At 68.5% G+C, this 461373-nt stretch carries 429 protein-coding genes, 17 tRNA genes, 1 other RNA gene, 3 pseudogenes and 1 riboswitch (1 of these 451 only partly in view); of the genes and pseudogenes, 236 read left to right on the top strand and 214 right to left on the bottom strand.

Translation table 11 applies throughout. The features are described from left to right. Positions 1-135: 135 nt before the first annotated feature. The 3 genes from ELQ92_RS08460 to ELQ92_RS08470 form a co-directional block, all read right to left on the bottom strand. Positions 136-891 (bottom strand): DedA family protein, encoded by a 756-nt coding sequence (locus ELQ92_RS08460; RefSeq protein WP_128498575.1) that lies wholly within the window; start codon positions 889-891, stop codon positions 136-138. A gap of 167 nt (positions 892-1058) precedes the next feature. Continuing rightward, a tRNA-Leu gene (locus ELQ92_RS08465) sits at positions 1059-1140 on the bottom strand. 134 nt (positions 1141-1274) lie between these two features. Next, the gene (locus ELQ92_RS08470) at positions 1275-1703 is read right to left on the bottom strand and encodes a LysM peptidoglycan-binding domain-containing protein (RefSeq protein ID WP_128498576.1); all 429 of its coding nucleotides are present in this window, start codon (positions 1701-1703) and stop codon (positions 1275-1277) included. Positions 1704-2349: 646 nt separating this feature from the next. Between ELQ92_RS08470 and ELQ92_RS08475 the strand changes: the two genes are divergently transcribed. The 7 genes from ELQ92_RS08475 (at position 2350) to ELQ92_RS08505 (ending at position 6796) form a co-directional block, all read left to right on the top strand. After that, positions 2350-3501, top strand: a complete 1152-nt coding sequence (locus ELQ92_RS08475; RefSeq protein ID WP_243694945.1) for a TadA family conjugal transfer-associated ATPase — start codon at positions 2350-2352, stop codon at positions 3499-3501. A gap of 152 nt (positions 3502-3653) precedes the next feature. Then, complete coding sequence (locus ELQ92_RS08480) at positions 3654-4361, top strand: type II secretion system F family protein (protein WP_243694946.1); 708 nt, start codon at positions 3654-3656, stop codon at positions 4359-4361. Continuing rightward, positions 4358-5296, top strand: a complete 939-nt coding sequence (locus ELQ92_RS08485) for a type II secretion system F family protein (protein ID WP_128498579.1) — start codon at positions 4358-4360, stop codon at positions 5294-5296. The genes ELQ92_RS08480 and ELQ92_RS08485 overlap by 4 nt, the downstream gene beginning before the upstream one ends. A 25-nt stretch (positions 5297-5321) precedes the next feature. Continuing rightward, positions 5322-5507, top strand: a complete 186-nt coding sequence (locus ELQ92_RS08490; protein WP_128498580.1) for a hypothetical protein — start codon at positions 5322-5324, stop codon at positions 5505-5507. A 50-nt stretch (positions 5508-5557) separates the two neighbouring features. Further along, positions 5558-5914 (top strand): TadE/TadG family type IV pilus assembly protein, encoded by a 357-nt coding sequence (locus ELQ92_RS08495; RefSeq protein WP_243694947.1) that lies wholly within the window; start codon positions 5558-5560, stop codon positions 5912-5914. Continuing rightward, positions 5874-6341 carry a hypothetical protein gene (locus ELQ92_RS08500; protein WP_128498582.1) on the top strand — a complete coding sequence of 156 codons (468 nt, stop codon included), beginning with the start codon at positions 5874-5876 and terminating at the stop codon, positions 6339-6341. Before ELQ92_RS08495 ends, ELQ92_RS08500 begins: the two co-directional genes overlap by 41 nt. Then, the gene (locus ELQ92_RS08505; protein ID WP_128498583.1) at positions 6338-6796 is read left to right on the top strand and encodes a pilus assembly protein TadG-related protein; all 459 of its coding nucleotides are present in this window, start codon (positions 6338-6340) and stop codon (positions 6794-6796) included. The genes ELQ92_RS08500 and ELQ92_RS08505 overlap by 4 nt, the downstream gene beginning before the upstream one ends. A gap of 69 nt (positions 6797-6865) precedes the next feature. Here the strand turns inward: ELQ92_RS08505 and ELQ92_RS08510 are convergent, their stop codons facing one another. Further along, positions 6866-8083 (bottom strand): MFS transporter, encoded by a 1218-nt coding sequence (locus ELQ92_RS08510; RefSeq protein ID WP_128498584.1) that lies wholly within the window; start codon positions 8081-8083, stop codon positions 6866-6868. Between the two features lie 53 nt (positions 8084-8136). Between ELQ92_RS08510 and prfB the strand changes: the two genes are divergently transcribed. The 5 genes from prfB (at position 8137) to ssrA (ending at position 12634) form a co-directional block, all read left to right on the top strand. Then, complete coding sequence (prfB, locus tag ELQ92_RS08515) at positions 8137-9252, top strand: peptide chain release factor 2 (protein WP_128498585.1); 1116 nt, start codon at positions 8137-8139, stop codon at positions 9250-9252. 105 nt (positions 9253-9357) lie between these two features. Further along, a complete protein-coding gene (ftsE, locus tag ELQ92_RS08520) occupies positions 9358-10641 on the top strand; it encodes a cell division ATP-binding protein FtsE (protein ID WP_128498586.1) in 1284 nt (427 codons plus the stop codon). After that, positions 10638-11552, top strand: coding sequence for a permease-like cell division protein FtsX (ftsX, locus tag ELQ92_RS08525; protein WP_128498587.1), 915 nt, complete (start codon positions 10638-10640; stop codon positions 11550-11552). Before ftsE ends, ftsX begins: the two co-directional genes overlap by 4 nt. Before the next feature lie 108 nt (positions 11553-11660). Continuing rightward, the gene (smpB, locus tag ELQ92_RS08530; protein WP_128495773.1) at positions 11661-12137 is read left to right on the top strand and encodes an SsrA-binding protein SmpB; all 477 of its coding nucleotides are present in this window, start codon (positions 11661-11663) and stop codon (positions 12135-12137) included. A 128-nt stretch (positions 12138-12265) separates the two neighbouring features. Continuing rightward, positions 12266-12634, top strand: a transfer-messenger RNA (tmRNA) gene (ssrA, locus tag ELQ92_RS08535). 10 nt (positions 12635-12644) lie between these two features. Here the strand turns inward: ssrA and ELQ92_RS08540 are convergent. From ELQ92_RS08540 to ELQ92_RS08550, 3 genes are all read right to left on the bottom strand, one after another. Then, positions 12645-13637 carry a glycosyltransferase family 2 protein gene (locus ELQ92_RS08540; RefSeq protein ID WP_128498588.1) on the bottom strand — a complete coding sequence of 331 codons (993 nt, stop codon included), beginning with the start codon at positions 13635-13637 and terminating at the stop codon, positions 12645-12647. Positions 13638-13838: 201 nt separating this feature from the next. Further along, on the bottom strand, positions 13839-16769 hold the full coding sequence (locus tag ELQ92_RS08545) for an aminotransferase (RefSeq protein WP_128498589.1): 2931 nt from the start codon (positions 16767-16769) through the stop codon (positions 13839-13841). Between the two features lie 13 nt (positions 16770-16782). After that, entirely contained in the window at positions 16783-17598 is an 816-nt protein-coding gene (locus ELQ92_RS08550) for an inositol monophosphatase family protein (RefSeq protein WP_128498590.1), read from the bottom strand. A gap of 116 nt (positions 17599-17714) precedes the next feature. Here ELQ92_RS08550 and ELQ92_RS08555 point away from each other — a divergent pair. Next, positions 17715-17787: transfer RNA gene (locus ELQ92_RS08555), tRNA-Lys, on the top strand. Between the two features lie 129 nt (positions 17788-17916). Further along, a complete protein-coding gene (locus ELQ92_RS08560) occupies positions 17917-18225 on the top strand; it encodes a hypothetical protein (protein ID WP_128498591.1) in 309 nt (102 codons plus the stop codon). A 90-nt stretch (positions 18226-18315) separates the two neighbouring features. On the opposite strand, the gene ELQ92_RS08565 is transcribed toward ELQ92_RS08560, so the two are convergent. Next, positions 18316-18744, bottom strand: coding sequence for a VOC family protein (locus ELQ92_RS08565; protein WP_128498592.1), 429 nt, complete (start codon positions 18742-18744; stop codon positions 18316-18318). A gap of 117 nt (positions 18745-18861) precedes the next feature. Here ELQ92_RS08565 and ELQ92_RS08570 point away from each other — a divergent pair, with 117 nt between their 5' ends. Beyond that, the gene (locus ELQ92_RS08570) at positions 18862-19317 is read left to right on the top strand and encodes an SRPBCC family protein (protein WP_128498593.1); all 456 of its coding nucleotides are present in this window, start codon (positions 18862-18864) and stop codon (positions 19315-19317) included. Positions 19318-19398: 81 nt separating this feature from the next. Beyond that, on the top strand, positions 19399-19752 hold the full coding sequence (locus tag ELQ92_RS08575; protein ID WP_128498594.1) for a DUF5997 family protein: 354 nt from the start codon (positions 19399-19401) through the stop codon (positions 19750-19752). Here the strand turns inward: ELQ92_RS08575 and ELQ92_RS08580 are convergent. From ELQ92_RS08580 to ELQ92_RS08590, 3 genes are all read right to left on the bottom strand, one after another. Further along, positions 19749-20264, bottom strand: coding sequence for a metallophosphoesterase family protein (locus tag ELQ92_RS08580; protein WP_128498595.1), 516 nt, complete (start codon positions 20262-20264; stop codon positions 19749-19751). The genes ELQ92_RS08575 and ELQ92_RS08580 overlap by 4 nt on opposite strands. Positions 20265-20279: 15 nt before the next feature. Further along, the gene (locus ELQ92_RS08585; protein ID WP_128498596.1) at positions 20280-20708 is read right to left on the bottom strand and encodes a hypothetical protein; all 429 of its coding nucleotides are present in this window, start codon (positions 20706-20708) and stop codon (positions 20280-20282) included. A 79-nt stretch (positions 20709-20787) separates the two neighbouring features. Beyond that, positions 20788-21006, bottom strand: a complete 219-nt coding sequence (locus ELQ92_RS08590; RefSeq protein WP_128498597.1) for a hypothetical protein — start codon at positions 21004-21006, stop codon at positions 20788-20790. A gap of 231 nt (positions 21007-21237) precedes the next feature. On the opposite strand from ELQ92_RS08590, the gene otsA reads away from it, so the two are divergent. The 9 genes from otsA (at position 21238) to serA (ending at position 31568) form a co-directional block, all read left to right on the top strand. Further along, positions 21238-22737 (top strand): alpha,alpha-trehalose-phosphate synthase (UDP-forming), encoded by a 1500-nt coding sequence (gene otsA / locus ELQ92_RS08595; protein ID WP_128498598.1) that lies wholly within the window; start codon positions 21238-21240, stop codon positions 22735-22737. Next, on the top strand, positions 22734-23519 hold the full coding sequence (gene otsB, locus ELQ92_RS08600; RefSeq protein WP_128498599.1) for a trehalose-phosphatase: 786 nt from the start codon (positions 22734-22736) through the stop codon (positions 23517-23519). Before otsA ends, otsB begins: the two co-directional genes overlap by 4 nt. Positions 23520-23619: 100 nt before the next feature. After that, positions 23620-25314, top strand: coding sequence for a dihydroxy-acid dehydratase (ilvD, locus tag ELQ92_RS08605; RefSeq protein WP_128498600.1), 1695 nt, complete (start codon positions 23620-23622; stop codon positions 25312-25314). Positions 25315-25366: 52 nt separating this feature from the next. Continuing rightward, positions 25367-27175: an acetolactate synthase large subunit gene (locus tag ELQ92_RS08610; RefSeq protein WP_128498601.1), complete on the top strand. Its 1809-nt coding sequence runs from the start codon at positions 25367-25369 to the stop codon at positions 27173-27175. Between the two features lies 1 nt (position 27176). Continuing rightward, a complete protein-coding gene (gene ilvN, locus ELQ92_RS08615) occupies positions 27177-27686 on the top strand; it encodes an acetolactate synthase small subunit (RefSeq protein WP_128494724.1) in 510 nt (169 codons plus the stop codon). Positions 27687-27719: 33 nt separating this feature from the next. Beyond that, positions 27720-28745, top strand: coding sequence for a ketol-acid reductoisomerase (ilvC, locus tag ELQ92_RS08620; RefSeq protein ID WP_128498602.1), 1026 nt, complete (start codon positions 27720-27722; stop codon positions 28743-28745). Positions 28746-28817: 72 nt separating this feature from the next. Next, positions 28818-29285 carry a hypothetical protein gene (locus ELQ92_RS08625; protein ID WP_128498603.1) on the top strand — a complete coding sequence of 156 codons (468 nt, stop codon included), beginning with the start codon at positions 28818-28820 and terminating at the stop codon, positions 29283-29285. Next, positions 29285-29644 carry a hypothetical protein gene (locus tag ELQ92_RS08630; RefSeq protein WP_128498604.1) on the top strand — a complete coding sequence of 120 codons (360 nt, stop codon included), beginning with the start codon at positions 29285-29287 and terminating at the stop codon, positions 29642-29644. The genes ELQ92_RS08625 and ELQ92_RS08630 overlap by 1 nt, the downstream gene beginning before the upstream one ends. Before the next feature lie 334 nt (positions 29645-29978). Next, positions 29979-31568 (top strand): phosphoglycerate dehydrogenase, encoded by a 1590-nt coding sequence (gene serA / locus ELQ92_RS08635; RefSeq protein WP_128498605.1) that lies wholly within the window; start codon positions 29979-29981, stop codon positions 31566-31568. Positions 31569-31574: 6 nt separating this feature from the next. On the opposite strand, the gene ELQ92_RS08640 is transcribed toward serA, so the two are convergent. Both ELQ92_RS08640 and ELQ92_RS08645 read right to left on the bottom strand, forming a co-directional pair. Beyond that, positions 31575-31994: an SRPBCC family protein gene (locus ELQ92_RS08640; RefSeq protein WP_128498606.1), complete on the bottom strand. Its 420-nt coding sequence runs from the start codon at positions 31992-31994 to the stop codon at positions 31575-31577. Positions 31995-32070: 76 nt separating this feature from the next. Next, entirely contained in the window at positions 32071-32637 is a 567-nt protein-coding gene (locus ELQ92_RS08645) for a TetR/AcrR family transcriptional regulator (RefSeq protein ID WP_128498607.1), read from the bottom strand. A gap of 84 nt (positions 32638-32721) precedes the next feature. Between ELQ92_RS08645 and ELQ92_RS08650 the strand changes: the two genes are divergently transcribed. The 8 genes from ELQ92_RS08650 to ELQ92_RS08685 all read left to right on the top strand — a co-directional run bounded on the left by ELQ92_RS08650 (position 32722) and on the right by ELQ92_RS08685 (position 41212). Then, positions 32722-34260, top strand: a complete 1539-nt coding sequence (locus ELQ92_RS08650; protein ID WP_424979921.1) for an MFS transporter — start codon at positions 32722-32724, stop codon at positions 34258-34260. 75 nt (positions 34261-34335) lie between these two features. Beyond that, the gene (locus tag ELQ92_RS08655; RefSeq protein ID WP_128498608.1) at positions 34336-35418 is read left to right on the top strand and encodes a 3-isopropylmalate dehydrogenase; all 1083 of its coding nucleotides are present in this window, start codon (positions 34336-34338) and stop codon (positions 35416-35418) included. Next, entirely contained in the window at positions 35415-36521 is a 1107-nt protein-coding gene (locus ELQ92_RS08660; protein ID WP_128498609.1) for a branched-chain amino acid aminotransferase, read from the top strand. Before ELQ92_RS08655 ends, ELQ92_RS08660 begins: the two co-directional genes overlap by 4 nt. A 10-nt stretch (positions 36522-36531) precedes the next feature. Then, positions 36532-37305, top strand: coding sequence for a fumarylacetoacetate hydrolase family protein (locus ELQ92_RS08665; RefSeq protein ID WP_128498610.1), 774 nt, complete (start codon positions 36532-36534; stop codon positions 37303-37305). After that, positions 37302-38534 carry an MFS transporter gene (locus tag ELQ92_RS08670; RefSeq protein WP_128498611.1) on the top strand — a complete coding sequence of 411 codons (1233 nt, stop codon included), beginning with the start codon at positions 37302-37304 and terminating at the stop codon, positions 38532-38534. The genes ELQ92_RS08665 and ELQ92_RS08670 overlap by 4 nt, the downstream gene beginning before the upstream one ends. Positions 38535-38587: 53 nt before the next feature. Further along, complete coding sequence (gene gltX / locus ELQ92_RS08675; RefSeq protein WP_128498612.1) at positions 38588-40108, top strand: glutamate--tRNA ligase; 1521 nt, start codon at positions 38588-38590, stop codon at positions 40106-40108. Beyond that, entirely contained in the window at positions 40105-41061 is a 957-nt protein-coding gene (locus ELQ92_RS08680) for an NAD(P)/FAD-dependent oxidoreductase (protein ID WP_128498613.1), read from the top strand. Before gltX ends, ELQ92_RS08680 begins: the two co-directional genes overlap by 4 nt. Positions 41062-41140: 79 nt before the next feature. After that, positions 41141-41212: transfer RNA gene (locus ELQ92_RS08685), tRNA-Gln, on the top strand. Positions 41213-41425: 213 nt separating this feature from the next. Here ELQ92_RS08685 and ELQ92_RS16580 read toward each other — a convergent pair. Together ELQ92_RS16580 and ELQ92_RS16720 are read right to left on the bottom strand one after the other, a co-directional pair. Beyond that, the gene (locus ELQ92_RS16580; protein WP_166426748.1) at positions 41426-41728 is read right to left on the bottom strand and encodes a response regulator; all 303 of its coding nucleotides are present in this window, start codon (positions 41726-41728) and stop codon (positions 41426-41428) included. Next, a complete protein-coding gene (locus tag ELQ92_RS16720) occupies positions 41725-42267 on the bottom strand; it encodes an ATP-binding cassette domain-containing protein (RefSeq protein WP_208004336.1) in 543 nt (180 codons plus the stop codon). Before ELQ92_RS16720 ends, ELQ92_RS16580 begins: the two co-directional genes overlap by 4 nt. A 253-nt stretch (positions 42268-42520) precedes the next feature. Between ELQ92_RS16720 and ELQ92_RS08700 the strand changes: the two genes are divergently transcribed. After that, positions 42521-42886, top strand: a complete 366-nt coding sequence (locus ELQ92_RS08700) for a DUF7882 family protein (RefSeq protein WP_166426749.1) — start codon at positions 42521-42523, stop codon at positions 42884-42886. 5 nt (positions 42887-42891) lie between these two features. Beyond that, positions 42892-43530: pseudogene (locus ELQ92_RS08705) on the top strand (GAF and ANTAR domain-containing protein); the annotation flags it as partial. A 10-nt stretch (positions 43531-43540) separates the two neighbouring features. Here ELQ92_RS08705 and ELQ92_RS16590 read toward each other — a convergent pair. Continuing rightward, complete coding sequence (locus ELQ92_RS16590; RefSeq protein WP_128498616.1) at positions 43541-44209, bottom strand: sigma-70 family RNA polymerase sigma factor; 669 nt, start codon at positions 44207-44209, stop codon at positions 43541-43543. Positions 44210-44320: 111 nt separating this feature from the next. On the opposite strand from ELQ92_RS16590, the gene ELQ92_RS08715 reads away from it, so the two are divergent. Then, positions 44321-44845 carry a DUF6328 family protein gene (locus ELQ92_RS08715; RefSeq protein ID WP_128498617.1) on the top strand — a complete coding sequence of 175 codons (525 nt, stop codon included), beginning with the start codon at positions 44321-44323 and terminating at the stop codon, positions 44843-44845. 154 nt (positions 44846-44999) lie between these two features. On the opposite strand, the gene ELQ92_RS08720 is transcribed toward ELQ92_RS08715, so the two are convergent. Together ELQ92_RS08720 and ELQ92_RS08725 are read right to left on the bottom strand one after the other, a co-directional pair. Beyond that, on the bottom strand, positions 45000-45185 hold the full coding sequence (locus ELQ92_RS08720; protein ID WP_128498618.1) for a hypothetical protein: 186 nt from the start codon (positions 45183-45185) through the stop codon (positions 45000-45002). 121 nt (positions 45186-45306) lie between these two features. Next, on the bottom strand, positions 45307-45945 hold the full coding sequence (locus ELQ92_RS08725) for an MBL fold metallo-hydrolase (RefSeq protein WP_128498619.1): 639 nt from the start codon (positions 45943-45945) through the stop codon (positions 45307-45309). 165 nt (positions 45946-46110) lie between these two features. On the opposite strand from ELQ92_RS08725, the gene ELQ92_RS08730 reads away from it, so the two are divergent. The 13 genes from ELQ92_RS08730 to thiL all read left to right on the top strand — a co-directional run bounded on the left by ELQ92_RS08730 (position 46111) and on the right by thiL (position 60338). Continuing rightward, a tRNA-Glu gene (locus tag ELQ92_RS08730) sits at positions 46111-46183 on the top strand. 370 nt (positions 46184-46553) lie between these two features. Further along, positions 46554-48185: an ABC transporter substrate-binding protein gene (locus ELQ92_RS08735; RefSeq protein ID WP_128498620.1), complete on the top strand. Its 1632-nt coding sequence runs from the start codon at positions 46554-46556 to the stop codon at positions 48183-48185. A 212-nt stretch (positions 48186-48397) separates the two neighbouring features. Then, on the top strand, positions 48398-49399 hold the full coding sequence (locus ELQ92_RS08740) for an ABC transporter permease (RefSeq protein ID WP_128499082.1): 1002 nt from the start codon (positions 48398-48400) through the stop codon (positions 49397-49399). A gap of 1 nt (position 49400) precedes the next feature. Further along, positions 49401-50432, top strand: coding sequence for an ABC transporter permease (locus ELQ92_RS08745; RefSeq protein ID WP_128498621.1), 1032 nt, complete (start codon positions 49401-49403; stop codon positions 50430-50432). After that, on the top strand, positions 50429-52114 hold the full coding sequence (locus ELQ92_RS08750; protein WP_128498622.1) for a dipeptide ABC transporter ATP-binding protein: 1686 nt from the start codon (positions 50429-50431) through the stop codon (positions 52112-52114). The genes ELQ92_RS08745 and ELQ92_RS08750 overlap by 4 nt, the downstream gene beginning before the upstream one ends. A 57-nt stretch (positions 52115-52171) precedes the next feature. After that, entirely contained in the window at positions 52172-52852 is a 681-nt protein-coding gene (locus ELQ92_RS08755) for a hypothetical protein (protein WP_128498623.1), read from the top strand. Between the two features lie 181 nt (positions 52853-53033). Further along, on the top strand, positions 53034-54128 hold the full coding sequence (locus ELQ92_RS08760) for a TerC family protein (RefSeq protein ID WP_128498624.1): 1095 nt from the start codon (positions 53034-53036) through the stop codon (positions 54126-54128). 132 nt (positions 54129-54260) lie between these two features. Next, on the top strand, positions 54261-55754 hold the full coding sequence (gene leuC / locus ELQ92_RS08765; protein ID WP_166426751.1) for a 3-isopropylmalate dehydratase large subunit: 1494 nt from the start codon (positions 54261-54263) through the stop codon (positions 55752-55754). A gap of 3 nt (positions 55755-55757) precedes the next feature. Further along, on the top strand, positions 55758-56360 hold the full coding sequence (gene leuD, locus ELQ92_RS08770; RefSeq protein ID WP_128498625.1) for a 3-isopropylmalate dehydratase small subunit: 603 nt from the start codon (positions 55758-55760) through the stop codon (positions 56358-56360). Positions 56361-56455: 95 nt separating this feature from the next. Then, complete coding sequence (locus tag ELQ92_RS08775; RefSeq protein ID WP_243694948.1) at positions 56456-57229, top strand: lysophospholipid acyltransferase family protein; 774 nt, start codon at positions 56456-56458, stop codon at positions 57227-57229. After that, entirely contained in the window at positions 57219-58346 is a 1128-nt protein-coding gene (locus ELQ92_RS08780; RefSeq protein ID WP_128498627.1) for an NAD(P)H-dependent glycerol-3-phosphate dehydrogenase, read from the top strand. Before ELQ92_RS08775 ends, ELQ92_RS08780 begins: the two co-directional genes overlap by 11 nt. Then, positions 58243-59340: a D-alanine--D-alanine ligase family protein gene (locus tag ELQ92_RS08785; RefSeq protein ID WP_128498628.1), complete on the top strand. Its 1098-nt coding sequence runs from the start codon at positions 58243-58245 to the stop codon at positions 59338-59340. The genes ELQ92_RS08780 and ELQ92_RS08785 overlap by 104 nt, the downstream gene beginning before the upstream one ends. Next, entirely contained in the window at positions 59340-60338 is a 999-nt protein-coding gene (gene thiL / locus ELQ92_RS08790) for a thiamine-phosphate kinase (RefSeq protein WP_128498629.1), read from the top strand. Before ELQ92_RS08785 ends, thiL begins: the two co-directional genes overlap by 1 nt. Positions 60339-60364: 26 nt before the next feature. Here the strand turns inward: thiL and rsmD are convergent, their stop codons facing one another. Next, positions 60365-60991, bottom strand: a complete 627-nt coding sequence (gene rsmD, locus ELQ92_RS08795) for a 16S rRNA (guanine(966)-N(2))-methyltransferase RsmD (protein ID WP_128498630.1) — start codon at positions 60989-60991, stop codon at positions 60365-60367. Between the two features lie 80 nt (positions 60992-61071). On the opposite strand from rsmD, the gene ELQ92_RS08800 reads away from it, so the two are divergent. The 13 genes from ELQ92_RS08800 (at position 61072) to ffh (ending at position 77569) form a co-directional block, all read left to right on the top strand. Further along, a complete protein-coding gene (locus tag ELQ92_RS08800; RefSeq protein ID WP_128498631.1) occupies positions 61072-63249 on the top strand; it encodes an ATP-dependent DNA helicase RecG in 2178 nt (725 codons plus the stop codon). Between the two features lie 52 nt (positions 63250-63301). Further along, positions 63302-63787: a pantetheine-phosphate adenylyltransferase gene (gene coaD / locus ELQ92_RS08805; RefSeq protein ID WP_128498632.1), complete on the top strand. Its 486-nt coding sequence runs from the start codon at positions 63302-63304 to the stop codon at positions 63785-63787. Further along, positions 63784-64809 carry an AAA family ATPase gene (locus ELQ92_RS08810; protein WP_128498633.1) on the top strand — a complete coding sequence of 342 codons (1026 nt, stop codon included), beginning with the start codon at positions 63784-63786 and terminating at the stop codon, positions 64807-64809. Before coaD ends, ELQ92_RS08810 begins: the two co-directional genes overlap by 4 nt. A gap of 2 nt (positions 64810-64811) precedes the next feature. Continuing rightward, positions 64812-66089: a DUF58 domain-containing protein gene (locus tag ELQ92_RS08815; RefSeq protein ID WP_128498634.1), complete on the top strand. Its 1278-nt coding sequence runs from the start codon at positions 64812-64814 to the stop codon at positions 66087-66089. Beyond that, positions 66090-68372 carry a transglutaminase TgpA family protein gene (locus ELQ92_RS08820; protein WP_128498635.1) on the top strand — a complete coding sequence of 761 codons (2283 nt, stop codon included), beginning with the start codon at positions 66090-66092 and terminating at the stop codon, positions 68370-68372. 37 nt (positions 68373-68409) lie between these two features. Further along, complete coding sequence (locus tag ELQ92_RS08825; RefSeq protein WP_424979932.1) at positions 68410-68970, top strand: YceD family protein; 561 nt, start codon at positions 68410-68412, stop codon at positions 68968-68970. A gap of 3 nt (positions 68971-68973) precedes the next feature. Next, positions 68974-69177, top strand: coding sequence for a 50S ribosomal protein L32 (gene rpmF / locus ELQ92_RS08830; RefSeq protein WP_106564619.1), 204 nt, complete (start codon positions 68974-68976; stop codon positions 69175-69177). A gap of 31 nt (positions 69178-69208) precedes the next feature. Next, positions 69209-69901, top strand: a complete 693-nt coding sequence (gene rnc, locus ELQ92_RS08835; protein WP_128498636.1) for a ribonuclease III — start codon at positions 69209-69211, stop codon at positions 69899-69901. After that, positions 69885-70775 carry a bifunctional DNA-formamidopyrimidine glycosylase/DNA-(apurinic or apyrimidinic site) lyase gene (gene mutM, locus ELQ92_RS08840; protein ID WP_128498637.1) on the top strand — a complete coding sequence of 297 codons (891 nt, stop codon included), beginning with the start codon at positions 69885-69887 and terminating at the stop codon, positions 70773-70775. The genes rnc and mutM overlap by 17 nt, the downstream gene beginning before the upstream one ends. A gap of 236 nt (positions 70776-71011) precedes the next feature. Beyond that, entirely contained in the window at positions 71012-74545 is a 3534-nt protein-coding gene (smc, locus tag ELQ92_RS08845; protein WP_128498638.1) for a chromosome segregation protein SMC, read from the top strand. 44 nt (positions 74546-74589) lie between these two features. Next, positions 74590-75465 carry a signal recognition particle-docking protein FtsY gene (ftsY, locus tag ELQ92_RS08850; RefSeq protein WP_128498639.1) on the top strand — a complete coding sequence of 292 codons (876 nt, stop codon included), beginning with the start codon at positions 74590-74592 and terminating at the stop codon, positions 75463-75465. A 1-nt stretch (position 75466) separates the two neighbouring features. After that, positions 75467-75967 carry a DUF2004 domain-containing protein gene (locus ELQ92_RS08855; protein WP_128498640.1) on the top strand — a complete coding sequence of 167 codons (501 nt, stop codon included), beginning with the start codon at positions 75467-75469 and terminating at the stop codon, positions 75965-75967. Between the two features lie 24 nt (positions 75968-75991). Then, a complete protein-coding gene (ffh, locus tag ELQ92_RS08860; RefSeq protein WP_128498641.1) occupies positions 75992-77569 on the top strand; it encodes a signal recognition particle protein in 1578 nt (525 codons plus the stop codon). Positions 77570-77585: 16 nt separating this feature from the next. On the opposite strand, the gene ELQ92_RS08865 is transcribed toward ffh, so the two are convergent. Further along, on the bottom strand, positions 77586-78722 hold the full coding sequence (locus ELQ92_RS08865) for a glutamate--cysteine ligase (protein ID WP_128498642.1): 1137 nt from the start codon (positions 78720-78722) through the stop codon (positions 77586-77588). Positions 78723-78990: 268 nt separating this feature from the next. On the opposite strand from ELQ92_RS08865, the gene rpsP reads away from it, so the two are divergent. Genes rpsP through trmD form a run of 4 tightly spaced genes read left to right on the top strand, consistent with a single transcriptional unit; the run spans position 78991 to position 81068 of the window. Further along, entirely contained in the window at positions 78991-79419 is a 429-nt protein-coding gene (gene rpsP, locus ELQ92_RS08870; protein ID WP_128498643.1) for a 30S ribosomal protein S16, read from the top strand. A 2-nt stretch (positions 79420-79421) separates the two neighbouring features. After that, on the top strand, positions 79422-79658 hold the full coding sequence (locus tag ELQ92_RS08875; RefSeq protein ID WP_106564607.1) for an RNA-binding protein: 237 nt from the start codon (positions 79422-79424) through the stop codon (positions 79656-79658). Beyond that, the gene (rimM, locus tag ELQ92_RS08880) at positions 79615-80367 is read left to right on the top strand and encodes a ribosome maturation factor RimM (RefSeq protein ID WP_128498644.1); all 753 of its coding nucleotides are present in this window, start codon (positions 79615-79617) and stop codon (positions 80365-80367) included. Before ELQ92_RS08875 ends, rimM begins: the two co-directional genes overlap by 44 nt. Positions 80368-80378: 11 nt before the next feature. After that, positions 80379-81068, top strand: a complete 690-nt coding sequence (gene trmD / locus ELQ92_RS08885) for a tRNA (guanosine(37)-N1)-methyltransferase TrmD (RefSeq protein WP_128498645.1) — start codon at positions 80379-80381, stop codon at positions 81066-81068. Between the two features lie 83 nt (positions 81069-81151). Here trmD and map read toward each other — a convergent pair whose 3' ends face one another. Continuing rightward, entirely contained in the window at positions 81152-81919 is a 768-nt protein-coding gene (map, locus tag ELQ92_RS08890; RefSeq protein ID WP_128498646.1) for a type I methionyl aminopeptidase, read from the bottom strand. Positions 81920-82014: 95 nt separating this feature from the next. Between map and ELQ92_RS08895 the strand changes: the two genes are divergently transcribed. The 8 genes from ELQ92_RS08895 (at position 82015) to dprA (ending at position 88046) form a co-directional block, all read left to right on the top strand. After that, the gene (locus ELQ92_RS08895; RefSeq protein ID WP_128498647.1) at positions 82015-82503 is read left to right on the top strand and encodes a hypothetical protein; all 489 of its coding nucleotides are present in this window, start codon (positions 82015-82017) and stop codon (positions 82501-82503) included. A gap of 155 nt (positions 82504-82658) precedes the next feature. Continuing rightward, positions 82659-83006 carry a 50S ribosomal protein L19 gene (rplS, locus tag ELQ92_RS08900; RefSeq protein WP_128494677.1) on the top strand — a complete coding sequence of 116 codons (348 nt, stop codon included), beginning with the start codon at positions 82659-82661 and terminating at the stop codon, positions 83004-83006. A gap of 78 nt (positions 83007-83084) precedes the next feature. Continuing rightward, the gene (lepB, locus tag ELQ92_RS08905; RefSeq protein WP_128498648.1) at positions 83085-83837 is read left to right on the top strand and encodes a signal peptidase I; all 753 of its coding nucleotides are present in this window, start codon (positions 83085-83087) and stop codon (positions 83835-83837) included. Positions 83838-83850: 13 nt separating this feature from the next. Continuing rightward, the gene (locus tag ELQ92_RS08910) at positions 83851-84495 is read left to right on the top strand and encodes a ribonuclease HII (RefSeq protein WP_128499085.1); all 645 of its coding nucleotides are present in this window, start codon (positions 83851-83853) and stop codon (positions 84493-84495) included. A gap of 10 nt (positions 84496-84505) precedes the next feature. Then, a complete protein-coding gene (locus ELQ92_RS08915) occupies positions 84506-84829 on the top strand; it encodes a DUF2469 domain-containing protein (RefSeq protein WP_128494674.1) in 324 nt (107 codons plus the stop codon). Positions 84830-84937: 108 nt separating this feature from the next. Next, on the top strand, positions 84938-85294 hold the full coding sequence (locus tag ELQ92_RS08920; RefSeq protein ID WP_128498649.1) for a YraN family protein: 357 nt from the start codon (positions 84938-84940) through the stop codon (positions 85292-85294). Further along, positions 85294-86829, top strand: coding sequence for a YifB family Mg chelatase-like AAA ATPase (locus ELQ92_RS08925; RefSeq protein WP_128498650.1), 1536 nt, complete (start codon positions 85294-85296; stop codon positions 86827-86829). Before ELQ92_RS08920 ends, ELQ92_RS08925 begins: the two co-directional genes overlap by 1 nt. Continuing rightward, the gene (gene dprA / locus ELQ92_RS08930; RefSeq protein WP_128498651.1) at positions 86826-88046 is read left to right on the top strand and encodes a DNA-processing protein DprA; all 1221 of its coding nucleotides are present in this window, start codon (positions 86826-86828) and stop codon (positions 88044-88046) included. The genes ELQ92_RS08925 and dprA overlap by 4 nt, the downstream gene beginning before the upstream one ends. Positions 88047-88133: 87 nt before the next feature. On the opposite strand, the gene ELQ92_RS08935 is transcribed toward dprA, so the two are convergent. Continuing rightward, positions 88134-89159: a hypothetical protein gene (locus tag ELQ92_RS08935; protein WP_128498652.1), complete on the bottom strand. Its 1026-nt coding sequence runs from the start codon at positions 89157-89159 to the stop codon at positions 88134-88136. A 145-nt stretch (positions 89160-89304) separates the two neighbouring features. Here ELQ92_RS08935 and ELQ92_RS08940 point away from each other — a divergent pair, with 145 nt between their 5' ends. Continuing rightward, a complete protein-coding gene (locus ELQ92_RS08940) occupies positions 89305-90234 on the top strand; it encodes a tyrosine recombinase XerC (RefSeq protein WP_128498653.1) in 930 nt (309 codons plus the stop codon). A gap of 46 nt (positions 90235-90280) precedes the next feature. Here the strand turns inward: ELQ92_RS08940 and ELQ92_RS08945 are convergent, their stop codons facing one another. Then, positions 90281-90922, bottom strand: coding sequence for a murein hydrolase activator EnvC family protein (locus tag ELQ92_RS08945; RefSeq protein WP_166426753.1), 642 nt, complete (start codon positions 90920-90922; stop codon positions 90281-90283). Between the two features lie 291 nt (positions 90923-91213). Between ELQ92_RS08945 and rpsB the strand changes: the two genes are divergently transcribed. From rpsB to ELQ92_RS08990, 9 genes are all read left to right on the top strand, one after another. Continuing rightward, positions 91214-92191, top strand: a complete 978-nt coding sequence (rpsB, locus tag ELQ92_RS08950) for a 30S ribosomal protein S2 (protein WP_128498655.1) — start codon at positions 91214-91216, stop codon at positions 92189-92191. 22 nt (positions 92192-92213) lie between these two features. Beyond that, entirely contained in the window at positions 92214-93041 is an 828-nt protein-coding gene (gene tsf / locus ELQ92_RS08955) for a translation elongation factor Ts (RefSeq protein WP_128498656.1), read from the top strand. Positions 93042-93154: 113 nt separating this feature from the next. Beyond that, entirely contained in the window at positions 93155-93868 is a 714-nt protein-coding gene (pyrH, locus tag ELQ92_RS08960) for a UMP kinase (RefSeq protein WP_128498657.1), read from the top strand. Positions 93869-93902: 34 nt separating this feature from the next. Then, positions 93903-94457: a ribosome recycling factor gene (frr, locus tag ELQ92_RS08965; protein WP_128498658.1), complete on the top strand. Its 555-nt coding sequence runs from the start codon at positions 93903-93905 to the stop codon at positions 94455-94457. A 35-nt stretch (positions 94458-94492) separates the two neighbouring features. Then, a complete protein-coding gene (locus ELQ92_RS08970; RefSeq protein WP_243694949.1) occupies positions 94493-95509 on the top strand; it encodes a phosphatidate cytidylyltransferase in 1017 nt (338 codons plus the stop codon). A 53-nt stretch (positions 95510-95562) separates the two neighbouring features. Continuing rightward, a complete protein-coding gene (locus ELQ92_RS08975) occupies positions 95563-96114 on the top strand; it encodes a DivIVA domain-containing protein (protein ID WP_243694950.1) in 552 nt (183 codons plus the stop codon). A 134-nt stretch (positions 96115-96248) separates the two neighbouring features. After that, positions 96249-96905 carry an aggregation-promoting factor C-terminal-like domain-containing protein gene (locus ELQ92_RS16595; RefSeq protein ID WP_243694951.1) on the top strand — a complete coding sequence of 219 codons (657 nt, stop codon included), beginning with the start codon at positions 96249-96251 and terminating at the stop codon, positions 96903-96905. Between the two features lie 318 nt (positions 96906-97223). Then, a complete protein-coding gene (locus tag ELQ92_RS08985) occupies positions 97224-97520 on the top strand; it encodes a hypothetical protein (RefSeq protein WP_243694952.1) in 297 nt (98 codons plus the stop codon). A 25-nt stretch (positions 97521-97545) separates the two neighbouring features. After that, positions 97546-98268 (top strand): alpha/beta hydrolase, encoded by a 723-nt coding sequence (locus ELQ92_RS08990; protein ID WP_128498660.1) that lies wholly within the window; start codon positions 97546-97548, stop codon positions 98266-98268. A gap of 10 nt (positions 98269-98278) precedes the next feature. Here the strand turns inward: ELQ92_RS08990 and ELQ92_RS08995 are convergent, their stop codons facing one another. Beyond that, on the bottom strand, positions 98279-99325 hold the full coding sequence (locus ELQ92_RS08995; protein ID WP_128498661.1) for an AI-2E family transporter: 1047 nt from the start codon (positions 99323-99325) through the stop codon (positions 98279-98281). A gap of 197 nt (positions 99326-99522) precedes the next feature. Between ELQ92_RS08995 and ELQ92_RS09000 the strand changes: the two genes are divergently transcribed. Next, positions 99523-101391, top strand: a complete 1869-nt coding sequence (locus tag ELQ92_RS09000) for a DUF8094 domain-containing protein (RefSeq protein ID WP_128498662.1) — start codon at positions 99523-99525, stop codon at positions 101389-101391. After that, complete coding sequence (locus tag ELQ92_RS09005; RefSeq protein WP_128498663.1) at positions 101388-102332, top strand: tetratricopeptide repeat protein; 945 nt, start codon at positions 101388-101390, stop codon at positions 102330-102332. The genes ELQ92_RS09000 and ELQ92_RS09005 overlap by 4 nt, the downstream gene beginning before the upstream one ends. Positions 102333-102428: 96 nt before the next feature. Here ELQ92_RS09005 and glgB read toward each other — a convergent pair whose 3' ends face one another. Both glgB and ELQ92_RS09015 read right to left on the bottom strand, forming a co-directional pair. Next, positions 102429-104612 carry a 1,4-alpha-glucan branching protein GlgB gene (gene glgB, locus ELQ92_RS09010; RefSeq protein WP_243694988.1) on the bottom strand — a complete coding sequence of 728 codons (2184 nt, stop codon included), beginning with the start codon at positions 104610-104612 and terminating at the stop codon, positions 102429-102431. Between the two features lie 152 nt (positions 104613-104764). Continuing rightward, positions 104765-106834, bottom strand: a complete 2070-nt coding sequence (locus ELQ92_RS09015; protein ID WP_166426754.1) for an alpha-1,4-glucan--maltose-1-phosphate maltosyltransferase — start codon at positions 106832-106834, stop codon at positions 104765-104767. A 105-nt stretch (positions 106835-106939) separates the two neighbouring features. On the opposite strand from ELQ92_RS09015, the gene glgP reads away from it, so the two are divergent. Then, positions 106940-109513: an alpha-glucan family phosphorylase gene (gene glgP, locus ELQ92_RS09020; RefSeq protein WP_128498664.1), complete on the top strand. Its 2574-nt coding sequence runs from the start codon at positions 106940-106942 to the stop codon at positions 109511-109513. Positions 109514-109628: 115 nt separating this feature from the next. Here the strand turns inward: glgP and ybaK are convergent, their stop codons facing one another. Both ybaK and glgX read right to left on the bottom strand, forming a co-directional pair. Continuing rightward, positions 109629-110123, bottom strand: coding sequence for a Cys-tRNA(Pro) deacylase (gene ybaK / locus ELQ92_RS09025; protein ID WP_128498665.1), 495 nt, complete (start codon positions 110121-110123; stop codon positions 109629-109631). Next, complete coding sequence (gene glgX, locus ELQ92_RS09030; protein ID WP_128498666.1) at positions 110120-112171, bottom strand: glycogen debranching protein GlgX; 2052 nt, start codon at positions 112169-112171, stop codon at positions 110120-110122. The genes ybaK and glgX overlap by 4 nt, the downstream gene beginning before the upstream one ends. Before the next feature lie 60 nt (positions 112172-112231). On the opposite strand from glgX, the gene ELQ92_RS09035 reads away from it, so the two are divergent. The 6 genes from ELQ92_RS09035 (at position 112232) to gatB (ending at position 120515) form a co-directional block, all read left to right on the top strand. Continuing rightward, positions 112232-113464 carry a cysteine desulfurase family protein gene (locus tag ELQ92_RS09035; protein ID WP_128498667.1) on the top strand — a complete coding sequence of 411 codons (1233 nt, stop codon included), beginning with the start codon at positions 112232-112234 and terminating at the stop codon, positions 113462-113464. Between the two features lie 57 nt (positions 113465-113521). Further along, positions 113522-114661 (top strand): tRNA 2-thiouridine(34) synthase MnmA, encoded by a 1140-nt coding sequence (gene mnmA, locus ELQ92_RS09040; protein ID WP_128498668.1) that lies wholly within the window; start codon positions 113522-113524, stop codon positions 114659-114661. A 110-nt stretch (positions 114662-114771) separates the two neighbouring features. After that, a complete protein-coding gene (gene ligA, locus ELQ92_RS09045) occupies positions 114772-117072 on the top strand; it encodes an NAD-dependent DNA ligase LigA (protein WP_424980076.1) in 2301 nt (766 codons plus the stop codon). Between the two features lie 133 nt (positions 117073-117205). Then, complete coding sequence (gatC, locus tag ELQ92_RS09050) at positions 117206-117505, top strand: Asp-tRNA(Asn)/Glu-tRNA(Gln) amidotransferase subunit GatC (protein WP_128494650.1); 300 nt, start codon at positions 117206-117208, stop codon at positions 117503-117505. Further along, positions 117502-119013 carry an Asp-tRNA(Asn)/Glu-tRNA(Gln) amidotransferase subunit GatA gene (gene gatA, locus ELQ92_RS09055; RefSeq protein ID WP_128498669.1) on the top strand — a complete coding sequence of 504 codons (1512 nt, stop codon included), beginning with the start codon at positions 117502-117504 and terminating at the stop codon, positions 119011-119013. Before gatC ends, gatA begins: the two co-directional genes overlap by 4 nt. Continuing rightward, positions 119013-120515 carry an Asp-tRNA(Asn)/Glu-tRNA(Gln) amidotransferase subunit GatB gene (gatB, locus tag ELQ92_RS09060; protein ID WP_128498670.1) on the top strand — a complete coding sequence of 501 codons (1503 nt, stop codon included), beginning with the start codon at positions 119013-119015 and terminating at the stop codon, positions 120513-120515. Before gatA ends, gatB begins: the two co-directional genes overlap by 1 nt. Before the next feature lie 196 nt (positions 120516-120711). On the opposite strand, the gene ELQ92_RS09065 is transcribed toward gatB, so the two are convergent. Beyond that, complete coding sequence (locus tag ELQ92_RS09065; RefSeq protein ID WP_128498671.1) at positions 120712-121275, bottom strand: TIGR03086 family metal-binding protein; 564 nt, start codon at positions 121273-121275, stop codon at positions 120712-120714. A 131-nt stretch (positions 121276-121406) separates the two neighbouring features. On the opposite strand from ELQ92_RS09065, the gene ELQ92_RS09070 reads away from it, so the two are divergent. From ELQ92_RS09070 to ELQ92_RS09095, 6 genes are all read left to right on the top strand, one after another. Continuing rightward, complete coding sequence (locus ELQ92_RS09070) at positions 121407-122660, top strand: DNA polymerase IV (protein WP_128498672.1); 1254 nt, start codon at positions 121407-121409, stop codon at positions 122658-122660. A 78-nt stretch (positions 122661-122738) separates the two neighbouring features. After that, the gene (locus ELQ92_RS09075; protein WP_128498673.1) at positions 122739-123107 is read left to right on the top strand and encodes a hypothetical protein; all 369 of its coding nucleotides are present in this window, start codon (positions 122739-122741) and stop codon (positions 123105-123107) included. Positions 123108-123171: 64 nt separating this feature from the next. Continuing rightward, positions 123172-123281: riboswitch (TPP riboswitch) on the top strand. Positions 123282-123338: 57 nt separating this feature from the next. Next, complete coding sequence (locus tag ELQ92_RS09080) at positions 123339-123953, top strand: ECF transporter S component (RefSeq protein WP_424980078.1); 615 nt, start codon at positions 123339-123341, stop codon at positions 123951-123953. Between the two features lie 71 nt (positions 123954-124024). After that, entirely contained in the window at positions 124025-125437 is a 1413-nt protein-coding gene (locus ELQ92_RS09085) for an ABC transporter ATP-binding protein (RefSeq protein WP_128499091.1), read from the top strand. Next, positions 125437-126228, top strand: coding sequence for an energy-coupling factor transporter transmembrane component T family protein (locus ELQ92_RS09090; RefSeq protein ID WP_424980080.1), 792 nt, complete (start codon positions 125437-125439; stop codon positions 126226-126228). Before ELQ92_RS09085 ends, ELQ92_RS09090 begins: the two co-directional genes overlap by 1 nt. A gap of 1 nt (position 126229) precedes the next feature. Then, positions 126230-126862 (top strand): nucleoside/nucleotide kinase family protein, encoded by a 633-nt coding sequence (locus tag ELQ92_RS09095; protein ID WP_243694953.1) that lies wholly within the window; start codon positions 126230-126232, stop codon positions 126860-126862. On the opposite strand, the gene ELQ92_RS09100 is transcribed toward ELQ92_RS09095, so the two are convergent. The 3 genes from ELQ92_RS09100 to ELQ92_RS16465 form a co-directional block, all read right to left on the bottom strand. Beyond that, on the bottom strand, positions 126828-128057 hold the full coding sequence (locus ELQ92_RS09100; protein WP_128498675.1) for a D-alanyl-D-alanine carboxypeptidase family protein: 1230 nt from the start codon (positions 128055-128057) through the stop codon (positions 126828-126830). The genes ELQ92_RS09095 and ELQ92_RS09100 overlap by 35 nt on opposite strands. A gap of 61 nt (positions 128058-128118) precedes the next feature. Next, the gene (locus ELQ92_RS09105) at positions 128119-128460 is read right to left on the bottom strand and encodes a metallopeptidase family protein (RefSeq protein ID WP_128499094.1); all 342 of its coding nucleotides are present in this window, start codon (positions 128458-128460) and stop codon (positions 128119-128121) included. Positions 128461-128519: 59 nt separating this feature from the next. Further along, positions 128520-130067, bottom strand: a complete 1548-nt coding sequence (locus ELQ92_RS16465) for a serine/threonine-protein kinase (protein ID WP_208004296.1) — start codon at positions 130065-130067, stop codon at positions 128520-128522. Between the two features lie 234 nt (positions 130068-130301). On the opposite strand from ELQ92_RS16465, the gene ELQ92_RS09115 reads away from it, so the two are divergent. Beyond that, positions 130302-131081: a hypothetical protein gene (locus ELQ92_RS09115; RefSeq protein ID WP_208004299.1), complete on the top strand. Its 780-nt coding sequence runs from the start codon at positions 130302-130304 to the stop codon at positions 131079-131081. Positions 131082-131186: 105 nt separating this feature from the next. Here ELQ92_RS09115 and nadE read toward each other — a convergent pair whose 3' ends face one another. The 6 genes from nadE to ELQ92_RS09145 all read right to left on the bottom strand — a co-directional run bounded on the left by nadE (position 131187) and on the right by ELQ92_RS09145 (position 135530). Next, entirely contained in the window at positions 131187-132014 is an 828-nt protein-coding gene (nadE, locus tag ELQ92_RS09120) for an ammonia-dependent NAD(+) synthetase (RefSeq protein ID WP_128498676.1), read from the bottom strand. A gap of 23 nt (positions 132015-132037) precedes the next feature. After that, positions 132038-133123, bottom strand: coding sequence for a phosphomevalonate kinase (locus tag ELQ92_RS09125; protein ID WP_128498677.1), 1086 nt, complete (start codon positions 133121-133123; stop codon positions 132038-132040). After that, positions 133120-134094: a diphosphomevalonate decarboxylase gene (gene mvaD, locus ELQ92_RS09130; protein ID WP_128498678.1), complete on the bottom strand. Its 975-nt coding sequence runs from the start codon at positions 134092-134094 to the stop codon at positions 133120-133122. Before mvaD ends, ELQ92_RS09125 begins: the two co-directional genes overlap by 4 nt. Beyond that, a complete protein-coding gene (mvk, locus tag ELQ92_RS09135; RefSeq protein ID WP_128498679.1) occupies positions 134091-135041 on the bottom strand; it encodes a mevalonate kinase in 951 nt (316 codons plus the stop codon). Before mvk ends, mvaD begins: the two co-directional genes overlap by 4 nt. A gap of 139 nt (positions 135042-135180) precedes the next feature. Further along, positions 135181-135253, bottom strand: a tRNA-Arg gene (locus ELQ92_RS09140). Positions 135254-135311: 58 nt separating this feature from the next. Further along, the gene (locus tag ELQ92_RS09145; RefSeq protein WP_128498680.1) at positions 135312-135530 is read right to left on the bottom strand and encodes an SCO4848 family membrane protein; all 219 of its coding nucleotides are present in this window, start codon (positions 135528-135530) and stop codon (positions 135312-135314) included. A gap of 137 nt (positions 135531-135667) precedes the next feature. Here ELQ92_RS09145 and orn point away from each other — a divergent pair, with 137 nt between their 5' ends. After that, on the top strand, positions 135668-136288 hold the full coding sequence (gene orn / locus ELQ92_RS09150) for an oligoribonuclease (RefSeq protein ID WP_128498681.1): 621 nt from the start codon (positions 135668-135670) through the stop codon (positions 136286-136288). A gap of 49 nt (positions 136289-136337) precedes the next feature. Next, positions 136338-136413 (top strand) — tRNA-His (locus ELQ92_RS09155). A gap of 109 nt (positions 136414-136522) precedes the next feature. On the opposite strand, the gene ELQ92_RS09160 is transcribed toward ELQ92_RS09155, so the two are convergent. Next, a complete protein-coding gene (locus ELQ92_RS09160; protein ID WP_128498682.1) occupies positions 136523-136849 on the bottom strand; it encodes a hypothetical protein in 327 nt (108 codons plus the stop codon). Between the two features lie 272 nt (positions 136850-137121). Here ELQ92_RS09160 and ELQ92_RS09165 point away from each other — a divergent pair, with 272 nt between their 5' ends. The 4 genes from ELQ92_RS09165 (at position 137122) to ELQ92_RS09180 (ending at position 140268) form a co-directional block, all read left to right on the top strand. After that, positions 137122-137496, top strand: a complete 375-nt coding sequence (locus tag ELQ92_RS09165; protein ID WP_128498683.1) for a hypothetical protein — start codon at positions 137122-137124, stop codon at positions 137494-137496. Between the two features lie 93 nt (positions 137497-137589). Next, a complete protein-coding gene (locus ELQ92_RS09170; RefSeq protein WP_128498684.1) occupies positions 137590-138051 on the top strand; it encodes a DUF6993 domain-containing protein in 462 nt (153 codons plus the stop codon). A gap of 58 nt (positions 138052-138109) precedes the next feature. After that, the gene (gene ettA / locus ELQ92_RS09175) at positions 138110-139792 is read left to right on the top strand and encodes an energy-dependent translational throttle protein EttA (protein ID WP_128498685.1); all 1683 of its coding nucleotides are present in this window, start codon (positions 138110-138112) and stop codon (positions 139790-139792) included. Further along, the gene (locus tag ELQ92_RS09180; RefSeq protein WP_166426755.1) at positions 139792-140268 is read left to right on the top strand and encodes an acyl-CoA thioesterase; all 477 of its coding nucleotides are present in this window, start codon (positions 139792-139794) and stop codon (positions 140266-140268) included. The genes ettA and ELQ92_RS09180 overlap by 1 nt, the downstream gene beginning before the upstream one ends. 31 nt (positions 140269-140299) lie before the next feature. Here the strand turns inward: ELQ92_RS09180 and ELQ92_RS09185 are convergent, their stop codons facing one another. Next, entirely contained in the window at positions 140300-141160 is an 861-nt protein-coding gene (locus ELQ92_RS09185) for an acyl-CoA thioesterase (RefSeq protein WP_128499095.1), read from the bottom strand. Positions 141161-141224: 64 nt separating this feature from the next. Here ELQ92_RS09185 and ELQ92_RS09190 point away from each other — a divergent pair, with 64 nt between their 5' ends. Next, a complete protein-coding gene (locus ELQ92_RS09190; protein ID WP_243694955.1) occupies positions 141225-141884 on the top strand; it encodes a DUF8185 domain-containing protein in 660 nt (219 codons plus the stop codon). A 134-nt stretch (positions 141885-142018) separates the two neighbouring features. Here the strand turns inward: ELQ92_RS09190 and ELQ92_RS09195 are convergent, their stop codons facing one another. From ELQ92_RS09195 to pepN, 3 genes are all read right to left on the bottom strand, one after another. Further along, positions 142019-142411 carry a globin gene (locus ELQ92_RS09195; RefSeq protein WP_128498687.1) on the bottom strand — a complete coding sequence of 131 codons (393 nt, stop codon included), beginning with the start codon at positions 142409-142411 and terminating at the stop codon, positions 142019-142021. Further along, a complete protein-coding gene (locus ELQ92_RS09200; protein WP_128498688.1) occupies positions 142408-143430 on the bottom strand; it encodes a mechanosensitive ion channel family protein in 1023 nt (340 codons plus the stop codon). The genes ELQ92_RS09195 and ELQ92_RS09200 overlap by 4 nt, the downstream gene beginning before the upstream one ends. A 97-nt stretch (positions 143431-143527) precedes the next feature. After that, positions 143528-146074 carry an aminopeptidase N gene (pepN, locus tag ELQ92_RS09205; RefSeq protein WP_128498689.1) on the bottom strand — a complete coding sequence of 849 codons (2547 nt, stop codon included), beginning with the start codon at positions 146072-146074 and terminating at the stop codon, positions 143528-143530. Between the two features lie 87 nt (positions 146075-146161). On the opposite strand from pepN, the gene ELQ92_RS09210 reads away from it, so the two are divergent. Genes ELQ92_RS09210 through ELQ92_RS09220 form a run of 3 tightly spaced genes read left to right on the top strand, consistent with a single transcriptional unit; the run spans position 146162 to position 148343 of the window. After that, a complete protein-coding gene (locus tag ELQ92_RS09210; protein ID WP_128498690.1) occupies positions 146162-146827 on the top strand; it encodes a mycothiol-dependent nitroreductase Rv2466c family protein in 666 nt (221 codons plus the stop codon). A gap of 51 nt (positions 146828-146878) precedes the next feature. Continuing rightward, positions 146879-147355, top strand: coding sequence for a ribose-5-phosphate isomerase (locus ELQ92_RS09215; RefSeq protein ID WP_128498691.1), 477 nt, complete (start codon positions 146879-146881; stop codon positions 147353-147355). Further along, on the top strand, positions 147348-148343 hold the full coding sequence (locus ELQ92_RS09220) for an Fpg/Nei family DNA glycosylase (protein ID WP_128498692.1): 996 nt from the start codon (positions 147348-147350) through the stop codon (positions 148341-148343). The genes ELQ92_RS09215 and ELQ92_RS09220 overlap by 8 nt, the downstream gene beginning before the upstream one ends. An 84-nt stretch (positions 148344-148427) precedes the next feature. Here ELQ92_RS09220 and ELQ92_RS09225 read toward each other — a convergent pair whose 3' ends face one another. Further along, positions 148428-148910 (bottom strand): Dps family protein, encoded by a 483-nt coding sequence (locus ELQ92_RS09225; RefSeq protein WP_128498693.1) that lies wholly within the window; start codon positions 148908-148910, stop codon positions 148428-148430. A 113-nt stretch (positions 148911-149023) separates the two neighbouring features. Continuing rightward, complete coding sequence (locus ELQ92_RS09230; RefSeq protein WP_128498694.1) at positions 149024-152578, bottom strand: SCO7613 C-terminal domain-containing membrane protein; 3555 nt, start codon at positions 152576-152578, stop codon at positions 149024-149026. Positions 152579-153204: 626 nt separating this feature from the next. On the opposite strand from ELQ92_RS09230, the gene ELQ92_RS09240 reads away from it, so the two are divergent. Then, entirely contained in the window at positions 153205-153744 is a 540-nt protein-coding gene (locus ELQ92_RS09240; protein ID WP_128498695.1) for a gamma carbonic anhydrase family protein, read from the top strand. 10 nt (positions 153745-153754) lie between these two features. Here ELQ92_RS09240 and ELQ92_RS09245 read toward each other — a convergent pair whose 3' ends face one another. Continuing rightward, positions 153755-153967 carry a hypothetical protein gene (locus tag ELQ92_RS09245; protein WP_128498696.1) on the bottom strand — a complete coding sequence of 71 codons (213 nt, stop codon included), beginning with the start codon at positions 153965-153967 and terminating at the stop codon, positions 153755-153757. Between the two features lie 63 nt (positions 153968-154030). On the opposite strand from ELQ92_RS09245, the gene ELQ92_RS09250 reads away from it, so the two are divergent. Then, a complete protein-coding gene (locus ELQ92_RS09250) occupies positions 154031-154390 on the top strand; it encodes a hypothetical protein (RefSeq protein ID WP_128498697.1) in 360 nt (119 codons plus the stop codon). Between the two features lie 127 nt (positions 154391-154517). On the opposite strand, the gene ELQ92_RS09255 is transcribed toward ELQ92_RS09250, so the two are convergent. Continuing rightward, positions 154518-154588 (bottom strand) — tRNA-Gly (locus ELQ92_RS09255). 167 nt (positions 154589-154755) lie between these two features. Between ELQ92_RS09255 and ELQ92_RS09260 the strand changes: the two genes are divergently transcribed. The 5 genes from ELQ92_RS09260 to clpX all read left to right on the top strand — a co-directional run bounded on the left by ELQ92_RS09260 (position 154756) and on the right by clpX (position 159244). Then, positions 154756-154832: transfer RNA gene (locus tag ELQ92_RS09260), tRNA-Pro, on the top strand. Positions 154833-154875: 43 nt separating this feature from the next. Continuing rightward, the gene (tig, locus tag ELQ92_RS09265; protein ID WP_166426756.1) at positions 154876-156231 is read left to right on the top strand and encodes a trigger factor; all 1356 of its coding nucleotides are present in this window, start codon (positions 154876-154878) and stop codon (positions 156229-156231) included. A 158-nt stretch (positions 156232-156389) separates the two neighbouring features. Then, positions 156390-157004, top strand: a complete 615-nt coding sequence (locus ELQ92_RS09270; protein ID WP_128498698.1) for an ATP-dependent Clp protease proteolytic subunit — start codon at positions 156390-156392, stop codon at positions 157002-157004. Positions 157005-157036: 32 nt separating this feature from the next. Continuing rightward, on the top strand, positions 157037-157705 hold the full coding sequence (locus tag ELQ92_RS09275) for an ATP-dependent Clp protease proteolytic subunit (protein ID WP_128498699.1): 669 nt from the start codon (positions 157037-157039) through the stop codon (positions 157703-157705). A 261-nt stretch (positions 157706-157966) separates the two neighbouring features. After that, positions 157967-159244, top strand: a complete 1278-nt coding sequence (gene clpX / locus ELQ92_RS09285; RefSeq protein ID WP_128498701.1) for an ATP-dependent Clp protease ATP-binding subunit ClpX — start codon at positions 157967-157969, stop codon at positions 159242-159244. 105 nt (positions 159245-159349) lie between these two features. Here clpX and ELQ92_RS09290 read toward each other — a convergent pair whose 3' ends face one another. Next, complete coding sequence (locus ELQ92_RS09290) at positions 159350-161389, bottom strand: M3 family metallopeptidase (protein WP_128498702.1); 2040 nt, start codon at positions 161387-161389, stop codon at positions 159350-159352. A gap of 84 nt (positions 161390-161473) precedes the next feature. Here ELQ92_RS09290 and ELQ92_RS09295 point away from each other — a divergent pair, with 84 nt between their 5' ends. Further along, positions 161474-162325 carry a methyltransferase domain-containing protein gene (locus ELQ92_RS09295; protein ID WP_128498703.1) on the top strand — a complete coding sequence of 284 codons (852 nt, stop codon included), beginning with the start codon at positions 161474-161476 and terminating at the stop codon, positions 162323-162325. Between the two features lie 20 nt (positions 162326-162345). Here ELQ92_RS09295 and ELQ92_RS09300 read toward each other — a convergent pair whose 3' ends face one another. From ELQ92_RS09300 to ELQ92_RS09330, 7 genes are all read right to left on the bottom strand, one after another. Further along, complete coding sequence (locus ELQ92_RS09300) at positions 162346-162579, bottom strand: hypothetical protein (RefSeq protein ID WP_128498704.1); 234 nt, start codon at positions 162577-162579, stop codon at positions 162346-162348. After that, the gene (locus tag ELQ92_RS09305) at positions 162576-163118 is read right to left on the bottom strand and encodes a GNAT family N-acetyltransferase (protein WP_128498705.1); all 543 of its coding nucleotides are present in this window, start codon (positions 163116-163118) and stop codon (positions 162576-162578) included. The genes ELQ92_RS09300 and ELQ92_RS09305 overlap by 4 nt, the downstream gene beginning before the upstream one ends. A gap of 24 nt (positions 163119-163142) precedes the next feature. After that, on the bottom strand, positions 163143-165728 hold the full coding sequence (gene valS, locus ELQ92_RS09310) for a valine--tRNA ligase (protein WP_128498706.1): 2586 nt from the start codon (positions 165726-165728) through the stop codon (positions 163143-163145). A gap of 100 nt (positions 165729-165828) precedes the next feature. After that, a complete protein-coding gene (locus tag ELQ92_RS09315) occupies positions 165829-167469 on the bottom strand; it encodes a dipeptide ABC transporter ATP-binding protein (RefSeq protein ID WP_128498707.1) in 1641 nt (546 codons plus the stop codon). Then, positions 167466-168389, bottom strand: coding sequence for an ABC transporter permease (locus tag ELQ92_RS09320; protein WP_128498708.1), 924 nt, complete (start codon positions 168387-168389; stop codon positions 167466-167468). The genes ELQ92_RS09315 and ELQ92_RS09320 overlap by 4 nt, the downstream gene beginning before the upstream one ends. Next, entirely contained in the window at positions 168386-169342 is a 957-nt protein-coding gene (locus tag ELQ92_RS09325; protein WP_243694956.1) for an ABC transporter permease, read from the bottom strand. Before ELQ92_RS09325 ends, ELQ92_RS09320 begins: the two co-directional genes overlap by 4 nt. Positions 169343-169347: 5 nt before the next feature. Continuing rightward, positions 169348-171018, bottom strand: coding sequence for an ABC transporter substrate-binding protein (locus tag ELQ92_RS09330; protein ID WP_208004301.1), 1671 nt, complete (start codon positions 171016-171018; stop codon positions 169348-169350). Between the two features lie 131 nt (positions 171019-171149). Here ELQ92_RS09330 and ELQ92_RS09335 point away from each other — a divergent pair, with 131 nt between their 5' ends. The 5 genes from ELQ92_RS09335 to ndk all read left to right on the top strand — a co-directional run bounded on the left by ELQ92_RS09335 (position 171150) and on the right by ndk (position 177534). After that, positions 171150-171785 (top strand): TetR/AcrR family transcriptional regulator, encoded by a 636-nt coding sequence (locus ELQ92_RS09335; RefSeq protein WP_128498710.1) that lies wholly within the window; start codon positions 171150-171152, stop codon positions 171783-171785. A gap of 239 nt (positions 171786-172024) precedes the next feature. Continuing rightward, on the top strand, positions 172025-175384 hold the full coding sequence (gene ileS, locus ELQ92_RS09340; protein WP_128498711.1) for an isoleucine--tRNA ligase: 3360 nt from the start codon (positions 172025-172027) through the stop codon (positions 175382-175384). Beyond that, on the top strand, positions 175381-176727 hold the full coding sequence (locus ELQ92_RS09345; protein ID WP_128498712.1) for a bifunctional folylpolyglutamate synthase/dihydrofolate synthase: 1347 nt from the start codon (positions 175381-175383) through the stop codon (positions 176725-176727). Before ileS ends, ELQ92_RS09345 begins: the two co-directional genes overlap by 4 nt. Before the next feature lie 56 nt (positions 176728-176783). Beyond that, on the top strand, positions 176784-177104 hold the full coding sequence (locus tag ELQ92_RS09350; RefSeq protein ID WP_166426757.1) for a DUF4233 domain-containing protein: 321 nt from the start codon (positions 176784-176786) through the stop codon (positions 177102-177104). Positions 177105-177114: 10 nt separating this feature from the next. Continuing rightward, on the top strand, positions 177115-177534 hold the full coding sequence (ndk, locus tag ELQ92_RS09355; RefSeq protein WP_128498714.1) for a nucleoside-diphosphate kinase: 420 nt from the start codon (positions 177115-177117) through the stop codon (positions 177532-177534). Between the two features lie 225 nt (positions 177535-177759). On the opposite strand, the gene ELQ92_RS09360 is transcribed toward ndk, so the two are convergent. The 4 genes from ELQ92_RS09360 to ELQ92_RS09375 form a co-directional block, all read right to left on the bottom strand. Continuing rightward, complete coding sequence (locus ELQ92_RS09360; RefSeq protein WP_128498715.1) at positions 177760-179130, bottom strand: HNH endonuclease signature motif containing protein; 1371 nt, start codon at positions 179128-179130, stop codon at positions 177760-177762. Positions 179131-179201: 71 nt separating this feature from the next. After that, on the bottom strand, positions 179202-179609 hold the full coding sequence (locus tag ELQ92_RS09365) for a hypothetical protein (RefSeq protein ID WP_128498716.1): 408 nt from the start codon (positions 179607-179609) through the stop codon (positions 179202-179204). Positions 179610-179983: 374 nt separating this feature from the next. After that, a complete protein-coding gene (locus tag ELQ92_RS09370; protein ID WP_128498717.1) occupies positions 179984-180463 on the bottom strand; it encodes a hypothetical protein in 480 nt (159 codons plus the stop codon). Positions 180464-180592: 129 nt separating this feature from the next. After that, the gene (locus ELQ92_RS09375) at positions 180593-181192 is read right to left on the bottom strand and encodes a vitamin K epoxide reductase family protein (protein WP_424979961.1); all 600 of its coding nucleotides are present in this window, start codon (positions 181190-181192) and stop codon (positions 180593-180595) included. Between the two features lie 299 nt (positions 181193-181491). On the opposite strand from ELQ92_RS09375, the gene ELQ92_RS09380 reads away from it, so the two are divergent. Beyond that, positions 181492-184146 carry an Rne/Rng family ribonuclease gene (locus ELQ92_RS09380; RefSeq protein ID WP_128498718.1) on the top strand — a complete coding sequence of 885 codons (2655 nt, stop codon included), beginning with the start codon at positions 181492-181494 and terminating at the stop codon, positions 184144-184146. Positions 184147-184217: 71 nt separating this feature from the next. Here the strand turns inward: ELQ92_RS09380 and ELQ92_RS09385 are convergent, their stop codons facing one another. Then, positions 184218-184490, bottom strand: coding sequence for a DUF4031 domain-containing protein (locus ELQ92_RS09385; protein WP_128498719.1), 273 nt, complete (start codon positions 184488-184490; stop codon positions 184218-184220). Between the two features lie 238 nt (positions 184491-184728). Here ELQ92_RS09385 and rplU point away from each other — a divergent pair, with 238 nt between their 5' ends. The 12 genes from rplU to ELQ92_RS09445 all read left to right on the top strand — a co-directional run bounded on the left by rplU (position 184729) and on the right by ELQ92_RS09445 (position 193590). Then, positions 184729-185037 carry a 50S ribosomal protein L21 gene (gene rplU, locus ELQ92_RS09390; RefSeq protein WP_128494593.1) on the top strand — a complete coding sequence of 103 codons (309 nt, stop codon included), beginning with the start codon at positions 184729-184731 and terminating at the stop codon, positions 185035-185037. Positions 185038-185054: 17 nt separating this feature from the next. After that, the gene (gene rpmA, locus ELQ92_RS09395; RefSeq protein ID WP_128498720.1) at positions 185055-185312 is read left to right on the top strand and encodes a 50S ribosomal protein L27; all 258 of its coding nucleotides are present in this window, start codon (positions 185055-185057) and stop codon (positions 185310-185312) included. A 128-nt stretch (positions 185313-185440) separates the two neighbouring features. Then, a complete protein-coding gene (gene obgE / locus ELQ92_RS09400; protein ID WP_128498721.1) occupies positions 185441-187012 on the top strand; it encodes a GTPase ObgE in 1572 nt (523 codons plus the stop codon). Beyond that, positions 186996-187802, top strand: coding sequence for a glutamate 5-kinase (gene proB, locus ELQ92_RS09405; RefSeq protein ID WP_128498722.1), 807 nt, complete (start codon positions 186996-186998; stop codon positions 187800-187802). Before obgE ends, proB begins: the two co-directional genes overlap by 17 nt. 9 nt (positions 187803-187811) lie before the next feature. Beyond that, a complete protein-coding gene (locus tag ELQ92_RS09410; RefSeq protein ID WP_128498723.1) occupies positions 187812-189077 on the top strand; it encodes a glutamate-5-semialdehyde dehydrogenase in 1266 nt (421 codons plus the stop codon). An 87-nt stretch (positions 189078-189164) separates the two neighbouring features. Then, positions 189165-189422 carry a hypothetical protein gene (locus ELQ92_RS09415; protein WP_243694957.1) on the top strand — a complete coding sequence of 86 codons (258 nt, stop codon included), beginning with the start codon at positions 189165-189167 and terminating at the stop codon, positions 189420-189422. Between the two features lie 11 nt (positions 189423-189433). Then, a complete protein-coding gene (gene nadD / locus ELQ92_RS09420) occupies positions 189434-190033 on the top strand; it encodes a nicotinate-nucleotide adenylyltransferase (RefSeq protein WP_279432125.1) in 600 nt (199 codons plus the stop codon). Then, the gene (locus tag ELQ92_RS09425) at positions 190030-191148 is read left to right on the top strand and encodes a hypothetical protein (protein WP_128498724.1); all 1119 of its coding nucleotides are present in this window, start codon (positions 190030-190032) and stop codon (positions 191146-191148) included. The genes nadD and ELQ92_RS09425 overlap by 4 nt, the downstream gene beginning before the upstream one ends. A gap of 17 nt (positions 191149-191165) precedes the next feature. After that, positions 191166-191567, top strand: coding sequence for a ribosome silencing factor (gene rsfS, locus ELQ92_RS09430; RefSeq protein WP_128498725.1), 402 nt, complete (start codon positions 191166-191168; stop codon positions 191565-191567). Between the two features lie 48 nt (positions 191568-191615). Next, positions 191616-191688 (top strand) — tRNA-Ala (locus tag ELQ92_RS09435). Between the two features lie 208 nt (positions 191689-191896). Next, entirely contained in the window at positions 191897-192979 is a 1083-nt protein-coding gene (locus tag ELQ92_RS09440) for a Gfo/Idh/MocA family protein (protein ID WP_166426758.1), read from the top strand. A 44-nt stretch (positions 192980-193023) separates the two neighbouring features. After that, positions 193024-193590: a dihydrofolate reductase family protein gene (locus tag ELQ92_RS09445; RefSeq protein ID WP_128498727.1), complete on the top strand. Its 567-nt coding sequence runs from the start codon at positions 193024-193026 to the stop codon at positions 193588-193590. On the opposite strand, the gene ELQ92_RS09450 is transcribed toward ELQ92_RS09445, so the two are convergent. Next, complete coding sequence (locus ELQ92_RS09450) at positions 193580-194539, bottom strand: L-lactate dehydrogenase (protein WP_128498728.1); 960 nt, start codon at positions 194537-194539, stop codon at positions 193580-193582. The genes ELQ92_RS09445 and ELQ92_RS09450 overlap by 11 nt on opposite strands. An 83-nt stretch (positions 194540-194622) precedes the next feature. Between ELQ92_RS09450 and ELQ92_RS09455 the strand changes: the two genes are divergently transcribed. Both ELQ92_RS09455 and ELQ92_RS09460 read left to right on the top strand, forming a co-directional pair. Then, a complete protein-coding gene (locus tag ELQ92_RS09455) occupies positions 194623-195399 on the top strand; it encodes an EI24 domain-containing protein (RefSeq protein ID WP_208004303.1) in 777 nt (258 codons plus the stop codon). 64 nt (positions 195400-195463) lie between these two features. Beyond that, positions 195464-196024: a YceI family protein gene (locus ELQ92_RS09460; protein WP_128498729.1), complete on the top strand. Its 561-nt coding sequence runs from the start codon at positions 195464-195466 to the stop codon at positions 196022-196024. A gap of 21 nt (positions 196025-196045) precedes the next feature. On the opposite strand, the gene ELQ92_RS09465 is transcribed toward ELQ92_RS09460, so the two are convergent. The 6 genes from ELQ92_RS09465 to ELQ92_RS09490 all read right to left on the bottom strand — a co-directional run bounded on the left by ELQ92_RS09465 (position 196046) and on the right by ELQ92_RS09490 (position 201045). Continuing rightward, positions 196046-197086, bottom strand: coding sequence for an FUSC family protein (locus ELQ92_RS09465; protein ID WP_128498730.1), 1041 nt, complete (start codon positions 197084-197086; stop codon positions 196046-196048). Then, complete coding sequence (locus ELQ92_RS09470; RefSeq protein ID WP_128498731.1) at positions 197083-197811, bottom strand: SOS response-associated peptidase; 729 nt, start codon at positions 197809-197811, stop codon at positions 197083-197085. Before ELQ92_RS09470 ends, ELQ92_RS09465 begins: the two co-directional genes overlap by 4 nt. 3 nt (positions 197812-197814) lie before the next feature. Beyond that, positions 197815-198843, bottom strand: a complete 1029-nt coding sequence (locus ELQ92_RS09475) for an App1 family protein (RefSeq protein WP_424980083.1) — start codon at positions 198841-198843, stop codon at positions 197815-197817. 56 nt (positions 198844-198899) lie between these two features. Then, entirely contained in the window at positions 198900-199628 is a 729-nt protein-coding gene (locus ELQ92_RS09480) for a DedA family protein (protein ID WP_128498733.1), read from the bottom strand. Positions 199629-199637: 9 nt separating this feature from the next. Further along, the gene (locus ELQ92_RS09485; protein WP_128498734.1) at positions 199638-200591 is read right to left on the bottom strand and encodes a M56 family metallopeptidase; all 954 of its coding nucleotides are present in this window, start codon (positions 200589-200591) and stop codon (positions 199638-199640) included. Positions 200592-200652: 61 nt separating this feature from the next. Next, a complete protein-coding gene (locus ELQ92_RS09490; protein WP_128498735.1) occupies positions 200653-201045 on the bottom strand; it encodes a BlaI/MecI/CopY family transcriptional regulator in 393 nt (130 codons plus the stop codon). A gap of 91 nt (positions 201046-201136) precedes the next feature. On the opposite strand from ELQ92_RS09490, the gene ELQ92_RS09495 reads away from it, so the two are divergent. The 9 genes from ELQ92_RS09495 (at position 201137) to holA (ending at position 215269) form a co-directional block, all read left to right on the top strand. Next, positions 201137-202567, top strand: a complete 1431-nt coding sequence (locus tag ELQ92_RS09495) for a cytochrome ubiquinol oxidase subunit I (RefSeq protein ID WP_128499103.1) — start codon at positions 201137-201139, stop codon at positions 202565-202567. 11 nt (positions 202568-202578) lie between these two features. After that, on the top strand, positions 202579-203583 hold the full coding sequence (gene cydB / locus ELQ92_RS09500; RefSeq protein WP_128498736.1) for a cytochrome d ubiquinol oxidase subunit II: 1005 nt from the start codon (positions 202579-202581) through the stop codon (positions 203581-203583). A gap of 9 nt (positions 203584-203592) precedes the next feature. Next, complete coding sequence (gene cydD, locus ELQ92_RS09505) at positions 203593-205254, top strand: thiol reductant ABC exporter subunit CydD (RefSeq protein ID WP_128498737.1); 1662 nt, start codon at positions 203593-203595, stop codon at positions 205252-205254. Continuing rightward, entirely contained in the window at positions 205251-206963 is a 1713-nt protein-coding gene (gene cydC / locus ELQ92_RS09510; RefSeq protein ID WP_128498738.1) for a thiol reductant ABC exporter subunit CydC, read from the top strand. The genes cydD and cydC overlap by 4 nt, the downstream gene beginning before the upstream one ends. Beyond that, complete coding sequence (gene pabB / locus ELQ92_RS09515) at positions 206960-208282, top strand: aminodeoxychorismate synthase component I (RefSeq protein WP_128498739.1); 1323 nt, start codon at positions 206960-206962, stop codon at positions 208280-208282. Before cydC ends, pabB begins: the two co-directional genes overlap by 4 nt. Positions 208283-208357: 75 nt before the next feature. Then, complete coding sequence (gene leuS / locus ELQ92_RS09520) at positions 208358-210910, top strand: leucine--tRNA ligase (RefSeq protein WP_208004305.1); 2553 nt, start codon at positions 208358-208360, stop codon at positions 210908-210910. 133 nt (positions 210911-211043) lie between these two features. Further along, positions 211044-211811 carry a ComEA family DNA-binding protein gene (locus ELQ92_RS09525; RefSeq protein ID WP_243694958.1) on the top strand — a complete coding sequence of 256 codons (768 nt, stop codon included), beginning with the start codon at positions 211044-211046 and terminating at the stop codon, positions 211809-211811. Further along, positions 211808-214129: a ComEC/Rec2 family competence protein gene (locus ELQ92_RS09530; protein WP_166426759.1), complete on the top strand. Its 2322-nt coding sequence runs from the start codon at positions 211808-211810 to the stop codon at positions 214127-214129. Before ELQ92_RS09525 ends, ELQ92_RS09530 begins: the two co-directional genes overlap by 4 nt. Before the next feature lie 75 nt (positions 214130-214204). Continuing rightward, positions 214205-215269: a DNA polymerase III subunit delta gene (gene holA, locus ELQ92_RS09535; protein WP_243694959.1), complete on the top strand. Its 1065-nt coding sequence runs from the start codon at positions 214205-214207 to the stop codon at positions 215267-215269. Between the two features lie 126 nt (positions 215270-215395). Here holA and rpsT read toward each other — a convergent pair whose 3' ends face one another. Both rpsT and ELQ92_RS09545 read right to left on the bottom strand, forming a co-directional pair. After that, positions 215396-215656 (bottom strand): 30S ribosomal protein S20, encoded by a 261-nt coding sequence (gene rpsT, locus ELQ92_RS09540; RefSeq protein ID WP_128498742.1) that lies wholly within the window; start codon positions 215654-215656, stop codon positions 215396-215398. 155 nt (positions 215657-215811) lie between these two features. Continuing rightward, complete coding sequence (locus tag ELQ92_RS09545; protein WP_128498743.1) at positions 215812-216552, bottom strand: alpha/beta fold hydrolase; 741 nt, start codon at positions 216550-216552, stop codon at positions 215812-215814. Positions 216553-216629: 77 nt separating this feature from the next. Between ELQ92_RS09545 and ELQ92_RS09550 the strand changes: the two genes are divergently transcribed. The 5 genes from ELQ92_RS09550 (at position 216630) to hemW (ending at position 222815) form a co-directional block, all read left to right on the top strand. Then, a complete protein-coding gene (locus ELQ92_RS09550; protein ID WP_128498744.1) occupies positions 216630-217808 on the top strand; it encodes a pyridoxal phosphate-dependent aminotransferase in 1179 nt (392 codons plus the stop codon). Between the two features lie 137 nt (positions 217809-217945). Next, entirely contained in the window at positions 217946-218962 is a 1017-nt protein-coding gene (locus ELQ92_RS09555; protein ID WP_243694960.1) for an epimerase, read from the top strand. 97 nt (positions 218963-219059) lie between these two features. Beyond that, positions 219060-220913, top strand: a complete 1854-nt coding sequence (gene lepA, locus ELQ92_RS09560; RefSeq protein WP_128498746.1) for a translation elongation factor 4 — start codon at positions 219060-219062, stop codon at positions 220911-220913. A gap of 4 nt (positions 220914-220917) precedes the next feature. Next, positions 220918-221586, top strand: a complete 669-nt coding sequence (locus ELQ92_RS09565) for a DUF1990 family protein (RefSeq protein WP_128498747.1) — start codon at positions 220918-220920, stop codon at positions 221584-221586. Between the two features lie 5 nt (positions 221587-221591). Continuing rightward, positions 221592-222815, top strand: coding sequence for a radical SAM family heme chaperone HemW (gene hemW / locus ELQ92_RS09570; RefSeq protein ID WP_128498748.1), 1224 nt, complete (start codon positions 221592-221594; stop codon positions 222813-222815). Positions 222816-222820: 5 nt separating this feature from the next. Here hemW and ELQ92_RS16600 read toward each other — a convergent pair whose 3' ends face one another. Further along, positions 222821-223579 (bottom strand): DUF4870 domain-containing protein, encoded by a 759-nt coding sequence (locus tag ELQ92_RS16600; RefSeq protein WP_243694961.1) that lies wholly within the window; start codon positions 223577-223579, stop codon positions 222821-222823. A gap of 217 nt (positions 223580-223796) precedes the next feature. Between ELQ92_RS16600 and hrcA the strand changes: the two genes are divergently transcribed. The 14 genes from hrcA to ELQ92_RS09645 all read left to right on the top strand — a co-directional run bounded on the left by hrcA (position 223797) and on the right by ELQ92_RS09645 (position 239634). Further along, on the top strand, positions 223797-224816 hold the full coding sequence (gene hrcA, locus ELQ92_RS09580) for a heat-inducible transcriptional repressor HrcA (RefSeq protein WP_128498749.1): 1020 nt from the start codon (positions 223797-223799) through the stop codon (positions 224814-224816). A gap of 93 nt (positions 224817-224909) precedes the next feature. Further along, positions 224910-226013 (top strand): molecular chaperone DnaJ, encoded by a 1104-nt coding sequence (dnaJ, locus tag ELQ92_RS09585; protein ID WP_128498750.1) that lies wholly within the window; start codon positions 224910-224912, stop codon positions 226011-226013. Positions 226014-226015: 2 nt separating this feature from the next. Then, positions 226016-226747, top strand: a complete 732-nt coding sequence (locus ELQ92_RS09590; RefSeq protein ID WP_128498751.1) for a 16S rRNA (uracil(1498)-N(3))-methyltransferase — start codon at positions 226016-226018, stop codon at positions 226745-226747. A 38-nt stretch (positions 226748-226785) separates the two neighbouring features. Beyond that, positions 226786-227142, top strand: a complete 357-nt coding sequence (locus ELQ92_RS09595) for a histidine triad nucleotide-binding protein (protein WP_128498752.1) — start codon at positions 226786-226788, stop codon at positions 227140-227142. Continuing rightward, a complete protein-coding gene (locus ELQ92_RS09600; RefSeq protein ID WP_128498753.1) occupies positions 227129-228196 on the top strand; it encodes a PhoH family protein in 1068 nt (355 codons plus the stop codon). Before ELQ92_RS09595 ends, ELQ92_RS09600 begins: the two co-directional genes overlap by 14 nt. Beyond that, positions 228193-228654, top strand: coding sequence for an rRNA maturation RNase YbeY (gene ybeY, locus ELQ92_RS09605; RefSeq protein WP_128498754.1), 462 nt, complete (start codon positions 228193-228195; stop codon positions 228652-228654). The genes ELQ92_RS09600 and ybeY overlap by 4 nt, the downstream gene beginning before the upstream one ends. A gap of 3 nt (positions 228655-228657) precedes the next feature. Then, a complete protein-coding gene (locus ELQ92_RS09610; RefSeq protein WP_128498755.1) occupies positions 228658-229956 on the top strand; it encodes a hemolysin family protein in 1299 nt (432 codons plus the stop codon). Beyond that, positions 229953-230933 (top strand): GTPase Era, encoded by a 981-nt coding sequence (gene era / locus ELQ92_RS09615; protein WP_128498756.1) that lies wholly within the window; start codon positions 229953-229955, stop codon positions 230931-230933. Before ELQ92_RS09610 ends, era begins: the two co-directional genes overlap by 4 nt. 110 nt (positions 230934-231043) lie before the next feature. Further along, complete coding sequence (locus tag ELQ92_RS09620; RefSeq protein WP_128498757.1) at positions 231044-232246, top strand: sensor histidine kinase; 1203 nt, start codon at positions 231044-231046, stop codon at positions 232244-232246. After that, entirely contained in the window at positions 232243-232935 is a 693-nt protein-coding gene (locus ELQ92_RS09625; protein WP_128498758.1) for a response regulator, read from the top strand. Before ELQ92_RS09620 ends, ELQ92_RS09625 begins: the two co-directional genes overlap by 4 nt. A 58-nt stretch (positions 232936-232993) precedes the next feature. Then, on the top strand, positions 232994-233755 hold the full coding sequence (locus ELQ92_RS09630) for an ABC transporter ATP-binding protein (RefSeq protein WP_128498759.1): 762 nt from the start codon (positions 232994-232996) through the stop codon (positions 233753-233755). After that, complete coding sequence (locus tag ELQ92_RS09635; RefSeq protein WP_128498760.1) at positions 233752-235143, top strand: ABC transporter permease; 1392 nt, start codon at positions 233752-233754, stop codon at positions 235141-235143. Before ELQ92_RS09630 ends, ELQ92_RS09635 begins: the two co-directional genes overlap by 4 nt. Before the next feature lie 176 nt (positions 235144-235319). After that, positions 235320-237080: a 2-isopropylmalate synthase gene (gene leuA, locus ELQ92_RS09640; RefSeq protein ID WP_128498761.1), complete on the top strand. Its 1761-nt coding sequence runs from the start codon at positions 235320-235322 to the stop codon at positions 237078-237080. A 178-nt stretch (positions 237081-237258) separates the two neighbouring features. After that, complete coding sequence (locus ELQ92_RS09645; RefSeq protein ID WP_128498762.1) at positions 237259-239634, top strand: PhoX family protein; 2376 nt, start codon at positions 237259-237261, stop codon at positions 239632-239634. Positions 239635-239863: 229 nt separating this feature from the next. Here ELQ92_RS09645 and ELQ92_RS09650 read toward each other — a convergent pair whose 3' ends face one another. Beyond that, positions 239864-240523 carry a trimeric intracellular cation channel family protein gene (locus tag ELQ92_RS09650; protein ID WP_128498763.1) on the bottom strand — a complete coding sequence of 220 codons (660 nt, stop codon included), beginning with the start codon at positions 240521-240523 and terminating at the stop codon, positions 239864-239866. A gap of 104 nt (positions 240524-240627) precedes the next feature. Between ELQ92_RS09650 and recO the strand changes: the two genes are divergently transcribed. From recO to ELQ92_RS09665, 3 genes are read left to right on the top strand one after another with little or no spacing between them, the layout of a single operon-like run. After that, complete coding sequence (recO, locus tag ELQ92_RS09655) at positions 240628-241365, top strand: DNA repair protein RecO (protein WP_128498764.1); 738 nt, start codon at positions 240628-240630, stop codon at positions 241363-241365. Next, on the top strand, positions 241362-242183 hold the full coding sequence (locus tag ELQ92_RS09660) for an isoprenyl transferase (RefSeq protein ID WP_128498765.1): 822 nt from the start codon (positions 241362-241364) through the stop codon (positions 242181-242183). Before recO ends, ELQ92_RS09660 begins: the two co-directional genes overlap by 4 nt. A 28-nt stretch (positions 242184-242211) precedes the next feature. Further along, entirely contained in the window at positions 242212-242904 is a 693-nt protein-coding gene (locus ELQ92_RS09665) for a DsbA family oxidoreductase (RefSeq protein ID WP_128498766.1), read from the top strand. 122 nt (positions 242905-243026) lie between these two features. Here the strand turns inward: ELQ92_RS09665 and ELQ92_RS09670 are convergent, their stop codons facing one another. Further along, positions 243027-243476: an aminoacyl-tRNA deacylase gene (locus ELQ92_RS09670; protein WP_128499107.1), complete on the bottom strand. Its 450-nt coding sequence runs from the start codon at positions 243474-243476 to the stop codon at positions 243027-243029. Between the two features lie 91 nt (positions 243477-243567). Here ELQ92_RS09670 and dusB point away from each other — a divergent pair, with 91 nt between their 5' ends. The 5 genes from dusB to ELQ92_RS09695 all read left to right on the top strand — a co-directional run bounded on the left by dusB (position 243568) and on the right by ELQ92_RS09695 (position 248907). Beyond that, positions 243568-244740: a tRNA dihydrouridine synthase DusB gene (dusB, locus tag ELQ92_RS09675; protein WP_243694962.1), complete on the top strand. Its 1173-nt coding sequence runs from the start codon at positions 243568-243570 to the stop codon at positions 244738-244740. Beyond that, the gene (locus tag ELQ92_RS09680; protein WP_128498768.1) at positions 244730-246025 is read left to right on the top strand and encodes a deoxyguanosinetriphosphate triphosphohydrolase; all 1296 of its coding nucleotides are present in this window, start codon (positions 244730-244732) and stop codon (positions 246023-246025) included. Before dusB ends, ELQ92_RS09680 begins: the two co-directional genes overlap by 11 nt. 9 nt (positions 246026-246034) lie before the next feature. Beyond that, on the top strand, positions 246035-247894 hold the full coding sequence (gene dnaG / locus ELQ92_RS09685; protein WP_128498769.1) for a DNA primase: 1860 nt from the start codon (positions 246035-246037) through the stop codon (positions 247892-247894). Positions 247895-247927: 33 nt separating this feature from the next. Next, a complete protein-coding gene (locus ELQ92_RS09690) occupies positions 247928-248785 on the top strand; it encodes an ATP-binding cassette domain-containing protein (protein WP_166426760.1) in 858 nt (285 codons plus the stop codon). 49 nt (positions 248786-248834) lie between these two features. Then, positions 248835-248907, top strand: a tRNA-Asn gene (locus tag ELQ92_RS09695). 99 nt (positions 248908-249006) lie between these two features. Here the strand turns inward: ELQ92_RS09695 and def are convergent. Continuing rightward, positions 249007-249573, bottom strand: a complete 567-nt coding sequence (def, locus tag ELQ92_RS09700; RefSeq protein ID WP_128498771.1) for a peptide deformylase — start codon at positions 249571-249573, stop codon at positions 249007-249009. Between the two features lie 102 nt (positions 249574-249675). Here def and ELQ92_RS09705 point away from each other — a divergent pair, with 102 nt between their 5' ends. The 7 genes from ELQ92_RS09705 (at position 249676) to ELQ92_RS09735 (ending at position 256955) form a co-directional block, all read left to right on the top strand. Beyond that, positions 249676-250542, top strand: coding sequence for a DMT family transporter (locus ELQ92_RS09705; protein ID WP_128499108.1), 867 nt, complete (start codon positions 249676-249678; stop codon positions 250540-250542). 139 nt (positions 250543-250681) lie between these two features. Beyond that, on the top strand, positions 250682-251944 hold the full coding sequence (locus ELQ92_RS09710) for a glycosyltransferase (protein ID WP_243694963.1): 1263 nt from the start codon (positions 250682-250684) through the stop codon (positions 251942-251944). Positions 251945-251949: 5 nt separating this feature from the next. Beyond that, a tRNA-Ile gene (locus tag ELQ92_RS09715) sits at positions 251950-252023 on the top strand. Between the two features lie 326 nt (positions 252024-252349). Then, positions 252350-253987, top strand: a complete 1638-nt coding sequence (locus ELQ92_RS09720; protein WP_128498772.1) for a hypothetical protein — start codon at positions 252350-252352, stop codon at positions 253985-253987. A gap of 71 nt (positions 253988-254058) precedes the next feature. Next, a complete protein-coding gene (hisD, locus tag ELQ92_RS09725; protein WP_128498773.1) occupies positions 254059-255378 on the top strand; it encodes a histidinol dehydrogenase in 1320 nt (439 codons plus the stop codon). A gap of 9 nt (positions 255379-255387) precedes the next feature. Beyond that, positions 255388-255864 (top strand): transcriptional regulator NrdR, encoded by a 477-nt coding sequence (nrdR, locus tag ELQ92_RS09730; RefSeq protein WP_128498774.1) that lies wholly within the window; start codon positions 255388-255390, stop codon positions 255862-255864. 26 nt (positions 255865-255890) lie between these two features. Continuing rightward, on the top strand, positions 255891-256955 hold the full coding sequence (locus ELQ92_RS09735; RefSeq protein WP_128498775.1) for a quinone-dependent dihydroorotate dehydrogenase: 1065 nt from the start codon (positions 255891-255893) through the stop codon (positions 256953-256955). Here the strand turns inward: ELQ92_RS09735 and ELQ92_RS09740 are convergent. Then, a complete protein-coding gene (locus ELQ92_RS09740; protein ID WP_128498776.1) occupies positions 256930-257520 on the bottom strand; it encodes a DUF3043 domain-containing protein in 591 nt (196 codons plus the stop codon). The two genes, ELQ92_RS09735 and ELQ92_RS09740, sit on opposite strands and share 26 nt — an antisense overlap. A gap of 38 nt (positions 257521-257558) precedes the next feature. Between ELQ92_RS09740 and ELQ92_RS09745 the strand changes: the two genes are divergently transcribed. The 6 genes from ELQ92_RS09745 to ELQ92_RS09770 all read left to right on the top strand — a co-directional run bounded on the left by ELQ92_RS09745 (position 257559) and on the right by ELQ92_RS09770 (position 263123). Further along, complete coding sequence (locus ELQ92_RS09745; protein WP_128498777.1) at positions 257559-258968, top strand: dipeptidase; 1410 nt, start codon at positions 257559-257561, stop codon at positions 258966-258968. 85 nt (positions 258969-259053) lie between these two features. Continuing rightward, a complete protein-coding gene (gene erpA, locus ELQ92_RS09750) occupies positions 259054-259440 on the top strand; it encodes an iron-sulfur cluster insertion protein ErpA (RefSeq protein WP_166426761.1) in 387 nt (128 codons plus the stop codon). A gap of 177 nt (positions 259441-259617) precedes the next feature. Continuing rightward, positions 259618-260523 carry an aa3-type cytochrome oxidase subunit II gene (gene ctaC, locus ELQ92_RS09755; RefSeq protein ID WP_128498778.1) on the top strand — a complete coding sequence of 302 codons (906 nt, stop codon included), beginning with the start codon at positions 259618-259620 and terminating at the stop codon, positions 260521-260523. After that, on the top strand, positions 260520-262247 hold the full coding sequence (ctaD, locus tag ELQ92_RS09760) for an aa3-type cytochrome oxidase subunit I (protein WP_128498779.1): 1728 nt from the start codon (positions 260520-260522) through the stop codon (positions 262245-262247). The genes ctaC and ctaD overlap by 4 nt, the downstream gene beginning before the upstream one ends. A gap of 1 nt (position 262248) precedes the next feature. Continuing rightward, positions 262249-262668, top strand: coding sequence for a cytochrome c oxidase subunit 4 (locus tag ELQ92_RS09765; RefSeq protein WP_128498780.1), 420 nt, complete (start codon positions 262249-262251; stop codon positions 262666-262668). A gap of 8 nt (positions 262669-262676) precedes the next feature. After that, positions 262677-263123 (top strand): GNAT family N-acetyltransferase, encoded by a 447-nt coding sequence (locus ELQ92_RS09770; RefSeq protein ID WP_243694964.1) that lies wholly within the window; start codon positions 262677-262679, stop codon positions 263121-263123. A 75-nt stretch (positions 263124-263198) separates the two neighbouring features. On the opposite strand, the gene ELQ92_RS09775 is transcribed toward ELQ92_RS09770, so the two are convergent. The 5 genes from ELQ92_RS09775 to ctaE all read right to left on the bottom strand — a co-directional run bounded on the left by ELQ92_RS09775 (position 263199) and on the right by ctaE (position 268105). Beyond that, on the bottom strand, positions 263199-263771 hold the full coding sequence (locus ELQ92_RS09775) for a P-loop NTPase family protein (protein ID WP_128498782.1): 573 nt from the start codon (positions 263769-263771) through the stop codon (positions 263199-263201). 95 nt (positions 263772-263866) lie between these two features. Then, complete coding sequence (qcrB, locus tag ELQ92_RS09780) at positions 263867-265522, bottom strand: cytochrome bc1 complex cytochrome b subunit (RefSeq protein ID WP_128498783.1); 1656 nt, start codon at positions 265520-265522, stop codon at positions 263867-263869. Then, the gene (gene qcrA, locus ELQ92_RS09785; protein WP_128498784.1) at positions 265522-266589 is read right to left on the bottom strand and encodes a cytochrome bc1 complex Rieske iron-sulfur subunit; all 1068 of its coding nucleotides are present in this window, start codon (positions 266587-266589) and stop codon (positions 265522-265524) included. Before qcrA ends, qcrB begins: the two co-directional genes overlap by 1 nt. 54 nt (positions 266590-266643) lie before the next feature. Then, positions 266644-267456 (bottom strand): cytochrome bc1 complex diheme cytochrome c subunit, encoded by an 813-nt coding sequence (gene qcrC / locus ELQ92_RS09790; RefSeq protein ID WP_128498785.1) that lies wholly within the window; start codon positions 267454-267456, stop codon positions 266644-266646. A gap of 19 nt (positions 267457-267475) precedes the next feature. Beyond that, entirely contained in the window at positions 267476-268105 is a 630-nt protein-coding gene (gene ctaE / locus ELQ92_RS09795) for an aa3-type cytochrome oxidase subunit III (RefSeq protein WP_481808274.1), read from the bottom strand. Between the two features lie 142 nt (positions 268106-268247). Between ctaE and trpD the strand changes: the two genes are divergently transcribed. From trpD to ELQ92_RS09825, 6 genes are all read left to right on the top strand, one after another. After that, on the top strand, positions 268248-269309 hold the full coding sequence (gene trpD / locus ELQ92_RS09800; protein WP_128498786.1) for an anthranilate phosphoribosyltransferase: 1062 nt from the start codon (positions 268248-268250) through the stop codon (positions 269307-269309). Between the two features lie 105 nt (positions 269310-269414). Beyond that, on the top strand, positions 269415-270416 hold the full coding sequence (dhaK, locus tag ELQ92_RS09805) for a dihydroxyacetone kinase subunit DhaK (protein ID WP_128498787.1): 1002 nt from the start codon (positions 269415-269417) through the stop codon (positions 270414-270416). Between the two features lie 58 nt (positions 270417-270474). Beyond that, positions 270475-271107, top strand: coding sequence for a dihydroxyacetone kinase subunit DhaL (gene dhaL / locus ELQ92_RS09810; protein ID WP_128498788.1), 633 nt, complete (start codon positions 270475-270477; stop codon positions 271105-271107). Then, positions 271104-271832: a dihydroxyacetone kinase phosphoryl donor subunit DhaM gene (gene dhaM, locus ELQ92_RS09815; RefSeq protein WP_128498789.1), complete on the top strand. Its 729-nt coding sequence runs from the start codon at positions 271104-271106 to the stop codon at positions 271830-271832. The genes dhaL and dhaM overlap by 4 nt, the downstream gene beginning before the upstream one ends. Before the next feature lie 64 nt (positions 271833-271896). Then, complete coding sequence (locus tag ELQ92_RS09820; protein WP_128498790.1) at positions 271897-272106, top strand: Rv0909 family putative TA system antitoxin; 210 nt, start codon at positions 271897-271899, stop codon at positions 272104-272106. Then, positions 272063-272479 (top strand): RNA-binding S4 domain-containing protein, encoded by a 417-nt coding sequence (locus ELQ92_RS09825; protein WP_128498791.1) that lies wholly within the window; start codon positions 272063-272065, stop codon positions 272477-272479. The genes ELQ92_RS09820 and ELQ92_RS09825 overlap by 44 nt, the downstream gene beginning before the upstream one ends. Before the next feature lie 77 nt (positions 272480-272556). Here the strand turns inward: ELQ92_RS09825 and arfA are convergent, their stop codons facing one another. The 3 genes from arfA to ELQ92_RS09840 are packed head-to-tail and all read right to left on the bottom strand — an operon-like array spanning position 272557 to position 275950. Next, on the bottom strand, positions 272557-274137 hold the full coding sequence (gene arfA / locus ELQ92_RS09830; protein WP_128498792.1) for an arabinosylfuranosidase ArfA: 1581 nt from the start codon (positions 274135-274137) through the stop codon (positions 272557-272559). After that, positions 274134-275249, bottom strand: a complete 1116-nt coding sequence (locus ELQ92_RS09835; protein WP_128498793.1) for a Gfo/Idh/MocA family protein — start codon at positions 275247-275249, stop codon at positions 274134-274136. Before ELQ92_RS09835 ends, arfA begins: the two co-directional genes overlap by 4 nt. Further along, the gene (locus ELQ92_RS09840; RefSeq protein WP_128498794.1) at positions 275234-275950 is read right to left on the bottom strand and encodes a ThuA domain-containing protein; all 717 of its coding nucleotides are present in this window, start codon (positions 275948-275950) and stop codon (positions 275234-275236) included. The genes ELQ92_RS09835 and ELQ92_RS09840 overlap by 16 nt, the downstream gene beginning before the upstream one ends. A 181-nt stretch (positions 275951-276131) precedes the next feature. On the opposite strand from ELQ92_RS09840, the gene ELQ92_RS09845 reads away from it, so the two are divergent. Both ELQ92_RS09845 and ELQ92_RS09850 read left to right on the top strand, forming a co-directional pair. Next, a complete protein-coding gene (locus ELQ92_RS09845) occupies positions 276132-277214 on the top strand; it encodes a LacI family DNA-binding transcriptional regulator (RefSeq protein WP_208004307.1) in 1083 nt (360 codons plus the stop codon). Positions 277215-277680: 466 nt separating this feature from the next. Further along, positions 277681-278136: pseudogene (locus ELQ92_RS09850) on the top strand (ribonuclease FAU-1 family protein); the annotation flags it as partial. Between the two features lie 331 nt (positions 278137-278467). On the opposite strand, the gene ELQ92_RS09855 reads toward ELQ92_RS09850, so the two are convergent. From ELQ92_RS09855 to ELQ92_RS09895, 10 genes are all read right to left on the bottom strand, one after another. Next, complete coding sequence (locus ELQ92_RS09855; protein ID WP_208004308.1) at positions 278468-278680, bottom strand: helix-turn-helix domain-containing protein; 213 nt, start codon at positions 278678-278680, stop codon at positions 278468-278470. An 11-nt stretch (positions 278681-278691) separates the two neighbouring features. Next, the gene (locus tag ELQ92_RS09860; RefSeq protein WP_128498797.1) at positions 278692-279750 is read right to left on the bottom strand and encodes a restriction endonuclease subunit S; all 1059 of its coding nucleotides are present in this window, start codon (positions 279748-279750) and stop codon (positions 278692-278694) included. Next, the gene (locus ELQ92_RS09865; RefSeq protein WP_128498798.1) at positions 279747-281750 is read right to left on the bottom strand and encodes an HsdM family class I SAM-dependent methyltransferase; all 2004 of its coding nucleotides are present in this window, start codon (positions 281748-281750) and stop codon (positions 279747-279749) included. The genes ELQ92_RS09860 and ELQ92_RS09865 overlap by 4 nt, the downstream gene beginning before the upstream one ends. 88 nt (positions 281751-281838) lie before the next feature. Continuing rightward, a complete protein-coding gene (locus ELQ92_RS16725) occupies positions 281839-281973 on the bottom strand; it encodes a hypothetical protein (protein ID WP_279432164.1) in 135 nt (44 codons plus the stop codon). Positions 281974-282161: 188 nt separating this feature from the next. Continuing rightward, the gene (locus ELQ92_RS09870) at positions 282162-282980 is read right to left on the bottom strand and encodes an aminoglycoside phosphotransferase family protein (RefSeq protein WP_243694994.1); all 819 of its coding nucleotides are present in this window, start codon (positions 282978-282980) and stop codon (positions 282162-282164) included. A 157-nt stretch (positions 282981-283137) separates the two neighbouring features. Continuing rightward, positions 283138-283650 (bottom strand): GNAT family N-acetyltransferase, encoded by a 513-nt coding sequence (locus tag ELQ92_RS09875; RefSeq protein ID WP_128498800.1) that lies wholly within the window; start codon positions 283648-283650, stop codon positions 283138-283140. 88 nt (positions 283651-283738) lie between these two features. After that, positions 283739-284107, bottom strand: coding sequence for a DUF6221 family protein (locus tag ELQ92_RS09880; protein WP_166426763.1), 369 nt, complete (start codon positions 284105-284107; stop codon positions 283739-283741). A gap of 124 nt (positions 284108-284231) precedes the next feature. Further along, a complete protein-coding gene (locus tag ELQ92_RS09885) occupies positions 284232-285659 on the bottom strand; it encodes a hypothetical protein (protein WP_128498802.1) in 1428 nt (475 codons plus the stop codon). A gap of 142 nt (positions 285660-285801) precedes the next feature. Continuing rightward, positions 285802-286140, bottom strand: coding sequence for a helix-turn-helix domain-containing protein (locus ELQ92_RS09890; protein WP_128498803.1), 339 nt, complete (start codon positions 286138-286140; stop codon positions 285802-285804). Then, positions 286137-287249: a tyrosine-type recombinase/integrase gene (locus tag ELQ92_RS09895; RefSeq protein ID WP_128498804.1), complete on the bottom strand. Its 1113-nt coding sequence runs from the start codon at positions 287247-287249 to the stop codon at positions 286137-286139. The genes ELQ92_RS09890 and ELQ92_RS09895 overlap by 4 nt, the downstream gene beginning before the upstream one ends. Before the next feature lie 299 nt (positions 287250-287548). Here ELQ92_RS09895 and ELQ92_RS16285 point away from each other — a divergent pair, with 299 nt between their 5' ends. Next, entirely contained in the window at positions 287549-287707 is a 159-nt protein-coding gene (locus ELQ92_RS16285; RefSeq protein ID WP_166426764.1) for a hypothetical protein, read from the top strand. 36 nt (positions 287708-287743) lie between these two features. Here the strand turns inward: ELQ92_RS16285 and ELQ92_RS09900 are convergent, their stop codons facing one another. Next, positions 287744-288508 carry an SDR family oxidoreductase gene (locus ELQ92_RS09900; protein WP_128498805.1) on the bottom strand — a complete coding sequence of 255 codons (765 nt, stop codon included), beginning with the start codon at positions 288506-288508 and terminating at the stop codon, positions 287744-287746. Between the two features lie 142 nt (positions 288509-288650). Here ELQ92_RS09900 and ELQ92_RS09905 point away from each other — a divergent pair, with 142 nt between their 5' ends. Continuing rightward, positions 288651-289397: a glycerophosphodiester phosphodiesterase family protein gene (locus ELQ92_RS09905; RefSeq protein ID WP_243694966.1), complete on the top strand. Its 747-nt coding sequence runs from the start codon at positions 288651-288653 to the stop codon at positions 289395-289397. Between the two features lie 107 nt (positions 289398-289504). Continuing rightward, positions 289505-289870 (top strand): RNA polymerase-binding protein RbpA, encoded by a 366-nt coding sequence (locus ELQ92_RS09910; RefSeq protein WP_128498807.1) that lies wholly within the window; start codon positions 289505-289507, stop codon positions 289868-289870. 90 nt (positions 289871-289960) lie between these two features. Here ELQ92_RS09910 and lnt read toward each other — a convergent pair whose 3' ends face one another. Genes lnt through ELQ92_RS09955 form a run of 9 tightly spaced genes read right to left on the bottom strand, consistent with a single transcriptional unit; the run spans position 289961 to position 299819 of the window. Further along, the gene (lnt, locus tag ELQ92_RS09915; protein WP_243694967.1) at positions 289961-291535 is read right to left on the bottom strand and encodes an apolipoprotein N-acyltransferase; all 1575 of its coding nucleotides are present in this window, start codon (positions 291533-291535) and stop codon (positions 289961-289963) included. Positions 291536-291558: 23 nt separating this feature from the next. Continuing rightward, positions 291559-293979, bottom strand: a complete 2421-nt coding sequence (locus tag ELQ92_RS09920) for a DEAD/DEAH box helicase (RefSeq protein WP_128498808.1) — start codon at positions 293977-293979, stop codon at positions 291559-291561. Continuing rightward, on the bottom strand, positions 293976-294722 hold the full coding sequence (tatC, locus tag ELQ92_RS09925; RefSeq protein WP_128498809.1) for a twin-arginine translocase subunit TatC: 747 nt from the start codon (positions 294720-294722) through the stop codon (positions 293976-293978). The genes ELQ92_RS09920 and tatC overlap by 4 nt, the downstream gene beginning before the upstream one ends. A 48-nt stretch (positions 294723-294770) precedes the next feature. Then, a complete protein-coding gene (gene tatA / locus ELQ92_RS09930) occupies positions 294771-295016 on the bottom strand; it encodes a twin-arginine translocase TatA/TatE family subunit (protein ID WP_128498810.1) in 246 nt (81 codons plus the stop codon). 34 nt (positions 295017-295050) lie between these two features. After that, positions 295051-296067: a helix-turn-helix transcriptional regulator gene (locus ELQ92_RS09935; protein WP_341811239.1), complete on the bottom strand. Its 1017-nt coding sequence runs from the start codon at positions 296065-296067 to the stop codon at positions 295051-295053. Continuing rightward, positions 296064-297119, bottom strand: coding sequence for a helix-turn-helix transcriptional regulator (locus ELQ92_RS09940; RefSeq protein WP_128498811.1), 1056 nt, complete (start codon positions 297117-297119; stop codon positions 296064-296066). The genes ELQ92_RS09935 and ELQ92_RS09940 overlap by 4 nt, the downstream gene beginning before the upstream one ends. Positions 297120-297157: 38 nt before the next feature. Continuing rightward, complete coding sequence (locus tag ELQ92_RS09945) at positions 297158-298096, bottom strand: FKBP-type peptidyl-prolyl cis-trans isomerase (protein ID WP_128498812.1); 939 nt, start codon at positions 298094-298096, stop codon at positions 297158-297160. Positions 298097-298149: 53 nt separating this feature from the next. Continuing rightward, positions 298150-299175, bottom strand: a complete 1026-nt coding sequence (locus ELQ92_RS09950; RefSeq protein WP_128498813.1) for a tRNA (adenine-N1)-methyltransferase — start codon at positions 299173-299175, stop codon at positions 298150-298152. Beyond that, positions 299172-299819 (bottom strand): HAD family hydrolase, encoded by a 648-nt coding sequence (locus tag ELQ92_RS09955; protein ID WP_424980086.1) that lies wholly within the window; start codon positions 299817-299819, stop codon positions 299172-299174. Before ELQ92_RS09955 ends, ELQ92_RS09950 begins: the two co-directional genes overlap by 4 nt. Positions 299820-299937: 118 nt before the next feature. Between ELQ92_RS09955 and ELQ92_RS09960 the strand changes: the two genes are divergently transcribed. Further along, positions 299938-300822 (top strand): PAC2 family protein, encoded by an 885-nt coding sequence (locus tag ELQ92_RS09960; RefSeq protein WP_128498815.1) that lies wholly within the window; start codon positions 299938-299940, stop codon positions 300820-300822. Between the two features lie 68 nt (positions 300823-300890). On the opposite strand, the gene mshC is transcribed toward ELQ92_RS09960, so the two are convergent. The 3 genes from mshC to ELQ92_RS09975 all read right to left on the bottom strand — a co-directional run bounded on the left by mshC (position 300891) and on the right by ELQ92_RS09975 (position 304427). Beyond that, entirely contained in the window at positions 300891-302162 is a 1272-nt protein-coding gene (gene mshC, locus ELQ92_RS09965) for a cysteine--1-D-myo-inosityl 2-amino-2-deoxy-alpha-D-glucopyranoside ligase (protein WP_128498816.1), read from the bottom strand. A 62-nt stretch (positions 302163-302224) separates the two neighbouring features. Beyond that, a complete protein-coding gene (locus tag ELQ92_RS09970; RefSeq protein ID WP_128498817.1) occupies positions 302225-303079 on the bottom strand; it encodes an undecaprenyl-diphosphate phosphatase in 855 nt (284 codons plus the stop codon). A 19-nt stretch (positions 303080-303098) separates the two neighbouring features. Beyond that, a complete protein-coding gene (locus ELQ92_RS09975; protein WP_128498818.1) occupies positions 303099-304427 on the bottom strand; it encodes a M20/M25/M40 family metallo-hydrolase in 1329 nt (442 codons plus the stop codon). A 98-nt stretch (positions 304428-304525) separates the two neighbouring features. Here ELQ92_RS09975 and ELQ92_RS09980 point away from each other — a divergent pair. Next, a tRNA-Leu gene (locus tag ELQ92_RS09980) sits at positions 304526-304612 on the top strand. A 218-nt stretch (positions 304613-304830) separates the two neighbouring features. On the opposite strand, the gene ELQ92_RS09985 is transcribed toward ELQ92_RS09980, so the two are convergent. Then, positions 304831-306660, bottom strand: a complete 1830-nt coding sequence (locus ELQ92_RS09985; RefSeq protein WP_243694968.1) for a DEAD/DEAH box helicase — start codon at positions 306658-306660, stop codon at positions 304831-304833. A 79-nt stretch (positions 306661-306739) separates the two neighbouring features. Here ELQ92_RS09985 and ELQ92_RS09990 point away from each other — a divergent pair, with 79 nt between their 5' ends. Next, positions 306740-307552 carry an SGNH/GDSL hydrolase family protein gene (locus tag ELQ92_RS09990; RefSeq protein WP_128498819.1) on the top strand — a complete coding sequence of 271 codons (813 nt, stop codon included), beginning with the start codon at positions 306740-306742 and terminating at the stop codon, positions 307550-307552. Positions 307553-307561: 9 nt separating this feature from the next. Here the strand turns inward: ELQ92_RS09990 and ELQ92_RS09995 are convergent, their stop codons facing one another. Then, positions 307562-308377 carry a TrmH family RNA methyltransferase gene (locus ELQ92_RS09995; protein ID WP_128498820.1) on the bottom strand — a complete coding sequence of 272 codons (816 nt, stop codon included), beginning with the start codon at positions 308375-308377 and terminating at the stop codon, positions 307562-307564. A 100-nt stretch (positions 308378-308477) separates the two neighbouring features. Between ELQ92_RS09995 and ELQ92_RS10000 the strand changes: the two genes are divergently transcribed. After that, positions 308478-309329, top strand: coding sequence for a Sir2 family NAD-dependent protein deacetylase (locus ELQ92_RS10000; protein WP_128498821.1), 852 nt, complete (start codon positions 308478-308480; stop codon positions 309327-309329). Between the two features lie 3 nt (positions 309330-309332). Here the strand turns inward: ELQ92_RS10000 and ELQ92_RS10005 are convergent, their stop codons facing one another. Continuing rightward, on the bottom strand, positions 309333-309929 hold the full coding sequence (locus ELQ92_RS10005) for a hypothetical protein (protein WP_128498822.1): 597 nt from the start codon (positions 309927-309929) through the stop codon (positions 309333-309335). Further along, positions 309926-310819, bottom strand: coding sequence for an alpha/beta fold hydrolase (locus tag ELQ92_RS10010; protein ID WP_128498823.1), 894 nt, complete (start codon positions 310817-310819; stop codon positions 309926-309928). The genes ELQ92_RS10005 and ELQ92_RS10010 overlap by 4 nt, the downstream gene beginning before the upstream one ends. Positions 310820-310922: 103 nt before the next feature. On the opposite strand from ELQ92_RS10010, the gene ELQ92_RS10015 reads away from it, so the two are divergent. Then, positions 310923-311624 carry a 3'-5' exonuclease gene (locus ELQ92_RS10015; protein ID WP_128498824.1) on the top strand — a complete coding sequence of 234 codons (702 nt, stop codon included), beginning with the start codon at positions 310923-310925 and terminating at the stop codon, positions 311622-311624. A 165-nt stretch (positions 311625-311789) separates the two neighbouring features. Here ELQ92_RS10015 and ELQ92_RS10020 read toward each other — a convergent pair whose 3' ends face one another. From ELQ92_RS10020 to glgA, 3 genes are all read right to left on the bottom strand, one after another. After that, positions 311790-312041, bottom strand: coding sequence for a type B 50S ribosomal protein L31 (locus tag ELQ92_RS10020; RefSeq protein WP_128498825.1), 252 nt, complete (start codon positions 312039-312041; stop codon positions 311790-311792). Positions 312042-312257: 216 nt separating this feature from the next. Further along, positions 312258-313040, bottom strand: coding sequence for an ABC transporter ATP-binding protein (locus tag ELQ92_RS10025; protein ID WP_128498826.1), 783 nt, complete (start codon positions 313038-313040; stop codon positions 312258-312260). Positions 313041-313081: 41 nt separating this feature from the next. Beyond that, positions 313082-314266 (bottom strand): glycogen synthase, encoded by a 1185-nt coding sequence (gene glgA, locus ELQ92_RS10030; RefSeq protein ID WP_128498827.1) that lies wholly within the window; start codon positions 314264-314266, stop codon positions 313082-313084. 45 nt (positions 314267-314311) lie between these two features. Between glgA and ELQ92_RS10035 the strand changes: the two genes are divergently transcribed. After that, positions 314312-315556 carry a glucose-1-phosphate adenylyltransferase gene (locus tag ELQ92_RS10035; protein WP_128498828.1) on the top strand — a complete coding sequence of 415 codons (1245 nt, stop codon included), beginning with the start codon at positions 314312-314314 and terminating at the stop codon, positions 315554-315556. Further along, entirely contained in the window at positions 315553-316224 is a 672-nt protein-coding gene (gene serB / locus ELQ92_RS10040) for a phosphoserine phosphatase SerB (RefSeq protein ID WP_128498829.1), read from the top strand. The genes ELQ92_RS10035 and serB overlap by 4 nt, the downstream gene beginning before the upstream one ends. Positions 316225-316242: 18 nt before the next feature. Here serB and ELQ92_RS10045 read toward each other — a convergent pair whose 3' ends face one another. Next, on the bottom strand, positions 316243-316953 hold the full coding sequence (locus ELQ92_RS10045) for a beta-ketoacyl-ACP reductase (protein WP_128498830.1): 711 nt from the start codon (positions 316951-316953) through the stop codon (positions 316243-316245). A 134-nt stretch (positions 316954-317087) separates the two neighbouring features. Between ELQ92_RS10045 and ELQ92_RS10050 the strand changes: the two genes are divergently transcribed. Genes ELQ92_RS10050 through ELQ92_RS10060 form a run of 3 tightly spaced genes read left to right on the top strand, consistent with a single transcriptional unit; the run spans position 317088 to position 318471 of the window. Further along, positions 317088-317402, top strand: a complete 315-nt coding sequence (locus ELQ92_RS10050; protein ID WP_243694969.1) for a DUF3099 domain-containing protein — start codon at positions 317088-317090, stop codon at positions 317400-317402. Further along, a complete protein-coding gene (locus ELQ92_RS10055; protein WP_128498832.1) occupies positions 317399-317623 on the top strand; it encodes a hypothetical protein in 225 nt (74 codons plus the stop codon). The genes ELQ92_RS10050 and ELQ92_RS10055 overlap by 4 nt, the downstream gene beginning before the upstream one ends. Then, positions 317620-318471, top strand: coding sequence for an SURF1 family cytochrome oxidase biogenesis protein (locus tag ELQ92_RS10060; protein ID WP_128498833.1), 852 nt, complete (start codon positions 317620-317622; stop codon positions 318469-318471). Before ELQ92_RS10055 ends, ELQ92_RS10060 begins: the two co-directional genes overlap by 4 nt. A 48-nt stretch (positions 318472-318519) precedes the next feature. Here the strand turns inward: ELQ92_RS10060 and ELQ92_RS10065 are convergent, their stop codons facing one another. The 7 genes from ELQ92_RS10065 to sufB form a co-directional block, all read right to left on the bottom strand. Then, positions 318520-320118, bottom strand: coding sequence for an ABC-F family ATP-binding cassette domain-containing protein (locus tag ELQ92_RS10065; protein ID WP_128498834.1), 1599 nt, complete (start codon positions 320116-320118; stop codon positions 318520-318522). Positions 320119-320200: 82 nt separating this feature from the next. Beyond that, a complete protein-coding gene (locus ELQ92_RS10070; RefSeq protein WP_208004309.1) occupies positions 320201-321361 on the bottom strand; it encodes a MalY/PatB family protein in 1161 nt (386 codons plus the stop codon). Between the two features lie 58 nt (positions 321362-321419). Then, positions 321420-321749 (bottom strand): metal-sulfur cluster assembly factor, encoded by a 330-nt coding sequence (locus tag ELQ92_RS10075; RefSeq protein ID WP_128498835.1) that lies wholly within the window; start codon positions 321747-321749, stop codon positions 321420-321422. A gap of 4 nt (positions 321750-321753) precedes the next feature. After that, positions 321754-322518: a Fe-S cluster assembly ATPase SufC gene (gene sufC / locus ELQ92_RS10080; RefSeq protein ID WP_128498836.1), complete on the bottom strand. Its 765-nt coding sequence runs from the start codon at positions 322516-322518 to the stop codon at positions 321754-321756. Positions 322519-322522: 4 nt separating this feature from the next. Continuing rightward, positions 322523-322846 (bottom strand): non-heme iron oxygenase ferredoxin subunit, encoded by a 324-nt coding sequence (locus ELQ92_RS10085; RefSeq protein ID WP_128498837.1) that lies wholly within the window; start codon positions 322844-322846, stop codon positions 322523-322525. A gap of 2 nt (positions 322847-322848) precedes the next feature. Continuing rightward, positions 322849-324072 (bottom strand): Fe-S cluster assembly protein SufD, encoded by a 1224-nt coding sequence (gene sufD / locus ELQ92_RS10090; protein WP_243694970.1) that lies wholly within the window; start codon positions 324070-324072, stop codon positions 322849-322851. Beyond that, the gene (sufB, locus tag ELQ92_RS10095; RefSeq protein WP_128498838.1) at positions 324072-325490 is read right to left on the bottom strand and encodes a Fe-S cluster assembly protein SufB; all 1419 of its coding nucleotides are present in this window, start codon (positions 325488-325490) and stop codon (positions 324072-324074) included. The genes sufD and sufB overlap by 1 nt, the downstream gene beginning before the upstream one ends. 328 nt (positions 325491-325818) lie before the next feature. Between sufB and ELQ92_RS10100 the strand changes: the two genes are divergently transcribed. Then, a complete protein-coding gene (locus ELQ92_RS10100) occupies positions 325819-326790 on the top strand; it encodes a COX15/CtaA family protein (protein WP_128498839.1) in 972 nt (323 codons plus the stop codon). A 127-nt stretch (positions 326791-326917) separates the two neighbouring features. Here the strand turns inward: ELQ92_RS10100 and ELQ92_RS10105 are convergent, their stop codons facing one another. Further along, positions 326918-327838, bottom strand: coding sequence for a heme o synthase (locus ELQ92_RS10105; RefSeq protein ID WP_128498840.1), 921 nt, complete (start codon positions 327836-327838; stop codon positions 326918-326920). 264 nt (positions 327839-328102) lie between these two features. Here ELQ92_RS10105 and tkt point away from each other — a divergent pair, with 264 nt between their 5' ends. Genes tkt through pgl form a run of 6 tightly spaced genes read left to right on the top strand, consistent with a single transcriptional unit; the run spans position 328103 to position 336239 of the window. After that, a complete protein-coding gene (tkt, locus tag ELQ92_RS10110; RefSeq protein WP_128498841.1) occupies positions 328103-330193 on the top strand; it encodes a transketolase in 2091 nt (696 codons plus the stop codon). 31 nt (positions 330194-330224) lie between these two features. After that, positions 330225-331334: a transaldolase gene (tal, locus tag ELQ92_RS10115; protein WP_128498842.1), complete on the top strand. Its 1110-nt coding sequence runs from the start codon at positions 330225-330227 to the stop codon at positions 331332-331334. Next, positions 331331-332944 carry a glucose-6-phosphate isomerase gene (locus tag ELQ92_RS10120; protein WP_128498843.1) on the top strand — a complete coding sequence of 538 codons (1614 nt, stop codon included), beginning with the start codon at positions 331331-331333 and terminating at the stop codon, positions 332942-332944. The genes tal and ELQ92_RS10120 overlap by 4 nt, the downstream gene beginning before the upstream one ends. Positions 332945-332971: 27 nt before the next feature. Further along, positions 332972-334513, top strand: coding sequence for a glucose-6-phosphate dehydrogenase (zwf, locus tag ELQ92_RS10125; protein ID WP_128498844.1), 1542 nt, complete (start codon positions 332972-332974; stop codon positions 334511-334513). Then, positions 334510-335472, top strand: coding sequence for a glucose-6-phosphate dehydrogenase assembly protein OpcA (locus ELQ92_RS10130; protein ID WP_128498845.1), 963 nt, complete (start codon positions 334510-334512; stop codon positions 335470-335472). Before zwf ends, ELQ92_RS10130 begins: the two co-directional genes overlap by 4 nt. Next, positions 335469-336239: a 6-phosphogluconolactonase gene (gene pgl / locus ELQ92_RS10135; protein WP_128498846.1), complete on the top strand. Its 771-nt coding sequence runs from the start codon at positions 335469-335471 to the stop codon at positions 336237-336239. The genes ELQ92_RS10130 and pgl overlap by 4 nt, the downstream gene beginning before the upstream one ends. Before the next feature lie 127 nt (positions 336240-336366). Here the strand turns inward: pgl and ELQ92_RS10140 are convergent, their stop codons facing one another. The 16 genes from ELQ92_RS10140 to polA all read right to left on the bottom strand — a co-directional run bounded on the left by ELQ92_RS10140 (position 336367) and on the right by polA (position 357664). After that, positions 336367-336726, bottom strand: a complete 360-nt coding sequence (locus tag ELQ92_RS10140; protein WP_128498847.1) for an RNA polymerase-binding protein RbpA — start codon at positions 336724-336726, stop codon at positions 336367-336369. A 9-nt stretch (positions 336727-336735) separates the two neighbouring features. Continuing rightward, positions 336736-336987 carry a preprotein translocase subunit SecG gene (gene secG, locus ELQ92_RS10145; RefSeq protein WP_128498848.1) on the bottom strand — a complete coding sequence of 84 codons (252 nt, stop codon included), beginning with the start codon at positions 336985-336987 and terminating at the stop codon, positions 336736-336738. 69 nt (positions 336988-337056) lie between these two features. Next, positions 337057-337845, bottom strand: coding sequence for a triose-phosphate isomerase (gene tpiA / locus ELQ92_RS10150; protein ID WP_128498849.1), 789 nt, complete (start codon positions 337843-337845; stop codon positions 337057-337059). Beyond that, the gene (locus ELQ92_RS10155) at positions 337836-339050 is read right to left on the bottom strand and encodes a phosphoglycerate kinase (protein WP_128498850.1); all 1215 of its coding nucleotides are present in this window, start codon (positions 339048-339050) and stop codon (positions 337836-337838) included. The genes tpiA and ELQ92_RS10155 overlap by 10 nt, the downstream gene beginning before the upstream one ends. Positions 339051-339057: 7 nt before the next feature. After that, positions 339058-340062, bottom strand: a complete 1005-nt coding sequence (gap, locus tag ELQ92_RS10160; protein WP_128498851.1) for a type I glyceraldehyde-3-phosphate dehydrogenase — start codon at positions 340060-340062, stop codon at positions 339058-339060. A gap of 147 nt (positions 340063-340209) precedes the next feature. Beyond that, positions 340210-340836, bottom strand: coding sequence for a superoxide dismutase (locus tag ELQ92_RS10165; RefSeq protein WP_128498852.1), 627 nt, complete (start codon positions 340834-340836; stop codon positions 340210-340212). Positions 340837-340955: 119 nt separating this feature from the next. After that, a complete protein-coding gene (whiA, locus tag ELQ92_RS10170) occupies positions 340956-341936 on the bottom strand; it encodes a DNA-binding protein WhiA (RefSeq protein WP_128498853.1) in 981 nt (326 codons plus the stop codon). A gap of 45 nt (positions 341937-341981) precedes the next feature. Continuing rightward, the gene (gene rapZ, locus ELQ92_RS10175) at positions 341982-342860 is read right to left on the bottom strand and encodes an RNase adapter RapZ (protein WP_128498854.1); all 879 of its coding nucleotides are present in this window, start codon (positions 342858-342860) and stop codon (positions 341982-341984) included. A gap of 42 nt (positions 342861-342902) precedes the next feature. Next, positions 342903-344810 (bottom strand): excinuclease ABC subunit UvrC, encoded by a 1908-nt coding sequence (gene uvrC / locus ELQ92_RS10180; RefSeq protein WP_128498855.1) that lies wholly within the window; start codon positions 344808-344810, stop codon positions 342903-342905. 2 nt (positions 344811-344812) lie between these two features. Next, positions 344813-347704 (bottom strand): excinuclease ABC subunit UvrA, encoded by a 2892-nt coding sequence (uvrA, locus tag ELQ92_RS10185; RefSeq protein WP_128498856.1) that lies wholly within the window; start codon positions 347702-347704, stop codon positions 344813-344815. A 126-nt stretch (positions 347705-347830) separates the two neighbouring features. Continuing rightward, the gene (gene uvrB / locus ELQ92_RS10190) at positions 347831-349894 is read right to left on the bottom strand and encodes an excinuclease ABC subunit UvrB (protein ID WP_128498857.1); all 2064 of its coding nucleotides are present in this window, start codon (positions 349892-349894) and stop codon (positions 347831-347833) included. Positions 349895-350012: 118 nt separating this feature from the next. Continuing rightward, entirely contained in the window at positions 350013-350618 is a 606-nt protein-coding gene (coaE, locus tag ELQ92_RS10195) for a dephospho-CoA kinase (RefSeq protein WP_128498858.1), read from the bottom strand. A gap of 3 nt (positions 350619-350621) precedes the next feature. After that, positions 350622-351278: a TetR/AcrR family transcriptional regulator gene (locus ELQ92_RS10200; protein ID WP_166426765.1), complete on the bottom strand. Its 657-nt coding sequence runs from the start codon at positions 351276-351278 to the stop codon at positions 350622-350624. A gap of 302 nt (positions 351279-351580) precedes the next feature. Continuing rightward, positions 351581-353029 (bottom strand): 30S ribosomal protein S1, encoded by a 1449-nt coding sequence (gene rpsA / locus ELQ92_RS10205; protein WP_128498860.1) that lies wholly within the window; start codon positions 353027-353029, stop codon positions 351581-351583. A gap of 201 nt (positions 353030-353230) precedes the next feature. After that, the gene (locus ELQ92_RS10210; RefSeq protein ID WP_243694995.1) at positions 353231-354913 is read right to left on the bottom strand and encodes a DUF885 domain-containing protein; all 1683 of its coding nucleotides are present in this window, start codon (positions 354911-354913) and stop codon (positions 353231-353233) included. 96 nt (positions 354914-355009) lie between these two features. Beyond that, entirely contained in the window at positions 355010-357664 is a 2655-nt protein-coding gene (gene polA / locus ELQ92_RS10215) for a DNA polymerase I (RefSeq protein ID WP_128498862.1), read from the bottom strand. A 59-nt stretch (positions 357665-357723) separates the two neighbouring features. Here polA and ELQ92_RS10220 point away from each other — a divergent pair, with 59 nt between their 5' ends. Next, positions 357724-358134, top strand: coding sequence for a hotdog fold thioesterase (locus ELQ92_RS10220; protein ID WP_128498863.1), 411 nt, complete (start codon positions 357724-357726; stop codon positions 358132-358134). A 74-nt stretch (positions 358135-358208) separates the two neighbouring features. Here the strand turns inward: ELQ92_RS10220 and ELQ92_RS10225 are convergent, their stop codons facing one another. Next, positions 358209-358814 (bottom strand): ANTAR domain-containing response regulator, encoded by a 606-nt coding sequence (locus ELQ92_RS10225; RefSeq protein WP_128494454.1) that lies wholly within the window; start codon positions 358812-358814, stop codon positions 358209-358211. Between the two features lie 38 nt (positions 358815-358852). Between ELQ92_RS10225 and ELQ92_RS10230 the strand changes: the two genes are divergently transcribed. Next, a tRNA-Leu gene (locus tag ELQ92_RS10230) sits at positions 358853-358935 on the top strand. 499 nt (positions 358936-359434) lie between these two features. Here ELQ92_RS10230 and pip read toward each other — a convergent pair. From pip to ELQ92_RS10440, 42 genes and pseudogenes are all read right to left on the bottom strand, one after another. Beyond that, on the bottom strand, positions 359435-360382 hold the full coding sequence (gene pip, locus ELQ92_RS10235) for a prolyl aminopeptidase (RefSeq protein WP_128498864.1): 948 nt from the start codon (positions 360380-360382) through the stop codon (positions 359435-359437). Positions 360383-360433: 51 nt separating this feature from the next. Beyond that, positions 360434-361867, bottom strand: a complete 1434-nt coding sequence (gene pyk / locus ELQ92_RS10240) for a pyruvate kinase (RefSeq protein WP_279432165.1) — start codon at positions 361865-361867, stop codon at positions 360434-360436. Between the two features lie 64 nt (positions 361868-361931). Further along, the gene (locus tag ELQ92_RS10245) at positions 361932-363389 is read right to left on the bottom strand and encodes a glutamate synthase subunit beta (RefSeq protein WP_128498866.1); all 1458 of its coding nucleotides are present in this window, start codon (positions 363387-363389) and stop codon (positions 361932-361934) included. After that, a complete protein-coding gene (gene gltB / locus ELQ92_RS10250; RefSeq protein WP_128498867.1) occupies positions 363382-367956 on the bottom strand; it encodes a glutamate synthase large subunit in 4575 nt (1524 codons plus the stop codon). The genes ELQ92_RS10245 and gltB overlap by 8 nt, the downstream gene beginning before the upstream one ends. 397 nt (positions 367957-368353) lie before the next feature. After that, positions 368354-369307: a prolipoprotein diacylglyceryl transferase gene (gene lgt / locus ELQ92_RS10255; RefSeq protein ID WP_481808275.1), complete on the bottom strand. Its 954-nt coding sequence runs from the start codon at positions 369305-369307 to the stop codon at positions 368354-368356. A 57-nt stretch (positions 369308-369364) separates the two neighbouring features. Further along, positions 369365-370153 carry a tryptophan synthase subunit alpha gene (gene trpA, locus ELQ92_RS10260; protein WP_128498869.1) on the bottom strand — a complete coding sequence of 263 codons (789 nt, stop codon included), beginning with the start codon at positions 370151-370153 and terminating at the stop codon, positions 369365-369367. Continuing rightward, entirely contained in the window at positions 370150-371361 is a 1212-nt protein-coding gene (gene trpB, locus ELQ92_RS10265) for a tryptophan synthase subunit beta (protein WP_128498870.1), read from the bottom strand. The genes trpA and trpB overlap by 4 nt, the downstream gene beginning before the upstream one ends. Positions 371362-371365: 4 nt before the next feature. Then, on the bottom strand, positions 371366-372136 hold the full coding sequence (trpC, locus tag ELQ92_RS10270) for an indole-3-glycerol phosphate synthase TrpC (protein ID WP_128498871.1): 771 nt from the start codon (positions 372134-372136) through the stop codon (positions 371366-371368). 4 nt (positions 372137-372140) lie between these two features. Continuing rightward, the gene (locus tag ELQ92_RS10275; protein WP_128494444.1) at positions 372141-372371 is read right to left on the bottom strand and encodes a DUF6704 family protein; all 231 of its coding nucleotides are present in this window, start codon (positions 372369-372371) and stop codon (positions 372141-372143) included. Positions 372372-372410: 39 nt separating this feature from the next. Continuing rightward, complete coding sequence (locus ELQ92_RS10280; RefSeq protein WP_128498872.1) at positions 372411-373004, bottom strand: Trp biosynthesis-associated membrane protein; 594 nt, start codon at positions 373002-373004, stop codon at positions 372411-372413. Between the two features lie 4 nt (positions 373005-373008). After that, positions 373009-374526, bottom strand: coding sequence for an anthranilate synthase component I (locus tag ELQ92_RS10285; protein WP_208004348.1), 1518 nt, complete (start codon positions 374524-374526; stop codon positions 373009-373011). 8 nt (positions 374527-374534) lie between these two features. After that, positions 374535-374900 (bottom strand): phosphoribosyl-AMP cyclohydrolase, encoded by a 366-nt coding sequence (hisI, locus tag ELQ92_RS10290; protein ID WP_128498874.1) that lies wholly within the window; start codon positions 374898-374900, stop codon positions 374535-374537. After that, complete coding sequence (hisF, locus tag ELQ92_RS10295; RefSeq protein ID WP_128498875.1) at positions 374900-375661, bottom strand: imidazole glycerol phosphate synthase subunit HisF; 762 nt, start codon at positions 375659-375661, stop codon at positions 374900-374902. The genes hisI and hisF overlap by 1 nt, the downstream gene beginning before the upstream one ends. A gap of 13 nt (positions 375662-375674) precedes the next feature. Continuing rightward, positions 375675-376514, bottom strand: coding sequence for an ATP phosphoribosyltransferase (hisG, locus tag ELQ92_RS10300; RefSeq protein WP_128498876.1), 840 nt, complete (start codon positions 376512-376514; stop codon positions 375675-375677). Positions 376515-376559: 45 nt separating this feature from the next. Continuing rightward, positions 376560-376823: a phosphoribosyl-ATP diphosphatase gene (locus ELQ92_RS10305; protein ID WP_128498877.1), complete on the bottom strand. Its 264-nt coding sequence runs from the start codon at positions 376821-376823 to the stop codon at positions 376560-376562. Further along, positions 376820-377515: a ribulose-phosphate 3-epimerase gene (gene rpe, locus ELQ92_RS10310; protein WP_128498878.1), complete on the bottom strand. Its 696-nt coding sequence runs from the start codon at positions 377513-377515 to the stop codon at positions 376820-376822. Before rpe ends, ELQ92_RS10305 begins: the two co-directional genes overlap by 4 nt. 27 nt (positions 377516-377542) lie before the next feature. After that, positions 377543-378940 carry an RsmB/NOP family class I SAM-dependent RNA methyltransferase gene (locus tag ELQ92_RS10315; protein WP_128498879.1) on the bottom strand — a complete coding sequence of 466 codons (1398 nt, stop codon included), beginning with the start codon at positions 378938-378940 and terminating at the stop codon, positions 377543-377545. Continuing rightward, on the bottom strand, positions 378937-379854 hold the full coding sequence (locus tag ELQ92_RS10320; RefSeq protein WP_128498880.1) for a methionyl-tRNA formyltransferase: 918 nt from the start codon (positions 379852-379854) through the stop codon (positions 378937-378939). Before ELQ92_RS10320 ends, ELQ92_RS10315 begins: the two co-directional genes overlap by 4 nt. Next, entirely contained in the window at positions 379851-381800 is a 1950-nt protein-coding gene (locus ELQ92_RS10325; protein ID WP_128498881.1) for a primosomal protein N' family DNA-binding protein, read from the bottom strand. Before ELQ92_RS10325 ends, ELQ92_RS10320 begins: the two co-directional genes overlap by 4 nt. A 7-nt stretch (positions 381801-381807) precedes the next feature. Continuing rightward, positions 381808-383001 carry a methionine adenosyltransferase gene (metK, locus tag ELQ92_RS10330; protein ID WP_128498882.1) on the bottom strand — a complete coding sequence of 398 codons (1194 nt, stop codon included), beginning with the start codon at positions 382999-383001 and terminating at the stop codon, positions 381808-381810. A 148-nt stretch (positions 383002-383149) separates the two neighbouring features. Further along, entirely contained in the window at positions 383150-383407 is a 258-nt protein-coding gene (gene rpoZ, locus ELQ92_RS10335) for a DNA-directed RNA polymerase subunit omega (protein WP_128494432.1), read from the bottom strand. A gap of 81 nt (positions 383408-383488) precedes the next feature. Further along, a complete protein-coding gene (gmk, locus tag ELQ92_RS10340; protein ID WP_128498883.1) occupies positions 383489-384412 on the bottom strand; it encodes a guanylate kinase in 924 nt (307 codons plus the stop codon). Beyond that, positions 384409-385236: an orotidine-5'-phosphate decarboxylase gene (gene pyrF, locus ELQ92_RS10345; protein WP_208004310.1), complete on the bottom strand. Its 828-nt coding sequence runs from the start codon at positions 385234-385236 to the stop codon at positions 384409-384411. The genes gmk and pyrF overlap by 4 nt, the downstream gene beginning before the upstream one ends. Beyond that, the gene (gene carB / locus ELQ92_RS10350) at positions 385233-388526 is read right to left on the bottom strand and encodes a carbamoyl-phosphate synthase large subunit (protein ID WP_128498884.1); all 3294 of its coding nucleotides are present in this window, start codon (positions 388524-388526) and stop codon (positions 385233-385235) included. Before carB ends, pyrF begins: the two co-directional genes overlap by 4 nt. Then, entirely contained in the window at positions 388526-389701 is a 1176-nt protein-coding gene (gene carA, locus ELQ92_RS10355) for a glutamine-hydrolyzing carbamoyl-phosphate synthase small subunit (RefSeq protein WP_128498885.1), read from the bottom strand. The genes carB and carA overlap by 1 nt, the downstream gene beginning before the upstream one ends. Continuing rightward, positions 389698-390213, bottom strand: coding sequence for a PH-like domain-containing protein (locus ELQ92_RS10360; RefSeq protein WP_128498886.1), 516 nt, complete (start codon positions 390211-390213; stop codon positions 389698-389700). The genes carA and ELQ92_RS10360 overlap by 4 nt, the downstream gene beginning before the upstream one ends. Next, entirely contained in the window at positions 390206-391546 is a 1341-nt protein-coding gene (locus ELQ92_RS10365) for a dihydroorotase (RefSeq protein ID WP_128498887.1), read from the bottom strand. Before ELQ92_RS10365 ends, ELQ92_RS10360 begins: the two co-directional genes overlap by 8 nt. 1 nt (position 391547) lies before the next feature. Next, a complete protein-coding gene (locus ELQ92_RS10370) occupies positions 391548-392495 on the bottom strand; it encodes an aspartate carbamoyltransferase catalytic subunit (RefSeq protein WP_128498888.1) in 948 nt (315 codons plus the stop codon). After that, a pseudogene (pyrR, locus tag ELQ92_RS10375) lies at positions 392495-393037 on the bottom strand (bifunctional pyr operon transcriptional regulator/uracil phosphoribosyltransferase PyrR); the annotation flags it as partial. The pseudogene pyrR and the gene ELQ92_RS10370, both read right to left, overlap by 1 nt. Positions 393038-393214: 177 nt before the next feature. Further along, positions 393215-393628, bottom strand: coding sequence for a transcription antitermination factor NusB (gene nusB, locus ELQ92_RS10380; protein WP_128498890.1), 414 nt, complete (start codon positions 393626-393628; stop codon positions 393215-393217). Further along, on the bottom strand, positions 393628-394191 hold the full coding sequence (gene efp, locus ELQ92_RS10385) for an elongation factor P (RefSeq protein WP_128498891.1): 564 nt from the start codon (positions 394189-394191) through the stop codon (positions 393628-393630). The genes nusB and efp overlap by 1 nt, the downstream gene beginning before the upstream one ends. 110 nt (positions 394192-394301) lie before the next feature. Beyond that, positions 394302-394739 carry a type II 3-dehydroquinate dehydratase gene (locus ELQ92_RS10390; RefSeq protein WP_128498892.1) on the bottom strand — a complete coding sequence of 146 codons (438 nt, stop codon included), beginning with the start codon at positions 394737-394739 and terminating at the stop codon, positions 394302-394304. Between the two features lie 2 nt (positions 394740-394741). Next, a complete protein-coding gene (gene aroB, locus ELQ92_RS10395) occupies positions 394742-395851 on the bottom strand; it encodes a 3-dehydroquinate synthase (protein ID WP_243694972.1) in 1110 nt (369 codons plus the stop codon). Then, complete coding sequence (locus ELQ92_RS10400) at positions 395848-396315, bottom strand: shikimate kinase (protein ID WP_128499119.1); 468 nt, start codon at positions 396313-396315, stop codon at positions 395848-395850. Before ELQ92_RS10400 ends, aroB begins: the two co-directional genes overlap by 4 nt. A gap of 34 nt (positions 396316-396349) precedes the next feature. Then, entirely contained in the window at positions 396350-397579 is a 1230-nt protein-coding gene (gene aroC, locus ELQ92_RS10405) for a chorismate synthase (protein WP_128498894.1), read from the bottom strand. Between the two features lie 55 nt (positions 397580-397634). Then, positions 397635-398513, bottom strand: coding sequence for a shikimate dehydrogenase family protein (locus ELQ92_RS10410; RefSeq protein WP_166426766.1), 879 nt, complete (start codon positions 398511-398513; stop codon positions 397635-397637). 7 nt (positions 398514-398520) lie between these two features. Further along, a complete protein-coding gene (gene mltG / locus ELQ92_RS10415) occupies positions 398521-399915 on the bottom strand; it encodes an endolytic transglycosylase MltG (RefSeq protein ID WP_128498896.1) in 1395 nt (464 codons plus the stop codon). Next, positions 399908-400417 (bottom strand): Holliday junction resolvase RuvX, encoded by a 510-nt coding sequence (gene ruvX, locus ELQ92_RS10420; protein WP_128498897.1) that lies wholly within the window; start codon positions 400415-400417, stop codon positions 399908-399910. The genes mltG and ruvX overlap by 8 nt, the downstream gene beginning before the upstream one ends. Positions 400418-400420: 3 nt before the next feature. Beyond that, on the bottom strand, positions 400421-403078 hold the full coding sequence (gene alaS, locus ELQ92_RS10425) for an alanine--tRNA ligase (RefSeq protein WP_128498898.1): 2658 nt from the start codon (positions 403076-403078) through the stop codon (positions 400421-400423). A gap of 63 nt (positions 403079-403141) precedes the next feature. Next, complete coding sequence (locus ELQ92_RS10430) at positions 403142-403375, bottom strand: hypothetical protein (protein ID WP_128498899.1); 234 nt, start codon at positions 403373-403375, stop codon at positions 403142-403144. Between the two features lie 184 nt (positions 403376-403559). Continuing rightward, complete coding sequence (gene rpsD, locus ELQ92_RS10435) at positions 403560-404189, bottom strand: 30S ribosomal protein S4 (RefSeq protein WP_128494414.1); 630 nt, start codon at positions 404187-404189, stop codon at positions 403560-403562. Between the two features lie 269 nt (positions 404190-404458). After that, on the bottom strand, positions 404459-405799 hold the full coding sequence (locus tag ELQ92_RS10440; RefSeq protein WP_128498900.1) for a replication-associated recombination protein A: 1341 nt from the start codon (positions 405797-405799) through the stop codon (positions 404459-404461). A gap of 138 nt (positions 405800-405937) precedes the next feature. On the opposite strand from ELQ92_RS10440, the gene ELQ92_RS10445 reads away from it, so the two are divergent. The 3 genes from ELQ92_RS10445 to ELQ92_RS10455 all read left to right on the top strand — a co-directional run bounded on the left by ELQ92_RS10445 (position 405938) and on the right by ELQ92_RS10455 (position 408721). Continuing rightward, complete coding sequence (locus ELQ92_RS10445) at positions 405938-406732, top strand: peptidylprolyl isomerase (protein WP_128498901.1); 795 nt, start codon at positions 405938-405940, stop codon at positions 406730-406732. A 96-nt stretch (positions 406733-406828) separates the two neighbouring features. Further along, entirely contained in the window at positions 406829-408058 is a 1230-nt protein-coding gene (locus ELQ92_RS10450) for a DUF349 domain-containing protein (protein WP_243694974.1), read from the top strand. Between the two features lie 87 nt (positions 408059-408145). Further along, entirely contained in the window at positions 408146-408721 is a 576-nt protein-coding gene (locus ELQ92_RS10455) for a hypothetical protein (RefSeq protein WP_128498902.1), read from the top strand. Here the strand turns inward: ELQ92_RS10455 and ELQ92_RS10460 are convergent. The 12 genes from ELQ92_RS10460 to thrS form a co-directional block, all read right to left on the bottom strand. Then, complete coding sequence (locus ELQ92_RS10460; RefSeq protein WP_128498903.1) at positions 408700-410952, bottom strand: RelA/SpoT family protein; 2253 nt, start codon at positions 410950-410952, stop codon at positions 408700-408702. The genes ELQ92_RS10455 and ELQ92_RS10460 overlap by 22 nt on opposite strands. A gap of 27 nt (positions 410953-410979) precedes the next feature. Beyond that, a complete protein-coding gene (gene secF, locus ELQ92_RS10465; RefSeq protein ID WP_128498904.1) occupies positions 410980-412023 on the bottom strand; it encodes a protein translocase subunit SecF in 1044 nt (347 codons plus the stop codon). Beyond that, positions 412023-413750 carry a protein translocase subunit SecD gene (gene secD / locus ELQ92_RS10470; protein WP_128498905.1) on the bottom strand — a complete coding sequence of 576 codons (1728 nt, stop codon included), beginning with the start codon at positions 413748-413750 and terminating at the stop codon, positions 412023-412025. The genes secF and secD overlap by 1 nt, the downstream gene beginning before the upstream one ends. A gap of 63 nt (positions 413751-413813) precedes the next feature. Continuing rightward, complete coding sequence (gene yajC / locus ELQ92_RS10475) at positions 413814-414215, bottom strand: preprotein translocase subunit YajC (RefSeq protein WP_128498906.1); 402 nt, start codon at positions 414213-414215, stop codon at positions 413814-413816. Between the two features lie 137 nt (positions 414216-414352). After that, positions 414353-415351, bottom strand: a complete 999-nt coding sequence (gene ruvB / locus ELQ92_RS10480) for a Holliday junction branch migration DNA helicase RuvB (protein ID WP_128499121.1) — start codon at positions 415349-415351, stop codon at positions 414353-414355. Positions 415352-415374: 23 nt separating this feature from the next. Continuing rightward, positions 415375-415992 carry a Holliday junction branch migration protein RuvA gene (gene ruvA, locus ELQ92_RS10485; protein WP_128498907.1) on the bottom strand — a complete coding sequence of 206 codons (618 nt, stop codon included), beginning with the start codon at positions 415990-415992 and terminating at the stop codon, positions 415375-415377. A gap of 52 nt (positions 415993-416044) precedes the next feature. Beyond that, positions 416045-416608 (bottom strand): crossover junction endodeoxyribonuclease RuvC, encoded by a 564-nt coding sequence (ruvC, locus tag ELQ92_RS10490; protein ID WP_208004311.1) that lies wholly within the window; start codon positions 416606-416608, stop codon positions 416045-416047. 2 nt (positions 416609-416610) lie between these two features. Continuing rightward, positions 416611-417369, bottom strand: coding sequence for a YebC/PmpR family DNA-binding transcriptional regulator (locus ELQ92_RS10495; RefSeq protein WP_128498909.1), 759 nt, complete (start codon positions 417367-417369; stop codon positions 416611-416613). Positions 417370-417444: 75 nt separating this feature from the next. Next, on the bottom strand, positions 417445-418062 hold the full coding sequence (pdxT, locus tag ELQ92_RS10500; protein ID WP_128498910.1) for a pyridoxal 5'-phosphate synthase glutaminase subunit PdxT: 618 nt from the start codon (positions 418060-418062) through the stop codon (positions 417445-417447). After that, complete coding sequence (gene pdxS, locus ELQ92_RS10505) at positions 418052-418954, bottom strand: pyridoxal 5'-phosphate synthase lyase subunit PdxS (protein WP_128498911.1); 903 nt, start codon at positions 418952-418954, stop codon at positions 418052-418054. The genes pdxT and pdxS overlap by 11 nt, the downstream gene beginning before the upstream one ends. A 103-nt stretch (positions 418955-419057) precedes the next feature. After that, entirely contained in the window at positions 419058-419612 is a 555-nt protein-coding gene (locus tag ELQ92_RS10510) for an HIT family protein (RefSeq protein ID WP_128499122.1), read from the bottom strand. Then, entirely contained in the window at positions 419609-421531 is a 1923-nt protein-coding gene (thrS, locus tag ELQ92_RS10515; protein ID WP_243694996.1) for a threonine--tRNA ligase, read from the bottom strand. Before thrS ends, ELQ92_RS10510 begins: the two co-directional genes overlap by 4 nt. Before the next feature lie 204 nt (positions 421532-421735). Here thrS and ELQ92_RS10520 point away from each other — a divergent pair, with 204 nt between their 5' ends. After that, on the top strand, positions 421736-422074 hold the full coding sequence (locus ELQ92_RS10520; RefSeq protein WP_128498913.1) for a DUF8129 domain-containing protein: 339 nt from the start codon (positions 421736-421738) through the stop codon (positions 422072-422074). 64 nt (positions 422075-422138) lie between these two features. On the opposite strand, the gene ELQ92_RS10525 is transcribed toward ELQ92_RS10520, so the two are convergent. From ELQ92_RS10525 to ELQ92_RS10535, 3 genes are all read right to left on the bottom strand, one after another. Continuing rightward, positions 422139-422213 (bottom strand) — tRNA-Val (locus ELQ92_RS10525). A gap of 56 nt (positions 422214-422269) precedes the next feature. Then, positions 422270-422340, bottom strand: a tRNA-Cys gene (locus tag ELQ92_RS10530). A 52-nt stretch (positions 422341-422392) separates the two neighbouring features. Then, positions 422393-422464, bottom strand: a tRNA-Gly gene (locus ELQ92_RS10535). A 292-nt stretch (positions 422465-422756) separates the two neighbouring features. Here ELQ92_RS10535 and ELQ92_RS10540 point away from each other — a divergent pair. Both ELQ92_RS10540 and ELQ92_RS16290 read left to right on the top strand, forming a co-directional pair. After that, positions 422757-422829, top strand: a tRNA-Val gene (locus tag ELQ92_RS10540). A 144-nt stretch (positions 422830-422973) separates the two neighbouring features. Beyond that, positions 422974-423114, top strand: coding sequence for a hypothetical protein (locus tag ELQ92_RS16290; RefSeq protein WP_166426767.1), 141 nt, complete (start codon positions 422974-422976; stop codon positions 423112-423114). Positions 423115-423194: 80 nt separating this feature from the next. On the opposite strand, the gene ELQ92_RS10545 is transcribed toward ELQ92_RS16290, so the two are convergent. Continuing rightward, the gene (locus tag ELQ92_RS10545) at positions 423195-423716 is read right to left on the bottom strand and encodes a type II toxin-antitoxin system PemK/MazF family toxin (protein WP_128498914.1); all 522 of its coding nucleotides are present in this window, start codon (positions 423714-423716) and stop codon (positions 423195-423197) included. 190 nt (positions 423717-423906) lie between these two features. Beyond that, a complete protein-coding gene (gene zapE, locus ELQ92_RS10550) occupies positions 423907-424944 on the bottom strand; it encodes a cell division protein ZapE (RefSeq protein WP_128498915.1) in 1038 nt (345 codons plus the stop codon). A 171-nt stretch (positions 424945-425115) separates the two neighbouring features. On the opposite strand from zapE, the gene ELQ92_RS10555 reads away from it, so the two are divergent. Beyond that, the gene (locus tag ELQ92_RS10555; protein WP_128498916.1) at positions 425116-426018 is read left to right on the top strand and encodes a sulfurtransferase; all 903 of its coding nucleotides are present in this window, start codon (positions 425116-425118) and stop codon (positions 426016-426018) included. Positions 426019-426057: 39 nt separating this feature from the next. Further along, positions 426058-426492: a SufE family protein gene (locus ELQ92_RS10560; protein ID WP_128498917.1), complete on the top strand. Its 435-nt coding sequence runs from the start codon at positions 426058-426060 to the stop codon at positions 426490-426492. Positions 426493-426510: 18 nt separating this feature from the next. Here ELQ92_RS10560 and ELQ92_RS10565 read toward each other — a convergent pair whose 3' ends face one another. After that, entirely contained in the window at positions 426511-427704 is a 1194-nt protein-coding gene (locus ELQ92_RS10565; RefSeq protein WP_128498918.1) for an alpha/beta hydrolase family protein, read from the bottom strand. Positions 427705-427729: 25 nt separating this feature from the next. On the opposite strand from ELQ92_RS10565, the gene ELQ92_RS10570 reads away from it, so the two are divergent. The 4 genes from ELQ92_RS10570 (at position 427730) to ELQ92_RS10585 (ending at position 432926) form a co-directional block, all read left to right on the top strand. Beyond that, entirely contained in the window at positions 427730-428329 is a 600-nt protein-coding gene (locus tag ELQ92_RS10570) for a DUF3000 domain-containing protein (RefSeq protein WP_424980025.1), read from the top strand. Next, positions 428322-429518, top strand: a complete 1197-nt coding sequence (locus ELQ92_RS10575; protein ID WP_128498919.1) for an HRDC domain-containing protein — start codon at positions 428322-428324, stop codon at positions 429516-429518. Before ELQ92_RS10570 ends, ELQ92_RS10575 begins: the two co-directional genes overlap by 8 nt. A 71-nt stretch (positions 429519-429589) precedes the next feature. Then, on the top strand, positions 429590-430786 hold the full coding sequence (locus tag ELQ92_RS10580) for a thiolase family protein (protein WP_128498920.1): 1197 nt from the start codon (positions 429590-429592) through the stop codon (positions 430784-430786). Positions 430787-430790: 4 nt separating this feature from the next. Beyond that, positions 430791-432926, top strand: coding sequence for a 3-hydroxyacyl-CoA dehydrogenase NAD-binding domain-containing protein (locus ELQ92_RS10585; protein WP_128498921.1), 2136 nt, complete (start codon positions 430791-430793; stop codon positions 432924-432926). A 62-nt stretch (positions 432927-432988) separates the two neighbouring features. Here the strand turns inward: ELQ92_RS10585 and dxs are convergent, their stop codons facing one another. The 5 genes from dxs to dut form a co-directional block, all read right to left on the bottom strand. Beyond that, a complete protein-coding gene (gene dxs, locus ELQ92_RS10590; protein WP_128498922.1) occupies positions 432989-434962 on the bottom strand; it encodes a 1-deoxy-D-xylulose-5-phosphate synthase in 1974 nt (657 codons plus the stop codon). 119 nt (positions 434963-435081) lie between these two features. Further along, the gene (acnA, locus tag ELQ92_RS10595) at positions 435082-437925 is read right to left on the bottom strand and encodes an aconitate hydratase AcnA (protein ID WP_128498923.1); all 2844 of its coding nucleotides are present in this window, start codon (positions 437923-437925) and stop codon (positions 435082-435084) included. A gap of 169 nt (positions 437926-438094) precedes the next feature. Beyond that, positions 438095-438817 carry a DUF3159 domain-containing protein gene (locus tag ELQ92_RS10600; RefSeq protein WP_128498924.1) on the bottom strand — a complete coding sequence of 241 codons (723 nt, stop codon included), beginning with the start codon at positions 438815-438817 and terminating at the stop codon, positions 438095-438097. A gap of 5 nt (positions 438818-438822) precedes the next feature. Further along, a complete protein-coding gene (locus ELQ92_RS10605; RefSeq protein WP_128499124.1) occupies positions 438823-439434 on the bottom strand; it encodes a DUF3710 domain-containing protein in 612 nt (203 codons plus the stop codon). A 77-nt stretch (positions 439435-439511) separates the two neighbouring features. Further along, positions 439512-439967, bottom strand: a complete 456-nt coding sequence (gene dut / locus ELQ92_RS10610) for a dUTP diphosphatase (RefSeq protein WP_128498925.1) — start codon at positions 439965-439967, stop codon at positions 439512-439514. A 40-nt stretch (positions 439968-440007) separates the two neighbouring features. On the opposite strand from dut, the gene ELQ92_RS10615 reads away from it, so the two are divergent. Continuing rightward, on the top strand, positions 440008-440454 hold the full coding sequence (locus tag ELQ92_RS10615) for a DUF3093 domain-containing protein (RefSeq protein ID WP_243694975.1): 447 nt from the start codon (positions 440008-440010) through the stop codon (positions 440452-440454). A 2-nt stretch (positions 440455-440456) separates the two neighbouring features. Here the strand turns inward: ELQ92_RS10615 and ELQ92_RS10620 are convergent, their stop codons facing one another. Further along, the gene (locus ELQ92_RS10620; RefSeq protein WP_128498927.1) at positions 440457-440750 is read right to left on the bottom strand and encodes a DUF4193 domain-containing protein; all 294 of its coding nucleotides are present in this window, start codon (positions 440748-440750) and stop codon (positions 440457-440459) included. 196 nt (positions 440751-440946) lie between these two features. On the opposite strand from ELQ92_RS10620, the gene sepH reads away from it, so the two are divergent. Continuing rightward, positions 440947-441984: a septation protein SepH gene (gene sepH, locus ELQ92_RS10625; protein ID WP_128498928.1), complete on the top strand. Its 1038-nt coding sequence runs from the start codon at positions 440947-440949 to the stop codon at positions 441982-441984. 89 nt (positions 441985-442073) lie between these two features. Here sepH and ELQ92_RS10630 read toward each other — a convergent pair whose 3' ends face one another. After that, the gene (locus ELQ92_RS10630; protein WP_243694976.1) at positions 442074-443204 is read right to left on the bottom strand and encodes an alkaline phosphatase family protein; all 1131 of its coding nucleotides are present in this window, start codon (positions 443202-443204) and stop codon (positions 442074-442076) included. A gap of 65 nt (positions 443205-443269) precedes the next feature. On the opposite strand from ELQ92_RS10630, the gene ELQ92_RS10635 reads away from it, so the two are divergent. Then, entirely contained in the window at positions 443270-445747 is a 2478-nt protein-coding gene (locus ELQ92_RS10635) for a DNA gyrase/topoisomerase IV subunit A (protein WP_128498929.1), read from the top strand. Between the two features lie 128 nt (positions 445748-445875). Here the strand turns inward: ELQ92_RS10635 and ELQ92_RS10640 are convergent, their stop codons facing one another. Beyond that, positions 445876-447972, bottom strand: a complete 2097-nt coding sequence (locus tag ELQ92_RS10640) for a DNA gyrase/topoisomerase IV subunit B (protein WP_128499126.1) — start codon at positions 447970-447972, stop codon at positions 445876-445878. A 170-nt stretch (positions 447973-448142) separates the two neighbouring features. On the opposite strand from ELQ92_RS10640, the gene ELQ92_RS10645 reads away from it, so the two are divergent. Beyond that, positions 448143-448373 carry a DUF7455 domain-containing protein gene (locus tag ELQ92_RS10645; protein ID WP_128498930.1) on the top strand — a complete coding sequence of 77 codons (231 nt, stop codon included), beginning with the start codon at positions 448143-448145 and terminating at the stop codon, positions 448371-448373. An 87-nt stretch (positions 448374-448460) separates the two neighbouring features. Here the strand turns inward: ELQ92_RS10645 and ELQ92_RS10650 are convergent, their stop codons facing one another. From ELQ92_RS10650 to ELQ92_RS10680, 7 genes are all read right to left on the bottom strand, one after another. Continuing rightward, the gene (locus ELQ92_RS10650; protein WP_128498931.1) at positions 448461-449534 is read right to left on the bottom strand and encodes an alanine racemase; all 1074 of its coding nucleotides are present in this window, start codon (positions 449532-449534) and stop codon (positions 448461-448463) included. After that, on the bottom strand, positions 449531-450247 hold the full coding sequence (locus tag ELQ92_RS10655; protein WP_166426768.1) for an alanine racemase C-terminal domain-containing protein: 717 nt from the start codon (positions 450245-450247) through the stop codon (positions 449531-449533). Before ELQ92_RS10655 ends, ELQ92_RS10650 begins: the two co-directional genes overlap by 4 nt. Before the next feature lie 34 nt (positions 450248-450281). Then, a complete protein-coding gene (locus tag ELQ92_RS10660; protein ID WP_128498933.1) occupies positions 450282-451031 on the bottom strand; it encodes a type 1 glutamine amidotransferase in 750 nt (249 codons plus the stop codon). Further along, positions 451028-452305, bottom strand: coding sequence for a MurT ligase domain-containing protein (locus ELQ92_RS10665; RefSeq protein ID WP_128498934.1), 1278 nt, complete (start codon positions 452303-452305; stop codon positions 451028-451030). The genes ELQ92_RS10660 and ELQ92_RS10665 overlap by 4 nt, the downstream gene beginning before the upstream one ends. Before the next feature lie 7 nt (positions 452306-452312). Continuing rightward, on the bottom strand, positions 452313-453644 hold the full coding sequence (locus ELQ92_RS10670) for an RNA polymerase sigma factor (protein ID WP_128498935.1): 1332 nt from the start codon (positions 453642-453644) through the stop codon (positions 452313-452315). A gap of 263 nt (positions 453645-453907) precedes the next feature. Next, the gene (locus ELQ92_RS10675; RefSeq protein ID WP_128498936.1) at positions 453908-455227 is read right to left on the bottom strand and encodes an MFS transporter; all 1320 of its coding nucleotides are present in this window, start codon (positions 455225-455227) and stop codon (positions 453908-453910) included. A 61-nt stretch (positions 455228-455288) separates the two neighbouring features. Further along, entirely contained in the window at positions 455289-456212 is a 924-nt protein-coding gene (locus tag ELQ92_RS10680; RefSeq protein ID WP_128498937.1) for a proteasome assembly chaperone family protein, read from the bottom strand. Positions 456213-456347: 135 nt separating this feature from the next. Here ELQ92_RS10680 and ELQ92_RS10685 point away from each other — a divergent pair, with 135 nt between their 5' ends. The 3 genes from ELQ92_RS10685 (at position 456348) to sucB (ending at position 460867) form a co-directional block, all read left to right on the top strand. Further along, complete coding sequence (locus tag ELQ92_RS10685; protein WP_128498938.1) at positions 456348-457838, top strand: leucyl aminopeptidase; 1491 nt, start codon at positions 456348-456350, stop codon at positions 457836-457838. Between the two features lie 108 nt (positions 457839-457946). Beyond that, positions 457947-459320, top strand: coding sequence for a dihydrolipoyl dehydrogenase (lpdA, locus tag ELQ92_RS10690; protein WP_128498939.1), 1374 nt, complete (start codon positions 457947-457949; stop codon positions 459318-459320). A gap of 68 nt (positions 459321-459388) precedes the next feature. After that, the gene (sucB, locus tag ELQ92_RS10695) at positions 459389-460867 is read left to right on the top strand and encodes a 2-oxoglutarate dehydrogenase, E2 component, dihydrolipoamide succinyltransferase (RefSeq protein ID WP_128498940.1); all 1479 of its coding nucleotides are present in this window, start codon (positions 459389-459391) and stop codon (positions 460865-460867) included. Here sucB and ELQ92_RS10700 read toward each other — a convergent pair. Then, positions 460864-461373, bottom strand: the 3' end of a protein-coding gene (locus ELQ92_RS10700; RefSeq protein ID WP_128498941.1) for a hypothetical protein. Its footprint extends 1071 nt past the window's final position; the window shows 510 of its 1581 coding nt (coding positions 1072-1581); the start codon falls outside the window, past its right edge; its stop codon occupies positions 460864-460866. The genes sucB and ELQ92_RS10700 overlap by 4 nt on opposite strands.

Genomic DNA, 461373 nt, shown 5'->3' on the forward strand with positions numbered 1-461373 from the left:
CACCACACCACCGACACTCCCCCAAGCTGGCGCGAGGCGGTGGAGAACCCGGTGGGCGGCCGGTTTGTGGACGACGAGTCGCAATGTTGGGTGCCCTCTGACAGGCTCTCGGACCGAGCGGGATAGGCGCGCGCCTCAGGCGTGGCCGCTCGGGCGGTCGTTGTCCTTGTCCTGGTCGAACATCGTGCGGTCGAGCACGAGGTGCTCGGCCTCGTCGTGGTCGACGACGGCGTCTCCCACGGCGGCGTGGCGCTTGGCCTTCCGGCTCGACTGCACATAGTGGTAGATCGTCGGCGCGAGCGTCAGGACGACGGCCGCGATGAGGATGACGTCGATGTAGTTGCGCACGAAGTCGGCGACCGGGGGGATGTAGCCGAGGAAGTAGCCGAGGAAGGTGAGGCCGGCGCCCCAGACGAGCGCCCCGACGAGGTTGTAGAACGTGTACTTGCGGTAGTCCATGTGGCCGACACCAGCCGCGACGGGGGCGAAGGTGCGGACGATGGGGACGAACCGCGCGATGATCACGGCGAGGCCTCCGAAGCGCGTGAAGAAGGCGTTCGTCCGTTCGACATTCTCGACGCTGAAGAGCCCCGATTCCTTGCGCTCGAAGATCTTCGGTCCCGCCTTGTGGCCGATCAGGTACCCCACCTCGCCGCCGAGGAACGCCGCGAGCCCGATGGCCAGCGCGACGATGTATGGAGGGAAGCCGAGGCCCGGGTGGAACGCGAAGAGTCCCGTGATGATGAGGAGTGTGTCGCCGGGGAGGAGGAAGCCGACGAGCAGCCCGGTCTCCGCGAACACGATGAGGCAGACGACGAGGAGAGCCCAGGGACCTGCGGTCGTGATGATGTTCTCCGGGTCGAGCCACGGGATGAGGGCGGAGTGATGCATCGGGGTCTCCAGTCGTCGGCGGCTTCCGAGCCAGTCGGCGCACGTTCGCTGCTCGAAGTCTAGCCGTCGGCTATGACGCAGGACCGGGAGAGCGCCCAATATCCACCTGAAGGATGAGCCCCCGTTCGGGAGTCAGGAGGCGGCTCGCGGGACGCCGTCCGAGAGGGTGCGGAAGGGGGGAATCGAACCCCCACGCCCGAAGGCACAGGAACCTAAATCCTGCGCGTCTGCCGATTTCGCCACTTCCGCAAGTGGTGCGGTGTCGATTCTAGGGCGCTGAGAGGCGCGAGATCGTCTCCGAGGGTCCGGCACGGCGGCGCGACTCGGGGCGCACGATCCTCCGCCGAGGGGGAGCAGCGTGACTGGCGTTATGCGCCGTTGCATCAGCGGCGGGCGAGGACGAGGTTCAGCCGTTCGCCCGCGACGAGTTCCGAGCGCTGGGTCGCCGTGTCGTTCAGGCGCGCCGGATTGAGGAAGAGCACGTCCTCGGGGGTGATGCCGAGCCGTCGGGCGACGGCATCGAGGGTGTCCCGTGAGACGACCGTGTAAGACGCGGGTACCCCGTCCTCCAACGCGATCTCGCCGGCGGCATTCGGGATGATGTCGCCGGCGACAACCGCGAGTCCGGGCCGGACCTCCGGCATCGTCCAGGCGATGTCCACACGGGCAGCGACGGGGGATCGGCATCCGTTCTCGTCGGGGTCGCTCGCCTCGTCGAGGATGACGAGCGAGTCGATGTAGCTCGGATCGGTCGCCTCCGGCCAGTCGGGGGAGGCCAGGACACCTTCGTCCTGCTCCGCGTTCCATTGCACGACGTCGAGGCTGCCCCACGAGCCGACGCACGGCCAGTTCCCGCTGTGCGGCTGCGCGACGAAGCGGATCTGATTCTTGTGGTCGATCTGCTCTGGGAGACGACATCGAGGAGGCGGACCCTCCAACCGAATGTCATCGAGCCGACGCGTGTGTCGGGGTCCGAGACGATTTCGAGGCTGCCGTTCACGTCATACCGGGCCGATTCGAAGGCGCCGGTCCCGACGACCACGCCGTCCGGCACTTCGGTGAACACGTGCTCGGACTCCGCTGGGGGTTCGACCGACGGGACGGCGGCCGTGGGGGTCATCGTCGGGTTCGACGGCTCACCGAACAGGTTGCCGGTGCAACCGGCGAGCATCGATCCGAGGAGCAGGATCACGGGGGTGGTCGACGATCGAGACCGAAGATGCCGACCGTGTCCGGTCGTTCTCAGGGGCGCCCCATCATCTTTGCGGTGACGTTAGCGGCGCCGCCGCGGTGGGGCGCTTGAGCCCAGAGGGGTGACGGAGAACGCGGTGAGACAAGCGACGGTCGAGCTGTCCTCGGTCCGGCACGGCTGTGGAGAGGGCGGACGGAACCCGCCCCGAGTGCGCAATCATGCTGGGCATGGGGCAGTCGGGGGACAGCATCGCTGAGCGCGTTCGTATGCGAGTGAGACGGGAGGGCGTCGATCTCGCAGGCGATCACGTCGCCGCGGAACGTTTGGTCCGCGACGAGTTGCGTCGTGACGCCGAGCGCTCGTACCGGGGCGGGCATGCCGCCGTCGAGGACGAGGACTCCGCCGCTCGCGAGGCCCTCGCGGTCCTGACGGGCTTCGGCGCGATCCAGCCGTACCTCGACGACCCCGAGGTGGAGGAGATCTGGCTCAACGGACCGTCGCGCGTGTTCGTGGCCCGAAACGGTGTGAGCGAGCTGACGGAGACCGTCCTCACTGAGGAGGCGGTGCGAGACCTCATCGAGCGACTACTCGCGAGCACGGGACGACGCGTCGACCACAGCTCGCCGTTCGTCGATGCCTCCCTCCCCGACGGCTCGCGCCTCCACGTGGCCATCCCCGATGTCACCCGTCGGCACCCCGCGATAAACATCCGGAAGTTCTCGAGGCGCGTGCGCACTCTCGCTCACCTCGTGGCACTCGGATCCCTCTCTCCGCGAGCGGCCGAATTCCTTCGCGGTTCGGTCAGAGCGGGGCGGAGCATCGTCGTCTCGGGGGGAACCCAATCGGGCAAGACGACCCTGTTGTCGGCGCTCCTCGGGGCTGTGAAACCGGGCGAGCGCATCGTCACCGTCGAGGAGACGTTCGAGCTCGATCTGCCGGGTCGCGACGTCGTGGGTCTTCAAGGCCGGCAGCCGAGCCTCGAGGGGACGGGAGAGATCACTCTTCGCCGGCTCGTCAAAGAGGCGCTGCGCATGCGACCGGACCGTCTGGTGGTGGGGGAGGTGCGTGAGGCCGAGGCGCTCGATCTGCTCATCGCGATGAACTCCGGACTGCCCGGTGCATCATCCGTCCACGCCAACACCGCCCGAGACGCTCTCGTGAAGCTCTGCACGCTCCCGTTGCTCGCGGGGCGCAATATCGACTCGCAATTCGTCCGGCCGACGGTGGCCGCCAGTGTCGATCTCGTCGTGCACTGCGTCCTCGACGCGGACGGGCGTCGCCGTGTCTCCGAGATCATCACTCCGACCGGGTCCGGTCACGACGGCGCGATCGAGGCGAGCACCGTCTTCGAGATGCGCGACGGCGCCCTGACTGAAACGGGTTGGACCCCGATGGGTGATCGGAGTGCGTCGCGATGACCTGGGTGCTCGGAGCTACCCTCGGCGGAGGGCTCGTCCTGGTCGTGTCCTCCCGGTTGTGGCCGAGAGGTAATCGGGACGAGAGGCGGCGGTCCGACCGGTTCGCTCCCATTCGTGCTCGTCTTGCACTCGCGGGTCTGGTCCGGGTTCCCGTGCTCGCATTCGTCGCCGTCTCCGCTCTGATCGGAGTGATCCTCGGGGGTATCACCGTCCTCGTCACGTCTGTTCCGGTCGTCGGCGCACTCGCCAGCGTCGTCGGGACGGCGCTTCCGTGGATCCTCGTCTCGATCAGGGCCAGGGCGCGGCGTCGCCTTCGAGCGAGCCTGTGGCCCGACATCGTCGACCATCTCGTCGCCGCGGCACGCTCGGGGCTCGCCGTCCCTGACGCCGTCGCGAGCCTCGGGAAACAAGGTCCTGAGGACCTCCGTCCCGAGTTCCGGACGTTCGCCCGGGACTACGCCACCTCCGCATCGTGGGGCGGGGCCGTCGACCGGCTCAAAGCGGTGCTCGATGATCCCGTCGCGGATCGTGTGCTGGAGACGCTCCGGATGGCCCGTGAGGTCGGAGGATCGGACCTCACGGCGATCCTGCGGCAGCTGTCGGGCGCGCTGCGGGAAGAAGCGGCGACCCGAGCGGAACTCGACGCGCGGCAGAGCTGGGTGCGGAACGCTGCGAAGCTCGGAGTCGCCGCTCCGTGGCTGATCCTCGTCCTCCTGTCGACACGGCCCGAGGCGGCAGCGGCCTACGCTTCGACCGAGGGAACACTGCTCATCGTCGTCGGTGCCGCCGTCTCGGTCGTCGCCTACAGGGTCATGCTCGCCGTCGGTCGCCTTCCCATGGAGCGGCGGTGGTTCCGATGACCGCACTGTCGGCGTGGGGCATCGTGCTGGGCGCGGCGCTGGGTCTCGGGCTCTGGACGCTCGTCGGTCTCGTTCCGCGGATGAGCGTGCGGCGGCTCGGCGACCGCATCGCGCCCTACCTCGTCGATGTGTCCGAGGAAGCGCGAGTCCGGGTCGATCGTCCCTCCGGCGACCCCCTCGCGGTGTTGTGGGGCCTCGTGACTCCCGTCTTCGGCCGATTCTTCTCCGCTGTATCCGTCGTGCTGGCCAGCAACAGCACCGTCACCGCTCGGCTTGCGCAGCGCGGCTCCGCACTCGACGTTTCGGCATTCCGGCGACGACAACTGCTGTGGGCCGTCGTGGGTTCCGCGGTCCTCGCCCTCCCCGCGATCGTGTCGCTCCTCAGCGGGTTGCTCTCGCCGCTCGCGGTGGCGAGCCTTCCCCTCGTCGGAGCCCTCGTCGGAGCCCTCGGTTGCGAATGGGAGCTCGCGAGGGGTGCGAAGCGACGCGTCGCACGCATCGAGGCGGAGCTGCCGACGGCGCTCGGCTTCCTGAGCCTCAGCCTCTCGGCGGGCGAAGGTATCCTCGACGCGCTCCGACGGGTCGCGAACGTCGGCTCGGGCGAATTCTCGGGTGAGTGTCGACGTGTGACCGCCGACGTCGGATCGGGCGTTCCGCTGGCTCGCGCTCTGGCCGACTTCTCCGATCGGATCGCTCTGCCGGCCCTGTCTCGGACCATCGAGCAACTCACGGGTGCGCTCGAACGGGGGAGCCCTCTCGCCGAGACCCTCCGCGCCCAATCCGCCGACGTGAGGGTGGAAGGCAAACGCCGTCTACTCGAGGCGGCGGGTCGCAAGGAAGTGGCCATGTTGGTGCCGCTCGTCTTTCTCATCCTCCCCCTCTCGGTCGCGTTCGCGATCCTGCCTGGGCTCATGGTGCTGCGCGCCGGATTCTGAGCCGCATTCATCGAAAGGAACATCCATGACCGAACTCGCCTCTCTCCCCGCCCGGATCCGCCGTCGCCTTGTGAACGAACGCGGGGACGTACCGGGCTGGGTTCTCGTCACACTGATGACCGCGGGTCTCGTGATCCTGATCTGGGGTCTGGCCGGTCCCGCGCTCGCCGGACTCTTCGAGCAGGCCATCGCTCGCGTTTCGGGCCTATGAATGCTCGACGGGGCCCGCTTGTCCGTCGGTCCCGCGATGAGGGCTCCGCCGTGGTCGAGAATCTGCTCGTCACGATCCTGCTCACCACACTCGCGCTCTCGGTCGTGCAGTTGGCGCTTGCGCTGCACGTCCGGACGACGGTCGTCGATGCGGCATCCGAGGGCGCCCGATTCGGTGCGCTGGCCGGCAATGGCCCCGCGGACGCGGTCGCGCGCACACGCTCGCTCATTGTGACCGCCGTCGGCGACGGTTACGCGAACGAGGTGTCCGCGGCCTACGGCGACTACCGGGGGCACCCGTCGATCGCCGTCACCGTCGAGGGAACGCTTCCCCTCGTCGGTCTACTCGGCGTGGGGGAGGGGCTCAATGCCGTCGGTCGTGCCGCCGTCGAGACGCTCGACGAGTGACGGGGGCTCCGCGTCACTCGAGTTCATCGTCGCGGGTCTCGTCCTCCTGGTCCCCATCGTGTACCTCGTGGTGACCTTGTCTCAGATCCAGTCGGCTGTGCTCGCCGCGGAAGGGGGATCGAGGCACGCGGCCCGACTGTTCGTCGACGCGCCCGACCCGACGACTGCCGTGGAGCGAGCCGAGCAGGCTGTCGCCTTCGCTCTCGACGACCAGGGAATCGACTCCTCATCGGCGCGCGTCACCATCTCGTGTGCGGACGACGTCGCCGCTGAGTGTCTCGACCAGGGCGATACCGTTACCGTGGTGGTCCGGATCGATGTGGCCCTTCCGCTCGCGCCGCCCGTGCTCGACCTCGACCGACTCGCGATCGTTCCGGTAGAGGCGCGCTCGGCGAACGCCGTGTCCGACTTCCGGGTCCCCGAATGAAGCAGGCCGAGATCCTCGCCCGTGTCGCCGACCGCGAGCGGGGCTCGACTCTCGTCCTGACGATCGGCTTCGCCGCCTTCGCGATCGTCGTCACGCTCGTCGTCGCCGCCGCGACGTCTCTCTACATCGAACGGAAACGCCTGCTCGGCCTCGCCGACTCGGCGGCGCTCGTCGGCGCGGAGGCGTTCGACCTCGCAGCAGTGGAACCGGACCCCGACGGCGGTGTGAGCGTGAGGCTCGACGCCGGTGCCGTGGAAGAGGCCGTCGACGGCTTCGTTGCCGACGTCGGTACGAGCCGGTTCGACCGCCTCCGCATCGAGAGCGCGACGACTCTCGACGGTCGCAGCGCCACCGTGACCCTCTCCTCGGCGTGGAGTCCGCCGGTCCTCACGCTGCTCCTCCCCGAGGGGATCCGGCTCGATGCCACCTCGACAGCACGCGCTGTGCTGCAGTGAGGGTGGGTGATGGGGCGATGTGCGCTCTGACGAGATCGGCGCGGGGGGACTGCTCCGCGCATCGGCTCCTTACACGTCGCGCGGCACTCGCGGCACGTAGCGCGGCAGGTACCGCAGGAACAGCAGGGCGCCGAGTAGTCCGACGACGCCCAGCGTGAGGCTCGCGGTCGCGAGGGAGGCGATCACCGTGATGCCGGAGATGGCGAGGGGAGCGCTCGCCTCGCCGGCATGGTTCGTGAAGCGCCAGGCGGCGAGGAAGCGGGCGGGGTCGCCGCGTGGGGCGAGATCGGCGCCCACCGTCATGAGGATGCCGCTCCCGATCCCGTTCGCGAGCGCCATCGCGATCGCGATCGCGATGAAGAGGCCCTCCGTGCTCGTGAAGGCGAGGACGATATGGGCGACCCCGAGCCCCGTGAGCGCGGGGATCGCCGACCACAACCGTCCGAAACGGTCCATGATCTGGCCCGACGTGTAGAAGAGCGCGAAGTCGACGGCCCCTGCGATGCCGATGACGATCGCCGTCTGGGCGTCGGCCATCCCGATCGCGACGGCCCAGAGCGGCAGGATCACCGTGCGAGAGGAACGCACCGCCGACATGATCGCCGCCGCCAGACCCATCCGCGAGAGCACCGCGCGGTTGTCGCGGAGGGTCGTGAAGACGTTGACACGCCGCCGCTCGCCAGCCAGCGCGGACGCCGAACGCTCGAGGGCCGCGGTCGGATCGGAGACGACGAGCAGGATGACGATGACGATCACGCACGCCACGACATGCACCCAGAAGACGATGCTCGTCCAGCCCGTCGCGTGGATGAGCGCCGCCGCGATGAACGGGCCGATCGCCCAGCCGCCGCGGAACGTGCCGCCGAGGGTCGAGAGTGCGCGGGCGCGGAACTGTACGGGGACGTAGGTGGTCATGAAGGCGTGCCGCGCGAGAGCGAACACCGAGGTCGACAGCCCGCTCAAGAGGATGCCGACCGCGAGGCCGACGGTCGTGGGGAAGATCAGACAGACGGCGAGGCCGACGAGGCACACGACGGCCGCCCCGATCATGGCCGAGCGCTCGCCGAAGCGCGCGACCAAAGAGCCGGCCGGCACATCCCCGAGCAACTCTCCCACCATGAAGAGACCCCCGAGGAACCCCGCGAACGCGAGGTTCGCTCCGAGGCTCGAGGCGATGACGGGGATCATCGGAATGATCGCGCCCTGACCGATCGAGAACACGAACGTGGGCAGCAGAGCCGACAGCGCGACCGAACGGAAGGAGAACGAGGGAGAGGAGACCGACATCAACACCCGACCCTACGCCCCGGTCCGGCGGGCCACGGTAGGCTTGCACGGTTATGTTTCCTCTGGACCTGAGCTCCGACATCCAGGCGCTGCGCGCCACCTTCGCCGACATCAAGACGGTCGTCGACGTCGAACGCATCACCGCCGACATCGCCGAACTGAGCGAGCAGGCCGGTGCCCCCGATCTGTGGGACGACACCGAGAAGGCGCAGAAGGTCACGAGTGCGCTGAGCCACCGCCAGTCGGAGCTCGCGCGCATCAACAGCATCGAGAGCCGACTCGACGACATCGAGATCATGGTCGAACTCGCGAACGCCGAGGAGGACGAGGACTCCGCGAACGAGGTCCTCAAGGAACTCGAGGCCGTCCGGTCGACGATCGGTGAACTCGAGGTGCAGACGCTCCTGAGCGGCGAGTACGACCCGAAGCCCGCCGTCGTCACGATCCGCGCGGGCGCGGGTGGCGTCGACGCCGCCGACTTCGCCGAGATGCTCCTCCGCATGTACCTGCGGTGGGCCGAGCAGCACGGCTACTCCGCGAAGGTCCTCGACACGAGCTACGCGGAGGAGGCCGGCATCAAGTCGGCGACCTTCGAGGTCGATGCGCCCTACGCGTTCGGCACGCTGAGCGTCGAGGCGGGCACGCACCGCCTCGTGCGGATGAGTCCCTTCAACTCCGCGGGGAAGCGCCAGACGAGCTTCGCGGCCGTCGAGGTCATCCCGCTGCTCGAAGAAGCCGTCGTCGTCGACATCCCCGAGAACGACATCCGCGTCGACGTGTTCCGCTCGTCCGGCCCCGGTGGGCAGTCCGTCAACACGACCGACTCCGCCGTGCGCCTCACCCACATCCCCACGGGCATCGTGGTGTCGATGCAGAACGAGAAGAGCCAGATCCAGAACCGCGCCGCCGCGATGCGCGTGCTGCAGTCGCGACTGCTCATCCTGCAGCGCGAGCAGGAAGCGGCGACGAAGAAGGAACTCGCGGGCACGATCACCGCGAGCTGGGGTGACCAGATGCGCAGCTACGTCCTCGCGCCCTACCAGATGGTCAAGGATCTGCGCACGAACTTCGAGTCCGGTAATCCGCAGAACGTCTTCGACGGCGACCTCGACGGCTTCATCGCCGCCGGTATCCGCTGGCGCTCGATGAAGGACATCGAGGGGGCGTAGCTCCCTCGCGGTACCCGACCGACCGGCAGAAGCCGTGCGGTCACGAGCGGGTGCGCGGCGAGTCCTGCGGACATCGGGGGGAAGCGTGCTTAGGCTCGAACAGCCATGATTCGTTTCGACCAGGTCACCAAGAAATATCCAGGCACGATCAAACCCGCGCTCAACGCCGTCGACTTCGAGGTGAAGCGTGGGGAGTTCGTGTTCCTCGTCGGTGCCTCGGGCTCCGGGAAGTCGAGCTGTCTAAGGCTCGTGCTCAAGGAGGAGAAACCATCCGCCGGCACCGTGCATGTGCTCGGCCACAACGTCTCATCGATCTCCAACCGGAAGATCCCGTACTTCCGCCGCAACCTCGGCGTGGTCTTCCAGGACTTCCGACTGCTGCCGAACAAGACCGTCTTCCAGAACGTGGCGTTCACTCTGCAGGTGATCGGCAAGTCACGGGGCTTCGTCCAGGAGGCCGTCCCCGACGTACTCAAGATGGTCGGGCTCGAGAACAAGTCTCAACGCATGCCTCACGAGCTCTCGGGCGGTGAGCAGCAGCGCGTGGCGATCGCCCGCGCCATCGTCAACAAGCCGCAAGTCCTCCTGGCCGACGAGCCGACGGGAAACCTCGACCCGGCGACGTCCGCCGGCATCATGCAGTTGCTCGAGCGCATCAACGCGAACGGCACGACCGTCGTGATGGCGACGCACGAGGCGGCCATCGTCGACAAGATGCAGCGCCGTGTCATCGAGCTCGTGGAGGGCGCCATCGTGCGCGACGAGACCCACGGCGGCTACGGCAACACCGCCGTCATCCCCGAGCTCGGCCCACGCAAGGAGCGCGGTGCCGACGCCCAGCGCGCACGGCGAGCGGTCGAGGAGGCGGCCCGGGAGGCGCCGTCGACTCAATCGGTCGTGGCGCAGCGCCGTACGGGCCCCGTCGAGGCGGCGGCATCGAGCCGAGAGGCTCCCGAAGTGGACGACATGCGAGCGCCCGATCCCGAGGGAACAGTGACGAACGAAACCGGTGCCGTCGACCGCGTGAACGGTGCGGACACTGGAATGACGCCGGCCGATTCCGAGCGTGTCGTGCCGTCGTCCTCGTCCGAGCTGGGGGAGGCGCGCCCGTCGTCCGCGGAGGGCGAGAGTGCAGCGATCACGCCCCCGTGGGCAGTGCGGGAGGCCGCCGACGACGGGGCCACCGTCGCCGACGAGGTCGAGGAACCCCGCCGCACGCAGCCGGCGCAACCGCTCACGCAGAGCCAGCCGATCATCGGGCTTCCTCTCATCTCGGGTCCGCTTCCCGACGACACCCAAGAGCACCTCTCTCTCGCCGAGCGGCTCGGCCTGCGCGCCGGCAAGCCGCGCGACGAGGACACCGAGCAGAACGTGGGGCCGACGAAGTGAGATTCGCACTCGTATGGTCGGAGGCGTTGAACGGCCTCCGCCGCAACGTGTCGATGGTCATCTCCGTCGTGCTCGTGACCTTCATCTCGTTGACGTTCGTGGGGACCGCCGTCCTCATGCAGATGCAGGTCGGCCAGATGAAGAACTACTGGTACGACCGGGCGCAGGTCGCGGTGTACCTCTGTACCGACGACTCCGCTGCCGAGTCGTGCGCCGGAGGAGCGGCGACGGAGGAGCAGATCGCCGCGGTGGGCGAGCAATTGGACTCCGACACGCTCGCGCCGTACATCCAGGAGTCCTACTTCGAGGACAACGACCAGGCGTACGCGAACTTCCAGCAGCAGTTCGAGGGCAACGACCTCGCGGACCTCGTGACCCCCGACCAGTTGCCGCAGGCGTTCTGGGTCAACCTCGTCGACCCGTCTCAGTCGGCGGTCATCAGCGAGGCGTTTTCGGGCGTCGCCGGCGTCGAGACGGTCACGGACCAGCGGCAATACCTCGATCAGATCTTCTCTGTGCTGAACATCGCGAGCTACGCCGCGATCGGCATTGCCGGACTCATGCTCGTGGCCGCCGTCCTGCTCATCGCCACGACGATCCGCCTGTCCGCGTACTCTCGGCGCAAGGAGCTCGGCATCATGCGCCTCGTGGGGGCCTCGAACAGATTCATTCAGACGCCGTTCGTGCTGGAGGGCGTGTTCGCGGCTCTCATCGGGTCGATCCTCGCCGGCGGCGCGATCCTGGCGCTCGTGCACTTCGTGGTGTCGGGCTATCTGGCGCCGCGGATGCTGTTCATCAGCTTCGTCGACCTCGGAGACGCCGTCATCGTGGTTCCCGTGCTGCTCGCGCTCGGCATGGTGCTCGCGGCCCTGTCCGCGAACTTCGCGATCAAGCGGTACTTGCGCATCTGATCGGGCGCGCTGCGCGGAGGGGGACGTCGGCCCGGTGCACGATGATGACGCCCCTCCGGTAGACTGGGGGGCTGTCCTCACGAGAGGACGAGCGGACGAGGAGCGGTCATGCCGAGAGAAAAGGGCGAGAAGGTGGTCGCCACCAATCGTCGTGCCCGGCACGACTACCTCATCGAGGACACCTACGAGGCGGGCCTCGTCCTCACGGGCACCGAGGTCAAGTCGCTCCGTCACGGCCGTGCGTCGCTCGTCGACGGTTACGCCTACATCGACGGGGCGGAGGCGTGGCTCGACGCCGTGCACATCCCCGAGTACGGGCAGGGCACCTGGAACAACCACCCGGTGCGCCGCAAGCGCAAGCTGCTCCTGCACAAGCAGGAGATCCTCAAGATCAGTCACAAGATCGCTCCAGGCGGCTACACGCTCGTTCCGCTGCGCTTGTACTTCAGCGACGGTCGCGCCAAGGTCGAGATCGCGGTCGCGAAGGGCAAGCGCGAGTTCGACAAGCGCCAGGCGCTCCGTGAGAAACAGGACAAGCGCGAAGCCGACCGGGCGATGCGCACCAAGAACATGGTCGGGGAATAGTCCTCGCGTCTCGCCGTTGTAGAATGGTGGAGCGCATTACGCGCGTGCCGACCGGTCCGCCGGTCATGACAACTCGACAGGGTGACGACGACCCGCTCCCGTGGAGGAGACTCCACAGGATCGTGCACGGGGATGATCGGTTTCGACATCGCCTGCAAAACCGAGAGAAGCGGGCCGAGGATGCAGGGTTATCTCGTAAACGATCTCTGCAAAACACAAGTGCCAATTCCAAGCGCACTGACTTCGCTCTCGCTGCCTAAGCGAGTTTGAGAGTCCGTCAGACCGGATGTGTTCCCGATCCGGACCCTGGCGTCATCTAGGGGACTTGCTGCGCACCGGCGTTCGGACGGTGTGTGGGACTTTTCCCGAACTGGGCCTGTCGACCTAGGTGCCTGTGGCAAAGGTCGGGGCCGAGTAGAACGTCTGCACAGGCTACGCCCGTAGAAGGCTCGGAATTACAGCGATGGACGGGGGTTCAATTCCCCCCATCTCCACCATCGGTCGTCGTCACACCGTCGAGTCGGTCACATCGGAGGTCCCCATCGGGGCCTCCGATCGGCGTGCTTTCGCGTATTCGTGGTAGACCACGCCGACCGCTGCCGCCGTCATGCCCGCTCCCCGGAACATGGCCCGAAGACCGCGCGCGGAGTGGTGATTCGACCCGCTGACGGCGCCGAAACCGGTCTGAGCGGCGCCCGCCGCCATGCGCCCGAGCCCACCGACGACGGCCTTCGTCCGGATGACGTGACGCTCGCCGGGGGTCGGCGCCAATGCGAGGTCGACGTTCGTTGATGTATTGCCGTGGCTCCATGCCCTCTGCAGAACCCATTTCGGCGTCGCCCGGTCCTCGGGGACGTAATCCTCGACGACCGACTCATCACACCAGACGATGTCTCCGCCGCTGCGGACGATCCGTCGGGTCAGCATCGTGTCCTCTCCGCCGCCGAGCCCGAGCCGGGCGTCGAACCGCAGTCCCCGGCTGGCGAGGTACTGCACGTCGAGGAGGATGTTGGACGTCGGGGCTGCGGCGACGCGGGTACCTGTACGCAGGGTGCGCCGGACGAAGAAACCGCCGTCGACGATCCAGTCGGACACCTGTTGCGGGTAGACGGGAACGACACGGCCGGCCACGGCCGCCGCACCGTGTTCACGCCACGTGGACACGAGTGCATCCAACCAGCCTGCACGCGGTCGCTCGTCGTCGTCGATGAACACGAGTGCGTCCGAGGACCAGGCCTCGTCGAGAGCACGGTTGCGTGCCGCGGCGATGCCGGGCGTCGGTTCGACGACGTAGTCTACGGCCGGATGATCGAGATCGGCGACGACGTCGCGAGCACTCGCGTCCGGGTCGTTGTCCACGACGACGATGCGAGCCGTGTAGCCGCGGCTCGCATCCTCAGCGAGCGCCTCGATCTGTCGAAGCATGAGAAGCAGACCGGCGACGAGAGCCGCGGGGCGCCGGAAGGTGAGCACGGCGACGGTGACGTTCTTCGTGGACATGAGCGTGCTCGGCGGCCTCTCCGCAGGGGGGTGCCGCCAGTCGACGGCCGGATGGAACGATGCCACCGGTACGTGATCACGCACGATGACGATGGTGAGCGAGAGGCTACTGGTTATCGGGCCGCGGGAGAAGCCCTATGCGAGGATGGCTCACGATGCTTCGACGGCGGTTGCACGCGCCGCGGCCCCTGTGTGTGCTCGTCATCCCACCTCGTCGAGCGCCCGCTCGAGCGTCGTCACGAAGAAGTCGGCGCTCCCCGAGGACAGACAGAGGGGAGGTTTCACCTTGAGCACGTTGCCGCGGTCTCCCGTCGGTTGGACGATGACGCCCAACTCGAGGAGTCGATCGCACAGGAGTCGTGTCTCCTCCGATGCGGGCTCGAGGGTCTCCCGGTCTCGGACGAGTTCGACACCCAGGTACAGCCCGCGCCCGTGCACGGCGCCGATCAGCCGGTGCCGGTCTGCGAGTCGTTCGAGCTCGTGCCGCAGCCGCTCGCCGACGCGGAGAGCGTTTCCCTGCAGGTCCTCGTCGCGCAACACGTCGAGGACCGTGACGCCGATGCGGGAGCTGAGGGTGCTGCCGCCGGCGGAGGAGAAAATGGCGCCCTGATCGGCGAGGGCATCGATGACCTCGGTGCGCGTGATGACGGCACCGAGGGGATGGCCGTTGCCCATCCCCTTCGCGATCGTGACGATGTCCGGAACGACGCCGTGCTCCTCGAAGCCCCAGAAGACCGAGCCCTGGCGGCCGTAGCCCACTTGCACCTCGTCGGAGACGACGACCCCGCCCCCGGCTCTGACGGCGTCGTAGACGGGCCCGAGGTAACCGGCGGGAACGGCGATCCCTCCGGCGTTGCCATTGCGGGGCTCGGCGATGAAGGTCCCGACCGGTGTGCCGGCGGCCGCCCACTCGGCGATCCGGATCACGGCGTCGTGCGCATAGGCGGTACCGGCCCCGTCACCGCGATGACGACCACGGTAGGCGTTCGGAGCGTCGAGGACGTGCACCCACGGCGGCCGGGTCTCGTTCGCGCGGGGATTATCTGAGGTGGACGTCGAGACGGCATCGGCGGCGAGCGACCAGCCGTGGTAGCTCTCTTCGACGCACGCGACGTCGGCACGACCCGAGAAGGCGCGACCCAGCCGGAGTGCGAGGTCCACGGCCTCCGTTCCGCTGTTCACGAGGAGCACCGTGTCGAAGGCCCCGTGCGGCACGGTTTCGAGAAGTCGTTCGCTGAGCTCTGCGACGGCCGAGTAGTGGAACCGCGAATTCGTGTTGAGCAGGCGCCACTGCTGCTCGGCTGCGCGGGCGATCACCGGGTGACCGTGACCCAGGAGCGTCACGTTGTTCACCATGTCGAGGTAGTGCCGCCCGTCGACGTCGACGAGATGCTCCCGCCACCCGCGCTCGATCCGCGGTGGTCGCGCGTAGTAGTGGCCCTGGATGGGCGAGTAGGCGTCCGAGCGCCGCTCGAGCAGGGCGTCGTCCGTCGCCGCGTGGCCGGGGTACGGCGTCTGAGACGGCGGCGGGGACGGCGGCGCAACGAGCAGGGGGGTCGGATCCGCGTAGCGGGACCGCAAGCCGCGGAACGATTCCCGTGTCACGAACGGGTCGTGGTGCTCGTGCGCCGCGGCCGGCGTCGTCGCCCATGCCCGCGCGCGACTCGTGACCGTCCCGAGCGGGTCGCCGGGGGAGAGATGCGCTCCGGCGGGTGGCGCGCCGTCGACGCCGTCCATCACGAGAGCCACCGATTCGGAGGCGACGAGCAGGTTCCCGTCCGCGGTGCGACCCGCCACACCGGCGAGAGGAGCGAGGATCGGGACCGTTCCCTCGACGATGAGGTCGACGCACAGGGCGACGTTCGCAGGGGGCTCCGTGCTCGTGAGTGGTGCGCGCGTCAGCCGGCCCTCGCCGAAGCGGGTCAGCGCGAGGCCGCCGGTCGGGCGAGCGGACGAGGCGACGCCGGCCTCGACTTCTGCCGGCTCGCCGAGGAGCCAGCAGCCGTCGCGCAGGTGGTCGGAGGACCATCCGAGATCGACGACGGCCACCGGAACGTCACCGAGGGCGGGAGTGCCGGGGAGCGGCGTCGCGAGCGGCTCCGACGGGCGCTCGAGCGTGAGCCGGACGTGGCGTTCCGCGACATCGAACGGAAGGGACGCAGCGGACGCGAAGATGGACCACTCGCGGTCGAGGGCCTTGGAGGCGTAGTCGTTTGTGGGGTCGATCGCGACCTGCTGGAGCCCGCTCACGACGAGCACGGCGCCGCGCAGGACGACGAGGGGCCAGAGCGCTCGGATCTCGGCGTCGGTCAAAGCTACGTGACGGTCGAAGGCGGCGATGAGCGGAAGCGCCGCGAGGGGATCGTGGGGGTCACGGTGCAGGGCGGCCGTGCAGGCGACGGCGAGCTCCGCGACGCGCCAGCTCGTCATCGCGTCGCCGAAGTCGATGATCCCCGACAGCACACAGGACCCCCGGGCCATGCGCATGACGACGTTGTCGTCGGTGAGGTCTCCGTGGACCGTCTGCAGTGGAAGAGCACCGCGGAGCGGGTCGAGCACCGTCGTGACCGCACCCACCGCATCGTTCACGAGGGCACGCCGGCCGTCGTCCGGGACGAACTCGAGCAGGGAGCGGACGACCGTCTCACCCGTACGCAGGTCCCACTGCAGCTCCCGCCGGTCGAGTCCCTCATGCGTGAGGTCGGCGAGCGCGAGCGAGACCCGACCGGCCAGGTCGCCGAGAGCCGCGACGTCGGACGGAGTCAGCGTTGACCGATCGATGAGAGGTGTGCCCGCGACGAACGACAGCAAGCGGACGAGATGGGGAGCGCCGTCCACATCGGTCGTCGAGACGAGTTGTCCGGCGAGCGAGGGGAGTGGGACCGGGGCGTCGATGCCGGCGGATCGCACATGCCCCATGACGGCGTTCTGCGCATCGATCTCGGCCCTCGCGACCGCGTGGTTGCTGATCTTGAGGAGGACAGGGCCATCGGTCGCTCGCACGAGGACGTTGCGGTCCTGCTGGCTCCCGAGTTCCGAGAGAAGGCCTCTCACACCGAAGGAGTCCTCGGCGATCGCGGCGGCTGCCCGGAGATCGACGTTCGGCCGGGGAATGCCCTCGTCGAGCACCACGACGCCCCTCCCGTCAGTGCCTGAGAGCCGCTACGACGTCGGCGTGCAGCGCGCCGTTCGTGGCGACGGAACTGCGCGCGGCGATCGTAACGGAGCCGTCGGCGGCGGTGAACCGACCGCCGGCCTCCTCGACGATCACGACGAACGGTGCGATGTCCCACTCCTTCACGTCGAACTCGGCGACGACGTCCACGAGTCCCTCGGCGAGCATCCCGTACGACCACGCGTCCCCGTACGCGCGGTCGCGCCAGACGGACCTCGAGAGGGAGACGAGGCGGTCGAGGTATCCCGCCTCGTCCCACTGCTGGATGCTCTGGAAGCTCAAGGACGCGTCCGAGAGGGACGCGACGCCCGAGACGCGGAGGCGGCGCGGCTCGTCGTCGCCGTCATGAAGCCATGAGCCGAAGCCGCGCGACGCCCACCAACGCTTCCGGAACGCCGGTGCACTCGCGACACCGACGACAGGACGCCCGTCGATCGCGAGCGCGATGAGCGTCGCCCAATTGGGCACTCCGCGCAGGAAGTTCGCCGTCCCGTCGATCGGGTCGATGATCCACTGGCGCTCCGTCGAGCCGCCCGTGCCGAACTCCTCACCGAGGATCCCGTCGTCCGGCCGCTCCGCGGCGAGAATCTCCCGGATCGCCTTCTCGACCGCCAGGTCGGCGTCGGTGACCGGAGTGCGATCGGGCTTCGACGAGATGGACAGATCGGCGGAGCGGAACCGTGCGAGCGAGAGCGCATCGGCGACGTCCGCCAAGCGCAGGGCGAGCTCGAGATCCGCGGAGAGGGATCGTCGATCGAGGGGTGCGTTTCCATTCGCGAAGGTCACGGGTCAAACATAGGGCGTCCGCCGCGTCCACCGCATGTCTGGGTGGAGGCCGGTCGATTGGCGCGCCCTGCGTTCGGATGCTAGTGTTGACCCTCGGTTCGGGTCATCCGGATCATGCACCTCTAGCTCAATCGGCAGAGCAACTGACTCTTAATCAGTGGGTTCTGGGTTCAAGTCCCAGGGGGTGCACGGAACAGCCTCGAACCTCTCGCCAGGTTCGGGGCTTTTTCACTCGATCAGACGCTCCCGTGTGATAGTCAAGGTGCTCGAGTCGCCCGATCCGGCTCAGAGCAACTTCGGGTGACTGAGAGAGGAAGCATGGAATCCGCGACAGACTCGGCGCTCGACAGCTGGGACGACGATCCGAACGAGTCTCTGTTCGCTCTGCCACAGACCGTGACCCGGCCGGAGGTATCCGAGCGCTTCGCCGTCATCATCGATGGAACGAGGTACCCACTGGAGCTCGGCGTCGAGATCGAGGAGTTCAAGCGTTCGATCGTGGCGACGGCCCAGAGCGGCGGCGGCTTCCTGACCATCCCGGGTCTCGGCGGGAACTACTCGGCCTTCGTCTCGGCCGGGCTCGGCCTGTTGATCGAACGGGTGAGGCGCGACGAGTCGCCTGGTTAGCCAAGGATCTTGACGGGCCGGTGTTCCGTCCACGGGCTGCACAGCTTCGGTCGCCGAAACCGGTCGTCGGGATCAGCGACCCGGCGCTCGTCAGGTGAAGGAGACCGTGCCGTCGTCCGAGACGTGCCAGCCCGGGTTGTGCGCGATCTCCCACACGACGCCGTTCGGGTCCGCGACGATCGCGTGGAAGATCCCCCCGAAGGCGCCGGGCTCGGGAGCGACGATCTCTCGCCCGCCCAGCGAGACGAAGCGCTCCACGGTGTCGACGACCTCGGATTCGCTTCCGACGTTGTGGGCGAGGGTGACACCCGCCACCCCGGTCGGCTCGCTCGCTCCGACATCCTCCGCGAACTTCCGTGCCTCGAAGAGCCCCAGCACGAGACCGGGTGCGATCGGGAAGAAGAGGATCTCGCCGGGCACGTCGAGGAGCGCTTCCCACCCGAGGCCCTCGACATAGAAGCGACGGGCAGCGTCGAGATCAGGTGTCGACAGTGTGACGAAATGGACGTTCTGACGCATGGGTGCTGATGATAGGCGCTCGGCGAGGATCGCGCGAGGCTCCGGCCGAATCCGCTGCCGTCCAGGTCGCCTCGGTAACGTCGCAGACACACCCGGAAGCAACGTAAGGAGATCAGCATGCCCCAGGTCATCGAAACGATCGACGTCGACGTTCCCGTCTCCGTCGCCTACAACCAGTGGACCCTCTTCGAGGAGTTCCCCAAGTTCCTCGACGAGGTTGAATCCATCAAGCAGGTCACCGACACCCTCACCGTGTGGAAGGTCAAGGTCGGCGGGGCGGAGCGTGAGTTCGAGGCGAACATCACCGAACAGCACCCGGACGAGCGCGTCGCCTGGAACAGCACGGGCGGTGAGGTCGACCACGCCGGCGTCGTCACGTTCCACAAGCTCGGTGACCGCGAGACGCGCGTCACCGTTCAGATCGACTGGGAGCCGACCGGCATCCTCGAGAAGCTCGGCTCGACGCTCGGCGTCGACAACCACGCCGTCAAGAAGGACCTGAAGAACTTCAAGGAGTTCATCGAGTCCCGCGGCGTCGAAGAGGGCGGCTGGCGCGGCGACGTCCAGGCCTGATCGCTCCATCGACGACGGCCGTCCCACCTCGTGGGGCGGCCGTCGTCGTGTGCGCGAGGTCGGACGACTATCGTTGACGGGATGATCTCCCGACGCGACGCCGCCATCCGGCTCGACATCCCGCTCGAGATGGCGGCGAAGCACGGCATCCCGAAGGTCCTGACGACCGACGAACTCGAGGCGATCGAGGCGGAGCCGCCCGCCTGGCTCGTGCAATCGCGAGCGAATCGCACCGGCAAGCCGGTCTGGGTCGACCTCACGTGCGCCGTCTGTCGTTTCTCCGAGACGGAGCGCCCGAAGAAGTGGTGGCCGGACTGGACCTTCCTCGCGTGCGACGACCATGACGGCACGGAGCTTCCGCCGGTCGGCGGGGGCATCGACCGGCAGGCGATCTACGGCATCGGCTCGCGGTTCATCGCCTACGTCGACGCCTAGACCGGTCGCCGCTGCGGCAACCGGTGGAGCTCGACGGACGTGATCAGACCGTCGTCGAGCACAAGGCGCATGAACGTGCCGTGCGGCTGCCGACGCCGATCCGTCGGTGATCCGGGATTGAGCAGCCGCATGCCTCGCGGCGTCTCGGTGTCCCAGGGGATGTGGCTATGGCCGAAGACGAGCAGGTCGACGTCGGGGAAGGCATCGTCCATGCGCTTCTCCCGGCCATTCGACGAACCCGTCTCGTGTACGACGGCGAGGCGAACGCCGTCGACGGCGGCTCGCGCCACCTCGGGGAGGCGGGCACGCAGATCCGCTCCGTCGTTGTTCCCGACCACACCGATGAGCCGGGCGGCACGCGTCTCGAGAAGATCGAGCGTCTCAGCGTCGACCCAGTCTCCGGCGTGCACGACGATGTCGACCCCATCGATCGCCTCGAGAACGGCGTCCGGAAGGACCTTGGCGCGCTTCGGCAGGTGGGTGTCGGCGAGGAGGAGGACGCTCGTCGTCATGTCCGGGAGGCGCCGCTAGGACGCCGCAGTCGTCCGGTCGGCGCCGCGGAGGTGCAGCCCTGTGGAGGGCGAGACGATCGCGGGATCGACGGCGTCGGGGTCGTGGCGACGCGGGTCGGCCCAGACGGCGATGGCCGCGTGTTCCCGGCGCGCGGACTCTGCTGCGGCCGCCTTGCCGTGGGTCGGTGCATGAGAGGGAAGCACGTCGGGACCGACGATCGACCGCGTGATCGCGAGGGAGAGGGAACGCGCCGCGAGTTGCGAGAAGATCGCATCGGTGTCGGCGGCGCTCCGCAGGACGAGGGAGTACCGGCCCTCGGGGCCGAGAGCGTCGAGCACCTTGCGATTGACGAGGTCGTAGACCTCGTCGGGGGAGAGACTCGAACTCGGGGAGGGGGTCGGAGGAATGACCGGAACCTGCGAGCGTCGGCGGCGACCGAACATGGAGCGTCCCCCGTTCAGAGCTGAAGTGCGCCCATCATCTCGCGGGGGACGCGCCATCGGTCGGTGACACGCCGGACCGTTACCGCCGGCGGTCCTGGATCTTCTTGCGCTTCTTCTCCGCCGGGGTGTCGTTCGCTTCGTCGGCGACGGAGCCGACCGCGAGCGCGAGCGTCGCGATCCAGGAGATCCAGATGAAGACGAGACGCCAGTCGCGCGGGCCCTTCCGCGTCGCCTGCAGCGTCTGGAAGCCGCCGAACACCGCGCCGATGATGGCCGAGTTCATGATGTATTTCCGCATGAGGGGTCCTTTCGCTCGGGGCCAACGCTAGTGGATCGGCCTCCCGGGCTCCGGGGTTTGCGTGCGGCCGTGCCTCACGGTAGGAGGGACCGTTGGTCGGGGAGCGCGCCGCGGCACGGCGGTCGTCCACCCCTTCGGGCGGACGCAGCGCGCTGATAACCTGGGAACCCGTCAGGGCGGAAGGACATCATCATCGCCAGCCACACCGAGACCGATCACCACGACGACACCGTGACCCTCGAGGCGGAGAGCTACGACTTCGTCGTCGTCGCGAACAGACTCCCCGTCGACAGCGTCACCGAACCCGACGGGAGCCAGGGCTGGAAGCTGTCGCCCGGGGGTCTCGTGACGGCGCTCGAACCCGTCATGCGCTCGGCTGATGGAGCCTGGATCGGCTGGCCGGGCGCCGCGGACACCCACATCGACCCCTTCGAGCACGACGGCATCACGATGGTGCCGGTCGCCCTCGACGAGACCGAGGTCGAGCGCTACTACGAGGGCTTCTCGAACGACACGCTGTGGCCGCTGTACCACGACGTCATCGCGCAGCCGAGCTATCACCGCGAGTGGTGGGACTCCTACGTGACCGTCAATCGTCGTTTCGCCGACCGCGCCGCTGCGCTCGCCTCGCACGGGGGAGTGGTGTGGGTCCACGACTACCAGTTGCAGCTCGTGCCCGGGATGCTCCGGGAGAAGCGGCCGGACCTCACGATCGGGTTCTTCAACCACATCCCCTTCCCTGCATACGGCCTGTACTCGCAGCTGCCGTGGCGTCGCCAGATCCTCTCGGGCCTCCTCGGTGCCGACGTCATCGGCTTCCAGCGGACCGCCGACGCGGGGAACTTCCAGCGCGCCGTCCGGCGACTCTTTGGCTACGAGACCCGCGGCTCCTCCATTCGAGTGCCCCTCGAGGACACGAGCGAGCGCCGGCCGGAGAAGTCCCGCACGGTCGTCGCGCGCGCCTTCCCGATCTCGATCGACTCCGCGTCGTTCGCGGAGCTCGCGCAGAACCCCGACGTCATCGAACGGGCCCGTCAGATCCGCGAGGACCTCGGGAACCCGAAGACGATCCTCTTCGGCGTCGACCGGCTCGACTACACGAAAGGCATCCGGCACCGACTCAAGGCGTTCGCCGAGTTGCTGCAGGACGGCCGCCTCGATGCGGAGGAGACGACGCTCATCCAGGTCGCGAGCCCCTCACGTGAGCGGGTCGCCGCCTACATGGAGCTCCGCGACGAGATCGAGATGACAGTCGGCCGCATCAACGGCGACTACGGTTCGATCGGTCGCGCTCCCGTGCACTACCTGCACCACGGCTACCCGCGTGACGAGATGGTGGCGCTGTACCTCGCGGCCGACGTGATGCTCGTCACGGCCCTCCGCGACGGGATGAACCTCGTCGCGAAAGAGTACGTCGCGTCACGCATCGATGGCGACGGCGTGCTCATCCTGAGCGAGTTCGCGGGCGCGTCCGACGACTTGCGCCAGGCCCTCCTCATCAACCCCCACGACATCCAAGGGGTCAAGGAGGCCATCATGACGGCCGTCGACATGGAGCCGCGCGAGCGCAAGCGCCGGATGCGGGCGCTCCGCCGCCGCGTGCTCGAGAACGACGTCGCCAAGTGGTCGCAGACCTTCCTCGACGAGTTGAGCCGGGCCTCCCACGCGTCCGGTGGCGCTCCGGTTCCGGGGGGAGCCGACGCCGAGGACGCCCGGGAGGACCGGGAATGACGCTCGAAGGTCCGCTCGAGGCGGCGCTCTCGCGGCTCGCGGAGACGGACGTCCTGCTCGTCGCCCTCGACTTCGACGGCAACATCTCACCACACGTCGACGACCCGTCCGGCGCCCGGCCCCTTCCGGAGGCGGCGCGCGCGATCGAGCAGCTGGCGGCGCTCGAGGGGACGTCCGTCGCTCTCGTGTCCGGGCGCGCCATCGCTTCGCTCGTCGAGGTGTCGGGAGTCGGCGACGATGTGCTCCTCTCGGGTTCGCACGGGGGCGAGTACCGAATGGAGCCCGGGGCGCCGCCTCTCGCGCTCAGTGCTGAGGAGCTCGACGTCGTCGACAGGCTCGGCGCCGTCCTGCACGACGTGGCGCGCCAGCACCCGGGGACCGAGGTCGAGTCGAAGCCCGCCGGGCATGCGCTCCATCTCCGGAACGCTGATGCGGACACGGCACTCGATGCCCAGCACGTCGTTCGACGGCGGGTCCTCGCGGAGCTTCCGGGCATCACGGCCCGTCCGGGGAAGGACGTCGAGGAGTTCTCGGTGCTCGCGGCGACGAAGGGCGATGCGATCGTGCGACTGCGCGACCACGTGAAGGCGAGCGCCGTCTTCTACTCGGGAGACGACCTCACCGACGAGGACGCCTTCCGCGTGCTCGGTGACGGCGACGTCGGAGTCAAGGTGGGAGCCGGCGACACTCTGGCGCCGTTCCGGGTGCCGTCACCCACGGAGGTCGCCGACGTGCTCGTGCGCCTCGTCGAGTTGCGGAGCGCCGTCGTCCGCTCCCGCTGACACCGGTCTCAGGGCTGCAGGAGCCGAGAGGACTCCGCAGTTCGCGACGGGTCCGCGCGGAATGGCCGAGGCGGCATCGCTCGGGTTCTAGACTCGACACATGCCAGACATCGATGTGAAACCGCGGTCGCGCGCGGTCACCGACGGGATCGAAGCGACGACGAGCCGTGGAATGCTCCGCGCCGTCGGCATGGGCGATGAGGACTGGGACAAACCCCAGATCGGCATCGCGAGCTCGTGGAACGAGATCACGCCGTGCAACCTCTCGCTCGACCGTCTCGCCCAGGGTGCCAAGGAAGGCGTGCACTCCGGCGGCGGGTACCCGCTGCAGTTCGGGACGATCTCGGTCTCCGACGGCATCTCGATGGGCCACGAGGGGATGCACTTCTCGCTCGTCTCGCGTGAGGTCATCGCCGACTCCGTGGAGACCGTCGTGATGGCCGAGCGCCTCGACGGCACGGTGCTGCTCGCGGGTTGCGACAAGTCGCTCCCGGGCATGCTCATGGCCGCAGCCCGCCTCGACCTTGCCTCCGTGTTCCTCTACGCCGGTTCGATCGCGCCCGGGTGGGTCAAGCTCACGGACGGGACGGAGAAGGAGGTCACGATCATCGACTCCTTCGAGGCGGTCGGGGCCTGCAAGGCCGGCACGATGAGCGAAGAGGACCTCAAGCGCATCGAGTGCGCGATCGCCCCCGGCGAAGGAGCCTGCGGTGGCATGTACACCGCGAATACGATGGCCTCCGTCGCCGAGGCGCTCGGCATGAGCCTCCCCGGTTCCGCCTCACCGCCCTCCGCAGACCGCCGCCGCGACTACTTCGCACACCGCTCGGGCGAAGCCGTCGTGAACATGCTCAAGAAGGGCATCACGGCGCGTCAGATCCTTACACGCAAGGCCTTCGAGAACGCGATCGCCGTCGCCATGGCGTTCGGCGGCTCGACGAACGTCGTCCTGCACCTGCTCGCGATCGCGCGCGAGGCAGAGGTAGACCTCACCCTCGACGACTTCAACCGCATCGGCGACAGGGTCCCGCACATCGGAGACCTCAAGCCGTTCGGGAAGTACGTCATGAACGACGTCGACCGCCACGGCGGCGTGCCCGTCGTCATGAAGGCGCTGCTCGACGCGGGTCTCCTCCACGGCGACTGCCTCACCGTGACGGGGAAGACGGTCGCGGAGAACCTCGCCGACATCAACCCGGACCCGCTCGACGGGACGGTCCTCCGCACGCTCGACAACCCGATCCACGCGACCGGTGGCCTCACGGTCCTCAAGGGCTCGTTCGCCCCCGAAGGCGCGGTCGTCAAGACCGCAGGCTTCGACGCGCAGGTCTTCGAGGGTCCGGCTCGCGTGTTCGAGCGCGAGCGGGCCGCGATGGACGCACTGACCGAGGGGAAGATCTCGGCAGGAGACGTCGTCATCATCCGCTACGAAGGCCCGAAGGGCGGTCCCGGGATGCGCGAGATGCTCGCCATCACGGCGGCCATCAAGGGCGCCGGGCTCGGGAAAGATGTATTACTCTTGACGGACGGACGATTCTCAGGCGGCACAACCGGCCTGTGCATCGGCCACATAGCACCCGAAGCGGTGGACGCTGGTCCCATCGCCTTCGTGCGCGATGGTGATCTGATACGGGTCGATATCGCTGCTCGCTCGCTCGACCTACTTGTCGACGACGCTGAGCTGGCTGCCCGCCGAGAAGGCTGGGCCCCTCTTCCTCCGCGCTATACCCGTGGCGTCCTCGCGAAGTACTCCAAGCTCGTGCACTCCGCAGCGGAGGGCGCGATCACGGGCTAGCCCCGCGTCGCCGGTCCGCCGGAACCCGATTCCAATCGTCAAGGAAACACTCATGTCTTCCGATCCCATCCCCACTCCGCTTCCGCGGAGGCCGCACGCTGCCGCGGTGCAGCCCGAGGAGATCACCGGAGCCGCCGCGGTCGTGCGGACCCTCGAGCTCCTCGGCGTCGACGACATCTTCGGTCTTCCCGGCGGCGCCATCCTCCCGGTCTACGACCCGCTCATGGATTCGACCGAGGTGCGCCACATCCTCGTCCGTCACGAGCAGGGCGCCGGCCACGCCGCCGAGGGTTACGCGGCGTCGAGCGGTCGCCTCGGCGTCTGCATCGCGACCTCCGGTCCCGGCGCGACGAACCTCGTGACGGCGATCGCCGACGCCTACATGGACTCGGTGCCGCTGCTCGCGATCACGGGCCAGGTCTTCTCGACCCTCATGGGGACCGACGCGTTCCAGGAAGCGGACATCGTCGGCATCACGATGCCCGTCACGAAGCACTCCTTCCTCGTGAAGGACGCGAAAGACATCCCGTCGACGATCGCCGCCGCCGCGCACATCGCGACGACGGGACGCCCGGGCCCCGTCCTCGTCGACATCACGAAGGACGCGCAGCAGGCGACCGCACCGTTCATCTGGCCGCCGAAGATCGACCTGCCCGGCTACCGTCCGGTGACGAAGGCGCACGGAAAGCAAGTGCAGGCGGCCGCCCAGCTCCTCGTGGAGGCGAAGAAGCCGGTCCTCTACGTCGGTGGAGGCGTCATCCGGGCGAAGGCGTCCGTGGAGCTCCTCGAACTCGCCGAGCAGACGGGTGCCCCCGTCGTCACGACGCTCATGGCCCGCGGGGCCTTCCCCGACTCGCACGAGCAGCAGCTCGGCATGCCCGGGATGCACGGAACGGTACCGGCGGTGCTCGCGCTCCAGGAGTCCGACCTCATCATCGCGCTCGGCGCGCGCTTCGACGACCGCGTCACCGGCAAGGCCGAGCTCTTCGCGCCCAACGCCAAGGTCGTGCACGTCGACGTCGATCCCGCGGAGATCTCGAAGATCCGGATCGCCGACGTCCCGATCGTCGGAGACGCGAAGGACGTCATCGTCGACCTCACGGCGGCGTACCTCTCGGCGAAGAAGGAGACGACACCCGACATCGCCGACTGGTGGACGTATCTGAACGGCCTCCGGGAGGAGTTCCCCCTCGGCTATGCGCCGACGACGGACGGCCTCCTCGCTCCGCAGTACGTCATCCAGCGCATCGGCGAGCTCACCGGTCCGGAGGGTGTCTACGCCTCGGGTGTCGGTCAGCACCAGATGTGGGCGGCCCAGTTCATCAAGTACGAGCGCCCGAACTCCTGGCTGAACTCCGGTGGCGCCGGAACGATGGGCTACTCGGTGCCCGCCGCGATGGGAGCCAAGGTGGCCGAGCCCGACCGCGACGTGTGGGCGATCGACGGCGACGGTTGCTTCCAGATGACCAATCAGGAACTCGCCACCTGCGCGATCAACAACATCCCGATCAAGGTCGCGGTCATCAACAATTCGTCGCTCGGCATGGTGCGGCAGTGGCAGACGCTGTTCTACGACGGCCGCTACTCGAACACCGACCTCAACACGGGACACGACACCATCCGCGTGCCCGACTTCGTGAAGCTCGCCGAGGCGTACGGCTGCCTCGGGATCCGCGTCACGACGGAGGAGGAGGTCGACGCCGCGATCAAGCTCGCCCTCGAGACGAACGATCGCCCCGTCGTGATCGACTTCGTCGTGAGTGCGGACGCGATGGTGTGGCCGATGGTGCCGCAGGGCGTGAGCAACAGCTACGTCCAGTACGCGCGAGACCACAGCCCCGCGTTCGAGGAGGAGATCTGACATGTCGACACACGTCCTGAGCCTCCTCGTCGAGGACAAGCCGGGTCTGCTGACCCGAGTGGCCGGTCTCTTCGCGCGCCGCGGCTTCAATATCGAGTCGCTCGCCGTCGGCGTGAGCGAGATCGACGGTCTGTCGCGCATCACGGTCGTCGTCGATGTCGACACGCTCCCGCTCGAGCAAGTGACGAAGCAACTCAACAAGCTCGTCAACGTCATCAAGATCGTGGAACTCGATCCCGCACAGTCGGTCCAGCGAGAGCACCTCCTCATCAAGGTACGGGTCGACAACACGACGCGGTCACAAGTGCTCGAGGCGGTCAATCTGTTCCGCGCCCGCGTCGTCGACGTGTCGACGGACGCCCTCGTGATCGAGGTCACGGGCGACTCGGGCAAGACGACCGCTTTCCTTCGCGTCCTCGAGCCCTACGGCATCAAAGAGATCGCCCAATCGGGCCTGCTCGCCATCGGACGCGGATCGAAGTCGATCTCCGAGCGCGTCTTCAAGAACTGATCGACGAACCTCAACAACAAGGAGAAACAAGCAGTGACTGAAATCGCTTACGACCAGGACGCCGACCTCTCGCTCATCCAGGGCAAGAAGGTGGCCGTCGTCGGCTACGGGTCGCAGGGCCACGCCCACGCGCTCAACCTCCGCGACTCCGGTGTCGAGGTCGTCATCGGGCTCAAGGACGGCTCGACGTCGATCCAGAAGGCGCAGGAGGCGGGCTTCGAGGTGAAGAACGTCGCCGAGGCGTCGGCCTGGGCGGACGTCATCGTGATCCTCGCGCCGGACCAGTACCAGCGCACGATCTTCGCGGAGTCGATCAAGGACCAGCTGACCGACGGTAAGGCCATCGTCTTCGGTCACGGATTCAACATCCGCTTCGGCTACATCGAAGCGCCCGATGGCGTCGACGTCTTCATGGTCGCTCCGAAGGGCCCCGGCCACACGGTGCGCCGTGAGTTCGAAGCCGGGCGCGGCGTCCCCGTGATCGTGGCCGTCGAGAAGGACGCGTCCGGCTCCGCTTGGGACCTCGCCTGGTCGTACGCCAAGGCGATCGGCGGGCTGCGCGCCGGCGGCATCAAGACGACGTTCACCGAGGAGACCGAGACCGACCTCTTCGGCGAGCAGGCCGTGCTCTGCGGTGGCGTCTCGCAGCTCGTCCAGTACGGTTTCGAGACCCTCACCGAGGCGGGCTACCAGCCGCAGATCGCCTACTTCGAGGTGCTCCACGAGCTCAAGCTCATCGTCGACCTCATGTGGGAGGGCGGCATCGCCAAGCAGCGCTGGAGCGTCTCCGACACGGCCGAGTACGGCGACTACGTCTCCGGCCCGCGCGTCATCGACCCGCACGTGAAGGAGAACATGCAGGCCGTGCTCGCCGACATCCAGTCGGGCGCGTTCGCGAAGCGCTTCATCGACGACCAGGACGCCGGAGCGCCCGAGTTCAAGGAACTCCGCGCGAAGGCCGAGGCGCACCCCATCGAGGCGACGGGCAAGGAGCTCCGTGCCCTGTTCGCGTGGAAGCAGCAGGACGACGACTACACCGACGGCAGCGCAGCGCGCTGACCACGGTCGATCGATGACGACGGGCCGTCCGGGCGACCGGGCGGCCCGTCGTCGTCCCGCTATCGTGGGGGGATGAGCACCGACGACGAGGACGCCCTGTCCTGGGCGGGCGACGACGTGCCCGCGACCGAGGTGTCGAGGGGGACGCGACCGGCGGGAGAGCGGAACCACGCCGTGACCGCCGAGCCGGCCGAGGGCAACGGGGCCGCGTCGCGCCACGACATCGACCGCGGCCCCGCGTCCGGCGAAACCGGCTCCCTCGTTCTCGTGCTGCTCGGTCTGCTGGGAGGGGCCCACCTCTTGTACTCGGTCGGGTGGGTGCTCGCGATCGGGCCGCTCCAGGCCTCCTTCAGGCCCGTCGACCTCCTCGGAACGGCGATGTTCTCGCTCGGCCTCGTGGCGGCAGCCGCGTCTCCCGTCGTGTGGTTCGTCTCCGTCTTCTGGTTCACCCGGTCACGACCGTCGTGGCAGCGGATCGCCGCCCTCGTCGTCGGCGTCCTCCTCCTCGTACCGTGGCCCTTCGTCGTGGGGGTGCGCTGATGGTCGGCCCCACGGAGGCCACGCGCGATCGGGTGTCGTGGAGCGGCGCCGGATGGCGCATCGCCCTCGCCGTCGTGTTCGGGCTCGTGCTCGCGTGGGACGTCCGGGAGGCGGTGGGAAACCTGCTCGGAGTCCTCAACCTCGCGGCAGGATTCGAGACCGCGATCTCACCGACCGGTTGGTTCGTGCTCCTCCTGGCCATCGCATTGCCGCTCGTGGGCTTCCTCGCGGTCCTGTGGTTGGGGCGGAGGGCCCCGGCGATGAGCCTCTTCCTGGCCTACCTGACGGTCACCGTCGTCGTCTCGGCGCTCTCGCTCGACATCCTGGCGATCTACTCACCGCTCTCGCTCCTCGTCTGAGCGGAAGATCCCGGTCGGGGGCGGACCGCGGTGCGCAGGCAGAGGACGATGAGGACGATCTGGCCGAGGAGTCGCGGACCCCGAGCGGCGCGGGGATCATCGCCGCCATCCCCCGAGCGACGGAGGGCACGAAGTGGAGGACGCCCATGGCCACACGAAAGTGGTCGCCAGCAGCACGCGGAGGACCAGCGGCACGACCTTGGGACCGATGAGCGACCGCACTACGTCACACGGATCGAGCGGTGTCGCCCCCTGCACTAAGCTGGTCGCGGCTGCGCCGGACTCACCTCGGCGCGTCGTGTCGACCTCCCCGCGCCTCCCGAAGGAATTCTCCGTGTCACAACCGGTCGTCTTGATCGCAGAAGAACTTTCCCCCGCCACCGTCGACGCTCTCGGGCCCGACTTCGACGTCCGCTCGGTCGACGGCACCGATCGTGACGCGCTGCTCGCGGCGCTCGGCGACGCGAGCGCCGTGCTCGTGCGCTCCGCCACGAAGGTCGACGCCGAGGCGATCGCCGCCGCGCCGAACCTCAAGGTGATCGCGCGCGCGGGCGTGGGACTCGACAACGTCGACATCAAGGCAGCGACGGCCGCCGGCGTCATGGTCGTGAACGCCCCGACCTCCAACATCATCTCGGCCGCGGAGCTCACGGTCGGCCACATCCTCTCGCTCGCGCGTCACATCCCCGCAGCCCACAACGCGCTGTCCCAGGGCAAGTGGAAGCGCTCGGCCTACACGGGCGTCGAACTGTACGAGAAGACCGTGGGCATCATCGGTCTCGGACGCATCGGTGCTCTCATCACCGCGCGACTCCAGGCCTTCGGGACGAACGTCGTCGCGTACGACCCGTATGTGACGAGCGCGCGCGCGCAGCAGCTCGGGGTTCAGCTGCTCTCACTCGACGAGCTGCTCGCCCAGTCCGACTTCATCACGATCCACATGCCCAAGACCCCCGAGACGACGGGCATGATCGGCAGCGAGCAGCTCGCGCTCATGAAGTCGACGGCGTTCGTCGTCAACGTCGCGCGTGGTGGGCTCATCGACGAGGCCGCACTCCACGATGCTCTCGTCGCGAAGACCATCGCCGGCGCGGGTCTCGACGTCTTCGTGTCCGAACCGCCGACGGACTCGCCCCTCCTCGCTCTCGAGAACGTCGTCGTCACGCCGCACCTCGGCGCTTCCACGGACGAGGCCCAGGAGAAGGCGGGCGTGTCGGTTGCCAAGTCGGTGCGCCTCGCGCTCGGCGGCGAGCTCGTGCCGGATGCGGTCAACGTCGCGGGCGGTGTCATCGACCCTTACGTGCGCCCCGGCATCCCGCTCGTGGAGAAGCTCGGTCAGGTGTTCTCGGGCCTCACTCACTCACCGCTCACGAGTGTCGACGTGGAGGTCCATGGCGACCTGAGCGAGTATGACGTGAGCGTCTTCCGCCTCGCCGCGCTCAAGGGCATCTTCAGTAACGTCGTGAGCGAGAGTGTGTCCTACGTCAACGCTCCACTGCTCGCAGAGCAGCGCGGAATCGAGGTGCGCCTCATCGTCGACGCGACGAGCGAGGAGTACCGGAACGTCATCACGCTGCGGGGTGCGCTGAGCGACGGTTCCCAGATCTCGGTCTCGGGGACGCTGACCGGCACGAAGCAGATCGAGAAGATCGTCGAGATCAACGGATACGACGTCGAGGTACCGATCGCGGAACACCACATCGTGATGCTGTACCGCGACCGCCCGGGGATCGTCGCCGTCTACGGCCAGCGGTTCGGGCGCGCCGACATCAACATCGCCGGTATGCAGATCGCTCGACGCGAGGCCGGGGGGGAGGCGCTCAGCGTGCTCACCGTGGACTCGCGGGTCTCGGACGACCTGCTCGAGGAGATCTCCCGCGAGATCGAGGCGAGCGTCATCCGGTCGATCGACGTCACCGGCTGACGTCGCTCACCCATCGCGCTCCGAGAGCGCGGCGGGGAGCCGGTCGAGGTAGTCGTTCCAGCCCTGCCGAAGGTCCGCGGCCGTCTCATCGGTGGAGATGCCGGTGTGGGTGAGTTCGAGGAGCGTCGACCGTTCGCGTGCCGGCACGAGGCGCAGCTCGACACGCGACTCCTCCTGCTCGCCGTCCCAGCGCCACGAGTAGACAAGCAGCTCGGGCGGTGACACGACCGCGAAGACGCCGCCGACGGCCATCAGCGCGACGGGCGACTCGACCCGCCAGGATCCGCCGACACGGGCGTCGAGCACGTATCGCGGCTCGAGTCGCGGTGGCCAGAACCACGCGGCGAACGTCGCGGGGTCGGTACACGCTCTCCACACGAGATCCCTGGGGGCGTCGAGGCGGCGTGTCAGGATCACGTCGGGCATGCGTCGAGCATGCCCGGGCGACGCAGGCGGGGCAAGAGTGGATTCGGAGGCGTGACGAGCCTCGAGCCTCCGCCGATCAGGACGCGGCCGCGGGACCGGGGGAGGCGGGGGTGAGCCGGCCGAGTACGGCGAGGAGTTCGTCCATGGCGCCGTCGCGGGTGTCGCTCGTCTCGAAGGCTCCGAGAAGGGTGGAGTTGTAGTACAGACCGTCGCTCACGAGCATGATCGTCCGTGCAACCGCCGGGTCTCCGACAGCCGCAGCGATGGCCGTCTCCCAACGTGCCCTCACGGCGGCGAGAGCGGTGCGGGCCTTCTCGTGAGAGCCCTGCGCGAGGCGTGACACGGCGATGAGGGCCTCGTCGAAGGCGCTGCCTTCTTCGACGGACGTCCGGATCACGTAATCGACGGTCCCCTCGGGCGCGGACCGCATCCGCTCGTCGTCTGCGGCGGCGAAGGTGTCGAGGCGCTCGAGGAGCCCGTCCACGAGCGCGTCCTTCGACGCGAAATGGTAGAGCAGGCCGCCCTTCGAGACGCCTGCCGCCGCCGCGACGGCGTCGAGAGTCGCGGCGCGCTCACCGCTCGAGATCAGGACCCGCTGGAAGGCGTCGAGGATCCGGTCGCGGGCGGTGTCGGCTCTCGGCATGCCGCCATCGTAGCCGCGTCCCGGACGGCCGCTCGCCACTGTACCGGCCGGACGGTATAGTGGCCGGGCGACAGGATGAGGACGATGAGCACCGAGATGACGACACACGACAGGGCCTCCCTCGAGGCCGCGCACCCCCGCGCCGGTTTCCGGGAGTGGGCGGCGCTCGTGGTCCTGATGCTGCCCGTCCTTCTCGTCTCCGTGGACAACACGGTGCTGAACTTCGCGTTGCCGGCCATCTCGGAGGCGCTGCGGCCGAGCGGGGTCCAGTTGCTGTGGACGATCGACGTCTACCCTCTCGTGCTCGCGGGTCTCCTGGTCCCGATGGGCAGTCTCGGCGACCGCTACGGTCGCCGTCGTCTCCTCCTCATCGGAGCCGTCGGGTTCGCCATCGTCTCGGCAGTGGCCGCGTTCGCCCCCTCGGCCGAACTCCTCATCGCCGCCCGTGCGGCCCTCGGCGTGTTCGGCGCGATGCTCATGCCGTCGACGCTCTCGCTCTTGCGCAGCATCTTCGTCGACCGGGAGCAGCGACGGCTCGCGATCGCGGTGTGGGCGTCGGGTTTCGCGGGAGGCAGCGCGCTCGGGCCGCTCGTCGGAGGCGCCCTGCTCGAGCACTTCTGGTGGGGTTCCGTCTTCCTCCTCGCCGTCCCGGTGCTCATCCCGCTCGTCGTCCTGCTGCCCCTCCTCGTGCCCGAGTCGCGGGATCCCCAACCGGGGCGCATCGACCCCGTCAGCATCGTCCTCTCGCTCACGACGACACTGCCGATCGTGTACGCCATCAAGAGCATCGCGAGTCACGGCTTCGCCGTCGACACCGCCACGGGCATCATTGTCGGCGTCGCGAGCGGTGTCGCTTTCGTCCGGCGTCAGCGGCGGAGCGTCAATCCGATGCTCGATATGGCGCTCTTCGAGCGGGGAGCGTTCAGCGGGGCCGTCGGCGTCAACCTGCTCTCCGTGACGGCCTACGTCGGGGGACTCCTCTTCGTGTCGCAGCACCTGCAGCTCGTCCTCGGGATGTCGCCCCTCGAGTCGGGGCTCGTCCTCGTGCCCGGGCTCCTGGTCATGATCGGCGCGGGTCTCGTCATCGTCCCGATCGCGAAGCGCGTGAAGCCGTCGATCGTCATCCCCGCGGGGCTCAGCATCTCCGCCACCGCGTACGCGGTCGTCGCGATCTCGGGGGGCCGGCTCTCGGCACTCGAGCTCGCGCTCATCTTCGTGGGGCTGGGACTCGGCATCGGCGCGGCGGAGACCGTGTCGAACGAACTCATCATCGCGACGGCGCCGGCGGAGAAGGCGGGCGCCGCTTCGGCCGTCTCCGAGACCGCGTACGAGCTCGGAGCCGTCCTCGGTACGACGATCCTCGGAACGATCCTGACGGCGTCGTATCGGGGGAACGTCGTCGTGCCGGATTCGCTCTCCGAGGCACAGCGCGCCGCCGCGGGCGAGACTCTCGGGGGTGCCGTCTCGGTCGCCGGGCAGCTTCCGAACGAGGTCGCGGCGGCGCTGCTCGACTCCGCGCGGCTCGCGTTCGACAGCGGCGTCGGGACGGCGGCCGGCATCGGCACGGCGCTCATCGTCGGAGCGATGGTGGTCGCTCGACTCGCCCTCCGGAACGCTCGGTGACGGCGCCCGAGCGCGCGCGATCCCGGGCGACGCCACCGGTAGGCTGAGACCAACCACACCGTCTACAGGAGCCCCATGTCGCGCACCGTCACGCTCGCCGTCATCCCCGGGGATGGCATCGGTCCGGAGGTCGTCGCGGAGGCCGTCAAGGTCCTCCACGCTGTCACGTCCGGCACCGATGTGGCCTTCGACCTCACGACCTTCAGCCTCGGGGCCGGGCGCTATCTCGACACGGGCGACGTACTCACCGACGAGGACCTCGCGGCCATCGCGTCCCACGACGCCATCCTCCTCGGAGCCGTCGGCGGCGCTCCCGGCGACCCTCGGCTCGCGGGCGCCAACATCGAGCGCGGTCTCCTTTTGAAGCTCCGGTTCAGCCTCGACCACTACGTGAACCTCCGCCCGACCCGGATCTACCCGGGCGTCCCGAGCCCGCTCGCGGACGCCGGGGAGGTCGACTTCGTCGTCGTGCGTGAGGGCACCGAGGGCCCGTACGTCGGGAACGGTGGCAGTATCCGGACCGGCACGCCGCACGAGGTCGCCAACGAGGTCTCCGTCAACACGGCGTACGGCGTCGAGCGCGTCGTGCGTTACGCGTTCCGCACCGCGCAGTCCCGGCGCCGCCACCTCACCCTCGTCCACAAGACGAACGTGCTCACGTTCGCGGGATCGCTGTGGAAGCGCATCACCGACGAGGTGGGGGCCGAATTCCCCGACGTCACGGTGGACTATCTGCACGTCGACGCGGCGACGATCTTCCTCGTCACGAATCCTGGTAGATTCGACGTCCTGGTCACCGACAACCTTTTCGGTGACATCCTGACCGATCTGGCCGGCGCGATCAGCGGCGGTATCGGTCTGGCGGCCTCCGGCAACATCAACCCGGACGGCACGTCTCCGAGCATGTTCGAGCCGGTACACGGCTCCGCTCCGGACATCGCGGGCACCCAGAAGGCGGACCCCACAGCGGCGATCCTCTCGGTCGCGCTCCTCCTCGACCATCTCGGACTCACGGAGGCCTCCGCGGCCGTGACCCGGGCCGTCACGGCCGACATCGCGAATCGTGCGGGTCATCCCCGCCGTACGGCCGAGATCGGCGACGCCATCGTCGCGGCGCTCTCCCTCCCCACAGCTCACGCACCCAAGGACATCTCATGACCATCACGACGACGGGCCGCCTCGCATTCGCCCGCACCGTTTCGCCCACACCGCGCACGGCGGACGAGCGAGCCGCGATCCTCGCCGAACCCGGTTTCGGCAAGCACTTCACCGACCACATGGTCGCCATCGACTGGACGCTCGACGAGGGCTGGCACCACGCACGGGTCGAGCCCTACGGACCGCTGCTGCTCGACCCGGCCGCCTCCGTGCTGCACTACGCCCAGGAGATCTTCGAGGGCCTCAAGGCGTACCGTCACGCCGACGGCTCCCTCTGGACTTTCCGTCCGGAGAGGAACGCTGAGCGCCTGCAGCGCTCCGCTCGGCGCCTCGCTCTGCCGGAGCTCCCGACGGAGGTGTTCATCGACTCCATCCGCGAGCTCATCGCCGTGGACGCCGCGTGGGCCCCGTCGGGTGACGACCAGAGCCTCTACCTGCGGCCCTTCATGATCGCGAACGAGTCGTTCCTCGGGGTGCGTGCGGCGCAGCGCGTGGGCTACTACGTCATCGCGAGCCCCGCCGGCGCCTACTTCACGGGCGGCGTGAAGCCCGTCTCGATCTGGCTCTCGACCGAGTACTCCCGCGCGGGCACAGGCGGCACCGGAGCGGCCAAGACGGGCGGGAACTACGCCGCATCGCTCCTGCCCCAGAACGAAGCGGCGGCGAACGGCTGTGCTCAGGTGCTCTTCCTCGATGCGGCGACCGGGACACGTGTCGACGAGCTCGGTGGCATGAACGTCTTCCTCGTCTACCGTGACGGGCGCGTCGTGACCCCTGAACTGTCCGGCACGATCCTCGAAGGCGTGACGCGCGAGAGCGTCATCCAGCTCGTGCGCGACCGCGGTCTCGAGGTCGAGGAGCGGGAGGTCCCGATCGACGAGTGGCGCGACGGCGTCGCGTCCGGGGAGATCTCCGAGGTGTTCGCGTGCGGAACCGCTGCGGTCATCACCCCGATCGGCGAATTGAAGGGCACGGGCTTCTCGGTCGGCGATCCGGCGGCGCCCGCCGGCGAGTTGACGATGTCGATCCGCGGCGAGCTCACCGACATCCAGTACGGGCGCGCGGCCGACCGGCACGGGTGGCTGACCCGACTCGACGCCTAGGCTTGAGCGCATGAAGATCGCGCGATTCAGCTCAGCAGGAGCCATCCACTTCGGGATCCTCGACGGTGAGGAGCTCGTCGTCCTCTCCGGCGACCCGATGTTCCAGGGGTTCGACACGACGGGGGAGCGGGTTCCGCTCGCCGAGGCGACCCTGCTCGCGCCGTCCATCCCGCGGTCGAAGGTCGTCGCCGTGGGGAAGAACTACCGGGACCACGTCGCGGAGATGGGCGGCGACGAGCCACCGGCGGAGCCCTTGCTGTTCCTCAAGCCCAACACGTCGGTGATCGGCCCGGGAGACCGGATCGTGACGCCCCCGCAGTCCTCTCAGGTCGAATTCGAGGGCGAGCTCGCCATCGTCATCGGCAGCATCGCGAAGAACGTCGCCGCCGACCGTGCCGGAGAGGTCGTGTTCGGATACACGGTCGCGAACGACGTCACGGCTCGCGATCTGCAGCGCACGGATGGGCAGTGGGCTCGCGCGAAGGGGTTCGACACGTTCTGCCCGGTCGGTCCCGTCGTCGAGACGGAACTCGACGTGGCCGCGGCGACGCTCACGACCACCGTCAACGGTCAGGTGAAGCAGTCCGCCCCGCTCACGGACATGGTGCACGGCATCGGTGCGATCGTCGCGCACGCGTCGTCCGTCTTCACCCTGCTCCCCGGTGACATCATCCTGACCGGAACGCCGGCTGGAGTGGGTCCGATCGTGGCTGGGGACGTCGTGGAGGTCACGGTGTCGGGAATCGGTACGCTCTCGAACCCCGTCGCTGCAGCGCGCCCGTGACCGACGGGGGCGGGCCCGGGGACGGGGCTCGTGTCCGCACGATCTCGGTCCTCGTCGCCGGTCAGGTCCTCGGGGGCGTTTCAGCCGGGGCGACGATCTCGCTCGGCGCCCTCCTCGCCGCCGACGTCACGGGTGACGAGGCGTTGTCGGGCCTCGCGTCGACCTTCCTCACCCTCGGGGCGGCTCTCGCCGCCGTCCCGCTGGCTCGAGTCGCCGTCCGGCTGGGCCGGCGTCCGGCGCTCGCCTCTGGAGTCTTCGTGAGCGCGTGCGGCGCCGCGGCCACGATCGCTGCGGTCGCCGCGTCCTCCGCGCCACTCCTGTTCGTGGCATTCCTCCTCGTCGGTGTCGGTTCGGCGGTCGGTCTGCAGGCGCGGTTCGCGGCGACGGACCTCTCGGGGCCGCGATCACGAGCGCGTGACCTCGCGGTCGTCGTCTGGGCGACGACGATCGGAGCGGTCCTCGGTCCCAACCTCGTCGGACCCGGCGCGGTTCTCGGCGCCGCCATCGGGCTGCCGGAACGGACCGGTCCGTTCCTTTTCAGTATTGCGAGCGGCCTCTTGGCCGTCGTCGTCTACCTCGTGGGTCTCCGCCCGGACCCGCTCATCGAGAACCGACGGCGGGGCGCCGCCTCTGCGTCGGCCGGTGCACGCGAGGAACGGCCTTCGGCCGGTCGACGGCGCTTCGCGATACTGGCCGTCACCGCGAGCCATGCCGTGATGGTGGCCGTCATGGCCATGACGCCCGTGCAGCTGCACCATCACGGTAACGCCGATGCCGTCGTCGGCTTCACCCTCAGCCTGCACATCGCGGGCATGTACGCCCTCTCGCCGGTCTTCGGCTGGCTCGCGGACCGTTGGGGCCGGATTCCGCTCGTCCTCACGGGAGAAGCGGTCCTCGCCGCCGCCCTCGTCATCGCGTCGGTCGGGGCCGGAGACACGACGGCCGTGAGCGTCGGTCTCGTCCTCCTCGGCCTCGGATGGAGCGCGGCGACGATCGCCGGTTCCGCTCTCGTGACCGAGTCGACACCGCTCGATGCGCGACCGCGGGTGCAAGGCCGCACGGATCTCCTGATGAACCTCGGCGGCGCCGCTGCCGGTGCGCTCGCGGGCGTCGTGCTGTCGATCATCGGCTACGGCGGCCTCGCCCTCGCAGCCCTCGCGATCGTCACCGTCGTGGTGGTCGCCGGCGTCGTGACGGGCCGATCCCGCTCGGCCGCTCTCGCGCGCTGAGGGGGGAACCGTGAGCCTCGTCGCGTCTCCAGGCCGCCGGTAGGATGATGTCGATGTCTGCCCTCACGCCTCCACCCTTCTCCACCGCCACCGGCTCCGACGTACGCGTTCGCTTCTGCCCGTCCCCGACGGGCACCCCGCACGTCGGCCTCGTCCGCACAGCCCTGTTCAATTGGGCCTACGCACGCCACACGGGCGGGACGTTCGTCTTCCGCATCGAGGACACCGACGCCGCGCGCGACAGCGAGGAGAGCTACGAGCAGATCCTCGAGGCGCTGCGGTGGCTCGGCCTCGACTGGGACGAGGGGATCGACGTCGGCGGTCCCCACGGGCCGTACCGGCAGTCGCAGCGCTCCGACGTCTACCGAGACGTCATCGACCGCCTCGTCGCGGCCGGCCACGTCTACGAGAGTTTCTCCAACGCGGAGGAGATCGACGCGCGGAACGAGGCTGCCGGTCGACCGAAGCAGCTCGGCTACGACAACGCCGACCGTGACCTCACCGATGAGCAGCGCGCAGCCTTCCGTGCAGAGGGCCGCGAGCCAGCGCTCCGGCTGCGGGTGCCCGACGCGGATCTCTCCTTCGACGACCTCGTCCGGGGCGAGATCACGTTCCCTGCCGGCTCGTTCACCGACTTCGTGGTCGTCCGGCCGAACGGCCAGCCGCTCTACACGCTCGTGAACCCGGTGGACGACGCCATCATGGGCATCACCCACGTGCTCCGTGGTGAGGACTTGCTCTCGTCGACCCCGCGCCAGATCGCGCTCTACCACGCCCTCGTCGACATCGGACTGACCGATGTCGTCCCGCGCTTCGGGCACCTCCCGTACGTCATGGGCGAGGGGAACAAGAAGCTCTCCAAGCGCGACCCGGAGTCGAACCTGTTCCATCACCGCGACCGGGGCTTCATCCCCGAGGGCCTCGTGAACTATCTCGCCCTGCTCGGTTGGGGTCTCTCGGCCGACCGCGACGTGTTCGGTCTCGACGAGATGGTCGCGGCCTTCGACGTCGAGGACGTCAACCCGAACCCCGCGCGCTTCGACCTCAAGAAGGCGGAGTCGATCAACGGCGACCACATCCGACTGCTCGCAGCGGACGACTTCACCGAACGGACGATCCCGTATCTCACCGCGGCCGGCGTCTTCGACGGCGCGCCGGACGAGGCACAGCGCGCGCTGCTCGCCGCCGCGACGCCGCTCGTCCAGGAGCGCGTCGGACTGCTCGGCGAGACGCCCGGGATGCTCGGGTTCCTCTTCACGACCGCCGATCGGCTCGAGTACGCGGACGACGCCGTCTCGGGGCTCCCCGTGAACGCGTCCGACGTGCTCGCCGCCGCCCGTGAGGCGCTCGTCGACCTCGACGACGAGCAGTGGACGACGGGGGACATCCAGGCCGCGCTCTCCGCGCGCCTCGTCGACGGACTCGGCTTGAAGCCGCGTGTCGCCTACGGTCCCGTCCGCGTCGCCGTGTCGGGTCGGCGGGTGTCGCCTCCGCTCTTCGAGTCGCTCGAGCTCCTCGGCCGTGACGAGTCGATCGCCCGCATCGAGCGACTGCAGGCGCGGACCGCGGCATGACCGATTGGGACGTCGTCGTCGTCGGAGGGGGACCGGCGGGCTTGTCGGCTGCGCTCAACCTCGTCCGCGCGCGTTTGAGGGTCCTCGTCCTCGACAGCAATCGTCCGCGGCACTCCGCAACTCTCGTCTCGCACGGCTTCCTCACACGCGACGGTGTCTCCCCGCTCGAGTTGCGCGCGCTCGGGCGGGCCGAGGTCGACGCGTACGACGACGCGGATGTCGCCTTCGCGCTCGTCACGTCGGTCGAGCGCGACGGTGACGGCTTCCGGATCCGTGCGACGGGTGTGCGCGGGGCGCCCGATCGCGACGACACGGCTGCTCGTGTCCTCGTGACCTCCGGACTCGCGGAGAAGCTGCCCGATGTGCCGGCTTTGCGGGCTTACTACGGCACGAGCGTCCACAGCTGCCTGACGTGTGACGGCTTCGACAAGAGTGGCCAGCCGCTCGCCGTCATCGGGGAGACCCCTGACCTCGCCTCCATCGCGTGGCGGACGCTGCAGTGGAGTGATGACGTCGTCGTGTTCACGAACGGCACCCCGGCGGTCTCCGAGGAGGAGCGGATCGAGCTCGCCGCCGTGGGCGTGCGCGTCGTCGACCAAAGGATCACGGCCCTCGAGGGCGACCGCTCGGGTCTCACGGGCGTGACGCTCGAGTCGGGGGAGACGGTCCCGCGGTCGGGCGGCTTCGTCCGCCCGACCTGGACGGCCGCCCTCGGTTACCTCGACGGGCTCACGGCCACCGCCGCTCTCGAGACGGACGAACTCGGTCTCCTCCGGACGGACGCCTTCGGACGGACGAGTGTCCCCGGCCTCTACGCCGCCGGGGACATCACGCCCCCCGGACCGCAGCAGCTCGTCGTAGCCGCCGGCCAGGCCGCCGTGGTGGTGGGCGGGATCCTCGACGACATCGCCACGCTGCGCCGTCGTTCGTCCGTGGCGGACGCGGCCTCCTGAGAGCCGTTCCGCCGGTTTGGAGAGTGCTCGCTCGGTGAGCTAGGGTGGGATGTCGGTCGGGGCAACGCCTCGAAACCGGTGGGGTATGGTGTAATTGGCAACACGGCTGATTCTGGTTCAGTTGTTCTTGGTTCGAGTCCAGGTACCCCAGCACATCGCTCCTCCGATCCCCAGGGATCGGGGGAGTTTCTGCGTCGGGGAGTGTGCGTCCGTCCGGGAACCGGGATCAGGGCGAGACGATACTCTCACGGATGCCCCAGAGCACGGCCTGCAAGCGGTCCTCGACGCCGCATGGCGCGCCGACGGCCGGCGATCGGAGAACTCGCGGAGAATGCGGCAGGTGAGACGCTGATCGAGCGTGCCCCTACCGTCGGCGACGGAGCGGATGGCCGCGAGGAGCGTCGACTCGTCGGCTACCTTGAGGAGGAAGCCGGCCGCTCAGGCCTTGAGCGCAGAAGGCGATGGCCCTCGTGGCCGCGATGCCGTCCATCCCCGGCATGCGGATGTCCATGCACACCGCATCCGGGCGGAGCTCCCGCGTGAGTTGGACGGCCTCGACGCCGTCGGCCGCCTCCCCGACGACATCGATGTCGTCCTCGAGCCCGAGGATGACGCCGAGGCCGGCGCGGACGACCGCCTGGTCGTCGGCGATCAGGAGCCGGATCACGACCGTGCATCCTCGACGCCGTCGGGGATGACGAGGGTGTTGGCCCAGCCCCCGTCGGCTGTCGGCCCCGTCGTCAGGGTCACGTGGATGAGTCCGGCGCGCTCCTCCATGTCGGCCAGTCCGTACCGTTCCCCACCGGCCCTCGCGTCGGGTCCGAGCGCGCGTCCGCCGGTTGCCGGCGTATTTCGCACCGCGAGGGTCAGAGCGTCTCCCGTATAGCGCCGGGAGCATGCCGGGCCGCGTTCGCGAGCGACTCCTGCACCATCCGGTACCCGGCCGTCTCCGGAGCGCGCCGCCGCGATGCGGAGATGTTGGCGACCTGTTCGTCCGGGGTGCAGCCCACCGGCGTCGAGCACGGCGCCGACGATGCGCGCGGGTGAATCGAGGTCACGGAAACGACGCCCGAGGACGCGGGCGTCGCCGGAGTCGGGTGCTGCGAGGCCGAGGAGCATGCGGAGCGTCGTGGTCTTGCCGGCGCCGTTCGGGCCGAGAAGACCCGTGATGCGTCCGGGGTGCACCGCGAAACCGACGTCGTCGATCCCGAGTCACCCACGGAAGGACTTCCGGAGATGTTCCGCCTCGAGGGCGGGGGAGGGGTTCGTGTTCATGTCTCCAGCGTCGTGGCCGGGGTGCGAACGCGCCCCGGCCCTCAGAACGGTCCGACCCGTCCGAAAGGACGGGGTGCGCTCCTGTCGAGAATTCCTTCGAGCAACCGGTCTGAAACGTACGGCGCCGGGGTACATGGGGAAGGACGCGGGTCAGGCCGCGTCACGACTTCTCCAGGAGATCATGATGGGAACGCTCAAGTACGGCACGGCGGACTACGAGATCGACGATCGGGTGCTCGCGCATCTGCGCGTCGTCATCGTCCAGAAGCTCCGTCGGCGTGAGAGCTTCCTGCTCTCGTGGGATCATCACGCCGTGAACGGCGGCGGCCGGACGTCCCTGTGGGTGACCGACGGGGTCCTCCTCGCCTTCACGTTCTTCGGTAGCCGTCAGGCGAATCTCGACCGCGAGTGGCTCGATCGGATGATGTCGGCGAGCCACTCCGTCATGGGACTCAATCTCGAAGAGGTGCCCGAGGTCCCGCCGGGAGACGACGCCGCGCCGCGATCTTCGCGTCGAAGTGGTTCGGGACCCGGTCGTGCGGCATCATGAGGGACATGAGTGAACCCGGCGCGGAGTACTTCGCGAGACTCGCCTACGACCTCCAGGCGGAACCCGACACCGATGCGACCGTCGACGTCGTGGTCGAGTACGCGCGCGACGCCGTCCGGTGCGATGGTGCCGGCGTCCACCTGCTCGAGGGCAAGCGGATCCGGACTGCCGCGGCGACCGGCGAGCTCGTCCGCCAGGCCGATGAACTGCAGAACGAGCTCGGTGAGGGGCCCTGCCTCTCCTCGATCGAGTCGCTCGGGAGCTACGTCGTGCCGGACTCGGCGAACGACCCGCGCTGGCCGACGTACGGGCCGCGTCTCGCCCGTCTCGGGTACCGCTCGATGGTGAGCGTCCCTCTCGTCACGAAGGACAGCGTCATCGGGTCGCTCAATCTCTTCTCGGTCGCGCCGCACTCCCTCAACGACACGGATGAGGCGGTCGCCCGCATCTTCGCGCGGCACGCCTCGATCGCTCTCGCGAACGCGCGTTCCGAGGACAACCTCGAGAAGGCCCTCGATGGGCGCAAGGCGATCGGCCAGGCGCAGGGGATCCTGATGGAGCGTTTCTCGATCGACGAGGGGCGGGCGTTCTCGCTCCTCCGGCGCTACTCGCAGCACCACAACACGAAGCTCGTGTCGGTGGCTCAGGAGGTCGTCACCGGCGGACTGTTCCCGGCGCTGCCTGATGCGGGAGAGGCCGACCGAGCTCCCGTCGAAGAGCTCGGAGCGAGCCATCGAGCGAGCGGGAGACGGCCTTCTGCGTCGAGCCCGTCCGACGAGCGATCTCGGCTTGCGTGAGGTCCTCGAAGTAGCGGAGGTACACGATGAGGCGCGCGTCGACGGGGAGGACCCGCAGCGCCGCGAAGAGCGGGATGCGCGAGTCGCTCTCGTCGAGGCGACGGTCGAAGTCTCCGACGGCGCTCGACAGCGGCATCACGTCGCCGCCTGCCACCACGGGCGCATCCAGGGACAGGGGCGAGGCGAGGGAGCCGGCCGACGGCCCCGCGGCACCCAGGACGCCGCGGGGGACGCGCACGACTCGCGTGCTGTCTCGGAGATAGTGGAGGAGCTCCCCGCGGATGTATGACGCGGCGAACGCCGCGAACGCCGACCCGGCGCGGCAGTCGAAGCGGCGGGCCGCTTGCACGAGCCCGACATAGGCGACCTGTCTCAAGTCGAGGCGGTCGTTGGCGCGCCGCGACCACCGTTCCGCGAGCGCTTCGGCGAGAGCCAAGTGAGCGTGCACGAGGTCGTCGGAGACGTCGGGGGAGCGGGAGGTCACGGACGAGGGAAGCGGCGCCTCGGTGACGTTCGGGGAATACACGGATGGCCTCGTCGTGGATCGAGAAGGCGATGGCGCACTGTTTGACCATCGGTGTGGAGATCAGATTAGCACCGGTTGACATGTCGAGGGCCGGTGTGGAGGGTTGGGGAAATGAAGGCTACGCGAGATGCTTCCGACGCCGAGGCGACTGATGCGCGCCCCGATGGCCGGGACGAGTCGGAGAACGAGCGGCTCGACCGGCATTGGAGCGAGATTCTGCAGGAGTTGCGCGTCACGCAGACGGGAACGCAGATCCTCACGGGATTCCTGCTCGCGCTCGCCTTCCAACCCACCTTCCAGGAGCTCGACACCCTGCAGACGACCGTCTACCTCATACTCGTGTCGCTCGCGGCTCTCGCCACGGTGTCCGGCCTCGCCCCCGTCAGCTCCCACCGGGTCCTCTTCGGTCGGCTCATGAAGGAGAAGGTCGTCGGGTTCGGCGATCTCCTGCTGCGGGTCACACTGGCCATGATCTCCCTCCTCCTGACCGGAGTGGTGTTCTTCCTCTTCGACGTCGTCGTCAGTCGGCGAGCGGCGACCGTCGCGGGAGCGGTCGTGCTCCTCGTCGTCGGCAGCCTGTGGCTCGTCGTCCCGATCCTCGTGCGCGGGCGTACGCACTCCTCGGAGCGGAGTTGAGGGCCCGTCGAGGTTTTGTCAATCCTGTGCAGCGGCGCGCGTGGCCGTCGCACACTGGCGCCAGGAGCCGTCCGACCGCCCGTGGTGCGTCGGGTGGTCGGGCGGTTTCCGTTCCTCACCGGTGCGAAGCGGGTCGATCGCGCTCCGCTGCTGCTCACTCGAGCGGAGACGAGCGGCCGGTGCGGCGGACGTCCGCGCCCTCTTGCCGCATGACCGCGCCGCGCCGGTCGTACCAGGTGACGCGCCGCTCCTGATCACCCGTACGGATGCACTCCTCGACCACGCGGCCGTCGGAGGAGATGTCGTGGTTGCTCCAGCGTGTGGCTGCACTGTCGTTCATGATCGCCGGCCTCCTCATCGAGGTCTCCAGGTTAGGCGCACGCCTCAGGGCCGCCCATACCTTGACGATCAGGAGACCGTGGGGCAGCCGCAGCGTGGTGCTGCCGTCTACTGCACCGCGATCAGATCGAGAGGGTGTCGCCCGGCTCGAGAGGATGATAGGTCCCCCCGCTCTTCTCGGTTGCCCACGCGAGACGCTGATTCGACATGTCCTTCCCGGCTCGTGAGAGGACCATCTCGTGGGTTGGGAACGCGTGACGCGGCTTCACCGCGAGCACGTAGTCGATCGCCTCGGAGATCTTGAGCCACGGCGCTCCGGCCGGAGCGGCGAGTACCTCGACCTCCACATGGTCGGGGATAGTGAACGAATCGCCCCCGTAGTACAGCCTCTCGTTGACGAGCACGCCGACGTTGTCGACGACGGGGATGGACTCATGGATGACGGCGTGCTTCCGACCGAAGAATCGGAGGCGGAACGGCCCGGCCTCGGCCGTGTCGCCGTGGTCGACGACCGTGACGGCGACGTCGCCGACGGCGGCTGCGACCCCGGCCGGTCCGAAGATCCGCACGTCCGGGCTCGCCTGGAGGATGCGTTCGAGTTGTTCCCGCGTCCAGTGGTCGGGGTGCTCGTGGGTGATGACGATTGCGTCGGCGCGTGCGCCGTCGGTGATCGCCGTGGTGAACGCGCCCGGGTCGATGAAGAGGCGTCGACCGCCCTCCTCGAGGATGAGCGCAGCGTGTTCGAGCTTCGTGAGTTCCATGGATGCAAGCCAATACGTCCGGAGTCCGTCGAGCAAGGGGTAGGCGGGGAGCGTGAGGATCCCTCGACGGCGTCCCTCCCGGCGGGAACGGCCCCGCGTGCCGCCGCGAACGAGCCGATTTTGCGGACTCTCCAGCGTGTGCAATACTCGAACTCGTTGTTTTCCGGCCCCATCGTTTAGCGGCCTAGGACACCGCCCTCTCACGGCGGCAGCGCGGGTTCAAATCCCGCTGGGGTCACGGGTGCGGCAAGGATTCATCTCCTCACCGCGCAGAAGCGCAGAACAACACGAAAGAAGCCCCTCGGACGCCTGCGTCCGAGGGGCTTCTTTCGTCGGGGGCTGCGTCATCGGGGGCTTCTTCCGTCGGGGTGCCGTCCACACTCGTGTGCATCCACGTCCCGGGATGTGCGTCCCCCGGGATCCGATTCCGGACGTCCCGGTTCTGCACGACGTCGGCGCGTTGCGATCGGATTAATTCACGCGGGCGGGTGCCTCGAAAGAGAACCCGGGGTGAACGATGTGTGTTAGGACTGGAACATCACAGCGGCGTCCGCCGCGGCTCAGCCGCGCGTTCACGCCATCCCCCACCAGGAAGGAATGACGGATCGATGACATCCGCATCCAGGCGTCGAGCGCGCCTCCTCACCCTCACGGCCGGCGCGACCGGCGCAGCCCTCATTCTCGCCGGTTGCGCCGGCGGGGGCTCTGACGACGGAAACGGGTCCGGCTCGGGCGCCATCACCGTCGGCACGACGGACAAGGTCACGGTCCTCGACCCGGCCGGTTCGTACGACAACGGCTCGTTCGCCATCATGAACCAGGTGTTCCCGTTCCTCATGAACACCCCCTACGGCAGCCCGGACGTCGAGCCCGACATCGCCGAGTCGGCCGAGTTCACCGCGCCGACCCAGTACACGGTCACCCTCAAGGAGGGCCTGACCTTCGCGAACGGCAACGAGCTCACCTCGTCCGACGTGAAGTTCACGTTCGACCGCCAGCTCGCGATCGCCGACGACAACGGCCCGTCCTCGCTGCTCTACAACCTCGAGAGCGTCGAGACGCCGGACGACCTCACGGCCGTCTTCACCCTCAAGAGCGAGAACGACCAGATCTTCCCGCAGATCCTCTCGAGCCCGGCCGGCCCGATCGTCGACGAGGACGTCTTCTCCGCGACGGAGCTCACGAGCGACGACGACATCGTCGAGGGCGAGGCGTTCGCGGGTCAGTACACGATCGAGAGCTACGACTTCAATAACCTCGTCTCCTTCCGCGCCAACCCCGACTACCAGGGCGTCCTCGGTGCTCCGGAGAACGAGCAGGTCGTCCTGCAGTACTTCGCCGACTCCTCGAACCTCAAGCTCGCGATCCAGGAGGGCGAGATCGATGTCGCCCACCGCAGCCTCTCTGCCACGGACATCGCGGACCTCGAGGGCAACGACGACGTGAGCGTCGAGACGGGCCCCGGCGGCGAGATCCGCTACATCGTCTTCAACTTCGACACGCAGCCGTTCGGCGCCGAGACGCCGGAGGCCGACGAGGCCAAGGCCCTCGCCGTCCGTCAGGCCGTCGCCGACCTCATCGACCGCGACGCGCTGTCCGAGGACACCTACAAGGGCACGTACACGCCGCTCTACTCGTTCGTGCCCGAGGGACTCACGGGTGCCGTAGAGCCCCTCAAGGAACTCTACGGCGACGGTGAGGGCGGACCCTCGACCGAGGCCGCGGAGAAGCGTCTGTCCGACGCCGGCGTCGAAGGCCCCGTCGAGCTCAGCCTCCAGTACTCGAACGACCACTACGGCCCCACGTCCGGCGACGAGTACGCGGCGATCAAGTCGCAGCTCGAGGAGTCGGGTCTCTTCACCGTCAATCTGCAGACGACCGAGTGGGTGCAGTACTCGAAGGACCGCACGACCGACGTGTACCCGCTCTACCAGCTCGGCTGGTTCCCGGACTACTCCGACGCCGACAACTACCTGACGCCGTTCTTCCTCACGGAGAACTTCCTCGGGAACCACTACGACAACCCCGAGGTCAACGAGCTCATCCTGCAGCAGGCGTCGATCGTCGACCCGGCCGAGCGCACGGCGGCCCTCGAGGAGATCCAGGCGAAGGTCGCGGCCGATCTGTCCACAATCCCGTACCTCCAGGGTGCCCAGGTCGCCGTCGTCGGATCGGACATCAGCGGCGTCACGCTCGACGCGTCCTTCAAGTTCCGCTTCGCACCGATCACCAAGGGCTGACGCCCGCTTCGGGTCGAGCGGCATCCGCCGCGACGCCTGATGTGAACTACAGTGCCGGGGTGACCGTTCGTGGTCACCCCGGCATTTCACCGCTCCCACCTCGGAGGTTCCCCCTGAACGCCCCTGCCCGCACCGACGACCCGGCCGCAGCGCCGGCGACGGCGGCTTCCCCGCGGAAGGCCCGACAGCCCGGCTCCAGTCTCTGGCGCTACATGCTCGTGCGATTCCTGCTCATCTTCCCGACGATCTTCATCCTCGTCACCCTCGTCTTCCTCCTCATGCGCACGACGGGCGATCCCATCACGGCGGCGCTCGGCGGCCGCCTCACGGCCGACCAGCTCGCGGAGCGCGTCGCTGCGGCCGGGTACGACAGGCCCCTCTTCGTGCAGTACCTCGAGTACCTCGGTCAGATCTTCACGGGCAACTTCGGGACCACGCTCTCCGACAACCGTCCCGTCCTCGAGGTCCTCGTCGTCTACGGCGCCGCTACCGTCGAGCTCGCCTTCTACGCCCTGATCGTCGCGTTCATCGTCGGCATCCCCCTCGGCATGATCGCGGCGTACTTCCGCGACAAGGCACCCGACGCCGTCCTGCGAATCCTCGCGATCCTGTTCTATGCGACGCCCGTCTTCTTCGCCGGACTTCTGCTGAAACTCGTCTTCGCCGTGACCCTCAAGTGGCTCCCCGTATCCGGTCGGGCCTCGACGAGCACCGAGCTGCAGTTCGCGCTGCTCGACGGCCGTTCCGGGATCTACCTCGTAGACGCGATCCGGTCGGGCGACGCCGAGGTCATCGGTGATGTGCTGAGTCACGCGGTGCTCCCGGGCCTCGCGCTCGGGCTGCTCACCGCCGGAGTGTTCCTCCGGCTCGTGCGCGCCAACATGATCGGCACACTGGGCACCGACTACGTCGACGCCGCGCGCTCGCGGGGCGTGAGTGAATTCCGGCTCGTCCGGACGCACGCCTACCGGCCGGCGCTCATCCCGATCATCACCGTCATCGGCCTGCAGGTGGCGATGCTGCTCGGTGGGGCGGTGCTCACCGAGACGACCTTCGAGTGGAAGGGGCTCGGCTTCCAACTCTCGGAATACCTCCAGGCCCGTGACTTCGTGGCCGTGCAGGGCATCGTCGTCCTGCTCGCCGTGATCGTCGCGGTCACCAATTTCATCGTCGACATCGTCGCGGCGCTCATCGACCCCCGGGTGAGGTACTGACATGACCACGACTACTCGCTCCGTACCTCGCCGTCGTCTCGTCGACCGGCTCCCCGTCCTCAAGCAGCTGCACCAGAGCGTCGGGATCCAGCGCGGCATGCTCGTCACCGGGCTCGTGCTGACGGGCATCTTCATCGTCTCAGCGTTCCTCGCACCCCTCATCGCGCCGTACGGTTTCAGCCAGATCCGCGACGAGAGCGGCACGTTCGGGACGCAGCAACCGCCGAGCGCGCAACACATTCTCGGAACGACGGTGAGCGGTTTCGACGTCTTCTCGCGTGTCGTGTGGGGTGCTCAGACCGCACTCGGCGTCGTCGTGATCGCCGTGGCGCTCTCGATCGTCGCGGGCGTGCTGCTCGGACTCGTCTCGGGATACTTCGGCGGCTGGCTCGACCGCGTGCTCGTCGTCGTGTGCGACGCCGTCTACGCGTTCCCGTCCCTGCTGCTCGCGATCGTCATGTCGATCGTGATCTCGGGCGGGCAATCGAGCCTCTGGGGCGGCATCTTCGCGGCGGCGATCTCGATCACCGTCGTGTTCATCCCGCAGTACTTCCGGGTGATCCGCGCCGAGACCGTTCGCATCAAGGCCGAGGCTTTCGTCGAGTCAGCCCGGGTGATCGGCGCGAGCAACGGTCGCATCATGTTCCGTCACGTGCTGCGCAATGCGACGCGGACGCTGCCGCTCATCTTCACGCTCAACGCCTCCGAGGCGATCCTCACGCTGGCCGGCCTCGGATTCCTCGGCTTCGGCATCGAGCCCACGGCCGCCGCCGAGTGGGGCTTCGACCTCAACCGGGCGATCGCGGACGTCTCGAGCGGGATCTGGTGGACGGCCGTGCCTCCGGGTATCGCGATCGTACTCACGGTCCTCGGCGTGACGCTCGTGGGAGAAAGTCTCAACGACCTCTCGGATCCCCGCTTGCGCGGTCGCCGTGCGGTCGCCGCCGACGCGGGTGCCGTCGCGGAGACCTCGGTGGTCCCGGGCGGCAGTATCGACCCCGGCACCATCGACGGAACGGATGGAAGAGCATGACCGACGTATTGACGATCTCCGACCTCGACGTCTCCTTCTCCACCGACGCGGGTGCTGTGAAGGCGGTCGACGGGGTGACCCTGCGCGTGGGCGAACGCGAAGTCCTCGCGATCGTCGGCGAGTCCGGCTCCGGCAAGACGGTCACGGCGAAGACGATCCTCGGGCTCCTCCCCGACACGGCGACCTCCTCGGGAGCCGTCGTGCTCCGGAGCAAAGACGGCGCCAGCGACAACGACGTCATCTCCGTCTCGGGACCAACGCTCCGGCGGCTGCGCGGCTCCGACGTGTCGATGGTCTTCCAGGAACCGTCGACGGCGCTCAATCCCGTCTTCACCGTCGGGTGGCAGATCGCCGAGGGGCTCAGAGCCCACGACGCGAAGCTCGGCCGGAAGGCCGCACGAGCGAAGGCCATCGACATCCTCCGCCGCGTCGGCATCCCCGAGCCGGAGTCGCGCGTCGACTACTACCCGCATCAGTTCTCCGGCGGTCAGAAGCAGCGGGTGGTGATCGCGATGGCGCTCGTCCTCGACCCGGGCCTGATCGTCGCGGACGAGCCCACGACGGCCCTCGATGTGACCGTGCAAGCGGAGATCCTCGACCTGCTGCGCCGCTGCCGAGACGAGTTCGGCGCCTCGATCGTGCTCATCACCCACAACATGGGTGTCGTCGCCGATCTCGCCGACAGGGTGGCCGTCATGTATCAGGGCGAACTCGTCGAGGAGGCGGACGTCCAGACGCTCTTCTCTGCGCCGACGGCCGACTACACGAAGCGGCTGCTCGCCGCCGTCCCGCGCATCGGGCAGAAGATCGAGGTCGCCGAGCGGCGGGCGCCGGTCGCCGTGGACGCCGCTCCGATCGTGGCGGCTCGTGACCTGCGCATCCAGTACCCTGGTCGCTTCGGCCGACCCGGCTTCGTCGCCGTCGACGGGGTCGACCTCACGATCGGGGCCGGAGAGGTCGTGGGGCTCGTCGGGGAGTCTGGGTCGGGCAAGACCACCATCGGCCGTGCCATCGCCGGGCTCACCCCCGTGACGGGCGGGTCGCTCTCCGTACTCGGCGTCGAGATGCGCGGGGTCAGAGAACGGACCTTCGGGCCGATCCGCAAGGACATCGGATTCGTCTTCCAGGACCCGGCGTCGAGCTTCAACCCGCTGCTGACGATCGCGGAGGCGGTCTCCGAGCCGCTCGCCGTGCATCGCCCAGACCTCGACGAGCGCGCAGCCCGGACCCGGGTCGACGAGTTGCTCGAAGCGGTGCAGCTGCCACGCTCGTACGGGGACCGATTCCCGCACGAGTTGTCGGGAGGACAGCGTCAACGTGCGAGCCTCGCTCGGGCGCTCGCGCTCGAGCCGAAACTCCTCGTGGCGGACGAGCCGACGAGCGCGCTCGACGTGTCCGTGCAGGCACGGGTCCTCAAGCTCTTCGCCGAGCTGCAAGCGGAGTTCGGCTTCGCTGCTCTCTTCATCAGCCACGATCTCGCGGTCGTCGACATCCTGTCCGACCGGATCGCGGTGCTCTACCGCGGCCGGCTCGTGGAGGAGGGCTCGGGCGAGGAGGTGCTCGGCGCTCCGACCGAGGACTACACCCGTCGTCTGCTCGCCTCGCTGCCCGTACCCGACCCGGTGGCTCAGCGTGAGCGCCGCGAGGAGCTCGCGCGGATCGTCGCGGCGGAACGCGCCTGACCGGTCGTCACGGGATCGTGATTATCGACGATCCCGTGGCGACCTATCCTGTCACTCGTGATCTCTTCCCCCCGTGTGGCGAGCGCCACTCCGCGCCGTCGATTCGCCCTCGCCGCCCTCACCCTCGTCGCCGTCGGCACGCTCACCGCGTGTGCCGCCGAGCCCACGCCCACGTCGGCAGTCACCGAAGCGACGTCGGCGCCGACGCCCGCGCCGGCGCCGGCGGAGTCGACCCCCACGGGCGCTCCGACGCCGACAGCGGTGTTCGCGCTGCCGGGCACGTGCGACGAGATGCTCGGCGACACCCTCGAGGCGCGGGTCGCCGGGAGCGACCTCGAGGTCGTCAACGCGAGCGGGCCGGCGGTCACCGAGGACACGTGGGATGGTTCGGAGGAGATCGTGCTCCTCGGCGAACTCGGCGGGGTCGCGTGCGGCTACCACTTCACCGAGAACGGGGGAGGGGTCGACGGCACGGGGCAGGTGTACACGGCTGCCGCAGTGTCGGACGAGGAACGGTCGACCCTCACGGCGCTCCTCGACCAGGGCGACTACGAGAAGACCGAGGAGGACGGCCGCACCGTCTACACACACGTCGGGTACTTCGGCGAGACGGTCGACGCGACCATCGTCCACGAATTGAGCGACGGCGTGTGGTTGAGCGGTCGGTGGAACGCCGGAGACGTGGCTCAGGTCCGCGAGATCCTCGGCGCGGCCGCGGAGAACGTCGGCGCCTGGTAGCGAGAGGGTCGCCCCCCGGCTGTACACTTGACCAGCCGAAGGGGAGTATCCCTCAATCGCCACGGTCGTCAGTACGGGTCACATCGTCGAGATCCCGGTCGTGGCAGCGCGACCCGAGCGCGGGAGAGACTTTCGTGATTCCGCCGTGTCCACGGCAGCCCCCGTTCACGAAAGGCACGCAGTGCACCCCGAACTCCCCCTTGTCTTCGAGATCGGCTCGTATGTCGGACTCGGGGTCATCCTCCTGTTCGACCTCCTCTACGTCGTCAAGCGCCCGCACATCCCGTCGTTCCGGGAGTCGACCCTCTGGGTGGTCTTCTACGTGACGCTCGCGCTCGCGTTCGCCGGCCTCATGTGGGCGTTCACGGACGGCGAGTTCGCAGGGCAGTTCCTCGCCGGGTGGCTCACCGAGTACAGCCTCTCGATCGACAACCTCTTCGTTTTCGTGATCATCATGGCGCGCTTCTCGGTGCCCCGGAAGTACCAGCAGGAGGTGCTCATGGTGGGCATCGTGATCGCGCTCGTGCTGCGCGGCATCTTCATCCTGCTCGGCGCGCAGATCATCGCGAACTTCTCGTTCGTCTTCTACATCTTCGGCCTCTTCCTCCTGTTCACCGCCTACCGCCAGGCGTTCGCGAACAACGAGGACGCCGACGACGGAGAGACGCGGTTCACCCTCTTCCTCCGCCGGAAGCTCGGCGTCCACGACGAGTTCGACGGATCGAAGCTCCGGACGACGGTGAACGGCAAGCGCCTCTTCACGCCGATGATCATCGTCTTCATCGCCATCGGCACGACAGACTTCATCTTCGCGATCGACTCGATCCCCGCGATCTTCGGCATCACGCAGAGCCCCTTCATCGTGTTCACCGCGAACGTCTTCGCGCTCATGGGTCTGCGCCAGCTCTACTTCCTCCTCGGCGGACTGCTCGACAGACTGCGCTACCTGCATTACGGCATCGCGTTCATCCTCGCCTTCATCGGCGTGAAGCTGTTCCTGCACGCGATGCACGAGAACGAGCTGCCGTTCATCAACAACGGCGAGCACATCGAGTGGGCCCCGGAGATCAGCACCTGGATGTCCCTCGCCGTGATCGTCGTCGCCATGGCCGTCGCCACGGTCGCGAGTCTCCTCCACTCGGCGCATGACCGCCGCAACGGCGTCTCGACGGATGGCCGCGAAAAGGAACGAGTGGAGTCGGCCGTCGACGCGTCCGCGTCCGAGCAGACCCCGCCCGCGCCGGGGTCGCGCAGCGGCGAGGGCGACACCCACTGACGCGATGCTATTCTGTGGGGATGCTGCTCGATCGGTCTCTCCTTCTTCGTCGCCGCGACGAGGCCTGACCCCCTGGCCTCCCTCGTCGCGGAGGTTGCTGTGGCCGGATCCGATCGAAGAAGGACCGAAACCATGAGTACATCCATCACGGACACCGCTCGCGCCGAGACCGTCTCGCAGAGCTCCGAGAGCGGTTCACCCGCCGACGAGACGACGACGGGACCGCTCACCCTCGCGGAGAAGATCTGGCGCGACCACCTCGTCGTGAAGGGCGAGGACGGCACCCCCGACCTCATCTACATCGACCTGCACCTCGTCCACGAGGTCACGAGCCCTCAAGCGTTCGACGGGTTGCGCCTCGCCGATCGGCCCGTGCGTCGTCTCGACCTCACGATCGCGACGGAGGACCACAACACCCCGACGCTCGCGATCGACAAGCCGATCGCCGACCGGACGAGCCGCACCCAGATCGAGACGCTGCGTCGAAACGCCGAGGAATTCGGAGTCCGGCTGCACTCGCTGGGCGACGTCGAGCAGGGGATCGTGCACGTCGTCGGTCCACAGCTGGGGCTCACGATGCCCGGTATCACCGTCGTGTGCGGAGACTCGCACACCTCGACACACGGCGCATTCGGGGCGATGGCCTTCGGGATCGGGACGAGCGAGGTCGAGCATGTCCTCGCCACCCAGACGCTCCCGCTCAAGCCCTTCAAGACCATGGCCATCAACGTCGAGGGCACCCTCAAGCCGGGCGTGACCGCGAAGGACATCATCCTCGCCGTCATCGCGAAGATCGGCACCGGCGGTGGTCAGGGCTACGTGCTCGAGTACCGCGGCTCGGCGATTCGTCAGCTCTCGATGGAGGGCCGCATGACGATCTGCAACATGTCGATCGAAGCGGGTGCCCGCGCCGGCATGGTGGCGCCCGACGAGACGACCTTCGCCTACCTCGAGGGTCGGCCGCACGCACCGCAGGGCGCCGACTGGGACGAGGCCGTCGCTTATTGGCGGACCTTGCCGACCGACGATGGTGCCGTGTTCGACGCCGAGGTCTTCCTCGATGCCGACGATCTCGAGCCCTTCGTGACGTGGGGGACCAATCCGGGGCAGGGCGTCTCGCTCAGTGAGAGCGTGCCGGACCCCGAGGTCATCGCCGACCCGAATGAGCGTGCCGCCGCGGAGCGCGCCCTCGAGTACATGGACCTCGAGGCGGGGACACCCATGAAGGAGATTCCGGTCGACGCGGTCTTCATGGGCTCGTGCACCAATAGTCGCATCGAGGATCTTCGTGCGTTCGCTTCCGTGATCCGCGGTCGACAGAAGGCGGAGAACGTCCGCGTGATGGTCGTCCCCGGCTCCGCGCGTGTCCGGCTCGAGGCGGAGGCCGAGGGACTCGACAAGCTCTTCCTCGACTTCGGTGCGGAGTGGCGATTCGCCGGGTGCTCGATGTGCCTCGGGATGAACCCTGACCAACTCGCTCCCGGGGAGCGCTGCGCCTCGACGAGCAACCGCAACTTCGAGGGCCGCCAGGGCAAGGGCGGGCGCACGCACCTCGTGTCGCCCCTCGTCGCCGCGGCGACGGCCGTGCGCGGCACCCTGTCGAGCCCGTCGGACCTGGAGGACTGAGCCATGGAGAAGTTCGAGACCGTCACCGGGGTCGCGATGCCGCTCAAACGGTCGAACGTCGACACCGACCAGATCATCCCCGCCGTCTACCTCAAGAGGGTCACGAAGACCGGCTTCGAGGACGCGCTCTTCGCCGGATGGCGCCAGGACCCGGAGTTCGTCCTCAACCAGCCGCAGTACGCCGGAGCGAAGGTCCTCGTGGCCGGGCCGGACTTCGGGACCGGTTCGAGCCGCGAGCACGCCGTCTGGGCGCTGCGCGACTACGGCTTCTCCGTCGTCGTGAGTGCCCGCTTCGCCGACATCTTCCGCGGCAACAGCGGCAAGCAGGGGCTCCTGGCTGCTCAAGTCGAGGAGCCCGAGGTCGAGCGCATGTGGGCGATCATGGACGCGAACCCCGGGATCGCCGCGACGGTCGACCTCGGAGCACGCAGCATCGTCGTCGGCGGGGAGAGCTTCTCCTTCCAGGTCGACGACTACACGCGTTGGCGCCTCATGGAGGGCCTCGACGACATCGGGCTCACCCTGCGGAACGAGGCGGACATCACGCGGTTCGAGCAGTCCCGCGCCGGGTGGCGGCCGAAGACGATCCCCGCGCGGAGCCTGTGAGAGCGGCCCGCGCGAGCGGGATGGGCGAGCGAGACGGGCAACCGACACGGGGCGGTCGGAGCGTTGACCGCGACCGAGCAGCGGATAATGGTGCCGTGTCTCTGAGTCCCGCGCGTCGCGCCCGTCGTTCCAATCCCGAGAAGTCGAGACCGTCGTTCTTCTGGTTCCTCGCGGGTGTCGCCCTCCCGCTGAGTCGCCTGATGATGTCGATCCGGATCGAGAACGGCGAGAAGCTGCCCCGATTCGGTCCCGTCATCATCGCCCCGAACCACTACTCCGAAATCGACCCGGTCGTCATCGGGCTCGCCGCGTGGAAGCTGGGGCGGGCGCCCCGGTTCCTCGCCAAGTCGTCGCTCTTCGACGTGAAGGTGCTGGGCTGGATGCTGCGTTCCTCCGGACAGATCCCCGTGGAACGGTCGGGGTCGACGCGGAACAAGGACCCGATCGCCGCAGCCGCCCGGGTCGCGGAGCGCGAACAGGTCCTCGTCGTCTACCCGGAGGGCACGCTCACGCGGGACCCCGCGTTCTGGCCGATGCGCGGCAAGACGGGGGCGGTGCGGCTCGCGCTCCAGCACGGGATCCCGATCGTCCCGGCCGCGCACTGGGGCACGCAGCGGATCATGGCGCGGTACTCGAAGAAGATCTCGTTCTTCCCTCCGAAGAAAGTGCGTGTGCGTTTCGGCGACGCCGTCGATCTGACGGCTTTCGAGGGGCACCCTCTCGACGGCGCGACACTCGCGGCCGCGACCGAGGTCGTCATGACGGCGATCACGCGCGAGTTGGAGGAGCTCCGGGGCGAGAGGGCCCCCGAGACGCGATGGGACCCGTCGAAGCGCGGGCAGAGCGAGACGGGACGTTTTGAGTCGTAGACAACAGGCCAGGGTCGCCGTCATCGGGACGGGGAGCTGGGGGACCACCTTCGGGAAGATCCTCGCCGATGGCGGGGCGTCCGTCACGATGTGGGCGCGGCGCGAGGAGGTGGCGCGCGAGATCTCGCGGTCGCACCGGAACAGCGATTACCTGCCCGGCGTCACCCTGCCGCAGAACCTCTCGGCGACCTCGGATCTCCGCGCGGCCCTCGCGGGCGCCTCCCAGGTGTTCGTCGCGGTGCCGAGCCAGACCCTCCGCGAGAATCTGCTCGCGATCCGACCGCTGCTCGGTGCCGACGCGATCGTGGTCTCGCTCATGAAGGGCGTCGAGAAGGGCACGGGGCTGCGGATGAGCGAGGTGATCGTCGAGAGCCTCGAGATCGACCCCGGTCGCGTCGCCGTGGCGTCAGGCCCGAACCTGGCGCTCGAGATCGCTCGAGAACAGCCGACGGCCGCCGTCGTCTCGTCGAGCCGTCTCGAGACGGCTCAAGCGGTCGCGATGCTCGCGCGGAACTCGTACTTCCGCACGTTCGTCAACACGGACGTCATCGGCACCGAGTTCGGCGGGGTGCTGAAGAACCTGATCGCGGTCGCGATCGGTATCGTCGACGGTGTCGGCTACGGTGAGAACACCAAGGCGTCGATCATCACGCGGGGACTCGTCGAGATGACGGACTTCGCGGTCGCTCGAGGCGCGAAGGCCGAGACGCTCTCGGGGCTCGCGGGGCTCGGCGACCTCATCGCGACGTGCCAATCGCCTCTCTCCCGCAACAACACGGCGGGCCGGCTCCTCGGCCAGGGCTATAGCTTCGGCGCCGTGGTGAAGCAGATGCAGCAGACGGCGGAGGGCCTCGCCTCCGTCGCCCCGGTCCTCGAGCTGGCGCGCGAGATCGGGGTCGAGATGCCGATCGTGCAGCAGGTCAAGCAAGTGCTCGACGGCACGCTCGATCCGAAGGACATCGCGCCCCATTTGACGACCGACAGTGACGAGCCGCAAGGCGAGAGGACAAGCGATGACAGCGAAACGACGAGTGGTGGTCCTCTTCGGCGGACGTTCAAGCGAGCATTCGATCAGTTGCGCAACGGCCGGGGGAGTGCTGTCGGCGATCGACCGTGACCTCTTCGAGGTCGTTCCCGTCGGGATCACTCGCGAGGGCGCCTTCGTGCTCGAGGAGGACGACCCCGCGAGGTTCGGTCTCGACCCCGAACGGTTGCCGATGGTCGTCGACAACGGGTCCCGCGTCCGCTGGCCCGACGACGCGTCGACACGGGAGCTCTCCGTCGCCCATGCAGACGGCCGGGTCGAGTCGCTCGGGGTCGTCGACGTCGTCTTCCCGATCCTGCACGGTCGCTACGGCGAAGACGGAACGGTCCAGGGACTGTTCGAGCTCGTCGGTCTTCCGTACGTGGGATCGGGCGTTCTCGCCTCGTCGGTGTCCATGGACAAGCACTTCACGAAGACCGTGCTGCAGCATGCGGGGATCGCCGTGGCACCGTGGGCGACGGTGTCGGCCGCCGCTTTCCGGGCCGACCCGGACACGGCGCTCCGGAGCGCTGAGGACCTCGGCTACCCCGTGTTCGTGAAGCCGGCGCGCGCCGGCTCGAGCGTCGGCGTGTCGAGGGTCGAATCGCCCGACGGGTTGCTCGGTGCCATCGGGGATGCGCTCCTCCACGACGACAGGGTGCTCATCGAGTCGACGGTCATCGGTCGCGAGGTCGAGATCGCCGTCCTCGAGGGGCGGGACGGCTCCGCTCCCCGGACCTCGGTGGCGGGGGAGATCGTCGTGTCCGGGCGAGGCTTCTACGACTTCGACGCGAAGTACCTCGACGCGCCGGGGATCGACCTCGTGTGCCCGGCCGCACTCACGGACGACGAGCTCGACGAGATGGCGAGGATCGCCCGCGAGGTCTTCGCGGCCGTCGGCGCCGAGGGTCTGGCTCGGGTCGACTTCTTCCTCACCGAGGAGGGGTTCGTCGTCAACGAACTCAACACCCTCCCGGGCTTCACCCCGATCTCGATGTTCCCGAAGTGCTGGCTCGCATCGGGCCTCGCCTACCCCGACCTCATCACGGAGCTGCTCGAGATCGGGTCGGCACGCGGGCCGCGCTGATGCCGGATCCCCGAAGCGGCGGTCCCCTCGTGTCGGAGATCGGCGAGGCGGAGCTGCTCGCCCGGATACTCCCGCTCCTGCCCGCCGCCGCCGCCGCGACGACGGGACCGGGTGATGACGCGGCCGTCGTGGGAACGACGGACGGCCGATTCGTGGTGACGACCGACCTCATGGTGCACGGTCCGGACTTCCGCCTCGCCTGGTCGACGCCGTGGGAGCTCGGCTGGAAGGCCGCGGCCACCAATCTGTCCGACGTCGCAGCCATGGGAGCGCGTCCGACCGCCCTCGTCGTCGCGATCGCGGCGACTCCCTCGCTCCCGGTCGAGGCACTCGAGCAGTTCGCCGTGGGACTGCGGGACGCGTGCGAGTCGCTCGCGCCCGGTTGCGGCGTCGTCGGCGGGGACCTCTCCGTGTCAGACACGTTCACGATCGCGGTGACGGCGTTCGGCGATCTCGACGGCCGACCGCCGGTGCTCCGCTCGGGTGCCCGCGTGGGCGATGTCGTCGCGGTGTCAGGGGACCTCGGTCGCGCCGCCGCCGGTCTGCGCCTGCTCTTCTCGAAGGGCGTCGACGACGACGGTCGCCCGGATGCCGGCCGCGCGGCGGCGCTCCGGGAGCGGGACGGCGACGTCGTGTCGGCGCAATTCGCGCCCCGGCCGCCGATCGGCGACGGCGTGCTCGCGGCCGCCGCCGGAGCCACCGCGATGCTCGACCTGTCGGACGGGCTGGGCCTCGACGCCTCGCGACTGGCGACGGCGAGCGGCGTCGGGATCGACCTCGATCTCGACGCCCTCGGACCCGACCCGGTTCTCGCCATCGGCGGGGGAGAGGACCACTCGCTGCTCGCGACCTTCCCGCCCGGGACGATCCTCCCGGGAGGATTCCGCCGCATCGGTGAGGTCGTCGCTTCGCCCGTCGGTGCCGTCCTGAGGGACGGGGAACCGCTCGATCCGCGCGGCTGGGACCCCTATTCGGGTTGGGACGGCGCGATCGGCTGACGCGGATGCGCCGGCGGCACGCGCCCTCAGGTCTCCGTGGACCCGGTGATCGTCGGGGCGTCGTCCTCGGCGACCGTCTCCTCGGTTTCGGGGGACGCGAACCAGACGCGGGTTTCGCCGTAGTCCCTGCTCCGCAGCGGTTCGACGCCGCTCGGCCACCGCGGTTCCGGTGACCGCGTGCTGCGCTCGACCACGATCACCGCGTCGGGGCTCACGAGGCGGGAGACGGCGTCGAGGTCCTGCGCGAGATCGTCGTCGCCGAGGTCGTAGGGAGGATCGATGAGGACGAGGTCCACCGCATCACCGGCGGTCGAGAGGTAGGAACGCACCGAGTGCGGGGCGACCGTGACGGGAAGGCCCTCCCCTTTCACGCCCAGGGCACGGCGGACGACGTCCGCGTTCGCGCGGCAGAGCGCCGCGGCTTTCGTGTTCCGCTCGACCAGGACCACCGAGGCTGCGCCGCGGGAGGCGGCTTCGAGGCCGAGGGCGCCCGAACCGGCGTAGAGGTCGAGGACCCGCGCTCCGGCGACCGCGTCCCACGAATCGAGGGAGGAGAAGATCGCCTCGCGTACGCGCTCGCTCGTGGGCCGTGTGCCTGTTCGCGGCACGGCTAGTCGCGCTGATCGTGCGCGTCCCGCGATGATCCTCGTCACTCCACGAGCGTATCGGGCGGGGTGCCGTGTATCGCGACGACGACGCCGGGAGTGTCGGTCGTCCGGCCTAGAATCGGGGCATGAACGCGCTCGGACTCGACGACCGCCTCGACCGTGTTCTCGGAGCGAAAACGGCCGGGGTCTTCTCCCGATCGTTCGGTTTCTCGACGGTGGGCGACCTGCTCGCGCACTACCCGCGGCGCTACGCCCGACGCGGGGACCTCACCGTCCTGTCGGAGCTTCCCATGGACGAGAACGTCACGATCGTCGCGCAAGTCGTCCAGGTCACCGAGCGATCCATGCGAGCGCGACGCGGCTCGATCCTCGAGGTGCTCATCTCCGACGGCAACGGCGCCCTCACCCTCACGTTCTTCAACCAGTCCTGGCGCGCCAACGAGCTCACTCCGGGCCGTGGCGGTGTCTTCGCCGGGAAGATCAGTTCCTACAAGGGGCACAATCAACTCGCCCACCCCACCTACGAGCTGTTCGAACCCGACGCGCCCACGGGTATCTCGCCGAAGATCTGGGCCGAGACGCCCATTCCCATTTACCCGGCGACCGCGGCGCTCACGAGCTGGGTCATCCAGAAGTCGATCGCCCTCGTCCTCGACGGACTCGGCGAGGTCGACGACCCGGTTCCCGAATCCGTCGCCGAGGAGGAGAACCTCATCGGCTTCCGCGAGGCGCTCGAGAAGATTCACCGGCCGACGGATGATGCGCACTGGCGCCAAGCGCGCGACACGCTCCGGTTCCACGAGGCATTCGTCCTGCAGGCCGGTCTGCTCGAACGCCGACTCTCGGAGCGCGCGGAGCACGCGACGGTGCGAGAGGCTCGGCCGGGCGGGCTGCTCGAGAGGCTCGACGCGACGCTGCCGTTCTCGCTCACCGGCGACCAGCGCACCGTCGGCGAGGAGGTCGCCGCCGAGCTCGCGTCGGGGACCCCGATGAACCGGCTCGTCCAGGGTGAAGTCGGGTCGGGCAAGACCCTCGTCGCGCTACGGGCGATGCTCGCCGTCGCGGAATCCGGTGGCCAGTCGGCTCTCCTCGCGCCGACCGAGGTCCTCGCGGCTCAGCACCTGCGATCGATCGTCGCGGCCCTCGGGCCGGACCTGTCGGCGGAACTCGCCCCCGTGCTGCTCACCGGCCAACTCCCGGCACCGGAGCGACGTCGCGCGCTGTTGCGGATCGTGAGCGGTCAGGCGCGCATCGTCGTCGGGACACACGCCCTCCTCTCGACCGGCGTCGAGTTCTACGACCTCGGCCTCGTCGTCGTCGACGAGCAGCACCGTTTCGGCGTCGAGCAGCGTGAGGCGCTGCGGCGGAAGGGCACCGTGCCGCCGCACGTCCTCGTCCTCACGGCGACGCCGATCCCGCGCACCGTCGCCATGACGGTGTTCGGCGACCTCGACGTGAGCGCGCTGCGTCAGCTCCCGGCCGGCCGACAGCCCATCGAGTCGTTCGTGGTCCCGCTCGCAGAGAAGCCGCTCTGGATCCGCCGCGCCTGGGAACGATTGTCCGAGGAACTCGCGGCCGGGCGTCAAGCGTTCGTGGTCTGCCCGGCGATCGAGCCGGGCGAGCAGTCGGCCGCCGAGGACGGCGCCGAGGGTGCGCCGCCCGCCGAGTCCGAGGCGCGCGACCGGCCGCCCATCGCGACGGTCGCCGAGGTGCTCGGCGACCTCCGAAGCCACCCGGCCCTCGCCGGTCGCACCATCGAACCGTTGCACGGCCGGATGTCCTCGGAGGAGAAGGACCGCGTGATGCGGGGCTTCGCCGCGGGCGAAATCGACGTCCTCGTCGCGACGACCGTCATCGAGGTGGGTGTCGACGTCCCCGGCGCCTCCATGATGGTCGTTCTCGACGCCGACCGGTTCGGTGTCTCGCAATTGCATCAGTTGCGCGGTCGAGTCGGACGTGGTGGTCTTCCCGGCCTCTGCCTGCTCGTGACTCACGCGCCGGAACAGACCATCGCGCGCGACCGCGTCGAGGCCGTCGCCGCGACCCTCGACGGCTTCGAGTTGGCTCAGGTCGACCTCGAGTTGCGACGGGAGGGGGACGTGCTCGGGAGCGCCCAGTCCGGTGGTCGTTCGTCGCTCAAGCTCCTCCGGGTCGTCTCCGATTCCGACGTCATCGAGAGCGCGCGTGAGGCCGCCCTCGGCGTGCTCCGGGACGACCAGCGGCTCGAGCGGCATCCCGCGCTGCGCGCGGCCCTCGACCGTCGGCTCGACGACGAGACCCGGGCCGCCCTGGCGAAGAACTGAAAGAGTCGTCGCCTCACTCTCGCCGACGCGCCGCGCCGGATAAGCTGGCCCAATGGTTGACAGGATCGCCGTCATTCCCGGGTCCTTCGACCCGGTGACCCTCGGCCACCTCGACGTGATCGAGCGTGCGGCCGGACTCTGGGACGAACTGCACGTCGTCGTCGTGCACAACCCCGACAAGGAGGCGATGCTCCCGATCGCGCAACGCGTCTCGTTGCTCGAGCAGTCGATCGTCGACGCGGGCTTCCCCGGGAACATCGTCGTCGCCTCCTGGAGTATGGGGCTGCTCGTCGACTACTGCACGGACGTGGGAGCACAGGTCCTCGTGAAGGGGATCCGCTCGCAAGTGGACGTCGCGTACGAGACGCCCATGGCCATCGTCAACCGCAACCTCGCGGGAGTCGAGACGGTCTTCCTGTTGCCGGACCCTGCCCACGGCCACGTGTCGAGTTCGCTCGTCCGACAGGTCGCGGCGCTCGGCGGAGACGTGTCGCCGTACGTCCCGTCGGCCGTCGCGAAGCGGATCCAGCGGTCATGACCGACACGAGCACGCACCGGCGAGAACCGAGGACCGACGCACCGCGCGCGCTCACGTTCGACGAGGTGCACGTGCTCGCGAGCCGGATCACCCGCACGATGGAGAGCGTCATCTCCGGAAAGCCAGACGCCGTCCAGATGGCGCTCACGGTCGTGCTGGCCGGTGGTCACCTCCTCCTCGAGGACGTGCCGGGCGTCGGCAAGACGATGCTCGCCCGGGCTCTCGGCACGACGGTCGGCAGTCGTGTCAATCGCATCCAGTTCACTCCGGACCTGCTCCCGTCCGACGTCACAGGCGTCTCGGTGTACAACCAGGTGGAGCGGCGTTTCGAGTTCTCGCCCGGACCGATCTTCGCGAACATCGTCATCGGCGACGAGATCAACCGCGCCTCTCCCAAGACCCAGTCGGCGCTGCTCGAGAGCATGGAGGAGCGGCAGGTCACGGTCGATGGGACGACATACCCCCTCGCGAAGCCGTTCACCGTCGTCGCGACGCAGAACCCCATCGAGATGGAGGGGACGTACGCCCTCCCCGAGGCGCAGCGCGACCGCTTCATGGCGCGCATCTCCATGGGGTATCCGTCGGCGGACGCGGAGGTGTCGATGCTGACGCGGCGCGAGTCGGCGAATCCGCTCGACACGATCACGGCCGTCGTGACGAACGACGAACTCGTCGCGATGATCGACGCGGTGGGATCGGTTTACGTCTCGCCGGCGGTCACGCACTACGCGGTCGAGATCGCGCGCGCCACGCGCTCCCATCCCGATCTCCGCCTCGGCGCGAGTCCGCGTTCGACCCTGCAACTCGTGCGCGCCGCTCGTGCCCTCGCCGTCATCGACGGCTACGAGTTCGTGCTCCCGGACCACGTCGATCGGCTCGTGCGACCGGTGTTCGGTCACCGGCTCGTGGCCACGAGCCGTGCCCTCGGACACTCCGGGGACTCGGAGGCGCTGATCTCCGACCTGCTCGACGACGTCGTGTCGGCGACGCCCGTTCCCGCGATCGCTCCGGCACGGCACTGACCATGCTCGGCCGATCCGTCGTGACACCATCGCGGTCGTGGCGGCTCACTCCGAGGGGATGGGCGATCGTCGTCGTGGCCTTGCTCGTCTTTGCAGCGGCCGTGGTGTCCGACCGGCGCGAGGGCTTCGTGGTGGCCGTCTTCCTCGTGACCCTCCTCGCCGTCGCCGGCGTGTTCGTCGGATTGCGTCGACCTCGCCTCGTGGTCTCCCGGCGGCTGCCGTCCGACTTGCTCGCCGTCGGTGAAGACGTCGACGTCGTGCTCACGGTCGGGACGGACTCGTGGGAACCGTCCATCTCGCGCTGGCGCGATGTCGTCCCGGAGTCCTTCGGAGCGACACCGACCGGTCCGAACTCGGATCCGGCTCGGGCGAGCGACGCCGGTGTCGTCCGCTCCGTCTACTCCGTGCGTCCCCGGCGGCGGGGGGAGTTCGTGCTCGGTCCGCTCGTCGTCACGCAGGCCGACCCGTTCGGACTCGTCGAGGCCGACCGGTCGTCCGACGGACGCAACGCCGTCATGGTGACGCCCCGGGTGTCTCCGCTCGTGCGCTCGGACCTCGTCCGGGCGAGCGGCGAGGGCACTCGTCACGAACACCGGATGTCGAGTCACCCGCGCATCGACGAACTCATCGCCCGCGAGTACCGTTCGGGCGACCCGATGCGCCGCATTCACTGGCGCGCCACGGCGCGTCGCGGCGAGCTCATGGTCCGTCAGGAGGAGCAAGAGGTGGATCCGGCCGTCGTGCTCCTGCTCGACACCGGGGCGTCGCTCGACGGGTCCCCGGCACCGACCCCAACGGTCTTCGAGCAGATGGTGGATCTGGCGGCGTCCATCTCGGCGCACGTCCTCGACGACGGCTTCCGCCTCACGCTCGTCGAATCGACACCGAGAGAAGCGGCCGCCGCCGAACGATTCGAACCGGCGCACGCGGCCGACGTCCTCCGTCGCCTCGCCCTCGTCTCTCCGACCGGGCCGGCGGACGACGATCCCGGGATCGCCGCGGTGAGCCGGGACGTGCTCGATCGGGCCGGCGGAGCGGTACCGTTCGTCGTCCTGCTCGCCGACGCAGGCATCGCGACGGTGCGTCGGCTCGTCCCTCTCGCGCGGCTCGCAGACCCCGCGATCGCCTTCGTGCCGCCGGGAACCGCGTCGGTCGACGGGGCCGAACTCTTGCGCTCGGCGGGGTGGATCGTCGGAGTCGTCGACCCGGAGCGACCCGTGGAGGAGATCTGGAACGACACGATGCTCGTCGATCGGGGCCGGCCGGAGGGGGTGATCTGAATGGACGAGGCCACCGGTGGGTGGAACCGTGCGGATAAGGGCGACGAGCCCGCCCGTGGCGGTCGTTGGTCGACGTCGCTCGCCCTCTCGATCCTGCTGCTGGCCTCCCTGATCCCGCTCGCGGCGGTCGTCGAGGGATCCGGCTGGTGGATCACGGCGGGCGTCGCCATCGCGAGCGTGCTCGTCCCGGCCGGAGTCGTTCGTTCACTCGGCGGCGCCCCATGGCTGGGATCGGTCGTCGGGGCGGTGACGTGGGTACTCGTCCTCGTCGTGCTGTTCGTACCGGATTCCGCGATCCTCGGCATCGTGCCGACGGTCGACACCGTCGCCGCCGTCCAGGAACTGGCGATCGCCGCCGGGCAGTCGATCTACGTGCAGAGCGTGCCCGTCGACCCGGTCACGCCACTGCTGTTCCTTCTGGCCGTCGGGACCGGAGCCGTCGCCGTCCTCGCAGACGTCCTCGCGGTCTCGTTGCGGTCTCCGGCGTTCACCGGCCTCTTCGCCCTCGGGATGCTGGTTCCGCCCTCGATCTTCACGGGTTCCCTCGACATGGTGGCCTACCTGGCCACGGCGGTCGCCTTCCTGTTCGTCTTGCGGTCGGACCGACCGGCGGCCTCGTCGCGTTCCGCGCGTTCCTCGTCACGAGTGGGTGCACTCGCGGTCGGGGCTGCCGCCGTGGCGGTCACGATCGTGGTCGGAACGCTTGTCCCCGGTTTCTCCACCCGCAGCGTCGTGCAGCCGGACGGCCGATCGTCCTTCGGTTCCGGGGTCAGCGCTCTCGCCGACCTCGGACGGGATCTGCTCCGCCCGGGCAACACGCCGCACTTCGCCTACCGGACGACCTCCACGTCGCGCCAGTACCTCCGGTTGCTGACGCTCGACCGTTTCGAGGGCGCCCAGTGGTCCGCGAGCGGTGAGCACCCGACGGTCGCACAGACGGACGGCGAGAGGCTCGCCGTCCCGGGGCTCACGAGCGGGGTGGCGATCGAGGAGGCGACGGTCGACGTCGAGATCACCGGGCTCGTCGGGGACCTCCTCCCGGTCCCGTTCCCCTCCGTCGCGGTCGCCGGCCTCCGCGGCGAGTGGGAATGGGACACCGACGGGCTCACCGTGTCGAGCGGTTCGTCGTCGGTGGAGGGGCAGGAGTACTCCGTCACCGCCTTGGTCATCGAGCCGACCGCCGATCTGCTGCGTGCCGCGCCCGACGACGTCCCGGACGCGGTGGCGCCTTTCCTCGACCTCCCGGACGACGTCCCCGAAACGGTCAGCCGTGTCTTCGACGAGGTGACGGCCGGGTCCGCTACGAGGTACGACGCCGCGTACGCCATTCAGGAGTACCTCAGGACGGAGTTCGCCTACTCCGTCTCGACGCCCATCGATGACGGTTACAACGGGGACGGGTTCGAGGCGATCGCCCAGTTCCTCGAGGCCCGGAGCGGTTACTGCGTCCACTTCGCGTCGGCGATGGCGATCCTCTCCCGAATGGCGGGCATCCCCGCCCGCGTGTCCCTCGGCTACCTGCCCGGCGACCGGGTCGGCTCCGACGACGGCTTCGTCGCCTACCGCGTGGGGAGCAACGACCTGCACTCCTGGCCTGAACTGTACTTCGCGGGAGTGGGTTGGGTGCCCTTCGAGCCGACCCCCGGACGCGGCTCGGTCCCCGCGTACGCCATCGATGCCTCGAACGACTCGGGCACCGACGAGGTGCCCGAGTCGACCGTGAGCCGCGCGCCGAGCGCCACGCCCACACCGACGGCCTCGGACGAGTCCGCGGTCGAGGCCGGGGCCGTCGCGCGCGACGAGCCCTCAGGCCTCCAGACCGGGGGAGTGGCACTCGTGCTCCTCCTCGTGGTGGTCGGGGTCCTCCTGTCGCCGGCGGCCGTGCGGTCGCTGCGCCGTCGGCGGCGCTGGAGGGCGCCCCGTGGGGCGACCGCTCGTGACGCGTGGGACGAGATCGTTGACTCGGCGACGGATCTCGGCTTCGAGGTGAGGGAGGGCGACACGGAGCGGGACCTCGCGAGCCGGCTCCGCAGGCTCTCTCTGCTCGACCCGTCGTCCGCCGACGCTCTCGACCGTGTGCTCGCGGCACGCGAAAGGGAGCGCTACGCGCATGATCTCGGTCCCACTGCGGACGCCCGCCGGCTGCGGCAGGACGTCGACCGAGTGGTCGAGGCCCTGGCGGCGTCGGTGCCCGTCGTCAGCCGGATCCGCGCGGCGCTCGCACCGGCGTCCGTCCTCACTCGCCGCAGTGCGGCGGACGTTCGCCCTGCGCGCACCGGCTGACGGACCCCGTTCGGACGGCCGGCGGTAGAATCAGTGGGTGACTGGACTGCAGAAGACCCCGTACACCATCGGGGTCAGAGACCTCATCAACCGCCCGGGAGAGATGCGCGAGCACTCCTACGACTTCGACGTCCCCGCGCGACTCGGCGAGGGACTCGTCGCGGTGAGAGAGGGCGTCCCGATGCACGCCGAGATCCGTCTCGAGTCCGTGCACGAGGGGATCCTCGTGACGGCCGAAGTGGACACGACGGCCGACGGGGAGTGTGGACGCTGCCTCCGCGAGATCTCCCAGCCTGTCGAAGTCGAGATTCAGGAGCTTTTCGCGTACGCTGGTTCGGAAGCGTCTGAGTACGAGGTTCTCTACGATCATGTCGATCTTGAATCTCTCGTCAGAGATGCAGTGGTGTTGTCACTGCCGTTTCAGCCGGTGTGCACTCCGGATTGCCCTGGTCTCGACCCCGAGACCGGCGAGCGCCTGGAGAGACGACCGGAACCGGAATCCCGTGAAGCATCCGATCCTCGATGGGCTGCGCTCGCGGGTTTCGCCCCCAGACCAGGCTCCGGAACATCGGATGCTGCAGACAAAGAAGAAGGTTGAATCATGGCTGTTCCCAAGCGGAAGCAATCCCGAGCGAACACGCACGCCCGTCGGTCGCAGTGGAAGGCCGAGGTCCCCACGCTCGTGAAGACGGTCGAGAACGGCAAGGTCACCTACAGCCTCCCGCACCGCGCAAAGGTCGTCGAGGACTCCGCCGGCACCCCGCTCTTCCTCGAGTACAAGGGCCGCAAGGTCGCCGACGTCTGATTCCGGCCTCCAGCCGATCAGTTCTTCCGTCATGAGCCACGATGAGCGCGCTTCGCTCATCGTGGCTCTTGGCGTGCCCGTAAGCCCGGACCTCCTCGAACTCGCGCTCACCCATCGCTCGTACGCCTATGAACACGGCGGCGTCCCCCACAACGAGAGGCTCGAGTTCCTCGGCGACTCGGTCCTCGGCCTCGCCGTCACCGAGAAGCTGTACCGCGAGAACCCCGACCTTCCGGAGGGGTCGTTGGCGAAGATGCGCGCGAGCGTCGTGTCGACCGTCGCCCTGGCCGTCGTTGCGCGGGGGATCGATCTCGGTCGCTACCTCCGGTTGGGTCGGGGTGAGGAACTCACGGGCGGACGCGACAAGTCGTCGATCCTCGCGGACACGATGGAGGCGATCTTCGGAGCGGTCTTCCTCGACTCCGGCCCGGAGGTCGCGAAAGCCCTCGTGCTGCGACTGCTCACGCCGCTCATCGGCGAGATCGACCGCTTCGGAGCCACAATGGACCCGAAGACGAGCCTCCAGGAAGCCGCGGCGGCGATCGGCGGTCCGGCGCCCAGCTACACGATCACGAGTTCAGGCCCCGACCATGCGCGGACGTTCGTCGCTCGTGTGTCCGTCGGCGACATCGTCACGGCGGAGGGGACGGGGACGAGCAAGAAGCACGCGGAGATGGCCGCGGCCCTCGCGGCGTGGACAGAACTCGATGCCCGAGCTCCCTGAGGTCGAGGTCGTCAGGGCCGGCCTCGCCCCGGCCGTGACGAGGGCGACCGTGACGGGCGTGGACGTCCTCGACAGGCGATCGCTCCGGCGGCACGTGGGCGCGCCCTTCGAGGGGGACCTCACCGGTCGGACCATCGAGTCCGCGGTGCGCCGCGGAAAGTTCCTCTGGTTCCCGCTCGACGACGGTCGTTCTCTCGTCGCCCACCTCGGGATGAGCGGGCAGATGCTGCTACGGCGCCCGGGGGACACCGACCGATTCACGCGAGTCGCGCTCGGCATCGAGCACCCCGTTCACGGCGAACTGCTCGTCAACTTCGCGGACCAGCGCATCTTCGGAGGGCTCGCGATCGATCCGCTCGTCCCGACGGTCGATGGTCGCCCGGGCGGCCACGCGGGCGACGCGACGGCCGATCCGGTCGTGCCGGAACGTGTCGCCCATATCGCCCGGGATGCGCTCGATCCGCACTTCGACGACCACGCGTTCGACCGGCGGGTCCGGAACAGCCGGAGCGGGATCAAACGCATCCTGCTCGACCAGTCGGCGATTTCGGGCATCGGGAACATCTACGCCGACGAGTCGCTCTGGGCCGCGATGATCGCGCCGGAACAGCCGGGGGTGACGCTCTCGAGCGCACAGGTGGAGCTGCTCCTCGACGAGGTCCGAGCGGTGCTGCGACGCGCCCTCGCCGAGGGCGGAACGAGCTTCGACGCCCAATACGTCAACGTCAACGGTCAGGCCGGGTACTTCGCGCACAGCCTCAACGCCTACGGGCGGCACGGGAAGCCGTGCACGCGTTGCGGTTCCCCGATCGTGCGAGTCGCCTTCGCCAACAGATCCTCCCACTACTGCCCCGTCTGCCAGCCGCTCCGCTGATGCGCTCGGGCGAGCGGTGCCGGCTGATCGAGGCACGACGCGGTCCGTGGTCCTGTCGTCCTTCCGCCGCCCGACGGCCCCCGGACAGCCCGCCAGGATGCGACGGCGCTGGCGTCCCGTCGAGAGGCAGCCGCGAACCCCGCTGCTCGACCGCGTGGGAGGAGGGCGGCAGCGCGGCCGTCCGCTACCGTAGAGCCCAACGATCGCCCGACCCGATCGGCCGAAAGGACCCGTCCGTGTACTTGAAGAGCCTCACTCTCAAGGGCTTCAAGTCGTTCGCGTCCCCCACGACCTTCGCGTTCGAGCAAGGCGTGACGTGCGTCGTCGGCCCCAACGGCTCCGGGAAGTCGAACGTCGTCGATGCCCTCGCCTGGGTCATGGGCGAGCAAGGCGCGAAGACGCTCCGCGGCGGCAAGATGGAGGACGTCATCTTCGCGGGTACCTCGACTCGGGGGCCCCTCGGGCGTGCCGAGGTCACCCTCACGATCGACAACTCCGACGGCGCCCTGCCGATCGAGTACACCGAGGTCACGATCAGTCGAACGCTCTTCCGCAACGGCGGGAGCGAGTACGCCATCAACGGCGAGGGCTGTCGCCTCCTCGACGTTCAAGAACTCCTGTCCGATTCCGGGCTCGGTCGTGAGATGCACGTCATCGTGGGGCAGGGTCAGCTCGACGCCGTGCTGCACGCGAGCCCCGAAGAGCGCCGAGGCTTCATCGAGGAAGCGGCGGGCATCCTCAAACACCGTCGCCGCAAGGAGAAGACGGTCCGGAAGCTCGAGGCGATGCAGACCAACCTCACGCGGTTGAACGACCTGGCGGGGGAGATCCGGCGGCAGCTCAAGCCCCTCGGCCGACAGGCCGAGGTCGCTCGAGAGGCCCAGACGATCGCGGCCGTCGTGCGTGACGCGCGCGCCCGGCTCCTCGCCGACGACGTCGTCGCGCTGCGACGCGAGCTCGACGATTTCTCCCGCAGTGAGTCCGAGCGACACACCGAGCGCATCGTCCTGCAGGAGCAGTTGGAGCAGAAGACCCTGCGCATCGCACGGATCGAACGCGAACAGCAGGGTGATGCGGTCGACGGCGCGCGCCGGACGAGCTTCGCCCTCGAGTCCGTGCAGGAGCGCTTGCGCAGCCTCTACACGCTCGCGAACCAGAAGCTCGCGCTCCTCGGCGCCGAAGCCGAGCCGCACGAGCTGACCGAGGGCGTCAGCTCCGAAGCGGTCGCCGAGGCAGCGGCTCTGGTGCGAGAACTCCAGGACGCGCTCGTCGCCGCTGAGGCGGCCTGGGAACTCGCACGTTCCACGACCGCCGCCGCGCGTGAGCGGCTCGACGCGATCGATGTGGAGATCGCGGCGCAGAGCGCCCTCGTCTCGCGTCACGACCTCGAGATCTCGAAGCTCACGGGCCAGGCCGAGGCAGCGGGGAGCCGGCTCGCGGCCGTGAGGGGCGAGCGCCTCCGGCAGCAGAACGCGATCGATCAGGCTGAGGCCCGCCGCGACGAGGCCGCCGTCGTCTTCGCGCGGATCGAGGACGAGTCTCCGCTACGCGACCTCGGCGAGAGCGGACTCGACGAGGCCTACGAGGTCGCTCAGGGCGAGGTGTTCGAGGCGGAATCGGAGATCGACGGCTTGCGGGAAGCGCTTCACGGCCACGAACGCGAGCGGGACGCCCTCACCGCGCAAGTGCGTGCCCTGACTCGGGCCCTCGAGGTCAAGGACGGAGCCTCCGATCTGATCCGCTCGTCGCTTCCGGGCATCCGCGGCATCGTCGGCGATTCCGTCCAGGTCGCTCCGGGATTCGAAGCGGCGATCGCTGCTGCGCTCGGTCCCACCGCCGATGCCGTGCTCGCCGAGGACCTCGACACCGCCGCTGCTGCGGTCGAGCGCGCCACGGCCGACGACCTCGGTCGTGTCGAGGTGGTCATCGCCGATGCCGTGGCCCCCGCTCCCGAGTGGCCGACCCTCCCCGGGATCACGGCGGCCGCGTCGGTCGTCACGGCTCCCGGCGGAGTGACAGGCCTCCTCGCCTTCGTCGCGATCGCCGACGACCTGGACGCCGCCCGTTCGGCGTCGCCCGTCCTGCGGGGTGCCCGTCTGGGTGGCCCGGTGACGATCGTGACGCGTGGGGGAGCGGTGCTCACGGATTACGTCCTGCGCGGAGGGTCCGGGGGAGAACAGGGTCGCATCGAACTCGTCGCCGAGCGCGACACCGCCGCCGAACGTCTCACCGAGGTCGAACGCCTCATCGACGACGAGCGCTTCGCCCTCGCGGAGCAGCGGGCCGTGGTCGCTGCGGCCAAGGAGCGGTCTCAACTCGCCCTCACCGCTCTGCGCGAGTACGACGCCCAGCTCGCGGCGGAGACCGAGAAGGTCAACCGGGCGCGCGTCCAGGCCGAGGCCTCGTCCGCCGAGTTCGATCGCTTGGTGGTGGCGTTCGAACAGTCGGCCGGCCAGCTCGCGGCAGCGGAGGCGGCCGCCGAGAAGGCGAAGGCCGACCTCGACTCCGCCCGCTCTCGGCCGCGACCCATGCTCGACGTCTCGGCCCGTGACTCCCTCTCCGCGGAGATGGAGCAGGCCCGTGAGCGCGAGATCGAGGCGCGGCTCGAGGTCGAGACGGTGCGCGAACGGATCCGGGCCGAACAGGAGCGGGTCATCGCGCTCGAGCGGCGCCGCGAGGCGGAGCGCCAGGCCGCCGAACAGGCGGCCCGGCGAGCGGTCATCCGACGGCGGCAGATGGAGACGGCCCGGCGCGTGGTCGACGCGCTCCCCGCCGTGTTGTCCTCGCTCGACCGGTCGGTCTCCGAGTCCCGCGTCCTGCTCGCGACGGCCGAGGCGGAACGGGCGAGTCAGAACGACGAGCTCGGTCGTCTCCGCCGCGAGGAGCAGGTGCTCCGCGACCGGTTGCAAGCCATCACCCAGAGCGTGCACGGGCTGGAGCTGCAGATCTACGAGAAGAAGCTCCACCTCTCCGGCCTACTCGAGCGGTCCGGCTCCGAGCTCGGCCTCGTCGAGGACGTCTTGATCGCCGAGTACGGCCCCCACGTACCCGTCCCCGTCGCCGACGCCGAGCCCGGCGCCGACAGCGAGCAGCCGACCGAGCCGTTCGACCGAGCGGAGCAGCAGCGCCGGTTCGAGCTCGCCGAGCGGAAGCTCGCGCAACTCGGGCGGGTGAACCCGCTCGCCCTCGAGGAGTTCGCCGCGCTCGAGCAGCGCCACACGTTCCTCACGGAGCAACTGTCGGACCTCACCAAGACCCGATCGGACCTCGTGACGATCATCGACGAGCTCGACGAGAAGATGCAGGTCATCTTCGAGTCGGCGTTCGAAGACACCCGCGCCGCCTTCGCCGAGGTGTTCCCCATCCTCTTCCCGGGCGGGACGGGAAGCATCCGGTTGACCGACCCGGAGAACCTGCTCACGACGGGCATCGAGGTGAGCGTCAAGCCGGCGGGGAAGAAGATCGAGCGGCTCTCCCTGCTCTCCGGCGGCGAGCGCTCCCTCGCCGCGGTCGCGCTCCTCATCGCCATCTTCAAGGCCCGCCCGAGCCCCTTCTACATCATGGACGAGGTCGAGGCGGCGCTCGACGACGCCAATCTCGGCCGGCTGCTCGCGATATTCGAGGACCTCAGGCAATCGAGTCAGCTCATCGTCATCACGCATCAGAAGCGTACGATGGAGATCGCCGACGCGCTTTACGGCGTATCGATGCGCCAGGACGGGGTCTCGGCCGTCGTCGGTCAGCGGGTCGTCGAGGAGCGCGCGTCCTGATCGCCGTCGCGGCGGGGTCCGGCCCCCGCCGGTAGGCTGAGGTCATGGCAGAACGCACTCCCTGGTCCCTCAGCGGGGCTCTGCGCGGCATGTTCCAGCGCCCCACGATCACCGAGGACACCTGGGACGACCTCGAGACCGCGCTCATCGGTGCCGACTTCGGGCCCGACGTCACCGAGGCGGTCGTCGACGAGCTGCGTGCGAACGTGGAACGCTACCGCACGACGGACCCGCGCGACCTGCAGCGCATGTTGCGCGAGACGATCGAGGAACGGCTGTCGAAGTACGACACGACCCTGCGGCTCACGGAGCGCCCGGCGGTCGTCCTGGTCGTCGGCGTGAACGGCGTCGGGAAGACCACGACGATCGGCAAGTTCTCCCGGTTCCTCGGCACCTACGGGCGCTCCGTCGTCGTCGGTGCCGCCGACACGTTCCGAGCGGCGGCCGTCGACCAGCTCGCCACCTGGGCGGAGCGGGGCGGCGCGCAGATCGTCCGACCGCAGCAGCAGGGTCAGGATCCCGCGTCCGTCGCCTTCCAAACCGTCGAGTTCGCGAAGCGAACGGGGACGGAGATCGTCATCATCGACACGGCCGGCCGCCTGCACACCAAGGGTGGTCTCATGGACGAGCTGACCAAGATCCGGCGGGTCGTCGAGAAACAAGCGCCCATCGCGGAGGTGCTCCTCGTCCTCGACGCCACCACGGGACAGAACGGTCTCGCGCAAGCGCAGGCCTTCATCGAGCACGCCGGCGTCACTGGCCTCGTCGTGACGAAGCTCGACGGCTCGGCCAAGGGCGGTTTCGTGCTCGCCGTTCAGGAGCAGACGGGGATCCCGATCAAGCTCGTCGGCCAGGGTGAGGGCATCGGCGACCTCACCGGTTTCACGCCCCACGTGTTCGCGCAGAAGCTGGTGGGCTGACATGGCGATCGAACACGACTTCTTCGGCATCGTCGAGGCGTCAGGGGACGGCAGCGCGTACTGGTCCGAGAACGTGGAGCTCGGCGATCGTTCCGTCGACGTCTCACTCCTCGCCGACGACGCATCGGATCTGCGTGAGGATGACCTCGACCTCGTGCAGGCGATGATCGTCACCCTGGAGGGGATCGATCGCCAGACGCGAGAGTCGATGGTCGTCGAGCTCGGAGACCGCTCGTCGGTGACCGTCGCCTACGTCGACGCTCTCGTGGAGGAATTGGGCGAGTCGATCCACGACGTTCTCGCCGTCTCGTCCGGGGACCTGCCCATCGACATCCTGCGCTCACTGCTCGTCACGCGAGTGGAGTTCCGCCCCCTCTCACGAGGCGACGACGACGTCTTCGCCGTCTTCGAATACACCCTCGGCGAGGACCTCAGCGAGGAATACCTCGTCGCCTCCCTGAATCGCAGTGGGGAAATGGTGGACACGGAGATCCAGGGCTGAGCGAGCGGTTAAACTGGAGGTCTCATGGCTACCTTTGGAAATCTCTCCGACCGCCTCGCGGACACGTTCAAGAACCTCCGCAAGAAGGGGTCGCTGTCGGCTTCGGACGTCGACGGCACGGTCCGCGAAATCCGTCGAGCACTGCTCGAGGCCGACGTCGCGTTCGACGTCGTGAAGGACTTCACCGGGCGCGTGCGTGAGCGCGCTCTCGGTGACGAGGTCAACAAGGCGCTCAATCCGGCCCAGCAGGTCGTCCAGATCGTCAACGAGGAACTCGTGGGCATCCTGGGCGGCCAGCAGCGCCGACTCGAGTTCGCGAAGACCCCGCCGACCGTCATCATGCTCGCCGGGCTCCAGGGAGCGGGGAAGACGACGCTCGCCGGCAAACTCGCGAAGTGGCTCGCGAAGGACGGTCACACGCCGCTCCTCGTCGCCGCCGACCTCCAGCGGCCCAACGCGGTGACGCAGCTCTCCGTCGTGGCCGAGCAGGCCGGCGTCGCGGTCTTCGCTCCGGAGCCCGGTAACGGAGTCGGCAACCCCGTCAAGGTCGCGAAGGACGGCGTCGCCTACGCGCGCTCCCGCCAGTACGACACGGTCATCGTCGACACGGCCGGCCGACTCGGCGTCGACGCCGAGCTCATGAAGCAAGCGGCCAACATCCGGAAGGCCGTCGACCCGGACGAGGTGCTCTTCGTCATCGACGCCATGATCGGTCAGGACGCCGTCAACACGGCCAAGGCCTTCCAGGACGGCGTCGATTTCACCGGTGTCGTGCTGTCGAAGCTCGACGGTGACGCCCGCGGTGGTGCGGCCCTGTCCGTCGCCTCGGTCACCGGCCGACCCATCATCTTCGCGTCCACGGGAGAAGGGCTCGACGACTTCGAGCCGTTCCACCCCGACCGGATGGCGTCCCGGATCCTCGACCTCGGTGACATCCTCACTCTCATCGAGCAAGCGCAGCAGGCCTTCGACGAGGAGGAGGCGCGGAAGGTCGCGGAGAAGTTCGCGACGGACACGTTCACGCTCGAAGACTTCCTGAAGCAGATGCAGCAACTGCGGAACATGGGATCGATCAAGAAGATGATCGGCATGCTCCCCGGTGCGGGGGCGATGCGCGAGCAGCTCGACTCCTTCGACGAGCGCGAGATCGTCCGGACGGAAGCGATCATCCAGTCCATGACGCCGGCGGAGCGCCGCAACGCGAAGCTGCTCAACGGTTCACGTCGCTTGCGCATCGCACGCGGAGCCGGCACGACGGTGACAGAGGTCAATCAGCTCGTCCAGCGATTCGAGCAGGCCGCGAAGATGATGAAGACGGTCGCGCGTGGCGGGGTCCCGCAGATGCCCGGCATGGGCCCGATCCCCGGAGCCCACGGGGGCGCGTCCCGCAAGCAGGTCGCGAAGTCCAAGAAGAAGGGCGGCTCGCGCTCGGGGAATCCCGCGAAGAGGGCCGCCGAGAACTCGGGCGCCGGTGCGACCGGCGGCGGCACCGTGCCAGCGGGAACGGGCTTCGGCCTCGGGCTCGGAGGCGGCGCCCCGGCGAAGGACGGGCCGTCGGAGGACGAGCTCGCGGCACTGCAGAAGTTCCTCGGACGGGGCTGAGCGACGTTGGTCGCCGTCAGACCGTGATGCCGTGGCGCAACTCGTGCGCGAGTGAGCGGACGACCGCCGTCAGGTCGCCGTTGTTCACCGCGGCGACGCGGCGCTGGCGCTGGTAGCTGGCGCCCGCGTCGAGGATGTCGCCGATCGAGGCGAGTTCCGCCGCGCAGCCGAGTCGCTCGGCGGTGGGGGCGAGCGTCACCATCAGGCGTCGGAGGTCGTCGGTCACGAGCGACTCCGCTCCGTCGGCCCCGACGATGAGCTCGGCGTCGAGACCGTATCGCGCCGCGCGCCACTTGTTCTCGCGGACGTACCAGGGCGCGAGCGTCACGGGGGAGTCGCCTCGGTCGATCGCCGTCGACACGAACTCGGTGAGGCAGTGGATGAGAGCGGCGATCGCGCCGAACTCCGTCGTGGTCGAAGTGCTGTCGCACGCACGGAATTCGAGGGTGCCCCAGCGGGGTGCCGGGCGGATGTCCCAGCGCACCTCGGTCACGTCGTCGACCACGCCGGTGCGCGTCATGTCGTCGACGTACGTCTCGAACTCCTCCCAATCATCGAGCTGGTAGGGGAGGCCGGCGGTCGGCAATTGCTGGAACATGAGCGCGCGGTTCGAGGGGTAGCCGGTGTCGACGCCGGCCCAGAACGGGCTCGACGACGACAATGCTTGGACGTGTGGGGACCACGTCAACAGGCCGTCGAGGAGGGGGATGACCTTGGCGCGATCCTCCACCCCCACGTGGGTGTGCACGCCCCAGATCATCATGTTGCGCCCCCACCACTGCGTGCGGTCGATGAGTTTGTGGTAGCGCGGCTTGTCCGTGATCGGCTGATCGAACCACTGGCCGAAGGGGTGGGAGCCGCTCGCGATGAGTTCGACACCGAGGGGGTCGATGATCTCGCGAACCTCATCGATCTGCTGCTCGAGGTCGCGGATCGCGGAGGGGACGTCGTGGTGGACGTCGCTCACGAGTTCGACCGTGTTGAGGAGCAGCTCGCCGGTGATCTTCGGGTGCTCGCTGCCGTCCGCCCGACGGAGCCGCTCGAGGACCTCGTGCGCGATCGAGCGGAGCTCACCCGACTGCGCGTCGACGAGAGCGAGCTCCCACTCGAGACCGATCGTCGAGCGTTCCGACGGCGAGAAGTCGATCTGCACGTCGTGCCCCTTCCGTTCCATGGGCTGGCGTCGTAGCCATCCTTCCACGGCGGTCCGCGGGATGGAGGCTGATCGCGGCGTGGGTCGCGCGAGGTCGGGGCGGCGACGCAGATTAGGACGAGCGGGCGGCTCATGACAGAATAGAGAGTTGGATGCGTCGCGCCCGACCCTCTATCAGGTCCGACCGCGTCCCCTCGAGCTCATGCCGAGTGTGCCCCCACGCTCACGGCGGCAGTTCACAAGACAACTCATACACATCAGGAGCATTGTGTCCGTCAAGATCCGTCTCAAGCGCCTCGGTAAGATCCGCGCGCCCTACTACCGCATCGTCGTCGCCGACTCGCGCACCAAGCGCGACGGCCGCGTCATCGAAGAGATCGGCAAGTACCACCCCACGGAAGAGCCCTCGCTCATCGAGATCGACTCCGAGCGTGCGCAGTACTGGCTCTCCGTCGGCGCCCAGCCGACCGAGCAGGTCGCCGCTCTCCTCAAGCTCACGGGTGACTGGGGCAAGCACAAGGGCGACAAGGACGCCGTCTCCACCGTCAAGACGCGCGAGGCCAAGGTCGCGTTCGTCGCCGACGAGAAGAAGAAGCCCGTCCTGAAGCCCAAGGCCGAGCCGAAGGCCGCTCCCGTCGAGGCTTCCGCTGAGGCCGAGGCGTCCGACACGGACGCTGCCGACGCAGACAAGGCCTGACGTTGCTCGGACCCGCGCTCGAACACCTCGTGAAGGGGATCGTCGACAACCCCGACGACGTCCGCGTGGTCGAACAGAACACCGCACGCGGCGAGGTCCTCGAGGTTCACGTGAACCCCGAGGACCTCGGTCGCGTGATCGGTCGTTCCGGTCGCACGGCGAAGGCCCTCCGCACCCTCATCACGGCTCTCGCCGATGGGCGACGCGTGCGCGTCGACGTCGTCGACACCGACGCCTGACGTGGTGGCTGCAAGCAGGAAGACCGAACTGCGCGTCGGTCGGCTCACGAAGGCGCACGGCCTCAAAGGCGCCCTCAAGGTCGAGATGTACACGGACGACCCCGCGTCGCGCTTCACCCCGGGGGCCGTCTTCACCCTGCAGGTCCCGGACGACTCGCCATGGGCTGGAAAGACCGTCGAACTCGCGGAGCTGCGCTGGTACAACCAGCAGCCCGTGGCCTTCTTCGTCGGTATCGAGGACCGGACGGCGGCCGAGACGCTCGTGAAGGCGATCCTCTGGGTCTCCCTCGACCCGGACGCACTCCCCGAGGAGGAGGACGCCTGGTACGACCACCAACTCGTGGGGCTGAGCGTCGTCCGCGACGGCCACGAGGTCGGTCGCGTCGCACGGGTCGACCACTTCCCCGCCCAGGACCTGCTCATCGTGTCGACCGGGAGCGGCGAGGTGATGGTGCCGTTCGTAACGGCGATCGTGCCGTCCGTCGACGTCGTATCGGGCGTCGTCACGATCACGCCTCCGGAAGGTCTCTTCGAACTGACTGCGGACGCTGACGATCCTGAGACGTCGCGTGACGTCGTCGCAGACGCAGACGCAGACGCCGACACGACGGACGCCGACACGACGGACGCCGACACGACGGACGCCGACACGACGGACGCCGACACGACGGCCGATGCCTCGGCCGAGAAGCCCGCCGACGAGTCCTGAGGTCTGCCCCCGTGCGCTTCGACGTCGTCACGATCTTCCCCGAGTTCTTCGACACCCTCGACATCTCGCTCCTCGGTCGCGCCCGTCGTGGCGGGACGGTGTCCTGGTCGATCCACGACCTGCGCGGCCACACCCACGACCGGCACCGCACCGTCGACGACACCCCGTACGGCGGCGGCGCTGGCATGGTCATGCGGCCGGAGCCGTGGGGGGAGGCCCTCGACGGCATCCTCGAGGGCGCGGACGACCCGCTCGTGATATTCCCCTCGCCCGCCGGCGACGTCTTCACGCAGTCCATGGCGCGCGAGTTGAGCGCGGAGAGCCATCTCGTCTTCGGGTGCGGGCGCTACGAGGGCATCGATCAACGGGTCGTCGACCACACGGCGGCGCGAGCGCGCACGCGGCTCGTGAGCATCGGTGACTACGTGCTCAACGGGGGAGAGGTCGCCGTCGTGGCGATGCTCGAGGCGATCGTCCGCCTCGTGCCGGGCGTCGTCGGCAACCCCGAGAGTCTCGTCGAGGAGTCCCACGAGGACGGTCTCCTCGAATACCCCTCCTACACGAAGCCGCAGGAATGGCGGGGGATGACCGTTCCCGACGTGCTGCTGAGCGGCAACCACCGCGCCATCGCCGAGTGGCGTCACCAGGCGAGTGTCGAGCGCACCCGTCGCGTGCGTCCCGATCTGCTTCCTCCCGAGTAGCGAACCGCCGGCCAGGTCCGAGCGAGGCCCGGCGCGCTCGTGGGGGCTACCCGCTCGCTGAGATCAGCCGCGCTCGGTGACGATCAGGCCCGAGCGGTGAGGATGATCGGGCCGTCCTCGGTGATCGCGATCGTGTGCTCCATGTGGGCCCCGCGCGAGCCGTCGGTGCTGCGGAGGGTCCAGCCGTCCTTGTCCGTCACGATCTCGTCGGTCGACTGCAGGAACCACGGTTCGATGGCGATGACGAGCCCGGGGCGCAGCGGGTAGCCGCGGCCGGCGCGGCCGTCGTTCGGGATGTGCGGGTCGCCGTGCATCGTGCGTCCGACGCCGTGTCCGCCGAAGTCGGTGTTGATCGAGTAACCCGCCGCAGTCGCCACGGCGGAGATGGCAGCCGAGATGTCGCCCACTTTCGCCCCCGAGGTCGCCGCCGCGATACCCGCCTCGAGTGCGCGCGTCGTGACCTCGATGAGCCGGACGTCTTCGGGGCGCTTCTTGCCGACGATCACGCTCACCGCGGAATCGGCCACCCAGCCGTCGACGGCGGCGGCGAAGTCGAGGCTGACGAGGTCACCGTCGCGCAAGCGGTAGTTGTGGGGGAGACCGTGGAGGACCGCGTCGTTCACGGATGTGCAGAGGACCTTGCCGAAGGGCATCGCGCCGAAGGACGGATGGTAGTCGATGTAACTCGAGACCGCTCCGCGATCACGGATCATGTCGTGGGCGAGAGCGTCGAGCTCCAGGAGGTTGACGCCGACGGCCGCTTCGGACGAGACCCTCGTCAGCACCTCGGCGACGAAACGCCCGGCGGGCCGCATCTCCTCGATCTCGGCGGGTGTACGCAGTTCGATCATCATTCCTCCTGGTCACATTCTCGCAGGCTCCGGCGCGGGTTCCGCGCACAGCCGCCGTTCCGAGAACTCCCAGCGGCGGATCCTAGGATTCAGTCATGGTGCTCCGCCGCGCGTTCTACTACTGGCAATTCGTCGCCGCGCTCGTGCTGCCGCTCTGGCTCTTCGTCGGGTGGGGCTTCTCGAGCGGCAGCGGTTGGTCGTTCGTCGGCCTGCTCGTCCTCGCGCCCATCCTCTTCGTCTTCATGCTCGTCGTCAGCGTCGTCGTGTACATGCGCTCGAGTGTCCGTCGGGCGAACGCGGTCTCGTGGTGGGACGTCGGAGTGATCGGGGCGTGGCATGCGTCGATCGTCGCTTTCGGCTTCTTCGCCGACGGCAACTCGGCGATCGCGGTGCTCGGCGTGGCCCTCGCCCTCGCATCGTTCTGGTCCGCTGCGTGGCAACTCGTGTCGGAGACCCGGGCCAAGGCCCGCGAGGCTCTCCGCGAATTCGAACAGATGACATCGCGACCGGAGCGTCCGCGACCCCCGGTCGTCGACGGCGGTGTGTACATCGTCACCGAGTCGCGCGACGACCGCATCCCGTGATCCTTTTGCGGTCGGGCGTGTCGCCGTGCCACAATAGACGATTGTGCCGCGCACGGGTTCTGCCCCTGGGGAATCCCGCGTTCTGATGCGGCGCACCCCATCGTTGACAACCGAATGCGCGATCGACCAGAGGCGGTCGCAGAGAGTGAATCATCATGCACATCCTCGACTCCGTCGATGCAGCATCCCTGAAGTCGGATATCCCCGACTTCCGCGCCGGCGACACCGTCAAGGTGCACGTGAACATCATCGAGGGCAACCGCTCGCGTATCCAGGTGTTCCAGGGCGTCGTCATCGGGCGCTCCGGCGAGGGCGTCCGCGAGACCTTCACGGTCCGCAAGGTCAGCTTCCAGGTCGGCGTCGAGCGCACCTTCCCGGTGCACTCCCCGAACATCGACCACATCGAGGTCGTCACCCGCGGTGACGTGCGTCGCGCGAAGCTCTACTACCTCCGCGACCTGCGTGGCAAGAAGGCGAAGATCAAGGAGAAGCGCGACGCCTGATCGCGTCCGCTGACGCCCCGCGCGTCGTCTCCACGGAGCTCCCCCCGGTTATGCTGGTGGGGAGCTCCGGGCGGTTAAATGACAGACAACACTCTCTCGGTGGACGACACGTCCACCCGGCCGAGGCGTACTCAGCAGCGTAAGCGCGGCGCGTTGTACTTCCTCCGCGATCTGCTCGTGATCTTCGTGGTCGCGCTGCTCGTCTCCTTCCTCGTGAAGACGTTCCTCATCCGCTCGTTCTACATCCCGTCCGGCTCGATGCAGAACACCCTCCAGATCGACGACCGGATCATCGTCAACCAGCTCGTGCCCGAAGTCGTGCCGCTCTCGCGCGGCGACGTCATCGTCTTCCGTGATCCGGGGGGATGGCTCGAGGGCACGCCCGAACCTGCGCAACCGGCGATCGTCGAGGCGATCGACTGGACGCTCGGTCTCGTGGGGCTGACCTCTCCGGACAGCGACGAGCATCTCATCAAGCGGCTCATCGGACTCCCCGGTGACCACGTCGTCTGCTGCAACACTCTCGGACAGTTGAGCGTCAACGGCGTTCCGCTCGACGAGCCGTACGTCGTGAAGCCCGACCCGTCGTCACCGGTCTCCGCCGACGACTTCGACGTCGTCGTGCCCGCCGACTCCCTCTGGGTCATGGGCGACAACCGGTACAACTCGAAGGATTCGCGGTACAACACCGAGACCCCCGGGGGCGGGTACGTCCCCGTCGACGACGTGGTAGGCCGCGCCTTCGTCGTGAGCTGGCCCCTCGCCCACTGGTCCTGGCTCGACGATTACCCGGACGTCTTCGACGCCGTTCCGGAGCCCGCCGACCGATGAGGGTGGATCGATGATGGCCGTCGTCCTGCCGCACCTCGACGTGGAACGCGACCTCTGGGCCCGCGGGTCACACGTCGTCATCGGGATCGACGAAGTCGGTCGTGGGGCCATCGCAGGACCCGTCGCGGTCGGTGTCGCGGCCATCGACGTCTCCTGCTCGGTCATCCCCGATGGAGTGCGCGACTCCAAGCTTCTGAGCGAGAAGCGGCGGGAGCAACTCGAGCCGATCGTGATCGAGTGGGCGGTCGCCACCGCCGTCGGCTTCGCCGAGGCGCACGAGATCGACGAACTCGGGATCATGCGGTGCCTCGGCCTCGCCGGTAAGCGGGCCCTCACCTCCCTCCACGAGCAGGGCGTCGATGTGCGCACCAGTACGCTGCTCCTCGACGGCAACCACGACTACCTGAGCACGTCGTTGTCGACGCCGCTCCACATCGTCACGAGGGTGAAGGCCGATCGGGACTGCGGCTCGGTCGCCGCTGCCTCGGTCGTTGCGAAAGTCGCGCGGGATCGCGTGATGATCGCGCGCCACGCCGAGCATCCGGACTACGGGTGGGCCGGCAACAAGGGTTACGGGAGCTCCTCCCACCTGGAGGCGATCGGGAGCGTTGGAGCGACGGCGCATCACCGTCGTACCTGGCTGCACGCGACCGCCTAGGATGGGATCGATGGACGACGAAGAGATCGAAGACTACGACAGGGAAGTCGAACTCGCGCTGTACCGAGAGTACCGAGACATCGTGGGGCAGTTCGCCTATGTGATCGAGACGGAACGCCGCTTCTACCTCGCGAACGAGGTCGAGTTCGTCCGTCGCGACACCGAGCACGACTTCTACTTCGAGATCACGATGCGCGACGTCTGGGTGTGGGACGTCTACCGGTCCGACCGGTTCGTGAAGTCCGTGCGTGTGCTGACGTTCAAGGACGTCAACATCGAGGAGCTCTCAAGCCGTGACTTCGAGCTGCCGAAGGAACTCGCGCTCGACGAGTAGGCGTGGTCCGTCGTCCACAGGCCGCGGTTGACGCTTCGGTCCACCGCGGGGCACGACGGGGGCCGGCAGCGGACTCTCGAGCGTGATGCTCGTGTGCGGAGGTCGCACATGGCATCGAAGGACGTACTGGGACGGCGCGGCGAGGATCTCGCCGCGGGATTCCTGGAGCGGGCGGGGTACGAGATCCTCGACCGCAACTGGCGGAGCACGACCGGCGAGATCGACATCGTCGCGCAGAGCGGCGGAGTCGTCGCGATCGTCGAGGTCAAGACGCGCTCGGGCGTGTCCTCGGGGCACCCGTTCGAGGCGATCACGTATCAGAAGCTCCGGCGACTCCGCTCGCTCGCGGCGGAGTGGTGCACGGCAGCAGGTCGCTCGAGCCGTGTCGTCCGGATCGATGTCGTCGGAGTCGTGGCGCCCCCGGGCGCCCCCGCTGTCATCGAGCACCTCATCGGGGTGTCCTGATGGCGGTCGCTCGGACATGGGCGGTCAGTCTGCTCGGTCTGGAAGGCGCGCTCGTCGAGGTCGAGACCGACGTCTCGTCGGGGTTGCCCCGCTTCATCATCATCGGGCTGGCCGATCGCGCCATCTCGGAGGCCGAGGGTCGAGTCCGGCAAGCCGTCGTCAATTCCGATTGCGCCCTCCCTCCGCATCGCATCACCGTGAATCTGTCGCCCGCCGGGCTTCCCAAGAACGGGACAGCTTTCGACCTCGCGATCGCCCTCTCGTGCCTCGCCGCGACAGGCCACGTCGAGTCGTCGTCGATCGCCCGTGTCGTCCATGCCGGGGAACTGGGACTCGACGGTCGGCTGCGGCCGACGCCCGGCATCCTCCCGATCGTGCGCGCCGCCCGGCGGGCCGGTCGCGATGTCGTTATGGTGCCGTCGGCCAACGCCGCTGAGGCGTCACTCGTTCCCGGCATCCGCGTCGTCACGGTCGACTCGTTGCGCGCCGCCGCGATCTGGCACGGTGCAGAACTCGATGTGGGCGACCCCGTGCTCGAGCCGGTCGTCGGCCCGACGGCCGCGCCAGCGGAGCACCTCGAGTTGGCCGATGTGCTCGGCCAGGACGACGCCGTCGAGGCGCTCGTCACGGCTGCCGCGGGGGGACATCATCTGTTCCTGCTGGGGCCGCCGGGCTCCGGCAAGACCATGCTCGCAGAGCGGCTGCCGGGGATCCTCCCGCCACTCTCGACGGATGCGGCGCTCGATGTGTCCTCCGTTCGGTCGCTGGGCGGCGAGAGGGTCGGCGACGTCCTCGACAGGGTGCCGCCTTTCGAGGGCCCTCATCACACCGCGACGGCCGCAGCAGTGGTCGGGGGAGGGAGCGGCGTCATCCGGCCCGGTGCCGTCGCTCGCGCGAGCCACGGGGTGCTGTTCCTCGATGAGGCGCCGGAGTTCGCGCGCGTCGTCCTCGACTGCCTGCGGCAACCGCTGGAGACGGGATGGATCACCATCCACCGCGCGAACGCCGTCGCGCGGTTCCCGGCCCGAGTCCAGTTGGTCCTCGCCGCCAATCCCTGTCCGTGCGGTCAGTACGGCGCACCCGAGTCGGCGTGCCAGTGCGCGCCGTCGGCCATCCGGCGATACTTCTCCCGCATCTCGGGTCCGTTGCTGGATCGGATCGACCTCCAGGTCACGGTGCGCCGCGTCTCGAGCGCGGCCGCACGGCTCGCGAGTGAGCGGCCGGCTTCCACGTCCGCCCACGCTCGCTCGCGTGTCCTCGACGCTCGTGGGCGTGCCGAGAAGCGATTGCGCGGCACACCCTGGAGTCTCAACGCGCACGTCCCCGGGGCCTATTTGCGTTCGTCTCCGATCGCGCTTCCCTCGACCGCGCTCCGGCCCCTCGATCGCGGTCTCGAGCGCGGGGCGCTGACGATGCGCGGGTACGACCGCGTGCTCCGCGTCGCCTGGACCCTCGCGGACCTCCGCGGCAGCGCCGGCCCCGATCTCGACGATGTGAGTCGAGCGCTCTTCCTGCGGAAGGGGATCGCCGCATGAGCGTCATGGGACTCCCCGAGGCCGAGGTGCTCGCGTCGGCGAGAAGCGTATCCGCCGCAGAGTCGCACGACGACATGCTGTCCATCTTCGCGCGAGGTGCGTGGTCGTGCATCACGGAGCCGGGCGACGGCGCTGCCGGTGGGCTCGTCGCCGCACTGGGCGCGGTCGCCGCGCTCTCCGCGGTCGCCGAGCGGTGGTCCAGCGCGCGGGTGCGGGATCGATGCGAGTCGGAGGGCTTGTCCGACATCGCCGATGCCGTGGCCGCTGCGTGGGCCGCCGGCGCGTCCCGTTGGTACGGCAGGCTCGATTCGAGCGCGGTGTTGTCGTCGTTCGCACTCGCCGCGCGATCGCACGTCCGGCTGGCCTCACCGGGCGCCGAGGACTGGCCGGAGCGCCTCGGTGATCTCGGAGTCCACGCGCCGATCGCCCTCTGGGTGCGGTGCGGCCCGAGCACGGCGGGCTCGGCCTTTCCACGGTCCATCGCTCTCGTGGGAGCCCGCGCCGCAACGGGCTATGGCGAGCACGTGACGCTCGAGTCGGCCAGCGGACTCGTCGACCGGGGCTTCGCCATCGTCTCCGGAGCGGCCTATGGCATCGACGGGATGGCGCACCGATCCGCCCTGGCCGCGAACGGCCGCACCATGGCGTTCCTCGCCGGGGGACTCGACCGCCCGTATCCGAGCGGCCACTCCGCGCTCATCGACCGGATCGCCGCGACCGGGGCCGTGTACTCGGAAGTGCCATGCGGCGCGGCGCCGACGAAGTGGCGCTTCCTCCAGCGCAACCGTCTCATCGCCGCGTCGACGCGCGCGACGGTCGTGCTCGAAGCGGGCCGGCGAAGCGGTTCACTCAACACGGCCGGCCACGCTTCGGCACTCGGTCGCGCGCTCGGTGCCGTTCCCGGGCCCGTCACCTCCGCCGCGTCCGCCGGTTGTCACCGGCTCTTCCGGGAGTACGACGCGATCTGCGTCACGACGGCGGCCGAGATGGCGGAACTGGCCGAACCGGCGTCGAGCGGCGAGCACGGAGCGATGACCCTCGCCGTCGATGAGACCGCGCGGTCGATCCTCGCCGTGCTCCGGCGGAACGTCGGCCTCTCCATCGTGGAGGTGGCGGAGAGGACCGGGGTCGGGACCGCCGCGGCGCAGTCATCGCTCGCCGTGCTCGAGCTCGAGGGCTCGACCCGGGAGACCGCGACGGGGTGGCGCCTCGCATGAACAGGACCCGCGGCCTGCCACGCTCCGGGGGCGCGAGTGGGGTTCGACGCGACGGTGAGAGGGGGAAGCCGCATCGGTGGATGGGCGCTAGCGCTCGGTCTCCGCCTCCGCCGCACGGTCCTGGTCGACGACGCGGCGCGCCGATCGTGCTGCGCTCTCGGCCCGCTTCCACTCGAGTTCGCGCGAGCGGATATCGGCGGTGAGCGCATCGACCTCGGCTACAGCGTCCTCGAGTCGTCTTTCGAGAGTCTGGAGGACATCCTTCTGGCGCGTCACCTCGGCGGCCAGTTCGTCTCGGCGGCCCGCGAGTGCGTCGCGTTCCCGTTCCCGACCCTCGCGGTCGGCTCGTGCACGGTCGGCCCGTTCCTCGGCCGCGCGAAGGCCACGCTCGTGCCGACGCCGGTCTCCGGCTGTCGGCCCCTCGGGTCGGTCCCTCGTCCGAGGGCGTTCCGTCGCGCCGCCGGTCCCGTCCACGGACGGGGCCGGTCGGAGCCGCGCGGATCGCCGCCCCGTCGGTTTCCGATCCTCGACGGCATCATCCTCGACGGCATCATCCGCGACGACGTCATCGTCAGGGTCGACTCGGGTGAACTCCGCGGGCGGGAGCGCGACGATGCGAGCGAGGTCGTTCCGACTCATTCCTCCCGATCGAGGGGGAGCGGTCAACCGCCCGGTCGCAAGCGCCGCCTCGATGTCCGGGTCGCCCAGTGCGGCGGTGACCGTCTCCGCGAGATCCTCGGCCGCAGCCGGGCTCAGCGGCCTCCCCGCTGCGCTCGTGACAGAACGAGCCGCATCGACGAGGCGGTCGACAAGGGCGTGCCGAGAACCGGTGAGTTCCCGCAGTGCGTCCCGGTCACCCGTGCCCGATGCGGCCTCGATGCGCGCACGGAGATCGGAGATCTCCTGAACGAACCACGGCGAGGAGCGGAACAGCAGGTTGCTCGCCCATGCAGCTGCCGTGGGCTTCGTCAGGGCGGAGACCGCGGTCGCGAGCTCACGATCGCCAGCCTTCCGAGCGGCGGCGGCTCGAGCGTTCCGCGTCGAGGTGAAGGCGTCGAGCGAGGCGGCGTAGAGCTCGTCGGCTATGTCGATCAGCCCGTGTGGATCGGCCATGGCCCGATTCCAGCACAGGACGACGGCGACGAAGGTCCGACCCGGCGTGCGGCGACGGATCGACCGAGGCAGGGCGCATCACTCCGCCGGTCCCGGGCGGGCGCGCCGGACGCTCGAGAAACCGGAATCGGGGCATGCTGGACACATGGAACTGGCGTCCGCCGTCGAGGACTTCCTCGCGCACCTCCGCGACGAGCGGAGCTACTCGCGGGAGACCGTCCGCGCCTACCGATCGGACCTGGCCACGTTCACGACGTGGGCGGCCAGACGATCCGCCACGACCGTCTCGGTGGTCGATCTGGCTCTCCTGCGCGACTGGTTGTGGGCCTCCGCTCACGACGGCCTGTCCGCGAGGACCATCGCTCGCCGTGCCGCCGCCCTCAAGAGCTTCTGCCGTTGGCTTGCCGCATCCGGTCACACCGAGCACGACGTCTCCGGCAGGCTCCGCTCGCCGAAGAGTGGTTCGCGCCTTCCCGCCGTCGTGCAGCGCACCCAGATCGACCAGCTCCTCGAGCGGTTATCGGAGGAGGCCGACGGGGGAGACCCCCTCGCCCGTCGTGACAGCGCAGTCGTCGAACTCCTCTACGCGTCGGGACTGCGTGTATCGGAACTGTGCGGGCTCGATGTCGACCACATCGACCTCGACCGATTGACCGCGCGTGTCCTCGGCAAGGGTGCGAAGGAACGCGTCGTGCCGTTCGGTGCCCCGGCGCGCGATGCGATCGTCGACTACGTGACAGCCTCCCGCCCGATACTCCTCGCACGAGCGGACGCCGCCGGAACGCTGCGGTCGGTCGAGGCGGCTCTCTTCCTCGGAGCGCGCGGCCGCCGACTCGGCACTCGAGCCGCCTACTCGATCGTCGAGCGCGTCTTCTCGGGCACCGACGGGATCACCGCCTCCGGACCGCACAGCCTCCGTCACTCCGCAGCGACCCACCTCCTCGACGGAGGGGCCGACCTGCGTAGCGTGCAGGAGTTGCTCGGACACGCGAGCCTCGGGACGACGCAGATCTACACGCACGTCTCCACTGAACGTCTCACAGAGAGTTATCGTCGCGCCCACCCGCGAGCCTGACAGGAACCGCGAGAAACCGGGCCCTCGATTGCCCGCTCACTCCGTATCACGGCTCGAGCGGCAGAAGGACGGATCGCCGAGGCGGCCGAAAGAAGGGCGCCGGGTCGACGTAGGCCCCGTCCCGGCGCACGCCGACGTGGACACAGCCGGCCCGGCAGTGCATCGCGACCCCCGGTCCGAGGATGCCGAGACGGCCTCCAGCCGCGACCGACTCTCCCGTGACGACGAGGGGCTCGACGGGATCGTAGCTCGACACGACGCCGCGGCCGTGGTCGACGGTGACGACCGATCTCCCCGCCACCGGTCCGGCGAAGAGGACGACGCCGGCCGAGGGCGCCACGACGGTGTCGCCCTCCCGCGCAGCGATGTCCAGCCCTCGATGACCGGCGCCGAAGCGATGCTCCGGTGGGATGAAGCCGCGCACGACGACGCGCGGCTCACCGACCGGCCAGCTCCAGGAGCCGCCCGGCGCTCGGGCGCCCGGGTTCTCGTCCCTCGCCGTGACGGTCAAGCCCGCAGCGGCTCCCCCCGCGTGGGCCGGAGCCATCGCGACGGCGAGAGCGCCGCCGACGAGCCCGACGATGACCACGACGGCCCGGGGGCGGCGGTGGCCGAGCCGTCGATCGTTCCCGGATCGAGCGCACCGGCTCCGGTCGCCGAAGGACCGAGTGAGAAGAGGGAATCGCATGGTCCGAGTCAAACGGGGCGGATCGCGAGGATCGGCGTCTCGGGATCGGTGGAGGAGAACGGAGCCGTCATCCTGGATGTGGACGGCGGTGGTGTATCCTGACGGGAGCACCTCGCTCGGCGGGGTGACTACGCGTGCCCACTCGCGGCAGCACATCCACCGGTCCTTCCCCCTCTCGAGCGTGAGCTCGAACGGCGGGTTGGCGGACGTGCGCCAGGGCACCAGGAGATCCGGCCGACCGGTCGGAGCGAACCGAATGGCGCCTCGCGCGCCGGAATAGGAGAACGGCTCATGGCCGTCGTCACCATTCGCCAGCTGCTCGACAGCGGCGTCCACTTCGGGCACCAGACCCGCCGCTGGAACCCGAAGATGAAGCGATTCATCTTCACCGAGCGTTCCGGCATCTACATCATCGACCTGCAGCAGTCGCTCGCCTACATCGACAAGGCGTACGACTTCGTCAAGGAGACGGTCGCCCACGGCGGCACCATCCTCTTCGTGGGAACGAAGAAGCAGGCACAGGAGTCCATCGCCGAGCAGGCCACGCGCGTGGGCCAGCCCTACGTCAACCAGCGCTGGCTCGGTGGCCTCCTCACCAACTTCCAGACGGTCTCCAAGCGACTCGCACGCATGAAGGAGCTCGAGGAGCTCGACTTCGAAGACGGCTCGAAGTCCGGCTTCACCAAGAAGGAACTCCTCATCAAGAAGCGCGAGCTCGACAAGCTCCACAAGTCGCTCGGCGGAATCCGCAACCTCACGAAGACGCCGTCGGCGCTGTGGGTCGTGGACACCAAGAAGGAGCACCTCGCGATCGACGAGGCGAAGAAGCTCGGCATCCCCGTCATCGGCATCCTCGACACCAACTGCGACCCGGACGAGGTCCAGTACCCGATTCCGGGCAACGACGACGCCATCCGCTCGGTGAGCCTGCTCACGCGCATCGTCGCCGACGCCGCCGCTGAGGGACTCATCCAGCGCCACCAGAAGCCGGAAGAGGGCGCCGAGCCCGCCGAGCCGATGGCCGAGTGGGAGCAGGAGCTCCTCCAGGCGGGCCAGGCCGACGCAGCGGCGTCGACCGAAGCCGCCGAACTCCCGACCGAGGAGAACGACGCCGACGCGGTCGTCGCCGAGAAGAACGCGACGATCGGTGACGACGCTCCCGTTGAGGACCCGAAGGCTCCGGAGTCCGACGAGGCGACCGAGGCGCGACTCGAAGCCGAGGCGACCGAGGACGAGAAGGTCCCCGCCGCCGACGCCGACAACAACTGACGACCAGAGGAGTAACAGCCGAATGGCAAACTTCAACATCGCCGACCTGAAGGCGCTGCGCGAGCAGCTCGGAACAGGCATGAGCGACACCAAGAACGCACTCGTCGAAGCCGAGGGCGACGTCGAGAAGGCCACCGAGATCCTCCGTCTCAAGGGTGCGAAGGGCAACGCGAAGCGTGCCGACCGCTCCACGAGCGAGGGCCTCGTCGCCACGCTGCAGAGCGACGCCGGCGTCACCATCATCGAGCTCGCGTGCGAGACCGACTTCGTGGCGAAGAACGACAAGTTCATCGCGCTGTCCGAGAAGGTCGTCGCGGCCGTCTCCGCAGCGGGTGCCTCGACCCTCGAGGAGGCCCTCGCGGCTCCCGTCGACGGTACGACGGTCGCCCAGGCGATCGACGACCAGGCCGCCACGATCGGTGAGAAGGTCGAACTGCGTCGCGTGGCGCTCGTGACGGGCGACCAGTTCGCCGTCTACCTGCACCGCACATCGAAGGACCTCCCGCCGCAGATCGGTGTCGTCGTCGCCTACACGGGCTCCGACGCCGAGACCGCCCGCGGAGTGGCCCAGCACATCGCCATGTTCGCTCCGCAGTACCTCACGCGCGACGACGTCCCGACGGACGCCGTCGACAAGGAGCGCGACATCGTCACGGAGATCTCCCGTGGCGAGGGCAAGCCCGAGGCGGCGCTCCCGAAGATCGTCGAGGGTCGTCTGACCGCGTTCTTCAAGCAGGTCGCACTCCTCGAGCAGGACTACGCTCGCGACAACAAGCAGCAGGTCGGCAGGATCCTCGAGGCCGCGGGCCTCACGGTCACCGACTTCGTGCGTTTCAAGGTCGGCGCGTAACCGATGAATGAAGAGTCCGGATCGCTCATGGCGATCCGGACTCTTTCATGTGTGCGGCGCGCCGCGCCGACCACTAGTTTTGTGCAAGACCCTCGGGAAGGAACGGGCACCTCATGACAGCACCGGAAAAGCGACGCGTACTCCTGAAGCTCTCGGGGGAGGCGTTCGGCGCCGGGTCCCTCGGGGTGAATCCCGACGTGGTGAGCCAGTTGGCGCGGGAGATCGCCGCGGCAGCGCGTCACGTCGAGGTCGCGATCGTCGTGGGAGGCGGCAACTTCTTCCGCGGCGCAGAGCTCTCCCAGCGGGGCATGGACCGTGGTCGTGCCGACTACATGGGCATGCTCGGGACGGTGATGAACGCTCTCGCGCTCCAGGACTTCCTCGAGCAGGCCGGCGCGGAGACGCGCGTCCAGTCCGCCATCGCGATGACGCAGGTCGCCGAGCCCTACATCCCGCGACGCGCCGAGCGTCACCTCGAGAAGGGGCGCGTCGTGATCTTCGGCGCCGGGGCGGGACTGCCGTACTTCTCGACCGACACCGTGGCGGCCCAGCGGGCCCTCGAGATCGGCGCGACGAGCGTCCTGCTCGCGAAGAACGGCGTCGACGGCGTGTACTCGGCCGATCCCCGTAAGGATCCGCTCGCCACGAAGATCGACAAGATCTCGTATCAGGAAGCCCTCCAGCGGGGGCTCAAGGTCGTCGACTCGACGGCGTTCAGCCTCTGCATGGACAACGGCATGCCGATGCGTGTCTTCGGCATGGAGCCGGAGGGGAACGTCACCGCCGCCATCGAGGGCAAGGAAATCGGCACCCTCGTCAGCAACTAGACTTGACCAGCAGTTCCAACGTGAGGAGTAGCGAGTGATCGCCGAAGTTTTGGCCGATGCAACGAGCCGGATGGACAAGGCCGTCGAGGTCGCGAAGGACGATTTCGCGACCGTGCGCACGGGGAGGGCCAATCCGCAGCTCTTCCAGAAGGTCCTCGTCGACTACTACGGAACGCCGACGCCGCTCGGTCAGCTCGCGTCCCTCCAGAACCAGGAGGCCCGTACCCTCATCGTCACGCCGTACGACAAGAGCGCGTTGCGAGACATCGAGCAGGCAATCCGCGACATGCCGAACCTCGGCGCCAACCCGACCAACGACGGCAACCTCGTCCGCGTGAGCCTCCCCGAGCTCACCCAGGAGCGACGTAAGGAGTTCGTCAAGCTCGTCCGCACCAAGGGCGAGGACGCGAAGGTGTCCGTCCGCAACATCCGACGCAAGGCGAAGGACGAGCTCGACGCACTCAAGAGCGAGGTCGGCGACGACGACGTTGCGCGCGCCGAGAAGGAGCTCGAGAGCATCACGAAGGCGCACATCGATGCGATCGACGAGGCCCTCAAGCGCAAAGAAGCCGAGCTGCTCGAGGTCTGAGCCATGACGAGGCCCCAGACAGGATGGCTGGTCGCGTGACCGGCCCGCACCCGGGCGAGGATCCGCCACCGCACCGCCGCCCGGGTGACGCGCGTCCGGATCTCCAGAGCCAGTTGAACGCCAAGCGGGCCGAGATCGAGGAGCGCGTGCGGACGACACGTGCCGATCTCGAGGGGCGTGTCACGGAGGTCCGCGCGCACTTCGATCAGGCGAACGAGCGGGTCGAGGCCCGAGTGGGCCGCAACCTCGTGATGGCGATCGGGATCGGCGTCGCGCTCGGAGCGATCCTCGTTTTCAGCCTGTTCTTCTTCAAGGGCCTGTTCGCGGTGTTCGGGGCCGCCGTCGTGGTCTTCACGACTCTCGAACTCGCGACCGCACTGAAGCACGCCGACCGGCGGACCGACCGCTGGCCGGCCGCCGGCGCCGCCCTCGTCTTCGTCGGTGCAGCGTACTTCGCGGACGGCCCCACGCGATGGGCCGTCATGATCGCCGCGATCACCTTCGTCGTGGTGTGGCGCCTCATCGCGCAGATGGCCGCAGGGGACGCCCGCGCTCCGCTCGCGGTCGTGCTCGATGTCGCCGCCGCCGTGTTCACGCAGGCGTACATCGCGGGACTCGGGAGCTTCGCGGTGATCCTCGTCTCACGGGACGGTGGGGAGTTGTGGGTCTTCGCGTTCATCGCGCTCGTGGTCGTCGTGGATGTCGGCGCCTACGCCTCAGGCCTCGCGTTCGGCCGCCACCCGATGGCGCCCCGGGTGAGCCCGAACAAGACGTGGGAAGGCTTCGCCGGTGCACTCGTGCTCAGTCAGGCGGCCGGAGTGCTCGTGGCGATCTTCCTGCTCGGGCAGCCCTGGTGGGTGGGGACGATCTTCGCGGCCGTCATCATCCTGTCGGCCACCGTCGGGGACCTGTCCGAGTCCATGATCAAACGTGACATCGGCATCAAGGACATGAGCTCGTGGCTTCCCGGTCACGGCGGTTTCCTCGATCGACTCGACTCGATCCTGCCGTCGGCGCCCGTCGCGTACCTGATGTTCGTGGTGTTCACATGACGACGACGCGAGTCCCGTCGGCGAGCCGCGCGCACTCGGGTGAGAATGGTTCCGTGTCGACCTCCCCGTTCCCCCTCACCCGCCGAGGCCGCGGGTACGCTCCTGCCGACGTGGACGCCTTCCTTCGCGACGCGCGATCGGCGTACGACCTCGACCCCTCCGCGGAGCCGATCCTCACGTCCGAAGACATCCGACGGGTGTCGTTCCCCCTCGTGCGCAAGGGCTACTCCACCTCGCACGTCGACGCGGCGCTCGAACGCCTGGAGGACGCCTTCGCGCTCCGCGAAAGGGAGCGATCACTCGACACGGTGGGGCGGCGACGCTGGCTTGCGGAGACGCGCGAGACGGCACAGGTCCTGCTGAACCGGTTGTCCCGGCCGACGGGGGAGCGGTTCACCCGCGCCGGTCGACTCACCCAGGGCTACCGAGTCGAGGACGTCGACGCCCTCGCGGCTCGGCTCGTCGCCTACTTCGAGACGGGCGCGGCGGTCGATGTCGACACGGTCAGGACAGCAGTGTTCCGTGCCGAGCGGGGCGGCTACGCCGAGGAGCAGGTCGACCGGGTCCTCGACGCCGTCGTCGACGTCATGCTCGCGGTTCGCTGACGTGCACGGCGGGTTCGTGACATTTCCGTGATCTGAGCTAAAATCGTTGGATCGTGGGTAAGCATCTCGTACTTCCAACCTCTCCCGTTCCGGTCTCCTCTCACCAGCGGGTCGCTCGTGGTCCCCGGGGCGTGGTGTCCGGGTCCGCCCGGACGCGGTCGAGCCTTCCGGTCGCACTGCTCGGCTTCCTCGCCGCATTCGGGGTGATCGCGGTGAACATTGTCGATCCCTACTCCGGGGCGACGGCGTCGCCGTACTTCGAGATCGTTCCGCGCTACGAGCGCGCCGACGTCCAGTCGCTGGCTCTCGCCGGTGACTACGACACGTCGTTCACGCGTGACGTGTACGGAGCGGAGGCACCTCCGCCGCCTCCGCCGCCGCCGCCGCCCGTCGAGGAGGAGGAGAAGGACGAGTCCGATTCGTCGGGCTCGGGGTCGGGCTCCGGCTCGGGATCCGGTTTCTCTGCGCCCACAGCCGCGGTCCCCGACCCCGGTACCGCGCAAGCGATCGCCTACGAGATGGTCGCGGCGCGCGGCTGGGGAGAAGACCAGTATTCCTGCCTCGTGTCCTTGTGGAACAAGGAATCCGGCTGGCGCGTCAACGCGGCGAACCCCAGTTCCGGCGCCTACGGCATTCCTCAGTCCTTGCCGGGGAGCAAGATGGCGTCTGCAGGATCGGACTGGGCGACCAACCCGGCCACCCAGATCTCGTGGGGCCTCGGCTACATCAGCGGTCGGTACGGTACGCCCTGCGGCGCCTGGGGCCACTCCCAGTCCGTCGGCTGGTACTGATCCGAGCCACGACCCGTGACAACCGGCTCGCTACCCGACGGCGAGGTGCAGGTCGGGTGGCGGGTCAGCCCGATGAATCCGTCACCCGGCGCCTGCGGCATCCCGCAGTCCTACCCGGGGAACAAGAAGGCGTCGGCCGGCACCGGCTGGCGGACGAACCTCGCGACGCAGACCAGTCGGGGCTCGGCTCCATCGCGGCTCGCTACGGATCCCCGTACGGCATATGGAACCACTCCGAGGCCGTCGGCTCCTCCTGAGCGGGAAGCTCGAGCAGACATCGACGCGGCGTACGCACGCCCGGACGGGAAACGAATCAGGATGCCACGCAGCAAACGACCGCGGCGCGGAGGGCGCGACAACGATCGCGGCGAGTCGGACCTTTCGGCGCTGCTCAACGGCTGGAAGCGCACGGAGGTCAAGCGCGGGGTGGCATGGTGGGTGCAACCCGTCTCGTCGAGCCAGTCCGTGAAGGAGTACGTCTGCCCCGGTTGCGGGCGAACGGTGGATGCGGGCGTGGCCCACATCGTGGCCTGGCGTGCGGACGGTCCCCTCGGGGACGCCGCCGACCTTGCGTCGCGGCGGCACTGGCACACGCACTGCTGGAGGATCGGATGAACGGCTACAGGCCGAGGAGAGGGGAATGACCGTGGAGATCCGAGGTGGCGTCGAGCTTCCCGCCCGCCGTGAGGACATCGAGTTCCGGACGGCCGACGGACTGACGCTCGTCGGTGAGTTGGCGTCGCCGGCGGATGGACGTGCTGTCGCGACGCTCGTCACGCTGCACCCCCTTCCGACCGCCGGTGGCTTCATGGATTCGCACATCCTGCGGAAGGCGGCGGCACGGCTTCCTGCCTTGGCGGGCGTGAACGTGCTCCGGTTCAACACGCGGGGGACCGGCTCCGAGCGCGGCACGAGTGACGGCTCCTTCGGAGACGGAGTGTCGGAAGAGGCCGACGTCGCGGCGGCCATGGCGTTCGTGACCGAGCGCGGACTCCCGCACCCCTGGTTGCTCGGGTGGTCCTTCGGGACGGAGCTCGCACTCAAGTACGGTCGGTCGCATCCCATCGAGGGCGCGATCCTCCTCTCGCCGCCGCTCCACCGGACCTCGCCGGAGGAGGTCGCCGCGTGGGAAGGCGACTCGAGGAGACTCGTGGCGCTGATCCCCGAGTTCGACGACTACCTCCGGCCCGCCGAGGCGATCGAGCGGTTCTCGACCGTCCCGTCGGCGACGGTCATCCCCATCGAGGAGGGGAAGCACCTCTGGGTCGGCGAGAAGCTGACCCGCAGAGTCTTGTCGGAGATCGTGGCGACCGTCGTCCCGAGCGCCTTGCCTCTCGCGACCGACTGGCCGGACGAGGGCTGAACGTCGTCCCTCAGAGCTCGTTCTGCCGCGGTATCACGACCTGCTTGATGATGAGGAGGACCGCCGCCGCCGTCGGTATCGCGATGAGCGCCCCGAGGATCCCGAGGAGGGAGCCCCCGGCGAGAGCGGCGATCACGACGACGGCTCCCGGCACGGCGACGGCACGCTTCATGATGTTGGGGCTCAAAACGTACGCTTCGATCTGCATGTAGATGAGGTAGTAGACGGCGGCGACGAGCGCCGTCAACGGGGATCCGAGTCCCGGGATCAGGCACACGAGCGAGATGATGATGGACCCGGTGAGGGTGCCGACGAGCGGGATCAGGGAGAAGAAGAACCCGATGCACGCGAGCACCGGCGGGAACGGCGCGTCGATGATCGACAGCACGATGTAGCTGAGGAGGCCGCTGCATGCGGCGATCGTCACCTGTCCGGTGACGTAGCGCCCGACGGAGTCGGTGATCTGCTCGGCGAGATCGGCGAAACGCGCGCGCTTCGTCGCGGGCACCAGCTGATAGAGGCCGCGCTTCGTGGCGGGCAACGACGCGGTGAAGTAGATCGTGAGGATGAGCACGATGAGCGCGCCGAAGAAGCCCGAGCCGATGGCGAAGACGACCTGAACGGCACCGCTGCCGATGTTCGTGATGTTGTCGGTGATGAACGAGCCTGCCTCGGTGATGATGAGATCCACGTTGAGGAACGGGAACTGATCGCGCAGGTTCTCGATGAACTCGTTCGAGCTCACCTGTCGTTGGAGGAGCGGGACGAGGCGGGCGAGCTCACCGATCTGGTCGACGATGATCGGCACCACCATCCAGACGAGTCCGCCGAAGAGTGCGAGCAGGACGGCGACGACGATGATGAGCGCGAGCCAGCGGGGGAGCCCTCGCCTCTCGAGCCACGTCACGATGGGATCGAGACCGAGAGCGAGGAATAACGCCGCGCCGATGTAGACGAGGATCGTCTGGAGGTTGCCGATGGAGACGAGGATCAGGAGGCCGAGCCCGACGCCGAGGGTGCCGACCAACCCGACGCGGAACGCGTTCTGGATCCTCATCCGGCCTCCTCCATGCTCGACTCGACAATCCTAGGGTGCCGACCGCTCGGGGCCCGATCGGTGGCGGAGAGAGGCGTTGGAGGTCGCGCTCAGCGTTTATCCGATATTCTGGAGCGTCCCGTGTCCGTTGCCGCGCCGTGTCCATCCCGCTCGACGTGCCGTTCCGCCCGTCCACCGGCAACGTAGAAGGAGTGTTCGTGCGTTTCGTTCTCGCCATCGCCGCATTCGTGGTCGCTGCAGCGATGATCGTCCTGGGCATCGCCCAGCGGACGGTCTTCCTCCCCCCGTCGACCGTCGCCGCCGAGGGGACGGTCGAGGGCGGACTGCCTTACACGCTCGTGAGCGGCGCCGTCCTGAATTCGCGCGACGGGTCGCAGACCGTGACCGTGACGGGGTCCGATGCCGTCTTCGTGGCCTACGGCCGCACGAGCGACGTCATGGCGTGGCTCGGCGACAGCGAGTACGCCGAGCTCTCCGTTGACGAGGAGACGGGCAACCTCACCACCACCCTGAGGGGCGGTGAGCAGGCTGAGGACACGGGTGCGACTCCGACACCGACGCCGACGGGCTCCGCTGATCCTGCCGGCCCCGAGACTGCCGAGGGGGAGGACGCCGAGGCCGACGAGGAAGCCCGTGCGGACGAGACGCCGATCGAGACGATCCGGGATCCGCGCGGGTCCGACTTGTGGCTCAGCGAGTACTCCGAGGAGCAAGCCGTCATCGCGCCGATCAGCGTGCCGGAGGACGTCAGCGTCCTCATCGCCTCGAACGGTGAGGAGGCGGCTCCGGACACCGTGCGCCTCTCATGGCCGGTGAGCAATGCAACTCCGTGGGCGGGTCCCCTGATCGCGGGCGGCATCCTGCTGCTCGTTGTCGGCCTCGTCCTCTACCTCCTCGGTTTGAACCACCTCCGCAAGTCGCGCGGTCCGCGTCGCAAGGGCATCACCGCGGGTCCGGGACTCGAGCAGACAGCCAAGCCGCCACGCCGCCGCCGCCGAGTCCGATCACGGGCTCGCTCGACGATGCGCGCGACGGTACCGATGCTGCTCGTCTCCGGCCTGTTGCTGAGCGGCTGCTCGGCGAGCTACTGGCCGGACCTCTCCGCATCCGAGGAGACCCCCGAACCGACGGACAGTGTCGCGGTGCTCCCGGAGACCACGGACGAGGTCGCTGCTCCGGCGGTCACGGTGCCCCAACTCGAGCGCATCATCTCGCGGATCTCAGCGGTGGCAACGGAGGCCGACGCGGATCGCAACAGTGAACTCGCCGCGACGCGCTTCTCCGGCGCGGCGCTCCAGGAGCGTCAGTCCAACTACACCATCCGTGGAAAGGTGTCCGACTACGGGGCGCCCCGCGCGATCCCGTCGTCCCCGCTGCTCCTGTCGCTCCCGCAAGCCACCGACGTGTGGCCGCGGACGGTCTTCACGGTCGTAGGAGACCAGGAAGACACGGAGACGCCCCTCATCGCGCTCATGCTCCGGCAGGAAACGCCGCGGTCGAACTACACGGTCGACTACGCCGTCTCGCTGGAACCGAACGCGACGATCCCCGAGTCCGCTCCCGCGTCCGTCGGCGCCGCGTTCATCCCGCCGGACTCGCCCCTCATGCTCGTGGCACCGAACAATCTGGCCACGTCCTACTCGGACCTCATCGCTGCGGGCGCGGAGAGCGAATACGCCCCGCTCTTCGCCGAGAGTGATCCGTTCCGCGAGATCATCGCGAGTGACCGCGCGGCGAAGGACGAGGGTCTCGAGGAGACGGCGACCATCGAATTCTCGACGGCACCGGGGGAGACGGACCCGCTCGGGCTCGCGACCATTTCCTCCGGCGCGATCGTCGCCGTCAGCATCGAGGAGACCGAGACGGCAAAACCCGTGGAGAGTGGTGCCGTGGTCAAGCCGACCGGAGCCATCGCGGCTCTCGTCGGACTCGAGGAGACCGCGAAGGGTACGACGGCCACGTACGCCGACCAGTTGCTGTTCTACGTCCCACCGGCGGACTCGACCGACACGGTCGTGCTCCTCGGTTTCAGTCAGGCCCTCATCTCTGCGAAGGAGTTGTCATGAGCATCCCCATGAACCCGGGTGCCAATCTCCGCGGCGCCGTCGACCTCTCGGGTCTAGCGTCGCGTCCCTCGACGGCGGCCGCCGCGAGCGGTACCGATGCGGCCGGCGGCGATGCCATCAGCGTGCCATCGCTCGTGCTCGGTGGGACCGACCAGAACTTCGGTCAGTTCATCGAGTTGTCGGCGCGCGTCCCCGTCGTCGTCGAGCTCTTCTCCGCGCGATCAGAGGCGAGCATCGCCTTCGCTCCCATTCTCGAGCGCCTCGTCGTCCAGCAGGGGGGCGCTCTCGTACTCGTCCGCGTCGACATCGACGCCAATCCCCAACTCGTCCAGGGACTCCAGGCGACGACCGCTCCGACCGTGGTCGTGCTGATCGGCGGCCAGCCGATGCCGCTCTTCCAGGGCGCCGTCCCCGAGGCGCAGTTGTCCCAGGTCATGGGACGCGTCGTCGAGGCGGCGGCTCAGAGTGGCGTGTCCGGTCGCGTGATCGTCGAGGGGGGCGCGGAGGCCCCGGTGCCTGAGCCCGAATTGCCGCCTCTGCACCAGGAGGCCTACGACGCGATCGGCCGCCAGGACTACGAGGCCGCCATCGCCGCGTACAGGAAGCAGATCCTCCAGGCACCCAACGACCGTGAGGCGGTCGCTGGGCTCGCACAGGTGAGTCTGCTGCACCGGCTCGGCGGTAAGACTCTCGACGCCATCCGTGCCGCAGCGGCCGCCGGTCCCGACGACGTGGATGCCCAGCTCGACGTCGCCGATCTCGATCTCTCCGGAGGGCACGTCGCCGACGCCTTCGACCGCTTGCTCGGGCTGTTCCCGTCACTCGACGGCGACGGGCGCGACCGGGTGCGCGAGCGTCTGCTCGACTACTTCGAGATCGTCGGCGTCGCGGATCCTCTCGTCGCTTCGGCGCGGGCACGGCTCGCCGGCCTGCTCTACTAGCGTCCGGCACGGTCCCGCACGTCGCAACCGACGGTCAACGACGAAGCGCCCTGTCCTCGGACAGGGCGCTTCGTCGTTCGCGTGCTCAGCCGCCGGTCAGCGTCGACGCTTCAACCAGAGCCCGGCGAGGGGCGGGAGCGTGATGTCTGCCGAGGCGGGCCGGCCGGCCCAGGGCTCGTCCTTCACGGTGACGCTTCCGAGATTGCCGATCCCGGATCCGCCGAACTCCGCAGCGTCCGAATTGAGGATCTCGTCCCACTCGCCCGGGTGCGGGAATCCGGCCCGATACGGGCCGACGGTGGTGCCGGAGAAGTTCATGAACACGGCGATCTCGTCGCCGTTCGAGTCACGACGCAGGAACGAGACGATGTTCCGAGTGGAGTCCCCGCCGTCGAGCCACTCGAACCCGGACGCGTCGTTGTCGTGCTCCCACAGGGCCGGGTTCTCCCGGTAGACCCGGTTGAGCTGCGTGACGAGCGAGTGCACGCCGCGGTGCGCGGGCTGGTCGAGGATCCACCAGTCGAGGTCGCGCGCCTCCGACCATTCGGAGAGCTGACCGAACTCCTGGCCCATGAACAGGAGCTGCTTGCCCGGATGCGCCCACATGAAGGTCAGGAAGGCCCGCATGTTCGCGAGCTTCTGCCAGTGGTCGCCGGGCATCTTGCCGATGAGCGAGCCCTTCCCGTGCACGACCTCGTCGTGGCTGATGGGGAGGAGGAAGTTCTCGCTGAACGCGTAGAGGAACGAGAACGTAATCTCACCGTGGTGGAAGGACCGCCACATGGGGTCGTTCGCGATGTATTGCAGGGAGTCGTGCATCCAGCCCATGTTCCACTTGAGACCGAAGCCGAGCCCGCCGCCGCTCGTCGGCGCGGTGACACCGCCCCAGTTGGTCGACTCCTCGGCGATCATGACGATGCCGGGATTTCGACGATAGGCCGTGGCGTTCGCCTCCTGCAGGAGACTGATCGCCTCGAGGTTCTCGTTGCCTCCGTGGACGTTCGGGAGCCACTCGCCCGGTTGACGGGAGTAGTCGAGGTAGAGCATCGAGGCGACGGCGTCGACGCGCAGTCCATCGACGTGGAACTCCTCGATCCAGTAGAGCGCGTTCGCCACGAGGAAGTTCCGCACCTGCGGATTCCCGAAGTCGAAGATGAGCGTTCCCCAGTCCTTGTGCTCGCCGCGGCGCGGGTCGGGGTGCTCGTAGAGCGCCTCGCCGTCGAAGCGCGCAAGCGCCCACGTGTCGGTAGCGAAGTGACCGGGGACCCAGTCGACGAGGACGCCGATACCCGCCTGGTGGAGCCGATCGATGAGGTAACGGAGGTCGTCGGGGTCGCCGAAGCGGCTCGTCGGCGCATAGTATCCGGTGACCTGGTAGCCCCACGAGCCACCGAACGGGTGCTCGGCGAGTGGCATGAATTCCACGTGGGTGAAGCCGAGCTCGGTGACGTACTCGATCAGATGATCGGCGAGCTCGCGGTACCCGAGACCGAGGCGCCAAGAGCCCGCGTGCAGCTCGTAGACACTCATCGGACCGTTGTGAGGGTCCCGGGCGGCTCTCGCCGTCATCCACTCCTCGTCGTTCCACGAGTAGTCGGACTCGGTCACGATGGAAGCGGTGAGGCCGGCGGTCTCGGAGAAGCGAGCAAGCGGGTCGGCCTTCGAGACCCAGCGGCCATCACGGCCGCGCAGCTCGAACTTGTAGAGCGCGCCGGTTTCGACGCCCGGGACGAAGATCTCCCACACGCCGGAGCCGCCCATCGAACGCAAGGCATGTCCCTCGCCGTGCCAGTCGTTGAAAGTGCCGATGACCCTGACGGCACTTGCATGAGGCGCCCACACGGTGAACGAGGTGCCGGTGACCGGCCGCTCCGCCGTCCCGAGGGTGCGGCGGTGCGCGCCGAGGACGTCCCACAAGCGCTCGTGCCGACCTTCGCCGATGAGATGAAGATCGAGTTCACCGATGGCTGGGGCGAACGCATACGCGTCGTCCGCCACCCAATCGGGGCCGCCGTCGTAGGAGGCCTCGATGCGATATCCCTGGTGCCCCGCCACATGTGCGCCTTGCCAGATTCCGGAGCGGACGTGTGAGAGCTCGACCCGGGCGCCGCTGTCGAGCGTCGCGGAGACCCGCGTTGCGAGCGGCCGGCGGGTGCGGATGACGGTCAAGGCGTCCGAGACGCCCTCGGAAGCCACCGGGTGGCTTCCGAGAACGGAGTGCGGGTCGTGGTGCTCTCCCGCGGCGACGCGGTCGAGGACGCCGTCGTCGAGCGCGGGGATCGCGACCTTGTCAGGGGCCGATCGCTGACGCGTCGTCGATACGGCGTCGGGAGTGGCGGCGTCGGGAGTGGCGGCGTCGGGCGCGTAGATGCCGGGAGCGGCGTCGTCTGCGGAGCCGGCGGGCGGCGGGGTCGGGGGGATCGTGCTCACGGTCAGTCCTCCAAGACTTCGAGAATGTGCACCGGCGTCGTGAAGGCGTCGAGCTTGACGTAGTTGTCCTCGCCCCACTGCCAGACGGCATCGCTGACGAGGTCGTGCACGCGGAACGGGGTGCCGTGCGGGACACCGAAGGCCGTCGAGTCCAGGTGGACGACGGTCTCCCTGACGGAGTGCGGGTCGACGTTGGCGACGACGATGATCGTGTCCGATGCGCCTGTCGGCGAGAGCTCCGCGGACACGTGCTTCGAGTAGACGAGGATGTTCTCGTCCTCGGACGAGTGGATGCGGAGGTTCCGCAGCTGCCCGAGGGCGGGGTGCTCGCGCCGGACGCGGTTCAACGTGCCGATGAACAGGCCGAGCGACGCCCCGGCGGCTTCGGCGGCGGCATAATCGCGCACCTTGTACTCGTACTTCTCGTTGTCGATGTTCTCCTCGGAGCCCGGGCGGGCGACGTTCTCGAAGAGTTCGAAGCCCGAGTAGACCCCCCAGAGTCCGCCGGCGGTCGCGGCGAGCGCCGCACGGATCGTGAAGGCGGCCGGTCCGCCGAACTGCAGGTACTCCGTGAGGATGTCCGGCGTGTTGACGAACAGATTCGGCCGGTAGTAGTCCGCCGTCTCCGTCGAGATGCTCGTGAAGAACTCCTCCAGCTCTTCCCGGGTGTTCCGCCAGGTGAAGTAGGAGTACCCCTGCTGGAAGCCCACCTTCGCGAGCGCTCGCATCATGGCAGGCCGCGTGAACGCCTCGGCGAGGAACACGACGTCGGGGTCCGTCGAGTTGACCTCGCCGATGAGCCACTCCCAGAATTCGACGGGCTTCGTGTGGGGGTTGTCGACACGGAAGGTGCGGACTCCGAGGGACATCCAGTAGCGCACGATCCTCAGGACCTCGGCTCTGATGCCCTCCGGGTCGTTGTCGAAGTTGATCGGATAGATGTCCTGGTACTTCTTGGGCGGATTCTCCGCATAGGCGATCGAACCGTCGGGAAGCGTCGTGAACCACTCGGGGTGCTCGGTCACCCACGGGTGATCGGGCGACGCCTGGAGCGCCAGATCGATCGCGACCTCGAGACCGAGGTCGGCCGCCGACCGGAGGAACGACTCGAAGTCCTCGACGGTACCGAGGTCCGGGTGGATGGCATCATGCCCGCCGTCAGCCGATCCGATGGCCCAGGGCGAGCCGGGGTCGTTCGGCCCGGCCTCGAGCGAATTGTTCGGGCCCTTGCGGAACGCCTGTCCGATGGGGTGGATGGGAGGGAGGTAGACGACGTCGAAGCCCATGGCGGCGACGGCTGGGAGTCGCTTCGCAGCCGTACTGAAGGTTCCGGAGACCCACGATCCGTCCTCGAGCTTCCGTGCGCCCTCCGATCGAGGGAAGAACTCATACCACGATGCGAATCCGGCGCGCGTACGCTCGACCCGGATGGTGCGCTGTGCGCTCGTCGATCGGAGCCCCATGAAGGGGCGCTCGCGGGCGATGCGCGCAAGTTCCGGGTCGTCGAGCACCGCGCGGCGCTCGGCTCCCTTCTTAACGGAGGAGAGGCTCTTGGCGAGACGGCCGAGGTACGTGCGCTCCTTCGCGGGGCGGGTGGACTCCGTCGACGCCGCCTGCAGGAGCTGTGCACCCATGGTGTACATGAGCTCGACGTCGATCCCCGCGTCGATCTTGATCTCCGCGTTGTGGTGCCACGTCGCGAACTCGTCGGCGAACGCGAGGATGCGATACGTCCACGGACCGACCTCGTCGAGCCGCGCCTCGCCCTCCCACGAGTCGGTTCCCGGTGCCCCGGGGTCGAGCACGACGGTCGTCTCGGCTCCTGCGGGAGACGTCAGGAGTGCGCGGACGCCGATGAGGTCGTGTCCCTCACGGAACGCCGTCGCCCGGAAGGGGACGATCTCGCCCGCGAAGGCCTTCGCCGGCCATCGGCCGCCCTCGACCTCTGGCGATACGCCGAGGATGGGGATCCGTCCGATCGACGCGGTCCCGGGGCTCGGCAGAGACCGCTCCGGAGTCGTCGTCGGTTGAGCCTTCTGCGCCGACTGAAGGTCGGCCGTCTTCTTCGCCACCCTCAAACCGTATCCCGTCGGCCGGCCGGGCGGCAGGGTCCCGGACGGGGCCGCGCCGGTGGATGCCGACGCGCTACACTCCGCCCCCTCCTCTAGGCTGGGCGCGTGAAGGCCATTCGTCGATTCGCCGTCCGCCCCGCTCTTCCCGAGCGGCTCGCCGCCCTCGAGACCCTCGTCGGCAACCTCCGCTGGGTCTGGCACGAGCCCACCAGGGAGCTCTTCTCCGAGATCGCTCCTGGGGCCTGGGAGCACGCACAGCGCGACCCCACGGCGCTGTTCGCATCCGTGTCCCAGGAGCGGCTCGATGAATTGGCCGCGGATGACGGCTTCGTGCACCGCGCGAACGCGCTGCGCGACGACCTCGAGCGCTACCTCACGGAACCACGTTGGTACCAGAGCCTCGAGGGCGAGACCCCGGATTCGATCGCCTACTTCTCGCCGGAGTACGGCATCACGGCAGCGCTTCCTCAGTACTCCGGCGGCCTCGGTATTCTCGCGGGTGACCACTTGAAAAGCGCGTCCGACCTCGGCGTCCCGCTCGTCGCCGTCGGCCTCTTCTACCGATCCGGATATTTCAGTCAGTCGTTGTCGGCGGACGGCTGGCAGCAGGAGAGGTATCCGATCGTGGACCCGGACGGCTTGCCGCTCTCCGTCCTCCGACACCTCGACGGCACGCCGGTCGATGTCGTCCTGGCCATGCCGGACGGCAGATCGCTCAATTCGCGCGTCTGGACGGCGAGGGTGGGTCGCGTGACCCTCCTGCTTCTCGACACCGACGTGCCGGAGAACGACGCAGACCTCTGCCAGGTCACGGACCGGCTGTACGGGGGAGGGGAGGAACACCGTCTCCGGCAGGAGCTGCTCCTCGGGATCGGGGGCGTGCGCGCCATCAAGCAGTGGTGCGATCTCACGGGTGCCGCCTTCCCCGCCGTGTTCCACACGAACGAGGGGCATGCCGGATTCCTCGGTCTCGAGCGCATCTCGGACCTGGTCGGGGCCGGTCTCGGCTTCGGCGAGGCGCTCGAGGTGGTGCGTGGTGGCGCCGTGTTCACAACCCACACGCCCGTGCCGGCGGGGATCGACCGGTTCGACCCGGCCCTCATCCGCCGCTACTTCTCGACGGATCTCCTTCCCGGTGTCGAAGCCGACGAGGTACTCACCCTCGGCCAGGAGGAGGGCGGCGACGGCAGCCTGGGAGCGTTCAACATGGCCATCATGGGGTTCCGGCTCGCGCAGCGCGCCAACGGGGTGTCGCGTCTCCACGGTGAGGTCTCGCGTCGGATGTTCCGATCGCTCTGGCCGGGATTCGATGAGACCGACATCCCGATCGGCTCCATCACCAACGGTGTACACCCGGCGACGTGGACGAGTCCGCACCTCGCAGAGGTGGCTGAGCACGCGTGGGGTACCCGTGACACCACCGCCGTCGACTGGCGCGACGGCGCCGTGAGCGACGAGACCCTCTGGGAGACGAAGCGGCGGCTTCGGGCGGAGCTCGTGCACGCAGCCCGTCGCCGCGTGGAAGCGACGTGGATCTCACAGAATCCCGGCGGCGTCGTACCCGAGTGGGTCGGTCAGGTGCTCGATCCCGACGTGCTGACGATCGGCTTCGCACGCCGGGTCCCGACGTACAAGCGCCTCACTCTCATGCTCCACGACGAGGAGCGACTGCGTGCGCTCCTGCTCGATCCCGAGCGGCCCATCCAGATCGTCGTCGCCGGGAAGTCGCACCCCGCTGACGACGAAGGCAAGCGTCTCATCCAACAACTCGTCGAGTTCACGTCGGACCCCGCGGTCCGCTCGCGCATCGTCTTCCTCCCTGATTACGACATGGGGATGGCGAAGACGCTCTTCCCCGGCACCGACGTCTGGCTCAACAACCCGCTGCGGCCTCTCGAGGCGTGCGGCACGTCGGGCATGAAGGCGGCGCTCAACGGCTCGCTCAACCTTTCGATCCTCGATGGCTGGTGGAACGAGTTCTACGACGGCGCCAACGGGTGGGCGATCCCGACCGCCGCGGCGAACGTGTCGCCCGAAGAGCGCGATCGCATCGAGGCGTCGTCGCTCTACGAGCTCCTCGAGCATCACATCGCGCCGCGCTTCTACGACAGGGACGGCGGCGTCCCGCGGCAGTGGCTCACGTCCGTGAGGCACTCGCTCGCAACGCTCTCTCCGGCTCTCAGCGCCGATCGGATGCTGCGCGAGTACGTGGGGGCGTTGTACCGTCCGGCCTCCGTCGCCGCTGCACGGCTGTCGGAGTCCGGCTACCGGCGCGCGCGCGAGCTGGCCGCCTGGAAGCAGCGCGTCGTGTCGTCCTGGCCGCGCGTCGGGATCACACACGTCGAATCGGGCGGGCTCGACGTGACCCCGCAGGTGGGCGAGATGCTCCGTCTACGGGCGTATGTCGATCTCGGGGATCTGACGCCCGAGGACGTCCGCGTGGAACTCGTCTACGGCTCCGGCTCGGCTGAGGGCGAGCTCACCGAGGTCTCCACCCTGTCACTCGCCCCCCTCGCGGGTTCCGGTCCGGGCCGCGGTGCGGGAAGCGGCGGAACCGTCTACGGCGGGGAGCTCCGCCTCGAGCGCTCCGGCAACTTCGGCTACACGGTGCGAGTCGTCCCTCATCACCCGGATGTCGCGAGCGACGTCGAGATGGGACTCGTCGCGGTCGCCCAGTGAGAGACGTGCCGTGACGAGAGACGTGCCGTGACGAGAGACGTGCTGTGACGAGAGACGTGCTGTGACGGAGCGCTGTCTTCCCCCGAGAGCCAGAGCACGACGGCGGCGACCGGTCTCAGGACGTGGAGATCGACGCGGTCATGCCCCCGGTGAGTGCGAGGAGATCCGCGGGCGCGAGCTCGATCTCGAAGCCGCGCCGGCCACCGGACACGAAGAGTGTGTCCAGCACGGTGACGGACGAGTCGAGGACCGTGCGGTGGGTGTTCTTCTGGCCGAGGGGACTGATCCCGCCGAGGACGTAGCCCGTGCGCCTCTCGGCGACCGCGGGATCGGCCATCACCGCTCGCTTGCCACCGACCGCACGCGCGAGCGCACCGAGGTCGAGTCGCGACTCGACCGGGACGACGGCCACCACGATGGCGCCGTCGACGTCGGCGAGCAGGGTCTTGAAGACGTGCGATGGCGGGACGTCGAGTGCGTCGGCGGCTTCGAGTCCGAAGGACACCGAAGCGGGGTCGTGCGTGTACACGTGCCCGGTCCAGGGCGTCCCGGTCGCCTCGAGGGCCCGGGTCGCCGGCGTCGCCGGCGGACGCCGGGCCGACCGGCTCACGACACGACGCGGTAGAGCCGCATCGAGGTGCCCTCGATCCTCACCGACTCACCCGGCTCGTGCGCCGACACCACATCGGATGCGGGAGTGTCGTCCTCACTCGACCACAGCAGGTCGTACCGCAGCACGCCGTCGTGGTGCGGGAGGGTGACCCGGGTCGGGGACTCGGTGCCGTGGACGACGAGGAGCACGCGGTTGGGGCACTCCGTCTCCGGGGTCGACTCCGCGAGGTACTGGAGCGTCCGATGGCCGGCGCGCTGCCAGTCGTCCTCGCTCATCGTCCCGCCGTCGGCGTCGTACCAGTCCATCCGCGACGCGCCGGGCGTGCTCCCTCCCGGCCGGCCGTAGCGGGTCGGCCGCAGGGCGGGGTTCTCCGCCCGCAACCGGACGAGCGCTCGGGTGTGCTCCCGGAGGTCGACCTGCCAGGGAGCGAGTGTGTGGCTGAGCCAGGTGAGCTCGGAGTCGTGGCAGTAGGGGTTGTTGTTGCCCCGCTGCGATCGGCCGAACTCGTCGCCCGCCGTGATCATCGGGATGCCGGCGGACAGCAGCAGCGTGCCGAGCAGGTTGCGCATGGCCTTTCGGCGGGTGCCGAGGATCGACTCGTCGTCGGTGTCGCCTTCGGCGCCGTGGTTGAAGGACCTGTTGTTGTCGCTTCCGTCACGATTCGACTCGCCGTTGCCGACGTTGTGCTTGACGTCGTAGGAGACCAGATCGGCGAGGGTGAATCCGTCGTGAGCGGTGACGAAGTTGATCGACGCGAGCGGGCCGCGCTCGCTCGGGAAGGTGTTCGACGAGCCGGCGAGTCGCGTCGCGAACCCCCCGATTCCGGTTGGAGCATGATGGGCTCTTCGCATGTAGTCGATGTCGCTCAACCAGAAGTTGCGCACCCTGTCGCGGTAGCGATCGTTCCACTCGTGCCAGCCGTCCGGGAAGTTCCCCGTCTGCCAGCCACCCATGCCGACGTCCCACGGCTCGGCGATCATCTTGACCCCGGCGAGTTCCGGTGACTCGACGATCGATCGGATGAGCGGGTGGCCTGGTCGGAACTCGTGGGTCTCGTCACGCCCGAGGGCCGGTGCGAGGTCGAACCGGAACCCGTCGACCTGCACCTCATGGGACCAGTAGCGGAGGGAATCGAGGACGAGCCGTCGTGCGGCGTCGCGGGAGAAGTCGACCGTGTTGCCGGTACCCGCCGTATCGATGTAGTGGCCGTCATCGGTCTGGCGGTAGTAGCTCGAGTTGTCGAGACCACGGAGGCTCGTCGTCGGACCGCCCGGGCCCTCCTCGGCGGTGTGGTTGTAGACGACGTCGAGGATCACCTCGAGGCCCGCCTCGTGCAGGAGCTTCACCATGCCCTTGAACTCGCGGAGTACCGCCGAGGGGCCGTCGGCCTGCGCCCGCTTGGAGGCGTAGGTCGAGTGAGGCGTGAAGAAATTGAGGGTGTTGTAGCCCCAGTAGTTGGAGAGTCCTTGCTTGATGAGTCGTTGTTCCGAGACGAAGGCGTGCACCGGGAGCAGCTCGATCGTCGTGACGCCGAGGTCGCGCAGACGATCGATCGTCGCGGGGTGCGCGAGTCCCGCGTAGCTCCCTCGGAGCTCCTCTGGGACGTCCGGACTCAGTCGCGTGAGGCCCTTGAGGTGCGCTTCGTAGATCACCGTCCGATCGAGCGGGATCCGAGGCTTCTCGACGCCGCCGAAGTCGAAGGACTGATCGGGTACCGCCGACCGGTACACGCCGGGGGAGCGCCGGACGAGTCCGGTTCCCCACGGGTCGAGGAGGAACCGCGTGGGATCGAAGGCGTGGCGCGGTCCCGTCGGCCCGTCCGCCCGGAGTGCGTAGCGCGTCCCGACCCTGAGGCTGCGGGTCTTCGCCGACCACACACCCGATCCGAAGGATTGCAGGGGAACCGTCTTGACGATCCAGTCGAGGTCCGTGTCGTCGAAGATGACGAGTTCGACGGACGTCGCGTTCTCCGACCAGACGCGGATCTCGCCTCCCGACGAGGTGAGGCGAACGCCGAGGTCGCGGAGGGGATCAGCCGGTGTCATGCGTTCTACAGTAAAGGGGGCGGGTGTCCGCCACGTGACGGCTGTGAGCGGAGGATACTGATGGCGATCTACCTCGATCACTCGGCGACGACGCCCTTGCGCCCGGAGGCCGCCGCAGCGTGGCTCGAGGCGGCCGCGACCACCGGAAACTCCTCGTCCATCCACAGCCACGGCCAGGGGGCGCGGCGAGCGCTCGAGGACGCCCGCGAGACCATCGCGGGGACACTCGGTGTCGACGGGATCGAGGTGCTGTTCGTCTCGGGGGGGACCGAGGCCATCAACCTCGCGATCAAGGGCCTCTACTGGGCGCGGAACGCCACCGCCGAACGACCCGTGATCGTCACCTCACGCGGCGAGCACCATGCGACGCTCGATGCTGTCGAGTGGCTCTCGGAGCACGAGGGCGCTGACGTGGTGTGGCTGCGGCTCACCGACGACGGATCGGTCGACGCGGACAACCTCTCGGAGACGCTCGCGCGTCACGACGGCCGCGTGGCGCTCGTGACCGTGCTCGCCGCCAACAACGAGGTCGGGACCGTACAGCCGCTCGGTCCGCTCGCGCGAGCCACGACCGACGCCGGCGTTCCCCTCCACCTCGATGCCGTGGCCGCATACGGGCACGTGTCCGTGGACCTCGGCGCCGTGCGTGCGTCCGTCGGGGCGGTGGGTCCCGTCGGGCCGGTCGCGGTGTCCGTGTCCGCGCACAAGGTCGGGGGGCCGCAGGGGATCGGCGCCCTGGCACTGCATCGGAGCGCGACCGTCGAGCCGCTCCTCCACGGCGGCGGCCAGCAGCGCCGGTTACGGTCCGGGACGCAGGACATCGCCTCCGCCGTCGCCTTCGCGGCGGCCGCACGCGTCGCGAGCGGCGACCGCATGACGGAGGGCGCCCGATTGGCGTCGATGCGAGACCGGCTCGTCCACGGTGTCCTCGAGGCCGTGCCGGATGCGACGGTGAACGGCGCACCGCTCGAGAGTCGGGACGGTCCGACCCGGCTCCCCGGCAATGCGCATTTCTCGTTCCCCGGGTGTCAGGGCGACTCCGTCCTGTTCCTGCTCGACATGGCCGGGATCTCGGTGTCGACGGGGTCGGCCTGTCAAGCCGGCGTGCCGGAGCCCTCGCACGTCCTCCTCGCGATGGGCCGCCCCGAGGAGGTCGCGCGGTCGGCGGTGCGCGTCACCCTCGGCCACACGACCACGGAGGACGACGTGGACGCGTTCCTCCGAGTGATCCCGGACGTGATCCGTTCCGCTCGACGCGCGGGACTCTCGGAGCGCGACGTCGCCATCCGATGACGTGAGCCGCTCGGTCGTTCGGGACCGCCCGAGGGGAGCGCCCGTAGACTGGAGGGCATGAAGGTTCTCGCGGCGATGTCCGGTGGTGTGGATTCGGCCGTGGCAGCGGCACGTGCTGTCGATGCCGGGCACGACGTCGTCGGGGTGCACCTCGCGCTCAGCCGCATGCCCGGCACCTTGCGAACGGGCAGCCGCGGCTGCTGCACGATCGAGGATTCGATGGACGCGCAGCGCGCCGCGAACCTCATCGGGATCCCGTACTACGTCTGGGACTTCTCCGAGCGCTTCAAGCTCGACGTCGTGGACGATTTCGTCGCCGAGTACTCGGCCGGTCGCACGCCGAACCCGTGCATGCGCTGCAACGAGAAGATCAAGTTCGCGGCCCTGCTCGAGAAGGCGATCGATCTCGGGTTCGACGCCGTGTGCACGGGGCACTACGCGCGGCTCGAGCGGTCGACCGGCGGTGCCCTCGAGTTGCACCGTGCGAGCGACGAGGCCAAGGACCAGTCCTACGTCCTCGGAGTGCTCACCGCAGAGCAGCTGGCGCACTCGATGTTCCCCCTCGGTGACACGCCCTCGAAGGCTGTCGTACGGGCGGAGGCGGCTGCGCGGGGCCTCAGCGTGGCCGCGAAGCCCGACAGCCACGACATCTGCTTCATCCCCGACGGCGACACGCGGGGCTGGCTCGCCGAGCGCGTCGGCGCCGAGAACGGTGCCATCCTCGACAGGGAGGGCCGCGTGATCGGAGACCACGACGGTGCGCACGCCTTCACGGTCGGTCAGCGCCGCGGACTCCGGCTCGGCGTGCCCGCGGACGACGGCAAGCCGCGTTTCGTCCTCGAGGTGCGCCCCAAGACGAACGAGGTCGTCGTCGGACCCAAGGAGGCGCTCGCGATCGCGCAGATCGCCGGGCACCGCTTCTCCTGGGCGGGAAGGCCGCTCGACGAGCCGACCCACTGGTTCGACTGCGACGTGCAGATCCGCGCTCACGCTGACCCCGTGCCCGCCAGGGCGCGCGTTCAGGACGGCCGGGACGGAACCGAATTCGTCGTCGTTCCGACCGAGCCGCTCGACGGAGTCGCCCCCGGTCAGACCGCCGTCGTCTATCTCGGGACGCGCGTGCTCGGTCAGTTCACGATCGATCGGACCGTGAGCGCCGTCCCCGTGGGCGCGGCGTCGACAGCCGTCGGTTCCTGAGCCGACTCCCGTCCGGTCGTGACCTCCTCGAGGGCGCTCGTCGACCCCCGGGCGGTGTCGGGGGTCGTCCCTAGACTGAGTGCGTGAATGCGAACGATGCCGCTCCCACCATCTCCGCACCCGGCGGCGGCGCTCCCGACGGAGCGACCGCCGGTGCGACCGCCGCTCCCGACGAGCTGAGCCCCGAGGTGGCCGCGGAGGAGTGGGCGAGACTCTCGACGCACATCCTCGAACTGCGCGACGCGTATTACGAGCGCGACGAGGTCCTCGTGAGCGACGCGGAGTACGACGCGCTGCTGCGTCGTCTCGACGAGATCGAGCGACTGTTCCCAGAGCTGCAGAGTCAGGACAGCCCGACCCAGACCGTCGGCGGTCGCGCCCAGACGACGCTCTTCGCCCCGGTCACGCACGTCGAGCGCATGCTGAGCCTCGACAACGTGTTCTCGCCCGAGGAGTTCGATGCGTGGGCGGCCAAGGTCGTCGCGTCGAGCGGACGATCCGTCCGGTGGCTCTGCGAACTCAAGATCGACGGTCTCGCCATCAACCTCCGCTACGAGCGCGGACGCCTCACGACTGCGGCGACGCGCGGCGACGGCGTCGTGGGGGAGGACGTCACCGAGAACGTCCGCCGCATCGCCGTCATCCCCCAGCAGCTCGCGGGAGAGGGCCACCCCGACATCGTCGAGGTGCGCGGCGAGGTGTTCTTCCCCGTCGAGGCGTTCCGCGAGTTGAACGCCGAGCAGGCGGCAGCCGGTGAACGCGTCTTCGCCAATCCGAGAAACGCCGCGAGCGGATCCCTGCGGCAGAAGGCCGAGGGCAAGAACGCGAAAGGCATGGAACTGATGGAGCGGCGACTCGGCCGACTCGGCATGCTCGTGCACGGCATCGGCGCGTGGCAGAATCCTCCCGTCTCGAGCCAGTCCGAGGTCTACGAGCTCCTCGCATCGTGGGGGCTGCCCACCTCATCGCACTACCGCGTCGTCGACACGGCGGCCGACGCGGCCGACTTTATCCGGCGCACGGGTGAGAACCGCCATGCGGTCGAGCACGAGATCGACGGCGTCGTCGTCAAGGTCGACGAGTTGGCCCTGCACGACGAGCTCGGTGCGACGAGCAGGGCGCCGCGCTGGGCGATCGCCTACAAATATCCTCCCGAGCAGGTCAACACGAAGCTCCTCGACATCGTCGTGAGCGTGGGCCGCACGGGCAGGGCCACTCCGTTCGCCGTGATGGAGAAGGTGCGCGTGGCGGGGAGCGAGGTCCGCCAGGCCACGCTGCACAACCAGGACGTCGTCAAGGCGAAGGGCGTCCTGATCGGCGACACGGTCGTCCTGCGGAAGGCCGGCGACGTCATCCCCGAGGTTCTCGGCCCCGTCGTCGAACTGCGGGACGGCTCCGAACGAGAGTTCGTGATGCCCACGGAGTGCCCGGAGTGCGGGACGACCCTCGCCCCGGCGAAGGAGGGCGACGTCGACCTCCGCTGCCCGAACGCGCGGAGCTGCCCGGCGCAGGTCCGCGGGCGCGTCGAGCACATCGGGTCGCGGGGCGCCCTCGACGTCGAGGCCCTCGGCGAGGTCTCCGCAGCGGCCCTCACCCAGCCGTTCGTGCCGAGCGAGCCGCCGCTGCGGACGGAGGCTGGCCTGTTCTCCCTCACCGTGGCCGACCTCTTCCCGATCCAGGTGGTCGTCCGCGACAACGAGACAGGCTTGCCCAAGCTCCGCGAGGACGGGTCCGAGAAGACCGACACACCGTTCCGGCGACTGCGACGCAAGGGCGACGGTCCCTTCGATCCCGTCGCCGCGGAGTTCGACGGCGACGAAACGCACGTTCCCTCGAAGAATGCGGTCGAGCTCATCGCGAATCTCGAGGCCGCCAAGCAGAAGCCGTTGTGGCGCTTCCTCGTCGCACTCAGCATCCGTCATGTCGGCCCCGTCGCGGCGCGCGCCCTCGCCGACTGGTTCGGCTCCCTCGAGGCCATGCGCTCGGCGAGTCAGGAAGAGCTCGCAGCCGTCGAAGGCGTCGGACACACCATCGCCGACGCCCTCATCGAGTGGTTCTCGGTGGACTGGCACCAGGAGATCCTCGAGCAGTGGGCCGCCGACGGCGTGCCGTTCGCGACGCCCGGCCATCCCGGACCGGGCGCCGCGGCGAACGCGGGAGGGGTGCTCTCGGGCATCACGGTCGTCGCGACGGGGTCCCTCGAGGGTTTCACTCGAGAGGGCGCGCTCGAGGCGATCATCGCCGCGGGCGGCAAAGCGGCGTCGAGCGTGTCGAAGAAGACGGACTTCGTCGCGGCGGGTCCCGGTGCCGGGTCGAAGCTCGCGAAGGCCGAGGAGCTCGGCCTTCGGATCATCGACGCTGAGCAGTTCGCCCTGCTCGTGACCGAGGGGCCGACAGCGCTCGACGACTGATCGCGAGCGGGGTGGCCACCGGCGGCGAGGCCGAGCAGGACCCATCCCGCGCCGACCGCCCTCGCGGGAGCCGGCGGGCGTCCCTCAGCGCCTAGAATGGGCCGACACCCAGACATCCATCCGACGGAGATCCATGTCCGAAATCTCGGAGCAGCAGGTCGCGCATCTCGCGAACCTCGCCCGCATCGCCCTCACGCCCGAAGAGATCTCGAGCCTCACGAGTGAGCTCGACACGATCGTCGACAGCATCGCGAAGGTGCAGGAGGTCGCAACGCCCGACGTCCCCGCGACGAGCCACCCTGTCCCTCTCCAGAACGTCTTCCGTGACGACGTGGTCGGCCAGACCCTCACGACGGAGCAAGCCCTCGCCAACGCGCCGGAGAGCGCCGACGGCCGATTCAAGGTCTCGGCGATTCTGGGGGAGGAACAGTGAGCGAGCTCATCCGCAAATCCGCGAGCGAGCTCTCGCAGCTCCTGGGGTCCGGGGAGGTCAGCGCCGTCGAGGTGACGCGTGAACACCTCGACCGCATCGCCGCCGTCGACGGCGACGTCAACGCCTTCCTCCACGTCTCGAGCGACGCGCTCGACGTCGCCGCCTCGATCGATCAGCGACGTGCGGCCGGCGAAGAGCTCGGCCCGCTCGCCGGTGTGCCGCTCGCGGTCAAGGACGTGCTCGTCACCACCGACATGCCGTCGACTTCCGGCAGTCGCATCCTCGAGGGGTACATGTCGCCGTTCGACGCGACCGTCGTGGCGAAGTCGCGTACCGCCGGGCTCGTTCCGATCGGCAAGACGAACATGGACGAGTTCGCCATGGGCTCGTCGACCGAGCACTCCGCCTACGGTCCCACGCACAACCCGTGGGACCTCGACCGCATCCCCGGTGGCTCCGGAGGGGGTTCCGCAGCCGCCGTCGCCGCATTCGAGGCGCCGCTCGCGCTCGGAAGCGACACGGGCGGCTCGATCCGCCAGCCGGCTCACGTGACCGGGACCGTCGGCGTCAAGCCGACCTACGGGGGAGTGAGCCGTTACGGGGCGATCGCCCTCGCCTCGTCGCTCGACCAGGTGGGACCCGTGACGCGCACCGTGCTCGACGCCGGTCTGCTGCACGATGTGATCGGCGGGCACGACCCGCTCGACTCGACGTCGCTGCGTGACGAGTGGCCGTCGATGGCGGCAGCCGCTCGCGCGGGAGCCGAAAGGGGTTCGTTCGAGGGCCTCCGCGTCGGCGTCGTCGCACAGTTCACGGGTGACGGATTCCAGGCTGGCGTCCGCCGGCGCTACGAGGAGGCGCTCGCGCTCCTCGAGCGCAACGGTGCCGAACTCGTCGAGGTCAGCGCCCCGCACTTCGAGTACGCGATCGCCGCGTACTACCTGATCCTCCCCGCCGAGGCGTCCTCCAACCTCGCGAAGTTCGACTCCGTGCGCTTCGGGATGCGTGTCACGCCTCCGGGCGGCGGAACGGTCGAGCAGGTCATGTCCGCCACCCGAGAGGCCGGTTTCGGTCCCGAAGTGAAGCGCCGCATCATCCTCGGCACCTACGCCCTGAGCGCCGGCTATTACGACGCGTACTACGGGAGCGCCCAGAAGGTCCGCACGCTCATCCAGCGCGACTTCGAGAGCGCTTTCCAGTCGGTCGACGTCCTCGTGAGCCCGAGTGCCCCGACGACGGCCTTCAGGCTCGGCGAGAAGCTCGACGACCCCCTCGCGATGTACCTCAACGACATCACGACGATTCCGGCGAACCTCGCCGGAGTCCCCGCCATGAGCGTTCCCATCGGGCTCGCCCCGGAGGACGGTCTCCCCGTCGGGATCCAGTTCATGGCGCCCGTGCGTGAGGACGCTCGTCTGTACACCGCCGGGTCGGCACTCGAAGCACTGCTCCTCGAGCAGTGGGGGCACGGCCTCCTCGCCGAGGCACCAGAACTGGGAGGAAAGTGATGGCACGCGACCGCGTGATGGACTTCGACAAGGCTCTCGAACTCTTCGAGCCGGTGCTCGGCTTCGAGGTGCACGTCGAACTCAACACCAAGACGAAGATGTTCTCCGCGGCACCGAACGGCTTCGGCGACGCACCCAACACGAACATCTCCCCGGTGTGCCTCGGGCTCCCGGGTTCCCTGCCCGTCGTGAACGAACAGGCGGTGCGCTACTCCATCAGCCTCGGTCTCGCCCTCGGCTGCAGTATCGCCCCAATGTCGCGATTCGCGCGGAAGAACTACTTCTACCCGGATCTCGCGAAGAACTACCAGATCTCTCAGTTCGACGAGCCGATCGCGTTCGAGGGTCAGGTCGACGTGGAACTCGCGGACGGCAGCGTCCGCACGATTCCGATCGAGCGCGCCCACATGGAGGAGGACGCCGGCAAGCTCACCCACGTCGGCGGCGCGACCGGTCGTATCCAGGGGGCCGAGTACTCGCTCGTCGACTACAACCGCGCGGGCGTCCCGCTCGTCGAGATCGTGACGAAGCCCATCTTCGGGGCCGAGCACCAGGCGCCGGAGCTCGCGAAGGCGTACGTCGCGACGATCCGCGACATCGTCATCGCGCTCGGGATCTCCGACGCGCGCATGGAGCGCGGCAACCTCCGCTGCGACGCCAACGTCTCGTTGCGCCCCCGCGGGCAGGAGAAGCTCGGAACCCGGACCGAGACGAAGAACGTGAACTCGCTCCGTTCCGTCGAACGCGCTGTGCGCTACGAGATCCAGCGTCAGGCGGCGATCCTCGCCGACGGCGGCACGATCACGCAGGAGACGCGGCACTGGCACGAAGACACGGGAACGACGTCGGCGGGGCGCCCGAAGAGCGACGCCGACGACTACCGGTACTTCCCGGAGCCGGACCTGCTTCCCGTCGTCCCGTCGCCGGAGCTCATCGAGGAACTGCGGGCCGCTCTCCCCGAGGCGCCGGCGATCCGTCGTCGCCGCCTCAAGGAGACGTGGGGCTTCACGGACCTCGAGTTCCAGGACGTCGCGAACGGTGGCCTCATCGCCGAGGTCGAGCTGACGATCGCCGCGGGTGCGAGCCCCCAGGCCGCGCGGAAATGGTGGACCGGTGAGATCTCTCGGCTCGCGAACGTCAACGGGGTCGAGGCGACCTCGCTCGTCTCGCCGGAGAACGTCGCGGCGCTCGCTCGTCTCGTCGACGCCGGCACGCTGACCGACAAGCTCGCCCGTCAGGTGCTCGAGGGCGTCACCGCGGGTGAGGGCACACCTGAGGAGGTCGTTGAGAAGCGCGGCCTCGCCGTCGTCTCCGACGACGGAGCGCTCGTCGCGGCGATCGATGAGGCGCTCGCGGCGCAGCCCGATGTGCTCGCCAAGATCCAGGACGGCAAGGTCCAGGCCGCCGGCGCCGTGATCGGCGCGGTCATGAAGGCGATGCGTGGTCAAGCGGATGCCGCACGCGTCCGCGAACTCATCCTGGAACGGGCAGGCCAGGCGTAGTCCGGCGCGCCGACTCCGGCACGCCGTCGTCCGTCGTACCTTCGGTTGTCACATATCCGCTGGGTCACGGTCACGTGACCGCTGATATGTGACGACCGAACGGGCTCTTCCCGCTCGGACGTCGCATGTCAGCGCCGCGATGCGCCGACGGCCGCGGAATCGTGACAACCGACGGCGGGGAGGACGGCATCGCGGGTCAGCGGGGATCGCGACCGGTGAGAGCGAGCAGCCGCGTCTGCAGGGGAGCGCTGTCGTCGATCGGGACGGGGGGCGCGTAGAGGCCGCTCGCCTCGAGCGTGTCCCGCTGCGGCTCGAAGACCGTCCACACGGCCTCAATGAGCGTCTCGTCGAGGCGCTCGTCATCACCGATCGCCCGTGCGAGATCCCACGTGTGGATGGCGACGTCCGCGACCTGCTCCCGTAGGTAGTGGAGCGCCGTCACCGTGTCGTAGGACAGCTGGACGTGCTGTCGTTCGTCGTGGCTCCGCCACGCCTCGGCCGCGCGCTCCTGGTGCCGGTCCCAATCCGTCACGAGGTCGTCGCCGAGCGGGTCGATCATGAGGCGCGCCTGCCGGAGGGAGCGGCCGTCGAGGAGCGGTGGAACCCACTGCTGCTCCTCCGTGACGTGGGCGACGAGGGCTCGCACGTCCCACTCGACGTCGGGGGTCCGCGCGCTCCAGTCGGTCACCCGGTGAACGCGTCGGCCGAATTCCTCGCCCGCGATGCGCTGGAACCCCAGCCACTCCTCGTATCCGTACATGTCGCCTCCTGCACTCGAGCCTACGGAATGGCAACGTCTCGCGCGGAGCCGCATTCCCCGAGCGGACCGCAGCCGCCGCTGTAAAGGAGAGCCGGGTACGAGTGTCGGTGGCGGATGGGAGAATCGAGAGCATGGGGCGAGACGACGGAGCGGGGCGGCAGGTCACCGTCGGGGCGGCGGACGACTCGGCCGCCCCCATCCTCCACATCGATATGGACGCGTTCTTCGCATCCGTCGAACTGCTCGAGCGCCCCGAACTGCGCGGCAAACCCGTCATCATCGGACACCGCGACGGTCGCTCGGTCGTGACGAGCGCCACGTACGAGGCGCGGAAGTTCGGGGTCGGAGCCGCGATGCCCGTCTCGAAGGCGCTCCGGCTCTGCCCGCAGGCCGTCGTCGTGCCGCCGAACTACGCCGCGTACACGCACTTCTCCCGTGAGGTCATGCGGATCTTCTCCGACATCACGCCCCTCGTCGAGCAACTGAGCATCGACGAGGCCTTCCTCGACGTGTCAGGGGCGCGGCGCCTGCTCGGCCCGCCCGCGGCCATCGCGAGACTCGTCCGGGAACGCGTCGTCGCCGAGACGGGTCTGACCTGCTCGGTCGGCGTCGCCGCGTCCAAGTTCGTCGCCAAGATGGCGTCGACGCGCGCGAAGCCGGACGGTCTGCTCGTGGTGCCGAAGAGCGAGACGCTCGCGTTCCTGCACCCGCTGCCCATCCGCACGCTGTGGGGCGTCGGACCGTCGACCGAGGAATCGCTCAGGAGACTCGGTCTCGCGACGATCGGCGACATCGCGGAGATCCCGATCGGGGCTCTCCGCGCTGCGGTCGGCGTAGCCGGGGCGGAGAAACTCTCCCAACTCGCGCGCGGACACGACCCGCGGCCCGTCGAGACGAGCCGCGTCGAGAAGAGCATCGGGCACGAGGTCACCTTCCACACCGACGTCGCGGACATCGTGCAGTTGCGCGTCGAACTGCTGCGGCTCGCGGACAAGGTGGCCGTCCGCTTGCGTGAGCGCGGCTGGGTCGCTCGCACCGTGGGGCTCAAGGTGCGCTGGTCCGACTTCACGACCCTGTCGCGCTCCCACACGCTCCCGGAGCCCACGTCGGTCGGTCGGCGTCTCCACGAGGAGGCGGTCGGTCTCCTCGAGGCGCTCCAGCCACTGCGCCCGGTCCGTCTCGTGGGTATCCGTGCGGAGCAACTCACGCACAGCGGTGACGGCGCTCTGCTGTGGGACCCGGACGAGGACTGGCGGGAGGCCGAGCAGTCGGTCGACGCTGTCCGCAAGAGGTTCGGGACCGCCGCGCTCGCTCCCGCGTCGCTTCTCGGCGGTCCGCGTGGAGCGGTCGGCGGCACGCGCACGCAGCCATTCCCCGAGGACTGAGCCGCGAACCCGACAGTTCGAAACGTGCGATCGGACGGGGCCCTTGGCAGTCGCAGCGCGCCGGACTAGCGTTGCAGCATGACGAATCCCGCACTCGAACTGGCCGATCGTTTCCGCTCCATCGGAGTCAAGTCCGTCTACGGTGACCCCGTCGACATGGGAGGCTCGACCGTCGTCCCCGTAGCGGTGACTGTCTACGGTTTCGGTGCCGGGGAGGGCGAGGGCACCGGAGACGGGGCCGCCGGTGAGAGCACGACCGGCAAGGTCGGGGGCTCCGGGTCAGGCGGCGGCGGTGGAGGGTACTCGTGGCCCGTCGGCGCGTACGTCTCCGACGGCGGGACTGTGCGCTTCGAGCCCAACGTCATCTCCCTCATCATCGTCGCCGTCCCGCTCATCAGCGTGACGGGGAAGGCCCTGAGCATGATCATCAAGGCACTCAAGCGCTGACCGGCGGCACCCGAACGAGCGACCCCCGACGCCCATCCGCGCCGGGGGTCGCGCTATACTCGCGGTGAATGAACACGGGAGTCCGGTGAGCCGGGCTGAGAGGAAGGTCCTCAACCTTCGACCGTCGAACCTGATCTGGGTCATGCCAGCGCAGGGAGTCTGACATCTCATTACCCGTGCCCTATCCACTCATCGAGAGGGGCACGTATCGTGCACGCAACATCGTCATCCATCGACCGCTCGTCCCCGGTCGACTCCTCCGATCGTTCGCTCCAGTGGAGGGTCGTCGACATCGTGATCGCCGCCGTCCTCGGTGTCGCGACCGGTCTCGTGTTCTGGTTCTGGAACTCGATCGGCTATCTGTGGTTCCAGACCGCGGACGCGGTCACGCCCGGCTTCGGGGGGATCGCCGTGGGCATCTGGCTCATTGGCGGCGTTCTCGGCGGTCTCATCATCCGCAAGCCGGGCGCAGCGCTCCTCGTCGAGCTCATCGGCGCGATCGTCTCGGCGCTCATCGGCAACATCTGGGGACCGACGACGATCTACTCCGGGATCGTGCAGGGCCTCGGAGCCGAACTGATCTTCGCCGCCTTCTTCTATCGGCGGTTCGGGATCGTCGTGGCGGCCCTCGCGGGGATCGGCGCGGGCGTCGCGGCGTGGATCTTCGAGTTCTTCACGGGCAACATCGAGAAGAGCGTCGCCTTCAACGCTCTCTACCTGGGCTCCGTCGTGGTCTCCGGGGCGCTCCTCGCCGGTGTTCTCGGCTGGTTCCTCGTGCGGGCACTCGCGGCCACCGGTGCCCTGAGCCGATTCGCCGTGGGCAGGGAAGCGCGGCGGGAGGTCTGACCGTGGCGGGAGGGGCGCGGATCGACGCCTCGGGTTGGGGCTGGCGCCACTCCGGGCGGAAGCGGTGGGCCGTGAGCGACCTTTCCGTCGTGATCGAACCCGGCGAACGCGTCCTGGTACTCGGGGCGTCCGGCGCCGGCAAGTCGACGTTGCTCGCGGGTATCGCCGGTCTGCTCGGGGGCGAGGACGAGGGCGAGTCCTCGGGCCACCTCCTCGTCGACGGTGTTGACGCGCGCGCGGCCCGGGGGCGCACGGGCCTCGTGCTCCAAGATCCGGATGCGGCGGCCGTCTTCTCCCGTGTGGGCGACGACGTCGCGTTCGGATGCGAGAACCTCGGCGTCGACCGTGAGGAGATCTGGCGGCGGGTCCGTCGATCACTCGACGCCGTGGGCCTCCGGGTGCCCCTCGAGCGCCGCACCGACGCCCTCTCGGGAGGGGAGAAGCAGCGGCTCGCGATCGCGGGTGTGCTCGCGATGGAGCCGGGAGCGATCCTCCTCGATGAGCCGACGGCCAATCTCGATCCCTCCGGCGTCCTCGAGGTCCGCGACGCGATCGAGCGGGCCGTCGTGGCCGAGGGCACGACCCTCCTGGTCGTGGAGCACCGAACCGAGGTGTGGGCGGACCTCATGACGCGCGTCATCGTCCTCGACGCCGACGGGGGAGTGCTCGCGGACGGCCCACCGCTCACGGTGTTCGAGCAGGAGGGCGAGGGCCTCGCGGCGGCCGGCGTCTGGGTGCCCGGTCGGTCGATCGATCTCCCGCTCGCGGTGCCGGGCGATATGGCGGGCACCGCGGCGCTCAGCGCAACCCGCCTCGCGATCGGTCGACCGGGCGCCCCCGTCGTGAGGACCGATCTCGAGATCGAAATCGCCACGGGCCGGTCGACTGTGGTCGTCGGCGAGAACGGAGCCGGCAAGTCGACCCTCGCGCTCACTCTCGCGGGACTCATCCCGGAACGCTCCGGCAGCGTGGTCGCCGCAGAACCGCTCGCGGGTCGGCGGGGGCGCCGGCCGTCGCACTGGTCCTCTCGCGAGCTCCTCACGCGCATCGGCACGGTGTTCCAGGATCCTGAACACCAGTTCCTGTCAGCGACCGTGCGCGACGAGCTCGCCGTCGGACCGTTGGCCCTCGGCCTCGGGCGTGCGGAGACGGATCGCCGAGTCGACGAGATGCTCGAGGTACTCGGTCTCGATCGGCTCGCACTCGCGAATCCGTTCACGTTATCGGGCGGCCAGAAGCGTCGACTGTCCGTCGGCACCGTGCTGGCCGCGGGCCCGTCGGTCATGGTCCTCGACGAGCCGACGTTCGGTCAGGACCGTGCGAGCTGGATTCGACTCGTGGCACTGCTCCAGCAGGAGGTGCGGACGGGAGCGACCGTCGTGGCCGTGACCCACGACCAGGGCGTCGTACAGCACCTGGGGCAGTCGATCCTCGATCTGGGTAGTGGCGCGGGGGATCGCGCCCCGCAGCGGAGGGCCGCGTGATCGCGGCTCCTGCGCGGGTGCCGGAGACCCGGCGTGACGTGTTCCTCGACGGTGTCAATCCGGTCTCGAAGATCCTCGCGATGATCGTCCTCTCGATCCCACTCCTCTTGACGATCGACTGGGTGAGCTCGACGGTCGCCATCGCGATCGAGCTGGCCCTCGTCCCGGTGTGTGGCGTCGCTTTCGCCGACGTCCTCCGCCGGTGCGTCCCTCTGCTCGCCTTCGCCCCCATCGCGGGCGTCAGCATGCTCCTCTACGCGGAGCCCGGGGGGCGCGTGTACGCCCGGTTCCTGCTCGCGACCGTGAGCGACGACTCGATCGCCCTCGCCATCGCGGTCGCACTCCGCGTCCTCGCGCTCGGCCTGCCCACGATCCTTCTGTTCTCGCGCGTCGACGCGACCGAGCTCGCCGACGCGCTCGCCCAGGTCGGCCGTCTGCCTGCCCGATTCGTCCTCGGCGTCGTCGCTGGCGTGCGACTGCTCGGACTCTTCCTGGAGGACTGGCGGAGCATGGAGCTCGCGCGACGGGCCCGGGGAGTGGGGGATTCCGGAGCATTGCGGCGCTTCTTCTCCATGGCGTTCGTGATGCTCGTCTTCGCCGTCCGCCGGGGCTCGAAGCTCGCGACGGCCATGGAGGCGCGAGGCTTCGGGACAGATGCCCCACGCACCTGGGCGCGCCCGTCGACGCTCTCCTGGCGGGACGCCGTGTTCCTCCTCGGGTGCCTCGCCGTCATGGGTGCGGCGATCGGGTCCGCCGTCGCGTCGGGCAGCTTCCGCTTCGTGGGGTCCTGACGTGGCGGAACCCGACGAGCAGCCGGCCGGCGTGGATCCTCGCGGACCGAGATCCGCCGACGTATTCCAGCGTTCCGAGGCCGTCGTCCTGATCGACGGACCGAGCGGCGCGGGAAAATCGACGTTCGCGTCGCGACTCGTGGGAGATTGGCCGGGACCGGTCGAGCCGATCCTCGTTCGCATGGACGACGTCTACCCCGGATGGGGCGGTCTCGACGCGGCTTCCGTCCAGGTGTTCCGGCACCTGCTCGTTCCGCGCTCGCACGGTGAGCCGGGGCGTTGGCGGCGCTACGACTGGGTGGGTGCGCGCCCGGCGGAGTGGCATGTCGTCGCGACGGGCCGTCCTCTCGTCGTTGAGGGCTGCGGGTCACTGTCCCGGGCGGCGGCGCCCCTCGCCGACCTGCGCGTCTGGATCGATGCGCCGGCGGAGGTCCGGAAGGATCGCGCCCTCGCCCGCGATGCGGGCGGATTCGACGAGCACTGGGACATGTGGTCGTCGCAGGTCGCGCGATTCGAGCGTCGAGAGGACCCCCGTTCGCTCGCCGACGTCGTGATCGTCAACGCGGACGGCGAAGCCGACGCCTGGCTCGACGCGGTGATCAGCGGGACTGCAGATCCTCGACGAAGGCCCTGATCACGGGAACCGGATGGGTGATCCTCCACAGCACGCCGGGGTCCTCGAGGCGTTCGTCGAGCTTCACCGGTGCCGTGGTCGTTCGGCCGCCGGCGGTGATCTCGGCGGACCCGACGATGCGCCCGGAGCCCCCCGTGACGAGAGGGTCGAGTGTCGTCTCGATCGTGGGGGCCGACGAGACCCAGCGCGGGCTCGTCACGGATGCCCCGACGGAGGCCGTGACCGTCGGGCCCCACTCCGTGTCGTACCGCACGAGCGGTGTGCCCTCGGCGACCAGCGGGGCCTCGACGACGGCGGTCGACGCCTGCTCGGCCAGGGCGGTCACCGCCGTCTCGAGCGCGTCCCAGTCGGGCTGGCGCAGGATGGCGCCGTACAGCTCGTACGTCTCCTCGCCGACGTCGACGGAGAGCCGGAACAGGAGGCAGATCCCGGCCGCGTCGGTGTAGCTGCGGGAGATACCCGTGACGCCGAGCTCCGGGAGGTACGTGGTGGTGTTCTCGATGCCACGACGCGATGGGAGACCCGTCACCTCGCTCGCGAGGACGGAGGCCACCGCCGGGTCCGCGAGCGCGAGGGCCGCGACGGCCGCGAGGTCTTCCGCCGTCCCGACGCTCTCGGCGGAGAGACCCGTCGCGTCGGCGACGGTGATGCCGTCGAGACCGTTCCCATCGAGCCACGACCGGGCCGCGACGAGATACTCCTCGAGCGACCCGAATGCCCACCGCGCGAGCGTGTCCGCGTGGTTGTTGCTCGAACCGAGGAGCAGAGCCTGGAGCATCCCGCGCTCGCTCCACGCGTCGTCGGTGTACACCGTGACGGTTCGGGCTCCGGCTGCGCGGTAGTCGCGGTAGGTCAGGAAGTCGTTCGAGGTGATCGGGACGACTGCTCCCTCCTCATCGGCGGAGAGGGGACGGGCGTCGAGGACGACGAGGGCGGTGATCACTTTCGTGGCGGCCGCCATCGGGACCGGCGCGGTGTCGCCGGCGACGGATATCGGGGAGTCCTCCGGGCGCTCGGTCACGGCGCTCGCACCGGTCTCGGGCAGAACGGGAGGGGACCCGGCCGGGGCGGCCGGTTCGAGGTGCGTGGCCCGTGCCTCCGGGAGGGGACCCAGGAGGGTCGCCGGCCCGTAGAGCCCGACCGCCAGGATGGCGAGGGTGCCGGCCGTGACGCCGATGAATCGCCTTACGCCCACGACGGTGACCCTGGACGTCTCGACATGGCCTCAGGCTAACCCGGCGACGTGCGGTCGGGCGTCAGCCCCACCCGAGTCGGTGCAATTCGTCGTCGTCGAGCCCGAAGTAGTGACCGATCTCATGGATGAGGGTCACCCGGATCTCCTCGCGCAGAGCGTCGAGGTCGCCGGCGTGATGCAAGAGCGGTTCCCGGTAGATGCTGATGGTGTCGGGAAGCTCACCGAACCCGTACTGACCGCGCTCGGTGAGTGCGACTCCGTGATACAGCCCGAGGAGGTCGAGGGAGCCGTCCTCCGGTCGGTCCTCGACGATGATGGCGACGTTGTCGAGGTCATCGACCACGTCGTCGGGGAGCGTGTCGAAAACCTCCTCGACGAGGTCCTCGAAGTCGTCGGAGGTCATGTCGATCACGGTCACCGATCCTAGCCGCGCCACCTGCGCGGCTCGGCGCGGTCCCAGCCTCAGCCTCCGGCGTTGCCGTTGCCGTTGCCGTTGCCGTTGCCTTTGCCGTCAGTCGACCCGCTGCTGTTGCCGCCGCCGTTACCGCCGCCGTTGTTGTTGCCGGCGCCCTTGTTCGGGTTGGAGTCAGCGGGAATCTCCGGGGCGGGGGCCTCGGGCGCTGGGGCCTCAGGGGCCGGAGCCTCGGGGGCCGGAGCCTCGGGGGCCGTCTCGACGGGAGCGTCGGCGTCCGTACCCGTGTCCGCACCCGTGTCGCCACCGTTCCCGGTGTCGACGGTGGTCTCCTGCTCGGTGGTCTCCTGCTCGGTCGTCTCGATCGCGGCCTGCTTCTCAGCGGTGATGACCGCGTCGATGCCCGAGTGGAAGTCACCGACGACAGTGCGGAGACCCGCGATCCCGGTGCCGTCGTCCGCGACGACCGGGCTGTCGCCTCCCGCCAAAACGGATGCGGCGCCCGTGCCGAGGCCGGCCGCGACGAGCACCGCGACGGCGGCGATCGTGAGGCGCCGACGCGTGCCCGGCTTGCGGGCCGCGAGCTCCGCACGACGGCGCCGCCGCAGACCGATCGTCGTATCGTCGTCGTCATGGTCACTCAGGACCGGTGCGAGGGCTGCCGTCTGCTCGTTCTCGTCCGGCACACCGATCGCCCTGCTCTGCGTGACGGGCGGCACCGAACCGAGGGCCGCCCGCGAAGCGACGGGACCGCTCGAACCGAGGAGGTCGCGCGCGGCATCGGCGACCTGCGCGGCGGTCGGGCGGTTCTCCGGGGTCCGGCTCGTCATCGCCGTGAGAAGGGACTTCCAGCCGTACCCGACGTCTCCCGGGATATAGGGATCACGCTGCACGCGGGCGACGAGCGACTCGGTCATCCCGCCCGGGAAGGCGCGCTCGCGGGTGAAGGTCTCGAGGATGACGAGCCCGAGCGAGTAGACGTCCCCGGCCGGAGCTGGCGCCACTCCGCGCGTCTGCTCGGGACTCAAGTAGGCGGCGGTGCCCATGATCGTGCCGGGCGTCGTGAGCCGGGCCGAGTCGACGAGGTGGGCGATACCGAAATCGGCGAGCTTCGCCCGGAACTCCCGTGACGACGGGGCAGCAGGGGCGAGCAGGACGTTCGACGGCTTCACGTCGCGGTGCACCATGCCGGCAGTGTGGACCGTGGCGAGCGCTTCCGCGAGCTCGGCCGTCATGAGCGCGATGTCGTCACGGTTCACGGGACCCGACGCGATGCGGTCCCGGAGGGTCGGCCCGTCGACGAGTTCCATGACCAGATACGCGTCCTCGAGGGTGCCCAGCTGTGCGTCGAACAGCGTCACGAGCGACGAGTGGTTGAGGGAGGCCAGGATGCGGACCTCGGTCGCCGCGCGGGCCGAATGCGCCTCGTCGTCGGACGTGTCGCCGAAGAGCTTGATCGCGACGTCCCGTCCGAGGGTCTGGTCGGAGGCGCGATACACGCTCGCCATTCCCCCTCGGCCGATGAGGGCGTCGAGGCGGTAGCGACCGCCGAGGACGTCACCGATGTCGGCGCGTCCGCGTACGAGACTGTCGGTCATTCATTCTCCTCGAGTGCTTCTCCCGTGCCGGGCCCACGGGCCCGGACACACTGCTCCCTCCTCCGAAGTGTGACGGACGTCGGCCGGGGAGGCGACGCCTTGACAGCGGCGCGCGAGCGAGTCCTCGAGCCCGAACGGGGGGGGGGGGGGGGGGGGGGAGGGGGGCTACCGGCATCTCACGACACCCCAGCGGAATCCCGGGCCGATTGCGCTCGGCGCGGTAGCGTTCGGCGCATGGACTGGTGGAATGATCTCACGACCTGGTTGACCGCGGCGGACACCCGCCCGGTCCTCTTCACCGCGGCGACGATCGTGCTCGCGATCATCGTCTCCGGCCTCGTGTCGGCGTCGATCGCCAAGGCGGCCGTCCGCCGCCTTGTCGATCAGCGCGAGCGCGAGCAGAAGGCCGCGGCCATCGCCGCGCTCATCGACGCCGCGACCGAGGCGTCGGTGTGGAACTCGTTGACGCCGGGAGAGCAGGTCCTGGCCGACCGCGCGGTCGGCCAGGCCGACATCCTTCTCCGCCTCCTCCCGATCAAGACCGCCCCCCTCGCGGCGGACTGGGCGGCGCACCAGCTCACGGAGATGAAGCGCAACTCGGCCACCTTCGGCTACGAGCTCGAGCCCGCGCTCGTCGAGTTCCGCGACCGACTCCTCGACTGGCAGCAGCGCCCGTCGAAGGCGAAGCGGCTCTTCCAGAACGACATCGAGCGTTGGTCCTTCTCGTCCGACGATTCGGAGCGTGATCTCGCGCGCCGCCAGGACACGTGGGTGGCATCGCAGCACAAGAAGGCGCACGACTCGTCGCGTTCCGAGGTCTCGGCCCCGTCGCCGTCCACCGCGTCGGGGTCGACCGCCGTCGGCGCTGCATCCTCGTCAGCCGCGACGGAACGGAAGCTCCCCGAGCCGAGCACGGACACGCAGACCCAGAAGCTCATCGAGGACGTCGCCGCGATCGACCAGCGCATCGCGTCGACCTCGAAGCCCCGTGGGTCGGAGGAACGCTCCGCCTGAGCGGATGCGCACACGACGAAGGCGGTCGATACCCGGGAGACCGGGGATCGACCGCCTTCGTCGTGGGTGCGCTGTGTCGGGGCCGCCGGCACCGTGTCGAGCAGGTCAGGCGGTGCGCCACCACTCGTCGCTCGGCGTGACGGGCACCGTGCGCTTGTGTCGCGTCGCCAGGAAGCGCGCCTCGATGGCTTCGGCGACGTCGGCGTCGACGTCGGCGCCCTCGAGGTAGTCGTCGATGTCGACGTACGTGAGACCGAGGTTCGCTTCGTCGGTCTGACCGGGCGTGTCGTCGAGCAGATCGGCCGTCGGAGCCTTTTCATAGAGGCGAGCCGGGGCGTCGAGCCGGCGGAGGAGCGCCTTGCCCTGTCGCTTCGTGAGCCCGCTGAGCGGGAGGATGTCCGCCCCGCCATCACCGAACTTCGTGAAGAACCCGGTGACGGCCTCCGCGGCATGATCGGTACCCACGACGAGGAGCGAGCGTTGTCCGGCGATGGCGTACTGCGCCACCATCCGGGCGCGCGCCTTGACGTTGCCCTTGGTGAAGTCGGTCATCCTGTCGCCGACAGCATCCTGGTACTCGTCGAAGACGCCGTCGACGCCGCGCTTGACGTTGAAGGTGATGCTGCGATCGGGTCGGATGAACTGCAAGGCGAGTTGAGCGTCGTCCTCGTCGTGTTGAACGCCGTACGGGAGCCGCACGGCGATGAACTCGGCGTTGGCGCCGCCGTCGCGCAGCCGTTCGACGGCGAGTTGACAGAGGCGACCGGCGAGCGAGGAGTCCTGCCCACCGCTGATGCCGAGCACGAAGCCCGTGGCCCCGGTGGTCGTGGCGTAGTCGACGAGGAACGAGACCCGGGTCTCGATCTCTTCGGCTGCGTCGATGCTCGGCCGCGAGCCGAGCTCCTCGATGATGGCTCTCTGAAGATCACGCATGTCCTCAGCCTAGCCAGCCGCGGTTACGGGACGGTTTCGTCTTCGCCGCCGTGCACGTGCAATGAGAGCCGACGGATGTCGGCGAGCTCCCACTGGCGGAACATGGGGTCGAGATCCGTGGTTTCGTCGGCGAGGACGATGCCGCAATCCCCGCCCCCCGCCCCGGACGATTTCGCGGCGGCGCCGACGTACTCGGCCGAGTCGCACAGAAGGGTGAGGTCCGGCGTCTCGATCGGAATGCCGGCGCTCACTCCGAGCCGCACGAGCAGCCGCCGGGCGCGGTGCAACTGCCGTTGGGCGGCCGCGAGGTCGTCGGCGTCGAAAGCGGCGACGAGCGTGTCGACACACGCCCTGCTGTCGTCGAGGAAGGCCTCGTAGTGGCTGTCCTCGTTCAGTTTGCGCTTCTGGATCGAGTCCACCAGCTGTGCCGTGGAGGCGGGCTCGCCGGTCCATCCCACGACGAGGCGTGCCCGGGAGAGCGGCGGGAGCCGTCGCACCGACAGGCCGGGCCACAGCTCGGCGACGAGATCGGTGATGCTCGTGTCGGAGAGCCGTGCGGTCATCCAGGATCGGTCGGGGGAGGAATAGGCGATCCAGCCGCCGTACATGCTCGCCGCGACGTCGCCGCCGGAGGCGAGCGGGTTCACCGAGACCGTCGCGAGGAGTGCGAGCTTGACGCGCGACAGTTCGTCGAGCCCGAGGTCGTAGAAGCGGTCGAGCGCCGTCACGGTCGCGACCGTCACCGCGGCGCTCGAACCGAGGCCGAACTTCCGGCCGGAACGGTCGTCGAGTTCGCTCGTGATCGTCAGATCGTAGAAGTCGAGGTCCCGGCCGCGTCCGACGGCGAATTCCTCGACGACGCGGATGGCCGCGAGGACGTAGTCGAAGGGCCTCTGATCACGGTCGATGACGAGCCGTTCGCCGTCGCGTCGCCACACGACAGGTCGGTGCCCGAACTGGTCGGAGACGAGTCGACCGAGACCGTCCGACGCTTCGAGCGTCACGGTGACGAAGCGGTCGACGGCGATGAGAACCGCGGGGTACCCGGGTTCCACGACCGCGTACTCGCCAGCGATGAACAGCTTCCCCGGCGCGGAGACGGTGATCACGTCTCCGCCTGCGAGACCGCGACGCCCGGGCCGGGGAGGGACGTCGTCACGCCGGCGATGTCGAGAGCAGCCACGGCGTCGCGCACCGTGTCGAGGTGTGTCCGTCGGCACAGGATCTTGACGTTCGGACCGGCGTCCATCGTCGCGTAACACTCGGTCCCCGAGACGCGCAGGTCACGCACCAGCTGCAGGACGCGCACACTGTCGGGCTGCCAATAGGACACCGGAGGGGTCGCCCCGAGCATCGACGCGTGCATCCGCATGGCGTTGGACTCGGTGAGTTCTCCGACCCGCGTGAAGTCCGCCCGCGCGACGGCGTCGAGCATGTCGGTGAAGTCGGTGCGGGAGGACTCGACCCACGCCGGGTAGTACGGCGAGGTCTCGGCGGTCAGCTGCATCGCCGCTCGGCTCGAGATCGTCTTCGTGCCCGCGTCGACGACGGCGACGACCATGGCGAGGTCCAACCCGGGATCGACGATCGGTTCCGCGAATGATGAGGCGTCGTCGGTCCCGGCGTGCCATACGGCGAGACCGCCGAAGACGCTCCGCGCGGCGGACCCGGACCCCTTGCGCGCGAGGATCGAGAGGTCTCGCGGGGTGAGGTCGATTCGCGCTGCGGCCGTGGCGGCAGCGGCGAGGGCTGCGAAGCCCGACGCCGACGACGCGAGCCCCGCGGCCGTCGGGACGCTGTTGTGGGAGACCACCGTCGCGTGATCGGAGCGATCGCCGAGTCGGCGCACGAGGTCGAGGAATCGCGTCACTCGGCTCTCCGCTTCGCCGTTCAACCGGGATCCGTCGAGAACGACCGAGTCGCTCTCGGCACCCCACTCGACGGTCGTGCGGGTGAGATACGCGTCGAGCGTCAGCGACAGACTGCTCGTCGCCGGCAACGCGATGGCGGTGTCACGCTTCCCCCAGTACTTGATGAGGGCGATGTTCGAGTGGGCGACCGCCGTCGCTCGGGCCGTCACGTGACCGGCACCATCGTGTCGTACACCCAGGAACGAGTGGCACCGGCGACGTGGAGAGCTCTCGTCACGTCGGCGGCGATCGCCGGAGTCGGAGCGAGGGCGACGACGCACCCTCCCTGGCCCCCACCGGTGAGCTTCGCGCCCAGCGCGCCGGCCGCGGTCGCGGCGGTCACGAGGACGTCGAGCTCCCGAGAACTGACTCCGAGCTCGCTCAGGATCCCGTGCGCTTCCGACATCCGTACCCCGAGAGCCTCGCCTCGCGCTTCGGCGAGATCGGCGACGGCGTCCTCGGCCAGACGGCCGAGCCTGTCGAGGCGCGACTCGGCCCAGACCGGACGTTCCTCGCGCAGTCGTCGCAACCCCGCGACGGCGACGCGCGTGCGACCTCTGACGCCGGTGTCGGCGATCACGAAGCTGCCTTGGAGCGTCATCGGGAGCGCTGCGGTGATGCCTCCGGCGAAGAGCACCGGGACTCGGGAGTTGGTGGCGACGGCGTCGAGTCCGCTCGGCGTACCGTGCGCCACTCGCTCGGCCACCTGGACGAGGTCGTAGTGCTCGCGGTCGGAGATCCGTCGGTGCGCCATATCGGCGAACGCGTGCACAAGCGCTCCCGCCGCGGCAGCGCTCGACCCGAGGCCCCGTTCAGCCGGGATGGAGCTCTCGATGTCGATGAGCAGGCCGTCGAGCGGGACATCGAACGCGCCGCTCGCCGCATTGATCGCCGCGATCGGACCGGCGAGAGTGGACGGAGCGTCGGCGAGAGGGCCGGAGAAGTATTCGGACCTGATCCGAGCCGCACCGCCGACGGCGTGTACCTCGACGTCCATCGACAGGGCGGGCAGCGGCAGAGCGATCGCAGAGTGCCCGTAGACGACGGAGTGCTCACCCATGAGGATGAACTTCGCGCGGGTGTGCCCGGTTCCGAGCGCAGCGCCACGTCGTTCCACTACCACTGCCTCTCGCTCTGAGTCCGGCAGCGATCGTTCGCCTGCCGTTCACGACTGTACCGGGTGCATCGGACGGCGTCGGGGGACCTGCCGCGAAGGGGTTCGGTGCGTCGAGGCGACCGGGTTGGCCCTCTCTGAGTGCCCCCAGCAGGACTCGAACCTGCAACCTACGGATTAGAAGGCCGTTGCTCTATCCATTGAGCTATGGGGGCCGACCGCCATACAGGATAGCCCACCCCTCGATTCAGCCATGTGGTGCCGAGGGCCGGATCAGCCGGCCACGAGCGCGATCACCCCGAGGATCACCGATGCCGCGGCGATGAGAAGCGCGACGGTGATGAGCACGAGGTGGACGCGGTAGAAGCTCGTCCGGGAGCCGTCGGCGGCCCGAGCTCGCGGGTCGTGGGCGATGCGTGAGAGGAAACGCGGCCAGACGACGACGTTGAAGGCGGCGTTCACGAACAAGGCGATGGCGAGGGCGACGAGCATGATGACCACAGCCTAACCGCGGCCTGCCACGCCTCGCTCCGACATCTCGCCTCGTGAGCGCGTGAGCGCGTGACCGGGGGGCCGCGTGGTCGGGCTGAGGGGGAGCGGCGTCGGTGCCCGCGGATAGGATCGAACCCATGAGCACTGGCAAGGACCTTCTCGTCTGGATCGACTGCGAGATGACGGGACTCGACCTCTCGGTGGATGAGCTCGTCGAGATCGCGGTCGTTATCACGGACTTCGAACTGAACCCCGTGGACGAGGGCTTGAACGTCGTCATCAAGCCGAGCGAAGCCGCCCTCGCCAACATGGGGCCTTTCGTCACGGACATGCACACGTCTTCGGGTCTCATCGAGGAGATCCCGCATGGCGTCGATCTCGCCGAGGCGGAGTTCCAGGTGCTGCAGTACGTGGTGAGCCACATCCCGGAGGCGCAGAAGGCACCGCTCGCGGGCAACTCCATCGGCACCGATCGCGCGTTCCTCGCGCGATTCATGCCGCGGCTCGACGCTCACCTGCACTACCGGAACATCGATGTGTCGTCCGTGAAGGAACTCGCTCGGCGCTGGTACCCCCGGGCGTATTTCAACGCACCGTCGAAAGACGGCGGTCACCGCGCCCTCGCCGATATCCTCGAGTCCATTCGGGAGCTCGCCTACTATCGGGCCGCCGTCTTCGTCCCGTTGCCCGGTCCGACGTCGGACGAGGCGAAGGCGGCCGCCGAGTCGACGGTGAACGCGTTCGCCCCAAAGGTGTAATACACTCTTTGAGTTGCCTCTCGCCGGTTCCGCCGGCGAGCAGGACATGGTGGGTATAGCTCAGCTGGTAGAGCGCCTGGTTGTGGTCCAGGAGGTCGCGGGTTCAAGCCCCGTTACTCACCCCAAATCTTTTGTCTGTGACACGAGGCTTTCTGTCTGTGACGCGACGCTGACGGTCGAGCCACATGATCGCTGTGCCGTCGAGGGCTGATTGCAGATTGTCTGACTCCTCGGTCAGGAGCTATACCAGAGACACTCCAACGCGTCCTCCATGGACCAGAAGCGGCCGCGATCGACGAAGCGGGTGTGTACGGGGGAGTAGCGCTTCGCGAGGTAGACCTCGCCTCCGGCCGTGTCGAGGAGCTCGACGTGCCCGATCACGGCGAACGAGTCGGTCGACACTCGCCAGAGACGTTCGCCTCGAGCGTCCACACGGACCCGGCCGCCGAAGGCCCGGGCCGCGCCGCTCGACCAGCCGCCGTCGCTCGGTCCATCCGTCGCGACAGGATCGTCGCCGCGACGGGTGCCGGCGCTGATGCGGGATTCGCTCGTGATCTGCATGCTGTCGTCCTCTCGACTCGGCGGCCGGCCCCGCGCTGGTGTTGACCCCAGGCTAGGGACGACCACCGACATCGACTCCGTCCCGCGGACCACCCGTCGTCCACAGCCCGCGGGGGCGGCTCGTCCCACACGGTGGCCGCGTGGAGCGAGTGAGACGGACGCCCGTCGCGGGAGACTCGTGGCAGCGGTCGTCGCCCCGTCGGACCCGGCACTCACGACGGGACGACGACCGCCCGACGGCCGTCGTCGGGAGAAGAGGCGAGAGGATGAACGTGGCCGACCGGATCACCGTGAGCGGAACCGTCGAGACGGTTCCGCGTTCCGTGAGCACCACCGCGTCTCTCGACGTCGCGACATTCCGGCTTCGAGCCCATCACGACCGCTCCTCTCCAGTGCATCCCCCGACCGGTGAGCCCCCGGGGATGTTCGTCGTCACCGCTCTCGGTTCTCTCGCCACTGCGATCGATGACCGAATCGGCCTCGGCGACGTCGTCGTCGTCGCCGGGGTGCTCCATCTCCGCGCCATCGGGGACGACTCGGCGGTGGTCGCCGAACTCACCGCGGATGTCATCGGCCTCGACATCGGCCGGCACGGAACGGTCGCCGCGGTCGGGGAATGCGACGATGGTCGCATCGTCCGCTCCTAGACTCGACCTTGGTCGCGCTGCCGATGCGCGATCCAGAAAGAGGGAGCAGTCGTGGAGCCCGTTCGTCTCGAACACACTCGTCGTCGGCGTTCCGTGAGGAGTGGGGCGGTCCGCGTCCTGGTCGGTCTCGCGATCACCGTGTCGCTGGCCGGGTGTACCCAGGCGCCGACGGATGACCCGACGAGCGCCGCGCCTGAGCCGACACGGACGGCGCCGGCTCCCGCGGTCACCCTGCTGCCGGACGCTTCAGCCGAGGAGAACAAGCCGTTCTTCGACCAGGTCAACGCCGCCACCGCGGAGAATCCCGACGCGGGGGGACGCGACTTCATCGACGCCCTCGTCGCGGCGGGGTTCGACAAGGCCACCATGGAGGTCACGAAAGACGCGACGACCCTCGGCGCCCGAGCGGAGTCGATCCAGTTCAGCGTGCGCTGGAGCGATGGGTGCCTCATCGGGCAGTTCGGCCCCGCCGTCGACGGCTACCACTCGACTGTCCAGCCCGTCCTCGGTGGGGACCGGTGTCTCATCGGGGAGACACGAGCCATCGACTGGTAGCACCGCCGCCGTGGGCGGCGTGCAGCCGCCCGCTCCGGCCCCGTAGACTGGCACGGATATGGCCGAATACATTTACTCGATGGTCCGCGCCCGCAAAGCGGTCGGAGACAAGCTCATCCTCGACGACGTCACGATGGCGTTCCTGCCGGGCGCCAAGATCGGTGTCGTCGGCCCGAACGGTGCCGGAAAGTCCACGATCCTCAAGATCATGGCGGGACTCGACACCCCGAGCAACGGTGAGGCCAAGCTCACCCCGGGATACTCCGTCGGCATCCTGATGCAGGAACCCGAGCTCGACGAGTCCAAGACGGTCCTCGAGAACGTCCAGGAGGGCGTCGGCGAGATCAAGGGCAAGATCGACCGCTTCAATGAGATCTCTCTGGCCATGGCGGAACCCGACGCCGACTTCGACGCCCTCCTCGCCGAGATGGGCGTACTGCAGGAAGCCATCGACGCAGCCGACGCGTGGGACCTCGATTCTCAGCTGGAGCAGGCGATGGATGCTCTCCGCACACCCCCGGGCGACGCCAACGTCGCGAACCTCTCGGGCGGTGAGAAGCGCCGCGTCGCGCTCTGCAAGCTCCTCCTCCAGAAGCCCGACCTGCTGCTCCTCGACGAGCCCACCAACCACCTGGACGCCGAGAGCGTGCTGTGGCTCGAGCAGCACCTCGCGAAGTATCCCGGGGCCGTCCTCGCCGTGACCCACGACCGGTACTTCCTCGACCACGTGGCCGAGTGGATCGCCGAGGTCGATCGCGGTCACCTGTACCCCTATGAGGGCAACTACTCGACGTACCTGGAGAAGAAACAGGAGCGCCTGCAGGTCCAGGGCAAGAAGGACGCGAAGCTCGCCAAGCGGCTGTCGTCCGAACTCGAGTGGGTCCGGTCCAACGCGAAGGGGCGTCAGGCCAAGTCGAAGGCCCGTCTCGCCCGCTACGAGGAGATGGCAGCCGAGGCGGAGCGCACCCGGGTCCTCGACTTCGAGGAGATCGTCATCCCCGTCGGTCCACGACTCGGCAGCCAGGTCATCGACGCGTCGAAGCTCCAGAAGGGTTTCGGCGACCGGATGCTCATCGATGGGCTGAGCTTCACACTTCCGCGCAACGGCATCGTCGGCGTCATCGGCCCAAACGGTGTCGGAAAGACGACGTTGTTCAAGACCGTCGTCGGGCTCGAGCCGCTCGACGGCGGAACCCTCAAGATCGGTGAGACGGTCGACATCTCCTACGTCGACCAGAGCCGTGGCGGTATCGATCCGAACAAGAACCTCTGGGAGGTCGTCTCCGACGGCCAGGACTACATCCAGGTCGGCAAGACCGAGATCCCCTCGCGTGCCTACGTCTCCCAGTTCGGGTTCAAGGGGCCGGACCAGCAGAAGAAGGCCGGTGTGCTCTCCGGTGGTGAGCGGAACCGGTTGAACCTCGCGCTCACGCTCAAGCAGGGCGGCAACCTGCTGCTCCTCGACGAGCCGACGAACGACCTCGACGTCGAGACCCTCGGCAGCCTCGAGAACGCCCTGCTGGAGTTCCCCGGTTGCGCCGTGGTCATCACCCACGACCGGTGGTTCCTCGACCGGATCGCGACGCACATCCTCGCCTATGAGGGCACCGAGGAGGACCCGGCGAACTGGTACTGGTTCGAGGGAAACTTCGAGGCGTACGAGGAGAACAAGATCGAGCGACTCGGGCCGGACGCCGCAAAGCCGAATCGGTCCGCCTACCGGAAGCTCACGAGGGACTGATGCGGGTCCACGTCCCGGTCCACCTCCGCTGGGGCGATCTCGACGCGTACAATCACGTCAACAACGTCGAGGTCCTGCGTCTCCTCGAGGAGGCGCGGGTCCGCGCGTTCTGGCGGAGCAGCGACGACAGCGGCGGGGTCGACCAGGGCATGGCTCTCATCGAGGCAGAGGCGGGATCCGACACCATCACGCTCATAGCCCGCAACGAGATCGTCTATCTCGCACCCATCGCCTATCGTCGCTCGCCTCTCGACGTCCAGATGTGGATCTCACACCTCGGGGGTGCGAGTCTCGATGTGAGCTACGACGTGCGGGGCACCGGCGACACCGCCGATCATCTCTATGCGCAAGCAGTGAGCACCATCGTTCTCGTGGACGCGGCGAGCGGTCGGCCGCGCCGGATCACCGATGAGGAGCGGAGCGCGTGGTCCGCGTACCTGGGCGAACCGCTGCAGCTCTCGCGTCGGCGCTCCTGATGTCTCTTCCTGCCAGAGGCCCCCGTCGCTCTCAGCGGAGGGCGGGGATGCGGATCATGCCCTCTTGCGCGACGCTCGCGACGAGCGACCCCTCACGCGTGTAGAACGCCCCGCGCGACAGTCCCCGACCGCCTGACGCGCTCGGAGAGTCCTGGACGTACAGCAGCCATTGATCGACTCGCGCACGCCGGTGCCACCACATCGCATGGTCGAGACTCGCGATCCTGGCTCCCGGAGTGGCCCACGGGATCCCGTGCCGGCGCAGCACCGGCTCGAGGATGGAGTAGTCGCTCGCGTAGGCGAGCGCGGCCTGGTGGAGGAGGGGCGAGTCCGGGAGCGGGCTCGTGGAACGGATCCAGAGGGCCTGCCGGTCGGTGTGCTCACCATCGACGGAGAGGTAGATCGGGGAGGGGATGTGCCGCATGTCGAACGGCCGATCATTCGCCCAGGTCCGGGCGACGGGATGGTCGAGGTCGCCGAGGACCTCTGCGGCCGACGGCAGGTCCTCCGGTGCCGGTAGGCCCCGCGGCATGTCCTCCTGGTGCTCGAGACCTGGGTCCTCGTCCTGGAACGAGGCGATGAGCGAGAGGATGGGGACGCCCTTCTGATACGCCTGGGTGCGACGGGTCGAGAAGGAACGCCCGTCGTGGATCCTGTCCACGGCGAAAGTGATCGGAAGCTCGGAGTCGCCGGCGCGGAGAAAGTAGCCGTGCATGGAGTGGACGGAGCGTTCCTCATCCACCGTGCGCATGGACGCCGTGAGCGCCTGCGCGAGTACCTGACCGCCGTAGACGCGACCGTGCGGCATCTTCTGCGACGGCCCGGTGAAGATGTCCTCCTCGGTCCTCGCCCCCGTGTCGGTCAGGTCGAGCGTCTGAAGCAGGGACTCGATCGGGTTCAACTGCGGCCTCCTCACGGCACCGTCGGCAGCGTCCGTCCCGTAAGTTTAGGAGCACATGAGTGCCACGATCTCCTTCCTCACCGCCGAAGCCGTCACCGACATGCGGACGTTCCTCTCGCGTGCCGCGCGCGTCGACGACACCGCCGTTCACCTCGTGATCCGAGGCGACGTGCTGGCGGTGTCGGTCGCCGCGTTCTCACCCAAAGGGCTCCTCGACCGCGGGTTCACCGTCCTCGGGCTGCGGACGGTGCGCGTCGTGCCGAGCGGCGACCTGGACCTCGTCGTGGCGCTCCGTGCCGTCCTCGACCGGCTCGCCACTCCGGAACTCGCATCGGGAGAGAGACTGTCGATCACCCTCCCGGACCAGCAGATCACGACCGTGTGGACGGGCATCTCCCCGCCACGCTCCGGGTGGTTGCCGGTCGGGTCCCTCCCGTCGGGCACGCTCGCCGATCACGCGCGCCGCGGCGCGGTCGAAGTCGCCAAGGCGGTGCCCACTGCTGCCGGAGACCACATCGTGCACTCGGTCCGCCTCGCCGTCTGGACGCGATCGGTCGAGGGCCGCGACGACATTCCCGCGGGAGCGGCGTTCGCCGCCGATGCCTTCGGTTTCCTCGCAGATCCCCACGAGGAGGTTCCGGTGTTCGTGAACGGACCCTGGGTGCGTTTGAGTCCTCACCGCGGTCACATCCTGGCGCGCCGCGGAGTGATCTGAGCCGGCGCGCCCCTCCGTCAGCTGCCTGTCGCCCCGCCGTCCGCCGCTGCTTCGCGAATCGACGAGGAAGAGCCCGCCGAAGGATCATCGCGCCTGCCCGCAGAGCGACGCCTCGGGCTCCTGCTCCGCCGTGATCACTCCTCGAAGGTGTTCACCATCGCGTGCGCCGCCCGCTCCAGGTAAGACCACAGTTCCGCCTCGTGCAGCGGGGAGAGTCCGAGGGTATCGACGGCCGCTCGCATGTGCAGCAACCAGCGGTCGCGCGCGTCCGGGTTCACCCGGAAGGGCATGTGCCGCATCCGGAGCCGCGGGTGACCGCGCGTCTCGCTGTAGGTCGACGGGCCACCCCAGTACTGCTCGAGGAACAGCAGGAGCCGCTCCGCGGCCGGGCCGAGGTCCTCCTCCGGGTACATCGGCTTCAGGACCGGGTCACCGGCGACACCGCGGTAGAACTCGACCACGAGTTTCTCGAACGTCGGTCTGCCTCCCACGTCGTCGTAGAAGCTCTTCGCCAGGAGGTCGTTCATTCGCGGGGTGTCGCTTTCGGTTTCGTGGTGCGTGCTTTCTTGGTCGCCGCCGGCGGCTCGATCACGCCGACGGGCTTCGTACGCGGCGGCCGCGCGCCGGTGACGCTTGCCGCGCCGTCGAAGCCGGACAGGACCACGCTCTTGACGGACGGCAGTCGCACATCCATCTCGTCCATCGCCGACTTGAGCCGCGCGCGCAACTCGCGGGCGACGTCGTCCTTCGCGCTCGTTCGGGTCTTCATCACGAGGCGGACGACGAGGGCGTCCTCGGAGATCGACTCGATGCCCCACGATTCGGGCTTGTCGATGATCCGTGTCCGCCACTTCGGCTCCTTCGCAAGAGCCGCTGCCGTGTCGAGAAGACGGTCCTGCACCGCGTCGACATCGACGTCGTAGGGCACGGCGAGGTCGATGATGACGCGCGCCCAGCCCTGCGACATGTTGCCGACGCGGAGGATCTCGCCGTTCCGGACGAACCACAAGGTGCCATTGACGTCGCGCACCTGCGTGATCCGGATGCCGACCGCCTCGACCACTCCCGTCGCCGGACCCAGGTCGACCACGTCGCCGACGCCGAGCTGGTCCTCCATGACCATGAAGAGGCCGTTGAGGACGTCCTTCACGATGTTCTGTGCACCGAATCCGAGACCGGCTCCGAGAGCCGCGGTGAGGAGCGCGAGCGATCCGATGAAGTTCTCGTTGACCGTGTTGACGATCGCGACGACCGCGATCACGGCGACGACGACGTTGACGATGTTCGAGAGCACCGTGCCGATCGTGCGGGTGCGCTGGACGAGGCGAACCGCCGCGAGCGGGGAGACGTTCAACTCCTTGGTGTCGTCGGCGTTGTTCGAGCGCTTGACGCCGTTCACGATGCGATCGACGACGCGCCGGATACCGAGTCGGAGGAGCCACACCGCGATGAGCGCGACGAGCACGATCAGGACGATCGCCGTGATCTTGCCGAGGAAGGTCGCGAAGAACGCGTTCATCGCTGCAGTGATCTCCGTGAGGTTCATCGGAGGAAGTCTATCGAGCGTCCTCCGGGAACGGACTGAGCGCCGGACGCCCGCGAGGGCGTCCGGCGCTCAGCCCGGATGGCGCGACTGCTCGGCGTCAGAGAGCGTCGCGAGCCTGCGCAGCGATCGCGCGTTCGACACCCGCGAGGTTCTCGAGGACGAGACGGCGCAGCGCCGAGGGCTGCTCGGGGTTCGCGTCGAGCCACGCGCGCGTCGCGTCCGCGAGAGCCTGGTCGGCGAGGGCCGACGGGTACATCCCCGCGACGAGGTACTCCGCGATCTTGTAGCTACGAGACTCCCACACGTCCCCGAGCGACGAGAAGTACCGTTCCACGAAGGGCCGGAGCACTTCCGTGTCGGCGGCGCGCTGGAAACCGAGTCCCGTCGAGCGGACGATCGTGTTCGGCAGCTTGTCCGAGTCGAAGACCGACGACCACGTGGCCGACTTGCCCTCCGCCGTGGGGATCGCCGCGCGGGCGTGCGCCGCCGACTGCTGTCCCGTCGCCGTGTTGTCCGCGGCGAGCTCGGCGTCGATCACGGCCTCGTCGGCGCGACCTCCGGCGGCGAGCGCGATGAGGAGCTCCCAGCCGAGGTCGGTGTCGATGTCGAGCCCGTCGAGCGTCTCTGATCGGTCACGGAGCGTCTCGATGATGTCGAGGTGCTCGTCCGTCGATGCGAGCGCAGCGAAGAACTTGACGAACTGGAATTGCGCGTCGCTCCCCGCCTCCGCTCCTTGTGCGAGCTTCCAGAGCGCGGACGCCGCTGCGGCGTTCGCCGCCTCGCGCTTCTCCGGAGCGATGTAGGCGCTCACCGCGAGCAGCAACTGGTTGAGTGTCGTACGGATGGTGGTCGACTCGGTCTCGCTCGCGATGTTGCCGAGCACAAGCGACACGTAGTCGCTCGCCGGCGTCTCCGCGTCGCGAGTCGCGTCCCACGCCGACCCCCAGACGAGCGAGCGGGCAAGGGGATTCTCGATGGCCGACAGGTGCGCGATGGCCGTGGCGAGCGACTGGTCGTCGAGCCGGATCTTCGCGTACGCGAGGTCGTCGTCGTTCAAGAGGACGAGGTCCGGGCGGGTGAGACCGATGAGCTCGGGCACGGGTGACGCGTCACCGTCGATGTCGATCTCTACGCGGTGAGTGCGCACGAGCGAGTCACCCTCGAGCGAGTAGAACCCGATCGCGAGGCGGTGCGGCCGCAGCGTCGGGTAGTCCTCCGGGGCGGATTGCTCCACGACGAAGGAGGCGATCGCGCCGTCGTCGTCCGTCTCGATCGCGGCGCGCAGCGTGTTCACGCCCGCCGTCTCGAGCCAGAGCTTCGACCAGGAGCGGAGTTCGCGACCGCTCGTCCGCTCGAGCTCGTCGAGGAGGTCGGTGAGTTCGGTGTTGCCGTACGCGTGCTTCGCGAAGTACGCGGAGACCCCGGCGAGGAAGTCCTCCTGACCGACCCAGGCGACGAGCTGCTTCAGGACGGACGCGCCCTTCGCGTAGGTGATGCCGTCGAAGTTGACCTGGACGTCCTCGAGGTCGCGGATCTCGGCAACGATCGGGTGCGTCGACGGGAGCTGGTCCTGCCGGTACGCCCACGACTTCTCCATCGCGGTGAACGTCGTCCACGCCTCGGTCCACTCGGTGGCCTCGGCCACGGCGAGCGTCGACGCGTACTCGGCGAACGACTCGTTGAGCCAGAGGTCGTTCCACCACTTCATCGTCACGAGATCGCCGAACCACATGTGGGCGAGTTCATGGAGGATCGTGACGACGCGGCGCTCCTTGACGGCGTCCGTCACCTTCGAGCGGAAGACGTACGTCTCCGTGAAGGTGATGGCGCCGGCGTTCTCCATGGCTCCGGCGTTGAACTCCGGCACGAAGAGTTGGTCGTACTTCTCGAACGGGTAGGCGAGTCCGAAGGCGTTCTCGAAGAACGCGAAGCCTTGGCGGGTCTTCTCGAAGATGTAGTCGGCGTCGACGAACTCGGACAGGCTCTTGCGAGCGTAGATGCCGAGCGGGATCGTGCGTCCATCGCTCGACGTCAGCTCGCTGTGCGTCGAGACGTAGGGTCCCGCGACGAGCGCCGTGACGTAGGACGACAGCACCGGCGTGGGGGAGAAGGTCCACGTGCTGACGCCCTCGCGGACCTCGACCGGCTCGGGCGTCGGCGAGTTGCTCACGACGCTCCAGTACGACGGTGCCGTGACCGTGAAGGAGAAGGTCGCCTTGAGATCGGGCTGCTCGAACACCGCGAACATCCGGCGGGAATCCGGTACCTCGAACTGGCTGTAGAGGTAGACCTCGTCGTCGACGGGGTCGACGAAGCGGTGCAGTCCCTCGCCGGTGTTCGTGTACATCGCGTCGGCCACGATCGTGAGCTCATTGGTGTCCGCGAGATCGTCGAGCTGGATCCGGACGCCGTCGCTCACCGTCGCGGGGTCGAGATCCCGGCCGTTGAGCGTAACGGAGTGGACCGTCCGGGTGATCGCGTCGATGAAGGTCGAGGCGCCCGGCGTGGCGCTGAAGCGCACCGTCGTCGTGCTGAGGAACGTCTCGGGACCCGTCGTCAGGTCGAGCGTGACGTCGTAGCTCGACGTCGAGACGATGGCCGCGCGCTCGATCGCTTCGGCTCTGGTGAGATTCTCTCCGGGCAACAGTGCCTCCTGTGATCTGGTCGGATTCTGTCCATCGGCCAGCCTACTGCCGGCGTCCGAGTCGCTGGTCGGCGCTAGATTGTCGCTATGACTTCCACCGACAGCACTGCCGCCGAGACCGCCGTCGACCCAGCCGTGGAGCCCGCTCTTGAGACCGTCGCCGTCGACTTCTGGTTCGATCCGTCTTGCCCGTGGGCGTGGATGACCTCCCGTTGGGTCGACGAGGTCGCGAAGCATCGCTCGCTCGATGTCACCTGGCACATCATGAGCCTCGCCGTGCTGAACGAGGACAAAGACGTGTCGGAGGAGTACCGCGCCTTCTTCCCGCGGGCGCTCCGGTACACCCGACTCGTCGCCGCGGCGAAGGAACTGCACGGCGATGCGATCGTCAAGCCGCTTTACGACGCCCTCGGCACCCGCATCCACCCGGGCGGCAGCGTCGAGTCCGACGAGGTGATCTCCGGCGCCCTGGAGGAGGTCGGCCTTGGTGCCGACTTCGCCCGCTACGCCGACTCCGAGGAATTCGACGAGCCGATGCGCGCGAGCCACTTCGACGGGATCGGCCGCGTGGGACAGGATGTCGGCACGCCCGTCATCGCGGTCGACGGCGTCGCGTTCTTCGGTCCGGTCATCTCCCCGGCGCCGAAGGGCGACGAAGCGGTGGCGCTCTGGGACGGCGTCGTCGCTGCCGCGCGCTACCCCGGGTTCTTCGAGCTGAAGCGCTCCCGCACCGTCGGCCCGATCTTCGACTGAGGGGTCCTGCGCAGCCGCCGAGAGGCCTCACTCGCGCTCTAAACTGGGCGGATGCGCATCCACATCGCCACCGATCACGCGGGCCTCGAGTTCTCCCGCACGCTCCAGGTCCACCTTGCCGAGGCCGGTCACGACGTCGTCGATCACGGTCCCACGTCGTACGAACCGCTCGACGACTACCCGGGGTTCTGCATCGCCGCCGCCGAGGCGGTCGTGCGTGACCAGCAGTCGGGCGTGGAGGCGCTCGGTGTCGTCTTCGGAGGCTCGGGCAACGGGGAGCAGATCGCGGCGAACAAGGTCGTCGGCGTGCGCGCCGCGCTCGTGTGGAATGAGAGCACGGCGCTGCTCGCCCGTCAGCACAATGACGCCAACGTGATCTCGATCGGCGCCCGCCAGCACAGCGTCGAGGAAGCCATCGGCTTCATCGACTCCTTCATCGCCGAGCCGTTCTCGCACGACGGGCGACACGTCCGCCGCATCGGTCAGATCGCCGCGTACGAACAGGCCCGCGACTCCGCCGATGCCTGAGGGGCATTCCGTCCACCGCATCGCTCGGCAGTTCCGGCACAACTTCGCGGGCAGGCATGTGGCGGCGTCCTCTCCCCAGGGCCGATTCGCCGAGGGCGCAGCGGTTCTCGACGGTCGTGAGGTCGTCGATGCCGTCGCCGTGGGCAAGCAGATGTTCCTCGAGTTCGACGGCGGGGTCTTCCTGCGTGTCCATCTCGGTCTCTACGGCGCCTGGGACTTCGCGGGGCGCATCGACTCGGACCCGACGATCGCTTCGGCGGGCGGTCGCATGGGGCAGACCAATCAGCGCGGAACGGTGCTTCCCGCGGGTTCACTCGCGGACGGCGCGTTCGAGGACTCGCTCTCGAGCATCGGCGCGCCCCGACGCGCCCGCGTCCGGATGTCTGAGCAGACGAGCGCATTGCCCGAGCAACCCGAGGACTTCCCGCCGCCGCCCGTCGGAGCGGTGAGGGTCCGGCTGCTGACCGACGAGACCGTCGCCGACCTCCGTGGCCCGACCGTTTGTGAGCTGGTGGATGCGTGGGGGGTGCAGGCGGTCATCGACCGGCTGGGGCCCGATCCGCTCGTCGACGATGCAGAGACGGGCGAGAGGCGATTCGTCGAACGGGCGGGGAAGAAGGCCACGGCCATCGGCCTCCTCCTCATGGACCAGTCCGTCGTGAGCGGGATCGGCAACGTCTACAGAGCGGAGCTCCTGTTCCGGGCACGCCTCAACCCCCACACGCCCGGGAAGCAGGTGCCGACGGATGTGCTGCGCGAGCTCTGGCGCGACTGGGTCGTGCTGCTGCGGCTGGGGGTGGAAACCGGACAGATGATGACGATGGACGGGCTCGAGGGCGACGACTACGTCAAGGCCATGGCGAGCCGCGCCGACCGTCACTGGGTCTACAAGCGTGAGGGGTTGCCGTGCCGCGTCTGCGGGACGTCGGTCCTGCTCGAGGAGATGGGGGCGCGCAAGCTCTACTGGTGCCCGGTCTGCCAGGCGTGATCCGGCCGCTCCCTGAGGCGAGCGCGTGAACGGCGATGGGCCCGTCCGCGTGGCGGAGCGGGCCCATCGGAGAGCGAGCGACGACTACTTGCTGATGTGTGCCACGAGGAACCAACGGTCCTTCTCGAGGCCGCGGGCGATCTCGATCGCGACGTCCTGGCTCGCGGCGTCGATCTCTCCGAGTTCGTCGACGGCGACGTGGACTCCCGTGAGGGCCGCGTCGATCTGTGCGACGATCTCCGCGATGGTGCGGTCCGACTGCTGGAATCCGGCCGTGAGCGTTCCGGTCGTGGTCTTCGCCGCGACGGTCGCGAGGCGCGCGTCGACGGGGAGGCCGAGGGCCACGATCCGCTCGGCGGCGAGGTCCGCCCACGCCTGGGCGTGAGCCACGACGTCGTCGAGGAGCTCGTGCACGCCGATGAAGTTCGCGCCTCGCACGTGCCAGTGCGCTTGCTTGCCGTTGACCACGATGGCGGTCAGGTCGATGACGAGGGGGCTGAGGAATTGTGCGACGCCGGCGGCGACGTCGGGACTGACGGAGGTCTGGGAAACGGTGATGTCGGTCATGTGCTCTCCTTGAGTGTCGATGTGTACAACCGTACTCGCGCCCACGCATTCCGCAAGGAAGAGAAGGCTGGGCTTAGTTTGCTCTGACCTGGACTTTTTTCGTTAGGTTAGCCTCAGCGAAGAGCTTGGAGCGCCCGTCCGACGGCGCGGAGGCTCTGCATGCGCTGCTCGTAGCGAGCAGCGAAGGTGATGAGGAGCACGCCGCCGACTCCCGCCCAGACCCACCAGTACCCCGCGTCGTAGAGGCCGGAGATCCAGGGCCAGAGCTGCGCGAGACCGTGGAGAATTGTGACGACCGCGCCGATGACGAGCGGCGACTGCAGGCGCCACCGGGCGCCGGCGATCGTGACCACTACTCCCGTGGTTCCGAGGGCGATGACGCGCCACAGATCCGCGTCTCCGAGATCGTAGGCGAGCGACGGCAGGAGGAGGATGAGAATCCCGGGCGCGAGGGTCGGCCAGGACCCGATCGTGAGATCGCGGTGGAGCGAGATCACACCCGCCACGACGGCGGCGACCCCGAGTGGGACGCTGACCCACTCGACGCTCTCCGCCGATGGAAGGGACGTGACGGCGATCGCCGTGCTCGCCGCGGCGCCGAGGACGGCCGTGGTCCGGGCGCTGGGCCGCTGACGCTGCGTGGGCGCCGGTGTCCCGCCGTGCGCGCCGTCCAGGCCATCCGGCGCGCGCACGGTTCGGTCGAGCGAGAACGCGACGACGGTGACGGCGCACGTGATGAGCAGCCAGGGGCTGGCCTCGGCGCCGTCGGTCCTCCCGCTCGTGAGCGCGGTCGGCACGGCGACGCCCACCGCGACAAGTGCTGCCGTTGCGGCGATGTCGGAGAGGACGGGCGCGCGGCGGATGCGGGAGACTCCGAGCGCGGCAGCGATCAGCACGAGCACGACCGGTCCGACCCATAGCGTCAGGTCGGCGGCGCCGTCGGGGGAGCCTGAAACGGATGAGGTTTCCCCGTTCGCCAGACGGACGACGACGGGGAGCGCGACGGCGATCACTCCGGCGATCCAGACGATCGAGCGGAACCGGATCGTTCCGTCATCGCGAAGAGCGACGAGCGCGAGCCCGATGAGCACGGCGCCGATGACGGCCGTCGTGATCGCTCGGGCCGGTGCTCCCTGAGCGGCGACACACGCGCTCGGGAGGATCGCGACGGCGAGCCCGGCGCCAAGCAGGACGTCGAGTCCCCCAGGCGATGACGGCCGACCCCGGAATGGGTGGTCCTGTCGCGATCCACGCCCGGCGACTCCCGCGACTCCGGCAACGGCGAGGAGGAGCCCGGCGACCGGGAGGGAGTAGTACTCGATGGCGGTGACTCGCTCGTCGGCGAGGAACCACCACAGCGCAGCGACGGCGAGAGCCGCTCCGACCCACGCGAGGTGACGGCGAGGCGCTCCGTGCTCCGGGGCCGCGAACGCGAGGAACGTGGGAACGAGCGCGAGCACGAGAAGCGTGAGACGGGTCAGCGGAGCCTCGTCGAGCACGGCCAGGACGAGAGTGACCGCGGCGGTCGCGGCGATGGAGGAGGTCGCGGCGCGGAAGAGGGCGGTCGGCGGGGGCGCCACTCTGACGATCCGACCGGTGACGAGGCGGACGGCTGAGAGCACCGAGAGGAGCGCAGCTCCCACGAGACTGCCCGGAAGCTCTGACGAGCCCGCACTCACGAGGACGCTCACCTCAGCGGTCAGCAACGTCAGGAGGGTGATGCCCACGCCGATGCCGACCGATCGGATCGCTGTCGTTCGACCGAGGACCAGCCACGCGGCAGCGGCGGCGACGGCGAGCGTCGCCAGCACGAGACGCCAACCGACATCCGCGACAAGGTCGCCGGTCGCCCACACCGACACCGCGGCGGGGAGGAGGACGAAGACGGCGAGTCCGCCGAGTATCGCGACCTCGGGGGCGGGCGTGCGCCGGGCGACGAACGCGAGAGCGCCCAGGATCACGACCGCCGCGGTCGCCGTGCCGAAACCGAGGGGTGTCGCGTCCGGCCGCCGAGTGACAATGGCCGCCCACATCGGCAAGAGCGAGCCGACCCACAGCACGAGCCCGGCGCCGAGTGTGGACGTGACGACCGCCCCCGCATACGCGAAGGCATGCGGGGCGCGTCGCGCGACGAGGCGCGCGGCACCCAGGAGTGCGAGCACGACCAGCGCGCCGAGGAGCCACGAGCCCGTGCTCGCAGACGCGAGGGCGGCAGCGGAACAAGCGGAGACGAGAGCCCCGATGAACGCGGTGACGCGTGCCGGGGGCTCGGGCCGGCGCCACCCCGAGACCAGCAGGAAGAGTGCCGCTCCGATGATCGTGATGGCGACGGAGGCAAGCAGGGACGGCGCCAGCATCCCCGCACCGAGGAGCGCGAAGGTAGCGAGACAGACGGGTACCCAGGAGAGTGCAGTGACCAGCCGTCGGGAACCGAGTGCCGCCAGAGCGCCGATCGTGGCCGCGCTCGCAAGGGCTACTCCGACCACGAACCAGAGAGCACCGGGTTCCGTATCGCCGACCGGTTCCAGGAGCGAGGCGCGAAAGGGGCGTGACACGAGCGCCCCGACGAGCGGGGGCAGGATGGCGGCGAGCACCGGTACCAGTGACAGTGCCGCTGCCGCCGCCACGACGGTTCCACTGACCCGGAAGGACCGTGACAACGGCGCGCGAACGGCGCGGGCGCCCCAGAGGATGGCACCGGCGGTGACCGTCATACCGGCGGCGTGGAGGCCGGACGCCTGCTCGGTCGTCTCCGCAGTGGCGACGATGGCGCGGCTCGTCAGTCCGACTGCCGCAACAGCGAAGCCCGCGGCCGCGATCACCGCCCAGGCGCGGCCCCGAGGCACGCGGAGCGACCCGTCTCGACCGTGCACCGTCAGGAGATGGATGAGCCATCCGACGCCCGCGAGACCGAATCCGAGCACCGCGCCGCCGTCGAGCGAGGGGAACGCGGAGACCGCCGCGAGGACCGCCAGAACGCCGCCCCCGATCGACATGATGCGCAGGACCACGGCCTCGACGCGCGGAACACCGGGAACGCGTTCGACGAGGACGACCGTCAGTAGGGCGACCGCGGCGAGCAGCACGCTCGTCCATTCGGCCATGCTCGATACCGTCACGCCGAGGACGAACGCGAACAGGCCCGACGGTGCGATCACGGCGGCGGACACCGACGCGGCCCGGAGCCCCGTGAGCCGGGATACGCCGACGAGGACAGCGGACACGACGAGGAACGCGAGACCTGTATAGAGGCTCACGTCTACCGTGTCGGCGGAGAGGATCCCGTTGGTCCGCACGATCCAGACGTCGAGGAGGAGCAGGACGACCCCGATCACCGCGATGCCCTCGGCGGTGCCGTCGAGACCTCGGCGCCGCAGGAGCCAGGCGATGCCGAGGACGACGAGGCTCGCGCCCGCGGTCAGGATTGAGCGCGTCTCGATGCTCGCCACGACGTAGGCCAGTACGGCGAAGAAGATCGCGAAGACGGAGACGAGCACGACTCCGGCGCTGAGGAGAAGCACCTGTGCGCTCGACCGACGTGGGACGCCCGGAGCGGGGCGCGTGAGACCGGCGCGAGCACCCGACGCGCTCGGATCCCTCAGTGCGCCGGACGCCGCGGTCGCTGTGTCGGGGGAGAGGATCGCCGGCGGCACGGGTCCGCCGGCCACGTCGGAAAAGGGAGCCGTGGATGACCGGGCGCCGGATGACTGAGCAGCCGATGACTGCGCGCTCCACGACGCAGCACTCCACGAGGCGGCGCTCGGCGACGCAGCACTCCACGAGGCGGCGCTCGGCGACGCGGCGCTCGGCGACGCGGCGCTCGGCGACGCGGCGCTCGGCGACGCGGCGCTCGGCGACGCGGCGCCGCAGCGCTCGGCGACGCAGCTGTCTCGACCGGTGGGTGGAGGGCGGCGCCCGGAACGGTCGCCGCAGCCGACGCGGCACGCATTCGGGCGATCGTCGCCTGACGAGAGGCCTCCGCGTCGGCAATCAATCGTCCGAGTTCGAGCAGTGTCGCGGCGTTCGGGGAGTCGAGATCGAGTCCGCAGAAGCCGCACAGTGGACGAATCAGCGGGCGGAAGCACGCCGGGCAGAGCGAGGTGTCGACGAGGTCGGCGGGCCGGGCGGGCCAGACGCGCGACGACGCCGGCGAGCGAGGATCCTGCGGGGAGGTCATGCCGCACACTTTGCCAGACGCCCTCTGCCGATCTCGTGCGCCGTTCGCATCCTGTGGTGAATCGCTCCTCCCCAGTTCACGGGGTCCAGAGTGTGGAGCCGGCGCTACGGTTGCAGGATGACCGTCGCCCCCACAGCATCCGTCATCGCACTCCCCGGGATTCCCGCTCCGCGGATCCATCCCGACGCGTTCGTCGCCGCCGGGGCGAGGATCGTGGGCGATGTCGAGATCGCCGCCGGTGCGAGCGTCTGGTACAACGCCGTCATCCGCGCGGATCGCGCTCCCGTCGTCCTCGGGGAGCGGAGCAACGTGCAGGACGGCGCTGTGCTCCATGTGGATGCGGGCAGCGGTGTCACGATCGGAGCCGGCGTGTCGATCGGGCACAACGCGGTCGTGCACGGGTGCCGCGTCGACGACGGCTCGCTCATCGGGATGGGGGCCGTCGTCTTGAGCGGGGCGGTCATCGGCGCGCAGAGCCTCGTCGCCGGGGGAGCGGTCGTGCTCGGTGGCACGCACGTGCCGTCGAGGAGCCTCGTCGCCGGCGTGCCCGCCGCTGTCCGCCGCGCCCTCCGCGACGACGAGGTCGAGGGACTGCGCGTGAACGCCGAGACCTATGTCGCGTACATCGCGGTCCACCGGGAGGCGAGCACGGGCTGACGGCGGCGGCTCAGCGGCGTCCCGGCGTTCCGCGCCGCCGGGTACCTGTCATCGCGGCGAGGCAAATGGCGAGGCCGACGAGGAAGGCGAGTCCGAGCCCGGGGCGTCCGACGATGAATGAGAGCAACGCCGCGATCACAAAAGCCACGCCGAGCAGCGACCAGAACGCCCGTGCGCGCTGGAGCCGGCGTCGTTCACGGTGCCCGCGTGTGCTCGTCGTCATGGCTCCACCCTAGGCTGCGGGTGCGGTCTGTCCCTCGCAGGGCATCCGGCGTACCGTGTGCGCATGGATCGAGAGGAATCGTTACGGGAGATCGCTGAGCGGCTCGCGGTGTTGACGCTGAGCGAGGAGGACCTCGAGTTCGACTTCGTCCTCGACCAGCTCACCGGCTTGAAGGAGGAGATCCGCAATCTGTCGGTCGTGGCCCAGGAGACCGATGCAGCACTGATCGCGTGGCTGCAGGACCAACACGTTCGCGGCATGGTGCTCTACTCGGCCGCGCAATCGAATCTCCGGACCCAGCGCTCCCTCGGTCTCGCCGCGCCCTACGACCCGGCGACCCGCGCCGGGATCACGAGCCAGTTCGGGGCCTGGGCGGCGTCGGCACGGGATGAGGTACTCCGCCGCCTCGCCGACGAGCGATAGGGGTGTCTCGTGTTCGACGGCGAGCGCTCAGGGACCGAGGCATCCCGCTCAGCAGGAGTCCCGTCCGGAACCAGTGAAATCCGCGCCAGTCCGGGCGAAGAGATCCATTCGAGGCGACGAGATAGAGAGGGGATGACGGGAATCGAACCCGCACCATCAGTTTGGAAGACTGAGGCTCTACCATTGAGCTACATCCCCAGGGCTCGTGAGCGGTGCCGCCACGAGCGCCTTGCAAGGTTACTACATCGTCGGGGGTGCCCCGTGCAGGGCGGTCCGACCGGCCCCCTTCATGTCGGCTAGACTGCTTCAGGTCCATTCGCACGACGCCGGCTACGCGAGGTCGTGTGACCACCGGCTCGCCGAGCCGGGGCGTAGCTCAGCTTGGTAGAGCGCCCGCTTTGGGAGCGGGAAGTCGCAGGTTCGAATCCTGTCGCCCCGACCACGACCACCGACTTCGGATCCACCAAACAGGAGAACGTACAAACGTGAAGACCACCGTCGAAAAGCTCAGCCCGACGCGCGTCAAGCTCGCGATCGCCGTGACGCCGGACGAACTGAAGCCCAGTATCGACCACGCCTACGGCCACATCGCCGAGCAGATCAACGTGCCCGGATTCCGCAAGGGCAAGATCCCGCCGCCCATCATCGACCAGCGCGTCGGCAAGGGCGCCGTTCTCGAGCACGCCGTCAACGAGGGCCTCGACAAGTTCTACCGTCAGGCCGTCACGAGTGAGGGCATCCGTACCCTCGGTCGCCCCGAGGCCGACATCACCGAGTGGCCGAGCGATAAGGACTTCTCCGGAGACCTGCTCGTCACCATCGAGGTCGATGTGCGTCCCGAGGTCGAGATCCCGGCGCTCGAGGAGATCACCGTCGAGGTCGAACCGGCCGCCGTCACCGACGCCGACATCGACGAGGAGCTCGAGCGCCTCCGCACCCGCTTCGGAACGCTCGTGACCGTCGACCGCCCCGCCAAGTCGGGCGACTTCGCGCAGATCGACCTCATCGCGACGATCAACGGCGACGAGGTCGACAACGCCTCGGGCATCTCCTACGAGCTCGGCTCCGGTGAGCTGCTCGAGGGAATCGACGAGGCGCTCGAGTCGCTCACCGCCGGTGAGACGACCACGTTCTCCTCCGACCTCCTCGGCGGGGAGCACGCCGGCGAGACGGCCGAGATCACCGTGACGCTCACGGCGGTGAAGGAGCGCGAGCTCCCCGAGGCCGACGACGACTTCGCTCAGATCGCGAGCGAGTTCGACACCATCGCCGAGCTGCGTGAGAGCCTCACCGAGCAGGTCGAGCGTCAGAAGACCTTCGGGCAGGGCAATGAAGCGCGGACGAAGCTCATCGACGCGCTGCTCGAGAAGGTCGACGTGCCCGTTCCGCCGAAGCTCATCGAGGACGAGGTGCACCGCCACCTCGAGGGCGAGGGTCGCCTCGAGGACGAGACCCACCGTGCCGAGGTGACCGAATCGAGCGAGAAGACGTTCAAGACGCAGATCCTCTTCGATCAGATCGCCGAGTCCGAGAACGTCCAGGTCAGCCAGGAGGAGCTCACCTCCTACCTGATCCAGGGCGCGGCGCAGTACGGCATGGAGCCCGGCGAGTTCATCAAGGTGCTCGACGAGAACGGTCAGATCCCGCAGATGATGGGCGAGGTCGCGCGCAACAAGGCCATCGCCATCACGCTCGGCAAGGTCTCCGTCGTCGACACCGACGGCAAGCCCGTCGACCTCAGCGGCTTCATCCCCTCCGACGAGGACGAGGCCGACGACGAGTCGGTCGAGGCCGAGCCGGTCGATACGGACGAGAAGCCCGCGAAGAAGGCCAAGAAGTAGTAACTCCTCTTCTGGTTGAAACGGCCCCCCGACTTCGGTCGGGGGCCCGTTTCCGCGTCGGGAGCCTCGGACGGTGCGCCCACGGCGAACACGGCGACCGCGCCACGCTGCACCCGATAAGTTCGATACCGCAAGCGACAACTGAAACGGAGCGGCACATGGCAGAGCCTCTGATGGCCCAGAGTGTATTCGATCGACTTCTGAGGGACCGGATCATCTGGCTGGGCTCCGAGGTCCGGGACGAGAACGCGAACGAGATCTGCGCGAAGATCTTGCTCCTCGCGGCCGAGGACCCCAATAAGGACATCTACCTCTACGTCAACTCGCCCGGTGGCTCGATCACCGCGGGTATGGCGATCTACGACACGATGCAGTTCGTCCCGAACGACATCGTCACCGTCGGCATCGGTATGGCCGCGTCGATGGGTCAGGTGCTCCTCACGAGTGGCACCAAGGGCAAGCGTTACATCACGCCCAACGCGCGTGTCCTGCTCCACCAGCCGCACGGCGGGTTCGGAGGGACGTCGAGCGACATCCAGACGCAAGCGCAGCTCATCATCGACATGAAGAACCGCCTCGCGCAGATCACCGCCGACCAGACCGGCAAGACGCTCGAGCAGGTCAACGCCGATGGTGACCGCGATCGCTGGTTCACGGCGCAGGAAGCCCTCGAATACGGCTTCGTCGACCACATCCGCGAGTCCGCGACCGACGTCATCGGCGGCGGCGGCACCGAGGTCGCCGACGGCGGCACCGGAAACCCCGCGGTCTGAGCGGCGAGAGAACGAGAGACAGGACGAACCCCATGCAGACCCCTACGTTCGCTGCAGCCGGCCGCTCCATGGAGATGCCGGGAGCGCGCTACATCCTCCCGAGCTTCGAGGAGCGCACGGCCTACGGCTACAAGCGCCAGGACCCGTACGCGAAGCTCTTCGAGGACCGCATCATCTTCCTCGGCGTGCAGGTCGACGATGCGTCGGCCGATGACATCATGGCCCAGCTCCTCGTGCTCGAGAGCATGGACCCGGACCGCGACATCATCATGTACATCAACTCGCCCGGCGGCTCCTTCACCGCCATGACGGCGATCTACGACACAATGCAGTACATCCGTCCGCACGTGTCGACAGTCGTGCTCGGTCAAGCGGCCTCCGCCGCCGCCGTACTCACCGCGGCGGGTACCCCCGGCAAGCGACTGGCCCTCCCGAACGCGCGCATCCTGATCCACCAGCCCGCTGTGGGCGAGTCGGGTCACGGCCAGGCGTCGGACATCGAGATCCAGGCGGCCGAGATCCTCCGCATGCGCACGTGGCTCGAGGAGACGCTCGCGCGTCACTCCAACCGTTCGCAGGAGGAGGTCAACAAGGACATCGATCGCGACAAGATCCTCGGTGCCGCCGAGGCGCTCGAGTACGGCCTCATCGACCAGGTGCTCACCACACGGAAGAACCCGCTGGCCCTCACCCAGGGCTGACCCAGCTCCACCTCGACGCTCTATCACGACGCTGCGCAATCGACCTCGAAAAGCCGAGGCGGTTGCGCAGCGTTGTCAGAGGGAGAGGCTAGGCTGACAGGACAGTGCCGATTCCACCGCCCGACGGCGATGGCGCTCACTAAATACCCGTGACGACGCTGTACCTGCTGGCGCTGAACCTGCTGGCGACGCTGTACCTGCTGGCGACGCTGTACCTGCTGGCGACGCTGTACCTGCTGACGATGTAGAGGGAGAAACCGAATGGCACGGATAGGCGAGAGCGCCGACCTCCTCAAGTGCTCCTTCTGCGGCAAGAGCCAAAAGCAGGTCCAGCAGCTCATCGCGGGCCCCGGTGTGTACATCTGCGACGAGTGCGTCGAACTGTGCAACGAGATCATCGAGGAGCGGCTCGCCGAGGCCGGCGAGGAACCCACCGGCGACTTCGAGCTTCCGAAGCCGAAGGAGATCTTCTCCTTCCTCGAGGAGTACGTCATCGGACAGGTGGCCGCGAAGAAGGCCCTCTCGGTGGCCGTGTACAACCATTACAAGCGCGTGAAGGCGAAGACGGGGCTGACGAGCGCCGACGCTCTCGGTGACGACATCGAGATCGCGAAGAGCAACATCCTTCTCATCGGCCCGACCGGTTGCGGCAAGACCTACCTCGCGCAGACCCTCGCCAAGCGACTCAACGTGCCCTTCGCCGTCGCCGACGCAACGGCACTCACCGAGGCCGGCTACGTGGGAGAAGACGTCGAGAACATCCTCCTCAAGCTCATCCAGGCGGCCGACTACGACGTGAAGCGCGCGGAGACGGGCATCATCTACATCGATGAGGTCGACAAGATCGCTCGCAAGGCCGAGAACCCCTCGATCACGCGCGATGTGTCGGGGGAGGGCGTGCAGCAGGCGCTCCTCAAGATCCTCGAAGGCACGGTCGCTTCCGTCCCGCCGCAAGGCGGCCGCAAGCACCCGCACCAGGAGTTCATCCAGATCGACACGACGAACGTGCTGTTCATCGTGGCCGGTGCGTTCGCCGGTCTTGAGGAGATCATCTCGTCCCGCGCAGGCAAGAAGGGCATCGGTTTCGGCGCCCCGCTGCACTCCAAGCTCGACGAGATCGACCTCTTCACGGAGGTCCTGCCGGAAGACCTCCACAAGTTCGGACTCATCCCTGAGTTCATCGGTCGACTCCCCGTCGTCACCACGGTCACTCCGCTCGATCAGCACGCGCTCATGGAGATCCTCACGGTGCCGCGCAACGCGCTCGTGAAGCAGTACCAGCGCATGTTCCAGCTCGACGGCGTCGAGCTCGACTTCGACCCGGGCGCCCTCGAGGCGATCGCCGATCTCGCCGTGCTCCGCAAGACGGGTGCTCGTGGGCTCCGCGCGATCATGGAAGAGGTCCTCGGGCCGATCATGTTCGAGGTCCCGTCCACGGACGAGGTGGCGCGGGTCGTCGTGACCCGGGAGTCCGTGCTCGAGAACGCGGCACCGACGATCGTCCCGCACGCCCCGCGCCGCCAGGACAAGTCGGCCTGACGCTCGGTCCTTCCGACGGCATCGGGTGCCACTCCTGTCGAGGAGCGGCGCCCAATCTGGCAAGGCCGATTTCACCGGTCGGGGTACAGCGCCGACGCATGCCGCTCAGTCCTCGAGGAGGCCCCGGCGCCTGAGCAGCGGCGTGATGTCCGCGTCGCGACCGCGGAACCGGCGGTAGGACGCGATCGGATCTGCGGATCCGCCGATGCCGAGCACGTACTCGCGGAACCGGTCGCCGTTGGCGCGCGTGAGCCCTCCGTTCTCGCGAAACCACTCGACCGTGTCGGCGTCGAGGACCTCGCTCCAGATGTACGAGTAGTAGCCGGCGTCGTACCCGCCCGAAAATGTGTGGGCGAAGTAGGTACTCGCGTACCGCGGGGGTACGGCGGGGTTGTCGAGCCCCACGGCGGCCAGCGCGCGAGCCTCGAAACCGGCGACGTCGGTGATCTCCTCGTCCGCGTTCACACGGTGCCAGGCCTGGTCGAGGAGAGCTGCAGCGAGATATTCGCTCGTGTTGAACCCCTCGTTGAAGGCGGCCGATGCGTGCAGCCTCTCGACGAGTTCGGCCGGCATCGGCTCGCCTGTCTCCACGTGAACGGCGTACCCGGAGAGGATCTCCGGCCAGAGCATCCACATCTCGTTGACCTGGCTCGGGAACTCGACGAAATCACGGTGGACGTTCGTCCCGGAGAAGCGTGGATAGGTGACCGTGGCGAGCAGACCGTGAAGAGCGTGTCCGAACTCGTGGAACGCGGTCACGACCTCGTCGTAGCTGAGGAGGGTGGGCCGGCCGTCGGCGGGTTTCGGCACGTTGAGGTTGTTCACCACGATGGTCGGGTCGCCGAGCAGGTGGTTCTGGGCGATGAGCGAATTCATCCATGCGCCGCCCCTCTTCGAGTCCCGCGTATAGAGGTCGAGGAGGAACAGTCCACGCGCCGAACCATCCTCGTCGAAGACCTCGAACACGCGCACCTCGGGGTGGTAGGCGACGAGATCGAATCGCTCCTCGAAGGAGAGTCCGTAGAGCTTCGACGCCGCGGTGAAGATGCCGTCGTGGTACACCCGCTCGGCTTCGAAATACGGGCGCATGGCAGCGGTGTCGACGGCGTACCGCTCGTGCCGCAACTTCTCCGTCAGGTGAGCCCAGTCCCAACTCTCGACCGTGCCGTCCGTGGACAGCCGCTCGAGCTCGCGCTGCTCGAGTCGTGCGTTGCGTGCGGCAACAGGGGCGAGCCGCTCGAGCATGTCGGCGACGTTCTGCGGGTTCTTCGCCGTCTGGTCCGCGGTGACGAAGGACGCATGATCCGCGAAGCCGAGGAGGCGTGCGCGCTCGGCGCGAAGTCGTACGATCTCGAGGAGGACGGCCCGGTTGTCGTGGTCGCCGCCGCGTGCGCCGCGCGACCGAGAGGCGGCCATGATGCGCTCACGCAGCGCTCGGTTCGTCAGCGACGCGAGAGTCGGGTGGCCCGTGGGCAGCACGAGCGTGATGACGTAGCGGCCATCGAGGCCGCGTTGCCGAGCGGTCTCGGCAGCGGCGGAGATCTCGCCGGCGCTCAATCCATCCAGCTCAGCAAGGTCGTCGACGACGACGGCGAGATCGTTCGTGTCGGCGAGCAGATTCTTCTCGAACGTCGTCGTGAGGGAGGACAAGCGGGTGTTGTAGTCGGTGAGTCGCGCCTTCTCGGCCGACGAGAGACCTGCTCCGGCCAGGGTGAACTCGGTGTGGTACCGCTCGAGGAGGTGGCGCTCCTCGTCATCGAGTTCGAGATCGTCTCGTCGTTCCCAGAGGGAGCGGATCCGGCGGTAGAGGCGGCCGTCGAGCCGGATCGAATCCTCGTGAGCGGCGAGCAGCGGCGCGACGCGCTCCTCGATCGCATTCGTCACGTCGTTCGAGTCGGCCGAGCTCTTGTTGTAGAAGACGTGGAGGACGCGGGAGAGCAGGACACCGGAACGCTCGAGGGCTTCGAGGGTGTTCTCGAAAGTCGGCTCTTCGCTCAGGGCGATGATCTCGGCGACCTCGGCCTTCTGCTCCGCGACGCCCCGTTCGATCGCCGGCAGGTAGTGCTCGTCCGTGATGAGCTCGAAAGGAGGAAGCTGGTAGGGGAGGCTGCTGGCCTGGAAGAAGGGGTTGTCCGATGTCGACATCCCTCCACATTAGGGCGTCGGTGCGGGCAGTCCGCGAGCGTCACACAGCACTCACCCGGCCGGGCGTCGCAATAGGGTGAGAGCATGACCGCCGCTTCGTCGACACCAGCATCTCCAGCGACACCAGCAAAACCAGTCGCCGAGCGATACACCCACGGTCACCACGCGAGCGTGCTGCGTACGCACTCCTGGCGCACCGTCGAGAACTCCGCAGCATACCTCGTGCCCCACCTCGCTTCGGGCCTCGATGTCCTCGACGTCGGAAGCGGCCCGGGAACGATCACCGTCGACCTCGCCCGCCGCGTCGGCCCCGGCCGAGTCGTGGGCCTCGACTCCGTCCCGGATGTCGTCGCGACGGCGTCGGAGCTCGCGTCGGCCGAGGGCGTCTCGAATGTGGAGTTCGTGACGGGCGACGCCTACGCCCTCGACTTCCCCGACGACTCCTTCGACGTCGTCCACGCACATCAGGTGCTCCAGCACCTGGCCGATCCCGTCGCGGCGCTTCGGGAGATGCGTCGCGTCGCGCGGCCCGGCGGCATCGTCGCCGCTCGCGATGTGGTCTACCTCGGAGCGTCGTGGTTCCCGCTGCTGCCCGGGCTCGACGACTGGATGCGCATCTACCAGGACGTGGCCCGGGCCAACGGCGGCGATCCGAATGCCGGACGCACACTGAAGGCGCTCGCTCGCCGCGCGGGACTCTCCGACGTCGAGAGCACGGCTTCCATCTGGTGCTTCTCCGGTCGGGCCGACCGCGAGTGGTGGGGCGGGGCGTGGGCGGAACGCGCCGTCGCGTCGAGCTTCGCACCGCAGTCCATCGAGTCCGGCGCCGCGACCATGGAGGAGCTGCAGGCCGTCTCAGCCGCGTGGACGGCCTGGGTCGCCGACGACGACGCCTGGTTCTCCATGCCGCACGGCGAGATCATCGCGCGCGTCTGACATCGTCATTGCGACGGCGATCACCAATCGTCGTCGGACTCCGACGCCGGGCTCGACTCGGCCCGACCATCGAGGGTGACGACGGTCCCGTCGTCGAGGGTCGCGAGGGGTCGCCCCTCGAGCCATGTAAGGGTCCAACTGCTGCCGGCGGCGGCGCCGAGCCGTTCCTCCGCCTCCCGCAGCGGAGTATGCAACTCGGCAGGAACGGCAGCGGGGGGCTGCGAGCCGACGGTCCACCGCGTGCCGAGTTTCACGAGGCGCCCGTCGGCGCGGTCTCGTCGGGCTCGTTGTGCTCGCTATGCTCGCTATGCGTACCGTGCGTACGGGGCCCCACCGACATCTCGTAGGTCACCCACGTCGTGCGCGTCGCGAGCCGGTCGTAGACGCGCTGGGCCGTCTCGTTGTCCGCAGCCGTGATCCACGACACACCCGAGTGCCCTTCGGAGCGGGCGAGGTCGCGCAGGAAGGCGAGGATGTCGCTCGCGACACCGCGGCCCCGCGCGGACTCGGCGACGTACAAATCGTCGAGGTAGAGCGCCGTCGTCCCCTCGAGGGGCTGGGCGATGGTCCGCACGTGGGCGAGCGCGATGAGTGAGGGGGTGCCCGCGGCGGCGTCTGCGTCGGGGTCCTCGACGACGAAGGCGCGCAGCCCGTACTCGCCGTTCGTGATCCACTGCCACGTCTGCACGGCGCGCTCGTCCGTGATCGGTGCGTGGTAGAACGTCGCATAATCCTCGTAGAGGGTCAGCCACGGGAAAAAGTCGTCGGCGCGCGCTTGCCGGATCTCGGTCATCGGTCCGTCCTCACGTTCGTCTCTTCAGTGTTCCGTCGGGGCGAGCTCGACCCGGGTCACGGCGAGTTCCGGACCCTCCGAGATCGACAGTTCGGCGATCCGGCCGACCGCCCGGAGGTCGTCGGCGACGGCCTGCAGGAGAGCGACGGATCCGGCCGGCGCGGCGATCGCGGCGAACGACACCGGGGTCTTCTGCGAGGCCTTCGCGTCCGTCTTGGCGCGCCGCACGGATGTGAGCGCGAGGCTCGTGAGGGTCAGAAGCGCGGGGTCGCCGGCCTCGGCCACGGCGAGCTCCTCGACGGTCGGCCACGCAGCGGTGTGGATGGAGGAGTCGTGCCACCAGGACCAGGCCTCTTCCGTCGCGAACGGGATCACGGGAGCGAAGAGGCGTAGGAGGGTGTCGAGGGCGAGGCGGAGGGCGGCGACCGCCGAGGCCTGACCCGGAGTGCCCTCGGCGTACGCGCGCTCCTTGACGAGCTCGAGGTAGTCGTCGCAGAACGTCCAGAAGAAGCTCTCGGTGATCTCCAGTGCTCGTGCATGGTCGTAGGCGGCGAGGGCGGAGCTCGCGTCGGCGACGATACCGCGCAGCGTCGCGAGCATGCTCAGGTCGACGGGCTCGGTGACGGTCGCGCTCTCCGCGGCGGGGAAGGACAGGATGAACTTCGACGCGTTGAGGATCTTGATCGCGAGGCGTCGGCCGATCTTCACCTGCGTGGGGTTCTGCGGATCGAATCCGGCGTCCGTGCCGAGCCGAGCGGATGCGGCCCAGTAACGGACGGCGTCCGAGCCGTGCTGCTCGAGGATTCCGGCGGGCGTCACGACGTTGCCCTTCGACTTCGACATCTTCTTGCGGTCCGGGTCGAGGATCCAGCCCGACAGGCCCGCATGGTCCCACGGCTTGCGGTCGAACTCGAGGGTCGAGCGCAGCATCGTCGAGAACAGCCACGTCCGGATGATGTCCTGACCCTGCGGACGGAGTGAGAACGGGAAGACGGCGTTCCACAACTCGGGGTCGGTGTCCCACTTGCCCGCGAGCTGCGGAGTGAGCGACGACGTGGCCCACGTGTCCATGACGTCGACCTCACCGATGAAACCGCCGGCGATCCCGCGCTGCGACTCGTCGTACCCGGTCGGCGCGTCGCTCGACGGGTCGACGGGCAGGGCGTCGGCGGACGGCACGATGGGGGAGTCGTAGACGACGTCGCCGTTCTCGTCGAGCGGGTACCACAGAGGGATCGGGACGCCGAAGAAGCGTTGGCGCGAGATCAGCCAGTCGCCGCTCAGCCCGTTCACCCAGTTCTCGTAGCGCACGCGCATGAAGTCGGGGTGCCACTCGAGTTCGCGGCCGAATTCGAGGAGCCGCGCCTTGAGCTCCTCGTCCCGCGCGCCGTTGCGGATGTACCACTGGCGGGTCGAGACGATCTCGAGGGGGCGGTCGCCCTTCTCGAAGAACTTCACCGGGTGGGTGATGTTGCGGGGTTCTCCGATGAGGTCACCGGAGGCCGCGAGCTGCTCGATGACCGCTTGCTTGGCGCTGAACACCGTCTTGCCCGCGAGCGCCGTCCACGCCTCGAGAGCGGACTCGCCGACGATCACGGCGGGGGCGTCGGCGATGATGCGACCGTCGCGACCCACGATGGTGCGGTTGGGGAGATCGAGCTCGCGCCACCACACGACATCCGTCACATCACCGAAGGTGCAGACCATCGCGATGCCGGCGCCCTTGTCCGGCTGGGCGAGGTGGTGAGCGAGCACGGGGACCTCGACGCCGAAGACCGGCGTCCTGACGGTCGTTCCGAAGAAGGGCTTGAACCGCTCGTCATCGGGGTGGGCGACGAGTGCGACGCACGCGGGAAGGAGCTCCGGACGCGTCGTCTCGATCTCGATTGTGCCGCCGTCGGGACGGTGGAACGCGATCCGGTGGTACGCGGCGGGCTGGTCCTTGTCTTCGAGTTCCGCCTGGGCGACGGCGGTGCGGAAGGTGACGTCCCAGAGCGTCGGTGCCATCGCCTGGTAGGCCTCGCCGCGCTCGAGGTTCGCGAGGAACGACTTCTGGCTGATGCGAAGCGAGTCCTGATCGATCGTCCGGTAGCTCTGCGTCCAGTCGACGGAGAGGCCGAGCGTGCGCCACAGGGCCTCGAACTGCTTCTCGTCCTCGACGGTGAGGCGTTCGCACAGCTCGATGAAGTTGCGGCGGCTCACGGGCACCTGGTCGGCGGCCTTGATGCTCTTGCCCTCACCGCCGTCGTGTGGCGGCACGAAGTCGGGCACGTAGGGAAGGCTCGGGTCGCAGCGCACGCCGTAGTAGTTCTGCACGCGGCGCTCCGTCGGCAGCCCATTGTCGTCCCAGCCCATCGGGTAGAAGACGGTGTGGCCGAGCATGCGCTGGTAGCGCGCGATGACGTCGGTGTGGGTGTAGCTGAAGACGTGACCGATGTGGAGCGAGCCGGACGCGGTCGGTGGCGGCGTGTCGATCGAGTAGACCGAGTCGTGCCCACGGGTGACGGCGGCGTCACGGTCGAACCGGTACGTCCCGTCCGTCTCCCACGTCGTGCCCCACTTGTCTTCGAGACCTTCGAGTACGGGCTTGTCGGGCAGGGCGTTGCTCATGGGAACTCCGGTTCGATGTAGGCGGCACCGTGTCAACGTGCCTCATGTGGATGCGCCCATCCTACCGGCCGTGCTCACCGGCATGCCTCCTGGCTCCGTGTCAGATCGAGGGGCGCATGGGGACATCGGCGAGCAAGCGCCTCGTGTACTCGTGCTCCGGCGCCGTGAAGACCGTCTCGGTCGGTCCCGTCTCCACGATGCGTCCCTCGTGCATCACGGCGACGCGATCGCTCATGTGGCGGATGACCGAAAGATCGTGCGAGATGAGGACGTAGGACAGGCCACGCTCGCGCTGGAGATCGTCGAGCAGATCGAGCACTCCGGCGGCGACGGTCGCGTCGAGCGCGGAAACGGGTTCGTCGAGGACGAGCACCCGGGGTTCCGCGGCGAGTGCGCGCGCGATCCCGACCCTCTGCCGTTGGCCGCCCGACAGAGTCCGCGGGGAGCGGTCGAGGAGCGCCGGTTCGAGGGCCACGCCGGCGAGCGCCTCAGCGGCGCGCTCCCGGCGCTGTCGCGGGGAGAGCCCGCCGGGCAACGCGTCTGCAATGACGTGTTCGACGGTCCATCGGGGGTCGACCGTGCTCGAGGTGTCCTGCGAGACGAACCCGACGAGGCGTCTCCTCGGCCGACGGGATCTCTCGGGCACTCCCGACCAGGCCTCGCCCTCGAGAAGGACCGCTCCGGCGTCCGGTTCCGTGAGGGCCAGGAGGAGCCGACCGACCGTCGTCTTCCCCGAGCCGGATTCCCCGACCACTCCGAGCGTCTCGCCGGACTGCACATGCACATCGACGCCGTCGACCGCCCGCGTGGCGTGGGAGCCGCGGCCGAACGACTTCTCGAGCCCGGTCGCGGAGAGGACCGGTCGGGCACCGGCGTCCGCAGGCATCTGGGAACTCGAGCCCGCCTGCGCAGGGACTGGCGCACTCTCCGCCTCGCGTGCGAGGAGGGCCGTGTGTCGGGGCACTCCCTCCGGCACCGCGTGGACGAGTTCACGGGTGTAGGGGTGCGCCCCGCCCGCGAGGATCACCGCGGTCGGCCCCTCGTCGATGACTCGGCCGTGCCGCATCACCAGCACGCGATCCGCGAGTGAGGCCACGACCCCGAGATCGTGGCTGATGAGGAGCAGTCCCGTCTCCGCGTCCCGCAAGTCGGCGAGCAGCCGCAGGATGCCGGCCTGGACGGTCATGTCGAGGGCAGTCGTCGGTTCATCGGCGATGAGCAGCCGGGGTTCCGCCGCGATTCCCGAGGCGATGAGGGAACGCTGCCGGAGCCCGCCGGACAACTCGTGGGGATACTGACGAGCGCGCAGTTCGGGACGCGGAACGCCGACGCGCGCGAGGAGATCGACGACGGCGCGCCGACGCGCACGCGCGGAGGTCCGCCGGTGCAAGCGGAGCGGATCGCCTACCTCGGCACCCACTCGGCGGAGCGGGTCCAGCGAGACGAGCGCGTCCTGCGAGATGAGCCCGACGACATCGCCGCGGAGGCGCTGCAGTTCCCGCTCTGCGAGTCGCGAGACGTCGTGCCCCGCGAGTTCGAGTCGACGGGCGTCGACGTGCGACCCGGTCCCCGCGAGTCCGAGGATCGTTCGCGCCGTGACGCTCTTGCCCGAGCCGGATTCGCCGACGATGGCGACGCACTCGCCCGGAGCGATCGAGAACGAGACGTTGCGCACGACGCTCGTCCGGTCGCGACCGGCACCGAACGAGACCGACAGTTCCTCGACGGCGAGCAGGGTCATGAGGGCCTCCCCGACTGTCCCGACTGTCCCGACTGTCCCGAGGGGCCCGACTGTCCCCAACCGGCCGACCGCGCGTCGAGGGAACGGCCGATCGTCGTGGTCGCAAGAGTCGTCGCGAGGATCAGGAGCCCCGGGAAGACCGTGAGCCACCACGCGGTCGTCAGGTACACGCGGGCCGATGCGAGCATCGCGCCCCACTCGGGCGCGGGCGGCTGCGCACCGAGGCCGAGGAAGCTCAACGAGGACGCCCAGACGACCGCTTGCCCGACACCGAGGGTCGCGAGTGCCAGGAGGGGCGAGAGCGCGTTCGGCAGGATCGTCCGCAGCACGATCCGCGCGGGCGAGTGCCCGAGCAGTCGCGCGGACTCGACGTAGCCGGAGGCGCGAACCCTGAGGAGGCTCGTGCGGATGATGCGGGCGTACCCCGGGGCCGTCGACAGGCCCACGGCGACCGTGGCCGCGACCGGCCCCGGTCCGAGCACGAGGATGACGAGGAGCGCCGAGAGGAGTGCGGGGAACGCGAAGAGCACCTCGACGGTCCGGCCCACCACGGCGTCCGCGAATCGGCCGCCGAACACCGCGACGAGGGCGAGGAGGAGAGCCGTCGCGAGACCGATACCCGTCGCCGCCAGCCCGATGAGGAGCGACGATCCCGCGCCGTGCACGATTCTCGTGTAGACGTCGCGTCCGGACTCGTCCGTGCCGAAGGGATGCGCGAGCGAGGGCGGCTGGAAGGAGTCGAGCGGGGCGACGGCCGCGGGGTTCTGCGGTGCGAGGAACCCGGGCGCCACGCTCGCGACGACGAGGCTTACGGCGAAGACCACCGCCACGACCTCGCCGAGGGTCACGCGGCGCCAGCGGCGACCCGGCGTTGGAACCGCGAGGAGGGGATCGACGGCCGGGGACGTTGTGTGCGTCATCGCGTCACGATCCCGATGCGCGGGTCGATGATCCGCGTGAGCGCGTCCGTCACGACGGTGAGGATCACGTAGACGAGCGCCGAGACGAGCACGACCCCGGTCACGACAGGGACGTCGCGGACCGTGACAGCCTGCAGCAGCGAACGGCCGAGGCCGGGTCTCGCGAAGATCGTCTCGACGACGACCGCGCCGCCGATGAGGTAGCCGAACGCCCACGCCGAGAGTCCGAGAGCGGGGAGCGCGGCGTGGCGGAGCGCGTGCCGGAATCGGAGGCCCGTCGCTGTCTCGCCGCGCGCCACTGCCGATGTCGCGAAAGGAGCAGAGAGGGCTTCGTCGAGCGAGCCCCTCATCACGTGGGCGAGGAATCCGGCGATCGGCACCGCGAGAGTGACGACGGGCAGCACGAGCCCTGCGGGAGTCCCCGTCGAGACGGGCGGGAACCATGCCAGCGCTGTGCTGAAGACCGCGATGAGGATCGTCGCGAGCCAGAAGTGGGGCACGGCCGACGCGACGATCTCCACCGTGTCGCCGATGGCCGCGCCTGCGCGCGAACTGCGGGTGTGGGAAAGGGTGAGCGCGAGGGCCATCGCCCAGGCGAGCAGGAGCGCCAGGACGGCGAGAGTCGCCGTGCCGGGCACGGTGTCGGCGAGGATCTGGACGACGGGCTGCCGGAGCGCGTACGAGGTACCGAGGTCGAGCCGGAGGAGAGCGAGCATCGCGATCCCGTACTGCACGATGAGCGGCTGATCGAAGCCGTACCTCTGCCTCACGGCGTCGAGAGCCTCTTCCGATGCCTGGGAGCCGGGCCCACCGAGGGCGGCCTCCGCGGGGTCACCGGGGACGAGTCGAGTGATGAAGAAGACGAGCGTCGCGGACGCCCACAGCACGACGGTCGCGCGCAGGACGGTCCGTGCCGTCCAACGCACGATCGCCTGCGCGCGGGAGCCGCTCACCGGCGTCAGGACAGCCAGGCCGCGGCGAAGCTCGGCGTCGACACCGTGCCGAGCGCTCGTGCGTCGTGCACCGACGTCGAGAGCAGGAAGTGGTTCTGCTGGTCGTAGAGCGGAAGGATGTAGTACCCCTCGAGCACGTCGGCCTGCGCCTCCTCGTAGAGCGCGGCGCGGTCGGCCTCGTCGAGGGTCGCGCTCGCCTCGTCGAGGAGTGCGTCCACCGCGGTGTCGTCCACCTGAGCGTGGTTGGCGAAGTAGCCGCTCGGCGCAGGGACGATGCCGTCGGAGTGGTAGAGGATCCGCAGCACGTCGGGTCCGACCTTCGTGTACGGGGCACTCACGAGGTCGTAGTCGTTGGCGCCGAGTGCCGCGTACCAGCTCGCGAGATCGAGGAGGTCGAGCTGCACGTCGAACCCGGCGTCCTTCGCTCCGGCCTGAAGCTGCTCGAACAGTGAGACCTCTGCTGGAATCGATTGATTCGTGCTCACCGGGAAGGCCAGCGTGAGGCGTTCGCCGTCCTTCGTCCGCACGCCGTCGGAGTCCTTCTCGCTCCAGCCGGCCTCGTCGAGGAGGGTGTTCGCCTCGTCGAGGTCGTAGCCGAAGAGCGAATCATCGGAGTAGGCGGCCGGCTCGACGCTCGCGAGCGGTGAGAAGGAGCGCTCGGCCGTTCCCTGGAAGAGTGAGGACACGGCGTCATCGACGTTGACCGAGCGGATGAATGCCTCGCGCACGGCGACGTCGTCGAAGGGGGCCTTTCCCGAGTTCAGCTCGATGCGGTTCGAGGAGCCGGGGCGCGGGGCGTCCAGTTCGACGAGCGAATCGGAGCCCTCTGCCTGGACGAGGACGTCGGGCTGGACGTTGTCGATGACCTGGACCTCACCGGCCTGGAGTGCGGCGTATCGCGACGCCGAGTCGGGGATGAACCGCCACTCGATGCCGTCGAGGTACGCCGGGCCGTCGTGGAGCGCGTCGGCGGGGGGCGACGAGTAGTCGTCGTTGCGTGTCAGGGTCACGCGATCCTGCTTGGCCCACGAATCGACCACGAACGGGCCGGTGCCGACGGGGCTCTCGCAGTTCTCCTCCATGCCCCGGGCGATCCCTGCCGGCGACTCGATCGCGAGCCACGGCTGCGAGAGCGACTCGAGGAGCGCACTGTCCGGCTCGCTCAGAGTGAAGCGCGCCGTGAGGTCGTCGACGGCCTCGACGGACGCGACCTTCTCGACCGCGAGATATCCCGTCGAGGACTGGGTCGCGGGGTCTTGCAGGTGCTCGACGTTGACCTTGACGGCCTCAGCGTCGAACGGAGTGCCGTCGGTGAATTCAACGCCATCGGCGAGCGTGAATTCCCACGTGAGCGCGTCGTCCGAGACGGTCCAGGACTCGGCGAGCCACGGCACGATCTCGCCCTCGGCGTCGCGAGACACGAGCGACTCGAGGAACTGCGTCGCGAGCAGGGCCTGCGGATAGTTGCCGCCGACGTGCGGATCGAGACACGTGGGCTCGGCGTCACCGCTCGCGTAGACGAGAGTGCCGCCGGTGGTCGGCCCGGTGGCGGTCGGCTCCGAGTCGCCCGCGCACGCGGAGAGCACAAGGGCCGACGCCGCGACGGCGGCGACGGGGATGAGTGAACGACGGGGTCGAGAGCGCACTGTAGTCCTCTTGAAGCGGGGAAGGTCCATCGGTCGAGGGATCAGACTCGGCGACGGGTTAATGTACTGAGTACGGAAATAGCCTAGTACAGCCACGGGGCTGCGGTGCAGAGCGGACCTGGAGCAGGGTGCCCGGCGCACCGACAGGGCAGAATAGCCAGATGGATCCTGAGAGCCCCCGCGTCGGACGGCCGCGCCGTTCCTCGCCGGTCATGCTCGAGGAAGCGGCAGCGGAGCTCTTCCTCGAGCAGGGCTACGATCGCACGACGATCGATCAGATCTCCGCCCGCGCCGGCGTCGCCCGGACGACGTTCTTCAACTACTTCACGACGAAAGGCGACGTGCTCTGGGTCGAGCTCGACGCCGCCATCCCACGTCTTCGGGAGGCGCTCGAGGCCGTCGATCCGGGTTCACGCGCGTTCGACGCCCTCGAGGTGGCGCTCCGCTCGACCGCAGCGGAGGTGCCGGCTGCTCGAGTGCCCTGGGCGGTCGCCCATCGCGCCCTCATGGGGACGGGGCCAGAGCTCGCCTCCTCCGGACTCACCCGCTTCCTCGCGATCGTCGATGTGATCACACGCTTCCTCGCCCGGCGCGAGCCCGCCCTCGAGCCCGACGAGGCGCGCGCCGCCGCGGCCGCGATCGCGGGCGGAGCGATGGCGGGCGCGGGCGCGTGGATCGAGGCGGGCACTGCGCGAGGGCCGCTCGCCGATGCCCTGTCCGCGGGAGTGCGGCCCGTACTCGACGGCTGGTCGACGGCGCTGCGCCGCCGAACAGCAGGAGGGGAACGGGCGCGGTAGACTGGCCGTACGAGCATCGATCCGGCATCACCGGGGAGCTTCCGGAAGAACGGGCCTCATCGCCTCAGTAGAACCGGACGGGGCAGGCCCGTCACAGCCGTTGGAGAGAGGCCCGGCCGTCCATCCGGACGGAGTCGGGGCGATGTCGTGAGACGTCGCCACCGGTGTCCGGGCAAGCAGGGTGGTACCGCGTCGGAGTACGGCGTCCTTGCGGAACGAGACCGATCCGCAGGAGAACGATGAGCTACCCCCGATCCTCCGCTTCCCACGGACCCGCCGACGAGCCCGGTGAGCACGGCTCCGGTGAGCACGCGCCGGGAGCGTCCTTCGGCGTCACGTCGAACCCGGTCTTCCCGCAGGTCGAGGAGGATGTCCTCGCCTTCTGGAAGCAGGACGGGACGTTCGAGGAGTCGATCCGACGCCGCGAGGGCGCAGCGGAATGGGTGTTCTACGACGGTCCACCGTTCGCGAACGGCCTCCCGCACTACGGCCACCTGCTGACCGGCTACGCGAAGGACCTCTTCCCGCGCTACCAAACGATGCGGGGCAAGCAGGTGCACCGGCGCTTCGGATGGGACACGCACGGTCTGCCCGCCGAGCTCGAGGCGATGCGCCAGCTCGGGATCACCACGAAGGACGAGATCGAGGAGATGGGCATCGGCGCCTTCAACGCCAAAGCCCGCGAGTCGGTGCTCGCCTACACGCAGGAGTGGCAGGACTACGTCACGCGCCAGGCGCGCTGGGTCGACTTCGAGAACGACTACAAGACCCTCGACATCACGTTCATGGAGAGCGTGCTGTGGGCGTTCAAGCAGCTCTACGACAAGGGCCTCGCCTACGAGGGCTACCGCGTGCTGCCGTATTGCTGGAACGATGAGACCCCCCTGTCGAACCACGAACTGCGCATGGACGACGACGTCTACACGATGCGCCAGGACCAGTCGGTGACGGTGACGTTCCCGTTCGTGGGAGAGAAGGCCGAGGCTCTCGGGCTGACAGCGGTGAACGCCCTGGCCTGGACCACGACGCCGTGGACCCTTCCGACGAACATGGCCCTCGCCGTCGGTCCCGACATCGAGTACGCCGTGCTGCCCGCCGGTCCGAACGGGGCGGCGGACGGGAGCGAGGGCGGCGCAGCACGCTACCTGCTCGCACGCGACACGGTCGGCGCCTACGCGAAGGACCTCGGCTTCGAGAGCGCCGAGGCCGCCCTCGAAGCCGTTGAACGCACGGTGACGGGCGCCGAGCTCGGCGGCGTCCACTACGACCGGTTGTGGGACTACTACGCGGACACCGAGGCTTTCGGGACCGAGAACGCCTGGCAGGTCCTCGTCGCCGATTACGTGGCGACGGGGGAGGGCACCGGCATCGTGCACCAGGCCCCCGCATACGGCGAGGACGACCAGATCGTGTGCGCGGCCGCCGGCATCCCCGTCATCCTGTCTCTCGACGACGCCGGTCGGTTCCTCCCGACCGTTTCAGACGTTGCGGGGCAGCGCTGGTTCGACGCGAACAAGCCGCTCACACAATCGCTGCGCGCCGCTGGTCGTCTGTTGCAGGTCAAGAGCTACGAGCACAGCTATCCGCACTGCTGGCGCTGCCGGAACCCCCTCATCTACAAGGCCGTCTCGAGCTGGTTCATCCGAGTCACGGAGATCAAGGACCGCATGGTCGAGCTCAACGAGCAGATCAACTGGGTCCCGGACAACGTGAAGGACGGTCAGTTCGGCAAGTGGCTCGAGAACGCGCGCGACTGGTCCGTGTCGCGGAACCGGTACTGGGGTTCACCCATCCCCGTCTGGAAGAGCGACGACCCGACCTACCCGCGCGTCGACGTCTACGGCTCGCTCGACGAGATCGAGCGCGACTTCGGAGTGCGGCCGGATGACCTGCACCGACCGTTCATCGACGAGCTCACGCGCCCGAACCCCGACGACCCTACGGGGCAGAGCACGATGCGCCGCATCGAGGACGTCTTCGACGTGTGGTTCGACTCCGGGTCGATGCCCTACGCCCAGGTGCACTACCCCTTCGAGAATTCGGAGTGGTTCGACTCGCACAACCCGTCGGACTTCATCGTCGAGTACATCGGCCAGACGCGCGGCTGGTTCTACGTCATGCACGTCCTCGCGACGGCGCTGTTCGACCGGCCGGCGTTCTCGAACGTCATCAGCCACGGCATCGTCCTCGGAAGCGATGGCCAGAAGATGTCGAAGAGCCTCCGGAACTACCCGGACGTGTCAGAGGTCTTCGACCGCGACGGCGCCGACGCCATGCGGTGGTTCCTCATGTCGAGCTCAGTCATCCGCGGCGGCAACCTCGTCGTCACGGAGGAGGGCATCAGGGAGGGCGTGCGCCAGTTCATCCTGCCGCTCTGGAACTCGTGGTACTTCTTCGCCCTCTACGCCAACTCGGCACGGCCGGGCGGTTACGAGGCGACGTGGCGGACCGATTCGACGGATGTGCTCGACCGTTACGTCCTCGCGAAGCTGCGGACCGTGACCGACGAGGTGACCGCGCACCTCGATGCGCTCGATTCCCCGCTTGCCGCGGGCGCCCTCCGCGACTTCGCCGACGTGCTCACCAACTGGTACGTGCGCCGCTCGCGCGATCGTTTCTGGGCGGGTACGAGCGAGCAGGGCGACGCGGGTTCCGACGCCTTCGACACGCTCTACACGGTGCTCGAGGTCCTCACGCGCTTGGCGGCGCCGCTTCTTCCCCTCACGACCGAGCGCGTGTGGAAGGACCTCACCGGTGGGCGCAGCGTGCACCTGCAGGACTGGCCCGATGTGAGTGCACTTCCGCAGGACGACGCCCTCGTGGACGCGATGGACTCCGTGCGCATCATCACGGGGTCGGTCCTGTCGTTGCGCAAGAAGGAGGGCCTGCGCGTGCGACTGCCCCTCGCCGAGCTCACCATCGTGACGCGTGATGCAGAGGCGTTGTCGCCGTTCGAGGCGATCCTCCGCGACGAGCTCAACGTCAAGGCGGTCTCGGTCGTCGAGATGGATGAGTCGAGCGCCGGGCGCTTCGGGGTCACGTCGCGGCTCACCGTGAACGCTCGCGCCGCGGGTCCCCGACTCGGCAAGCGGGTTCAGGAGGCCATCCGCGGAGCGAAGAGCGGTGACTGGTCGGAGGTCGACGGCGTCGTGACGGCTGGGGGGATCGAGCTCGAGCCGCACGAGTACGACCTCGTGCTCGAGGCGTCGTCCGGAACCGAGGGTGCGGCCGTCGCGGTCCTCCCCGCTGGTGGTTTCGTCCTCCTCGACACCCGGCTCACCCCGGAACTCGAGGCCGAGGGCCTCGCGCGCGATGTGATCCGCGCCGTGCAGGACACCCGGAAGGCTGCAGACTTCGACGTGAGCGACCGCATCCGGCTGCACCTCGTCTTCGCCGACCGCGAGGACGAAGCGGCGGTCGAGCGGTGGACTGGGGAGATCGCGCGTGAGACGCTCGCCGCGGAGATCGTCGCGGGCTGGAGCGAGAACCTGTCCGTCCCCGACGATGCCGAGCACGTGGCCGTCGTCGCGGCGGGACGTTACGCGAACGTCGGCGCGACGACTATCGCGGTGAGCCGAGTGGAGGGTGGAGAACGATGACGGAAGACGCCGAGGCGGTCTACCAGGCGTTGCTCGGGCGGATCGGCGAGGGGTCCCCGCGCCGGCGGCTGGAGCCCACGCGGCGGGTGCTCGAGTTGCTGGGCGACCCTCAGCGCTCGTTCCCGATCATCCAGATCGCGGGCACGAACGGGAAGACGAGCACGAGCCGGATCACGGAGAGCATCCTGCGGTCGTTCGGACTGCGCACCGGACTCTTCACGAGCCCGCACTTCGTCTCATTCACCGAGCGCATCGCGATCGACGGCGAGCCCATCGCCGACGCGGCGATCGCGGCGAATTGGGACGACATCCTGCCGTACGTCGAGATGGTCGATGCGGAGCTCGAGGCGGCCGGCGAGAAACGCCTGACGTTCTTCGAGACGCTCACCGTGCTCGCTTTCGCCTCGTTCGCCGACGCCCCCGTCGACGTTGCGGTCGTCGAGGTGGGCATGGGCGGCGAGTGGGACTCGACGAACGCGGCGGACGCAGCGATCGCCGTGTTCACGCCGATCGGGATGGATCACCAGGCCCAACTCGGCAGTACCGTGCGCGAGATCGCGCGGACGAAGGCCGGGATCATCAAGCCCGGCTCCGTCGTCGTCACGGCGCCGCAGGCTCCGGAGGCGCTCGAGGAGATCGAGCGCGCCGCTGGACTCAGCGAGGCGACCCTCGTCCGCTCGGGCACCGAGTTCGATCTCGTCGATGACCGCGTCGCCGTCGGGGGCCAACTCATCACCGTCCGTGGTCGCGCCGGCAGCTACGACGAGTTGTACCTGCCGCTCTACGGCGACCACCAGGGTGTGAACGCGTCGGTCGCGATCGCGGCCGTCGAGAGCTTCATCGGCGGCGGCGATGTGCCTCTCGCGAGTGATCCCCTCGGCGACGGTGTCGGAGTCGCGACGTCGCCGGGTCGACTCCAGCTCATCGGCACGGATCCGACGATCCTCGTCGACGCGGCACACAACCCCCACGGCGCGCAGTCGCTCGTGGCGGCGCTCGGCCGGTATTTCGACGCCGAGGAGTTCGCGTTCGTCGTCGGCGTCCTCGCGGATAAGGATGCCGCAGGCATCCTTGCGACGCTGTCGCCGATCGCGTCCCGCTTCCATCTCACGCAGCCGGAGTCCGACCGTTCGATCCCGTGGGAGGACCTCACGAGCATCGCGCGTGCCGTCGGTGGCGTCGACGGCGTGGAGGCGGAGGGTTACGAACGTCTCGAGGACGCTCTCGAGGACGCGCGGACGTGGGCGGCGGCCGGCGACAAGCGCATGGTCGTGGTCACGGGCTCCATCGTGCTCGGCGGAGAGGCCGCGGCGTTCGCCGACGACCAGGGCTGGAAACCGTGAGCGCCGTTCGCTCGGGAGGTCGCCCGCGATCCGTGCGCGGGTCGCTTCTGTCCATCGTGATGGGGTTTGAGGTGATCGTGGTCTTCCTCGGAGCCCTCGTCGCTTTCGGACTCGACGCCCTCGATCCGACGACGGCGTTCGTCGGCGGGGGAGCGCTCGTGCTCGCGATGATCGTGACGCTCGGGCTCGTGCGGTTCCCGATCGGCGCCGTCATCGGGTCCCTGGTCCAAGCCGCTATCGTTGCAACCGGCTTTCTCGTCCCGATCATGTTCTTCATCGGGGGGACGTTCGCCGCGGTGTGGGTGTATTGCCTCGTCGTCGGCACCGGTATCGACCGGAGGAACGCGGCCGTGACAGACACCAGCCCCGAAACCTGAGGAGAAACCCATGGACGTCGAAGAAACACTCGTTCTCGTCAAGCCCGACGGCGTCGCCCGTAACCTGACGGGCGAGATCCTGCGCCGGATCGAGGCGAAGGGGTACTCCCTCGTCGACATCCGGATGATCGAGCCGGACCGTGCACTGCTCGCCGAGCACTACGCGGAGCACGAGGGCAAGCCGTTCTACGAACCGCTCGTCGAGTTCATGCTCTCGGGCCCCGTCGTGGCGCTCCGCGTGGCCGGCAACCGGGTCATTGAGGGCTTCCGCGCCCTCGCGGGAACGACGGACCCGACCACCGCGGCGCCCGGCACGATCCGCGGCGACTTCGGTCGCGACTGGGGTCTCGCCGTGCAGCAGAACCTCGTGCACGGTTCGGACAGCCCCGAGTCTGCGGCGCGCGAACTGGCTCTCTGGTTCTCCGCCTGAGTCGACGGACAGCAGCGATCGGCGAACGGCCCGGATCACGACGATCCGGGCCGTTCGGCGTTTGCGGCCGCGACACGTGCGGCGCTCGACACGTGTCCCACCGATTCCCGGTCCGGGACCTTCGCCTCGCGGGGCGCCTTCGCCGCGGCGAGTGCCTCACCTCCGCACGGGGCGTTCGCGTAGGGGCGCGGCCGACATGAGCGCGCCGCAATGGAGGCGGAGCGCCTAGCCGGTGCGCGGGAGATCTCTTCGGGTTCTGGCCCTGGTGGCCGGGGTCCACTCGGGGTGTCCGGGTCCGCGAACGTGGGGGACGCCGTCGGGCATGGACAGTCGCCATGGCCCCGAGTCGATGCGTTGGTGGTGACCCCAGCAGAGAAGCACTCCGTTGTCCGTGTGGGTTGCGCCCCCGTGGCGCCAGGGGATGACGTGGTGGACTTCGCACCATCCGGCAGGAGTGGTGCAGCCGGGGATGACGCATCCTCCGTCGCGAGCGGTAATCGCTCGTCGTTGTGCGCCGGTGAAGCAGCGCTGCGCTGACCCCAGCGCGAGGATGCGGCCGGCGGCGTTGACGGTGACCGTGTGCATTCCGCGCGAGTCGATGAGCCGGTCGATGGTGTCCATCGACACCGGGGTGGCGTGCCCGTCGATGTAGCCGACGCCGGCACCGGACTCGAGCGACTCGGCGGTGACGGTGACGGTGACGGCGGGGGAGGAGCCGGCGAGTTCGGGGGCGTCCTTCACCCGCACGGCGGCGCTGAGGATGTCCGCGAGGGCGTCGTGTCGGCGCTGTGCCGGACTGCGGTCGTCAACTGAGGCGGGCGGCGCGTCGTCGTGGTCGGCGTCGGCATCCGAAAATGCGACCGTCCGTCCGTGAGCACTGAGGAGACGTTCGAGAGTGGCCCCGACCTCGCCCATGAGCAGGCCGCTCACCGGGATGAGGCCGTCTTCCGTTTCGCGTCCGAGGGTGAATGCACGTTGACGTCGAGCGCGGACCTCGGCGGGTCGTGCGCCGTCGGGATCGATCCTGAGGATGTAGGCCTTGACCTGATCGCGTACGAGTTCGACGCGGAGCGGTGGCGTGGCCTCCGACCCGGATGCGAGGTCGACGAGGCCCTCTTCCGCCGCGCGGAGCACGACGGGGTCGACCCGGCGGGCGACAGAATCCAGTTCGCGGACGAGCACGTCGGCGGCCTCGGTGCCGATGGCCGCCGCCGCTATCGCTGCCGCGATCGCGGGGTAGCGCGCGGACGTCGCCGCTCCGGAGATCGCGACCCCTTGGCGGATGGCCGCGCCGACCCGGATGCGCCGCGCGGCCTCGGGCTCGGACACGCTCGTGAGTTGAGCGACGGCGTGTTTCGCGGAGGCGTAGCCCGCAGCACCCAGTGGATCGACGGGTGATGAGATGCGCTTCTCGGCCTCGGCGGCGTGAGACACGCGCAGCGCATCGACGAGGCGGCCGAGGTGCTCCACACGGGGAACGCGCTCCAGGTAGTGGGCGGGTGAAAGGCTCGCCGGAGAGGACGCGGCCCCGAGCGACGACAACAGCGCGATGGCTCTGTCGATCGCCTCGTCTGCCGCTGCGTTCTCTTCCCCCATGAGACAAGTGAACACCCAACCACCGACATTGCCTCAGTACCTGTGTGGAGAGCTAAATCGAGAAGAGAGCGTCAGCACCCGGGGCCACTCGGACTTTCTTTGCAGTCGCCATCGACCAGCACGGTCTTCCCAACGACCACGACGGCGTCGACCGTGGTGGCGGCCGCGACCGTGCCCTCGACGGTGATCCAGTCGCCGGCATCGAGGCTCACTTCAACGCTGTAGTCGACCGTGAGGCCGATGGTGATCGAGCCGCGATCCTCGAAGACGTGGGATGTCGCGGTCTCACTAAAGCGGGCGAGTTGTAGGTCTTCCCATGCGGCGCCGGGCGCCGAGAAGACCTCAGTCGATCCGTCACCCCAGTCCCAGTTGTACGAGGCGGGGGTGAAGCGTACAGCGACGGGACTGTCGAACAACGTGCCGTCCTGCCGGTGCGCCGTGGCACCCGCGATGAAGTTCGCGGGCAGTCCTCGAACCATCCACCCATCCGGCTCCATTTGAATCGATGGAGTCGCAGGCGCGAAGCTCGCGAGGTCACTGAGCGTGATTGCCCGGGCTTCGGACTGTCCGCATAAGACGGGGTCCTGGCAGGTTCCGAGCGCATCCCGAACCTCGCGAGGGTCGCCTGGGCTGTCTGCAAAATCCGGCGCCTCGGCATCGCCATCGCCATCGCCATCGATGCCATCCCGAGGTCCCTGGATTGGCTCCGACGTCCTCTCTGCACGGAACTCGACCGAGCCGGGTCCAACGGTCCCTGTAGTGCAATCCTTGTTTCGGGCCGTGAGGACATCGCATGGCTTTAGGGCATAGGACGGACCCGGCGCCTGGCTCGAGGCGAGCACGAGCCCAAGAATTACAAGCAATATCCGTCTTCGGCCCATTGGTCCACTTTCGTTACAAGAAGCTCTACATCGTCCGCGGCGACGACCTCAAAGGAGATGAGGAGCGGGCTGCGGAGACGGCGCGCTCCGGTCGAGGTCTCCGCACCATCGGGATTGATCTCGCGAGTACGAGAAAGGTCGAGGCAAACGACGAGCGCGAGATCGCCGTTACCTCCCCACTGCACGGCGTCGACGAGCTTTTCTTCCGAGAAGGAGGATGTCCCGACGACCCGGGTCTCTGACCGCTGTTGATCGTCTGACACCAACTGGTTGAAGTACTCGGGCGTGACGAGGTCTCTGAATTCATCGACCGCGGATGTCCCACCCGCATAACCGTCGAGGACACTGTTGAACCGCGTGAAGGCTTTGACCGCGTCGGAGAGGGCCGGTGTCGGCTCACTCGATGTCGTGGCCAATGGCCCCGGGGCCGGTGTCGTGGTGCAGCCGCTCATCGCGAGAGCAACAGCGCCCCATGGAATCCAAAGTCTCGACTTTCCAATTCGTGTTTCCCCCATTCGGATCACCGTAGAGGAGCGGGAAATGTCCGGCGGCGACTGTCCACAGGCGCCAGGAGCGGCGTGCTACAGGCTCCCGAGGACGTCGAGTCGCAAGTGCGCGAGGACCGCGATAACGACGAAACACAGCACCGTGACGAGGGGAACCCAGCGGAGCATCGCCCGGCCGATGCGGCGGCCCGCGGCTCCCGCGGGCAGGGCCCCCTCGGCGAGGACGTAGGCCGTCACGGCGAGGAAGCTCGGGATCGTGACCGACCACGTCACCATGCACCACGGGCAGAGTGTACCGAGCACGAAGATGCTCTGGGAGATGAGCCACACGACGAAGGTCATCGCCCCGGCGAACCCGAGCCAGAAGAGTCCCCAGAACCAGCGGGCGAATCGTGCACCCGCCAGGAGCGCGACGCCGACGACGATGGGCGCGATCCACGCAGCGAGCCCGATGAGCGGATTCGGGAATCCGAAGAGCGAGCCCTGTGGAGAATCGAGGTTGGCGGAGCACTGCACGAGCGGACTGAAGTCGCACCCGGCCGCCTGGCCGGGATTCAGCAGCGCCTCGAACTTCTCGATCGTGAGAGAGAAAGCAGCCCACCAGCCGATCATTCCGGCGACGACGAGCAGGATGGCGATGGCGACGGGACGTCGCCGTTGTGAGGTCGGGATCACGGCTCGATTATGACACCGCCACCTGGGCGCCCCGCGCCGCGAACATGCGGACGAGTCGGTCCGTGCGATAATGGCCACAGACGAGTTCGAACCCGCGCGTCGGACATCGTCGTCACGGTTTTTCAGGCTGTTGCCTGAAGTAGTCGGTCACGAAGGCCGACGGTGCGCGACCAGGGTGAGCCAGAGAGCCACACCGGTCGCCATGGACACAGGATTCGCTCGGGACCGCCTCGGCGGGAGCGAGCAGGGAAGATTCCCGGGACGGGGCGCGGCCCACCCGGACGAGGAGTGCACCAGCGATGGTGGAAGAATACGAACAGTCAGCCGGCGTAGCCGGAACCGAGGCCGACGCCCCCGACACGACCGCGGAGACGCCCGTAGAGGCGACCGAGGCGGAGTCACGTGAGGTCCAGCCCGACCGGGCCGCGTTCTCGGGGGATGGGTCGGGTGAGCCTTCCGACGCCGACGTCGCGGGTGCGCGCGACGAGACGGCGCCTCGAGTCGACGATTCCTCCCACGATCGGGAGGCCGAGCAGTCCTTCGAGGGTGATGAGGAATCCGAGGCGCCGGAGAACCCGACAGAGTCGGAGGAGCCCGCCGACTCGGCCGACCCGTTCGCCGGAGTCACGATGAGCACGACGACGCTCATCTTCCACGCCCCCGCGGTCACGCCCCTCCCGCCGTTGCCGGCGCGTCAGCGCGCGGAGCGATTCGAAGAGGACGACGACGACGACCAGGACGAGGACGAGCGCGGTTCCAGCGTGCGTCGCCGGTCGCGTCGTCGCCGGGGCGACGAAGGTGGCCGGTCGAATGACCAGCCGTCCTCTCGCAACCGCCAGCAGCGTGAACCCGAGCTCATCACCGAGCCGCAGCGCGTCAAGGGATCCACTCGCCTCGAGGCGAAGAAGCAGCGGCGCCGGGATGGCCGCGATGCCGGCCGCCGGCGCGCGGTGGTCACCGAGGCCGAGTTCCTCGCCCGCCGCGAGTCGGTGGACCGCGCCATGGTCGTGCGCTCGAAGGACGGACGCATCCAGATCGGTGTCCTCGAGGACGGCGTCCTCGTGGAGCACTACGTCGCCCGCAACCAGGACGCGTCGCTCATCGGAAACGTCTACCTCGGTCGCGTCCAGAACGTCCTCCCGAGCATGGAGGCCGCGTTCGTCGACATCGGCCGCGGCCGGAACGCTGTGCTCTACTCGGGAGAGGTGGACTGGGACGCCGCCGCCGAGAACTCGAGCGAAGGCAAGAACCAGCCCCGGCGCATCGAACTCGCGCTGAAGCCCGGCGACAAGGTGCTCGTGCAGGTAACGAAGGACCCGGTCGGCCACAAGGGCGCCCGTTTGACCAGCCAGGTCTCGCTCCCCGGCCGTTACCTCGTCTACGTGCCGAACGGCTCGATGAACGGGATCTCGCGCAAGCTGCCCGACACGGAGCGCGCGCGACTGAAGCGCATCCTCAAGGAGGTGCTGCCCGAGAGTTCCGGTGTCATCGTCCGCACGGCCGCCGAGGGCGCGACCGAGGAGCAGCTGACGGTCGACGTCAACCGGCTCACGTCGCAGTGGGCCGAGATCAGTCACTACGCGGAATCGGCTCAGGCGCCCGCTCTGCTCCACTCCGAGCCGGATCTGCTCATCAAGATCGTGCGCGACGTCTTCAACGAGGACTTCCAGCGCCTCGTGATCTCGGGTCAGGACGCGCTCCAGACGATCGAGTCGTACGTCCGCCAGGTGGCGCCAGACCTCGTCGACCGGATCGAACGGTACGAGGGCCAGCGGGACGTCTTCGACGAGTTCCGCGTCAGCGAGCAGATCGAGAAGGCGCTCGAGCGGAAGGTGTGGCTGCCCTCCGGCGGCTCGCTCGTCATCGACCGGACCGAGGCCATGACGGTCGTCGACGTCAACACGGGCAAGTTCGTCGGTTCGGGCGGAAACCTCGAAGAGACGGTCACGAAGAACAACCTCGAGGCGGCGGAGGAGATCGTCCGACAGCTGCGGCTGCGCGACATCGGCGGGATCATCGTGGTCGACTTCATCGACATGGTGCTCGAGAGCAACCGCGATCTGGTCCTGCGCCGCCTGGTCGAATGCCTCAGCCGGGACCGCACGAAGCACCAGGTCGCCGAGGTCACGTCGCTCGGACTCGTGCAGATGACCCGCAAGAAGCTCGGCCTGGGGCTGCTCGAGTCGTTCAGCGAACCGTGCGAGGCGTGCGCGAGCCGCGGCGTGATCGTGCACCACGAGCCCATCCCGAAGGGCGGCCGCCCGCAGCACACCAACGGATCGAACCAGAACGGCTCGGAGCGCCGCCGCAAGGGCGGCCAGAACGGGGCGGCGACCCCGCCTCCCGCGCCGAAGTCGGCCCCTCACGCGATCACGGACGACGCGAAGAACGCCCTCGCGCAGATTGCGGCGAGCACGATCCACCACACGACATCGACGGAGACGGACGGAGAGCACGTCCACATCACCGAGACGGTCGAGACGATCGAGACTCTGGAGGCCGTCGTCGACGCGTCGCTCGTCGCGACGCGAGACGAGGCGGAGGTCTCGGAATCGGCCGATGCCACTCGGGGCGAGGTCGCGTCGATCGACGCGGCGCCCGAGGAGAGCGGCGTCGCCGACGGAGGTTCGACGGTCGAAGCCCCGGCGGAGCGCCCGCGGGAGGCCCGCAAGGGTCGCCGCAGCGGACGCGCCTCGAGCGAGAGCGTGCTCGGGCCCGTGGAATCACGCGCACCCGTTGAGGCGCCGCTCGCGATCCTCGACATCCCGATCGCGCCCGCCGGCGCGCCGGCGGGCGGGAAGGTCGACAAGCGTGCTGCTGAGGACCTGCTCGGGTCCGTGCTCGACGCGCTGCCCGAGCCCAAGCGCCCCGGTCAGGGTCGTGGACGCAGTCGACGCGTCACGACGGCTGCCCTCACCGGAACGCCCATCTCGCACGACGACGCGACGTCCTGACCTTGCGTCCCGAGCGGGCCGTGCCGGGGGATGACCCCGGCATGACCCGCTCAGGACTCGGCCGGGTCGGCTCAGTGCCCGCGACGGTCCTTCGCCCGCACGCGCAGCCCCGACGCGATGAGTCGGCGCGTGAGCTCGTTCGCCGACACCGGTTCCGCGCCGGCGGCGACCAGGCGGTCGTACTCGTGGCGTGGGACGTCGTAGTGGTCGATGTCGAAGCTCCGCCGCGGGATCCCCGCTGCCCCCGCGAAGGCGTGCAACTCCTCGATCGACGTGTCGCTCACGAGGTGCGACCAGAGTGTGTCGTGAGCGGGCCACTGCGCGGGATCGATCAGGACCGTCATGCTCGTGAGTCTACGAGTCTACGAGTCGACGACCGGGCGCGCCGCGCCGGGGCTCATTTGCCGCAATCGACTCCGATGGCGTAAACTCGACCCTTGGTGCGCGCAGCTTATCCCTGTGTCCGAACCGAGGTTTTCTGACCGGACAGACTTTTCATCCCACGAGGTCTGGCGAGGGCAGTGACAATCCTTTCCAAATCGAAGCCAGTGAGCGCGAGCTCCCGGGAGAAGTAGGTACGAAGTGGTTTACGCAGTAGTGCGAGCCGGCGGTCGCCAGGAGAAGGTCGAAGTCGGCACCATCGTGACGATGGACCGCGTCAAGGCGGACAAGGACGGCAAGCTCACGCTCGCCCCGGTCCTCCTCGTCGACGGCGAGACGATCACGTCCGACGCCAAGGCCCTCGAGAAGGTCGTCGTGTCGGCCGAGGTCATCGAGAACCTCCGCGGACCGAAGATCGTCATCCAGAAGTTCAAGAACAAGACCGGCTACAAGAAGCGTCAGGGGCACCGTCAGGAGCTCACGCGCGTCAAGGTCACCGGAATCAAGTAGCCAGAGGAGAGACAGACATGGCACACAAGAAGGGTGCGAGCTCTACTCGCAACGGTCGTGATTCCAACGCCCAGCGCCTCGGCGTGAAGCGCTTCGGCGGACAGGTCGTCCTCGCGGGCGAGATCATCGTCCGCCAGCGCGGCACGCACTTCCACCCCGGCGTGAACGTCGGTCGTGGCGGCGACGACACGCTCTTCGCGCTGTCGGCCGGCTCGGTCGAGTTCGGACGCAAGGGTGGCCGCAAGGTCGTCAACATCGTGGCGGCCGCCGAATAGTCGGTGGTCTTCCAGGCAAGGGCGAGCTTCGGCTCGCCCTTGCCGTTTCTCCGGGTCGCTCGTCGGTTCTCGTCCTCCGGACGGGCGACTGCGGCCCGCATCTGCATATCTAGTAAGGAAGTGGTTCGATGGTCACCTTCGTCGACGAGGTGACTCTGCATCTCAAGGCCGGTAACGGCGGCAACGGCTGTGTCTCGATTCGTCGGGAGAAGTTCAAGCCGCTCGCCGGCCCGGACGGCGGAGCCGGGGGAGACGGTGGAGACATCGTGCTCGTCGCCGACCCGCAGACGACCACGCTTCTCGGATATCACCGTGCTCCGCACCGCTCGTCGCAGAGCGGCGGCTTCGGCATGGGCGACTACCGCAATGGAACGACCGGCGAGACCCTTGAGCTCCCGGTGCCCGTCGGCACCGTCGTGAAGGACGCCGACGGCAACGAGCTCGTCGACCTCGTCGAACCCGGCATGCGCATCGTCGTCGCAGCGGGAGGCCAAGGCGGTCTCGGGAACAACGCCCTGGCGAGCTCCAAGCGCAAAGCGCCCGGCTTCGCACTCCTCGGTACCCCCGGCTGGGAGGGTGACGTCATCCTCGAGCTCAAGACGGTGGCGGATATCGCCTTCGTCGGCTTCCCGTCGGCCGGCAAGTCGAGCCTGATCGCCGCCGTGTCCGCGGCGAAGCCGAAGATCGCCGACTACCCCTTCACGACACTCGCCCCGAACCTCGGCGTCGTCCAGGCGGGCGATGTGCGTTTCACCGTCGCCGATGTTCCCGGTCTCATCGAGGGAGCGAGCGAGGGCAAGGGCCTCGGGCTCGAGTTCCTCCGCCACGTCGAACGCTGCTCGGCCCTCCTGCACGTCCTCGACTGCGCGACCCTCGAGCCGGGGCGCGACCCTCTGAGCGACCTCGACGTCATCCTCGCCGAGCTCGCCGCGTACCCGGTTCCCGACGGGCAGACGCCCCTCACGGAGCGGCCCCAGCTCATCGCGCTCAACAAGGTCGACGTCCCCGACGCACGTGACCTCGCAGCCCTCGTCCGTCCCGAGCTCGAGAGCCGCGGGTTCCGGGTCTTCGAGATCTCGGCCGCGAGCCACGAAGGGCTTCGCTCTCTGACGTATGCCCTTGCCGACATCGTCGCCGAGGATCGCGCGCGGAAGGCTGAGGCTCCCGCCCCCGAGCGCATCGTCATCCGACCGAAGGCCGTCGACGAGAAGGACTTCGAGATCCGGGTAGAGGGAGGCACGTACGGTGACGTGTATCGCATCCTCGGAGCGAAGCCGGAGCGTTGGGTCGCTCAGACCGACTTCACGAACGATGAGGCCATCGGGTTCCTCGCGGACCGTCTCGCGAAGATCGGCATCGAGGAGGCCCTCATGAAGAAGGGTGCCGTCGCGGGATCGACCGTCGTGATCGGACCGGGCTCGGGCATCGTCTTCGACTGGGAGCCGACGCTGACCTCGACCGCTGAGCTCATCACGACGCCGCGCGGCGTCGACGCTCGCCTCGACACCAATGCCCGCCCGACGCGCGGGGAGCGCCGCGACGCCTACTTCGACCGGATGGACGCGAAGGCGGAGGCGCGCGAGGAACTCGAGCGCGAGCGCAAGGCCGGGTTGTGGCAGTCCGGCGATGACGACGACCTCGTGCACGACGACGACCTCGTGCACGACGACGAGCTCGTCGACGATGGCGACGCCCGCTGATCGATCCGCGGTGCGCGAGGCGCGCCGCGTGGTCGTGAAGGTCGGTTCGTCGTCGATCAGCGGCGCGAACGCGCGCAACATCGAGCCGCTCGTCGATGCATTGGCAGCGGCGCACGGGCGTGGCGTCGAGATCGTGCTCGTCTCGTCGGGCGCCATCGCGACGGGAATGCCGTATCTCCGGTTGTCGACGCGTCCGAGCGACTTGGCCACGCAGCAGGCCGCAGCGGCCGTCGGTCAGAACGTCCTGGTCTACCGCTACCAGGACAGCCTCGACCGGTACGACATCGTCGCCGGTCAAGTGCTGTTGACCGCCGGGGACCTCGAGAACCCGACGCACCGGAGCAACGCCGAGCGCGCGATGGAGCGGCTGCTGGCTCTGCGTATCCTGCCGATCGTCAACGAGAACGACACCGTCGCGACGCATGAGATCCGCTTCGGCGACAACGACCGGCTCGCGGCCCTCGTCTCGATGCTGATCCGCGCCGACGCCCTCGTCCTCCTGAGCGACGTCGACGCCATCTACACGCGTCCTCCGGAGGAGCCCGGCGCCGAACGGATCGGTCTCGTCACCGATGGCTCCGAGCTCGACGACGTCACGTTCGGCGCCTCGACGAGCGGCGTCGGCACGGGCGGCGCGTCCACCAAGGTGAGCGCCGCCCGTCTCGCCGCAGCAGCCGGTACCGGCGTACTCGTCACCTCCATCGAGCGCGTCGCAGACGCTCTCGCCGGAGCCGAGGTCGGGACGTGGTTCGTGCCGGGCACGGATCCTGCTCGGCACGGACGCCCGTAGAATCGTGGGATGACCGAGACCGTCATCGCCGCTCCCATCCGCGAGCGTTTCACCGCGGCCCGCGCGGCCGCCGTCCGCCTCGCGACGACCACCGGAGCCGCGCGTGTCGAGGCCCTCACCGCCATCGCTGCCGCCATCGATTCCCACGCGGACGCCATCATCGACGCGAACGCTCTCGATCTCGCCAACGGTCGCGAAAACGGCCTGTCGTCGGCACTCCTCGATCGGTTGACGCTCTCGACCGAGCGGGTCGCGTCCCTGTCCGCCTCCGTCCGTGAGATCGCCGCCCTGCCGGACCCTCTCGGTCAGACCGTTCGGGGCTCGCGGCTTCCGAACGGGCTGAAGGTCGACCAGGTCCGGGTGCCCTTCGGCGTCGTCGGGGCGATCTATGAGGCCCGGCCGAACGTGACCGTCGACATCGCGGCGCTCGCCCTCGCGAGCGGCAACGCGAGCATCCTCCGCGGGGGATCAGCGGCGGAGCGCAGCAATGCGGTCCTCGTCGCCCTCATGCAAAACGCGGTCGGCGCCGCGGGTTTGCCGCGCGAGACCATTCAGACGATCGATGAGTTCGGACGCGCGGGTGCGTCGGCCCTCATGCAAGCGAGGGGCTACGTCGACGTCCTCATCCCGCGGGGGAGCGCCGGTCTCATCGAGACCGTCGTGTCGTCCTCGACGGTCCCGGTGATCGAGACGGGGGCCGGCGTCGTTCACATCGTTCTCGACGAGAGCGCGCGACTCGATTGGGCCGTCGACATCGTGCACAACGCGAAGGTGCAGCGGCCCAGCGTGTGCAACGCCGTCGAGACGGTGCTCGTGCACGCCGCCGCCGCCGAACGACTCCTGCCGCCCGTCCTCGACCGACTCGCCGTGTCCGGCGTCACGGTGCACGGAGATGACCGGACACGGGAGATCTGGCCGGCCGCCGTCGCCGCTGACGAGGACGAGTGGTCGACCGAGCACATGAGTCTCGATATCGGAGTACGCGTCGTCGACGACCTCGACGACGCGATCGAGCACATCCGTCGCTACTCCACGAGCCACACCGAGGCGATCATCACCGAGGACCTCGCGAACGCCGAGCGCTTCCTCGCCGAGGTCGACTCCGCCGTCGTCATGGTGAACGCGTCCACCCGGTTCACCGACGGCGGCGAATTCGGTTTCGGGGCCGAGGTGGGGATCTCCACGCAGAAGCTCCACGCCCGCGGCCCGATGGGCCTCACGGAGCTCACGAGCACGAAGTGGGTCGTGCGAGGGAACGGACAGAGCCGCAGCTGACGTGACCAGCGTGGGGTCGTCGGTACTGCTGACGAGCGGATAGACTCGGGGGAGCGCGAGAGGCGCGAATGAACGAACGGAGCACGGATGTCGATGGTCGCAGCGTCAGTTGACGCGGTGTCGATGGTGGCGCGAGTGGTCGCAGAGACCGAGGCCCACCACACCGAGTTGCCGATGCCGGCGTTCATGTTCGGCGTCGTCGCCGCCGTGATCTTCGCGATCCTCGGGTTCGTCATGTTCTCGTACCGCGATGTCGCCAACCGCCACAGGACGATGTCCCAGGCCTCGGCGCGACCCGGTGGTTCAGACCCGCACGGACACGACGCGACCGCCTCCGGCCACTGACGCGAGACCGCGTGGCTGACCAGAAGCGTCGACCCCGAATCGGGGTGATGGGCGGAACGTTCGATCCGATCCATCACGGGCACCTGGTGGCCGCGAGCGAGGTCGCCACGTCGTTCGATCTCGACGAGGTCGTCTTCGTGCCGACGGGTCAGCCCTGGCAGAAGACGGTGGTGACCGAGAGCGAGCACCGCTATCTGATGACCGTCATCGCGACGGCCGCCAACCCGCGGTTCACTGTCAGCCGAGTGGACATCGACCGTGACGGTCCCACCTACACGATCGACACGCTGCGTGACCTGCACCGCGCCAAGCCCGACGCCGAGCTCTTCTTCATCACCGGTGCCGACGCGATCGCCCAGATCCTCAGCTGGAAGAACGTGGAGGAGTTGTGGTCTCTGGCCCACTTCGTCGCTGTGACGCGACCCGGACACACCCTGTCCGTTTCAGGATTGCCGAGCCGACGCGTAAGCTTGTTGGAAGTTCCGGCCCTGGCGATCTCGTCGACGGACTGTCGGAGCCGGGTGAGCCGGGGATTTCCGGTTTGGTATTTGGTTCCAGATGGCGTCGTCCAGTACATCACCAAACACCACCTGTATCGGAGTAGCACATGACCCCGCCCGCTGAGCAGCAACCGCTCTCGCGTCGGCAGCTGCGCGAGCTGCAGAGAACGGGACAGATTCCGACCTCTCCGGCCGCCGACGTCTCTCCTGTCGAGGGCCCGTCAGCGGATGCGGCGGAGCAGCCGTCCGGTGACGCCGAGCACGCCGTCCACCCGGCGGATGGCGCTGAGGACACGCCCTACGCCAAGGTCGCTCCGACCGACGAGGTCATCGAGACCGCGGAGATCGTGTCCGCGGTGCACCTCCCGGCGGAAAGAGAGCCGGACGTCGTCGTCCCGGCGATCCCCTCCGACGGTGTGCCTCTCACCCGTCGACAGGCGCGCCAACTCGAACGCGCTCGGACCGCCGCCATCACCGTCGTGCCCGCCGGTGCGGGAGCAGCTCCTCACGAGACCGGTGAGGTCGTCACCGCAGAACCCATCGACGACGGTGGCGACGGAGGCGACGACGCCGGGTCGTCCCGGCCCGGCGAGGAGAAGCCCGACACCGAACTCGAGGTCGTCGAGAGCAATGCCTCGGAGACGGGGGACCTCACCGAGGTCGTCATCGACGGTGACTCGGCGCACGCTGACGGTGCCGGCACGGGCTCCTCCGAACCTCCGACGGTCGCGGAGAGGTTCGGCGAGGCCGCGCTCACGACAGAGGCCGACCCGCTCGACGAGGAGAAGGCGTTCGACACGATCATCGCTTCGGGTATCGCTGAGGCGGACGCCGACGTGGATTCCACGCACACCACGTCGAGCACTCTCATCCTGGGTTCGCCGATGGCGACCTTCACTGGCCCGATCGGCGGGACCGGCGAGATCATGGTGACGGGTTCCATCGACCTGCCCCGCGCGATCTCCGGCACGTCGGACCCCGACACCCACGACCGAGCGGACTACGACCGGTCGCTCGATCACGAGCCGCCGGCGCCGCCGACGGCGGGAACGCCGGTGTCCGCGAGCCGCGCCGTGAGCACGAACACCTCGGCCCGCGACATCATCGCCCCGCCCACTCGGTCCAAGAAGCCCAGTATCGTTCCGATCCTCGCCATCACGGCGGGTGTCCTCATGGTGGCCGTCATCGCGGTCGTCGTCACGAGCCTCCTCACGGGCACGTTCTAGGTTCAGGAGAACCACACATGACCGCATCAGAAGAATCCCGCGACCTGCTCGCGATCGCGGCGGACGCTGCGACGTCGAAAGCGGCCCTGGACCTCGTCGCCCTCGACGTGTCCGAGCCGCTCCCGCTCGTCGACATCTTCCTGCTCGCGACCGGACGCAGCGAGCGGAACGTCGTCGCCATCGCCGACGAGATCGAGGACCGGCTCATCGCCTCCGGCACCAAGGCGGTGCGTCGCGAGGGCAAGGCGGAGGGGCGGTGGATTCTGCTCGACTTCGGCGACCTCGTCGTGCACGTCTTCCACGAAGAGGAGCGGCTCTACTACTCCCTCGAGCGCTTGTGGAAGGACTGCCCGGTCGTCCCGATCCCTGAGGCGGCGACCGTCTCCAGCGCCTCCGCTGTCGATTCGACCGACGCCTGATCCTGTTGTAGGATCGATGAGTTGCCTCCCCCGGGAGGGAACCATTCTGGGTCTGTGGCGCAGCTGGTAGCGCACCTGCATGGCATGCAGGGGGTCAGGGGTTCGAGTCCCCTCAGATCCACCCGAATAAGAGCCCCGCAGTCGACGAACTGCGGGGCTTTCGTGTTTCTGGGCTTTCGTGTTCCTGGGTTTTCGTGTTGCTGGGCTTTCGTGTTCCCGGGGGCCTCCCGGTCCCACATACTCGGACGCGTCCGTGGGGGAGCGGCCACCGCGCCGTCCGTGATGGGATGGGATTGGGCGACACGCTGCCCGATGACGGAGGAGGACACGTGACGACGAAGCCGGTGAGCATCGGAATCGTGGGGACAGGCTGGAGAGCGGAGTACTTCGCGCGGATCGCGACGCGTCTCCCCGAGCGCTTCCACCTGGTCGGAGTGACGAGTCGGACACCCGAGAGCCGCGAGAGGTTCGCGCGCACCTGGTCGACGACGGCGTTCGACTCGATCGACGCGCTCGCGCGGCGGCGGCCGGAGCTCGTCGTCGTGAGCGTGCCGGTTCCCGCCACTCCCGATGTCGTCACCGCTCTCGTCGACCTCGGTGTCTTCGTGCTCGCCGAGACTCCGCCCGCCCCGACGCTCCAGGGTCTCGTCGACCTCTGGGACAGGGTCGGTTCGAGCGGGCGCGTGCACGTCGCCGAGCAGTACCCCGAGCTCCCCGGCCATGCGGCACGCCGCGCGATCGTCGAGTCGGGATCGATCGGCGACGTCTCGAGCGTGCAGGTGTCCTCCACGCACGGCTATCACGCCGTGGCCCTCATGCGCTCGTTCCTCGGTGATGCCGGCCCGGCGTCCGTCGCGGTGCGCGCCTCGGTCTTCGACGCGCCGCTCGTCGACCCGCTCAGCCGCGCCGGCTGGACCCATGATGACGAACCCAAGCCCGCCCGGACGGTCCTCGCAACGCTCGACTTCGGCGACGGCCGCTCGGGTGTGTACGACTTCACCGACAACCAGTGGCACAACAGGCTACGCTTCCGGCGCATCCTCGTCCGCGGCAGCCACGGCGAGATCGCCGGCGATGACGTCGTCCGGTTCGCGGGTACGGCGACGGTGCTGACCTCGTCGATCACGCGATCCCAGCTCGGGCAGGACCTCAACCTCGACGGTCACGATTCGGAGCTTCTCGCGTTCGAGGGGCGTCACCTCTGGCGCAATCCGTTCCTCGGAGCACGGCTCATGGATGAGGAGATCGCCATGGCGACGGTGCTCGACCGCGCGGGTCTGTGGGCGCGCGGCGAGAGCGAGGGGCCCTACTCGCTCGCCGCCGCCAGCCGCGATCACGCGATCGCCCTCGCGATCGACGAAGCCGTCTCGACCGGGACGTCGCTCTCGCCGGACCGGCTCCCCTGGGACTGATGGGCATGCCGAGGGTGTCAGAGGTCTCCGATACCTTCCCCAGCATGGGACGGATCATCTTCGACACGGCAACGACCATCAACGGCTGGATCGCCGACGAGCGCAACTCGCTCGCCTGGCTGTTCGCGGTCGAGGGAGGGGAGCATCCGGATGACGGGCTCTTCCCGGCGGCGGCCGCCGTGCTCGTCGAGGGGTCGACCACCTACGAATGGCTGCTCGCGGAGCAGGATGTCCTCGCGCATCCGGAGAAGTGGGCGGAATTCCACGGAGACCGGCCCACTTTCGTCTTCACGACGCGAGAATTGCCCACGCCCGACGGGGCCGACGTCCGCTTCGTCTCGGGTTCCGTCGTGGACGCCCTTCCCGCCATCCGTGATGCGGCGGGTGGCGGCGACATCTGGGTCGTGGGCGGGGGAGACCTCGCCGGGCAGTTCTTCGACGCGGGTGTCCTCGACGAGATCGCTCTCTCGGTCGCACCTGTGGCACTCGTCGGGGGAGCGCCCCTTTTCCCGCGTCGAGTCGAGTCCGACCGGCTCCGGCTCGAATCGGCGTCCGCCGTTGGTCAATTCGCCCGACTCATTTACTCCGTGAAGCCTGTGGCTACCGACTGAAGCCGAGCGAGCGGTCCGAGGCGGAGATCGCCTCGGCCGACGAGTGGAGAAGGCGTTCCTCTTCCGGCGTCGTCGCCACGTCGAGAACGGGGCCCACGCCGCCTGCGCCGACGATACTCGGGATGGACAGGGCGACCCCGTCGATCCCGTGGAACCCGTCGAGGACGCTCGAGACGGGGAGAATGGTGTTCTCATCGCGGAGGATCGCCTCGACGATCCGCGCCGCCGACAAGCCGATCGCGTAGTTGGTGGCCCCTTTCCCCTCGATCACGCGGTAGGCGGCATTCTTCACCTGGTCCGTGATCTCGTCGAGACGCCCGGGGCTGAAGACGATGCGATCCTCCACCCGCCACTCCGTCAGTGGGGTGGCCCCGATGCGGGCCGTCGACCACAGAGGGAACTCGCTGTCGCCGTGCTCGCCGACGATGTACGCGTGAACACTCGAGGTCGCGACACCGGCTGCCTCGGCGAGCAGCCAGCGCAATCGCGAGGTGTCGAGTACGGTGCCGGACGCGAAAACCCGTTCCGCGGGGAGGCCCGAGATCCGACGGGCGACGACGGTGAGCACGTCGCAGGGATTGGTGACGAGGATGAAGACGGCGTCCGGTGCCTGCTCGATCGCGGCGGGGAGGATGCGTTCGAGCAACGCCACGTTGCTCGCCGCGAGATCGAGGCGGGTCTGGCCCGGCCGTTGCTTGGCTCCAGCCGTGATGACGACGACGTGGGCCCCCGCGAGCACGGAGACGTCGTCACCCCCGATGATCCGGCTGTGCCCCGTGAACTGAGTCCCATGCGCCAGATCCAGGACTTCGGCATCGACCTTACGCGTATCGACGTCGTACAGGGCGATCGTCCGGGCCGATGAGCGGATTAGGGCCGCATACGCGAGCGACGCCCCCACGCTGCCCGCCCCGATGATCGCGAGTTTCGAGTTCTCGATGACGGCCACGATCGCAATTGTGGCAGCCCGACACCGCTTTCGCGAGAGGCGAGCTGGCCTGATCGCGCGAGTGGCCACGCTAGCGTTGCAGAGTGCAGAATGCCTCGCGACCGAACGTGATCGGCCGGTTCTTCTCCGGCGTCGGTTTCTTGTGGAAGGGCTTCGCCTACTGGGGGAGGCGGCCGAGTCTCATGGCGTTGGGCGCCGTCCCGGCCCTCGTCGTCGGCGCGGTGATCGTCGCCGCCCTGGTCACCCTCGGATTCTTCCTCGACGACCTCGCCGCGCTCGTCACGCCCTTCGCCGACTCGTGGGCCGAGATGTACCGTGACGCCCTGCGCCTCGCCGTCGGTGCGGCCATCCTCGTCGCCGCCGTCCTCCTCGTGGTCGTGACGTTCACGGCGGCGACTCTCGCCGTCGGCGACCCGATCTACGAGCGGATCTGGTTGCGCGTCGAGCGCGACCTCGGCGGGTTCGACGCGCCGGTGGAGCTTCCGTTCTGGGCCGGCGTGCGACGCGCGACCGCATCGGGCCTCCGACTCGTCGGCTTCACCGTCATCGCGGGGGTGGTCGTCTTCGCGATCGGTCTCATCCCCGTCGTCGGCGCGGTGCTCGGGCCTGCGTGCGGGTGGATGGTCGGTGGTTGGGCCGTCGCGAGGGAACTCCTCAGTCGCCCCGTCGATGCGCGAGCCCTCGACCGTCGTGCGGAGGCGGTCATGAGGGCCGCGAATCGTCCCGTCGTGCTCGGGTTCGGGCTCATGGTCTACGTCGTCTTCCTGATCCCGTTCGCTGCGATCGTCGCCATGCCCGCCGCCGTGGTCGGCTCGACGATGCTCTTCCGAAAACTCGTCGGCCGGATCGGGAATAGCTGAGCGATCCATTCACTTGAATTCGTTTGTGCCCCGGGAGAGTCCCGTGGCGACGAAGGAGACTGACATGACCGCATCCTCGACGATCGACATCCCCGGCTACAAGGTCGGCACCTGGGCCCTCGACCCCTCGCACAGCGAGGTCGGCTTCAGCGTCCGTCACCTCATGATCAGCAAGGTCAAGGGCGTCTTCGGCTCGTTCTCCGGCACGTTCACCACGGCCGAGAACCCGACCGACTCGACCGCGACGGCCACCGTCGAGGTCGCCTCGATCAACACCAAGGACGAAGGCCGCGATGCCCACCTTCGCTCGGCCGACTTCTTCGACGCCGAGACCTACCCGACGATCGAGTTCGTCTCGACCGGTGCTCGCGACGAGAACGGCGACCTCAAGGTCGACGGAGACCTCACGATCAAGGGCATCACGAAGTCCGTCACCTTCGACTTCGAGTTCGGCGGCTTCGGCCAGGACCCGTACGGTAACTACAAGGGCGGCGCCACGGCGACGACCGTCATCAACCGCGAGGACTTCGGCCTCACGTGGAACGCCGCGCTCGAGAGCGGCGGCGTCCTCGTCGGCGACAAGGTCACGATCACGCTCGACCTCCAGGCCGTCCACCAGGGCTGAGAACCGCCCGGCTGCGTGGGCTCAGTCCGAGCCCACGATCTCCTCGCGCACCCGTCGCACGTCCTCGAGCAGTGAACCGATCAGGATCCAATGGTCCGGGTTCGCCCTCGGGACGGCGACGGGTGCCGTGAGGAGCGGGGGTTCCGCGGGGTCCTCCGGGACCGTCCCAAGCCCTGCATCCACGATGATCCGCAAGTCGTGGCCCGCGCGCTCCAGTTGCGACGCGATCTCACCCACGACGGGGTCGTCGAGGAGATCCGGGTCGTAGCCGTCCCGGATACTTCGTGTCATGCCGACGACCCGGTGGACGAGCGGCGTCAGCCGGGTCAACAGGGCCGAGGTCTCCTCGACGACGGGCCCGGCGCGTCCCCGGCGCGGGTTGAGCGCGAGCGACTCCTCCGCCCCTGCGACGGCGTCGAACGCCGCCTCGCGCATCGGCCGGAGGAGACGCGCTTCGATCATGAGCGTCTCGAGTTGCGAGCGTTCGACCGGTCCCCGGAGGGCTCCGCCCAGGCGCTCCATGTGGTCGGCGATCGCCGTCCCGAGGAGATGGACGGTCGAACGAGCGGGTCCGAGAGCGACAGGCGGCACGACCAGCACGTTCACGACGACGGCCGTCGCCGCGCCGATCAGGGTCTCGACGATCCGCAGCCCGGCGTACTCGGGTGTCGCCGCCCCGAGCGCGAGCACGAGCATGGCGCTGATGGCGACCTGGTTCGCGGACGTCGGCGACAGTCGGAGCGCCCAGGAGGCGAAGATCGCCACGACGATCGCGACGATGACGATCCAGCCCGACGGTCCGAAGAGGAGCGAGACCCCCGTGGCGATCGCAACACCGGCGACGACTCCGACGCTCCTCTCGAGGGCTTTCGTCAACGACTGGTTGACGCTCGGCTGGACGACGATGAGGGCGGCGACCGCCGCGAAGACGGGAAGTTCACCCGGGAGCAGGACGCCCGCGATGATCCATGCGAGCACGGTCGCTATCGAGGTCTTCACAGCCTGCAGCAGCGGGATGCGTGTCGCGGACCGGACGGACGCCGCGACGGCGAAACGGTTCACGGCCCGGCCGGATCGTCCACGGCTTCGATGAGGGCCGGTCCGGTGTTCGCGACGTTGCCCACGGCTTTCGACACGGCGTGGAAAGCGACGCCGTCGAGCACGGAGCTGCTCGCATCGAGCACCCGGTCGAGCAGAGACTCGTCCCCGGTCGTACTCGGGTCGATCCAGGTCTGCGCGACGTCCGCGCTCAACATGAGCGGCATCCGGTCGTGAATACCTGCGAGCGCACCGGCGGAGGGACGCGTCATGATCGTCGTCGACAGGAGCCACCGGTCCGGATCGTCATCGGCGACAGCCGGATTCCGCCACCACTCGTAGAGCGCGGCGAAGGAGAACAACGCGTCGTCCTCGGGGTGGATGAAGTACGGCTGCTTACCCGCTTCGCTCGTGCGCCACTCGTAATAGCCGGTCGCCGGCACGATCGCCCGGCGCTTCCGGACGGCCTGCCGGAAAGCGGGCTTCTCGGCGGCCGATTCGACGCGTGCATTGAACATCCGCGAGCCGACCGAGGGATCCTTCGCCCACGACGGCACGAGACCCCAGCGCGCGGACTCGAGGCGCTTCATGAGCGTCCCGTCCCCGTCCGCCGTCTCGACGACGACGGGGACCTGCGTCGTCGGAGCGATGTTGAAGTTCGGCTCCGGCAGGTCGTCCGCAGCCCTGTCGACGTCGAAGATGGTCAGGAGCTCGTTCGACTCCTTCGCGACGACGAAGCGCCCGCACACGGCTCAGTCGATCCCGTACTGCGAGAGCTGCTCGAGCAGCCCGGCGCCGTCGGGGGCGTAGACCCAGGGAGGCGAGTCACCGGCGTGCTCCTCGGCCTTCGAGCGCCCGCCCGCGAGGACCGCCTCCGACGGCGACAACTGCCGGATTGCGACGGCACGGACGTTCTCCGGGTGGTTCGCCGCGAAATCCCCGTAGAGGTCCTCGTCGTGCTGCCCGTCGTCGCCGACGAGCAACCACTCGATGTCAGGGAACTCCTGGGCGAGACGCAAGAGGTTCGTCCGCTTGTGCTCCCGGCCGGAGCGGAAGATGCGCTCGGGCGTCGGTCCCCAATCGGTGAGGAGGATCGAGCCGTCGGGATACAGGTTCCGGGAGAGGAAGCGAGTGAGCGTCGCCGCGACGTTCCACGCCCCCGTCGACAGGTAGATGATCGGAGCGCCCTCGTGCTCACGCATGATCCGGTCGTACATGACGGCCATCCCGGTGACCGGGGTGCGTGCGTGCTCGTCGAGCACGAAGGTGTTCCAGGCGGCGAGGAAGGGCCGGGGGAGCGCTGTGACCATCACGGTGTCGTCGATGTCCGAGAGGATGCCGAAACGGACATCCGGGGCGACGATGAAGACCGGAGCGGTGATCGGCTCCGAGCCGTCGGCGCTCAAGGAGATCTCTTGCCAGCCGGGCGCGAGGTCGGCCTCGACGACAGCGTCGACGAGGCCGCCACGGTCCGCGACCACTCGGCTCTCGGTGTCGCCGATGCGGACGGTCACCGCGCTCGAGACCACGGGGATACTCGTGAAGCTGCGCCATCCTCGCACGGAGCGCTCGGGCTCCTGCTCCTCCTCGGGCTTCCCGAGGACGACTCGACAGAGCACCCTGACCCACGTCGTGGACCCGTAGCCGGCGAAGGGCACCACCGTTGACACGAGCCCTCGCTTGACACCCCGCGCGTGGCGCCAGGCGAGGATGCCGTCGTCGATGCGGGCAGCGCGATGCAGCCGTTTCGCAAGAGCGGTGGACGGGCCTGTTTCGGTGATTTTCGCCACGACCCCAGTCTTCCATGCGGGCGCGCGGCGGTCGGCACCCCTCGCGCTCAGTCGCGTTCGACGGTATCGGTCTCGACCGGGTCGACGACGGTATCCCCGAGGGCCGTCCCCTCAGGACGGTGTCCGTCGCTCGCGGCACTGCGCCGCATGTGCCGGGCCTCGGATCGCGACAGAAGCTTCTTCACGACGATCACGATGACGAGGAAGCCGACGATGACTCCCACGAAGAGGTACCCGGCGTAGTGCAGTCGATCGGCCACCTCGCGGTAGCCGCCCGCCGCGGCCGATCCGACGGAGACGTAGGCGAAGGCCCAGATGACGCATGCCGGCGCCGTCCACCCGATGAACCGCCGATAGCTCATCGGACTCATCCCGACGGTGAGCGGGATGAGGGAGTGCAGCACGGGGAGGAACCGCGAGACGAAGACGGCGACGCCGCCCCGACGCGCGAGATACGTCTCCGCCCGCTCCCAGTTCGACTCTCCGATACGGCGCCCGAGGCGGGAGGCGCGGATGCGTGGCCCGAAGAAGCGACCGAGCGCGAAGCCGATGCTCTCCCCGCACAAGGAACCGACGATCGCGGCCGCCACAAGAGCCCAGTATTCGACGGGGGACCCGACCCCGGTCGCCGCGACGATGACGACGGTGTCGCCCGGCACGACGAGACCCACGAGGATCGAGGTCTCCAAGAGGATCCCGATCGCCGCGATCAGGGTGCGCACGACCGGGTCGACGCCGTTCACCACGTCGAGGACCCAGGTCAGCGCGTCGTTCACGCTGTGAGCCTACGCGACCATGATGAGCGACAGCAGTACGGCGGCCGGAGTGAGGAGGAGGGCTGCCGCGGCCGCGCGGATCGCCACTCGCGACGATGAGGAGAGCTGTGGAGGCCCGTCGATGAGCCGCTTGATCCGCGTCGTCGCGACGCGTGTATCCACACGGAGATCGGCGGCGGGGGAGTCCACGTCGGGAGGGCCTCCCGACGTGGACCCGGAGGACCCGATGATGGCGATCGCGCTCGCGAGTTGTCGGCCGTCCACGACCTCCCGGGCCTTGTCGTCGGCGATGAACTCGACGAGCGCCTCCACCGCGATCTCGGCGAGGTGGGCGATGGGGAACCACGGCAGGGCGTTTCCCCAGGACCGGAAACTCAGCAGGACGAGCGCGTGCTGCTGCTGGAGGTGCGCCCGCTCGTGCTCGATCACGGCGCGCAGCTCGTTCTCGTCCAGCAAGGCGAGTAGTCCGTCCGAGAGCACGGTCACCGATCGGAACGCTCCGGGCAGGCAGTAGGCGACGGGAGCGGCATGGTCGAGCCGCCGTGTCCGCGGCTCGCCCGGCACGGGATCGCTCAGCAGCGCGACGAGATCGAGGTGCCGACGCCGCTGTCGCTCCGTGCGGATGAAGGTCGCCGCCAGATTGAGCACGAGGTGACCGGCGAGGAGGAACGCGAAGGTGAGCGAGCCGATCTGGAAGATGGTGGCACCGACCGGGAGTCGTCCGGCGAGCGTCACCGAGACGAGCGCGTCGACCGCGGTGATCGGGTCGTCGCCGTACGCGGAGAGACCGAACAGGAGGAGAGAACCGATCATCGACAGTCCACCGGTGAGCGCGATCGACTGCCAGACCACAAGTGCGGTGCCCGGGGCGCGTGCCGGCCACGCAGCCCGCGACAGCCGGGCCGGGACCGGCCAGGCCAACGCCACGGCCAGGGCGGCGAGGAGGACAGACGCGACGATCACGCGGGAACCGGCACTCAGGCCGAGGGCGTGCCGGGCACGGTCCGCACGGGCGTCGCCCCGGTCACGCGGAGAGGCCGGAGTCGCGCGGGGGCGAGTTCAGCAGTCCGCGGAGCGTCGCGGCCTCCTCCGGGCTCACTTGTCCCAGGAAGCGCGCGAGGACCTCCGACCGGTCGGAGGAGGCTCCGAGGATCTCGTGCATGAGTTCCGCGGTGTGGTCGGCGTGGCTCGAGGAGGCGCGGTACAGGTGAGGGCGGACCGCGCGGTCGCGGACGACGAGGCCCTTGTGCTCGAGCCGCGAGAGGACGGTCAGAACCGTCGTGACGGCCAGTTGTTTCCCGGAGACTCCGGCGGAACCGGCCTCGAGCGACTCCTGCAGCTCCGTCGCCGTGAGCGGCGATTCCGATGCCCAGAGGGCGTCCATGATGCTGCGTTCGAGGTCGCCGAGCTGTGCCATGTGACAAGAGTACCGCCGTTTTCGAATCTGTTCTACACTTCGTAGAAGAACGACTTCTACACAGTGTAGAAGTCGATGGATGGAGGCCTCCGTGGAGGAGCTGCTGGACCCGCTCGCACTGTCGAGATGGCAATTCGGCCTCACGACCGTCTACCACTTCCTCTTCGTGCCGATCACGATCGGCATGGCGACGGTCGTGGCGATCTACCAGACGATGTGGGTGCGCACGGGGAAGACCGTCTACCTGCAACTCACGCACTTCCTCGGGAAGCTCTTCCTCATCAACTTCGCGATGGGTGTCGTCACCGGCATCGTCCAGGAGTTTCAGTTCGGCATGAACTGGTCGAACTACAGCCGGTTCGTCGGCGACGTCTTCGGGGCCCCACTCGCTCTCGAGGGCCTGCTCGCGTTCTTCCTCGAGGCGACGTTCATCGGTCTCTGGATCTTCGGCTGGGACAAGCTGCCCGCAAAGCTCCACCTCGCGACGATCTGGGCGACCGCGGTCGGCTCGATCCTCTCGGCGTACTTCATCATTGCCGCAAACGCCTTCATGCAGAACCCGGTCGGATACACGATCAACGAGGCGAAAGAGCGTGCGGAACTCGTCGACATCGGTGCCGTGCTGACGAACCCCGTCGCCCTCGCCGCCTTCCCCCACACGATCTTCAGCGCATTCATGGTGACGGCCGGACTCATGATCGCGGTGGCGGCGTGGCACCTCAAGCGTCAGCAGAACGTCGAAACCATGCGGCCGACGCTGACGTTCGGTCTCTGGCTCATGGTCGGGGCTTTCGCCGGCACCGGACTGACCGGCGACCAGTTGAGCCTCGTCATGGTCGACACACAACCGATGAAGATGGCCGCGGCCGAGGCGATGTACAACACCTCGACGGGCTACGACGCCTCCTTCTCGATCTTCACCCTGGGCACCCCCGACGGCGTTCACGAACTCTTCTCGATCCGCATCCCGTACCTGCTGTCGTTCCTCTCGACGCACACGTTCGACGGAACCGTCGAGGGGATCAACGACCTGCAGGCGCAGTACACGACCCTGTACGGCCCCGGCGACTACACCCCCGTCATCTGGGTGACCTACTGGGCCTTCCGCTGGATGATCGGCCTCGGCGCCGCGCACGCGCTCGTCGCGGTCGTCGGCCTCTGGCTCACGCGTAAGAACCGGATCCCGACGCAGAACTGGGTGTGGACGGTCGCCATCTGGGCGTTCCCGCTCTCGCTGCTCGGGATGAGCGTCGGCTGGGTGTTCACGGAGATGGGGCGCCAGCCGTGGATCGTCTTCTCCCTCATGCAGACGGCCGACGGAGTCTCGCCGAACGTCTCGGGCCTCGACGTCCTCATCTCGATCGTCGCCTTCACGCTCGTGTACGGAACACTCGCGGTCGTCGAGTTCCGGCTCATCCTCCAGGCCGTGCGGAAAGGCCCCCAGCCGGTCGATCCACACGAGGACGAGACCGACGCCGACGGCGACACCCTGCCAACGCGCGTCCAGACCACCGTCTACTAGGAGCACAGCACATGGATCTGCCCACCCTCTGGTTCTGGATCGTCGCCGCGCTGTTCGTCGGCTACTTCGTCCTCGACGGCTTCGATTTCGGGGTCGGGATGTCGCTCCCATTCCTCGGACGCGACGACACGGACCGCCGTGTCCTCATCAACACCATCGGACCGGTCTGGGATCTCAACGAGACCTGGGTTATCGTGGCCGGCGCAGCGATCTTCGCGGCGTTCCCCGAGTGGTACGCGACTCTCTTCTCGGGCTTCTACCTCGCCCTGCTCGTGATCCTGCTCGCCCTCATCGTGCGCGGCGTGTCGTTCGAGTACCGGCACCAGCGTCCGGAACAGTCCTGGAAGCGACGCTTCGACCTCATGATCACCATCGGGTCGGCACTACCGGCACTGCTGTGGGGTGTCGCGTTCGCGAACATCGTCCAGGGCGTGCCTCTCGATGCCGACCACAACTACATCGGCGGGTTCTTCGCACTCCTGAATCCCTATGCGCTCCTCGGCGGATTCACGACACTGTTGCTGTTCTTCACGCACGGCGTCTTCTTCGTCGCCCTCAAGACGGACGGCGAGATCCGAGAGCGCGCACGACGACTCGGGGTCCGGGTGAGCACGATCACCGTCCTGGTCGCGGCGACCTTCCTCGTCTGGACCGTACTCGCGCACGGGACCCTCATCGCCGCCGCCTTCGCGGCGGTCGCCGCCGTCGCGCTCATCGGCGGGGCCGTCGCGAACGCCCGTGGTCGCGAGGGCTTCGCCTTCACTCTCATGGCCGTCACGATCGCCGCCGCCGTGCTCACGCTCTTCACGAGCCTGTTCCCTGTCGTCATGCCGGCGTCGAACGACGTCGCGAACTCGCTCACGATCGAGAACGCGTCGAGCAGCACCTACACTCTGACGATCATGTCGTGGACAGCGCTCGTCTTCCTGCCGCTCGTCCTCGCGTACCAGGGGTGGACGTACTGGACGTTCCGGAAGCGGGTCACCCGCAGCCACATCGAAGCCGCCGCGCACTAGCCTGGAACCGTGCGCCCCCTCGATCCCCGCCTCGTGCGGTACGCATCAGCTGCACGCGTGTTCCTCGCGCTCGGCGGCCTCATCGCCGTCGGTCAGGCCGTCGGGATCATCGCCTTCGCATGGCTCGTGACGAGCGCGGTGACGGGAGCCATCGACGGTCGCGGACTCGGTTCCCTCGCGCCGACGCTCACGGCCCTCGGTCTCGTCGTCGCTGCCCGAGCGATCCTGGCGCTCGCCCAAGACGCCGTCGCCGCGCGCGGCGCCGCCCGGGTCAAGTCGCAATTGCGGGAACGCGTCCTCTCGACGATGACGGCACTCGGACCCGGCTGGCTCGGTGAGCAGCGTTCCGCCGAGATCGCCGTCGTCGTCGGCCGGGGAATCGACGCCCTCGACGGCTACTTCGCGCGATACCTGCCCCAGTTGCTCCTGACGGCGATCGTGACGCCGGCACTCCTCCTCGCGGTCCTCACCCAGGACCTGCTGTCGGCCGTCATCCTCGGGGTCTGTCTGCCTCTCATCCCGGTGTTCATGATCCTCATCGGGTGGGCGACACAGGCAACGCAGAAGCGGCAGTGGAACGAGCTCACGTCGCTCACGACGTCCTTCGACGACATGATCGGCGGGTTGTCGACGCTCAAGGCGTATGGTCGCCAGCACCGTCAGGTCGAGCGTTTGCGGCTCATCACGCGGCGGTTCAGGCAGCGCACCATGGCGGTCCTCCGCGTCTCGTTCCTGTCGAGCTTCGCGCTCGAGTTGGCCGCGAGCCTCTCGGTCGCTCTCGTGGCACTCACCATCGGTCTCCGCCTCGTGGCGGGGGAGATCGACCTCGTTCCCGGTCTGTTCATCCTCCTCCTCGCGCCCGAGGTCTTCCTCCCCATCCGGCAGGTGGGCGTCAACTACCACGCGGCGGCCGAGGGCGTCGAGGCCGCCGCGCGAGTGTTCGAGATCCTCGACGCCGCTCCGCAGGAGGTCGGCAGCGGTGTCGAGCGGGCTCGGGAGGAACGCGGCGGCGGTCCCAGCGCGGGCGGTCTCGTCTTCGATGACGTCGTCGTGTCGCTCGGGGACCACCGCGTCGTCGACGGTTTCTCGGCCGACATCCGGCCGGGAGCTCTGACCGTCCTCCATGGTCCGAGCGGATCCGGCAAGTCGACTCTCGTCGCCGCCGCGCTCGGCTTCATCGCGTTCGCCGGAGACATCCGCGCCGGAGGCGTACGATGCGATGCCGCCTCCCGCCGCGACCTCGTGGCCTGGAGCGGACAATCGGCGACGCTCTTCCCCGGCACGATCGCGGAGAACATCGCCATCGGCTCGGAGGCGCCCGACGCTCGTCGCGTCCGCGACGCGATGTGCGTCGCCGCCATCGAGAGCCTCGACCCGGACCTCGAGCTCGGGGAGGAGGGTTCCGGGATCTCCGGAGGCCAAGCGCAACGCGTGGCCATCGCCCGTGCGGTGCACCGCGCTCTCGAGGACGACCGCCGTGTCCTCATCCTCGACGAGCCGAGCTCGGCGCTCGATCACGAGACCGAGCGCCGACTCATCGAGAACATCGTCGCCTTCGCGCGAAGCGGACGAACGGTCCTCGTGGTGTCGCACCGCACGGCGTTCCTCGACGCCGCCGATGCCCTCGTGGCCGTCGCACCGACCCCGGCACGGACGGCGGTGCCCGTATGAACGCGACGAGCCGCGCCGCTCGCGCCGAGATCCTCCGACTCGCGAGGCCGACGGCCGCGCAATCCGCCCCCGGTCTGCTCACGGGTCTCGCCGCCGCCGCGAGCACGGTGGCCCTCCTCGCGTGCAGCGCATGGCTCATCGTCCGCGCCTCCGAACACCCGCCGGTCATGTTCCTCGGCATGGCCGTCGTCGGTGTGCGCGCCTTCGCCCTCGCCCGTGCGTTCTTCCGCTACCTCGAACGCCTCTTCAGCCATGACGCGGCTTTCCGTTCGCTTGAACGCGTCCGTGTGCACGTCTTCGAGCGCCTCGTCCCGCTCGCGCCCGATGGGCTCGGAGGGACGAGCCGAGGCGGAGCGCTGTCGGCGATGGTGTCCGACATCGACGACCTCCAAGATCACCCCTTGCGCGTCGTCCAGCCGATCGTGACCTCCGTCGGCGTCGCATTGCTCGCGGTGGGATTCCTCGCGACGATCTCGCCGAACGCGGCGCTCACCCTGTTCGTGAGCCTCGTCGTCTTCACGATCGTCACGGCGGGGGCGTCGTCGCTCGTCGCCGCGCGAGCGGAACGTTCGATCGCGCCGCTCAGATCGGCGCTCGTCGACGCCGTCGTCGAGCACATGCGTGGGCTCGACGTCCTCATCGCCTACGGAAGGGCCGACCGCTCGCTCGCCCGAGTGGCGGCGGCCGACGCTCTGCTCACCCGCGCGGTCGTGCGACGAGCAGCGGGGACGGCGATCGGCGCTGCAGCACTCTCGCTGTTCGGTGGAGCCGCCGTCGCCCTCGCCCTCGTCGTATCGATCCCCGCCGCCGTCTCCGGGAGCCTCGGGGGACCAGCGTTCGCGGTCGTCGTCCTGGTGCCCCTCGCCGTCTTCGAGATCGTCGCCATGGTGCCGCAGGCCCTCGGCGTCTCCCGTCACGTCACCGCCGCCGCCGACCGGGTCGCCGCGACGGCGCCCGAACAGCGCCCGCCGCACGTCCCCGCCGAGACGGGTGGCCCCGCAGCGCCCTCGCCCTCGGATGCTCCCGCACTCGAGCTCTCACACGTGAGCGCGACGTGGGGCGACGGCTCCCGGGCACTCGCCCGCGTGGACCTGACGCTCGCCGAGGGCGAGCGCGTCTGGATCGACGGCGAGAGCGGGTCCGGCAAGACCTCGCTCGCCCACGTGATCGTCCGCTTCCTCGATCATGAGGGCGACTACCGGCTCCGCGGCGTCGACGTCCGATCCCTTCACCCGGACGCGGTGAGGCAGGTCGTGGGACTCGTCGAGCAGAAGCCGTTCCTCTTCGACGAGTCGATCCGGCAGAATCTGCTCTTCGCCCGCGAGGACGCCGACGACGACACGCTCGTCGCCGTTCTCGAGCGGGTCGGTCTGGGGGAGTGGCTCGTCGCTCGCGGCGGGCTCGACGCCCGCGTCGGTGAGCGGGGCGCGCTCGTGTCCGGTGGGCAGGCGGGCCGCATCGCCCTCGCGCGCGCGCTCCTGCGCGACTTCCCGATCATCGTCCTGGACGAGCCGACGGCGAGCGTCGAGTCGGACCTCGCGGATGCGCTGCTCCGCGACCTCCTCGACGCGAGCGCCGGCCGGACGGTCGTCCTCATCTCGCACGCGGACGTTCCCGACGGCCTCGACGTGCCCCGAGCGACCATGACGGCCGGTGTGCTGGGGCGCGCGATCCCGGTCCGGGCCGTGCCGGCCCCGGCGGTTCCGTGACGGCGACGTCAGCCGCCGCCTCAGCCTTCGCGGCCCGCGCGCGTCGCCTCATCGAGACCGAAGCGAACGTCTTCTGGCTCGACGCGGGTCCTCGAGCGACCCGCGGGGTCAGCTACCTCGGAACCGGCTCCCGAGTCCTGACCGTCGCCGCGGGACGAGTAACGCTCGATGACGAGGACCGGGGGACCGATGCGCTCGATGCGATCCGCGCCGGCATGACGACGATTCCCGCGGGCACAGCGCCATCTCCCTTCCGATTCCGGGGTGGCTGGGTGGGATGGTTCTCCTACGAGTACGGCGGCGAGTTCGTGGGCGCCCCCCGCGCGGAAGGCGACCTGCCCGACGCCGTCCTGATCGAGTGCGACCGATTGTGGGCCTTCGACCACGCCGACGGAACACTGGTGACGATCCTCTCGAGCGACCGGCCGGCGGTTCCGCCGCCCCGTTCATCGTCCGAGCCGCCCGTCCGGCCGGCCGTCACGTGGCGGCACGACCGCTCGTCCTACCTCGACGCCATCGCGGAGAGCCAGAAAGCCATCGCTCGAGGAGACGCGTACCAGCTCTGCCTCACGAACGAGGCGCGTGTGACCGATCCGGGGGATCCGTTCGAGACGTACCTCCGATTGCGGGAGACGAATCCGGCCCCCTTCGGAGGGTTCGTCCGCGCTGGGGGCGTCACGATCGCGAGTTGCTCGCCCGAGCAGTTCCTCAGACTCGACGTCGACGGCACGGTGACCACGCGCCCCATCAAGGGAACACGCCCTCGCGGCGGCGACGCGGCGACCGACGACGGGCTCGCAGCTGAACTCGCGAGCGACGAGAAGGAACGCGCCGAGAACCTCATGATCGTCGATCTCATGCGCAACGACATCGGCCGGGTCGCGCGCCTCGGGTCTGTCGATGTCGCGAGCCTCTTCGCGGTCGAGTCGTTCTCGAGCGTGCACCAGCTCGTGAGCACGGTCACGGCCGAACTCGCCGAGGGGAACGACGCCCTCGACCTCCTCGCCGCCGCGTTCCCCGCCGGGTCGATGACCGGCGCACCGAAGCACCGGGCCATGTCGATCCTCCACGACCTCGAGAACGGTCCGCGGGGCGCGTACTCGGGGGCCTTCGGCTGGATCGGGACGGACGGCGCCCTCGAGCTCGCGATGATCATCCGGACGATCGTCTTCGCGCACGGCGAGGCGCGCATCGGAACCGGCGGGGGGATCACCGCGTTGTCCCGACCCAACCATGAGGTGGCCGAGACGCTCCTCAAGGCCGCGCCCCTGCTCGCCGCGCTCGGGCTGCCGGCCGAACTGGCCGAGGGCTCCCGCTGACCCGGTAACGTAGAGACGCGGCATCCGCGGCTCACCGCGTTCGTGCCCGATCTCCCCGCAACGAATGAGAGTCACGTGACCGACGCCACTTCTCCACGGCCCACGCTGAAGTACGACCCCGCCTCCATCCAGGCCAAGTGGCTTCCGGTGTGGGAGGAGCTCCGCCCCTTCGCGACGGACGACCCCGCCGACAAGCGTCCCCGCAAGTACGTGCTCGACATGTTCCCGTACCCCTCGGGAGACCTGCACATGGGGCACGCCGAGGCATACGCGCTCGGCGACGTCATCGCGCGGTACTGGCGGCAGCAGGGCTTCAACGTCCTGCACCCCATCGGGTGGGACGCGTTCGGCCTTCCCGCTGAGGGCGCCGCCATCAAGCGCGGTCTCGACCCCCGCACCTGGACGTACGACAACATCGAGCAGCAGAAGGCGAGCATGCGCCGCTACGCCGCATCGTTCGATTGGGACCGCACGCTCGTCACGGCGAGCCCGGACTACTACAAGTGGAACCAGTGGCTGTTCCTCAAGCTCCACGAGCGCGGGCTCGCGTACCGCAAGGCGAGCCTCGTGAACTGGTGCCCGTTCGACCAGACCGTGCTCGCGAACGAGCAGGTCATCGACGGTCGGTGCGAGCGCTGCGACAACCTCGTGGTCAAGAAGGACCTCACGCAGTGGTTCTTCGGCATCACCAAGTACGCCGACCGGCTCGTCGACGACCTCAACCAGCTCGAAGGCACCTGGCCGTCGAAGGTCCTCACGATGCAGCGCAACTGGATCGGTCGTTCCAGCGGAGCCGACGTCAGCTTCGCCATCGAGGGCCGCGACGAGCCCGTCTCCATCTACACGACCCGTCCGGACACGCTGTACGGGGCGACCTTCATGGTCGTCGCCCCCGACGCACCGCTCGCGGCCGAACTCGTCGCCGAGGGGTCCGAGGAACTCACAGAACGCTTCGAGTCCTACTTGGCCGAGGTCACGGCCCAGTCGGACATCGAGCGCCTCGCAACCGACAAGGAGAAGACGGGTGTCTTCCTCGAGCGGTATGCAGTGAACCCGCTCACGGGTGAGCGGCTGCCGATCTGGGCCGCCGACTACGTGCTGGCCGACTACGGTCACGGCGCCATCATGGCCGTCCCCGCCCACGATCAGCGCGACCTCGACTTCGCGCGGCGCTTCGATCTGCCCGTTCGGGTCGTCGTCGACGTCAACCAGCCCGTCACGGGCATGATCCCCGTCATCCCGGAGGGCGTCGAGCTCGAGGACCTGCCGGAGCTCGACCCGCTCGCCGACGGCAAGGCGCTCACGGGACCCGGCCGGCTCATCAATTCCGGCCCGTTCAACGGTCTCAGCAAGAACAACGCGATCACGAAGATCACCGAGGCGCTGCGCGCGTCGGGTCTCGGCGCGCCGGCGAAGAACTACCGATTGCGCGACTGGCTCATCTCGCGCCAGCGCTACTGGGGAACACCCATCCCGATCATCCACTGCCCGTCGTGCGGCGAGGTTCCTGTGCCGGAGGACCAGCTGCCCGTCGAGCTGCCGCCGACCGAAGGGCTCGACCTCCAGCCGAAGGGCACGAGCCCGCTCGGAGCGGCAGAGGACTGGATCAACGTGGACTGCCCGACGTGCGGCGGCCCGGCGAAGCGCGACTCCGACACGATGGACACGTTCGTCGACAGCTCGTGGTACTTCCTGCGCTTCCTGAGCGTCGGTGACGACACGCAGGCGTTCGACCCGAAGCAGGCGGAGAAGTGGGCGCCCGTCGACCAGTACATCGGCGGCGTGACGCACGCCATCCTCCACCTCCTCTATGCGCGTTTCATGACCAAGGTGCTCTTCGACATGGGCCTCGTGTCGTTCACGGAGCCGTTCAGCGCCCTGCTCAATCAGGGAATGGTCCTCATGGAGGGCTCGGCGATGAGCAAGTCACGCGGCAACATCGTGAGACTGAGCGACCAACTCGACGAGCACGGCGTCGACGCCGTCCGCCTCACGATGGCGTTCGCCGGGCCGCCGGAGGACGACATCGACTGGGCGGACGTCTCGCCGGCCGGGTCGGCGAAGTTCCTCGCCCGCGCGTGGCGCGTGGCCCACGACGTCACGAGCGCTCCCGACGTCGTGTGGAAGAACGGCGACGTCAAGCTCCGGCGGATCACGCACCGCTTCCTCGCGGACGCCCCGGGTCTCGTCGAGTCGTTCAAGTTCAACGTCGTCGTCGCCCGACTCATGGAACTCGTCAACGCGACCCGCAAGGTGATCGACTCCGGGGCCGGCCCGGCCGATCCCGCCGTCCGCGAGGCCGCCGAGGTGACCGCTGTCGCCCTCAACCTCTTCGCCCCGTACACGGCCGAGGACATGTGGGAGGCGCTCGGCTACGAACCGACCGTCGCGCTCGTACAGTGGCGGAAGGCCGACCGGACGCTCCTCCGCGAGGAGAGCGTCACGGCCGTCGTGCAGGTGGACGGCAAGGTGCGCGACCGCCTCGACGTCCCGCCGAACATCGACGACACGTCGCTCGAGGCTGCCGCTCGTGCCTCGGCTGCGGTCGTGAAGGCGATCGGCGACAAGGAGATCGCAACGGTGGTCGTCCGGTCGCCCAAGCTCGTCAACTTCGTCACGAAGCGCTGACGGCGGCTGCTCGTCCGGTCCTCGGCGGGACGAGCAGAGCGGCCTCCGCACACGCGGGCTGTGGACGAAAGTGTTGTTCCCCGAGCGCACGGGTTCGCGGCCACCGGAGCAGCCGGCCACATAGCGTCGTCGCGTGGCCGCTCCTGACGAACCCGATGAGAAGGACGCTCCGTCCGCGCCGACCTCCGGCGCCGGTCGGGGCGCCCGCGGCGCCGGGACGACACGTCGGCGATTCGAGCGTGGTGGCGGAGCCGCCCGATGGCGCATCGGCGCGGCGGCGGCCGTCGTCCTCGTCCTGGCGCTCCTCGGGATCGCGGCGACGGGCGCCGCGATCCGATCGGCCGGCGGCATCGGTGTGGCCTCCGTTCCGCTCGAAGACGGGACGCCCGGGCCGGGAACCGCCGATCCGCTCGGTGTCGACGAGATCGACAGCGGCTCCGAGACGCGCGCCGGAGCCGAGATCTACGTGCACGTGCTCGGCGCCGTCGTCGCCCCTGGCCTCTACACGCTCGCGTCCGACGCCCGTGTTGTCGACGCGATCGCGGCGGCCGGCGGCTTCAGCGAGAACGCGGACCCGGGCACCGTGAACCTCGCACGAACGGTCACCGATGGCGAGCAGATCGTCGTGGGCGAGCCCGGGAAGGCGCCGACGGTCGCGGACGGCTCGGGAGGAGCGTCCGGGACCGCGGCTGCCGGCGGGCCCGGCTCCGGCCCTGTCAGCCTCAACACCGCGACGGCGGAGCAGCTCGAGTCGCTCCCGCGCATCGGCCCGGCCTTGGCGGAGCGCATCATCGCGTGGCGCACGGAGAACGGCCCGTTCCGGCTCGTCGACGAGCTCCTCGATGTTCCCGGCATCGGCGACGCGATCCTGGCGGGACTCGACGGGCTCGTGACGACGTGACCGATCTCCGCACGATCCCGCCGGCCGTGGCCGCGTGGCTCGCGGCCCTCGTCTGCACTCAGTCGTCGGAGCCGTCCTTCTGGCCACCCGTGGTGCTCACGCTCGCCGTCGTCGCCCTCGTCGGCGTTCTCGTCGCGGTGGCGCGCGGCGGGCGGCATCAGCGGCTGTCGGCGGTCCTCGCGGCCGTCGTCGTCTCGGTGGCCGCCGCCACAGCGGTCTCGGTGGCCGTCTCGGCTGGGGCGACGGAGCGTCGACCGTCGGCCCTCGTGGGTCCGGCGACCGACGGGGGCATCGTCGCGCTCGCGGTCGACGTCGTGGGACCTCCCATCGCCCTCTCCGGCGCGTACGGGCTCGTGGTGGTCGATGTGACGGTGACGGGTGTCGAGGACGGGGGAGCGCGGACCGGCGGTCTCCGTGCCCCCGCCGTGCTGTTCGCGTCCGACCCGGCCGGCACGATCGCCGCTGGCGCACGGCTCGTGCTCGACGCACGCGTCGAGAACGGTCGCGCCGGGGATCAGCGCGCGTTCGTCCTGCGCGCCGTCGGTGATCCCGTCGTCGGCACTCCGGAGGCCCCGTCCGATCCCGCGGCGGCAGTGCGGACGGGGTTCTCGGACCTCGCCGCCGGATTCGCCGGAGACGGAGCGGCCCTGCTCCCGGGTCTCGCCGTCGGCGACACGTCCCTCGTCGACGACGCCCTCGACGAGCGGATGACGGCGGCGAGCCTCAGTCATCTCACCGCCGTCTCCGGAGCGAACTGCGCCCTCGTCGTCGGCGCGGTCTTCGGGGCCCTCGCGCTCCTCGGAGCACCACGCTGGGGCCGCGTCGTCGCCGCGCTCCTGGCACTGGCCGGCTTCGTCGCCCTCGTCACGCCAGAGCCGAGCGTCGTGCGCGCCGCCGTGATGGCGGCGATCGTGCTCCTCGGCATCGCCGTCGGTCGACCGTCTGCCGGTGTCCCGGTCCTGGGGATCGCGGTTGTCGGCATCCTCGTGAGCGACCCCTGGCTCTCCCGCTCGTTCGGCTTCGCGCTCTCGGCTGCCGCGACCGCCGGGCTGCTTCTCCTCGCCCGGCCGCTCGGCCGGGCGCTCACTCGGGTGCTCCCGGCGCCCGTCGCGGTCGCACTGGCCCTTCCTCTCGCCGCGCAGCTCGCCTGCCAGCCGATCATCGTGCTCATCGATCCGGCTGTTCCGGTATGGGGTGTTCCCGCCAACATGCTCGCGGCCCCCGCAGCACCGATCGCAACGGTGCTCGGGATGATCGCCTGCCTCCTGCTGCCCGTGGCTCCGGCGGTCGCGACGGGCGTCGCCGCTCTCGCATGGCTCCCCGCGCAGTGGATCGCTGGCGTCGCGACGGCCGCGGCGGCCGCGCCGGACGCTGGTCTCCCGTGGCCGTCGGGGCCGCCCGGGGTCATCGCGTGGGCCGCCGTTCTCGTCACCATTGCCGTCGTCGTCTCGGCCCGCTCCCTGCGTCTCGCCCACGTGGCCGGCACGATGCTGCTGCTCGGGGCCCTCGCCTACGGCACCCTTGTCGGTGGCGACCGGCTCGGAGAGGTCTGGTCACGGCCGACCGACTGGTCCGTCGCGATGTGCGACGTCGGTCAGGGCGACGCCGTCCTCGTCCGGAGCGCCGGCCGGACAGCGCTGATCGACACGGGCCCCGACGGGACGGGCATCGAGGAATGCCTGTCGGACCTCGGCGTCGGTCACATCGACCTGCTCGTCCTCACTCATTTCGATCTCGACCACGTCGGGGGAGTGGCTGCCGTGACGGGGCGCGTCAGGGAGGTTCTGCATCAGCCCGTGCACGACCCCGCCGACGCCGCGCTCCTCCGGGACCTCGAGGCGCGCGGTGCGCGGCTTGTCGAGACGACGACCGGTCTCTCCGGCACGCTCGGCGACCTCCCGTGGCGCGCGCTCTGGCCGCCACCCGACGAGTCCCACTACACGGGCAACGACGGCAGCGTCGTCATCGAGTTCGGGGGAGCCGTCGACGCGATCTTCCTCGGCGACCTCGGGAAGGACTCGGAGCTCGCTTTGCTCGCCGATGGCCGGGTCGGGAACGCCTACAGGATCGTCAAGTTCGCGCATCACGGCTCGGCCGACCAGTACCCCGCACTGTACGAACGGATCGACGCACGACTGGCGCTCGTCTCCTGCGGGCGCGACAACGACTACGGCCACCCGACACGTTCGGCTCTGGCGCTGCTCGACGCGCAGGGAACCACCGTCGCGCGGACGGATCAGGGCGGGACGACCCTCGTCGCCGTGCGAGGTGACTCCCTCGTGACGTGGGCGGCCGGCCCCCGTCCGGATTCGGGCTGACGAGGCCGCGCGGACGTCGCCGCCCCGGCACCGTCGGTGCTCGCCTCTAGACTGGAGCGCGGCTGAGGAGGTCACGTGGCGGAACGTCGAGGATCGAAAGCGGCGGCGGGCAGGGGTGCGGCATCCCGCGCCCCCGCGAAGGTCGCGATCCCGCAACTCGTGTGGCACGACGTGCGACCGGCCCCGGTCGTGCTCATCTCGGGAACACAAGACTTCCTGGCGTCCCGAGCCGTCACCGGCTACCGCGACTTCCTCCGAGCCGAGGATCCGAGCCTCGAGATCTCGGACGTCGAGGCCGACGCCTACACCTCGGGTGAGCTCATCTCCTTCGCGAGCCCGTCGCTGTTCGGCGAGCCGCGTCTCGTCCGGGTGTCCAACGTCGAGAGGTGTTCCGACGCCTTCATCGAGGACGCGATCGCGTACCTCGCTCAACCGGCCGAGGGCGCGACCGTCCTGCTGCGCCACGGCGGAGGCGTGCGGGGCAAGAAACTGCTCGACGCCGTCCGGGCCGCCTCAGGCGTCGCGGTGGAGGTCGTGTGCGCCGACCTCAAGAAGGACGCCGAGAAGATGGACTTCGCCTCGCGCGAGTTCCGTGTGGCCGGGCGGCGCATCGCCCCCGGGGCGCTCCGCCAGGTGGTCGCGGCGTTCTCGGACGACGTCGCCGAACTCGCCGCCGCGTGCCAGCAACTCATCGCCGACATCGAGGGCGACATCACCGAAGACACGGTCACGCGCTACTACGCCGGCCGTGTCGAGACCTCCGCCTTCACCGTGGCCGACGCCGCGATCGCCGGCCGCGCCGGAGAGGCCCTCGTCGCGCTTCGACACGCGCTCGAGTCGGGAGCGGATCCGGTCCCCATGGTGGCGGCCTTCGCGATGAAGGTGCGCACGATGGCCAAGGTGAGCGCGAGCAGAGGTTCGTCCGCGTCGTCACTCGGACTCGCACCCTGGCAGATCGACCGCGCCCGTCGCGATCTCTCCGGCTGGACCGACGACGGTCTCGGCGTCGTCATCCGCGCCATCGCCGAAGCGGACGCGAACGTGAAGGGCGCGGGTCGCGATCCGGTCTTCGCACTCGAACGCATGGTCGCGACCGTCGCGTCACGAGGGACACTCGCGTCGACACCGGAGCCCTGGTAGCGCATCCGCGAGGATGTAGCGCATGCGCGACGATACGTCTCAGGGAACGATGAACGCCCCGTCCGAGGACGGGGCGTTCGATGTCGAGGAGGAGCGGGATTCGCTCAGCTCACCGGGACCGGAGAATCAGAGCGCGGCGACCTTGCTCGCGATCGCGGCCTTCTTGTTCGCTGCCTGGTTCTTGTGGATGACGCCCTTGCTCACGGCCTTGTCGAGCTTGCGGCCCGCGATCTTGAGAAATGCGACAGCCTTCTCCTTGTCGCCGGCCGTGATGGCCGTGCGCGTCGAGCGGATGGCCGTCTTGAGCTCGCTCTTGACCGCCTTGTTGCGCTCCTGAGCCTTCTTGTTGGTGCCGATTCGCTTGATCTGCGACTTGATGTTTGCCACGTGTACGTACGCTTTCGTCGATTGATTGAGGAGATGCCGGTTGCGAGAGAGGGTCGCGCGCGGCGTATCGTGTGGAAAAAACCCACACGCAAGCCAACAGGAGACGATACCAGTTCCGGGGTGTCAGGGGAAATCTCGTCCGGCGCGCCTCGGACTCAGTCGGTCTCGTCCTCGGAGCCCGACGGCCGGTCGGGTGCCGCGGCGACGGCATCACGGACGATCCGAGCGAACGCGGCGGGCGCGACGAGGGAGACGAGGTGGCTCGCCCGCGGCACCACGATGACGGGTGCCTCCGGTCTCGCCCGCCGGAAGCTGCGCTCATCCAGCCGGAAATGATCGAGGGCGCCGGTCACGAACCACACGGGACCGGGGTAGCGCGCGAGGTCCGCGATCGGGCGTGTGCCCCCGATCGCAGCGAGGGTCTCGTCCATGACGTCGAGAGCGACACCGCCGCTGCCGATGTCCTCCGCGGCGGTGCTCCCGACCGCGAGGCGCGCCATCGTGTCGTTGAGCCATCGCCCCCGGTCGGGCAGTCGGTGGATGACTCGGGCCAACACCCGATAGCCCGCCAGTCCCACCCCGCGGGGAAGCGTGAAGCACGAAGACGCCACGAGCAGGGCCACCTTCTCGGGACGACGAGCCGCATAAGTGATGCCGATGTAGCCGCCGAGCGAGAGCCCGACGAGGACGACGCGACCACCGAGTGAATCGACGGCCTCGTCGATCGCATCGACCGCCGCATCGATCGAGAAGGCCCCGCCGATTCGTGATCCGTGCCCCGGCAGGTCGACGGCGGCGGCGACGAGTCCGGCCGACCGCGCCGCGTCCACCTGCCCGCGCCACATCGAGGACGACGTTCGGATCCCGTGGACGAAGAGGATCGGCGGCCGCGTCATACCGCCATGCTAGGGCCCGAACGCGCCCTGTGCCCTCGGTGTCCGACGAGGCCCTCGGCGCGTAATAGCGTGGGCTCATGCCGCAGCTCGCCCCGCACATGGCGTCCGTCCCGGAGTCCGGGATCCGGCGTCTCTTCGAGATCGCCCTCACCCTCGACGACGTCAACATCCTCGCCGTCGGAGAGCCGGACCAGCCCGTCGCTCCCCACATCACCCACGCCGCGATCGATGCGTGGGCTGCGGGGGAGACCGGCTACACGGCCAACGGCGGCATCCCGGCCCTCCGGCGGGCGATCGTCGAGAAGCTCGCCCGAGACAACGGGATCGAGGTCGACGTGGAACAGGTCTGGGTCACGATCGGTGCGACGCAAGCGCTCTTCCAGGCGATGGGACTCCTTCTCGACGCGGGCGACGAGATCCTCGTTCCCGACCCCGGCTACACGACGTTCGCGATGAACGCCCGCATGCTGCAGGCGGTGCCCGTGCCCTACCGACTGGAGCCGGAGCACGGCTTCGTCCCGGACATCGCGCAGCTCGAGTCGCTCATCACGCCGAGGACGCGAGTCCTGCTCGTCAACTCTCCGTCGAACCCGCTCGGTCGGGTGTTCTCGACCGAGGTGCTCCAGAGCCTCGTCGACCTCGCGGCGCGCCACGATCTCTGGATCCTCTCCGACGAGGTCTACGAGTACTTCACGTTCCGCGGCACGCACACGAGCCCGGCCACCCTCGACACCGACGGCCGGGTCTTCAGCGTCTTCTCGCTCTCGAAGACCTATGCGATGACCGGGATCCGGGTGGGATACCTCGTCACGCCTCCCGGGTTCGCGGGCGTCATGCGTACCGTTCAGGAGGCGATGATCAGTTGCGTCCCGACCCCGGATCAACGCGCCGCCGTCGCGGCCCTCTCCGGGTCCCGTGAGCCCGTCGATGTCGCCCTCGCGCATTACGCGGCGAACGCGGAGGCGGCGGTCGCCCTCCTCGATGAGCGGGGTATCTCGTACCTCGAACCCGACGGGGCGTTCTACCTCTGGATCGACGTCTCCCATGCAACGGGTGGCGACGTCGCGTCGTGGACCGAGAGGTTCCTGCTCGAGAAACGAGTGGCCGTCGCTCCGGGGAGCGCGTTCGGCCGGTCAGGGGAGGGATGGATCCGGGTCTGCCTCGCCGCCGATCGATCCCGGCTCCTCGACGGACTCCGTCGACTGCCGGCTCCCGGTGGCGACTCGCTCGTCGTCGACGTCCCCGCCGCCGGCTGAGTCGCGGATCGACCGACGGGCGGGGAGCCACGGGGATACGCTCGGAGCATGTCTCTCTCCTCTGCGCCGCTCAGCATCGTCGGCGGAAGCGTCCTTCCCCTGTCGTCCCGCTTCTTCCCCGCGGCGCGATGACTCCCGTGTCCGGACGAGCGCCCGAGACGGGTGAGACACACGCGCACGGGGGGACCCTCGGCCGCGCGGTCGTGACGGGAGCGGGCGGATTCGTCGGTTCGGCGATCGTCGCCGATCTCCGATCCCAGGGGTACGAGATCGTCACCGTCGGCCGAGCAGAGTCCGGCCGGGCGCACGTCGCGTGGGGCGACGCCGCTGGCCTCGACGCCGCCGTGGACGGAGCCGCCGTCGTGGTGAACCTCGCGGGCAAGAACGTCAGCTGCCGCTACAGCCCGCGGAACCGGCGGGAGATCCTGAACTCTCGCACGGCGACGACTGCGGCGATCGCCCGATCGATCACCCGGTCGGCCTCGCCGCCCCCTCTCTGGATCAACGCGAGCACGGCGACCATCTACCGGCACGCCATGGACCGCCCGATGACGGAGTCGACCGGCGAGATCGGTGAGGGGTTCTCGGTCGGTGTCGCGACGGCGTGGGAACACGCGTTCTTCTCCCCGGATCTCGGCGGGACGCGCCGTGTCGCACTGCGCATGGCGATCGTGCTCGGCCACGGCTCGGCTCTCGCGCCGTTGCTCGGCCTCGCGCGGTTCGGCCTCGGCGGCCGTCAGCTCGACGGCCGATGGTGGGCGCCGCGTGAGAAGCGCGCGGCCGGTGCCTTCCACGAGTACCGCCCGACCCACGGACGCCAGATGTTCAGCTGGGTGCACCTCGACGACGTGCTCGGCATCGTCCGGCGCGTCATCGCAGACGAGTCCATCCACGGAGCTCTCAACGTGTGCGCGCCGGGTCCCGTCGACAACGGCGAGCTCATGGCGACCGTCCGCCGCTCCGTGCGCATGCCCGTCGGCATCCCGCTGCGTCGCTGGATGATCGAGCTCGGTGCGCTCGCGATGCGGACGGAGTCGGAACTCCTCCTCAAGAGCCGCTGGGTCGTCCCGGAACGCCTCACCGCGATGGGGTACGAGTTCCGTCACCCCGAACTCCGGGGTGCCGTGGACGCCGTCGTCCGCGCGGGTCGCTGACACCCGTGCGACCCGCGGTCCGCCCCGCCGTGCGCGAGTCCGTCGGCACCGTGGGACAATGTGATGTCCACCGAACCACCCCTGACGTGAGGACCGCGTGAGCCCCCGAGCGACTACGGCACTCCAGCCCGCCTCCACACCACCGGCGTCGATCCGCAACTTCTGCATCATTGCGCACATCGACCACGGCAAGTCGACGCTCGCCGACCGGATGCTCCAGATCACGGGCGTCGTCGCCGACCGCGACATGCGTGCGCAGTACCTCGACCGGATGGACATCGAGCGCGAACGCGGCATCACGATCAAGAGCCAGGCCGTGCGGATGCCCTGGTCGAGGAACGGCGAGACGTTCGCCCTCAACATGATCGACACGCCCGGCCACGTGGACTTCACCTACGAGGTCTCGCGCTCTCTCGCTGCGTGCGAGGGCGCCATCCTTCTCGTCGACGCCGCACAGGGCATCGAGGCACAGACCCTCGCCAACCTGTATCTGGCGCTCGAGAACGATCTCGAGATCATCCCGGTCCTCAACAAGATCGACCTCCCCGCAGCCGACCCGGACAAGTACGCGGCCGAACTCGCGGGACTCATCGGAGGCCGGCCCGAGGACGTACTTCGCGTCTCCGGGAAGACGGGCATGGGAGTCGAGGAGCTGCTCGACCGTGTCGTCGAGCGCATCCCGAGCCCGACGGGCGACGCCGACGCCCCGGCACGCGCGATGATCTTCGACTCCGTCTACGACACCTACCGCGGCGTCGTCACGTACGTCCGGATGATCGACGGCTCGCTCAGTCCGCGCGAGCGCATCCAGATGATGTCGACGCGCGCCGTACACGAGCTCCTCGAGATCGGCGTCTCCTCTCCCGAGCCGCTCCCCACGAAAGGGCTCGGCGTCGGCGAGGTCGGCTACCTCATCACCGGCGTGAAGGACGTGCGGCAATCGAAGGTCGGTGATACCGTCACGACCGCGATGAAGCCCGCGGCCGAGGCGCTGCCCGGATACACCGACCCGAAGCCCATGGTCTTCTCGGGGCTCTACCCGATCGACGGCGCCGACTACCCGGACCTGCGCGAAGCGCTCGACAAGCTCAAGCTCTCGGACGCGGCCCTCAACTACGAGCCGGAGACCTCCGTGGCCCTCGGCTTCGGCTTCCGCTGCGGCTTCCTCGGCCTCCTCCACCTCGAGATCATCACCGAGCGTCTCGAGCGCGAGTTCGGGCTCGACCTCATCGCGACCGCTCCGTCGGTGACCTACGAGGTCACGACGGAGGACAAGAAGACCGTCACCGTCACGAACCCGAGCGAGTTCCCCGGCGGGAAGATCCAGGCCGTCTCCGAGCCCGTCGTCAAGGTGGGCGTGCTCGCGCCGAAGGACTACGTCGGCACGATCATGGAACTGTGCCAGTCGCGCCGGGGTACGCTCCTCGGCATGGAGTACCTCGGCGAGGATCGCGTCGAGCTGCGGTACACGATGCCGCTCGGTGAGATCGTCTTCGACTTCTTCGACCACCTCAAGAGCCGCACCCAGGGCTACGCGTCGCTCGACTACGAGCCGGCGGGGGAGCAGGAGGCGGATCTCGTGAAGGTCGACATCCTGCTGCAGGGGGAGCAGGTCGACGCGTTCAGCGCGATCGTGCACCGCGACAAGGCATACGCCTACGGCGTACTCATGACGGAGCGCCTCAAGAACCTCATCCCGCGCCAGCAGTTCGAGGTCCCGATCCAGGCGGCGATCGGCGCGCGCATCATCGCCCGCGAATCGATCCGCGCGATGCGCAAGGATGTCCTCGCGAAGTGTTATGGCGGTGACATCACCCGCAAGCGCAAACTGCTCGAGAAGCAGAAGGAGGGCAAGAAGCGCATGAAGATGGTCGGCAAGGTCGAGGTGCCGCAAGAGGCCTTCATCGCTGCGCTCTCCGGAGACACCGAGACGAAGAAGGACAAGAAGTAGAGCCATGCGCCGCGAGACCTTCGAGGACGTGCACGTCGACTACGGCTCCGTCGGAGCCACGGCCGCTCCCGACATGCTGCAGTACCCGCCGCGCGGCTTCCGGTCCGCGGAGGTCGAGGTCCGCCTCGGCAGCGGCGTCGAGCGCTTCACGCAGGCCGTGGACTCGATCATGTCGTGGGACCTCTACCGCGGTTCCGGCATCGCCGTCCAGGTGCTCTCGCACGGTGAACCGGGCGCCTACACCGGCGTGCGTTTCGCCGAGGACGGGACGCCAATCGCCCCCGCGACGCTCTCCGCTGAGGAGCGCTTCACGTCCGACGGCATCCCCTACGTCTCCTCGGGCGCGTCGGCGAGGCTCAGCGGCCGCGTCGGCCTCTACCGCGTGACGAGCCGCGTCCGCGTGGTCTCGGTCGTCGAGGACGAGCGCCGCGTGAGCGTGACGTTCGGTACGCTCGGCGGCTGCGTCGTGAGCGGGGAGGACGCATACATCGTGGAGCTCGGGGACGACGACAGCGTGCACTTCCGCCAACGCTCCGTCTTCCGTGCGCGAGCCCTCCACTACCGCGTCCTCCGTTGGCTCGCACGCCGCCGCTGGACGGCGCTGTCGACGCGCTTCGCCCGCACGCTCTCGCCCCTCTGGGCGGCCCGTTCGCGCGGACAGGTCTCGGAGTAAACCCCGTGGGCGGTCCGCTCCCTCTCGCCGACCCCGCACCTCGAGACGGCGCACTCCCCGTGTCCGTCGCGAACGGCGCTGACGAGCGCGCCTTCGGCGTCTACGTGCACGTGCCCTTCTGCACCGTCCGCTGCGGATATTGCGACTTCAACACCTATACGGCCACGGAGCTGCGCGGCGCGTCGCGGGCTGACTACGCGTCGACCGCCGTCGCCGAGATGGAGCTCGCGGCTCGCGTCCTCGAGGGCGCCGGTCTTCCCGAGCGCCCGGCCACCACCGTCTTCTTCGGTGGCGGCACGCCGACCCTCCTGCCTGCTGGAGACCTCGTCCGGATGCTCGAGGGCGTCCGGTCGCGCTTCGGGATCGCGGAGGGCGCCGAGATCACGACCGAGGCGAACCCCGACAGCGTCGACGCCGAGTATCTCGGGCGGCTCGCGGCCGCCGGCTTCACGCGCGTGTCGTTCGGGATGCAATCGGCCGTCCCGCGGGTCCTCGCGACCCTCGACCGCACGCACGACCCGGAACGCATCCCCGTCGTCGTCGCCGCGGCGCGCGAGGCCGGACTCCAGGTGAGCCTCGACCTCATCTACGGGACTCCGGGCGAATCGATCGACGACTGGCGGACCTCGCTCGAGACGGCGATCACGCAGCGCCCTGACCACGTCTCGGCCTATGCGCTCATCGTCGAGCAGGGCACACGTCTCGCTCGACGCATCCGCTCGGGTCAGCTCGAGGCGCCGTCCGACGATCTGCAGGCCGACATGTACGAGCTCGCCGACGAGATGCTCGGCCGCTCCGGGTACTCCTGGTACGAAGTGAGCAACTGGGCGGCGTCGCCCGGGTTCCGCTCACGTCACAACCTGTCGTACTGGCGCGGTTCGGACTGGTGGGGGATCGGTCCCGGCGCGCACAGCCACGTCGGCGGCGTGCGCTGGTGGAACGTCAAGCACCCGGCGGCATACGCCGCCCTCATCGCGGAGGACGCCTCGCCGGCCCACGGGCGAGAGACCCTCGACGGCTCGACCCGGCTCGTCGAACGCGTGCTGCTCGAGACCCGCATCGCCGACGGGCTCGCGATCGATGCGCTTGCGACGGAGGGCCGCACCGCGGTAGCGGGACTCATCGCGGACGGGCTCGTGAACGGAGAAGCCGCCCTGCGCGGGAGGATCGTCCTCAGCCTGCGGGGGCGGCTTCTCGCCGACGCCGTCGTGCGTCGACTCGTGGCCTGACCGTCCTACTTGATGAACCGGAAGTTGAGCGGGTAGCGGTAGGCCGATCCGCCGTTGACCTTGACGCCGCCGATGATCGAGAACACGAGGTTCGCGAGGTATGGCAGCCAGCCGATGAGGCTGAGGAGCAAGCTGAGGATGCCGAGCCCGTAGCCGTAGCTGTATCCCATGCTGAAGCCGATGATGCCGCCGATGATGCCGGTGAGGATCTGGACGGCGATGTTGACGAGGATCCAGGTGATCTGCCAGTTGAGCGCTTCCTTGGACTCCTGACGGGTGAATCCGCCGCGGTCCTTGAAGACGAGGAAGATGATGAGCGACGGGAGGAATCCGATGACTCCGCCGAAGTGTGACCACATCGCCCACTGCTTGTCCTCGGCGGGGGAGAGCGGTGCGGCACCGCCGTGCTGGCCGTAGGGCTGCTGTCCGTATGGAGGCTGCTGGCCGTAGCCGCCCTGGCCGGGCTGTCCACCCTGGGGAACGCCGTACCCGTGCTGTCCCTGCGGTGCGCCGTACCCGGGCTGTCCCTGCGGCGCACCGTACCCGGGCTGTCCCTGCGGGGCGCCGTACCCGGGCTGTCCCTGCGGCGCACCGTAAGGAGGCTGACCCGGCGTCGGGGCGCCGTACGCGGGCTGACCGCCCTGCGCCGGTGCGCCGTACGACGGCTGCGGGGGAACCGGGGGCTGCGGAGCGCCGTATTGAGGCTGGCCGTTCGGGGAGTCCGGCTGCTGATCTCCCGACTGGGGGGAGGAGGGGTCGGTCATCGCCGTTCCTTTCGATCGGATGACGTGCAGGGTCTCGGTGCACGAGACCCTCGGGACGAACCCGTCCTGGGCACAGCATCACGGTATCGGTCCCGCGGAACGAGCCGCAATCGGCGCGACGCCCCCGACTCTGGCCGCCTCCGGACGCAGCGTCGGAAGGCGGGGTATTATTGGCACTCAGTGCAGGTGAGTGCCAACGAGCGACGGGAGGACGCTGATGGTTTCGGAACGCGGACTCGACGTCCTCAAGGCCATCGTGCACGACTACGTCGCCTCGCGGGAGCCCGTCGGGTCGAAGACGATCGTGGAGCGGCACGCGTTCGGCGTCTCCGCCGCGACCATCCGCAACGACATGGCCCTCCTCGAGGAGGAGGAACTCATCGTCGCCCCCCACACGTCGAGCGGGCGAGTCCCCACGGACAAGGGCTACCGGCTCTTCGTCGACCAGCTCGCCGATCGCCGACCGCTCTCGAGCGCTCAGCGGCTCGCGATCGAGCAGTTCCTCGGGGAGTCGATCGATCTCGATGATGTGCTCTCGCGCACCGTGCGGCTGCTCTCGCAACTCACGAACCAGGTCGCGCTCGTGCAGTACCCGTCGTTCACGAACGCGTCTGTGCGCCACGTCGAGCTCGTCACGCTCGCACCGTCGCGACTGCTCGCCGTCCTCATCACCGATTCAGGGCGGGTCGAGCAGCGCATCGTCGAAACCGTGACTCCCGTCGACCCGTCGGACGTCGATCGCGTCAAGGTCGCCATCGGCGATGCAGCGGTCGGACGGACGATCGCCGACGCCGCCGCCGCTCTCGAAGGGTTGCCCGATGACCTCGACGTCCCGCTGCAGCAGCTCGGCCGACTCGTCGCCGACGCCGTCATCGGCCAGCTGGGCCACTACCGTCAGGACCGGCTCGTCCTCGCGGGGTCGGCGAACCTCGCCCGCACCGAGGACGACTTCCGCAGCATCTTCCCCGTCCTCGAAGCGCTCGAGCAGCAGGTCGTCCTCCTTCGGCTGTTCGGGGAGATGCAGTCCGACGCGTTCGGCGTCTCCGCCCGCATCGGGCGCGAGAACGCCGCATACGGACTGTCCGAGACGAGCCTCGTCGTGAGCGATTACACGACGGCCCCGGGCGAAACGGCCCGCCTCGGCGTTCTCGGCCCCACCCGCATGGACTACTCGAGCAACATGGCCGCCGTTCGTGCTGTGGCTCGCTACCTGACCAGACTCCTCGGGGAGTCGTGACCCACGCCCGCCCCGCCCGGTGGGTGTTCGAAACCGTAATCCGCGTCGTCGGTCGTCCCCCGACACCGGCGCACCCCAGACGAAAGGCCCTGCGTGGCTGACCACTACGACGTCCTCGGCGTCTCGCGCGATGCGAGCGCCGACGAGATCAAGAAGGCGTACCGCAAGCTCGCCCGCGAGCTGCACCCCGACGTGAATCCCGGCGCCGATGCGTCCGAGCGGTTCAAGGAGGTCACGCACGCCTATGACGTGTTGAGCGACCCCGAACAGCGCCAGCGCTACGACCTCGGCGACGCCGGCGGCTTCGGAGGGGGCGGCGGGGCAGGGTTCTCGGGCTTCGGCGACATCTTCGATTCGTTCTTCGGCGGCGGGGCTCAACGTGGTCCGCGGTCCCGCCGGGAGCGAGGACAGGACGCGCTCCTGCGCGTCGAGGTGGACCTCGAGGAGGTCATCTTCGGGACGCACCGCGACCTCGAGGTCGACACGGCCGTCCTCTGCGAGACCTGCAACGGCTCGTGCTGCCAGCCGGGGACCGACCCCGTGACGTGTGACGTCTGTCGCGGAACCGGGCAGATCCAGCGCACGGTCCGATCGCTCCTGGGCAACGTCATGACGGCATCGCCGTGCGGCACCTGCCGCGGCTACGGCACCGTCATCCCTCACCCCTGCCTCACGTGCGGCGGTCAAGGGCGCGTGCGCGCCCACCGCACCGTTCCCGTCGACATCCCGGCCGGCGTCGACAGCGGTCTGCGTTTGCAGATGCCCGGCAGCGGCGAGGTCGGTCAGGCCGGCGGGCCCAACGGCGACCTGTTCCTCGAGATCTCCGTCCGCCCGAACGAGGACTTCAGCCGCAACGGCGACGACATCCTCTGCACGCTCGAGGTGCCCATGACGGACGCGATCCTCGGGGCCGAGACGACCGTCCCGGCCCTCGACGGCGACGTCGACGTCGAGCTGCGTCCCGGGGTTCAGAGCGGGGAGATCCTCACCGTGAAAGGCCGTGGCATCACGCGGCTGCGCGGTTCCGGTCGCGGCGACCTCCGAATCGGCATCCAGGTCGTGACACCCACGAAGCTCGATCACAAGGAGCGGGAACTCATCCAGAGGTTCGCGAAGGGCCGGAAGCAGCACGGGCCGCAACTCGCGCACTTCCATCAGGGCCTCTTCTCGAAGCTCCGCGACCGTTTCCTCGGCTGACCATGAGTTCCCTCTACCTCGTCGACGGGCTCGCGGATCACGCGGCCGGTGACCTCATCGCCCTCGACGGTCGTGAGGCGCACCACGCCGCCGTGAACCGTGTCCGGACGGGCGAGGACGTCCTGCTCGGAGACGGTCGGGGGACCATCGCCGACGCCACGGTCGAGTCCGTGACGGGCGGCGGAGTCGTGTTCCATATCGGTCCCCTCCGATCGGAGGAACGACCGCGACCCGAGCTGTGGCTCGCCCAGGCCCTCGCGAAGGGCGACCGCGACGAACTCGCGGTCCAGGCCGCGACAGAGGTCGGCGTCTCGGGCGTCGTGCCACTGCAGGCCGCTCGCAGCGTCTCCCGGTGGAGCGGGCCGAAGCTCGACAAGGGTGTCGCCCGTTGGGAGAGCATCGTGCGGGAGGCGAGCAAACAGGCCATCCGATCCTGGGTTCCGGACGTCGCCCCGCCGACCACCCCGGCGGCCCTCGTCGACCCGCGCGACCACGTGCTCGTGCTCCACCCGCGAGCGACCGTCCGACTCGCCGACGCCGTGCGCTCGACCCCGGACGACACGCGCCGCATCGTGCTCGTCGTTGGACCCGAGGGGGGCTTCGGAGCCGAGGAGATCACTGCGATGGCCGAGGCCGGAGCGACCCCGGTCGTCCTCGGCGACACCGTGCTGAGGACGTCGACGGCCGGCCCCGCGGCGATCGCCGTGGCAAACGTCGTGCTCGGTCGCTGGTGACGGCCCGTCCGCCCCGCCGCGGCCGTAGAATGGATGACATGACCACCACCGAACCGAGCATCTTCAGCCGCATCGTCGCGCGCGAGATCCCGGCGGACGTCGTGTTCGAGTCGGACGCGGTCATCGCCTTCCGCGACATCGCCCCGCAAGCGCCCGTTCACGTCCTCGTCGTCCCGAAGACGGAGGAGTACCGAGACGTGACGGAACTGGCGGCGAACGACCCCGCGCTGCTCGCGGAACTCGTCGCGACAGCGCAGCGCATCGCCTCCGACTTGGCCGACGGGCACTTCCGCCTCGTCTTCAACACCGGTGAGCGAGCCGGGCAGACCGTCTTCCACGTGCACGCGCACGTCCTCGCCGGCGGCCTCGAGGAGGCATCGCTTGGCGGAGCCTGACGGCGGCGGGGTCTCCCGCCTCCACATCGACGGAATCGCGCTCGTCCGCCTCTTCGGCCCGCAGGATCGGCTCCTGCGGACGATCGAGACCCAGTACCCGCTCGTCGAGGTTCAGACGCGCGGCAACGACATCACTTTGAGCGGCGACCCGGAGCAGGTCGCCGCCGCCACGACTCTCATCGAGGAGCTCCTCATCATGATCCGCAATGGGCAGGACCTCGATCCTGCCGAGGTCCGGTCGTCCGCCCGCATCATCGAGGGTGACGGCCGACCCGCCGACGTGCTCGGCGGTCAGGCCGTGCTCACTTCTCGCGGGAAGAGCATCCGGCCGAAGACCGCCGGGCAGAAGGCCTACGTCGACGCGATCGACGAGAACACGATCGTCTTCGGTATCGGGCCCGCCGGAACCGGGAAGACCTACCTCGCCATGGCGAAAGCCGTCCAGGCGCTCCAGCGCAAGGAAGTCAACCGCATCATCCTCACGCGTCCCGCCGTCGAGGCGGGGGAGCGGCTCGGGTTCCTCCCCGGGACACTCACCGACAAGATCGATCCCTACCTCCGCCCGCTGTACGATGCGCTCAACGAGATGATGGACCCCGAGCTCGTCCCCAAGCTGCTCGCCGCGGGAACGATCGAGGTCGCGCCGCTCGCCTACATGCGCGGTCGCACGCTCAACGACTCCTTCATCGTGCTCGACGAGGCGCAGAACACCTCGCCGGAGCAGATGAAGATGTTCCTCACGCGCCTCGGATTCGGCTCGAAGATGGTCATCACGGGCGACATCACCCAGATCGACCTGCCGACCAACGCCTCGGGCCTCCGACTCGTCACCCGTGTCCTCGCCGACATCGACGACATCCACTTCGCCCGGCTCACGAGCGAGGACGTCGTCCGCCACACGCTCGTCGGCCGCATCGTCGACGCGTACAGCGAGTACGACGCCCGCAAGCAGGCAGACCACTTCGAGCGTGAACAGGCGCGCGAGTTCGCGAACCGCGCCGAGCGCCGAGGCGCCGCTCCCCGGGACCGCATGCCGCGTGGAGGCCGCTCATGAGCATCGAGATCAACAACGAGTCCGGGGTCGACGTCGACGAGAGCAGGATCCTCCGCATCGCCGACTTCGCGCTCGGCGTCATGCACGTGAGCGAGGAGGCGGAGCTCAACATCGTGCTCGTCGACGAGGCCGCCATGGAGCAACTGCACGTGCAGTGGATGGACGAGCCCGGCCCCACGGACGTGCTGAGTTTCCCGATGGACGAACTCCGTCCGGGCACTGAGGACGACCCGACCCCTCCAGGCCTGCTCGGTGACATCGTGCTCTGCCCTCAGGTCGCAGAGTCGCAGGCCGAGACCGCCGGTCACGCCACGATCGACGAGTTGCTGCTGCTCACGACGCACGGCGTCCTCCACCTCCTGGGATTCGACCACGCGGAGCCCGATGAGGAGAAGGAGATGTTCGGCATCCAGCGCGACATCCTCCTCGGTTTCGCGATGCGTGAGCGGCGCGGCTGACACATGCTCCTCGTCTGGCTCATCGCCGGGTCGTTGCTCCTCGTCGCGTTCGCCGGCCTCATCTCGGCCGCCGAGGCGGCGATCTCCGTCAAGTCGCGCGCCGACATCCTCGCGCTCGCGATCGAGTCGCGGACACGCACCTCGCTCGTCCGCATCGCCGAGGACAGCGGGACCCACGCGAACGCCCTCTCGTTCATCAGGATCTGCGCGGAGACGACGGCCGCTGTGCTCGTGACCCTCGCATTCTCGTTCTCCCTCGACTCGTTGTGGCTCGCTCTCGTACTGTCCGCCCTCCTCATGACCGCCGTCTCGTTCGTGCTCGTGGGTGCGAGCCCTCGCGGCTTCGGTCGGAACAACGCCGACGCCATCCTCCAGGTCAGCGCGCCCGTGGTCCACGCCGTCCGTGTGGTCCTCGGCCCGCTCGCCGACGCGCTCGTGTCCTTCGGCAACCGGGTCACTCCCGGCGTCTCCCGGAACTCGGCCTTCTCGTCCGAGGAGCAATTGCTCAGCATGGTTGACGAGGCGACGGAGCTCGCGGTGCTGGAGGAGGACGAGCGCGCGCTCATCCACTCGATCTTCGAGTTCAACCAGACCGTCATCCGCGAGGTGATGGTCCCACGGACCGACATGATCGTGATCGACGCGGGGGAGAGCGTCCAGGAGGCGACCGGCGTGTTCCTCCGCACGGGTGTCTCCCGCCTTCCCGTGATCGACGGTGACGTCGACGAGATCGTGGGCATCCTCTACCTCAAGGATGTCGCACGTATCGGCTACGAGACGCCCGCCGAGGCCGAACGTCTCACGGCCGGTGCGATCGCGAAACCCGCTCTCTTCGTCCCCGAGTCGAAGAAGGCCGACTCCCTGCTCGCCCAGATGCAAGCGGAATCGAACCACCTCGCGATCGTCGTCGACGAGTACGGCGGCGTGGCCGGTCTCGTCACGATCGAGGACCTCATCGAGGAGCTCGTCGGGGAGATCTCCGACGAGTACGACACCGAGCTCGACGAGGTCGTCGCTCTCGAGGACGACGGCCACCGGGTGAGCGCACGCCTCGCGATCGACGAGCTGGGCGAGCTCTACGGCATCGAGCTCGAGGACGATGACGTCGACACGGTCGGCGGCCTGCTCACGAAGCACCTCGGCAGGCTCCCCACGTCGGGCGACGAGGTGACGGCGAACGGACTGGTCCTCACCGCCGACCGGGTGGAAGGGCGGCGGAAGCGACTCGTGACCGTCGTCGTACGACCGACGGAGGCGCTCGACGAGATTCGCGCAGCGCTCGCACGAGAGGCAGCGGAATGACCGAAGACCAGCACGACGACACCGTGTCCGAGCACGACGGGCCGTCCGAGCACGACGGCGACGCGACGACGGATGCGACGGAGGGGCGGAACGCGTACCGGGCGGGGTTCGTGTCGTTCGTCGGACGACCGAACGTCGGCAAGTCGACGCTCACCAATGCGCTCGTCGGTGAGAAGGTCGCGATCACGAGCTCGAAGCCGCAGACCACACGACGGGCCATCCGCGGCATCGTCCACCGCCCGGACGGGCAGATCGTCATCGTCGACACCCCCGGGATCCATCGGCCGCGGACACTGCTCGGTCAACGTCTCAACGATCTCGTCGAATCGACACTCGGTGACGTCGACGTCATCGGGCTGTGCATCCCCGCAGACGAGAAGATCGGCCCGGGGGACCGGTTCATCAACGAGCAACTGGACCGCTACGGGCGGGCGAAGAAGATCGCGATCGTCACGAAGATCGACGACGTGCCGAAGGACCGTGTCGGCGATCAGCTCATCGCCGTCTCGCAACTGCGCGAGTGGGACTCCATCGTGCCCGTGTCCTCGACCGAGGGGATCCAGCTCGACGTGTTGAGCAGCGAGATCCTCGCCCTGCTGCCGGTCTCGGTCGCGCTGTATCCCGACGAGGCCGTCACCGAGGAGTCGCTCGAGGACCGGGTCGCCGAACTCGTGCGGGAAGCAGCGCTCGAGGGCGTCACCGACGAGCTCCCGCACTCCCTCGCGGTCACGATCGACGACATCCAGCGGCGGGAGGACAAGGACCTCGTCGAGATCTACGCGAACGTCTTCGTCGAGCGCGACAGCCAGAAGGCGATCATCATCGGGAAGGGCGGCTCCCGGCTGCGCGACGTCGGGATCCGGGCGCGGGCCGAGATCGAGCCACTCGTCGGATCACCCGTCTTCCTCTCGCTGCGCGTCAAAGTCGCGAAGGAGTGGCAGCGCGACCCGAAGCAGTTGCGGCGCCTCGGCTTCTGAGCCCGTCTGCCCGTCAGCCCGTCAGCCCGGAGGATGATCTTCGTCGCCCGTCCGGCTGACGGGCGGCGAGACCGAGAGATGAGCGACGCCCGTCACGTTAGCGTGGAGTGATGACTCGGGACCTCACGCGTACGCAACTCGTCGTCGACGGCGTCGTGGCGATCGTCGTCGGTGTGCTCTTCCTCCCGTTCGTCATGCTCTCGCCGATCCCCGGCGTGAGCGCCGTCGTCGTCATCCTGCTCGCCGCCGGTCTCGCCGTGCGGAGGTATTCCCCCGCCTCGGCTCTGTCCATCGCGTGGTTCGCGGTCGCCATCCAGCTCTCGGGCCAGCAGCCGGCCAACGTCTACGACGCCATGATCCTCGGCGTCCTCTACGCGGTGGGGCGTTACGGCGACGGCTGGGTCCGCTGGTACGGCCTCGTCTCGGCGATCGGCGGAGGCGTCATCGCCTCCGTCTACACGGTCGCTCAGGTGTACGGCGGCGGAACGATCATCTCCATGGTCGAGCCGGCGAACCTGTCGGTGGCGATCTTCAGCATCGTGACCGCATCGGCGGCGGCGATCTTCGTCCTCACGATCGCGTGGGGTCTCGGAGTCCTCATGCGCCAGTCGGCGGCGACCCGCGCCTCGCGGGCCGAGCAGTTCCGCCTGGAGCAGGAGAGACGGCTCGCCGAGCGGACGATCGTCGTCGAGCAGGAACGGAACCGGATCGCTCGCGACATGCACGACGTCGTCGCGCACTCCCTCGCCGTCGTCATCGCCCAGGCCGACGGGGCGCGATACGCGATGGCCACGGCCCCGCAGGTCGGGGAGGCGGCGCTCGAGACGATCTCCGAGACCGCGAGGGCTGCGCTCGTCGACGTCCGCGTCCTCCTCGCGGAGTTGCGGCACAGCCAGTCGGGTGGACCGCAACCGATGATCGGCGACCTCGACCGGCTCGTCGAGCAGATGCGGGCGGCAGGACTGGACATCCGCTTCGAGGAGAGCGGGGAGGCGCGGCCGATGCCGGCGAGCCACCAGATCGCCGTCTACCGCATCGCTCAGGAGTCGCTCACGAACGCGCTCCGACACGGCGACCGGTCACGACCCGTGTCCGTGAGCGTCATCTGGGTGCCCCACGGCGTCGTCGTCCGCGTCCAGAACGAGGTGCTCCCCGGCCCGGTCTCGTCGTCCCCCGGGCACGGCATCGCCGGGATGCGCGAGCGAGCCGAGCTCACCGGGGGCCGCCTCGTCGCCGAGACGATCGGCGACGAGGCGTTCCGCGTCGAAGCCCTCATCCCGTTCCCGCAACCCCTCAGAGAGGCCAACGCATGACCGACGCCCCGATCTCCGTCCTCCTCGTCGACGACCAGTCGCTCTTCCGGGCGGGCATCCGCATGCTCGTCGACTCCCAGCCGGACCTGACGATCGTCGCCGAGGCGGAGGACGGTGCCGTGGGGGTCGCGCGGGCCGTCGACCTGCGACCCGACGTCGTACTCATGGACGTTCGGATGCCCGTGATGGACGGCATCGAAGCCACGAGCGCCATCCTCGAACGCTTCGACGCCGCAGGCGTTCCCGCGCCCCGGATCATCGTCCTCACCACGTTCGATCTCGACGAAGCCGCCGCGACGGCACTCCGACGCGGAGCGAGCGGATTCCTTCTCAAGGACACCCATCCGGAATTCCTCCTCGCCGCCATCCGCACGGTGTACGCCGGGAACGCCGTCATCGCGCCGAGCGCGACCGTCGAACTCTTCCGACACGTCGGGGGAGGGACGACGTCCCCGGTGCCTCCGGAATTCTCGACACTCACGTCGCGCGAGCACGACATCTTCCTCTTCGCCGCGGCCGGGCTCAGTAACGCGGAGATCGCCGCGCAGGAGTTCGTGAGCGAAGCCACCGTCAAGACCCACATCTCGCGCGTGCTCGCGAAGCTCGGTCTGCGCGACCGCGTCCAGCTCGTGATCTACGCGTACGAGCACGGTCTCGTCGATCCGGGACGGCTTCATCCTCACGGATGACGGCTGATCAGACCGGGTGCCGACGCGCCCGACCGGTGCCGCTTCCTAGCGTGGAAGCATGACGATCACCACAACAGAGATGGGCCTCGCGGCCCGCGTCGCCGGCGTCTCCCGGCGTTTCGGAGTCGGCCACGGAGCCGTCGTCGCGCTCGACGACGTCTCGGTCGGGATCCGGCGCGGCGAGTTCACCGCCATCATGGGGCCGAGCGGATCGGGCAAGTCCACCCTCATGCACATCATGGCCGGGCTCGACTCGAGTGACGGCGGCAACGTCTGGTTGGGCGACACCGACATCACCCGGCTTCCCGACCGTGAATTGACGCTCCTGCGGCGGCGCCGGATCGGCTTCGTCTTCCAATCGTTCAACCTCGTCCCGACCCTCGACGCCCGCTCCAACATCCTCCTGCCCTTCGACCTCGACGGACGGAAGCCGAACGTCGACGAGAGCCGCTGGATCGAGTCCCTCGTCGACACCCTCGGAATCGCCGGTCGCCTCACGCACCGTCCGCACGAACTGAGCGGCGGCCAGCAGCAGCGCGTCGCCATCGCCCGGGCCCTCGCGACGCGACCGGACCTCGTCTTCGCTGACGAACCGACGGGCAATCTCGACTCGCGGAGCGGCCGAGAGGTCCTGACGCTCCTCACGGAGGCGTGCTCGCGCTTCGGTCAGTCGATCGCAATGGTCACGCACGATCCGATCGCCGCGTCATACGCGGACCGGATCCTTTTCCTCGCCGACGGCCGCATCGTCGACGAGCGCCCGCGCTCGACCCCCGAGGAGATCTCCGCCCTCATGCTCGCGATGGAGGCGACCCGATGAGGATGCGTTGGCGCGAATACCGGGCGACCCTCCTCGTGGCGGCCCTGTCTGCCGCGTTCGGTGCCCTCTTGCTGCAGGGCACTGTGCTGCTCACCGCCCTCGTCGCGGGCGACGCCATCGGCGAGAAGGAGTCGGTGCAGGTCGCGCTGTCCCTCGTCTCGGTCGTGTTCTTCGCGATCGCCGTGTACGTCGGCGGGATCGTGACCGCGAACACCGTCGGAACGGTCATCGCCGGGCGCACGCGGGACATCGCCCTCCTCCGGCTCGTCGGGGCCGACGCCCGTCGACTCCGGGCCGGTATCGCCCGCGACGGCATCCTCGTCGGGCTCGCGGGAGCGGCGATCGGGATCGTCGTCGGTATCGCCCTCATGGAGGCGCTCGTCCTGATCGGTCGCTCCTCCGGCGACCTGCCCGCCGACATCCCCGCCGTCGTGACCCCGATGCTGGTCGCCCCGCTCGTGGCCGTGACGGTCGTGACGTGGCTCTCCTCCTGGGTCGGCTCCCGTCGCATCCTCGCGGTGACGCCGCTCCAGGCGTCGGCCGCCGCGGTCGAGCCCGACGCCGAGACGATCCACTCGGCTGTCGGTCGACGCATCGCCGCGATCGTGCTCATCGTCACCGGCGCCCTGCTCCTCGGGGGTGGGGTCGTCATGGGTCTCGTTACGATGCTCGGAGTCCTCGTTGGCATGGTGGGGGGAATCCTGTCGTTCTCCGGCATCGTGCTCGCTGCACCCATCGTGATGCCGAGGGTGCTCCGGCTCGTCGGCAAGGCCATGGGATCGTCACCGACGGCGCGCCTCGCCGCAGAGAACGCCGTCCGGAATCCCGCGCGCAGTTCCCGCGCGACGATCGGGCTCGTGATCGGCGTCACGCTCGTGACCATGTTCGCGGTCGCGACGTCGAGCTACTACGACATGATCCTCCGGGCGAGCGAGCAGTACCCCGAGGACTACGCCGGTGCCGACGAGACCCTCGCCGTCACGATCGGCGTGTTCTCCGTCCTCTTCGGTTTCAGTGCGGTCATCGCCGCCGTCGGGATGGTCAACACGCTGTCACTGAGCGTCCTCCAGCGCCAGCGTGAGCTCGGTCTGCTGCGAGCGCTCGGATTCACGGCCGGTCAGGTCCGTCGAATGGTGCTCGCCGAGGCGGCACAGATGTCCGTCGCGTCGGTCCTGTTCGGTGTCGTCCTCGGCACCGTCTACGGCTGGTGCGGGGCCCAGGCCTTGCTCGGCTCGATGCTCGGTGGTGGTCTCGTCGCGCCGAGCCTGCCGTGGTTCGTGCTCGGCGGCGCCGTCGTCGCCGCCGCGATCCTCGCGGCGGCCTCCTCGGTGGCGCCCGCACGACGCGCGACGCGCGTCACTCCGGTCGCGGCACTCGCGGTCGACTGACCATCGGACAGCTGGCGCGAGCACGGTGCGACCTGGAACGTCCCGGTCGCACCGTGCTAGCCTGACGTCGTGCTGTTCGGTTCGCTCCTCCTTAGCTGCCGCGACGAGGCTTAGCCGCTTTCTCCTCGTCGCGGAGTCCGTCGTGACCTACGTAGACGTTTTCAAGGAGTAGAGCAATGAAGAACACCCAGAAGCCCTCGGCCATGCCGATCCACAAGTACCAGCCGTTCCACGAGCAGATCGCCGTCGATCTCCCCGACCGCACCTGGCCCGGGAAGCGCATCACGGAGGCGCCGCGCTGGTGCGCCGTCGACCTGCGGGACGGCAACCAGGCGCTCATCGACCCGATGAGCCCCGAACGCAAGCGCGTCATGTTCGACCTGCTGGTCTCGATGGGCTACAAGGAGATCGAGGTCGGCTTCCCGAGCGCCTCGCAGACCGACTTCGACTTCGTGCGCAGCCTCATCGAGGAGGACGCGATCCCCGAAGACGTCACGATCCAGGTCCTGACGCAAGCACGCGAGCACCTCATCGAGCGGACCTACGAGTCCATCGCCGGTGCGAAGCAAGCGATCGTCCACCTCTACAACTCGACGAGCGTGCTGCAGCGCGACGTCGTGTTCCGTACCGACCGTCAGGGCATCATCGACATCGCTCTGGCCGGTGCACGCTTGTGCCGTCAGATGGAGTCGCGCGTCCCCGGGACCACGGTGTTCTACGAGTACTCGCCGGAGAGCTACACCGGCACGGAGCTCGAGTTCGCCGTCGACATCTGCAACCAGGTGATCGAGGTCTTCGAGCCGACGCCGGACCGCAAGGTCATCATCAACCTCCCCGCGACCGTCGAGATGGCGACGCCCAACGTCTACGCGGACTCGATCGAGTGGATGTCGCGCCACCTCGCGCACCGGGAGAACGTCATCCTCTCGCTGCACCCCCACAACGACCGCGGCACGGCGATCGCCGCCGCCGAGCTCGGCTACCTCGCCGGGGCCGACCGCATCGAGGGCTGCCTCTTCGGCAACGGCGAACGCACCGGCAACGTCGACCTCGTCGCGCTCGGCGTCAATCTGTTCACGCAAGGCGTCGACCCCCAGATCGACTTCAGCGACATCGATTCGATCAAGCGCACCGTCGAGTACTGCAACCAGCTTCCGGTGCCCGAGCGCAGCCCCTGGGCCGGTGATCTCGTCTTCACGGCGTTCAGCGGATCGCACCAGGACGCGATCAAGAAGGGCTTCGAGCGGATGGCGAGCGACGCCGCGGCCCAGGGCGTCTCCGTCGACGAGCTGCAGTGGGCCGTGCCGTACCTTCCGGTGGACCCGAAGGACCTCGGCCGGAGCTACGAAGCGGTCATCCGCGTCAACTCGCAGTCGGGCAAGGGCGGCGTCGCCTACCTGCTGAAGAGCGACTACGGCCTCGACCTTCCGCGCAAGCTGCAGATCGAGTTCTCGACCGTCGTGCAGGCGAAGACCGACGCGGAGGGCGGCGAGCTCACGAGCGCCGCGATCTGGCGCATCTTCGAGGACGAGTACTTGCCGTCCGCTGACGAGGAGGCGCGCTGGGGCCGGTTCGAGCTGCGGCATGCGCGCACGTCGAGCGACCTCTCGGGGGTCGTCGAGCTCACCGTCCAGCTGCGCGACGGCGAGGAGATCGAGAAGAGCACGTCGACGGGCAATGGCCCGATCGACGCGTTCCTCGACATCCTCCGCGGACACGGCGTCGACGTCACGCTCTACGACTACGTCGAGCACGCGATGAGCGAGGGTGGCGACGCGCGTGCAGCGTCATACGTCGAGCTGCAGGTCGACGGCAAGCGACTGTGGGGCGTCGGCATCGACAGCGACATCGCCGTCGCGTCGCTCAAGGCCATCGTCTCCGCCGTCAACCGGGGCATCCGCACCGGACAGGTCGACCGCGAACTCGCCTCCGTCTGAGCAGCGGCTCCGCGGCGCCGCCCCCGAGTTCCGGGGGCGGCGCCGTCGTATCAGGGCGACTTCAGGACGCACCTCCTGTTCATGTCCGGTTCTCCACCGGGACACGTGGGGGTGACGCGACGTTCGACGTGACCTGTTTGAGTGGGGCAGCATTCATCCCCTGACGGAAAGCCGGGTCATGACCACGTCGCAGCGCCGCATCGAACTCCTCCCCATGGCCGGACACGTGAAGGGCAAGCGCAGCGCGGTGACGTGTGCGCTCAAGTGCTCCAACGCGTGCGCAGCCGGGGTCTGCAACACCTCGTCGAACGGCTACTTCCGTGACATCGTGAGCGCGCAGATGTCGCGCCGCACGGCCCTCGGTCTCGGCCTCGCGGGTGTCGTCACCGTAGCCGCCGGCTCCTTCGGGGTCACACGCACCTCTCCGGCCGTCGCCGCCGCAGGCGGGCCCTTCGGCGCGGCCGTGCCGTCGGCCCTCGCCTTCACCCCGATCGCGCCCGTGCCCGCCACCGCGGACGAGTTCATCGTTCCGGAGGGCTTCTCGTGGCAGCCCATCATCCGGTGGGGCGACCCCCTCTTCACCGACAGTGCCGCGTTCGACATCGGGAACCAGACTGCGGAGTCGCAGGCCGGCCAGTTCGGCTACAACAACGATTACACCGACATCGTCGAGATCCCGGGTTCGAACCGCCTGCGTGCCCTGCTCTTCGCCAACCACGAGTACACGAACGAGAACATCATGTTCTCGGAGGACGAGATCGCGAACGATCCGGCGCGGGTCCGTGCAGTCGGACGCGCCGCCCACGGTCTCACGGTCGTCGAGCTCGAGCGGACCGCGGTGGACCGCCCCTGGAGCTATGTGCGCGGGGCCGAGCACAACCGCCGTTTCCTCATCGACACGCCGTACCGCATGACGGGAGCCGCCGCTGGGTCGGCGCTCCTCACCACGGTCGCCGACCCCACGGGTCGCTCCGTGCTCGGCACCCTCGGCAACTGCGCGGGCGGGACGACACCGTGGGGAACGATCCTCTCGGGCGAGGAGAACTTCAACGGCTACTTCCGTTCGACCGGGACGAGCGCGACCGACAAGCGGTACGGTCTCACCGATGCAGCGACGACGCGCCAGTGGGAGCTCGACGACGCCCGCTTCGACGCACGCACCCCCGGTTACGAGAACGAGGTGAACCGCTTCGGCTGGATCGTCGAGGTCGACCCGTTCGACCCCGACTCGACTCCGGTCAAGCACACGGCGCTCGGCCGGCTCAAGCACGAGGGCGCCAACGTCTCGATCGCGGCGAACGGCAAGGTCGTCGCCTACACGGGTGACGACGAGCGCTTCGACTACCTCTACAAGTTCGTCTCGAAGAAGTCGTACATCGAGGGCGACCGCGCCCACAACAAGACGCTCCTCGAGGAGGGCGACCTCTTCGTCGCCCGCTTCGCCGGGGACTCGCCGGCGTCCGAGATCACCGGCACCGGCGCGGTCCCCTCCGACGGCTCGTTCGACGGCACGGGGGAGTGGATCCCGCTCGTGGTCGCCGGCGCCTCCGCCATCCCCGGGATGACCGTCGAGGAGGTTCTCGTCTACACGCGAGTCGCCGCCGACCTCGCGGGGGCCACGAAGATGGACCGCTGCGAGGACGTGGAGCCGAACCCGATCACGGGAAAGGTCTATGTCGCGTGCACGAACAACTCGAACCGCGGCAACCCCGGCACGGAGGGCCCGACGGAGGTCAACCCGCGCGCGCAGAACCGCGACGGTCACATCGTGGAGATCACCGAGGCGGGCGGCGACCAGACGGCGACGACCTTCACGTGGAACCTCCTGATGCTCTGCGGCGACTACACGCAAGGCGATGTCGTCTACTTCTCCGGCTTCCCGAAAGAGCAGGTCTCGCCGATCTCGTGCCCCGACAACCTCGCCTTCGACTCCGTCGGCAACCTCTGGATCTCGACCGACGGCGCCCCCTCCGGCATCGGCTACAACGACGGCCTCTTCAAGGTGTCCCTTGAGGGCGCGGACCGCGGCAACGTCGAGCAGTTCCTCTCCGTGCCGCGCGAGGCGGAGACGTGCGGGCCGATCATCCGTGACCTCGATCAGCACGTGTTCGTCTCCGTCCAGCACCCCGGCGAGGACGGCTCCCTCGAGGAGCCGACCTCCTACTTCCCGGACTACGCCCGACCGGCAGCGCGGCTCGTCGGAGCCGTCGCGGCGCCGCGCCCCTCCGTCGTCCAGGTACTCCCGACGGTCCAACTCGAGGAGCCGACACCCACTCCGACTCCGACTCCGACACCCACGGCGACCCCAGCGCCCACCGCTTCGCCGACCGCCGGCCCGACGCTTCCCACACCGAGCCCGAGCGGCCCCGCCGGCCCGGCTACGGGGACAGGAGCCGGAACCGGTAACGGTGGCGGACTCGCCGCGACCGGTGCCGAGACCGGCGGCATCATCGCCGCGGCCGCCGCCCTCCTGGCCACGGGAGCCGCGGCCATCGGGCTCCGCGCCCGCCGCACGGGAAAGCCCGAAGCGACCGAGGAGCCGACCGAGGGCTGAGCCCGGTCCTCTCCCGCTCTCGAGCGGCCGGAGCACCGTGTCACCGCGGACGTCGGGCGCGGCGGAGCGAGGCTCTATCCGCCGCTCGCCATAAGCGAGGAGACCCGTCGCGTTCGCCTCGAATGCCGTCCGCATCCGGTCATGGCTCCCCTCGTCGCGACTCGGCGCCGCTCGTGTGTGGCGGACCTGACGGTCGCCGCCTCGTCGCTGACGCTCATCGTCCCGCGCGTCAGCGACGGCGACGCCAGGAACGCCAGCCCGCAAGCGCCCTCTGCTCGGGCAGACTCCACCCGAAGCTGATCGCGAGCACCCGGATGAGTGTCGTCACGACGACGCACGCGATGGCCGCGGCTCCGATGTCGAGTCCCAGCGTCGCAGCCACGACGAGCGTGGTCGTGCCCGCGGCCGCCGCAATGGCGTAGAGCGACCCGACGTGCATGAGGGCGACGGGCAGGTTGAGCATGATGTCGCGCACGACGCTGCCGCCGACCGCCGAGACGACGCCGACGAAGATGGCGGGGACCTCCGGTAGCCCCATGGCGAGGGCCTTCGACGACCCGATCGCCCCGAACAGCCCGATGGTGAGGGCGTCGAGACCGATGATGACGGGACCGAGCCGGGAGAAGACGCGGAGCAGCAGCATGCCGAGAAGCGCGGCCGCCGTCGCGACGAGGAGGTATCCGTTCGACTGCAGAGCGGCGGGCGGCAGCCCGAGCAGGATGTCTCGGCCGAAACCACCACCGAGACCCACGACGATCCCGATGATCCCCACTCCGAGCAGGTCGAGCCGGTTGTCGGTGAAGCGCGCAGCGAACATCGCCCCTTGCACGCCTCCGACGGCCACGGCCGCGAGATCGATCCAGAGGGGAATGCTGAAGAGGGGCGACACCTGCTCATCGTCGCACGTCGGTCGACAGGGTTTCGAGTGGCGCGTCGCGCGGAACGCCGAGACGTGCGGCACCTCCGAGGGGCCGGAGCGGGGATAATCGAGGAGTGCCCCTGTACCGAGATGAAGCCGTCGTCATCCGCACGACGAAGCTCGGTGAGGCCGACCGCATCGTGACCCTGCTGACGCGGCAGCACGGCAAGGTCCGCGCCGTTGCGAAGGGGGTCCGCCGCACGGCCTCGAAGTTCGGCGCCCGACTCGAGCCCTTCATGGTCGCGGATGTGCAGTTGTACGAGGGCAGGAGCCTCGACATCATCACGCAGGCCGAGACGCTCGGGGCCTACGGTGCGGACATCGTGACCGACTACCCGAGCTACACGGCGGCGAACGCGATCGTGGAGACCGCCGAGCGCCTCACAGACGCCGAACCGCAGCTGCAGCAGTACCTGCTGCTCGTCGGAGCGCTGCGGTCCCTCGCGCGCCAGGACCACGACGCCGCCCTCGTGCTCGACGCCTATCTTCTCCGGGCCTTGTCGCTCGCGGGCTGGGCGCCGAGTTTCTTCGACTGTTCGCGGTGCCAGAAGCCTGGCCCGCACTCCCACGCCGTCGTGCAACTCGGCGGCGTCGTCTGCGACGAGTGCGCCCCGTCCGGAAGCCCCCGGCTCGACACCGAGACCCTCGGCCTGCTCTCGGCACTGCTCACGGGGGACTGGGAGCTCGCGGACGGCAGCCCGGACGATGTGCGCCGACGAGCGAGCGGCGTGACGGCGGCCTACACCCAGTGGCACCTCGAACGCGGGCTGCGATCGCTCGCACACCTCGACCGGAAGCAGCTCACGACATGACGCCGAAGCCCTTCACCCACGCGGACGCGGTTCCGTATCGTCCCCTCGACTGGACGGGCCTCTACCCTCCGGAGCTCCCGAAGCGCGTCGTGCCGAAACACGTCGCCATCGTGATGGACGGCAACGGCCGCTGGGCCAACCGGCGCGGACAGACCCGGATCGAAGGTCATCGGGCGGGGGAGGCTGCACTCCTCGATGTCGTCGCCGGTGCCGTCCAGCTCGGTGTCCAGCACCTCAGTGTGTACGCCTTCTCGACGGAGAACTGGGGGCGGTCTCCCGACGAGGTGCGCTTCCTCATGGGCTACAACCGGGATGTACTGCACCGGCGTCGGGACCAGCTCAACGAGTGGGGCGTGCGGATCCGCTGGGCCGGCCGCCGACCGCGGCTCTGGCGCTCCGTCATCTCGGAACTCGAGTTCGCCGAACGGCTCACCGCCGAGAACACTACCCTCACGCTCACGATGTGCGTCAACTACGGCGGGCGCACCGAGATCGCGGACGCTGTGCGCTCGATCGCCGAGGAGGTGAAGGCCGGACGCCTCACTCCTTCCCGCATCTCGGAGAAGACCATCGCTCGCGCGCTCTACCTCCCCGACATGCCCGACGTCGACCTGTTCGTCCGGAGCTCGGGGGAACAGCGCACGAGCAACTTCCTCCTGTGGCAGAGCGCGTACGCCGAGATGGTGTTCCTCGACACACTCTGGCCCGACTTCACTCGCGCGGACCTCTGGCGGGCTGCGGAGATCTTCGCGGCGCGGGATCGGCGCTTCGGCGGCGCGGTCGACGAGCCGACGGCGGAGGCGACGGCCGGGGAATAGCGTCTCGACGCCTTCCGTTGCGCCCGGTATGAGTGAAAGCCTGCGCGTCGACGTCTGGTCGGACATCGCCTGTCCCTGGTGCTACATCGGCAAACGCCGCTTCGAATCCGGCGAGAGGGTGTGGCGCGAGAGCGCGGGCGCCGACGCCCCGGACGTCGAGCTCGTCTTCCACAGCTTCGAGCTCGCCCCCGACACTCCCGAGGACTTCGCAGGGGATGAGGTCGAGTACCTCTCCCGGCACAAGGGCATCGCGCCAGAGCAGGCGCGCCAGATGCTCGACCACGTCACCGGTATCGCAGCCTCCGTCGACCTCGAGTACCGGTTCGACCGCCTCCAGCACACGAACACGGTTCTCGCGCACGAACTGATCCACTTCGCGGCCGCGAACGGCCGCCAGCTGGAGATGACCGAGCGGCTCATGAGCGCCTACTTCACGGAGGGACGCCACCTCGGCCGGACCGAGGAGCTCGTCACCCTCGCCGGCGAGGTCGGTCTCGACACCGGCGCGGCGTCCGAGGCGCTCGCGACGCACGCGTTCCTCTCCGACGTCAAGGCGGACGAGCGGCAAGCGGCGGAACTCGGCATCAACGGGGTCCCGTTCTTCGTCATCGACGGCACGTGGGCGCTCTCGGGCGCCCAGGATCCCGCGACGTTCGCCGCCGCTCTCGCGCACGCTCACCGGGAGCGCGACAGCGTCCCGGTCGGGGGAGCCTCGTCGTGAGCGGCGTGGGCACCGGCCTCGCGGCACCCGCCGGCGGGTTCGCTTTCCTCGCGCCGAGTCAGGACGCGTGTGACGGCGACGCGTGCGTCATCCCCGGCGCGACGCGCGGCACGGAGCGCACCTCACTCCTCGGCGGTGATGTCCGCGACGGTCGCGTCGAGGGCTGAGAGGAGCGCGTCGGCGTCGACGAAGGTGCTGAGGCCGTGGGCGCCGCCGCCGAGCGCGACGCGGCGTCCACGGATGCGCTCGTCGGCGAAGACCGGCCAGGCTGTCGTGCTCCCGAGCGGAGTGATCGTGCCCCGTTCGTACCCTGTCGCCTCCTTCGCCTGACCGGCGTCCGGAAGCGACAGCCGATTCACGCCGACCACGGCGCGCAGCTTGGCCCAGTCGATCTTCCGCCCGCCGGGCACGAGGGCGAACAGGTACTCGCCATCGGATCGCCGCACGACGAGCGACTTGACGATGTCGCCCGGCTCGATCCCCAGGAGCTGGGCCGCTTCGGCGAGGCTCCGCGCGTGCGGTCGCGAGACGACCTCGACGTCGAGACCGAGCCTGGCGGCGTGCGCCCGCATGGCGCCCGTCCCGGTCGGTGCACTGTCGCTCGCTCGCGGTTCCACGGCATCCGGCATGCTGGGCGCTCCGATCTGGGAGAATGGGACGGACATGACGACTTCAACGATAAGCGAGCGACCCATCGCTGGGCGCACGGCGCTGCGGATCGGCCCGTTGCAACTCGACACCCCCGTGGTACTCGCGCCGATGGCGGGAATCACGAACACCGCATTCCGGCGGCTCTGCCGCGAGTTCGGCGCCGGCCTCTACGTGAGCGAGATGATCACCTCTCGTGCGCTCGTCGAGCGCACACCTGAGACGATGCGGCTCATCACCCACCACGAATCCGAGACCCCGCGCAGCATCCAGCTCTACGGGGTCGACCCCGCGACGGTGCGTGAAGCCGTCACGATGCTCGTCGCGGAGGACCGCGCCGATCACATCGACTTGAACTTCGGCTGTCCGGTGCCCAAGGTCACCCGGAAGGGCGGGGGAGCGGCCCTGCCCTGGAAGCTCGACCTGTTCCGCGCCATCGTCGAGAACGCCGTCGAGGCAGCCGGAGACGTCCCCCTCACGATCAAGATGCGCAAGGGTATCGATCCCGACCACCTGACCTACCTCGAGGCCGGCCGGATCGCCGAGGGCGCCGGTGTCTCGAGCATCGCGCTCCACGCACGCACGGCGAGCGAGTTCTATTCGGGGCAGGCCGATTGGGACGCGATCGCGACGCTCAAGGGCACGATCTCCTCGGTGCCGGTGCTCGGAAACGGCGACATCTGGTCCGGTGAGGACGCCATCGCGATGATGGAGCAGACCGGGTGCGACGGAGTCGTCGTAGGCCGTGGCTGCCTCGGGCGTCCGTGGCTGTTCGGCGACCTCGCGGCCGCCTTCGCCGGATCGGAGGAGCGACACCGCCCGTCTCTCGCCGACGTCGCGGCGACCTTCCGCCGTCACGCGGAACTGCTCGCGGAGTTCTTCGGGAGCGAGGAGCGCGGTTGCCGCGACATCCGCAAGCACGTCGCGTGGTACTTCAAGGGCTACCCCGTCGGCGGCGACCTGCGGACGCGATTCGCACTCGTCGAATCGCTCGCGCAGCTCGACGACCTCATCGCGTCCCTTCCGCTCGACGCCCCGTACCCGGGCGCCGACGCCGAGGGGCCGCGCGGCCGTGCCGGCACGCCGAAGCGCCCCGTCCTGCCGGAGAACTGGCTCTCCTCTCGTACGCTCGACGTCCGCGAGGCCACGAACCTCACCGAGGCGGAGCTCGACACGAGTGGCGGCTGACACGACCGTGCAGTACAGCGCCGTCGACAGTGCGCGCTGGCTCCCCGAAGAACATTCCTCGAGACGCAGCGATTTCGCCCGCGACCGAGCACGACTGCTCCACTCGAGCTCTCTGCGGCGCCTCGCCGCGAAAACACAAGTGCTGTCACCCACGGCAGGGCTCGACTTCGCGCGCAACAGGCTCACACACTCTCTCGAGGTCGCCCAGGTGGGGCGCGAACTCGCCACGAGTCTCGGGCTCGACCCCGACATCGTCGACACGGCGTGCCTCGCGCACGATCTCGGACACCCGCCCTTCGGCCACAACGGCGAGCGTGCCCTGTCCGAGTGGTCGCGCGACATCGGCGGCTTCGAGGGCAACGCCCAGACGCTCCGGATCCTCACGCGGCTCGAGCCGAAGGTCTTCGGGCCCGACGACCGCAGCTACGGTCTCAACCTGACACGCGCGAGCATCGACGCGAGCTGCAAGTACCCCTGGCCGGCGACGTCGTCGGTGCTCGAGCCGGGCGGCCGCGAGAAGTTCGGATTCTACGAGGACGACCGCGAGGCGTTCGAGTGGGTGCGGCTCGGCGCACCGGAGCGGAAGCCGTCGGTCGAGGCGCAAATCATGGATCTCTCCGACGACATCGCCTACTCAGTGCACGACTTCGAGGACGCCGTCGTGGGTCAGTTCATCGATCCCGCCTTCCTGAACGCGCGAGCGGGGCACGACGCCCTCATCCTCGCGATCCGCGACTGGAATGGCCCACGCTTCTCCACGGACGAGCTCGCGGCGGCGTTCGATCGCCTCGCGGGTTTCGACGTCTGGGTGACGAGCTGGGACGCCTCCCGCCGCGACCTCGCCAAGCTCAAGAACTTCACGAGCCAGATGATCGGCCGCTTCGCCGGCTCTGCGGTCGCGGCCACACGGGCCGCGTTCCCCCAGGAGTCCATCGCGCGCTTCGGTGCCGACGTCGTCGTCCCGGACGAGATCGCGGCCGAGATCGCCGTCCTCAAGGGCGTCGTCGGCGCCTACGTCATGACGAGCGAACCGCGGCAACCGGTCTACGCGCAGCAGCGCGAGATGCTGTCCACGATCGCCGATGCGCTCTACGACACCGGTGGTGCGGGACTCGACACGGGTCACCGCCACGAGTGGGACGTCGCGAGCGACGACACGGCGCGACGGCGCGTCGTCGTCGATCAGGTCGCGAGCCTCACCGACCAAGCGGTCATCGCCTGGATCGAGCGCGGGCGTCCACTGGGCACGGCGGCGTCGGGACCCGGCGACCTCTCGCGCGGCTAGAATCCGAGTATGGCGGGGCGGATTCGACAGAGCGACATCGACGAGGTCAAGTCGCGCACCAACATCGCCGACATCATCGGCGACCACGTCAGCCTGAAGAGCGCAGGTGTCGGCTCCCTCAAGGGGCTCTGTCCCTTCCATGACGAACGCAGTCCGAGCTTCCACGTCCGCCCCCAGGTGGGCTTCTACCATTGCTTCGGGTGCGGCGAGTCCGGCGATGTCATCTCGTTCCTCCGCAAGATCGACCATGTCACCTTCACGGAGGCCGTCGAGCGTCTCGCGGGGCGGATCGGCTTCACACTCACCTACGAGGACGGCGCCGGCCCCGACACCACCGACGGGCCCAACCGCGCGCGACTGCTCGCCGCGAACCAGGCTGCAGAGCAGTGGTTCCAGGAGCAGCTGCACACGGCGGCGGCCGAGCCGGGCCGCCGGTTCCTCGGCGAACGCGGCTTCGACGCCGATGCCGCAGCACGCTTCGGCGTCGGCTTCGCTCCCCAGAGCTGGGACCAGCTCACGAAGATGCTCACGGGTCGGGGATTCACGCGCGACGAGATCAACGCATCCGGACTCGTCTCGGTCAGCGACCGCGGCGCATACGACCGCTTCCGGGGCCGGCTCGTCTGGCCCATCCGCGACGTGACGGGACAAACCGTCGGTTTCGGCGCCCGGCGCCTCCTCAACGACGACAAGGGTCCCAAGTACCTCAACACGCCCGAGACGCCCGTCTACCACAAGGCGCAAGTGCTCTACGGGCTCGACCTCGCGAAGCGGGAGATCTCGCGCGGCCACCGCGTCGTGGTCGTCGAGGGCTATACCGACGTCATGGCGGCGCATCTCGCCGGTGTCGGCACGGCGGTCGCCACGTGCGGCACCTCCTTCGGCGTCGACCACATCAAGGTGCTCCGGCGGGTGATGGGCGACGACTCGAGCGGGGGAGAGGTCATCTTCACGTTCGACCCGGACGCGGCAGGACAGAAGGCCGCCCTCCGCGCCTTCAGTGAGGAGAAGCGGTTCGCCGCCCAGACGTACGTGGCGATCGGCCGTGACGGCCTCGACCCGTGCGATCTGCGGCTCGCCCACGGTGACGATGCGGTGCGTGGACTCATCGACGCGAAGGAGCCGATGTTCGAGTTCGTCATCCGCCAGACCCTCTCGGGCTTCGACCTCGACACGGTCGAGGGCCGGGTGGCCGCTCTCCGGAAGGCCGCGCCGGTCGTCGCCGACATCCGGGACCCGTCGATCCGCCCGGGTTACACGCGAGTTCTCGCCGGCCGCCTCGGTATGGATCTCGACGACGTCGCCCGCGCCGTCACGTCGGCCTCGCGGCGCTCCTCGACGGCACCGGACACGCGGGCGCCGCTCGACGTCGTCCCGGTGGCCGAGCGTGCCGCTTCGCTGCGCGACCTCCCGGCCGACCCCGCGACGCGGCTCGAGCGCGACGCGCTCATGGCGATCGTTCAGCACCCGGATCTCGTGGGCCGCGACCTCATCGACTCGGCCATCCTCGCCCGCGTCGACAACCCGACGCTCGCGCTCGTGCGTGATGCCCTCGCGGCGAGTATGGAGGTGTTCGGCACCCCCGAGTGGTTCCTACGCGTCGGCGAAGCCCTTCCGGAGCCGTTCCGGCCATTCGTGCGACAGCTCGCGGTGGCGCCGATCCCGCAGCGGGACGGCGAGCGATTGAGTGCCTACGTACGCGGCATCACGATCTCCCTCATCGAGCGCGACCTCTTGCAGCGTGAGGCCGAATTGCGTCGCATGATCCAGCGCAGCGACCCGAACGACCGCGACGCGTCACGGGAACTGCAACGCCGTCTCGTCGCCGTCGGGGAGGAACGACGACGTCTGCAGAGCGGAGCGGCGTGACGCGCGCCGCCGGATCGGTGCAGGATGGACCGTGTGACCGCTTCTCCTGACACCCGCGCCATCGTCGTCGACGATGTGAGCGTCGACTTCCCTCCTCACGGCATCAGCGGTGCGCATCGCGCCGTCGACGGGGTGTCGTTCTCGGTCGGATGGGGCGAGGTCCTCGGTGTCATGGGAGAGTCCGGCTCGGGCAAATCGACTGTCGCCCGTATCCTCGCCGCCGACCACCTCCGTCGCGCTGGACAGAACGTCGCGCCGTCGATCGTGGGCGGCGCCGTCCACGTCAACGGCTCGGCCGTCCGCTCGATGCGGCGTCGGTCGCTCCCCGTGTTCGACTTCGACGTCGCCTTCCTCCGCCAGAATGCGGCGGACACGCTCGAGGCCGAGCGCACCGTCGCCGAGATCGTCGCGGCGCCGATCCTCGAACGGGACCGGCGATACGACCGCGCGACGCTCGACGTCCGGGTCGCGACCCTGCTCGACGAGCTGTTCCTGCCACTCGGCACGATGTCCGCGTACCCGTACGAGTTGTCCGCTGGTCAACGCCAGCGCGTCGCGATCGCCCGTGCTCTCGCGCTCGACCCCAAAGTCCTCATCGCCGACGAGCCCACCGCCGGGATCGACGTGTCGGTGCGCTCCGCCGTGGCCGACCTCGTCGAGCGGCGACGCCGCATCGGGGATTTCGCCGCCGTGTTCGTCACGCACGACATCGACTTGCTCCGGGCGGTCGGGGGCCGCGTCGTCGCTCTGCACTCGGGCAGCGTCGTCGGGGTCGGCTCCGTCGACGGGCTCCTGGAATCGGCCGAGCACCCCTATCTGACGGCCCTCGCCCACGCCGTCGCGCCACCGGCCCGGCATGAGAACCGCGAGGCACGACGCACGTCTCCGTGATTTGGACTCCACCGAAGTTTTGCTAGAGTAGTCGAGTCCTCAGGGATGATCCTCGATAGCTCAATTGGCAGAGCAATCGGCTGTTAACCGATAGGTTCTTGGTTCGAGTCCAAGTCGAGGAGCCGATGACCTCAGAATCAAAACCTGATGGATCGGAAAGAAGGCCCCGCGCGATCAGTGCGGGGCCTTCGTCGTTTCCGTGGTGAGGAGGTCGCGACCGCTCACGCGTCGAGGTCGTCGACGCCCGGCTGCCAACTGGTCCCGGGCTTCCCCCAGCCGCGCTTGCGCTGAATCTTGTCGGCGGTCCGCTGGTAGGCGTGCTGGAGCCGGTCGATGTAGAGCGTGCCGTCGAGGTGGTCGTACTCGTGCTGCAGGATGCGCGCACGCCAGCCGGTCACGTCGAGATGCACGGGGGCGCCGTCGAGGTCCGTCCCGGTCACGACCGCGCGCTCGGAGCGGCGGAGCGGGAACCGCTCTCCGGGGAAGGAGAGGCAGCCCTCCGACTCCTCGTCCTCGTCAGGGTCTCCGGCCTGCGCAGGCGAGACGAGCAACTCCGGGTTGACGACGACGCCGCGCCACGGCTGCCCCTCGTCGTCGGAATAGCCGTACACGAACAGGCGCAGACCGACACCCACCTGGGGAGCGGCGAGCCCGACCCCCGGAGCGGCGTCCATCGTGTCGAACATGTCGGCGACGAGCCGGCGGACGTCGTCGTCGACGATCTCGACGGGAGCAGCGGGGGAGTGGAGGACGGGGTCACCGGAGATGAAAATCGGGAGAACGGCCATTCGTTGAGCCTAACGGGCGGGGGCCGCGGTTAGGCTCTGGGAGTGTTTCTCGCCCCGCTCGACGACCTCACCGACATCACCGACGAGTTCGTCAGGGACCCCATGCAGCTCGCGGGCATCCCGCTCGCTCTCATCGGTGCCGTCTTCCTCTCCGTGGGCGCCCAGTTGCAGCACCGCGGCGTCACCAAGGTGGAGTCGGACCGCGGAGGCGCGTCGGCGGGCCTCGGCGTCGCCCATCTGGCGGCGTTGCTGACACGACCGTCCTGGGTGCTCGGCACCGTCATGCTGGGCCTCGCGATCGTGTTCCAGCTCGGCGCGCTCGCGTTCTCACCGCTCATCATCGTCCAGCCCCTCGGTGCCATCGCGCTCGTGCTGACCGCCGTGATCAATGCCCGGACGCATTCGGTCCGGCTCAATCCCGCATCGGTCCGCGCGATCGTCGCGTGCGTCGGTGGTGTTGGACTCTTCGTGACGGTCGCGGCGCTCGTGGCCGGAGAGAAGCCCGTCACGGACGGCGACCTCGTCGTGATCCTCGGTCTGCTCGCCGTCGTGCTCGTGGTCTTCGGGGGAGCCTTCGCTCTCGGGCGGCACCGCACGCGCGCCGTCTTCTTCATCGTCGCGGCGGGATTCATCTACGGCTTCGTCGCGACCCTCGCGAAGGTCATCATCAACAGGGTGCAGAACGGGCACGTGGAGTGGCTGACGATCCTCTGCGGGGTCGCCCTCCTCGTCGGGACGGCGCTCGGCGCCTACTTCGTCCAGAACGCCTACTCCTCGGGCCCTCCCGACCTCGTCATCGCGGGACTCACCGTCATCGATCCGATGGTCGCGATCGGGATCGGGATCGTCGTGCTCGGCGAGGCGGCGGGGGCTCCGCTCTGGGCCGTGCTCGGCTTCATCGCCGCGGGGCTGCTCGCCGTGTGGGGCGTCTTCCAACTCGCGCGGCACCATCCCCAGCTGCAGAACTGAGCGCGTCCACCGTCGGGCGCGCCGCTCGACGAGCGCCCGTCTCCGGCGGTTACACTGGGTCGACCGAAGACCGGCAACGCTCCACACCGTCGGTGGACACCCCGCAGCACGCCGGCCGACACCGGAGGAACACCTCATCTTGTCCGACTCACCGAGCACGAGTCCGTCCCCGTCGACCCCCGGTGAGGTGGCCGAAAGGCCGCTCACCATCGTGATCGGCGCCGATACCTTCCCCCCGAACGTCAATGGCGCGGCCCGCTTCGTCGAACGACTCGCCGCGGGCCTCGTGCGCCGCGGACACACCGTGCACATCGTCGCTCCCGCCGCCTCGCGCAAGCACGGAACGTGGCAGGAGACCCACGACGGCGCGACCATGACGGTGCACCGGCTCTTCAGCCTGCGCTGGCTCCCGCACGACTGGCTCCGCTTCGCGCTCCCCATCGTCATCCAGAGACACGCGGCACGCATCCTCGATGAGGTGCAGCCCGACGTCGTGCACTCCAACTCCCACCTCATCGTCGGTCGGGGCCTCAGCGTGCAGGCGGCGAAGCGAGGCATCCGGGTCATCGCGACGAACCACATCATGCCCGAGAACATGATCGAGTTCACCGTGGTCCCGAAGTGGACGCGCGGCGCATTGCTGCGCTGGGCGTGGGGCCAGACCAACAAGATCCTCAGTCTGGCGGAGTCCGTCACGACCCCCACCCGACGTGCCGCCGACTTCCTCGAGAAGAACACGGGGCTCTCCGGTGTGCACCCCATCTCGTGCGGGATCGACGCCGGGCTCTACACCCCGAGCTTCGAGCCCCGGACGGAGAACCGGATCCTCTTCGTCGGCCGGGTCACGGGCGAGAAGCAGATCGACGTGCTCATCCGCGCGCTCGGGCGCCTGCCCCAGCACCTCGACGCCCGCCTCACGATCGTCGGCGGCGGCGATCAGAAGCGCAACCTCGAGCTGCTCGCCGAACAACTGGGACTCGCCGACAGGGTCTCCTTCAGCGGGTACGTCACGGAAGAGGAATTGCGCGAGAGCTACACGCGGGCGACCGTCTTCGCGATGCCCTCGATCGCGGAGCTCCAGTCCATCGCCACGATGGAGGCGATGGCCTCCGGCCTCCCGGTCGTGGCCGCCGACGCCATGGCGCTGCCGCATCTCGTCCACGACGGGGACAACGGTTACCTCTTCACGCCGGGTGACGTCGAGGAACTCGCCTCCCGGCTCACGGACGTCCTGGAGGCCGCCCCGGAGCGGCTCAACGCCATGAAGAACGAGTCGCTGCGACTCATCCAGGCGCACGACATCAATCGAACGCTGTCGACGTTCGAGAGTCTGTATCGTGGACAACCGGTGACGGAACCCGTCTCCGAGATCCATCCGGAGCAGGCGCGCGACGAGGCCTGAGCCCCGGGGCGTTAGCTCAGTCGGTCAGAGCAGCGGACTCATAATCCGTCGGTCGTGGGTTCAAGCCCCACACGCCCCACCGTTTCCCACACGCGGCCACGACACACCCGTCGTCTCTCGACGCGCCCTGAGCGGCTGCAGATCTGCACCGCGGCGGCGCTGCCCGTGTTGAGACGGGAGGCCGACTCGGCGCGGAAGTGTCGGGCGCCCATCACGCCACCCCCGGTCGTCATCGATCCCACGCCACTACCATCACGTGAAGGCGCCTCATGACAGGTCGGCGTCAGTGGGTCGGGTTAGGGTGAGGGACCGTCCCGTCGGAGCCGCCGCGTTCCGGTGGGCGGCCGGGACATCCTCGCGATGCCCGACGGATGGAATGTGCGATACGCGAGTAAAGGGATGACGATGACCGATCAGAACCAGAACCCCTCGGATCGGAACGACCCGAACCGGCCGGGCGCGATCCCGGCACCCGGCGCCACTCCCGGTGAAGCGGGCAACGCCTCTGCCGGGCAGTACCCGACAGGGCAGCCCGGGGAATACTCCGGGCGGGAGGCCTCGATACCCGACGGCCAGTTCGGCCAGCCGGGGGAGTATGCGGGAACGCCGACCGCAGACGACCACGTGGGTCGTCCTGCGGCAGCCGGACAGTATGAGTCGGGACAGCAGCCCACGGAGCAGTACGGAACCGGACAGCAGCCCACAGAACAGTACGCTCCCGCTTCCTCCGAGTTCGCGCCCTTCCACGAGTCGGCGTTCACCGAACATCCGCAGCGTCAGCCGAGGCCGCGCAGGGACGAGAACGGCGAGCCGTACGGGGTCGGCCCGTTCTCCCTCCGTGAAGCGATCATCGCGGGCCTCGCGATCCTCCTGCTCATCGCTTCCTTCCTCCCGCTCGTCGGCGGCGAGTACGCCGAGTTCATCGGGTACTCGAACCTGTGGGGCCCCGCCCCCTGGCTCGTGATCCCCGGCGCGCTCGTCTTCGTGGCCGCCGCGGCTCTGCTCGTCCTCCGTCGCGTCGTGCCGACGGTGCCCTGGCGTGTCGGTTCCCTCTCCGTCGATCAGTTCGCCTCTGCCGCTGCAATCGTGACGGGGGGCTTCCACCTCGGCGCCATCTTCCTGATGCTGGGGCTCGGGGCGTGGTTCGGTGGACCAGGCGACGGCCTCGCCCCGGGGGCCGGCCCCGTCCTCGGTCTCATCGTCTCGCTCGCCGCCATCGCCCTCACGACCTTCGCCGTCTTCATCCCACCTTTCTCCGCGGACTTCCGGGACCGGCCCGAGTCGCCGGCCCACCGCCTCGCGCGGGCGGCGAAGCCGGTTCCGCAACGGCCGAAGCCCGCTCCAGAGGCGTCGCCGTCCTGGCCGACGCCGGCGTCGCCCTCGGTTGCACCGGAGGCCGCCCCGCCCGCGGGGCACACGGACCCGGCAGCGGGGTGGCAGCAGGCGCCGGCCGCGGATCCGTGGCCCGGCGCCGTGGCGCCCTCGGCTTCTCCCGCTTCGACGGATGCCGGAGCGCCCACCGCGGCCAATGGAGCGACGCCGTCGACCGATTCGGCTCCGCCCACCGCCGTCTACGAGCACCGCACGGAGAGTTCGTCGCCCGGGCACGGCTCCGACGCGGCCCACCCTCACGTCACCGTCGAGGACGGCTCGTCCTCCCCGACCGCGGGTGCCGTCTCTCCCCAGAACACCGGGACGACGCAGAACACCGACACGAACCAGAACACCGACACGAACCAGAACACCGACACGAACCAGAACACCGACAGCCCGGAGGGCGCCCTCGCTGATGGCGGCGAGCCGACGCCGACGGCCGAGCAGGTGGCTCCGACGCCGACCGCGCCCGTCGCCTTCGCCCCGTATTGGGTGCTCGCTCCCGAGCAGCGTCCGGTGGTCGATCTGATCACGGGTGCACCGGTCTTCGAGGTGGGGCCGACGGCGTGGGCGCTCGCGGTCGGCGAGCGAGACGGCGGACTCGTCATTCGCGCCGACGACGGACGGGTCGGACTCCTCCAGGCGACCGACGGGCTGACGCGGGGCTGAGCGAGCGCCCTTCCCCGCACCGTCGCGTCCGGGGAAGGGCACGGTCGCTCGGCCGGTAGGCTGGACACGACATGATCCAGCCCATCGACCTCCGCGGCCGCGCCCGAGACCGGGTGACGCTCGGCCGCCTCATCCCTCGTCCCGTCGTCGATATCGATGTCGCGAGCGAGTCGGCGCGCGACCTCATCGCCGACGTCGCAGCACGCGGTGAGACGGCCCTCCTCGAACAGTCGGCACGCTTCGATGGCGCGAGCCCCCACGCCGTGAGAGTCAGCGCCGAGGAGGTCGTGAGCGCACTCGCGGCGCTGTCTCCCGCGGTGCGGTCCGCGTTGGAGGAGGCGATCCGGCGGGTTCGGGCGGCGTCCGCAGCGCAGGTCCCCGTCGGTACGCGCACCGAGTTCGGGGGTGGTGCTGTCGTCGAACAGCGGTGGCACCCCGTCGAGCGGGTGGGCCTCTACGTCCCGGGCGGCAAGGCCGTCTACCCGTCGAGTGTCGTCATGAACGTCGTGCCGGCCCAAGTGGCCGGCGTCCGCTCAATCGCGCTCGCCTCCCCGGCGCAACGCGATCACGGCGGCGGCGTCCACCCGACGATCCTGGCCGCCGCCGGTCTGCTCGGGATCACCGAGATCTACGCGATGGGCGGAGCCGGCGCGATCGGCGCCTTCGCTCACGGCGTGCCGTCCATCGGCCTCGAACCCGTCGACGTCGTGACGGGCCCCGGCAATGTCTTCGTCGCGGCCGCGAAACGCCTCGTGAAGGGGCTCGTCGGTATCGACTCCGAGGCCGGCACCACCGAGATCCTCGTGATCGCGGACTCCCTGGCCGACCCTCGGCTCGTCGCCGCCGACCTCGTGAGCCAAGCCGAGCACGATGAAGCGGCTGCGGCCGTCCTCGTCACGGATTCGCCGGAGCTCGCCGCCGCGGTCGAGCGCGAACTGTCTGTGATCGTCCAGGCGACCGCCCACAGTGAACGCGTCGCGACCGCCTTGTCCGGACCCCAATCCGCGATCGTGCTCGTCGACGATCTCGCCGCCGCTGCAGACTTCAGCAACGTGTACGGGCCGGAGCACCTCGAGCTGCAGGTGGCCGACGTCGCGTCACTGCTTCCCCTCATCCACTCCGCGGGAGCGATCTTCGTGGGGCCGCATGCCCCGGTGAGTCTCGGGGACTACCTCGCCGGGTCGAACCACGTGCTGCCGACCGGGGGAGGGGCGCGGTTCTCGTCGGGTCTCGGAGCCTTCACCTTCCTGCGACCTCAGCAGATCGTCACGTACTCGGAGTCTGCGCTCGCGGAGGTCGCTCCCCACATCGTCGCGCTCTCGTCCGCCGAGGATCTTCCCGCTCACGGCGAGGCCGTCTCCGCACGGTTCGCGTCGGGCCACCACCACTGAGGACGTCCCATGCACTGTCCGTTCTGCCGATTCCCCGATTCGCGAGTCATCGACTCGCGCACGAGCGACGACGGCCTGTCGATCCGACGGCGCCGCCAGTGCCCCGAGTGCGGGCGACGCTTCAGCACCACCGAGACCGCGAGCCTCGGCGTCATCAAGCGCAGCGGCGTCGTCGAGCCGTTCAGTCGTGACAAGGTCGTGAGCGGTGTTCGGAAGGCGTGCCAGGGGCGACCCGTGACCGACTCCGACCTCGCCATCCTCGCCCAGCGGGTCGAGGAGGCGATCCGTCAGACGGGCTCCGCACAGATCGACGCGAACGACATCGGACTCGCGATCCTCCAGCCCCTGCGCGAGCTCGACGAGGTCGCGTACCTCCGGTTCGCGAGCGTCTACCAAGGTTTCGATTCGCTCGACGACTTCGAGGAGGCCATCACGCTGCTGCGCGTCGAGCACGCCGGCGATGAGCACCCGCGGCGAAGCGAATAGCGCTCGCCCGCTATCCTGAAGCTCGCATGTATCGCATCCTCTTCTCCCTCCTCCTGAAGCGACTCGATCCCGAACGCGCCCACCACATCGCGTTCGCCGTCATCCGCTCGATACCGCGGATCGGTCTCGCCCCGGTGCTCCGGCGCCTGACGGGTCCATCGCCCGCTGAGGCGGTCTCCGCCCTCGGGCTCACGTTCTCGTCGCCCTTCGGCGTGGCGGCCGGTTTCGACAAGAACGCCGAAGCCGTCATCGGGCTCGGCGCGCTCGGCTTCTCTCACGTCGAGGTCGGCACGGTCACCGCCGTCGCTCAACCGGGCAACCCGAAACCACGCATGTTCCGCTTCGTCGCCGATCGCGCGGTCGTCAATCGCATGGGCTTCAACAACGAGGGTGCGGCGCGTGCGGCCGAGCGCCTCTCCGCCCTCCGACGGGAGCATGCCCGGCCGGTCATCGGCGTCAACATCGGCAAGAGCCGGATCGTCGATGTGGACGACGCGATCGAGGACTACCTGACGAGCACCCGCATCCTCGCTCCGCTCGCCGATTACCTCGTCGTCAACGTCTCCTCTCCGAACACGCCCGGCCTCAGGGGTCTCCAGGAGATCGACCGGCTCGCTCCGCTCCTCGCCGCGGTCAAGGAAGCGGCGGACGGCACACCGCTCCTCGTCAAGATCGCGCCGGACCTCGCGGACGAGGAGATCGAACGGATCTCCGAGCTCGTCGTGAGAACAGCCCTCGACGGCGTGATCGCCACCAACACGACGATCTCGCGGGAGGGCCTCATCACGGATCCGGAGACCGTCACGAGAGCGGGAGCCGGTGGACTGTCGGGCGCCCCGCTCCGGGCACGATCGCTCGAGGTGCTGACGCTGCTCCGCCGTGGACTTCCGTCCGACATGTGCGTGATCTCCGTCGGCGGCGTCGAGACCGCCGAACACGTCCGCGAACGGCTCGAAGCCGGCGCAACCCTCGTTCAGGGCTACACCGGCTTCGTCTACGCCGGACCGCTCTGGGCACGCTCCATCAATCGTGGACTCGCACGCCTCCGCGGGTCGGCCGCGCGACCTACTCCGGGAACTGTCGGCGCTTGACCTGCGGCTTCGGAAGTCGCAGCACGCGCAACTGAAGCGATCGCATCGCGGCGTACCAACGCACACCCCGCTCGACCTTCGACGCGCCGAACTTCTCCGCGAGTCGCTTGCGGATCCGCCGTCCCAGCAGGAAGACGTCGATGAGCGCGAGCAGGAAGAACGCCCAGATCGCAAGCATCGCGTAGACCTGCACTTCGGCGCTCGGGATGAGCGTCAGAAGGATCACCGCGAACATGATCGGGATGAGGAACTCCCCGACGTTGAAGCGGGCATCGACGCAATCGCGGATGAACTTCTTCTGGGGCCCTCGGTCGCGCGCGGGCAGGTAACGCTCGTCGCCCGCCGCGTAGCCCACACGGGCCTTCTCGCGCGCTTCCGTCATCTTGGCGCGCGCCTCCTTGGCGGCGAGCTTCCGGTCACCCGGGACGAGGGGGCGCTTGTTCGCCGCCTCCCGCTCCTTCCGCGTCGGCGTGGGTCGCCCTTTGCCCGCGGCGATACGCGCCTCGATCTCCGCTTCCGCGGTCGTCGACGTCGTCGTCGCGTTGTCTATCTTGTTCCTGGTCACGTCGGTTCCTCCACCCACTGCCTCTTAAGATTACCTCTATGAGCGATTCCTCCTCGTCCGTGCCCGGAAATGCCGAAGTCGACGACGCGCTACGCGAGGCCGTGCGCCTCGGACTGCCGTCGACCATCGCCGATCTGTCCGCGCTCGTCCGCATCCCATCGGTGTCGTGGTCGGCCTTCGATCCGGCTCATGTGCAGTCGAGCGCCGAGGCGGTCGCCGCCCTCGCCGAGGGCACCGGCGTGTTCGACTCGGTCCGGATCGCTCGGGCGGCGATCGGCGACACGGACGAGCTCGGCCAGCCCGCCGTTCTCGCTCGTCGAGCGGCGCGGAACGGGGCCCCGACCGTGCTGCTCTACGCGCACCACGACGTGCAGCCTCCCGGGCGCGACGAGGACTGGGACACCGCGCCCTTCGAGCCGACCGTCGTCGGAGAGCGCCTGTACGGCCGCGGTGCCGCCGACGACAAGGCCGGTGTGATGGCCCACATCGCCTCCATTCGCGCCCTGACCGAGGTCCTCGGGGCGGACTTCGATCTGGGTCTCGCGCTCTTCATCGAGGGGGAGGAGGAGTTCGGCTCCCGCTCCTTCGAGACCTTTCTGGCGGAGAACGCCGAGGAACTGCGGGCGGATGCGATCGTCGTCGCCGACTCCGGTAACTGGGACGATGCGACCCCCGCTCTCACGGTCAGCCTCCGCGGCAACGTCACCTTCCGGCTCACGGTCCGTACGCTCGAGCACGCCTCCCACTCCGGCATGTTCGGGGGAGCGGTCCCCGATGCCATGCTCGCGATGATCCGCTTGCTCGACACGATGTGGGACGCGGACGGCTCCGTTGCGGTGAAAGGCCTGGGCTCCCGCGAAGGGAGCACTCCGGCCTACGACGAGGCTCAGCTGCGTTCCGAGACGGGACTCGTCGGCGGTGTCCATCCGATCGGGACCGGCTCGCTCCTCAGCCGCATCTGGTGGCAGCCGTCCATCACGGTCACGGGCATCGACGCACCGAGCGTCGCCAACGCATCGAACACGCTCCTCCCCGAGGTCTCCGTCCGTGTCAGCGCGCGTATCGCTCCGGGACAGAGCGCAGCGGAGGCCGCTCAGGCGCTCATCCGCCACGTGGAGGCGAATGCTCCATTCGGCGTCGTGCCCGCGATCGACGACCTCGACACAGGCAACCCGTTCCTCGTCGACACCTCCGGCCCGATCGTCGCCGCCACCAAGCAGGCGATGGCGGACGCGTGGGGCGTCGAGCCCGTGGACTTCGGGGTGGGCGGATCCATCCCCTTCATCGCGAGCCTCGTCGAGTCGTTCCCCGATGCCGAGATCCTCGTCACGGGTGTCGAAGACCCCCATTCCCGCGCCCACAGCCCCAACGAGTCGCTCCACCTGGGCGTCTTCCACCGCGCCGTACTGTCCGAAGCGCTCCTGCTCGCACGACTCGGCACACGATGACGCGGTTGCGGCCCCATCCCGCGTCACGGGCGGTAGAATCGAGCGCACCGGTGAACACCGGTCCACCGATCTTCCGAGGAGAGTCATGACCGACACGATGACGACAACGCCGGCGACGGATCTCGCCGGAGCGGCGCAGAAGAAGGCACACGGCGTCGCGCTCAGCGACACCGCCGCCGCCAAGGTCAAGAGCCTCCTCGCCCAGGAGGGCCGCGAGGACCTCCGGCTTCGCGTCGCCGTCCAGCCCGGCGGCTGCTCCGGACTCATCTACCAGCTCTACTTCGACGAGCGGTTCCTCGACGGCGACGCCGCAGTCGATTTCGACGGCGTCGAGGTCATCGTGGACAAGATGAGCGTCCCGTATCTCGACGGCGCCTCGATCGATTTCGAGGACACGATCCAGAAGCAGGGCTTCACGATCGACAACCCCAACGCACAGGGAAGCTGCGCGTGCGGAGACAGCTTCCACTGAATCCCAGCCACGTCGCGGAAGCGGGGGTCTACCATCGGGTCGGCTCCCGCTTCCGCGTATCCACCGGGGAATCGGGATTTCGACAGATCGTAGAAACACGTCTCCGTGGTCATCGGCCCTCCGTGTCTTCGGGCTAGACTGTCAGGGAACCAACAGTGTCTTGCGAAAGGTCCCCAGGTGCGCTCGAACAGACGACTCCGCTGGGCTGCAATTCCGGTCGCTCTCACCCTCGCGGTAGTGCTCGCCGGCTGCACCCAGGCCGAACTGCACGGCTATCTGCCGGGCTTCAAGGAGGGTGAGGCGCCCGTCACGGACCGCACCGAGATGGTGGCGGGTCTGTGGACCAACTCCTGGATCGTGCTGCTCGCAGTCGGCGTGATCACCTGGGGTCTGACCCTCTGGGCCGTGGTCGTCTACCGCCGCCGCAAGGGCCAGACAGGGCTTCCGCTCCAGCTGCGGTACAACATGCCGATCGAGATCTTCTACACGGTCGTGCCCCTCATCCTCGTCCTCGGCTTCTTCGCCTTCACGGCGCGCGATCAGGCGATCATCGAGACCCAGTTCGAGGAACCGGACGTCCAGATCGACGTCTACGGCAAGCAGTGGGCGTGGGACTTCGTCTACAAGGGAGCCGCAGACGGCGAAGACGTCTGGTCCGTCGGCGTCCAGGCTCAAGAGGTTGAAGGCGCGTCGGACACCGGAGCCGTCGATCAGGATCAGCTCCCCACGCTTTACCTCCCCGTCGACGCGAAGGTCAACTTCGACCTCAACTCGCGCGACGTGCAGCACTCCTTCTGGGTCATCGACTTCTTGTACAAGAAGGACCTGTACCCCGGGATCACCAACCACATGTCCGTTCAGCCTCTTCGAGAGGGCACCTATGCGGGCAAGTGCGCCGAGCTCTGCGGCGAGTACCACTCCCAGATGCTCTTCAACGTCAAGGTCGTCTCGCAGGAGGAGTACGACGCGTACATCCAGTCCCTCGAGGACGCCGGAAACGTCGGCGACTACGGCGACACGTACAACAGGAACTACACACCCGGTCTGACCGGCGACGAATCAGAAGAGGGAGCGGAGTCATGACGAGTACCGTCGAGCTGCCCGCCGGCCAGGCGAAGGTCGTGAACGCGACCGGTGTCGAACGCAAGGGCAACGTCGTGGTCAACTGGATCACGTCGACCGACCACAAGACGATCGGGTACATGTACCTGATCTCGTCGTTCATCTTCTTCTGCATCGGCGGCGTGATGGCCCTCATCATCCGCGCACAGCTCTTCGAGCCGGGCCTCGAGGTCGTCGCGACGAAGGAGCAGTACAACCAGCTCTTCACGATGCACGGCACGATCATGCTGCTCATGTTCGCGACTCCGCTCTTCGCGGGCTTCGCCAACGTCATCATGCCGCTCCAGATCGGAGCTCCGGACGTCGCGTTCCCGCGGCTCAACGCGTTCGCCTTCTGGCTGTTCCTCTTCGGGAGCAGCATCGCCGTCGCCGGATTCCTCACCCCGGGCGGCGCGGCGGCCTTCGGTTGGTTCGCCTACACACCGCTGTCGAGTACGACGTTCACGCCAGGACTCGGCGGGCATCTCTGGGTGTTCGGACTGGGTCTCAGCGGTTTCGGAACGATCCTCGGTGGCGTCAACTTCATCACGACGATCATCACGATGCGTGCTCCTGGAATGACGATGTTCCGCATGCCGATCTTCACGTGGAACACCCTCGTGACCTCGATCCTCGTGCTCATGGCGTTCCCGGTTCTCGCCGCCGCCATGCTCGGCCTCGGCGTCGACCGCGTCTTCGACGCCCAGCTCTACGACCCGGCGCTCGGCGGAGCGATCCTCTGGCAGCACCTCTTCTGGTTCTTCGGCCACCCCGAGGTCTACATCATCGCCCTGCCGTTCTTCGGCATCGTCTCGGAGATCTTCCCGGTGTTCAGCCGGAAGCCGATCTTCGGGTACAAGACGCTCATCTACGCGACCATCGCGATCGCCGCGCTGTCGGTCACCGTGTGGGCTCACCACATGTACGTCACGGGATCCGTCCTGCTGCCGTGGTTCGCCCTCATGACGATGCTCATCGCGGTCCCTACGGGTGTGAAGATCTTCAACTGGATCGGCACGATGTGGCGGGGTTCGATCACCTTCGAGACGCCGATGCTCTGGAGCATCGGGTTCCTCATCACGTTCACCTTCGGTGGACTCACGGGTGTCATCCTCGCGTCGCCGCCGCTCGACTTCCACGTGTCGGACACCTACTTCGTCGTCGCGCACTTCCACTACGTCGTCTTCGGAACCGTCGTGTTCGCGATGTTCGCGGGCTTCTACTTCTGGTGGCCCAAGTGGACCGGCAAGATGCTCAACGAGAAGCTCGGCTACTGGCACTTCTGGATCCTGTTCATCGGCTTCCACATGACGTTCCTCATCCAGCACTGGCTAGGAGTCGTCGGCATGCCGCGTCGGTACGCCACGTATGCGCCGGAGGACGACTTCACCTGGATGAACCAGGTCTCGACGATCGGTGCCATGGTGCTTGCGAGCTCGATGATCCCGTTCTTCCTCAACGTCTTCATCACCGCCCGCAAGGCGCCGAAGATCACGGTCAACGACCCGTGGGGTTACGGCGCATCGCTCGAGTGGGCGACCTCCTGCCCGCCGCCGCGCCACAACTTCACGTCGATCCCGCGCATCCGCTCGGAGCGTCCCGCTTTCGACCTGAACCACCCCGAAGCCATGCCGGTCGGTGTCGGCCCGGCGAAGGACGCTCCCGACGCTCCGGTGTACGACGCCGGCGACGAGAAAGTGAAGTGACGTGAGAGCGAATACCAACCTCTTCTGGCTCCTCGCCGGATTCTTCGCCCTCTCGGCGGTCGTCTACACCGGTTGGAACCTCCTCGACGACAAGCACATCGTCGAATGGGTCGGCACGGTCGCGCTCGTCCTGAGCGCTGCTCTGGGCGCCTTCCTCGCCTTCTACCTGGGCCGCGTGCGTAACCATCAGGGCGGCGAACTGCCGGAGGACACCCTCACGGCCGACATCGACGACGGAGACCCGGAGCTCGGGCACTTCAGCCCGTGGAGCTGGTGGCCGATCTTCCTCGCCGGAGCCCTCGCGCTCGTCTTCCTGGGCGTCGCGATCGGACCGTGGATCGCGTTCATCGGGTTGCCTCTCGTTCTCATCGCGATCGTCGGATGGTGCTACGAGTACTACCGCGGCTTCTTCGCCCGCTAGGACGTGTCATGACGCTCATCCGCCGGGGGACCCTCGACGACCTCGACGCCGTCTTCCGTCTCGCGCAACAATTCGTGACGGAGAAGACGAGCATCGACCTCGACGGTTTCACGGTCGCGTTCAACAACGTCATCCGCTGGCGCGAGAACGAGACGAACGTCCTGCACGTCGCCGAAGACGACCAGGGCGCGGTCATCGGGTACACCCTCATGAGCGTGTCGCGTCTACTGCACGTCGCAGGACTCACGGCCCACCTCCAGGAGCTCGTCGTGGACGAGTCGGCCCGTGGCCGTGGGGTCGGCTCCGACCTCGTGTATGCGAACGAGCTCTACGCCATGGAGCGTGGCGTTCGGCGACTCACGATGTCGACGTCCCGCGCCGGTGAGTTCTATCGCCGCCTCGGGTACGACGTGACTGCGGAGTTCTACAAGAAGATCCTGCCGCTCGGCGGTTGAGGAGCATCCTGCGGCCTGAAGGCCCCGTTCGCGCTCGCGCGTACGGGGCCTCGTCGTTGCATCCGCGTAAGCCTGTCACACGCCGGTCAGGGATGTCACCCAGGCTTCCGTCTGTCGTGGGGTCGCGAACCGCCGCACGAGCACACCGGGCGGGGGTGACTGCTCGAGTTCCCTCATGCGCCGGCGGTTGTGAGCGAACTCGTTCCACGCCCATCGGACGATGTGCTCGCGGTCCGTCACGATCGTTTTGAGCGGAGGCTCCTGATTGCCGTTCCAGAGCTCCATCCGTCGGAGCCTCCGCTCGACTGTCCGACCGACCACGCGCTTCATGACACGGCCCCTGCTGTAGTCGAGGGCGATGAGGAGTTCGGCTCGCTCGAGCAGGAGAGGTCTGACGGGTGTGTACTGCCACTCGGAGACCCACGCGTCGGTCGCGACGATCCTCTCGACATCGCGTCGGAAGCCGTCTCTCGGAGTCCATCCTGGACCGTGGTAGAGAGAGTCGAGCTCCGTATAGGGAAGCGCCAGCCGCTCCGATAGTTCCCGCGCGAGCGTGCTCTTGCCCGCACCCGCCGACCCCGCCACGAGGATCCGGCGGGGGAGCGCGCCCTTGCACGAGGCAGCACTCTCGTTCTCTTCCGCAGCCATACGAAACGGCCCCTCTCCTGGTCGGCGCCATCGATGTTACTCGACGAGGTCCGAGGAGAGGGGCCGCTCGTTCGACCAGGGTGCGGCGGTCGGCGTCAGTGGTTCTGGTGCGACGACTCGATCTCGACGTGGTCCTCGTGGTGGTGCGACGCCTCGATCTCACCACGGGTGGGAGGCGCGATGCGGTCCTCGAAGAACCATCGGGACAACGAGGCTCGAGCCCTCTGACCGACCGTGATCTTGCCCCGCGCGTTCGGGCGGATCATGAGCGGCTTGTAGTCGTGGTAGCTCACGAGCTTCCACCGCTGGTAGTCGTCGATCTGCTCGTGCTTCTCGATGTACTCGCCGCCGGGAAGGCGGATGATGCGACCCGACTCGTAGCCGTGCAGAACGATCTCGCGATCCTTCTTCTGCAACGCGAGACAGATGCGCTTCGTGATGAAGTATGCGATGAACGGTCCCGCGATCACCACGAACTGAAGAGCGTGGATGACGCCTTCCATCGTGAGCTTGAAGTGGGTCGCGATGATGTCCGAGCTAGCCGCGGCCCAGAGGCCCGCGTAGAAGGTCAGACCGGCTGCACCGATCGCTGTGCGCGTCGCCGCGTTGCGCGGGCGGTCGAGGATGTGGTGCTCGCGCTTGTCGCCGGTCACCCACGCCTCGATGAAGGGGTAGATCATGGCGAGCACGATGAACAGACCCAGCGCGCCGAGCGGGATCAGGATGTTAAACGACCACGTGCGTTCGAACAACACGAACTCGAGGTGCGGAGGGACGAGTCGGAGCGCGCCGTCGGCGAATCCGATGTACCAGTCGGGCTGCGTTCCCGCCGACACGGGCGACGGGTCGTACGGCCCGTAGTTCCAGATCGGGTTGATCGTGAAGAAGCTCGCGAGCAGCACGATCACGCCGAAGACGATGAAGAAGAACCCGCCGGCCTTCGCCGCGTACACGGGAAGCACCGGGTAGCCGACGACGTTCTGCTGCGTCTTGCCCGGACCCGAGAACTGCGTGTGCTTGTGCACGACGACGAACACGAGGTGCAGGGCGATGAACAGCAACACGAGCGCCGGCAGCAACAGGATGTGGAGCGTGTACAGGCGGCCGACGATAGCCGTGCCCGGGAACTCCCCGCCGAAGAGCAGGAACGAGATCCACGTGCCGACGAGCGGGATGCCCTTGATCATGCCGTCGATGATCCGCAGACCGTTGCCCGAGAGCAGGTCGTCGGGGAGCGAATAGCCCGTGAAGCCCTCGGCCATCGCGAGGATGAAGAGCACGAACCCGATCACCCAGTTGAGTTCACGCGGCTTCCGGAAGGCGCCGGTGAAGAAGATGCGCATCATGTGGAGCCCGATCGAGGCCACGAAGAGCAACGCTGCCCAGTGGTGGATCTGCCGCATGAGCAGACCGCCGCGGATGTCGAACGAGATGTCGAGCGTCGACGCCATCGCGGCCGACATCTCGACGCCCTTGAGCGGGACGTAGGAACCGTCGTAGTGGACCTCGGCCATCGACGCCTGGAAGAAGAACGTCAGGAACGTCCCCGAGAGGAGGATGACCACGAAGCTGTACAGGGCGACTTCACCGAGCAGGAAGGACCAGTGGTCGGGGAAGACCTTCCGACCGAACTCTTTGACGACGGCCGAGATGGACGTGCGCTCGTCGAGGTAGTTCGATGCGGCGGCGGTGAAGCCTCCGGACTTCTTCTCGACGGCAGTCTCAGGCCGAGTGGCGGTTGACGTGCTCATCAGTGACGCTCCCAGAAGGACGGTCCCACGGGCTCGAGGAAGTCGCTCTGCGCGACGAGATAACCCTCGTCGTCGACGGCGATCGGGAGCTGGGGAAGGGGTCGAGCTGCCGGTCCGAAGATGACGGCGGCGTGGTTTGCCACGTCGAACTGCGACTGGTGGCACGGGCACAGCAAGTGGTGGGTCTGCTGCTCGTAAAGGGCGACCGGGCACCCGACATGCGTGCACACCTTGGAATAGGCGACGATGCCGTTGTACGACCAGTCCTTGCGCGATTCCTCTTCGACGAGGTCCTCAGGCTTCAAGCGCATGAGGAGAACGATGGCCTTCGTCTTCTCCTCGAGCAGGTGCTCGGAGCCCGGAAGGTTCTCGGGGATGACGTGGAAGACGGAGCCGATCGTGACGTCCGACGCCTTGATCGGCGTGCCGTCGGGGTCGCGGGCGAGACGGGTGCCGGCCTCCCACATCGTGTGGCTGAGGAGTTCGACCGGGTCTTCACCCTCCGGGGCGAGCCCGCGGAAGAGAACGATCGCGGGAAGCGGGAACGCGATGAGCGAACCGATCAGCGTGTTGCGGATGAGGGAGCGTCGGCCGAAGCCGCTCTCCTGGTTGGCCTCGTCGAAGATCTCGACGGCGCGTGCCCGCGTCTCGTCGGTTCCGCGCACAGGGTGGCGGATGTCGATGGCCTCGTGATCGGCCATGAGCGCCTTGCCCCAGTGGACGGCACCGATCCCGATGCCGAGGAGGGCGAGGGTCATGCCGATGCCGATGAACATGTTGTTCAGGCGGACCGAGAGCAGGTCTTCCGGCACGATCGGGAACGCCATGTAGGCCGCGACGGCGAAGATGCTGCCGGCGAGCGAGAGGTAGAAGAGCGTGTAGACGGCACGTTCCGCCGACTTCGCCTTCTTCGGGTCCGTGTCGGTGACGCGCAACCGGTGCGGGGGCAGACCCGGGTCGCGAACGGCGTCGGAGGACACGACGGCCGTGCCCGGCGAGACGGTCTGCGCCCCGTCGTGGTCGCCGGCGGCGGCGAGTTCCGTGCCGCTGGTACCGTCCTGTGCCATGTTGCTCCTTCTACTTTCCGTACTGCGTTCGTCGATGCTGGGTGGCGCGGGGGATTAGTTGGACCGAGCCGTGATCCACACGGTCAGCGCCACGATGATGCCCATTCCGGCGATCCAGAGGAACAGTCCCTCCGCGACGGGGCCGAGGGCGCCGAGCGGGTGACCACCGACGGAGGTCGAGTTCTCCTGGAACTTCAGGGCGGTGATGATGTCGCGCTTGTCCTCGGGGGTGAGATTCGCGTCGTTGAACACCGGCATGTTCTGCGGGCCGGTGAGCATGGCCTCGTAGATGTGCGTCGGGGTCACTCCCGTGAGCGCCGGAGCGTACTTGCCCTCCGTGAGGGCTCCACCGGCGCCCGCGACGTTGTGGCACATCGCGCAATTGACGCGGAACAGCTCGGCTCCGCGAGCCGCGTCGCCCTCGGCGTCGAGGTACTGGTCCTCCGGGATGGACGGACCGGGTGCGATCGAGGCGACGTACTGCGCGAGCGCGTTGACCTGGTCCTCGGTGAACTGGACCGGCTTGACGGGCGCCTGCGGGGCCTGGGCCTGCAACGGCATACGACCGGTTCCGACCTGGAAGTCGACGGCGGCCGAGCCTACACCGACGAGGCTGGGCCCGTCGTCGCTGCCCTCGAGGTCGAGGCCGTGGCACGTCGCGCAATTGGCCTGGAAGAGCTTCTCCCCCTCCTCGACCGTCGCTTGCGTGGTGGTCGCTGACGTGTCGGCGACCGCCGTCGAGGAACTCACGAGGGCGTACGCGCCACCGGAGAGTAAAAGGCCGAGCGCGATGAGCGAGACACTCGCCAAGGGGGAGCGGCGTCCGGTCTTACGGACCGCTCGAGGCTTCCGGGAAGTTCTGAACATGTGTGTGTGCGCTCCGGTGCTATTTCAGGACGTAGATGACGAAGAAGAGGCCGATCCAGACCACGTCGACGAAGTGCCAGTAGTACGAGACGACGATGGCGCTCGTCGCTTCACGGTGACCGAAGGACTTGACCGCGTACGCGCGTCCGATCACGAGAAGGAAGGCGATGAGACCCGCGGTCACGTGGAGACCGTGGAAACCGGTCGTGAAGTAGAAGACCGAGCCGTACGAGTCGGAGCTCAGCGTGACGCCTTCGCTCACGAGGGTTGCGTACTCCCAGACCTGGCCCGCGACGAAGATGGCTCCCAGTGCGTAGGTGAGGAAGAACCACTCGACCATGCCCCAGTCCTTCGGGTTGCCCGACGTGGAGCGCGCCTTCGACTTCTCCGCCGCGAACACACCCATCTGGCACGTCACGGAGGACGACACGAGGATCAGGGTGTTGACCAGGGAGAAGGGCACATTGAGGAGGCCCGACTGCTCGGCCCACAGCTCGGGCGCCATCGATCGGAGGGAGAAGTAGATCGCGAAGAGGCCGGCGAAGAACATGACTTCGCTGCCGAGCCACACGATCGTCCCCACCATCACCGGGTTCGGTCTGTTGAGTCGCTGCGCTGCGGCCGCGAAGTTCACTGGAGTGCTCGTCACCGTTCCATTATGGCCGATCCCGAGGACGGATTCGCGCAGCGCCGAGCTTTTTCTACAGGTCGTCGAACTTAGGAGAGCCTTAGTGGGCACCGGGAAGACACCGTGAATCCACTGTCAGATTGGCGATCACTAGAATCGCATCATGACCTCAACCCCGTCGTGGCCCGCCGTCATCTCGTCGCTCCTCGATCTCGAGGACCTCAGCGTCGCCCAAGCCACCTGGGCGATGGAACAGGTCGTCACGGGCCAGGCGAGTCCCGCGCAATTGGCGGGTTTCCTCGTGGCGCTGAGCGCCAAGGGGGAGACGGTCGATGAGATCGTCGGATTCCGCGACGCCATCCTCGAGCACGCCGTTCCGCTTCCGGCCGATTCGATGGCCCTCGACATCGTCGGTACGGGCGGTGACCGCTTCGGTACGGTGAACGTGTCGACGATGGCGTCGATCATCGCCGCGGCCTCCGGCATCCCGGTCATCAAGCACGGGAACCGCGCCGCCAGTTCGAAATCCGGTTCGAGCGATGTGCTCGCGGCGCTCGGCCTCGATCTGTCGCTTCCGCCCGAGCGTGTCGCCGCGACAGTCGGAGAGGTCGGCATCACCTTCGCCTTCGCCTCGGCTTTCCACCCCGGATTCCGCCACGCGGGTCCCGTGAGGGCGGATCTCGGGATCCCCACCGTCTTCAACTTCCTCGGCCCGCTGTGCAACCCCGCCCGTCCCGAGGCCTCCGCCGTCGGTGTCGCCTCACTCGACCGCGTCCCCCTCATCGTCGGAGTCTTCCAGACGCGGGGAGCGACGGCACTCGTGTTCCGCGGCGACGACGGTCTCGACGAGCTCACGACGACAGGTCACTCGCACGTGTGGGAGGTGAGCCGCGGACTCGTGACGGAGCACGATCTCGATCCGCGCGACCTGGGGATCCCGCGCGCCCGGATCGAGGACCTCGTCGGCGGGACTCCGGACGAGAACGCCGCGGTCGTCCGACGGGTCCTCGCAGGGGAGCCCGGTCCCGTGCGCGACATCGTGCTCCTGAACGCCGCCGCGGGGATCGTCTCCTACCGTCTCGCGGAAGAGCCGTCGCGTGTCCAGGAGAGCTTCGTCGAACGGTTCGAGGCGGCACTCGAGGTCGCCGCCGCGACCGTCGACTCCGGCGCAGCGACCCGCACACTCGACGCCTGGATCGCCGCGACACGAGCACCGGCGTCCTGACTCGGGACACTCCTTTCCGGACGACCGCAATCCGGCGTACGGTGTGTGGAAGCGGGACTCCCGCTCCCGCTCCACTCGATGTTCCCGACGACCACGGAGATTTCAATGAAGAAGCTCATCAACGATCCGAAGAACGTGGTGCAGGAGTCCGTCGCCGGATTCGCCGCCGCCCATGCCGACATCGTCACCGCCTCCACAGACCCACTCTTCATCGTGCGATCGGATGCTCCGGTGCAGGGCAAGGTCGGCATCGTGAGCGGCGGGGGCAGCGGTCACGAGCCCCTGCACGGCGGCTTCGTGGGTTATGGAATGCTCGGAGCGGCGGTTCCCGGACCCGTCTTCACGTCCCCGACCCCCGACCCCATCGTCGCCGCCACGAAGGCCGTCGACGGGGGCGCTGGGGTGCTCCACATCGTGAAGAACTACACCGGCGACGTGCTGAACTTCGAGACGGCGGCCGATCTCGCTGCCGCTGACGGCATCGAGGTGCGCTCCGTCGTCACGAATGACGATGTCGCCGTCCAGGACTCCCTCTACACCGCGGGACGACGGGGCGTCGGCGGGACGGTGCTCGTCGAGAAGATCGCGGGGGCCGCGGCCGAACGCGGGGATTCTCTCGACGAGGTCGCCGCGATCGCCGAGAGGGTCAACGCGAACGTCCGCACCATGGGGGTCGCCCTCACCCCGTGCGTGGTGCCGCACGCCGGTGAGCCCAGTTTCACGCTCGGCGACGACGAGATCGAGATCGGCATCGGCATCCACGGAGAGCCGGGCCGCGAGCGCATCACGCTCGAGCCGGCCGACGCGATCGTCGATCGACTGCTCGGCCCGATCCTCTCGGATCTGCCGTTCGAATCGGGCCAGTCGGTCCTGCTCTTCGTGAACGGCATGGGAGGCACGCCGCTCGTCGAGCTCTACATCGTCTATCGCCACGCCGCTGAGGTCCTCGCGCAGCACGGGATCACGGTCGTTCGGAACCTCGTGGGCAACTACATCACGGCGCTCGAGATGCAGGGCACCTCGATCTCGGTCCTGAAGCTCGATGACGAACTCACCGAGCTGTGGGACGCCCCGGTGCAGACGGCGGCGCTGAGGTGGGGACGATGACCCTGATGTCGAGGAAGACCGATGGAGGCGCCCCGAGCGCCCGGGATGGAGCAGACGTATGACGGTGGGAACGGACTGGGCTCTCGCCTGGATCAGGCGGACGGCTGACGTGATCGCCGAGCACCGTGTCGAACTGATCACGCTCGACCGTGAGATCGGCGACGGCGATCACGGGGAGAACCTCGACCGCGGTTTCTCCGCCGTCCTGCCCAAGCTCGAAACGCTCCCGGACGGTTCCACACCTTCCGACGTCTTCAAGGTCGTCGCCACAACGCTCATCTCGACGGTGGGAGGCGCGTCCGGTCCACTCTTCGGCACGGCGTTCCTCAAGGCCGCCGGCGCCGTGTCCGGACGTGAGGAGATCGACTCGGCCGGCCTCGTCGAACTCCTCACGGCCGCTCGCGACGGGATCGTGCTCCGCGGCAAGGCCGACGTGGGCGACAAGACGATGATCGACGCGTGGTCGCCGGCGGTCGAGGCGGGCGCTGCCGCGGCCGAATCGGGCGCGGACGAACGGACCGTACTCGACGCAGCTGCTGCCGCTGCTGAAGCTGGTGCGGTCGCGACGGAGCCCCTCGTCGCGCACAAGGGTCGGGCGAGCTACCTCGGCGAGAGAGCCGTCGGGCACCGGGACCCCGGTGCCCAGTCGAGCGCGCTCATCCTCCGAGCGGCCGTCGAGGCGGCGACGTGACGGTCGGGATCCTGATCGTCTCGCACTCCGAGAAGATCGCAGAGGGCGTCGTCGAGCTCGCCGGGCAGATGGCCGCGGGAGTCACGATCACCGCGGCTGGAGGCACGGACGACGGTCGTATCGGCACCAGCTTCGACCGGGTCACCACCGGGCTCGCGTCGACGGACTCCGGCGACGGCGTCGTCGTCCTCTACGACCTCGGATCGGCCGTACTCACCGCGGAGACGGCCCTCGACTTCCTCGATGACGAGGCCAAGGCGCGGATCGAGATCGTCGACGCGCCACTCGTCGAAGGAGCCGTCGCCGCCGCCGTCGCGGCCGCTTCCGGCTCCCCACGTGGCGAGGTGGCCGCCGCCGCTCGCACGGCCAACGGCGAATCGACCGCCGGAGAACCGACAGCCCCGGTCGAGGGTTCCGGCGCGGCGAGTGGAGAGCGAATCGCCGACGTTCGCGCGAGCGAAGCGGACGAACCGTACGAGCGGTCGGTCGTGCTCGTGAATCGCGATGGCCTGCACGCCCGACCGGCGGCCGAGTTCGTGAAGCTCGCGTCGCGCCATGCCGTTCCCGTCACGGTCAACGGCAAGGACGCGAAGAGCCTGCTCGCGATCATGGGGCTGGGGCTGACGGCGGGCTCCACCGTCCGGTTGTCGACTCCCGATCCCACGGGACGCCCGGCCGTCGACGCGCTCGCCGAGCTCATCGAGTCCGGCTTCGGCGAAACCTGACCCGGACGACCGCGAGGCGACCCGGTCGCCGATCGGGTAAGACGACGACGAGAGGACAGAACATATGGGCATCGACGACATCTCCAAGAAGGCGCAGGAGTTCCTGAAGGACGAGCGCGTGACGAAGGCGCTGAAGAGCGAACAGGCCGAAGGGGCGAGCGACAAGATCCTCGACGGGATCGCCGCGGCGGCAGACAAGGCGACCGGCGGCCGATACCGCGACCAGATCGATGGCGCGAAGGACTCGGCCGACAAGAAGATCGGGAACGAGTAGGGCGGGGGAGGCCTTCGTGGCGGTTCGCGTCGACAGTTGGATCTGGGCCGTCCGACTCACGAAGACCCGCTCGGCCGCGACCGCCGCATGCAAGGCCGGCCACGTCCGCGTGAACGGCGAGCGGGCGAAGCCGGCGCAGCCAGTCTCGGTCGGCGATGACGTCCGTGTCCGGATCGGGGACGAGCGCATCGTCGTCGTGCGTGGGCTGCTCACGAAGCGCGTCTCCGCCGCCGTGGCCGCGGAGAGCTACACGGATCTGACCCCGCCGCGACCGCCTCGCGCCGAGACGCCGACCGACGTGACGAGGGATCGAGGGAGCGGTCGTCCGACGAAACGCGACCGCCGCGACCTCGAGCGCCTCCGCGGTCGCTGACACCCGTGGTCGCGGGTCGCGACGAGCGGCCGGCGGCGAGCCGCGTGCACCACGACCGTCGCCGCCGCACGTCACGGTCAGCGGACGGCGACCGCCGACCAGGACACGGGAGGCAACGTGACCGTCACGACACCGTTGGAGACGGAGGCGTCGATGGGGGAGAGGCCCACGCGCTCGGGATCGGCGAGAGTGTTCTTCGCGTACGGGTCGGCGTCGTGCAGCACGAGCGCCTCGGTGATCGAGGAGAGATCGAGGGACCCGAGGTCGACCGTCACGGTCACGGGATCCGTGATCGAGCGATTGACGAGGAAGACCGCGGCTGAGCCGGCCTCCTCGTCGAACGTCGCGACCGCGTCGACGAGCGGGGCGTCCCCGTGCTTCGCCGTCGGATACGTGTCGACGTCGATCCGCGGTCGGAGGACAACCCCCGCGGCGAGTCGAGACGTCACCGAGAACGGGAAGAACGTGGTCTGGCGCCAAGCGGGTCCCCCCGGTTCCGTCATGATCGGGGCGATGACGTTGACGAGCTGGGCGAGTGACGCGGACGTGACCCGATCCGAGTGCGCGAGCAGGGTGATGAGCAGGTTCCCGAGTACCACCGCGTCGGCGACCGAGTAGACGTCTTCGAGGAGCCGAGGCGCATACGGCCACTCCCGCGAGCCGTCCGTGTCCGCTGCGGCCAGTTCCGCCTCGCGCGCTTGATGCTCCTCGAGGTACCAGATGTTCCACTCGTCGAAGGACAGCATCATCGTCTTGTCACGGCGCAGCTTGTACTTCACGTGGTCGGCCGTCGCGACAACGGTGGAGATGAAGTACTCCATGTCGAGCGACGACGCGAGGAAGGAACCGAGGTCGCCTCCCGACTCCTGGTAATACGCGTGGCACGACACGAAGTCGACGTCGTCGTACGTGTGCTCGAGGACCGTCCGTTCCCAGTCGCCGAAGGTCGGCATCCCGGAGCCGCTCGATCCGCATGCGACGAGCTCAAGTCCCGGATCGGCGATCTTCATGGCCTTCGCCGTGCGTGAGGCGAGCTTCCCGTAGTCCTCGGCGTTCATGTGGCCGACCTGCCACGGGCCGTCCATCTCGTTGCCGAGGCACCACATCCGGATGCCGTACGGTTCCGTTCCGCCGTTCGCGATGCGGCGATCCGCGAGGGACGTCCCCGCGGCACCGTTGGCGTACTCGAGGACGTCGAGCGCCTCGAGCACCCCGCGTGTGCCGAGGTTGACGGCGTACATGATCTCGCTTCCGGTCAGTGCCGTCCAGCGTGCGAACTCGTCGAGGCCGACCTCGTTGGTCTCGAGGGAATGCCAGGCGAGATCGCGGCGGCGTGGTCTCTCATCGCGAGGCCCGACGCCGTCCTCCCAGCGGTACCCGGACACGAAGTTCCCGCCGGGGTACCGGATGGTGGTCGTGCCCAATTCCTTCACGAGGGAGATGACGTCCTGGCGGAAGCCGTCGGTATCGGCCGTGGGATGAGCGGGCTCGTAGAGTCCGTCGTAGACACACCGCCCCAGGTGCTCGACGAAGGAGCCGAACAAGCGACGGTGGACGGGGGCGACGACCTCGGCGCGGTCGACGGTCACGGTGGCTGTGGTCACGGGTGCTGCTGTGGTCACGGGTGCTGCTGCGGTCACGGGTGCTGCTGCGGTCATGGGAGTCGCCTTTCGGGGTCGGAGGGATCGAGTGCGCGGAGGGGGACGAGCTCCGGTCGCGCGACGCTGCTCGTGACCGGCACGACGGCCCGATCGGCGCTCGATCGAAGCACGGCGTCCATGATGTCGAGCACATGGAGGGCGAGCCTCCCGCTCGCCCGGTGCGGCCGATCTTCGGAGACCGCCTCGGCGAGATCGGCGAGACCGACCCCGCGTCCCGCGCCGATGAAGCCCGCAGCATCGGGAACCGCACGCCACTCCGGGTCCTCTCCCGTGGCGACCTCGACCGGCTCTCCGAACCGGTTCGGGTCGGGCACGGCGAACGTGCCCGACGTCCCGTGGACCTCGAACAGAGGCGCTCGTGTCTGCCAGATCTCGAAGCTCACCGTCACCGTCGACGACACGCCGTTCGCGTGCTCGAGGATCGCGCTGATGTGGGTGTCGACCTCGACGGAGATGGACGTCCCCGCGAGAGGGCCCGTACCGACCGTGCGTGTGCGTCCCGATCGGGAGGCGACGCCGGAAACCCGTACGACGGCACCGAAGAAGTGCACGAGGGCGGTCAGGTAATAGGGCCCCATGTCCAGCAGCGGACCGCCGCCGGGCTGGTAGTAGAAGGCGGGAGCGGGGTGCCACCTCTCGTGGCCGGGAGCCGACCAGAAGACGCTCGCCCCGACGGGATCGCCGATCATTCCTGATTCGAGGGCCGTCCTCGCCGTCTGAATCCCGGTGCCGAGCACGGTGTCCGGGGCGCTCCCGTAACGGAGGCCGAGACCGTCGGCGAGGTCGAGCATGTCGCGGGCCGCGACCGGATCGAGGCCGAGCGGCTTCTCGGCGAAGACGTGCTTACCGGCGCGGAGCGCGCGTGTGCCGATCTCGACGTGAGCCGACGGGATCGTGAGATTGAGAACGACGTCGACGTCGGGCGAGGCGAGCAGATCGTCGACGGAGAGAGCCTGGGCACCGTGTTCCGCGGCGACACCGCGGGCACGCTCGACGTCCAGATCAGCGACGGCGGTGAGCCGCAGCATCGGCAGCGACGGAAGAGTGGCGAGGTACTGCTCACTGATCTTCCCGGCACCGACGATGCCGACCGTCAGCGGGAGGCCCACAGCAGTCCCCGCTCCACGATCGTGCGCACGTTCGGATCCTGGAGGACCTCCACCCGGTGACCAGGCGTCGCCACGAAGATCCGGCCGGCGCCCCACTGCCGGGTCCAGACGGCGGGGGACGTGACGGGACGCGACCACGGGTCCCACTCGCGAGCGGCCTGCGTCGTCGTCGCGAGGACGTCGTTGTAGTCGTCGTAAAGTACCCAGTATTGCTCCGTGACGAGCTCGAAGTCGAACAGGCCCCGAGTGATGGGATGCTCCGCGGCTGCCGGCGTCAGCTCGATCGTGTGCCGGACATAGTTGTCGGACTGCTCACCCACCCGCACGTCCGGGTGTTTCCCGGGGTGGGCGGCGAACTGGCCGCCGATCAGTTGCAGGTAGTCGGCGTTTGCACGATAGGAGTCCGCGATCCCGCCGTGCCACCCCGCGAGGCCGGTGCCGCCCTCCACCGCGCGGCGGAGTCCGGCGACCTGGTCCTGCTCGACCGTGGACATGGTCGTGCTCTGCACAATGATGTCGACGGCATCGAGGTAGCCGGCGTCGAGGTAGACGGCGGGGGAGTCCTCGACTCTCACCTCGTAGCCGTTCTCATTGAGGAACGGGATGAAGAGCTCGGTGCCCTCGACGGGCTGATGTCCCTCCCAGCCTCCGCGGACGACGAGCGCCCTCTTGGTGGGAGGGGTGGTGGTCGTATCGGTCATCGTCGTCCTCGAGGAGCCGGAGAGCCGGACGGATGCACGCAACTTGCGCAAGTTCTGCTCTAAATGCGGGGAAGGTTCCCGACCAGTCTGCCGTGCTCACGCGGCTTCTGCAAGGGATCACCACGCACCATCATGCGTAAATCCGCACAATAGTTGCGCAACTTCTGATATGTTCAACTTCATGACGGAGTCGCTACCGAAGGCGCGTCGTTCCGCGCGCCCCACGATGGTGCAGATCGCCGAGGCGGCCGGGACGAGCGTTCCGACCGTCTCGAAGGTCCTCAACGGCGGGACCGACGTCTCCGCGGCCACTCGGGAACGCGTGATGGAGGCCGCTCGTGAGCTCGGCTACCACCGGCGCTCGCGACGGACCGCCGCCGGGGCGGGAGCAGGGGAGTCGCGGCTCGTCGACGTCGTCGTCGGGGGCATCGAGGGCTCGTGGATCAGCCGCGTCCTCGAGGGCGTCGAGAGCGAGACGAGCCCCGCCGGCCTCGATCTCGTCCTGACACTCGCCGACGACGAGGGGACGTGGGTGTCCCGCATTCTGCGGCGGCCGTCCGTCGGTGTCATCGTCGTCCTCGTCGACACCACCGCTGCGCAACTGCACGCCCTCTCGGCGGCCGGGCGGCAGGTCGTCGTCCTCGATCCCAGCTCGCGACCGCCGGGAGATATCCCGAGTGTCGGGGCAACGAACTGGGAGGGCGGACGCCTCGCGGCCGAGCATCTCGTGTCCGCAGGCCACCGGGACGTCGCGGTGATCGGCGGTTCCCGTGCCCATCTCTACAGCAGCGCACGCATCGACGGATTCCTCACCGCCTACCGCGACGCCGGTGCCCCCGTGCTCCCCGAGCGCGTCGTCCACGCCGATTGGGACCGGGCCGTCGCCCACTCGGCAGCGCTCACGCTGCTCGGCGAGAGCGCCGCACGCCCGTCGGCCATCTTCGCGTGCTCGGACCTGATGGCCCTCGGCGTCTACGACGCCGCGGCCGAGATCGGGTTGAGCGTGCCGGATCAGCTCAGCGTCGTGGGATTCGACGACGTCAGGGAGGCCTCGTGGGCTGCGCCGCCGCTCACGACGATCCAGCAGCCCATCCGCGAGATGGGATCTGCGGCGTTCCGGATGCTCGGGCGGTTGCACCCCGAGAGCGGGGGAGCGACCTCCGCGTCAGCGCCACGGATCGAGCTGGAAACGCGCCTGGTCGTGCGCGACTCGACGACTCGGCTCCTCGAGACCGCGGGCTCGGCGCGCGCGCTCGAGGCCTGAGAGGAGCGCCGGCATCACCCGCCACACGATTATCCCCGCCGCGAGGACGGCCGTGAACGCGAAGACGATCGGCAGCCCGCCCCGATCGACCGGCAGCGGCCTGACGTCGAGGGAGAGCACGAGGTCGCGGGCGACGTCCGCCTCGCCGAGCGCGGCGGACGTCCCACCGGTCCGGGAGGGGCCCGGCGCGTTCTGATGCGTAACGCCGTTACCCGTTTCTTCACTGATCGACGTGTGGATGACAACATGACGAGGTGACAATGCGCGACGTCAGAACCGAACCGTTCCGGGCTGGTGACTCAGTCACGCTTCGGAGCGTGCAGTTGCTCGGTCATCATGGCGAGGCAGTCGCCTTCGCCGTCACTGGACGAGTGCTGGTGGATAACGAGGATCTGGCCGTCGTCGCAACCCCTATCGGGTCCGCTATGCGCAGACGGGCAGGAATCGGCAGCGGACCCAACGGCCGACAGGTCCTCCCGAGGACTGGGATGGAGAGTACGTCGAAGAGAGGTGGTTCGGAGCACCCGTCGTGCGCGTGCATCCGAAAGGTTCGCCGTGGTCCGTGTGGCGATGGCACGACGGAACTGACTGGCTTCCCGACTGGTACGTGAATCTCGAGCGACCGTGGGCACGCACGGCAATCGGCTTCGACTACCAGGACTGGACGCTCGACGTCATCGCCTCCACCGACGCACACGGTTCGTGGTCCGTGCGCTACAAGGACGAGGACGAACTCGCCTTTTACACGAGCAGAGGCCACTGGTCCGAAGCCATGCAGTCGACCATCGAGGGCGCCGGTCGAGACGCGACGCGCACGGCGCTCGCGCGTGCATTCCCCTTCGACGCGGATTGGTCGCAGTGGGTACCCGACCCCTCGTGGGACGCTTCGGAGCTCCCGACGCACTGGCCCCTTCTCCGATAGAGCGTCACGACCTCGGGAGACCATGTGCGCAGATCCCAGAGGCTCCCGCGCGACGATACTTCGCGTGGCTCCGACGCCGAGTAGCGGCTCAATGACCCACGGCCCGCCGGCAACGATGGTTTCTGGTGCTCAGTCGGCGTAGGAACCGAAACTCTGTGTCGGAACAGCAGAGGGTTTCGGCACGGTCAGCGACGTGTTGTCATTGACCCCTCGGGTGCTGGTGATCGCAGACCACGCCCGCTGACCGGCTGCGGCTCGATCGCGGACGTGCTGCTCGACGGTGTGCAGCTCGCCGTGGCAGAGCAGCAGCAGGAGGGCTGACCGCGGCGGGTCACTCGCGCTCGGTCGGTTCCTCCGTGGTGGCGAGACGGAACGACAGCCCCAGGGCATCGGCGACCCTCGTGAGCTTCGCGGTGTTTACGTGGTCGCCGCCCTCAATCCGCGCGATCGTGGGACGAGAAACACCGGAGAGCTCGGCGAGATGTTCCTGCGACCACTCACGACCTGTCCGTGCTTCGCGGACCTGCGCCGCGATCGCCTCCATGTCCCCGGGGCTCATGCCACGGCCACGCTCATCGCACGTTCTGCGCGGGTCCGCAGGATCTCCCCGTAAAGAGTCAGGCCTTCCCAGTCGACGACCTGGCTGCCCGAGTCATCGGTCGTGACGGGAACCATGATGCGGGTCTTCGCAAGCCGCGCCATGGACACGCCGTAGCCCCACGAGAACTTGCGCATTGCCCGCCGCATGATGGCGGTCAGCATAAGGCCCGAATGAACGTTCAGCTTGCGGTGCCGGAAGATCAAGAAGTTCTGCGCGGTGTAGAACGGAACAGGCTGATAGAACGTCGCCTGAGTTTTCAGAGTGACGGTGATGCAGTTTCCCACTTCAGGATCGACGGCCTGATCCGCGACGATCGCAGCGATACTGTTCGCCGAGTGTGTCTGACTGAGGTACGGCACCTTCGGCTCGCCACCTTTCAGGTGCACCTTGTCGAACCAAGCCGATGATGCCTTCATACTCTCGAACACATCCGTGATGAACATGGGCTCGAACATCAGATCCGGGAGCTCCGCGTCCGCGTCGGCTGTGTCAGACGTGCGAGCGCTGTGTGCGTGTGTGATCGCTCGGTCCATGAGTTCTTCACCGAGTCGGTTCATGCCCTCCCAGTCGACGACCTGCTCGCCGGAGGCGTCCGTCGTGACCGGGACCATGATGCGAGTCTTCGCGAGACGACCGGCACTTGCCTTGTGCCCCCACGAGAACTTCTCGATGGCGCGTCGGAGTACAGAGGTCAGCACCAACCCGTTGAAGACGTCAAGGTGCGGTGACCGCAGTTCGTAGACTTTGGTAGCGCCATAAAAAGCCACCGGCTGGTAGGCCACCACCTGCGTATCGATACCGACCGTAATCGCGTTGCCGTTGTTCGCTCGCTCCCCCTGGAGAGAGATGAATCCAGCAACACTATTCCCCGCCGCAGAGTTCGTGACATGCGGGAAGGCTGGCTCTCCAGGCAGGACCTGATTGGTGTTTAGCCAGGCCGGGGCCTGCCGGTACGTCTCGAACACATCCGTAATCAGCATCGGAGCGAAGGTCAGGTCGTCGTAAGCGCTCATGCGTCAACACCTTCCTCGACCTCGGCCTCAGCCGCGACGGGAGTGATCAGATCCCCGCGACCGTGCGTGTGCGTGTCGACCTGCCAGGTGACGTAGTCAGCGACGGTGGCGTAGAAGTCCTCGTAGCTCGGCGGCTGGTCGTTGAAGTAGAAGTAGCTGTGCTGCCACTCGTCCGTCGCGCTCACCTCGGAGCGGACGACGAACGCGGTGTCGTCCGGCACGCCGTCCTTGACGACCTCGAGGAGGTGCTTGCGTCGGTCCGCTGCACGCCCGTCGTCGACCAGCCCCACGTGCTGACGGACCTTGTACCCGTCGTCCTTGAAGTCGATGAACGTCGTCTTCTTCGACGCCGGGTGCGGGACACCGGCGGTGAAGAGGGCGACGACGACATGGGTGCCCACACCGTGGAACGTGTCGGGGTTCATCGTCAGGACCGCGTCGAGCGTGTGGTGCTTCATGATCTTCGCCTTGAGGGCCTTGTCCTCTTTCGTCTTCCCGACCATCGCAGACTGCGGCACGATCGCGGCGAGACGTCCGCGGACGTCGAGCTGCGACAGCGCCCGTTCGATGAAAGAGAGCTCGGACAGGTGCCTGGTCGTCTTGTCCTTCGACTGGGAGTACGGCGGATTCATGAGCACCTTCGTGAATCGCTCGAGGCGGCCGGGGCGCTCAGGGTTGTACGGGAAGAAGTCGTCTCGGGTGACGTCGAAGAAGTTGTGGCGCTGGAAGTTGGCCTTCCCGTCGCCGCGGAGGATCATGTTCGTGGTGCCGACGGCAAAGAGCTTGTCCTGGAGCTCGACGCCGTGGAGCTGGAACCGCTTGATCTCGTCGAGACGTTCGTCGAGCGTGCCCGAGTCAGAGCCATAGCGGGTCATCGCATCGGTGAACATGCGTCGCATCGCCGCGACGAGGAACGCGCCCGATCCAGCCGTGGGGTCTAGCACCACATCGTCGCTGTTGACATCGATGAGCTCAGCCATGAGATCGGTGATGTGATGAGGGGTAAGCACGATGCCGAGCGAGTTGCCGTCCGAACCGCCGTACTTCACGAACTCGCCGTAGAAGTTGCCGAGCACGTCGAACGCCGTGTACGACGGGTCTGAGACGACCTCGAACACCTCGTGATCGAGAATCTCGGTGAAGTGGCGAAGGGGGGTCTTCCCGAGGTCCTTGTTGCGTGCGTTCAGCAGGACGTGCCGACGGATGAAGGAGAAGCGGTCGAGCATGATGCCGATCTTCTGCTTCGGTCCGAGGTCGGCCTCGGGACTCTCGAGGAACTCCTTTGCGGCGGTGTACACCTTGTCACCGTCGCGGTATCCGTTGCGCTGATCGCCCGTGAGGTCGTCGAGGAGCTCCGGACGATACTTGAGCGCGAGGAGGATCGCGGAGACGAGAGTTGCCTTGTTCTCGTTCTCCAGCGACGCGTAGTTGCGCATACCTTCGTGCAGGACCCCTGCGACCTTCCGGACCTCGCGTACCTCTCGCTCCTCGCGAGGGAGCTGGCCGAGAACAGCGACCCGATGGTACTCGTCGATGTTCTCCGGGGCGAAGTTCGTAAGCGTCTCGAGGTCCTCGAGGAGCTTCGGTTCAGCACGAGGCGCGACGAAGGCGACCTTCATGCTGTAGTGGCTCTCGCTCCCTGCGACACCGATGGCGAACACCTGCTTGTCGGTCTTGCCGGCAAAGGCCTTTGCATAGTGCACTGCTCCGTTCAGGGCGAACTTCACACGCGCCATGGGGGCAAGATCGACGTTGCCAGCTTCGTCGAACGCCACTGACTCTTCGAAACGTGGCTTGTCCTCGAGCACGACGATGAAGTCACCCGACTCGATGACGAACTCCGGCTTGCCTCGTCCGGAACCGCCAGACTTCGAAGCACCTTCGAGCGCAGCGTAGATGTAGGCAGGAGCGTCCGAGCAGCTCTGCTCCCATGGGCGGGGAAAGCCGATTTCCCGCAACATGTCGCGGACGAACTGGTCGGTCGAGCGTTCATTGCTCATCGGGCTGCCTCCTGGCTGGTCCTGCGTTGTATCAGGAACATTACATGGGCGATGGTAGGTTCGCGTCGCGCATCGGCGAAACAGGGAATTACACGCTGTAGCGCAGGCCGAGCGCCGCGCAGGACCGCGCCGTGCGGTCGAACTGCTCGAGGGAGGGCTGGGAAGTGGCATGAACCCGGCGCAGCTCCGCGGTGGTGGGTAACCGCGTTACCCGTTTCTTCACGGCTGGAGGCTACTCCGCCTGCTCGCGCGGCGCGTCGTCGCTACGGCGCTCAGGCTGTGGGACGACGAACGAGCGATGTCTGAAACCGGAGACGATACGCCCGTAAGGGCGGTCTCCGCCGCGCGACTGCCGGAGCCCTTCGGCGGCCGCCCTCGTTCTGCGAGGCGCCTGCGCGCGGGTGGCTCGCTTCAGCCTGCCACGAGCGCGAGAAGATGCCGTGCCTGGAGCTCGGTCGTGCCCGGTGGGTTGCGGTGAAAACCGCCGTTGCCAGGGAGGAGCATCGCGAGCCAGAACGTTGCCCAGAGCGGTCGGTACGCTCGCATGCGCTCTCGAGCGCCATCGGAGAGCCCGACAGCCGAGCCGAGTGTCTCAGGGTCGAACACACCGTGTGTCCGACTGGCGATGTGCTCCACGTGATCTGCGAGGTCGTACGCAGGGTCAGTGAGTCCGCCGTCCTCGAAGTCCACGAGGCGGCAGGCGCGGCCGTCCCAGAGCACGTTCGTCGGATTCAGATCGGCGATCCCGAGGCAGGATAGTTCGGGCGCTGGCAGCGCATCAGGCTGGGCGAGCCACTCTGCGCCCGCCGCGATCCCCGCCGTGATGAGCGCGGGATCGTGGCAGGCCGACAAATCGTGCTGCTCACACAGCCAGCCCCGCAGCGCCTCGGGCAGCGTCGACGGCCCCAGGCGTCGCTCCGCGAGACCGGCCTCCTCGATGACCTCGGTGGGTATGCCGTGCAGTCGCAGGAGCGTTCGCCCTAGGGCCTCCGTCTGCGCAGCTGACAGGGGAGCGCCGCCGAGGGGCGTACCCGCCAGGCGCTCCATGACGACGACAGGGTGATCGCCCGCCTTCTCCAGCCGGAGCGGGCGCGGCGCGATTCCCGGCGCATGCGTCCAGATGAGCTTCAGGCAGGCCCACTCGCGAGCAGCTTCGCCATCGGCCCACCGGAGGAAGCGCTTGCGCACCTCGGTCTCGGCGAAGCTGATGTCATGGGTGTGGGTCTGCATGGTTCTCAAGAAGCGAATCTACGGCGTGCCAGCGGTCAGCTTCGAGCGTTGACGCCATAAGCGGGGAAGCGCGCACAATCTCGTCGCCATCGGGGCTCGCATAGCGTGGTTTCTGATGGGCAATCCCGTTACCCGCTTCTTCACCAATCAGCGCCGCTCAGCGCACCATCCTGAGCTCTACGAGCCCGTCCAGATCGGGGTCCGCGAACTCGTAGCCGTCGGCCCCGAACCCATGGCGTTCGTAAAACGCGCGGGCGCGGTCGTTGCCACTGAGGACCCAGAGCTGAGCGGGCTGATCGGCCAGGACGGCTTCGAGGAGAGCTGTTCCGATTCCCGAGCCTTGTTCGTTCGCCAGAAGGCAGATCGAGTACAAGTGCAGGCCCCGTGCCGGCGGGAAACCCTTCATGGCGTCAGGATGGTCGGCTGGGGCCGCGAAAGCGAATCCGATCACTCGGTCGCCCCGCTCAGCAACGGCAACCGATCCCGGGAGCGGATCGAGGCCGAGTATCGACCTCCACATGCGACGCCTTGCTTCCAGTGCTTCGTCACCCATGAGTCGATCAGTGATGACGCCGGAATATGTCTCGCGCCAGGACTCGACATGGACGTCGGCGATGCCATGGGCGTCGCCGAGCTCAGCAGGGCGCACCCGCACCGAAGAGGCGTTCATCTGACGACACTACCGCCGCCAGGGTGACGCGAAGCGTCTGATACTTCGTTATACAAGAGGCGCATGTATAACGAAGTATCAGCGCGTCTCACGGCATCGGGTCGCTCCGGGCGAGTCGCCATCGAGTCTCATAGTCGGGATGATCGGCGTACGCAGATGCGAGTTCTCGCACCACGGTCTCCATGTATTCGGCTGCAGCCGCGTAGGCCGGGGATTCCTGGTTCACGACCTCGAGGTAGGCCTCGATGATGCGGCGCTTGGCTGCGCAGTCGGCAAGCACGCGCTGGTAATCGATGGCCACGATGAGCCTGTCCGGATCGAGGTCGAACGGCGTCGCCCAGGCGCAGAACTGCTCATCCTCGGTGGGGGAGTCCCAGTTGACGAAACGTGCGATCTGCGCGTCTTCTTCGACGCGAGCGATCAGGAAGTCGGCCAGAGGATCTGTGTTCACGCGCATAGGAGCCCTTCTCGAGGCGAACCGACCAGTTTCGCATGAACTTCGTGCGCCGTCATGTCCCACGTGTCGTACCGCGATCCCGCGAGATTTTCGCGGTGCCTCCTTGAGCTGCGGACTCTCCAGCTCAGGGAAGCTTGGGCCTCTTCAGATCGACGTAGTCGGACATCGGCCCGCCGGCGCGAGCTGCGTATCGGGCGACGACGGGCTTGCTGTAGCCGAGCAGGTCGATCAGTGTCCGCGCATCGACTTCCTGAGCGAGATCGCGCAGAGTCGCGTTGCGTTCGCGCTGAGCGTCGATGCCGAGCACTTTCAGTCGCTCAGAAAGCGTGCCGGGGTGCAGGTTGCGGCCGGCCTGGGTGCCGGGGAATAGCCAGGAGGTTCCGGCGTTGACGGTGCGCGGCTTGCCTGGCGCTTCGAGGTGCTGCCAGAACAGGTCGGCGACGGCGTGGGGAACCGCGGTCGGGTGTTGCCCGAGGGTGAGGGTCATTCCGTTGACGCCGAACGCGGTGTGCTCGTGCCGGAGCATGACGATCTTGTTGAGAGGCTGCGCCCACAGCAGCAGGATCAGCCCGGCGATGCGCGTGGACAGCGCGACCTGCTCCCACTCGAGGCAGTTCCGCACGAGGGCAACGCGCTCACTCTGCTTGAGCAGTGGCTCGGACTGCGCCTCGCGAAAGGGTGCGTCGAGCCGGTCTACTTTGCTACGCCGGTTCTCGTCGCGGTTGAGCCAGCGGAGGAAGTTGCGCACGTGCTTGCGTGTACTCGTGCCGTCGGAGAGGTAGTCGTCGACGTGACGCTGGCGCAACTGCGCTGAGCCGATGCCATGTGCACTTCGCAACCAGATCAGGAACTTGCCCGCCTCGGTGATCTCTTGCTTCGCCGCATGCGTGACCGTTTCGATGTTCACGTCGGGCTCGAGGGCGCGGGCGCGCACGCGCTTGAGGTGATGCCAAGTCGCGAACCGTTCGATCCGGTCGCGCGTTCCGTCATCAGGCAGTGTCGCGAGACGTGCCGCGATCCATCGTTCGAACCGATGAACGCGCTCATCCACGCCACGTTCGGGGAGCATGCGATTGTGGGCGAGGAGCGCCCGCAGATGCTCGACCGCTGGCCCCGGCTCGAGACGGTCGAATGCGTCCTGGGTGAGCGGGAGTTCGCGGGTTCCGATTGCGGTCAGCAGTGCACGGGCGCGGGCCCCTCGCATGTATGTATAGATGCTCTCGGGTCGATCGACGCCGGACAACGTGTCAACGAGCCGACGCAGCCGAAGGTCGGCTCCTGGCCGCACCAGGGCGGTGAGGTCGGTGCGAACGACGCACCGTGCACACGCGCCGCGTCGGAACCGCTCTGCTTCGCGGCCGCAGACGGCGCATTCCAGTTTCGTCGTGATGCCGGCGCAGTTGCGACAGATCGCGCGGCCGCTATCGTCGCGCCCGGGGAGCATTCGATTCTCGTCGTCGCATGTCGGGCAGGTGCCGTAGACGTGGGTCGCGTCGGTGAAGCAGATACCGCAGATCCTGCCGTCGGGCCACTTGACGCGGATCTTGGGCACGTCGGTGCGACGGCACCGGTCGCACGTGAGCGTGCCGAGAGAGCGAGGGCGACCGCGGCGCCCTGGCTCGGAAAGTCCGTGCAGGGTCGCGGGGCGAGCGGAGCCGTTCCCTCCGGTCGCGGGCCGGCCGCGGCGCGGCGAATCAGTCGTCATCGTCGACGATCCGGGCGCGAACCGGCCGGTAGTCGCTCATGTCCGGGATGTCGTCGCCGGACGCTTTGCGTCGGCGGACGGTCTTCGCATCGACTGCCGTGTAGGTGATGAGGTCGTTCATCTCTACGTCGAGCGCGTCGCACAGTGCGACCAACATCTTCAGCGACACGCGTTCCGGTTCGCCGGACACGATCCGCCAGATGGCGTTGGGGGTCAGCGTGATGCCGCGTTCGTGGAGCAGGGGAGCGAGTTCCTTGGCGGTGAAGATGCGGCGGCGGGCCATGATCTCCCGCACCCGCCACGTGTAGGTCAGTTCGCGTCGGCTCATGGAGTCCTCCTGTTGTCAGGGCGCGGCGTGCGTGCCGCGTCGAGCGTGCGGGAATGGGCGCGCTCGAGCGCGGCCCGTTGGTAGTCGGGGGAGGGGAGTGTGTAGATCGATGTCGTCGCGGCGTGCTCATGTCCGAGTTGCAGTTGCGCGAAGGTCACGTCGAAACCTTCGCCCGTGATGAGCTGGGTCGCGTAAGCCCGTCGGAATGAGTGCAGATCTAGTCCTGGCGGGAAGCCGAGTTCGTCGATGAGGCCGCGCAGTTTGTCGAGCAGGTGCGATTCGGAGACGAGACCACCGGTGCTGGTCGGGAAGACGTCGTTGATGGGCTCGCCGTAACGGGGGAGGCCCCGCTCGATCCAGTCTTCGATGACGTCGACGGTCCACTGCCACACAGTGAGGGCGGAGCGCACCTTCTTGGCGGATCCGCGGTGCGGCTTACCCCAGCGGACGCGCACGACGCCGTAGTCGCGCATGTACGGCGCGCGGCTGTTGCGGGAGAAATCAACGGTTTGAAGGTGACGCATCTCGTTCGTGCGCAGCCCCCAGCCATAGAGGCTCTTGAAGGCGACCGAGTCGCGCCATGCCGCAAGTGCGCCCCTCCGCCCGGAGTCGAGGACGCGGTGCACCTCCAGATCGGCCAGATCGAACAGCTCTTGCAGTTCACGCTGGCTGAATGTTCGCTTCTGCGGCCGTCCGGTGTTCGGCTGCGAGTGGGTCACGCGGTTGAGCTCGGTGACGACCTGTGCGAACACCTGGCCGAAGAGCTTTGCTGCTTGCTCGTTCCAGTCATAGCTCGGATCACATGCGTAATCGCAGAACAGCTTGATCGCGGTCTGGTACGAGCGAACAGTCGCGTGGGAGAGGTTCCGAACCGCGCGTGCGTGCGAGAAGTAGTCGTCGGCGTCGCCCAGGGTCCATTCCCAGGGGTAGTGGCCGGAGAAGTCGATGAACGACAGGACGAGCTTGCGGCGGGTGCGGATCGTCGCGGGGGAGAAGTCCTTCGCGCGTTGCTGCTTCGCCCACCCTTCGAGGATCGCCGCGACGAAGAGTTCTGGGTCGGGCGCCTGCTGCCAGAACGGGGCGAACACCACGTTGTCGTCGTCCGCCATCCGCTACTCCTGACAAGGTTAGCCGCGTCGATCACCAGCGTCCGTGAGGGGCGCTAGATGGTTGCGAGTTTCGCACACAGATTGCGAACAACGCAATCGTCCTCGAGGAAACCCCAGGTCAGCAGCACTCAACGAAGGCTGCTTCGCGCGCCACACTCAGGCCGTGACGCACATCTGCATTCCGTGGCGCCCCGCAGTCGATGCCCGGTCAGGAGTCGTTTCTACTGGCGAGGGGAAGCGTTACCCGCTTCTTCACGATTGCGAGACTCGCACGTAGTGTGGTTACGAACTGACATAATGTGTATTATCAGCGATACCGTGACAGTCTCTCCGGGAGAAGCGCCGCCGCACGGCACGCGGCCGACGACGAGGGCCACGCGGAGAACGAGCCGAACCCGGCGACGTTCTACAGCGATGGACCGGTCGGCTACACGGATTACCCGCGGCGCACGGCGTGAGGGATGCCCCGGGAAGCACCTCCCCGGGGCATCGACTCAGTTGACGCCGAAGTCGGAGACGTCGCCGACGTAGCGGGTGTGGTCGGCGGCGATGGGCTCGACCGCGGCGAGAGCGACCTCGGCAGCGAACTCGGAGACGTTGAAGAGGCGCCCGGCCGCTTCCTTGCGGGCCGAGATCGCGCCGGGGTTCGCTCGCTCGAGAAGGGTCGCCGTGATCGTGCCCTCGATCATGTCGCCCGAGACCACGACGAACTCGACGCCCGCCGCGTCGAACTCGGGGATGCGCGCACGCAGTGCATCCTCTCCGGCGCGCTTCGATCGCGCGACGGGCTCGTACTCCGGCATCGTGGGGACGGACCCGATGAAGTGCGCCTGGTGGCTCGTGACGAAGACGATACGACTGCCGTCACCCAGCACGGGCAGCATGGCGTCGACCACGCCGACCTGGGCGTCACGGTTGAGCACCATCGCGTAGTCCTCCGCCATGCCGCTCTCCATCCCGCCCGAGGCGTTGAGGACCAGGATGTCGAGCGACCCGTACTCCGCGGTGACGGATGCAGCGAGGGCGTCGACCGACGACCGGTCGGTGAGGTCCGCGCCGACCGTGATCGCCGTGCCGCCAGCGGCACGGATCTCCTCGGCGAGTTTGACCGCACGCGCCTCCTTGTTACGGAAGTTGATGACGACGCGGGCACCGGCTGCGGCGAAGTAGCGCACCGTGTCGGCTCCGATGCCCCGCGAGGATCCGGTGACGAGCACGTTCTTGCCTGCGAGCGATTCAGGGGCGAGCGGGTTGGACACGGTGTTTCCTCTCGAGTGGTCGATCGACCCCGTCCCGCCGGCACGACGCGCGGTCGTGACAAGCTGGGGCCAGCCCCGACACTATCAACGGCCGGATCGCGTCATCGCCATACGGCCACGCGAGTTCCGAGAAGGGATGCCCGTGTCCTCCCCCTACTTCGCCGGGCAGCTCCCCCGCATCCTCGCCCACCGCGGGCTCGCCCTTCGGGTTCCCGAGAACACGCTCGCGGCGTTCGCAGCGGCGGTCGACGCGGGAGCCGATTACGTCGAGACCGACGCTCACGCGACGGCCGACGGAGTGCCCGTCCTCGCGCACGATCCCGTCGTGATCGACCGCGGGCGGCCGGTCGAGATCGCGACGACGACCTGGGAGCAGCTCGCGTCCGTCGATCTCGGCGCCGGGCATCGCGTCCCACGACTCGACGAGGCCCTCGCCGCTCTTGGTGCCGTGCGGCTCAACATCGATGTGAAGGCCGCGGGAGCAGCCGCTCCCGTCGCCCGGGCGATCGAAGAGGTCGGAGCGCTCGATCGGGTGCTCGTCACCTCCTTCGACGGAGCGACGCGGCGACGTGTCGTTGCGGCTCTTCCCGGCGTCGCCACGAGCGCGTCGAGCGACCTCATCGCTCGAGCGCTCGTGCCCGCGCACCTCGCCCGCTCCGGTCGGCTCCGAACGGTCCTGGCGGGCGTGCCGTGTGTCCAGGTCCCCGAGCATCATCGAGGTATCCCGATCGTGACGCGGCGCACGGTCCGCGCCTTCCACGAGGCCGGGGTCGAAGTGCACGTCTGGACGGTGAACAACCCGGCCGAGATGGTCCGACTCAGCGCCTTGGGCGTCGACGGGATCGTCACCGATCGGTGCGACCTGGCACTCGAGGCCGTGCGGCCATGAGTTGCTCAAACTGAGCAGCACCTGGGAGCGGGGCATCCGTTGGAAGAGAAAACCCAGGTTGGCGGTTTATAACATACAGACCACCATTTGCGAGAGGAGACCACACAATGGCAGATCGCAGCCTGCGCGGAATGCGCCTCGGATCCCAGAGCCTGCAGAGCGAAGAAGGCGTCGTGTTCTCGGAGCGGATCGCTCACGAGTATTCCTGTGCCACCTGCGGAAACGAGACCGTTCTCGTCTTCGCCGCCGACGCTGAGGCCCCCGACACCTGGGAGTGCAAGACCTGCGGGGCCGAGGCCGTCCGACTCGTCGACCACAAGCCCGTCGACATCGATCACGGCGACGTCAAGGCGCCGCGTACCCACTGGGACATGCTGCTCGAGCGCCGCACTCGTGCCGAGCTCGAGGAACTGCTCCAGGAGCGACTCGACTACCTTCGGGCCCGCCGCGGACAGCACAAGATCGGCGCGTGAGGCTCACGTCTCCTTCTCGCTGACCATCGCGAGCCACGCACACGGAAGCACCGGACGAGTTCTCGTCCGGTGCTTCTCTCATGTGGGGCCTCACCCCTGTCGGCGTCGAGCGAGCAGTCCGGATACGAGAAGCGTCCCGATCCCCCACCCGACGACAAGTCCTTCGATCTGGCCGCCGAGGAGGACAGCCGGGGTGAGTCCTCGTGAGAGCGGAACGTCCTCCACGAGCGCGCCGGGTTCGTACGCCGGAACGGTCGCGATCGTCTCGCCGCGAGGACCGATGATCGCACTCAGACCGACCGTCGAGATGCTGACGACGCTCCGCGAGGTCTCGATCGCACGGAGACGCGTGATCGCGAGCTGCTGCTGGTTCTCGTCGGTCGTGCCGAAGTCGGCGTTGTTGGTCTGGGCGAGGAGGACTTGCGCTCCCCGGTCCACCGAGTCACGCATGACCGCGTCATCGACGATGTCGAAGCAGATGCTGATCCCCGTGATGACACCGTTGACGTCGATCACGCCGTCGCGAGTTCCCGGAGTGTAGTCGCGACCGATCAGATCGATGAGTTCGGGGGCGAAGGGTCTCCAGAACGCACGGTCCGGGACATATTCCCCGAACGGGATGGGGTGCTTCTTGTCGTACCAGTCCTCCACTCCCCCGTTCTGCCAGAGCATCGACGTGTTGAACACCTCGTCACCGCGTTCCTGGATCGCGCCGAGGATGATCGGCGCTCCACCGGAGAGTTCGCTCAGCGCGTCGAGCGATCGTGCGGCGCCGGCGTCGACCGCCGGGTCGTATTCGCTCGAGCCCTCCGGCCACACGATCATGTCGGCCCCCTCGCCGACCACCGAGAGACTCGCGTCCAACTGCCCGAGGAGCAGCTCGCCGGGTTCCCGTTCGGCCGCGTCGAAGTAGCCGGCCTTGATGTTCCCCTGCACGGCCGCGATCCTGCTCATGCCGAACTCGGACGTCGGCCACGCCGGCACCGCGAGGACCGCGACGATCACGACCGATGGGACCGCGAGTCGCCGGACGAGCCCGGGCGACGGCTCGCTGAGCACCTGGACGCCGAGCGCCACGATCGCGACCATGACGAAGCTGAGACCCGAGATCCCGATCCACGCGACGAGCGGCGCGAACGGGCTCTCGGACTGGCTGAGGGCCACCCGGCCCCACGCGAAACCGCCGTATGGCCACGTGCTCACGAGCCCCTCGCGGGCCGTCCACAGCGCGCCGACGAGAACGGGGAGGACGGCCAGCCGTGCGGTGGGGCCCCGCCAGACCCGCGGGAACCAGCGGTAGGCGAGAGTGATGAGGACGGTGCCGAGTCCGAAGAACAACGACTCGAGCACCGACAGCGCGACCCACGGAACGGGACCGAGGTAGAGCGCCGTCCACGACACGTGGACGAGGTAGAACGACAACCCGGCGAGGAACCCGACGAGGAAGGCCGAGCCGGCTCGGCGACCGATCGCCGCGACGAGGACGATGGCGATCCCCACGAAGGTGAGCGGCCACATCCCGATGTCAGGGAAACCGGCGTCGAGGACCGGACCCGCGCCGAGAGCAAGCAGGACGGCCGCCCACAAGGGGACGAGGGGGGCAACGGACCACTCGGGGTCGCCGCTCGCTCGAGGACGGACCGGGCGTGGGGGTTTTCGGGGCACCCCTCCACCCTACGGTCGATGCCTCAGACCGAGCTGTAGGCGACGATGCCGCGCCGGACGGAGTCGAGGGCCTTGCGAGCGGTCACACCGACCGGCGGGTCGGCGACGGTCGACAACTGATCGAGGAGGTCGATCGTCTGCTTGCACCAGCGGACGAAGTCGCCGGCCGCGAGATCGGCGTCGCGGAGGACGACGTCGAGAGCGGCCCCGGACGCCCACTTGTACATCGCGAGAGCAAGCCCGTTCGCCGGGACGTCGCTGCCCGGGAGCCGGTGATCGTGCTCGACGTCGTCGAGGACGCTCCAGACCTCCTGCGTCGCCACGAGCGCCTCTCGGAAACGACCCCGCGGAAGATACCGCTCGGGCACGTCCGTGTCGTCGCGTCGCGGCTCGTACACGAGGCAACAGGCGAGGGCGGCGAGACTTGGAGCGTCGAGGCCGCTCCAGAGCCCGCGGCGAAGGCACTCCGCGACGAGCAGGTCGCGCTCGCCGTAGATCCGTCGGAGGGCCTGACCGGGAGCGGCGAGACCGATGCCGCCGGGCATGTCGCCTTGCACGAGATAACCGAGTTCGACCAGAACGTCGACGACGCGGTCGAAGACCTTCGCGACCGCTCCCGTCCTCGTGTTGATCTGCCGCCGCAGCGTGTCGGTCTCCCGCCGGAGCCGGAACCATCGCTCCGCCCACCGGGCGTGCTTCTCCCGGTCGGAGCACCCGTGGCAGGGATGCGACTTGAGACGCTTCCTGAGGGACGTGATCTGGCGGGCACGCCGCTCCCGCTTCGCTGCAGAACCGGCGTCGGGACGCTGCTTCTCGAGGTCGCCGAGCTCGCGTCGGATCGATGCGTACTCGGCGAAGTCACCGAGGTGGCACCGCATCGCCTCGGCGTATCCCTCGAGCGACGCCTCCTGCTCCCGCACCTTCCGCGCGAGGTCCACGACGGCGCGGTCGGCCTGGAATTGCGCGAACGACGACTCGAGGATCTCGCGCGTACGCTGACGCCCGAAGCGATCGATCAGATTGACCGCCATGTTGTAGGTCGGCCGGAAGCTCGAATTGAGCGGGTAGCTGCGCCGTGAGGCGAGCGAGGCCACGGCTTGCGGGTGCAGCCCCTCCACCCACTGGATGACGGCGTGGCCCTCCACGTCGATGCCCCGGCGGCCGGCGCGGCCCGTCAGCTGGGTGTACTCGCCGGACGTGATGGGGACACGAGCCTCGCCGTTGAACTTCTCGAGCTTCTCCAGGACCACGGTGCGGGCAGGCATGTTGATTCCGAGCGCGAGCGTCTCCGTGGCGAAGACGACCTTGAGCAGCTTCCGTTGGAAGAGTTCCTCGACGACCTCCTTGAAGGCGGGGAGGAGACCGGCGTGGTGCGCCGCCACTCCCCTCTCCAGCCCGTCGCGCCACTCCCAGAATCCAAGAACGGCCAGATCCTCGTCTTGCAGCGCGCTCGTTCGTTCGTCGACGATCGCTCGGATCTCCCGGCGCTCGTGCTGTTCGGTGAGTCGCACTCCCGCTCGCACCACTTCACGCACGGCGCCGTCGCAACCCATCCTGCTGAAGATGAAGAAGATGGCCGGAAGGAGATGGTGCTCGCCGAGCAGTTCGACGGTGCCCGCTCGAGACGTCCGTTCCTGGCGCTGGGGGCCTCTCCGCCGGTTGTAGCGGCTCACGTCGTCATACTGCTTCGTGGTGAGCGCTCGCCCGCCGAACTGCGCGAGTCTCACGAGTTCCGGGTTGACGTTCGGGTCGTCCGAGGAGGTCTTCGCGTCGAAGAGGTCGAGGAGACGACCTCCGATGAGCACATGCTGGTCGAGGGGAACGGGACGGTCCTCCGACACGATGACGTCCGTGTCACCGCGGACGGTGTGCAGCCAGTCGCCGAACTCCTCCGCGTTCGACACCGTCGCGCTCAGCGACACGAGCCGGACCGCCTCGGGGAGGTGGATGATGACCTCTTCCCACACCGCGCCGCGGAAGCGATCGGCGAGGTAGTGCACCTCGTCCATGATCACGAACGCGAGGTCGGCCAGGAGGTCGGAGTCCGCGTAGAGCATGTTGCGGAGCACCTCGGTCGTCATGACGACGACGCGGGCGCCGGAGTTGATGTTCGTGTCGCCGGTGAGGAGACCGACGTTCTCCGCGCCGTAGGAGTCGACGAACTCGTTGTACTTCTGATTGCTGAGCGCCTTCATCGGCGCCGTGTAGAAGACCTTCGCGCGCTCCTGACGCATCGCGAGGAAGACGGCGAACTCGGCGACGATCGTCTTGCCGGCCCCCGTCGGCGCGGCGACGAGAACACTCCGTCCCGCCTCCAGTCGCTCGCACGCGGCCTCTTGGAACGGGTCGAGATCGAACGCGAGGCCGTCCCGGAATTCTCGGACGAGAGCGGTGCGCCGCCGCGACGCGGCATAGCGCTCCGCCGGGCTCAGGGCGTCGGTCATACGGCGAACTCCGCGTCGCGAGCGCCGACCCGACGGGCCGCCCTTTTGTCGTGGACCCAGGCCACTCCGTACGCCGCGAAGTACAAGATGATCATGGGGATCGCGAGCAGGAACATCGAGATGACGTCGGCCGCCGGCGTCGCGAGGGCGCAGAACACCATGATCGCAAGGATGGCCCAGCGCCAGGACCTGATGATCGACGCCGCCGACAGCACGCCGACGAAGTTCAGCAGCACGAGGAACACCGGAAGGACGAATGCGATCCCCACCGCGAGCACGAGCTTCAGGACGAAATCGAAGAAGTAGCTCGCGGTGTAGATGCCGCTCGCTCCCTCGGGGATGAAACCCGCCATGAGCTCGACGATGTGTGGCATGACGACCCAGCCGGCGACGGCGCCGCCGAAGAACAGCGGCAGCGCTGCGCCGAGGAAGCCGAGGGCGTACCCGATCTCACGCCGTTTCAGGCCGGGGACGAGGAACGCCCAGGTCTGGTAGAGCCACACGGGTGCCGAGACGACGATGCCGACCGTCAGGGCGATCTTCATGTACAGGTCGAAACCGGATGTCACCGTCTCGAAGTTGAGGCTCGCGTTCATCCGCTCGGCGAGATCGGCGATGGGGCTCGACATAGCACGGATGACCGGCTCGGCGACGATGAAGCCGACGATCATCCCGACGACGATCGCGAGGGCTGAGATGAACAGACGCTTGCGCAGTTCGAGCAGGTGCTGCCCGAGGGACATGCGTCCCTCGCTGTTCTTCGGCCGGCGTGTTTTCGCAGGCACGGCCGACTACGGAGTCGTGTCGGTATCGCGCCGCGCCGAGGCGGCGGTCGTGGCGTCGCCGTCCGTGCGCACCCCGCTCGCGGTGCCGCTGTCCGCGGTCGCGTTGGCGTCGTCGTCACGGACCTCCTTCTTGAAGATGCGCACGGACTGCCCGATGCTCCGCGTGAGAGCGGGGAGCCGGGTCGCGCCGAACAACAGCAACACGATCACGAGGATGATGACGAGGTGCCACCCGGTCAGGTTTGCGAACATGCGCGATCCTCCAGAGGGTCGAAGTGGTTCGAGTCTACCCCGCGGAACCGGGCGGGTCGCTGGGAGAACCGCCGTCGCGGGTGTAGTTGTCGAGCGCGGCGGACGCCCAGGACGCGACCGAGGCGCGCGCCTCAGGGGGCTCGACGACGGTCACGAGCCCGGCGAGCCCCGCGACGAGGCGCGTGAGGCTCGCGTAGTGCGCGAGCCGTACCGTGACGCGCGCCACTTCCGAACTCGTGGATCGCGTCTCGCTCGAACCGATCCATTCGTCGATCAGGGGAAGGGCTGCCGCTGTGACCTCGAGCTCGACGCTCAGGTCGTCGGGCGAAGCCTGGAAGAGCGTCTCGGGCAGGATCACGTCGCGCGCCTCTGCGCTCGCCGGTTCGTCCGTCACCGCGAGATCCGACATCCGATCGAGGCGGAAGGTCCGCACCGCCCTGCGGCCGTGGTCCCACGCCCGGACGTACCAGTCGGCGTCGAGCGACTCGACGCGCAGCGGATCGACGACGCGGCGCTCCCTCTCGCCGCGGGCGTTGAGGTAGTCGAAGGAGAGCGAGCGCCCCGTAGAGACCGACTCGCGGACGACCGCCAACGTGGCGTCGGCGTCGCCGGAGCCGACGGCGACCTCGCTCGGAGCCGCCGACGCCCCGAGCGCGAGCTTCGCCATGAGCGCTCCGACGACATCCCGATCCGCCTGCTCGGGCAATCCCGAGAGGTACTGGAGTCCCGCGATGAGTGCCGCGGCCTCTCGCGCGGAGAAGCGAGGCGACTCGTCGATCGCGACGAGGTGCGTGATCGCGATCTCGTCGTCCTGCTCGAATGCGTCCCAATCGATGTCGAAGAGGTCGTCGTGCTGGTATTGCGTCGTCTCCCCCGGAACTCCCGACACCGCGATGAGTCGGACGGCCTGCCGGATCTGCTCCGGCGGCATGCGGAAGTGGCGGGCGGCGTCAGAGACCGACACGCGATCATGGTCCATCAGGTAGGGAACGAGCGACAGGAGGAACGCGAGCTTGTCCTGGGCCTGGACCGGATGGAAATCGGCCATCATGCTTCCTCCTTCTCGGGTCGAGTCGCGTCGTCGGCCTCGGCGTCGGCGGAAATGTGGGCGTTCACCAGCATCGTCAATCGCTTGATGACGGCCGCGCGCAGATCGCCCGGGCTGAGGGCCTCGACCTCCGGCCCGAAGGACGCGAGCTCGTCGGCGAGGATGTCGACATCGGTGTAGTGGAGTGTCAGGACGCCGCCGAGATCCGAACTGGACCCTGGCCGCTTGCTCAGCCGTGTCTCCGCGTCGGACCCGGGCACCACGCGGACCGTCGCCCGTTGCGAGTGCCAGAGCGCGTCGAGCTCGGCGAGGGCGCGATCCGCGAACCCGCCGCCTTCCGGGAGAGCGAACGTTCGGGAAGTGGAGCGCGGGGTTCCGACGATGCGCGCGAGGAGGAAGGTCCGTCGTGCGCCGAGATCGTTGTCGATCCCGTACAGGTGCCAGCGCCCTCGGTGCTGCACGAGCGCGAGCGGCGAGACCGAGCGGACGCGAGGTGCAGCGTCTCCCGGCTTGAGGTATGTGAAGGTCACGGTTGCGTGCCGCTCGAGCGCCGTGCGCAGCGGCTCGAACGAGCTCTCGCGGGTGCGCAGTCGCGGCGCGTACCCGATGACCGGGTCGTCCGACGGGATACCGAGGGAGCGGAGCTTCAGCAGAGCCCGTTGTGATTCCGCCGAGAGCGACCCCTGTCTCCAGACGGTCGCGGCGAGTCCGAGGAGCGTGATCTCCTGCGCCGAGAAGGTGATGTCGGCGGGGAGGTCGTAGTCCCCCTTGGAGATCCGATAGCGGAGAAGCTGGTTGTTCCCCTGCTCTCCCGGAGACTCCACGGTCTCCATCGGGATGCCGAGATCACGGATGTCGTCCTTGTCCCGCTCGAACTGACGCTCGAGGCTCGCGTTGTCCCCGCCCGGTCGGTAGCGCTGCCGGTACCCCTGGACGGTCGAGAGGATCTCGTTCTTCGTGAGCCCCGTCTCGGTCGCCACGAGGGCGAGCACGAGCGAGAACAGGCGCTCCTCGACGGGTACGCGCGCGACGGACGGGCTCGACGGTTCAGGCACGCTCACATCCTATGACGGGCGCGTCCCGCTCCCCTCGCTCAGCCGATGCCGAGGATGTCGACGACGAAGACGAGAGTGGAGCCCGCGGGGACGGGTCCCGTCTCGGCGTCTCCGTAGCCCTCCGACGGCGGGATGACGACGACGACCTGCGACCCGACCTGCGCGCCCACGAGGGCTTCGGCGAATCCCGGAACGACCTGGTCGGTCGTGAACTGCGCCGGGGTTCCACGATCCCACGAGGAATCGAAGATGGTGCGCTCGTCCCACAGGGCTCCCGTGTACTGCACGGTCACGAGGTCGCCCTCCTCGACGGTGTCGCCGCTGCCCTGGAGGAGCGTCGCCTTGCGGAGGTCGGCAGGCGGATCGTTCGTGGGGATCGTGAGGCCGGGCGTGCCGTCCTCAGCGGTCACGACGGACGGAAGACCCGGGGTCGTTACGGGGACGGGGAACCCGTTCGCCTTCGCGAGGTAGCTCCGACGCACATCCATGACGGCGACGATGGTGTCGTCCTCCTCGATGCCGAACTGGGGGTTGCCACCCGAGGGTCCGAACGCGTCCTCCGGCGACATCGCGACAGCGACGCGTGATCCCGCCGTCGCGCACACGAGGCCCTTCGCCATACCGGGGAGCAGGTTGGACGGCGCGAAGATCGTGGGCGTCTCGGGATCGTACGCCGACTGATTGACGACCTCGCCCGTCCGACCGTTGAGAAGCGTGTAGTCGAGGACGACGAGCTCGTCCTCGAGCACGACCTCGCCGTCGCCCTCGATGAGCGTGGTGCTCTCGGTGGTCGAGGTGTTGAGGCTGAGTGGAGCGTCGACGGTCGGAGCCGTGCCGAAATCGCCGGAGGCCGTGATGACGTCGGACGCCCGTCCGGAACTCGACTGCGGCTCGCACGATTCGGTCGGGGACGTGCACGCGGTGAGCGTGACGGCCGCGAGACCGACGGACAGGAGCAGGATGGGTGCCTTACGCACGGTACCTCGATTCGGTGCGGGCGGGCCGACGGACCCGGGATGCGCGGTTCAGTTTAGTCGGCGTCGGGGACGGGGCCCGACATGTCGTCCCGGGATCGGACGAGATCGGCGCTCGCCGCTGCGGCGCGCACACGCTTCCGCAGGCTCTTCGGGCTCGAGACGCGCTCCCCGAGGGCGCCCGGCGTCCACAGCTCGACGTCTTCGTCCGAGAAGTCCGTCTTGCTCGGCCGACGCTTGAGCTCCGGCAGAACGGCCCCGTCGGCGAGTCGGCGTGCGGTGAGCAGGAACCCGGTGTGGCCGATCATGCGATGGTCGGGACGCACGGCGAGTCCCTCGACGTGCCACCCCCGCACCATCGTCTCGCTCGATGCGGGATCGGTGAAGCGCCCCGTCGCCCGGATGGCCTCAGCGACGCGTGAGAGCTGCGTGACGGTGGCGATGTAGCAGAGGAGCACCCCGCCGGGGGTGAGAGCGTCGGCGACGGCGCCGACGCACTCCCACGGCGCGAGCATGTCGAGGACGACGCGGTCGGCCGTACCGGTCGGAACCGCTGTGGGCAGAGACTCCACGAGGTCGCCGACGACGACGTCCCACGAGGTCGGGTCGTAGCCGAAGAAGCTCGCAACGTTGTCGCGGGCCACATCGGCGAACTCCTCACGCCGTTCGAAAGACGTGAGCCGACCGGAGTCGCCGATCGCTCGCAGAAGCCAGATCGAGAGGGCGCCCGATCCGACGCCCGCTTCGACGACACGGGCGCCCGGGAAGATGTCGGCCTGCGCGAGGATCTGCGCGGCGTCCTTCGGGTAGATGATGGCGGCTCCGCGCGGCATCGACATGACGAAGTCGACGAGCAGCGGGCGCAGAGCGAGGTATTCGACGCCCGCCGTGTTGACGACGACGGAGCCGTCGTCGAGACCGATGAGGTCGTCGTGATGGATCATGCCGCGATGCGTGTGGAAGACCTTGCCGGGCTCGAGGCTGATCGTGTGCAGCTTGTTCTTCGGCCCGGTCAGCTGTACCCGGTCCCCCACGCGGAGCGGCCCGGAGTTGCGGGTACGCTCGCTCGGCGCGGTGGTCATCGGCTTCCCGCCGACGCTCGCCGCGACGCGAAGACTTCGGTGATGCTCTCCGCGGTCCGTCCCGCGAGACTCGGCCACGTGATGTGGTCGCTCGACTCGGGGATCGACACGGCGTGTGGGACCGCGATCGCGACGGTGCCCGCGGCGACGGCCGAGGCGAGCCCCGTACGCGAGTCCTCGATGGCGACGCATCGCGTCACGTCGACGCCGAGCCGCGCCGCGGCCTCGACGTACGGATCGGGATGCGGTTTCGGACGGGAGACCTCGTCGCCCGTCACGAGCGTCTCGAAGGCATCGGAGCCGATCCGGTCGACGACGTGCTGGGCCATCGCCCGCACGGACATCGTGACGAGTGCCGACCGCACCCCCGCTCGGTGGAGATCGGTGAGGAGCTCGCGGGCACCGGGCCGGAACGGGACGCCCTCCTCGGTGATCCGTCGCATCACGACGCTCGTGAGGTGGGCGACGATGTCGTCGGCGGACAGGTCGACACCGCGGGAACGGAGCGTCTCGGCGGAGTCCCAGAGTCCTGCACCGACGAGCGACATGGCGTCCTCGTAGGTCCAGGTCCGCCCGAAGGACTCGACGAGATCGGTCTCCGCCGAGATCCAATAGGGCTCGGTGTCGACGAGGGTGCCGTCCATGTCCCACAGGACGGCGTCGGGCAGCAGAGTGGTCACGGGGATCAATGCTACCCGGTCGGGGAATGCGCCTATCCTGGAGTGATCGATCGGCCAGACGGCTGCGGAAGGGCTGGTGCACGTGACGGCTGAAGTCGAAGCGTTCTCGCGGGGGCGCGTTCTCGTCGTCGCTTTCGAGGGCTGGAACGACGCGGGCGACGCGGCGACCGGGGCGGTCCGGCTGCTGCAGGAGCAACTCGAACTCGTCCCCCTCGCCTCGGTCGACCCCGAGGACTACTACGACTACCAGTTCACGCGGCCCACGGTCGCCGCGAACGACGACGGTCGGCGCGTTCTGCGCTGGCCCGGAGCGAGCCTCTACGGTCCAGCGGTGGACGCGGGAGAGGGACCGTCGATCTACCTGCTCCTCGGGATCGAGCCGTCCCGCAGCTGGAAGAACTTCACCGCGGAAGTCCTCGACGCCGCCCTCGCCGTCGACGTGACGGCGGTCGTCCTCCTGGGCGCGATGCTCGCCGACGTCCCGCACACCCGCCCGATCTCGATATTCACGACGAGCGAGAATCCCGATGTGCGGCGCTCCCTCGCCGTCGAGCGGTCGACCTATGAGGGGCCTGTCGGGATACTGACGGTCATCTCCGACGCCGCCGAGGCGCTCGGTCTTCCGACCGTCTCGGTGTGGGCGTCGGTCCCGCACTACGTCCACAACGCGCCGTCGCCGAAGGCCGTGCTCGCTCTCGTCGACAAACTCGAGGAGCTGGTCGGGGTCTCGATCGACCGCGGCGAGCTCGTGTCGGACTCGGCGGAGTGGGAGCAGGGCATCGACGCGCTCGCGGAGGAGGACGACGAGATGGCGACGTACATCCAGCAGCTCGAGCAGGCGCGTGACACCGTCGAGTCCCCGGACGCGAGCGGGGAGGCGATCGCCCAGGAATTCGAGCGCTACCTCCGCCGCCGCGGCGACAAGCCCGACGGCCGCAACGGCGACGAGCCGTGGGGCAAGGGCTGAGGCGCTTTCCCTGATCATGAGGTCATGGACCGACCGGGTTCATCGGACGGCAGAACTATCCCCGCGAGTCAGGCCGAGAGGTCGATCCCGAGCAATGCGTCGATGGCTTCGCCGACCCGCTGAGGGTCGCTGACACCGGTCGTCGCCGCCTCGTCCAGGACCGCGATCGCCGTCGGCGTGTCGAGGTCGTTCCGCAGTGCGTCGCGCATCCGCTGGATGACGTCGTCCGCCGTCACCGAGCCGCTTGGTGACGCCCCCGCGGCGCGCACGCCCGTGCGGAAGGCGTCCGACCACGCTGCCAGGCGCGAGATGGCCGCTTCGAGCCCGGCCTGCGTCCACTCCCAGTCGCTGCGGTAGTGGTGCTCGAGGATAGCGAGTCGAATCGCGCGAGGATCCTCTCCCCGCTCGCGCAGCTGGGAGACGAGCACGAGGTTGCCGAGGGATTTCGACATCTTCTCGCCGTCATAGGCCACCATGCCCGCGTGAGCGAAGACGGCGGCGAGAGGGCGACCCGAGAGGGCGGCTGCATGGCCAGCGCTCATCTCGTGGTGCGGGAAGACGAGGTCGGACCCGCCCCCCTGGACCGTGAAGTCCGTCCCGAGGTGGTCGAGGGCGATCACCGAGCATTCGATGTGCCATCCCGGTCGGCCGGCGCCCGCGGCCGAGTCCCACTGCGGCTCTCCCGCCCGCGCCGCGCGCCACAGCAGAGGGTCGAGCGGGTCACGCTTGCCTGTCCTGTCGGGGTCTCCCCCGCGCTCCGCGCTCAATCGCTCCATGAGGGCGCGATCGTAATTGCTCTCCTGGCCGAGGCTCCAGACGCCCTGCGCCTCCGCGGCGGCGATGTCGAAGTAGACGTCGTCACCCGCGGCCGACTCCGGCGTGTCGACCCGGTAGGCGACGCCGGCGTCGAGAAGGCGGACCACCGCCTCGGCGATGGGCGCGATGACCTCGGTGACCGCGACATAGTCCTCGGGCGGCAGCACCCGCAAGGCGGCCATGTCGTCACGGAACAGCTGGATCTGGTCGTCCGCGAGTGTCCGCCACTCGATCCCGCGCTCGTGCGCTCGTTCGAGGAGCGGGTCGTCGACGTCGGTGATGTTCTGCGCATAGTGCACGTCGATGCCCGCGTCGAGCCACATCCGCTGAAGGGTGTCGAAGGCGAGATACGTGGATGCGTGACCGATGTGCGTCGCGTCATAGGGAGTGATCCCGCAGACGTACAGCCGCGCGCGCTCGCCCGTGTGCACCGAGACGAGCCCGTCGCTCGCCGTATCGTGCAGAAGGGGTGCGCACGGCGACCCCGGGACGGACGGGACGACGGGACGGGGCCAAGCCTGCATCCCTTCAGCCTAGGCGAGCCACGGCACCCCTCCGACCGCAGGGGTCGGCCATGCCCGCGCCGTCACGGCTCGATCGTGCCGGTCGTGAGAAGGACGATCAGGGCGAGGCCGAGGAGGATGCGGTACACGACGAACGGCAGGAACGAACGCCGCGAGATGTAGCGCATGAAGTATGCGATCACGACGAGGGCGACGCCGAAGGCCACGATGGTCGCGACGAGGGTCTCGAGCGGACCGTAGACCTCGGGGAGGCAGCCCGTCGCCCCTTCGACGCACGGGTCGACGATGGACTTCGCCACTTGGTACAGCCCGCTTCCGAACACGGCCGGGATCGCGAGCAGGAACGCGTACCGAGCGGCGGCCTCGCGCTTGTAGCCGAGGAGGAGGCCCGCCGTGATGGTGCCTCCTGAGCGGGAGACGCCGGGGATGAGCGCGAGCGCCTGAGCGAAGCCGTAGATGACACCGTGGGGGTAGGTGATCTCCGGAAGCTCCCGGCGCTTCGCGCCGATGTAGTCCGCGATGCCGAGGAGGACGCCGAACCCGATGAGCGTGCCCGCGATGAACCACAGCGAGCGGAAGGTCGTCTCGATCTGGTCCTGGAACAGCAGCCCGAGGATCACGATCGGCAGCGAGCCGATGATGATCAACCAGCCCATCCGCGCGTCGGGATCGTTCCGCGGCACGCGCCCGGAGAGCGACCCGAACCACGCTCCGACGATGCGCACGATGTCGCGCCAGAAGAAGATCACGACGGCGAGTTCCGTACCGATCTGCGTGATCGCCGTGAAGCGCGCCCCGGGATCCTCACCGGTTCCGAGGAACTCACCGACGATACGGAGGTGCGCACTCGAGGAGATCGGAAGGAACTCGGTGAGGCCCTGGACGAGGCCCAGGATGATCGCGTTGACGAAGTCCACTACCGGGCTCTCCTGACGGTCAGTACGTGCTCAACAGGTCCTCGAGGACGCGGCGGCCGAAGACGAGCGACTCGAGCGGGACCCGCTCATCCACTCCGTGGAACATCGCCGGGAAGTCGACGTGCTCCGGGAGGCGCAGCGGCGCGAACCCGTAACCCGTGATGCCGAGTCGCGAGAGCGCCTTGTTGTCGGTCCCCCCGGAGAGCATATACGGCAGCACAGCGGCCTCAGGGTCGTGCTTGCGCAGCGTCGCGACCGCCGCATCGATGAGCGGACCGGCAAACGGCGTCTCGAGGCCGATGTCCTGCTGGACGATCTCGATCTCGATGTCGTCGCCGATGATGTCGCGGACCTGCGCGAGGACGTCGTCCTCCTCACCCGGGAGGGTGCGGATGTCGACGAGCGCCGTCGCGACGTCCGGGATGACGTTGTGCTTGTAGCCGGCCTCGAGAAGGGTCGGGTTGCTCGTCGTACGGAGCGAGGCACGGATGAATCCGGCCGCGGTACCCGTCGCGATCGCGATCTCATCCGGGCCCGTCTTCTCGGGGTCCACTCCGAGGATCGACGCGAGTTCCCCGATGAGTGCTGTCGTCGTCTCCGTGAGCCGGATGGGCCACTCGGTTCGCCCGAGCGCAGCGACGGCGACCGCGAGCTTCGTGACCGCGTTGTCCTCGATCACACGCGACCCGTGGGCCGCGACACCGCGGGCGCGCAGGCGGATCCAGACGAGCGACTTCTCCGCCGTCTGCATGAGATACGCACGGCGACCGCCGAGAGTGATCGAGTAACCACCGACCTCGCTGATGGCCTCCGTCGCCCCCGCGAAGAGATCGGGCCGTGTCTTCACGAGGTGTTGCGAGCCGTAGACACCACCGTTCTCCTCGTCGGCGAAGAAGGCGAGGACGAGGTCGCGCTCCGGGCTGCGCCCGCTGCGAAGGATATCGGCGACCGCGGTCAGGATCATGGCGTCCATGTTCTTCATGTCCACCGCCCCGCGACCCCAGAGCATCCCGTCACGGATCTCCCCCGCGAACGGATCGACCGTCCAGTTACGCGGGTCCGCGGGAACCACGTCGAGATGACCGTGCACGACGAGGCCGGGAGTGCCTCCTCGTCGACCGGACACGCGAGCGATGACGCTCGTCCGACCGGGCTCCGAATCGATGAGCTCGGGCTCGAGACCCAGGTCCCGAAGGAACGCGGCCACGTACTCGGCCGCCTCCGTCTCGGGATTCGCCTTCCCCTCGCCGTAGTTCGTCGTGTCGAATCGGATGAGATCGCGCGCGACCTTCACGGTCTCGTCGCCTTCGAGCTCGGGCGTCGACAGGGGCTCGGAGGAAGGGGACATGCCACCACGCTACCCGCTGGGTCGAGGGGTGTGAAAACAGCGTCCGATTTCGTGCTATCGTCGTTTCTCGGCGCTCGAAGAGAGTGTCGAAACAACTCGCGCGGGTGGCGGAATTGGCAGACGCGCTAGCTTGAGGTGCTAGTGCCCTATTAATGGGCGTGGGGGTTCAAGTCCCCCCTCGCGCACGTGAGTTGGAAGGCCCGGATCGGAAGATCCGGGCCTTCTCTGTTTTTGAGCGCCGCGGCAGACCTTGGGGCAGTCACCCGATGGCAGGTGCTGGATACACGTCCGATTGTCGCCACCTCTCCCGCAACATATCGGTGCGGTCCCTGAGCCTGTCGACGGGCGGTCCCTGAGCCTGCCGAAGGGGCACACGGCGCTCTCGGACCGTGACGCGAGCCACTCAGTGGCTGCCGAGGCGTTTCCGGAGGTAGTCGATACGCGCCTGCAACTGCGTAACGCTCGCTTGCGCCACCGCCGGTCCGCCGCACGCACGCCGTAGTTCGGCGTGGATCAGGCCGTGCGGCTCGTTCGTGTTCTTCGCGTAGAGGCCGACGAGGCTGTTGAGGAGGCTCCGCTGCTCCTTCAGGGTGCGATAGAGCGCGGGCGGCGGCTGCTCGGATTCCGGGGCGGGCGGCTGCTGCTTGCGCTTGCCGTCGATGCGCCGCGCCTGCCGCTGGTGGCGTTGCGTCAGCAGCTCGTGGACCTGTTCGGGCTCGAGCAGACCTGGGATGCCGATGAAGTCGAGCTCCTCCTCCGTGCCCGGCACGGCGTAGGACCCGAACTCGTCGCCGTCGAAGACGACACGATCGAACGTCGCGTCCGAGCCGATGGCCTCGAACCGGAACTCGCCCATGAGCGAGTCGGACGCCGTGTCGGAGCGGTTGGCCGCCTCCACCATGGCGTCCTCGGGATTCCACAGGTCGCCCTCGGCATTCGGGTCCTGTCGCCGATCGAGCGCGTGATCGCGAGCACGCTCCAACTCGGAGGCGAGTGTCATGAGCTGCGGGACGTTCGGCAGGAAGACGCTCGCCGTCTCACCGCGGCGACGTGCACGCACGAAGCGGCCGATCGCCTGGGCGAAGAACAGCGGCGTCGAGGCGGACGTGGCGTAGACGCCGACGGCGAGACGCGGCACATCGACGCCCTCGCTCACCATCCGGACGGCGACGAGCCAGCGACTCGTCCCCGCCGAGAACGAATCGATCTTCGCGCTCGCCTCGGCGTCGTCCGAGAGCACGACCGTCGGCGCCTCTCCCGTGAGGTTCTCGAGGATCGTCGCGTACGCCTTCGCGGCGAAATGGTCGGTCGCGATGACGAGTCCTCCCGCATCCGGGATGCCGTGACGGACCTCCGTCAGCCGGCGGTCAGCCGCCCTCAGGACGGACGGGATCCACTCCCCCGCCGGATCGAGCGCCGTGCGCCACGCTTGCGACGTGATGTCCTTCGTGTTGCCCTCGCCGAGGCGCGCCTCCATCTCGTCACCCGTGCTCGTGCGCCAGCGCATGTGTCCCGCGTAGACCATGAAGATGACGGGACGGACGACGCCGTCGGCGAGTGCGCGGCCGTAGCCGTAGTCGTAGTCCGTGACCGAGGTGCGGATGCCGTCGCGATCCGGGAGGTACGTCACGAAGGGAATCGGAGCCGTGTCCGACCGGAACGGCGTCCCGGTGAGCGAGAGTCGGCGGACGGCGGGCGAGAACGCCTCGCGGATCGCATCACCCCAGCTGAGTGCGTCGCCACCGTGATGGACCTCGTCGAGGACCACGAGCGTTCGCGACGACGCCGTCAGGTCCTGATGCAGTGAGGCCCGCATGGCGACCTGTGCGTAGGTCACCACGACCCCGTGGTAGTGGCGACCGACGGCTCCGGCTCTGTTGCTGAACTCGGGGTCGAGCCGGATGCCCGCGCGGTGCGCGGCCTCCGCCCACTGCTTCTTGAGGTGCTCGGTGGGTGCGACGACCGTCACGCGATCGACGGTACGGCGCGAGAGGAGTTCCGCCGCGAGCCGGAGGGCGAACGTCGTCTTGCCCGCTCCCGGCGTCGCCGCCGCGAGGAAGTCGCGCGGCTCCGATCGGAAGTACGCGTCGATCGCCTCGGCCTGCCACGCGCGTAGCTTGCTGACGGTGCCCCAGGCCGCTCGCTCCGGGAACGCCGGGGACAGATGCTCTGCTGCCGCGGTGCCGATGCGGGGGCCGGACTCCCCGTTCTCCGTCACTCTGTCCGCATCCACTCGCAGTACCTTAGACGACTCTCCCGACACCCGGTGACGACCTCGCTACGCTGGGGGGGACGGCTATGAGGAGGTCCGCGTGTCGGAGACAGGAGACGAGCCACTGCACCCCTGGTCGCGCTACGTCGCACTCGGCGACTCGTTCACGGAGGGCATCGGCGACCCTGAGCCGAACGCGCCGGGCGGGCATCGCGGCTGGGCCGACCGCGTCGCCGAGGTCCTCGCGACGGGCAACCCCGCGTTCGCCTACGCCAACCTCGCCGTGCGCGGCAAGCTCATCCAGCAGATCATGGACGAACAGATCGAGCCGGCCGTCCAGTTGCGACCCGACCTCATCTCGATCTCGGCCGGAGGCAACGACGTCCTCCGCCCCGGAACCGACCCGGACGAGATCGCGGCGAAGTTCGAGACGGCGATCGAGAGTCTCGCCGCCGATCGCGCGACGATCGTCGTGTTCACGGGCGTCGACGTCGGCTTCTCCCCCGTGTTCCGCAGTATCCGGGGCAAGGTCGCCATCTACAACGAGAACATCCGCAGCATCGCAGCGAAGTTCGGCTGCATCGTCGCGGACCAGTGGGCGCTCACCGAGATTCAGGACCAGCGGATGTGGGCTCCCGACCGGCTGCACCTCAACGCGATCGGGCACCATACCGTCGCGCGAATGGTCCTCGACGCCCTGGGGGTCGAGAACAGCCTCGAGCCGATGAAACCGGAACCGTTCCCCGAGCGCTCGCGACGCGCGGTCCGCAGCGAAGACGTCCAGTGGGCACGGGAGTACCTCGTCCCGTGGGTGGTCCGCCGGTTCCGGCACCAGTCCTCCGGCGACGCGATCAGTGCGAAGCGGCCGATCGCCGGTCCGCTCGTGCAGCCGGCCGAGCTCCGCGAGGACTGAAGCGCTCGGTCAGTGCTCGTCGCGGACGCGCAGCGACCAGAGCGCGACGGCGCTCGCCGAGGCGACGTTGAGCGAGTCGACGCCGTGAAGCATGGGGATCGTGAGCACGGTGTCCGCCGCCGCGAGGGCCGCACGGCTCAGCCCGTCGCCCTCCGTCCCAAGCGCGATCGCCAGCCGCTCGGGAGGATTGCGCTCGAACGCGTCGAGACCTGTGGCCTCGTCGGACAGGGCGAGCGCCGCGACGTGGAAGCCCGCGTCGTCGAGGATCCGCCGCGATGTCGTCCAGTCCGGAAGGCGCGTCCACGGCACCTGGAGCACCGTCCCCATACTGACGCGCACGCTCCGCCGGTACAGCGGGTCGGCGCACCGCTCGCTCACAAGCACCGCGTCGGCACCGAGCCCCGCGACGGACCGGAAAATGGCCCCGACGTTCGTGTGGTCGACGATGTCCTCGAGGATGACGACCCGCCGCGCGCCCGCGAGGACGTCCTCGACCGATCTCAACGGTGGTCGGTGCATCGCGGCGAGGGCGCCGCGATGCAGGTGGAAGCCCGTGAGGGCCTCGAGAACGTCCGACTCACCGACGTAGACCGGGACGTCGGGGAACGGCTCGAGGAGCGGCTCGACGTCCGGCAGCCACTTCTCCTGCAGCAGAACACTGCGCGGGCGGTGCCCCGCACCGATCGCCCGACCGATGACCTTGGTCGACTCGGCGATGTACAGGCCACCCTCCGGCTCCGTCTTCTTCCGCAGCGCGACGTCCGTGAGGCGCGAATAGTCGGCGAGGTCGTCGAGTCCGTCGGCGGAAATGCGTTCGACGCGCATGCGGAACCTCCTCGTCGCTGCACCCCGCGACCGGTGTCGGAAACAAAACCGTAAGACGATGCGTTTACCATCGTGTCAGGTTCGAGAGTCGGGAGGTTCCATGACGGCACTCGTCGGATCACACACGGACGATACGTCGGTAGACGGAATCGAGCGGGCCATCGAACTCCTCGACGGGCGCCTCTCCGTGTTCCTCACCGGCGCGGGCGTCAGCACCGACTCGGGGATACCCGACTACCGCGGTGAGGGAGCGCCCAAGCGCACGCCGATGAACGTTGGCCAGTTCCTCCTCGACGAGGGCTTCCGCCGCCGCTACTGGGCCGGCTCGCACCGCGGCTGGCGACGCTTCGCGTCAGTGACGCCGAACGAGGGGCACCGCGCGATCGCCCGTCTCGAGGCCGCAGAGCTGTCGGCGGGGGTCGTCACGCAGAACGTCGACGGCCTCCACCTCCGCGCGGGTTCACGCCGCGTCGTCGATCTGCACGGTTCGATGGAGCAAGTGCGCTGCCTCACGTGTGGCCAGATGTTCAGCCGCGACAGCATCGCCGATCGGATGGTCCAGCAGAACCCCGACTTCGACCTCGCCGAGGAGGAGGAGCTCGGACCGGATGGCGATGTGATCGTGTCGGGGATCGATTCGTTCGACATCCCCGTGTGCACGGTGTGCGGCGGAATTTTGAAGCCCGACATCGTCTTCTTCGGCGAGTTCATCCCCCGCGTCAAGTTCGAGGAGGCGACGCAACTCGTCTCGAGCGCCGACGTCCTCGTGATCGCGGGCTCGTCGCTCGTCGTCAACTCGGGGATCCGGTTGCTCGAGCAGGCGCGCCGGGCTCGGAAGCCCGTCGTCATCGTCAATCGCGGCGTGACGAAGGGCGACGCGCGCGCGACGGTGAAGATCGACGCCGGCGCGTCCGAGACGCTCAGCGCGATCGCGGACGGCCTGCTGGCCTGACCGTCATCGTCGGCGTGACGGCCCGGCGAGGGCTGCGAACACCTCGAGGAGCCGCTCGGCGGGTTCCGCCCAGGCCGTCGGGTCGGCTGTTCCGATGTCCCGGGGGGCGAGAGCGACAACGGGCTGCCGGGTTCGGCTCGCACCGATCGCGGTCCGCTGGGCCGACGACGACGTCGTCACGATCGCGTCGGCGCGGGCGAGGAGCAGCCGTCGCAGGAGCGGGATCATCCGCAACCACGTGAGCGGACCCACCGCCGGCCCCGATGCGCGCCGCCTGGCAAGACTGCGCCGCGCGTCGACTCCGAGGCCGGTGACGAGCGCGTAGCGTCGACCGACGCTGCCCCACATCGGCGCAGGAGAGAACACGACGTCGGGTTTCACGGTGTTGAGCCCGAGTGCCGTGAGCAGCTCGCGCGGGTCGTCGGGGCTCCGCAGGAGTTGCCAGGGGGCGTCCGGCAGCAGCGTCAATTGGCGGTGATCGGAGATGATCATCGTGACCGGTCGTCGACGGACGAGAGCCGCCATGATCCCGCGCGTCGCATTCGAGAGCGGGTCGTCGGGGTCGTCCGTCGTCCAGCGGCAGTCGACGAGGATCCTCACCGGCGTCTCCGTGACAGGAAGGAATCGATGTGACCGGCCGCGGCCGCCGGAACCTCGTAATGGATCAGGTGACCGACGGACGGGATGACCTCGAGCTCGGCGTCCGCGAACAGGTCCCGCAGCCGGTGCTGAGCGGCGACGGGCGTGATGTCGTCACGCTCGGCGGCCACGAGAAGGGTCGGGACGCCGATCCGCTCGGCGACCATGCTCACGTCGTTCGACACGGACGCCCTGAACGCCTCGAGCACGACGCGCCGCGACGCGAAGCCCGAGAAGTAGAGCTGGTGCTGCGCGTGTATCCACGCCCGCAGCGATCTCTCGCGCGTCTTCACCATAGCCTCGCTCATGACCCGGACGATGACGCGATTGCGCAGGAGGGCGAAGCCCAGGCGTTCGGGAAGCGCGGCGGCGATCCAGTAATAGAACACCGCGAGCCGTGTGAGGACGCCGCGGGGCCCGGAGAGTGCGGGAGCCGCGATGGGATTCACGAGAATGAGAGCCGGGGTCTCGAGCCCGTCGGCGACGGCCGTCGACGCGACGATCGAGCCGAACGAGTGGCCGAGCACGATCGCCCCTCCCCCCGGCGCGACGGCGGCGACGAATGCGCGCAACCACCGGGAGTAGCCTGCGATGTCGTGGCCGTCGGCGAGGGCGGCCGACGATCCGAACCCCGGCAGATCGGGAGCGATGAGTCGGTACCCGTCGAGGTGGGCGACGACGGGCTCGAGACCGTGATGGTCGCCTCTGAACCCGTGGACGAGGACGACCGTGATCGGCGCGTCCGGTCGACCGTACTCCCACCAGGCCGTTGAGCTCTCGAGCACCGTCGTCGCGTGCTCGGTGACGGGGACGCGGCGCAGCAGAGCCTCGTAGGGGGAAGTCGCGACCATGGGACCTCCAGTTTAGGGGTCACGGCGAAGCCGGGACGACTCGAGCTCCGACTCGCCCGGCTGCTGACGGTCCCGCGTCGGTGGTGCCGTTTATCGTGACAACGTGGACAGCGAAACACCCTCCCCGTGGTGGTCGACCCTCGGGGTCTTCGATCTCGAGACGACCGGGCTCGATACGAGCACAGCCCGCATCGTGAGCGCGCATGTCGGCCTTCTCGATGCCGACGGGCACGTCGTCCGTAGCCGGGACTGGCTCGCCGATCCGGGTGTGCCGATTCCCGAGCAGGCCACGGCGGTCCACGGGATCTCGACGGAACGAGCCCGAGCCGAGGGTCGTCCGGCCGCGACGGTGGTCGCCGAGATCATCGACGAACTCAACGCGCTGTTCGACGCGGGGATCCCCGTCGTCATCTACAACGCGCCGTACGATCTCTCCCTCTTGGCGGCGGAAGCGCGCCGTCACGGACACGAGCCGATCCACGAGCCCGCACCGATCATCGACCCACTCGTGATCGACAAGGCGGTCGACCGTTATCGTCGCGGCAAGAGGACCCTCGCGGCGGCCGCCGGTTTCTACGGAGTCGATCTGTTGTCGGCGCATGAGGCGAGTTCCGACGCGATCGCCGCCGGTCGTGTCGCTCAAGCGATCGCCCGCGTCTACGCCGAAGCGCTCGATGTCGCCGCGCATCACCTGCACGGTCTCCAAGTCGACTGGTGCCGTTCGCAGGCCGAGAGTTTTCAGGACTACATGCGCCGCACGAAGGACCCGCAATTCGTCACGTCCGGCCTCTGGCCCGTGCGCTGACGACGCCGGCGCTTCGGGCGGACGTTGCCGCCCCGACCGCCGGTCCAGCCGCTCCGTTCCCTCGGCGGGTCGGCACGGCCGGAACCGTCCGCACAGACGCGAATGGCCGGTTCCCGAAGGAACCGGCCATCCGACTCGGTCATGCGCGGCACTGCCGCGGACGACCTACTTGCCGAAGTTCTTGAAGCGCTGGTTGAACTTCTCGACGCGACCGGCCGAGTCCATGATGCGCTGCTTGCCCGTGTAGAACGGGTGCGACTCGGACGAGATCTCGACGTCGATGACGGGGTACGTGTTCCCGTCCTCCCACTCGACGGTCTTGTCGCTCGACACCGTGGAACGCGTGAGGAACGACGCGCCCGAGGCGAGGTCGCGGAAAACGACGGCGTTGTACGTCGGGTGGATGTCAGTCTTCATCGGAGGTCCTTGTTCATACGTTGTTGTGGTCGAGCACGGCTGGAGTCCGTACAGGTGGGATCGAGCACCCCTCCGGAGGAGCGATGTTCGCCGACGATCCAATCGGTGTCGGACGCCTGTTCGCCTCGCGAGGCTACGGCGCTGCCGAGCGGCGAGCGAGCCCGACTGTCGAGTTTATCAGAATCCCGTGACCTTGTGCGATCTCCGGGGACACGGTCAGACCGCGCGAGCCGAGAAACGCCCGTCGCGCTCGTCGAGTTCGATGGAGAGTCCGAACGTCGCCGTGAGGCTCTCGGAGGTGAGCGACTCCGAGATCGGTCCGCTCGCGACGATCCCGCCTCCCGAGATGAGGAGGGCGTGCGTGAATCCCGGCGGGATCTCCTCGACGTGGTGCGTGACCATCACGATGGCAGGTGAGTCGTCGGCGCGCGCGAAACCGCTCAACAACCCGACGAGTTCCTCTCGGGCACCGAGGTCGAGACTCGCGGCGGGCTCGTCGAGGAGCAGGAGCTCGGGGTCCGTCATCACGCTCCGCGCGATCTGGACACGCTTCTGCTCGCCGTCGCTCAGCGACCCGAAGTGTCGATCGGCGAGGCCGTCGAGTCGCCATTCCGCGAGAACGCGGTGGGCACGCTTGAGGTCGATGTCCTCGTACGACTCGTTCCAGCGCCCTGTCACGGCGTAAGCCGCCGTGAGGACGACGTCGAGGACGGTCTCCGTCGAGGGGATGCGTCGCGACATCGCCGTCGACGCGAGACCCACCCGCGACCGCATCTCGAAGACGTCGACACGCCCGAGGCGATTTCCGAGGAGCTCGACGGTGCCGCTCGTCGGGAACATGAAGCTCGAGGCGAGCTGGAGCAGCGTCGTCTTCCCCGCGCCGTTCGGACCGAGGATGACCCACCGCTGATCGTCGGTGACCGTCCAGTCCACATCGTGGAGGATGGAATTGCCGTTGCGGACGACGGACACAGCTGAGAGATCGAGAACCGACGACATGCTCTCTAGCCTATCGGCCGCGCGCGTCCGATACCGCCCGATCAACGCCCGGAGACCGCGGCGTACAGGGCGCGCGTGTCGTCCGCGATGCGCTGCCAACTGAACATCTCCTCCGCCCGCTTCCGTCCAGCGGCTCCCATGTCGGCCGCTCGTGGGTCTGCCACGATCCGAGTGAGCGCATCGGCGAGATCCGTCACGAACCGGTCAGGGTCGACCGGTGTTCCCGTTCCGTCGGTGACCTGCTCGATCGGGACGAGGAGCCCGGTCTCACCGTCCGCGACGACCTCGGGGATGCCTCCCGTCGCGGATCCCACGACCGGAGCGCCACAGGCCATCGCCTCGAGATTCACGATTCCGAGCGGCTCGTACACCGAGGGACAGACGAAGGCCGTGGCGCTCGTGAGGATCGCGCACAGTTCGCGGCGCGCGAGCATCCGATCGATCCACACGACTCCTGATCGCGTCTGCTGGAGTTCCCGGACTCCCGCTTCGACCTCCGCGAGGATCTCGGGGGTGTCGGGGGCGCCGGCGCACAGCACGAGCTGGACGTCGTCCGGAAGGGCCTTCGCGGCCCTGAGCAGGTACGGCAATCCCTTCTGGCGGGTGATGCGCCCCACGAACACGATCGACGGCTTGTCCGGGTCGATACCCGAGGCACGCACGAAGTCGGGATCGTCGACGGGACGCCATTCGTCGAGGTCGATGCCGTTGTATATCACCTCGACTTTCGCAGGATCAAGCCCCGGGTAGCTCCGGAGGATGTCCGCGCGCATCCCGCCACTCACGGCGACGACGGCCGCCGCCGATTCGAACGCCGTCTTCTCGATCCAGCTCGACACCCGGTATCCGCCCCCGAGTTGCTCGGCCTTCCACGGCCGGAGCGGCTCGAGGCTGTGCGCCGTGACAACGTGCGGAATGCCGTGCAGGAGGCTCGCGATGTGTCCGGCGCCATTGGCGTACCAGGTGTGGGAGTGCACGAGATCGGCACCCGCGCAGTCCTGCGCCATCTGCAGGTCGGTCCCAAGCGTCCCGATCGCCGCGTTCGCCGACGATAGCTCAGAGGGGACTCGGTAGGCGTACGTATCCGGTGCCTCTCGATCGGCGCCGAAGCAACGGACGGAGACGTCGATGTCGGCCCTCAGGGCCTTCACGAGCTCGGTGACGTGCACCCCCGCTCCCCCATAGATCTCCGGTGGATACTCCCGTGTCAGCAGGTCGACTCGCATTCTCCGACGGTAGTACACCTCCCACTCCTCCTCTAGGGTGGGGGCATGCCTGCAACGAAGAAGGTCTTCGGAATCGTCCTCGCCGGCGGTGAGGGCAAGAGACTCATGCCCCTCACGGCCGACCGCGCGAAACCCGCAGTGCCTTTCGCCGGTCAGTACCGGCTCATCGACTTCGCCCTGTCGAATCTCATCAACTCCGGTCTCACCCAGATCGTGGTGCTGACGCAGTACAAGTCGCACAGCCTCGACCGCCACGTCTCGCAGACCTGGCGACTCTCGGGCCTGCTGAACTCCTACGTCGCCTCCGTCCCGGCGCAGCAGCGTCTCGGGAAGCGGTGGTTCTCGGGTTCCGCAGATGCGATCCTCCAGAGCCTCAACCTGATCCGCGACGAGAAGCCCGACATCGTCGTCGTCGTCGGTGCGGATCACGTCTACCGCATGGACTTCAACGACATGATCGAGGCGCACATCGCCTCCGGCAAGCCGGCGACCGTCGCCGCGATCCGTCAGCCGATCGAGTTGAGCGACCAGTTCGGCGTCATCGACGTGCAGCCGGACGACCCGACCGCGATCCGCGAGTTCCTCGAGAAGCCCATCAATGCGACGGGTCTCGCCGACGCGCCCCACGAGGTCTTCGCCTCGATGGGCAACTACGTGTTCGACGCCGACGCCCTCATCGAGGCCGTCACCGTCGATGGCGAATCGACGACGTCCAACCACGACATGGGCGGCGACATCGTGCCCTACTTCGTTGGCAATGGTCAGGCCGGCGTCTACGACTTCAAGCGCAATGACGTCCCCGGCTCGACGAATCGCGACCGCGCCTACTGGCGCGACGTCGGAACCATCGACAGCTTCTTCGAGGCCCACCAGGACCTCATCTCGACGCTGCCGATCTTCAATCTCTACAACGCGGCGTGGCCGATCTTCTCGCAGCAGTTGAACTCGCCGCCGGCGAAGTTCGTCCGCGACGCCCGCGGCAACCTCGGCGAGACGATCGACTCGATCGTCTCGCTCGGTTCGCTCATCTCCGGGGCGCACATCGAACGCAGCGTGCTCGGCTCGTGGGCCCTCATCGAGTCCGGCGCGACGGTCGTCGATTCCGTACTGTTCGACCGGGTGACGATCCGCCCCGATGCCGTCGTGCAACGCGCCATCCTCGACAAGGAGGTCGTCGTCGAGCCCGGTGCGCAGATCGGCGTCGACCACGATCGCGACCGCGCACGCGGATTCACCGTGACCGACTCCGGGCTCACTGTGGTGGGCAAGGGGGTCAGGGTCGTCCCGTGACCGCTGTTCCATCCGCCGACGCGCCGACGCCGGCGTTCCTCGTCGTGCTCGACGTCGACTCGACCCTCATCGAGAACGAGGCGATCGAGCTGCTCGCCGAAGAGGCCGGAACGGTCGACCACGTGGCTCGAGTCACCGAACGGGCCATGCGGGGTGAGCTCGATTTCTCGGCGAGCCTCATCGAACGGGTCGCGACCCTGGAGGGACTGACGGTCGGAGTGTTCGACAGGGTCGCGCCACGCATCGTCGTGACCACGGGCGTGGCTGAACTCGTCGCGGGCGTGCACACTGCGGGCGGAGCGGTCTGCGTCGTCTCGGGGGGCTTCCACGAGCTGCTCGACCCGCTCGCCTCTCGGCTCGGACTCGACGATTGGAAGGCCAATCGTCTCGCAACGGACGAGGGTGCGCTGACCGGACGCGTGGACGGACCGATCGTCGATGCGGAGGCGAAGGCCGTCGCCTTGCGCGGTTGGGCCTCCCGCTGGGGGATCCCACTCGAGCGGACCGTCGCGATCGGAGATGGTGCGAACGACCTCCGTATGATGGCGGCCGCGGGTCTCGGCGTCGCCTTCGACGCGAAGCCGGCGGTGCGCGCGGCGGCAGACGTCGTCCTCCGAGATCGAGACCTCTCCGCCGTGCTCCCCCTGCTCGGACTCCCCCGGGCGTGACGCCCGGGCGAGGTCGGGTCAGTGACCCATACCGAGGCCTCCGTCGACGGGGATGACCGCGCCCGAGATGTAGCCCGCGTCATCGCTCGACAGCCATGCGACGACCTTCGCGACCTCCGACGCCGTCGCATACCGACCGGCCGGGATGGACTTCAAGTACTCGGCCCGCTGCTCTGCGGGCAGCGCATCCGTCATGTCGGTCTCGATGAAGCCCGGTGCGACGACGTTCGCCGTGATGCCGCGCGCGCCGAGTTCGCGCGTGATCGAACGCGCCATGCCGACGAGGCCTGCCTTCGACGACGCGTAGTTCACCTGGCCGGGAGAGCCGTAGAGGCCGACAACGCTCGAGATGAGCACGATGCGCCCGAAGCGCGCCTTGAGCATCCCCTTGGACGCTCGTTTGACGACGCGGAAGGACCCGCCGAGATTCGTGTCGACGACGCGATCGAAGTCGTCGTCGGACATACGCATGATGAGGGTGTCGGCAGTGATGCCCGCGTTCGAGACGAGCACCTCGACCGGTCCGAGCTCTCGCTCGACCTCCGCGAAAGCCGCATCGACGGAGGCCGTGTCGGTCACGTCGGCGCGCACGGTGAGCGCGCCCTCCGGTCCCGATCCGGATCGGGCGGTCACGGCGACGCGGTGGCCGGCCGCGACGAACTCCTCGGCGATCGAGAAGCCGATGCCCCTGTTTCCGCCGGTGACGAGGACGGTGCGTGCAGTAGTCATGAGATCCAATCCGAGCGATCGTGCGAGTGCGGGCATCCGGTGGTCGGAGGAGCCGATTCGAGGATGCAAGGGGGCCGTGAAGGTTGCCCCGGCCGCCTTACAGCCTAGGAGATGGACGTAGGCTGTTCATGACGATGAAACAACCATCCATCACCTCCCTCCCGGTGTCGCCAGACGAGGAGCGCCGGAGCAGGATGCGCAAGTATTCGATCGCGATGAGCGTTCGGATGGCGTGCATCGTGCTCGTCTTCGTCGTGCCCGGATGGTGGATGTGGGTCTTCGCCCTCGGCGCGATCGTGCTCCCCTACATCGCCGTGGTGCTCGCGAACGTCAGCGACAACAGGGCCGGGCGCGTCGACGCGCCGGGCCCCGTCCCGTACCGGGCGATCGAGCCGCTGCCGGAGGACCTTCCTCCGATGCCGGATCGGCCGGCCGGAGACGACCGGTGATCGGGCTCGGAACCGAGCCCGATCGACACACGTGCTCGCGGGCGGGCTGCCGCGCGGAGGCGTCGTCCCGCGTCGAATGGCGCAATCCCCGCATCCACGGCCCCGAGCGCACCAAGGTGTGGCTCGCATGCGACGAGCACGTCGGCTACCTCCGGGACTTCCTCGGAGCCCGCGACTTCCCCGTCACGGTGCGCCCTCTCGAGCCGAGGGCCTCGTCGTGAACAAGTGGCGCTTCGCGATCAGCCGCCGCTGGTTCGGCTACCTCGCCGTCGCGATCGTCTTCGCGATCGTCTGCGTCCTGCTGTCGAACTGGCAGTTGGCGAGACGGGCGGAGAAGACGTCGGAAATCGCCCTGGTCGATGACAACTTCGACGCGCAACCGGTCGACGTCACCGAGGTCCTCCCGGAACTCAGCTCCTTCGATCCGGGCGACGAATGGCGACCGGTGATCCTCGAGGGGACCTATCTCGCGGAGGAGCAGGTGCTCGTCCGCAATCGCCCGCGCGGAGGCCAACCGGGCTTCGACGTACTCGTCCCGTTCCGCACGTCGGATGGGAACGTCTTCATCGTGGACCGCGGTTGGCTACCGACCGGCAACGAGCAGGATCTTCCGGACGTGATCCCGGAAGCCCCGAGCGGCACCGTCACCGTGACCGCTCGTCTGAGGCCCGGAGAACCGACGGTGGCGAATCGCGGTGCGGGCGACGGTCAGATCGCGACGATCCACTTGCCCGACCTCGCCGAGCGCGTGGGCGAGCCTACCTACACGGGGGCCTACGGGATCCTCGCCGACGAGTCGCCGGCCCCGGTGGAACCTCGCCCGGCTTCGGTCGACCGTCCCGTGCCCGACGAGGGCGCCCACTTGTCGTACGCGTTCCAGTGGCTCATCTTCGGCATCCTCGGCTTCGTCTTCCTCGGCTACGCGGTCCGTCAGGAATATCGGGCGCTCAATGCCGACGACCCCGAGGAGCAGCGGCGCGCGGGACTGCGCGAGTACAAACGGAGGCAGAGGCGCACCGACGCCGACGTCGAAGACGAACTCCTCGATGCGACTGCCCCTCGGCCATAGCGACGACGGGCTCGCGGCCCGCCGAGCGCGATCGTCGGGAGCGCGCGATCAGGCGAGGCTGATGAGTTCGGCGTAGTCCTTGTTCCAGTGGTCCTCGACGCCATCGGGGAGGATGAGCACCCGCTCCGGGTTCAGGGCCTCGACGGCACCCTCGTCGTGGCTCACGAGGACGACGGCCCCCTCGTAGTGGGCGAGCGCATCGAGGATCTCGTCGCGGCTCGCCGGGTCGAGGTTGTTCGTGGGCTCGTCGAGCAGGAGCACGTTGGCTCCCGAGACGACGATCATGGCGAGGGCGAGGCGTGTCTTCTCGCCGCCGGAGAGCACACCGGCCGGCTTGTGCGAGTCGTCACCCGTGAACAGGAACGACCCGAGCACCTTGCGCGCCTCGGTCTCGGTGATGTTGGGCGACGCCGAGACCATGTTCTCGAGGACGGACCTCTTGACGTCGAGCGTCTCGTGCTCCTGGGCGTAATACCCGATCCGCAAGCCGTGACCCGGCTCGATCTGCCCCGTGTCGGGCTTGTCCACGCCCGCGAGGATCCGCAGGAGTGTAGTCTTTCCGGCGCCGTTGAAGCCGAGGATGACGACCTTCGACCCACGGTCGATCGCGAGGTCGACGGCGGTGAAGATCTCGAGCGAGCCGTAGGAGCGCGAGAGGTTCGAGGCCATGAGCGGCGTGCGGCCGCACGGGGCCGGCTGCGGGAACCGGAGCTTCGCGACGCGATCGACGGCGCGCACGTCGTCGAGGCCCGCGAGCATCTTCTCGGCGCGAGCGACCATCTGGTGCGCCGCAGCGGCCTTCGAGGCCTTCGCACCGAAACGGGCGGCTTGGAGCTGCAGCGTCGTCGCCTTCTTCTCGACGTTCGCCCGCTCCTTCTTCCGGCGCTCCTCGTCGGCCTCGCGCTGCTTCTGGTAATTGCGCCAGTTCATGTTGTAGGTGTCGATGACCTGACGGTTCGCATCGAGGTAGAAGACGCGATTGACGGTCTCCCCCACGAGTTCGATGTCGTGGCTGATGACGATGAAGCCGCCGGTGTAGCTCTTGAGGAAATCGCGAAGCCAGACGACGGAGTCGGCGTCGAGGTGGTTCGTCGGCTCGTCGAGGATCATGGTCCGCGCGTCGGAGAACAGGATGCGCGCGAGTTCGATGCGACGGCGCTGACCGCCCGACAACGTCTTGAGCTGCTGGTCGAGGATGCGATCCGGCAGGTTGAGATTGCTCGCGATCGACGCGGCCTCAGCCTCCGCCGAATAGCCCCCGAGCATGTGGAAGCGCTCCTCGAGGTTGCCGTAGCGCTTCATCGCCGCGCCGCTCACCGCCTCGTCGGGCGAGGCCATGGCGAGAGTCGACTCCTGCATACCGAGGACGATGTCGCCGAGACCACGCGCGTTGAGGATCCGCGTCCGCGCGAGCTCCTCGGGGTCGCCCGAGCGCGGGTCCTGCGGCAGGTAGCCCAGCTCACCGCTCATTTCGACCGTGCCGGCGTTCGGCATGAGTTCCCCGGAGAGCACCTTCGTGAGGGTCGTCTTCCCCGCGCCATTCCGCCCCACGAGCCCGATCTTGTCACCGTCGGACACCCGGAAGTCGACGCCCTCCATGAGTACGCGCGCTCCCACGCGGATCTCGAGGTCGTGAACGCTCAGCACGGTGTGTCCGTTTCTCGCCCGGGCGCACGGCGGTGCGCCGCACTGGACGGTGTGGTGGAGAAGAGGGGGTCAGCCCCCCAGTCTACGACGTGGAACCGGGAAGGTCGGCCTGCACGACCGACACGATGCGGTCGAGGGCCTCGTCGAGCAGCGCCGGATCGCACGCGAGGTTGACGCGGACGTGACCTGCTCCGCCCGGACCGAAGTCGCTCCCGGTGCGAAGAGCGACGCGCGCCCGCTCGAGGATCACGTCGGCGGGATCGCGCGTCCATCCGATCGCGCCGAAGTCGACCCAGGAGAGGTATCCGGCGCGCGGTTCGTGGACACGGACGACGGGCAACTCCGCACCGAGCCGGGTCGCGAGGGTCCGCCGATTGCGCTCGATCGTGAGGAGCGCGCGATCAAGCCACTCCTCGCCGTGGTCATAAGCGGCGATACTCGCGATGACGCCGAACTGCCCCGTCCGCCACGCGACCTCGTCGGGAAGGGAGCGGAGGAATCCGGACCGCTCCGGGTCGTCGGCGATCATCATCGCGCACTTGAGCCCCGCGACATTCCACGCCTTGCTCGCCGAGTGCAGCGCGAAACCCGTCCGGCGCGAAGCGTCGGACACGGCGAGCCACGGGGTGAAGACCGCGTCCGAGTGGGTCAAGGGCGCGTGGATCTCGTCACTGATGACCGTGGCGCCGAAGCTGTCCGCCAGGTCGGCGAGGGCGGCGAGCGACGCGACCGCGTGCGGGTGCCCGAGCGGGTTGTGCGGATTGCACAGCAGGAGCGCACGGGCACCCCCGCGGAACGCTCCCTCGATGCCCGGGAGGTCGAGGGACCCATCGGTCGTCAGAGGCACGTCGACGACGGGGACTTCCGCCTCCTCGGCGAGCAGGTAGAACGGCGGGTAGACGGGCGGAGTCATGACGACGCCCGAGCCGACCTCGATGCGTCGAAGCATCTCGACGATCCCCATGCTCACGTCCGCGGTCGTCTGGACGTGGGCCGTTTCGAGCGACCACCCCCATCGCCTCTCGGCGAAGGCGGCGAAGGCTCGCGGCAGTTCGGTCCGCGAGGCAACGTAGCCGGTGTCGCCTCGCTCGATCGCCGCATGCAGCGCGTCGGCGATGGGCTCGGCGAGGGGGAAGTCCGCCTCGGCGACGAACATCGGGATGACGTCGGGCGGGAACCCTCGCCACTTCTCGCTCGTGCGTGAGCGGAGCACGCCGAGAGGCGCCGCCGGAAGCTCAATCATGCACTCCCCCTTCGTGACGACGAATCCGACCGGCGCGTACCGGTCGGACTCGAGTTGGTCAGATGGCGAAGCCGAGCGCCCGCATCATGTCGCGACCGTCGTCGGTGATCCGCTCGGGACCCCACGGCGGCATCCAGACCCAGTTGATGCGGAAGGCGTCCACGACGCCGTCGAGGGCCTCGGCGGTCTGCTCCTCGAGGACGTCCGTGAGCGGGCATCCGGCGGAGGTGAGCGTCATGTGGATGACGAGCGCGTTGTTCTCGTCGTCCCATCCGAGGTCGTAGATGAGACCGAGGTCGACGACGTTGATCCCCAGCTCGGGGTCCATGACGTCCTTGAGGGCTTCCTCGACCTGGTCGAACTTGTCGGGAGCGAGCGTCGTTACCATGACGTTATGCTACGGGAGCGTCGGAGAGATAGCGATCGTATCCCTCTTCTTCGAGACGGTCCGCGAGTTCGGGGCCACCCTGCTCCGCGACCCTGCCGGCCACGAAGACGTGCACGAAGTCCGGCTTGATGTAGCGGAGAATGCGCGTGTAGTGGGTGATGAGCAGGACGCCGAGCCCCGTGTTCTCCTTGGCCCGGTTGACGCCTTCGGACACGATCTTGAGCGCGTCGACGTCGAGGCCGGAGTCGGTCTCGTCGAGAACGGCGAACGTGGGCTTGAGCAATTCGAGCTGGAGGATCTCGTGGCGCTTCTTCTCGCCGCCCGAGAAGCCCTCGTTGACGTTGCGCTCCGCGAAGGAGGAGTCCATACGCAGGTTCGACATCGACTCTCGCACGTCCTTGATCCAACTGCGGACGGACGGCGCCTCGCCGTCGACGGCGGTCTTGGCCGTGCGGAGGAAGTTCGTGACGGTCACACCCGGGATCTCGACGGGGTACTGCATCGCCAGGAAGAGCCCGGCCCGGGCGCGCTCGTCGACACTCATCGCGAGCACGTCCTCGCCGTCGAGTGAGATCGTGCCCGACTCGACGGTGTACTTCGGGTGCCCGGCGATCGTGTACGCGAGAGTCGACTTGCCGGAGCCGTTCGGCCCCATGATCGCGTGCGTCTCCCCCTCGCGGATCGTCAGGTCGACGCCCTTCAGAATGGGCTTCGTGCCCTGGTCGGTCTCCACGCTCACGTGGAGGTCGCGGATTTCGAGTACAGCCATGTCGCTAGATCACTTTCGTTGCGGTCGGGTCGATGTAGATGTCGCCGTCTCGGAGTTCGACCTCGTAGACGGGAACGGGTTCGTAGGCCGGCAGCGTCAGCGGCTTACCGGTGGTGAGCTCGAATTTCGAGCCGTGGGCCCAGCACTCGAGCGTCGAGTCCTCGACGAATCCCTCCGAGAGGGAGATGTCACCATGGGTGCAGGTGTCGCCGATCGCGTGCACCGCGCCATCACCATCGAGCACGAGGGCGATGGGAGCACCACCGACGACGACACGACGCGCCTGATTCGGGGCCAGGTCGGCCACCGCGCACACCTTCTCCTGCATCGTCAGTGCTCTCCGGCTGCGAGGAGATCGGTGCCCGAGAGCTCCGCCTCGATCGCCGCATCGAGTCGCTCCTGCAGCTCGGGGTCGCCGATCTGCTGCACGACCTCGGTGAGGAATCCGCGAACGACGAGACGACGCGCCTCGTCCTCGCCGATGCCTCGGGCCTGCAGGTAGAAGAGCTGCTCGTCGTCGAAGCGCCCCGTGGCACTCGCGTGCCCGGCGCCGGCGATGTCGCCCGTCTCGATCTCGAGGTTCGGGATGGAGTCGGCGCGTGTCCCGTCCGTGAGGACGAGGTTGCGGTTCTGCTCGTAGCTGTCGGTGCCCGTCGCCTTCTGTCCGATGAGCACGTCGCCGATCCACACGGACCGGGCACCTTCGCCCTGAAGCGCACCCTTGTACGTGACGCGGCTCTTCGTGTGCGGGGCGTCGTGGTGGACGTACACCTGCTGCTCGAGGTGCTGACCGGCGTCGGAGAAGTACAAGCCGAGGGCCTCGACGTCCCCGCCCTCGGCACCGAGGTGCGTCGAGGGATTCACGCGGACGACGGAACCGCCGAGCGACACCACCACGTGCTTGAGCTTCGCGTCACGACCGACCGTCGCGAAGTGCGCGGCGAGGTGGAGAGCGTCGTCGTCCCAGCCCTGCACACTGACGACGGTGAGGTCCGCTCCATCTCCGACGATGATCTCGACGTTCTCGGTGAGCTTCGCTCGACCGACACTGTCGAGGATCACGAGGCCCCGGCTCAACGGAGCGGCGGTGATCACGGTGTGCGCCGCCCGCGGTGTCGAGTCGAGGTCCGCGCGCCGGATCGTCGCACGCTTCTTCTCCTCACCGGAGACGTCGATCCGGAGAACCTCGCGCGTCTGGGACCACGCGTTGGCGGCGGCCCGTTCCTCGGGAGTTCCGGCGCGTCCGCGCTCCACTGCGTCGACCGCCGCCCAGGTGACGGACACACCGTCGACCTGGTCGGCGTCGACGCGGTAGGCGGCACCGTCGAGCTCACCGTCTATGAGGTCGGCGACGCGAGCGACCGGCGTCAGCTTCCAGGACTGCTCACGTCCCGTGACGGCGCCGAAAGCGTCGACATCGGTCGAGGTGAACCGCTCAGAGCGGGTCTGCACCGGCACGAAGGCGCCGGCACCGTCGCTGTGCGCGCGGAAACCGTGTTGACCGGTGGATTCGAGGGTCTGGCTGGGGGCCCCAGCCGGCACTGCAGTCGTCACTAGCCGACGGATCCTTCCATGCCCATCTCGATGAGCTTGTTGAGTTCGAGTGCGTATTCCATGGGCAGTTCTCGAGCGATGGGCTCGATAAAGCCGCGGACGATCATGGCCATGGCCTCGTCCTCGGGCATGCCGCGCGACATGAGGTAGAAGAGTTGCTCCTCGCTCACGCGCGACACGGTCGCCTCGTGGCCGAGCTGGACGTCGTCGACGCGGATGTCGATCGCCGGATACGTGTCACTCCGGGAGATCGTGTCCACGAGCAGCGCGTCGCAACGGACCGTGTTCGCCGAGTGGTGGGCGTTCGCGTCGACCCGCACCTCCCCGCGGTATCCCGCACGTCCCCCACCGCGGGCGATCGACTTCGAGACGATCGACGACTGCGTGTACGGGGCCATGTGGATCATCTTCGCACCGGCGTCCTGGTGCTGTCCGGGACCGGCGAAAGCGACCGAGAGCGTCTCGCCCTTGGCGTGCTCGCCCGTGAGGTAGATGGACGGGTACTTCATCGTGACCTTCGACCCGATGTTCCCGTCGATCCACTCCATCGTCGCGCCCTCCTGGGCGATCGCGCGCTTGGTGACGAGGTTGTAGACATTGTTCGACCAGTTCTGGATGGTCGTATAGCGCACACGGGCGTTCTTCTTGACGACGATCTCCACGACGGCGGAGTGCAGCGAGTCCGACTTGTAGATCGGGGCCGTGCAGCCCTCGATGTAGTGGACGTAGCTGCCCTCGTCGGCGATGATGAGCGTCCGCTCGAACTGGCCCATGTTCTCCGTGTTGATCCGGAAGTAGGCCTGCAGCGGGATCTCGACGTGAACACCCGGCGGGACGTAGACGAAGGAACCGCCCGACCAGACGGCCGTGTTGAGGGCGGCGAACTTGTTGTCGCCTGCGGGGATGACCGTCCCGAAGTACTCCTCGAAGAACTCGGGGTGCTCCTTGAGCGCGGTGTCGGTGTCCATGAAGATGACACCCTGGCGCTCGAGTTCCTCGTTGATCTGGTGGTAGACCACTTCGGACTCGTACTGGGCCGCGACGCCCGCGACGAGGCGCTGGCGCTCCGCCTCGGGGATGCCGAGGCGCTCGTACGTGTTCTTGATGTCGTCGGGCAGCTCTTCCCACGTCGCCGCCTGGCGCTCGGTCGACCGCACGAAGTACTTGATGTTGTCGAAGTCGATCTCCGAGAGATCGGCACCCCAGGTCGGCATGGGCTTGCGGCCGAAGAGGTCGAGCCCACGGAGGCGCCGCTTGAGCATCCACTCCGGTTCGTCCTTCAGTCGCGAGATGTCCGCGACGACCTCCGGGGATACGCCACGGCGCGCGGACGCTCCCGCGACGTCCGAGTCGGACCAGCCGAATTCGTACACGCCGAGGCTCTCGAGCTCTGGGCGATCGATCAGGACGTCAGACATGGCTACCTTTCTCTCCTCTCATCGACAACGGGTGCGTGCGAGCACGCATTCCCGGGCCGATCAAGCGTCGCCGCGCCGTAGCACGGCCTCCCCGTCATGGGCTCCGTTACCGGAGCCGACTCTCAGCGGGCATGGTCCGGAAGACCCCGTCGTCTTCGTAGAATGAGTGTGGAAGCACCGATCGGACCGTCGCCGTTCGGGAGAGTCTTCTCCGCGAACACCAGCCGATCCGGTCCCGGCCTCAACCCCCCGATTCTACAGGGTGCGGCATGCGAACGGGACGATGTCCGGGCGGGCTTTCAGCAAAAGATCCGAGGAAGAAGTCGAGATGAACGCCCCCACGGGAACACTGCAACGATTCTGGAGCTGGCTGCCGACGGGCGTGGACCGGCGCGTGCGCGTCATCGCGTGGGCGAACTTCGTGGCGCAGACGATCATCGTCGGCACGGGCGGCGCGGTCCGGCTGACCGGTGCCGGTCTCGGCTGTCCCACCTGGCCCCGGTGTACCGCTGAGTCTTTCGTGACCACGCCGGAGATGGGTATCCACGGCATCATCGAGTTCGGCAACCGCACCCTGTTCTTCGTGGTCGAGATCATCGCGATCATCGCCGTGTTGTACGTGATCAAGTACCGTCACGAGCGTCGCGACCTCTTCGTTCTCACGATCATTCCCGCGGCGAGCGTGTTCCTGCAGGCCATCGTGGGCGGCATCACGGTGCTGAGCGGACTCAACCCGTACGTCGTGGGTCTCCACTTCGTCCTGAGTGTCGTCCTCGTCGTCCTCGCCGCTGTGCTCGTCTACCGCGTCTACGAGCGGCCCGGTCCGCGCGCGCGGGTGGCACCGGGATGGTACGCCGGGGTCGCCCACGTGACGTCGTTCTTCGTGGCCGTCACGGTCGTGGTCGGGATTCTGACGACGGGATCCGGACCGCACGCTGGCGACGGCGGTGCCGCCCGTAACGGCCTCGACCCCGAACTGCTGCAGCACGTCCACAGCTGGCCCGCCTACGTCACTCTCGCACTCACACTCGTGCTCGTCGTCGGTGCGCTCCGTTTCCCGCCGCGGCCGCGCACGCGGACGTTCGCGCTGTGGCTGCTCGCCATCGAGATCGTGCAGATCATCGTCGGAGTCACCCAGGCCCGGCTCGGTCTCCCGGAGATTCTCGTCGGGATCCATATGGTCCTCGCCTGCCTGCTGACCGCGGCGATGACGGCCGTGATCCTCTCGCTGAAGAGCACTGTGCCGACCACGGTCATCGAGGCCGAGCGTCAACCGGTCTCCGGCGGCGCCTCGAACTGACCGTCGGCCCCCAGCTCGGGTCGGCTCCCCCACCGCCGATGGTGGAACGGGGCCGAGGAGCGGGATGCCGTCTCGAGCCTCGAGCCGTCGGCGGCTGACGAGATCGTCGACCAGGAGTCCGACTCGATCAGAAGGGCAGCAGCGGATCGATCGCGATGGCGAGGAAGAGCACCGTCAGGTAGCTGATCGAGCCGTGGAAGACGCGCATCGGTGAGACCGCCTCGTGCCGGATGGCGAGGTTGTACAGCCGGTGGGTCTCGTAGATGAACCAGATGCCGACGGCGACGGCCGTGACGGTGTAGACGACGCCCATACCGGCGGCCGGGATGAGCAGCAGCGAACAGGCGACGGTCGCCCACGTGTAGAGGATGACCTGGAGCCCCACCTGCGCACGTCCGCGCACGACGCCGAGCATGGGCACTCCGACCGACTTGTAGTCCTCGCGGTACTTCATCGAGAGCGGCCAGTAGTGGGGCGGGGTCCAGAGGAACACCACGCCGAAGAGGATGACGGGAGCCCACGAGAGCGAGTTCGTCACGGCCGCCCATCCGATCAGGACCGGAAAACACCCGGCGATCCCGCCCCAGATGATGTTCTGAGACGTCCGGCGCTTGAGCCAGAGCGTGTAGACGAACACGTAGAAGGCGATCGCGGCGACCGACAGAGACGCCGCGAGCAGATTCGTCGCCGCGAGCAACCAGACCGTCGACACGATCGCGAGCGTCCAGGCGAAGACGAGCGCCTCATGCGGGGACAACTCGCCCGTCACGAGAGGCCGGTTCTTCGTCCGCTTCATGACCTTGTCGATGTCACGATCGATGTACATGTTGAAGGCAGCGGCGGACCCCGCGCTCATCGCTCCTCCGAAGACGGTCGCGAGGATGAGCCACCAGTGCGGCAGGCCCCCCTCGGCGAGGATCATGACGGGGATCGTCGTGACGAGCAGAAGCTCCATGACGCGGGGCTTGGTGAGAGCGACGTAGGCCTTCGCCTTCCGGCGGAATCCGATCTGCTCGGTTCCGACGCGTTCTTCTACGGCTGCCTTCATCGCTCCTCTAACCGGTTTTCGTCCTCGTCGATTCTACGTGATGTCGAAGCCGTCCGGCTCCATTACTCCTCACGGTCGGCCGGCGCAACATCAGGACCGGGGGCCCACGGCGTCCCTATACTGGGGAACGCCCCGCGTCGGGCACATCCCACTCTCGCTGGCCGAAGCGGTGGCGCGTCCCGATGTCGACGGCGGCGCCGCGAGCGCGCCATTGCCTGACCGGCGAACGCGGTTCGCTGGTCCGAATTGGGAAGGATCAGTCACGTGGCAGTTCTCGAATGGGACGAAATCGACGAGAAGGCGGTCGACACGGCCCGGATTCTCGCCGCCGATGCCGTGGAGAAGGTCGGGAACGGCCACCCCGGAACGGCGATGAGCCTGGCGCCCGCCGCTTATCTCCTGTTCCAGAAGGTCATGCGGCGCGACCCGCGCGACCAGGACTGGCTCGGTCGTGACCGGTTCATCCTCTCCGCCGGCCACAGCTCGCTCACCCAGTACGTCCAGCTCTACCTCGGCGGCTACGGACTCGAGCTCGACGACCTGAAGGCGCTGCGCACGTGGGGCTCGAAGACTCCGGGTCACCCCGAGTACGGCCACACCGACGGCGTCGAGATCACGACGGGACCGCTCGGACAGGGCCTCGCCTCCTCCGTGGGGTTCGCCTATGCCGCCCGTTACGAGCGCGGCCTCTTCGACGCCGAGACGCCGGCGGGTGAGAGCCCGTTCGACCACTTCGTGTACGTCATCGCGAGCGACGGCGACCTCGAGGAGGGCATCACGAGCGAGGCCTCCTCGCTCGCCGGCCACCAGCAGCTCGGCAACCTCGTCGTCATCTACGACGCGAACCAGATCTCGATCGAGGACGACACGGACGTCGCCTTCACCGAGGATGTGGCCGCTCGCTACGAGGCGTACCACTGGCACGTGCAGACGGTCGACTGGAAGAAGACCGGCGACTACGTCGAGGACATCGAGGAACTCCACGCCGCGATCGAGGCAGCGAAGGCTGAGACGACCAAGCCGTCTCTCATCGTCCTCAAGACGATCATCGGCTGGCCGAGCCCGACCAAGCAGAACACCGGCAAAATCCACGGATCCGCTCTCGGCGGCGAGGAGCTCGCCGGCGTCAAGAAGGTCCTCGGCTTCGACCCCGAGAAGACCTTCGAGGTCGCCCCCGAGGTCCTCGAGCGCACGCGCGGCGCCGTCGAGCGTGGAGCGGCCGACCGTTCCGAATGGCAGAAGTCGTTCGATGCGTGGGCCGAGTCGAACCCCGAGCGCAAGCAGCTCCTCGACCGCTTGCTCACGGGCGAGCTGCCCGAGGGCGTCGAGGACGTGCTCCCGGTGTTCGAAGCGGGCACGACCGTCTCGACGCGTGCCGCATCCGGCAAGGTACTCACCGCTCTCGGAGAGGTCGTCCCCGAGCTGTGGGGCGGGTCCGCCGACCTCGCGGAGTCGAACAACACGACGATCGGCGGGGCAACGTCCTTCATTCCCGTGAACCGGTCGACCGAGATGTGGACGGGAGACCCCTACGGTCGCGTCCTCCACTTCGGCATCCGCGAGCACGCCATGGCTGCGATCCTCAACGGCATCGTGCTGCACGGCCCCACGCGCGCCTTCGGCGGCACCTTCCTCATCTTCAGCGACTACATGCGTCCGGCGGTCCGGATCGCGGCCCTCATGCAGATCCCGTCGATCTTCGTGTGGACCCACGACTCCGTCGCCCTCGGGGAGGACGGCCCCACCCACCAGCCCATCGAGCAGCTCTCGACACTCCGTGCGATCCCCAACCTCGCGGTCGTGCGGCCCGGCGACGCCAACGAGGTGTCGTACGCGTGGCTCGAGATCCTCAAGCGCCGCGGCGGCCCCGCCGGTATCGCACTGACCCGCCAGAACATCCCGGTGTTCGAGCGCGGCGACGGAGAAGCGTCCGGTGACACCTTCGCCTCCGCCGCCAACGTGGCCAAGGGCGCGTACGTCTTCGCCGAGTCGAACACGGGATCGACCGACGTCATCCTGCTCGCGACCGGCTCGGAGCTGCAGATCGCCGTCGACGCGCGTTCCGCTCTCGCGGAGGAGGGCATCGGAGCTCGCGTCGTCTCGGTCCCCTCGCTCGAGTGGTTCGACGAGCAGGACGAGGAGTACCGCGAGTCGGTACTGCCGTCCTCCGTCACCGCCCGGGTATCGATCGAGGCCGGTCTGGCGTTGACGTGGAGGGGCATCGTCGGCGACGCCGGGCGCAGCGTCTCCATCGAGCACTTCGGCGCGTCGGCCGACTACAAGACGCTCTACAAGAAGTTCGGGATGACGACGGAAGCAGCCGTCGCCGCCGCGAAGGAGTCGCTCGGTCGCTGACCGGGCCGAAAGAAAGAAACGGGTACATCTCATGAGCGACAACCCCACAGCAGCACTCTCGGCCGCCGGCGTCAGCATCTGGCTCGACGACCTCTCCCGCCAGCGGATCGGATCCGGAAACCTCGAGCAGCTCATCGCCGAGAAGAACGTCGTCGGTGTCACCACGAACCCGACGATCTTCGCGGGGGCGCTCTCGCAGAGCGAGTCCTACGCGAAGCAGGTCGGCGAACTCGCGGCGCAGGGGACGAGCGTGACCGACGCCGTCTTCGAGATCACGACTGACGACGTCCGCGACGCCGCGAACATCTTCGGCGACGTCTACGAGTCCACGGCCGGCTTCGACGGTCGTGTGTCGATCGAGGTCGAGCCGGGCCTCGCTCATGACGCCGCCGGTACGATCGCCGAGGCGAAGCGTCTCTGGGCCAAGATCGACCGACCCAACGTCATGATCAAGATCCCGGCGACGGTCGAGGGTCTCGAGGCGATCACCGAGACGATCGGCGCCGGCATCAGCGTCAACGTCACGCTCATCTTCAGCCTCCAGCGATACCGCGAGGTCATCAACGCCTACCTGACGGGTCTCGAGAAGGCGCGCGCCGCCGGTATCGACCTCTCGACGATCCATTCGGTGGCCTCGTTCTTCGTATCGCGCGTCGACAGCGAGATCGACAAGCGCCTGACGACGATCGGCACCGACGAGGCCCTCGCCCTCAAGAGCAAGGCGGGACTCGCGAATGCTCGACTGGCCTACCAGGTCTACGAGCAGTCCTTCGGCTCCGAGCGCGCGAAGACCTTGACCGACGCGGGCGCCAACCCGCAGCGTCCTCTCTGGGCATCGACGGGCGTCAAGGACCCGAACCTGCCCGACACGCTGTACGTCACCGGACTCGTCGCCGAGGGTGTCGTCAACACCATGCCCGAGAAGACGCTCGATGCGACCTTCGACCACGCCGAGGTCACGGGCGACACCGTCACGGGCGCCTACGACGAGGCGAACGCCGTCCTCGACGCGATCGCCGGTCTCGGCATCTCGTACGACGAGGTCACGGAGCTCCTCGAGAAGGAAGGCGTTGAGAAGTTCGTCGTCAGCTGGAACGAGCTCCTCGACACGGTCACCGCCGCCCTGGAGAGTGCCAAGTGAGCTTCAAGATCCGCGTGAGCGGAGCCGCGGCAGAGGCCGTCGCGACCGCGGTTCCGGCGCTCGTCGCCGACCTCGTGGCCTCCGGGATCACGGGCCAGAACCCGGACCTCTGGGGGCCCGACGCCGTCGAAGAGGCGTCTAAGCGACTCGGCTGGGTCGAGGCGCCGAGCATTTCGCGCCCGCTCGTCGACGAGATCGTCGCCTTGCGCGACGACCTCCGGTCCCGCGGTGTCACGCACATCGTTCTCGCGGGCATGGGCGGATCCTCGCTCGCACCCGAGGTCATCACGCGCACGGTGGGTGCAGAACTCACCGTTCTCGATTCGACGGCGCCCGGACAGGTCGCCGCGGCACTCGCCGACCGGCTCGAGGAGACCGCCATCGTCGTCTCGTCCAAGTCGGGATCGACGGTCGAGACGGACAGCCAGCGCCGGATCTACGAGGAGGCATTCCGGGGCGTCGGCATCGATCCGACGGAGCGCATCATCGTCGTGACCGACCCGGGTTCCCCGCTCGAGGCTTCGGCCCGCGAAGCGGGATACCGCGTCTTCAATGCCGACCCGAACGTCGGCGGACGGTATTCCGCGCTCACCGCCTTCGGCCTCGTGCCGAGCGGGCTGGCCGGCGTGGACATCGCCGAGCTCCTCGACGAGGCCGAGGCCATCCTCGTCGAACTCTCCGTGGACTCCGAGGACAACCCCGGCCTCGTGCTCGGCGCAGCGATCGCCGCGACCTCCCCGCGACGCGACAAGCTCGCGATCGTGGCCGACGGCACCCACATCGTCGGGTTCCCCGACTGGGCCGAGCAGCTCATCGCCGAATCGACCGGAAAACTCGGCACCGGCATCCTGCCCGTCGTACTCGAGCCGCTCGCGACCGAGATCACGGCCGGATATCCGGACGTCCAGGTCGTCCGCATCGTCGACGACGCGGACGAGCACGGGCACCTGTTCTCGGACGACCGCCACGACGGCGAGATCCACGTGAGCGGCACCCTCGGTGCCCAGATGATGGTCTGGGAGTATGCGACGGCCGTCGCCGGACGCCTCCTCGGGATCAACCCGTTCGACCAGCCCGATGTCGAGTCGGCGAAGGTCGCGACCCGTGGTCTGCTCGACAGCACCCCGGAGACCGCTCCCCCGGCGTTCGTCGACGGCGGCATCGAGGTTCGAGCGACGGGCGACCTGGCCGAGGGAGCGTCCACGGTCCGCGGAGCGGTCGATGCGCTGCTCGCGCAGCTCGGTGACGACGGGTACGTTTCCGTTCAGGCCTATGTCGACCGTGTGGCGACGCCTCAGCTCGACGGGATCCGCGACCTCTTGGCCGCCCGCGCGGGCCGCCCTGTCACCTTCGGGTGGGGTCCGCGCTTCCTCCACTCGACGGGTCAGTACCACAAGGGCGGACCCGCGACCGGTGTGTTCCTGCAGATCACGGAACACTCGGAGGCGGACATCGCGGTCCCTGGTCGTCCCTTCACGCTCGGGCAACTCATCCAGGCCCAGGCTGCCGGCGACGCGAGCGTGCTCGCCGACCACGGTCGTCCCGTGCTCACGCTCACGCTGAGCGGCGCCGACGATGACATCACCGCGCTCTTCGAAGCCGCAAACTGAGCTCGCGCTCTGAGTGAAAGAACCTGCATGCCTGTCCCGATCACCCCGGACTCCAACCCCCTCCGGCACGAATCCGACCGTCGCCTCAACCGCATCGCGGGACCGAGCGGCCTGGTCATCTTCGGCGTCACGGGAGACCTGTCGCGCAAGAAGCTGATGCCTGCGGTCTACGACCTCGCCAACCGCGGTCTGCTCCCACCGGGCTTCGCGCTCGTCGGGTTCGCCCGGCGGGACTGGGAGGACCAGGACTTCATGGAGGTCGTGCACGAATCCGTGAAGAAGTACGCCCGCACCGAGTTCCGCGAGGAGGTGTGGGAGCAGCTCGCGCAGGGCATCCGTTTCGTCCCCGGCGAGTTCGGCGACGACGCGGCCTTCCAGCAGCTCAAGGAGACGATCGAGGAGCTCGACGAGGACCGCGGGACCATGGGAAACCACGCGTTCTACCTCTCGATCCCCCCGAAGGCCTTCCCCCAGGTGACGGAGCAGTTGCGTCGCTCCGGACTCGCCGAGCAGAAGGAGGGCCAGTGGCGACGCGTCGTCATCGAGAAGCCCTTCGGGAGCAACCTGCAGACGGCACGCGAACTGAACGCGGTCGTCGAGTCGGTGTTCCCGGCGGACAGCGTCTTCCGCATCGACCACTACCTCGGCAAGGAGACGGTCCAGAACATCCTGGCCCTCCGATTCGCGAATCAGCTCTACGAGCCGATTTGGAATGCCAACTACGTCGACCACGTACAAATCACGATGGCCGAGGACATCGGGGTGGGTGGCCGCGCAGGGTACTACGACGGGATCGGAGCGGCCCGCGACGTCATCCAGAACCACATCCTCCAGCTTCTCGCTCTCACCGCGATGGAGGAGCCGATCGCCTTCGACGCCGCAGCACTGCGAGCCGAGAAGGAGAAGGTCCTCGCGGCGGTGTCCCTGCCGAAGGACCTCGGCGCCGCCACGGCCCGCGGCCAGTACGCCGGCGGGTGGCAGGGTGGCGAGCGGGTTCCCGGCTTCCTCGACGAAGAGGGGATGAACCCGGAGTCGACGACCGAGACGTTCGCCGCGATGCGACTCGACATCAACACTCGGAGATGGTCCGGTGTGCCGTTCTACTTGCGGACCGGCAAACGCCTCGGTCGCCGCGTCACCGAGATCGCGGTCGTCTTCAAGCGGGCTCCCCAGCACCTCTTCGCGGACTCGCAGACCTCCGAGCTCGGGCAGAACGCTCTCGTCATCCGTGTTCAGCCCGATGAGGGCGTCACGATCCGATTCGGTTCGAAGGTGCCGGGCGCCGGCATGCAGGTGCGTGACGTGACGATGGACTTCGGTTACGGGCACGCGTTCACCGAGGCGAGCCCCGAGGCATACGAGCGACTCATCCTCGATGTGCTGCTCGGCGACCCGCCGCTCTTCCCCCGTCACGAAGAGGTCGAACTCTCGTGGAAGATCCTCGATCCCATCGAGGAGTTCTGGGCCGCTCAGGGCGGTCCACTCGAACAGTACGCCCCCGGATCCTGGGGGCCCTCGTCGGCCGACGCGCTCATCGAGCGCGACGGCAGAAGCTGGAGACGCCCGTGATCGTCGACCTTCCCGACACCACCATCAGTGCGGTGTCGAAAACCCTCGTGACCTTGCGCGAGGACGGCGGAGCCGTCGCCCTCGGCCGCGTCCTCACCCTCGTCATCGTCTCCTCCGACGGTGAGGAGGAAGAGGCCATCGAGGCGGCGAACGATGCGTCCCGGGAGCACCCGATGCGCGTCATCGTCGTGTGTCGGGTCGACGCGTCCTCCTCGGATCCCCGACTGGACGCCGAGATCCGCGTCGGCGGCGACGCCGGTGCGAGTGAAGTCATCATCCTCCGCGCCCACGGTGAGGCGGCGAGCAACGAGGAGAGCCTCGTCACCGGCCTTCTGCTGCCCGACGCGCCGGTCGTCGCATGGTGGCCCAGTAAGCCCCCGCAGGACGTCGCACGCTCCCCCATCGGCGCGATCGCTCAGCGGCGCATCACCGATTCCTCGACCGACGAGGACCCGGAAGCCGCTCTGCTCCGCCTCGCGAAGCATTACAAGCCGGGCGACACGGATTTCGCGTGGACTCGACTGACGCTGTGGCGCGCGCAACTGGCCGCGGTGCTCGATCAGCCTCCGTACGAGGATGTCACGGCGGTATCCGTGTCCGGCGCGTCGGACTCCCCCTCGACCATCCTGCTCGCCGCCTGGCTGCAGCTCGCCCTCGGCGTGGACGTCGAGCACGAGTTCACCACCGGTCGCTCGGGCATCGGCGGGATCCACGGCGTCACGCTGACCCGCGCGAGCGGAGACATCTCGCTCGCGCGCCCCGAGTCGACGATCGCCTCTCTCGAGCAACCCGACCAGCCGACGCATGACATCGCGCTTCCTCGGCGCACCCTGCGCGACTGCCTGGCGGAGGAGCTCCGCAGACTCGACCCCGACGTGCTCTACGGCGCGGTCCTGACGACGGGACTGCCACACTTCCTTGCGGAGACGACCACGGTGAAGGGAGCCGCCGCAGTATGAGCAACGAACGGCGTGTCCTCGTCCATGCGGATGCCGAGGCCCTCGCCGCCTCCATCACGGCTCGATTCCTCACGAAGATCATCGATCTCCTCGATGAGCGGGAGCGCATCAACGTCGTGCTCGAAGGCGGTCGCATGGGCGTACGCGTGCTCGAGACGATCAACGCCTCGCCTGCTCGGGATGGTGTCGACTGGAGCCGGGTCCACTTCTGGTGGTGCGACGAACGGTGGGTACCGGCGGGCGACGACGACCGCAACGACACGAAAGCCCGGCGGGCACTCCTCGACCACATCGATCAGCCGGCCGACTGCGTGCACGCCTTCGCCGCGTCCGATGAGGGCCTGACCCTCGAGGAAGCGGCGGCCGCCTACTCGGACGAACTCGCGGCTCACGCCGAGGGAGACTCGAGCCTCCCCACGTTCGACATCACCTTCTTGGGAGTCGGTCCCGACGGCCACACGGCGTCCTTGTTCCCGGACCGCGCCGAGATCTCGGAGCGCGAGGCGAACGTCGTCGCGGTGCTGAACGCGCCGAAGCCGCCGCCGGAGCGACTGTCGCTCACTCGTCACGTCCTCAACTCGTCGCAGCGGATCTGGGTCGAGATGTCGGGAGCGGACAAGGCCTCGGTGCTCGGGCTCGCCCTCGCGGGCGCGGCGTACACGGAGGTTCCGATCGCCGGGATCAAGGGGCGCAAACGCACCGTCTTCTTCGTCGACGACGCGGCCGCCTCGGAGGTGCCGGAGCACCTCATCGCTCCCGACTACTGACGTCGAGGTACGACAGAAGGCCCCAACCGGATTCCCGGTCGGGGCCTTCTGTCGTGGTGGGTCATACCCTGTTCTCGACGCGTCTGTCTCGTGACGTCATCTCAGTCACGACGACGCAGAATGGGCGTCACGCCGAGGTGCCGCGGCGCTCTCGCAACTGGCGGAGCGCATCGTCGAGGAGCTGCTCAGCTTCCTCCTCCGTGCGGCGCTCCTTCACGTAGGCGAGGTGCGTCTTGTACGGCTCGAGTTTGCTGACTTCAGGCGGGTTGTTCCGATCGCGGCCCGCCGGCAGCCCGGACGACGGGCTGTCGATGACATCCGGGATCTCCTCGTCCGGCAGGTTCGCCGCAAAGTACTTCACCGTCTCATTGCCGAGAGCGTCCCAGTACGAGATCGCGATGCGATCGGCATGGTAGCCGTGATCCTGTTCGCCCATCGGGCCGGCGCCGACACGCGAGCCCCTGATGGCACTTCCTCCTGCAGCCATGCGTTCCTCCTAGACGGCCGTCGCGAACTTCGTGAGAAGCCCGAGGACGACGATACTTGCGAACCACACCAGGCCGAGAATAACGGTGATGCGATTCAGGTTGCGCTCCGCGACCCCGGATGCACCGAGGTTCGAGCCCATACCGCCGCCGAACATGTCGGAGAGACCACCGCCACGACCCTTGTGAAGCAGGATCAGGAACGTCAGCAGGAGGCTGGTGATGCCCAGCACGACCTGGAGGACGACTTGCAGAATATCCACGGAGGACCTTTCTTCGACGGGCGCGGTGATCCGAGGGCCGCCGTCAAGTATAACCGGACGGTCCGCGGGTCAGACGCCGACGTGCTTCTGGAAGCGGACGATGCTCGCGAACTCGTTCACGTCGAGGCTCGCGCCACCGACGAGAGCGCCGTCGACATTCGGCTCGCGCATGAACCCAGCGATGTTCGACGACTTCACCGAGCCACCGTAGAGGATCCGCGTCCGCGCGGCCGCATCCTCTCCGAGGAGCTCACGGATGACCGAGCGCAGAGCGGCAGCGACCTGCTCAGCCTGGTCGGGCGTCGCCGCCTGACCCGAGCCGATCGCCCACACGGGCTCGTATGCCACGACGATGTCCGCCGCTGCGCCGAGACCGTCGAGGGCGACACGGAGCTGCGCGACCGGGACGGCGCTCGGTCCGTGCTTCTCGAGGTCCTCGGCCGTCTCGCCGACGCAGATCACCGGCACGAGGCCGTGCTTCACGGCCGCGGCCGTCTTCGCTGCGACGACGGAGTCGTCCTCCCCGTGCAGGGTCCGACGTTCCGAGTGGCCGATGATGACGTAGGTGCAGTCGAGCTGCGAGAGGAACGCCCCGGAGATCTCCCCGGTGTAGGCACCCGAGTCGTGCATCGACACGTCCTGAGCACCGAAGGCGATCGGGAGCTTGTCGGCTGCGATCAACGTCTGCACGGAACGCAGGTCCGTGAACGGCGGGAACACGGCGACCTCCGCGGACTCGACGTCGTGCGACGCATCCTTGAGCGTCCACGCGAGCTTCTGGACGAACGCGATCGCCTGCAGGTGATCGAGGTTCATCTTCCAGTTGCCCGCGAGGAGCGGGACCCTGTTCACTGCCATCCGAGGACCTCCAGTCCCGGGAGACGCTTGCCCTCGAGGAACTCGAGACTCGCGCCGCCGCCTGTTGAAATGTGACCGAACCGGTCGTCGGAGAAGCCGAGCGCCCGGACCGCTGCAGCGGAATCACCGCCGCCGACGACCCCGAGGCCGTCGACCTCGGTGAGCGCTTGCGCGACCGCCTTCGTACCCGCCGCGAACGGTTCGAGCTCGAAGACGCCCATGGGCCCGTTCCAGAAGACCGTCTTCGATGCGGCGATGCGCTCCGCGAAGGCTGCGGAGGTCTCCGGACCGATGTCGAGGCCGAGCCCCGCCGCCCCGAAGGGTGTCGACTCGATCGCGTCTGCGGCCGTCACTTCGTGCGCCGCATCGGCGGCGAACTTCTCCGCCACCACGACGTCGGTCGGAAGCACGATTTCGACACCCCGCTCCTTCGCATCCGCGATGTAACCCTTGACGGTGTCGATCTGGTCGGCTTCGAGGAGGCTCGAGCCCACGGAGTGGCCGAGGGCGGCGAGGAACGTGAACAGCATCCCGCCGCCGATGAGCAGCGAGTCGACCCGCGGCAGGAGGTGCCCGATCACGCCGAGCTTGTCCGAGACCTTGGACCCGCCGAGCACGACGGTATAGGGGCGCTCGGGATTCTCGGTCAACCGATCGAGCACCTCGAGTTCCGCCGCGATCAACAGCCCCGCGGCACTCGGGAGCGCTGAAGCGAGCTCGAAGACGCTCGCCTGCTTCCGATGCACGACTCCGAAGCCGTCGGACACGAAGGCATCGCCGAACGCCGCGAGCTTCTCCGCGAAGGCACGACGCTCCTCCGCGTCCTTGCTCGTCTCCGCCGCGTTGAAGCGGAGGTTCTCGAGCAGGGCCACGTCCCCCTCGCCCAGTCCGGCGACCGTCTCGGCCGCGGAGTCGCCGACGGTGTCCGCCGCGAAGGCGACGGGCTTGCCGAGCAGCTCGCTCAGTCGCTGGGCGACCGGGGCGAGGGTGTACTTCGGGTTCGGCTCGCCGTCGGGACGCCCGAGGTGCGAGATCACGACGACGCGAGCGCCCTGGTTGACGATCGCGTTGATCGTGGCGAGAGAGGCCCGCACACGGCCATCGTCCGTGATGACCCCGTCCTTGACAGGAACGTTGAGGTCACAACGGATGATGACGCGCTTGCCTGCGAGCGATCCCAGTGAATCGAGGGTGCGCAGAGTCACGGTTGTCTCAGAGACGGTCGGCGACGTACTCGGTCAGGTCGACGAGACGGTTGGAGTAGCCCCACTCGTTGTCGTACCACGCCGAGAGCTTGACCTGGTTGCCGAGGACGCGGAGCAGACCGGAGTCGAAGATGGCCGAGTGCGGGTCGGTCACGATGTCGCTCGAGACGATCTCGTCCTCCGTGTACTTGAGGATGCCCTTCAACGGGCCCTCGGCGGCCTCCTTGTAAGCGGCCTTCACCTCGTCGACCGTCACGGGGGTCTTGGTCTCGACCGTGAGGTCGGTGATCGAGCCCGTGGGGATCGGGACGCGGAGGGCGAAGCCGTCGAGCTTGCCCTTGAGTTCGGGGAGAACGAGGCCGATGGCCTTCGCGGCACCCGTGGACGTGGGGACGATGTTGACGGCGGCGGCACGAGCACGACGGAGGTCGCTGTGCGGTCCGTCCTGCAGGTTCTGGTCCGCAGTGTAGGCGTGGACCGTGGTCATGAGACCGCGCTCGATGCCGAACTTGTCATTGAAGACCTTGGCGAGCGGCGCGAGGCAGTTCGTCGTGCACGAGGCGTTCGAGATGATGTGGTGGTTCGCGGGGTCGTACGAGTCCTCGTTGACGCCCATGACGAACGTCGCGTCCTCGCCCTTCGCGGGTGCCGAGATGAGGACCTTCTTCGCCCCGGCCTGGATGTGCTTGCGCGCGTCCTCGGCGTTCGTGAAGCGACCGGTCGACTCGATGACGATGTCGACGCCGAGTTCGCCCCACGGCAGGTTCGCGGGGTCACGCTCTTCGAAGACCTTGATGGACTTGCCGTCGACCGTGATCTGCTCGCCGTCGTAGTCGACCTCGGCGTTCAGGCGACCGGTGATCGAGTCGTACTTCAACAGGTGGGCGAGCGTCTTGTTGTCGGTGAGGTCGTTGACCGCGACGATCTCGAGCTCGCTGCCCTTGGCGAGGGCCGCGCGGAGGTAGTTGCGGCCGATGCGACCGAACCCGTTGATACCGATCTTTACTGACAAGAGTGACTCCTGTTTATGAGGCGCACGAAGCGCTGTTGTGCTGTCCGGATGGACGGTGGTGAGTTCGTGGACCCCGCCGACCCGCGAGCGGCCGGGCGGAGAAGAACGGGCCGTCTCCAGGGTGGAGCCCGGAGACGGCCCGATCGATTAAGACAGTACCAGCAGGCCGTTCGTCTTCTCACGAGCGGCGGTGAAGCGTGCTTGAACGTTCGACCAGTCGACGATGTTCCAGAACGCCTTGACGTAATCGGCACGCACGTTCTGGTAGTCGAGGTAGTACGCGTGCTCCCAGACGTCGAGCATGAGCAGCGGAACGAGGCCGAGCGGAACGTTGCCCTGCTGGTCGAACAGCTGGAACACGCTGATGCGCTGACCGATGACGTCCCACGCGAGGACGGACCAGCCGGAACCCTGCACGCCGAGAGCCGTCGCGGTGAAGTGCGCCTGGAATGCGTCGAACGAGCCGAACGCGTCGTCAAGCGCGGCGGCCAGTTCCCCGGTCGGCTTGTCGCCGCCGTTCGGCGACATGTTGGTCCAGAAGATGGAGTGGTTGACGTGTCCGCCGAGGTTGAACGCGAGGTCCTTCTCGAGCTTGTTCACGTTCGCGAGGTTGCCGGACCCGCGGGCTTCCGCGAGCTGGGCGAGCGCCGTGTTCGCGCCCGTGACGTAGGTCTGGTGGTGCTTCGAGTGGTGCAGCTCCATGATGCGTCCCGAGATGCTCGGTTCCAACGCACTGTAGTCATAAGCCAGATCGGGAAGTGTGTATTCAGCCATCGATATCTCCTCTTTCCCGCCCTTCACCCGAGTCGGCGGAGGGCCTTGAGCGACGAGTCGAGTCTACTCGCGCACGCCGATCGTGAGACCGGGTTGAAAGTCCCGTCACGACCGTCTGCTCACAGCTCGTCGAGGTCGGACGGGAGGTTCGCGGACGTCCCCGGAAGCCCGAGGTCCGAGGCCTTCTTGTCCGCCATCGCGAGCAAGCGACGGATCCGTCCCGCGATGGCGTCCTTCGTCATGGGAGGGTCGGCGTGATGGCCGAGTTCGTCGAGACTCGCGTCGCGGTGGGCGAGACGCAACCGCCCGGCGTAGGCGAGGTGTTCGGGGATGTCGTCCGCGAGGATCTCCATCGCCCTCTCGACGCGTGCACACGCCGCGACGGCGGCCTGCGCGGACCGGCGGAGGTTCGCATCGTCGAAGTTCACGAGCCGATTCGCGGTCGCTCGCACCTCTCGCCGCTGACGCATGGCCTCCCACGACGCGACGGTCTCCGCGGCTCCCATGAGGGACAGCATCGTGCTGATGGCCTCGCCGTCGCGGATGACGACCCGGTGCACGCCTCGGACCTCACGGGCCTTCGCTGTGACACCGAGCCGGCCGGCGGCGCCGACGAGAGCCATGGCCGACTCGTTCCCGGGACACGTCACCTCGAGAGCGGACGACCGCCCGGGGTCCGTGAGGGACCCGGCGGCCAGAAAGGCGCCGCGCCAGACCGCGGCGATCTCGTCGCGGGAACCCGTGGTCAGGCGGTTGGGCAATCCGCGGACCGGACGGCGACGTGCGTCGAGAAGACCCGTCTGCCGTGCGAGCGTCTCCCCACCCTCGATCACCCTGACGAGGTAGTACGGCGTGCGGCGCGACCCGGACGGGGACACGACCGAGCCCTCGCTGCGCATCCCGTAGAGCTCGACGAGGTCACGACGCACTCGCGTCGCGAGCTCCGGGGTCTCGAGCTCCGACTCGATCGCGATGCGACCGGAGATCACATGGAGTCCCCCGCTGAAGCGCAGGATCGACGCGAGTTCCGCGGCCCGCACCGACGTGCGCGATTCGCGCACGCGGGTGAGTTCCGCTTTGACGTCCGTCGTGAGGGCCAATCTTCGTCCTTCGTTCCGTGTTCGTGTGGTCGCTCGCGGCGACCGTCATTCGCGCCCGAGGTCACGGTGGTTGAGCGTCACCGCGACCCCGTCGAGCCGGGAGAGTCGGCTCGCCAGATACTCCGTCATCGCAACCGATCGGTGCTTGCCCCCGGTGCAGCCGAGGGCCAGGACGGCGTGACGCTTGTTCTCTCTCTGGTAGCCGTCGAGCACCGGCAGCAGCGCCTCGAGGTAGTGGTCGAGGAACTCCGTGGCCCCGTCGCGGCTCAGAACGTACTCGCTCACCTGTTCGTCGAGACCCGTCAGCGGCTTCAGTTCCGGAACCCAGAAGGGGTTGGGGAGGAAGCGCGCGTCGGCGACCATGTCCGCGTCGGGGGGCAGTCCGTACTTGAAGCCGAAGCTCATGATCGTGAGGTGGAGCGCGGGCGCCCCTTCCTCGGAGAACAAGTCCCGGATCTTGGTCGCGAGTTGGTGGATGTTCAGGTCCGATGTGTCGACGACGATGTCGCTCGATTCACGGATCGCTGCGAGACGACCACGCTCGATGCGGATGCCGTCGACGATCGTGCCCGAACCCTGCAGGGGGTGAGGGCGCCGCACGGCCTCGAAGCGGCGGACGAGGACGGCGTCGGACGCGTCAAGGAAGAGGATGCGCACGTGCGCTCCCCCGCGCAGACTCTGCACGATGTCCTGGAGGGCTGCGAAGAAGTCGCGACCGCGGACATCGACGACGGCGGCCACCCGCGGGATGGCGCCTTCCGCGCGTTCGGCGAGGTCCGTGAGCGGACGCAGCATCTGCGGCGGGAGGTTGTCGACGACGTACCAGTCGAGATCCTCGAGAACGTTCGCGGCGGTCGATCGACCGGCTCCGGACATGCCCGTGACGATCAGGACCTGCTGCGGAGTCGGAGGCTCCTCGACCATCCGCCACCTCGTTCCTTCACCTCGGTCTGAACGTCACCCAGCCTAGTCATTCCTCAGCCGGTCGTGGACGGCTGAGGCGAGCTGAGGGCCGATGCCCTTGACTTCGGCGATCTCGTCCGTCGTCGCCGAGCGGAGCCGGGACACGGAGCCGAAGGCCGTGAGGAGCTGCTTGACCCGGGACGGCCCGAGGCCGGGAATCTCTCCGAGGACCGACGAGATGTCACGCCGGCGTCGCTGCCGCTGGTAGCTGATGGCGAACCGATGGGCCTCGTCCCGTACGCGCTGGATCAGGAAGAGCGCCTCGCTCCCCCGCGGGAGGATCACCGGGAAGTCACTGTCGGGTACCCAGATCTCCTCGAGCCTCTTGGCGATCCCCGCGAGAGTGATCCCCTCGACCCCCGACTCCTCGAGAGCGCGTTGCGCAGCAGCGACCTGAGGGGCCCCGCCGTCGACGAGCAGCAGTTGAGGCGGATACGCGAACTTCTTGGGTTTCGCGACGGCCTCCACTTCGCCATCGGCGAGCGGGTCGGCGGGCGCCTCCGGCTCGTCCGGGTCGGGGGCTCCTCGCAGATACGCGAGGCGCCGTGTCAGGACCTGGTGGATCGAGTCCGTGTCGTCCGTCGACGAGGCGATCGAGAACCGGCGGTATTGATCCTTCCGAGGCAGACCGTCTTCGAACACGACCATCGACGCGACGATGTTGGTGCCCGAGAGGTGCGAGACGTCGTAGCACTCGATGCGGAGCGGCGCGTCCTCCATGCCGAGCGCCTCCTTGATGTCGCCGAGGGCGGCCGACCGGGCGACGAAGTCCCCGCTCCTGCGAGTCTTGTAAAGCTGGAGCGAGTGCTTCGCGTTGACGACGGCCGTCTCCATGAGCGCGACCTTCTCGCCGCGCTTGGCCACCTGGACCTTGACCTTGCCCCGACCGCGGCGTTCGCTCAGGAAGGTCTCCAATTCCGCGAGGTCCTCGGGAACCGCGGGGACGTAGATCTCCTTCGGGATGGACTCCCGACCGGCGTCGGCGTACGCGCGCAGCAACGTGCGCTCCACGAGTTCAGGAGTGTCGATGTCGAGTTCCTTGTCGACCGTCCAGGAGCGCACACCGCGTACGCGCCCGCCCCTCACGATGAACTGCTGCACGGCGGCGGACAGCTCGTCGTGCTCGAAGCCGAAGAGGTCGGCGTCGACACGGTCCGCGAGCACCACCGCGCTCTTCTCGAGGACGGCCTCCAACGCGAGCAGCCGATCGCGGTAGCGCGCTGCCGCTTCGTAGTCCTGCCGTTCCGCCGCCGCCTTCATCTTCTTGGTCGCGTCGGTCGTGAACCGGCGATCGTGACCCGACATGAAGGCGACGAAGTCGTCGACGATCTCACGATGCTCCTCGATCGTCACCCGACCGGAGCACGGCCCGCCACATCGCCCGATCTGTCCGGGGAAGCACGGGCGCCCCGACTGCATGGCCCGCTTGTAGCTCGAGTCGGAGCACGTCCGGATGGGGAAGGCCTTGATCATCAAATCGATCGTGTCATGCACCGCCCAGATCTTCGGGTAGGGACCGAAGTACTTGGCGCCGCGGATCTTCGTGTTCCGTGTGACCATCACCCGCGGCGCCTCGTCCCCGAGGGTGATGGCCATGAAGGGGTACGTCTTGTCGTCGCGGAACTTGACGTTGAAGGGCGGGTCGAGCTCCTTGATCCAGGTGTACTCGAGCTGAAGTGCCTCGATGTCGGAACCGACGACCGTCCACATGACGCCCGTCGCCGACGTGACCATGCGTCGAGTGCGTTCGTGCAGGGTGTGCAACGGCGCGAAGTAGTTCGAGAGTCGCGCCCGCAGGTTCTTCGCCTTGCCGACGTAGAGCACCCGTCCGCCCTCGCCGGTGAACCGGTACACCCCCGGCTCGGTGGGGATCTCGCCAGCCTTCGGCCGATACGTACGCGGATCCGCCATCCTCAGCCGGCCTTGCGGTTCAGTTCCCGCTCGGTGTCGAAGATCTCCTTGAGGAACACTCCCGTGTGGCTCTTCTTGACCGTCGCGAGCTTCTCGGGCGTGCCCGTCGCGAGCACGCGACCGCCCCCGGCTCCGCCCTCCGGACCCATGTCGATGAGCCAGTCGGCCGACTTGATGACATCGAGGTTGTGTTCGATGACGATGACGGTGTTGCCCTTGTCGACAAGGCTCCCGAGGACCAGCAGGAGCTTTCGGACGTCCTCGAAGTGGAGACCCGTGGTCGGTTCGTCGAGGACGTACACGCTGCGACCGTTCGTGCGGCGCTGGAGTTCTGTGGCGAGCTTGACGCGCTGTGCTTCACCGCCGGACAGGGTCGTGGCGCTTTGCCCGAGACGCACGTATCCGAGGCCGACGTCGACGAGGGTCTTGAGGAAGCGGTGGATCGACGAGATGGGTTCGAAGAACTCGGCCGCCTCGGCGATCGGCATGTCGAGCACCTCGGCGATGTTCTTGCCCTTGTAGTGCACCGTGAGCGTGTCGCGGTTGTACCGCGCTCCCCCGCACACCTCGCACGCGACGTAGACGTCGGGGAGGAAGTTCATCTCGATCTTGATCGTGCCGTCTCCGGAACACGCCTCGCAGCGGCCGCCCTTGACGTTGAAGCTGAAGCGACCGGGCTGATAACCGCGTGTCTTCGCCTCGACGGTTTCGGAGAACAGGGTACGGATCCGGTCGAACACACCCGTGTAGGTCGCGGGGTTGGACCTCGGGGTCCGTCCGATCGGCGCCTGGTCGACGTGGATGACCTTGTCGAGCTGCTCGAGCCCCGTGACGCGCGTGTGCTTCGCCGGCACCTTGCGCGCGCCGTTGAGCTTGTTCGCGAGCACTCGGTACAACACGTCGTTCACGAGCGAGGACTTACCGGATCCGCTTACTCCCGTGACGGCCGTGAACACGCCGAGCGGGAAGTCGACCGTCACGTTGCGCAGGTTGTTCGCCGAGGCGCCCACGACCGAGATCATGCGATCCGGATCGACGGGACGACGCCGCTCGGGGGTCTCGATCGACTTGCGCCCCGACAGGTAGTCTCCCGTGAGCGACGCGTGCTCGGCGACGAGCGACTCGTAGTCGCCGGAGTGCACGACGGTTCCGCCGTTGACGCCGGCACCGGGCCCGATATCGACGATCCAGTCAGCGGTGCGGATCGTGTCCTCGTCGTGCTCGACGACGATGAGCGTGTTGCCGAGGTCGCGCAGCTTGACGAGCGTCTCGATGAGACGGCGGTTGTCGCGCTGGTGCAGGCCGATGCTCGGTTCATCGAGCACGTAGAGGACACCGGTGAGTCCTGAGCCGATCTGCGTCGCCAGTCGGATGCGCTGAGCTTCTCCGCCCGACAACGAACCGGCGGAGCGCGCGAGATCGAGGTAGCCGAGGCCGACCTCGTTGAGGAAGTCGAGCCGGAGCTTGATCTCACGCAGGACCTGCGCCGCGATCTTGGCCTCTCGGTCGGTGAGGTCGAGCCGGTCCATGAAGGCCCGCGCGTCCTCGAGACTGAGGAGCGAGACGTCGGCGATGTTCTCGCCGTGGACGAGCACCGCGAGCACCTCCGGCTTCAACCGCTTGCCCTGGCAGACGGGGCAGTTGACCTCACGCAGGTACTCGGCCCACCGGCTGCGCTGCACGTCGGTCTCGGCCTGGAGGTACTGGCGCTCGATGTAGGGCATGACGCCCTCGAACCCCGACGAGTAGCTCATCTCCCGGCCGTACCGGTTGCGCCACTTGACCTTGACCTTGAAGTTCTCGCCGCGGAGGACCGCCTCCTGGACCCGCTTCGGGAGGTCCTTCCAGGGCGTGCTGAGGGAGAAGTCGAGGTCGCGGGCAAGACCCTCGAGGAGCTTCTCGTAGTACTGGTAGAGCCCCTTGCCCTGCGTCGTCCAGGGCACGATGACGCCCTCGTCGATGCTCAACGACCCGTCGCCGAGGAGGAGTTCGTCGTCGACGGCCATCTTCGTGCCGAGGCCGGAGCACTCGGGGCACGCCCCGAACGGCGCGTTGAACGAGAACGTCCGCGGCTCGATCTCCGTGAGTTGGATCGGGTGGTTGTTGGGGCAGGAGAGCTTCTCGGAGTAGGTCGTCGTGCTCTCGGGCCCCTGCTCGTCGACGAAGTTGATCTGGACGACGCCGTCGGTGAGTGAGAGCGCGGTCTCGAGCGAGTCGGTGAGGCGCGTGAGCGCGTCCGGGCCCGCGACGAGCCGGTCGACGACGACCGAGATGTCGTGCTTGTACGACTTCTTCAACGTAGGCGGGTCGCTCAACTGCACCGTCTCGCCGTCGACGACGGCGCGGGCGTAGCCCTTCGCGGACAACTCCTGGAAGAGGTCGACGAACTCGCCCTTCTTCTGCGACACGACCGGGCTCATGACCATGTAGCGCGTACCGGCTTCGAGGTTCATGAGCTGGTCGGCGATCTGCTGGACCGTCTGTCGCTGGATGCGTTCACCGCACACCGGGCAATGGGGCACGCCGATGCGCGCCCAGAGCAAACGCATGTAGTCGTACACCTCGGTGATCGTGCCGACCGTCGACCGCGGGTTGCGGTTCGTCGACTTCTGGTCGATGGAGACGGCGGGACTCAGGCCTTCGATGAAGTCGACGTCGGGGCGATCGACCTGCCCGAGGAACTGCCGGGCGTAGGCAGAGAGCGATTCGACGTAGCGGCGCTGGCCCTCAGCGAAGATCGTGTCGAACGCGAGAGACGACTTCCCCGAGCCCGAGAGCCCCGTGAAGACGACGAGGGAATCGCGAGGGATGTCGAGATCGACGTTCTGGAGATTGTGGACACGGGCACCACGGACACTGAGTTGCGCGCTCTGCTCTACTGGGGAAATCGACACCTCAAAAGTCTACGGTGACCCACTGACACTCGGTCCCGCTGGGCCCTCGCCCTCCGCGAACAGCGCGACGGCGAGATGGGTTCCGAGGCGCCGCGTCGGCACCCCGGAGCCCATCGTTCGCGTACGTCAGGCGTGTCCGGCCTTCTCCATCTGCCGGAGCTCACGCTTGAGTTCGGCGACCTCGTCCCGCAGTCGACCCGCGAGCTCGAACTTGAGTTCAGCGGCGGCCGCGAGCATCTGACCGTTGAGGTCCGCGATGATCGCCTCGAGATTGTTCGCCCCTTCCGCGGCGAGTCCTTCGCGGCGGAGGTTCGGAGTCGGGCTCTTCTTCTTGCCTTCACGACCGGCGAGCATACGAGCCGTGTCCTCCCCCTCACGCGCGAGCATGCCGGTGATGTCGGCGATCTTCTTACGCAAGGGGGTGGGGTCGATCCCGTGCTCGGCGTTGTAGGCGAGTTGACGCTCACGTCGCCGATCGGTCTCCTCGATGGCCCGCTTCATCGAGTCCGTGAGCACGTCGGCATACATGTGAACCTCACCGGACACGTTGCGGGCGGCACGTCCGATCGTCTGGATGAGCGAGGTGGACGAGCGGAGGAAGCCCTCCTTGTCGGCGTCGAGGATCGCCACGAGCGAGACCTCCGGGAGGTCGAGACCCTCACGGAGGAGGTTGATGCCGACGAGCACGTCGTAGACGCCCGCGCGCAGCTCGGACAGCAGTTCGACGCGGCGCAGCGTGTCGACGTCCGAGTGCAGGTAGCGCACACGGACCCCTGCCTCCGTGAGGAAGTCCGTGAGCTCCTCGGCCATCTTCTTCGTGAGGGTCGTGACGAGTACCCTCTCGTCGCGCTCCGCCCGTGCGACGATCTGCTCGAGCAGGTCGTCGATCTGCCCCTTGGAGGGCTTGACGACGATCTGAGGGTCGACGAGCCCCGTCGGTCGGATGATCTGCTCCACGACGCCGTCCGCGATACCCATCTCATACCGACCGGGGGTGGCTGACAGGTAGACCGTCTGTCCCACGCGGGACTTGAACTCGTCCCACGTGAGCGGACGGTTGTCCATTGCGCTCGGGAGCCGGAAACCGTGCTCGACGAGGGTTCGCTTGCGCGACGCGTCGCCCTCGAACATGGCGCCGATCTGGGGTACCGTCACGTGCGACTCGTCGATGACGGTGAGGAAGTCGTCCGGGAAGTAATCGAGGAGGCAGTTCGGGGCCTGCCCGGGAGAACGCCCGTCGATGTGGCGAGAGTAGTTCTCGATGCCGGAGCAGAATCCGATCTGCTGCATCATCTCCAGGTCGAAGTTCGTGCGCATACGGAGGCGTTGCGCCTCGAGGAGCTTGCCTTGCTTCTCGAGCTCGGCGAGGCGCTCCTCCAACTCGATCTGGATCGTTCCGATGGCGCGCTGCATGGTGGCAGGGCTCGCGGCGTAGTGCGTCGCGGGGAAGATCGACACCGCTTCGAGCTTCTTCACGACGTCTCCCGTGAGGGGATGCAGAGCGTAGAGAGCCTCGATCTCGTCACCGAACATCTCGATCCGGATGGCGAGCTCCTCATACACCGGGATGATCTCGATGGTGTCGCCGCGGACGCGGAAGTTACCGCGCGAGAAGTCGACGTCGTTGCGGTTGTACTGCATGCCGATGAAGGAGCGGATGAGCCGGTCGCGACCGATCGAGTCGCCGACGTGCAGCGCCACCATCGCCTCGAGATATTCCTCGGCCGCCCCGAGCCCGTAGATGCAGGACACCGTCGACACCACGACAACATCGCGGCGCGACAGGAGCGAGTTGGTCGTGGAGTGACGGAGCCGTTCGACCTCAGAGTTGATCGACGAGTCCTTCTCGATGAAAGTGTCCGTCTGGGGGACGTACGCCTCCGGCTGGTAGTAGTCGTAGTAGGACACGAAGTACTCGACCGAATTGTTCGGCAGCAGCTCCCGGAATTCGTTCGCCAACTGCGCGGCGAGGGTCTTGTTGTGGGCGAGAACGAGGGTGGGACGCTGCGTCGCCTCAATGAGCCACGCCGTGGTCGCGGACTTTCCCGTACCGGTTGCGCCGAGGAGGACGACATCGGTCTCGCCCGCATTGATGCGTCCCGCGAGTTCGGCGATCGCGCCGGGCTGGTCACCGCTCGGCTTGTACTCGCTGACGACCTCGAAGGGGTTCACGGAGCGTGTCGGTTGCATGCTCCGATTCTAAATCCCGCCACCGACACCGGGTCCGAGATGACACCAGTCAGCCGGATCCCTCCGCCAGCGGTGTCTGTCACCGATCCGAGGACGGCGACGAATCCCGCGGCGCGTGTCACAGGCGGCCCGACCGCAATTCGTTCCACAACGCATCGACCTGGGCGGTCGTCTCGTCGATGCTCCCCGTCGTGTCGATGAGCACGTCGGCGACGGCGCGACGCTCCTCGTCGCTCGCTTGGGCGGCGACACGGCGCTCCGCCTCACCTCGATCGAGCCCTCGGATGACCACGAGCCGGTCGACACGAGTTCTCGCATCGGCATCCGCGACGACGACGAGGTCGAACGAGTGGTCCACCCCCGTCTCCACGAGCAACGGGACGTCGTACACGGCGATGGACTCGGGATCCGCGCGGCCGATCTCGGAGAGACGCGCGGCGGCGAGCCGACGGACCTCCGGATGCACGATCGCGTTGAGCTCGGCTCGAGCCGAGTCGTCAGAGAACACGATCGCTCCGAGTGCGGGACGATCGAGCGATCCGTCGTCGGTGAGGACCGCTTGCCCGAACCGCTCGGCGACGGCCCGGAGCCCGGGAGACCCCGGCGCCACAGCCTCACGCGACAGCACATCGGCATCGACGATCGAGGCTCCGAGCTCCGCGAGACGGCGCGAGATCGTCGACTTGCCCGAGGCGATGCCGCCGGTGAGGGCGATGACCCTCATGGCTCAGCGAGCCGCGAGCTGTGTCTCGAGGTACGTGATCGCGACCTTGCGCGCCTCGTCGAGGAGCCACGGGTCACCGTCGGACTCGGCATCGAACGCGAGTCGCTGAAGTGAGCGCGAGAGCTCGATGGCGACGGCCACACGGGCGCTCCAGGCGGCGTCCTCCGGAAGACCGAACTGAGCGAGCTGCCCGACGACGGCATCGACGTAGGAGGTCGTACGCAGGCTGTACTTCTCCTGGCTCTCCTCATCGGCGAGCACACGGTACTGCGTCGCGCGGTAGCCCGGGACGGTGCGACGAGCGAGGACGTTGGTGTCGGTGAGGATCTCGAACGTCTGCGTCCACGTCGTCGGCTCCGCCGCCTCGAGTGCCTCGATGCACATCTCGATGTATCTCTTCGTCATGTAGTCGAAGACCCCGAGCATGAGCGCGACGCGGTCCGGGAAGAACCGGTAAACGGTCCCGATCGCCATCTCGGCCCGCTTCGCCACCTCCGCGGTCGTCACACCCGCGTGGCCGGTCTCATCGATGATCTCCCCGCATACGCGGAGGATCGTCTCGAGGCTGAGCCGGCTGCGCTCCTGCTGCGGACTGTTGCGCAGATCCGCGGACTCCGCGTAATCGAGAGCGAGGAACCGTCGCAATGGGTCGACATTCACTAGGTTCTGGTCCTTCTCGTTGGTTCGAGTGGTGAGCACGGAGACCTCGGGGTATGGGACGGAAGTACAGGCTCACCCTAGCATCAGCCGGTCGCCCGGCCCGCCCGCGCGACACGCAATCGGCAGCGACATCTTCGATGTGTCCGCTCCGGCGGTGAACGCCGGAGCATCTCGCCGGAGACGCAGAATGGTGCGGTGCCCCAGTCGGGGCACCGCACCATTCATCTGTCGAGCAACCGGTCGAACCGGCCTCACGAGCCGCGAGGACTCACGAATCGCCGGATCTCAGGCGTTGGTGGAACTCAGGAATTGCTGGAGAGCTTCTCACGGAGGGCCGCGAGCGACTCGTCGTCGGCGAGGGTGCCGGCTCCGGTCGACTCGCTCGAGAAGGTCGATCCGGTCGAGCCCTCGTTCGAGGCCTCCTCGGAGGCGGCCGTGGCGACCTGACGCTTGTGGGCCTCCCAGCGAGCCTGGGCTGCAGCGTAGTCCTGCTCCCACTTCTCGCGCTGGGCCTCGAAGCCTTCCTTCCACTCGTTCGTCTCAGGGTCGAAGCCCTCGGGGTACTTGTAGTTCCCCTGCTCGTCGTACTCCGTGAGCATGCCGTAGAGCGCCGGGTCGAACTCGGTGCCTTCGGGGTCGACGCCCTCGTTCGCCTGCTTGAGGGAGAGCGAGATGCGGCGACGCTCGAGATCGATGTCGATGACCTTGACGAAGACCTCTTCGCCGACCGACACGACCTGCTCGGCGAGCTCGACGTGCTTGCCGGAGAGCTCCGAGATGTGCACGAGGCCCTCGATGCCGTCCGCGACGCGCACGAAGGCGCCGAACGGGACGAGCTTCGTGACCTTACCCGGGGCGACCTGACCGATCGCGTGGGTGCGGGCGAAGACCTGCCACGGGTCCTCCTGCGTCGCCTTGAGCGAGAGGGAGACACGCTCGCGGTCGAGGTCGACCTCCAGGATCTCGACGGTGACCTCCTGGCCCACCTCGACGACCTCGGAGGCGTGCTCGATGTGCTTCCAGCTGAGCTCCGAGACGTGGACGAGACCGTCGACGCCGCCGAGGTCCACGAACGCACCGAAGTTGACGATCGAGGAGACGACGCCCTTGCGGACCTGGCCCTTCTGGAGGTTGTTCAGGAAGGTCGTGCGGCTCTCGGACTGCGTCTGCTCGAGCAGGGCGCGGCGCGACAGGACCACGTTGTTGCGGTTCTTGTCGAGCTCGAGGATCTTGGCCTCGATCTCCTGGCCGAGGTACGGCGTGAGGTCGCGGACGCGACGCAGCTCGATGAGCGAAGCCGGGAGGAAGCCACGAAGACCGATGTCGACGATGAGGCCGCCCTTGACGACCTCGATGACCGAGCCGGTGACGACGCCGTCGGCGTCCTTGATCTTCTCGACGTCACCCCAGGCGCGCTCGTACTGTGCGCGCTTCTTGGACAGGATGAGGCGGCCTTCCTTGTCCTCCTTCTGGAGGACGAGGGCTTCGACGGTGTCGCCGACGTTGACGACCTCGGAGGGGTCGACGTCGTGCTTGATCGAAAGTTCGCGCGAGGGGATGACACCCTCGGTCTTGTATCCCACGTCGAGGAGGACCTCGTCGCGGTCGATCTTCACAACAGTGCCTTCGATGAGGTCACCGTCGTTGAAGAACTTCAGAGTCTTCTCGACCGCGGCAAGGAAGTCTTCAGCAGAGCCGATGTCGTTGATAGCGACCTGCTTGGTTGCCTTTTCGGTCGTTGCGGTTGTCATGTAGTGGGTGCTCCAGTATTGGATGGATATCGGGCCGAGCATGTGGACGCAAGCATCCAGTGTGCAGGGCAGGCGGATAGGCGTCGCGAGTGCGACGCTCCATCATAGCTTTTCCTCGGCACCGATTCCAAGCACCGCGAGCCGTCTCCCGAGGGGTACGGCGGACGATCGGATGAGTCGTCCACGTCACGCCCCCCACGCTTACCCGAGCAGAGCCGCGCGCAGCGTGTCGAGGCCCACGCCGCCGAGGTCGAGCGCGCGCTTGTGAAACGCCTTCATGTCGAAGGCGTCGCCCTCCCGCGAACGGGATTCGTCGCGGATCTGCTCCCAGATGCGCTGACCCACCTTGTAGGACGGAGCCTGACCCGGCCACCCGAGATAACGATTGACCTCGAAGCGCACGAAACCGTCGTTCATGTTGACGTTGCGGCCCATGAAGTCGAAGGCGTACTCGGCATTCCAGGGGCCCGACCCGTCCGGCAGCTGCTTCTCGAGGTGGACGCCGATGTCGAGGACCACGCGTGCCGCCCGCATGCGCTGTCCGTCGAGCATCCCCAGACGGTCCGCCGGGTCGTCGAGGTACCCGAGTTCCTGCATGAGCCGCTCGGCGTACAGCGCCCAGCCCTCGGCGTGACCGGAGGTGCCCGCGAGCTGACGCCGCCACGTGTTGAGCATCGCGCGGTTGTAGACGGCCTGACCCAACTGCAGATGATGGCCCGGCACGCCCTCGTGGTAGACGGTCGTGAGCTCACGCCACGTGTCGAACTCCGTCACGCCTTCCGGCACGGACCACCACATCCGCCCGGGCCGCGAGAAGTCGTCGGACGGGCTCGTGTAGTAGATCCCGCCCTCCTGCGTCGGCGCGATCATGCACTCGAGGCGCTTGACGGGATCGGGGATGTCGAAGTGCGATCGGGAGAGTTCGTCGACCGCCCGATCGCTCGTCTCCTGCATCCATGTCCGGAGCGCATCGGTGCCGTGGAGCTTGCGGCTCGAGTCGGCGTCGAGGTGCTCGATGGCCTCGAGCACGCCGGCCCCCGGCTTGATGAGATCCGCGATCGACTCCTGCTCGGCGACCATGCGGGCGAGCTCCTCGATACCCCACTCGTAGGTCTCGTCGAGATCGATCGTCGCCCCGAGGAACTTGCGCGACTGGATGGCGTAGATCTCGCGGCCGACCGCGTCCTTCTCCGTAGCCGCGGGTTCGAGTTCACGCGCGAAGAAGTCCGCGAGTTCCTGGTACGCCACCGAGGCCTCGCCCGCCCGACGCGTCAACTCGTTGGCGAGGGATGCGGGCAGTTGTCCATCCTCGGGCGTCGCATTCGCCGCGAGACCGGCGAAGAAGCCGTCCCCATCGGCGAGCTTCTTCGCCTGCTCGAAGACCTCGCGCACTTGACGCTTGGCGGGGACGACACCGCGACGTATGCCCTCGCGGAGCGACTCGATGTACCCGTCGATCGCTCCTGAGACGTTCCCGAGTCGAGTCGACACGGTCTCCCAGTCATCCACGGTCGAGGTCGGCATGAGGTCGAAGACCTCGCGGATGCCTTGAGCGGGCGACGCGATCACGTTGAGGTCACGCAAGTGGAGGCCGGCCTCGAACTCCTCGATGTCGAGGGCGAGGGAGGCACGGAGATCGGCCTTGGTGACCTCGTCGACCGAGTCGGTCGCCGGGAGCGCGTCGAGGGCCGCGATGGTCCGCGACGCGGCCGCGACGTAGTCCTCCCGGCCCGAGGGCGAGAAGTCTCCGTACCCTCCGGAGTCCGCCATACCGCCGATCCAGACGGCGACGAGCGGATCGAGCTCCGCGAGGGTCGCGACCCAGTCCTCGGCCACTGCGTCGATGGCGCTCGGCGTGCGCGAAGGCTGCTCCCCCGTCGACATGTCGGCGCCGGCTCGGATCGGTTGTGCGTTTTCCGTCATGCTCGCGAGCCTATGCCGCGAGATGACGGCCGGGCAATCCGACCGGCCCTCGCCACATCAGTGCGCCGCGGCGTCCCAATTCTGGCCGTGACCGAGCTGGACCTCGAGAGGGACGGACAGCGCTGCGGCGCCCGCCATCCGGCCGCGGACGATCTCCTCGACCGTGTCGGCCTCCGCCTTGTCGACTTCGAAGATGAGCTCGTCGTGGACCGTCATGAGCATGCGTGACCGCAATCCCTGGTCGACCAGGTCGTTCTCGACGCGGATCATCGCGAACTTCATGATGTCCGCGGCCGAGCCCTGGATGGGCGAGTTGAGGGCGGCTCGTTCCGCGTTGTCGCGCAACACCCGGTTGGGGCTCGACAATTCGGGGAACGGCCGACGTCGACCGAAGATGGTTGTTGTGTAGCCGTCGACCTTGGCCTGCACCACAACGTTCCGCAGGTAATCGCGCACGGCTCCGAAACGCTCGAAGTAGTCGGCCATGAGGACCTTCGCCTCGGACTGCTCGATGCGCAACTGCTTGGAGAGACCGAAGGCGCTCAGACCGTACGCGAGGCCGTACGACATCGCCTTGACCTTCGTACGCATGAGCGCTGTGACGTCCGCCGGTTCCACGCCGAAGATCCGCGAACCGACGAAGCGGTGGAGGTCTTCTCCCGAACGGAACGCCTCGATGAGCCCCTCGTCTCCGGAGAGGTGCGCCATGATCCGCATCTCGATCTGCGAATAGTCGGCGGTGAGCAGCGTGTCGTACCCCTCGCCGACACGGAACGACTGCCGGATACGGCGGCCCTCCTCCGTGCGGATGGGGATGTTCTGGAGGTTCGGGTCGGTCGACGAGATGCGCCCCGTCGTCGTGCCGCTCTGGACGTAGCGCGTGTGGATCCGCCCGTCGTCCGCGATCGAGGTGTCGAGCGTCTCGACGATCTGCCGCAACTTGGTCGCGTCGCGATGCTGCAGGAGCAGGTCGAGGAACGGGTGCGGATTGCTCGACTGGAGGTCCGCAAGGGCGCCGGCGTCCGTCGAGTAACCCGTCTTGTTGGCCCGGGTCTTCGGCATTCCGAGCTGATCGAAGAGCACCTCCTGCAGTTGCTTGGGCGACCCGAGATTGACCTCCCGCCCGATCTCGGCGAATGCCTGCTGCGCGAGATCGCTCGCGCGCGCTCCGAGACCGGCCGACAGCTCGGCGAGCGAGTCGTGATCCACGGAGACGCCGCGCAGTTCCATGGCGGCGATGACGAGGAGCGTGGGCATCTCGATGTCGCGCATGACGCCGAGGGATCCCGGGTCGAGAGCCGTCTCGAGGTGCGCGACGATGCGGCCGGTGAACCATGCCTCCGTCGCGACGGACGGTGCGTCGTCCGCCGGGACGAGCTGGTTCGGGTCGGCGACGGGCAGCTCCTCGTCGAGCAGCTTCGTGGTGAGGTCGCCGAGGCTCGCCTCCTTCGCGCCGGGAGACAGCAGCCACGCGCCGATCTGGGTGTCGAACGCGAGGCCGTCGAACGCGACTCCGGCGCGCGCGAGCGCCTTCACCTGTGGCTTGGCGTCATGCATGAGCTTCGGAGCATCGCTCGCGAGCCACTCCTCGAAGGGCGCGTAGTCGGCGCCCCTCGGCTGCCACGGCAACAGGACCGTCTCGGTCTCGCTCGCGACGCCGGCAGCGATCGGGCGACCGTCGATCGACTCGATGCGCAGACCCAGTCCCCCGGGGTTCGCCGCGCTCGCCCGCCGGAGCCAGCCGCGCAATTCCTCGTCGAGCAGATGTTGCGGCACGGGCGCGGAGATGCGGGGGGCCGTGACGGCGGGCTCACCGCCGTCCATGCCCTCGAGCTTGAGGACCCGTTCGAGAAGCGTTCGGAATTCGAGGCGGCCGAAGACGTCCCGCACTTCCTGCTCGTCGATGGGGCGTTTCTCGAGCGCCTCGATTCCGACTCCGACCTCGACGTCGGTCACGAGACGGTTGAGGCGCCGGTTCCGGATGGCGTTCTCCTTGTGCTCGCGGAGGCTCTCGCCGACCTTGCCGGAGATCTTGTCGGCGTTCTCGAGGATCCCGTCGAGGCTCCCGTAGAGGCCGAGCCACTTGACGGCGGTCTTCTCCCCCACCTTCGGGACGCCCGGGAGGTTGTCGCTCGTCTCACCGACGAGAGCGGCGACCTCGGGGTACTGATGCGGTTCGATGCCGTACCGGTCTCGGACCTTGTCAGGGTCGTAGCGGGTGAGATCGGAGACGCCCTGGCGCGACGGGTAGAGGAGTGTCACGTCGTCGTTCACGAGTTGGATCGTGTCGCGGTCGCCGGAGACGAGGAGGACGCGATACCCCTGCTCGCGGCCGCGGACGGCGAGCGTGGCGAGGACGTCGTCGGCCTCGTAGTCCTCGATCGAGATGGTCGAGATGTTCATGGCCTTGAGGGCGTCCTGGAGGAGGGGCACCTGCCCGATGAATTCGGACGGCGTCTCTCCACGCGTCCCCTTGTACTCCGGGTACTCGCGCGTCCGAAAACTGAAGCGGGAGATGTCGAACGCGACGGCGAGGTGCGTCGGCTTCTCGGCCTTGAGGAGGTTGATGAGCATCGCGATGAAGCCGTGGATCGCGTTCGTGTGCTGGCCGTCTCGGGTCTGGAAACTGTCGACCGGGAGCGCGTAGAACGCCCGGAACGCGAGGGAGTGGCCGTCGATGACGAGGAGGGTAGGCTTTTCGTTGTCCGACACACGCCCAGCCTACAAGCCACCTCCGACGGCGCCCGGCGGGCCCCATCCGGAAGGCGACGATGGCCCACAACGACGACGCGCTCGACTATGTGACGACGCGCGGGGCCGGTGCCCTCGCCGAGAAGATGGGGATCGAGTTCGTCGAGTTCAGTGTGGACAGGGCTGTCGCGACCATGCCCGTCGAGGGCAACACGCAACCGGCGATGCTCCTCCACGGCGGCGCCTACGTCGTGCTCGGCGAGTCCCTCGGATCGATGGCGGCGAACCTGTGGGCGGGAGCGGACCGACTCGCGGTCGGCATCGACATCAACGCGACCCACACCCGATCGGCGACGTCGGGGATCGTCACGGGCGTGTGCACACCCATCCACCTCGGCCGTTCCCTGACCGTGCACGAGATCGCCGTGACGGACGACCAGGGCCGACGGTGCTCCACCATCCGCATCACGAACCTCATCAAGGACCGCTGACGGCCGTCAGCACTCCTGCAATGACGGAAGCCCCCGGCGATGCCGGGGGCTTCCGTTCGTGATGTCCGCTGCTACTACTTCTTGGCGCCGAGCTGCTCGATGATGGCCTGGGCGACGTCGTGCATCGTGAGGCGGCGGTCCATCGACGCCTTCTGGATCCAGCGGAACGCCTCCGGCTCCGACAGACCCATCTTCTCGTTGAGGAGGCCCTTCGCGCGGTCGACGAGCTTGCGCGTCTCGAAGCGCTCGACCATGTCGGCGACCTCTGCTTCGAGGGTGATGATCTGCTGGTACCGGCTGAGCGCGATCTCGATCGCGGGGAGCAGGTCGTTGGGTGTGAAGGGCTTCACGACGTATGCGAGGGCGCCGGCATCGGCGGCCTGTTCGACGAGCTCCTTCTGGCTGAACGCCGTGAGCAGCACGACCGGCGCGATCTGCGCCTCGGTGATGCGCCGGGCCGCGGCGATGCCGTCGAGCTGCGGCATGCGGACGTCCATGACCACGAGGTCCGGACGCAGTTCCGTCGCGAGGGCGACGGCCGTTTCGCCGTCGCCGGCTTCGCCGACGACCTCGAATCCGTTGTCCCGGAGGATCTCGACGATGTCGAGGCGGATGAGGGACTCGTCTTCAGCGACGACGACGCGTCGTGGTGCTGATGCGGTTGCTTCGTGCTCGGTCACGGATCAATCCTACGGTAACGTGGTCGCCGGTGTTGTGAGCCGGTGTGGCGGAACGGCAGACGCGGAGCACTCAAAATGCTTTGTCCGAGAGGGCGTGTGGGTTCGAATCCCACCACCGGTACGCTCACGACCCGATCCCCTGCCTCGTCGACGACCTCGTCGGAGGGCGTCAACGCCCCGCAATTAGGCGAGACGACAGGGGCGCCCGATGAACAGGATGTTGTCGTGAGCACGCGAATCGTCTCTCCCCCGCGGACATCCCCGACGGCTGGTACGTCATCGACGACGAGGTCATCCGGCTCGAGGACGCGGAGTTCGAGAAGCAGAAGCGCGGTACTCCCGATGCGAGCACGCCGCCCGCCGCAATCGTCGCGGGGTCGCACCGCTTCGCGATCGGCGATGAGATCCAGGTCGCCCACGGGGACGCGCTCGACCTCGGCTTCGTCCGGAGCGTGCGCGGGCTGTGGGCCTTCCTTCTCAGCCTGGTGTTCGGCGGTGGCGCACTGTTCGTCCTCGACGCAAGCGGCCTTCCGTGGCGAGACGACCTCGGACGGCAGATCCTCCTGGGAGCAGCCATCTTCGTCCCCGTGGTCCTCCTAGCGCTGGTCGATTGAGCGGTCTCACTCAGGAGCCGGGAGGAAGCCATCTATCGCGGTCATCGTGAGCTCCATCTCTTCGGGACCGCCGTGTCCCTCTGTCTCGACGATGTGGAGACGACTGGCCGGCCATGCGCGATGAAGGCGCCACGCGGTCCCGACGGGGCTGCTCACATCGTGGCGACCGTGGATGAGGACCGCTGGGACGTCCGCGAGCTCGTCGACCCGCTCGAGAACGCTCTGCCCGGTCGGGAGGAAGCAGTCGTGCGCCCAGTAGTGGGTCACGAGGGTCGCGAAGTTCTCGCGGGCTCTATCGTCGTCGAACAACGGGCCGGGTGTGAAACCGGGGTCGAGGGAGACGTGAGTCGTCTCCCACTCCTCCCACGCGAGGGCTGCTGACGAGCGCACGGCGGGATTCGGGTCGCGCAACCGCCGTGCCAACGACTCGATCCCCCTCTCCCCCGCGTTGACACCGCTCATGAGCCGCTCGTGGGCCTCCGGGAAGAGCACCCCGACGCCATCGCTGATCCAGTCGATCTCCGCTCGGCTCCCCGACGTGACCGCGGTCAGCACGAGCTCCGACACGGCGTCCGGACACTCGAGCGCGTAGGCGAGCGCGAGGGTTGATCCCCACGAGGCGCCGTGCACGAGCCAGCGCTCGACGCCGAGCATCTCGCGGACCGCCTCGATGTCGGCAATGAGTTCGTGCGTCGTGTTCGTCTCGAGACGCTCCAGATCGTCGATCGCCCACGGCGTGCTGCGGCCGCACCCGCGCTGGTCGATCCCGACGATGAGATGGCGGTCGGGGTCGAAGCGACGGCGGTAGTCGCCGAGGCCGAGACCGCTGCCCGGGCCTCCGTGAAGGTACAGCGCCGGTTTTCCCGTGGGGTTCCCGGACGTCTCCCAGTGGATCGCCGCGCCGTCCGGGCGGACGAGCGATCCGTGAGCGAATGGCTCGATCGGAGGATGCACCCGGTCAGCCTACGACCGACGATGATGTCCCCACCGATACGACGGGGCGTCCTAGAGGACGTCTCCGACGTTGTGCACACGGACGTCGTTCGTCGATCCGGGGATCCCGGGAGGGGAACCGGAGATGATGACGACCTTCTCGCCGGTCTGGGCGCGGCCCGTGGACGTGAGCACGTCGTCGACCTGCGCGACCATCTGGTCGGTGTGCGTCACGCGGGACACGACGAAGGACTCCACGCCCCAATTGAGCGCCATCCGCCGACGGATCGCAGGATCGGGCGTGAACGCGAGGATCGGGATGGGGCTGCGGAGACGGCTCATCCGTCGCACCGACTCGCCGGACTCCGTGAAGACGCAGAGGTACTTCGCCTCGACGAAGTTCGCGATGTCGACGGCCGCGAGCGTGATCGCTCCCGCTTGCGTCCGGGGCTTCGTGCCGAGCGCCCGGACACGCTCGAGGCCGTGCTCCTCCGTGGAGGAGACAATTCGGGCCATCGTCTGCACCGTCACGACGGGATACTTGCCGACGCTCGTCTCGCCCGAGAGCATCACGGCGTCGGCGCCGTCGAGGACGGCGTTCGCGACGTCTGAGGTCTCGGCGCGTGTCGGAACGGGGCTCGAGATCATCGACTCGAGCATCTGCGTCGCAACGATGACGGGCTTCGCGAGTCGGCGTGCGATCTCGATCGCGCGCTTCTGGACGATCGGGACGGCTTCGAGCGGGAGCTCGACACCGAGGTCGCCGCGAGCGACCATGATCGCGTCGAAGGCCTCCGTGATGTCCTCGAGGTTGTCGACGGCCTGCGGCTTCTCGATCTTCGCGACGACCGGGACCTTCCGGCCCTCCTCTGCCATGATCTCGTGCACGCGCGTGATGTCGTCGGCGTTGCGCACGAACGAGAGCGCGATGATGTCCGCGCCGAGCCGGAGACCCCAACGCAAGTCGGCCTCGTCCTTCTCGGAGAGAGCCGGGACGTTGACGGCGACGCCCGGGAGGTTGATGCCCTTGTTGTTCGATACCGGACCCGCGACGACGACCTCGGTCGTGACCGTCGTGTCGTCGGAGTCGATCACCTTGACGCGCACCTTGCCGTCGTCGATGAGGAGGAAGTCACCGGGCGCGACGTCCTGGGGCAGCCCCTTGAAGGTCGTTCCACAGATGTCCTTCGTCCCGAGGATGTCCTCGGTCGTGATGCGGAAGATGTCGCCGACGGCGAGTTCGTGGGGCCCGTCGGCGAACTTGCCGAGTCGGATCTTCGGCCCCTGGAGGTCGACCAGGACGGCGATGGCCTTCCCGGAATCGTCAGCAGCCTTGCGGATGTTCGCGTAGACGCCCTCGTGGACGTCGTAGCTGCCGTGACTGAGGTTCATTCGAGCCACGTCGACACCGGCATCGATGATGGCCCGGATGTTCTCATAACTCGAGGTCGCCGGACCGAGGGTCGCGACGATCTTTGCACGTCTCATGGGTGAGGTCTTCTCCATGGTTCTGCGCGATGGCGCACTGTGGTGGCGGGACGGAGGACCGATCGGCCGCTCCTTCGAAAGTCTAGATGCTGATGGGACGGTCCGTCGGTCGGACCGGGAACGGCAGGCTCGTCTCGCCCTCGAGGTAGCGATCGACGGCCGATGCCGCCGCGCGCCCCTCGGCGATCGCCCACACGATCAGGGACTGGCCGCGGCCCGCATCGCCGGCGACGAAGACGCCGGGTTCCGACGTCTGGTACTCGCCATCACGCTGGACGTTGCCGCGGCCGTCGAACGGGACGCCGAGCTGAGCCGACAGGTCGTCGGACTCCGGTCCCGTGAAGCCGAGCGCCAAGAGGACCAGGTCCGCCGGGATCTCCCGCTCGGTCCCGCTCTTCGGAACACGTCGCCCGTCGACGAATTCGGTCTCGGCCACGCGCAGCGCGACGACCTCTCCCGCGTCGTTGCCGATGAACTCGACGGTCGAGACGAGGAACTCGCGCTCGCCGCCCTCTTCATGCGCGCTCGCGACCTCGAAGAGCGTCGGGGTCATGGGCCACGGCTGGGCGTCCGTGCGGTCGGTGGCCGGCTGTCGTCCGATCGCGAGATTCGTGACGGACGCTGCTCCCTGACGGTGCGCCGTGCCGATGCAGTCCGCGCCGGTGTCGCCACCGCCGAGGACGACGACGTGCTTGTCCTCTGCCGTGATCTGCGACGGGACGGAGTCGCCGGCGCCGACCTTGTTCGACTGGACGAGGTACTCCATCGCGAAGTGCACACCTGTGAGGTCGCGGCCCGGAATGGGCAGGTCCCGCGGAACGAGGGCGCCCGTGGCGACGACGACAGCGTCGTACCGGCTGCGCAGATCGGCCCACGAGATGTCGACGCCGATGTTCACGCCGGCACGGAAACGCGTGCCCTCGTCCTGCATCTGACGCAAGCGCTGGTCGAGGTGGCGCTTCTCCATCTTGAAGTCCGGGATGCCGTAACGCAGGAGGCCGCCGATGCGGTCATCGCGCTCGTACACCGCAACGGTGTGACCGGCGCGCGTGAGCTGCTGGGCCGCCGCGAGTCCTGCGGGACCCGAGCCGACGACCGCGACGGTCTTACCCGTGAGGCGCTCCGGCGGGTGGGAGTCCACCCAGCCGTTCTGGAACGCCTGGTCGATGATCGAGACCTCGACCTGCTTGATCGTGACGGCAGGCTGGTTGATGCCGAGCACGCACGCGGACTCGCAGGGCGCCGGGCAGAGCCGCCCCGTGAACTCCGGGAAGTTGTTCGTCGCGTGGAGGCGCTCGATGGCCTGGCGGCCCTCGCCCCGCCACATCAGATCGTTCCACTCGGGGATGAGGTTCCCGAGCGGACAGCCCTGGTGGCAGAACGGGATGCCGCAATCCATGCAACGGCCCGCCTGGCGGCGCACTTGCGACGGATCGCCCTGCTCGTAGACCTCTTTCCAGTCCATGATGCGGACGGGGACCGGGCGCCGCGGGGGCAGCTCACGCTCCCTGACCTTCAAGAAACCCTTGGGATCAGCCACCGGTCACCTCCAGAATCCGTCGCCACACGATGTCGCCGTCCGGGTCGAGCCCCTCGTCGACGGCACTACTGCGCGTCTCCAGGACGGCCGCATAGTCGCGCGGCAGAACTTTCACAAATCGTTCCATCGTCGAGGGGTCTTCGAGCAGCCTCGACGCGAGGGTCGAGCCCGTCTCGGCGACGTGCCGCTCGAGCAGGTCCTTCACGATCTCCACATCGCCGGAGCCCAGGGGGAGCAACGAGAGCTCACCCGACTGCAGCGACTGAGTGTTCACGAGCGTCTCGTCGAGCTCGTACACGTAGGCGGTGCCGCCGGACATGCCGGCGCCGAGGTTCCGCCCCGTGCGACCGAGGATCACGGCGAGCCCACCGGTCATGTACTCGAGCGCGTGGTCGCCCACACCCTCGACGACCGCGGTGACACCGGAATTCCGGACGAGGAAGCGCTCGCCGACGATGCCGCGCAGGAACATCGTGCCCTGAGTGGCGCCGTAGCCGATGACGTTGCCCGCGATGACGTTCTCCTCGGCGACGAAGCCGCTGCCCCTCGCCGGGCGGATGACGATCTGACCACCGGAGAGGCCCTTGCCGACGTAGTCGTTCGAGTCGCCTTCGAGCCGCAGGGTGATGCCGTTCGGGAGGAAAGCCCCGAGCGACTGACCCGCCGACCCGTGCAGCGTCACATCGATGGAGCCGGCGGGGAGACCGTGCTCTCCGTGGCGCACGGTCACCTCGTGGCCGAGCATCGTGCCGACGGCCCGCGCCGTGTTCCGGACGGGAAGCTCGATCGTGACGCTGCCACCGTGCTCGAGCACGTCGCGACTGCGGTGGATGAGCTCGACGTCGAAGTGCTTGTCGAGTTCGTGGTCCTGCTCGCGAGCGCCGCGGCGGGGCTCGTCCTCGTCGAAACGGGGTCCGACGAGGATCGGCGCGAGGTCCAGTCCCGAGGCCTTCCAGTGCTCGACGGCACGGTTGACGTCGAGCACCTCGTGGTGACCGATCGCTTCGTCGAGCGAGCGGAACCCGAGCTCAGCGAGGTACTCGCGGACCTCTTGAGCGATGAATTCGAAGAAGTTGACGACGAACTCGGGCTTGCCGTTGAAGCGCTCACGGAGTTCCGGGTTCTGCGTTGCGACACCGACGGGGCAGGTGTCGAGGTGGCACACGCGCATCATGATGCACCCGGAGACGACGAGCGGAGCGGTCGCGAAGCCGAACTCCTCCGCTCCGAGGAGCGCACCGATGATGACGTCTCGTCCCGTCTTCAGCTGGCCGTCGACCTGGACGACGACCCGGTCGCGCATGCCGTTGAGCATGAGCGTCTGCTGCGTCTCCGCGAGGCCGAGCTCCCACGGGGTGCCCGCGTGCTTGAGCGAGTTGAGGGGGCTCGCGCCCGTCCCGCCGTCGTGACCGGATACGAGGATGACGTCGGACAGCGCCTTCGCGACGCCGGCGGCGACCGCCCCGATCCCCGACTGGCTCACGAGTTTCGTGTGGATGCGCGCCTTCGGGTTCGCCCGCTTCAGGTCGAAGATGAGCTGCTTGAGGTCCTCGATCGAGTAGATGTCGTGATGCGGGGGCGGGGAGATGAGGCCGACACCGGGCGTCGCGTGACGGGTGCGCGCGACCCACGGGTAGACCTTGCCGGGCGGGAGCTGCCCGCCCTCGCCGGGCTTGGCGCCCTGAGCGAGCTTGATCTGGATGTCGTCAGCATGCGTGAGGTACATGCTCGTCACGCCGAAGCGACCGGATGCGACCTGCTTGATGCTGCTGCGCCGCTCCGGATCGAGAAGGCGGTCGACGTCCTCGCCACCCTCTCCCGTGTTCGACTTCGCGCCGAGCCGGTTCATCGCGATCGCGAGGGTCTCGTGCGCTTCTTTCGAGATCGAGCCGTAACTCATGGCGCCCGTGGAGAACCGCTTCACGATCGATTCGATCGGTTCGACCTCGTCGAGCGGGATCGGGGGGCGAGCGCCCTTCTTGAGAGCGAACATGCCCCGCAGCGTCATGAGTTCCTCGGCCTGACCGTCGACCATCGCGGTGTACTCGCGGAAGATGTCGTATCGGCGCGTCCGCGTCGAGTGCTGGAGACGGAACACCGTGTCGGGGTTGAAGAGGTGCGGCTGACCGTCGCGCCGCCACTGGTACTCGCCCCCGCTCGCGAGGCGTTCGTGCGCCACGACGGCGGCGTCATCGGGATAGGCGCCGCGGTGACGCTCGGCGTTCTCGCGAGCGATCACGTCGATCCCGACCCCGCCGAGCTTCGTCTCGGTACCCGTGAAGTAGGCGTCGACGAAGTCCTCGCTGAGCCCGATCGCCTCGAAGGCCTGGGCTCCCGCGTACGACGAGACCGTCGAGATGCCCATCTTCGACATGATCTTGAGAACGCCCTTGCCGAGCGCGTAGATGAGGTTCTTGACCGCCTTCTCGGGCGTGATGCCCGTGATCATCCCCGCCCGCACGAGGTCCTCGCACGATTCCATCGCGAGGTACGGGTTGACCGCCGACGCGCCATAGCCGATCAGGACGGCCACGTGGTGGACCTCCCGGACGTCGCCGGCCTCGACCACGAGTCCCACCTTCATGCGGTTCTGCTCCCGGATGAGGTGGTGCTGGACCGCCGCGAGCATGAGCAGAGACGGGATCGGAGCGAGTTCCTTCGTCGAGTCGCGATCGCTCAGCACGATGAACTGGCTCCCGGCGGCGATCGCCTCGTCCACCTCCGCGCACATCTCCGCGATGCGGTCCTGCATGGCCTCGGGCCCGTCGTCGACGCGATAGAGACCGCGGATCGTCGCCGTCGTCCGAGCGCCGGGGCGCGGGTCGATGTGCTGGATCTTGGCGAGTTCGTCGTTGTCGATGACCGGGAAGTCGAGGATGACCTGCTTGGCGTGCTCGGGGCCCCACGACAGGAGGTTGCGCTCGGGACCGAGGCCGGAGGAGAGCGAGGTCACGACCTCCTCTCGGATCGAGTCGAGCGGCGGGTTCGTCACTTGCGCGAACTGCTGCACGAAGTAGTCGAAGAGCAGCCGGGGACGCTTCGAGAGCACGGCGATCGGTGTGTCGGAACCCATCGCTCCGAGGGGTTCCGCGCCGTTCTGACCCATCGGCATGAGCAGGATGCGGACCTCCTCCTGCGTGTAGCCGAACGTGCGCTGACGCCGTGAGACCGATGCGGGGGTGTGCACGATGTGCTCGCGTTCGGGGAGGTCGGCGAGCCGGATGCGACCGGACTCGAGCCACTCCCCCCACGGCTGCGACGCCGCGAGGGAGTCCTTGATCTCGTCGTCCTCGATGAGACGCCCGGCCTCGGTGTCCACGAGGAACATGCGTCCGGGGCGGAGCCGGCCCTTGCGCTTCACGCGGGCGGGGTCGATGTCGAGCACGCCCGTCTCGCTGCCGACCACCACGAAGCCGTCGTGCGTCTCGAGCCAGCGCCCCGGGCGGAGCCCGTTGCGGTCGAGGGTGGCGCCGACGAGCGTGCCGTCGGTGAAGGTCAGCGCGGCGGGGCCGTCCCACGGCTCCATCTGGAGCGAGTTGAACTCGTAGAAGTCGCGACGCGACTTCGGGATGCCGGGCTGCTTCTCCCACGCCTCGGGGACCATCATCATCATGGCGTGCGGCAACGAGCGGCCGGTGAGCGTCAGGAGCTCGAGCACCTCGTCGAACGAGGCGGAGTCGCTTGCACCGGGCGTGATGATCGGCAGCAACGGATCGATGTCGCCGATGAGCTCCGATTCGAGCTGCGACTGCCGCGCCCGCATCCAGTTGCGGTTGCCCTCGACGGTGTTGATCTCACCGTTGTGGGCCATCATCCGCAGTGGCTGCGCGAGCGGCCATGAGGGGAAGGTGTTCGTGGAGTACCGGGAGTGCACGATGGCGAGCTTCGAGGCGAAGCGCTCGTCCGAGAGATCCGGATAGAACGGTTCGAGTTGAAGGGTCGTGACCATGCCCTTGTAGACGAGTGTGCGGCTCGAGAGCGAGATGAAGTAGGCGCCCAGCGTCCGTTCGGCTCGCTTGCGCAGACGGAACGTCTGCCGGTCGAGCTCGATACCGGCGCGCGGACCGCCGTCGTCGCCGGTGAGTTCGCTTGCGACGAAGAGCTGCTCGAAGGCCGGCATCGCCGCCCGGGCGAGTTTGCCGAGATGCTCCGGCGCCGTCGGGACCTCGCGCCAGCCGAGCACACGGAGACTCTCGTCCTCGGCGATCTCGGCGATGCGGGCCTTGAGCGTCTCGCGCTCGTCGCGGTCGGTCGGCAGGAAGGCGATGCCGACGGCGTACCGGCCGATCTCCGGCAGATCGAAGTGCGTCACGGCACGGAGGAAGTCGTCGGGGATCTGGGTGAGGATGCCGGCGCCGTCTCCGGTCCCGGCGTCCGACCCGATGGCACCACGGTGCTCGAGATTCCGAAGCGCGTCGAGCGCGCCGTCGATGATGTCGTGCCCGGCGGTGCCGCGCAGCGTCGCGACCATGGCGAGGCCGCACGCGTCCTTTTCGGCCGCCGGGTTGTACAGGCCCTGCGCCTCCGGAACGAGGCTGAACGGGGAATGCGGAGGGCGTTGAGCCATGGAGAAAACCGTCCTCACGAGGTCAAGGAGAGTAGGGGACGTCGCTGGCCCGTGTCGGTGTGGCGGAGGGATCCGCCGAAGAGCGGGGGCATTGCGTCCACCGGTCGGATGTCCGTGCCGGTCAGCCCCTGGTCGCCCGAGGTGCTCGGGCTCGAATGCCGCCGGGCCCGAGGGATCCGGGCCCTGATGTACTCACCGGTGAGGTGATCGACACCGGGGCGACACCGTTCGTATCGATGCGTGTGGTGCGTGATGACTGGTGCTTGTGGCAGGGGGCTGCGGGATCGGTCGAGACGTCGCCGTCGTCGGCTCGCCGATGTCGACGAGATCGTCGTCACCGCGAGTCCGAGTCTACCCCAGCGCCGACCGCACGCGTCCCGCGACGCGAGCGGGACGGTCACGCGCCTCGTGTCGCCTCCGGGGCCGATGACGACGCGGCACTCAACCGGTCGTCCTCGTCGGCGTCGGGATCACTCGTGTCGACGAGTTCGCCCGACGGCTCATCGGGATCGACCCACTCGCGTCCCGGCCGGTAGGCGGACGGCTCGAGGCCCAGGTGGCGTCGACGTTGCACGACGTTGATGACGACTCCGACGGCGACGGCGAGGATCGCGGCCCAGACGTTCACGCGCAGACCGAGGATGATCTCACTGGGATCGATGCGGATCGACTCCCACACGATACGACCGAGGCCGTACCAGATGAGGTAGACGCCGAGCAGGCGGCCCCACTGCAGCCGGAAGCGCCGGTCGAGCAGCAGAATGGCCGCGACACCCGCCAGATTCCAGAGGATCTCGTAGAGGAACGTGGGGTGGAAGAGCGTACCGGCGGGCAGCCCCACAGGCCACGCGGGGTTCGATTCCTCGATCTCGAGGCCCCAGGGAAGAGTCGTGGGCTGGCCGAACAGCTCGTGGTTGAAGTAATTGCCGAGCCGTCCGAAGGCCTGGGCGAGCAGGAGACCGGGGGCGAGGGCGTCGGCGAACGTCCAGAAGCGCACACCCGTCTGGCGGCTCGCGAGCCACGCGCCGACGGCGCCGCCGAGCAACGCGCCGAAGATGGCGATGCCGCCCTCCCAGACCGCGACGACCTTCCACAGTTCGGCGCCCTCGAAGAAGTAGTCGTCCGGGTGCGTCAACACGTGGAAGATCCGCGCACCGATGATGCCGAGCGGAACCGTCCAGAGCAGGAAGTCGAAGATGACGCCGGGCTCGGCGCCCCGCGCCGTCAGTCGGCGCGATGTGAGGGCCGCTGCGACGATGATGCCGAGCAGGATCCACAACGCGTAGAAGTGGATCGTGAACGGCCCCAGCGTGATGCTGCTGACGTCTGGGCTGGGAATGCTCGCGTGCAACACGTCGGATACGCACCTTTCGATACGACGGAGTCGTCCTCCGTCCGGTGGGAAAGTCTAGCCTCGTCGTCCGGTGCCGGTCGCGAGGTCGGCCGCGACGGACGCGACCGCGTCGACGCCTCCGTTCGACAGCGCCGAGACGAGGGCGGAGCCGACGATGGCACCGTCGGCGTAATCGAGGACTTCGCGCACCTGTTGCGCCGTCGAGATGCCGAGGCCGACGCACGTGTGCTCGACGCCGGCGTCGCGCAAGCGCGCGACGAGACCGCGGGCCGCGGAATCGACGTCGCTGCGTGCGCCCGTTATCCCCATCGTCGACACGGCGTACACGAAGCCCCTACTGACCTCCACCGCCCGCACGAGACGAGCGTCCGACGACGACGGAGCGGCGAGGAAGACCCGGTCGAGCCCGGTCCGCTCGGAAGCGGCGAGCCACTCCTCGGCCTCGTCGGGGATCAGGTCCGGGGTGATGAGCCCGGCTCCCCCGGCGTCCACGAGGTCGTCGGCGAAGCGCTCGACGCCGTACGAGAGCACGGGGTTCCAGTAGGTCATGAGCAGCACGGGCACCGAGACCTGCTCGGTGATGCGTCGAACGGCCTCGAAGCCGTGGCTCAACCGGAAGCCGCGGGCGAGCGCTTGCTGCGTCGCTGCCTGGATGACGGGTCCGTCCATGACGGGGTCCGAGTACGGCAGGCCGAGCTCGATCACGTCGACACCGCTCTGCGCGATGGCGACGGCGGCGTCGACGGACTCGTCGAACGTCGGGAAACCCACGGGCAAGTAGCCGACGAGGGCGCCGGACCCCGCGTCGACGCGCGTACGGATGACGTCTGCGACGGCGCTCATGACTGCTCCGCCCCCGCGTCGATGAGGTCGAAGTACCGCCCGGCGGTCTCCATGTCCTTGTCCCCACGACCCGAGAGGTTCACGAGGACGACCGCGTCCTGCCCGAGCTCACGACCGAGTTCGAGGGCGCCGGCGAGGGCGTGCGATGACTCGATCGCCGGGATGATGCCCTCGGTGCGGCTGAGGAGCCGGAGGGCGTCCATCGCCGCGGCGTCCGTGACGCCGCGGTAGGTCGCCCGGCCGATGCTCGCAAGCCACGAGTGCTCGGGGCCGACGCCCGGATAATCGAGGCCCGCGGAGATCGAGTGGGACTCGACCGTCTGGCCGTCCTCGTCCTGCAGCAGGAAGGTCCGTGCGCCGTGGAGGACTCCGGGCCGGCCGCGCGAGATCGTCGCGGCGTGCCGCAGCGTGTCCATCCCCTCGCCGGCCGCCTCGAAGCCGTACAGGCCGACGGCGGTGTCGTCGAGGAAGGCGTGGAAGATCCCCATCGCGTTGGACCCTCCGCCGACGCACGCGGCGACGGCGTCGGGGAGCCGACCGGTGAGCGCGAGCACTTGCTCACGCGCCTCCTCGCCGATGATCTTCTGCAGATCCCGGACCATCGCGGGGAACGGGTGAGGGCCCGCGACCGTGCCGAAGATGTAGTTCGTGTCCTCGACGTTCGTCACCCAGTCGCGCATCGCGTCGTTGATCGCGTCCTTGAGGGTGCGCGAACCGGTCGTGACGGGGATCACCTCGGCCCCGAGGAGGCGCATGCGCGCGACGTTGAGGGCCTGGCGCTCCGTGTCGACCTCCCCCATATAGATGACGCAGTCGAGCCCGAACAACGCGGCTGCCGTCGCGGTGGCCACACCATGCTGGCCGGCACCCGTTTCGGCGATCACGCGCGTCTTGCCGATGCGCTTCGTGAGCAACGCCTGCCCGAGGACGTTGTTGATCTTGTGCGAGCCCGTGTGGTTGAGGTCTTCTCGTTTCAGGAGGATCCGCGCGCCACCCGCGTGGCGAGCGAAGCGCTGCGCTTCCGTCACGACGGACGGTCGGCCCACATAGTCCTTCAGCAGAGCATCGAGCTCCGCGCGGAAGGCGGGGTCGAGCTTCGCGAGCTCCCACGCCTCCGAGAGTTCGTCGAGTGCCTCGACGAGGGATTCGGGGACGTAGCGCCCGCCGAACTCGCCGAAGTAGGGACCGGTTTCATCGCGCAGGGCCATGCAGTCACACCGCCAGGAAGGATTCGAGGGTGGAAACGGGATCGTTCGTCACGAGGGCCTCTCCGATGAGGACGACATCTGCGCCGGCGTCGCGGTATGCGGCCACGTCGCTCGGCTGGGACACGGCCGACTCGGCGACCTTCACGACGTCGTCCGGTATGGTCGGCGCGAGCCGCGCGAACAGGGTCTTGTCGAGCTCGAAAGTGCTGAGGTCTCGGGCGTTCACGCCCACGAGGCGGGCGCCGAGGTCGAGAGCCCGGGAGAGCTCGTCGGCACTGTGCGTCTCGACGAGGGTCGTCATGCCGAGCTCGCTCGAGAGCGCGAAGAGCTCCGCGAGCGTCTTGTCGTCGAGTGCGGCGACGATCAGGAGGACCAGATCGGCTCGAGCGGCGCGAGCCTCGAATACCTGATACGGCATCGAGACGAAGTCCTTCCGGAGCACCGGGAGGGAGACCCTCGCGCGCACGTCACGGAGGTCGTCGAGCGACCCCTTGAAGCGGCGGCTCTCCGTGAGGACGCTGATGGCGCTCGCGCCACCGCGCTCGTAGTCGGCCGCGAGTCCGGCGGGATCGGCGATCTCGGCGAGGTGCCCGCGCGACGGACTCGCGCGCTTCACCTCGGCGATGATCTTGACACGCTCTCCGTGCGACAACGCAGCGAGAGCGTCGATCGCCGGCGGCGCAGCGATCGCTTCGGCCTCGACGGCGGCGAGCGACACCGCCTCTTGACGGGCCAGAGCGTCGTGGGCTGCGCCGGCCGTGAGTTCGGCCAGCATGGGGCTAGTGCTCCTTCGCGGAGTACTTGTCGCCGTATGCGCCGTAGCCGGCCTTCGACATGATGAAGCCGACGATCGCCCCGATGAGGAGGAGTCCGACGCTCGCCCAGACGAGGACGGGCATGTCGAGCCAGAAGAACAACGTGCCGAGGGCGGTGGCCACGAGCATGACCACGACGGCGGTCCAGGCTGCGGGCGAGTGTCCGTGTCCCGGCTCGGTCGACATGTCGCTCATTGCTCTCCTTCGTGAGTGGGTCGGTGAGAGTCTACCGGGTCACCGAGTGGGGTCATCGCCGCGGCTCAGCTCGTCCCAGCTGTCGACGGAGTCGAGCGGCGCCCCGTCGTCGGCGTGCTCGAGACGTAGGGCATCGTACTTCCGCGAGGGGCCGGGCCACCGGGACGCCGTCACGAGCACGAGCACCCCGGCGAGCACGAGGAGCGCTCCGACGAACATGGTGGCGCCGGGCCACACCGACACCTCGACCGCGCCGACGACGGCCGCGACGGACTCGCGCCCGGCGATCCCGGTCGCGGCGCTGATCGCCGAGGTCGACGAGCCGACGGGGTCGACCGAGGCGAGCACCCCGGACAGGATGACGGAGCCCCCGATCAGGATCGTCAGGAGCGCGAGCACGACCCGGAAGCCGCGGCCGGCGATGCTGAGCGCCGCACCGGCCGCGAGGCCGGCGAGCCCGAGGGCCGCGAGGGCGGGTGCCGCCGTCTCGCCCGTGACGACGACGGGAACGTCCGAACTCGCTCCCGCCGTCACCTCGAGCACGAACCACTCTCGCGTCCACGCCAGGAACACGAGTCCCGAGACCGCGAGCACCGCGACGATCGAGAGGGACTTGAGCCGTCGCGCCGTCACATCGTCACCGGATCCGCGTCATGGCGTTCGCCACAGCGACCGCTCGGAGCGGCGCCGCCGCCTTGTTCTGGGACTCGAGGAATTCGCTCGCCGGGTCGGAGTCGGCGACGAGACCGCCGCCCGCCTGGACGAACGCCGTCCCGCGCATGATGGTCGCCGTGCGGATCGCGATGGCGAGGTCGACGTCTCCCGAGAAGCCGAAATACCCCACCACTCCCCCGTAGACGCCGCGCTGCGCAGGCTCGAGCTCGTCGATGATCTCGAGCGCTCGCGGCTTGGGCGCTCCCGAGAGCGTCCCGGCGGGGAACGTGGCCCGGAAGACGTCGAGGCTCGAGGTTCCGGGGGCGAGGTCGCCCTCGACGCTCGAGACGAGGTGCATGATGTGGCTGAAGCGCTCCACCCTCATGAATTCGGTGACCTCGACGGTGCCGGGCGTGCACACCTTGAGCAGGTCGTTGCGGGCGAGATCGACGAGCATGAGATGCTCGGCGCGCTCCTTCGCATCGGCGGCGAGCTCCGCCTCCAGATCGGCGTCCTCCTCAGGTGTCGCTCCGCGCGGCTTCGATCCCGCGATGGGGTGCGTGAAGACGCGGCCGTCCTGCACCTTCACGAGTGCCTCCGGTGAGGATCCGACGATGTGGAACGGTTCGCCCTCCGGGGTCTCGAGGCTCAAGAGGTACATGTACGGACTCGGGTTGAGGCTCCGGAGGATGCGATACACGTCAATCGCCGCGGCGTCCGTGTCGAGCTCGAAGCGCTGCGACACCACGACCTGGAAGATATCGCCCTCGCGGATGTAGTCCTTGGACGTCACGACGGCATCGAGGAAGTCCTGACGGGCGGTCCGATGTCGCGGCAGCGCGGGTGCGTCGAGGTCGACGTTCGCGAGCCATGTCTCCGATGGTTCCGACAGCTCTGCCTGCATTCGGTCGAGTCGGCCCGCCGCCTCCGCCCAGAGCGCGTCTGTGTCCTCCCCGTCGCTCAGCACGTTCGCGATGAGCATGACCGTTCCGCGGCGATGGTCGAGCACGACGAGGTCTGCCGCGAAGCTCACTGCTTGGCCGGGTACGCCGATCTCGTCCGCCGGGCGGCCCGGGAGGTTCTCGATCTGTCGGATCGCCTCCCACCCGATGAAGCCGACGAGGCCGCCCGTGAGGGGAGGATGGCCGGCGATCTTGGCGGTCTGCCACCGGGCGTGAAGGGCCTCGATCGCTCGCAACGGCTCCCGCGGGGCGTCATCGCCGAGCGCGCGGGCGGCCGGAAGACCCAGGTCCAGCCACACCGCCTCGTCCCCGCTCTGCGTCAACACACCGAACGAGCGGACACCCACGAAGGAGAATCGGCTCCAGATGCCGCCCTGCTCGGCGGACTCGAGGAGGAACGTGCCCGGCCGACCGGCGGCGAGCTTGCGGTAGATGCCGACAGGCGTCTCCCCGTCGGCGAAGACCTCGCGGATCACGGGCACCACTCGGTGCGTCCCGACGAGGGCATCGAACGCCTCGCGCGTCGTCGATCCGCCCATCGCGGCCGTCACGACGCCTGCTCCGGCGATCCGGGGACGACCTCGACGGGATCGCCGTCGAAGCACGAGTGGGTCCCGGTGTGGCAGGCCGCGCCGATCTGCTCGACCTGGACGAGCACCGTGTCCCCGTCGCAATCGAGAGCGGCCGAGCGGACGTATTGGGCGTGCCCCGAGGTGTCGCCCTTCCGCCAGTACTCCTGTCGCGAACGCGACCAGAACGTCACGCGCCCCTCGGTGAGGGTTCGCCGCAGCGCTTCGTCGTCCATGTAACCGAGCATCAACACCTCGTGGGAGTCCCACTGCTGGATGATCGCCGGGACGAGACCGTCCGGGGCGAACCTCACACGGTCGATGACGGTTTGTGCATCGGTCATCAGCGGACTCCGATCCCTTCGTCTTTCATGGCGGCCTTGACCTCGCCGATCGACAGCTGGCCCGAGTGGAAGACGCTCGCGGCGAGTACCGCGTCGGCTCCCGCGCGGATGGCCGGCGCGAAATGCGCAGGCTGCCCTGCTCCCCCTGAGGCGATCACGGGCACGCTGCTCACGCCACGCATGGCCTCGATGAGATCGAGGTCGAAGCCGTTCTTCGTCCCGTCGGCGTCGATCGAGTTGACGAGGAGCTCGCCCGCGCCCCGCTCGATCGCCTCACGCGCCCACTCGAGAGCATCGATGCGGGTGACCGTCCGGCCTCCGTGCGTCGTCACGACGAACCCGGAGGGCGTGCCCTCCGCTCGCGTCACATCGAGCGACAGCACGACGACCTGTGCCCCGAACCGATCGGCGATCTCACCGACGAGGTCGGGCCTCCTGATGGCCGCCGAGTTCACACCGATCTTGTCCGCTCCGGAGCCGAGGAGCCGCGCGACGTCCTCGGCGGAGCGCACGCCTCCACCGACGGTGAGTGGGACGAACACCTGCTCGGCGGTTCGCGTGACGACGTCGTAGGTCGTGCCGCGGCTCTCCACCGTCGCGGTGACGTCGAGGAAGGTCAGCTCGTCGGCGCCCTGCGCGGCATACCGGGCCGCGAGCTCGACGGGGTCGCCGGCGTCGGCGAGGTTTTGGAAGTTCACACCCTTCACGACGCGGCCGTCCGCCACGTCGAGACACGGGATGACACGTACGGCGAGAGACATCGCGACCGCCCGCCTACAACCGGGCCGCGTGGATCGCGCTGACGAGGATGGCGCGGGCTCCGAGTCCGTAGAGCTCGTCCATGACGCTGTTCGTGTCCTCGCGCCGGACCATGACCCGGACCGCTACCCATTCCGGATCGCGGAGCGGAGACACCGTCGGAGACTCGATGCCACCGGCGATCACCGTCGCCTGTTCGAGTAGGGCGACCGGCAGGTCGTAGTCCATGAGGACGAACTGGCGCGCGACGAGCACGCCCTGCAGCCGACGCAGAAGGGTCGGGAGTCCGGCGGGAACCGATGGCGAGGTGACGAGCACGGCGCTCGATCGCAGGATCACCGGTCCGAAGATCTCGAGCCCGGCGTTGCGCAGCGACGAGCCGGTCTCGACGACGTCGGCGACGGCGTCGGCGACCCCGAGCTGCACGGCAGACTCGACGGCGCCGTCGAGCTTCACGAGTGTCGACGTCACACCGGCCTCGGCGAGGAAGTCGCCGACGAGACCGGGATAACTCGTCGCGAGCCGCTTCCCCTCGAGGTCGGACAGCTCCGAGAATCGACCCGTCGGGCCGGCGAATCGGAACGTCGAGCGCGCGAAGTCGAGCTCCGCGACCTCCGTAGCCTCGCTGTGCGAGTCGAGCAGGAGGTCTCGCCCGGTGATCCCCACGTCGAGGGCGCCGGAACCCACGTATGTCGCGATGTCGCGGGGGCGGAGGTAGAAGAACTCGACGTCATTGCGGGAGTCGAGGAGGTGGAGGACCTTCGGGTCCTTCCGCACGGCGTAGCCGGCCTCGTCGAGCATGAGGGCGGCCGTCTCGGCCAGCGAGCCCTTGTTGGGCACTGCGATTCGCAACATTGAAGAAACTTTCGTCGGAGACAACGGGTGACGTCGGGAGCGGCGTCACAGATGTCGGTAGACGTCCTCCGTCGTGAGGCCCTTCGCGAGCATGAGCACCTGCACGTGGTAGAGCAGCTGCGAGATCTCCTCAGCGGTGGCCTCGTCGGACTCGTACTCCGCGGCCATCCACACCTCCGCGGCCTCCTCCACGATCTTCTTACCGATGCCGTGCACGCCCGAATCGAGCTCGCGCACGGTGCCGGAGCCCTCCGGTCGGGACAGCGACTTCTCGCTCAGCTCGGCGAAGAGGTCGTCGAAGGATTTCACTCCCCCAGCCTACCGGCAGAGCGCTCCGCCTCGGCGCGGGCCGCATCCGCGAGGCGCCGCAGTTCCGTGATGCGGTCTGCCGGGTCGGCTCCACCGAACACGGCAGAGCCGGCGACGAACACGTCGGCTCCGGCGGCCGCCGCCGTACCGATCGTCTCGGTGGAGATCCCTCCGTCGACCTGCAGATCGAACGTGAGGCCGCGTCGCTCGCGGATGTGGGCGAGCGACCGCACCTTCGGCATCGTCTCCTCCATGAAGGCCTGGCCCCCGAAGCCCGGTTCGACGGTCATCACGAGGACGAGGTCGAACTCGGCGAGGTCGTCCACGACTGACTCGATCGGCGTGCCGGGCTTGATCGAGATCCCTGCCCGGGCTCCGCGGGCGCGCAGTTCGCGAGCGAGTTCCACGGCATCCGCCGCCGCCTCGGCATGGAAGGTCACGCCGGCCGCGCCCGTCGTCGCGTACTCCGGGGCCCAACGGTCCGGGTCGTCGATCATGAGGTGGACGTCGAGCGGAACGGGTGACACGTCCTGGATGCGTCCCACCATCTGGAGTCCGAAGGTGAGGTTCGGCACGAAGTGGTTGTCCATGACGTCGACGTGCACGGCGTCGGCCGTCGCGATCGTCGAGAGCGCCGCCTCCATGTTGACGAAGTCGGCGGACAGGATGCTCGGGTGGATGCGGGCCGTCATGTGCTCAAGCCTAAGCGCCGTCGACGGTCATGCCTCGACGGCGAGGAGCGCGAGGAACATGGCGTCGGTCGCGTGGCGGTGCGGCCAGAGCTGGGCGCTCGATCGTGAGTCGTCGCCGCCCAGGTCGAGGCCATCGCCCGCGATGTCGCGCAACACAGCGCCGGCGTCGATCTCCGTGACGCGGCCGCCGGATCGCCGCACCGCGGTGGCGACGACCGCACGTGTCTCAGCGAGGTGCGGCGAGCATGTCACATAGGCGACGAGCCCGCCGGGCTTCGTGGCGGCGATCGCGGAGTCGAGGAGGCGGGCCTGGAGATCGGCGAGCTCCGGGACGTCCCTCGGTTCCTTCCGCCAGCGCGCCTCCGGGCGGCGCCGAAGCGCCCCGAGTCCGGTGCACGGAGCGTCGAGGAGGACGCGGTCGAACCGCGCCGGACTCGCGGCGCCGATCGTGGTGCCGTCCGACTCGGTGACGGGCACGTCCAGCGGAACGGCCGCGACGGCCCGACGCACGAGCTCCGCCCGAGCGGGCACGAGCTCGTTCGCCGTCACGGCGGCACCGCTTGCGAGGGCCTCCGCGGCGAGGATCGCCGTCTTGCCGCCCGGGCCAGCGCACATGTCGAGCCACTGCTCCCCTGAGGCGATGGGGCGAGCCCGAGTGAGAGCGAGCGCCACGAGCTGCGAGCCCTCGTCCTGCACGCGGATCCGTCCTCCCGACGCGGTCACGGCGCGTTCCGGATCACCGCCGTCGCCCGTGAACCCCACCGGCGAGAATCGGTTCCGGGTGGCGTCCGTCGGCAGCGGGACGAGTCCCGGCAGCGCCGCGAAATTGACGGCGGGCGCTCGGTTGTCCGCCTCGAGGAGGTCGTCGAGCTCCCCTTCGCGACCCTCCGCCGCGAGTGCCCGTCGGAAGGCCCTGACGACCCACTCGGGGTGAGAGGCGAGCACCGCACGGCGCTCGTCGACGTCCTGTGCCGCCGCCGAGACGTCGCGCAGCCACTCGTCGGGCGACCGGCGCGTGATGCCGCGGAGGACGCCGTTCGTGAAGCCGACTGCCGACCGCGACGCGTATCGCCGCGCGAGCGCGACCGACTCATTGACGGCCGCATGGTCGGCGACCCTCATCCCGAGGATCTGATGGGCTCCGAGGCGGAGGATGTCGAGGACGGTCGGGTCAATGGACTCGACCGCTCGGTTCGCGGCGATCGAGATGACCCTGTCGTAGTACCCGCGCATCCGCAGCGTGCCGTAGCAGAGCTCCGTCGCGAGGGCCGCGTCGGCCCGATCGAGTCCAGCAGCCGTGATCGCGCCGGGAAGCAGGAGGTTGGCGTACGCGTCTTCCGTGCTCACCGAGGACATGACCTCGAAGGCCACCACGCGAGCGGGCTGGATGCGTTCGTCGGGCCGCCGCCGGGTCTCGCCGTTCATGATGCCGTGATCCCCTCTGCGGTCGTGAGACCGCGCCACCAGTCGGCGGCGTCCATGTCCTTCTTGCCCGAGGGCTGCACCCTGAGAAGTCGCACGGGAACCGACGCGGTACCCACGAGTACCGCGCGGCCGGCCGCTGTGACGACGCCCGGCGGTGGCGACGGTGCTCCCTCGGGCGCCTCTGCGACGGCGAGGACCTTCACGCGCACCTCCCCGATCGAGGTGTGGGCCCCGGGTTCCGGCGTCATCGCCCGAATGTGCGCGACGACATCCTCGGCCCGTCGGTTCCAGTCGACACGCGCGTCGTCGACCCCGAGCTTCGGAGCGAAACTCGGCTCCCCGCTCTGCTCGGTCGGCCGCTCGCCCCGCTCGATCGCAGCGACCGCCGAGACGACGTCCGCAGCACCCGAGACGGCGAGTTCCGCGAGCAGGTCACCCGTGGTCTCATCCCCGGTCAGGGGCCGCTCACGCCGCGACCAGAGGGGGCCGGCGTCGAGTTCGGGCACCAACTGGAAGACCGACGCGCCGGCCCCGACACGATGCGCGATCGCGTGTTGGACGGGCGAGGCGCCGCGCCACGCCGGCAGGGCCGAGAAGTGCAGGTTGATCCAGCCGTGGTCGGGACCGCTGAGGAGCGGCTCGCGGACGAGGCCCCCGTAGGCGACGATCACACCGAGCTCGGGGCGCTCCGCGAGGATCTGCTCCGTCGCGGTGGCGTCGAGTCGCGTGGCACGCACCACGGTGAGACCGCGCTCCTCGGCCGCCGCCGCGACCGGCGAGGGAGTCAGGACGCGACGCCTGCCGAGGGGGGCATCGGGCCTCGTGACGACCGCCACGACCTCGTGCCCCGCTTCCACGAGTGCGTCGAGCGTCGGTACAGCGGTGATCGGGCTTCCAGCGAAGACGATCCTCACGTCCACACCTCCGGGTCGTCGAAATGGAGCCGCAGCGATGGCACGGCGCGTTGTGGGCGGCCCGCGATCGGTCGACGCCGTGCCGTCGCGTTGCGGATGAGGGCCGCGCGGAGCTCGCGCGCGACGTCGGCTCCCACACGGTAGTCGAAGCGTACGATCGATCGTACGCCGCCGTCGTCGACGGGCGTCGGGCCGAGCACGTCGCGGATCCCCACGTCATGGAGGCCGTCGACCGCCGCGGTCACGGCGTCGATGGGTCCCGTGACCGTCACGGTGCGGATCGACGGCGGGAACCCGAGCGCACGACGGTCTGCGAGCTCGCGCGCCGCGAAGGTCGCGTGCGTGCCGGCGGCGAAGGCCTGAGCGAGCGGGCCGGATACCCCGGCGAGCACGACGGGCGCGCGAGGCGCCGCGAGGGCCGCAGCGTTCGACCACCACCGCATGGCGTCCTCGGCGATCGTCAACGACTCGCGCGCGAGCATGCGCTCGCCGTCGAGGAGGAGGACCGCTCGGTAGCCGCCGGCCGCGATCGGCTCGGCGCCGCGCGTGGCGACGACGAGCGCCGGGGTCGCGGGCAGCGTGAGGACGCGGTGCTCGCCATCGGCCACGACGACTCGAGCGCCGGGGAACGCCCGACCGAGCTCCTCGGCCGTGCGCCCGCTGCCGCGCGACACGAGGCGTAGCGAGCTTCCCTCGCAGACGTCGCAGCGCCACGGAGCGGCGACGGCTCCGCACACTCCGCACTGCGGAGGCGCTCCACGCCGGGCGACGCCGAGCGGGCCGTGGCAGCGCGCGCACGTCGCCGCGGTGCCGCAGGACGCACACGCGACCACCGGGGCGTACCCCGGCCGGGCGACCTGGACGAGGACCGGTCCGCTGACGAGTGCCTCCCGAGCGAGCGCCCATGCCGTCGCCGGGATGCGGGCGCTCGCCTCTCCGGGCGGGTCCTCGGCGAGCACGACGCGCGGTCGCACCGAGGGCGACGGCGACACGGGCGAGAGGTAACCGAGTTCCACGAGCCGCTCCGCGTCGACACTGCGTGCGTGCGACAACAGGACGAGAGCGGCGCCCGACTGCGACTGACGCACCAGGGCCACGTCGCGCGAGTGAGCGTAGGGGGCGAGAGGCTCACGGTGCAGTGGATCCCCGTCCTCGACGACGACGAGGAGCCCGAGCCTCGATGCCGGCGCGTAGAGCGACGACCTGTTGCCGATCACGATGTGGGGGCCGTCACCGAGCGCCGTGAGGAAGGACCGATAACGATCAGCCGAAGGCTGTGCCGCATCGAACCGGAGGACGACGGCGCCGACCCCGAGCGCGTGGAGTGCGGCGTCGAGCTGGTCGAGGTCGCGGTGGTCCGGCACCGAGACGATGGTCTGACGACCACGCGCCGCGGTGTTGGCGGCGAGACGGGCAGCCGTGACCGCCCACGATCCCACCGACGCGCCGTCGGAAAGTGAGGTGAGCGTCGGGATGGCGTCTACCACGAATCGGCCGCCCGCCGCGATCCCCTCGTCGAGGTCCGATCCGGCGTACCCGGAAACCGGCTCGACTCCGCCAGGAGCGGGGGGAACGGCCGGGGAGCCCGCTGCGGCGTAGGCCTTCTCAACGCGGACCTGGCGCTTCGGCACTGCCAGTCTCAGGACGTCACTCGCGGTTCCCGCGACGCGATCCGCCACGGCGCGGGCGAGGGTCCAGACCTCGTGCGAGAGGACCGGGACCGTCGACACGAGCGCGTCGACGGGGCTGAGCGCACCGGCGTGCTCCGATTCGTCGGCCACCTCGACGACGAAGGCATCGGCGACGCGGCCGGCTGAACGCAACGGCACACGTACCCTCACACCCGCCGCGACACCGTCGAGTCCGTCGGGAATCGCGTAGTCGAAGAGGTGATCCAGCTGAGGAAGGGGCGAGTCGATGACGACGCGCGCGACCGCGGCGGCCACGACGCCTCTAGAGCCCCGCTGCGGCCCGCAGGTCGTCGACGCGGTCCGTGCGCTCCCAGGTGAAATCGGGCAGCTCCCGACCGAAGTGGCCGTATGCGGCCGTCTGTGCGTAGATCGGGCGAAGGAGATCGAGGTCCTCGATGATCGCCGCCGGGCGCAAGTCGAACACGGAGCGGATGGCGTCGACGATGCGCTCGTCGGGCACCGCGTTCGTCCCGAACGACTCGACGTAGAGGCCGACGGGTGCTGCGGCGCCGATCGCATACGCGACCTGCACCTCGAGCCGCTCGGCGAGCCCCGCGGCGACGGCGTTCTTCGCGACCCAACGCATGGCGTAGGCGGCCGATCGGTCCACCTTCGACGGGTCCTTGCCGCTGAAGGCCCCGCCGCCGTGACGCGACGCACCGCCGTACGTGTCGATGATGATCTTCCGGCCTGTGAGGCCGGCGTCGCCCTTGGGGCCGCCGATGACGAAGGTGCCCGTCGGGTTGATCAGGAGACGTGTCTCGGAGGTGTCGAGGTCGAGCATGTCGAGGACGGGACGGATGACGTGCTCGGTGACGGCCGCGCGCACATCGGCGGTCGAGACACCGGCGGCGTGCTGCGTCGACAGGACGATCGTCTCGACCGATCGCGGGACCGCGCCCTCGTAGCCGATCGTCGCTTGCGTCTTGCCGTCCGGACGGAGGAAGTCGAGCTCGCCGCTCTTGCGGACGCTCGCGAGGCGCTCGGCGAGCCGGTGGGCGATCCAGATCGGGATCGGCATGAGCTCGGCGGTCTCGTTCGTCGCGTAGCCGAACATGATGCCCTGGTCGCCGGCGCCCTGGGCGTCACGGGCGTCGACGCTCGACTGCTCGCGCGACTCGAAGGCCGCATCCACCCCCTGTGCGATGTCCGGCGACTGCTGCCCGATCGACACCGAGACGCCGCAGGACGCTCCGTCGAACCCGGTCTCGGACGAGTCGTAGCCGATGCCCGTGACGACGTCGCGCACGATCTGCGGGATCTCGACGTAACCGTCCGTCGACACCTCACCCGCGACGTGCACGAGCCCGGTCGTGACGAGCGTCTCGACGGCGACACGACTCGACGGGTCGACCGTCAGCAGCGCGTCGAGGATGCTGTCGGAGATCTGGTCGCAGACCTTGTCCGGATGTCCTTCGGTGACGGATTCGGACGTGAAGAGGCGACGCACGGTCATGGATGGTCTCCAGAGGGAAAAGGTTCGATGCTCGACGAGGCGATCGGTGCATTCAGCATGCACCGCACCACCGACAGCGGGTCGTTACGACGCGACCCGCCCACGAAGGAACGGCCGGCTCCCACTGGGGCCGGCCGTTCGGGTGAGGCTATTCCGCGAGCTGGCGGACGGTGAGCTTGTCCTCGTTGATCTCGCGCATGGCGACCGAGAGCGGCTTGTCGTCGACGTTGGAGTCGACGAGCGGTCCGACGTTGTCGAAGAGGCTGCCTTCGTGCAGGTCGGCGTAGTAGTCGTTGATCTGCCGTGCGCGCTTCGATGCGAAGATCACGAGGGCATACTTGGAATCCACCTTCGACAGCAACTCGTCGATGGGGGGATCGATGATTCCTTTTTGGCGATCGGCCATGGTTCGTTCACACTCCTGGTGCGGTTGTTCGTGAGCGGATGGATCGAGCGCTCTCCGCGGGAGAACGGTGCTCGAGAGCGATCAACGCGAGGTCGCGGATCCGCGGGTCACCAGCAAGTCTACGACCTCCGCGGCCGCGGCGCTCACGTCGGAGTTCACGACCCGGTGATCGAACTCGTCCTGGGCGGCGAGTTCGATGTGCGCCGTCTCGAGTCTCCTCGCCTGTTCCGCCTCGTCCTCGGTGCCCCGACCGATGAGTCGACGCACGAGCTCGTCCCACGACGGAGGCACGAGGAAGACGAGCGTCGCCTCCGGCATATGGCGCCGGACCTGGCGCGCGCCCTGGATGTCGATCTCGAGAAGGACGCTGTCCCCGCGGGCGAGAGCCGCCTCGATCGGTCCCCTGGGAGTGCCGTAGCGGTGCGAGTTGTGCACTGTCGCGTACTCGAGGAGTTCGTTCTCCTCGATCATGCGGTCGAACTCCTCGTCGGTGACGAAGTAGTAGTTGACGCCCTCGATTTCGCCCGGTCGGGGCTTCCGTGTGGTCGCCGACACGCTGAGCAGCACGTCGGGGTAGTTGTCACGGATGTAGGAGGCGACGGTCCCCTTGCCGACGGCGGTGGGACCGGCGAGCACCACGAGTCGGCTGCGCCGCCGTGCCCGATTGACGGACTCGCGGTCGGCGAGGAAGGCCTTCAGCTTGCGCCGCTGGTGTACCCCGAGTCCCCCGAGTCGCTTCGACGGCGAGATGCCGAGGTCGTTCATGATGCGCGGGAGCTTCGTCTGCCCGATCGCCGGCACGCTCAGGAGCAGGTCGGTCACCCGCAGGCGCCCCTCGACGCCGACCGGATGGGACGTCGCCGCGTCGAGCACGTCGACGGCCGATCGCGTCCCTCCTGCGACCGCGGCCTTGACCGTGGCGCGCGCCCGTCTCGCCGCGACGGCGGCTCGAGAAGCGGCGGTGCGGTCGACTTCCGGCGGTCGACGTCCCGAGTCCTGCGTCACAACGTTCCTCTCACCTCTGCCGCCCGCTCGGAGATCGCGTGTGCGATCCCCGCGGGACCGCTCGACAGCAGGCTTCGTGATTCGCTTACGATAACGCCCTCGGAGAGGTTCCCGTAAATCTCCCGGGTCCGGCCTGTGTGAGCCCCCTGGTGCCCGAAGCCCGGGGCGAGGACCGGGAGTGGCCGCTCGACATCGTCGAGACCGGCCGCGGCGAGGTCGACGGTCGCCCCGATGACCACGCCGATCGGCCCGATGCCGTCTCCCGTCGTCGCGTTCCAGGCGGCGACGTCGTCGAGCACACGCCGGGAGACGCTGCGTCCATCCGGTGTCCGCGCCCTCTGGACGGACGCGCCGGCGGGATTCGACGTCGCGGCGAGCACGAACGCGCCTTTTCCGACACGGGCGGCGGCGGCGAACGTGTCGGCCAGGTCCTCCACTCCGAGGTACGGGTTGAGGGTCAGCGCGTCCACTTCGAGGGGACCACCCTCCTCGAGCCAAGCGCCAGCGTACCCCGCCATACTCGACCCGATCTCGCCACGCTTGACGTCGCCGATGACGAGGAGGCCGGCGGAACGCGCGGCGCCGAGAACCTCCTCCAGGGCGATGAAGCCCGCCGACCCGAACCGCTCGAAGAAGGCGACCTGAGGCTTCACGATGCCCGCGGAGCCCACCGTCGCCTCGACGACACGCAGCCCGAAGTCACGGACTCCGGAGCCGGACGCCGGAAGGCCCCACTCCGCGAGAAGCCCCTCGTGGGGGTCGATCCCGACGCACAGCCGTCCGGAGGCCGCGAAGACCTCGGTCAGTCGGTCTCCGAAGCTCACACGCGGGCCTCGCGTTCGAGCTGGTACTCCTGCAGGCTCGTCACCTGGAAGCCGTCACGGATCGCGCCGAAGGACGCGACGGCCGCCGTGAGCTGGGCGATCGTCGTGAAGAGAGGTTTGTCCGCCGCGACGGCCGCCGCGCGGATCTCGTAGCCGTCGGCGCGCGCCGACCGACCGGAGGGCGTGTTGATGACGATGTCGACCTCGTTGCGGTTGATGAGGTCGACGATCGACGGCTCGCCGACGACCGACTCGTCACCCTCGCTGAACTTCCGCACCTGACGGGTCGTGATCCCGTTGCGGCTGAGCACCTCGGCCGTGCCCTCCGTCGCGAGGATCGTGAAACCGAGCTCCTGGAGCCGGAGCACGGGCAGGACGATGGAGCGCTTGTCGCGGTCGGAGACCGACACGAACACCGTCCCCTCGAGCGGCAGCCCGCCGTACGCGGCCTCCTGGCTCTTCGCGAACGCCGTCGGGAAGTCCCGATCGATCCCCATGACCTCGCCCGTCGAGCGCATCTCCGGACCGAGCACGGAGTCGACGATGTCGCCGTTCTTCGTGCGGAATCGCTTGAAGGGCAGGACGGCCTCCTTGACGGAGATCGGCGAGTCCATTGGCACGCGTGAGCCGTCGACGGCCGGGAGGAGTCCCGACTCGATGAGACCACGGACGGTGGAACCGGTCATGAGGAGCGACGCGGCCTTCGCAAGCGGGATTCCGAGCGCCTTCGAGACGAACGGAACCGTGCGGGAAGCGCGCGGGTTGGCCTCGAGCACGTAGAGGATTCCCTGGGCGATCGCGAACTGCACGTTCAACAGTCCGCGGACGCCGACGCCCTCGGCGATCTGCAGCGTCGCGTCGCGGACACGGTCGATCTGGGCCTTGCCGAGCGTGACGGGCGGGAGGGTGCAGCTCGAGTCGCCCGAGTGGATTCCCGCCTCCTCGATGTGCTCCATCACGCCACCGATGTAGAGCTCCTCGCCGTCGTAGAGAGCGTCGACGTCGATCTCGATCGCGTCGTCGAGGAATCGGTCGACGAGGAGCGGGTGCGCCGAGTCGACGATGCCCTGGTCGGCGATGCGGTGGAAGTAGTCGGCGAGCGACGCACTGTCGTAGACGATCTCCATGCCGCGACCGCCGAGCACGAAGCTCGGTCGGACGAGGACGGGATAGCCGATCCCCTCGGCGATCGCGACGGCTCCGGCGAAGTCGACGGCCGTGCCGTTCTTCGGGGCGAGCAGGCCGGCCGCATCGAGGATCGCGGAGAACGCTCCGCGCTCCTCGGCGAGGTCGATGGCCTCGGGCTGCGTCCCGAGGATCGGGACGCCCGCCTCCTTGAGGCCGTTCGCGAGTCCGAGCGCGGTCTGCCCGCCGAGCTGCACGACCACGCCGACGAGCTCACCGGACAGGCTCTCCGCGTGGATGACCTCGAGGACGTCCTCGAGCGTGAGCGGCTCGAAGTAGAGCCTGTCGCTCGTGTCGTAGTCCGTCGAGACCGTCTCCGGGTTGCAGTTGATCATGATCGTCTCGAAGCCCGCCTCCGAGAGGGCGAACGACGCGTGCACGCACGAGTAGTCGAACTCGACGCCCTGCCCGATGCGGTTCGGACCGGAGCCGAGGATGACGACCTTTCGGCGGTCGCTGGGGGCGACCTCGGTCTCCTGGTCGTAGCTCGAGTAGTGGTACGGCGTGAGCGCGGGGAACTCCCCCGCGCACGTGTCGACGGTCTTGTAGACGGGTCGCACGCCGAGGATGTGACGGACCTCGCGCACCTCCTTCTCGCCGAAGCCGCGCAATTGACCGATCTGCACGTCGGAGAAGCCGTGGTCCTTCGCTACCGTGAGGACGGCCGTGTCGAGGACGGGAGCCGCACGCACGTAGTCGGCGACCTCGTTGATCAACACGATCTGGTCGAGGAACCACGGATCGATCTTCGTGGCCTCGAAGGTCTCCTCGACGCTCGCCCCGAGGCGGAGCGCTTGCTGGACGAGGACGATACGACCGTCGGTCGGCGTCCGTGCGAGGTCGAGCAGCTCGGCGGCCGAGCGTGACTCGTCACCCCAGTGGAAGCTCGATCCCTTCTTCTCGAGAGACCGCAGCGCCTTCTGGAGCGCCGTCGCGTAGTTGCGGCCGATCGCCATCGCCTCGCCGACGCTCTTCATGGTCGTCGTGAGCGTCGGGTCGGCGGCGGGGAACTTCTCGAACGCGAACCGCGGCACCTTCACGACGACGTAGTCGAGCGTCGGCTCGAAGCTCGCCGGGGTCACCTTCGTGATGTCATTCGGGATCTCGTCGAGCCGGTAGCCGATCGCGAGCTTCGCGGCGATCTTCGCGATCGGGAAGCCCGTGGCCTTGGAGGCGAGAGCGCTCGAACGCGAGACGCGCGGGTTCATCTCGATGACGATGACGCGGCCGTTCGACGGGTCGACGGCGAACTGGATGTTGCAGCCGCCCGTGTCGACGCCGACGGCGCGGATGATGTCGATGCCGATGTCGCGGAGGTTCTGGTACTCGCGGTCCGTGAGGGTGAGAGCCGGGGCGACCGTGATCGAGTCGCCGGTGTGCACACCCACGGGATCGACGTTCTCGATCGAGCACACGACGACGGTGTTGTCGGCCGTGTCGCGCATGAGCTCGAGCTCGTACTCCTTCCAACCGAGGATCGACTCCTCGAGGAGGACCTCGCTCGTCGGGCTCTGGTGGATGCCGTCCCCCACGATGCGCCGCAGCTCCTCCTCGGTGTACGCGAAGCCCGAACCGAGACCGCCCATCGTGAAGGACGGGCGGACCACGAGGGGGTAGCCGAGGTCTTCGGCGTACGAGACCGCCTCGTCGACCGAGTGGGCGATGTACGAACGGGCGACGTCGGCACCCGCGTCGAGGACGAGCTGCTTGAAGACCTGACGGTCCTCGCCCTTCTGGATCGCCTCGAAGTTCGCGCCGATGAGCTCGACGTCGTACTTCTCGAGGATCCCGTGCTCGTGCAGCTGGATCGCGGCGTTGAGGGCCGTCTGGCCGCCGAGCGTCGGCAGGATCGCATCCGGCCGCTCCTTCGCGATGATGGTCTCGATGACCTCCCATGTGATCGGCTCGACGTAGGTCGCGTCGGCGAAGTCGGGGTCCGTCATGATCGTCGCGGGGTTCGAGTTCACGAGGATCACGCGCACGCCCTCCTCGCGGAGCACGCGGCACGCCTGGGTCCCGGAGTAGTCGAACTCGACGGCCTGCCCGATGACGATCGGGCCGGATCCGATGACGAGGACGCTGTTGATGTCGTCGCGCTTGGGCATTAGTTCTGATCTCCCGTGGAAGTGGTCTCGTCCCGTCGCGCGATCACGAGGTCGCGGAAGCGGTCGAACAGGTGGTTGGCGTCGTGCGGGCCGGCGGCCGATTCGGGGTGGTACTGGACGCTGAACGCGGGGATGTCGAGGCAGCGCAGCCCCTCGACGACGTTGTCGTTGAGGGAGTAGTGGCTCACCTCTGCGCGACCGAAGCCCTCAGGCGAGTCATGCACACCCTCGACGGGGAGGTCGACAGCGAAACCGTGGTTCTGCGACGTGATCTCCACTCGGCCCGTCGTCTTGTCGAGCACGGGCTGATTGATGCCGCGGTGACCGAAGGGAAGCTTGTACGTCGGGAAACCGAGCGCGCGACCGAGGAGCTGGTTGCCGAAGCAGATGCCGAAGTAGGGAACCCCGGCCCGCAGCGATTCGCGGAGGAGCTCGACGTGGGCGTCGGACGCCGCCGGGTCGCCCGGTCCGTTCGAGAAGAAGAGCGCGTCGGGATTCAGCGCCTTCACCTGGTCGGCCGAGGCGCTCTGCGGCAGGACCTCGACATCGAATCCGCGCTCGGACAGGTAGGTCAGCGTCGATTTCTTGACGCCGAGATCGAGGACCGCGACCGTGCCGATCCGCTCGCCCGACGCGGGGATGCGGTAGGGCTCCCCCGTCGACACGTCACCGGAGAGGTTCCGTCCGCGCATGTCGACACCGCGACGGACGAGGTCGAGCTGCTCGGCGGCGGGCAGCGCGGCGTCCTCGCCGGAGAAGATGCCGGCCTTCATCGCGCCGCCGGAACGGATGTGGCGCGTGATCGCTCGCGTGTCGATGCCCGAGATGCCGACGACTCCATCGCGTGCGAGTTCGTCATCGAGGGACCCCTCGGCGCGGAAGTTGGAGACGACGCGGGAAGGGTCGCGCACGACGTAACCGGCGACCCAGATGCGCGCGGACTCGCGATCCTCGGTGTTGACTCCCGTGTTGCCGATGTGGGGAGCCGTCTGGATGACGATCTGGCCGGCGTACGACGGGTCCGTGAGCGTCTCCTGGTATCCGGTCATACCCGTCGCGAAGACGACCTCGCCGAGTGTGCGGCCGACGGCGCCGTAGGCTCGGCCGGTGAAGCGGGCGCCGTCTTCGAGGACGAGGACGGCGGGTGGGCCGGGGACGAAGCGGGTGTCGCTCATGAGGGGGACTCACTCTCGGTGGGTACGGGGGAACGGGGGACGATGACGCGCTGGAGGTCGGCGACCACCGTGCGCTGGTCGGCGTCGAGGATGCGCACGAACGAGTCGCACGCGACGCCGGAAATGGCCCAGGAGATCCGGACGAGACCGTCGGACTCGACCACACGATCGATCGCGACGTTCGCGGTGGCGACCGCGGTGACGGTCTCGGCGGGGATGAAGGCCGGTCGCTCCCCCGGGATGGCGAGGACGAGACCAGCCGGTGCGATCGAGAGCACCGCGCGCGCCCGGAAGCCGAGGCCGCGTACGGCCAAGCGCTCGAGGGGGCGCCCGCCCTCCGTCGTCGCGACGTAGAGCACGTCGATCGATGTGACGGGCACATAGGGCTCGGGAACCTCGGGCACGTCGAGCGCCGCGTCTCGCCGCGTGCGACGGCGCCAGGCGAACCACATCAGAGCGAGCAGCGCGGCGAGCACGAGCGCCACGATGACCCCGGGGACGACCCTATCCACGGGCGGTCACCGCCTTCTGCCCGGCGACGACCTCGTCGTGCGGCCGGAGTCGACCGTCGAGCACCGTGGGAACGCCGCGGTGGAACGTCGCGACGACGCGGCCCGGCAGTCGGCGACCGAGGTAGGGCGAGTTCGCACTCTTGCCCGCAAGCGACTCGACGCCGAAAGCACGAGCGGCTCGCGTGTCGTAGAGCACGACGTCGGCCCGCGAACCGATGGTGAGACCGGTCCCCATCCCCTCGAGGCGTCCGATCCGCGCCGGCGCCTCGGACAGTACGCGTGCGACGTCCGACCACTCGATCAGGCCCGTGTCGACCATCGCGGCGTGCACGACGCTCAAGGCGGATTCGAGCCCGACCATCCCGTTGGCCGCCTCTGGCCACGCGCAGTCCTTGTGCTGATCCGGGTGCGGCGCGTGGTCCGTGGCGACGATGTCGATCGTGCCGTCGGCGAGTCCCGCCCGAACCGCCTCGACGTCCTCAGCGGAACGCAATGGCGGATTGACCTTGAAGCGCGCGTCGTAGCTCTCCGCGAGGTCGTCGGTCAACAAGAGGTGATGGGGCGTGACCTCGGCGGTGACGGCGATGCCGCGCGCTTTCGCCCAACGGATGATGTCGACGGAACCCGCCGTCGAGACGTGACAGACGTGCAACCGGCTGCCGACGTGCTCGGTGAGGAGGACGTCCCGGGCGATGATCGCCTCCTCGGCGACGGCGGGCCAGCCCGTGAGGCCGAGGCGCGTCGATACCTCGCCCTCGTTCATCTGGGCGCCCACGGTGAGGCGTGGTTCCTGAGCGTGCTGCGCGATCGCGCCGTCGAACGCCTTGACGTACTCGAGGGCCCGTCGCATGAGCAGGGGGTCGCTCACGCAGAAGCCGTCGTCGGAGAAGAGCCGGACGCGCGCGCGCGACGAGGCCATCGCTCCCAGCTCGGCGAGCCGCTCCCCCGCGAGCCCCGTCGTGACGGCGCCGATCGGCTGGACGGTCGCGTAGCCGGAGGCCTCACCGAGGGCGAGCTCCTGCTCGACGAGCCCGGCGGTGTCGGCGACGGGCGACGTGTTCGCCATCGCGAAGACCGTCGTGAAGCCACCGGCCGCGGCGGCCCGCGTCCCGGTGAGCACCGTCTCGCTGTCCTCGAAGCCGGGCTCACGCAAGTGCGTGTGGAGGTCGACGAGGCCCGGGAGCGCGAGCAGACCGGCGGCGTCGACGACCGTGGCGCCAAACGCGTCGAGGCCCGACCCGATCCCGGTGATCCCGCCGTCGACGATCGCGATATCGGCCGTCGATCCGTCCGCGAGGGTCGCTCCGCGCAAGAGGAAGGAAGAGTTCGTCATGTCAGTCCTCACGTTCGCCGGATAGCAGGAGATACAGCACGGCCATGCGCGCGGAGACACCGTTCGCGACCTGCTCGCGTACCGTCGATCGAGGCGAATCCGCTGCCCGTGAGGAGATCTCGAGGCCGCGGTTCATCGGTCCGGGGTGCATGACAATCGTATCCGGGCGCAACCGTGCAAGGCGCTCGTCGTCGAGCCCCCACCGCCGCGCGTATTCCCGGGGGTTCGGGAAGTACGCGTCGTTCATCCGCTCCGTCTGGATCCGCAGCATCATGACGACGTCCGGTGACGCGGCGATCGTCGCGTCGAGGTCGTAGGACACGTCCGCCGGCCAGCCGTCGAGGTGCGTCGGCACGAGCGTCGGAGGGCCGACGAAGACCGTCCGGGCCCCGAGCGCGGAGAGCAGCCACACGTTCGAGCGTGCGACCCGGGAGTGGAGGATGTCACCGACGATCGCGACCGTGATGCCGTCGAGCCCGCGGCCGCGGCTCACGTCGCCGTGCAGACGACGGCGGATGGTGAATGCGTCGAGCAGCGCTTGCGTCGGGTGCTCGTGCGTCCCGTCGCCCGCGTTGACGATCCCGGCGTCGATCCATCCGCTCGCCGCGAGGGTGTGCGGAGCGCCCGATGCGCCATGGCGGATGACGACGGCGTCCGCGCCCATCTCCTCGAGGGTCTGCGCGGTGTCCTTGAGGCTCTCGCCCTTCGAGACGCTCGATCCCTTGGCACTGAAGTTGATGACGTCGGCGGAGAGGCGCTTGGCCGCAGCCTCGAACGAGATCCGGGTACGCGTCGAGTCCTCGAAGAAGAGATTGACGACAGTCTTGCCCCGGAGGGTCGGGAGCTTCCGCACCTCGCGCGTCTGTGTCTGCGCCATGTCCTCTGCGACGTCGAGGATGTGGATGGCCGCGTCCCGGGAGAGGTCGCGCGTCGAGAGCAGGTGACGCATCAGGCGCCGCCCTGCTCGATCGTGACCGATTCCTCACCGTCGACGTCCTCGAGACGGACGTAGATCCGTTCGCTCGGGGCCGAGGGCAGGTTCTTGCCCACGAAGTCGGGGCGGATGGGGAGCTCGCGGTGGCCGCGGTCCACGAGGGCCGCGAGCCGGACTGCGCGGGGACGACCGATGTCGCCGAGCGCGTCGAGCGCCGCCCGGATCGTCCGGCCGGAGTAGAGCACGTCGTCGACGAGCACGACGGTCGCGCCGTCGAGGCCGCGTGCGGGGATCGACGTCGGCGCCGGGGCGCGCGTCGGGTTCCGCGAGAGGTCGTCACGGTACATCGTGACGTCGAGCGAGCCGACCGGGACGTCGACTCCGGAGATCTCGGAGACGAGGGTCGCGACGCGGCGCGCGAGGACGACTCCCCGCGTGGGGATGCCGAGGATGACGAGAGCGTCCGGGCCGCGATTGGACTCCAGGATCTCGTGGGCGATGCGGGTCAGCGCCCGCGAGATGTCAGCATGCTGCAGCACGGTTCGTGCGCTCATGTCCGACTCCCTTCTCCGCCTCTCCGGACGGTGTTAAAGGTTGTCTCGTTGCTGGTGCCAACCCTATCAGGACGCCGGGCCACCGTGCCTGCCCGAGAACCATCCGCCGCCCGACGGCGGCAGTTCCGCCGCGAGGGCGCCCGTTGTATGTGGCGCCCTCGTGCGGGTGTAGCTCTCTGGTTAGGAGGCCTGCTGAGCGATGCGTCCGAGGAGGCCGTTGACGAACCCGGGCGAGTCGTCCGTGGAGTACTCCTTCGCGGCCTCCACGGCCTCGTCGATCGCGACCCCCGTCGGGATCTCGTCGTTGAAGAGGACCTCCCACACGCCGATGCGCAGGATCGCACGGTCGATCGCGGGCATCCGCTCGAGGGACCAGCCTTGCGAGAACGTCTCGATCTGCTCGTCGATCTCGACCTGGTTGTCGATCACGCCGTCGACGATGTCGCGCGCGTACAGCCAGGAGGCCGCCCGGTCCGGTTCGCTCGCGGCGCGGCCGGCCTCGGCCGACAGCGCCTCGGCGGGCGTGATACGGCGCACGTCGGCCGAGTACAGGATGTCGAGAGCGCGCTTGCGCGCCTTCGTGCGTGCTCCCACTAGTCGGTGACCCGGCCCAGGTAGTCGCCGGTACGCGTGTCGACCTTGACCCGGGTGCCGGTCTCGAGGAACAGCGGCACCTGGATCTGGTAGCCGGTCTCGACAGTCGCGGGCTTCGTGCCGCCGGTCGAGCGATCACCCTGCAGACCCGGCTCGGTGTAGGTGATCTCGAGCACGACGGACGCGGGCAGCTCGACATAGAGCGGGTTGCCGTTGTTCATCGCGACGGTCGCCATCTGGTTCTCGAGCATGAAGTTCGCGGCATCGCCGACGATCTCGGAGGGGACCGTGATCTGGTCGTAGTCGCTCGTGTCCATGAAGACGAAGCCGGAACCGTCGTTGTAGAGGTACTGGTAGTCGCGACGGTCGACGTTCTCCGTCTCGATCTTCGCACCGGCGTTGTAGGTCTTGTCGACGACCTTGCCCGTCATGATGTTCTTCAGCTTCGTACGCACGAAAGCGCCGCCCTTGCCCGGCTTGACGTGCTGGAACTCGATGACGGACCACAGCTGTCCGTCGATGTTGATGACGACGCCGTTCTTGATGTCAGCGGTAGAGGCCATGGGGATGTCCGTTCGATTCGCGGTCGGGGGCTGCGGTCGAGAACCGCGCAGGGGCCGGAGTGGGCCAGCTGCCGAGTCTACCGGCACGCACGCATGCTGACCAATGCGCCTCAGGCGGAGGCGAGCACCTGCAGGAGGGCGAGTCGGTAGGAGTCGAAGCCGAACCCGGCGATCACTCCCGTCGCGACCCCGCTGATGACACTCGTATGGCGGAACGTCTCTCGAGCGTGGGGGTTCGAGATGTGCACCTCGATGAGCGTGCCCCCGGGCTTCGTCACGAGAGCGGCGGCATCACGCAGCCCATAGCTGTAGTGGGTGAACGCCGCGGGGTTCAGGATCACGGGGGACCCGGAGTCGGCCGCTTCGTGGAGCCATCCGATGAGTTCGCCCTCGTCGTCCGTCTGTCGCAGGTCGACGTTCCACCCCTCGGGCGCGACGGCTTCGAGGAGTCGGCGCAGCGCCGCGAGGTCGGCGGCGCCGTACACGTCGGGTTCCCGGCTGCCGAGCCGGCCGAGATTGGGCCCGTTGAGGACGAGGACGGTCGGCATGGTTACGAACCTACCTCCTGCCAGGCGGTGAACAGCAGCGACTGATCCGGCCCGGTGAGCACCGTCGGCCGCGCGATGTCGTCGAGCACGATGAAGCGGAGCAGGCCGGCTCGCGCCTTCTTGTCGCGCTGCATCGTCGCGAGCAGCGTGTTCCACCGCCCGACCGGGTAGTCGATCGGCAGGTCGAGAGACGACAGGACCGAGCGGTGCCGATCGACGACGGCGTCCGAGAGCGGCCCCGACAGCCGACCGAGCTCGGCGGCGAAGACCATGCCGATCGCCACGGCCGCCCCGTGCCGCCACTGGTAGCGCTCCGCGTGCTCGATCGCGTGGCCGAGCGTGTGGCCGTAGTTGAGGATCTCCCGGCGGCCCTGCTCCGTGAAGTCCTCACTCACGACCGCGGCCTTCAGCGCGATCGAACGCTCGACGACCTCGCGGAACTCGTCGGTGGCGGGATCGGTGACGCGCGCGACGTCGGCCTCGATCACGTCGAGGATCCGCGGGTCACCGATGAAGCCGCACTTCACGACCTCGGCGAAGCCGGCGAGGATCTCGTTGCGCGAGAGCGTCGAGAGGAGATCGAGATCCGCGACGACAGCGGCCGGGGCGTGGAAAGCGCCCACGAGGTTCTTGCCCTCGTTCGTGTTGATCCCCGTCTTCCCCCCGACGGCGGCGTCGACCATTCCGAGGACCGTCGTCGGGATCTGGACGAGCCGCACTCCGCGGAGCCACGTCGCCGCGACGAAGCCGGCGAGGTCGGTCGTCGCGCCACCGCCGAGCCCGATGACGGCGTCACTGCGAGTGAAGTCCGCTTGCCCGAGGATCTGCCAGCAGAACGCCGCCACCTCGACGCGCTTCCCGGACTCGGCGTCGGGGATCTCGGCGAGAAGCACCTCGAGAGAGGAGTCGAGCAGCCTCTCGCGCAACCGCGACGCCTCCGCGCCGAGGGTGGGGGCGTGCACGATGAGGACCTTGCGGACGCCCGGCCCGAGGGCGTCCGTGACGCGGTCGAGCACACCTCGACCGACGAGCACGTCGTACCCGGTATCGCCGCCGACGCGGATGGTGCCGCCCCCGTCGGCCGCGCTCTGCTCGTTCGTGATGTCCGTCATCGTCGTCCTTTCGCCCATGCGGTGATGTCGTCCGCGATTCGTGTGATCGGGAGGGTCGAGGTGTCCCAGGTGGCCGTCGCGAGCGCCTCGTAGACGGGCCGGCGCTCCGCGAAGATGCGCTCCCACGACTCGATCCCGTCCGTCAACAGCGGCCGGTTCGATCCGGCGATCCGCGACCGGACGGCCGCGCTCGTCACGGTGAGGTAGACGACGGTCGCGTCCTCGAGAAGCGCTCGTGTCTCGTGGTGCATGACGGCTCCCCCGCCGAGCGACACGACGGAGCGCTTGGCCACGGCACGGGCAACCGCGTCGCGCTCGTACTCGCGGAACGCCGGCTCACCCTCGCGCTCGAAGATCTCGGGGATCGGACCGTGCCGCGCGACGATCACCCGATCGGTGTCGGTGAACGGGACGCCGAGGGAGCGCGCGACGCGCCGGCCGATCTTCGACTTGCCCGCTGCCATGGGGCCGATGAGGACGAGGGCCTCGACGGCCTGCTCAGACACCGGCGGAGGCGGACCCGAGCTGCCCGTCGGACTGCACGGCGGTCCGGAGCTCCTCGGGGATCGCGTCGAGGTAGGAGCGGAGGTTCCGTCGCGTCTCCCCCACCGAGTCGCCACCGAACTTCTCGAGCACGGCGTCGGCGAGGACGAGGGCGACCATCGCTTCGGAGACGACACCCGCAGCGGGAACGGCGCAGACATCCGAGCGCTGATGATGCGCCGTGGCCTGCTCGCCCGTGGAGACGTCGACGGTGCGCAGCGCGTGCGGGACGGTCGCGATGGGCTTCATCCCGGCGCGGACGCGCAGGACCGTGCCCGTGCTCATTCCGCCCTCCGTCCCGCCGGCGCGATCGCTCGATCGGGCGATTCCGTCGGGGCCGATGAAGAGCTCGTCGTGTGCCGCGGAGCCCCGCCGCCTCGTCGTCTCGAAACCGTCGCCGACCTCGACTCCCTTGATCGCCTGGATCCCCATGAGGGCCTGCGCGAGGCGTCCGTCGAGGCGCCGATCCCAGTGCACGTGGGATCCGAGGCCCGGCGGGAGACCATAGGCGAGGACCTCGACGACACCGCCGAGCGTGTCGCCGTCCTTCTTCGCCTCGTCGACCTCCTGCACCATGGCCGCACTCGTGGCGGCGTCGAAGCACCGAAGCGGATCCGCGTCGAGCACCTCGACGTCGTCGGGACCGGGCAGCGGGGCACCGTCGGGAACACGGACGGGGCCGATCGACAGCGTGTGGCTGACGAGTCGGACGCCGAGTTCGGAGAGGAACGAGCGCGCGATCGCGCCGAGCGCCACACGTGCCGCAGTCTCCCGCGCGCTCGCCCGCTCGAGGATCGGCCGGGCTTCGTCGAAATCGTACTTCTGCATGCCCACGAGATCGGCGTGTCCGGGCCGGGGCCGCGTGAGGGGCGCGCTGCGTCCTCGCGAGCGTTCCGTGGCCTCGACGGGCTCAGCGCTCATGACCTCGCTCCACTTGGGCCACTCGGTGTTGCCGACGCGCACCGCGACGGGACTGCCGAGGCTGAGTCCGTGACGCACCCCTCCGGAGAGCGTGAGTTCGTCCTCCTCGAACTTCATCCGGCTGCCGCGGCCGTAGCCGAGCTTGCGACGAGCGAGGTCCGCTCGCATGTCCGCGAGTGAGACGGACACTCCCGACGGGAGCCCCTCGAGGATCGCGACGAGTTCTGGGCCGTGGGATTCCCCGGCGGTGAGCCAACGCAGCATGTCCCCATCCTCCCATAGCGACGGGGAGCGTCCGCGCCGCGTGACATCGGCCGACTCAGGACGTCGGGGTCCGCCGCACGACACCCGAGTGGTCGAGACCGACGACGTCGAACATCGCCGACGTGATGCGCTCGGTCACGTCGTCCCCGTCGCGATCGTTCAGATGGGCGAAGAGCCTCACCTGGCGCGACGCCTGGTGGACGAGCATCGAGAGTCCGTGCACCACGGGTGCGTCGAGCCGGAACCAGTGGTCGACGAGCGCACTCGGCCACGGGGAGTACGCGGCGTCGAGCAGGAGCGCGCCGGAATCGCGCGCCGTCGTCGGCAGCGCGCCGAGCGCCGTTCCTCCCGGCAGCGTCGAGACGACGACGTCGGCGGGCACCGATGCCACTGCGTCGAGGGCCACGACATCGGCGGCGAGTCCGACCTCCCGGGCGAGGGCGACCGTGCCGGACGCCCGCTCCGGGGAGCGCACGGCGAGAGTGACGGCGTCCGCCCCGAGGTCCGCGGCGGCGACGACGACCGATGCAGCCGTCGCACCTCCCCCGAGGACGAGGATGTGCGACGGCGACGGAGCACCACCTGCCCGCACCGCGTCGACGACTCCCCCGACGTCGGTGTTCGCACCGAAGAAGGGCACGTCGCCCTCGGCGTGGCGGTACAGGGTGTTGACGGCACCGGTCAGCTCGGCGGGGCGGTCGCGCTCCACGGCGGCGGCGAAGGCCTCACGCTTGAGCGGCATCGTGACGGAGAGGCCTCGACGCTCGGCCGGCGCGGAACGCACGAAGGCGGCGAGGCCGCCCTCGGCGATCTCCGTGCGGTCGTAGCGGGCCTCGAACCCGATCGCGGCGTAGGCGGCACGATGGAGCGCCGGCGACTGGGAGTGCGCGATGGGCGAACCGACGACGCCGAACAGCGGCGAGCCGAGGACCATCACAAGCTCAGCAGCCGCTGTCGGGGTTGTCCGCGCACCATGCCCGCAGTTGCGCGACCGCGGCATCGTGCTCGGAGACGGTGTTCGAGAAGACCGTCTCCCCCGTATTGAGATTCACGGTCACGAAGAACAACCAGCTTCCGTCGGCGGGATGCATCGCGGCGTCGATCGCGACGTCCCCGGGGCTCGAGATCGGCCCGATGGGCAGCCCCTCGCGCTGATAGGTGTTCCACGGGTTCTCGGAGTCGAGCGCCTCGGCGGACGACCACACGGATCCCGTCGCCTCGTCGACGCCGTACTGCGCTGTCGAGTCCATCTCGAGGCGCATGCCCTCGTCGAGACGGTTCTGGATCACGCGCGACACCTTGTAGAAGTCGTCGGGCAGGCGCGCTTCACGCTGGATGATCGAGGCGATCGTGAGCACACGCTCTCGATCCTCGACCGGGACCTGGGCGCTGTCGAGCGACGCGATCGTGCGATCCACGAGGGTCTGGACGACCTGCTCGGCCGTGAGTCCGGGATCGAACGTGTAGGTGGCGGGGAACAACCAGCCCTCGATCGATACCGCGCTCTCCGGCACCCCGTACACGGTCGGGTCCGCGATCGCCGCTTCGAAGTCCGCGACCGGAATCTCCGTCGCCGCCGAGAGCTCCGCGATGATCGTCGGCCCGGTGATGCCCTCACGGATCGTTGCGGTCCGCTCGATCTTGCTCGCGGGATCCTGCAGCGCGTCGAGTGCGGACTGGGCGCTCATGCCCTGAGCAAGGCTGTAGACACCTGGCTGGAAGACGACGTCCTCGTCCTGAGCGAGCAACAGTTCGTAGAACGCCTCGGCCGTCTTCGTGACGCCCGACGAGGCGAGGGTGTCGGCGACGTCGGAACCCGTCTCCCCGTCGGCGATCGTGACGAGCACCTCACCGCTCCCGGCGCCCTCGAAGTCGTTGGGTTCCTCCCAGCCCATGACGGACCGGATCTGCGGCTCGAACGTGTTCCAGACGTAGAAGCCGCTCGCCACGAGACCCGCGACGACGAGGAGCGTGATGATCGTGCCGACGACTCCGCGTCGCCCGCTCTTCTCCCGCGGAGGGCGATCGCCCCCGCGGGAGGAGGCCCGACGGGCCGAGCGGTCGGGAGCGACCGTCGGCTGCTCGGACGTCGCCGTTCCGAGCAGGACGTGCGGCGGGACACCGTCAGCGTGACCGGCGTCGTCGCGGTCGACGCCGCGGTCGTCGTCCGCGGCCGCCGCGCGCGACCTCGCCTCTCGGCGGGACAGCGGCTTGTCACCGTCCGGGGCACCGGTGCCGGAGTCCGAGCCGGCCGATCGCATCGCACCGTCGGCCCCGCCCCCACCCCTCAAGAGCGAGGTGAACGGATCCTGGTCCTCGGGAGGGACGTCATTCATGGGGGGTCGGCTCATGACGGGTGGGCGTTTCCTCTGCATCGACGGGCGCTCCGGGGAGCCGTCCCGTGCTGCGCTCGGAGTCGAGCGCTTGCTGCAAGATGACGACGGCGGCGACCTGATCCACGATTGTACGGGACGACTTCTGACTTCGGCCGGATGCGCGCAGGGCGGAATGCGCCGACACGGTACTGAGGCGTTCATCGACGAGACGAACGCCGACACCGGTCGAGGATGCGAGGCGTGCCGCGAAACCTCGCGCGTCCTCCGTCGAGGCGGTCACGCGGCCGGACAGCGCGAGGGGAAGACCGACGAGGATCTCGACTGCACCGGTCTCCCCGACGAGTTCTGCGATGCGTGTGACGTCGGAGCCGTCGGAGCGCCGCTGAACCGTCTCGAGCGGGGTCGCGAGCATGCCGTGAGGGTCGCACCTCGCCACACCGATGCGGGCCTTCCCCACGTCGATGCCGAGCCGGACGCCCGGTCGGAAGTCGTCGTGGGGCACGCCTCAGGCTCCGACGGATCCGACGACGGCCGAGAGAGCCGCGTCGATCTTCGTCACGTCGCTGCCGCCGCCCTGAGCAAGGTCGTCCTTGCCGCCTCCGCCCCCGCTGAGGACACCCGCTGCGGTGCGCACGAGGGCGCCGGCCTTCACTCCTGCGGAACGCGCGGATTCCGTCGTGGCGACGATCACGACGGGGCGACCGCCGATGTCCGCCGCGAGGGCGACCACGGCCGATTCCGTCGCGAGCTTCGCGCGCACTTGCGCGGCGAGCGATCGCAACTCGTCCCCGGAACCGATGGCTCCGAGGTTCTCGGCGACGACGAGGTGCTCTCCGACCCGATGAGCCGCCTTCGCAAGCGTCGGGACGCGTTCCGCGAGGGCGCGCGACTCGAACGCCTGGATGCGCTTCTCCGCCTGCTTGAGACTCGAGACGAGCTCGGCAATGCGATCTGGCAGTGTCTCGCGCGGTGTCTTGAGGCTGCTCGAGAGCTGCGAGACGATGGCGCGCTCGACGGCGAAGTCGCGGAAGGCCTGAGGGCCGACGAGCGACTCGACGCGTCGATTGGTCGATCCGACGGACGACTCGCTCACGAGGTTGATGATGCCGACCTCTGCGCTCGATCGCACGTGCGTGCCCGCACAGAGTTCGCGCGACCAGGGCCCGCCGATGTCGACGACGCGCACGACATCGCCGTACTTCTCTCCGAACAACGCCATGGCGCCGAGCGACTTCGCCTCCTCGAGCGGGAGTTCACGCGTGACGACCTCGAGGTTGTCCTGGATCGCGTTGTTCGCGATCTCCTCGATCTCGGTGCGCGTCTCGGCGGAGAGCGCCTGGTTCCACGAGAAGTCGAGGCGCAAGTAGCCGGCTTTGTTGTACGAGCCGGACTGGTGCGCGTTCGGCCCGAGCACCTGTCGGATCGCGGCGTGGATGAGGTGTGTCCCCGAATGCGCCTGGCGCGCGCCGCGGCGGTAGTCCGCATCGACGATCGACGTCGCCTCGGCGTCGACCGAGACCTCTCCGCTCGTCACACGCACCGTGTGTGAGATGAGTCCCTTGACGGGCTTCTGCACGTCGAGGACCTCGAGCTCGAAACCCGGACCGACGATGACGCCCTTGTCGGCGTCCTGTCCGCCGGACTCCGCATAGAGCGACGTCTCGGCGAGGATCACTTCAGCCGTCTGACCGACCGACGCCCGCGACACCGACTCGCCGTCGACGATGATGCCGAGCACTCGCGAGCCCGTCTCGAGCTCGTCGTAGCCCGTGAAGACCGTCTCCCCGGCCCGCCGGAACTCGCTGTACGCAGAGAGGTCGGCGAGAACCGACTTCTTCGCCTTGGCATCCGCCTTCGCGCGCGTCCGCTGCTGCGTCATGAGAGAGTCGAAGGCCTCCCGGTCGACCGAGAGCCCCGCCTCCTCCGCGATCTCGAGCGTGAGGTCGATCGGGAATCCGTAAGTGTCGTGAAGGAGGAACGCGGTGTCGCCGGGGAGCGCCGCTCCGCCGGCGGTCTTCGTCTTGTCGACGGCGAGATCGAGGATGGTCGTCCCGCCGGCGAGGGTGCGGAGGAAAGCCTCCTCCTCGCCTATGGCAGCGGCGGACAACCGGTCGTACTCCGTCTCGACCTCGGGGTACGCCGCCTTCATGGCGTCGCGCGAGGCCGCGAAGAGCTCGGGGAACGTCGCACCGTCGACGCCCAGCAGCCGCATCGACCGGACGCTCCGGCGGAGGAGCCGACGCAGGATGTAGCCGCGGCCCTCGTTCGACGGGGTGACACCGTCGCTCATGAGCATGAGGGACGATCGGACATGGTCCGCGATGACGCGCATGCGGATGTCGTCCTCGTGCACGGCACCGTACCGACGACCGGACAGACGCGCGGCCTCGTCGAGCACGGGGCGGACCTGATCGATCTCGTACATGTTCTCGACGCCCTGCTTGAGGAAGGCGACGCGCTCGAGGCCCATGCCGGTGTCGATGTTCTTGCGGGGCAGATCGCCCGCGATGCGGAAGTCCACCTTGCTGCGGACATCCTCGATCGCATACTGCATGAACACGAGGTTCCAGATCTCGACGTAGCGGTCGTCGTCCGTCGCCGGTCCCCCGTCGGCGCCGTACGCGGGACCCCGGTCGAAGAAGATCTCGGAGCACGGACCGGCCGGACCGGCCTGGCCCGTCGACCAGTAGTTCGTGTCCTTCCCGAGCCGCTGGATGCGTTCGTCGGGAAGCCCCGCGATCTGCTTCCAGAGCCGGATGGCCTCGTCGTCGTCCTCGTAGACGGTGACCCACAGGTCCTTCTCGTCGAAGCCGTAGCCTCCGGCCGACTCGGGGCTCGTCAGCAACTCCCACGCGTAACCGATCGCCCCCTCTTTGAAGTAGTCGCCGAAGGAGAAGTTGCCGTTCATCTGGAAGAAGGTGCCGTGGCGCGGCGTCTTGCCGACCTCTTCGATGTCGTTGGTCCTGATGCACTTCTGCACGCTCGTCGCTCGCGGGTACGGCGCCGGAACGAGCCCCGTGAGGTACGGGATGAAGGGGACCATCCCGGCCACCGTGAAGAGGAGCGTGGGGTCGTCGCTCACGAGCGACGCCGACGGCACCACGGTGTGGCCTCGCGAGCCGAAGAAGTCGAGCCAGCGTTGCCGGATGTCAGCTGTCTGCATGTTTCCGTTCGAGTCGTACGGGGGCGCCGGGCGCCCGGTGTGCGGTGAGGACGACGGGGTCCGTCAGTCCTTCGAGAGCTTGTCGATCGCGTCTTCCGCCTCGCGCGTCACGCTCTCGAGCGAGGCGCGCAGCTCGGCCTCGCGCTCCTTGTAGGCGTCGGCGATCGAGTCGCCGAACTCGCGGAGCTTCTCGTCGAGGTCTGCGAAGAAGGCCCCGCCACGCTGCGACCGATTGATCTGGTGGGCGACGGCGAAACCGCCGACGATACCGACGATGAGCCAGAAAACGGATCTCATGGTGTGCTCCTCCGGGGGGCCGCTCGGCGACAGGTGACCAAGAAGCCATCCTAGTCCGCCGGTAGCGGACGGGGGCGCGGTCCTCAGGCGGCGGATTGTCGCTGCGTCCCGCCCCCAGCGGTCCCGGCACGCCGAAGGGGGCCACGGCGAACCGTGACCCCCTTCGGGTGATGAGTGGTGCGTGTCAGCGAGCCGCGTAGTACTCGACGACGAGCTGGACCTCGCAGGTCACGGGGACCTCAGCACGCTTCGGGTCGCGGACGAGCCGCGCCTGGAGCTTGTCGAGCTCGACCTCGAGGTAGCCCGGAACCTTGGGCAGGACGTCGGCGTGACCGCCGGCGGCCGCGACCTGGAAGGGCTCGGTGCCCTCGCTGCGGGCCTTGACGTGGATGAGCTGACCCGGCTTCACGCGGAACGACGGGCGGTCGACGATCTTGCCGTCGATGAGGATGTGACGGTGCACGACCATCTGACGCGCCTGAGCCGTGGTGCGGGCGAAGCCGGCACGCAGGACGAGCGCGTCGAGGCGGTGCTCGAGGATCTCGACGAGGTTCTCACCCGTCAGGCCCTTCGTGCGACGCGCCTCCTGGAAGGCGATGCGGAGCTGCTTCTCGCGGATGCCGTACTGGGCGCGGAGACGCTGCTTCTCACGCAGACGAACGGCGTAGTCCGAGTCGGCCTTCCGCTTCGAGCGACCGTGCTCACCCGGGGCGTACGGACGCTTCTCGAGGTAGCGGGCGGCCTTCGGGGTGAGCGCGATGCCGAGCGAACGCGACAAGCGGGTCTTGCTACGGGTACGTGACTTGGTAGACACGGTTTCCTTTCGGATGGAATTCTCTGACGTCTCCACGGCGCCGTCGGCGACATGGGTCGGAGCGCGTACGCGCGCCCCGGAAAGTCCACGGGGAACCTTCCGAACGACTCGGCCGTCCACGACTTCGCAGCAGGGGACGATCGATGTTCGGTTGTAAGAGGGTTCGTGCCAGGGCCGCTCGGCTACAGAGCGCATCCCGTCGGTCGTCGTCGCGCAGCCGCACGCTCGGACAGGACCTAGGCCGCCGACAATCCTAGCACGGGCCGGGGTCAGCCCGTGATACCGCGGATGATACGGCGGAGCTTCTCGAGCCGGGAACCGACATCGCGCTCGTTGCCGTGCGTCGTGGGCTTGTAATACCGCGCTCCCGACAGTTCGTCCGGGAGGTACTGCTGCTGCACGACACCGAGGTCCGCGTCGTGCGGGTACTTGTAGCCCTTGCCGTGACCGAGCTTCTTCGCCCCGGCATAGTGCGCGTCGCGCAAGTGCTTCGGGACCCGCCCGAACGCTCCGGCACGCACGTCCGCGATCGCGGCGTTGATGCCGTTGTACGCGGCGTTCGACTTCGCGGCGGTCGCGAGGTAGACGGTCGCCTCAGCGAGCGGTATCCGCCCCTCGGGCATACCGATCAGTTGAACGGCGTCCGCCGCGGCGACCGCGATCGGCAGCCCCTGAGGGTCGGCCATCCCGACGTCCTCAGCCGCCGAGATGATGAGTCGACGCGCGATGAAGCGCGGATCCTCCCCCGCCTCGATCATGCGCGCGAGATAATGCAGCGCCGCATCGACGTCCGAGCCCCGGATCGACTTGATGAAGGCACTGATGACGTCGTAGTGCTCGTCGCCGTTCTTGTCGTAGCGCAACAGCGCCCGATCGACCGCAGTCGAGACGATGTCGTCGGTGATGACGGGGCGCTCGCCCTCGTCGGCGACCGCCGCCGCCGAGAACGCCGCGGCCTCGAGGGCCGTGAGCGCTCTCCGTGCGTCGCCCGAGGCGAGCCGCACGATCGCGTCCTTCGCCGCATCGTCGACGTCGACGCGGCCACCGAGCCCGCGCGGGTCCTCGATGGCGCGGTCGACGAGGAGGTGCAGGTCTTCGTCGGAGAGCTGCTCGAGGGTGAGCAGGAGGGAGCGGGAGAGGAGCGGGGAGATGACCGAGAACGAGGGGTTCTCGGTCGTCGCGGCGATGAGGATGACCCAACCGTTCTCGACACCGGGCAGCAGCGCGTCCTGCTGCGCCTTCGTGAAGCGGTGGATCTCGTCGAGGAAGAGGACCGTCGACAGCCCGTAGAGATCGCGACCGGAGAGCGCCTCCTCCATGACCTGCCTGACGTCCTTCACGCCCGCGGTCACGGCGGAGAGCTCGACGAAGCGCCGCCCCGACGAGTGGGCGATGGCCTGGGCGATCGTGGTCTTGCCGGTGCCGGGCGGCCCCCACAGGATGACGGACACCGAGCCCTTCGTCCCCTCGGTGTCGCTCGCGAGGCTCCAGAGTGGAGAACCGGGACCGAGCAGGTGCCGCTGCCCCGCGACCTCGTCGAGGCTGCGCGGGCGCATGCGCACGGCGAGCGGCGACGATCCCGGATGCAGTCCGGGCGCGGAGGAGGGCATGTCTCCAGGCTACCGGCCGCCCCCGACAGCGATCCGCGCGCCCTTTTGCGACGCCGACGACGCGCCCCGTACAGTTCTATGGGGTTCGGGTCCGGCCCCACTTCTCCGGGCAGCGCCCGGTCGACAGCGGAGGAACACGTGGCACCGAGCAAGAACGAGGAACGTGCGTCACGGGAAGCACGTCAGCGCCTGAAGGCCTACAAGGCCCGTCAGGCCGTGCACGAGCACCGCGCCTCCCGCCGTGTCCGCGACAACTGGATCGCCGCGATCCTCGTCGTCGTCGTCGGCGCCGGCGTGACGCTCGGTCAGCTCGCCTTCCTGCAGGTCGGCCCGTTTCAGGCTGCTGCGACTGCGACCCCCTCGGCCGGCGCGAGCGGCGAGGCCGAGACGCCGCCGGCCGTCGAGCTCCCGTCGCCCGACTTCGCGGAGAATCGGACCTGGACGGGCACGATGACGATCAACGACGTCCCGCTCGCGATCTCGCTCGACGGTGCGGCGGCTCCGCAGGGTGTGTCGGCGTTCGTCGCGCTCACGCAGGCCAGCTTCTACGACGGATTGACGTGCCACCGACTCACGACCTCCGACGGCTTCGGAGTCCTCCAGTGCGGCGACCCCGAGGGCAACGGGCAGGGCGGTCCCGGCTTCAGCTACGGCCCGATCGAGAACGCACCCGCCGACGACGTCTACCCCGCCGGGACGATCGCGATGGCGCGCACCTCCGGGGACGGGGAGAGCATGGGTTCGCAGTTCTTCATCGTCTACGAGGACACGACGATCCCGTCGGACGAGGCGGGCGGCTACACCGTGCTCGGAACCGTGACGGACGGCTTGGACGGACTCGTCTCGGGTGTCGTCGATGCCGGCACGGCGGACGGCTCCACCGACGGTGCCCCGGCCGTTCCCACGACCATCACGTCGGTAACGGTTCAGTAGCACTGTCTCCGGCGCGGACTTCCTCCGTAATAGGCTGGGCACGATTCTCTCGACGGTGGCAGTTCTCTGCGACCGCAAGCGACAAGGGTGATGCACGTGACAACGACTGGTCAGCAGGAGTGGGGCCGCGTCGACGACGACGGCACCGTTTACGTCCGCGAGGGTGAGGACTGGCGGAGCGTCGGTCAGTTCCCCGATGGCTCGCCTGAAGAGGCTCTCGCCTACTTCCAGCGGAAGTTCACCGACCTCGCCGGTCAGGTCGTGCTCCTCGAACAGCGTGCGAAGCGCGGCGCTCCGGCCTCCGACGTCGCGCGGGGTGTCACGCGTCTCCGCTCCGAACTCGAGGCTCCGAACGCCGTGGGCGACATCGAGGCGCTCCGCGTCCGCGTCGCGGCCCTCGACACGACAGTGACCGAACTCACCGAGCAGCAGTCGGAGGAGGCGAGCGCCCAGCTCGCCGAGGCGGTCGCCGAGCGCACGGCCATCGTCGAGGAGGCGGAGGCCCTCGCGGCTCTCGACCCGGCGAAGGTCCAGTGGAAGCAGGCGACCGAGAAGCTCAACGACCTCTTCGCGCGGTGGCAGAGCCACCAGCAGTCGGGGCCCAAGCTTCCGAAGAACGAGGCGAACGAGCTCTGGAAGCGTTTCCGCACGGCGCGTACGACGATCGAGCAGCACCGCCGCACGTTCTTCGCCGAGCTCGACTCCGTCCACCGCGACGCGAAGTCGAAGAAGACGAAGCTCATCGAGCAGGCCGAAGCCCTCATCCCGAAGGGCAGCGACGGCGTTCCGGGGTACCGGGACCTCCTCGACGAGTGGAAGCGGTCCGGTCGTGCCGGAAAGAAGACCGACGACGCATTGTGGGCACGATTCAAGGCGGCCGGCGACGCCATCTACCAGGCGAAGGCGGCCGTCGATGCCGCTGAGAACGAGGAGTACTCGGCGAACCTCGAGGTCAAGCTCGCCCTGCTCGAGGAGGCCGAGCCGCTTCTGAAGGAGACCGACGTCGACGCTGCGAAGAAGGCGCTCATCTCCATCCAGCGCCGCTGGGACGCGGCCGGAAAGGTTCCGCGCGACCACGTCCGCTCGGTGGAGGACAGGCTCCGAAAGGTCGAGCAGGCGGTTCGTGCCCTCGAGGACGAGCAGTGGCGGAAGAACAACCCCGAGACCAAGGCCCGGACGCAGGGACTGGCTGCTCAGCTCAGCTCGGCCATCGAGAAGCTCGAGGCCGATCTCGCCGCTGCTCAGGCCTCCGGCGACTCTCGAGCTGAGGCCGAAGCACGCGAGGCCCTCGAGACACGGAAGGCGTGGCTCGACGCCATCGGCTGACGTTCCCGGGCGGGAGCGGATCGTGGTCGTCCACAGATGGGGGCGCCTCGCGCGAGTCCGGGTCCTCCAGGCCGCATCCTGTCGGGCATGACCTCTCTTCTCCTTCCCGCTCTCTTCGTCGATGGGCGCGAGTTCTCGATCGCGGAACTGTCGGCGGCTCGTCTCGACGGTGACCTCGTCGGCGTCGGCACCGCCTACGCCCCGATCGGGGATCTCGTCGACCACCGGCACCGCGCAGCCGCGATCGCGACGGATGTGCCGCCGGGAGGCATCGTCGTGGGACGCAGCGCCGCCTGGTTGCACAGCGGATGCGGGCGCCTGCCTCTCCCCCTCGAGATCGGCGTCACCGGTCCAGCGACTCGATGGCGACGCCCCTATCGGAGCACTCGTTCGATGCGTATCCGGCCGGAGCATCGTGAGGTCGTGGGCATCGATGGATCGTCTGTCGTGACGCTCTCCCCTATCGCCACGATCCTCGACCTCGCTCGCGTGGGGGATCTCGCGAGCGATGACACGCTCATTCGCGCCGTCGCCCAGCAGCGGGGCGTGTCTCCCGCTGAGGTGTTCGCCGCGCTCGACGGCTGGTCGCACCTTCCCGGCAAACGCGACGCACTTGCCCGCCTCGAGGAGTGTTTCGCGCCTCAGCCGCCGTTGACGCGATAGACGTCGTACACGGCGTCGATGCGGCGCACGGCGTTCAACACGCGCTCGAGGTGGGTCGTGTCCCCCATCTCGAACACGAAGCGGCTGATCGCCAATCGGTTGTTCGAGGTGGAGACCGTCGCGGAGAGGATGTTGACGTGGTGCTCGCTCAGCACGCGAGTGACATCGGAGAGCAAACCAGCCCTGTCGAGGGCCTCCACCTGGATCTGCACCAGGAAGAGGCTCTTCGATGTGGGCGCCCACTCGACGTCGATCATGCGCTCGGGCTCCTGCAGGAGCGATTGCACGTTGTGGCAATCGGACCGGTGCACCGAGACTCCCGTCCCGCGCGTCACGAAGCCGACGATCTCGTCGCCCGGAACCGGGGTACAGCACTTCGCGAGCTTGACGAGGATGTCGGGGGCACCGCGGACGAGGACGCCGGAATCACTGTCCGGAAGGGGCCGCGTGCGGCCGCGCACCGGGAAGTCGAGTGCCGACGGGTCGTCCACGTCGGTCTCGCCCTGAATGAGGGCCGCGACCTTCTCGAGGACGGACTGCGTCGAGACATGGCCCTCGCCCACGGCGGCGTAGAGACCGGAGACGTCCTCGTAGCGCAGTTGTGATGCCACTTCCGCGAACGAGTCCTGGCGCATGAGCTTCTGAAGCGGCATGTTCTGCTTGCGCATCGCACGAGCGATGGCGTCCTTGCCCTGCTCGATGGCCTCGTCGCGTCGTTCCTTGGTGAACCACTGCCGGATCTTGTTGCGAGCGCGGGGGCTCTTGACGAAGTTCAGCCAGTCCTGACTCGGGCCGGAGTCCGGGTTCTTCGACGTGAAGACCTCGACGACATCGCCGCTGTTGAGCTCGGACTCGAGCGGGACGAGCCGGCCGTTGACCTTAGCCCCCATCGTGCGGTGGCCGACCTCCGTATGCACGGCGTACGCGAAGTCGACGGGAGTCGCTCCGGCAGGAAGCCCGATCACGCGGCCCTTCGGAGTGAAGACGTAGGTCTCCTTCGCGCCGATCTCGAAGCGCAGGGAGTCGAGGAACTCTCCCGGATCGGCGGTCTCCGCCTGCCAGTCAGAGATGTGTGCAAGCCACGCGAGGTCGTTCTCGGACGGCGCTCCCCCACCCTTCGTGCCGTTCATCCGTTCTTTGTACTTCCAGTGCGCCGCGACGCCGTACTCGGCGTGCTGATGCATCTCGTGCGTGCGGATCTGGATCTCGACGGACTTACCGCCGGGACCGATCACCGTGGTGTGGAGTGACTGATACAGATTGAACTTCGGAGTGGCGATGTAGTCCTTGAAGCGACCCGGCAGCGGAGTCCAGCGCGCATGGATCGATCCGAGCACCGCGTAGCAGTCGCGCACGCTCCCGACGAGGACACGGATGCCCACGAGATCGTAGATGTCGTCGAAGTCGCGACCGCGCACGATCATCTTCTGATAGATCGAGTAGTACTGCTTCGGCCGACCCACGACCTTGCCGCGGATCTTGAGACCCTTGAGGTCCTCACCGACGGCGTCGATGACGTTCTGGACGTACTCCTCGCGCTGCGGAGTGCGCTGGCGGACGAGGCTCTCGATCTCTGCGTAGATCTTGGGGTGCAGCACCGCGAACGAGAGGTCCTCGAGTTCCCATTTGATCGTCTGGATACCGAGGCGGTGGGCCAGCGGCGCGTAGATCTCGAGTGTCTCCGTCGCCTTCCTGACAGCGGACTCGGGCTTCACGAAGCCCCACGTCCGCGCATTGTGCAGCCTGTCGGCGAGCTTGATGATCAACACACGGATGTCCTTCGACATCGCGACGATCATCTTCCGGACGGTCTCCGCCTGCGCGCTCTCGCCGTACTTGACCTTGTCGAGCTTGGTGACGCCATCGACGAGCATCGCGATCTCGTCGCCGAAGTCGGCCCGCAACTCGTCGAGCGAATAGGCCGTGTCTTCGACGGTGTCGTGCAGGAGAGCCGCAGCGATCGTCTTCGCACCGATGCCCAGGTCTGCCAGGATCTGTGCGACCGCGACCGGATGCGTGATGTAGGGCTCACCGCTCTGGCGCTTCTGGCCGCGGTGCGCGCGTTCTGCGACCGCGTAGGCGCGCTCGATGATCGAGACGTCGGCTTTCGGCTCGTGCATCCGGACCGTACGCACGAGCCGGTCGACGGCGCCGGCGGGTTGGGCCCGCGAGAAGATCCGGGGCACGAGGCGCCGCAAGGAGGCAGTCTGCGACGGAGTCGTCTCTGTCATCGCGCGCACCACCTCCCCGTACCGAGGTTACTCTGCGCTCACCGGCGCGTCGGCCACGGCGGGGCGGACCGTCGACGTCGACCGCGCGCGCACGGCGAGGATGCGCTTGTCCCGCTTCGCGATCTCCGGCTCACGCTCCCGGAAGAGCGCGTAGAGGGGGGCCGCGACGAAGATCGTGGAGTAGGTCGCCACGAGGATGCCGACGAGGAGCGAGAGCGAGATGTCCCGGAGCGTCTCGGCTCCCAGGACGAAGTCACCGATCACGAGGATCGCCGCGACCGGGAGAGCTGCGACGACCGACGTGTTGATGGACCGCACGAGCGTCTGATTGACGGCGAGGTTGACGGACTCCGCGAACGTGCGCGGTGAATCCTCTCCGTCCTCCGAGGTGTTCTCCCGGATCTTGTCGAACACCACGACGGTGTCGTAGAGCGAGTATCCGAGGATCGTCAGGAATCCGATCACCGCCGCCGGCGTGATCTCGAAACCGCTCAGCGAATACACGCCGAGCGTGATGATGAGGACGTCGAGGAGGGCGATGATCGCCGCGGCGGACATCTTCCACGTACGGAAGTAGATCGCCATGATGGCGAACGTGAGCACGAGGAAGATCACGAGACCCGTGAGCGCTTGACGCGTGACGTCCTGACCCCACGAAGCGCCGATGAAGGACGTGTTCACTTCGCTCGTGGAGACGCCGTAAGCGTCGGCGAGGGATGCGGCCACGGCGGTCGTCTCGTCGGGAGTGAGCTGGTCCGTCTGGACGCGGACCGCAGAGTCTCCGACCGTCGAGACACGGGCGATCGCGTCGGGAACGGCCGTCGCGACGGCCTCGGTCGCGATGTCCTGGTCGGTCGACTCGGCGTTCTCGATCGTGAACTGCGAACCGCCGGTGAACTCGATGCCGAAGTTGAAGTATGTGCCGGTCGTGACGCCCTTGATGAGCGGGACCGCGACCGACCCGAGCACCAGCAGGAGCGCGACGGTGAACCAGATCCGCCGGTTGCCGACGAAGTTGATCGACCGCTTCCCGGTGTAGAGGTCGTTTCCGAACTGCGTGAGGTTGGCCATCAGGAGTCCTTCTCCTTGGTCGCGGTGGTGGCGGACGACGAGGTCTGCTGCGCTTCCGCGAGTTTGCGTTCGGCGATCGTCTGACGGCGCTGGGCCTCACGGCTCGACGAGGCGAGCTTCGCTTGTCGGACCGTCTCGGTCGGCGCTCGGAACTGCGCCCGCCCGCGGTAGACGGCGCCGAGGGCCTTGGGGTCGAGACCCGAGAGCTTGTGGCCGCTCGAGAAGAAGCGGGTCTGCGCGAGCAGCTGCATCATCGGGTGCGTGAAGAGGATCACGACGAGAACGTCGATGATCGTCGTCAGGCCGAGCGTGAAGGCGAAGCCGCGGACGTTTCCGACGGCGAGCACGTACAGCACGACGGCCGCGAGCAGGTTGACGCCCTTCGACGCGTAGATCGTCCGCTTGGCTCGCTTCCACGCCGCTTCGACGGCTGCCTCGAGGCCACGACCGTCGCGCAGCTCGTCACGGATGCGCTCGAAGTACACGATGAACGAGTCGGCCGTGAAGCCGATCGCGACGATGATTCCCGCGACACCAGCGAGTGAGAGCCGGTAGCCCTGCCGCCACGAGAGGAGCGCGATCGCGAGATATGTCAGCACGCCCGCGACGACGAGCGACGCGATCGTGACGAAACCGAGCAAACGGTACTGGAAGAGCGTGTAGATGACGACGAGGATCAGACCGATGAGACCGGCGATGAGACCGATCTGCAGCTGAGCCGAACCGAGCGTCGCCGAGATCTGCTCGGAGGACGACACCTCGAAGCTGATCGGGAGTGCTCCGTACTTGAGCTGGTCGGCGAGTGTCTTCGCGGTCTCCTCCGTGAAGCTGCCGGAGATGCTCGGTCGGCCGTCGGTGATGAGCCCGTTCATCGACGGTGCCGAGATGACGGCGCCGTCGAGCACGAAAGCGAACTGATTGAGGGGTGACGTCGCTCCGTAGAGCCGCTGGCTGATGTCCGCGAAGGTGTCGGTTCCGGCGCCGTCGAGGGTGATGTTGACGACCCAGCGACCGGTCGTGCCGCCAGACTGCGTCTGCTCGAGGCCGCTCGAGGCGTCGGTGATCGCCGAGCCGCTCAGCTCCACCGGGCCGAGGATGTACTTGACACTGCCGTCGGACTCGCACGCGACGACCGGCTGGTCCTTGGGCGCGTCGGCTGCGGACGCCGGCGGGTTGGCGCAATCGTAAGCCTGGAACTGTGCCTGAAGCGCCGGAGTGACCCAGGACGGGTCGCTCGCGTTGCTCGGGGCAACGCTCGGCTCGGCGGGAAGCGCCGGGTCGGGCGACGGGTACGGCGTCTCCACGCCGTCCTCGCCCACGAACTGGTTCGTGGGGGCTGAGGTCGCGAGAACCGGCCGGAACTCGAGCTGCGCTGACGCCTCGATGCGCGCGCGCGTCTCCTCGTCGGCCTCGCCGGGGATCGAGACGACGATGTTCCGTCCGCCCTGGGTGTTGACCTCAGCCTCAGAGACGCCGGACGCGTCGACGCGCTGCCGGATGATCGAGACGGCTTGGCTCAACTGCTCCTGCGAGACCTCCTGGCCGTCCTCGAGCTGGGCCTCGAGGATGATCTGCGTGCCGCCTTCGAGGTCGAGGGCGAGTTTCGGTTCGACGGTCGCACCACCCCAGATCACTCCACCGGCGAGAACGCCGCCGAGGACGAGGAGGATGGCGCCCAGCCACGCGAGAGCGCGTGACGCATTTCTGACCGGTGCGGATCTAGCCAACGCGGTGCTCAGCTTTCTACGACTGTGCCGCCCACGACGGGGCGGCACGAAGGGTGATGATGACTAGTCGTCCGACTTCTTGTCGGAATCGGCGTTCTTTTCGGACTCGGTACGGAGGTCGATGACGGGGTCCGATGCGACGACGGGGTCGGCGGCGACCGCGGAGTCCTCGGAGAGCGGTTCGCTCTCGGCGACGACCGGCTCGGCGTCGTCGACGACGCGCGCGATGGTCTGGCGGTGGACGGTGACGACGGTGCCGGCTGCGATGTCGAGTTCGACCTTGTTGTCGTCCTCGTTGATCGACACGATCGTTCCGAACAGACCGAAGTTCGTCATGACCTCGGCCCCGGGCACCACCTTCGACTGCAGGTCCTCCAGGTCGCGCTTGCGCTTCTGTCCGTTGCGGAACATGAAGAAGATGAGGACTGCCAGGATGGCCAGCATGCCGAGGGTCAACGGATCCATGAGAGAGGAGTTACCTTTCGCAGCATTACGCCGCTGTTGTGGTGCACCGTACATGACATCGTGCCGAGGCACCGTTCAACAGGCACGAGCTGTGGAGAATTCAGTTCCGGGGAGGTGGGCCGAAGGGCCAGCTTGAATTATAGGACATCGGTGAGGAAGGGGCCTGAGGACCTCTCGACGCCGAAGTGTCGGAACGCGAGCGGGGTCGCGACCCGGCCGCGTGGAGTGCGCGTGAGCAGGCCGATCCGCACGAGGAACGGCTCGACGACACTCTCGATCGTCTCGGCCTCCTCCCCGACGGATACGGCGAGGGTACCGAGACCGACCGGCCCGCCGTCGAAGCGTGTCAACAAAATGTCCATCACCGCGCGATCCAGTCGGTCGAGTCCGAGGGGGTCGACGTCGTAGAGCTCGAGCGCGCCCCGCACGGCCTCGAGGTCTGCGCCCGTCCCGTGCACGAGGGCGTAGTCGCGCACGCGGCGCAGAAGTCGATTCGCGATGCGCGGAGTACCTCGACAGCGTCCCGCGATCTCAGCGACGGCAGACGACGAGATGTCGAGGTCGAGCAGCCGGGCGGCGCGCGTCAGAACGCGCTCGAGATCGGCGTCGTCGTAGAACTCGAGGTGCGCGGTGAAACCGAAGCGGTCGCGCAGCGGGTTCGGAAGAAGGCCGGAGCGCGTCGTCGCGCCCACGAGGGTGAACGGAGCGAGATCGAGGGGGACGGAGGTGGCGCCGGCGCCCTTGCCGACCATGATGTCGATCCGGAAGTCCTCCATCGCGAGGTACAGCATCTCCTCGGCCGAGCGCGCCATGCGGTGGATCTCATCGATGAAGAGGATCTCCCCCGGCAACAGACTCGAGAGCACGGCGGCGAGGTCGCCGGCGTGCTGGATGGCCGGCCCGCTCGACATCCGCAACGGCCGACCGCTCTCCGCCGCGACGATCATCGCGAGAGTCGTCTTGCCGAGCCCGGGGGGGCCGGCGAGGAGGATGTGGTCGGGCGTGCGGTTCTGCATAGCTGCCGCCCGGAGCAGCAGTTCGAGCTGGCCGCGCACCTTCGGTTGTCCGACGAACTCCGTGAGCGACTTCGGCCGGAGCGCGCCCTCGAACGCGAGCTCAGCCTCCGACTCGGGCATCGGATCGAGGGAACGGTCCTCGCTCACGCCGACGCTCCGTTCCGCGGCGCCGGGCCGAGCTGAGCGAGGGCGAGACGCAAGAGCGTCTGGACGGACGCCGATGCCGCGTCGGGATGCGCCGTCGCGACGTCGTCGACGGCCGCCGCCGCGATGCGTTCCGGCCAGCCCAGTCCGACGAGGGCGCTCACGACGTCGTCCCCGGCCGAGACCGCGACGACCGGGGCGTCGGCGGGCACCGAGATGCCGAGCAGCTTTCCGGCGAGCGAGACGACGATGAGCTTCGCGGTCTTGGGGCCGATTCCCGAGACCTTCCGGAACGGCGCGTCGTCGTCAGCCGCCACCGCTGCGGCGATCTGACCCGGGCCGAGGTGCGAGAGCACACCGAGAGCGGACTTGGGTCCGACGCCAGACACTCCGAGGAGGAGATCGAACACCTCGCGGTGCTCGATGGTCTCGAATCCGAAGAGGGTCATCGCGTCTTCGCGGACGATGAGCGTCGTGTAGAGGAACGCCTCGTTGCCGACGCTGAGAGCGATGCCGTGCTCCGGGGTCACGAAGACCGCGTAGCCGACACCGCCAACCTCGATGTGAGCGGTTCCGCCGCTGACGGCGAGGACACGACCGCGAATGCTGGAGATCACCGTGTCAGCCTACGTGCGACCCCCGACACCCGGCGGTCGGCACGCGGCCTCGTCAGCGTTTGGTGCCGCGCTCCGCGGCGAGCCACGCCCGCTGCGCCGGGGTGAGGCGCGCGATATCGGCCGTTCGCGAGTCCGGCGCGGAGGCGCGCCAGGCGTGGCAGATTGCAATGGCGAGGGCGTCGGCCGCGTCGGCCGGTTGGGGAGGCTCCGCGAGTCTGAGGACCCGGGCCACCATGGTCTGGACCTGCTTCTTGTCGGCCGCACCGTATCCGGTGATCGCCGCTTTGACCTCGCTCGGTGTTCGCAGTCCGACGGGGATCGACCGCGCGGCGGCCGCCCGCAACGCGAGGCCACTCACTTGCGCCGTCCCCATCACCGTCCGGAGGTTGTGCTGCGCGAACACGCGCTCGACCGCCATCGCGTGGGGGGCGTGCTCGTCGATGAGCGCCTCGATGCCGACGCCGACGGTGTGGAGTCGCTCCTCGATCGGTGCCGTGGCGCTACTCGCGACGACTCCGTAGTAGACGAGGGTCACGCGGCGGTCCGGCTCGACGTCGACGACGCCCACCCCGCACCGGGTGAGTCCCGGGTCGATCCCGAGCACCCGGACGGTCACCGTCAGTCCTCTTCTTCGAGTTCTGCTTGGACCTCGGCGCTGACCGCATAGTTGCTGTAGACGTTCTGGACGTCGTCGGAATCCTCGAGCGCGTCGATGAGGCGGAAGACCTTGCGTGCGGTGTCCGCATCGACATCGATCTTGAGATTCGGGACGAAGGCGACATCGGCGGAGTCGTAGTCGATGCCGGCTTCCTGGAGCGCCGTGCGCGTGGCGACGAGGTCGCTCGCCTCCGTGAAGACCTCGAAGGTGTCGTCCTCGGCCACGACCTCCTCAGCCCCCGCCTCGAGCACGGCCATGAGGACGTCGTCCTCCGTCGTGCCCTCCGCGGGGACGACGATGATGCCCTTCCGGGCGAAGTTGTACGCGACACTCCCGGGATCGGCCATGGCTCCGCCGTTGCGCGACATCGCGGTGCGCACCTCGGCCGCGGCGCGGTTCTTGTTGTCGGTCAGACACTCGATGAGGAGCGCGACCCCATTGGCCGCGTAGCCCTCGTACATGATCGTCGTGTATTCGACGACCTCGCCGGTGAGGCCGGCACCGCGCTTGATGGCGCGATCGATGTTGTCGTTCGGGACGGAGGTCTTCTTCGCCTTCTGCACGGCGTCGACCAGGGTCGGGTTGCCGCTGAGGTCTGCGCCGCCCATCTTCGCGGCCACCTCGATGTTCTTGATGAGCTTCGCGAACGACTTCGCACGACGCTGGTCGATGACGGCCTTCTTGTGCTTCGTCGTCGCCCACTTGGAATGCCCGGACATGTGCTCCTCTTACTGCCGCGTGTTGATCGCACCCATTCTAGAACGAGCTCGCACACAGGCTGCTCCGGCTCGCGCTCATCGCGTCACCGCCCGCGCCGTGACCTGCTCGAGGAAGTATCGGTGGAAGCGCGTCTCCCCCGTCACCTCGGGGTGAAACGACGTCCCCATCACATTCCCCTGCCGAACGGCGACGACCGTGCCGTCCGGAAGTGCGGCCAGCGCGGTCGCCGCCCGTCCGACCTCCGCGACGAGGGGCGCCCTGATGAAGGCGGCGTGCACGGGATCCGGCCCGAGAGCCTTGACCGTCAGATCCGTCTCGAAGGAATCGATCTGCGCTCCGAACGCATTGCGCCGGACCGTCACGTCGAGGCCCCCGAAGGTCTGCTGTCCCGGGATGCCGTCGACGATTCGGTCGGCGAGGAGGATGAGACCGGCACACGTGCCGAAAGCGGGCAGCCCACCAGCGATCGCATCCCGGAGGGGCGCGATGAGTCCGACCGCGCGGGCGAGCGTCGCGATCGCCGTGGACTCGCCGCCGGGGATCACGAGTCCGTCGATGGACGACAGCTCCCGCTCCCGGCGCACCCCGATCACCTCGGCGCCGAGTCCGACGAGGACCGCCGTATGATCGCCCACGTCACCCTGGAGCGCAAGTACGCCGATCCGCGGCGGAGGGGCGGTGCTACCAGCCACGCTCGGCGAGCCGGTGCGGCGCAGGCACGTCACGGACGCTGATGCCGACCATCGCCTCACCGAGCCCCCTCGACGAGTCCGCGATGACCGACGCGTCGTCGAAGAACGTGGTCGCCTTGACGATCGCTGCGGCTCGGCGCTCCGGGTCCCCCGAGCGGAAGATGCCCGACCCGACGAACACCCCGTCGGCTCCGAGCTGCATCATCAGGGCGGCGTCGGCGGGCGTCGCGACGCCGCCGGCGGTGAAGAGCACGACGGGGAGCGCGCCCGTCTCCGCGATCTCCGCGACGAGGTCGTACGGGGCCTGCAGATTCTTCGCCGCGACGTAGAGCTCATCGGGCGACATCGCCGCGAGAGCACGGATCTCCGACCGGATCGTGCGGATGTGCTTCGTCGCCTCGGAGATGTCGCCCGTGCCGGCCTCGCCCTTGGAGCGGATCATCGCCGCTCCCTCCGACATCCGTCGCAACGCCTCCCCGAGGTTCGTCGCTCCGCACACGAACGGGACCGTGAAGGGCCACTTGTCGATGTGGTTGACGTAGTCGGCGGGACTCAGCACCTCGGACTCGTCGATGTAATCGACGCCGAGCGCCTGCAAGACCTGCGCCTCGACGACGTGGCCGATGCGCGCCTTCGCCATCACGGGGATCGACACCTCGGCGATGATCGCCTCGATGAGGTCGGGGGCGCTCATTCGCGCGACGCCGCCCTGGGCCCGGATGTCGGCGGGCACCCGCTCGAGGGCCATGACGGCGACGGCTCCGGCATCCTCGGCGATCCGGGCCTGTTGGGGTGTGACGACGTCCATGATGACGCCGCCCGTGAGCATCTCGGCGAGCCCGCGCTTCACGCGGTTCGAGCCGACGAGGGAGGGAGATGATGTCTCGGTCATGAGGCCGAGTGTAAGAAAGACGGCGGTCCCTCGGCAGGAGAAGCGGAAGCCAATCGGCGACAAGTGGTTCCCGCGGCGTAGCCGCGCAGGAGCCAATCGGCGATCAGTGGCTGTCGGCAGCCGGCCACGCCTCCGCGAGGGCGCGACGGACGTCCCCGAGGAGTTGCGGCAGCGCCTTCGTCCGCGCGATGATCGGGAAGAAGTTCGCGTCTTGCGCCCAGCGCGGGACGATGTGCTGATGCAGGTGTCCCGCGATGCCCGCTCCTGCGACGGCACCCTGATTCATCCCGATGTTGAAGCCGTCGTTGTTCGAGACCGAGCGGACGACGCGCATCGCCGTCTGGGTGAGCGCCCCGATCTCGGCGACCTCCTCGGCCGTCGCGTCGTCGTAGAGGGGGATGTGACGGTACGGGCAGACGAGCAGGTGCCCCGAGTTGTACGGGAAGAGGTTCAGCAGCACGAAAGCGCGCGTTCCACGCGCGACGATGAGGGCCGTCTCATCGTCCTGCTGCGGGGCCCAGCAGAACGGGCACTCGTCGACGTGCGGCTGAGGACCACCCTCGATGTACGCCATCCGGTGGGGCGTCCACAGCCGCTGGAACTCGTCGGGGACACCGGCGAGGTGGGCGGCGGACTCGAGCGACGCGTCGTCGGTCATTCGGCCCACGCCGTCAGGATCAGCTCCTTGTCCGAGATCGCGCGACCGATGCGTTCGATCGCCTCGTCGATGGGAACGCCGTTGAGCTGCGTGCCGTCGAGGAAGCGGAAGCTCACCGAGCCGCCGGCGACGTCCTGCTCCCCCGCGATGAGCTGGAGTGGGACCTTGCCGGTCGTGTGCGTACGGATCTTCTTCTGCATGCGGTCGTCGCTGCGGTCGACACTCGCCCGCACGCCCGCCGTCCTGAGCCGAGCGACGACGTCCTCGAGGTACGGGGCGTACTCGTCGGCGACGGGGATCGCGACGACCTGCTCGGGAGCGAGCCAGAGCGGGAACGCACCCGCGTAGTGCTCGAGAAGGATGGCGAAGAACCGCTCGATCGACCCGAGCAGTGCGCGATGGATCATGACGGGCTGCTGTCGCGAGCCGTCCGCCGCCGCGTACTCCAGCTCGAACAGCTCGGGCTGGTTGAAGTCGAGCTGCACGGTGGAGAGCTGCCAGGTGCGGCCGATCGCGTCGCGCGCCTGCACCGAGATTTTGGGGCCGTAGAACGCGGCGCCGCCGGGATCCGGGACGAGTTCGAGCCCCGAGTCGACGGCGACCTGGCGAAGCGTCTCCGTCGCCTCCTCCCACATCTCGTCGGTCCCGACGAACTTCTCGGGGTCCTTCGTGGAGAGCTCGAGGTAGAAGTCGTTGAGGCCGTAGCCGCGCAGGGTCTCGAGCACGAACTCGAGCTGCCGGGCGAGCTCCTCCTTCACTTGGTCCGGCGCGACGTAGATGTGAGCGTCGTCCTGTGTGAGGCCACGCACGCGTGTGAGGCCCGAGAGCGTCCCGCTCTTCTCGTAGCGGTAGACGGTGCCGAACTCCGCAAGGCGCAGCGGCAGCTCGCGGTAGCTGCGCCCGCGTGCTCGGTAGATGAGGTTGTGCATGGGGCAGTTCATGGGCTTCAGGTAGTAGTCCTGGCCCTGTCGCGTGAGCTCGCCGTCCGCGTCGTACTCGGCGTCGAGGTGCATCGCCGGGAACATGCCCTCCTTGTACCAGTTCAGATGCTGACTGGTCTCGAAGAGGTGCCCCTTGGTGATGTGCGGCGTGTTCACGAGCTCGTAGTCGTTCGCGATGAGCCGCTCGCGCATGTAGTTCTCGATCTCGTTGCGGATGATGCCGCCGCGCGGGTGGAAGACCGCAAGGCCCGAGCCGATCTCCTCGGGGAAGCTGAAGAGGTCGAGTTCGCGACCGAGTTTGCGGTGGTCGCGCTTCGCAGCCTCCTCGAGTCTGGCCTGATAGGCGCGGAGCTCGTCCTTCGTCGGCCAGGCGGTTCCGTAGATCCGCTGGAGCTGCGGGTTCTTCTCCGACCCCCGCCAGTACGCCGCCGCGACGCGCATGAGCGCGAAGCCGTTCCCGATCATGCGGGTGCTCGGGAGGTGCGGACCGCGGCAGAGGTCCTTCCAGACCGTCTCCCCCGACTTCGGGTCGACGTTGTCGTAGATCGTGAGTTCGGCGCCACCGACCTCCACCGACTCCCCCGCGTCGCCGGCGTCGGAGCCGCCCTTGAGGCCGATGAGTTCGAGCTTGAACGGCTCGTCCGCGAGTTCGGCGCGCGCCTCGTCCTCCGTGACGACGCGGCGCACGAAGCGCTGCCCCTGCCGGATGATGCGGTCCATCTCCTTCTGCAGCGGCTTGAAGTCGTCGAGCGTGAACGGCTCGGCGACGTCGAAGTCGTAGTAGAAGCCGTCGGTGACGGGCGGTCCGATGCCGAGCTTCGCCTCGGGGTTGATGCGTTGCACCGCTTGCGCGAGCACGTGGGCGGCGGAGTGCCGGAGAATGCCGAGGCCGTCGGCGGAGTCGATCGTGACGGGCTCGACGACGTCGTCATCCGAGAGCGTCGTCGCCAGATCCTTCAGCTCGCCGTTGACGCGCATGGCGACAACGGATCGGTCGGTGAACCTGGCGAAACCGTCTGACACAGCTGTTCCTTCGAGTCGATTGCGTGGGAATTCACTCTATCGCCGTGGAGCGCGGCGCTCGTCCGGCTCGATACGACGCGGAGGGTGCGGAATGCAAGCTGTTGGCGACGTCGACCCGCAGACGTGATCGTGGATGTCCGACCAACGAAGGAGGAGCTCATGACCGACTCACCTGAGCGACGAGAACTCGCACTCCCGGATTTCGACCACATCCCCGTCGGGATGCTGCCGTCCCGCATCGCCTCGCTCACGGAGACGGAACTGTCCGCCGTGCTCGCGTACGAGCGGGAGCACGGCGACAGGCTTCCCGTCGTCCAAGTGCTCGAGCACCGTCTCGAGGCACTCCGGAACGGTGCGGAGCCGAGCGGGAGCCTGCCGTCGGATCTCCCCGAGGTGCAGCAGGGCTCGACGGGCTCGCCCGTCTCCCCCGCCACGTCCGGCCCGCCGATCAACCCGCCGTCGCAAGGCGACCCGACCAACCCCGCTCAGCCGCGCTGAGCATCTACGGGAACGACGAAGGCCCCCGGGATTCCCGGGGGCCTTCGTCGGTGGTCTGAGACCGTGGTGGGCGATACTGGGATCGAACCAGTGACCTCTTCCGTGTCAGGGAAGCGCGCTACCGCTGCGCCAATCGCCCATGTTGATTCAGTTGTATGCATGGCTCAGGAAATGAGATCTTGGTCCTGATAGTTGAGGTGGCGACGGGATTCGAACCCGTGTGGACGGCTTTGCAGGCCGCTGCCTCGCCTCTCGGCCACGCCACCGCGTGTGGTTGCCCACATGCCGTAGCCGACCGAAGCCGACCACCAACACTCGAGCGGATGACGAGATTCGAACTCGCGACCCTCACCTTGGCAAGGTGATGCGCTACCACTGCGCCACATCCGCATTTCGCTCCCGTTTCCGGGTGCCTAGGAACTCTAACCGAAACACAACCGCAAGTCCAAACCGAGACACGCCGCCCCGTCATTCCGGGCCTCGCGCGCCTCCCCGGCACCCGCACCCGCTCGGGCGGCTGCGTACGCAACGGACACCCGCGCCGGAAATGTCACCCGCGGATGTCCGTTGCGTACGCAATCGACGTCAGCGTCGGGAATCCGGACGACCGGGGCTCGGTTCGCGCGAGCCCCGTGGCTTCCGTTAGGATCGTGTACCGCGGCGACCGTCAGGGAAGCCGCATGGGCGATTGGCGCAGTTGGTAGCGCGCTTCCTTCACACGGAAGAGGTCATCGGTTCGAGTCCGGTATCGCCCACACGTCCTTCGACCACCACGGCGTTCCCGACCCGGTGGCCGCGTCGCATTCCCCGCCGGTTACCCGATAATCGCCCTGTTCGCGCCCGTGATGGCATACGGTCACGACTACAGGGTCACCCCGGCTCTCGACGGAGGCAGGACCATGGCGGAGAAGTCATCACGCAAGGCGGTCGCGAAGACGGCCGTTCGATCGCTCAAAGAGAAGCGACTCGACAAGAAGAACAAGAAGGACTCGAACTCCGGAGGCGGAGACATCGTGTCGAACGTGGGCAAGAAGCACTGATCGCGGTTCCGGCGTCGTCGCCGGACGCGTGGTGACGAACGGCCGCTCCTCCGGGAGCGGCCGTTCGTCTGTCTGAGGGGTCAGCCGACGGTCCAGCCGTACCGGGATACGAGCGCGGCGGCGACACGTCGGTAGGCCTTCTCCGGAAGGAACGATGCCTCGCGCCGCACGCTGCCGGCGTGCACGCGGAACACGCGGTCGAGCCGCGCCCAGCTCTCGCGGTGCTGCCCGTCCCAGTCTCCCGATCCCACGGTGAGATGGTCACGATCACCGGTGCGATCCTTCGACGTGAGCTGGACGGCCAGCGCGAAGCCGTCGAGGCCGGCGGCGACGATCAGCACCGGCCGATCCTTGCCTCGCCCGTCGTTCTCCTCGTACGGCACCCACGTCCAGACGATCTCGCCCGGGTCCGGCACGCCGTCGGCTGACGGAGTGTACTCGAGCAGCACACGGCCGAGTGATCGAGCGTCGACCTCTTCCGTCGGGACCGCGCCCACGACCTTCAGCCGAGGCGGCAGCCCGTTCTTCAGCCGGGCGCGGGCTCGGGCTTTCGGTCGGAGGGCCCCGAAGAGCGCGGTCAGGAAGCCGGAGGAACGAGCCATCCCGGAAGACTATCGGCGCGGTTCGCTCGAGCGCGGCGCGCTGTGTACGGCTGAGGAGTGCCCCGTTGCCCGGGCACTCGCGCGATCGCGACAGATCGGGCCGACCGCGACAACGACCGCTGTAGCGGTGAGCCACGGCTGTAGCGCTTACCGCCAGCGGACCATCGAGCGCGCCGGGCGAGGCGGCCGGTCAGTCGGCGGACGTGAGCGCCATCATGCGCGACATCGACCGCAAGTACTTCTTTCGGTAGCCGCCCGACAGCATGTCGCCGCCGAAGACCTCGTCGAGCGGGACGCCGCTCGCGATGAGCGGGATCTGCGCGTCGTAGACACGGTCGATGAACGCGACGAGACGCAGTGCCTCCGTCTGAGACTCGAGCACGTGCACACCGGACAGCGCGATGCGGTCGATGCCCTCGACGAGGCCGATGTAGCGCGAGGGATGCACGCTCGCGAGGTGGCCGATGAGTCCGTCGAACGAGTCGTCGCTCACGGTCTCCCCCGCCTCGACCGCGACACGGATGCGCTCCTCGTAGGCGGAACCGTCCGTGACGACCGCGTTGCCCTCGAGCGACCGACGGCGGTAGTCCGTCCCGTCGATGCGCAGGATGTCAAAATTACCCGAGAGCGCGTGGATCTCGCGCAGGAAGTCCGCGGCCGCGAATCGCCCCTCTCCGAGTGCGTTCGGCGGCGTGTTCGACGTCGCTGCGAGCCGCGTGCCCGTCGAGACGAGTTCCGTGAGCAAGCGCGTCATCATCATCGTGTCGCCCGGATCGTCGAGTTCGAACTCGTCGATGCAGAGCAGGGTCGATCCCGTGAGCAACGACACCGTGTTCGCGTACCCCAGGGCGCCGACGAGGGCCGTGTACTCGATGAAGGTGCCGAAGTACTTCCGCGGCCCGGGCGCCGCATGCCAGAGCGCCGCGAGGAGGTGTGTCTTGCCGACGCCGAAGCCGCCGTCGAGGTAAAGACCGGGCCGCGTGTCCGGGACCTTCTTCTTCCGCGAGAACAACCCGCCCGACCGGGCGGGAGCCGACCATGACCCGGCGAAGGCACGGAGCCGCGAGACCGCCTCCTCTTGCGAGGGGAATTCGGGATCCGGACGGTAGTTGTCGAACGACGCGGTGGAGAATTGCCGCGGCGGCGCGAGCCCCTCCGCGAGTTCGGTTCCGCTGAACTGCGGCGAGCGCGCCGCGAGGCTCACGGTGGACGTCGAGGATGAGGCCATGGGGATTCGCTCAGAACCTTCGGTGGGGGATCGTGTGTCGAAGTCTTACAGCCACGGTGACACGCCCGACGGACGTTCCGTAGATTCGCTCGTGGCCCGTCACCCAGCCTATCCGTCGGCGTCGGCGGGTAACGTCGGGATCGACCTGTACCGATCGTGAGGAGACCAGCGATGCCCGTGGAGATCGACGACTCGAATGAGAAGTTCGCCGCCTACGCCCACCCCGAACGACTCGTGACGACGGCCTGGCTCGAGGACCACGTGGGGTCCGATGGCCTCGTCGTGGTGGAGTCCGACGAAGACGTCCTCCTCTACGAGGTCGGACACATCCCCGGCGCGGTGAAGGTCGACTGGCACACGGAGCTCAACGATCCTGTCCAGCGCGACTACATCGACGGTGCGGCCTTCGCCCGCCTCATGGCGCGGAAGGGAATCGAGCGCACGGACACGGTCGTCATCTACGGGGACAAGAACAACTGGTGGGCCGCCTACGCCCTCTGGGTGTTCACGCTCTTCGGGCACGAGGATGTGCGTCTCCTCGACGGCGGCCGGGACGCCTGGTTCGCCGAGGGCCGACCGGTGACGACCGAGAAGCCCGAGCCCCGCCGCACGAGTTACCCGGTCGTCGAGCGCGACGACACGGCCATCCGCGCCTTCAAGGACGACGTGCTCGTGCACCTCGGCAACCCGCTCATCGACGTCCGTTCGCCCGAGGAGTACTCCGGTGAACGCACGACGGCCCCCGCGTACCCGGAGGAGGGAGCCCTCCGCGCCGGTCACATCCCCAGCGCGCGCAACGTGCCGTGGGGCATGGCCGTCGCCGAGGACGGCACATTCAAACCCGTCGTGGATCTCGAGGGCGTCTACCGCGAGGGCGCCGGGCTGAGCGACGGCGACGACATCGTCGCCTACTGCCGCATCGGCGAGCGATCGAGCCACACGTGGTTTGTGCTCACCCACCTCCTGGGATTCGAGAACGTCCGAAACTACGACGGGTCGTGGACCGAATGGGGCAGCGCGGTTCGCGTCCCCATCGCCACGGGCGATCAGCCGGGAGACATCCCCTCCGCCTGATCGGGCCACCTCGCTCGTGCGGGAGGGATAATCGATCGGGTGACCGATCAGACCCTTCCCCCCGTCCTCGCGGAGATCAGCGAGGAGTTCCTCGCCCTCGGCGAGCAGGACCGGCTCCAGTTGCTGCTCGAGTTCTCCCGCGAGTTGCCGGCGCTCCCAGCCCGGCTCGAGGAGCACCCGGAACTCCTCGAACGTGTCGCGGAGTGCCAGTCCCCCGTGTTCATCGTGGCGGAGGTCGAGGACGGAGCCGTACACCTTCACGCCACGGCGCCCGAACAGGCCCCGACCACCCGTGGCTTCGCGAGCATCCTCGTGCAGGGCCTCGACGGGCTCACTCCGGAGCAGGTGCTCGAGACGCCGAACGACGTGGCCCACCGGCTCGGTCTGGCTCGAGCGATCTCACCGCTGCGGCTCGCGGGAATGTCGGGGATGCTCGCGCGCATCAAGAGGCAGGTCGCGGCCCGCACGAGCTGAGCCGCGTCGCCAGGCACGTCAGAGCGCGCGGAGCCACTCCGCGATCGACGTGTTCCACCGCTCCTCGTCGTAGTTCCAGATCCGCGCGTGGCGGGCCGTGTGGAACGAGACGAGCGAGACGATGTCCGGTCGCACGTCGGCGAGGGCCTTCGACCCGTCCGAGGGCACGAACCCGTCGTCCTCGCTGTGCAGGATCAGCACGGGGTGGGTCAACGCGTCGGCCGAGGCGACGACGTCGAGCGAGTCGAGATCGACCGGTCGCTCGAGACCCGTGAGACGGCGCCCCCACTCGTGCCCGATGGCCTGGAGGGCCGCGTCCCGGAGGATCCCCGGAACGCGCGATGCGGTCGCCTGGAACATGAGCACCCGATGCCAGTCCACGACCGGGGAGTCGAGCACGAGCCCCACGACGGTCGCCGCACGGTCGGAGCGGAGTACCGTCTGGAGGGCGATCGCCCCACCCATCGACCATCCCATGAGCACGATGCGCCGAGCGCCGCGCTCCACGGCGAGGTCGATCGCTGCTTCGATGTCGCTCCACTCGGTCGACCCGAGGCCGTACCGGCCGTCGAGGCTCCGGGGACCTTCACCGTCATTGCGATACGACACGAGGAGCGACGTGTAGCCGGACCGCGCGAAGACGGGGACTGCGCGCAGGCCCTCGGCGCGCTGGGAGCCGTGGCCGTGGATCTGGATCACCCAGTCCTCACCCACGCCATCCTCCGACGGCACGACCCAGGCCGGAGCCGCTCCGAGCGGCGTCGCGATGGACACGTACTCGTACTCGGCGCCGAGCTCACGCGGGTGGCGGTAGAACCAGCCGCTCATCCCGGCCGGGACGTCGCTCGGGACACGGGCGAGATTCGACGAGAGCACTTCTCGCGTCACGGTCCTGTCACCGTGGGACACGACGTCGCCGACCTTCACGTAGGGTTCCGACCCGTCGACCCAGAGGCCGTACCGGCCGGGGACGACGGTATCCGCGTCGGCCTTCAGGGTGAGGGTGCGACCCGGTCGATCCACCGCCACGATGTGGGCGTTCGTCGGGCGTTTCCGCGGCGGGACGACGACCTTCCGTGACACCGTCGAGACGAGGGCGAGGAAGGCGGCGGCGGCCGAGGAGGTGACTGCGAGGGCCGCGAGTGCGGCCGTGGTGCGAGAAGTCCCGGCGCCCTCCCCCGAGCGACGGTCGGCGTGCCTCTGAGCTTTCATCGTCACATCACTCTAGTCTGCCCCCGTGGCAGAGATTCCGATCGCCGACGGCGCACCGACCGTATTCGCCGCCGCGCGCGACGCCGTCCGCGGGGCGCGCATGAGAGACGAGCTGGTGGTCTCGGAGATCCCGGCCCCCGCTCAGTTGGCCCCGCACGCCGTGGCGTTCGCGGCCGACGTGCGCCCGTCGCGGCACGGCGTCGACTCCGAACTCGGCACGGGACGCTTCATCCTCCTCTACGACCCCGAGGAGCCCGAGGCATGGGGCGGACCGTTCCGCGTCGTGTGCTTCGCTCAGGCGCCGCTCGAGACGGAGATCGGACTCGACCCGTTCCTCGCGGACGTGGCCTGGTCGTGGCTCGTCGACTCCCTCGACGCCCTCGGGGCGCAGTACGCCGCGGCGTCGGGCACGGCGACGAAGATCCTCTCGTCCGGCTTCGGCGAACTCGCCGAGCACGGGGACGGCGCGCAGATCGAACTCCGCGCCTCCTGGTCCCCGGGGGACGGAGACATGGCCGCTCACATCGAGGGATGGGGCGAACTGCTCTGCCTGCTCGCCGGGCTCCCCCCGCTCGGCGCCGAAGGCGTCGCATCACTCGATCTCCGGAGGAACACGCGTGACTGAGCGCTCGGTCATCGACAGCCGCGAGGGCTACCTCGCCGCGGTCGAGGCGATCGCCGCCGGCGACGGCCCCCTCGCGGTCGACGCCGAGCGGGCCAGCGGGTTCCGCTATTCGCAGCGCGCCTACCTCATCCAGGTCTTCCGACGCGGCTCGGGCGTCTTCCTCTTCGATCCTCCCGCCATCGGGGACTTCACCGAGCTTCAGGCGGTGATGGCACCCGAGGAGTGGGTCCTCCATGCCGCGAGCCAAGACCTCGCGTGCTTGCGTGAAGTCGGGCTCGACCCGGAGAGGATCTTCGACACCGAACTCGCCGCGCGTCTGCTCGGAATGCCGCGCGTCGGCCTCGCGACGGTCGTCGAGGAGAAGCTCGGAGTCGTGCTCCGGAAGGAGCACTCGGCGGCCGACTGGTCGACCCGTCCCCTGCCGGAGTCGTGGCTCGAGTACGCCGCGCTCGACGTCGAGCTCCTCGTCGACGTCCGGGATGCCTTGGAGGCCGACCTCGCGGCCGCGGGCAAGACCGACATCGCCCGGCAGGAGTTCGAAGCCACGCTCGCTCGCCCGGAACGCGCCGCACGAGTCGACCCGTGGCGCCGGCTGAGCGGCATCCATGCTGTGCGTGGTGGACGTGGTCTCTCGGTCGCGCGGGAGCTGTGGGAGGAGCGCGACGCCCTCGCACGCGAACTCGACGTCGCGCCCGGGCGATTGATCCCGGATGCCTCCATCGTCGCAGCGGTGCGCTCCCAGCCGGCCTCGATGCGCGCGCTCGCCGCTCAGAAGGACTTCTCGGGCCGAGCGAGCCGGTCGGAGATCGAGCGCTGGTGGGCGGCGATCGAGCGGGGGCGGACCCTCTCGGACCCGCCCGTGACGCGCGGCACGGGCGAGGCCATGCCGCCGCCGCGGGCCTGGGCGGAGCGCAACCCGGAGGCCGATGCGCGGCTCAAAGCGGCGCGACCCGCCGTCGTGTCCGTCGCGGAACAGCTGAACCTCCCCGTGGAGAACCTCCTGACCCCCGACTTCCTCCGGCGGCTGGCATGGACGCCCCCGGACCCGGCGACGCCCGAGACGATCGCCGAGGTACTCGTTCAGCTCGGCGCGCGCCCCTGGCAGATCGATGCGACCGCGCAAACGATCGCCGACGCCTTTGTCGCTGCCCGCCAAACGCGCGACGACACGGAGTCCGACCCGTCGTAGAAAGGGTCAAAGGATTGGGGTCGCGCGCGGCCCCTTCCTAAGATCGGGGCGTAATCCGAAAAGGAGGCACTGTGGCCGAGAACAACGACGTCTACTTCGTCGACGGAGTACGTACGCCCTTCGGGCGAGCCGGCGAGAAGGGCGTGTACTGGGATACGCGAGCCGATGACCTCATCGTGAAGGCGATCATCGGGCTCATGGAGCGCAACCCCACCGTCCCGAAGGACCGCATCGACGAGGTCGCGATCGCCGCGACGACCCAGGTGGGAGATCAGGGCCTGACGCTCGGTCGGACGGCGGCCCTGCTCGCCGGTCTTCCGAAGTCCGTACCCGGTTTCGCGATCGATCGTATGTGCGCCGGAGCGATGACGAGCGTGACGACGACGGGTTCCGGCGTCTCGTTCGGCGCCTACGATCTCGCCATCGCGGGCGGCGTCGAGCACATGGGGCGTCACCCTATGGGGTTCAACGCCGATCCCAACCCCCGCTTCCTCTCGGAGAAGCTCGTGAGCGGCGACGCCCTCAACATGGGCGTGACCGCCGAACGCATCCACGATCGCTTCCCCGCGCTCACGAAGGAGCGCTCCGACCGCTACGGCATGCGCAGTCAGCAGAAGGTCGCGGCGGCGTACGACGCCGGCAAGATCCAGCCGGATCTCGTGCCCGTCGCCGTGCGCAGCGCCACCGGCTGGGGCCTCGCGACGACCGATGAGGGCATGCGCCCGGAGACGACGATGGAGGGCCTCGCGACGCTACGGACGCCGTTCCGCCCGCACGGTCGCGTCACCGCCGGCAACGCCTCGCCACTGACTGACGGCGCCACCGTGAGCCTCCTCGCGTCCTCCGACGCCGTGTCGGAGCTCACGCTCTCGCCGAAGATGCGGATGGTCTCGTTCGCCTTCGCCGGGGTCGAGCCGGAGGTCATGGGCCTCGGTCCCGTCCCCTCCACCGAGAAGGCTCTCCGGAAGGCCGGGCTCTCGATCGAGGACATCGGGCTGTTCGAGCTCAACGAGGCCTTCGCTGTCCAGGTGCTGTCCTTCCTCGACCATTTCGGCATCGACGACGACGACCCGCGCGTCAACCCGTGGGGAGGCGCGATCGCGATCGGCCACCCGCTCGCGGCATCGGGTGTCCGCCTCATGATCCAGCTCGCGCGCCAGTTCGCCGAGCGCCCCGACGTCCGTTACGGCCTCACCGCGATGTGCGTCGGTCTCGGCCAGGGCGGAACGGTCATCTGGGAGAACCCGAACTGGAAGGGAAAGAAGTAGCAGCATGAACGACTACGACTCGATCGACTTCACGCCGCTCGTCGCGCTCTCGGACGACGAGGTCGTCACGCACTCGTTCGTGCGCGACGTGCCGCTCTCCGGCGGACGGACCCTCGCCCTCGTGACGCTCGACAATGGGCGCGACCACACCCGACCGAACACCCTCGGACCCACGACCCTCCTCGAACTGCGGGATGTGCTCGACACACTGCGCGACCGCGCGTCGAGGGGAGAGATCCACGGCGTGGCCGTCACGGGCAAGCCGTTCATCCTCGCTGCGGGGGCCGACCTCAGTCAGGTGGATCGGATCCCGGACCGTGAGACGGCCGCGTTGCTGCCGAAGCTCGGGCACGATGTGCTCGGTCGGCTCGGCGATCTCGGCGTCCCGAGCTTCGTCTTCGTGAACGGCCTCGCGCTCGGCGGCGGCCTCGAGATCGCCTTGAACGCCGACTACCGCACGCTCGACCTCTCAGCACCCGCCATCGCCCTTCCCGAGGTCTTCCTCGGTCTCATCCCGGGGTGGGGTGGCGCGTACCTCCTACCGAACCTCATCGGCATCGAGAACGCGCTCAAGGTCGTGATCGAGAACCCTCTCAAGAACAACCGGATGCTGAAACCGGCCGACGTGCTCGACCTCGGCATCGCCGATGTGGGCTTCTCCCCCGCGACCTTCCTCGAGGAGTCGATCCGGTGGGCGGACGGGGTCATCTCGGGCTCGACCGTCGTGAAGCGGCCGAACGCGCCGGGCCGCATCGAGCGGGCCGTCAAGTGGGATGCCGCCGTGGGCATCGCCCGCAAGCAGGTCGCCTCGCGGCTCGGCAGGGTGCAGAAGTCGCCGTACGTCGCGCTCGATCTCCTGAAGGCCGCGAAGTCGGGCACGAAAGCCGAGGGCTTCGCCCGCGAGGACGACGCCCTCACCGATCTCATCGCAGGCGACCAGTTCCGAGCGAGCGTCTACGCGTTCAACCTCGTGCAGAAGCGTGCGAAGCGCCCGGCGGGAGCGCCCGACCCGAAGATCGCCCGGAAGATCTCGAAGGTCGGGGTCATCGGGGCAGGACTCATGGCGACCCAGTTCGCGCTCCTCTTCGTCCGCCGACTGCAGGTCCCCGTCGTCATCACCGACCTCGACAAGGCCCGTGTCGACACGGGCGTCGCGACCATCCGCGGCGAGATCGACACCCTCCGCTCGAAGGGTCGCATCTCCAGCGACGAGGCCACCCGGCTGAGCGCCCTCGTCACCGGGACCACAGACCGCGCCGACTTCGCCGACGCCGGCTGGGTCATCGAGGCCGTGTTCGAGGAGCTCTCCGTCAAGCAGGAGGTCTTCGCGGACATCGAGAAGTACGTCGGCCCCGAGACAATCCTCGCCACGAACACGTCGTCGCTCTCGGTCGAGCGCATCGGGGAGCGCCTCGAGCACCCGGAACGGCTCGTCGGCTTCCACTTCTTCAACCCCGTGGCGGTCATGCCCCTCATCGAGGTCGTCTCCGCGCCGGCCACCGACGAGGTCACGCTCTCGACCGCGATGGTGACCGCGAAGGCCCTCAAGAAGAACGCGGTCATCACGCGCGACACTCCCGGGTTCGTCGTCAACCGCGTCCTCGCGAAGGTCCTCGGCGAGGCCATGCGCGCGGTCGACACGGGCACGTCCTTCGCCGACGTCGATGCCGCAATGGCTCCGCTCGGGCTCCCGATGGCGCCGTCGGCGCTGCTCGACCTCGTGGGCCTGAAAGTCGGCGCCCACGTCCTCGATACGCACCACGCGGCGTTCCCCGACCGCTTCTACCGATCGGACAACCTCCATCGGCTCGCCGAGCACGGCTCGCTCCTCGAGCGCGACAAGTCCGGCAAGGTCACGGGCTTCGACAAGGGTGCCCTCAAGATCGTGTCGGGCGGGGGAACGCCGACGCCTCCCCCCGAGATCCTCCGGCGCCTCGAGGACGGTCTGGCCGACGAGATCCACCGGATGCTCGAGGACGACGTCGTTCATGCAGCCGAGGACATCGACCTCTGCATGATCCTCGGCGCCGGCTGGCCCTTCCAGATGGGCGGCGTGACGCCGTACCTCGACAGGGTGGGCGCGAGCGAGCGCGTCTTCGGGGGCACGTTCCACTCCCCGCGAATCGCCGGCGTCAACTGATCCGCGCGCAGAGAACGACGGAGGGGCCCGACCGCGCCGGTCGGCCCCTCCGTCGTTCTCTGCTACGAGCGCTTCTCGTCCTGCGAGCTCGCCCCGACGCCGTCGAGGCTCTCGCCGCCGTCGTCCGCCGACTCTGCGAGCGGACGAGCGATGGGGATGCGTGTACCGAGCACCTGGGAGACGACACCGCGTGCGATGGCTCGTGCGGAGAGACCCACCTCGTCGAGGATCTCGGATCGGGAGGAGTGCGGCAGGAAGCGATCAGGCAGGCCCAGTTCGTCGACGGGAGTATCGATGCCGGCCGCGCGGAGGTCCTGTCTGACCCGCGTGCCGATCCCGCCGACACGAATACCGTCCTCGAGCGTGATGACGAGACGGTGCGCGGCGGAGAGTTCGACGATCGCCGACGGCACCGGGACCACCCAACGGGGGTCGACGACCGTGACACCGATCCCGTGGGCCTCGAGCAGGCGGGCGACATCGAGCGCGAGCCGCGCGAAGGGACCCACCGCGACGATGAGCACGTCACGACCCCCGGACCGGGCGAGGACGTCGACGCCGTCCTCGATCCGTTCGACGGCCGGGATGTCCTGCCCCGCCTCCCCTTTCGGGAAGCGCAGCACGGTGGGGCCGTCGTCGATCGCGACGGCCTCCCCGAGCTCCTCCGTGAGCCGCGCGCCGTCGCGTGGGGCCGCGATGCGGATGCCGGGCACCGATTGCAACAGCGCGAGGTCCCACACGCCGTGGTGACTCGGCCCGTCGGGCCCCGTCACCCCCGCGCGGTCGAGCACGAACGTCACTCCCGCTCGATGCAGAGCCACGTCGAGCAGTGTCTGATCGAAGGCCCGGTTCATGAAGGTCGCGTACACGGCGACGACGGGGTGCATTCCCCCGAACGCGAGTCCCGCCGCCGAGGTGACGGCATGCTGTTCGGCGATCCCCACGTCGAGGACACGATCCGGGAACCGTTCGGCCATCCGATGGAGGCCTGTCGGTCGGAGCATCGCCGCGGTGATGCCCACGAGTCGCTCGTTCGACGCGGCCAGTCGGACGAGGGACTCGCCGAAGACATCGGTCCAGGAGAGCCCCGTGCCGGTGTCGAGCGGCTCCCCCGACTCGGGATCGATCTTGCCGACGGCGTGGAACTGGTCGGCGACGTCGCGCCGCGCCGGCTCGTATCCGCGGCCCTTCTCCGTGATCGTGTGCACGATCACGGGTCCACCGAAGTCACGGGCCTGGGCGAGCACCTCTTCGAGCGCCGTCACGTCGTGTCCGTCGACGGGGCCGAGGTACTTGATGTCGAGATTGGAGTAGAGGGCCTCGTTGTTCGCGAATCGCGAGAGGAAGCCGTGGGCGCCGCCGCGGACGCCGCGGTAGATCGCTCGACCCGGCGCTCCGAAACGGGAGAAGACCTGCTCGCTCGAGCGGTGCAGTGAGCGATAGGTCTTCCGGACTCGTACGTCGTTGAGGAAACGCGCCATCCCGCCGATCGTCGGAGCATAGGACCGACCGTTGTCGTTGACGATGATGACGAGCCTGCGCGTGTTGTCGTCGCTGATGTTGTTGAGCGCCTCCCACGTCATCCCGCCCGTGAGGGCCCCGTCACCGACGATGGCGACGACGGTGCGGTCGTCCTGCCCGGTCATCGTGAAGGCACGCGAGATGCCGTCGGCCCAGGACAACGAGCTCGAGGCGTGTGAGCTCTCGACGATGTCGTGCTCCGACTCCGCTCGCTGCGGGTAGCCGGCGAGCCCGCCGCGCTGGCGGAGCCCGGAGAAGTCCTGCCGGCCCGTGAGGAGCTTGTGAACGTAGGACTGATGTCCCGTATCGAAGACGATCGCGTCCCGAGGCGAATCGAAGACGCGGTGCAGCGCGATGCTCAGCTCGACGACCCCGAGGTTCGGACCGAGGTGTCCGCCCGTCCTCGACACCTGGGCGACGAGAAAACGACGGATCTCACTCGCGAGTTCGTCCAGTTGTCGCGGAGTGAGCCCGTCGAGGTCGCGCGGGCCGCCGATGCCGTCGAGAAGTGCCATGCCCGTTCCTCGCCTCCGTCGTGTCGGTCTCCCCACTCTACGCAGCAGGGCCGGAAGGGAACGGCGACCGGCCCCGCCGAAGCGGAACCGGTCGCCGTCGAATACGGACGATCCCCGGATCAGACGAGGCTGCGGAGCACGTACTGGAGGATGCCGCCGTTGCGGTAGTAGTCCGCCTCACCGGGGGTGTCGATGCGCACGACCGCGTCGAACTCCACGACGGACTTGCCCTCGGGCGAGTGCTCCGTGGGCTCGGCGACGACGTGGACCGTGGACGGGGTCACCCCTTCGTTGAGCGCCTCGAGTCCCGTGATCGAGATCGACTCGGTGCCATCGAGTCCGAGCGACTCCCACGACTCCCCCGCCGGGAACTGCAGTGGGACGACGCCCATGCCGATGAGGTTCGAGCGGTGGATCCGCTCGAAGCTCTCGGTGATGACGGCTTTGACTCCGAGGAGGCTCGTGCCCTTCGCGGCCCAGTCGCGGCTCGAGCCGGAGCCGTACTCCTTGCCGCCCAGGACGACGAGGGGGGTGCCCTGCGCCTGGTAGTTCTGGGAGGCGTCGTAGATGAACGACTGCGGAGCGTCCGGCTGCGTGAAGTCGCGCGTGTACCCGCCCTCCACGCCGTCGAGAAGCTGGTTCTTGAGACGGATGTTCGCGAACGTGCCGCGGATCATGACCTCGTGGTTGCCGCGACGCGAGCCGTAGGAGTTGTAGTCCTTCCGCGCGACGCCGTGCTCGTCGAGGTACCGTCCGGCCGGGCTGTCACCCTTGATGGAACCGGCGGGGCTGATGTGGTCGGTCGTCACGGAGTCGCCGAGCTTCGCGAGCACGCGTGCGCCGAGGATGTCCGAGACGGGGGTCGTCTCCATCGTCATGCCGTCGAAGTACGGGGGCTTCCGCACGTAGGTCGACTCCGCGTCCCACTCGAAGGTCGCGCCCTCGGGCGTCGAGAGCGAGCGCCACCGCTCGTCCCCGTCGAAGACCGCACTGTACTCGTGCGTGAACATGTCCTTGTTGATCGACGAGTCGATCGTGTCCTGGACTTCGCTCGCCTCGGGCCAGATGTCCTTGAGGAACACGTCATTGCCCTCGGAGTCCGTGCCGAGCGCGTCGACCTCGAAGTCGAAGTTCATCGACCCGGCGAGAGCGTAGGCGATCACGAGCGGCGGGCTCGCGAGGTAGTTCATCTTCACGTCGGGATTGATGCGACCCTCGAAGTTGCGGTTGCCCGAGAGGACCGCGGTCACGGCGAGGTCGTTGTCCTGGACCGCCGTCGAGATCTCGTCGAGAAGAGGACCGGAGTTCCCGATGCACGTCGTGCAGCCGTAGCCGACGGTGTAGAAGCCGAGCTCCTCGAGGGACGACGTGAGGCCGGCCTTCTCGTAGTAGTCCGTGACGACCTTGGAGCCGGGCGCGAGGGTCGTCTTGACCCACGGCTTGACCTTGAGGCCCTTCTGCGCCGCGTTCCGCGCGAGCAGGCCCGCGGCGAGCATGACGGACGGGTTCGACGTGTTGGTGCACGAGGTGATCGCGGCGATCGCGACGGCGCCGTGGTCGAGCGTGAAGCCGGCTCCGTCGGACAGCTCGACCTTCGTGGGCTTCGACGCCGTGCGCGGCGCGTGACTGTGAGCAGCGAACTGGTGGTGGTGGCTGATGTCCTGCTCAGCGGGGGCGTGGGCGCTCTCCTCGTCCTGCGGCGTGAAGCCGATGGGGTCGGAGGCGGGGAACGTGCCCTCCACGGCCGCGTCGACCTGGGAGTGGCCGGGGGTCGTGTAGTTCTCGAGGTCGATCTCGAACTGCGACTTGGCCGAGGACAGCTCGATGCGGTCCTGCGGTCGCTTGGGCCCGGCGATCGAGGGGACGACCGTCGCGAGGTCGAGTTCGAGGTACTCGCTGAACGCCGGCTCCACCTCGGGGTCGTGCCAGAGCTTCTGCGTCTTCGCGTAGGCCTCGACGAGAGCGATCTGCTCGTCGCTGCGTCCCGTGAGCCGCAAGTAGTCGAGCGTGACGTCGTCGATCGGGAACATCGCGGCGGTCGAGCCGAACTCCGGGCTCATGTTGCCGATCGTCGCACGGTTCGCGAGCGGGACCTCGGCGACGCCGGCTCCGTAGAACTCGACGAACTTGCCGACCACTCCGTGACGACGGAGCATCTGCGTGATGGTCAGCACGACGTCGGTCGCCGTCACGCCGGTCGGGATCGCGCCCGTCAATTTGAAGCCGACGACCTTCGGGATGAGCATCGAGACGGGCTGCCCGAGCATGGCCGCTTCCGCCTCGATGCCGCCGACGCCCCAGCCGAGGACGCCGAGTCCGTTCACCATCGTGGTGTGGGAGTCGGTGCCGACACACGTGTCGGGGTACGCCCGGAGGACGCCGTCGACCTCGCGCGTCATGGTGACGCGGGCGAGGTATTCGATGTTGACCTGGTGGACGATGCCGGTTCCCGGCGGGACGACCTTGAAGTCGTCGAACGCCGTCTGGCCCCAACGCAGGAACTGGTAGCGCTCACCGTTGCGCTCGTACTCGAGCTCGACATTGCGCTCGAGGGCGTTCTCGCTTCCGAAGAGGTCGGCGATGACCGAGTGGTCGATGACCATCTCGGCGGGCGCGAGGGGATTGATCTTGTTCGCGTCTCCACCGAGGGCCTCGACGGCCTCGCGCATCGTCGCGAGGTCGACGATGCAGGGGACTCCGGTGAAGTCCTGCATGACGACTCGGGCCGGGGTGAACTGGATCTCCGTGTCCGGCTCCGCCGTGGGGACCCAGCCGCCGAGCGCACGGATGTGGGACTCGGTGATGTTCGCCCCGTCCTCCGTGCGGAGGAGGTTCTCGAGCAGGACCTTCAGACTGAACGGGAGCTTCTCGTGCCCCGCGACCGCATCGATGCGGTAGATCTCGTAGTCGGTACCGGAGACGTGGAGCGAGTCCTTCGCTCCGAAGCTGTTGACCGTTGACACGATGCCTCTCCTTCGTCGGCGCCGTCGGCGCTCTCCTGTCAATCTTGGTTTCCCCGAGCGCCCCCGGCTAGCAAGGAGGACCTAACTTCCGCGCCGTCGATCGCGAGGCTCGGTGAAGCCGTGATTTATCTCGATGTCGAGATAAATGCTACCGCAGACGACGACGGGGTCAGTCCCCGGGCCGCGTCGAGCGACGGATGACGGACCTGATGACGAGGACGGTGAGGACGAGCACCGGCGCGTAGAGCGGGATTCCCATGACGAGGCGCGTCGTGCCGAGCGCCTCGATGGCCCCGGAGTAGTAGAGCGGCAGTTGGACGATGAGCCTCAACGCGAACAGCCCACACCATACGAGGGTGAGCGCGGCGTAGATGCGGCGGAGCCGCGTGTCGGACCGCCACGACGAGCCGGTACCCGTGAGCAGACCCGTGATGACGCCGATGATGGGCCATCCAACCAGGACCGACACGAGCAGGACCACGAGGTAGGCCCCATTGGTCCAGAACCCGGGGATGTAGTAGTCCTCGGGCCGATTGTTCAGGAGAGCGAGGACCGCGGAGAGGGCGATCCCGAGGAGCCCGCCGATCGCGGGAGCCGTGGGTTGGCGCTGCAGCGCGCGCACCGCGATGAAGAGTGCGCCGACGGCGACCGGCACGACGATCGAGAGGACAAGGTCCGTCGTGAGCGTGAAAGCGACGAGGAAGAGGAGGCCCGGCAGCATCGCCTCGACGACCCCCCGCACGCCGCCGATCGCGGAGAGCACCGCGCGGCCGTCGAGCGACTCGGACTCCGAGAGCCGCCCGATTCCGGACGCGCGCGCTGCGTCCTGGAGTCGCTTGCGCGCGTCGTCGTCGGACGGAGACGCGGCGGGACCCGGCCCTTCCTCGGTCACCGGCGCTACTCTGCGGCGTCCGCTGACGCGGGCATCTTGAGCGGGATGAGATCGCGGGGCGGCATGGGCTGCGTACCGCGCACCACCACGACGCTGCGGAACAGGTCCTCGATCTTTTCGGCCGCATCGGCGGACGCGGCACCGGCACCCGCGATGACACCTCGGAGGAACCAGCGCGGGCCGTCGACCCCGACGAACCGGGCCGTCCGGGTCGTCGCTCCCGAGCCATCCGGCGCGGCGACCGGCACCTCGGCGCGAAGCTCCGGCCCGAACGGTCCGTCGACCTCCGCGACGGTGCCACCCTGGCGCGTGATCTGGTCGACGATCTGCGTGCGTGTCTCGTGCCAGAGACCCGTGGAACGGGGAGCGGCGAACGGCTGCACCTGGAGGGTCGAGCCCTCGTAGTCGAGTCCCACCGCGACGATGCGCTTGGAGCTCTCCTCCACTTCGAGGCGCAGGTTGAGGCCCTCCCGCGGCAGGACCTTCACGCCACCGAGGTCGATGTACGGCCGGACCGCGTTCGCCTCGGCCTCGTCGAACGGACCGTTCTCGGAGCGGTCCTCGGGAGCGGACTTCGCGTCCAGCTCGGGGTCCGCCTCGTCACCGGAGGTCGCGATCTCGTCGACGACGTCCTCCGTGGGCTCGACCGTCTCGACGCTCGTGGCGTCGAGACCCGTCGTCTTCTTCTTGCGCTTCACCGTGTTGCTCCTGTCTGGGTGCCGTATCCGCTCGAACCGAATCCACCGTCGCCGCGCGCACTGCCCGGCAGTGACTCCACCGGGACGAACCGTGCTCGCGTCACGGGCATCACGATCATCTGGGCGATCCTGTCGCCGACGGCGATGTCGTACGGCTCTCGCGGGTCCGTGTTGAGAAGGGTGACCTTTATCTCCCCGCGGTATCCGGCGTCGACCGTGCCGGGCGAGTTGACGATCGTGATCCCGTGCTTGGTCGCGAGTCCGCTGCGCGGAACGACGAAGGCCGCGAAGCCGTCGGGCAAAGCGATGGACACCCCGGTGCCTACGAGCGCCCTCTCCCCCGGCTCGAGTCTCAGCGATTCCGCCGACCTCAAATCCGCTCCCGCGTCGCCGGGGTGCGCGTAGCTCGGGAGTTCCGGCGCGATAATGAGAACGTCAACGCTTTCGGTCACGTGTCGAGGGTAGTGCAGAACATCGAACGAAGTGGGTGCGGTGCTATATCGCGAAAGACTCTGGCCGGCGCGATGGATCCTCGTCGCGACACTCCTCGTCGTGCCCGCGAGCGCGCTCGTCTTCGCGCCGCTCTCCTGGACGGTCGGGATCGTGGTCGGCGTCGTCCTCTATATCGGCTGCGTCGCGCTCTACCTCACCGCCGGTGTGCCGGTCGAGGTGACGGACGGGACGTTCCGAGCAGGTCGGGCCCGCATCGAACGACGGTACATCGCGGGCGCGAGCGCGTTCAGAGGGCCGGAGGCGACGGCGCAACGGGGACCGCACCTCGACGCGCGAGCCTTCCTCCTGCTGCGCGGCGGAGTGGACGGGCTCGTCCGGGTCGAGCTGTCCGACCCGGACGATCCGACCCCGTACTGGCTCGTCTCAACGAGAAACCCCGACCTGCTCGTCTCCAAGCTGATCGGGGCCGTCGCATCGAGGGAGTGACGTCAGGCGGCGCACTCCGCGCACATCGGGCCGAGCTTCGTCTCGTGGTCGAACTGCGAACGGTGCTTCACGAGGAAGCAGTTCACGCACGTGAACTCGTCGGCCTGAGGCGGAAGGACGACGACATCGAGGTCGAGGTCGGAGAGGTCGGCTCCCGGCAGGTCGAAGCCCGCGGGGTTGTCCGCGTCTTCGACATCGACGGCGCCCGACATCTTGTCGGGAACCCGCTCCTTGAGAGCCTCGATCGACTCTGAGTCGTCTTCGGTCTTCCGCGGGGCATCGTAATCGGTTGCCATACCCGTCCAAATCTGCTGTGTAGTCCAGTGAAATCGCGGCGTCAGTCTGCATCAATCGACTGCGAATAGCAAACCGATGTTCCGGCCTCCGACCGCGCTTCCTGATCAACTTCCGGCACGCCCTCGGTATTCCCCGGAATCCGCGCCACCCCGTGTGAGTATGAGGCGTCCGGAACTGATCCTGGAAGGCAGGCACATGCAGGATTTGAAGGTCGTCGGAGTGGAAGACGGAGCCCTCGTCGCCGCGACGGAGAACGGTGAGCGGTACCGCATCGTCATCGACGAGGTGTTGCACTCGTACGTGCGTCCACCGCGTCTCGAACAGAACACCGGCCCGCGCATCAGCCCGAAGGACATCCAGGCCCACATCCGGTCAGGAATGTCCGCCGAGGAGGTCGCCGAGCTCACGGGGGCCACCCTCGACTACGTCCGGCGCTTCGAACGTCCCGTCCTGGCCGAGCGCGAACACATCGTCGGGCAGGCGTTGAGCGTGCCCGTGATCGCACCCGTCGAGGCGGCCGACGGGGAAGAAGCCACGTTCGGGGCGGCGATTCGCGCCCGGCTCGAGTCGCTCTCCGCGACGGGCGAGCGCTGGACGAGCTGGAAGGACGCCGAGCAGGGGTGGATCGTCAAGGTGTCCTTCACCTCGGGCGAGGTCGATCACGACGCGCGGTGGACGTTCGAGCCCAAGCGACTGACGCTCTCGCCGCAGAACTCCGAAGCGATGACGCTGTCGCGGCAGGGCGAGATGCCGAACGGTCTCATCCCGCGCCTCCGCGCCGTCGAGCCCGACCGGAACACGCACGACGACTCCCGTTTCGACAGCGGCGCCTTCAAGGTCGAGCGCTCCACGGGAGACGACGAGCTCGTCGCCGTGCTCGAGCCGCTCGCCTTCGGCCGGCCGCAGTCGTCGTCGAAAGCGGCGGCGGCCGCAGCCGTCAACAGAGGCGACGACGGTGCCCCCTCCTCGACGCAGACCGCGGATCTGCTCGAAGCGCTCCGCAAGCGACGTGGCGAGCGCGAGCCGGCCGACTACCGCGGCTCGGATGCCTCCGCCTCCTCGCCCGGAACTCCGGCGCAACTCTTCGACATCCCGCTCGATGAGCCGGCCGACGCGACACCCGCTCCCACACCGGAGTTGACGAAGCCGCCGGCCCCGCCCGCCCGGAAGGGCCGCACCTCGATGCCGTCGTGGGACGAGATCGTCTTCGGGGCGCGCACCGACGAGGACTGAGTACTGCAGCACGCGGGGGCCCCTGTCCGAATCCGGAGCCGGGCCCCTCGTGTGCCGCCCGTCACGAGGACGCCGTCACGAGAGACCGGTCATTGACGCCAGGCGCCGAGACGGATGACGGGTACCGACCGCTCCTCCGGAGTCACGGACCCGTGCTGACCGACCATCCTGCGGCCCGGGACGTCGCCGTGGCGGTCGTCGTAGAAGGCGATGAGACGCCGCGGCGCGATCAGGACGTCGCCCATGCGGTCGCGGGATTCGGCGGAGACGTCGGTACCGAACCAGCCGGCGTCGATCGCTTCATCTCGTGTCGCGACCCAGGAGGAGTCTCCGAAGCGCTCGCTCCACGTCGCGGCGACAGCGACCGCCGCCGCCGGCTCCTCGAGTCCGAGATGCAGGAACCGCGGTTCGCCCGCCACGTGCCGGACTCCCGCCATGACGTCGACGTGCTGCGAGAGCAGGACGTGAGAGTCGTGGGGGACGTCGAGCATGCCGTGGTCGGCCGTGATGAGGATGCCCGTGCGGCGGGGCACGGCCGCGTCGAGGACGGCGACGGCCGAATCGAGACCCTCGAGAGCCGCGGTCCAGGCCGAGCTCTCCACGCCGTCGCGGTGCCCGACCTTGTCGAGCTCGGGGACGTAGACGTAGGTGAGGGTTCGCTCGGTCCGTGCACGCTCGGCCGCGATCGCGAACCGGGCGGCCACGTCGTCCTCTTCGACATACGGGGCGCCACGCAGGATCGCACGTGTCAGTCCTGAGCCGGCGAACTTCGCGGGCCCGACCGCGACGGCCGCGATGGGCCCGTTCCCGATGCGCTCGAAGACGGTGGTGCTGCGCTGCCAGGTCTCGGGCACCATGAGGCCGTCCCAGCCCGAGAGCTGGTTCACCACGCGGTCGTTGTCGCGGTCGATCGTGCGATACCCCACCAGGCCGTGCGTTCCCGGCCACGCCCCCGTGAGGATCGTCGTGAGGGCGGCGGCCGTGGTGCTCGGGACGACAGAGTCGATGTTCCGCGCCCGCGCCGCCACGAGGGTACGTGCATGACCGGACCGAGCGGCGAGGGCATGCGCTCCGAGCCCGTCGATGACGACGACGACGACGGAGCGCGCCGACGGCAGACCGAGCCGGCCCCGACGGCCGCCGAGCGCGGCGACCGAATCCGGAAGAACGTCGGCAAGGCTCACGGCGCCGGGTTTCACGATGGGTAGCATGGTCGGCATCGGGCCCAGTCTCCCATACCCGCACGGCCCTTCTCTCCCCACCCGCTCCCGCTTGGAAGCAAGGAATGACGCCCAGAAACACCGATTCCACTCGTCCCGCGAGCTCCAGCGGCGACGAGATCGCCGAACGCATCGAAGACGTCGACGTCTCGACGGAGATGCAGGGCTCGTTCCTCGAGTACGCCTATTCCGTCATCTATTCGCGCGCGCTTCCCGATGCCCGTGACGGGTTGAAGCCCGTCCAGCGGCGCATCCTCTTCCAGATGACGGAGATGGGGCTCCGCCCCGATCGTGGACACGTGAAGTCGGCCCGTGTCGTCGGCGAAGTGATGGGGAAGCTGCACCCCCACGGCGACACGGCGATCTACGACGCGCTCGTGCGGCTCGCGCAGCCCTTCACGCTCCGTGTGCCCCTCGTCGACGGCCACGGCAACTTCGGCTCCCTCGACGACGGCCCGGCGGCGCCCCGGTACACGGAGGCGCGGCTCGACGCCTCGGCTCTCGCGCTCACCGACGGACTCGACGAGGACGTCGTCGACTTCGTCCCCAACTACGACAACCAGTTCACGCAGCCGGACGTGCTCCCCGCGGCCTTCCCGAATCTGCTCGTCAACGGTGCGAGCGGCATCGCGGTGGGCATGGCGACCAACATGGCCCCGCACAACCTCGTCGAGGTCATCGGGGCAGCACGTCACCTGCTCGCGCACCCCGACGCGACCCTCGAGGACCTCATGGAATACGTCCCCGGCCCGGACCTGCCGTCCGGGGGGACGATCGTCGGCCTCGACGGCATTCGCGACGCGTACGCGACCGGCCGTGGAGCGTTCAAGACCCGAGCCCGGGTGAGTGTCGAGAACATCACGGCACGGAAGGCCGGTCTCGTGGTGACCGAGCTCCCCTACCTCGTCGGCCCCGAGAAGGTGATCGAGAAGATCAAGGACGGCGTCGGCAACAAGAAGCTGAGCGGCATCTCCGATGTGACCGACCTCACCGATCGGAAGCACGGGCTGCGACTCGTGATCGGGATCAAGACCGGCTTCAGCCCCGAGGCCGTCCTCGAGCAGCTCTACCGGTACACGCCGCTCGAGGACTCCTTCAGCATCAACAACGTCGCCCTCGTCGACGGCGGTCCGCGTACGCTCGGTCTGCGCGAGCTCCTCCAGGTCTACGTCGCGCACCGGCTCTCGGTCGTGACCCGTCGCTCGCGCTACCGGCTCGATCGTCGGCGGGAACGCCTGCACCTCGTCGAGGGGCTGCTCGTCGCCATCCTCGACATCGACGAGGTGATCCAGGTGATCCGCGCGAGCGACGACACGGAGCAGGCGCGTACTCGACTCATGGAGGTCTTCGACCTCTCGGTGGTCCAGTCCGAGTACATCCTCGAACTGCGCCTTCGCCGCCTGACGAAGTTCTCGCGGATCGAGCTCGAGGCCGAACGCGATGCGCTCCTCCGCGAGATCGAGGAGCTCGAGGCGCTGCTCGCATCCGACGCCGCGCTGCGCGCGCTCGTCTCGAGCGAACTCGAGGAGATCGCGGATCGCTTCGGGACGCCCCGCCGCACCCTGCTCACGGCCGCCCGACCGAGCATCGCCTCGACGTCGCGCTCGAAGAACGCTCCCGTCCTCGAGGTCGCCGACGTCGCGTGCCGCGTCTTCCTCTCGACGACCGGACGCATCGTGCGCGTCGATCTCGCAGAGGGGTCCGATGCGATCGTGCCGCCGTCGCGACGTTCCAAGCACGACGCCATCCGCTCAGCCCTCGACACCACGAGCCGCAGCGAGATCGGTGCGATCACGTCACGTGGCCGGATGGTGCGGTTCAGCCCCGTCGATCTGCCCGTGGTCCCGCCGCAGAGTGTGCAGCTCGGTGCCGGCGTGAAGGTCTCCGACTATCTCGCACTGACCGACCGCGGCGAGAAGGTGCTCGCCCTCGTGGCCCTCGATGAACAGCGTCCGATCACCCTCGGAACCACAAGCGGGATCGTCAAGCGCGTCGCTCCCGGAGAATGGCCCGCGCGACCGGACGTCGAGATCATCACGCTCAAGCCGGGAGACGCCGTCGTGGGAGCGGCGCCGGCCGCCGACAACGACGAGCTCGTCTTCGTCACCGACGACGCCCAGCTACTGCGCTTCGCCGCCTCGTCCGTGCGTCCGCAAGGGCGCTCGGCCGGGGGCATGGCGGGCATCAAGCTCGGGTCCGGGGCCACGGCCGTGCACTTCGGCGTCGTGCCCGCCGGCTCCGAGGCCGTCGTCGTCACGATCGCGCACAACTCCACGACGCTCGATGGCACCGACCCGGGAAGCGGAAAAGTGTCCGACTTCTCGGAGTTCCCCGCGAAGGGGCGCGCGACCGGTGGCGTCCGCGCGCAGCGCTTCCTCCGAGGTGAGGACGAGATCGCACTCGCGTGGGTCGGCGTCCCGCCCGCCCGCGCGCTCGGCAGCGACGGCTCGCTCCGGACTCTTCCCGAGAGCGGAGCGAAACGGGATGCGTCGGGCGTGACCCTCGACGCGCCCGTGGGTTCGATCGGAGCGCCGATCGCCTGACGGCTCCCCGCGTGTTCGGGAGTCGCGACCACCGACCGGCACCCCCTGGATTGACGGGAATCAGCGGTGCAGACACCGGATCACCGCTGATTCGCGACGACCGAACGGAGTGTGGTGCGACTCGAGCGTCAGACGTCGATGCGGTCGCGGGAGAGTCGGTCGGAGCTGTCGATGATGAACTCCTTCCGGGGAGCCACATCGTTGCCCATGAGCAGTTCGAAGACGGTTCCGGCCATCTCCGCGTCCTCGATGCGCACGCGGCGGAGAGTCCGGTGCGCGCGGTCCATCGTGGTGGAGGCGAGCTGTTCCGCGTCCATCTCACCGAGCCCTTTGTAGCGCTGGATCGGCTCCTGGTAGCGCTTGTTGCTGCGCTTGAGCCCCGTGAGCACGCCCTGCAACTCCTGTTCGGAGTAGGTGTAGAGGACGTCGTTCGGCTTCGAGCCGGGGTTCATGACGACCACCCGGTGAAGCGGCGGCACGGCGGCGAAGACCCGACCGGCCTCGATGAGCGGACGCATGTACCGGAAGAAGAGGGTGAGGAGGAGCGTGCGGATGTGCGCGCCGTCGACATCGGCGTCGCTCATGAGGATGACCTTGCCGTAGCGGGCCGCATCGATGTCGAACGAGCGCCCCGAGCCGGCTCCGATGACCTGCAGGATCGACGCACACTCGGTGTTCGAGAGCATGTCGCTGACCGACGCCTTCTGAACGTTGAGGATCTTGCCGCGGATCGGCAGGAGCGCCTGGAACTCGCTGTTGCGCGCGAGCTTCGCGGTGCCGAGCGCCGAATCGCCCTCGACGATGAACAGCTCGGTCGATGCGACGTCGCTCGATCGGCAATCGACGAGCTTCGCGGGCAGCGTCGAGCTCTCGAGGGCGTTCTTCCGCCGCTGCGTCTCCTTGTGGGCGCGAGCCGAGATGCGCGTCTTCATCTCCGCGACCACCTTGTCGAGCACGAGCGCCGTCTGCGCTTTGTCCTCCCGCTTGGTGGAGGCGAACCGTTCCTTGAGGCGCTCGCCGACGACGCTCGCGACGATCGCACGGACGGCCGGCGTGCCGAGCACCTCCTTCGTCTGCCCCTCGAACTGCGGCTCGGGCACGCGCACGGTCACGACCGCGGTGAGTCCTGCGAGCACATCGTCCTTCTCGAGCTTGTCGTTCCCGACCTTGAGCCGCCGAGCGTTCTGCTCGACCTGTGCACGGACGAACTTGAGGAGACCCTGCTCGAAGCCGGCGTGATGGGTGCCGCCCTTGGGCGTCGCGATGATGTTGACGTAGCTGCGCACGGTCGTGTCGTAACCGGACCCCCAGCGCAGCGCGATGTCGACGCTACACGTCCGGTCGACCGCCGTGGGCACCATGGCACCGGAGTCCTGGAGGACGGGCACGGTCTCGGAGAAGGTGCCGTCCCCCGTGAGCCTCCAGGTCTCGGTGACCGGGGCATCGTTCGAGAGGAAGTCGACGTACTCGGAGATCCCGCCGTCATAGCGGAACTCCGACACGGCGGGGGCCTCCCCCGTCGCGGCCGTCGCGCGGGCATCGTCGATGCGGATCCCGAGCCCCGGGACGAGGAAAGCGGTCTGGCGAGCCCGCGCGTGCAGGTCGTCGACGTTGAAGGCCGCTCCGGGCGTGAAGATCTGCCGGTCGGCCCAGTACCGGACGCGCGTGCCGGTCACACCCTTCGCCACCTTGCCGACGGCGCGCAGTTCGCTGCGCTTCTCGAAGGGGGTGAAAGGCGAGTCGGGACTGCGGCCGGCGGAGTCGTCGAAGATACCGGGTTCGCCGCGGTGGAACGACATCGCCCACGTCTTGCCACCGCGGTCGACCTCGACATCGAGCCGCTCCGACAGCGCGTTGACGACGGAGGCGCCGACCCCGTGCAGGCCACCCGATGCGGCGTAGGACCCGCTGCCGAACTTCCCGCCGGCGTGGAGCTTCGTGAAGACGACCTCGACGCCCGAGAGCCCGGTCTTCGGCTCGATGTCGACCGGGATGCCGCGCGCGGTGTCGCGCACCTCGACGCTGTCGTCTGCGTGGAGGACGATACCGATCTCGGTCCCGTGACCGGCGAGGGCCTCGTCGACCGAATTGTCGATGATCTCCCACAAGCAGTGCATGAGCCCGCGGGAGTCGGTCGATCCGATGTACATGCCGGGCCGCTTCCGTACGGCTTCGAGGCCTTCGAGGACGGAGAGGTGGCGTGCGGAGTAGTCGGTCACGGATATCCAGCCTACTTCGGGCTCCGCTCCGAACTCCGATCGACACGGTCCTCCACAGCGGGAACGACGGCGGTACGCGCACAGCGAAATGCTCGGCAACGGGGCAGAAAGCCCCCACCGCCGTGGTTGTATTGGAAGACCACGCAGAACGTAGTAGGTCGAACAGGAGGAGCCCCATGGAATACACCACAAGCCAGGGCGAGCAGCTCGAGTCGAGCGCTCCCCAGCTCACGGCCGCCGACCGCTGCGACAGCTGCGGTGCACAGGCGTACATCCGCGTCGAGATGAACTCGGGAGAGCTCTTCTTCTGCGCTCACCACGGGCGCAAGTACCAGGAGAAGCTCACGAGCGTCGCTCAGAGCTTCCACGACGAGTCCGCTCGACTCCTCGAGGACACCCGCGCCTGACGGAAACCGTCCGACACGACGAGGAACGGCCGCCACGACATCGTGGCGGCCGTTCGTCGTTTGGGAGCGTCTCGGCGTGCGCGATGATCACCCGCCGTCGATGACGCGCCGCTCGATACGAGAAGACAACCGCACGACGATCTCCTCCCCGATCGTGCCGAGGGCGTCCGCCCATTCCTGCAGCGTGGCCTCCCCGCGATCCTCGCGCCCGAAGAGCGTGACGACATCGCCGACGCGGAGATCGGCGTCCCGGACAAGCGTCTCGGTGAGGCCGATCGAGACGACTGCGCGACGACCACCGCTCGCCGCTTCGAGTCCCTCGACGTCGCCCGGCAGTAGTCCGTCGGCCGTTCCGATCGGGAGAACCGCGACCGCATCGTCACCCTCACCCTCCACGGCCACGACCCGCGCGTGCAGCGACATGACCGGGATCAAGCCGAGCGACGCCGGCGACACACCCCCGCCCGGCGCGATCCCGTACCCGAAAGCGCCGACCCTGACGAGATCGAACCGGCTGTCGGCACGACTGAAGGACGCCGCGCTCGCCGCGAGGTGATGGACGAGGTCCGCTCGGCGCTCGGGCGCGACCTCGAGCGCCGCGCGCTCGAACGCGGCGATCGATACGGAGTCCTCCTCGTCCGACGCCTCCGCGATGTGCGTCCAGAGTCCGACGAACTCGACGCGCCCCGCACGGGCCTCCGCCTCGATCGCCCTCACGAGCGCCGGCCAGTCCTCGGCTCGTGCGCCGGCCCTCCCGAGCCCCGTGTCGATCTTCGCGTGGATCCGAGGGAGGACGTCCCGCCGCGGGCCGTCGGTCGTGGAGACGATCCGACGCAGCTGCTCGACGCTTGATACGCCGAGCTCGACACGCGCGGCCGCCGCGGGACCGTAGTTCTCGTCGGCGGCGAAGAGCCACGCGAAGAGCCGGACCGACTCCGGCAGGCCCGACGCGCGGAGTTCGATCCCGACTCCCGGATCGAGCACACCCACGAATCGGACTCCCTCGGCGACGGCCGCCCCGACGATCGGACGGATCCCGTGACCGTAGGCGTCATTCTTCACGACGACCATGATCTCGGCGGGGGCGACCCGGCTCCGCACGCGGAGCAGGTTGGCGCGGTAGGCGTCGAGGTCCACCTCCGCCCACACGTCGACGCTCATGCCCCGATCCGTTCGACCCGCGGGGCGATCCCCGCCGTCACGGCGGCCGGATCGACCTGCAGAGCAGCGGCCCAGTCGACGACGGACGGTTCGCCGGCATCGGGGTCGCCGAAGAGCACGACGGGGGCGCCATCGGCGACCGCACGATCGTCGAGGAAGACGACGAACACGTTCATCGCGACCCGACCGACGACCGGGAGCCGCTCTCCGTCGATCAGGACCGAGACCGTGTTCCCTGCGTGACGGTGGACACCGTCGCCGTAGCCGACGCCGACGAGCGCGGTCCGCCCGTCTCGCGGCGCCCGGTAGGTGTAGCCGTAGGAGACACCGTCTCCCTCGCGGATCGCCTTCGTCGACAGCACGCGGGAGCGCAACGACAGCGCGGGCGCCGAGACTCCGTCGAAACCGTAGAGGGCGTCGCGTCCCACGCGCTCGTCCGGGCGCTCGGAGAGCGGGGAGATCCCCGCGGCCCTGATCTCGTCGATGCGCCCCGGTGCGACACGGCCGACGACGACATCGGCACCGGGAACGAGCGCTGCCGTCCGGAGAGCGTCATCGACGGTCGCCGCGAAGAGCGACCGGGCCCCGGCAGCGCGCGCTGCCGCCGCCACGCGGACCGTCCCGTGACCGTAGCCGTCGGCCGAGACGTCGACGAGAACGGGTCCCGACGCCTGGGTCGCCGCGATGTTGCGGGTCAGGGCATCGACGAACACTCGTGCTTCACGGACCGGGCCCATTGTCGCGGCGTCAGATCGTGCTGAAGACGTGGTCGATGTTCGCGAGGATCACGGCGCGTGCCTCGGACGCGAGCCGGTCGAGCTCCCCATGCGCCGACGCAGCGCGCCAGTCGATGCCGCGACGCTCGAGAGCACGCGCGATGAGGAAATCCGTGAGCACCGGATTGAGTGGGAGGACCGGTCCCTGCACCCGGGTCCCGATCGCGTTGGCGACCCGGATACCGTCCTCCGAACCCGCGGTCCCCGTGACTCCGGCGGTCACCCGGCCGAACGCCACGGCGCCCTCCCCTCGCGTCGTGACGGTGCGGTGGTCCTCGAATCCGACGACGGGGCCGACCGGGGACTCCACGACGAGGTAGCCGGCGTGGCGCGACCCCGCACGATCGGTCGTGATCGGGAAGATGCCGAGACCCGCGATCGTCTCACGCTCGGGGCTCAGGATGCGCTCACCCAGGAGCTCCATACCGGCGCCGACGGCGAGCAACGGGATCCCCGCTGCAACCCAGTCGGTGAGCGTCGGCGCGAGACGGCGAGCGTCGTCGAGAACGGAGCGCACGGCGGACAGCGGACCGTTGCCGATGACGACGATGTCGGGACGCTCCGGCAGCGGGTCACCGACACGGTGGTGCCGGACCGTGGCGGACGCCTCCGCGCGCTCGAGTCGCGTCGCGATCGCGAGCACATTGCCGCTGTCGCCCGTGACTCCGAGTTCACCGGGGTAGAGCTGCAGGATGTCCACGGTCTGACCCGCGGCGGTCATCGTGCGATCTCCATGTCACCCTGTCCGACGAGCTTCCGTGCGTACATCATCTGCTCGTAGTTCACGATCCAGGCCTTCCGACCGTTTTCCGGTTTCGGCATCGCTCGCATGATCTCGAGGCCCTTCTTGAGCTCCGGCTCGACATGGTGCACGGGGATTCCGGCGTGCTCGAGTCGCAACGCGACCTGCCAGCCCTTCGCTCCCGAGATCACGTCGACGTGGTCGAGCGCCGAGAAGTCGACGTCGTAGATCCAGGAGATGTCCGGAGTGCCCTCGTCGATCGCGAGCAGGACCTGCTCGGGCGGCGTGTCGAAGGCGTCGAGGTTCAGTTGCAGGCTCGCGCCGTTCTTGAACATCGTGATCTCGACGTCCTCCTGACCGAACCGCAGCAGTTCGCCGCGGCCATATGCCGGTCGCATGACGCGGAAGGCCTCGACGGCGCGTTCCGCGGAGAACTGCGACTCGAGCACGAGCCGGGCGGTCTGCAGAGCCGCTGCGGCGTCGACCGCGTAGTGCAGCCCGCGAGCGGGCAGGACGATGTCGAGGTCCTCGCCCCCGATCTCGATGCGCGCGGTCGTCCCCGACCATGCGACGACCTCGGACGCGGCATCCACCTCGCCGACCGCATCGGTGTCGCGGAAGTCCTCGGCGTTCACCAGTCCGTGCGCCGACGCCGCGACGACCTCGGGACTCGCACCGAAGAAGGACACCACGGGACGATCGCCGGGGATCTTCCGTCCGACCTTGCTGAGGTAGGGGTCCTCCCGGTTGGTCACGACGTGCGACGCGGCGAGCACGCCCGTGTCGATCATCATGTCGGCGACCCGCTCGGTCTCGTAGAACCGGAAGAGCTGGTCGACCTGGACATTGAGCATGAGGACGATCGACGGCCGGAGCGTGCGGGCGAGCTTGACGGCGTACGCCTCGTCGATTTCGAGGACCGCGACGTCGGCCGAGAGCCTGCCGGTGATACTCACCTCGCTCAGCAGGGCGCTCGTGACGCCCTGCGGCAGGTTCGCGCCGGTCGGGTTCGTGAAGACCCGGAGACCGTGCGCCCTGAGGAGCTCGGAGACCATGTGCGTCGTCGTCGACTTGCCGTTCGAGCCGAGCACGAACACCACTCCGCCGGGAAGCTGGTCCGGGAGGCTCGGCAGGTAGCTTGGCGCGAGCCTGTTGACGAGGTGACCGGGGTAGGCCGAGCCACCACCACGCGCACGGGTGGCGACCCTGGCCAGACGTCCGATGAGGATGGGCAGGGTGTAACGGAGTCCCATCGTCGATCTACTCGAGGTAGTCCCGCAGCGACTGCGACCGGCTGGGGTGCCGCAGTTTCGCCATGGTCTTCGACTCGATCTGCCGGATCCGCTCGCGAGTGACACCGAAGGTGTCACCGATCTGGTCGAGCGTCTTCGGCATACCGTCGCCGAGACCGAAGCGCATCCGGATCACTCCGGCCTCGCGCTCGGAGAGGGAGTCGAGCAGGCTCTCGAGTTGCTTCTGCAGCATCGTGAAGCCGACGGCGTCAGCCGGCACGACGGCCTCCGTGTCCTCGATGAGGTCACCGAACTCGCTGTCCCCGTCTTCGCCCAGCGGGGTGTGGAGGGAGATCGGCTCGCGGCCGTACTTCTGCACCTCGATGACCTTCTCCGGGGTCATGTCGAGTTCGCGGCTGAGCTCTTCCGGCGTGGGCTCACGGCCGAGGTCCTGCAGCATCTGCCGCTGCACACGGGCGAGCTTGTTGATCACCTCGACCATGTGGACGGGGATGCGGATCGTGCGGGCCTGGTCCGCCATGGCACGGGTGATCGCCTGCCGGATCCACCAGGTCGCGTACGTGGAGAACTTGAAGCCCTTCGTGTAGTCGAACTTCTCGACGGCACGGATGAGACCCAGGTTGCCCTCCTGGATGAGGTCGAGGAACTGCATCCCACGGCCCGTGTAGCGCTTCGCGAGCGAGACCACGAGCCGGAGGTTCGCTCCGAGCAGGTGGCTCTTCGCGCGCTGCCCGTCCTTCGCGACCCACAGGAGCTCGCGCCCGAGCTGAGTGCGCTTCTCCTGCTCGCTCAGGTGCGAAAGCTTCTCCTCCGCGAAGAGGCCTGCTTCGATACGCATCGCGAGCTCGACCTCTTCGGCGGCGTTGAGCAGCGCGACCTTACCGATCTGCTTCAGGTAGTCCTTGACCGGGTCGGCCGTCGCACCCGTGATGGCCGACGAGTAGACGGGGACCTCGTCCTCGTCGTCCGACATGGAGAGGACGAGGGCCCCCTGAGGGAGCGGTTCGGCGACGGTGATGGGAGCGGCGTCCTCGTCCGTGTCCTCGGTCGCGACCGCCTCGGGAGCCGCGTCGTCCGCGACGTCAGGGGTCTCGGCGACATCGGTGTCGGCGGTGTCGACATCGTCGACCGTCTCGACGTCATCGGCCTCGGCGTCGTCGCCGGCGGGAGCAGCGGCCTTCTTCGTGGTCGCCGCCTTGGTCTTCGGGGCCGCCTTCTTCGGGGCTGCCTTCGCGGGAGCGGCCTTCTTGGCGGCGGTCTTCGTCGTCGTCGTCCGTGTGGTCGTCTGCTCCTCGTCGACGACGGACTCGGCCTTCGTCGGAGCGGTCTTGGTTGCCATTGCGAACACCTTTCGGTCCGAGCGGCGTGAGATGTGCGCCTACCGGGCTCGGGTTGCGTTGTCGGACAGAATCGTCGAGCTGCACCGTCCGTCGTCCACCGCGCGGTCCGCGGCGGTTTTCGGGCAGTACTTGGACCCATGTCAAGTCCCGGACGGCGCTCGCCGATCGTGCGATCAGCTTCCGTCTCGATCGCGGCGAACCGACGATCCCGGGGCCCGAACGGGTCCGTACACCATTATACCCACGGATCCCCGGCTGGCCGTCATCCCCTCGACCGCCTGAGCCTCCGGAGGAGTGCAACCCAGATCGGGCCGACGTTTATTCCCTCGTCGTCGGAGAGACGCGACCGCACGGTCCGGCGGGTGAGGATGAGGAAGACCACCCCGATCCCCACGACGACGTACTGCACGACGAATGCGACGCGGAAGGAGTCGAGCCGGTACAGGTCCGCGTTCGAGGCCGCCCCGTGTCCGAGCAGATCGATGACGACGCCGATCAGGAACATCATCACGAAGCTCGCGAGGAAGCCGCCGACGTTGACGACGCCGTTCGCCGAGCCGAGCGCACGGGCGGGATTGTATGTGCGCGCGTAGTCGAAACCGATGAGCGAGCCGGGTCCGCCGATCCCGAGGAAGACGAGAAGGACGACGAGCACGCCGAGCGGGGGCGTGCCGGGCCAGAGCAGGAGGACGGTCCACGCCGAGAACACGAGGAGGACGACGAGGAGCACGAGGTTGCTCCGCCGGTACGGGAAGCGCGCGCTCAGGATGCCGAGGAGAGGGCCGAACACGACGCCGGCCGCGACGATCACGAGCAGCATCGCCGCCGCCAGGTGCTCGTCGAGACCCAGCCCGTAGACCATGAAGGGGAATCCCCACATCAGGGAGAAGACCGTCCCGCTCGACTGGGACACGAAGTGGGCCCAGAATCCCAGCCGGGTCCCCGGTCGCCGGAGACTCGAGACGAGCAGGTCGAGGGACTGGCCCCAGCTCGACGCGCGCGGGCCCTCGATCGAGTCGGCGGGGCGGTCGGAGACCGACGCGACCACGACGACGGTCGCGAGCACGGCGAGGGAGGCGATCGAGAGGAACGCGGGGGTCCACCCGATCGAGTGAAGCAACCAGGCGAAGGGCACGGCCGAGAGGATCTGGCCGAGCTGCCCGAGGTTTCCGACCCACTGGGAGAGCTGCGGAACCGTCCGGCCGGAGAACCAGGAACCCACGAGACGCATGACGGAGACGAAGATCCCGGCGTCTCCCAGACCGACGAGCACTCGACCGAAGATCGCGATCGCGATGTCGGGGGCGATGGCCAGGACGATTTGCCCGACGGCCATGAGCGCCATCCCCGTGATGAGGAGGACGCGTGGCCCGACCCGGTCGATGAGAACACCGACCGGGATCTGCGCCGCGGCGTAGACGACGAGCTGGACGACCGCGAGACTCGAGAGCGCTGCGGCCGACACCTCGAAGCGGCCGGCCGCATCGACGCCGGCGACACCGAGGCTCGTGCGCTGCAGGATCGCGACGATGTAGGCGGCGATCCCGACCCAGAACACCAGCCAGGACCGACGCGAATTCACACCGTGAGTCTACCGCCGGTGGTCGGGTCCGATTCAGTCGGCCGCCCCCGGGGCGTCAGGCCTAACCGGGGAAGTCGTCGTCGCCGGAGCGCTGTCCCGCGAGGAAGCGCTCGAGCTCGTCGGCGATCGCATCGGCGCTCGGCAGCTCGCCGTCCTCGTCCGTGAGCGGCGAGCGGACGGACGTCCCCTCCATGTAGGCGTCGTAGCGCTGCTCGAGGGTCGTGACGAGGCGTCCGAGCTCCTCGTTGCCGGCGACCTGCTCGTCGATGCGCGACACGAACTCGCGCCCCGCTCCGCGCAGCTCGTCGCTCGGAAGGATCAGTCCTGTCGCTGCCGCGATGTTGTCGAGCGCAGCCACCGCGGCGTCGGGATACTCCGTGTCGGCGAGGTAGTGCGGTATCAGGAGGGCGAAGCCCGCGACGTCGGCGCCGTGCTCCGCGAGCCGGAGCTCGAGGACATGCAGGACGTTCGCGGCGATCTGCGTGCGCGGACGCCACACCGAGAGCGCCTCGACGAGCTCCGAACGCGTTCCACTCACCGTGACGCCGATGGATCGCGTGTGCGGCACGGGCATCGGGATCGCGTGGACCCACGTGACGGTCGAGGCCGCGAACCGGTCGACAAGATCGATGACGGCCTGGATGAAGCCCTCCCACGCGAAGTCGGGCTCGTACCCCGAGAGCAGGAGGAACGGCTGGTGCATGTCGTCCTCGGCGAGCGAGAGCTCGAGCCGAGGCGGATCGTAGGACGTGAGGCGATCCTCCTCGAAGGTGACGACGGGGCGGCGGGCGCGGTAATCGAGGAGCGCGTCGTTGTCGAACCGCGCGATCGGCCGGTGCGAGATCGACTCGAGGAGGTGCTCGGTCACTTGCGAGACCGCCGCTCCCGCGTCGGCGAAACCGGTCAGCCCGACGACGAGCGGGAGCCCTCCGGGCACCTCGTGGGCCTCGGGCGTCAACTCGTACAGTGCATCGGAACTGGGCATGGATTCATGCTAATCGCGCGGGCCGGGCCGAGGGCCGGTCCGGGTGCGCTCACGGCGAACAGCACGCCTTCCCCGCCGGACGGCGAACGGACGACCATCACGGGCGGGTCGACGCGGCCGATTAGCATGGCCACCATGGCGATCCCCTCCCTCCTGCTCTCGACCGACTCCCGCTCCGACATCGAGGCCGACGTGCTCATCGTCCTCTCCACGAAGACTCCGGACGGCGTCCGGCTCCTCGGCTCCGATCCCGACGGTGCTCTTCTGACGTCGCTCACGGCGGTCGGCGCGACCGGGGCGAGCGACGAGTTCGTCCGCTTGCCGTCCTCGCTCCCGACGCTCGGATCGCTCGCCGTCGTGGGGACGGGCTCGGAGCCCGATGCCGACGCCGTGCGGGGCGCCGTGGGAGCGGCCGTGCGCCGCTTGAGCGGCACGGTCAGCGTCGCCGTGGACGCCTCAGAACTCGACGACGGCGTCGTCGCGGCGGCGGCCGAGGGCGCCGTCTTCGGTTCCTACTCGTTCTCGCGCTATCGCAGCACACCGTCGGACGACGTGAAGGCGCCGGTATCCGCCGTCACGGTGCTCGTACCGGGGAGCCTCACTGAGGCGGATCGGGTCCGTGTGACCCGACGCGCGACCTCCACGGCCAGCGCGATGTCGACCGTCAAGGATCTCGTGAACACCCCCGCCTCGGATCTGTTCCCCGAGTCGTTCGCGCAACACGCCATCGAGCTCCTCGCGGGCACCGGCGTCGACGTCACGGTGTGGGACGAAGAGGACCTCGCCCGCGACGGGTTCGGGGGCATCCTCGGGGTGGGCATGGGCTCGTCGCGGGGGCCGCGGCTCGTCCGCATCGACTACGCCCCCGCCGCCGCCGAGCGGCACATCGCCGTGGTCGGCAAGGGGATCACGTTCGACACCGGAGGGCTCTCCTTGAAGCCGGCCGGATCGATGGTCGGTATGAAGTACGACATGACGGGCGCCGCGACGGTGCTCGCGGTCGTGGCCGCCGCCGCCGAACTCGAGCTGCCCGTGAGGATCACGGGCTGGTTGTGCCTCGCCGAGAACATGCCGTCCGGCACCGCGATGCGGCCCGAGGACGTCATCACGATCCGCGGCGGCCGCACGGTCGAGGTCCTCAACACGGATGCCGAGGGACGGCTCGTCATGGCGGACGGTCTCGTCGCCGCGAGCGAGGAGCACCCCGACGTCCTGCTCGACATCGCGACGCTCACGGGCGCCGCATCGATCGCCCTCGGGTCTCGCTACTCGGGGGTGATGGGCGATCCCGAGCTGTCCCGGACGGTCGTGGAACTCGGGGAGGGCGTCGGCGAGAAGCTGTGGCACATGCCCTTGCCGTCGGAGCTGCGCGCGCTCCTCACCTCGAGCGTCGCCGACATCGCGAACGCCAAGATCGGCAACCGGAACGGCGGCATGCTCCTCGCCGGTGTCTTCCTGCGGGAGTTCGTCGGCACGGTCGACGGCAGCCCGATCCCGTGGGCTCACATCGACATCGCGGCGACCGCGAACAACGAGGGCTCCCCCTACGGCTTCACGGGCTCCGGACCGACCGGCGTCGGGGTCCGCACCCTCCTCGCTCTCGCGGAGAGCATGTCGCACGCGTAGTAGGGTTCAAGGGGCGGAAACGCCGCCGACGCGACGAGACGTCGGCGCCGCGAGCGCCAGCGGGAGACCTCCGCATCCCACCATCGACACGGATTAGGGAGAAGCTCAGTGTCAGAGCAGAATTTCGACGTCGTCGTGCTCGGGGGCGGAAGCGGAGGTTACGCCGCCGCGCTCCGCGCGAGCGAGCTCGGTCTCTCCGTCGGCCTCATCGAGAAGGACAAGGTCGGCGGCACCTGCCTGCACCGGGGCTGCATCCCCACGAAGGCCCTGCTCCACGCCGCCGAGGTCGCGGACGTGGCGCGGGACTCCTCGAAGTTCGGCGTCACGACGTCGTTCGAGGGCATCGACATGGCCGGGGTCACGGCGTACCGCGAGGGCATCGTCGCGAAGAAGTACAAGGGGCTCCAGGGTCTCATCAAGACTCGCGGCATCACGACGATCGAGGGCGAGGGTCGCCTCACATCGCCGACGACCGTTCAGGTCGGCGACCGAACCATCACCGGGAAGAACGTCATCCTCGCGACGGGCTCCTACAGCCGATCGCTTCCGGGCCTCGACATCGGCGGTCGTGTCATGACGAGCGAGCACGCCCTCCAACTCGACCACGTGCCGCAGCGCGTCGCCGTCCTCGGCGGCGGGGTCATCGGCGTGGAGTTCGCGAGCGTCTGGAAGAGCTTCGGCGCCGACGTCACGATCATCGAGGCGCTCCCCCACCTCGTCCCCGCCGAGGACGAGGCGATCAGCAAGCTGCTCGAGCGTGCCTTCCGTCGGCGCGGCATCTCCTTCTCGCTCGGCATCCGGTTCGCCGGCGCGACGCAAGACGACCAGGGCGTGCACGTCTCCCTCGAGAACGGCACGACGATCGACGCCGACATCCTCCTCGTCGCCGTGGGTCGAGGGCCCTCCACCTCCGGTCTGGGTTACGAGGAGGTCGGTGTCGCCCTCGATCGCGGCTTCGTCACGACCAACGATCGGCTCGAGACCTCGGTCCCGGGCGTGTACGCGGTCGGCGACATCGTCCCCGGGCTACAGCTGGCGCACCGCGGCTTCCAGCAAGGGATTTTCGTCGCGGAGGAGATCGCGGGATTGAAGCCCGTCATCGTCCCGGACGTGAACGTCCCGAAGGTCACCTACAGCGACCCCGAGATCGCATCCGTCGGCCTGTCCGAGGCGAAAGCCAAGGAGCAGCACGGCGAGGACAAGGTCGTCGCGTACGACTACAACCTCGCCGGGAACGGCAAGAGCGAGATCATCGACACGAGCGGCATCATCAAGGTCGTGCGTGTCGCGGACGGTCCCATCGTGGGCGTCCACATGATCGGGGCGCGCGTCGGCGAGTTGATCGCCGAGGGACAGCTCGCCGTCAACTGGGAAGCGTACCCGGAGGACGTCGCGCCACTCATCCACGCGCACCCCACTCAGAGCGAGGCTCTCGGCGAAGCGTTCCTCGCTCTCGCCGGGAAGCCGTTGCACGCCCTCTGATTCACGACGACCGGCGATCCGGTCGATAGAGTTGTCATACGAAGTACGGTTTTGAAGGAGACAAGGTCATGAGCGAATCCGTCAGCCTCCCGGCGCTCGGCGAGAGCGTCACAGAGGGCACGGTCACCCGCTGGCTCAAGAACGTGGGCGACAGGGTGGAGGTGGACGAGCCGCTCCTCGAGGTTTCGACGGACAAGGTCGACACCGAGATCCCCTCCCCCGTCGCCGGGGTCATCGAGAAGATCCTCGTCCAAGAGGACGAGACCGTCGAGGTCGGCACCGATCTCGTCATGATCGGCGACGGCTCGGGAGCCGACGACGGCGCGGCTGAGCCGACCGCCGAAGAGGCCCCGGCCGCCGAGGAGGCTCCCGCCGAGTCCGCTCCCGAGGAGACTCCTGCTCCTGCGGACGAGACGCCGGACCAGACCTCCCGTGAGCAGGAGAATGAGGCTCCGGCTTCGGCCGACGCCGAGCCGCAGAGCGAGGCCGAGGAGATCGCCCAGGAGGCCGTGTCCGAGGACACTGACGCTCCGGAATCCGCTCCCGCTGCGACCCCCGCCCCGGCGCCGTCCGCGGCTCCCGCTCCCGCTCCCGCGGCGGTTCCGGCCGCTGCAGCCGCTGAGGCTCCCGCCTCGTCCGGCGGCGCGGGTTACGTGACGCCGCTCGTCCGCCGCCTGGCCAACGACAAGGGCGTCGACCTCGCATCGCTGACGGGCACCGGCGTGGGGGGACGCATCCGCAAGGAAGACGTCCTCGCCGCCGCCGAGTCCGCCTCCTCGTCCGCTCCGGCCTCCGGCGCCTCCGCGGCCGCTCCGGTCGTCGAGGTCTCGCCGCTCCGCGGCACGACCCAGCCGATGTCGCGCCTCCGCAAGGTCGTCGCGGAGCGCGCCGTCGCCTCGCTGCAGGCAACGGCGCAGCTCACGACGGTCGTCGAGGTGGACGTCACGAAGGTCGCTGCGTTCCGCCAGAAGGTCAAGGACCGCTTCCTCGAGAAGACGGGCGTCAAGCTTTCGTTCCTCCCCTTCTTCGCCCTCGCCGCCGCCGAGGCCCTCCGCACGTACCCGATCATCAACGCCGTCGTCGACGGCGATCAGATCGTCTACCCGGATCACGAGAACATCAGCATCGCGGTGGACACGGAGCGCGGCCTGCTGACCCCCGTGGTCCGGAACGCGGCGGATCTCGACCTCGCCGGTTTCGCCGCGCAGATCGCGGACCTCGCGGCCCGTACGCGCGACAACAAGCTGAAGCCCGACGAGCTCGCCGGGGGCACCTTCACGCTCACGAACACGGGATCGCGTGGCGCCCTGTTCGACACGCCCCTCGTGTTCCAGCCGCAGAGCGCCATCCTCGGCACCGGCATCGTGTCGAAGAAGCCCCTCGTGGTCTCGACCGACGGCGGTGATGCGATCGCGATCCGCTCCGTCGTGTACCTGGCCCTGTCGTACGATCACCGCATCGTGGACGGCGCCGACGCCGCGCGCTTCCTCGTCGCGGTGAAGAACCGCCTCGAGGGTGGCGCGTTCGAGGGGTCCCTCGGCATCTAGGCGTCGAACGCGTCTCGAAGTCGCCAACCGGCCTCCGTCCTGATCATCAGGACGGAGGCCGGCCGCGTTCCATCGATCGGCGTGATGAGTACGACCCGGGCGTCACCGTAATCGTCGCGCGCTCGGAGCTCCACCGCTTCGACCGGGAGTGCGAGCGCGTCGGGCAGCGAGCCGAGAGGGTCCTCGGATGCGGCGAGTTCGCCGGACAACGCTGTTCCCGATTCGATGACGGACGCCCAGCAATCGTCCGCCGCGGAGACGGCACACGCAGCGATACCGTCGACGACGGCACGGGCACCGGCCACGACGTCCTCCGAGGACGCGTCGCCGGCGCCGCTCGGCGTCTCGTCGCTCGGCGTGTCATCGCTCGACGTGTCATCGCTCGACGTGTCATCGCTCGACGTGTCGGCGCGGGGCGGGTGGGCGCCGACGGTGGCGGAGGTCGCAGCGGCCGGCGACCCTGTCACGTCGACCGAGCGGGACTCATGCCCTCTCGGCACCAGAAT

Source organism: Labedella populi (assembly GCF_004078655.1).
Taxonomy (GTDB): Bacteria; Actinomycetota; Actinomycetes; order Actinomycetales; family Microbacteriaceae; genus Labedella; species Labedella populi.

What these genes read in the sequence shown, in the direction of transcription:
- ELQ92_RS16465 (WP_208004296.1), bottom strand. Translation starts at nt 130,067, where the DNA reads ATGACCGACAGTCTCGTACGCGGACGCGCCGACATCGGTGACGTCCTC.
- ELQ92_RS10365 (WP_128498887.1), bottom strand. Translation starts at nt 391,546, where the DNA reads ATGACGAACTCTTCCTTCCTCTTGCGCGGAGCGACCCTCGCGGACGGA.
- ELQ92_RS10045 (WP_128498830.1), bottom strand. Translation starts at nt 316,953, where the DNA reads ATGACTACTGCACGCACCGTCCTCGTCACCGGCGGAAACAGGGGCATC.
- ELQ92_RS08610 (WP_128498601.1), top strand. Translation starts at nt 25,367, where the DNA reads ATGTCTTCCGATCCCATCCCCACTCCGCTTCCGCGGAGGCCGCACGCT.
- ELQ92_RS10555 (WP_128498916.1), top strand. Translation starts at nt 425,116, where the DNA reads ATGCCCGTGGAGATCGACGACTCGAATGAGAAGTTCGCCGCCTACGCC.
- valS (WP_128498706.1), bottom strand. Translation starts at nt 165,728, where the DNA reads ATGAGCAACGCCCTGCCCGACAAGCCCGTACTCGAAGGTCTCGAAGAC.
- qcrC (WP_128498785.1), bottom strand. Translation starts at nt 267,456, where the DNA reads ATGTTCAGAACTTCCCGGAAGCCTCGAGCGGTCCGTAAGACCGGACGC.
- ELQ92_RS09720 (WP_128498772.1), top strand. Translation starts at nt 252,350, where the DNA reads ATGACCGATCAGAACCAGAACCCCTCGGATCGGAACGACCCGAACCGG.
- dnaG (WP_128498769.1), top strand. Translation starts at nt 246,035, where the DNA reads ATGGCGGGGCGGATTCGACAGAGCGACATCGACGAGGTCAAGTCGCGC.
- ilvD (WP_128498600.1), top strand. Translation starts at nt 23,620, where the DNA reads ATGCCAGACATCGATGTGAAACCGCGGTCGCGCGCGGTCACCGACGGG.
- ELQ92_RS08725 (WP_128498619.1), bottom strand. Translation starts at nt 45,945, where the DNA reads ATGGAACTCACGAAGCTCGAACACGCTGCGCTCATCCTCGAGGAGGGC.
- ELQ92_RS10000 (WP_128498821.1), top strand. Translation starts at nt 308,478, where the DNA reads ATGACGGCACTCGTCGGATCACACACGGACGATACGTCGGTAGACGGA.
- ELQ92_RS08750 (WP_128498622.1), top strand. Translation starts at nt 50,429, where the DNA reads ATGACCGACGTATTGACGATCTCCGACCTCGACGTCTCCTTCTCCACC.
- ELQ92_RS10430 (WP_128498899.1), bottom strand. Translation starts at nt 403,375, where the DNA reads ATGAGATCCGTTTTCTGGCTCATCGTCGGTATCGTCGGCGGTTTCGCC.
- ELQ92_RS09210 (WP_128498690.1), top strand. Translation starts at nt 146,162, where the DNA reads ATGACTTCCACCGACAGCACTGCCGCCGAGACCGCCGTCGACCCAGCC.
- ELQ92_RS08810 (WP_128498633.1), top strand. Translation starts at nt 63,784, where the DNA reads ATGACCGACACGAGCACGCACCGGCGAGAACCGAGGACCGACGCACCG.
- ELQ92_RS09200 (WP_128498688.1), bottom strand. Translation starts at nt 143,430, where the DNA reads ATGAACCTCACGGAGATCACTGCAGCGATGAACGCGTTCTTCGCGACC.
- ndk (WP_128498714.1), top strand. Translation starts at nt 177,115, where the DNA reads ATGGACGTCGAAGAAACACTCGTTCTCGTCAAGCCCGACGGCGTCGCC.
- ELQ92_RS09630 (WP_128498759.1), top strand. Translation starts at nt 232,994, where the DNA reads ATGACGATCACCACAACAGAGATGGGCCTCGCGGCCCGCGTCGCCGGC.
- ELQ92_RS10370 (WP_128498888.1), bottom strand. Translation starts at nt 392,495, where the DNA reads ATGCGTCACCTGCTCTCGACGCGCGACCTCTCCCGGGACGCGGCCATC.
- ELQ92_RS08665 (WP_128498610.1), top strand. Translation starts at nt 36,532, where the DNA reads ATGAAGATCGCGCGATTCAGCTCAGCAGGAGCCATCCACTTCGGGATC.
- rnc (WP_128498636.1), top strand. Translation starts at nt 69,209, where the DNA reads ATGAGCCACGATGAGCGCGCTTCGCTCATCGTGGCTCTTGGCGTGCCC.
- ELQ92_RS09160 (WP_128498682.1), bottom strand. Translation starts at nt 136,849, where the DNA reads ATGCAGATCACGAGCGAATCCCGCATCAGCGCCGGCACCCGTCGCGGC.
- ELQ92_RS10085 (WP_128498837.1), bottom strand. Translation starts at nt 322,846, where the DNA reads ATGCAGGAGAAGGTGTGCGCGGTGGCCGACCTGGCCCCGAATCAGGCG.
- ELQ92_RS09735 (WP_128498775.1), top strand. Translation starts at nt 255,891, where the DNA reads ATGTATCGCATCCTCTTCTCCCTCCTCCTGAAGCGACTCGATCCCGAA.
- tpiA (WP_128498849.1), bottom strand. Translation starts at nt 337,845, where the DNA reads ATGGCAGTGAACAGGGTCCCGCTCCTCGCGGGCAACTGGAAGATGAAC.
- ELQ92_RS09035 (WP_128498667.1), top strand. Translation starts at nt 112,232, where the DNA reads ATGGCGATCTACCTCGATCACTCGGCGACGACGCCCTTGCGCCCGGAG.
- ELQ92_RS09270 (WP_128498698.1), top strand. Translation starts at nt 156,390, where the DNA reads ATGGCAGAGCCTCTGATGGCCCAGAGTGTATTCGATCGACTTCTGAGG.
- ELQ92_RS10020 (WP_128498825.1), bottom strand. Translation starts at nt 312,041, where the DNA reads ATGAAGACTGACATCCACCCGACGTACAACGCCGTCGTTTTCCGCGAC.
- ELQ92_RS09330 (WP_208004301.1), bottom strand. Translation starts at nt 171,018, where the DNA reads ATGGACCTTCCCCGCTTCAAGAGGACTACAGTGCGCTCTCGACCCCGT.
- mshC (WP_128498816.1), bottom strand. Translation starts at nt 302,162, where the DNA reads ATGCAGGCTTGGCCCCGTCCCGTCGTCCCGTCCGTCCCGGGGTCGCCG.
- ELQ92_RS09345 (WP_128498712.1), top strand. Translation starts at nt 175,381, where the DNA reads ATGACGGAAGACGCCGAGGCGGTCTACCAGGCGTTGCTCGGGCGGATC.
- tal (WP_128498842.1), top strand. Translation starts at nt 330,225, where the DNA reads ATGAGCGACAACCCCACAGCAGCACTCTCGGCCGCCGGCGTCAGCATC.
- ELQ92_RS09065 (WP_128498671.1), bottom strand. Translation starts at nt 121,275, where the DNA reads ATGTACGGATACGAGGAGTGGCTGGGGTTCCAGCGCATCGCGGGCGAG.
- ELQ92_RS09190 (WP_243694955.1), top strand. Translation starts at nt 141,225, where the DNA reads ATGAGTGCCACGATCTCCTTCCTCACCGCCGAAGCCGTCACCGACATG.
- rpsB (WP_128498655.1), top strand. Translation starts at nt 91,214, where the DNA reads ATGGCCGTCGTCACCATTCGCCAGCTGCTCGACAGCGGCGTCCACTTC.
- ruvB (WP_128499121.1), bottom strand. Translation starts at nt 415,351, where the DNA reads ATGCCCGAGTCGGAGGCTGAGCTCGCGTTCGAGGGCGCGCTCCGGCCG.
- ELQ92_RS09105 (WP_128499094.1), bottom strand. Translation starts at nt 128,460, where the DNA reads ATGACCTCCGACGACTTCGAGGACCTCGTCGAGGAGGTTTTCGACACG.
- ELQ92_RS08995 (WP_128498661.1), bottom strand. Translation starts at nt 99,325, where the DNA reads ATGAGGATCCAGAACGCGTTCCGCGTCGGGTTGGTCGGCACCCTCGGC.
- ELQ92_RS08510 (WP_128498584.1), bottom strand. Translation starts at nt 8,083, where the DNA reads ATGTCGGTCTCCTCTCCCTCGTTCTCCTTCCGTTCGGTCGCGCTGTCG.
- ELQ92_RS10275 (WP_128494444.1), bottom strand. Translation starts at nt 372,371, where the DNA reads ATGAGCGACATGTCGACCGAGCCGGGACACGGACACTCGCCCGCAGCC.
- gatB (WP_128498670.1), top strand. Translation starts at nt 119,013, where the DNA reads ATGGCACGCGACCGCGTGATGGACTTCGACAAGGCTCTCGAACTCTTC.
- ELQ92_RS09415 (WP_243694957.1), top strand. Translation starts at nt 189,165, where the DNA reads ATGTCGATGGTCGCAGCGTCAGTTGACGCGGTGTCGATGGTGGCGCGA.
- ELQ92_RS09195 (WP_128498687.1), bottom strand. Translation starts at nt 142,411, where the DNA reads ATGAACGACCTCCTGGCGAAGAGCTTCTACGACGACGTGGGAGGCAGA.
- tatA (WP_128498810.1), bottom strand. Translation starts at nt 295,016, where the DNA reads ATGTTCGCAAACCTGACCGGGTGGCACCTCGTCATCATCCTCGTGATC.
- ELQ92_RS09335 (WP_128498710.1), top strand. Translation starts at nt 171,150, where the DNA reads ATGGATCCTGAGAGCCCCCGCGTCGGACGGCCGCGCCGTTCCTCGCCG.
- ftsE (WP_128498586.1), top strand. Translation starts at nt 9,358, where the DNA reads ATGATTCGTTTCGACCAGGTCACCAAGAAATATCCAGGCACGATCAAA.
- ELQ92_RS09825 (WP_128498791.1), top strand. Translation starts at nt 272,063, where the DNA reads ATGGCGCGAAGGACTCGGCCGACAAGAAGATCGGGAACGAGTAGGGCG.
- ELQ92_RS08485 (WP_128498579.1), top strand. Translation starts at nt 4,358, where the DNA reads ATGACCGCACTGTCGGCGTGGGGCATCGTGCTGGGCGCGGCGCTGGGT.
- orn (WP_128498681.1), top strand. Translation starts at nt 135,668, where the DNA reads ATGAGCACTGGCAAGGACCTTCTCGTCTGGATCGACTGCGAGATGACG.
- rpmF (WP_106564619.1), top strand. Translation starts at nt 68,974, where the DNA reads ATGGCTGTTCCCAAGCGGAAGCAATCCCGAGCGAACACGCACGCCCGT.
- ELQ92_RS09745 (WP_128498777.1), top strand. Translation starts at nt 257,559, where the DNA reads ATGAGCGATTCCTCCTCGTCCGTGCCCGGAAATGCCGAAGTCGACGAC.
- ELQ92_RS10620 (WP_128498927.1), bottom strand. Translation starts at nt 440,750, where the DNA reads ATGGCAACCGATTACGATGCCCCGCGGAAGACCGAAGACGACTCAGAG.
- ELQ92_RS09250 (WP_128498697.1), top strand. Translation starts at nt 154,031, where the DNA reads ATGGATCGAGAGGAATCGTTACGGGAGATCGCTGAGCGGCTCGCGGTG.
- ELQ92_RS10075 (WP_128498835.1), bottom strand. Translation starts at nt 321,749, where the DNA reads ATGGTAACGACGCTCGCTCCCGACAAGTTCGACCAGGTCGAGGAAGCC.
- ELQ92_RS10210 (WP_243694995.1), bottom strand. Translation starts at nt 354,913, where the DNA reads ATGTCGACGGGGGAGCAGCCTTCGCGCACGCCGAGCGCCATCGACGCA.
- ELQ92_RS09770 (WP_243694964.1), top strand. Translation starts at nt 262,677, where the DNA reads ATGACGCTCATCCGCCGGGGGACCCTCGACGACCTCGACGCCGTCTTC.
- ELQ92_RS09315 (WP_128498707.1), bottom strand. Translation starts at nt 167,469, where the DNA reads ATGACCCTGCTCGCCGTCGAGGAACTGTCGGTCTCGTTCGGTGCCGGT.
- glgX (WP_128498666.1), bottom strand. Translation starts at nt 112,171, where the DNA reads ATGACACCGGCTGATCCCCTCCGCGACCTCGGCGTTCGCCTCACCTCG.
- thiL (WP_128498629.1), top strand. Translation starts at nt 59,340, where the DNA reads ATGCCGGATCCCCGAAGCGGCGGTCCCCTCGTGTCGGAGATCGGCGAG.
- ELQ92_RS08740 (WP_128499082.1), top strand. Translation starts at nt 48,398, where the DNA reads ATGCTCGTGCGATTCCTGCTCATCTTCCCGACGATCTTCATCCTCGTC.
- ELQ92_RS09290 (WP_128498702.1), bottom strand. Translation starts at nt 161,389, where the DNA reads ATGTCGACATCGGACAACCCCTTCTTCCAGGCCAGCAGCCTCCCCTAC.
- ELQ92_RS10680 (WP_128498937.1), bottom strand. Translation starts at nt 456,212, where the DNA reads ATGCCCAGTTCCGATGCACTGTACGAGTTGACGCCCGAGGCCCACGAG.
- ELQ92_RS10635 (WP_128498929.1), top strand. Translation starts at nt 443,270, where the DNA reads ATGACGCCCAGAAACACCGATTCCACTCGTCCCGCGAGCTCCAGCGGC.
- ELQ92_RS09490 (WP_128498735.1), bottom strand. Translation starts at nt 201,045, where the DNA reads ATGGCACAGCTCGGCGACCTCGAACGCAGCATCATGGACGCCCTCTGG.
- ELQ92_RS09995 (WP_128498820.1), bottom strand. Translation starts at nt 308,377, where the DNA reads ATGCGCGTCGAACGCATTTCCGCCGACGGACTCGACGACCTCGCCGAC.
- uvrB (WP_128498857.1), bottom strand. Translation starts at nt 349,894, where the DNA reads ATGCAACCGACACGCTCCGTGAACCCCTTCGAGGTCGTCAGCGAGTAC.
- ELQ92_RS08460 (WP_128498575.1), bottom strand. Translation starts at nt 891, where the DNA reads ATGCATCACTCCGCCCTCATCCCGTGGCTCGACCCGGAGAACATCATC.
- ELQ92_RS08910 (WP_128499085.1), top strand. Translation starts at nt 83,851, where the DNA reads ATGGCCGTCGTCCTGCCGCACCTCGACGTGGAACGCGACCTCTGGGCC.
- ELQ92_RS09070 (WP_128498672.1), top strand. Translation starts at nt 121,407, where the DNA reads ATGGGGCGAGACGACGGAGCGGGGCGGCAGGTCACCGTCGGGGCGGCG.
- dprA (WP_128498651.1), top strand. Translation starts at nt 86,826, where the DNA reads ATGAGCGTCATGGGACTCCCCGAGGCCGAGGTGCTCGCGTCGGCGAGA.
- lepB (WP_128498648.1), top strand. Translation starts at nt 83,085, where the DNA reads ATGACAGACAACACTCTCTCGGTGGACGACACGTCCACCCGGCCGAGG.
- ELQ92_RS09360 (WP_128498715.1), bottom strand. Translation starts at nt 179,130, where the DNA reads ATGGGGGAAGAGAACGCAGCGGCAGACGAGGCGATCGACAGAGCCATC.
- ELQ92_RS10390 (WP_128498892.1), bottom strand. Translation starts at nt 394,739, where the DNA reads ATGCCGACCGTCCTCGTCCTCAACGGGCCCAATCTCGGCCGGCTCGGC.
- ELQ92_RS09075 (WP_128498673.1), top strand. Translation starts at nt 122,739, where the DNA reads ATGACGAATCCCGCACTCGAACTGGCCGATCGTTTCCGCTCCATCGGA.
- ELQ92_RS10410 (WP_166426766.1), bottom strand. Translation starts at nt 398,513, where the DNA reads ATGGTCCTCGGCTCGCCGCTGTTCGGCGTCGTCGGTTCGCCCATCGCG.
- ELQ92_RS09215 (WP_128498691.1), top strand. Translation starts at nt 146,879, where the DNA reads ATGCGCATCCACATCGCCACCGATCACGCGGGCCTCGAGTTCTCCCGC.
- hisD (WP_128498773.1), top strand. Translation starts at nt 254,059, where the DNA reads ATGATCCAGCCCATCGACCTCCGCGGCCGCGCCCGAGACCGGGTGACG.
- ELQ92_RS09320 (WP_128498708.1), bottom strand. Translation starts at nt 168,389, where the DNA reads ATGACGCACACAACGTCCCCGGCCGTCGATCCCCTCCTCGCGGTTCCA.
- ELQ92_RS09840 (WP_128498794.1), bottom strand. Translation starts at nt 275,950, where the DNA reads ATGACCGATACGACCACCACCCCTCCCACCAAGAGGGCGCTCGTCGTC.
- yajC (WP_128498906.1), bottom strand. Translation starts at nt 414,215, where the DNA reads ATGGATCCGTTGACCCTCGGCATGCTGGCCATCCTGGCAGTCCTCATC.
- ELQ92_RS16290 (WP_166426767.1), top strand. Translation starts at nt 422,974, where the DNA reads ATGGCGGAGAAGTCATCACGCAAGGCGGTCGCGAAGACGGCCGTTCGA.
- sufB (WP_128498838.1), bottom strand. Translation starts at nt 325,490, where the DNA reads ATGTCTGACGTCCTGATCGATCGCCCAGAGCTCGAGAGCCTCGGCGTG.
- ELQ92_RS09545 (WP_128498743.1), bottom strand. Translation starts at nt 216,552, where the DNA reads ATGACGCGGCCGCCGATCCTCTTCGTCCACGGGATCCGAACGTCGTCC.
- ELQ92_RS08490 (WP_128498580.1), top strand. Translation starts at nt 5,322, where the DNA reads ATGACCGAACTCGCCTCTCTCCCCGCCCGGATCCGCCGTCGCCTTGTG.
- rplS (WP_128494677.1), top strand. Translation starts at nt 82,659, where the DNA reads ATGCACATCCTCGACTCCGTCGATGCAGCATCCCTGAAGTCGGATATC.
- ELQ92_RS09910 (WP_128498807.1), top strand. Translation starts at nt 289,505, where the DNA reads ATGGCAGATCGCAGCCTGCGCGGAATGCGCCTCGGATCCCAGAGCCTG.
- ELQ92_RS09865 (WP_128498798.1), bottom strand. Translation starts at nt 281,750, where the DNA reads ATGAGCAATGAACGCTCGACCGACCAGTTCGTCCGCGACATGTTGCGG.
- ELQ92_RS09245 (WP_128498696.1), bottom strand. Translation starts at nt 153,967, where the DNA reads ATGACGACGAGCACACGCGGGCACCGTGAACGACGCCGGCTCCAGCGC.
- glgA (WP_128498827.1), bottom strand. Translation starts at nt 314,266, where the DNA reads ATGCGAGTCGACCTGCTGACACGGGAGTATCCACCGGAGATCTATGGG.
- trpB (WP_128498870.1), bottom strand. Translation starts at nt 371,361, where the DNA reads ATGGCCCTGCGCGATGAAACCGGTCCCTACTTCGGCGAGTTCGGCGGG.
- ELQ92_RS09225 (WP_128498693.1), bottom strand. Translation starts at nt 148,910, where the DNA reads ATGACCGACATCACCGTTTCCCAGACCTCCGTCAGTCCCGACGTCGCC.
- sepH (WP_128498928.1), top strand. Translation starts at nt 440,947, where the DNA reads ATGCAGGATTTGAAGGTCGTCGGAGTGGAAGACGGAGCCCTCGTCGCC.
- ELQ92_RS10140 (WP_128498847.1), bottom strand. Translation starts at nt 336,726, where the DNA reads ATGGCTGCAGGAGGAAGTGCCATCAGGGGCTCGCGTGTCGGCGCCGGC.
- ELQ92_RS09775 (WP_128498782.1), bottom strand. Translation starts at nt 263,771, where the DNA reads ATGGCTGCGGAAGAGAACGAGAGTGCTGCCTCGTGCAAGGGCGCGCTC.
- ELQ92_RS10010 (WP_128498823.1), bottom strand. Translation starts at nt 310,819, where the DNA reads ATGGTCGCGACTTCCCCCTACGAGGCTCTGCTGCGCCGCGTCCCCGTC.
- ilvN (WP_128494724.1), top strand. Translation starts at nt 27,177, where the DNA reads ATGTCGACACACGTCCTGAGCCTCCTCGTCGAGGACAAGCCGGGTCTG.
- efp (WP_128498891.1), bottom strand. Translation starts at nt 394,191, where the DNA reads ATGGCCTCTACCGCTGACATCAAGAACGGCGTCGTCATCAACATCGAC.
- ELQ92_RS10100 (WP_128498839.1), top strand. Translation starts at nt 325,819, where the DNA reads ATGAACGCCCCCACGGGAACACTGCAACGATTCTGGAGCTGGCTGCCG.
- leuC (WP_166426751.1), top strand. Translation starts at nt 54,261, where the DNA reads ATGAGTACATCCATCACGGACACCGCTCGCGCCGAGACCGTCTCGCAG.
- ELQ92_RS09305 (WP_128498705.1), bottom strand. Translation starts at nt 163,118, where the DNA reads ATGACCGAGATCCGGCAAGCGCGCGCCGACGACTTTTTCCCGTGGCTG.
- ELQ92_RS10645 (WP_128498930.1), top strand. Translation starts at nt 448,143, where the DNA reads ATGGAATACACCACAAGCCAGGGCGAGCAGCTCGAGTCGAGCGCTCCC.
- tatC (WP_128498809.1), bottom strand. Translation starts at nt 294,722, where the DNA reads ATGTCCCTCGGGCAGCACCTGCTCGAACTGCGCAAGCGTCTGTTCATC.
- ileS (WP_128498711.1), top strand. Translation starts at nt 172,025, where the DNA reads ATGAGCTACCCCCGATCCTCCGCTTCCCACGGACCCGCCGACGAGCCC.
- ELQ92_RS09935 (WP_341811239.1), bottom strand. Translation starts at nt 296,067, where the DNA reads ATGATGGCCGATTTCCATCCGGTCCAGGCCCAGGACAAGCTCGCGTTC.
- ELQ92_RS09665 (WP_128498766.1), top strand. Translation starts at nt 242,212, where the DNA reads ATGAGTGAAAGCCTGCGCGTCGACGTCTGGTCGGACATCGCCTGTCCC.
- sucB (WP_128498940.1), top strand. Translation starts at nt 459,389, where the DNA reads ATGAGCGAATCCGTCAGCCTCCCGGCGCTCGGCGAGAGCGTCACAGAG.
- ELQ92_RS08990 (WP_128498660.1), top strand. Translation starts at nt 97,546, where the DNA reads ATGACCGTGGAGATCCGAGGTGGCGTCGAGCTTCCCGCCCGCCGTGAG.
- nrdR (WP_128498774.1), top strand. Translation starts at nt 255,388, where the DNA reads ATGCACTGTCCGTTCTGCCGATTCCCCGATTCGCGAGTCATCGACTCG.
- carA (WP_128498885.1), bottom strand. Translation starts at nt 389,701, where the DNA reads ATGAGCGACACCCGCTTCGTCCCCGGCCCACCCGCCGTCCTCGTCCTC.
- ELQ92_RS10585 (WP_128498921.1), top strand. Translation starts at nt 430,791, where the DNA reads ATGAACGACTACGACTCGATCGACTTCACGCCGCTCGTCGCGCTCTCG.
- ELQ92_RS09385 (WP_128498719.1), bottom strand. Translation starts at nt 184,490, where the DNA reads ATGACGGTCCTGATCGATCCCGCGCAGTGGCCCGCTCACGACACACTC.
- ELQ92_RS10545 (WP_128498914.1), bottom strand. Translation starts at nt 423,716, where the DNA reads ATGGCTCGTTCCTCCGGCTTCCTGACCGCGCTCTTCGGGGCCCTCCGA.
- ELQ92_RS09460 (WP_128498729.1), top strand. Translation starts at nt 195,464, where the DNA reads ATGACCGCATCCTCGACGATCGACATCCCCGGCTACAAGGTCGGCACC.
- aroB (WP_243694972.1), bottom strand. Translation starts at nt 395,851, where the DNA reads ATGACGGACATCACGAACGAGCAGAGCGCGGCCGACGGGGGCGGCACC.
- gatC (WP_128494650.1), top strand. Translation starts at nt 117,206, where the DNA reads ATGTCCGAAATCTCGGAGCAGCAGGTCGCGCATCTCGCGAACCTCGCC.
- dhaK (WP_128498787.1), top strand. Translation starts at nt 269,415, where the DNA reads ATGAAGAAGCTCATCAACGATCCGAAGAACGTGGTGCAGGAGTCCGTC.
- ftsY (WP_128498639.1), top strand. Translation starts at nt 74,590, where the DNA reads ATGGCAGAACGCACTCCCTGGTCCCTCAGCGGGGCTCTGCGCGGCATG.
- zapE (WP_128498915.1), bottom strand. Translation starts at nt 424,944, where the DNA reads ATGGCCTCATCCTCGACGTCCACCGTGAGCCTCGCGGCGCGCTCGCCG.
- ELQ92_RS10165 (WP_128498852.1), bottom strand. Translation starts at nt 340,836, where the DNA reads ATGGCTGAATACACACTTCCCGATCTGGCTTATGACTACAGTGCGTTG.
- prfB (WP_128498585.1), top strand. Translation starts at nt 8,137, where the DNA reads ATGTTTCCTCTGGACCTGAGCTCCGACATCCAGGCGCTGCGCGCCACC.
- ELQ92_RS09950 (WP_128498813.1), bottom strand. Translation starts at nt 299,175, where the DNA reads ATGACCACCGCGCCGAGCGAGCGTACCCGCAACTCCGGGCCGCTCCGC.
- ELQ92_RS08720 (WP_128498618.1), bottom strand. Translation starts at nt 45,185, where the DNA reads ATGAACGACAGTGCAGCCACACGCTGGAGCAACCACGACATCTCCTCC.
- rpoZ (WP_128494432.1), bottom strand. Translation starts at nt 383,407, where the DNA reads ATGGCCGATCGCCAAAAAGGAATCATCGATCCCCCCATCGACGAGTTG.
- ELQ92_RS09920 (WP_128498808.1), bottom strand. Translation starts at nt 293,979, where the DNA reads ATGACCGACGCCCTGAGCCCGGCGGAGCGCTATGCCGCGTCGCGGCGG.
- ELQ92_RS09220 (WP_128498692.1), top strand. Translation starts at nt 147,348, where the DNA reads ATGCCTGAGGGGCATTCCGTCCACCGCATCGCTCGGCAGTTCCGGCAC.
- ELQ92_RS08985 (WP_243694952.1), top strand. Translation starts at nt 97,224, where the DNA reads ATGCCACGCAGCAAACGACCGCGGCGCGGAGGGCGCGACAACGATCGC.
- ELQ92_RS09005 (WP_128498663.1), top strand. Translation starts at nt 101,388, where the DNA reads ATGAGCATCCCCATGAACCCGGGTGCCAATCTCCGCGGCGCCGTCGAC.
- ELQ92_RS08700 (WP_166426749.1), top strand. Translation starts at nt 42,521, where the DNA reads ATGGGAACGCTCAAGTACGGCACGGCGGACTACGAGATCGACGATCGG.
- rpmA (WP_128498720.1), top strand. Translation starts at nt 185,055, where the DNA reads ATGGCACACAAGAAGGGTGCGAGCTCTACTCGCAACGGTCGTGATTCC.
- ELQ92_RS08915 (WP_128494674.1), top strand. Translation starts at nt 84,506, where the DNA reads ATGGACGACGAAGAGATCGAAGACTACGACAGGGAAGTCGAACTCGCG.
- hrcA (WP_128498749.1), top strand. Translation starts at nt 223,797, where the DNA reads ATGGTTTCGGAACGCGGACTCGACGTCCTCAAGGCCATCGTGCACGAC.
- cydB (WP_128498736.1), top strand. Translation starts at nt 202,579, where the DNA reads ATGGATCTGCCCACCCTCTGGTTCTGGATCGTCGCCGCGCTGTTCGTC.
- ELQ92_RS08895 (WP_128498647.1), top strand. Translation starts at nt 82,015, where the DNA reads ATGGTGCTCCGCCGCGCGTTCTACTACTGGCAATTCGTCGCCGCGCTC.
- ELQ92_RS09705 (WP_128499108.1), top strand. Translation starts at nt 249,676, where the DNA reads ATGCAGCTCGCGGGCATCCCGCTCGCTCTCATCGGTGCCGTCTTCCTC.
- ELQ92_RS16600 (WP_243694961.1), bottom strand. Translation starts at nt 223,579, where the DNA reads ATGACCGACCCCTCCTCCCCCCAGTCGGGAGATCAGCAGCCGGACTCC.
- ELQ92_RS08575 (WP_128498594.1), top strand. Translation starts at nt 19,399, where the DNA reads ATGATCTCCCGACGCGACGCCGCCATCCGGCTCGACATCCCGCTCGAG.
- ELQ92_RS10035 (WP_128498828.1), top strand. Translation starts at nt 314,312, where the DNA reads ATGCCTGCAACGAAGAAGGTCTTCGGAATCGTCCTCGCCGGCGGTGAG.
- rapZ (WP_128498854.1), bottom strand. Translation starts at nt 342,860, where the DNA reads ATGGTCGAGGAGCCTCCGACTCCGCAGCAGGTCCTGATCGTCACGGGC.
- ELQ92_RS08940 (WP_128498653.1), top strand. Translation starts at nt 89,305, where the DNA reads ATGGAACTGGCGTCCGCCGTCGAGGACTTCCTCGCGCACCTCCGCGAC.
- ELQ92_RS09870 (WP_243694994.1), bottom strand. Translation starts at nt 282,980, where the DNA reads ATGCAGACCCACACCCATGACATCAGCTTCGCCGAGACCGAGGTGCGC.
- pgl (WP_128498846.1), top strand. Translation starts at nt 335,469, where the DNA reads ATGAGCAACGAACGGCGTGTCCTCGTCCATGCGGATGCCGAGGCCCTC.
- carB (WP_128498884.1), bottom strand. Translation starts at nt 388,526, where the DNA reads ATGCCCAAGCGCGACGACATCAACAGCGTCCTCGTCATCGGATCCGGC.
- mutM (WP_128498637.1), top strand. Translation starts at nt 69,885, where the DNA reads ATGCCCGAGCTCCCTGAGGTCGAGGTCGTCAGGGCCGGCCTCGCCCCG.
- ELQ92_RS08565 (WP_128498592.1), bottom strand. Translation starts at nt 18,744, where the DNA reads ATGCGTCAGAACGTCCATTTCGTCACACTGTCGACACCTGATCTCGAC.
- ELQ92_RS09620 (WP_128498757.1), top strand. Translation starts at nt 231,044, where the DNA reads ATGACTCGGGACCTCACGCGTACGCAACTCGTCGTCGACGGCGTCGTG.
- hisF (WP_128498875.1), bottom strand. Translation starts at nt 375,661, where the DNA reads ATGTCTCTCGCCGTACGTGTCATCCCGTGTCTCGACGTGGCGGACGGC.
- pdxS (WP_128498911.1), bottom strand. Translation starts at nt 418,954, where the DNA reads ATGACCGAGACATCATCTCCCTCCCTCGTCGGCTCGAACCGCGTGAAG.
- ELQ92_RS10440 (WP_128498900.1), bottom strand. Translation starts at nt 405,799, where the DNA reads ATGCCCTCCTCCGCGCCCGGACTGCATCCGGGATCGTCGCCGCTCGCC.
- trpC (WP_128498871.1), bottom strand. Translation starts at nt 372,136, where the DNA reads ATGCTGGCCGAACTCACGGCCGGCGCAGCCCACGACGCTCTGGCCCGT.
- ELQ92_RS08745 (WP_128498621.1), top strand. Translation starts at nt 49,401, where the DNA reads ATGACCACGACTACTCGCTCCGTACCTCGCCGTCGTCTCGTCGACCGG.
- ELQ92_RS09890 (WP_128498803.1), bottom strand. Translation starts at nt 286,140, where the DNA reads ATGAGCCGACGCGAACTGACCTACACGTGGCGGGTGCGGGAGATCATG.
- ELQ92_RS08735 (WP_128498620.1), top strand. Translation starts at nt 46,554, where the DNA reads ATGACATCCGCATCCAGGCGTCGAGCGCGCCTCCTCACCCTCACGGCC.
- coaE (WP_128498858.1), bottom strand. Translation starts at nt 350,618, where the DNA reads ATGAGGGTCATCGCCCTCACCGGCGGCATCGCCTCGGGCAAGTCGACG.
- ELQ92_RS10630 (WP_243694976.1), bottom strand. Translation starts at nt 443,204, where the DNA reads ATGCCGACCATGCTACCCATCGTGAAACCCGGCGCCGTGAGCCTTGCC.
- ELQ92_RS09855 (WP_208004308.1), bottom strand. Translation starts at nt 278,680, where the DNA reads ATGGAGGCGATCGCGGCGCAGGTCCGCGAAGCACGGACAGGTCGTGAG.
- ELQ92_RS08820 (WP_128498635.1), top strand. Translation starts at nt 66,090, where the DNA reads ATGGACGAGGCCACCGGTGGGTGGAACCGTGCGGATAAGGGCGACGAG.
- ELQ92_RS09645 (WP_128498762.1), top strand. Translation starts at nt 237,259, where the DNA reads ATGACCACGTCGCAGCGCCGCATCGAACTCCTCCCCATGGCCGGACAC.
- ELQ92_RS10565 (WP_128498918.1), bottom strand. Translation starts at nt 427,704, where the DNA reads ATGAAAGCTCAGAGGCACGCCGACCGTCGCTCGGGGGAGGGCGCCGGG.
- rpe (WP_128498878.1), bottom strand. Translation starts at nt 377,515, where the DNA reads ATGACGGCCCGCATCCACCCGAGCATCCTGTCCGCCGACTTCGTCAAC.
- ELQ92_RS10685 (WP_128498938.1), top strand. Translation starts at nt 456,348, where the DNA reads ATGGCGATCCCCTCCCTCCTGCTCTCGACCGACTCCCGCTCCGACATC.
- ELQ92_RS10495 (WP_128498909.1), bottom strand. Translation starts at nt 417,369, where the DNA reads ATGTCCGGGCATTCCAAGTGGGCGACGACGAAGCACAAGAAGGCCGTC.
- def (WP_128498771.1), bottom strand. Translation starts at nt 249,573, where the DNA reads ATGGCCGTTCTCCCGATTTTCATCTCCGGTGACCCCGTCCTCCACTCC.
- ctaD (WP_128498779.1), top strand. Translation starts at nt 260,520, where the DNA reads ATGACGAGTACCGTCGAGCTGCCCGCCGGCCAGGCGAAGGTCGTGAAC.
- ELQ92_RS09145 (WP_128498680.1), bottom strand. Translation starts at nt 135,530, where the DNA reads ATGCTCGTCGCCCTCGCCATCGCCTTGTTCGTGAACGCCGCCTTCAAC.
- ELQ92_RS08475 (WP_243694945.1), top strand. Translation starts at nt 2,350, where the DNA reads ATGCGAGTGAGACGGGAGGGCGTCGATCTCGCAGGCGATCACGTCGCC.
- ELQ92_RS08660 (WP_128498609.1), top strand. Translation starts at nt 35,415, where the DNA reads ATGACCATCACGACGACGGGCCGCCTCGCATTCGCCCGCACCGTTTCG.
- map (WP_128498646.1), bottom strand. Translation starts at nt 81,919, where the DNA reads ATGATCGAACTGCGTACACCCGCCGAGATCGAGGAGATGCGGCCCGCC.
- ELQ92_RS08540 (WP_128498588.1), bottom strand. Translation starts at nt 13,637, where the DNA reads ATGTCCACGAAGAACGTCACCGTCGCCGTGCTCACCTTCCGGCGCCCC.
- proB (WP_128498722.1), top strand. Translation starts at nt 186,996, where the DNA reads ATGGCGACGCCCGCTGATCGATCCGCGGTGCGCGAGGCGCGCCGCGTG.
- ELQ92_RS09895 (WP_128498804.1), bottom strand. Translation starts at nt 287,249, where the DNA reads ATGGCGGACGACGACAACGTGGTGTTCGCCCCGTTCTGGCAGCAGGCG.
- ELQ92_RS09380 (WP_128498718.1), top strand. Translation starts at nt 181,492, where the DNA reads ATGGTGGAAGAATACGAACAGTCAGCCGGCGTAGCCGGAACCGAGGCC.
- ELQ92_RS10665 (WP_128498934.1), bottom strand. Translation starts at nt 452,305, where the DNA reads ATGGGACTCCGTTACACCCTGCCCATCCTCATCGGACGTCTGGCCAGG.
- pyk (WP_279432165.1), bottom strand. Translation starts at nt 361,867, where the DNA reads ATGGAGAAGACCTCACCCATGAGACGTGCAAAGATCGTCGCGACCCTC.
- ELQ92_RS08925 (WP_128498650.1), top strand. Translation starts at nt 85,294, where the DNA reads ATGGCGGTCGCTCGGACATGGGCGGTCAGTCTGCTCGGTCTGGAAGGC.
- ELQ92_RS09590 (WP_128498751.1), top strand. Translation starts at nt 226,016, where the DNA reads ATGAGTTCCCTCTACCTCGTCGACGGGCTCGCGGATCACGCGGCCGGT.
- leuA (WP_128498761.1), top strand. Translation starts at nt 235,320, where the DNA reads ATGAAGAACACCCAGAAGCCCTCGGCCATGCCGATCCACAAGTACCAG.
- ELQ92_RS10510 (WP_128499122.1), bottom strand. Translation starts at nt 419,612, where the DNA reads ATGACCGACGACGCGTCGCTCGAGTCCGCCGCCCACCTCGCCGGTGTC.
- ELQ92_RS10460 (WP_128498903.1), bottom strand. Translation starts at nt 410,952, where the DNA reads ATGACAGAGACGACTCCGTCGCAGACTGCCTCCTTGCGGCGCCTCGTG.
- sufC (WP_128498836.1), bottom strand. Translation starts at nt 322,518, where the DNA reads ATGGCTGTACTCGAAATCCGCGACCTCCACGTGAGCGTGGAGACCGAC.
- rimM (WP_128498644.1), top strand. Translation starts at nt 79,615, where the DNA reads ATGGGCGACGCGTGCGCGTCGACGTCGTCGACACCGACGCCTGACGTG.
- ELQ92_RS09295 (WP_128498703.1), top strand. Translation starts at nt 161,474, where the DNA reads ATGACCGCCGCTTCGTCGACACCAGCATCTCCAGCGACACCAGCAAAA.
- ELQ92_RS08815 (WP_128498634.1), top strand. Translation starts at nt 64,812, where the DNA reads ATGCTCGGCCGATCCGTCGTGACACCATCGCGGTCGTGGCGGCTCACT.
- ELQ92_RS10520 (WP_128498913.1), top strand. Translation starts at nt 421,736, where the DNA reads ATGACCGACTCACCTGAGCGACGAGAACTCGCACTCCCGGATTTCGAC.
- ELQ92_RS09240 (WP_128498695.1), top strand. Translation starts at nt 153,205, where the DNA reads ATGACCGTCGCCCCCACAGCATCCGTCATCGCACTCCCCGGGATTCCC.
- ELQ92_RS08645 (WP_128498607.1), bottom strand. Translation starts at nt 32,637, where the DNA reads ATGCCGAGAGCCGACACCGCCCGCGACCGGATCCTCGACGCCTTCCAG.
- dhaL (WP_128498788.1), top strand. Translation starts at nt 270,475, where the DNA reads ATGACGGTGGGAACGGACTGGGCTCTCGCCTGGATCAGGCGGACGGCT.
- secF (WP_128498904.1), bottom strand. Translation starts at nt 412,023, where the DNA reads ATGGCCAACCTCACGCAGTTCGGAAACGACCTCTACACCGGGAAGCGG.
- ELQ92_RS08855 (WP_128498640.1), top strand. Translation starts at nt 75,467, where the DNA reads ATGGCGATCGAACACGACTTCTTCGGCATCGTCGAGGCGTCAGGGGAC.
- ELQ92_RS10650 (WP_128498931.1), bottom strand. Translation starts at nt 449,534, where the DNA reads ATGAGCGTCGACGTGTGGGCGGAGGTGGACCTCGACGCCTACCGCGCC.
- thrS (WP_243694996.1), bottom strand. Translation starts at nt 421,531, where the DNA reads ATGCGCGTCAACGGCGAGCTGAAGGATCTGGCGACGACGCTCTCGGAT.
- metK (WP_128498882.1), bottom strand. Translation starts at nt 383,001, where the DNA reads ATGACCGTGCGTCGCCTCTTCACGTCCGAATCCGTCACCGAAGGACAT.
- ELQ92_RS09115 (WP_208004299.1), top strand. Translation starts at nt 130,302, where the DNA reads ATGGACTGGTGGAATGATCTCACGACCTGGTTGACCGCGGCGGACACC.
- ELQ92_RS09660 (WP_128498765.1), top strand. Translation starts at nt 241,362, where the DNA reads ATGACGCCGAAGCCCTTCACCCACGCGGACGCGGTTCCGTATCGTCCC.
- ELQ92_RS09610 (WP_128498755.1), top strand. Translation starts at nt 228,658, where the DNA reads ATGCTCCTCGTCTGGCTCATCGCCGGGTCGTTGCTCCTCGTCGCGTTC.
- ELQ92_RS10050 (WP_243694969.1), top strand. Translation starts at nt 317,088, where the DNA reads ATGAAACAACCATCCATCACCTCCCTCCCGGTGTCGCCAGACGAGGAG.
- ELQ92_RS10315 (WP_128498879.1), bottom strand. Translation starts at nt 378,940, where the DNA reads ATGAACGGCGAGACCCGGCGGCGGCCCGACGAACGCATCCAGCCCGCT.
- gltB (WP_128498867.1), bottom strand. Translation starts at nt 367,956, where the DNA reads ATGGCTCAACGCCCTCCGCATTCCCCGTTCAGCCTCGTTCCGGAGGCG.
- ELQ92_RS09425 (WP_128498724.1), top strand. Translation starts at nt 190,030, where the DNA reads ATGACCCCGCCCGCTGAGCAGCAACCGCTCTCGCGTCGGCAGCTGCGC.
- ELQ92_RS08800 (WP_128498631.1), top strand. Translation starts at nt 61,072, where the DNA reads ATGAACGCGCTCGGACTCGACGACCGCCTCGACCGTGTTCTCGGAGCG.
- ELQ92_RS10670 (WP_128498935.1), bottom strand. Translation starts at nt 453,644, where the DNA reads ATGGCAACCAAGACCGCTCCGACGAAGGCCGAGTCCGTCGTCGACGAG.
- ELQ92_RS08505 (WP_128498583.1), top strand. Translation starts at nt 6,338, where the DNA reads ATGAAGCAGGCCGAGATCCTCGCCCGTGTCGCCGACCGCGAGCGGGGC.
- tsf (WP_128498656.1), top strand. Translation starts at nt 92,214, where the DNA reads ATGGCAAACTTCAACATCGCCGACCTGAAGGCGCTGCGCGAGCAGCTC.
- ELQ92_RS08655 (WP_128498608.1), top strand. Translation starts at nt 34,336, where the DNA reads ATGTCGCGCACCGTCACGCTCGCCGTCATCCCCGGGGATGGCATCGGT.
- uvrC (WP_128498855.1), bottom strand. Translation starts at nt 344,810, where the DNA reads ATGGCGGATCCGCGTACGTATCGGCCGAAGGCTGGCGAGATCCCCACC.
- leuD (WP_128498625.1), top strand. Translation starts at nt 55,758, where the DNA reads ATGGAGAAGTTCGAGACCGTCACCGGGGTCGCGATGCCGCTCAAACGG.
- ELQ92_RS08625 (WP_128498603.1), top strand. Translation starts at nt 28,818, where the DNA reads ATGAGCACCGACGACGAGGACGCCCTGTCCTGGGCGGGCGACGACGTG.
- ELQ92_RS08945 (WP_166426753.1), bottom strand. Translation starts at nt 90,922, where the DNA reads ATGCGATTCCCTCTTCTCACTCGGTCCTTCGGCGACCGGAGCCGGTGC.
- ELQ92_RS08650 (WP_424979921.1), top strand. Translation starts at nt 32,722, where the DNA reads ATGAGCACCGAGATGACGACACACGACAGGGCCTCCCTCGAGGCCGCG.
- ELQ92_RS08935 (WP_128498652.1), bottom strand. Translation starts at nt 89,159, where the DNA reads ATGGCCGATCCACACGGGCTGATCGACATAGCCGACGAGCTCTACGCC.
- ELQ92_RS10070 (WP_208004309.1), bottom strand. Translation starts at nt 321,361, where the DNA reads ATGATTGAGCTTCCGGCGGCGCCTCTCGGCGTGCTCCGCTCACGCACG.
- smpB (WP_128495773.1), top strand. Translation starts at nt 11,661, where the DNA reads ATGCCGAGAGAAAAGGGCGAGAAGGTGGTCGCCACCAATCGTCGTGCC.
- ELQ92_RS09365 (WP_128498716.1), bottom strand. Translation starts at nt 179,609, where the DNA reads ATGGTTCGAGGACTGCCCGCGAACTTCATCGCGGGTGCCACGGCGCAC.
- coaD (WP_128498632.1), top strand. Translation starts at nt 63,302, where the DNA reads ATGGTTGACAGGATCGCCGTCATTCCCGGGTCCTTCGACCCGGTGACC.
- ELQ92_RS08585 (WP_128498596.1), bottom strand. Translation starts at nt 20,708, where the DNA reads ATGTTCGGTCGCCGCCGACGCTCGCAGGTTCCGGTCATTCCTCCGACC.
- rsfS (WP_128498725.1), top strand. Translation starts at nt 191,166, where the DNA reads ATGACCGCATCAGAAGAATCCCGCGACCTGCTCGCGATCGCGGCGGAC.
- zwf (WP_128498844.1), top strand. Translation starts at nt 332,972, where the DNA reads ATGCCTGTCCCGATCACCCCGGACTCCAACCCCCTCCGGCACGAATCC.
- qcrB (WP_128498783.1), bottom strand. Translation starts at nt 265,522, where the DNA reads ATGAGCACGTCAACCGCCACTCGGCCTGAGACTGCCGTCGAGAAGAAG.
- ELQ92_RS08570 (WP_128498593.1), top strand. Translation starts at nt 18,862, where the DNA reads ATGCCCCAGGTCATCGAAACGATCGACGTCGACGTTCCCGTCTCCGTC.
- ELQ92_RS09955 (WP_424980086.1), bottom strand. Translation starts at nt 299,819, where the DNA reads ATGGACGGCACCCTCGTCGACACCGAGCCCTATTGGATCTCGGCGGAG.
- ELQ92_RS10400 (WP_128499119.1), bottom strand. Translation starts at nt 396,315, where the DNA reads ATGGCAGCGGGCAAGTCGAAGATCGGCCGGCGCGTCGCGCGCTCCCTC.
- ELQ92_RS09875 (WP_128498800.1), bottom strand. Translation starts at nt 283,650, where the DNA reads ATGAACGCCTCTTCGGTGCGGGTGCGCCCTGCTGAGCTCGGCGACGCC.
- ELQ92_RS09550 (WP_128498744.1), top strand. Translation starts at nt 216,630, where the DNA reads ATGCCGCAGCTCGCCCCGCACATGGCGTCCGTCCCGGAGTCCGGGATC.
- ELQ92_RS09625 (WP_128498758.1), top strand. Translation starts at nt 232,243, where the DNA reads ATGACCGACGCCCCGATCTCCGTCCTCCTCGTCGACGACCAGTCGCTC.
- ELQ92_RS09975 (WP_128498818.1), bottom strand. Translation starts at nt 304,427, where the DNA reads ATGTCCCCTTCCTCCGAGCCCCTGTCGACGCCCGAGCTCGAAGGCGAC.
- ELQ92_RS09635 (WP_128498760.1), top strand. Translation starts at nt 233,752, where the DNA reads ATGAGGATGCGTTGGCGCGAATACCGGGCGACCCTCCTCGTGGCGGCC.
- ELQ92_RS08680 (WP_128498613.1), top strand. Translation starts at nt 40,105, where the DNA reads ATGACCGATTGGGACGTCGTCGTCGTCGGAGGGGGACCGGCGGGCTTG.
- ettA (WP_128498685.1), top strand. Translation starts at nt 138,110, where the DNA reads ATGGCCGAATACATTTACTCGATGGTCCGCGCCCGCAAAGCGGTCGGA.
- ELQ92_RS09180 (WP_166426755.1), top strand. Translation starts at nt 139,792, where the DNA reads ATGCGGGTCCACGTCCCGGTCCACCTCCGCTGGGGCGATCTCGACGCG.
- trpD (WP_128498786.1), top strand. Translation starts at nt 268,248, where the DNA reads ATGACCTCAACCCCGTCGTGGCCCGCCGTCATCTCGTCGCTCCTCGAT.
- pyrH (WP_128498657.1), top strand. Translation starts at nt 93,155, where the DNA reads ATGACAGCACCGGAAAAGCGACGCGTACTCCTGAAGCTCTCGGGGGAG.
- ELQ92_RS08640 (WP_128498606.1), bottom strand. Translation starts at nt 31,994, where the DNA reads ATGCCCGACGTGATCCTGACACGCCGCCTCGACGCCCCCAGGGATCTC.
- era (WP_128498756.1), top strand. Translation starts at nt 229,953, where the DNA reads ATGACCGAAGACCAGCACGACGACACCGTGTCCGAGCACGACGGGCCG.
- mnmA (WP_128498668.1), top strand. Translation starts at nt 113,522, where the DNA reads ATGAAGGTTCTCGCGGCGATGTCCGGTGGTGTGGATTCGGCCGTGGCA.
- dusB (WP_243694962.1), top strand. Translation starts at nt 243,568, where the DNA reads ATGACGACTTCAACGATAAGCGAGCGACCCATCGCTGGGCGCACGGCG.
- ELQ92_RS09820 (WP_128498790.1), top strand. Translation starts at nt 271,897, where the DNA reads ATGGGCATCGACGACATCTCCAAGAAGGCGCAGGAGTTCCTGAAGGAC.
- otsB (WP_128498599.1), top strand. Translation starts at nt 22,734, where the DNA reads ATGACGCTCGAAGGTCCGCTCGAGGCGGCGCTCTCGCGGCTCGCGGAG.
- ELQ92_RS10285 (WP_208004348.1), bottom strand. Translation starts at nt 374,526, where the DNA reads ATGGGCGGATCGACGACGCGCGAGGCGTTCGATGCCCTCGTCGGGACG.
- ELQ92_RS09275 (WP_128498699.1), top strand. Translation starts at nt 157,037, where the DNA reads ATGCAGACCCCTACGTTCGCTGCAGCCGGCCGCTCCATGGAGATGCCG.
- ELQ92_RS08500 (WP_128498582.1), top strand. Translation starts at nt 5,874, where the DNA reads ATGCCGTCGGTCGTGCCGCCGTCGAGACGCTCGACGAGTGACGGGGGC.
- qcrA (WP_128498784.1), bottom strand. Translation starts at nt 266,589, where the DNA reads ATGGCACAGGACGGTACCAGCGGCACGGAACTCGCCGCCGCCGGCGAC.
- ELQ92_RS10455 (WP_128498902.1), top strand. Translation starts at nt 408,146, where the DNA reads ATGACCTCTCTTCTCCTTCCCGCTCTCTTCGTCGATGGGCGCGAGTTC.
- mltG (WP_128498896.1), bottom strand. Translation starts at nt 399,915, where the DNA reads ATGAATGACGTCCCTCCCGAGGACCAGGATCCGTTCACCTCGCTCTTG.
- ELQ92_RS08785 (WP_128498628.1), top strand. Translation starts at nt 58,243, where the DNA reads ATGACAGCGAAACGACGAGTGGTGGTCCTCTTCGGCGGACGTTCAAGC.
- ELQ92_RS09860 (WP_128498797.1), bottom strand. Translation starts at nt 279,750, where the DNA reads ATGAGCGCTTACGACGACCTGACCTTCGCTCCGATGCTGATTACGGAT.
- ELQ92_RS08590 (WP_128498597.1), bottom strand. Translation starts at nt 21,006, where the DNA reads ATGCGGAAATACATCATGAACTCGGCCATCATCGGCGCGGTGTTCGGC.
- clpX (WP_128498701.1), top strand. Translation starts at nt 157,967, where the DNA reads ATGGCACGGATAGGCGAGAGCGCCGACCTCCTCAAGTGCTCCTTCTGC.
- gltX (WP_128498612.1), top strand. Translation starts at nt 38,588, where the DNA reads ATGTCTGCCCTCACGCCTCCACCCTTCTCCACCGCCACCGGCTCCGAC.
- cydC (WP_128498738.1), top strand. Translation starts at nt 205,251, where the DNA reads ATGAACGCGACGAGCCGCGCCGCTCGCGCCGAGATCCTCCGACTCGCG.
- ELQ92_RS09595 (WP_128498752.1), top strand. Translation starts at nt 226,786, where the DNA reads ATGACCACCACCGAACCGAGCATCTTCAGCCGCATCGTCGCGCGCGAG.
- ELQ92_RS10660 (WP_128498933.1), bottom strand. Translation starts at nt 451,031, where the DNA reads ATGACCGCCGCGGGTCAGACCGTGGACATCCTGCAGCTCTACCCCGGT.
- ELQ92_RS08580 (WP_128498595.1), bottom strand. Translation starts at nt 20,264, where the DNA reads ATGACGACGAGCGTCCTCCTCCTCGCCGACACCCACCTGCCGAAGCGC.
- ELQ92_RS10025 (WP_128498826.1), bottom strand. Translation starts at nt 313,040, where the DNA reads ATGTCGTCGGTTCTCGATCTCTCAGCTGTGTCCGTCGTCCGCAACGGC.
- ELQ92_RS08630 (WP_128498604.1), top strand. Translation starts at nt 29,285, where the DNA reads ATGGTCGGCCCCACGGAGGCCACGCGCGATCGGGTGTCGTGGAGCGGC.
- ELQ92_RS09370 (WP_128498717.1), bottom strand. Translation starts at nt 180,463, where the DNA reads ATGAGCGGCTGCACCACGACACCGGCCCCGGGGCCATTGGCCACGACA.
- aroC (WP_128498894.1), bottom strand. Translation starts at nt 397,579, where the DNA reads ATGCTGCGTTGGCTCACCGCCGGGGAATCCCACGGCCCAGAACTCGTC.
- trpA (WP_128498869.1), bottom strand. Translation starts at nt 370,153, where the DNA reads ATGAGCGCCGTCGCAGACGTCATCCGTACGCGCGTCGACGCGGGGTCC.
- ybeY (WP_128498754.1), top strand. Translation starts at nt 228,193, where the DNA reads ATGAGCATCGAGATCAACAACGAGTCCGGGGTCGACGTCGACGAGAGC.
- rpsA (WP_128498860.1), bottom strand. Translation starts at nt 353,029, where the DNA reads ATGACAACCGCAACGACCGAAAAGGCAACCAAGCAGGTCGCTATCAAC.
- erpA (WP_166426761.1), top strand. Translation starts at nt 259,054, where the DNA reads ATGACCGACACGATGACGACAACGCCGGCGACGGATCTCGCCGGAGCG.
- ELQ92_RS09845 (WP_208004307.1), top strand. Translation starts at nt 276,132, where the DNA reads ATGACGGAGTCGCTACCGAAGGCGCGTCGTTCCGCGCGCCCCACGATG.
- nadE (WP_128498676.1), bottom strand. Translation starts at nt 132,014, where the DNA reads ATGCGTGATCTTCAGAGAGCCATCATCGAGGAGCTCGGCTCGCGGCCG.
- obgE (WP_128498721.1), top strand. Translation starts at nt 185,441, where the DNA reads ATGGTCACCTTCGTCGACGAGGTGACTCTGCATCTCAAGGCCGGTAAC.
- ELQ92_RS09670 (WP_128499107.1), bottom strand. Translation starts at nt 243,476, where the DNA reads ATGCGGGCGCACGCCGCCAGGCTCGGTCTCGACGTCGAGGTCGTCTCG.
- ELQ92_RS10105 (WP_128498840.1), bottom strand. Translation starts at nt 327,838, where the DNA reads ATGAAGGCAGCCGTAGAAGAACGCGTCGGAACCGAGCAGATCGGATTC.
- hisG (WP_128498876.1), bottom strand. Translation starts at nt 376,514, where the DNA reads ATGTTGCGAATCGCAGTGCCCAACAAGGGCTCGCTGGCCGAGACGGCC.
- ELQ92_RS10220 (WP_128498863.1), top strand. Translation starts at nt 357,724, where the DNA reads ATGGCCCACAACGACGACGCGCTCGACTATGTGACGACGCGCGGGGCC.
- ffh (WP_128498641.1), top strand. Translation starts at nt 75,992, where the DNA reads ATGGCTACCTTTGGAAATCTCTCCGACCGCCTCGCGGACACGTTCAAG.
- alaS (WP_128498898.1), bottom strand. Translation starts at nt 403,078, where the DNA reads ATGCAGACAGCTGACATCCGGCAACGCTGGCTCGACTTCTTCGGCTCG.
- ELQ92_RS08920 (WP_128498649.1), top strand. Translation starts at nt 84,938, where the DNA reads ATGGCATCGAAGGACGTACTGGGACGGCGCGGCGAGGATCTCGCCGCG.
- hisI (WP_128498874.1), bottom strand. Translation starts at nt 374,900, where the DNA reads ATGACCGATGCACAAACCGTCATCGACCGTGTGAGGTTCGCCCCGGAC.
- ELQ92_RS08560 (WP_128498591.1), top strand. Translation starts at nt 17,917, where the DNA reads ATGGAATCCGCGACAGACTCGGCGCTCGACAGCTGGGACGACGATCCG.
- ELQ92_RS08715 (WP_128498617.1), top strand. Translation starts at nt 44,321, where the DNA reads ATGAAGGCTACGCGAGATGCTTCCGACGCCGAGGCGACTGATGCGCGC.
- ELQ92_RS09565 (WP_128498747.1), top strand. Translation starts at nt 220,918, where the DNA reads ATGCGCCGCGAGACCTTCGAGGACGTGCACGTCGACTACGGCTCCGTC.
- ELQ92_RS09410 (WP_128498723.1), top strand. Translation starts at nt 187,812, where the DNA reads ATGACCGAGACCGTCATCGCCGCTCCCATCCGCGAGCGTTTCACCGCG.
- ELQ92_RS09880 (WP_166426763.1), bottom strand. Translation starts at nt 284,107, where the DNA reads ATGCGCGTGAACACAGATCCTCTGGCCGACTTCCTGATCGCTCGCGTC.
- arfA (WP_128498792.1), bottom strand. Translation starts at nt 274,137, where the DNA reads ATGACCGCAGCAGCACCCGTGACCGCAGCAGCACCCGTGACCACAGCA.
- ELQ92_RS09445 (WP_128498727.1), top strand. Translation starts at nt 193,024, where the DNA reads ATGGGACGGATCATCTTCGACACGGCAACGACCATCAACGGCTGGATC.
- dxs (WP_128498922.1), bottom strand. Translation starts at nt 434,962, where the DNA reads ATGGCACTTCTCGACGGCATCGGCGGCCCGCGCGACCTCGACGGGCTC.